This is a genomic window from Pseudoduganella sp. R-43, assembly GCF_049913255.1.
GTDB lineage: Bacteria > Pseudomonadota > Gammaproteobacteria > Burkholderiales > Burkholderiaceae_D > Rugamonas.
On record NZ_CP183988.1, the window covers coordinates 2,877,925 to 3,331,330 of the forward strand.

A 453,406-nucleotide genomic window follows, 5' to 3' on the forward strand; every position below is an offset into this window, starting at 1 on the left:
CCCCGGAAGCCATCGACAAGGCCGAAGACCGCGCCAAGTTCAAGGATGCGATGACCAAGATCGGCCTGGGTTCGGCGCGTTCCGGCGTGGCGCACTCGATGGAAGAATCGTGGGCGGTGCAGAAGGAAGTTGGCTTCCCGACCATCATCCGTCCATCGTTCACCATGGGCGGTTCCGGCGGCGGCATCGCTTACAACGAAGAAGAATTCGAAGCGATCTGCAAACGCGGCCTGGAAGCATCGCCAACCAATGAGCTGCTGATCGAAGAATCGCTGCTGGGCTGGAAAGAGTACGAGATGGAAGTGGTGCGCGACAAGGCGGACAACTGCATCATCGTGTGCTCGATCGAAAACCTGGACCCGATGGGCGTGCACACCGGCGACTCGATCACCGTCGCTCCAGCGCAGACCCTGACCGACAAGGAATACCAGATCATGCGCAATGCCTCGCTGGCAGTGCTGCGCGAGATCGGCGTGGATACCGGCGGCTCCAACGTGCAGTTCTCGATCAACCCGAAAGACGGCCGCATGATCGTCATCGAGATGAACCCGCGCGTGTCCCGTTCCTCGGCACTGGCATCGAAGGCCACGGGCTTCCCGATCGCCAAGGTGGCGGCGAAACTGGCCGTGGGCTTCACCCTGGATGAACTGCGCAACGAGATCACCGGCGGCGCAACCCCGGCTTCGTTCGAGCCTTCGATCGACTACGTCGTGACCAAGGTGCCGCGTTTCACCTTCGAGAAATTCCCGACCGCCGACCACCACCTGACCACCCAGATGAAATCGGTGGGCGAAGTGATGGCGATTGGCCGCACCTTCCAGGAATCGTTCCAGAAAGCCCTGCGCGGCCTGGAAGTTGGCGTGGATGGCATGAACCAGAAGACCGTCGACCGCGAGAAGCTGGAAGAGGAGCTGGGCGAGCCAGGCCCGGACCGCATCTGGTATGTCGGCGACGCTTTCGCCCAGGGCTTCACCCTGGAAGAGGTGTACCAGCTGACCAAGATCGACATGTGGTTCCTGGTGCAGATCAAGGAAATCATCGACCTGGAACTGTGGCTCGACACCCAGAAGCTGGAAAACCTGGACAAGAACACCCTGTACAAGCTGAAACAGAAGGGCTTCTCGGACCGCCGCCTGGGCTACCTGCTGCAATGCGGCGACACCGCCGTGCGCAACAAGCGCCGCGAACTGGGCATCCGTCCGGTGTACAAGCGCGTCGACACCTGCGCCGCCGAGTTCTCGACCGACACCGCCTACATGTACTCGACCTACGATGAAGAGTGCGAGTCCAACCCGACCGACAAGAAAAAAATCATGGTGCTGGGCGGTGGCCCGAACCGTATCGGCCAGGGTATCGAATTCGACTACTGCTGCGTGCACGCCGCACTGGCCATGCGCGAAGACGGCTACGAGACCATCATGGTCAACTGCAACCCGGAAACCGTGTCGACCGACTATGACACCTCCGACCGCCTGTACTTCGAATCGCTGACCCTGGAAGACGTGCTGGAAATCGTCGACCTGGAAAAACCGGTTGGCGTGATCGTGCAGTATGGCGGCCAGACCCCGCTGAAGCTGGCGCTGGACCTGGAAGCCAACGGCGTGCCGATCATCGGCACCTCGCCGGACATGATCGACGCCGCGGAAGACCGCGAGCGCTTCCAGAAGCTGCTGCAGGACCTGGGCCTGCGCCAGCCGCCTAACCGCACCGCGCGCACCGAAGAAGAAGCGCTGGCGCTGGCACAGGAAATCGGCTACCCGCTGGTGGTGCGTCCTTCCTACGTGCTGGGCGGCCGTGCGATGGAAATCGTGCACGAGCAGCGCGACCTGGAGCGCTACATGCGCGAAGCGGTCAAGGTGTCGAACGACTCGCCAGTGCTGCTGGACCGCTTCCTGAACGACGCCATCGAGTGCGACGTGGACTGCATCTCCGACGGCGACACCACCTTCATCGGCGGCGTGATGGAGCACATCGAACAGGCCGGCGTGCACTCGGGCGACTCCGCCTGCTCGCTGCCGCCGTACTCGCTGTCGCAGGAAACCATCGATGAACTGAAGCGCCAGACCTCGCTGATGGCCAAGGGCCTGAACGTGGTTGGCCTGATGAACGTGCAGTTCGCGATCCAGAAGCAGGATGGCAAGGACGTCGTCTTCGTGCTGGAAGTGAACCCGCGCGCCTCGCGTACCGTGCCTTACGTTTCCAAGGCGACCGGCCTGCAGCTGGCCAAGATCGCCGCACGCTGCATGGTCGGCCAGAAGCTGGCAGAGCAGGGCATCACGAAAGAAGTCGTGCCGCCTTACTTCAGCGTCAAGGAAGCCGTGTTCCCGTTCGTGAAATTCCCTGGCGTGGACACCATCCTCGGGCCGGAAATGAAATCGACCGGTGAAGTGATGGGCGTTGGCACCACCTTCGCGGAAGCCTTCGTGAAGTCGCAGCTGGGCGCCGGTGTCAAGCTGCCGACCTCGGGCAAGGTATTCCTGTCGGTGAAAGCGTCGGACAAGCCGCGCGCCGTGAAAGTGGCGAAGGACCTGGTCGATGCAGGCTTCACCCTGTGCGCCACCAAGGGCACCGCCGCCGTGATCGAGGCAGCCGGCATTCCTGTCACCCCGGTGAACAAGAAGTCCGAAGGCCGTCCGCACGTGGTCGACATGATCAAGAACCACGAAATCGTCCTGGTGATCAACACCGTGGAAGAGAAGCGTACCGCGATCAACGACTCGCGCAGCATCCGTACTTCCTCGCTGGCGGCCCGCGTGACCACCTACACCACCATCGCCGGTGCTGAGGCCGCCGTGGCCGGTATCCGCCACCTGGACGAATTGCGTGTGTACGATTTACAAGGCCTGCATAAGTCTTTAAACTAAGACCCGGTAAAGTAGTACGCTTGACAATATAACCACAGAGCCCGCGCTGAAGCATGGCGCGGGCTCTGTGCTTTTTAGCAATTTGACTAGAGACAGATATGAATTCCGTTCCACTCACTAAATACGGCGCCGAACTCCTGAAAGAAGAGCTGCACCAGCTCAAGACCAAGGAACGCCGCATTGTCATCGATGCCATCGCCGAAGCGCGTTCGCACGGCGACCTGTCCGAAAACGCCGAATACGATGCCGCCAAGGAGCGCCAGGCCTTCGTCGAAGGCCGTATCGCGGAACTGGAAGGCAAGCTGAGCTCGGCCCAGATCATCGACCCATCCACCCTGGACGCGGAAGGCCGCGTGGTGTTCGCCTCCACCGTGGACCTGGAAGACCTGGAATCAGGCCAGAAGGTGAGCTACCAGATCGTCGGCACCGATGAAGCCGACCTGAAGATGAGCAAGGTGTCGGTGACTTCGCCGATCGCCCGCGCCCTGATCGGCAAATACGCCGGCGACGTGGTGGAAGTGCAGGCCCCGTCCGGCCCGCGCGAATACGAGATCATCGACGTACGCTACGTTTGATGCTGCTGGCGAAAGTACGCCTGCTGGTGGCCGCCCTGTGGGCTGGCAGCCTGTGGGCGGTCGGCTACCTGGTGGCGCCGGCCCTGTTCGCATCGCTGGACCGCGTACTGGCCGGATCGATTGCCGGCCTGATGTTCCATGCCCAGGCCATGCTATCGCTGGGTTGCGGCGCCGCCATGGGCGTGCTGCTGTTCTTTGGCACCCGCGACTGGACGCCAAAGCGCCGCCGCTCGGTGCTGCTGATCGTGGTGGCGATGGTGATGTGTACGGTGGTTTCGCACTTTGGCCTGCAGCCGATGATGGCTGCGGCGAAGGCTTCGGGCGACGGCAGCTTCGGCAAGCTGCATGGGATTTCGAGCAGTATCTACCTGGCGCAGAGCCTGCTGGCTGGCTGGCTGGTCTGGAAGCAGTAAAACCGGCAAGTCAATGTCTGACCCGCAGGGTCAGACACTTGGCCAGCGATCGTCGCGTGTCGGGGTGTCTGACCCTGCGGGTCAGGCACCGGGCTACCGGCTTTAGGCAGCCGACTTCTTGGTGCCAACCTTCTTCTTGACCCGCTTGATAGTACCGCCAGCGGTAACGCGTTCGTTCCCCTTCAGCAGGACCTTGCTCACGGATGGCTTCTTGGTGCCGGAGGCGCTTGGCTTGACGATCGTTACCATGCGCATGCCTTTGCCGGCCTTGCCGGTCGAGGCCTTCTCGGCTTCCACGCGCGGGCGGTACAGCACGAGCAGCTTGCCGATATGCTGGACCGGCGCGGCGCCGGTCTTTTCGCAAATGGTTTCGTACATTTCGATGCGGGCTTCGCGGTCATCGCCGAAAACGCGCACCTTGATCAAGCCGTGGGAATCCAGGCCCAGCTCGATCTCCTTCATCACGGAAGGGGTCAGGCCGGATTCGCCAACGAGGACGATAGGCTTCAGGCCATGGGCTTCGGCGCGCAGGACGCTGCGTTCGGCAGGAGTAAGGTTCAGCATAGTTTTTTTTGGATAGGTTCTCTTAAAGGCAGTATTCTACGCTAATGGCTAAGAACAAAATAAACAAAAACTGGTTGCACGACCATATTAACGATCCGTACGTGAAGGCCGCCCAGAAGGACGGATACCGTGCCCGGGCAGCCTATAAGCTGAAAGAGATCGACGAAGATGCCAAGTTGATCAAGCCCGGCCAGGTGATCGTGGACCTGGGCTGCACGCCCGGCTCCTGGGGCCAGTACACCCGCCGCAAGCTGGCGGGCAAGGAGGGCGGGGGCATCAATGGCACCATGATCGGCCTGGATATCCTGCCGATGGAGCCGATTGCCGACATGCACTTCATCCAGGGCGACTTCCGCGAGCAGGCAATCCTCGACCAGCTGGCCGAAGTGCTGCAAGGCCGCAAGGCGGACCTTGTGCTATCCGATATGGCGCCCAATTTATCCGGTATTGCGGTAGCCGATGCTGCCCGTATGGAAGACCTTATCGATATCGCCATCGATTTCAGCCAGCATCATATGAAACCGGGTGGCGCTTTATTGGTGAAATGCTTCAAGGACCTGGGATTCAGCCAGATCGTCGAGAAATTCCGGCGCGAATTCAAGACCGTGGTGCAGAAAAAGCCGAAAGCCAGCCGCGATAAATCGTCGGAAATCTTCTTGCTGGGCCGCGGGCTGAAAAATCCGGTGGAATAATGCCATTTTCGCTCTTGATTTAGCTGGAAAAACCCACATATCCGGCGCAGGAGTGTGCACCATAGGGCCGGTTTGTAGCACGGCCCGGGTTTAACGAGTAAAATCGAATTTCTGCTACAGGTAACTGGTGCGCTTTCGCATCCAAGGAGTTTTCGTGAATAACATGTTTTCCAAATCGGCTATCTGGGTCGTTGTAGCCTTGCTGTTATTTATGCTGTTTAAGCAATTTGACAGCCACAGCATCGCCGGCGGCGCAAAGCCTATCGCTTATTCCGATCTGCTGGATGAGGTCAAAGCGAAGCGCGTGAAAGATGTCCTGATTGAAGGGCAGACCATTACTGCCACCCGTGTTGACGATTCCAAAGTCCGCACCACCTCCACCTTCCTCGACCGCGGCCTGATCGGCGACCTGCGCGACAATGGCGTGCGCTTCGACGTGAAGCCGCCGGAAGAGCCAGGCATCCTGCAACAGGTCTTCGTGTCCTGGTTCCCGATGCTGCTGCTGATCGGCGTGTGGGTATTCTTCATGCGCCAGATGCAGGGCGGCGGCAAGGGCGGCGCGTTCTCCTTCGGCAAGTCGAAGGCGCGCATGCTGGACGAAACGAATAACACCGTGACCTTCGCCGACGTGGCAGGTTGCGATGAAGCCAAAGAGGAAGTGACTGAGATCGTCGACTTCCTGAAAGATCCGACCAAGTTCCAGAAACTGGGCGGCCGCATTCCACGCGGCGTGCTGATGGTTGGTCCTCCAGGTACTGGTAAGACCCTGCTGGCGCGCGCCATTGCTGGCGAAGCCAAGGTGCCGTTCTTCTCGATTTCCGGTTCGGACTTCGTTGAAATGTTCGTCGGCGTGGGTGCATCCCGTGTCCGCGACATGTTCGAGAACGCCAAGAAGCATTCGCCTTGCATCATCTTCATCGACGAGATCGACGCTGTGGGCCGCCATCGTGGCGCCGGCATGGGCGGCGGCAACGACGAGCGCGAACAGACCCTGAACCAGTTGCTGGTTGAGATGGACGGCTTTGAAGCATCGTCCGGCGTGATCGTGATTGCCGCAACCAACCGTGCCGACGTGCTGGACAAGGCGCTGCTGCGTCCAGGCCGTTTCGATCGTCAGGTTTCCGTTGGCCTGCCGGATATCCGCGGCCGCGAACAGATCCTGAACGTCCACATGCGCAAGGTGCCGATCAGCACCGACGTGAAAGCCGACATCCTGGCACGCGGCACCCCGGGCTTCTCCGGCGCCGACCTGGCCAACCTGGTTAACGAAGCCGCACTGTTTGCCGCGCGCCGCAACAAGCGCCTGGTCGACATGATCGACTTTGAAGATGCGAAGGACAAGATCTTCATGGGCCCGGAACGCAAGTCCATGGTAATCCGCGAAGAAGAGCGCCGCAACACCGCTTACCACGAGTCCGGCCACGCCGTGGTGGCCAAGCTGCTGCCGAAGGCTGACCCGGTCCACAAAGTAACCATCATGCCGCGCGGCTGGGCCCTGGGCCTGACCTGGCAGCTGCCTGAGCACGACAATATTTCGGGCTACAAGGACAAGATGCTGGAAGAGATTTCCATCCTGTTCGGCGGCCGTATCGCGGAAGAGATCTTCGTCGGCCAGATGTCGACCGGCGCCTCCAACGACTTCGCCCGCGCCACCAAGCTGGCCCGTGCCATGGTCACCAAGTACGGCATGTCCGATGCGCTGGGTGTGATGGTATATGAAGACAGCCAGAACGACGGCTGGCTGGGCGGCGCCAACAAGACCATCTCGGAAGCGACCCAGCAGAAAGTGGATGCGGAAATCCGCACCATCCTCGACACGCAATACGCCCTGGCGCGCAAGCTGCTGGAAGAGAACCGGGAAAAGGTCGAAGTGATGACCAAGGCCCTGCTGGAATGGGAAACCATTGATGCGGACCAGGTGAACGACATCATGGCTGGCCAGGAGCCGCGCCCGCCGAAGGCTGGCACCACCATCCGCAAACAGCCAGGCGCTGACGGCGGCTCGGGTTCCAACCCGAACCCGAACGCCACCGCCCCAGCTTAATCGCTTTTCAAAAAAGGGGACGTAACACATTTAAATGTGTTACGTCCCCTTTTTCCGCCACTATGCCTCAACACAAGTTCGGCCGATTCAACTTCCCGACCAGCCGCGCGCTGGTAATGGGCATCCTCAACGCTACTCCCGACTCCTTCAGCGACGGCGGCCAATTCGCCAGCCTGGACTATGCGATCACCCACGCCGAGCAAATGATCCGCGATGGCGTCGACATCATCGACATCGGTGGCGAAAGCAGCCGCCCCGGCGCACCAGCCGTTCCCCTGGATGAAGAACTGCGCCGTGTCATGCCCCTGATTTTTGCGCTGCGCGATTGCGGCAAGGCGATCAGTGTCGACACCTATAAACCGGAAGTCATGTGTGAAGCAGTACTGGCAGGGGTCGACATGATCAACGATATAAACGGTTTCCGCTCCCTAGGCGCAATCGAAGCCGTCAAGGATAGCGATTGTGCGTTGTGCATAATGCACATGATTGGTAATCCGACAACAATGCAATCCAACCCCGAGTACAATGATGTTGTGCGTGAAGTCACAGATTTCCTGGCTGAGCGCATTACTGCCCTGACCGGGGCAGGCATCGACAGGGAGCGCCTGTGGATCGACCCGGGCTTTGGGTTTGGCAAAACGGTAGAACATAATTACGCACTGCTGAAGGCCGGCAAACAGATGGTTGCCGAGCTCGGCGTACCGCTGCTGGCCGGCCTGTCGCGCAAATCGATGATCGGGGCGATCACGGGCAAGCCGGTCGAGCAGCGCCTGGCCGGCAGTATCGGCGGCGCGTTGGCAGCGGTCGCGCATGGCGCCCAGATCGTCAGGGTGCATGATGTAGCTGAGACCGTCGACGCACTTCGTGTGTGGCAGGCGGCGCATTAAGAAAAGGAAGAGAAGACAATATGGCACGCAAATATTTCGGTACTGATGGCGTACGCGGCCTCGTCGGCCAGGCGCCGATAACCCCCGATTTCGTCATGCGCCTGGGCTATGCCGCAGGCAAGGTGCTGGCCAAGACTGCCGCGACTGGCACGGCGCGCCCAGCCGTCCTGATCGGCAAGGACACCCGTATTTCCGGCTACATGCTGGAAGCTGCGCTGGAAGCAGGCTTTTCGGCTGCGGGCGTGGACGTCAAGCTGGCCGGTCCAATGCCGACCCCGGCAATTGCCTACCTGACGCGCGCGCTGCGTCTGCAAGCCGGCGTGGTGATCTCTGCGTCGCACAACCCGTTCCAGGACAACGGCATCAAATTCTTCTCCGACCAGGGCACCAAGCTGCCCGACGCAGTCGAGCTCGACATCGAAGCGATGCTGGAGCAGCCGATGGAATGCGTGTCGCCGGAAAAGCTGGGCCGCGCCCGCCGCCTGGATGACGCTCAGGGCCGCTACATCGAATTCTGCAAGAGTACCTTCCCGTACGAGCTGGACCTGCGCGGCCTGAAGGTCGTGGTCGACTGCGCCCACGGCGCCGCCTACAACATCGCCCCGCACGTATTCCACGAACTGGGTGCGGAAGTTGTCGCCATCGGCAACAAGCCTGACGGCCTGAACATCAACGACGGTGTCGGCGCCACGGCCCCGAAAGCCATGGCTGCCGCCGTGCTCGAGCACAAAGCCGACCTCGGCATCGCGCTGGACGGCGATGCTGACCGCCTGATCATGTGCGACGCAAGCGGCCGCCTGTACAACGGCGATGAGCTGCTGTATGTCATGGTGATGGATCGCGTGGCCAATGGCGGCGTAGCTGGTGCCGTTGGCACCTTGATGACCAATATGGCCGTCGAGGTGGCGCTGAAACAGAAGGGCATCGGCTTCGCGCGCGCCAAGGTTGGCGACCGCTACGTGCTGGAAGTGATGCAGGAAAAGGGCTGGATCCTGGGCGGCGAGGGCAGTGGCCACCTGCTGGCGCTGGACAAGCACAGCACCGGCGACGGCATCATCTCCGCGCTGCAAGTGCTGTCCGCGCTGAAGCGCAATGGCAAGACCCTGGCCGAAATCGCCGGCGAAGTCACGCTGTTCCCGCAAACCCTGATCAACGTGCGCGTGCCGGCCGGTTTCGACTGGCAGAAGAACGCAGCCATGGTCGCGGAAAAAGAGAAGGTGGAAGCCGAGCTGGGCGACACCGGCCGCGTGCTGATCCGTGCTTCCGGTACCGAGCCGCTGATCCGTGTGATGGTTGAAGCACGCGACGCCGACAAGGCCCAGAGCATGGCGCGCCGCATCGCGGACAAGGTTGAAACGGCCCTGGCGGCATAAAGTTGCCGCCGCGACATTGACGGATGATGCCTCGCCGGGGTATTATTCGTTTATCGGAGTGTAGCGCAGCCCGGTAGCGCACCTGCTTTGGGAGCAGGGGGTCCAAGGTTCGAATCCTTGTACTCCGACCAGGAAATTCTCGAGCGGGTTGTCTTCGGACAACCCGCTTTTCATTTGCGGCATGGCTTTTTTTGCTTCGCCCGCGACTCTGCCCTTAGCTCAGTTGGATAGAGCATCGGCCTTCTAAGCCGAGGGTCGCAGGTTCGATTCCTGCAGGGCAGGCCAATCTCAGCTTCGTTTCCAACTTGGAATTTTGGTATCCTCGCCCGATCGATAGATCATTGGCCAGAATTTGAACAAGTTGCGCTTTTTCGCCGCCTGTGCCGGCGCCGTTATTGTTTTCCAACCCATGCTGGCCAAGGCAACACCGCCACCAAGGCAGCCGGAGTGCATAGTCCCGCCTGCAGCAGCCCAGCCGATTTCAGCTGGCTATCGCTACAGTACGTCGCTGGTGGATGCGATGTTCAAGCGCTACCTGCAGGATTAGCCGAATTGTGCCGAGCTCCGCTTGGTCCTTGGCGAACCCAGTGGGCTGATCGGAAGCGAATTGAATGGGGAACTCAGCCGACGTTACGGCGGCGCAGGAGCGCCAGTGAAGCCAGGCCAATTGCCAGCAAGGGCAGTGAGCCTGGAACCGGCACTTTCGAGTTTTCCTCCGGCATGGCGGTCACGATGGTATCCAGGTCCAGCTGAATGTTCTTGCCTGCCATGAAGATGCCGCCCAGCTTGTTGCCCTGGTTGAAGTGCATATTGCTGTTGGCGCCGGAAGCGAACAGGGTGCCGAACCATTCACCCCAGGCGCCCTGCGTCCAGTTGCCAGTCGTTTCAGTGTAGATGTCGTTGGCGGTACCGTTCAGCATTTCGAAGTCGAAATTCGAGCCGATGTTCACGTGGTTTTTGATGAACAGCTTGATGGCGCCACCGGACAAGTCGAAGATGAACGCGCTCTCGGCACCGACAGTCAAGGAATCAAAGTAATACGTGCCTGCAGTCAGCTTCAGGGTGGAGTCGTACTCAAGGTTGACGTTGCCGTACTGGCCGCCCGCCAACACGGCCGTTGCGCCGGATTTGAGGCCGTATGCGTTTCCGCCCGACTTGAAATCGGTTGCAGGCGGCAAGGTATTCAGCGTTGGCGAATTCATCTTGCCGGACACGTTGCCAGTCACATTGGCTTGATATTTCACTTCCACCTGGTTGCCGGCGGTGGCATTGCCTTTGATTTGCGAGTTCTGCTCAAGGGTGATGTTCCTGCCAGCTGCAACGTTGCCGGTTACCTGGGAGCCATACTTTACGGTGACGTTGCCTTTGGCGCCCACATCGCCAGTCACTTTGCTGCCTTGTTCCAGGGTGACGTTGTTGCCAGCGAAAAGGGTGAGTGGGGTGGCGTTAGCGAAAGCCGGGACCGTGAGAATGGCTGCGAGAGCGAGGAACTTTGGTTTCATGGATGGCATCTGAAATTTGCTTTTGGAAATTTTTAATAATCATAAGCAATTTTTAGGCCATGCATTTGTAAATCATTGATTTGTAGAGAAATGGCGTGGGTCAGGCATTCAGAAAGAATGCCGACTGTAAAGTTTCTCGACATTAAAAATCCAACAAAGATTGCTGTTTCTCTAATGTTGGCTTTTTCTTGGCAGCCGGGCGCGGATCTTCCCATGCCTGCATTAGTTCGTGCGGGTAGGGGCTGAGGAAGGCGCGGGCAACTTCAGGATCGCGGCAGGAGAGCCAGTCGCGGTAGGCTTCCGGTGGCACCACCACCAGGGTGCGCTTTTCGTCATCCGGCTTGTGGAAGCGGTTCAGTAAAGGGTGCTCATCGGCATTGATGGTCAGTTGCGTGAATGCGTGGCTAATGCTCCCGTCGGCTTCTTCCCAGCTGCGCCACATGCCGGCAACGGCAAAGGGCCTCTGGTCCGCCATGCTGATCTGCCAACGCACCGCCTTGCCGGACTCGTAATTTGGCTCGTAAAAACCGGTCATTGGAACCAGGCAAAGCTGGCTTGCACGCCAGTACTTGCTGTAGGAGCGCAGTTGGCCGATGGTTTCGCTGCGGGCGTTCATGGTGATCAGCGATGGCATTGCGGCCGGAGCATGCCGACGCGGCACAAAGCCGAAAGACGCGACCAGGCATTCCGGCTGGCCGTCGAGGCCAAGACGGATGATGGGGGCGTCGTAGTCCTTCCAGGTTTCATCGGGCCATTCCATGCCGGCGAGCGTGGAGAGGTCGAGATCCATCATCTCCTGCAGGAGGTCGCGTGAAGTCGGGCGGTAATTAGTGCACATCGGCCTATGCTAACCGGAACGGGCTTGCTAAACTACTGTATATGCATACAGTTACACGAAAGCCGCTGACAGCCGCGCAACTTCGCGAAATCTGGCTTCGAAACCAGAATGAAGACATGCTCGCCGTGCTGTGGGAAGTCAAGCGCTTGCGTGGGCTGGTAGTGCGAGCGAGCCATCTGCATTGGACATTTCGCGATGAACTGAAGGACGAGCCGTGCTTGGAAGAGGATCGTCCGTTTGCCACGGAGAGGGAACTGCGGCGGCGGGCTAATGCAATCCGGAATGCGGACTGATAAGATCCCTGCATGAAAAAACTGCTCCTGGTGGGATCAACCGGCCTTGTCGGCCGTGAAGTGTTGAAGCTGGCGCTCGGCTCGCCGGAGGTTGGCCAGGTTGTCGCGCCTACGCGCCGCAGGCTGGAGCCGCATGCCAAACTGGTGGCGCCGATCGTGGACTTCGACCGGCTTCCGGCGCTGGAGCCCTGGTGGCAGGCCGATGCCGTGATCTGCACCCTGGGCACGACCATCAAGGTCGCGGGCTCGCAGGATGCCTTCCGCCAGGTGGACTACAATTATCCGATGGCGGTGGCGCGATTGGCGCGCCAGCATGGCACGCCAACGTTTGTGCTGAATTCAGCACTGGGTGCGGACGCGGGATCGAGCGTTTTCTATAACCGCGTAAAGGGCGAGGCAGAGCATGGCGTGCGCTCGCTTGGCTTTGAAACGCTGGTGATTGCGCGGCCCGGTTTGATTGGTGGCATGAGGGAAGAATTCCGCCTCGGCGAAAAAATCCTGGTGCCGATCCTGTCGGCGCTTGGGCCGGTGCTGCCGCGCGCATGGCGCATCAACCCGGCCGGGAATATTGCCCGCGCCATGTTCGACGCGGCAATGCACCCGCAACCGGGTGAGCACATCATTACTTCGGACAGGATGGCCTGAGGCTCATTCTTCCAGCAGGCTGCGCAGCATCCACGCAGTTTTTTCATGCACGTCCAGGCGCTGGGTCAGCAGGTCGGCGGTCGGCTGGTCGTTGGCTTCGTCGACCACTGGCAGCAGCGAACGGGCTGTGCGGGCGGTTGCTTCCTGGGCGGTGACCAGGTGGCGCACCATGTCCATCGCCTTCGGCACGCCGGCCACTTCCTTGACGGTGCTTAGCTTGCCGAATTCGGCATAGGTGCCCGGCGCTGGATAGCCCAGCGCGCGGATGCGTTCTGCGATCAGGTCCAGCGCGGTCCACTGTTCGGTGTACTGCGTCATGAACATCTGGTGCAGGGAATTGAACATCGGGCCCTTGACGTTCCAGTGGAAGTTGTGGGTCATCAGGTAGAGCGAGTAGCTGTCGGCCAAGAGGCGGGACAGGCCATCGGCAATGCGTGCGCGGCTGTCGTCGGACAAGCCAATATCAATCTTCATTGCGTGTTCCTTTCGGTCAGTATTTGCCTGACGATTATTTCATGATTTCAAGCAGGCTGCTGTAATCGTCCGTCCATGGCCGCACATCCGGGGCGGGCGGCAGTTCGTGCAGGCCGGCGTATTGCAACAGCTTCTCGCGCTGGCCTATCAGCACCCAGGTGGCGGCGGTCGTGCCGCGCACGGAATCGGATTTGTTCTGTGACAGGAAGGCCGTGCGGTGGAAGGTATCCGCGGCACGCCTCACAACGGGCGCCATGTCCAGGTAGCGGTTAGAGATATGAATGGCCAGCACTCCGTCCCGCTTCAGGTGGCGGAAGTAGATATTGAAGGCTTCCGTGGTCAACAGGTGTACCGGTACCGAGTCGCCCGAAAAAGCATCTACTGCCAGCACATCGAACTGCTGCGGCGCTTCGGCGCCCAGTACCAGGCGCGCATCGCCGAGGGCGATGTCTTTCCTGGCGGGGCAGTCGCGCAGGAAGCTGAAATAGCTTTCGGCGAAGTCGAGCACCAACGGATTGATTTCGTAGAAGCGGTACACATCGCCAGGCCGGCAATAGGCGGCCATGGTGCCGGCTCCAAGGCCGATCACGCCCACGTGTTGGGCGGCGCCATCGCGGCTGGCTGCGATGGCAATGCCGGCGCCGCTGTTGTTGCCGTAATAGCTTGTTGGCCAGCGCCGTTTCTGCGCTTCGAGAAACTGGCGTCCATGCACGATGGTGCCGTGGGTGAGCTGGCGGACCTGGCTTGGACCGGGTTCCGTATCCTTGATCTTGACCGTCCCATAGAAATTGCGGGCCTTGATGGTCGGTATCGCCGGCCAGATCGCGTTGGCGCCCCACAAGACGCCGACCAGGGTGGTGAAAAACACTGCCGCCTTGACGCGCGCGCCGCGCTTCATCGGCTCAGCGGGGCGGTGGTGGCATGCGGCTCCGACGATGCAAACGGCGGCAATGCAGGAAAGGGTCAGTTCGTAGTCGTCGTTGAACATGCGCGGCGCGAGCAGGCCGGTGAAGATGCCGCCGATTGCACCGCCAGTTGCGATCACCAGGTAGTAGCCGGTTAGCTGCGCGGGTTGCGGCTTGAGGCGCGCCAGCTCGCCGTGGCATGCCATGCAGAAGGTGAAAATGCTGGCGCTGAAGAGCAGGGTAGGCCACACAATCCCGCGTGGCATCAGGCTGGGGAACGTGGTGCAGGCAATCAGGAGCGGTGTCAGTAGTGCCATCAAGGGCAGGAACAGCCAGCGCCTGTACCAGCGCGCGCTTTCAAAGCAGAGGATGAACGTCAGGAGATAGATCACCAGCGGCAGTACCCAAAGCATCGGCACCGGGGCGATATTGGCTGTCAGGTGGCTGGTGGCTGCCATCAGGACCACCGTAGGCACGGCGGCCAGGCCACACCACAACAGGCTGTCGCGCAAGGTCGGCTTGCCCGCTATCGATCTTCGCGCAGGGTATGGGGCACTGCGCTGCGGCCGCGCCCACTCAAGGCGAGGGCGGCGCAAAACAGGGCAAACAAGCCAAAGCCCGCCGACCAGAAAGTGGACATTTCCTTGACGGTAAAGCGTGGCTCGAACAGCAACGGGTAGCTCAGCAAGCCAAGCAGCGAAGCGAAGTTCGATAGTGCAAACAGCCGGTAGGGCACGCTGCCTGGGCGTTCCTGGGCGAACCAGTGCTGGACCAATGGCCCCGTGGTCGAAAGCAGGAAATATGGCAGGCCGATTGTCGCTGCCAGCAGGCCAAGCAGCAGGAAGGCTGGGTCGCTGCCGGTCGACGGCTTCCAGCTATCGCTCGGGATGATGGGGAGCGTGAGTGCTGCGGCCAGTAGCAAGCCTGCATGCAACCAGGCTTGCCGGCGCGGCGCGAGGTAGCGGCTGGTGAGGTGCGAGTAAAGGTAGCCCAGCAGCAGCGTGAACTGGAAGAACAGCATGCAAATCGTCCACGCAGCCGCGGATCCTCCGAACCATGGCAGGACCATTTTGCCGATAATGGGCTGCACCTGGAACAGCAGGAAAGCGCTGAGGACAATCGTTCCGGCGTAGAGAATGAGCATGCAAAATATTAACGCATGACGAGCCCCGCGGCGATGGTGAGCATGACCGCACCTGTCAGTCCTTCAATGCACTTCCAGGCCAGCGGGCGGCCGAACACGCCGGCCAGGCGCGTGGCGCCCCAGCCCAGTGCCGTGAACCACAGCAGGGAAGCGGTCATGGCGCCGGCCGAAAAGCCTACGCGCTGGCCGTCCGGGTAGCTGCCGCCGACGGAACCCAGCAGCACGACCGTATCGAGGTAGACGTGCGGGTTCAGCAGTGAAAGCGCGACGACGCTGGCCAGCGCCTGCCGGGCGCCCGGTGCCGGCGCGCTGGCGTCGACCGCCAGCGATTTCGGCGTCAACATCGAACGCCAGCTGCGCAGGCCATACCACAGCAGGAAGGCTGCGCCGCCCCAGCGCGCGGCCGCCAGCAAGAATGGCGAATCCTGGATCATCGCCCCGGCGCCAGCGACCCCCAGCGCGATCAGTATCACGTCAATCACGATGCAAGCGGCCACCGTCAACGCCACATGCTGGCGCTTGATGCCCATCCGCAGCACGTGCGCATTCTGGGCGCCAATTGCCATGATCAGGCTCGCTCCGAGCCCCAAACCGTTCACATAACTCTGCATTTTTAACTCCTGTTGTGGAGCCGGAATTTTGCCGCCGCTAGCCACGCAAATGAAGCTGAATTAAGATGTTTCAGTGCTCATTAATTTTGCTAAAGGAGTGGTGCAATGATTCCGGACGCGCGACAGGGCGAAGCTTTGCTGGCTGTGATCGATTCCGGCAGCTTCGAGCAAGCTGCCGCGGCCCTGCATTTGACGCCGTCGGCGGTGTCGCAGCGGGTCAGCGGGCTGGAGTCGGCAGTTGGCGCTCCACTGCTGATCCGCAGCCGCCCGATCCGCCTGACCAGCGCCGGGCAGCGCCTGGTGCAATACCTGCGCCGCAGCCGTTTGATGGAGCAGGAATTCCTGGCCGAATTAAAAGCCGATGAGGCCATGCCGCCGCGCATTCCGGTTGCGGTGAATAATGACACGCTCGGCACCTGGTTCCTGCCGGAATTGAGCGCTTTCCTGAATCGCGAAAACATCCTGCTGGAGATAATCCTGGACGATCAGGATCACACTTATTCGCTTTTTGAAAAGGGCTTGGTGCTGGCAGGGGTTTCCAGCGAGCCCCAACCAATGCGTGGTTGCCGCTCGCAGCACCTGGGTTTCATGCGTTATCGATTATTGGCGCAACCGGAATTCGTGAAGCGCTGGTTTCCGGAGGGGTTTACCCGAGAAGCAGCGCGTAAAGCGCCGGTCATGTTTTTCGATCGTAAAGATTCGCTGCAGGCGATATTCATCGAGCGTGAACTAGGGCTGCCGCTTGGGGCATACCCGGTCCATTACGTTCCTTCCAGCGACCCTTTCGTTGAATCCATCCGGCTGGGAATGGGCTATGGCATGCTGCCGCGCCAGCAATATAAAGATCTTCTGGAATCGGGAGAGCTGGTGGATTTGGTTCCAGGCAAATGTCTCGACATCCAGCTGTATTGGCATTCATGGCGCATTCAGTCGCCGAAGCTGGAGATGCTCACTGAACAGGTGCTTGCCGCCGCTGGGCGGGCACTGGATCGTTAGACTCGAAGTTGGTGCGAACGCGCCAATTACTGGCGCGCGGCGGGCGTAAAAAAGCCCGCACTCGGCGGGCTATCGATTAATACGTGTAGAACATGCGCTGCAGTTCTTTGGTATTGCTGGTTTTGGTCATACCCAGCATCAGCAGGATGCGGGCCTTTTGCGGGCTCAGGGTATCGGAGACCACGAAGTCCAGTTCGTCGTCATTTGCTTCGCCATTACGAGCCAGGATGCCATTGCCAACGCGGCTGGCGCGAACAATAACAGTGCCGTTCTTGCGCGCTGCAATCAGTTCCGGTTTTACTTTGGCGGCCAGGCTGCCATCGCCAACGCCTGCGTGGACAATGCCTTTGGCCCCTGCGGCGATAAAGGCGTTCAGCGCAACCGCATTCATATTCGCATAGCCGTACACGATATCGACTTGCGGCAGGACGCTCAGGTTCGAAATATCAAATTCGGTGTCGACGGTATTTTTGCGAGTCGAGGTGCGATAGAAGAATGCCTTTGGACCTTGCACATAACCGAGCATGCCCAATTCCGGGGTCTTGAAAGAGTCCGGGGTGGAGGTATTGGTTTTCGTTACTTCGCGCGCGGCATGGATTTGATCGCCCAGGGCCACCATGACGCCTTTGCCAATTGCATCCTGGCTACCGGCAATCAATACCGCGTTGTACAGATTGATCGGGCCGTCTGCCGACAGCGCGGTACCCGGGCGCATGGCGCCAACCAGCACAACCGGCTTGCGCGACTTGACCACCAGGTTCAGGAAGTAGGCGGTCTCTTCCATGGTATCGGTGCCGTGGGTGATGACGATGCCATCCACGTTCGGTTGCGCCAGCAGCGTGTTGACGCGCTTGCCCAGGGTGAGCCAGTGCTCGTTGGTCATGCTTTCGGAAGCAATCTGGAACACTTGTTCGCCGGTCACGTTTGCAATCTTGGACAGTTCCGGTACCGCGTTTATCAATTGTTGGACGCCGACAGTCGCGGCAGTGTAGCCGACCGTTGTGGTGGAAGTGGCGCCCGAGCCGGCAATGGTGCCGCCGGTGGCAAGAATCGTGACGTTCGGCAGCTTCTCCGCGTGAACGCTGAAGGCAAGCAAGAAGGCAAACAGGGCAAAAATGAACTGCTTGGCTGTGTTACGTTGCATAAGTTCTCCTGTACTTAGTTTTAAGAATGTTGCGCATGTTACTAGATTTGGTGCAGTATGGCTGTAATTCCTAAGCAAGGACAATGCCAGTGGAAACAGACGAACTCAGTCTCGCTGTCGTTATGCAGCGCAAACCATTGAAGAGCACTTGGCAGCCATTCCAGTGGCTGCCCGCTGAGGTGGTGTTGTCTCCCTTGCCCGGTGGTGCTGCGCGCTGCCTGCGCGACGATCCTTCCGAGACGCTGTGGCTTTATCCGGGCATGTCGATGCGCCTGTATTCCGACGAGGCGGAAGGCTACTTCCTTAACCTGGATTCCGGCTCGCCGTGCTGGTTCATCATGTGGCGGCTGGAAGGCGAGGTCGGCGTGCCCCAGTGCGTGACCTTGTCGTATAACGAGGCTGCGCGCCTGATGGATGGGGGCGAGCAGGTCGATACGCTGCCTTTGCCGCCTTCGATGGTGGAACGGCTTGGCGCGTTCGTGGCGGAGTATTACCGGCCGGAGCCGAAAGGAAAGCGGCGCAGGCCGTCGTTCGAAGGCGGCGCCGCCGTTCAGCAAATGGCGCGCGAGGAGGGGGAGGGACGCCGTGGCCGCTGAAACCTTCTTCGCACGCTGGTCGCGCGTCAAGACCGAAGCCCAGGAGCAAACGGTGCGCGAAGCGGACGCCATCGTGCCAGGCGCCGAGGAGCAGCCCGCCGAGGCGCCCGCCGCACCGGTACCGGCTCCAACGCTTGAGCAGGTGGAGAGCCTGACCCCGGAGTCCGACTTCACGCCATTTATCGCGCGCGGCGTCGACGAAACGGTGCGCCGGGCAGCGCTGAAAAAACTCTTCGCCGACCCTCGTTTCAATGTGATGGACGGCCTGGACACCTACGTTGGCGACTACAACAAGTTCGAACCACTGACGCCCTTGATGGTGGCAGCCCTCAACCACGCCAAGAACCTGATTGCGCGCGAATTCGCGGCGGAAGAAGACGATGAGCCAAAAGACGAGGATCTGTAACTGCAACAACACCATGCCGCTGGACGGTGCTGCCATCGGCAGTGCTTTGGGCGAAGCGCCACTGCCGATGGCCAGCCAGCTTTGCCGCCGCGAAGTCAACGACTACTTGCAAACGCTGGAGGGCGGCGAGCGCATCGTCATCGGCTGCACGCAGGAGGAGCCGCTGTTCCGCGAGCTGGCCGAAATGAAGTCCAGCGTGGCGCCGCTGCGTTTCGTAAACCTGCGCGAGACCGGCGGCTGGAGCGACGAGGCTCGCCACACCACGCCCAAGATGGCGGCCTTGCTGGCTGCTGCCCGCCTGCCGGACCCCGAACCGGTGCCCGAGGTCGAATACCAGTCCGAAGGCCGCGTCCTGCTGCTTGGTCCGGCGCGCCGTGTGCTGGCATGGGCGCGCAAGCTGGAGCGCCAGCTTCAGGTGAGCGTACTGCTCACCGATGGCGACGATGCGGCAATCGCAGGCCACCCCTGGCCCACCTTCAGTGGCAGCGCGCCTCGCGTGCAAGGCTGGCTTGGCGCATTCAAGGCCAGCTGGCAACAATCCAACCCGATCGACCTGGAGTTGTGCACGCGCTGCAATGCCTGCGTCAAAGCGTGCCCGGAAGGCGCCATCAGCATGGCATACCAGGTTGACCTGGACGCTTGCCGTTCGCATCGCGAGTGCGTCGCAGCGTGCGGTGCGGTTGCCGCTATCGACTTCGATCGCGCCGACAGGGATCGCGGCGGTGAGTTCGACCTGGTGTTCGATTTGGGAGATGCGCCGCTGCTGCGCATGCACCGGCTGCCGCAGGGTTATTTCGCACCCGGTGCCGACGAAGCGGCAACGGCCCTGGCAGCGATGCAGATGCTGGAGCTGGTCGGCACGTTCAGCAAGCCGCGTTTCTTCCAGTATAAGGAGAATATTTGTGCGCATAGCCGCAGCAGGCAACCGGGATGCAATGCCTGTATCGATATCTGCTCGGCGGAGGCGATATCGAGCGCGGGCGATCATATCAAGGTGTCGCCGCAGTTATGTGCGGGCTGCGGGGCTTGCACCACCGTGTGCCCTTCCGGCGCCCTGACGTACGCCTGGCCGCGCGCTCCTGACTTTGGCGAACAGATTCGGGCGATGCTGGCTACTTATGCGCGCGCCGGCGGCGCGCGGCCCGTGCTGCTCGTGCATGGCGACGATGAGGGCGGTGCGCTCGTACATGAACTGGGGCAGCTTGCGGCTGCCGGCGCTGCGCGCGGCGTGCCGGCGCGCGTGCTGCCTTTGCCTGTCCATCACGTGGCTTCGGTCGGGATGGATTTGTGGCTTGCCGGGGTTGCGTATGGCGCGGTTGGGGTGGCCGTGTTGGCCACTGGCTGCGAGGCGCCGCAATACCTGGATGCGATCGCGGAACAAATGACGTTTGCTCAGGCGATCCTCGATGGCCTGGGCTACAGCGACATCCAGCTCCACCTGCTGCGCGCACGCGACGCCGCTGAACTTGACTGCGAACTGCAACGTTTCGCCGCCAGCGCTGGCGGCGTGGCGGGGCGGGGGGCGATGCTGCCGGCAGCCACTTTCCATGTTGCGGCGTCCAAGCGCGAGACGTTGGAATTCTCGATCACGCACCTGGCAAGGCATGCGCCAACTCCGCAAGACTGCATAGCCCTCCCACGAGGCGCACCGTTCGGGGCGATCGAGATCGACACAGGCAAATGCACGCTCTGCATGGCTTGTGTTGGCGCCTGCCCGGAGTCTGCGCTATCCGATAATCCAACATTGCCGCAATTGCGTTTCACCGAGTCGAACTGCGTGCAATGCGGCTTGTGTGTGCGGACCTGCCCGGAGCGGGCGTTAAGCCTGCAGCCGCGCCTCGCGCTGGGCGCAGCAGCGAAGCAGGCGCGCGTTATCAACGAGGCTCAACCCTACCACTGCATCAAGTGTCAAAAGCCGTTCGGTACCTTGCAAATGGTGGAGAATATGGTCAGTAAGCTCGCGGGCCACGGAGCCTTCAGCGGCAATCTCGACCGCCTGCGCATGTGCCCCGACTGCCGCGTTATCGACATGATGCAGCCGGAGAAAGAAGTTTCCATCTTTGAGGTGAAACGCCAATGACCGAAGACGAAGAATATGCGCGTTCCGAACTGTACGGTGTGTTGTCCATGCTGTTCTACGGCCCGCCATCCCAGGCGGTGCTGGACTTGATCGAAGGCGCAGCCATCGAAGGCGACGGCGTGCTGGCCGACGCCTGGCGCGGCCTGCAAACGGCCAGCAGCAAGACCGATGCCGAGCGCGCGCGCGAAGAGTATGAAACGTTGTTCATCGGCGTCGGCAAGCCCGAGATCATGCTGTACGGGTCCTACTACCTGTCCGGTTTCCTGATGGAGAAGCCATTGGCCGCGCTGCGTGAAGACCTGGCGCGCCTGGGCCTGGAGCGCTCCGAGCACCTGTCCGAAAGCGAGGATCATTTCGCTGCCCTATGCGATGCAATGCGCCTGCTGCATGGCAGCATTGCAACACAGAAGGAATTTTTTAGCGCTCACATCCGGCCGTGGGCGCACCAGCTTTTTGACGCTATCGATGCGCATCCCGGGGCGGCTTACTATCGTGCAGTCGCAGGGCTGGCACGCAGCTTCGTCGAGGTGGAAAGCCAGGCGTTCGATATGGACTAGGCATTAGTGCATTGTTAAAACATTTGTGCTAGTGTTAAAAGAGAAACTGTTGTTGGTTATGGGAGACCATGATGTCAACGCAATCCAAGCCTGGAAGACGATCCTTTTTCGCTGGCATGGGGGCCGTGGCCGCCGCCGGCATCGCGGCAAAAATTGCCAGCAGTCCGCCTGACACGACGCCGCCTGCGGAACCGGAACCACCGCCGGGTTCCGGCTACCGCCTCACAGAACATATCCAGAAGTACTACCGCACCACCAAGATCTGAGTGGAGGGCAACATGACGCTCCTTACACGTAAAGGGCCTGCCGGCCCTCGCGCGTCTGGCCGTTTCGCATCCAGCCTGGAAGGCAGCCTGGCGCGGGCCTTGCCAACGATGGACCGGCGCGCGTTCCTGAAACGCTCCGGCATCGGCGTCGGCGTCGGGCTGGCGGCATCGCAGCTTTCGCTGATGCGCAAGGCGCAGGCAAAAGATCCTGCCGCTGGTGATAGCGGTAGCAAGCAGGTTGTGCGGCGCACGGTCTGCAGCCACTGCTCGGTGGGCTGCGCGGTCGATGCGGTGGTGGAGAACGGCATCTGGATTCGGCAGGAGCCAGTGTTCGACTCGCCGATCAACCTGGGTGCGCATTGCGCCAAGGGCGCCGCGTTGCGCGAACATGGCCACGGCGAGTACCGCCTGAAATATCCGATGAAGCTGGTCAACGGCAAATACCAGCGCATCAGCTGGGACCAGGCCTTGCAGGAAATCTCAGCCAAGCTTCTGGACATGAAAAAGAAGGATGGCCCGGATTCCGTATTCTTCGTCGGCTCGTCGAAACACAATAACGAGCAGTCAGCTTTGCTGCGCAAATTCGTCTCCTTCTTCGGCACCAATAACTGTGACCACCAGGCGCGCATCTGCCACTCGACTACCGTGGCAGGCGTCGCGAATACCTGGGGCTACGGCGCCATGACCAACAGCTACAACGACATGCAGAACGCCAGGGCGGCCATGTATATCGGCTCCAACGCGGCGGAAGCGCACCCGGTGTCGATGCTGCACATGCTGCACTCGAAGGAAAACGGCTGCAAGATGATCGTGGTCGACCCGCGCTACACGCGCACGGCGGCCAAGTCGGACCAGTACATCCGCATCCGTTCCGGCTCCGACATTCCCTTCCTGTACGGGATGCTGTGGCATATTTTCAAGAACGGCTGGGAAGACAAGGAATACATTGCCGCCCGCGTCTACGGCATGGACAAGGTGCGCGAAGAAGTCACCAAGTGGACGCCGGACAAGGTGGAGGAAGCCTGCGGCGTACCGGAAGCACAGGTATTGCAGGCAGCGGAGACGATGGCAAAAAATCGTCCTTCCACCGTGGTCTGGTGCATGGGCCAGACCCAGCACTCGATTGGCAACGCGATCGTGCGCGCTTCCTGCATCCTTCAGCTCGCGCTGGGGAATGTCGGCAAGAGCGGCGGCGGGACCAATATCTTCCGTGGCCACGATAACGTGCAAGGCGCGACAGACGTGGGCCCGAATCCCGATTCGCTGCCCGCGTACTACGGCCTCGCAGCAGGCGCATGGAAGCATTGGTGCGCCGTCTGGGGCGTGGATTACGAATGGGTCAAGAGCCAATTCGCCTCGCAGGCCATGATGGAAAAATCCGGCACGACCGTATCGCGCTGGGTCGACGCGGTGCTCGAGAAAAACGAGCTGATCGACCAGGACAGCAATGTAAAGGCGGTCTTCTTCTGGGGCCACGCGCCGAACTCGCAAACGCGCGGGCTGGAAATGAAGAAGGCGATGGACAAGCTGGAAATGCTGGTGGTGATCGATCCGTATCCGTCCGCCACGGCTGCCATGGCCGCGATGAAAGTGGAAGGGCAGGAGGTCAACCCGAACCGCGCCGTCTACCTGCTGCCGGCGGCCACGCAGTTTGAAACCTCCGGCTCCGTCACTGCATCCAACCGTTCGGTGCAGTGGCGCGAAAAGGTGATCGAACCGCTGTTCGAATCGCGCACCGACCACATGATCATGTACCAGCTGGCCGAAAAGCTCGGCTTCGGCAAGCAATTGGTGGCGAAGCTGAAGCTTGTGCCGGGCAAGGGCAATCTGATGGAACCCGAGCCGGAATCGATGCTGAGGGAAATCAATCGCGGCAGCTGGACCATAGGCTACACCGGCCAGTCGCCGGAACGCCTGAAGGCACACATGCGCAATATGCACATGTTCGACGTGAAGACCTTGCGCTGCAAAGGCGGCAAGGATGCGGAGACAGGCTACGACCTGACGGGCGACTATTTCGGCCTGCCATGGCCGTGCTACGGCACGCCGGAACTCAAGCATCCTGGTTCGGCCAACCTGTATGACAACAGCCAGCATGTGATGGATGGCGGCGGCAACTTCCGCGCCAATTTCGGCGTGGAGCGCGACGGCGTCAACCTGCTGGCGGAGGATGGCTCGTTCTCCAAGGGAGCCGACATTACGACCGGCTATCCCGAATTCGACCACGTGCTGATGAAAAAACTGGGCTGGTGGGACGAGCTGACCGATGCCGAAAAGCTGGCGGCGGAGGGGAAAAACTGGAAGACCGACCTGTCCGGCGGCATCCAGCGCGTATGCCTGAAGGTACATGGCGTGCACCCCTTCGGCAATGCCAAGGCGCGTGCCGTGGTGTGGAACTTCCCCGATCCGGTGCCCTTGCATCGCGAACCGCTGTTCGGCACCCGGCCGGACCTGGTCGCCAAATATCCGACACACGACGACAAGAAAGCCTTCTGGCGCATGCCGACGCTGTACAAGACCGTGCAGCAGAAGGCTGTCGACGATGGCCTGGCGAAGAGATTCCCGATCATCCTGACCTCCGGACGGCTGGTGGAATACGAGGGCGGTGGCGAAGAAACGCGTTCCAATCCCTGGCTGGCCGAACTGCAGCAGGAGAACTTCGTGGAAATCAATCCGAATGCTGCGTCGGACCGCGGCATTCGCAATGGCGACTACGTGATCGTGTCGACGCCGACTGGTGCGCGCATCAAGGTGCGGGCGCTGGTGACGCAGCGCGTGGGCGTGGATACGGCCTTCATTCCCTTCCATTTCTCGGGCTGGTGGCAGGGCAAGGACATGCTGGAATACTACCCGGAAGGCGCAGCGCCGATCGTGCGCGGGGAGGCGGTCAACACGGCCACGACTTACGGCTACGACTCGGTCACCATGATGCAGGAGACCAAGACGACGATCTGCAATATCGAACGCTTCGCGGGCTGAGGAGATTGCCATGGCACGGATGAAATTCATTTGCGACACGGAGCGCTGCATCGAATGCAACGCCTGTGCGACGGCGTGCAAGAACGAGCACGAGGTGCCCTGGGGCGTAAACCGGCGCCGGGTAGTGACCATCAACGACGGCATCATCGGGCAGGAAAAGTCGGTATCGGTGGCGTGCATGCATTGCTCGGACGCGCCTTGCATGGCGGTGTGCCCGGTCGATTGCTTCTACCGTACCGAGGAAGGCGTGGTCCTGCATAACAAGGATGCCTGCATCGGCTGCGGCTACTGCTCCTATGCCTGCCCGTTCGGGGCGCCGCAGTTCCCCTCCAACGGGACCTTCGGCCTGCGCGGCAAGATGGACAAGTGCACCTTCTGCGCGGGCGGCCCGGAGGAGAACGGCTCGCAAGCGGAATTCGAGAAGTACGGCCGCAACAGGCTGGCCGAGGGTAAGCTGCCGGCCTGCGCGGAGATGTGTTCGACCAAGGCGCTGCTGGGTGGCGATGGCGATGTGGTGGCGGACATCTTCCGTACCCGCGTTGTCACGCGCGGCAAGGGCAGCGAGGTCTGGGGCTGGGGCACGGCTTACGGCAAACCGGAGGCGAAACCATGAAGCTCTATCTGGTAGCGCTGCTGGCGCTGGCGGCCTGCGGCGAGGTCTCGCAGTCGAAGCAGGGCAGTGCGGTGAACCGCGGCGACGAGCCTGGATACAAAGGCGCCCGCACTGCGCAGGTGGCCAAGGGCTGGACCCCGGGCGACAAGGCTTCCTGGGACAAGCAGGTGCGCGAACGCGGGCAGCTGCAGAATGAGTATGTGAAGACCAACCGTTAGGGAGGTTCGCCATGAAACGATGGTTGGCAATGCTGGCCGTGGCACTCGCCGCCGGCACGTCCCTTGCGGCGGATGCCCCCGCGAATCGCCAGCAGGGCGCCGCCGCAAATGCGGCCAGCGCCCCCAACGCGGCGCCGCGCGTCGAATCGCTGGACATCCTCAAGCAGAACCAGGCCGAACGCACGCGCGACCAGCCTGGCAACAACGCGCCGGTGTGGCGCAAGGTAGTGGCCGGCGAAGCGCATTACAGCAGCCTGCCTTATCCCGAATCCGGCGTACTGATCCAACCCAAGGCCCAGCTCCCCGGCCAGCCCGTGGCAACGACGGCCGGCGAGGCCTGGCGCCGCTTCCGCAATGGGCCGATGATCAGCATTGGCGGCTGGCTGATTTTGGGTGTGCTCGCCGCGATCGCCGTGATGTACTTCGCCAAAGGCCCGATCAAGGTGCATGCGCCGCCAACCGGCCGCAAGATCCAGCGCTTTACGCCAACCGAGCGCTTCGTGCACTGGACCACCGCCATCACCTTCGTCGTGCTGGCTGTCTCCGGCCTGTGCATGATGTTCGGGAAATTCGTGCTGATGCCCATCATCGGCCACAGCCTGTTCGGCTACCTGACCTACGCCCTGAAAACCATCCACAACTTCGTCGGCCCGCTATTCACGGTCGCGATCATCGTCACCTTCATCCTGTTCGTGAAGGACAATTTCCCTATCGTGGCGGACCTCAAATGGCTGGCCCGGCTGGGCGGCATGTTCGGACAAGGGCATGCTCCCGCCGGACGCTTCAACGCCGGCGAAAAGCTCTGGTTCTGGGGCGGCGTCACCTTGCTCGGCCTGGCTGCCAGCGGCTCCGGCTTCGTGCTCGACAAACTAGTGCCCAACCTCGAATACACGCGCTTCATGATGCAGGGCGCAAACCTGCTGCACATCACAGCCACGGTGCTGATGATGGGCTTGGCGCTCGGCCATATTTACCTGGGCACCGTCGGGATGGAAGGGGCATACAAAGCCATGCGCGAGGGCTATGTGGACGATGCGTGGGCGCGCGAACACCACGACATCTGGTACCAGGAAGTAGTGGACGGCAAGGTGCCGCGCGTACGCGCCCCCGAACACGACGGCGAAGCGGTGCCGCCGCCTGCCCCCAAGACCATCTGAGGAGGAACCAGCCATGAACAAGCCCATATACGCACTGGTCCTGCTGGCCGCCTGCACTGCCGTGCAAGCCAAGCTCGCCGCGCCCACTGAAGAGCAGAAGGCCGCCGCTGCTGCGGCCAAGGACAAGCAAGCCTGGACCGACAAGGTAGCCGCCTTCAAGCTTTGCCAGGCGCAGGATCGCGTTGCTGCCTATTATTTCAAAACCAAAGGCAGCGGCGGCAAGCCAACGGCAGCGTTGCCCGCATGCGTCGATCCCGGGCCATATGTGGCACAGGTGGCGGCCACCAGGGAAGTTGGCGTCGCCGATTCGAAACCGGTGCCAGAAGCCGGGAAGAAGAAGCAATGAAAAACCCGCCGCAGCGGGTTTCCACGGGGGGAGTGGTTGCGGCTTAGCCCAGCTTGTCGTTGGACTTGCGACGGGAAGCCAGGCCCAGCAGGCCAACGCCTACCAGCAGCATCGCATAGGTAGCAGGTTCCGGAATTGGAGCTGCCAGGCCCAGGTTACCGGCATAGGAACCGCCCAGACCTGCGATGGCGGTGCTGCCAGTGACCGTGAAGCCATAATTGCCCGACATCAGGGCATCGATCGGGAAGAACTCGATACCGGACGAAGTGTCGAAGGTCGTTGCCAGGGCGGTTTGGCTGCTGTCGGCTTCCACTTTGAAGAACTGGATACCCGTGATGCCATAGTTTGCCAGGCGGGAACCATCGATCCAGGTCTTGCCGACCACCACGTTACCGCTGGCATACGTGGCGTTGGTGTCGACTGAGAACAGATAGGTGTCGATATAGTCCCCGGCTGTTGCGTGCAGTGCGCCAAAGATGGCATTGCCCGCAGCATCAAAGGTCAACGTTGTCTGTGCCATGGCGCCCGAGCTGGCAAACAGCCCGGCCGATAGCATCAGTGTTCCGGCTACCTTGCTAAGAAACGCTTTCTTCATGTTAATACCCCTTGAGATAGTGTTGTTGTGAAGGTGAAGCGGTTTGTCAGCGCGCAAGAGATTGCCTGGTTATATCGTCAGTGGCCTGCTGAAAACATAACCTTTCCTGCTTGCCAACGACGATCAATATAGCCCACCCCCTCCGCCAATTAGTTCATTAGTGAAGTGTGTATGTTTTCAAGCGCACAGAGCTCGACGACGTTCGCGGGGCACGGGAAAAGCGCCGTAAAACGTCAAGGGAAAAATTTTTGCGTGCTCGAGGCCGCATGACTTGCAAACCACATTTCGTAGGCCGATTCCGACAGCAACAAGAGCCGAACTGACGGGGGAATTGTGAGCAAACGCACCGTATGCTAGCGGGGCGGGAAATAAGATGGAAGCGTGATCGAAGCGCCCAGCGCTCATCTACCAGACATCCTGGCCGGTTCCTTCCATAGCAAGGCACCCCGGCCCACAAACAGAATACGGAGGCCTATCATGACCCAGACCAACCACCCATCCAAGTACGTGGTAAGGGAGTACCTCGAACGCCGTTCTCAAGCCGTCAAGCCACCTCCATCGCCAGAGGAGATTCGCCGCCAGCTGGGCTGGGGCTTGATGCTGTTCGAGCCGAAGATGGAAACAGGGCGCTAGACCCCCGTACTGCCATATGACCCGCCGACTGGCGGGTTTTTTTTTCGCCGTTCGCTGAAATTTTCGCCATTCACCGAGCCGCCGCCGCCGTTCGCCGAAAAGCCGTTTCGCCGCCATTCGCTCCCCGGTATCGTTCATCCATCCAATCAACGGGGAGCAAGAAATGAGCAAAGAAATGCAATCGCGCAGCCAGCTGCTTTGGGGCCTGATCGTGATCGCCGTCGGCGTGCTGTTCCTGACCGATATCGACATTCCGCCAATTGGCCAGCTGTGGCGTTACTGGCCTTTCCTGGCCATGGCTTTCGGCGCCGTCAAACTGATCCCGCCGACCACGCCGAAGCATGTGGTGGATGGCCTGTGCCATATCGCCTTCGCCGGCTGGTTCTACATGTCGTTCGAGCATATCTGGGGCCTGACTTTCCACAACAGCTGGCCCATCCTGGTCATCATTGCAGGAATCTGCCTGCTGGTGCAGCCAGTTGTGATTAAATACAGCGCCAATAAAGAGGAGAACCAATAATGCGCAACCGCAGCCATCGCGAACGTAATACCGCATCCCAGATGCTGATCGGCGCCGCCGTCATCCTGGCCGGCTTCCTGTTCCTGATCGATAACTTGGGCTGGATCGACCTCGACATGCGGGTGCACTTCTGGCCCTTCATCCTGATGGTGGTCGGCGCCTCGACCCTGGCGCAAGCGCCGCGGCGCGGCAGCGGGGCAGCAGTGGCAGGGATCTTCATGATCGGCTTCGGCGCGCTGTCGCTGCTGAAAGGCCTCGGCCTGATCTACATCAGCTGGAAGGTCATCTTCCCGATCGGAATTATCGGCCTGGGCCTGATGATGGTGTTCCGTGCCAGCAAGCGCCGCAGGCAGCCGGACAGTGAAAGCTCTGTCGCCAGCGGCTTTGCCGACGATACGTCGCTGTTCGGCGTGTCGGAAGGCGAAACCAGTGAGCGCGTACTGGAATTGACGGCCGTTCTCGGCGGGTTCCAGCGCAAGGTGACCACCCAGGACTTCCGTGGCGGCGACCTGACCAGCATCATGGGCGGCATCGACCTCGATATGCGCACTGCGTCGCTGAACGGCGTTGCCGTACTCAATGTGTTCGCCTTGATGGGGGGCATCTCGATCAAGGTGCCGGCCGACTGGACGGTGGAGCTGGAAGGCACGCCGATCCTGGGCGGCTTTGAGGAAAAGACCATGGAGCCGAAGGACAACAGCAAGCGCCTGGTCATCCGCGGCACCGTGATCATGGGCGGCCTGGAAATCCGCAACTGATGCCGCGCGTGTTGACCAGTCGCAGCGGCGTGCTGCTGTACCTGACGGTATGGCTGCTGCTGGGGATCGGACTAGGCGGGGCTGTGGCCCAACTGGGCGACGAACCATGGCTGCGCGCCATGTTGTTTGCGGTGCCGGTGACCCTGCTGTTTTCGGTTGGCGCCGGGTTTTCGGCCTACTACATGTGCAAGGCCAATCCGTTGCGCGAGCGCAGCCCGTCGGTGATCCTGGTGTCGATGCTGACCGCAGCCGTCTGGGCCGGCTTCCTGTGGGTGTTCCTGATGCGCCTCTGGAACGTTGGGGCGGAATCGTTCGGCGCCGAAGGCATTGCGATCCGGCCCCAGTTGACGGCCTTGCTGTTTTCGCTCGGTGTCCTGATGTACGGCCTGCTGGCGAGCCTGAATTACCTGGTCAGCGAGTTTGTCCGGGCCCGCCAGGCTGAGCAGCGCGAACTGGAATCAAAGCTGCTGGCGCGCGATGCGGAATTGCGCATGCTGCGCACCCAGATCGACCCGCACTTCCTGTTCAACAGCCTGAACTCGATCAGCGCGTTGACCTCGATCGACGCCAAGCGGGCCCGCGACATGACGCAGCGACTGTCGGACTTCTTCCGCCAGAGCCTGGGGATTGAGGCGCAGGGCAAGATCACGCTGGAAGAGGAGGTGCGCCTGATCGGCCACTTCCTGGCGATCGAAAAAGTGCGCTTCGGCGCGCGTCTTGGCGTGCAGCAGGAAGTGGATGAAGCTGCGCTGCCATGCCTGCTGCCGCCGATGATCCTGCAGCCGCTGGTGGAAAACGCGGTCAAGCACGGCATCGGCGGCATGCCGGAAGGCGGCACAGTGCGCATCGACGCCCGCCGCGAAGGCTCGCTGTTGAAGGTTGAAGTCGAAAACGATACTGACCCGGACACGCCGCCCCGCAAGGGCAATGGCATTGGCCTGGTCAACGTGCGGGAGCGGTTGGCGGCGGCCTATGGCCACCAGGCCAGCCTGCACTGCAGGCACGAAAACAATAAATACCGGGTAGCCCTGACGCTGCCCGCCGAGACGAAGGAGTCCTGAACCATGCGCGTCATCATTGTCGATGATGAAGAATTAGCCCGCGGCGTCATGCGGGAATACCTGCGGGCCCACGCTGACGTGGAAGTGGTCGCCGAATGCGGCAACGGCTTCGAAGCCGTCAAGGCGATTGCCGAACTGGAGCCGGATGTCGTGTTCCTCGATATCCAGATGCCAAAGCTCGATGGCTTTGAAGTGGTGGAACTAGCGGGCAGCAAACCGCACTATGTGTTCGCCACGGCCTATGACCAGTACGCGCTGAAGGCGTTTGAGGTCCATGCGATCGATTACCTGCTCAAGCCCTATCCGCAGGAAAGGCTGGACCAGGCCGTGGCGCATGTGCGCACTCGCCTCGGTAGCGAGCGTCCGCCAGTGGCGCAGATGGCGACCGAGGCGGCGACCCGCAACGGCCCGCTGGAACGTGTGCTGATTCGTGACGGCTCTCGCGTGCACGTGATTGCCGCCGAGCGCATCGACACCATCGAAGCGCAGGACGATTACGTCGAGATCCTGGCCGAGGGCAAGCCATACCTGAAGAACCAGCGGCTGTCCGAGCTCGAGGAACAACTCGACCAGACCCGTTTCGTGCGGCTACATCGTTCGTGGATCGTCAATGTCGAGCGCATCGAGCGCATCGAGCAGGCCACCAAGGATAGCCATTGCGCCGTGCTGAAAGACGGGCGAAAGATTCCTGTGAGCCGCACCGGTTACCAGAAGGTGAAAGGGCTATAGCGAAGAATGTGCTTTTGCGCAAGCCTGTACAGGAAGTTGGCGAACGACTCGGCGGCAAAGAAAATGTTGCCTTAGTAAGGCTGGATTTCTACCCAAAGTATAGCTCTTCCGTAATATGGTGGATGGACATTACTATCACGACTGGCGCATAAAGTGCCCCTTGATTGTTCTGCCTCAGGATATTGCCTGCATCTTTTCCCCTCAGTTGCGCCGAAAGAGGAAGTTCCAAAGCTTACTCAAAAGCTGCGGGATCTGTACTGTCAAAATACCATGCGAGGAAACTGTTGAAAGACTCCCATCGTGCTGGAATTTCTCCGCTCATAACGTCAATGCTAAGAACTTTTCCGGCAGTTGATATCGATCCTGCGAATAGTCGGTTTGATCGGGGATTGCGGGAATTGCAGAGTCGTCTATGTCCAACAACTCGGCAATAGGACGCGGACTGATGAATGCACCTTGATATTCCAAGTAGAATTCTCCGAATTCGGAATTTGGATCGACGCCTAACTGGCTGAGCGTACGAAGTGCTCCTTGCTTGTTCTGCCTCAGAACATCACCCCCATCTTTTGCCAAATAGTCTTTTACTTTCTGGAATCATAAAGAACGTTTCCTCTCCGTTACGCTAAACAGAGGGCGATCCAAGGCGGAAATAGGTGATGCTTCAACTATTTGAAAATACTACCAAATCGCCTGATGGGTACCTGCCATTCCAACCGCAGGGGAAACCATCGTTTAGATAAACCTCCAATATCTCAGACCAGATTTTTGGGAAAAAGTCATTTGCATAACAGTTCAGCAAAATTTTGACGTCCCGGTGCATCAATTCATTAATTAAGCAAACTCCAGAATCGGTTAACTTTACATCCGCGCCGTTGAAATTTTTCTTTGATAGATCGAAATAATTGTTTTTCCTTAAATTGTGAACAATCCAACTCTTCCACTCGAAATATTCGGAAAATTCCTCGGAGCCATCGGTAACAGATTCCCAATCATCGAAACGGTCCCCAGAATCGTCCGAAATAAAATCGATCGCAACTGCCGGATCCTTCACAATAAGTTTTCCAACGCTGGGCCCGGAATAAGCAGCTTGATAAAAATTATCGCGAGATAAAAAATCAAATAGCGGCTTTGCAATTATCGTAAGTTCATTCCAGCCAATGTTCATTTGGACCTCACATGGTTTCGAATACTATTTACCCAATCCATCATTACTCCAGGTACTCCATTTGGATGCTGATTCCCGTACATTGTTTGGCCACCGCTCTCCAACTGGGACCGTAAAGCTGATTGGATAACTCGCAATTTTTCACAATTGGTTACTCCACTCTTCTTAAAGCGGGCCGCAACTGCCATAGCTTTCTCGGCGGCCTCACTATAGCCGGAATGATAACCTTTGTGGGTGGTCTTTCCGAATCCCCTTCCCGGCGGCACCGTGATCGAGGAATCTGTGGGCAGCGCAATTAAGTTGGATTCACTATGAACGTCAAAATTCGGACATAGTTTCTTCACCGCTGCAACGGAGGATTTGCTCTTCGGAATAATGTGGTGGACTTGGAACCCGTTAGGAAGCGGTCCATGCACTGCTTCCCAATTCGTCTGCCATTCCGATTTTAAACCGAGAGGATCGGTCCAACTCACCGGATTTAATCCATAAGCATAGGGATTAAGCCCGCCCGCCAATCGAATTGGATCTTGGCTAATGAAGCGCCCGATGGCTGGATCGTAATAGCGATGTCTTGTGTAAAACAGTCCGGTCTCAGAGTCCTCATATTGGCCTTGGAAGCGCAGCGGTTGAATTGCAGCGCCCCTTGATTGCCGGAATATGCTCCCAAACGCACGATGGCGCGCCGCCCATACAATTTCTCCAAGCTCATTACGCAGCTCAAGCGGCATTCCGACATGGTCGCATTGGTAGTACAGTATGTGATCCTTTAACGCGTGTTCTTCAGCGAGCGCAAGCCGCTGCGTCCACTGTGTTCTGTGGTGCTGGTCGAAGACCGCTTGCCGTTGGGAGTGCCAAGACTCGACATGGGCACCTGCGTCGTGCGTGAGGGATAATTGCTCCCAGAAATTCCCCTGCCACAAAATCATTTCGTTCGCTGGACACGTTTCGATTCCGCCGCTGGATTCGATTTGGGCGATGGGTAAAAAGGTGTCTGGTTCGTAAAGATAGGTGATCGTATTGTCCGCAGAGATTTCTTGTGCCAATGTGTCGCCATCCCATACGAAGAGCGTTAATTTGCCCTTATGTTCGAGCCCGACGGAAGGCGAGGCGTGTCCAACTGGCCACTGCTGCTCTTGGATCCGTTTGGCTATGCGTCGTCCAAAGGCGTCGTAGCTGTAGCGCGCGACCTGCCGCGAGTTTGCAAACGTGCGCGTAGCGGTGGTCAGACGATTTGCCGAGTCATATTCGAACTCGAGGTTGCCCTCGTCATTTGCAACTTTAGCTAAGCGGGCGCGTTTGGCGATGGTGTTACCCTGCACATCATAGTCATAGGCATAACCCATGTACTGGCACAGCAGGTTATGCGTGACTTTTGCCAGGCGCGGTGCGTTTGTGCTGGGGGCGGGTTGATCGTCCAGATCACGCAGAATCTGTCGGGTGCTGATGGACTTTGCCGCAGCTTCGGGATCGAGAAGGTTGCCAGCCGGGTCGAAGGCGAATATTTCTGTCAAGTCGGGCTGGACTGCGGACAGCAATTGGCCCAGCGGATCGTAGGTGTAGCGAATGTTGCCACCGAACGTGTCATTGATTTGTACGAGGTTGCTTGCTGCATCATATTCGTAGCGGCGTTCGCGCAGGCGCTGCGCTCCTTTGTCGAGAGTGAAGGAATTCAGTCGCGACTGCGGATCGTAACTGCGGCGTTCGGTGAGGCGTTCCTTACCTCCACCTAGCTGGCGCTGCGTCTCGCGGTGCAAATGATCCCGCTCCAGATCGACCAGTGATTTGCCTTGCCACAGGGTGCCGTGCCAGTGGCCGCTGCCATACCTTAGGGTGTCAACCCGTCGGCCGTTGGGCAGGACGGTCTGGATATGGTTGCCTAGTTCGTCATAGGCATGGGTCATTGTGAATGCAGCGACGTATTCTTGGGGTTCGCCAGGCAGACGTACCGGACCTGGCGAGTAGGCCATGCGTTCTTCTACGAGCTGGCCTGCTGCGTCGTAGACGAAGCGATGTTCGGCTTGGGACGTGGCTGCGGCGGTGAGGCGGCCAAGCGCGTCATAGGCGTAACGTATTGCGCCGTCTGGGCTGCTTTTTGCGAGCAATCGGCCTAGTGCGTCGCGAGCGAAATCGGTGGTGATGCCTGCACTGTTGCTGGCCAGGAGATTGCCGGCGGGGCTGTACGTAAAGGTGGTGACCTTGCCGTCGAAACCAGTTTCGCTGACCAGACGACTCTCGGCGTCGTAGTTGAACAGGTAGGAGTCGCCATTGCCGTTGATAAGCTCAACGAGCCTCAGCGCCTTGTCGTACTTGTAGCGCAGAACCTGTTCTTTCGCATCGATCTTCTGGACCAGCGCGCCGTGTCCGTCGAAGTGGTAGCGCGTGCGCTGTCCTTTTGCATCGGTATGAGTAACCAGGTTGCCGTCTGCATCGTAAGCGAAGCTTTCAGTTGTGCCGTCGGGGTAGATGATCGACGTCATCTGACCGACTTGGTTGTATTGGTAACGGGTGGTGTTGCCAATGGCGTCGATGTATTCGCTCAGGCGTCCATTCGAGTCGTAGTTGTAGCGAGTAGTGAAGTTCGAACAGTCGGTGTATGAAGCAAGGCGGCCAGCAGCGTCGTACGACAGGCGCTTGTTGCCGCCGCGTGCATCTGTCACGATGGACAGGCGGCCTTTCGCGTCATAGTCATAGGCGGTGCGGCGGCCCAAGGCATCGGTGCGGTCGGCAATTCGGCCTGCGCCGTCATAAGCGGTGCGCGTGGTGTAGCCCAGCGCGTCCGTTACGGCGATCGGCTGGTTGCGCGCATCGTATTCGATTCTGGTTACATTCTGCTGCGCGTCAGTGATCGAAATGAGGTTGCCTGCGCTGTCGTAGCTATAGCGGCTGTCGTTGCCGTCGGCATCGATGTCGGCCAACAGCATGCCGTCGCGGTCCCATTCGCGCCTTCCCAGTGAGCGGGGGCTGCCGTCCGGGCCGATGCGGTGCACGCTGGTGGCCAGCCATTGTGAGTTGAACTGGTATTCCAGCACACCGCCATCGGGCTCGGTGACGCGGGTGGTGTCGGCGTCGATGTACGCGATCTGGACTTCATCGCGGCCGTCGGCCGTCGTGGTGCGGACGGCGCGGGCCTGGTAGCTGTTGCCAACTGTGATAGCGCAACGCTCGGACAGTTGCGCGTCGTCGAGGGCATTGTCGGCCCAGCGCTCGCGCAGGAAGGCGAGGCTGACCCATTCCAGGCCATGGGCGAAGCCGGAGTAGGTGGTGTAATGCACCAGCAAATGATGTTTGTACGTATAGCTGCGCGACTGGTCGGCGATATTGCTTTGCTCAACCAGGTTGCAGCGTAGCGGCAGCGCTTCGAAGGAGCCCGCTGGCGCAGTTGCCGTGACCAGGTCGGGCAGGTCGGCTTCGTAGCGGTAGCGCACGTGGCATAGACGGGTGCCATCCGGCAGCACTTGTTCGATGCTGCCGATGCGCGGCGCGGCGAACTGTGGCTCGGGGCCTGATTCAACCGGCAGGTAAGTGTCCCGCAGTGCTTCGATCGTCAGGCCGTCGTCGGTGCGCACGCGGAGAAGGACTTCGCCCGGCCGGGCCGCATGATTGCGCTCGATGGTGATGCCGCTGCCATCGCGTTCGGCGCGGCGAGCGAGGTAGTAGCGTTGCGTGCGAATGGGTGAGCGGGGCGCGAGCATGGCGTTGACGCCATCGTAGCCGTGCGGCAGCCATCCGTCAGGACCTGCGCTGAAGGTATCGGTGGCGCCGTCGCGCCAGGTCAGGGTGACTTGCTGGTCGCTGTCGCGCCGCAGGGTGAAGCCTTCGCCGCGGTGGTCGTGTTCCTGGCCGATGTCCAGCGTTGGCAGCCTTATTGCTCGGCCGCTGGCCTCGTGGTAGACGATGCCTTTCGCGCAAATGGAGATGCTGCTGGTGTAGGGCGTGCCCCAGCGTGCGCCCAGCAGGCCCCAATCTTCGGTCTCCGAGCCGGAACGGTAAGTGCGGGTCCAGGCCAGTGGCTTCGGTCCTTCCAGGACGAAGTCCGTTTGCGGCAGGATTTCCTCCCCGGTGCCGAAGTGTACGGGGTGGCTGCTCTTGACGGATTTGCCGCCAGGCGCGCCATCCTTGGGACAGCAGTCGGACGGCTTGTCGGACTTGGGTTCCTTGACCTGCTTGGTCTTGCCGCCGTCGTGACCGTCCTTGCCGTCGCCGCCGGTTGCCTTGGGCTGGGGTTTGGGCTGCGCCGGTGGTGTCGAGCCAGGCTTGGCTTTCTTCGTCGGCATGAGCTTCTTCAGGAAACTGCCGACCTTGGCGACCTTCTTGAATACCAGGTTTTCTGCCGCGCTGTAGGCCATGCCGGTTGCGGCGGTCACGATATCCGGCGTTTTGCCGGTGAGGATATAGTCGGCCGCCTGGTCCAGTACCGTGGCCGAGGTGTCGGCAGCATAGCCAGTCGCTGTCACTGCGCCGGCGGTTACGCCGCCGGCTGCCGCCGTCGTTTCCATCGCCGCGGCGACGGGCAGCCCGACGCCGGTGGCGCCGACTGCAAGTCCGCCTATACCCACGGCGGCACTGCCCATGGCGATGTCGCCGCCTTTGTCCATCGCGTCCTTGCCGAACTGGTGCAGGCTGTCCGATACGTTGTCCTTGTAGCCTTGGGCCGCGTCGTGCAGTGTTTCGCTTGCCGCTCTTCCAAGGTTTTGCAAGCGCGTGCGCGCCGCTTGCACACCGCGTTCGTAGATCCGGCCGATGGTGTTGCGGTTGTTCATCCAGACAATGCGCGACTCCTGGATGGTCTGCGTGCCGTTGGCGCCTTTGGTGGAGCTGTAGTCTTTCGATTCAACCGTTTTGAGGTAGGTGCCGCTTTTGACGCCACCCAGCGTACCGCGTTCGTCGCCTTTGACGCTGGGGATCACGCTTTTGTTATGCAGGAAGACCGGGGCGCTTTGCGTCTTCACCGAGCGGGATACGTCCTTGGCGTCCTTGAACTCCCCGGTAATCGTGTATGGGATGGGTACGACGGAATTGCCTACCGGAGTTTTGCAGATATCCGGAGTGAGGCTGACGCAGTAAAAGCGTTTGGACTTGGTGACGGTTTCGTGAGCCATGGAATCTTAGACGCTTTGCGTTTCGGTTTCGGCGTGCCAGGCATTCAGGCGCTCCAGCGCTTGCGGCGTGTTGGCATGGTGCAGTCGTACTTCCTGGAAGTCGTCGGCGGCGGAGATGGCGATGCGCCAGGTCAATTCAACTTGGCCGGCGTCGAGGTCGACCACCACCGTGTCGATGAGCATCGGCATGGCGGCGATGGCCGAATCGGCGTCGACCCCAAGCAGGAACAGGGATTCTTTCGGCATCGTGAAGGAGAGTGTGCTGTTGCCTTGGTCGTCAACGCGGGCGTAGGGAGCATTTGCAGCGCACAGGTTGGTGAGATGGAACTGCTCGCCGCCTTCGATGTATGGGCATTGCTGGTCGGCCGGGGCGCCGTTCCAGTAGCGGAAATCGAAATCCTTGGGCAGCAGGGGAACCTCGTCGTCTTTCCAGCTGGTTTTCATGTCGACCTGGCCTATCAGCTCCCGGCGCGGAAGCCAACCCCGGCCAACATAGCCCATTCCAGCCGGCGCTTGCGGCTTGCCGCCGCCCGCCATTTGCCAGAACCCGCTGGCGGTAAAAGCCTGGTCAGAATATTCGATGCGCGGCGCAGGCAAGGATTCGGTGCGGCTGGCCTCCAGGTACCAGTTGGGGGCGAAGCCACGGCCAAGTGGATTTTGCTGGCAGCTGTCATGCGCCTCCGGAGCCATTGCCGGGTCCGGATACGCTTGGCGTTGTTCTGTTGAGAGCCTGTGCTTGGCGGGAACCCGGCCGGCGTCAACGCTGCCGGCTTCAATCCGGCAATCGCCGCCATAGGCTAATTCGTAGCGCAACGGGGTGCGTGCGGGGGCGCTGGCCGTGCTCAGGCGCCAGGGAACAGCATCCGCCATGCCGAGCGAGCACGCGCGCAAGGTGGATTTCAGCCAGCGCTCCGGAGCGGCGTTGCGGTATACGCGGCGTTCGCCGGTAACCCGCAGGGTCTTGTCGACCAGGACCTCGCCGGGCGTGACGGCGTTCTGCGCGGCGGCCACGCGCTGCAGCCAGTCCTGCTCGACGTCGTGCGACAGGCGCATCATCGGATTGAGCGGCTGCGGGCGTTCCGGCAGCGGCGACGGCTGGCCAGGGCGCTGGACTCGCAGCGATACCTCGAAGGCGCACGCTTCAGCGCCGGCTGGCGCGTGCGCGTCGCCAACCACGACGATGTCGCACAGCGGCTTGAATGGCGCCAGGTCGCTTTCGTAACGAACGCTCTGCTCGATATCGTCCTCGTGATGAACATCGGTCACGTGCAAGGGCGCCGGCTCCTCAAGGGCGATCAGTTGAGCGCGGCCTTGCTCATCGCAGGGGCCAAGCGCGTAAGCCGTCTTGGCGGCGATCACATGGAAGAGCGCGCCATTCTGGTCGAGAGTATCGAAATGCAGCGCGTCGAACCCGGTGCGGTTGTCGAAGCGCAGGCTCGGGATTGCCGGGAGCTCCACGTTCAACCTACCGGATTGGTGTCGACGTCGTCGCCATGCAATTCGACTTTCTTCGAGCCGCGAATGATGATTTCCTTGCCCGAAATCTCGATGCGACCGTCCTTTTTCATGACGAAGGTGCTGGCGCCAACCTCAATACGGAACTCGTCGCCTGCGGTGTAGGAGATCTTCTGGCCGACCATCACCGTTTTCGACAAGCCCACTTCCTCGGCCTGCATCAGGGCCACGGTGGTGTTCATGGCCGCTCCGACCGAAGTCTGGTATGCGCCGCCGATGGTGACGATCTTTGCCAATCCCACGGTTTCAATTTTCATGTGGCCGATGGTGACATTGCGCGTGCCGCCGATGTCGATGGTCTCGTTCTTTCCAACGTCCTCGGTACGGTTGTCGCCGATGCTGATTGTTTCGTTATGATCGACGCGTTCCTTGCGGTCGTTGTGCACGGTGATGGTTTCGTTGTTGTCAACGGTTTCCGTGCGGTCGTGCTTGATGTGGCTGGTCTCGTCGTGGTCGATGGTTTTGCGGCGGTCGTTGCCGACCCACTTGTCCTCATCGTGTTCGACTTCGGTCAACTGGTCCTTTTCGGCGTGCAGCCAAAGCTGTTCGGCGCCTTTCTTGTCCTCGAAGCGGATCGCGTTCGCATTGTCGTAGCCACCGCCCGGCGTGGAGCGCGACAGGATGCCGCTTTGCGTCTTGTTGTCCGGCAGTGTCCACGGCGGCATGGTTTGCGCGTTGGGCACCATGCCTGTAATCAGGGGACGGTCGGGGTTCCCATCGAGGAACTGGACGATCACCTCGGTACCAATGCGCGGGATCGACGTCATGCCGAAATTCGGGCCGGACCATGCAGTGGCGACCCGCACCCAGGCGGAACTCTTTTCGTCATACTGGCCCACTCGGTCCCAATGGAACTGCACGCGCACGCGGCCATACTCGTCGGTATGGATTTCGTCGCCGGCCGGGCCAACCACGGTAGCTGTCTGCAGGCCATAGAGCTTGGGAGCTTCGCTGTTGAAGCCGCGTCCCGGGCGCCATGGAACGTTCCTGCCGATGCAGGTCAGCGAGTTGCTGTAGTGCGCTGGGGCGAGGGCGCCGGTCTGGTAGTTATTGCTGGCACTGTGCCGCACTTCCAGGATCATGAACTCGCTGTCCTGGCTGTCGAAGTGCCCGGTCAGGCGGAACCAGCGGCCGGGTTGCGCAGTGCGGTCGTTGCCGCCGGCTTCGAAATGCTTGGCACCGGCTTCGATTTCTTCGGTGCGCCTGCGGGCTTGTGCGTCGCCGTCGTCGCCGGCCATGAATCCATACGCGCCCGTGTAGTCGTAAGTTTCGACCTGGTGCACCTTGCCTTGGTCGTTGAGCACGGGCAGGTTGGTCATCTCAGGGCGGGGGTTCTTGAAGTCGAAGCTGGCCAGCGCGACTTTGCCGGGCACGATGCGTCGCACTGGCGACCAGTCGCCGATGGCGTCGTCTTCCTGCGCCCCGGCTTCGCGCTGGAAAGGAATCTCTGGCGATTCGCCATCGATGGCGTCGGCGCGGGTCGTGTCGTCGGCCAGCACCAGGGTATGGCCGTCTGCACGGTGCTCATACCAGTAGTGCCAACCGCGTTCTTCCCAGCGGCGGTGAAGGTAGTTGTAATCGCTTTCCGCTGCCTGGCAGGCATCGGTCATCCCGGCGTCTTCGCCATGGATGCGCGCTTGCCAGTCCGCGACCGGGTAATCATTGAAGATGTCGGTGGTCTGTTGCTGGACCGTCTTGCTGTGGAAAAGGTAATAGTCGCGCCGGAGCCGCAGGTAGGATATCCATGGCGCCAATTGCATGCGGTAGAAAGCGTGGCCGCCGTCGGTCTTCACGAACTGGAATTCGAATACGTAGCCGTTGAAGTAGCGCAGGCTGCCGTCTTCGCGCACCAGCGATATGGTTACCATGCGTCCTTGTACGTCCGTGAGGGGTATGCTGGCGTCGTTCGACAGCACTTCTACGGTGAAGCGGAAGTCGCGCGACAAGCCTTCCTCGGCATCCAGCCGGTTGGCCAGCATGAGCGCGCGCGGACCATCCTCATGCGGGAAGGAAAGGCGTAACAGCCGGTTGGTTTGGGCCGTGCCGAGCAGGGCCTCTGGAACGGCGGCATTGAGGTAAGTCATGCTAGTTATCGATTTGATATCATTGGCGCAGAATTTAACATAGACCGGAAATGCATGGATCAGTTTCAATTCAACGGTGTGCGCCTTGTAGAGATTGGACGTACGCCCATTTCGAAAGTAGCGATTTGATTGTTAGTGTTTTGATGAGAGGAGGGCGCCATGGGGCTCTTGACCTTCAGTATCAACGTCACGCTTGACGGCTGCATCGACCATCAGGAAGGCATCGCCGACGATGAGACACACGCCTTCTTCACGCGGCTCATGGATGAGGCCGGAGCGATGCTCTGGGGCCGCGTCACCTACGAGATGATGGAGAGCTATTGGCCAGCGGTCGCCGGCGGCGACGTGGAGGCGGCACCGGCGATGCGCGAGTGGGCGGTCAAGCTGGAGGCCAAGCCGAAATACGTGGTGTCGTCGACGCGCAGGGATTACCCTTGGACCAATAGCCACCATATTCCGGGCGACCTGCGTGCAGGTGTTCAGAAGCTCAAAGACGGGACCCCGGGCGGAGTACTCCTTGGCAGCGGCAAGCTCGCGACCGAATTGGATCGGCTGGACCTGATCGATGAATACAAATTCCTCGTCCATCCCAGGATCGCCGGCCACGGCCCGACCCTGTACCAAGGCGGGCTGCCCAGCACGCGGCGGCTTGAGTTGATTTCAGCGGAGCCCTTGCGCAACGGTGCAATCGCCATGCACTATCGACGCGCGCAGCTTTCGTCGTGATGCGGTAAACTGCGTGGATTGCTAATTAACCAAACGCATAGGCTGGCCCTCTGCGACCGCCAACGTGATCCGAACCGATCGCATTCTCTTCGATTCTTTGGAGCCAGTTCCCGAAGGCTTCCTGGCATGCTCAGAGCTCGTTGAGGCTGATGTATCTGGCTTTTCCGTTCCTTATGGTCTGGTGCATATGAGGAAAGCCGCCTGGCCTGAACATGTGGAGCCTGATCCATTTTGGTCATGGAGCATGTCCCAGGACAGAAATCTTGATCATGGCGCCGGTAGGATAAGAGCGGTCGGGCCATCGGTACTGCAACGTATTCTGGGGACGATCGCGACTGGCCTCGCGCGAGCAAAGAAGTCGATGGATCTGCCGGAGCCGGCCAACGTTACTGAAGGATTTGTGCTTGAAGATGGATGTGAATACTGCTTCGGTCAGGTCTTGTTGGTGCGGGGGCGTGAGCATGCGTACTATTTCCACTACCACTGCGAGTCGTGATTGACTCGAATTCGCTCGTCGACGCGGCTCGTTTTCCCTTCAAACCACCACCCAAATGCTGAAGAATCTTTTACGCTTTATTTTCATCGCGGCCTTCATCGGGAGCGCTGCCGCCGCTCAAGACTATTCGACGACCCAGTGCACAAAGTACGGCCAGCCTGAATTTGTCTTCTCCGTGGACGATGGATCATTAGGCGAAAAGGACGCGCAGTGGTTCCGTGAGACCTTGGAAGAGATGGTCGCAGCTGGCGAGAAGTTCAAGGCCGGCGAAACACTGCTCGTCGGCCCTGTGCCCTTGAAGCTTGAAGCTGCGGAGGATGGCAAGCTTCGGGTCCTGGAGCCTGACATGAAAACGATCCCGTTCAAGTTCGTGCCAAGCGTTACCAGGACGCTCAAGATCGTGCGGCGGCAGCGCTATGCAGCCGATAGCCTGGGCGCTACGAAGGCGATCCGGTTCGCGCCATTTCATCATCCCCTGATGGTGACCCCGGGAGCATTGCAATCGCCTTCGATCATCATGATCCGGGCAAAGAAGCAGGACGGCGTCACCGGCTGGGTCCTGACGGAATTGGAAACCAAGAGCAAGTCGAAGGACGATCTAGAGGTGATGTCCGTCTACGAGGCGATGCTCAAGCGGCCGGACATCATGGATTTCCTGGCACTCCCGGAGCAATTCTCGGTCGTCGTTTCAGGCCGCAAGAAGTTTGAAATATTCAAAGACGGCACTCCAGTCGAACCGCGCAAGGGCAGCTATCTCGACATGCGCTCAAAGCAATAACGAATCCGTTGCCGGGGACGCTGGTCTCCTCGGCTCTGGCCTACCTTGTCCCGCGTTCACGGCGGCATTGGGTTTCCAGCGTTTCGGTGCCGGATACCACGAGTCCCCGATAAACGCCGCAAGGCCAGACGAAGCCGCCGTATTGTTCCATGTACCAGTAGGGTGGCTCAGAGGCGCAAGGGTCCAGATGCTTGACGTGCCAGCCATCGTTCTTCTTTCTCAGCACAACCCACAACATACGGTCGAGATCCGCCCGGCAGGTGACGCTCTTGTCCCAATCGATGTACTTGCCAGGCGGTCCCACCAGGTTTCCAACCAGGACGGCCCAGCCGGAGTCGATATTTAAGGTGTTGACCTTGATCCTGACAGGTTGGTTGAGTTCTTCAGCAGCCAGCGGCCGGATGGCGTCCAGGATTTGTTGCCTGTCGCTTGGCCCCTTGGCATGTGCCGCGCCAATGATGGCAAACGCGACCAGCGTGCCGATGAGTGCTTTCAGGTAGTTCATTGTGTCGTGATAAAATTTGTAAGTAAGCAATTTTAAGGCAGATTCAATGAAGATGGGCCCGTTGGACCAGGACAGCCTGGAGGATATTCGCTATAACGCCGAGTTCGTGGAATCGGTCATCAATAAGGCGCTTGGCAAGAAGGCCGGCTACAGCATGGAGGGCGTGACCTGGCTCGACGATTTCCTGCAGCGGCAACACGAGCAAGGGGACAAGAGCTATGTCGATCGTGTCGTCAGCGTCTACGGCTCCTATCTGGGCGAGTGCATCACACGGAACGTTGGCGGCCAGTGGGTAGAACTTGACGGCACCCATGCGATTGCGTTTGACGAAACGAATGGGACGTTCCCGTTCAATAAAGTGCACAAGCATCTTAAGAATGGGCGGGAAGGGGGCGATTCTGTGCTGGGCTACTACGACAGCGTTTCGGTGCTGTTCCAGTCATTCGCCCCGCCAGCAAAGATGGACATGAATGACCAAGCCCAGATGTACCTGAACGCATTCTTCACGAAGGCTGAAATCCCGGGCGGGCTCTCGTTCAGTACTGCGCTGGGCCAGTCGAACCTGGATGGCAGCCTGGAGAGCCTGGACCGCGTCGACCATTTGCTGGACCAGATCCGCATCAAGTTCAAGCCGGACTTCGACTCGTTCCTGGACAAGCACGCCAACCAGAATTTCCTGTACCTGCTGGCCTTCTACATGGGGCACGTGATTACCAGGTCCACCGGCGGCGCGGTCAAATGGCTGTCGTACGAAGACATGTTGAGGGAAATTCCGGACAACCGGGCGATGTTCCCCGAGTGCTTCCAGACGTCGGTCACGTGCATTACGCCGGCGATGTTTTTTGTTCCACTTTATTCCATCACCAGTCGCCTGTTTGATGAGGTGACGACCAAGAGCGTGAGAATGAGCGCGGAGCTGAACATTCGAGGCGGTGACAATGTGTGAGACACGGCAGGAACTGTTTTTCATATACTTCGCGTTATGAAAATCTTCTTGCTACTGATCCTCGCCCTGGCCGCCTTGCCGGCGCACGCACAACTCTATAAGTGGACCGATGCCGACGGCAAAGTCCATTATTCCGACCGTCCGCAGGACGGCGTCAAGAGCAAAGAGATTGCAGTGCAGCGCCCTGTGGCGAAGCCGGCTGCGGCGCCTGCCGGCGACTGGCAAAGGCAGGAACTGGAATCGCGCGAACGTCGTATCCAGCGTGAGGCTGCGAATCAGGAGGCAGCCGACACTGCGGCGCGCACCGCAGGGAAGGCGCCTTATAACCCCAGCCAGCACCGCAGCAACAAGCCGATGACTGACGATGAAGTCTGCAAGCGCGATGCACAGCAGATCGAATTTTCCGAGAAGGTCCCCAAGCTGGCCTTCGGCAATTCGAACGGATCGGTCAGTGTCAGTGAAGAAGAGCGCCAGGCCATCGTGCGCCAGCGCAAGGAGAATCACGCTTTACTGTGTGGCTCGGGCCAGCGTACGCGCTAGGACGCGCCGAGTTGCCACCAGGCGGGCAGCAGGGCCTGGACTTCAGGGCGGCCGAAGCGGTCGTCGATCAGGTGCACGGTGCCGCGGTCGCTGGTGGTGCGAATCACGCGGCCGGCGGCCTGCACCACTTTCTGCAGGCCGGGGTAGAGATAGGTATAGTCATAGCCGGCCCCAAATGCAGTTTCCATGCGGGCCTTGATTTGTTCGTTGACCGGATTGATCTGCGGCAGGCCGAGCGTGGCGATGAAGGCGCCGATCAGGCGGTCGCCAGGCAGGTCGATGCCTTCACCAAAAGAGCCGCCCAGCACGGCGAAGCCGATGCCTTCGCCGTCTTCCCTGAAGCGGGCAAGGAAGGCGTCGCGCGCGGTTTCATCCATGCGGCGCTCCTGGCGCCATAGCGGCACGTTCGGGTGGCGGGCGGCGAAAAGCTGGGCCACTTTTTCCATGTAATCGAAACTGCTGAAGAAAGCCAGGTAGTTGCCGGGCTGGCGCTGGTACTGCTCGCCCATCAGCGCGGCGATTGGCGCCAGCGAGCGCTCGCGGTGCTGGTAGCGGGTGGAGATGTGGCTGGCGATATGTACCTGCAGCTGCTGCGCGTCGAAGGGCGAGGCAACATCGATCCACGCCGTGTCGGCCGGCATGCCGAGCGTGTCGGCGTAGTAGTTCCACGGACTGAGCGTGGCGGAAAACAGGGCCACCACATGCGCGGCCTCGAAGCGTTGCTTGAGGAAGGGCGCGGGCAGGATGTTGCGGACGCAAAGCACCGAGTTTGCGCGTCCAGCCGCCGCGCCACGGCCCACGTCGGATTTTTCAATGTCGAACAGCGAGTGCTCGCCGAAGTTTTCCGCCAGGCGCCCGAACAGCAGGGCGTTGAAATAGAAGTCCAGCACGTCGGCGTCGAACCAGGCGGGGTGCTCGGCCATGTAGTCGCCGATCTCGGTGCAGGCTGTTTGCAGCGCGGCCATGAACTTTTCCGGCAGCTCGGCATGGCTGGCATATTCGGCTTCCTGCGCTTTTTCCAGGGCGCTCCATTGGCGATGTACGCGGTCGAGTGGCTTGCGCAGGGCTTCGGGCGCGGTCTTGCGCAGCACGCGCAGGCGCACGTGGTCCATTTCGGCGGAGTACATCTTGCGGGCGCGCGAGACCATATTGTGGGCTTCATCTGCCAGCACGCCGACCTTCCAGCCGTTCATCTGCGTCAGGCTGTACAGCATGGCGCTGATGTCGAAGTAGTAGTTGTAGTCGCCCACCACCACGTCGGCCCAGCGCACCAGTTCCGATTGCAGGTAGTAGGGGCAGACCTGATGGGCCAGGGCCACTTCGCGCACCGAGGCGCGGTCCAGCATGGGCTGCTGCAAGGCAGCTTCCCGGGCGGCCGGCAGGCGGTCATAGAAGCCTTGCGCCAGCGGGCAGGATTCGCCGTGGCAGGCTTTGTCCGGGTTCTCGCAGGCTGTGGTCTTGGCCGCCAGCTCGAGTGCGCGCAGCGGCAGCAAAGGCGCGCTGCGCTTGATGGTTTCGACGGCGCCAAGCGCCATGCTGCGGCCGCTGGTTTTCGCGGCGAGGAAGAACACCTTGTCCAGGCCATGCTCGGCGCTGGCTTTCAGCATCGGGAAAATGCTGCCGATGCTTTTGCCGATGCCGGTCGGGGCCTGCGCCAGCAGCGAGCAGCCGCGCGCGCTGGCCTTGAACATCGCTTCCGCAAGCTGGCGCTGGCCAGGACGGAAGTCGGCATGCGGGAAGCGCAGCGCGCGCAATTGCTCGTCGCGCGCAATGCGGTGCGCCAGTTCCTGTTCGGCCCAGGCGACGAAGCGGCCGCATTGCTCTTCGAAGAAGACGCGCAGGGTGGGGGCGTCCGCCTCTTCGGTCAATACGGTTTCTTTTTGCGTGCCAATGTCGAAGTAAACCAGCGCCAGGCGCAAGGCTGGCAGATTACGCGCGGCGCACAGCAGGTGGCCGTACACCTTGAGCTGGGCCCAGTGCAGGAGGCGGTGGTTGGCGGGCTGGCGCGACAGGTCGCCGCGGTAAGTCTTGATTTCTTCGAGCTGGTTCTGGCGCGGGTCGTAGCCGTCGGCACGGCCGCGCACGTGCAGCGGGCCGAAGTCGCCGGACAAGCCGAGCTCGCGTTCGTAGTCTTCGCCACGGCGGCTCGCGACGATGGCGTGGCCTTCGATGCCTTCCTGTGCGGTCGGCGTTGGGGTGAAGCGCAGGTCAAGGTCGCCTTGCTTGGCGGTGAACTCGCACAGTGCGCGAACGGCAATGGTGTAGCTCATTCTTGCCACGCCAGGTAGCACACGGACACCGGCATGCCATGCTCGGCGCAATAGTCGATCCAGCGCAGCTGGTTGTCCTGCAGGCGGTCGCCCGGGCCTTTGACTTCCACCATCTGGTAGCGTTGTTCCGCAGGCCAGAAGCGGATCAGGTCGGGAAAACCGCTGCGGTTGGCCTTAATGTCGAGCAGGATGCGCTCGAACCACAGCTTCAAATGCGCGGCGGGGATGCAGTCCAGCGCGAGGCCGAGCAGTTCCTCATCGATCGCGTCCCAGTAGACGAAGGGCGATTGCAGCCCGGCCTTGGCGGCGAAGTTGAGGCAGATCGCGTCGCGGTAGCTGCCGTCTTCCAGCCGCGCGAAGCAGGCCTGGAACAGGGCGGCGCGGCGGCGCTGGAAGTCGGCACTGTGCAAATCCGCCGGGCCGTGGTGGAAGGGGTGGAAGAAGGCGCCGGGAATGGCGGCGAATACCGCGTCCCAGCACAGCAGCCCAAACAAGGAGTTGGCCAGCGCGTTCTCCACGTAGAAGCAGGGCGCTTCGTCCCGCCACAGGTGGTCGCGCACCACGCCTTCCACCCACCAATCCTCGGCCGGCATCGGCAGCACCAGGTCGATGCGTTCGACCGGCGTCAGCTTGTGCGCCGGCTCGCGCATGTGGCCAAGCTTGCGGCGCAGCCGCGGCGCCATGCGCAGCAGCTGCTGGCGTTCGGCTTCGCTTTCGGGCGCGGCTTGTGCGCGCTGCAGCCATTCGTAGGCCAACCCGATACGCTCGTCTTTCTCCAGCACGCGGATGGCGCGCGCGCGGGCGCCGGGATAGGCGCATTGTTCGTACAGTTCGAAGGCGGCAGCCCAATTGCCCAGTTTTTCCAGCTGCTGGCCGAACTGGAACAGCATTTTCTGGCGGCGGCTATGCAGCCATTCGTTGTCATCGGCCGGCGCCGGCAGCTCGCGCGCCAACTGCAGCGGGTCTTCGCCTGCCGCGAATCGCTCGCGGCAGGCGTGCAGGGCGAGGTAGTCGTCGATGTCGCGGCGCGAACGGAAACCGCGTGCGGCGGGCGAGAATTCGACTTTTTCGTAGCGGTAGATGCCCAGGTTGGACAATACGAATTCCGACCAGTCCTGGTGGAAGTTACCGAAGAAGATCAGGCGCAGGCGGTCGCACAGGGGCTTCGACACAATGTGATAGACCTGGTCACCGGCGTCGGCATACCAGGACGTGAAGCGGTGGCTGCCTTCGTGGCGCTCGCGCAGGGCGGCCAATTGGTCGGCCTTGCGTGCGCTGCGTTCGGCGCCGCTGAGGGCGAACACACGGGTGATCTCGGGCTTTTGCAACAAGTCGAACAGCTCGTCCAGCGTCAGCTCGGGGTCTTGCACCACCCAGCCTTGCTCGACCAGTGGGCCGGCGGCGGCGATGGAACAGCCAATCTCGGGGTAGTTCAGCCTGGAGGCGCGGAACAGTTCCCCCTTGCGCATCACCATGCGCACGAACAGGGCGCGCGATGGCTGGGGCACGGTGGGGAAGCTGGCGAGGAACTGCGCTTCCTCGTCCGTCAACAGGTCGCTATAGCGCTCGCCAATCCAATGCAGGACCTGGTGGAAGTTTTCCAGGTAGTAGAACGGATTTTCAAGGACTGGGTTCATGCAGGCGAGGCGACGCGAAAACTGTATTTATATACAGTATAACGCGCCGCAGCCTGGATTGTCAGCCCTTCTTGCTGGCCGCGTTGGCTTTCTCGACCTGCTGCTCAAAGGCGGTGACGGCGTCGCGCGTGGCCTGCGTCACCTGTTCATAGCCTTTGAAGGCGTTTTCAATGGCGTTTTTGACAATCTCCACCGCGTTGTCCGAGCCGGGGCGCACGTTCTTGGTCACGTCGTAAATCAGGGCGCTCAGGTTGGATTTGGCCTCGGCCAGGTGGGCATCGGCCGCCTTGTGGAAGTCGTTCGACATTTCGGTCAGCAGGGCGCCCAGTTGCTGGTTATAGGCGTTGGTGGCGGCCATGCCGGGCTGCAGGCGGGCGTTGATCACATCCAGCGCTTCCTGGGGCGTGGCCGAGGCATTGACTTTGCGGCCCGCCTCGATCTGGTCATCCAGTGCTTTTTTCGCCGTGGCGATGTTCAGCGCCACCGCCTGTTCCACCCCTTGCATGGCGCGGTTGGTCAGGGTGTTGAAGGTCTCCAGCTGGAACTCAAACAGCGTCTTGGTGGCGTTGGCGAACTGCTCGGGATTTTGAAACATACGGTCTCCTTGTCGAGGTGGGATGGCGTTGCTTCTTGCTTTGACTTCATTATTTATTACGCACCAACTTTTCGCAATGGGCATCTTTAAACGGCCCGGCCATTTGCACCCAGCCTTCGCCCAGCGGGGTCTGCGAGCAGGCGCGCTGGCCGTCGATCCGGCTTTGGTACAGGTACCACCAGGCCGGGCGGGCGCTGGCGATGCCGGCTGCGGTGACGGCGATCAAGAGGATGGCGAGGTGTCGTTTCATAGCGGAGCAGTCGCCGGAAGGCGCATGGTGAAGGTGGCGCCCTGGCCGGGCGTGCTGGCCACGTCGATATGGCCCGCCAGGACGCCGGTCACGATATTGTGCGTGATGTACAGCCCCAGGCCCGACTGCCCGGCGCCAAGCCGCGTGGTGTAGAAGGGATCGAATACGCGGTGCAGGTGATCGGGCGCAATGCCGACGCCGTTGTCAGCTACCGACAGCAGCACGTCGCAGCCCTCGGCGCTGCCGGTAATGGTGACTGTTGGCTCGCCGCTTGCCGGGGCGCCAAAGGCGTGCACGATGCAGTTGTCGACCAGGTGCCCGATGGCCTGGGCCAGCGGAATCGGATAGCTGTCCAGCTGCAGGCCGGGCACCACGTCCAGCACCAGGTGGGGGCGCGGTTGCGGTAGGCTGGCCCACAGGGGCGCGAGCATTTCCTGCAGCAGCTGGTCGAGGAAGAAATGGCGGCGCTGGGCGTCGGTGGTTTCGACGGCGATCTGCTTGAAGCTGCCCACCAGGTTGGCGGCGCGCTGCAGGTTGCGCTGGATAATGTCGCCCGCCTCGCGTGCGCGCTCCAGGTAGGCGTCCAGTTCCGAGCGGCGAATGCCGGCGTCGACCTGGCTGCTCAAGGCTGCCGTGAGGTCGGCCAGCGTGGAGGCGGTGATCAGGCTGTTGCCGATCGGTGTGTTCAGTTCATGCGCCACGCCCGCCACCAGCGAGCCGAGGGCGGCCAGCTTGTCACGCCGTACCAGTTCATCCTGCGTCATGCTGAGGTTTTCCAGCGCAGCTTGCAGTTCTTCGCTGGTCAGCTCCGCATGCTGCTTGGCGCGTGTCAGTTCGGCGGTGCGGGCTTCCACCAGTTCTTCCAGGTGGCTGCGGTGGCGTGCCAGTTCCGCCTCGCGGCGCGCGCGCTCGATGGCGATGCTGGCCAGGTGGCTGGCGACGCCGATCAGGCGCTGTTCTTCCGCGTCCGGATGGCGCACGGTGCGGTAGTACATGGCAAAAGAGCCCAGCACGGTGTTCTCGTCCTGCATGATCGGCATGGACCAGCAGGCGCGCAGGCCGTAGTCCCGGATCAGATCCAGGTATGGCGCCCATAGCGGGTCGTGTTCGATGTCCGACACTACCACGGCCTCGCGGCGGTGCATGGCAGTCCCGCAGGAACCCACGCCGGGGCCGATTGCCATGCCTTCCAGCAGGGCGGCATACGAGGCGGGCAGGCTGGGACAGCAGGCGCAGCGCATGTGCACGCCGTCTTCGTCGAGCAGCATGACGGAGCACAGCACGCCCGGCGATTGCGACTCGACCAGCTGCACCAGCTTGTGCAGCGTGTCTTGCAGCGGCACGCCGCGCGCCATCATCTCCAGCAGCTGTTCCTGGCCGATGCGCAGTTCGTCTGCGCGCTGCGTGCCGGTGACGTCCACCAGGCGGATGTGGAACAGGCGCCGGCCCGGCTTGGCGATCCGCACGCCCCGCGCGTTGCATTCGACCGCGCGCCCGCTGCTGTGGCGGAAGGTGATGCGGTGCACGCGCAGCTCGCCGGCCAGCACGCTTTGCATCATCGCGTTCATTTCCAGCGGGTCGCAGAAGGCGGAAAACGGGGCGGTCAGCAGTTCCAGTGCGCTGCGGCCAAGCAGTTGTTCGGCGCGATGATTCAGGTCGACCGGGCGGCCGCTGTCCATGTCGATCAGCACCACTGCATCCGGCGAGGCGGCCGCCATCATATGGTAGTTCACTTCGAGGTCGAAGCCGCCGATGCGCTGGCCCTGCAGCGCGAACAGCACATGGTCAACCACGCTGGTGGTGGCCAGGGGCAGGGTGAAGTAGCCGTCGGCGCCGGCGCGGGCGGCGCGCTCCTTTTCGTCGTTCGACGGGCGATGCGACATGAGCAGCACCGGAATGCGGCGGTTGGCGTCAGCCTGGGTCAGCCGGCCGGTCAATTCCAGCGCGGCGCCGCCGGCCAGCGCGGTATCCAGCAGCACCAGCACCACGCCTCCGGCGGAAGCCACTTCCAGGGCGTGCTGGCCGCTGGTGACCGATTCGACGCGGTAGTCGTGCCGGGCGAGCGCCAGCTCCAGCGCCGCCACGTCGAGACTGGCGCCGGTTGCCACGAGGACGGTTTTGTTCGGTTCCACGCCGCCAGTGTATTACAAGCTGGACTCGGCCTCGACCTGCGGAACGAGGATGCGTGGCAGGTTGTCCTCAATCCAGTCGACCAGGACTTCCAGCCGCTCAGCGACTTCGCGGCCCAGCGGCGTCAGGCTGTACTCGACATGGGGCGGAATCACCGGCAGGGCAGTGCGCAGCACGAAGCCGTCACCCTCGAGCGCAACCAGGGTTTGGGCCAGCATTTTCTCGCTGACGCCGCCTACTTCCTTGCGCAACTGGCTGAAGCGGTGCATGCCGCCCAGGAGTACCACCAGCACCAGGACGCCCCAGCGGCTGGTGACGTGGCTCAATACCGCCCGTGACGGACACGCTGGCGCCAGCACATTGCCCGGTCTTGCCGAGCGGCGGGACAGCGAAGCCCGCAAGGATTTTGAAGTTTTTTCCATACTTACCAAAAAGTACGTACTTACGAAAAGTTAGTGTTGAGCCTATTATAGCCCTACATCGTTTTCAACCAAGGAGAAAAACATGATCGTCGTAACTGGCGCCTCGGGCGCATTGGGGCAATTGGTGGTGGAAGGTTTGCTGGAGAAAGTGCCGGCAGCGCAAATCGTGGCGGCTGTGCGTGATCCGGCCAAGGTGGCGCACCTGGCGGCGCGCGGCGTGCAGGTGCGCCGTGCGGACTATGAAGATCCGGCCAGCCTGGATGTTGCCCTGGCTGGCGCGGATCGCGTGCTGCTGGTTTCGGCCAACGAAGTGGGCAAGCGCACGGCGCAGCACCGCGCTGTCATCGACGCGGCAAAACGTGCTGGCGTGAAACTGCTGGCTTACACCAGCATCCTGCACGCAGACAGCTCGCCGCTGCGCCTGACCGAGGAGCACGTCGCCACGGAAGCAGCGATCCGCGCTAGCGGCCTGGCGTATTCTTTCTTGCGCAATGGCTGGTACGTCGAGAATTTCAATAGCCGGATCCAGGGCGCCGTCCAATGGGGCGAGCTGGTAGGGAGCGCAGGCGAGGGCCGCATTTCGGCAGCCGCGCGCGCCGACTATGCGGCTGCCGCGGTGGCTGTGCTGACGACGGAAGCCCCGCAGCCGGTGTATGAACTGGCCGGCAGCACCTCGTTCACGCTGGCGGAACTGGCCGCAGAGGCAGCGCGCCAGTCCGGCAAGGCTGCCGTGTACCGCGATGTCCCGCCGGCGGAATTTGCCAACGTGCTGGCTGGCGTCGGCGTACCTGCACCTTGGCCTGAATTGCTGGCCGATTCGGATGCCGGCTCGGCACGCGGCGGTTTGTGCGATGACGGGAAAGCGCTGGAGAAGCTGATCGGCCGCCCAACCCGCAGCCTGTCGCAAGCAGTGGAAGCGGCGCTGAACGCGTAAATGAAAAAAGCCCTTCAGCCTGAACGCGCTCTAGATCGCGCTCAGTGCAGAAGGGCTTTTTTGCGGAATTCTTGGTGCCCACGGAGGGACTCGAACCCCCACACCTCGCGGCACATGGACCTGAACCATGCGCGTCTACCAATTCCGCCACGTGGGCACTGGTACTGCATTTGTCTCAGAAGGTAGCGTTTGGTGCCCACGGAGGGACTCGAACCCCCACACCTCGCGGCACATGGACCTGAACCATGCGCGTCTACCAATTCCGCCACGTGGGCGCTAACTTCTTCAACTCTCTGTTGCGGTGTTGTGTGCAACAGAGGCACGCATATTAATGGTCGAGACCGAATCGGTCAAGCCTTAATTAATAATTTCGTGCAACTTTTTCCAATTCGGGGTCAGGTCTGTCATTTGGACAGCCGTGGCGCACCTTTGACATGTCTCAAGAAGTGGCGGAAAAGTCATGCTGCGGGTAGATTATTCGACTGCAGAAACTTGCAGATATGATTTGATGAAGATCAAATGCCTGGTCTCTGTGTCCAAATGACAGACCTGACCCCGAATTTGGCGGAAACAAAAAAGCCGCTTTTCAGCGGCTTTTCTGCGGAATTTTTGGTGCCCACGGAGGGACTCGAACCCCCACACCTCGCGGCACATGGACCTGAACCATGCGCGTCTACCAATTCCGCCACGTGGGCATTGTCGCGTTGTTCTGCAACGAGGCACGCATAGTAAAGGCCGGATCCACGCCCGTCAAGACATTTATGAAAGCTTGTTGGAGCGGCCACGCTGGCGCACCGCGAGCAGCATCAGTCCGGCGCCCAGCATGGCCCAGCCCGACGGCTCGGGAATCGCGGCCACGTTCCAGCCGATGGCGTCCATGGCCAGCACGTCATTGCCGGTAATCTGCAGCGTTTCGCCGAGGCCGGCGGTCGGGTCCATCAGGCCGATGAACAGGTTGTCCTTCCAGTGGCTGGCCTGGCGGCCGTCGCCAAAGTTGTCGCCAGTGGAGAACTGCGGCCCTACTGTCGTGCCGTCGAGCGAGAAGTATTTGCTGCGGTTGTCGGCGGTCCAGTCGATCACACCATGCGCTGCGCTCATGGCGGAGTAGCGGAACAGGTCGAGCGCGGAGACGTAGGTGAACAGGTTGTCGTTGAACGGGCCGTTGTAGGGTGGTGAATTGCCGTCCAGGATGTCGACGCCGCTGATAAAGCCCAGCACGTGGCCGATCTCGTGCGCGGCAACGCCGACAAAGTCGAAGGCGTTGGCGTCCGTGCCGTTATTCGGATTGAAGTCGAAATTGAAATCGCTGTTGAACTGGATGAAGCCATCGCAGTTGCCGATGCAGCCGGACAGGGTTTGCGGCGTGACGGCCAAACCGATGGCTTTGGCTTCGGCATTGGTGATGGAAAGGATCTGGTTGTTGGCGTCGCCGTCATTGTCGACATAGGGCAGGGCGCTGCCGGAGCCGTTGGGATTGTTGGCGGTGCGGTTGATCAGCATGCCGAAGCTTGAGCCGCCTGGGAGGTGGGCCACTGCCGTGGCATCAGCGGCGGAGGTGGCGTCGGCCGCCAGCGCATTGCGAACTGAGGCATAGGTGTGGAAGTCTTCGGCAGAGGCTGCCTGTCCAAGAATGCCGCCGCCGAGGGAGTTAAAGCCGACCGTCAAATTTATCGTCACATTATCATTGAGCAAATTTGACCAGCGCGCGGCCGCGGCCTGGAATCCCTGCTGCGCCTGGAGCGAGGTGCCGGCGACGTAGTTGAAGTTGAAAACCGGGGCTGCAGATGCGGTGCTGGCAGCCAGCAAAAGGCTGGCGAGCAATGTTTTCATGGCGGTCTCCTACGGATTGGTGGGGTAGGGAGGATGCCGCAAGAAGTATGCGCGCCGCCGCTAGCGCGTGGCGCGCGACAGCCGGGAAGGCGGGAGCGTCAAGAAACTCGACGCCGGAAAACAAAAAAGCCGCTGAAATCAGCGGCTTCTCTGCGGAATTTTTGGTGCCCACGGAGGGACTCGAACCCCCACACCTCGCGGCACATGGACCTGAACCATGCGCGTCTACCAATTCCGCCACGTGGGCATTAGCAACAACATCTGCTATCATACTGCTTTGGAGAGTTTTGCGCCAGATGAACTTTCATTCCACGCTGCACATCGACTCGCCATTCCCGCATCGCTGCGAGAGCCAGAATTATAGAGGAAACTCTGCCGATGTCAAAGGGCCTGCGAAAGATTTTTGTGCACGGTCCTTCCTGTTACACTAACCACCAATAATAAGATTACTGAAGAACTTTTGAACTCCACTCATACCATTCCTAGCCGCGAAGAGATTCTCGGCATCTTCCGCAGCGCCAAAGCGCCGCTCGACCTGCGCACGTTGGCGCTGTCGCTCAAAGTCAAAGCCGATTCCCAAGCCGTCCTGACGCGCCGCCTGAATGCGATGGAGCGCGACGGCCAGATCCGTTCCGATACCAGTGGCTTCTATGTGCTGGCGGACCATTCCGAATTCATTGCCGGCCGCGTGTCCAGCCACCGCGACGGCTACGGCTTCCTGATTCCTGACGAACCGGGCGAAGACCTGTTCCTGGCCGAGCGCGAGATGCAGAAGGTGCTGCACGGCGACAAGGTACTGGGCCGCATCATCGGCTACGACCGCCGTGGCCGTCCGGAAGGCACTATTGTCGAAGTGGTACAGCGCGGCACCACCCACATCATCGGCCGCCTGCTGAAGGAAAACGGCGTGTGGGTCGTGGCGCCGGAAGACAAGCGCATCAGCCAGGACATCCTGGTGCAGGGCGCCGTCGGCAAGGCCAAGTCGGGCCAGATCGTCAGCGTGGAGCTGACCGAGCAGCCGGGCCGCTTCAAGCAGCCGTCGGGCAAGATCGTCGAAGTGCTGGGCGACATGGATGACCCTGGCATGGAAATCGAAATCGCCGTACGCAAGTTCGGCGTGCCGCACATTTTCTCGGACGCCGCGCTGAAGCAGGCTTCCAAGCTGCCGGACGTGGTGCATGAAGCCGATTGGGGCGAGCGTGTCGACCTGCGCGACGTGCCGCTGGTGACCATCGATGGCGAAGATGCTCGCGACTTCGACGATGCCGTGTATTGCGAGCCGGTGAAAGTCGGCCGCAGCACGGCCTTCCGCCTGATCGTGGCGATCGCCGACGTGTCGCATTACGTGAAGCCGAACGACGGCCTGGATGGCGACGCCATCGAGCGTTCGACCTCGGTTTATTTCCCGCGCCGCGTGATCCCGATGCTGCCGGAGAAGCTGTCCAACGGCCTGTGTTCGCTGAACCCGCGCGTCGACCGTCTGACCCTGGTGTGCGACGCCGTGATCACCGCACAAGGTGAACTCAAGGCCTACCAGTTCTACCCGGCCGTGATCCACTCGGCCGCGCGCCTCACCTATACCGAAGTGGCGGCCATCCTCGGCAACACCAAGGGCCCGGAAGCGGCGCGCCGCGCGGAAATCGTGCCGCACCTGCAGAACCTGTACGACGTCTACCACGCGCTGCAGAAGTCGCGCCAGGAACGCGGTGCGATCGATTTCGAAACCACCGAGACCTACATCGTCTGCAACCCTGCCGGCAAGATCGAGAAGATCATCCCGCGCACCCGCAACGATGCGCACAAGCTGATCGAAGAGTGCATGCTGGCGGCGAACGTGTGCGCGGCGGACCTGCTGTTGCGCCACAAGCACCCAGGCACCTACCGTATCCACGCCGGGCCGACCAAGGAAAAACTGACCCAGGTCCGCGACTTCCTGAAGCAGCTTGGCCTGTCGCTGGGCGGCGGCGATACACCGGTAGCGCGCGACTACGCCGATTTGATGAAGAAGATCAAGGAGCGCCCGGATGCACAGCTGCTGCAAACCATGCTGCTGCGCTCCATGCAGCAGGCGGTCTACAGCCCGGATAATATCGGCCACTTCGGCCTGGCGTATGAGGCCTATGCCCACTTCACCAGCCCGATCCGCCGCTATCCGGATTTGCTGACCCACCGCGCCATCAAGGCGATTTTGGCGGGCAAGAAGTACGAGCCGAAGCTGGCCGACAAGTCGGTGCTGAACACCACGATCTCGAATGCCCAGCGCCGACAGGCCCTGAAAGACAAGCAGGAAGGCAAGGAGCCGAAATCCAAGGGCGACCAGACCATCTGGGACGCGCTGGGCGTGCACTGCTCGGCCAACGAGCGCCGCGCCGACGAAGCTTCGCGCGATGTGGAGGCCTGGCTCAAGTGCTACTTCATGCAGGACAAGCTGGGCGAAGAGTTCAGCGGAATCATCACAGGCGTGACCAACTTCGGCATCTTCGTGCAACTGGACCAGCTGTTCGTGGAAGGCCTGGTGCACATCACCGACCTCGGCGCGGACTTCTTCGAATACGACGATGCGCGCCACGAGCTGCGCGGCGAGCGCACCGGCAAGCGTTACCAACTGACTGGCCGCGTGAACGTGCAGGTTGTCCGCGTCGACCTCGAGTCGCGCAAGATCGACCTGCGCCTGGCCGACAGCGAAATCTCGACCCTGCCGCCGCAAGGCAAGAAGGGCTCCCGCAAGGGCGGCGGCCTGGTTGGCTCGCTCGGCGATTTCGACAGCTTCGATGATGAAGACGAGAATCCAGCGGTAGCGCGCAAGCGCAAGGCCGCCCGCACTGCGCCGTCGATCTCGACGCGCGACGAAGCGCCGACCCGCACTCCTGGCCGGGCACCGGCCAAGCGTGGCGCGGCATCTTCTGCTTATGCCCCCCCGGCTCCAGCTGCGCGCAAGGCAGCCAAGCCGAAGCCAAAGGCCAAGCCGAAAACCACCGCCAAGCGCGTGACCAAGGCTGCAAAGCCCAAGAAAAAACGATAAGCACCCGTCCGGCGCTTCGGCGCCGAACTTATTTTGAGAACTACGATGTCCAAGAACAAAATGATTTTCGGCTTCCACGCCGTTACCTCGCGCCTGCGCCACGAAGCATCCAGCGTTGAAGAGATCTTCTTTGACCAGGCCCGCGACGACCGCCGCATGAAAGACCTGATCGCCCACGCGAAAGCGGCCGGCGTGCGCGTGATGCCTGTAGAATCCGAGCGCCTCGACAAGATCGTCGGCACCCGTCGCCACCAGGGCGTGATCGCGTTTGCCTCGCAGCTGGCGCTGGCGCGCAACCTGGACGAACTGCTGGATGCGGTGGAAGGCCCGCCGCTGCTGCTGGTGCTGGACGGTATTACCGATCCGCACAACCTGGGCGCCTGCCTGCGTGTGGCCGATGGCGCCGGTGCGCATGCGGTGATCGCACCGAAGGACCGCTCGGTTGGCCTGAATGCGACTGCGGCCAAGGTGGCTTCGGGCGCGGCGGAATCGGTGCCGTTCATTACAGTGACCAACCTGGCGCGCACCCTGCGCGAGCTGAAGGAACGCGACATCTGGCTGATCGGCACCTCCGACGACGGCGACAAGACCTTGTACGAAGGCGATTACACCGGCCCGACCGCGATCGTGATGGGTTCGGAAGGCGAGGGCATGCGCCGCCTGACGCGCGAGACCTGCGATGTGCTGGTGTCGATTCCGATGTTTGGCTCGGTTGAGTCGCTGAACGTATCGGTCGCCTCCGGCGTCTGCCTGTACGAAGCGCGCCGCCAGCGTATCGCGCGCGAAGCCTGAAACCGGTAAACCGTTGCCTGCCCCGCAGGGTCAGGCACCATGGCCTGCGGCCGCCGCGTATCAGTGTCTGACCCTGCGGGTCAGACACTGGGGTACCGGTTTGACGGCCAGCAAACCACAGGCATATGCGCTATGATATTTGCCTGAACAACAGCATCCCAAAGCACCACCATGTTTGACCACCTCCGCGACGACATCCGCAGCATCATCGAGCGCGACCCCGCAGCTCGCAATGGCTGGGAGGTGCTGACCTGTTACCCCGGCCTGCAAGCCATCGTCATGCACCGCTGGGCGCACTGGTGCTGGACCCACGGCCTGAAATGGCCAGGCCGCTTCATCTCCTACCTGGCCCGCATCATCACCGGCATTGAAATCCACCCCGGCGCCACCATTGGCCGCCGCGTCTTCATCGACCACGGCTTCGGCGTAGTGATCGGCGAAACCGCGGAAGTCGGCGACGACTGCACCATCTACCAGGGTGTTACGCTCGGCGGCACCTCGCTGCATGCCGGCGCCAAGCGCCACCCCACGCTGGAACGCGGCGTCATCATCGGCGCCGGCGCGAAGATCCTGGGCGGCTTCACGGTGGGCGAATACGCCAAGGTCGGCTCCAACGCCGTCGTGCTGAAACCAGTACCGGCCGGCGCCACCGCCGTCGGCAACCCTGCCCACCTGGTACAGAAAGAGCACGCGCCATCGCCATCCTCGCGCTTCTTCTCCGCATACGGCGTGACCGCCAACGGCGACGACCCGCTGTCGAAGGCCTTGCATAGCCTGATCACCCACGCGGTGGCGCAGGAAGAACAGATTGAACGCCTGTCGGCAGCCATGAAGGCGGCGGGCTTGACCTGTCCAGACCTCAAGCCTTGCGACAAGCTGGATCAGGAAGAACTCAACAAACTGGTCGAATAAGGAAAAACCATGGACGACATTCTGGACCCGTTTGAAGTCCGCGTACTCGCGGTACTGGCCGAAAAAGAAGGCCTGACGCCGGATAACTATCCGCTATCGCTGAATGCACTGACCAACGGCTGCAACCAACTGTCCAGCCGCGAGCCGGTCATGCAGATCAGCGAAGAAACCGTAGCCGACGTGCTGGCCCGCCTGGGCGAGCGCAAGCTGGTGGGCACCGTCAGCCAGTCCGGCGCGCGCGTGGTCAAGTACGAGCATCGCATGCGCATGAAGTGGACGCTGGAGCAGGACAAGCTGGCAATCCTGACCATCCTGATGCTGCGCGGCCCGCAAACGGCCGGCGAGATCCGCACCCGCACCGGCCGCCTACACGAATTCAAATCAGTGGCCGAAGTTGAAACAGGCCTGCAATTCCTGATTGATAAGTATCCACCGCTGGTGCAGAAACTGCCGTTGGCGCCTGGTTCGCGCGAACCGCGTTACGGCCAACTTCTGGGAGGCGAAGAAGCACTGGCGCGCGATGCCACGGCAGGCGCCTACGGCGGCAGCGCCAGTAGTGCAGGCGAGGGCGGCGGCAGCCGTGCCGACCGCGTGACGCAACTGGAACAGGAAGTGGCCGCGCTGCGTGAAGAGGTGGCGGCCCTGGCAGCGCAAGTCGCCGAATTGAGGGCTGTAATCGAGTAGCAGTAGCTGTTGTGAGAATCCGCCATATTCGTTTGGATTGATTGTGGCGGCTCCCGGGCGTTGATATGCTGGACGCACAATATCAATACCCCGGGAGATCGAATGGAATTGCTGCACCGCTTGTCCATCCGGCACAAGCTTCTTCTCAGCATGGGCTTGACCCTCCTGCTGTTCATCATCATTTCCTCCACCCTCAGCATCATGAAGACCAGCCAGGCAGCGCGCGAACGCGTGCTGCGGCAGGAGCTTCCGGCGCAGGTAGCGGCCATCCGTAACGACGTGCTGCGCCAGATTGCAACTCCGCTGGCGGTCTCGCAAACGCTGGCCAACAACACCTTCCTGCATGCCTGGGAGGAAGCGGGCGTGCCGGACGAAGGCTTAAGCGCGTGGACGACCGAGGCGAAGAACCTCAAGGCCAAGAACAATGCCGCCACCGTCTTCTGGGTCTCGCGCTCCACCGGCAAGTACTTCACCGACAAGGGGTACGATCGCACGCTAAGCGAGAAAGCAGCCAGTGACCAGTGGTTCTATGGTTTCCTGTCCGGCAGTTCGCCCTACGCGCTCGACATCGACAAGGACGTCAGCGCCGACACTTATATGTTGTTCATCAATACCCGCGTGCAGACGGCTGGCGGCAAGCAGGCGGTGGCCGGCCTTGGCCTGTCCGTCAATGCGCTGGCGGAAGCGGTGCGCAACTACAAGCTGGGCCAGTCCGGCTACGTCTACCTGGTGCGCGCCAATGGCCTGATCCTGATCCACCGCGACCCGAAACTGGTCGACGGCAAGCATGCGCTGGCCGAGATGCCGGGCATGAACCCAGCGCTGGCCAAGCGCCTGCTGGGTGGGGAAGCCTTTGTCGCCGACAGCTTTAAAGCGACCGATGGCGAACACCTGGTGGCGTCGTCCTTCATCCCCGAGCTGAATGCCTACCTGGTCGCGCAGGTGCCGGAAGCTGAGGTGCTGGCCGGTATCGCGCGCGGCGCCGCCATGACTTCATTGATTGCTGCCATCATTGGCGGCGGCATCGGCATGCTGGCGATCTTCGTCATTGCCCGTGCAATCGCATCGCCGGTCGCGCAGGCGGCCGAACTGCTGGAAGACATTGCCAGCGGCGGCGGCGACCTGACGCGGCGCATGCCGGTGCAGTCGCGAGACGAACTGGGCGCGCTGGCGGCGGCCTTCAACAAGTTTGTCGAATCGCTCAACGTCACCATCCTGCGCGTGCGCGACAGCAGCCGCGCCATCGGCGCCGCGACAGGCGATATCGCCAGCGGCAATATGGACCTGTCGGCCCGCACTGAAGCGCAAGCCTCCAACTTGGAGGAAACCGCAGCGGCAATGGAAGAACTGACATCGACCGTCCATAACAACACGGCCAACGCGGAACAGGCCAACAAACTGGTCGCCGGTACCGCCGATTCCGCCAAGCGCGGCGGCGTGGTGGTGGGGCAGGTGGTGGAGAAGATGGCCTCGATCACGGCCAGCTCGAACAAGATCTCCGACATCATCGGCGTCATCGACGGCATCGCGTTCCAGACCAATATCCTGGCGCTGAATGCGGCCGTCGAGGCGGCGCGCGCCGGTGAGCAGGGGCGCGGCTTCGCCGTCGTCGCCAGCGAGGTGCGCAACCTCGCCCAGCGCAGTGCCGCAGCGGCAAGAGAGATCAAGGAGCTGATCACCGAATCCGTACAACAGGTGGCCGACGGCGGCAAACTGGCAGATTCCGCCGGCGAAGCGATGCAGGACATCGTCAAGTCGGTGCAGAGCGTGGCGAGCCTGATGCAGGAAATCGCCAGCGCGAGCCAGGAGCAAAGCCTCGGCATCGACCAGGTCAACCAGGCCGTCACGCAGATGGACAACACCACGCAGCAGAATGCCGCGCTGGTGGAGGAAGCCGCCGCCGCCGCGCAATCGCTCAGCGAACAGGCCGCACGATTGGAAGAAGTGGTCGGGCTCTTCAAGCTCGACGCCACCCCGAAATTACGCTAACAGGAGGACGCATGACCCGATTCGCACCGCTGGCGCGCACTGCCGCCGTTGTCTCCCTGGCGCTCGGCGCCGCCCAGCCGGCCCTGGCGCTGGACTGGATGGACAACTCCATCGGCTACCGCTTCGGCACCAGGTTCGCCGAACCGTACAACCCGCAGGACATCCGCAAGAACGTGATCAACCTGACCCACGCCAGCGGCTACCAGTACGGCAGCAATTACATGAACCTGGACATCCTGAAGTCCGACCGCAAGGACGACAGCGCAACCGAAACCTACCTGCTGTACCGACACACGCTCGATATTGGCAAGCTGTCCGGGAAGGAGTTCAAGGGCGCCGGCATGCGCGGTTTTGGCTTCACAGCGGGCGTTGACTGGAACCACAAGAACGACAAAGGCTACGCCTCGCGCAAGCAAATGCTGGTGGCCGGGCCGACCTTGATGGTTGACGTACCGGGCTTCCTGAATATCAGCCTGCTGGCGCTGTGGGAAAGCAATGAACCGATCGGCGTATCCAAGCGCTATCACTACGACACGCATGCGATGCTGAACGCAGCCTGGGGCATCCCGCTGGGCAGCGGCTGGTCTTTCGAAGGGTATATGAACTACATCGGTGAGAAAGGCCGCAATGAATTTGGCGGACCGACTTCGCCGGAGACCAACATCGATATGCAGGTGATGTATGACTTCAGCGCCGCGGCGGGGCTTAAGCCGGGCAAGCTGAAGGTCGGCTTCGAGTATCAGTACTGGCGCAACAAGTTCGGAAATCCGTCGAATGTCCCGGGCAGCCTGGCGCAGACACCGATGGTCCGCGCCGAGTATCATTTCTAAAAGCTTCAGTGAATGGAAACCGATGGCGTGAAGTGGTCCTGCTTGAAATATTGCCATGTAGTTTCCCATGATGATTCTGTGCCAATATGGAATGGAAATGCAGAGACAAATACGAAATGCCATTCACTGCACAATGCTATCCGCGCTTTGTGTGGGTACAGTGAATGCGACGGAAAGTCTGAACGTCGTCACACGTCACAATGCTCCCGAAGAGGTGGCGCTGAAGGCGCGGGTAGAAGCGGTCGTCGTCCGGTACCAGCTGGGGAAATGGCTGTATACGAAGGACATCAGGATAGATAAAGATGTGTGGCCCCCACATAGTCATCCTGTTCTGACGCTGGGCGTCCGCAAGACGATGCCTGATGATGATCTCTATCTTGTCGGTAGCTTGTTGCACGAGCAGTTCCATTGGAACATGGGTGTTGAACTCGAAGTTCACGCCCGACGAGACCACAGCGCTTGTGCAAGCGAAATTTCCAGGACTCGATTTCCGGCAGCCGAAAGGATCGGGCGACGAATCGTCGACATACAACCACGTGCTGGTTTGCTATATGGAGTACAAGGCCCTGGCAGGGATTTTTGGCGAGCCGGCAGCTTTGAAGGCGATCAAGGGCCATCCGTTCTATACCGGGATCTATGCGCTCATAGCCGACAAACAAAATCAGGAAGTGATCGAAGACTTGTTGCGCCAGGAAGAGCTTAGCTTTTGACGCCTGGTGCGGAGGGCGCGCCGAATTTCGGTTCTTTCCGGCCTTGAAATTTCCGGAGCCGACCCAGAATTAATTTGCCTTGTTATGTGTTCTTAAGGAGCGACTATGGAACATAAAGAGGCATTGCTGGAAAGCCTGGCGGAATTGCGGACCGCGCATGACAAGGCCAGCCGGGCAATGGCGGAAATCACCGCCACGGGAGCGCGCGCACTGAAGGGCAGCGACAGCTTGCCGTCGCTGCACCAGCTGCGAAGTTATGCGCAGGCTCTGGCGCAGGCGCAGCGCCACCTTACTCATTGCCAGGAGCTGTTGCAGGGCGGGCCTCCCGTAGGCGCAGGCGCTGAACCGGCAACTGGGCGGTCTTACGTGCACTGACATGGCAGTTGGAGGACGTTGCCATGCATGTATTCGATGCTGTGTCTGCGCAAATTTCCGCCATGGGCTTGCCGCTGTTTGCCGTCAGCGCCACGCGCGCCAACTGGCCCGATGCACCTTTGCTGTTGTTCCTCCACTGGCATGGCTTCCGGCGTGCTACGCCGCTGCAACTGCAAGGCGTGAACCTGCCGGCACGCGCGGTGGCCAGTTCGGCCTTGCAGTTTGACGGTCCCTGGGCCAGCAGTGCGGCGGCAGAGGATGCCTTGCTGGATGCGGCCTGGCGGCTTGGCGCCTGGCAGCTGGAGCGATTGCAACAGCGGGCCTGCAACACGGCGGGGGCTCCAGCCAGCGAGGCCTTCGCCTGCCGCCTGGCGTTTGGCGACAACGCTGCGGGCTACCCTGATGAACCGGTGCTGGGTGCAGACCAGGTTGCTCGCCTGGAGCAGATGGAACTGGCGGCCCGCAAGGGCTATCAGCAGTGGCTATTCCAGCCCATCAAAGGCGGCGTATGGCAGGGCGTCGGTCCAGCGGATGACAGCCTGGCGGGGGACGGCGGGCGCTTTTCCGACTGCCCGGTGCGGCCCGTTCCGCCAAGTGCGGAGAAGCGTGTGGTCTACCAGCTGGGCCACCATGACCGCCTGATCCTGCCTTGAAACATTTTGTTACAAACTTGACTGCGGCACCCATCTTGAAAATGAAAAAGCGAAAACATACTTTCGACGACGCTGAAGTCTGGCTCTAGCTTTGTCTGGACCGATTCACTTGTTAAATGATCTGACACCATTTGGAGATAAGAGATGAAAATTCGTCCCCTCTATGACCGGGTTATTGTTAAGCGAATTGAAAAACAACGCCAAACCGCGTCCGGCATCGTGATCCCCGATTCCGCTACCGAGAAGCCCGAGCAGGGCGAGGTGCTGGCGGTCGGTCATGGCCGCGCCCTGCCCGATGGCAGCGTGCGCCCGCTGGCTGTAAAAGTCGGCGACGAGGTCCTGTTCGGCAAATACGCCGGGCAGACCGTCAAGCTTGATGGCGAAGAACTGCTGGTCATGCGCGAGGAAGACATCCTTGGCGTGATCGACCACGCTGCCGCCACTGCCAAAGCCGCTTGATTCCAGAACGTTCCAGGGAGATAAAAATCATGACTGCTAAAGACGTACAGTTCAACGAAGATGCCCGCGTCCGCATCGTCAAGGGCGTGAATGTGCTGGCCAACGCTGTGAAGGTCACGCTGGGTCCGAAAGGCCGGAATGTGGTGATTGACCGCAGCTTCGGCGCGCCGACCATCACCAAGGATGGCGTTTCGGTTGCAAAGGAAATCGAGCTGAAGGACCGCCTGGAAAACATGGGCGCGCAAGTGGTCAAGCAGGTGGCTTCGAAGACCGCCGATGTGGCCGGCGATGGCACCACCACGGCTACCGTGCTGGCCCAGGCCATCGTCCAGGAAGGCATGAAGTATGTGGCCGCCGGCATGAACCCGATGGACCTGAAGCGCGGCATCGACCAGGCCGTGGCCGCTGCCATCGCGGAACTGAAGGCCATCTCGCGCCCCATCGCCACCAGCAAGGAGATCGCGCAAGTGGGCTCCATCTCGGCCAACTCCGACAGCGCCATCGGCGACATCATCGCCCAGGCCATGGAGAAGGTGGGCAAGGAAGGGGTGATTACCGTCGAAGACGGCAAGTCGCTGGAGAACGAGCTGGATGTGGTGGAAGGCATGCAGTTCGACCGCGGCTACCTGAGCCCATATTTCATCAACGATCCGGACAAGCAGCTGGCGCGCCTGGATGATCCGCTGGTGCTGCTGTACGACAAAAAGATCAGCAATATCCGCGAACTGCTGCCGGTGCTGGAGCAGTCGGCCAAGGCCGGCAAGCCGCTGTTCATTGTGGCGGAAGATGTGGAAGGCGAGGCATTGGCGACGCTGGTGGTGAACTCGGTGCGCGGCATCCTGAAAGTGGCTGCGGTGAAGGCGCCGGGCTTTGGTGACCGCCGCAAGGCCATGCTGGAAGATATCGCCGTGCTGACCGGCGCCACCGTCATCTCGGAAGAGACCGGCCACACGCTGGAGAAGGCCACGCTGGAGCATCTGGGCAGCGCCAAGCGTATCGAAGTGCAGAAGGAAGCCACCACCATCATCGACGGCGCCGGCGAGCAGCGGCGCATCGATGATCGCGTGGCCACCATCCGCGCGCAGATCGAGCAGGCTACCAGCGACTACGACAAGGAGAAGCTGCAGGAGCGCGTGGCCAAGCTGGCGGGCGGCGTGGCTGTGATCAAGGTTGGCGCAGCCACCGAAGTGGAAATGAAAGAGAAGCGCGACCGCGTGGATGATGCGCTGCACGCGACCCGCGCCGCCGTCGAGGAAGGCATTGTGCCAGGCGGCGGAGTGGCATTGCTGCGCGCCCGCGCCGCCATCACCCAGCTGAAGGGCGCCAATGCCGACCAGCATGCAGGCGTGCAGATCGTGCTGCGCGCACTCGAGGCGCCGCTGCGCGTGATCGTTTCCAATGCCGGCGAAGAGCCTTCGGTGGTGGTGGCCAAGGTTGCCGAAGGCAAGGGTAACTTTGGCTATAACGCTGCCACCGGCGAGTATGTCGACATGGTGGAAAACGGCGTCATCGACCCGACCAAGGTGACCCGTACCGCGCTGCAGAACGCTGCCTCCATCGCTGGCCTGCTGCTGACCACCGAGGCGACCGTGTCGGACGCGGCGCCAGAGGAAAAGAACGCGTTGCCGGCCTGATGCCTGCTGGCGTATCCTGATGAGGGGGCGGTCGTGCCTGGTGGGCGACCGCCCTTGTGTTAAGAAGTCATCCGCGACCAGGACCTGGCTGTGAGGGAAAACTAGCGCCGGTGCTTCGCAAAGAAGTCCAGCATCATGCGGCTGGCATCCGGGCCTGCCGCTTCATTGAATTTGTAAGACGGGTCGCCGCCGCTCCAGGCATGCCCCAGGCCCGCAATGCTTGCAACGCGCAGCAGAATCTTGCGGCCGACGTGAAAATCGCGGATCTCGCAGGCATTCCGGCGAACGGTTTTCCCCTCGGGTTTGAGCGTTACTTGCGACGGCGTGTCGGCGCCCAGGCCGTTTAGCGCCAGCCATTGGCGCGCAAGATGCGCCTGGTTGACTGGCCGGACCACCTTGTCGGCTTCGCCCTGGATCAGGATTGCCGGCATCAGTTGATCCGCGCTACGGGCACCCGGCTTGGTTTGCAATGCGCGCTGGTGCAGCAGTTCGTGAATCACTCCCTCCGCGTTGAGGCTTGCCCCGTGGCGCATCACGTGCAACGCTTCGGCCGAGGACCTGGCAACGCCGGCCACCGGGCCGGAATGCAGGCCGATCGCGGCAAAAAGCTCCGGGTGCTGCAGCGCCATTACGGCGGTCATTCCTGCCCCGGCTGAGATGCCGCATGCATAGATTCGACTGCGATCGATGTGATGCTGCTCGCAAATGTGGGCGATGAGTGAAGCAAGCTTGGCAGCGTCCCCGCTGCCTTCCTGGGTGGCCTGGCTATACCAATGCCAGCAGCGCTGGGCATGCGCGCTTACCGGCTGCTGCGGGTAGAGCACGGCATAACCCTTGTGCTCCGCCAGCAAATTCATGCGGGTGCCTTGTGCGAACTGGGTTGCGCTCTGGTGGCATCCGTGGAGCATGACAATCAGAGGCCAGCCATTTCGCGTGACGCTTTCAGGAACACGATCAGGCAGGTAGAGCCAGTAGGCGAGAGAAGGGACGCCCGACAGGGCCGGGTAGCGCGCTGCCATCCATTTGCCGGGCGCCGCAGCCAGGCTGATTTGTGTTCGCCGTGCCGTGCGCCGGGGCTTTTTGGGCTTCGCTGTCTTCGGTGTCGAAGCGGTCAGGAAAGCGGTCAGCAATTTTTGCTGCGCCTTTCCTGCACGGGCCAGGCTGCGCAACAGGCGTACTCCTGGGGGCGACTTGGCCATCGGCAGCTCCTGTGTCGTGCGATCCCGGCACTATAGCGGTGAACCGATGGGATTTCAGTGCGCTGCCGAACGGGTGGCATGAGCGGCAGCTCGACGAGCATCGAGCTGCCGCGAACAACCGCCTGGCCGATCAGTTTTCTTCGCGCCAGCGGCGCAGCCAGATCGCGGCGGCAATCATCGCCACGCCTGCCGCGACACCAACCCACAGGGTCGGGCTGGCCAGCGAGCCGTATGCCTCGTTGAAGAAGGAAACAACCTTGGCTCCCTGCATGCCATCCATGTTTTCGGCATGGCGTATCGACTCCTGGGCCGAGCGGTCGAATATGAACCAGGCGCCCGGCAGCACGCTGCCCAGCAGGCGCAGCACCACTTGCGAGAAGAACCATTCGATGTTGAGGCCCATCTTGAATGCGTAGTTGCCCCAGGCCAGCAACGCACCGGTCATCAGCGGGGTGCCGACCGCCCACAGGAACGCCTTGCTGCGCGCCCAGCTCGACACCATCAGCAGCCAGCCCACGGTCGGCAGCGCCCACAGCAAGTACACTGGGATCAGCGACAGCACGCGGAACGGAGAAAGCCACAGGTTGGTGGAAGAGAGCAGGTCGCCAAACACGTTCACGCCGTGGAAGCTGAGGGCGATGGACGTCATCAGCATGATCGCGAGCGAAGCCACGAAGCCGATGGTTGCCACGATCAGCGGCGCGGCCACGGTTGCTACGGCCACTTTGGACAGCACGGTGGTAGTGTCCGACACCGGCAGCGATTTCCAGAACAGGATGCTGCGGTCGCGGCGGTCGTCGTACAGCGCGCCCAGGCAGTAGAAGAAGATCACGAAGCCCATCAGGATGTACAGGGGCGCGGCCATCATAGGGAAGGCGGCGCCAACGGCGCTGGCCAGTTCATGCCGCTGCACGACGGTCATTTCATGGAAGCGCGACAGGCCTTCGCCGTCAAAGTGCAGTTCCATATTGTTGCCGATGATGAGCATCACGGCGAAGAAGGCGACCATCAGGCCGGCGACAATGGCAGGGGCCCAGAACAGCATGCCCTTGTTCTCCCAGTACTCGCGCTGCATCAGCCATTTCATCGTATTCATTGATATTCTCCTTGCATGCTGGCCACGAACAGGTCGGCCACGCTAGGGGTACGGGTTTCGCCAAACGTTTCCAGCTGCTTGCGCGAGACGCCGTCGAACAGCATCACTGCCTTGCCGAACACCGTGCGCTGGTGCAGCGGCTGCAGGGCGCTGGCCGCGGTCATGTATTCCGGCTGCACCATCACTTCGGTGTAGCGGTCGCCGATTTCGTCCATCGAGGCGGCGAGGGTGATCTTGCCGTCGCGGATGAACATCAGGTCGGTCAGGATGTTTTCGACTTCCTCGATCTGGTGCGTGGTGATCAGGATGGTCTTGTTCTCGTCGAAGTAGTCTTCCAGCAGCTGGTGGTAGAACTGCTTGCGGTACAGGATGTCCAGGCCCAGGGTCGGCTCATCCAGTACCAGCAGCTTGGCGTCGATCGCCATCACCAGCGCCAGGTGCAGTTGCACGATCATGCCCTTGGACATGGCCTTGACCTTCATGTCCGGCGACAGCTTGGTGTTGGCGATGTATTTCTCGGCGCGTTCGCGGTTGAAGCGCGGGTGAATGCCTTCGCAGAAGCTGATGGCATCCTTCACTTTCAGCCAGCGCGGCAGGATGGCGACGTCGGCGATAAAGCACACGTCCTTCATCAGTTCATCGCGCTGCTGGCGCGGGTCCAGGCCCAGTACATTGAGCTCGCCTTCGAAGCGGGACAGGCCGAGGATGGCTTTCAGGGTAGTGGTCTTGCCGGAACCGTTGGGGCCGATCAGGCCGACGATGCGGCCGGCGTTGATCTGGAAGCTGGCGTCATCCAGGGCCTTGGTGGCGCCGTAACGCTTGCTCAGGTTTTTCGCGGTGATGATCGCTGTCATGCCGGGGCTCCTTGTGGCGGCACATTCGTGCTGCGCAGCAGTTGTTCAATGTCCAGGCCCAGGCGGCGGATGCGTTCGACCATTGCGGGCCATTCTTCGCGGATGAAGCGTTCGCGTTCAGTGGACAGCAGTTTATCAACGGCGCCTTCGGTAACGTACATTCCTAATCCCCTTCTTTTTTCCACCAAGGTTTCGTCGACCAGCTCCTGATAGGCGCGGGAGACGGTAATCGGGTTCAATTGATAATCGGCCGCGACCTGGCGCACCGAGGGCAGGGCATCGCCGGGCTTGAGCAAGCCATCCAGCATCATGCCGACGACCCGCTCCTTCAACTGCAGGTAGATCGGGCGGTTTTCATTCCACATACATCGTTTCCTCCAGTGTTGGTGAATTAATGAACTGGTGTTGTAGTGAACTATAACACTGAATCTGTCCGCGGCAAGTGGTTTTTTTGCAAATGCGGACTATGATCAAACCTGGAGTACCCGTTTAAAAGGAGATTGCCATGTCCAGAATTACGCCTCGCGCCCTGGCTGCTGTCTTTGCCGCTGCTGCTTTTGGGTGCCTGATTCCCGTTTCCGCTATGCATCTCGGCGATGAGATGAAATGGGGCGATGGCCCACCCACCTTGCCTAAAGGCGCCAAAGCGGCTGTGTTGCAGGGCGATCCCGGCAAGGCAGGTCCGTTTGTCATGCGCTTGCACGCCCAGTCGGGCTACAAGGTGCCGCCGCATATGCATTCGATGATGGAAAACGTCACCGTGATCAAGGGGACGCTGATGCTGGGCATGGGGGATAAGCTTGATGAAAAGGCGGCCAAGGCCCATCATGCGGGGGACTTTGTGGCGATTCCGGCCAAGACCAACCATTACGCGATCATGAAGGGCGACACCATCGTCCAGATCCATGGCGAGGGGCCGTTTGATATCACGTATGTGAACCCGGATGATGACCCGATGAAGGGGAAAAAATAGCATGTGGCGGCGGGCGCGCGCGCATTTCAGCGAAAATTGGCCGATCTATCGGCAGGGACTGGCAGGGATCGCGTGCACCCTGCTGCTTTGGGGAGCTTTCGAGCTGTTTCAGCAAAATCTCGAGTTGTTCGGCTTGGGTGAATCCGATCCGGCGGTCATCACCATGGGCTGGCTGCTTGTTTTGTTTGCCTGCTATGGTCATTTTGCGGGCCGGATCCTCAGGGAGGCAAAGAGGAAACATGGGCCCGATGGGTGAGCAGGGCGTGAAGCTGCCTTGCCTGCCTGACCTGCGTGCCTGACATTGTGTTATCGAAGATGACCAGTGCGTTGCCACGCTGGTTACGCAGCCAGGCGGCGATTTGCTCCAGCCGCTCGGGTTCGTAGCTTGAGCGATAGATCAGCGGGCTGCCGTGCAGGCGCACGTAGCCGGCGTCGTCGCGTGTCGGTATGAAAGGTCCTGGTTCTCCGGCGGGCGGATCGGCTACTACCCGGATCACTTCCATGTCGCGCTGCAGCGCCGTTGCCTCGGCGCCAAACCATGTGCCGTGGCGGGCCTCGCAGGCCAGAAATACTGGCTTCTTGCCGCGCTCCTTGCCGCCAAAGCGCTCGCCGAGGGCCGTGAAGAGGGCTGCGGCCGCCGCTGGGTCGAAGCGCAGGCTGGGAGGCGTCTGCACCAGTATCCATCCGAGCTTTTCACCCAGCGCTCCGGCTTCAGCTGCGAAGCGGTCGAGGTCAGCACCGACATCCTGCAAGCGCTTTTCATGCGTGATTGAGCGCGGGAGTTTGACGGCAAAGCGGAAGCCGGCCGGCACGCTATCGGCCCAGCGCGCGTAGGTTTCTGGCCGGTGAGGGCGATAGAACGAAGAATTGATTTCGACGGCGTCAAACACAGCGGCGTAGCGTGCCAGGTTGCTGCCAAAACTCGCCGGCGGAAACAAGTCCGCGTCAGCGCGCGGCAAAGCCCATCCAGCGATACCAATGGTTACAGGTTGCATATGCGATCCCCGTTATCATTGCTGCGACTATGACACAGGAGCCTGAAATGACCCCACACAGACGACTTGCCACGCGCGCCATCGCCGCTGCTGCGTTAGCCGCAGGAGGTGGCGCTGCCGTGCTGTTGTCCGGCTGCGCAAGCTTTGCCGGACCGCGCGATTACGAAGTCCCGCTGGCGCGCCTGCAACGCAATATCGACCAGCGCTTCCCGCTCGAGCACCGTGCGCTGGCAGTCTTTGAACTGCGGCTGGAGCAGCCGCGGCTTTCCACCTTGCCGAACGACCGGATCGCGCTTGGCGCCATGCTGTCTGTTTCGTCGCCGCTGATGCGGCAGCAATTTACCGGCAGCCTTTCGCTGTCGGGGCGCCTGAATATCGACCCTTCGCGCAATGCGGTCATGCTGGCCGATGCGCGCGTGGAGGACTTCACCCTGGACGGCCTGGATGAACGCACGCAGCGCCAGGTGGCCGGTGCTGCGCGCTTGCTTGCCGATAGCCTGGCGCGTGACACGCCGATCTACACCTGGCGTCCGGATGAGTTGCGTTATGCCGGCGTGCAGTTTGTGCCCACCGCTATCCGCACTTCAGCAAGCGGACTGAGCATTCATCTGGAACCCTTGCGGGACGGTCGTCTATAATCGAAACTTCAACTAATAGGAGAAAGAGAAATGCCGTTTTTCGGTCTGGGTCTGCATATTCTGGTTGCCATCTTTTTTGCCGTGCATGCGGTGCGCCGCGGGCGGGAATTGTATTGGCTGCTGATCCTGTTCTCCTTCCCACTGCTGGGTAGTCTGGTGTATTTCTTTGCCGTGTACCTGCCGAGTTCGCGCCTGGAAGTCGGTGCGCGCAAAGCCGTTGTGGCTGCCGGCCGCATGCTCGATCCGGGGCGTGAGTTGCGTGAAGCACGCGATGCGTTCAACTTCACCCCGACTGCGCAGAACCAGATGCGCCTTGCCTCGGCCTTGCTGGAAGCGGGCGAGGCTGCCGAAGCTGCTACCACGTACGAAGCTTGCCTGCAGGGTGCGTTTGGCTCGGACCTGGAAATTCGCCTTGGTGCGGCGCGCGCTAACCTGGCGATTGGCGCCCACGGCAAGACCATTGAGCACCTCGAGTTTATCCGCCGCGCGGATGCGAATTATCGTGCTGAGCAGTGCAGCCTGCTGTTGGCGAAAGCGTTGGGCGCGGCCGGTCGCCGTGAGGAGGCGCGCGCCGAGTTCGAAAACGCCGTCAACCGCTTCGGCAGTTTTGATGCGCGTGCCGAGTATGCGATCTGGGCCGCGGGCATGCGCGAGTACCAGCTTGCCCAGCGACTGCAGAGCGAGCTGCAACATACGATGGACCGCTGGAACCGGCACACGGCCTCGATGAATAACGATATGGTGCGGCGTCTGAATGCCGCTTTCGCGCAAGTGCCGCGTAGCTGAACAATGAAAGGAACATCAGAATGCATAGCCCGGTCCTGATGTTCCAGTCTTCCCGCTTCGAAATCGTCGCGGATGAAGACAAACTGACCAATCCCGGCATTTATGGCTTGCGCCTGGCCGAGTGGATGGCCCATGAACTGCCCACGCACGGCTTTCGCGCGCTCGGCGAGGTGATTCCCGAGGATTTCGCCTGGTGCGTGCCGGTGGAGGCTGAGGATTGCGAGCTGTACGTGGCTTGCACCAGAGCGGAAGAGGGCTGGCAGGCCTACGTCTTCGCTGACTGCGGCTTGATAGAGCGGCTTGCCGGCCGCGATCCGCGGGCGACGGTGGTGGCGCAGCTGTACACGGCGGTGCGCTCGATTCTTGAAGAAGCACCGGGCATCACTTATTTGCATATCCAATGACTTATCCAGTTTCAGTGAAGGGCGTGTTTTGCGCTCCTGACGGCAGGGTAGTGCTCTTGAAGAACGAGCGCGAGGAATGGGAACTGCCGGGCGGGCGCATAGAGGATGGCGAAACGCCGGCAGGCTGCCTGGTGCGAGAGGTCGAGGAAGAACTCGGCGTGCGCGTCCGCGTAGGGGCGCCGCTGGATAGTTACTTATTCGAAGTCGTGCCAGGGAAGACAGTGTTTATCGTCGCCCATGCGTGCACGCTGGAGGGTGGTTTCGTGCCGGTGCTGAGCCACGAACACAAGGAAGTCGGCTTGTTTGCTGCCGACGCGCTGCCAGGCCGGCTGCCGGAAGGCTATCGCGCCTCGATCGCCGCGTGGGCTGCGGCAGAGGCCGTGTCACCCTTCGCCCCTAGGGGCAACCCCAAGGTGGGACACGGGCTCGAGCGTAATCGGCTGTCGCGGCATTTATTGACTGAAGCGTATAACAATGGCTGGGCTAACCATCGGCTGCTGAGGGCTTGCGCGCGCTTGCCGCAGGCGGAGTTTGTGGCGCCGCGGTCGGGGTTTTTTCCGTCGATTAAGGCGACGTTGAATCACATCCTTACCGTGGACTGGTTTTATATCGATGCACTGGAGCGTGAGGCGCGCGGGGCGCCGCCGCATCCTGATTATTGCAGCGAGTTTTTCGCGGTGGAGGAGCCTTTTGATACCTGTGCGGCGCTTTGGGAGGCTCAGCGTGCCGCGGATCGCCGCCTGATCGCTTACTGCGAGGCTTTGCGCGATGAAGACCTGCGCCGGATCGTGGTCATTGATCGCGGCGAGGGTGAGTTCCAGCGCGATACGCGACAGCGCCTGCTGGCGCACCTTTTCGGGCACCAGATCCATCATCGCGGGCAGGTGCATGCCATGCTGTCGTCCACGCCCGTTGCTCCGCCGCAGCTGGATGAATTCTTTTCTGTGGGCGAGGCGTCGCTGCGAGCCCAGGATTTCAGGGAACTGGGCTGGTCGGAAGAGGTGATCTGGCCGCCAAACTTATCCTGAATCAAGGAATTTACCCGGGCATTCGTGGATAGTCGGGCTCAGTTTTAACCTGAGCAGGACTATCCATGAATGCAAACGAAAAAATGTTCGGCAACCCCATGCCGCCCCAGGAAATCTCGCTGGACGTGCTGCGCGAAAAATACGCGAAAGGGGATGAGCAGGACATCATCGACGTCCGCCGCCGCGTAGCGCGCGCGCTCGCCGCGCTGGAGGCGCCGGAACTGCGCACCGAACTTGAAGAAAAATTCCTGTGGGCGCAGGAGAATGGCTTCGTGCCCGCGGGACGCATCAATTCTGCCGTTGGCCTGGGGCTGAAGGCGACCCTGATGAACTGCTTCGTGCAGCCGGTGGGCGATTCGGTGACCGGCGAGGACGATGGCCTGCCCGGCATCTACACCGCGGTGGCGGAAGCGGCGGAGACGATGCGCCGCGGCGGCGGCGTGGGCTACGATTTCAGCGCCATCCGTCCGGCCGGGGCCAAGGTGAAGGGCACCCAATCGCGTGCTTCCGGCCCGGTGTCGTACATGGACGTGTTCGACGCTTCCTGCAAGACAGTGGAATCGGCTGGCGCGCGGCGCGGCGCCCAAATGGGCGTGCTGCGCATCGACCATCCGGATATCGAGCGCTTTATCGCCGCAAAGGATGATGGGGGCTTCCGCAACTTCAACCTGTCGATCGGCGTGACGGACGCCTTCATGCGGGCGTTGGCTGCCGATTCCGGGTTCGAACTGGTGCACAAGGTCGAACCGGGCGATGAAGACCTGGCTGCCGGGGCATACCGGCGCGAGGATGGCCTTTGGGTGTATCGCCGCGTGCCGGCGCGCGAACTGTGGGACAAGGTGATGAGTTCCACCTACGACCACGCCGAGCCGGGCGTTCTGTTCGTGGACCGCATCAACGCCGAGAACAACCTGTATTACTGCGAGACCCTGCGCGCCACCAATCCTTGCGGCGAACAGCCGCTGCCTGGCTATGGCTGCTGCGACCTGGGTTCGCTCAACCTGACCTGCTTTGTGCAGCATCCTTTCACCGATCGCGCGAGCTTCGATTACGAGGCGATGCGCCAGGTGGCTGGCATCGCGGTGCGCATGCTGGACCTGGCCCTGGATGCGACCCAGTGGCCGCTGCCGCAGCAAGCGGACGAGGGGGCGGCCAAGCGCCGCATCGGCCTGGGCTTCCTTGGCCTTGGCAGCGCATTGGTGATGCTGGGCATGCGCTATGACTCCGAAAGCGGCCGCGCAATGGCGGCCAGCATTGCCGAGGCCTTGCGCGACGCAGCTTATACGGCCTCGGTGGCGTTGGCGCAGGAGAAGGGCGCTTTCCCGTTCTTCGACAAGGAGCAGTACCTTGAGGGCGCGTTCGTGCGCCGCTTGCCGGGCGCCTTGCGGGAGGCGATTGCAAGGCATGGCATCCGCAACTCGCACCTGCTGTCGATTGCGCCGACCGGCACCATTACGCTGGCCTTTGCGGACAATGCTTCCAACGGCATCGAGCCGGCGTTCTCCTGGGTTTACCAGCGCCGCAAGCGCATGCCGGATGGTTCGTCGCGCTCCTACGAGGTGGCGGACCATGCGTGGCGACTGTACCGCCACATGGGCTTCGACATGGGGCAGTTGCCGCCGCAGTTCGTCACCGCGCTGGATATGGCGGCGCTGGACCACGTGAGCATGATGGAGGCGGTGCAGCCTTTCGTCGATACGGCGATTTCGAAGACGGTGAATGTGCCGGAAGATTATCCGTATGAGGATTTCAAGGAGCTGTACACCGAGGCGTGGGTGGCGGGGTTGAAAGGGCTTGCGACTTTCCGTCCGAATACGGTGACGGGCAGCGTGCTGAGCGTGGCGCCGGAACCGGCGGCGGCTTCTGCGGCCGTTGCACCTGTGCTGCTTGATGACGATCCGCTGCGCAAGCGCTTCGATGGGCGTCCGTTGGGGGAACTGGAGTCGGTGACCTCCAAGGTCGAATACTGGACGCAGGAGGGCAAGAAGTCGGCCTACCTTACCGTGAGCTTCATCACCGTGGACGGCATGCTGGATGGGGCGCCGGTACGGATTGAGCGGCCGTTTGAGTTCTTCATGCCGGCGAACCAGCGTAGCGATGGCCAGCAGTGGATTACGTCGTCCATGCGCTTGCTGTCGATGGCGGCGCGGGCGGGAAGTTCGATCGCGAAGGCGCTGGCGGATATGCGCGAGGTGGCCTGGGAAAAGGGGCCGGTGCGCTGCGGCTTGCTGACGCGGGAGGATGGGGTGCAGGTGCCGGTTTATCACGATTCGGAGGTGGCGGCGATTGCGTTTACCTTGCAGCGGATTTTGATACGGCGCGGGTTCCTGGATGCTTTTGGCAACCAGGTGCCGGTGCCGCAACTGGCCTTGCGGTGCGCGTCGACGGGGCATGTGGCGCCCGAGGCGATGACGGCGGCGGGAGCGGCGCCGACGAAATCGGCGGGCAAGTGCCCGGAGTGCGGGGCGCGGGCGCTGCATAAGGTGGATGGGTGTACGCGGTGTGTTGAGTGCCACTATATGGGCGGGTGTGGGTGAAAACCGGTAAACCAGTGTCTGACCCGCAGGGTCAGACACTGTCTGCGGCGCGGCTGGTGGCGTAGGCCTCAGCCGTCAGACCGTTGGGTGTCTGACCCTGCGGGTCAGACACCGATTTACCGGTTTTTGCTTAAGGTGCGTCAAGGACATCCCCTTCGCCACTCCATAAACTTCCTCCCACACTAACCCCGAGGAGGACTTACAAATGCATCATTCTTTCCAACTTGCTTCCGCCCTGGACGCCGCCAACGTCACCCGCGTGCTTGACCTGCTGCGTACCGTCCCCGGCATCCGCGGCGTGCACGCCCCAGCCGGCGCGGCCCACGTTGAAGTCGCCTTCGACGACTCCCTGACCAGCGTCCCCCAGCTCGGCAAACTGCTGGAAGAACACGGCTACCCGCCTGTGGCGCCGCAACAGCGCAGCCACACTTGCTGCGGCGGTTGCGGCGGCCATTGACCAAGACTTGACCTGGATCATGTGAGCTGCCCGAGTGGCGGCTGTATTCTGGCTAAAAACATACATTTGAAACACCACAAAAGGAGCTATCATGCACGCCACTAAGAAGTTATGGACGTGGCTCGCCATTATCTGCCTGCTATCGTTTACGGTACTGGGCTGGGTGGGCCGCGAAATTTACCTGAAAGCGCCTCCAATAGCGCAAGTCGTTGACGACACCGGTGCGGTGCTGTACACGCCTGACCAGGTCAAATACGGCCAGAGCGCCTGGCTGTCCGCTGGCGGCCAGCAACTGGGCACCGTCTGGGGCCATGGTTCCTACCTGGCGCCTGACTGGTCGGCCGATTGGCTGCACCGCGAAGCCGTCGCGCTGCAAGACCTGTTCGCACGCAAGAACTTCAACAAGGACTACGCCCAGCTCGAAGCCGGCGCCAAAGCCCACGTTGACGCCCTGGTGAAGACAGAGCTGCGCACCAACACCTACAACGCCGACACCAATGAAGTGAAGCTGTCGGCCATCCGTGCCGAAGCGGTGCGCACCGTGGCAAACCACTACGCTGGCCTGTTCGGCAACGCCGAGCAATACGACAAGCTGCGCGAACAGTACGCCATGGCGCCGAATTCGCTGCCTGAAGCTAGCGACCGCACTGCGCTGACCGGCTTCTTCTTCTGGTCGTCGTGGGCCGCCGCCGCCGACCGTCCAGGCGAAGTTGGCCTGAGCTACACCAGCAACTGGCCGCACGAACCGTTGATCGACAACACTCCGACCGCCGGCGCCGGCATCTGGTCGATTGCCTCGATCATCCTGATGATCGGCGCCATCGCCGGCATGCTGTTCTACCACGGTATGCACAAGGAGGAAGAAGATCCTGTGCCGCCGAAGAACGATCCGCTGTTCTCGCTGAAAGCCACGCCTTCGATGAAGGCCACCAAGAAGTACTTCCTGGTCGTGATCGGCCTGATCCTGGCGCAAGTCGGCATGGGCGTGATCACCGCGCACTTTGCGGTGGAAGGCTCGAGCTTCTTCGGTATTCCGCTGGCCAACGTGCTGCCGTTCACCGTCAGCCGCACCATCCACACCCAGTTCGCCGTGCTGTGGATCGCCACCGCCTGGCTGGCTACCGGCCTGTATATCGCTCCTGCGATTTCCGGCGCCGAGCCGAAATTCCAGAAGCTGGGCACCGATGTACTGTTCTACGCGCTGCTGTTCATCGTGGTCGGTTCGACCGCCACCGGCTGGCTGGGCACCCTGCAACACAAGGGCGTCGACTTCTCGTTCTGGCTGGGTAACCAGGGCCTCGAGTTCACCTCGATGGGCCGTGTGTGGCAGATCCTGCTGTTCGTCGGCCTGCTGTTCTGGGCCTTCCTGCTCGGTCGCGGCCTGTGGCCGGCTCTGAAGAAACCATCGGAAAGCCGCGGCATCATCGCCATGGTGTTCCTGGCTGCACTGTGTATCGGCGGCTTCTACGCTACGTCCCTGACCTGGGGCAAGGGCACGCACTACTCGATGATCGAGTACTGGCGCTGGTGGCTGGTCCACCTGTGGGTGGAAGGCTTCTTCGAAGTATTCGCAACCGCTGTTATCGCGCTGCTGTTCACCCGCCTGGGCCTGATCCGCGCTGCTTCGGCCAATAGCGCCATCATCCTGGAAACCATCGTGTTCCTGTTCGGCGGCATCCTGGGTACCTTGCACCACCTGTACTTCACCGGCACGCCTACTTCGGTGATCGCTATCGGCGCCATGTTCTCGGCCCTGGAAGTGGTTCCGCTGTCGCTGATCGGCATGGAAGCGTATCGCAACTACAAGCGCTCGAAATCGGCGCCCTGGATCGGCGCCTACAAATGGGCCATCCTGTGCTTCATCGCCGTCGGCTTCTGGAATACCGTGGGCGCCGGCCTGCTGGGCTTCTCGATCAACACCCCGATCGCGCTGTACTACATGCAAGGCCTGAACATGACCGCCGCCCACGGCCACGCTGCACTGTTCGGTGTGTACGGCATGCTGGGTATCGGCCTGATGCTGTTCTGCCTGCGCGGCCTGGTTGACCGCTTTGCATGGTCGGACAAGCTGCTGGCTTCGATGTTCTGGACCATGAACATCGGCCTGGCCATGATGGTGTTCATGTCGCTCGTCCCTGCCGGTATCTACCAGGCCGTGGCTGCGATCACCAAGGGCATGTGGTTTGCCCGTTCGCCGGAAGTCGTTCACTCGACCTTCATGGAAACCGCAGTATGGCTGCGCGTCCCTGGCGACATCGTGTTCGCGGTTGGCTGCCTGTTCCTCGCCCTGTTCGCCCTGCGCCTGATCGGCAAGGCGAAGAAGGAAGAGACCGTGGCAGAAGGCGTGGCGCTGGAGAACTAAGCAAATGCGCCTCACGGGCCACACCGACTACGCCTTGCGCCTGCTGATGTACCTGGGTCGGCAGCAGGGCAGGTTGGTGACCGTGCAGGAGATCGCCAAGGCACACGGCATCTCCGAACATCACCTGCGCAAGGTGGCTCACCGGCTCGGCCAGGCCGGGCTGGTGGCCACCTGGCGCGGACGGGCCGGTGGCCTGCGCCTGGCGCAGCCGCCGGCTTCGATTTCGGTGGGCGCCGTGGTGCGCCTGGCCGAAGCCGACTTTACGATCGTCGAATGTTTCAATGTCACGCGCAATACCTGCCAGTTGGCCGGCGCCTGCCGCCTGCAGGAGGGGTTGCACAGGGCGACCGAGGCTTACCTCGGTCATCTCGACCGCCAGACCCTGGCGGACCTTATCTGAAGGAACCATCATGAGTGCGCCTGAAATTTTGTTAGAGCTGTGCGGCATGGTGCCGCCTGAACCGATGGAGCGCGTACTGGAAGCGCTCGACCTGCTGCAGCCCGGCCAGCACATCCGCATGGTCATCGACCGCGAACCGGTCCCCCTTTACCGCATCCTCGAGAAGAACGGTTACCGCTACCGCACGACGATGCGCGACGACTATATCTACGAAATCCTGATTTCCCAGAACGACTGATGCAACGCAAGCTGGCTTTCGAGCATACGCCCGGGCTGGCGCTGCCGCTGCGCTTCCTGCTGGCGGCGCCATGGTTCGGCGCCTTGGCTGGCCTGCTGCTGCTGTGGCAGGGCGCCGACGCAATGAGCACACGCTGGGCTCCGGCCACGCTGGCCGTGACCCATTTGCTGACGCTCGGTTTCCTTGGCATGGCCATGGCCGGTTCGCTGTTGCAGATGGTGCCGGTGGTTGCCGGCGTCGAGCTGCACTGGGCGCGCCGGCTTGGTCCCGTGATCTGGGGCGCCCTGGCCGGCGGCGCGCTGCTGCTGGCGGCAGGATTCCTGCATGGGTTGCCGTGGTGCCTGCGCGCGGCTGGTATCCTGCTCGCGGGCGCCTTCATTCTTCTTATTGCCGTCCTGGCGAGGGCGCTGTCGCAGCGCTCGGCGCCGAACGCATTGCCGGTCGTGGCGGGCATGCGCCAGGCCGTGGTGGCACTGGCCTGCGCCGTGACGATTGGCGTGGCGCTGGCGGCCTTCCTGGTGGGCGCGGTGCGCCTGCGCGTGATGGAATGGACCAATGTGCATGCTGCCTGGGCCCTGGTGGGCTGGGTCGGTGTGCTGGTCGTATCCGTGGTGTTCCAGGTGGTGCCGATGTTCCAGTCCACCCAGCTGTTTCCGCGCCAGCTTGCCTTCACGCTGCCGCCGCTATGCCTTGGCGGCTTGGCGCTGTGGACCGCCGGCTACCTTCTCAACGCGCCATGGCAATGGATCGGGGCGGGGCTGGTGAGCGTCTGCCTGGGGCTGTTCGCGGTGTACACCCTGGGGCTGCTGTTTCGCCGCGAGCGCGCGGCCGACGTATCGACCTGGTATTGGTGGCTCTCGCTTGGCTCGCTGCTGGCCAGCGTCGCCGTCTTCCTTTGCCCGCGCGGCGTGGACAAGGCGCTGGTGCTTGGCGTGCTGTTTATCGGTGGCTTTGCCATGTCGGCAGTGAACGGCATGCTGTACAAGATCGTGCCGTTCCTGTTGTGGTACCACGGGCAGCATGCAGGCTGCGATGTGCCGGGCGTGCGCCAGTTGATGCCGGAGAGCGAACCGCGCGTGCAGTTTGCCTGGCATGCCGCCAGCGTGGTGATGCTGCTTGCTGCTGCCATCGCACCTGGCTGGCTTGCCCAGGCGGCAGGTGCGGTACTGGCAGTTTCCTGCATGCGCCTGGGTTTCGACCTGGCGCTGGCTGCGATCAGCCTTCGTAAGCTCGCAAACGAGCAGAATCAAGAATCTTGATCTGGCGGCCGTTCACGGCAATCATGCCCTGGTCGGCCAGCTCGTGCAGCACGCGCGAGAAGTATTCCGGGGTCAGGTTCAGGCGCGAGGCCAGCAGCTTCTTGCTGACGGCCAGCGTAATCTCCGAACCGTCGGTCGCATCGTCATCCTTCAACAGATAGCCAATGATCCGCTGGCTGCCGGAGCGCAGCGAATAGGCTTCCACATCTGAAATCAGGCCGTGCAGGCGGCGGCTCATGCCGGCCAGCATGCGGCGTGCAAACTGCGGGTTGCGCGCCAGTTCGGCAAATACGGTGTGCTTGGAAATGTGCAGCAGCATGCAGTCGCTGACTGCGTGGGCGGTGACGATGTAAGGCTTTTCCATGAACATCAGCGCTTCGCCGAAGCTGTGGCCCGGGCCGATGATCTCGACGATTTTTTCGTTGCCCTGGGCGGACAGGAAGCTGAGCTTCACCTGGCCGAAGATGACCATGTGGAAGCCGACGCATGGATCGCCGCGCTGGAAGACGGCGCTGCCGCGCGGGATGTGGTGTTCGGTAGTGCCGGCAGCCACCAGCGTCAGCTCCTCCGGCGACAGGTCTGCGAACAGGGGCAGTCGCTTGAGGAACTCGCGGGGGTCGATTTTGGGGCTAGGCATCTGGTTCTCCTGAAATGGCAAAAGGACCCGCTGGGCGGGTCCTGTCCTGGTTAAGGTAATGTCGGTGTTAATCCTGTGGATCAGTGGCCCGAATCACCGTCAGGCTTGCTGGTGGTCCGGAAGATTTCCGGATTCTCCTTGCCGGTCACGTAGAGGAAGCCGACCAGGCCTTTCTCCATCCGCGACAGCGCGTGGTCGACCAGGATGAAGCGTCCCGGCACCTCGGTCTTGAACTCGACCATCGTTGCACCGCCTGGCGCCACGGTGGTGGTCTGCACGTTCTGCAGAGGAGGCGAGGTCAGGTCGCCCATGCTGTAGACGCGGTCGAACACTTCGCCGATCACGTGGAAGCTGGAGGTTGCGTTAGGACCGCCGACGCCGAAGAAGATACGGACGGTTTCGCCAACCTTGGCTTCCATGCGGTGGGTCTTGGTCAGCGCGTCATGGGTGCCGTTGAACATCAGGTGTTCCGGCTGTTCGGCCAGCAGTTTGTCCAGCGAGAACTCGGCTTCGCCTGGGGTGCCGTGCTTCTGCGCGGTGTACAGCTCGCCCTGCATCACGTAGAACTCGCGGTCCACTTTCGGCAGGCCGCCTTCAGGTTCGACCAGGATCATGCCGTACATGCCGTTGGAGATGTGCTGGGCCACCATCGGGGTAGCGCAGTGGTACACGTACAGGCCTGGATTGATGGCCTTGAAGGTAAAGCTCTTGGTGCTGCCGGGAGCTGCCTGGGTCACGGCCGCACCGCCGCCAGGGCCGGTCACGGCGTGGAAGTCAACCGAGTGGATCATGTGGCTGTCCTTGGCGTTGGACATGTCCACGTTCACGGTATCGCCCACGCGAACGCGGATGAACGGGCCTGGAACCTTGCTGTTGAAGGTCCAGTATTTGTAGGTGGTGCCGTCCATCATCTGGCCGAGCACCTCGGTGGTATCCAGCTTCACGTTGACGGTTTGCGGGCCGCGTTTGCCGACCGGCGTGCCTACTTCCAGTGGGCTGCGCGAAACATCGGCGCCTTTTGGCGCGGCTTTGAGTTCGCCTTCGCCCACGATAATCTTGCCGATCATGCCTGCCGCCACGTGGCCGGGCAGGGAGCAGATGTAGGTGAATTCGCCTTTCTTGTCAGCCTTGAACACGACGGCGGTCGATGCGCCTTTGTCTTTCAGCTGGTTCGATTTGACTTTGAAGTCGGGCACCGAAATGTCGTGGGTTGCGCCATCGCCGTTGACCAGGTTGATCTGCACCACAGCACCTTCCGGCACGCGCAAGGTCGGGTTAACCTTGCCCTTGGACTCGCCGGCGTCGCTGATGAAGACCAGCTTACCGTCTGCGATATCGGTATGCAGGGTAAAGGTCACGTCAGGACGATACTGGACGGCTGTGCTGCCGCCGTGCTGGCCATGTTGTGCATAAGCTGGCGCTAGTGTAGCGGCGCCGATCACCAGTGCTGCAATAGCTTTGGACATCAAGGTCGGTTTCATTTTCTTCTCACAGGTTTGTCCGGCACGGGATTGCGCCGTTTGACAACTAAATCTTATGTTTTACATGCATGTTATTGAATTGACGCAGGTCAAAAATTTGGAAAGAACTGCGTATTCTCAATGCAAGTCAGATATTTTTGATCTAGGTCAAGCGAGGAGAAGACCCGGCGCAACGCGCTAGGGGACCAACTGCGGCAAGCGTGCCAAAAAGTTATCGCGTTCGTCCATGCCGCTGGCGCTGCCGGCTTGGGCGAAGACGATGCGCTTGCCATCGCGTTCAATCCAGCCGACGTACCAGCCAACGTCTTTGCCACTGCCGGTCTTGCCGAAGACCTGCCAGCCCCCGGCAGGTTCAGGGCGCCGTACCAGAGCGGCGGACATGGCATAGGCTTGCGGCTTGACGCCGAGTTCACGATTCAGCACGCGGCGCAGGAAGCCGATTTGTTCGTCCGGGGAGATGCGCAACGAAGAGCCTAGCCACGATTCGGACAGACCGTTGTTCTTGCCCGGATCGCCGCTGACATCTGCATTGCCGTAGCCAAATTGCTTGACGTAGCTGGCGAAGCGCTCTTCGCCCAGTTGCAGCGTAAGCTGCTGGGAGTACCAGACGACGGATTCCTTCATCCACGAGCTGGGATCATGTGCTTGCCGCCACACGGTACGCCAGTCCACGTAGCCTTGCTTGAAGGGGAGAACGGGCGAATGCTCGTCCCGCAGCACGCCCGAGTCATAGCCCATCAGCGCTATGGGTAGCTTGAAGGTCGACATCGGCGGCAGGCGCTTATCGCACACGCCCTCGTGCACCAGCCACTTGCCGGTGGCCGCATCGGCCATCGCCAGGCAGTGTTCTGCAGAAAGCGCGAGCAAAGGGAGGCCCAGCCCTGCAAGCAGGGCGAAGATTTTGCGTTTCATTTTGTAGTCCTTAGAGTGCTTTGAGTTGTGCCGGCAGCTGGTTCAGGAAGGCTTCCTTGAGCCGCGGTCCGGCAGCGCCTTCCTCAACTTTCTCGTCTTGCAGGAGGCGGGCGAACACGATGGTGCGTTCGCCATTGGTGGCCCAGCCTACGAACCAGCCGTAGGAGCGCGAGTAATCGTCCTTGCCGTCCGGGCCGAGAGGGGCGCCAGTGCCGGTCTTGCCAAAGACTTGCCAGCCGCCCGGCAGGTCCTTCACCTTCAACAGGCCGGCTGTCTGCTCATAGGCGAGCGGCGAGAGGCCCAGCTCGCGCCGCACCAGACGACGCAGGAAAGTGGTCTGCTCGTCGGCCGAAATCTGCAGCGAGGAGCCGATCCATGACCAGGTCAGGCCGTTGTCCTTGCCCGCATCGCCGCTGGTATCGCCGTTACCATAGCCAAAGGCCTGTACGTAGCGGTTGAATCGCTCTCGGCCGAGATGTGTCGTGACTTGCTGTGCATACCAGGAAGCCGAGACGCGAATCCATTCTTGCGGATCGAGATCGCGCCGCCATTCGGGCCGGCCGGCATGGTAGCTGGCGAGGTAAGGCAGGGTCGGCGCGTGCTGGTCGCGCAGGAAGCCGCTGTCATAGCCCATCAGGCTGACGGCGATATTGAAGGTTGAAACAGGCGTGATGCGCGTCGAGCAATCGCCCTTGCGCAGCAGCGCCTTCCCGGTGGCGGCATCGACAAAGCTGGTGCAATCGAGGGCTGCCATCGACTGCGCGGAAGGCGAGACGCTCCAGGCCAGCGCCGGCTGCAAGGCGAAATTGCCGGCCCCGATGGCAAGCAGTAGCGTGACGGTCGCAGCTCGGGCCCACATGGCACGGCGCGCGTTGCCTGGCGTGCGGATCAGCGATACGCGCTCGGTCAGCGTGTTGGCATCGATACTGCCGAATGCCAGGGCGCCGTGTGTAGGCACGTGCTGCAGTTTGAGCTGGGCTACGAGGGCGGCGGCATACGCCTTGCGCTGTGACGCTGGGCGACCGCGCAACACGTCACGGTCGCAGCCCAGCTCCTGGGCCCAAGTGAGGTTTGCGCGCAGAAGCCGCATGAAAGGGTTAAACCACAACAGCGTCTGCAGCAAGACACCGGCAGCCATCCACTGCAGGTCATGCCGCCGCAAGTGGGTCATCTCGTGTTCGACGATCAGCTCGCGCTGTAGCTGGTCGAAGCCACCGAGATGGCGCGGCAGCAGCAAGCGAGGGCGCAACAGCCCAAGCAGCATTGGCGAAATCGGAGCGTCGATCTCAATGATGTCGGCATGTTCTGGCGCTTCCCCGGCGGCGCGCCTGGTGCCGCTGTCGGCAAGGCGTTCCAGCCAGCGCTGCGCACGGCGTAGATTGATGACCGCCCGCGCCAGCCCAATCAAGTAAATGGCCAGCCAGAACTGCGCGCCATGCAAAAGCCAGCCGCGCGCGTGAGTCGTGCCGCCTTCATTCTGTTCCGGCGCCGCTGCCGCATCGGTTGGCCGTGGCGCTTTGGGTGGCGTGATGTAATGCGTCACGGTTTCCGTTGCTATTTCGAGCGGTGGAATCAAGCGCACGCGCTCACTATGCGGCAGCAATAGCAGGGCGAAGGTCGCCAGCACGGTGAGTTGACCGAGCAGCCACAAGGACCGCTGCGCCGCCAGCGCCGGCAGGAAGCGCCGAAGCAGGGCGCTCAGCGCCCACACGCTGAAGCCTGCCGCAAGGCAGCCCAGGCTCGCGAGCAGGAAGCGCATCAACAGTAGGTCGAAGTCGCTCACTTTGCTTCATCCTCATCGGGCCAGTCGGACAGCATCTGCTCAAGCTGTGCCAGTTCGCTGGCATCAACGAGCTTACTGCCCGAGAACATGTTGACTGGCAGCGGTGACTCCAGTTCCATGATGCGGGTGCCGAAATCATGGGCATAAGCGGCCAGGGTTTCCACCTTGTCGAGCAAGGCTTCGTAGACCTGCACGCCGTGGCGGACGTGCTGCGCAACCATCTGTTTCTCCATCATCCGTTCCACCGTCTTACGCGTGGATGAGAACGACCAGCCCAGATCTTCTTCCACAGCCTCGTGGATTTCGCGCGCACTCAAAGGCGTTTGACGCCAGAGTGCTTTGAGTACGCATAATTCGGGGGTAGAAGGGATAAGCATGACAAAACGAGTCTGTGACGATTGATGTTAGTATGTGACATATGTCGCAAACATGTCAAGCATCTGGCAAAGTAACTGCATTGCAAAAAAACCATTGAAAATTGGCAACAGATAGCCCTTCAGTGCTACCATCGATTGCACGCGCAAGTTTGCTGCTCTTGTTCTACGCGAGCTGTGCAACGATATTCAGTCGATGGCGAAGTAAGTAAACATGATTAACAAAGACCTGATGTACGCGCTGCAGACCCGCAGCAAACAAATGATCCGGGTGTTGGACGATTTCGTGCAGGAATTGAAAAGCTACTCTCCTGAAGAGGGTTGGTCGGTGGTTGCCGAAACCATCAAGCTGGTAAAGGAGATTTCGCCGACCGAAGGCAAATACGGTCATTTGGTCAAAGCCGTCAATCGGGCATGGTTGGCGTTTGGCGAGACTTCCCCGGTTGCCGCTAATCGTCTGTACGACGACATCATCGGAAGACTGGAGGGCATCGATTGGACGAAGGCAGGTGATGCGCAAGTCGGGTACCAACTGGTCTTTTCATTCCACAAGAACCATCTCCGCTTTCCAGGGACGAATAACTGTTTGCATATCGCGCTATGGCAGCACTCGCCCAGGATCCTGGCTTTGATCAGGAAGATCGCCGCATATTCGACAGAAAAACTCTTCACCTCGCCAGTAAAGCCAGGCACCGGCACCGGTGCCGACGCGATTGAAATGCTGCTCGAGATTTACTTCTACCATGGCGGCCTTGGGCAAAGCGAAGAACTGCGGGCGGAAGCGGCCGAATTGATCTTGCCACTCGTTCGGGCGAATCCTGATATCGGCAACAACATTACGCTTTCCCTACTGGAGCATTGCGCCGAGCGTGCAACGATCCTGAGCCAGTTGATTAACCACTATCTATTCGCTGGCGTGCATGAGAAGCACGAGGGCATGTTCTTCGACATCATGCTGGCCCTGCTGGATAACGACGGCGGCAGTTTCATCTATGATGACCTGGACAAGATTGCGGCACAGCTTGAAGTAAGTTCGAGACAGTGGAATGCCAGCCAGTTCGACATATTTGCCGACCATGCCTTCTTCTATCGTTTGGATTCCGATGAGGACAGGCGCCTCCTGTTGACCAAATCGAAGAAAGCAAAGCGGCTGGCCAAGATGATCGTGGATAGCGGGCATTCTGGAGAGTACATCGACGAATTGAGGTCCTTGTATCAGTTAATTGGATTGCCTGAATCGGGTAAGGCTCCGGCCAATGCAGCAAGTCAGTTATTTAGTGACCTGAACTTCAAGCTGCTCGTCATCCAGGAGCTGATGTACGTGCAGGGTAAGCTCCTGCCGAAGTTTGAGGTCGAGGAATTCGTCCGCCGGTACACGGATCGTGAGATCCAGGTTAAGAAGGAAGGCTACGAAGTCATTCCCGAAGTGCTTGCCCACTTTAAGGAGTTACCGATTCCTCCATCGCTTTTGGCGCAAGTAGAGAAGCTTGACTTCGATGGCGGCAATGAGATCTATCGTCAAGTCTTCCCATACTGGGATGGGGAGTGCGACACGTTTGACGTGATATCTCCAGAGGACGTCAAGCTTGTTCCGAACTTGAAGCGCATGTCGTCCATGCCTACCGTGTTTGTCGCGCGACATGATGCAGAGTTGAACAAGAAATCGATCGAAGTGAGTTAATGGGAATAATGGAGCTCTGCCATACGTCCTTGGTGTCTATGTTTTCTTTGGATGCAATTCGAAAATCAACGGACCCACACTGCCTATATTCGGATGTGTCGAACATCGTAGCGGGATAGCTGGGGAGCGGCGATGCACCTTGCCGGCCCCTGTTACACCTGTACACCTCGGACGTACGGTTGCAGAACCGGATCGACACGAAAACTCCGCGCACCATCCAGTTAGGGCTGCTGGTCGAGGTACTGACGTTCCTGAAGTACGTGCGCGCGTTCCGGGCGGACTTTATCCCGGGACTCGAGGCATTGAACAAGGAACTCAATTCGTCTCTAATGCATCTTGGCGTTGAGGGATATATCCAAATGGCCGATTTGGCCGTGCGCAGCGAGCGATTAATCGGAGAGAGCAATGATTTCCAATGCGCGTTGACGCCGGAAGCGTTGACCTATACGTGCAGGAGATATGCGGCATACCAACGGCAACCCTCACCAGCAACGGCGATCCAGGCGGACAAGGCATCCTGGGAATCATGAGCAGAGCAGACAAATTGGTGCACTGGGTCTACCGCGATAGCGGAGGGAATGTGTATAACTGGGGGAAGGTGATGTCTCCCCTCGAATGGCCTATCGATGGCAATTATGGATTGCGTGCGGAAGGGCTCGACCATGTTGGCTGCCACGTCTCGCTGTCCTGAGCGGGCGGTACATGGCGGCATTGACTTCTACCTTGATGCGGATAGGTGCAGCTTGGCTGTGCGCTTTTTGGCGGATTGCCAGACCTGACCCCGACTTTCGAATTTATAGGTAGGGGGTGATGTGGCTTAGGGCGCGGTCGGCGTAGCTGTCTTTTTCGCCGATGGGGGCGACATAGTGCAGGGCTGCGCGGGCTGACTCTGGGCCGTCAAGGCGTGCCAAAACCCAGGCTGCGAGATATTGGGAGGCGAGGCAGCCGCCGGCCGTGGCGATGTTGCCGCTGGCGTGGAAGGCTTGTGGCAGTACCTGCACACCTGCTTCGGACAGCCACGGGGCGGTTGTCGAGTCGGTGCAGGCGGGGAGGCCGGTCAGCAGGCCAAGGCGGGCCAGCAGCAGGGCGCCGGAGCATTGCGCGCCAATTAATTGGCGGCTTGGATCGAGTTGGAGCAGCGCCATCATCGCGGGATCGGCGGCGATGTCGCGGGTACGGATGCCGCTGCCAACCAGTACCGCGTCAGCCTGGCATGCGTCGGCCAGGCTGCACTGGCCGTGCAGCGTGACGCCATTCATTGAGGTCACCTGTTCGCTTGGCGTTGCCAGCGATACTTTCCAGCCCGGTTTCTTGTGCCGGTTCAGGATGCCAAGCGCCACCAGCGAGTCGATTTCGTTGAAGCCGTCGAAGGTGAGGATGGCGACGTGCATGGCGTCAGAGTATGGTGCCGTCGAGAGCGTGGCGGACGATGATGCCGTCGGTGGCGATGGAGATCCAGCCGCCGCGCGGGGGCGTGGATTCTGGCTCCCAGTCCGGCAGCACGTAGCGCCGGGTGCCGGCGACTTCGTGCAGGGCGGGGCGGTGGGTGTGGCCGTGGATCATGATCGCGGTGCCGGTTTGGGCGAACACGTCGGCAATCGCTTCGGGCGTCACATCCATGATTTCGTAGGATTTCTCGGCGTGGCCTTGCTTGCTCTGCTCGCGCAGGCCGGCAATGATCTGCTTGCGCTGGGCCAAAGGCATGGACAGGAACTGCCGCTGCCATTCCGGCTGGCGCACTTGCGCGCGGAAGGCCATGTATTTCACATCTTGCGTGCACTGGGCGTCGCCATGTACCAGCACGATGCGCTGGCCGTAGGCGTCGATGACCCAGGTTTCGGGCAGCAGGGTCAGGCCCGCTGCGGCGGCGAAGGCTTCGCCGACCAGGAAGTCGCGGTTGCCCGCGATCCAGAATAGCTGCACGCCCGCGTCGCTTACGCGGCGCAGGGCGGACACGATCTGCTGGTGGAACGGATCGGGCAGGTCGTCATCGCCTGCCCAATATTCAAAAATATCGCCCAGCAGGTAGAGCTGCTTTGCACCCAGCGCATGTTCGTCGAGGAAGCGCAGGAACGCTTCCGTCAGCACCGGCCGCGCCGGCTGCAAATGCAGGTCTGATACGAGGAGAATCAAATTACGCCGCTTCGATCTTTTCGATGATGATGTCTTCCGCTGGAACGTCGGAGAACATGCCGGAACGGGTGGTTTTCACGCCCTTGATCGCGTCCACGACTTCGGTGCCCTGGGTGACTTTGCCGAATACGGCGTAGCCCCAGCCGTCCTGGCCTGGGTAATCCAGGAAGCCGTTGTTCTTCACGTTGATGAAGAACTGTGCGGAGGCGGAGTGCGGTGCCGAGGTGCGTGCCATGGCCAGGGTGTATGGCTCGTTCTTCAGGCCGTTCTTGGCTTCGTTTTCCACGGTCTGGTCGGTTGGCTTTTGCTTCATGCCTGGCTCGAAACCGCCGCCCTGGATCATGAAGCCATCGATTACGCGGTGGAAGATGGTGTTGTTGTAGTGGCCAGCGTTCACGTAGTGCAGGAAGTTCTCAACGGTCTTCGGTGCCTTCTCTGCGTCCAGCTCGGCAACGATGGTGCCTTTGTTGGTGGTGATGGTGATGGTGGTCATCTTGTTGTCCTTTTGTGTTACTGAAAAAGAGTTATTTTACAGGCTCTGGCTGCGGAACAGGAGTGGGTTCCTGAACCGGTGCAGGTTCCTGGGCTGGTGCAGGCTCGGCAACTGGCGGCGGTGCCGGTGGGGCTGGCGGTACGATGCGGTTTTTGAGGACGGTGGCCGATTTGATCACGATCGGGTTGACCGGGATGTTCTGGAAGCCTGGCTTGTCATCCACCAGCACGCCCTTGATCTTGTCGACGGTCTCTTTGCCCTGGATGACTTTACCGAAGACGGCATAGCCGTGGCCTTTCATGTTCGGGTAATCCAGGCCGATGTTGTCCACTACGTTGATGAACCATTGCGCATTGGCGGAGTTCGGCGAGTCGTGGCGCGCCATCGAGATGGTGTAGGCCAGGTTGGACAGGCCGTTCTTTTCTTCGCTCTTGATGTCGGGGCGCAGCGGTTGCTTGGTCTTCAGGTCGGCCGTGTAGCCGCCGCCCTGGATCATGAAGCCGTCGATCACGCGGTGGAAAATCGTATCCTTGTAAAAGCCGCTCTTGACGTAGGCGAGGAAGTTGGCGGTCGTAATCGGGGCCTTTTCCTGGTCCAGTTCAACGATGATTTCGCCAACATTGGTCTTGATCGATACTTGAGGGTTGTCGGCAGCTGCCGCGGCGCTGCCAATCAGCAGGCCGGCCAGCAGGGCAATCCATTTCTTCTGCATTCTTGTTTCCTTTATAAGAATTGCGACTCGCGTGCGCGAATTTTTCAGTGCTATACTTCGCCAGACGTTCCATTCTAACAAAGTAGAACTATAACAAAGGGACCAAACATCCCCCTGGTACACACCGAGCACCGGTGCGACGCCCCAGGCGCTTCGCACCAGTGACCCGTTTACTTCTAGTCCGATGAGCAATTTAAAGATCTTCAACACGCTGGCACGCGAAAAGCAGTCGTTCAAACCCATTGAGGCGGGCAAGGTCCGGATGTATGTCTGTGGCATGACCGTTTACGACTACTGCCACGTGGGCCACGGCCGCATGCTGATGGCGTTCGACGTCATTTACCGCTGGTTGAAGGCATCGGGCTATGACGTGCGCTATGCGCGCAATATCACCGACATCGATGACAAGATCATCAAGCGTGCGGTCGAGAATAACGAGACGATTGGCCAACTGACTGGCCGCTTCATCAAGTACATGGATGAAGATTGCGAAGCCCTGGGCATCCTGAATCCGACCGACGTGCCGAAGGCGACCGAATACGTGCCGCAGATGCTGGGCATTATCGAGAAGCTGGAAGCCAAGGACCTGGCCTACAAGGCTGCCGATGGCGACGTTAACTACGCTGTGCGCCAGTTCGAAGGCTACGGCAAGCTGTCGGGCAAGTCGCTGGACGACCTGCGCGCGGGTGAACGCGTGGACGTCAACACCGGCAAGCGCGATCCGCTGGATTTCGTGCTGTGGAAGGCCGCCAAGGAATCCGAGCCGGAAGAGGTGAAGTGGGATTCCAAGTGGGGCAAGGGCCGTCCGGGCTGGCACATCGAGTGCTCGGCCATGTCGTGCTCCCTGCTGGGCGAGACTTTCGACATCCATGGCGGCGGCGCTGACTTGCAGTTCCCGCACCACGAAAACGAAATCGCGCAGTCGGAAGGCGCTTCCGGCAAGACGCTGGCCAACTATTGGGTCCATAACGGCTTCGTGCGCGTGGATGGCGAGAAGATGTCCAAATCGCTGGGCAATTTCTTCACCATCCGCGAAGTGCTGAAGCAGTTCGATGCGGAAGTTGTGCGCTTCTTCATCCTGCGAGCCCACTACCGCAGCCCGCTGAACTATTCGGACGTGCACCTGGAAGACGCGCGCGGCGCGCTGACCCGGCTGTACACTGCGCTGGACGGCGTGGAGGGCGACGGCCAGCCGCTGGACTGGAACGAAGACAACGCCAAGCGCTTCGCCGAGGCGATGGACGACGACTTCAACACCCCGATCGCGGTGTCGGTGCTGTTCGACCTGGCTTCGGAAGTGAACAAGACCAAGTCGCCGGCCGCGGTGCGCCAGCTGAAAGGCCTGGCCGCGGTACTGGGCCTGCTGGAACGCAGTCCTGAGGAATACCGCAAGGCCGCACCGAAAGGCGCGGAAGGCGAGGGCATGGACGAAGCGGCCATCGAAGCTGCCATCGCGACCCGTGCCACAGCGAAGAAGTCGCGCGACTTCGCCACCGCCGACAAGGTGCGTGCCGACCTGCTGGCGGCCGGCATCGTCCTCGAAGACAAGCCTGACGGCACCACGAACTGGCGCCGCGCGTAATGGTTCTATCCAGGGATAACGGGGATCAGGCCCCGGTGCCGCCGTATTGGGAGGAAGCCAAGGCAGAGCTCATGAAGCGAGATCGCATCATGAACCGCCTGATTCCGCAATTCGGCGATTTGCACCTGGTCGGCCATGACGACCCGTTCATCACCCTGGCGCGCGCCATCGTCAACCAGCAGGTCACGACCCAGGTCGCCAATGCGGCGTGGGCCAAGCTGCTGGAAATCTGTCCCAAATTCACCCCGGCGGCCGTGCAAAAGGCCGGCGCCGCTGCGCTGGCAGGCTGCGGCCTCTCAAAGCGCAAGGCCGAGTACATCCTGGACCTGGCCGACCATTTCAAGAACAAGAAGGTCCATGCCGCCCAATGGGCGCAGATGGATGACGAAGCGGTGATCGCTGAGCTGGTTCAAATTCGCGGCATTACGCGCTGGACAGCGGAGATGTTTTTGATATTTAATTTGCTCCGACCCAACGTGCTGCCGCTTGATGACAGCCGGCTGATCAGTGGGATCAGCCAGAATTATTTTTCCGGGGAGCCCGTGTCGCGTAGCGATGCGCGCGAGGTTTCGGCCAACTGGGAACCCTTCCGGACGGTCGCTACCTGGTATTTATGGCGTAGCCTTGATCCGGTTCCGGTAAAATAGCGCAAATTCTCACCGGCAACCGCCAAAAGCAGTGTTGTCGGAGAAGCAAAAAACCTTGGAGGTACAATGATTAAAACGACTTTCCTCAATTTTGAGCAACCGATCGCGGAACTGGATTCCAAGATTGAAGAGCTGCGTTTCGTACAAGACGATTCGGCCGTCGACATTTCCGAAGAAATCGACCGCCTGGCCAAGAAGAGCCAACAGCTGACCAAAGACATTTACGCCAAGTTGACTCCTTGGCAAGTTTCCCAGATTGCCCGCCACCCACAACGTCCATACACCATGGACTATGTGAACGAAATCTTCACCGACTTCCACGAACTGCACGGCGACCGCACGTATGCGGACGACCAGTCCATCGTGGGCGGCTTCGCCCGTTTCAACGGCCAGCCATGCATGGTGATCGGCCACCAGAAGGGCCGCGATACCAAAGAACGCGCCATGCGCAACTTCGGCATGCCGAAACCGGAAGGCTACCGCAAGGCCATGCGCCTGATGAAGCTGGCCGAGAAGTTCAACCTGCCTATTTTCACCTTCGTTGACACCCCTGGCGCATTCCCTGGTATTGACGCGGAAGAACGCGGCCAGTCGGAAGCGATCGGCCATAACCTGTATGTGATGGCGGAACTGAAAGTGCCGCTGATCGCCACCATCATCGGCGAAGGCGGTTCCGGCGGCGCGCTGGCGATTGCCGTTGGCGATTCCGTGCTGATGCTGCAGTACGCGACTTACTCGGTGATTTCGCCTGAGGGTTGCGCTTCGATCCTGTGGAAGACTTCCGAGCGCGCATCCGATGCGGCTGAAGCGCTGGGCTTGACCGCGCACCGCCTGAAGGCCATGGGCCTGGTCGACAAGATCATCAACGAGCCATTGGGTGGCGCTCACCGCGATCCGAAGGAAATGGCCAAGCTGCTGAAACGCGCACTGGCGGATTCGCTGCGCCAGTTCCAGGGCGTGAAGACCAAGGACCTGCTGGCTGCTCGTCACGAAAAGCTGATGAGCTACGGCAAGTTCAAAGAGACTACTGCTTCCGAATAAAACCTGTAAAGCGGTGTCTGACCCGCAGGGTCAGACACCGGACACGCGGCCGCCGCGTCTTAGGTGCCTGACCCTGCGGGTCAGGCACCGGTTTACCGGTTTTGAATTATGCGCGCCCAACAAATCCTCCTGCAATCCCTCGCCGAACTCCCGCAAGGCCCGATCGCCATCGCCTACAGCGGAGGCCTGGACAGCAGCGCCTTGCTGCACCTGGCTGCAGCGAGCGGCCGCAAACTGTACGCCTTCCACATCCACCACGGCCTGAGCCCCAACGCCGACGCCTGGGAAGCCCACGCCCGCGCCGAATGCGAACGCCTGAACATCACCTTCGCCAGCCGCCGCGTCACCCTCGGCGACCGCAGCGAAGCCTCCGCCCGCAAGGCCCGTTACGCAGCCTTGGGAGCACTCTGCACTGAGCACAGCGTGCACCTGCTCCTGACCGCCCACCACCTGGACGACCAGGCAGAAACCATCCTGCTGCAACTGCTGCGCGGCGCCGGTCCGGCCGGCATGTCCGGCATGGATGCCTTCAATCGCGCCCCAACGTTGCTCGGCACCCCTGACGTGCTACTGGCCCGCCCGCTGCTGCAAGCCAGCCGTGCCGAACTCGAAGACTACGTACGCGAAAACGCCATTGCCTACATCGAAGACGAGTCCAACGCCGACACGCGCTACGCCCGCAACGCCTTGCGCCATGAAGTCATGCCGCGCCTGGCCGAAGCCTTCCCCGGGTACCAGGAGCGCTTCGCCCGCAGCGCGCGCCACGCGCAATCCGCGCAGCGCCTGCTGACCGAGCAGGCCGCCGAAGACCTGCGCGCCTGCCTGGCCGGCGAGGACAGCCTCGACATGGCCAAGGTCCGTACGCTCAGCGCCGACCGCACCTCCAACCTGCTGCGCCATTGGTTCGCCGAGCGCGGCATCCGCCTGCCATCGGCCAGCTGGCTGGCCGAAATGCAGGAGCAGGCCCTGACCGCGCGCGACGACGCCAACCTCAAGGTTACCCATCCCGACTGCGAAGTGCGGCGCCACCGCGACCGCCTCTACCTCGTGCCGCGCAAACCCGAGGCCGACGCCGGGCAGCGCGCAAGCTTCCGCTGGAACGGAGAGGGCAGCATCGACTTCCCGGCCTTTGGCGGCACGCTGCATGTTGAGCTGGCGCCGGTCGGCCTCGACCCCGACTGGCTGCGCCAGCAAATGCTGACGATCGAACTGCGCAAGGGCGGCGAAAAGCTCAAGCCCGCCCGCAACCGCCCCACGCGCACACTCAAGCAGCACTACCAGACCTTGGGCATCCCAGCCTGGGAGCGCGAGCGCCTGCCCATGGTATCGATTCCCGGCGATATCCTGTATGCCGCCGGTATCGGCATGGATTGCCGCAAACTGAGCTCGGGCGCCGGGCATCGTTTGGTGTTTCGCTGGGAAACCAAATAATTTTTGCCGACACCTGTCTAGACATATGAACTTATGCCAATTAGGTATGAGTGTATGAGCTTTTTGACTTGAGATTTTGCAACGCAGCATGTAGAGTAAAGGGCTCCCTTTATCACATCAATGCGGAAAAATCAGCATGGCTTTAATCGTTCACAAGTACGGCGGCACGTCGATGGGCTCGACGGAACGCATCAAGAACGTCGCGCGTCGCGTCGCCAAATGGCACGACGCGGGACACCAGGTGGTCGTAGTGCCGTCGGCAATGTCCGGCGAAACCAACCGCCTGATTGCCCTGGCCAAGGAAATCCAGAACCCGCCCGACCCACGTGAACTGGACATGATTGCCTCCACCGGCGAACAAGTGTCCGTGGGCCTGCTGTCGATGGCGCTGCAAGCGATCGGCAAGGACGCCATTTCCTACACCGGCTGGCAAGTAGCGATTAAAACCGACTCCGCCTTCACCAAAGCCCGCATCCAGTCGATCGAAGACGGCCGCGTGCGCGAAGACCTGGACAAGGGCCGCATTGTGATCATTACCGGCTTCCAGGGCGTGGACGAGAACGACAACATCGCCACCCTGGGCCGCGGCGGTTCCGATACTTCGGCCGTGGCGATTGCCGCCGCGCTGAAGGCTGACGAATGCCTGATCTACACCGACGTCGACGGCGTCTACACCACCGATCCGCGCGTGGTGTCCGAAGCGCGCCGCCTGAAGGCGATCACGTTTGAAGAGATGCTGGAACTGGCTTCGCTGGGCTCCAAAGTCCTGCAAACCCGCTCGGTGGAATTCGCCGGCAACTACCGCGTACCGACCCGCGTGCTGTCCTCGCTGACCGATCCGCTGATGGATCTGGCAGAAGAAGCCAACTCGGGCACCCTGATTTCGTTTGAGGAAGACCAAAACATGGAACAAGCAGTCATCTCCGGCATCGCCTTCAACCGCGACGAAGCCAAAATCACCGTCCTGGGCGTGCCAGACCGTCCAGGCATCGCTTACCACATCCTGGGCCCGGTGGCCGAAGCCAATGTCGAAGTCGACATGATCATCCAGAACCAGGCAGTGGACGGCAAGACCGACTTCACCTTCACCGTGTCGCGCAACGACTACCAGAAGGCGATGGACGTGCTGCACAACGAAAAGGGCGAGATCGGCCACCACACCCTGGTGGGCGACGCCAAAGTGTCCAAGATCTCCGTGGTCGGCGTGGGCATGCGTTCGCACGTCGGCGTGGCTTCCCAGATGTTCAAGACCCTGGCGGAAGAGGGCATCAACATCATGATGATCTCCACCTCCGAGATCAAGATTTCCGTCCTGATCGACGAGAAGTACATGGAGCTGGCCGTGCGCGCCCTGCACAAGGCATTTGAACTGGAAAAAGAATAAATATTTCCAAAAAAACTTCCGTATTATCCTTGACCAAAGCGGTATCGGTCTTTAATATTGCGGTCGCGTTGACGCAGTAACAGTTCAACGAGGAGGCGTGGCCGAGTGGCCGAAGGCACTTCCCTGCTAAGGAAGCATACGGGCAAAACCTGTATCGTGGGTTCGAATCCCACCGCCTCCGCCAGATTCAAGCGAAAAGCCCCGAGGAAACTCGGGGCTTTTTGTTTTCATACTCAACAAAAGGAATGATATGAAGTTGATCTCTGCAATCTTGCTTGCCGCCTCGCTTGCAGTGAGCGCCCATGCAGCCAATCCGAATCCCGATGCCAAGCAGGTCAAGGCCACGCACGACCTCCTGGTGGCGATGCAAGCCGAGAAAATGATGCGCATGACCGCAGGCATGAGCCGCTACGCATCGGAGGCGGAGCGCAACCGGGTGATGGACAAAGTGATGGCAACGCCGGCGGAAATCATCTACGCGGGACTGGCAACGCCTGTGGCCCGCCTTCTCAGCCCGGAGACAGTGACCGAGATGACGCGCTTCTACGAGTCCAGCTACGGCAAGAAGTCGCTGGACAGCATCTACAACAGCGGCGCCCAGCTTTACCCGGCAGTTCCCAAGGCAACGCCCGCCGAGCAGGCCGCGATGAAAAAACCTGCCTACATCAAGGCCGACCGCGAATTCAAGGAGAACGAGCAGGCGATTCGCCACGAAGTGTTCGTGCTGCTGAAACAAATCATCAACCCGAAGAAGTAGGCCCTTGATGGGGCGCTTGCCGGGTGCGAAAATCGCGCGGCACAGCGTTCCTTTTCAAACATTCGTGAGATTTTAAATGGCAGTTTCCAAAACCCGTCTCGATGCATCCCGCTTCTTCCTCCGCCTCGCCATTGGCGGCATGGCCATCCTCATGGGCTTCCAGGCCCTGCGGCATTCCGGCTTCCCATCCAGCCTTAACGGTGCCGGCTATTGGGCCTTGCACCTGACCGAGATGCTGTGCGGCGCACTGATCATGATCGGCCTCCTGATGCCTTACGCCAGTGCAGTCCTGACCCTGGTAGTGGGCTTGCCGATCGTGCTTGGCTGGATTCACGGCGCGCCCGTCCTGGGCAACCTGCATGCCCTGTTCCTCTTGCTCGTCGTGACTGCAACCGCGCTTGGCGGTGCAGGGCAGTGGTCGCTCGGCAAAGACTGAGGATTCTGCGCTATGCTGGAGTGATGCATTGGAAGTCACTCCTGGTTTGCTTACTCGCCGCACCGTGGGCGCGGGCGGAGACTATTACGCTCAGTAACGGCGAGTGGTTGCCTTACCTGTCCGAGACTTTGCCGCATTACGGCGCCGTGTCGCGCATCGTGTCCGAAGCGTTCGCGCTGGAAGGCATTACCGTCAAATATGTGTTCCGCCCCTGGCCGCGCGCTTATGCTGAAGCGCAGCGTGGGCTGGTCAACGGCTCGGTGGTCTGGAGCGTGGGGCCGTTGACGACTGAGCGGGCACGCGAATTCCTGTCCAGCGACACCGTGCTGGAAGCCCAGTCGGTGTTTTTCCTTCGCAAAGGCTACAACTTTACCTGGACCAAGGATGCCGACCTGGCCGGCCTGCGTATCGGCGGCGTGGCCGGCTACGAATACCGCTTCGAGGAAGTGCCGGGTGTTCGCCTGGACCGCGCCTCCACCGAAGAACTCAACTTGCGCAAACTGCTGGCCGGGCGCGTGGATGTCGTTCCTGCCAGCCTTGATGTGGGCCGCTACATCCTGCGCACGAAATTCAAACCGGAAGAAGCCGCCGGCATTACCGTGGCGCCGGGACGCTACAACAGCACCCAATACCGCCTGATCATGCGGCGGGCCGACGCCGAAAATGCCGGCTACATCGAGCGTTTCAACCGTGGGTTGCGTAAGCTGAAGGAATCGGGCAAGTACGACCAACACATGGCCGACCTGGCCGCCGGGCGATACTGATCGTGGCGCTACTTGCTGGAAATAAATAACTGTATATAATCACAGTATTTTCAGCAAGCTAACACTGGAGCCGCGATGATCGATGAATTGATGGAAGAGGAAGTGCTGGTGCAGGAAGACCGCGTCTGGCAGGACAACGGCTGGACTGCGCGCGTCATCAAGAATGAAGATGACGATGGCTGGGCGGTGGCGATGATCAAGGATGGCGAGGCGGAACCGGCGCTGGTCGGTCCCTGGACCATGGGCCGCGACAAGAAGAACCCGAAGCCGCTGGATGTGAATGCCTTCAACACCCTGGTGAAGACCGCCAGTGAAGTGATCCGCCGCCACGAGCAGCAACTGCACGCCCAACTGCACCGCAGCGTGCGCGTCCACACCGAGGGCGCCGCCTACATCACCGTCAACCTCGACATCACTCCGGATGAAGACGATCCCTTCGCAACCCTGACCGCCTTCGATCCATTCGGCGAAGAACAGGCACAAGTGCGCGTGGCGCCGAATTTCAAGCTGAGCGTTGCAAGCGCGACGGCGTGGATGGAATCGGGATACCGCAAGCCTTCCGCGTGAAAAAAAATCATGTGCGCCGATAGTCCATTCGTGACAAAGCGCGCACTTTGCAGGCCCTTCCACGGCTAAGCTGGAAGGGTTTGCGCGAACTCAATTGCAGACGATCTTTGTGACGATATAGTCGCCTGACGCCGTCGTGGCGTTCACTTTGATTAGGAGGCTCAGCATGATCGCAAGCTCCAGCAGCAAAGTCGTCCAACTCGGTTCGTACAAGGCATCCAGGCGAAACAACTCGATCTCCGGCTTATCGTCGGGGGCATTCATGACGGTACAGCTTCACCTGGCCCATTCGTCAAGCTTCGCGGGCGCGGGCATCATTGCAGGCGGGCCGTTCCGGTGCGCGGAGGTGTTCCGGCCGGACGACATGATGACTGCCGAAGATGCTTGCATTGAGAACTCGCTGTACATCTGCATGAATCCACTGATCCCGCAGGTGTCGCCGGATGCGCAAAAGCTCGCGGACATGGCGCGGCAGACGGCAAAGGCAGGAATGATCGATGCGGTGACCAATCTTGCCGACGATCGCCTCTACATCTTCACCGGCAGCGCGGACGACGTGGTCGATTCGGACGTGGTGGCGCGGACCCGCAAGTTCTATGAGCTGCTTGGCGTGAAGCCGGCAAATATCCGTTACGTCGATAATGTGCCCGCAGGGCACAGCATCATCACCGACAACCCGGAGGATTCGGGCCTGTCCACCAACCAGCCGCCCTACATCAATAATGGCGGCTTCATGCAATCGCACGACATCCTGCGCCATATCTACAGCGACCTGCAGCCCGCGGCGGAAAGCCTTTCCGGCCAATTGCTGCGATTCGACCAGACCGAATTCTTTGCCGACGCGACTGACCGGGCCAGCATGAGCCAGTTCGGCTATATCTACATCCCGTCCAACGTCGCGGCAGGGAAGGTGAAAGAGCCGCGCGTGCACATCGCGCTGCATGGCTGCAAGCAGGGCTACAACTACACCGATTACGTCAACGGCCGCGCCGATATCGCCAACCAGCCGCCGTACGGCAACCGCTATTTCACCACCACCGGCTACAACCACATCGCGGAGAGCAACGACATCATCGTGCTGTATCCACAGGCCGAGGGTACGGACAATGACGCCGTGCAGAACCCGGATGGTTGCTGGGATTGGTGGGGTTATACCAGCGCTAATCCGCAAGCTCCCGACTACTATTCGCGCGAAGCGGTGCAGATCAAGGCGATCCACGCCATGCTCGACCGTCTTTGCGCCTGAGCGACCCTGGAGGACGATATGAGCAAACTTCCCGTTTCCGTCGGTTTGAAGTCGATCGATAAGCCAGGCGTTCCCGCCTTGCGCGAGTCCCGGGCCATCGCGCCGCTGGCTGTCTCAATCAAGGCCGGCAGGCTGGCGCAGCGGCAGGCATCGCGCATGCTGCACAACAGCGTATTGTCGGCGGGGCTGGCGAGCCGCTTCGGTGATCCGCAGGTCTGGAGCGAATGGCTGCAGCTGCAGGCGGCCGTCATGCAGCGCCTGCACCAGCAGAACCTCGATTGGCGCCAGGGCTGCGCCATCCTGGCCGAGGACTATGCCCTGATCCGCCATGCCAACACCATGTCCAAGATGGTGGAAAAGCAGGGCAACTTCTTTTCGCAATGGACGCTGCTGTTGACCAACCAGGCGACCAGCCTGTTTGAGCTGATGGAGAACATCCACGTCGATTACGGATATTGGGCGAGCCAGAAGACTTCAATCGAAGCAAGCTAGGCGTTATTGACAAGCTAATATCCGGCGACTTTCAGTTTCCGGATTTTAGATGCGTTACTTGTTCCTTGCCCTGATCGGCAAGGGACGGCTCACATCCGAAAAGGCCGTTGAAATGGACGCCTCCGGAAAGGCGATCCGGCTGGCCGATTCCGGTCGACGCCACGCCGGTCGCTGTGCGCGACAATCAGCTGATGTTCGAATATGGCGATAAGCGCTATTGGGTCGAGCCGGACGGAAAAGTCCAGCGCGCAGGCAAGCTTTCGCTGCCTGCGGTGACGGAAACGCAGTGCAAGACCGCCATTGAGTTCAAGGACGCCGACTACGTTCATTGCGAGGCGTTTCCCGATATGGGGACGCGCGCGCCGCGAACGATCGCTTATGAAGGCGCCTGCCCCTAGAAGCCCAGCGAATAGCCTAGCGTTACGCTGCGTCCACGGCCAGCGAAGTAGCGTGCCGGCTCCACCAGGGCGCTTTGCGAGTAGTAGGTGATGTAGTCCTTGTCGAACAGGTTGGCGATGCCGACGCGCAGCGCACCTTTACCCAGCTTGTAGCCGAGGGATGCGTCGGCCAGCGTATAGCCGCAGAATTCCTTGGCCGGATCGTCGAAGCTCTGGTTGAAGGCGTGCTGCACCTGGACGAAGGTGGACAGCTTGTCGCTCCAGTCGGCGCTCCAGCTTGCGATCAGGCGGTTGGGGGCCACGTTCAGCCCGTCCAGCTTCGCATCCAGGCTGCCGTCGCTGTTGCTGTCGTAGCGGCCCTTGGTATAGGCGTAGGCGACGCTTGCGCGGTGCGCTTTGCTGAAGCGGTAGGTTGCGCTGGCATCATAGCCTTCCAGGCGCGTCTTCTCGCGCGCCATATTGAAGACGCCATTGACCGAAATCACGCGCGCGCCGAAATCGGAGTCGGAGCGGTAGTACGCGGCGTCCAGGTCCCAGTCGCCATTGCGCACGCGGGTGCCAAGCTCGATGCCCTCGGTCAGGATCGGTTCCAGGTTGCGCATATTGCTGATCTTCTGTCCGGGCGTGTTGATGGAACGCAGGGTGCGGCCGATGTCCGGCAGGCCGAAGCCTTCGGAATAGCTGGCATAGATGGTGACGTCCTTGGCGGGAGTGAGCACCAGGCCCGCGTTGGCCAGCGTTTCATTGAACTTGATCTTGCCGCCTTCGACGAAGGTATTGTTGTATGCGGCGAGCGTGCGGTAGCTGTCCACCTTCAGGTCGGCGTTTTCGCGGCGTACGCCGGCATGCAGGGTGAGGGTGTCGAACACCTTGTATTCGCCCTGGAGGAACAGCGAAAGATTGGTGTACTTCGATTCGGGCACGAAGGTGCGGCCGGTCAGGTACATGTCCTGTTTGCCTTTGTCGGACAGGGTATCGAAGCCTACGGTCAGCTTCATGCGGCCGTCAAGCAGGCCAGCCTTGGTCAGGCCGGTCTTGCTGCCGAACTTGGAAGCGACGGCGCGCGACTGATCGTATAAAGTGCCGCGCGGTGCGATCTTCACGTCCTGGAACGTAGCGGATCTGTCGGCGCCGAACAAGCCCACGAATTCCTGGTTGAAGAGCATTGCGGACAATTCCATGCCGGCCAGGTCGTAATGGTTGTAGCTGGCGCTGCTTGTCCACACATCGTTCCAGGCCGGCACACCCGGCGGCGTGCCTTCTACCGAAGTGGAAGGAATGCCGCGCGTGCGGTCGCCTGCCACGCCGAGGTAGCTGGCCTTGGACTTGATGCGGTAGCGGTTGATGGAGAACTGCAGCTTTTGCTGGTCGTCCGGACGGTAGCCGATCTTGGCTAACACGTCGTAGCTGCGCGAGTCCATCAGGTCGCCCTGGGTGACATCGACGCCGATGCTGCGGCCTTTGCCGTCCAGGTACAGGCCCTGGTCTTCATAGGACACGGCGAACAGATAGTCCAGCTTGTCCAGGCGGCCGTCGATGCGGTAGCTGGTCTTGTAGTTCAGGGTGTCGCCTTCGACATCCTCGGTCGGCGCGATGACCTGCACGTCGACATGCTGGTTCATCGTTCCTTTTTCCGGGCGGCGCGTGATGATGTTGATGGTGCCGCCGGTTGCACCGAGGCCGTTGATGGCGTTCGGGCCCTGTACGATTTCGATGCGCTCCACCATGGAATAGTCGATGGTGTGGGCTTCGCGGCCGGTCGGACGCACCGGGTTCGATTGCGGCACGCCGTCGACCAGGATCAGCGGCGTGCGGCCTCGCAGCGTTTCGCCGGAGCCGTTCATCTTGCCGCGACTGGGCGTGTACGAGGGCAGGATGCTGCTCAATACATCGGACGAATTGCCCGAAATGGCCAACTGCCGTTCGATCTCCTTGCGGGTAATGACCACCACCGTTTGCGGCGCCTTGTCCGCTGCGACATTCGAGCGGGAAGCCTGGATGACGACGGTTTCGATAACGGGATCCTGCTGGTCCTGGCCCTTGGTTTGCGCCTGCGCCTGCGCTTGTGCGGACAGGCCAAACAGGACGGCTGCGGCCAGCGGGCGGTATTTGAACGGGAATGGCTGGTACGACTGCACTGGGAGCTCCTTGACGGCTTGCGATGACCAAGGGCTGGCAGGTTGCTGGCTGAGGTGAGAATGTTTCTCATTATCATTCGCGCAAGCTGTTGCTGTCAACGCCGAGTGCGCGGGCCGCCAGCCTTAAATATCGTTGTACGGCTCGGTGAATTTCGCAATTGTTTGGCGTGTGCCGTTGCTTGCACAATCCAGCTTACCGCCAATCTTCTCCCGAATCGACATGATAAAAACATCCTTGCCTGTAGCGCTGATCGCATCCGCATTCTTGCCGCCGGCTTGCGCCGCGGCTGCACCGTTAATCGTTTCGTCGCCGGATGGGCGAACGGCAATCCGGATCGAACGGGATGCCAGCCGCTTCAGCGTTTCACGCGGCGGACAGGCGGTGATTGCGCCGTCGCCGCTCGGACTGGAGTTCGATGGCGTCCCTGAACTGGGCGCGCTCGTGCTGGAAAAGCGCAAGGACGTCAAAGTCGACCAGGTCATTCCGCTGATCGCTACCAAGTCGGCGCAAGCGGTGGACCGTTATCGCGGTGCGACGCTGGTGTTCCGCGAGCGGGGAGCTGCAGGGCGCCGCTTGTCGATCGACCTGCGGGCTTATACCGACGGCGTGGCCTTCCGATACCGTATCGACGGTACTGAGCCGGTGCGGCTGCGCGGGGAAAAGACGGCCTTCGTTCCGGCAGGCGATCCGGAATGCCTGGTGACTGTAGCGGACCGGGCACACGAAGCGTCGTTCGAGCGCATGCAGCTGTCGCAACTGCGCACCGGGCAGGCGTACGACGTGCCGGTAGTGTGCACCGCGCCTTCCAGCGGTACCGTCTACGCCATCACGCAGTCGAACCTGGGCGGCTACACTGGCGCATCGCTTATCCGCGAGGGCAATGCCCTGAAGCTGCGGCTGTCGGCGCCGCCGGAGCGCAGCGCGCCGGCCTTCGTCTCGCCGGCAGGACTGGCCACCGCCTGGCGCGTCGTGATGATGGGAGACCGCGTCGGCGACTTGATCGGCTCGCACCTGGTCGGCAACCTGAATCCGGCGCCGGCAGGGGACTTCAGCTGGGTCAAGCCGGGCAAGGCAGCCTGGGACTGGTATTCGGGCCCATTGGCCGGCATGAAGCCGGACATGGCGAGCTATAAGCGCTTCATCGATTTCGCCGCCGCCGCAGGATTGCCGTACTACCTGATCGATGCCGGCTGGGCGATGGGCAGCGGTCCGGAATGCTGGATAGCGCTGCCGGGCACCGATATCACCCGCGCGGCGGATGGCATCGACATGCCGGAACTGGTGCGCTATGCGGCCGCCAAAGGCGTGGGCCTGATTTTGTGGGCCCACTGGGAGCACGTGGCGCAGCGCATGGATGAAGTGCTGGACACCTATGCCCGCTGGGGCATCAAGGGCGTCAAGATTGATTTCATGAACCGGGACGACCAGGATATTGTGGCGTACTACTACCGGGTCGCGGAGGCGACGGCCAGGCGCAAGCTGCTGCTGGACCTGCACGGCGCCTATGTTCCGGCCGGCTTGCAGCGCACCTATCCGAATTTCATTACCCAGGAAGGCGTGCGCGGCGCCGAGTGGAACAAGATGGACAAGAGCATCACGTCCCGTCATAACCTGATGCTGCCCTATACCCGCATGCTGGCCGGGCCGATGGATTACACGCCGGGCGGCTTCCGCAACGGCACGCCCGCCAGCTTCGCCGTGCGCGAGGTGAACCCGCAGGCGCAAACCACGCGGGGCCAGGCGCTGGCCATGTACGTGGTGTACGACAGCCCTCTGCAGATGGTGTCGGACGATCCCGGCGCATACCAGGATGCCGACGGCTTCGATTTCGTGCAGCGCGTGCCGACCGCCTGGGACGACACACGCTTCCTGTCCGGCACGCCGGGCCAGGACATCGTGCTGGCGCGGCGCAAAGGCGACAGCTGGTACCTGGGGGCGATGAGCGCGGAAGAGGGCGAGCGGGTCGAGCGCGTGGCGCTCGGCTTCCTGCCCGAAGGCCGCTACCGCGCCACCGTGTGGCAAGACGGCGACACGCCGAACGCGGTGCATCGCGTTGTGCGCGAGGTGACTTCACGCGATGTGCTGTCGCTGCGGCTGGCAGGGGCTGGCGGCGCGGTTGCGATCATCGAGCGCTTGCGTTGAGCAAAGGCAGCACGCCGGTCGCATGGCCGGGGGTGTTGAATTTCATCCATCGTTTTGCGAATTATCGCAATTGCGGCCGAGTACCAATGTTTGCAATATATAGTGAACCAGTGAATGGCTGCGGCCGTCGCGGGGGACGCACAATTTAAACAAAAGCAGCAAATAGGGGATATTCCATGAGGAGACAAACAATGTGGTACCAGAATTCAGCATTCGCAATTGCCTGTGCCGCGATGCTGGCGGCCTGCGGCGGCGGTGGCGGCGGTAGCGATGGCGGAGCAGTGCAGACAATGGCTTTCAGCTTCCCGGGCGGCACCGAGGTCGCCATTCCGCCTGAAGTGGCAAGTACTACCTTGAAGGCGACCGCCAGTTCCGGCGGTCCGGTTACGTTCACTTCGAACACGCCGGACGTTTGTTCGGTGAGCGGCGACAAGCTGTCGCTGCTGAAAGCGGGCGAGTGCTCGGTGACCGCCACCCAGGCCGGGTTCGAAGGCTACGCCCCGGTTTCGCAACGCCAGCTTTTCGTGATTCCCAAGCGGCCGCATATGGTCTCCTTCCGCAATCCGGGAGCGCAGGCGCTTGATTCGCAGCCGGTAGCACTGGCTGCAGTGTCCGACCTGGGCCGGCCCGTCACCTTCTCATCGAGCACGCCAACCGTGTGTACCGTCAGCGGCAGCACGATGACCAAGGTTGGCAATGGCCTGTGCACCATCACCGCCCAGTCGGACGGCGGCGATATCTATGCGACAGCGACCATGGTCAAGAATATTCCGATCGGTACCGAAAAAGCGCCGGTACTGACGCATTTCAGCGGCTTCAAGGACGCCTCGACCACCAAGGAAGGCGGAACCATCAACGGCTACGCGGGCGTGAACCTGAACGGCTGGTGGTGCAATGGCTGGTGCGACCAGGTCCTGTCGGAAGACGGCAACAATCTCAGGTTCACCTTCAACGTCAAGCTGGACAAGCCGAACGACGGCAGCTGGATTGGCGGCTACTACGGCTTGCATGTCCTGGGCGCCGGCCTGAAGGAAATCTCCAAAGTCGGCCCGATGATCAGCGGCGTGCGAATCGACTCGCAGGCGTCCATGAAGTTCCGGATCGCTCAGAACGCCGAATGGATCAACACCGGCAACAACACTGTCAACGTCGACCTGGTCCTCGGCCACTTTGCGCTAAAGAACGGCAAGGACGCCTGCAACGTGACGCTGCGCTCGAAAGTCAGGCCCGCCACCACCGACGCCACCGACTACACGGTCTCCTTGCGCGATGTGACGGTCGCCGAGTCGTGCGGCCTGAGCGACATCAACACCTGGAATGAGCTGCAGGACTACCCGATCGTCCAGGTCTCGTTCAACGCCGACAGCATGAACGTTTCGGTTTCCAGTACTCCGCTGGACAAGCCTACCTACCCGACCCGGATTACGTTGACCGGCCCGATTACCTTCCAGTGATGCGCCAGCAAGCAAAGCAGATAACAGGATAAATATAATGAAGAGAATAGAGACAACGAACGCCAGGCAGCCACTCAAGATGACCGCGCTGGCTTTCGCCGCAGCGCAGCTTGCAATGCTGTGCAGCAGCGCCGCGCAGGCCCAGGCCCAAGCAACGGAGCCGGCGGCCAAGGACACTCCGGCAGTGGTGGTGGTGACCGGCCAGCGCCGCCAGGTCGAAACCGCACAGCGCATCAAGCAGGAGTCTGAACTGATCGTCGACTCGGTGGTGGCCGACGAAGCCGGCAAGCTGCCCGACAAATCGATTACCGAAGTGCTGCAGCGCGTGGTGGGCGTCACCATGGACCGCAACCGCACGCGTACCGGCGCCAACCTGGCGGCCAATGGGCTGGGGTTCGACGTGGAAGGCTCGGGCATCCAGGTGCGCGGCCTGTCCTGGGGTTCCTCCACGCTGAACGGACGCGAAACCTTTTCGGCGGGCTGGCCCGGCCGTGAGCTGAGCTGGGGCGACGTGCCGCCGGAACTGATGGCGGGCGTGGACGTGTACAAGAACCCTTCCGCCGACCTGATTGAAGGCGGCATCAGCGGCCAGGTCAACCTGCGCACGCGGCTGCCGTTCGACACCAAGGGCCAGAGCGGCGCGCTGACCGTATCGGACAACTACGCGGTGCTGGGCAAGAAAAACTCGCCGGCTTATTCCGGCCTGTACTCGAACCGCTGGCAAACCGATATGGGCGAGTTCGGCGCGCTGGTGGATCTGTCGTACGGCAAGACCACCAGCCGTTACGACTCGATCGACCAATCCGTCTACTACCCGAGGAGCAACCTGGTTCCCGGCCGGACTGTGTGGGTGCCGGTGGGCGCTTCCTGGGGCACCAGCACAGGCGAGACCGAACGCAAGGGCTTCTACGGCGCCCTGCAGTGGAAAAAGAACGGCAAGGAATCGTCGCTGACCTACTTCGACTCTGCGTTTCGTTCCACGAACTTCGGCAACAATATTTTCACCGGGGGCGAAGATCCCTACCTGACGAAATATACGGACGCCAGGTACGACAGCAATGGCGTCTTCCAGTCCGGCATCCTGAGCTATCCGATCGGCGGCAAGGGCGCAAACCAGTTCGCCGAGGGCGGCCTGCGCATGGGCACTACCCGCAATTACAGCGACGTGAAAGGGCGCACGCGCGAGCTGGCCTGGAACTTCAAGTGGCAGGCCAACGAGCGCTGGTCGTTCCAGAACGACCTGCAGTGGGTCCACTCCACCAATTCGGGCGATTTCGGCATGATCAATCTTGGCACCTTCGTGCCGAGCATGGGTGTGGACGTTTCCGGTGCGCGGCCTGCGTTCAATTTCGACGAGAAGGCGCGCAACTTCCTGGCCGATCCCGCCAATTATTACTGGGACATTTCGCAGCCTGACGTCAACAAGGCCAAGGCGGACCTGTATGCGTGGAAGGTGGACGGCAAATATGTATTCGACCACCCGGTCCTGCGCGACGTGCGCTTCGGCATGCGCCTGACCAAGCGCTCTTCCAGGAAGGACAAGAACGCCGGGACCGGCTGGAAGTCCTTCTCCGAGGAATGGGGCGTGGCGACCACCAAGGTGGCGGGGCAATTGCCCAACCCGGCCGACCTGGGCTGGCAGCGCAGCAACTTCGGCTACCTGAGCGACCCGCGCTATGCGGCGCTCGGCAGCGTCGAAACCTTCGCTTTCCCGAACTTCTTCAATGACCGCATGAGCTCACCGCCGACGATCGTGGTGCCGACCCGGGCCCTGATCCAGGACAAGCCGGCCGCCTACCAGAAATTGTTGACCGCCCTGCGCTATAACTGCGAGGACGCCAATGCGATCAAGGGCACCAGCACCGATTGCTCGCAGATGGGCAGCGACTGGATACGCGATAGCTTCAGCGACGAGCCGAAGTACGTCAGTGAGCACAGCGAAGGGACGCAAGCGCTGTATGGCAGCCTGCGCTTCGGCTTCGACGACTGGAAATATCCGGTGGAAGGCAATGCCGGCGTGCGCGTGATCCGTACCAACACGGTGGCGCATGGCTATACGGTGTTCAAGCCTAGTTATAGCGATTCGACCCCGCCAAGCCTGCCGCGCTTCGGCACGATCGACGAGCCGATGGACCTCAAGTCGAATCACATCGACGTGGTGCCGAGCCTGAACCTGAAAGCCAACCTGACGGACAAGCTGCAATCGCGCTTGGCGCTGTCGCGCGGTATCTACCGCCCCGGCTTCGACCAGCTGCAGGAGTACATCACCCTGAGCCAGAACGTCACCATGGACAGCGGCGGCAAGAACATCAGCATGGTCACCTACACCGGCAAGAACGATGGCAACGTGAAGCTGAAGCCGCTCAAGGCGAACAACGTCGACCTTTCGCTGGAATGGTACCCTCAGAACGGGCAGTCGCTGACCGGCGTGGTGTTCTACAAGAACGTCAGGGACATCATCATGTCCGAGACTTACACCCGGACGATCAAGGATACGGCCGGCAACGAGCAGGACTTCGAGATCACGGGACCGGCCAATGCCGCCAAGCTCTGGCTTGCCGGCGTCGAGATCGCGGGCCTGACCTACCTGGACAAGCTTCCCGTCCTGGCCGAGCGTCTGCCGGAGTGGGCGAAAGGGCTTGGCGTGTCTGCCAACTTCACCTACACGCACGGCAAGCAGGAGCTGTATCACCCCTTCAATATGCCTTATTGCAATGCAGGCAGCCTGTCGATCGGCGGCAACCTGTATGGCTGCGACACCAACGGCTTGCCGTTCAAGAACTTGCCGGTGCCATACATGTCGAAGCGCGCCTTCAACGCGGCATTCCTGTACGACCGCGGGCCGATCTCGGCGCGCCTGGCGTACAGCTGGCGTGACCGCACGCTGCTGGCAACCGGTGTGTACGGCGCTTCGGGCGACAAGGGCACCAGCGCCGATCCGGTGCGCATTGCCGCCAACGGCGGTGTCGCACCGACGGACGTTGGCTGGGGCCTGCCGGTCTGGCAGGAGGCCGTGGGGCAGTGGGATGCCGGTATCAACTACCGCTTCGGCGAGCACTTGTGGGCCAGCTTCAACGTCAGCAACCTGACCAATGTCGTGACGCGGCAGACCAACCAGCAGGCCCCGGGCAACATGGGCCGCTCCTGGTACGACCCGGGCCGCAGCTATCGGGTGTCGGCAGGTTATACTTTCTGACGCTGATCGCCGCGCCGCCCTGGGCCGGCGCGGCAAGCGCTGCTGCCACATGGCATAAACTTGTGGCATCAGCCCGTTGAAGGATTAACCTGCCGTAAATTGATGATCATTTCTTCTGCTACCGATTACCGGGAAGCGGCGCGGCGCAAGCTGCCGCCGTTCCTTTTCCACTACCTTGACGGCGGCGCCGGCACCGAAACCACGTTGCGGGCGAATGTAGGCGACCTGCAGCAGGTGAACCTGCGCCAGCGCGTGCTGAAAGGCTCGGAGGAGCTTGACCTGTCCACCGAATGGTTCGGCGTGAAGCAGGACTTGCCGCTGGCGCTGGCGCCAGTCGGCCTCACCGGCATGTATGCGCGCCGCGGCGAGGTGCAGGCAGCAAGGGTGGCGGCGGAACGCAATATTCCCTTTATCCAGTCCACGGTTTCGGTCTGTCCCTTGAAGGAAGTGGCGGAACAGTCTTCCAGGCCGCTGTGGTGCCAGTTGTACGTGCTGAAAGACCGCGGCTTCATGCGCGATTACCTGCAACGGGCGCGTGACCTGGGCATCAAGACCCTGGTGTTCACCGTCGACATGCCGGTGCCCGGTGCGCGCTACCGCGATGCGCATTCCGGCATGAGCGGCCGTAACGGCCCGCTGCGCCGGGTGCTGCAGGCCATGCTGCATCCGCGCTGGGCGCTGGACGTGGGCCTGCTGGGCAAGCCGCATGACCTGGGCAATATTTCGGCCTATCGCGGCAATCCCACCGGCCTCGCCGATTACCTGGGCTGGCTGGCCGCGAACTTCGATCCGGGCATCGACTGGAATGACCTGCAATGGATCCGCGACGAGTGGCAGGGGCCGATGGTCATCAAGGGCATTCTCGACGCGCAGGATGCGCGCGACGCCAGGTCCTTCGGCGCCGATGGCATCGTCGTCTCGAACCATGGGGGGCGGCAGCTCGATGGCGCCCTGTCAACGGCGCGGGCGTTGCCGGCCATCGCCGAAGCGGTAAAAGGGGACGTGACCATCTTCGCCGATTCCGGGGTGCGCACCGGCCTTGACGTGGTGCGCCTGCTTGCGTTGGGGGCGGACGGGGTACTCATTGGCCGTGCTTTCGTCTACGCGCTGGCGACCAGCGGTGCAGCGGGCGTGCGCAACCTGCTTGCCATCCTCGAGAAAGACATCCGTACCAGCATGGTGCTCACCGGCGTGAAGTCGGTGCGCGATATCGGCGCCGACATTCTCGCCTGAAGCGAAGCTGATTTGGCCGGCGTTGCTTTTTCACGAGTTGCGTTGTACAGTATATATGCAAAACATAATCCAGGAGGAATAGTGAAGAGACGGGAAATACTGAAACACCTTGGCGCGGCCATTCCCGCATTGGCCGTGGCGCGCTACGGCCAGGCGGCGGCTGGCAGTGCACCGCAACATGAAGCCATGGCGCGCGGACCCTTCAAGCCCGACTGGGATTCGCTGGCTGCCTACCGCACGCCGGACTGGTTCAGGAACGCGAAGTTCGGTATCTGGGCGCACTGGGGGCCGCAATGCGAGCCCGAATTCGGCGACTGGTATGCGCGCGGCATGTACGAAGAAGGCAGCGATGCCTACAAATATCACCTGAAGAAGTACGGTCATCCATCGCAGTTCGGCTTCAAGGACGTCATCCACCAGTGGAAGGCGGAGCGCTGGGACCCGGACGCGCTGGTTTCCCTGTACAAGCAGGCCGGCGCCAGATATTTTGTGGCGCTGGCTAACCATCACGACAATTTCGACCTGTATGCCAGCAAGCACCAGCCGCAGTGGAATTCGACCCGGCTGGGTCCGAAGAAGGACCTGATCGCGGGCTGGGGCGCGGCTGCCAGGCGCCACGGCTTGCGCTTCGGCGTCAGTGTGCACGCGGCGCATGCCTGGACCTGGTACGAAACTGCGCAGGGCGCCGATAAAACCGGCCCATATGCCGGCGTCCCCTACGACGGCAAATTGGCTAAAGCGGACGGCAAGGGCAAGTGGTGGCAGGGACTGGACCCGCAAGCCTTGTACGCGCAGAACCATGCTTTGAGCAAGACCCGCCATACCCACGAACTGTGGGATTGGGGGAACGGCGCCTCGGTTCCCGACCAGGCTTACTGCGAGAAACTGTATGACCGCACCGTTGAACTGATCAACAACTACGACCCCGACCTGGTGTACTACGACGACAGCAAGCTGCCGCTCTGGCCGGTCAGCGACGTCGGCCTGCGCATGGCGGCGCATATGTATAACCGCAGCATCGCCAGGAAGGGCAAGCTGGACGCCGTCGTCAACGGCAAGATACTCGATGAACAGCAGCGCAAGACCATGGTGTGGGACATCGAACGGGGCCAGAGCAATGTGATCGAGCCGTTGCCCTGGCAGACCTGCACCTGCATCGGTAGCTGGCATTACGATCGGCGCGTGTACGACGACAAGGCTTACAAGAGCGCGCAAACCGTTGTACATACCCTGATCGATGTGGTCAGCAAGAACGGCAATTTGCTGCTGAGCGTTCCGGTGCGCGGCGACGGCACGATCGACGAACTGGAACGCGCCATCGTCGAGGAGATCGGCCGCTGGCTCGCAGTCAATGGCGAGGCGATCTACGACACGCGGCCATGGTCGGTGTTTGGCGAAGGGCCGTCGCTGGCCGAGTCGTCGCCGCTCAGCGGGCCTGGCTTCAATGAAGGCAAGAACAAGCCGTTCACTTCGGACGATATCCGCTTCACGACCAAGGGCGATGCGGTGTATGCCATCGTTATGGGCTGGCCGGCCAGCGGCAAGGTCGCCATCAAAGGCATGCAAAGCGGCAGCCCGCAGATGACGAAGGCGGTATCGCAGGTTGAACTGGTGGGCGGGAGCGCGCTGGCCTTCACGCAAGGGCCGGATGGTTTGCAGGTAGCCTTGCCGGCCAATGCGCCGGCGCTGCCATATGCCTTCGCGCTGAAAATTACCTGAAGGGGATGTATGAAGAAAGGTCTATTGGCTGCGGCTTGCCTGCTGTCGCTGCATTGTGCGCAGGGCTTGGCCCAGCAGGCGCCTGCGAACGCCACGGATGAAGAGCGCTCGGCGCTGAAGTCGAAGTCCGATTCGGGCAAGTTGGCTCCGGAATTGCGGCTGACTGCGGAAGACATGCGCTGGTGGCAGGATGCGAAGTTCGGCATCTTCATTCACTGGGGGCTGTACGCCATTCCGGCCAAAGGGGAATGGCATATGCACAACGACAAGGTCGATCCCCAGGAATATGCCAGGCTGGCGAATCAATTCAAGCCAAAGCATTTCAATGCGGACAGCTGGGCACAGCTGGCCAAGGATGCGGGCGCGCAGTACATGGTGATGACGGCGCGGCACCACGACGGCTTCGCCATGTTCGCCAGCAAAACGAGCTACCGGAATTACGACTCCGGCCACTCGGCAGCGCACAAGGACTTCATCGCCGACTATGTCGCAGCGGTGCGGCGGCGGGGCATGCGTGTCGGCATCTATTATTCGCCCATGGACTGGCGCTTCCCCGGCTATTTCGATCCCAAGGGATTGCCGGACAACGCGGCCCTGATGAAGAAGCAGGGGTATGGCCAGGTGCGCGAATTGATGTCCAACTACGGCAAGATCGACATCCTCTGGTACGACGGGGGCTGGCTGGCGCATCGCGGCAGCGATGCCGATGCGGCCTGGTTCTGGCAGCCGGAGATCCTGAATGCGCAAGTGCGCAAGCTGCAGCCCAAGGTCGTGATCAATCCGCGTTCGGGGTGGCAGGGCGACTTCGATACCGAAGAAGGCGGCCAGCCGGTCACCGGACCGATACGCAAGAAACCCTGGGAGAAGACATTCTCGATCGGGCCGGCATGGGGTTACGTGCCGGGCGATGCAATGGAGCCGGGCCAGGTGATCCGCCTGGTGGTAGACGCCGTGGTAAGGAATGGCAATGCCCTGGTCAATATCGGGCCTGATGCGGACGGCCGGATTCCTGACAACCAGGTGCGGACGCTGCAAGGCATCGGCGTCTGGATGCGCGTCAACGGGGAGAGCATCTACAACACGCGGCCGGGACCTTTCCAGCCTGTTGACGGCGTCTATGGCTCGACCATGCGCGGCAAGAACGTCTATGTCCACGTGCTGTCCTGGCCTGGCGAGAGCCTGAAGCTTCCTCCTTTGCCAGGAAAGGTGGTTTCGGCCAGCACCCTGGCTGGTGCGCCGGTTCGCTTCAGCCAGAGCGGCAGCGGCATCGTCGTCAGCATGGACGCCGCCAGGCGCGATGCTGTCGATACCGTCATCAAGCTGGAAACCGATGCCGAGCCTGGCATGGTCGCCGGCGCCGACTGACGATCAGGCGCTGCTGCCGGCGAAGGTGCGGCTCACCCGTTGCAGGTGCGTGCGCATGGCCTTGCGCGCATCTGCGGCATCGCGCGCGGCGATGGCGTCGAAGATGGCGCGGTGGTCGAGCAGGGTGGCTTTGCGCAGTTCTTCGGTTCGGTAGTGTTCCTTGAGGCGATGCCACAGGTTGCTGCGCTGGCGCCAAAGATAATCGATGACGCCGACCAGCGCTGCATTGCCGCTGGCGCGCGCAATCGCAAGGTGGAAGTTGCGGTCCGCCTGTTCGTTGGTGGCGCGGTCTTCGTGGCTGCGCTCCATCTCCAGCATGGCGGCCAGGATGGCATCGAGCGCCGCCGCGCTGGCGTTCTTCGCCGCCATGGCGGCCACTTCGGTTTCGATGACGCTGCGGGCGGACAGCACCTCGAATGGTCCCGGGCCGGCTTCCGGTACGGCGGCCGGCGATGCCGCATCCTGGTTGACGTAGACGCCCGAGCCGCCGCGCACTTCGACTACGCCGCCCAGTTCCAGGGCAATCAGCGCCTCGCGCAGGGACGCGCGGCTGACTAGCAGCATGGCGGCCAGCTCGCGCTCGGGAGGCAGGCGTGCTCCGGCGGCGATACCCTGTTGCCGGATCAGTTCCTGGATGCGTTCGGCGACCACCCGATACATGCGGGTTTCCGGCTGGCGCGACGTCGATGGCTGCATGTCGGTCATGTCTTCATTCCTTCGATTCGGTAGAAGCGGCGGGCGTTGTTGCCGAACACCGCTGCCCGCTGCCGTTCATCCAGGCCGGACAGCAAGGTTTCGCTAGCGTCGACCCAGGCCGCATAGTCGGTTGCCAGCCGCAGCACCGGCCAGTCGCTGCCCCACATCACGCGCTCCGCGCCGAACACCTGCAGCGCGTGGTTCGCATAGGGTTGCAGCTGCTGCACGGTCCAGCCCGGGCCGGCTTCGGTGACCATGCCGGACAGTTTGCACTCGACTTGCGCCAGGACGGCCAGGCGGGCCAGGTCGCGCAGCCATTGCGCATCCGGCATGCCGTCCATGGCCGGCTTGGCCAGGTGGTCGATCACGATTGGCAGCGCGGGGTAGCGCCGTGCGAAAGCGTATAGCGCAGGCAGCTGGCGCGGCAGCACCAGCGCATCGAAACCGAGGCCGTGGCGCAGCATGGCTTCCACCGCGGGCGCCAGGGCAGGATCGTCGATCCAGTTGTCGTCGGCCAGGTCCTGCAGCATGGGACGCAGGCCGCGCAGCCTGGGGTGGGCCGCCAGGGCGGCAATGCGCTGCGGCGCATCGGGCGCTTTCAGGTCGGTCCAGCCGACCACGGCCTGCACGAAATTGTGGCGGTCGGCCAGGTCCAGCATGTAGCGCGTGTCGGCCTCGTTGGGCATGGACTGCACCAGCACTGTGCCGGCAATGCCGCTTTCGCGCAGCAGGGCGGACAGGTCTCCGGGATGGAAGTCGCGGTGGATGGGCGCAAGCCCGGGCGGCGGCCAGGCGCCGTTGCGGGCGGCCAGTTGCCAGAAATGCTGGTGGGCGTCGATGCGTGTCATGATCCGGAGTTTAATGGGTCGGGGAGGAACGGCATGGCGTGCGCCGGAATGATGGCGCCGTGGTGCATGACGACGGTGGCGGCAAGGGCGCAGGCGAATTCCGCAGCCTGGATGTGATTTGCGCCAGCCAGCCGCCGCGCGAGATAGCCGGCATTGAAGCTGTCGCCGGCGGCGGTGGTGTCCAGCGCCTGGACTTGAACTGCAGGGACGTGCGCAGCACGGCCACAGCAACCGCCAAGCAGGCAGCCGCCGGCGCCGAGCTTGAGCACTACCTCCGGCACGCCCAGCGATTCGATGCGCTGCAACGCCCGCGCCGGATCGGCTGCTCCGTGCAGGACCACTTCGTCGTCAAGGCTGAACAGGGCGTGGGTGCTGAGGCGTGCGGCGCGGTCCATCCATTTGGCGGCGGTGGCGGCGTCCCACAGGGCGGCGCGGTAATTGTTGTCGAGAGCAACCCAGCCGCCAGCGGAGCGCACTGTTTCGGCCAGGGCCAGCAAGGCCGTGCGGCGGTCATCGTCCAGGATCGCCAGCGTGATGCCTGTTACCAGCAGGACGCGGCATTGGGCCAGCGCCGCGCCAAGTTGCGCCAGGTGCGCGGCGGACAGCATGGAGCGTGCCGCCGACTGGGCGCGCCAATAGGCGAAACGGCGCTCGCCGCCGGCGTCGGTCTCGATCGCATACAGCCCGGGCGTGCCGCCTGGCCGGGTTTCGACCAGGCTGTCGTCGATGCGCTCGGCGTGCATGTGGTTGCGGATCAGGATGCTCATCGCGTCGTCGCCCAGTGCGCTGACATAGCGCACCGGCAGGGCAGGGACCAGCCGCTTCATGTAGACCGCCGTGTTGTAGCTGTCGCCGGCGGCCGCGTGGAGGATCGTACCGTTCGGCTGTGGGCGCAGCTCCAGCATGCATTCGCCGGCCGACCAGAGTTCGCCGTTCACGCTGCGTAATCCGTCACAGGCCGCGCAGCGGCAATGCGCAACGCTGCTCGCAGGCGCGGCTGGGCCAGCGGCAATTGCATCCGGTTGGCCAGCGCGAGCACGGGCAGCAGGCGGCGCCGCTTCTTCTCCTCGTGGTTCTGCGCGATATCGGCAAGGCGGTGGGCCAGGAAGGGATTGTTGAAGCGGTCGCGCACCTGCGCCAGGTAGGCGCGGGCGATATTGCCTTCGCCCCGCGCCTGGAACACGGGCAGCACTTCCTCTTCCCAGAGCGCCTCCAGTTCCGCACGCAATTTTGGATCGGACATGGCCTGCAGCACGGTTTCATCGTCGGGGCGGCCCCATTGCAGCCACTGTTCGGCCAGGAAGGTGTGGCCCAGGTTCAGCAGGAAGAGCTTACGCCGTTCATGCGGTTCCAGCTTGTCGGTCAGCACGATCTGGGGATGAGTGCAGGGCAGCACCATGTTTTCCTGCGCTTCGATGACCCAAATGGCATAGGGTTCGGCCACCGCACCGGCCGGCTCGATCGGCTCGGAGACAATGCGGTCGACCAGCGAATTGACCCACACGCAAGTGTCCTCCAGGTAGGCCAGGAAGGCGTCGCCAAGCTGCCACTCGCGCGCCAGCTTGCAGACCAGGCCGCGCAGCACGCTGCCGTTATTGGCCACCAGTTCGCAAGGATACAGCGTGAGCGGCGCCGCGCCGTGGCGGTAGCGGTGGTACAGCAAGTCCAGCAGCTTGGCGGGGTAGCTGCGAGGCGGCTTTTCAGCGCCGAGCATTGCCGGGACATCCTGCCCGGACAGCTCGTAGCCACGGTCGCCCGTGTTGGAGATGATGACCTGCACCGGTCCAGCAGCCAGCGCCCGGACTGCCGCCCAGTCGCGGTCCGCGTGCAGGCCTGCTGCGATGGAAGTGACGCGGTGCTCCTGGTCGACCACGGCGCCGCCTTCGAGGCCGCGAATGCGCACCGGGTAGCCGCCGGGCGCGTTGAACGCCGACAGCCGCTGCGCGCTTTGGACGCTGCCGGTGGTCTGCACTACGGTGATCTTGCCAAGCGCCCGCTGCTGGTCCAGCGCCTGGTGCACGAACAGGTCGACGTGCGCCTGGAGGAAGCGGCTGGTGCCGAATTGCAGGATTGGAGTCGACATGGCTTATACCTCGACGATGGCCTTGATCACGCCGGCGGCGGGATCCATCCATTGCGGCAGCACGTCCACGAAATCGTCCAGGGTGGTGCGGTGGGTATTCATCAAGCCGGTCGGAATCAGTCCTGCCTTCATTGCCGCCAGCACCGTGCGGAAGTCGTCCGCAGTGGCGTTGCGGCTGCCCAGCAAGCTGGTTTCGCGCTTGTGGAATTCGGGATCGGCAAAGGAGATCCGGTCCAGCACGATCGACACCAGCACATAGGTGCCGCCGTGGGCGACGAACTCGAGGCCGCGTTCCATCGCCTTTACATTGCCGGTGGCGTCGAACACGACGTCATAGAAATCGCCCTTGGTAAGGTCCGACAAACGGGCCTTGTCTTTCTCGCCGACGGTGACCGTGTGCGGCACGTCGAGGGCCTTGCTGCAGAACGCCAGGCGGTCTTCGCGCGCATCCAGTACGGTCACCTTGCCGCCCTGGAGCTGGGCGAACAGGGCGGCGGCAATGCCGATCGGACCCGCACCCACCACCAGCACATTCTGTCCGGTACGGATATTGGCGCGGCGCACGGCGTGCGCCCCGATCGCCAGGAATTCCAGCATGGCGGCGTCGTCGAGGGAGATGCCGTCGGTCTTGAACACGAAGCGCTCCGGCAGCGCCAGGTACTCGGCCATGCCGCCGTCCCGGTGCACGCCCAGCACCTGGATATTGGTGCAGCAATTGGTCTTGCCCTGGCGGCAGGCGACACAGGCGCCGCAGGACAGGTAAGGCATCACATAGACCTGGTCGCCGGGCGCCATTTCGCTGCCGGCGGGCGCGCTGACCACTTCGCCCGACAGTTCGTGCCCCATGACCCGCGGGTACTGGAGGAAGGGCTGGGTGCCGCGGAAGATATGCATGTCGGTGCCGCACAGGCCAATGCGGCGCACGCGCAGCAGCACCTCGCCTTCGGCGGGCTGGGGCAAGGGACGCTCGACCAGTTCCAGTTCGCCCGGCGACTGGCATACGACGGTTTTCATCATGGTTCTTTTTTCCGTATCGAAGTTTGGATGTGCTTGCATTGTACGGCATATATGCCATACAATCGAGTCGTCAATGCAGCGATTTTGCCTATTTCTCCCGTAAGGAATTCTTATGCCTGACCCGACGCCCGCGGCGCCGCGCCTGCTGTTGATGGCTCCCGAAGACAACTGCCTGATTGCGCGCATGCCGCTGGCTGCCGGCGAGGCGCTGGAGATCGATGGCGCGCCCGTCACCCTGCCGGAAGCTATTCCGCTTGGCTACAAGGTGGCGCGCCGCGCGCTCAAGGCCGGCGAGAAGGTGTTGCGCTATGGCGCCATCATCGGCACCGTGTCGGCCGACGTTGCGCAGGGCGCCATGCTCCACACGCATAATGTGGCCAGCGATTACATTCCAACCTATACACTGGCGTCGGACGCCCATTCTTTCATCGGGAGCACCCACTGATGCCGAACGCTTCACCGCCAGCATTGTCCGGATACCTGCGCGCCGACGGCCGCAAAGGCATCCGCAACGTCGTCGCCGTTGCCTACACCGTCGAATGCGCGCACCACGTGGCGCGCCTGGTCGTCAATGCATTCCCGGGTCAGGAAGTGCACCTGATCGGCTTCCCGGGCTGCTATCCGAACGACTACGCCGACCGCATGATGAAGCGCCTGGCGACCCACCCCAACGTCGGCGCCGCGCTGATCGTGTCGCTGGGCTGCGAGAGCTTCAACCGGCGCGGCCTGGAAGAGGAGGTTGCCGCCAGCGGCCGCCCGGTGCATACCATCACCATCCAGCAGAACAGCGGCACCCGCACCAGCGTTGCCGACGGTATCGAGTGGGTGCGGTGGGCGCGCCAATCGCTGGATGCGCAGGAACGCGTGCCGATGGGACTTGATGAACTGGTGGTGGCCACCATCTGCGGCGGCTCGGACAGCACCAGCGGCATCACCGCCAACCCCGCTGTCGGCGTGGCCTTCGACCAGTTGGTGGCCGGCGGCGCAGCCTGCATCTTCGAAGAGACAGGGGAATTGGTGGGTTGCGAATTCCATATGAAGCGGCGTGCCGCCACGCCTGCACTGGGCGACGCCATCGTCGCCTGCGTAAACAAGGCAGCCCGCTACTACACTGTTCTCGGGCACGGCAGTTTCGCCCCTGGCAATGCCGATGGCGGCCTGACGACGCAGGAAGAAAAATCGCTCGGCGCCTACGCCAAGAGCGGCGCATCGCCGATCAGCGGCATCCTGAAACCGGGCGACCAGCCCGGCGGCGGCGGCCTGTACCTGCTGGACGTGGTGCCTGATGGCGAGGTGCGTTTCGGCTTCCCGAATATTTCCGACAATGCCGAAATCGTCGAACTGATCGCCTGCGGCGCCCACCTCACGCTGTTCACCACCGGGCGCGGCTCGGTGGTCGGCTCGGCGATCGCACCTGTGATCAAGGTGTGCGCCAATCCCGATACTTACCAGCGCCTGTCTGAAGACATGGACGTCAATGCCGGCCGCATCCTGAGCGGCGAGGCATCGCTGGAGCAGGTCGGCACGGAAATCGTGCAACTGGTGGCCGAGGTGGCCGGCGGTGCGCAAAGCTGTTCGGAAGCGCTGGGGCACCAGGAGTTCATCCTCACCTATAAGCAGTTCGAGCCGTCCGGCCCCGGATGCTTTCCGTTGAAAGCGGCATGAGATGCAGGCGTACGACAAGCGCAGCCTGCCGCGCAGCGGCCTTTCGCTGAGCAGCCTGGGACTGGGCTGCGCCCAACTGGGAGGCCTGTACCAGGCGATGGACGACGCCGAGGCGCGCGCCATCGTCGATACCGCCTGGGACCTTGGCATCCGCTATTTCGATACCGCACCATACTATGGCTACACGCTGTCGGAACGCCGGCTGGGCGCCGCGCTGCGCGAGCGGCCGCGTGACAGTTACGTGGTCAGTACCAAGGTGGGCCGGCTGCTGCTGCCCGACGCCGGCGTACAGCCCGGCGAAAACGGCTGGGCAGAACCGTTGCCGTTCCGTCCCCATTTCGACTACTCCTACGATGGCGTCATGCGTTCGCACGCTGATAGCTTGCAACGCCTCGGCATGGACCGGATCGACATCCTGTACGTGCACGATATCGGCCGGGTCACGCATGGCGAAAAACATGCCCATTACTGGGACCAGTTGACGCATGGCGGCGGCTTCCGCGCACTGGCCAGGTTGCGCGAGGAAGGCAGCGTCGCCGCCATCGGCCTGGGCGTCAACGAATGGGAAGTGGTAGTGGACGCGATGCGGGCCTGCGATATCGATTGCGCATTGCTGGCGGGACGCTACACCCTGCTCGAACAGGCTTCGCTGGCGCCGCTGCTGGACCGCTGCGTCGAGCGCGGTATCGGTATCGTGATCGGCGGGCCGTTCAACTCCGGCATCCTGGCCGGGACCAGGAAATTCAATTACGAGGACGCGCCAGCGCACATCGTTGCGCGCGTCGAGGCCATTGCCGCTGCCTGCGCCCGGGCGGGGGCGTCGATCCAGGCGGCCGCGCTGCAATTCCCGATGGCGCATCCGGCTGTCGTGGCCTGCGTTCCAGGCGCGCAAAGTCCGGCGCAACTGCGCCAGAACGCGGAATGGTTCGCGCAGCCTCTGCCTGCCGCATTGTGGGAAGGCCTGTCGCAGGCAGGCCTGATCGACAGCCGCGCGCCGACGCCGCACGGCGCCTGACAATTTTGATAGACGTGTGAAGGAATGAAATGAAGCTGTTACGTTTCGGCCCCAAGGGCCAGGAAAAACCCGGCCTGCTCGATGCACAGGGCGTAGTACGCGATTTGTCCGGCCTGCTGCCGGACCTGACTTCGGCCCATCTCGGCAAGGCGTGGCTGGACCGCCTGGCTTCCGTTGACCCGGCGCAGCTGCCGCGCGTAGAGCAGCCGGTGCGTTTCGCGCCTGTCGTGGCCGACATCGGCAAGCTGATTTGCGTGGGCCTGAACTACTCCGACCACGCCGCGGAATCGGGGATGGCGGTGCCGTCCGAACCTGTGCTGTTTGCCAAGGCGACCAGTTCGATCATTGGCTGCAACGACCCGGTCGTACTGCCGCGCGACTCGGTCAAGAGCGACTGGGAAGTAGAGCTGGGCGTGGTGATCGGCACCCGGGCACGCTATGTCGACATCGACAACGCGCTCGATCACGTGGCCGGCTATTGCGTGGTCAACGACCTGTCCGAGCGCGAATACCAGCTCGAACGCGGCGGCCAATGGGACAAGGGCAAGGGCTGCGACACCTTCGGCCCGGTCGGCCCCTGGCTCGTCACCGCCGACGAAGTGCCCGATCCGCAAAATCTCGACATGTGGCTGGACGTGAACGGCAAGCGCTACCAGGCAGGCAATACGCGCACCATGGTGTTCACGGTAGCGCACCTGGTCAACTACATCAGCCGCTTCATGACGCTCAATCCGGGCGACGTGATCAGCACTGGCACCCCGCCTGGCGTCGGGCTGGGGCAAAAGCCGGAACCGGTCTACCTGAAGCCGGGCGACCGCATGGCGCTGGGCATTGGAGGCCTGGGCAGGCAGGACCAGACCGTGCATGCCTGGGATCCTGCCCTGATCGACGGTTGAACGGCTGCTGGACCGATAAAATACCAAGGCGCGCAAAGCGCCGCACATGGAGACACCATGGCACCGACCGAACAAGCTGGCGGGCAATCCTGCAGGTTTGCCTTTGCGATGATCACCACGCTGTTTTTCATGTGGGGCTTCGTCCATAATCTCGACCCGATACTGATTCCCCACCTGAGGAAGGCATTCAGCCTGACCGTGCTGCAGTCGGCGCTGGTCGATTCGGCGGTGTTCATTGCCTACTTCGTGATGGCGCTGCCGGCCGGCCTGCTGATCCGCAAGGCCGGCTACAAGAATGCCATGCTGTGCGGCCTGGGCCTGTTTGCGTTCGGCGCGCTGCTGTTCGTGCCTGCCGCCCAGACGCAGCGCTATGCCTTCTTCCTCGGCGCGCTGTTTATCATCGCTTGCGGCCTGACTGTCCTGGAAACGGCCGCCAATCCCTATATCACGCTGCTCGGACCAGCTGAAAAAGCTACGCAGCGTCTCAACCTGGCGCAATCGTTCAATGGCCTGGCCGCCACGCTGGCGCCGATTGTCGGCGCCCGTGTCATCCTGGCCGGCGGCAGCAGCGAAGAGCAACTGCAAGCCATGTCCGACAGCGCGCGCCAGGCTGCGCTGGCGGCGGAAGCGGCCAGCGTCAAGGCACCCTACATCTGCATCGCGCTGGTCATCATGGCGATCGCGCTGGTGTTCTATTTCCTCAAACTGCCGGCCGCCGGCGCCGGCGCCGGCGAGCGCGCGCAGGGGGCGCCCGGCAACGGCGCCATCCTGCGAGCCTTGCAGCGGCCATCGATCCGGCGCGCCGTGCTTGCCCAGTTCTTTTATGTCGGCGCCCAGGTCTGCGTATTCAGCTTCTTCATCCTGTACGCGGTGAAGTCGGCCGGCATTACCCAGGTCCAGGCGGCAGACTACCTGGGCTGGGGTTGCGGCGCGGCCTTCGTGGTCGGCCGCTTCGCCGGCACCTGGCTGATGCGGTTCTTCACACCGGCGCGCCTGCTGCTGGCCTATGCGCTGGCCAGCATGGCGCTGTCGGTCGTGGCTATGGTCTCCGGCGGCCTGGCGAGCCTGGGCGCGGTGATCGGCATTGCGTTCTTCATGTCCATCATGTTCCCCACCATTTTCTCACTCGGCATCCGTAATGCCGGCGCCGACACCGAAATGGGCAGCAGCCTGATTATCATGGCCATCGTCGGCGGCGCGGTACTGCCGCTGCTGTTCGGCTTCATCAGCGACGCCACGCAAAACCTGCAATACGGCTATGCCGCACCGTTGCTGTGCTTCATGGTGATCGCCTGGTTTGCACGTGCCGAACTGAAGGAAGCACGCGCGGCAGCCACCATCACATCCACAGGGAGTGTAGAAGCATGTTTGAATTGACCGGCAAGAAGGCAGTCATCACTGGCGGCGGCAGCGGGATCGGCAAAGCCATTGCCATGCTGTTCGCGCAGCGCGGCGCGGAAGTTCACCTCCTTGATATCAGCGAAGCCGCCTGCGCGCAGGTGGCGCGCGAAATCCAGGAAGAGGGCGGCCGGGCTACGGCGCACGCCTGCGATGTGACGCGCCAGGCCGACGTGCATGCCTGCCTGGGCGCGATCGGCCCGCTTGGCATCCTGGTCAACAATGCCGGCATCGCGCACGTGGGCAAGGCCGACAACACCGCCGAGGAAGACTTCGACCGGGTGATGAGCGTCAACGTGAAGGGCGCCTACAACTGCCTGCATGCCGCCATCCCGCTGCTGAAGGAAAACGGCGGCGGCGTGATCCTCAACATGGCGTCGGTAGCGGCCTGGGTGGCGGTGCCGGAGCGGTTTGCCTATTCGGCAGCCAAGGGCGCGCTGATGGCAATGACGCTGTCGGTGGCCAAGGACTACCTGCAGGACGGCATCCGTTGCAACTCGATTTCGCCGGGGCGTGTGCATACGCCCTTCGTCGACGGTTTCCTGGCGAAGAATTATCCTGGCAGGGAAGCGGAAATGTTCGAACGGCTGTCGCAAACCCAGCCGATCGGGCGCATGGCGCGTCCCGACGAGGTGGCGGCCCTTGCCTTGTACCTGTGCAGCGAGCAAGCCTTGTTCATCACCGGCAGCGACTATCCGATCGACGGCGGTTTCATCAAGCTGAACGCCTGACGCGCCGCGCGCTCAATCCTGCTGCGCCATGTTTTCCCGGTAGTGCAGGGCGTTGAGCATGGTGGAGCGGGAAGAGTGCAGGTGGGTGCGCATGGCCGCCAGCGCCGCCGTTACGTCGCCTTTGACCAGCGGCCGCAGGATGGCCAGGTGCTCCTGCACTGCGTACTGGTTGCGCGGCAGCTCGTCGCGCTTGTCCCACTGGTAGTGGTAGTGGTACACCATTGACACCGCTTCGTTCAGGCCTTCCGCGAAGCGGTTGTCCAGGAGGCTGATCAGGAAGGTATGGAACTCGCGGTCGAGCGCGGGGAATTCAGCGTGGCTCTCGGCTGATCCCTTGCCCAGGGCTTCGTGACGCGCCAGCAGCTCTTTCAGGCGGCCGAATGCCGGATCGCCCGGCGGCAGGGCGGCAATGCGTTCAATGGCCTTCAGCTCGAACATTTCGCGCACTTCGCCCAGTTCTTCGGCGTACTTGGTGTCGAAGGCGCATAGGCGCCAGCTGCCGCGCGGGGTTTTTTCGATCAGGCCATTGCGTGAAAAACCGATCAGGAACTCGCGCACGGCGATCGTGCTGACGCCGGCTGCGCGCGACAACTCGACCTCGGTGAACTCGGCACCAGGCGGCAGGTCGCGCTCGTAAATGCGCTCCATCAGGATTTGCTGCAGTTGCTCGGTGGCGCTGTGCAATTCCGCCACGTCGAAGTAGTCGGCAGCCTTTGGCTTGCGCAACAGGTGCCGTTCCTTCATGCCGGCGATCAACCCATGCTCCGCGAAATAAGCCAGGGCGCTGCGCACTACGGTGCGGCTGCTCTCGACGATTTCTGTCATGCGCATTTCAGTGGGCAGGGCGTCGCCGACCTTCAGGTTCCTGGAAACGTGGTCCAGCAGGAGGTTGATGCTGCGCCGGGTAGTGATTGGAAGTTTGGCCATGAAGCTATTTTACCTGCTCATTGAAGGTATTGAATATATACGATACACTGGGTTTTTCAAAAGAGTTGGGGATGGACAATGGAACGCATGGGCATGGTAATCGGGATCAAAGCCGGGAAGATCGATGAGTACAGGGCCTTGCATGCCGCTGTGTGGCCGGCCGTGCTGGCGAAGCTATCTGCCGCCAATGTGCGCAATTACACAATTTTCCTGCGGGAGCCGGAGAACCTGCTGTTCGGCTACTGGGAGTACCACGGCACTGACTTTGAGGCGGATATGCGCACTATCGCGGCCGACCCCGAAACCCGGCGCTGGTGGACGTTCTGCGGGCCTTGCCAGGAGCCGCTTGCCAGCCGCGCCGATGGCGAACACTGGGCGATGATGCGTCCCGTATTCCACATGGATTGAGCGCTTGCAGGGGATGCGTCCCGCTTCCTGCCAACTGCCTATAATTATGGGATTGGCACGAATAGCGATACGGGAGGGGACATGCGTCTGGCGGCACTGGGCATTTTTCTTGCCGGTTGCCTTTTCTCGTCCGGATGGGCTCAGGCAGAAGCGATCACCATTGCCACTGGTGAGTTTCCGCCCTGGACCTCTGAAAAAGAGAAGCATGGAGGCTTCGTCAATCGCGTCGTGGCCGAAGCGTTTGCGCGCGAGGGCATCCAGGTCAATTTCGTCTACCTGCCCTGGAAGCGCGTCGAAGCCGAAACAAGGCTGGGACGCTATGCCGCCAGCTCGTTCTGGTTTACCGGGCTCGGGCCGGAAGCCGATTTCCTGGTCAGCGATCCAATTTCCAACCATCGCGAGCTTCTGTTTCGCCTGAAGGAGCGGCCGCTTCCCAAATGGCGAACGCTGGCCGACCTGCGCGGCCGGAAGTTCGGTGCCACGCTGGGTTACACCTATACCAGTGAGTTCTGGAAAATGGCGAGGTCAGGGAAAATCAATGTCGAAGTGGCGTCGCACGACGAACTGAATTTCAAGAAGGTGCTGGCCGGGCGGATCGATGCCTTTCCGATGGAAGAAGTGTCGGGATGGATGCTGCTTGCAAACCCGGAGGCCTTCCCGCCCGGTACCAGGGAGCTGTTCGTCACCGAACAGCGGCCGTTGCGCGTGACCGAAGGGCACCTGCGCTTTCCCCGTCGCCTGGCCGGCTCGGCCACGCTTGCCGCCAGGTTCAACGCCGGCCTGGCCGAAATGAAAAAAGACGGAACCTACGACCGGTACCTGCAGGACTTGGTCAAATAACCCCTGGCCCGGATATCCTTGATGCGCGTTGCGCTGTATATCAAGCCGGTCGCATGGTACCTCAAGGGCGCGAGCCCGTTGCTATTGCAGGTCGCCGACGATCACGCCGCCGCGGTTGGCGCCGATGTAGACCCGGCCGAAGATGCGCATATCGCCGGTTACATAGTTGACGCCGCCCCACTGGTGCTTGTCGTCGTTGATCCTGGCCCACGTGGCGCCGCCGTCGAGCGACTGGTAAATGCCGTACACATTGTTGATTTTGGCGGAGATGTAGACGGCTGGATAAGTCTTGCCGGCTGCAGCCTTGCCGAAACCTACACCGTACGCCGCCTGCACGTTGGCGATCTTCGCCGGCGCGGCGCTCGCACCATTGATGTGCCACAGGCCGTTCGGCGTCGCCAGCCACAGGTCTCGGCGCACGCTGCCCGGGACGGAGGCCAACTGGTGCTGGGAGGAATACGACGGCAGGATGTCCAGGCCCTGGAAAATGGCCGTGAAGTCCTTGCCATTGTTGGCGCTCTCCAGGATGGTTCCCTTGGAGAAGTCATAGGTATAGAAGTAGCCGTTGGCGACCTTGTCGGCAACCGGATTGAAGAAGCTGCCGGAATCGACCGCGCCCGTTACCGGATAGCCGGTCGAGCCGTTCCAGCTTGCACCGCCATCGGTCGAATAGAGGGCCGAAAGCCCACCCGGAACCCATAGCAGGGCGCTGCCGGCAGCCGATACCGCAACGCGGCCGGCATCGTAACCGGCGACGCTGGCCGCCTGGCGCCAGGTAACGCCATTATCCGATGAGAGCATGAGCGCACGGTTGTTGGCGGTTGTGCGCGCCACCACATTGGTGTTGAGGTCCGCTACATCGACGCTGTAATTGGAGTTATTCGGGCTGCTGTAGTAGCCGCTGATGCCGTTGAAGTTGGTGTCGTAGCGAGCCCCGGCCATGTCGCCAAGCGCGGTGAACAGGTGCGCGCCGCTGCTCGGGGAAACCAGCGGAGAATACAGGCCGCTTTCTTCGATGCCGTTGACATTGAAGCCCCATGCCACGCTTGCGCTGCCCAGGTTGTTGCTCTCCCACAGGCCGTAGCCGGTGTTGTACATGATGTTGTTGGAGTTGAACGGGTCGATGTCGACGTCGCTGATCCAGTGTCCCATCTTGCCCGCCAGCGAGCCGCCGTAATACGCCGTCATCCAGGGATATCCGGGCGCCGCGTGCGTGCTGATGGCGTTAAGCCCGGTCCAGGTGGCGCCGCCGTCGGTGGACTTGTACAGGTCATCGCCGGTAGACCAGCGGTCGATGGTCGAGACCACGATGGTATTGGGATTGCGGACATCGAGCGCCAGGCCGCCATAGCCGAACTGCCAGGAAGCGGTCGGCGCAGCAGGCGTGATATTGGCCCAGGTATTGTTCGCCGTCGTCAATTTGTAGACGGCACCGGCAGTGATGCCGTTCGGGCCCAGGCCATTGGCGTAGGTCAGCACCAGGCGACCGCTGCCATCCAAGGCGCCTTGCACCGGCATCAGGCCGGCCGGGCCGCCAGGTACCGGCGCCCAGGTCGTGCCGCCGTCGGTCGAGCGGTACAGCGTCTCGCCGCTGGTCGCTGCGACGCCGACGTACAGGGTCTTGCTGGCGATGCCGTTGCTGCCGCTGGCCTTGTCGAACAGGACGAAAGTGGTGCCGGCAGTGGTCGGGAAGCCGGGGACCTGCGACCAGGTCACGCCGGAATCTGTCGATTTGTACAGGCCATCCTGGTTGGTGCCGAGGAACAGGATCGAGCCTTTGTTCGGGTCCACCTGCAGCCGTTCGCCGGTGCCACGGCCGTCGGAGTTGCCGCCCAGGCGGATCGGCAGTTCGGTGCGCGACCATGTGGCGCCGCGGTCGCTGGAGCGCAGGATGGCGGCATTTCTGCCCCACGACGGCAGGTACATGCCGGCGGCCACATAGAGTTGTTGCGGGTTGTTCGGATCGAGGGCGATCGATTCGCCGCCATTTAGCTGGTTGTCGTCGCGATTCAGGTCGTCATTGAGCGGGATCCATGTCGAACTGCCTGGGTCGCGCCGATATACGCCGCCAACGTCGGTGCGGATGTAGGCCAGTCCCTGGACTGACGGATGATAGACGATGCCGGTAATGTAGCCGCCGGCGCCGAACAGCGCCGTCGACCAGGCATAGGCGCCGGTATTGGGCGAGGATGGCGTGGTTGTGCCGCCGGAGGCTGGCGGAGCGGTATTGCCGTCAGTGGGCGGCGCCGTCGTATCCGCTGTGGGCGGGGCGGTATTCCCGGTGGACGGCGTGGCGGGATTTCCGTTGGGCGGTGTTACCGTGACCGCGTTGGATGGCACTGCCGCATCATTGGCCGGATTGCCTGGCACACCCCTCCCACCACCGCATGCTGCCAGGGCAAGCGGCAGCATGATGATGCCGAGGAGGGCGGGATTGCTTGGCTTGTTCATTTCGTTGTCCTGCGCAATTCTAAAGGTCGGCATCTTGCCTGATATGTTTCCATGTGGCAATTATGAAATTTGCTAAACGCCGTTATATTTCCGCCTATTCGAAAGGGGTCCTGGTGACGTGGGACGAAGAAAACAGCGGACCTGGCCTACTGAATTTCGTTCACCAGCCTGGCGGATTTCGTAATTGCCCGGCCTGTACCACGGCTGCAAAATCAGGTGATGAGGAATTTCATGCACCTATTCGCAGGCCTCACCCTGGCCGCGGCATCCGGGGCGACGCTTGCCGCTGAGCGCGAACTTATCCTCCACGGCGCCAGCACCTTGCCGTCCTGGCGTGTCACCATCGCGGGGTTCGAGGGGCCCGGGCAGGTACTGCAAGGTGATGCCGTCACGATTCCCAAGCCAGCGAATTCGCAGGTGCCCGGCGGTTCGGTGGGGGCGCACTCAGGCGAAGTGGCAGGCGTGCCCCAGGCACTCACCTTGCTATGGAAGGACGCCTGGTTTGCAGGCCTGCGGTTCGATGGCGCGTCGGCGCTGGATTTGCGGGCCTACGCAGCAGGCGGTACGCTGGAATTCGACCTCAACGTGCTGGACCTGGACCAGGGCGGCATCTATTTCAGCATGCGCTGCGGCCAGGAGTGCTACCGCAAGCTGCCTTTCGTAGCGGCGGCGCGCAGCATGCAGGGCAAGGGCTGGCAGCATCTGTCGTTCTCGCTGGCCTGCTTTGCGCGGGCCAACGATGACTTTGGCAAGGTGCCGGTTCCGTTTGCGCTGGAGGCGAACGGCAGCGGCCAGGTCGCCGTGGCCAACGTCAAATTCGTCAAGGGAGGCGAGCCGAATGCGGCCTGCCCGGATTACCGAACGCAGGCTGTGACACCGGAGCCGCTGTCCCATGCCTGGGCCTTGCCCCACTGGCTGCCGCGTCACCAGTTGAAACTCGAAGAAAACCACAAACTGAAAGAGGCCGGGAAGAATCCGCAAGTGGTCTTCATCGGCGACTCGATCACGGAAGGCTGGGAAAAGGCCGGCAAGCGGGTGTGGCAGCGCTACTATGCGAACTACGATGCGGTGGCCCTCGGCTTCGGCGGCGACCACACGGAGAATGTGCTATGGCGCTTGCAGCACGGGGAGGTCGATGGACTGGCGCCGAAGGTGGCGGTGCTGATGATCGGCACCAATAACACCGGCGACCGCAATGACGAGCCCGAGGCGACTGCGGCCGGCATCAAAGCCATCATCGATGATTTGCGCAAGCGTTTGCCTGAGTCGAAGGTACTTCTGCTTGCGGTGTTCCCGCGCGAAGAGCAACCGGCTGCGTTCCTGCGGCGGCTGAACGACAAAGTGAACACCCGTATCGCCGGATTTGCCGATGGACGCCACGTATTCTTTGCCAACCTCAATGCATCCTTCCTGAATCCCGACGGCACGCTGTCGCGCGAGGTGATGCCGGACCTGTTGCATCCAGAGGAGAAGGGATACGAAATATGGGCGCGCAGCATGGAACCGATCCTGCAAAAACTGCTAACGGAGTAGGCACGTGAACAAATCAAAGACGATGGCATGCTTCGCCGGGGCGCTTGTGTTGTGCGCCAGCGCTTCGCAAGCCGCCTTCGCGGCCGCATGCGCCACCACGGCGGCGCCGCGCGCGGTCGAGTATCCCTGGATGTCTGTTGAGCGCTGGCGCCAGATGCATGCCGAGCAGGTGGTGCGGGCGGCGAAGGGCGACATCGACGTGATGTTCCTTGGCGATTCATTGACGGAGATGTGGCCCAAGCCGCTGTGGGAACGCAATTTCGGCAGCCTGAAAGCCGCCAACTTCGGCATCGGTGGTGACCACACCGGCAATGTGCTGTGGCGCTTGCAGGAGCCTGCAATCGCCGGCATCAAGCCCAAGCTGGTGGTCCTGATGATCGGCGTGAACAACATCAACCTTTGCAAGGAGCGCGCCGACGACGTGTTCAGCGGCATCCTGCTTGTCGTGGCAAGGCTGCGCGCGCAGTACCCGGCGGCGCGTATCCTGCTCAACGCCGTGCTGCCGGAAGGTGCACCGGATTCGGACGAACGCCGCCGCATCCTGGCGCTGAACCAGAAAATCAGGACAATGGACGATGGCAAGACGATCTTCTTCCATGATTACGGATCGCGATTCATGGATGCCGATGGCGTCTTGTCGAGGGAACTGCAGCCGGACCTGTTGCATTTTTCCGAGAAGGGCTACGGCATCCTGGCCGATGCGATCCGCCCCGATATCGAACGCTTGCTTGGGAAGGCGGCGCGCCCATGAAGCGCCGGTTCTTCCTTGCCTCCGCAGTGGGCGCCCTGGCAGGCGAGGCGGCGGTGCGCACGCTGCATGCAGCGCAGGCCTCCGACGATCCGGAACTGCGCGGTACAGCCAAGCCAGGCATCGCACTGGCGACGGACGACGTTGCCGCTTTCCCGGCCCCGCCAGCTGGATTCGATGACGAGCGCTCAGGCATTGCGCGCGGGGACGTCGTGGAGTTCAGCTACGCGTCGGCGGTGACTGGCACGCGGCGCAAGGCGCGCGTCTACCTGCCGCCCGGTTATTCCGGGAAACAGCGTTACCCCGTGCACTATCTGTTGCACGGGATCGGCGGCAACCAGGACGAATGGCGTGGGTACGTGCGCGCCAATGTCATCCTCGACAACCTGCTGGCCGATGGTGCCGTGGTGCCGATGATCGTGGTGATGCCGAATGGCCGTGCGCTGGCGGATGACCGCGTGCCGCCTGCGGAGAAAACCTTCACGCCGGAGCATCTCGCCGGCTTTGCGCAGTTCGAGCGCGACCTGCTTGAATCCTTGATTCCTGCCATCGATGGCGCCTATCCGACCATGGCGGAACGCGGCAAGCGCGCAATTGCCGGACTGTCGATGGGCGGTGGCCAGGCCCTGAATTTCGGCCTTGGCCATCTCGATACGTTCGCCTGGGTTGGCGGTTTTTCTTCGGCGCCGAACACGCGGGCCGGCACTGAATTGCTGCCCGATCCCGCCGCGGTGGCGCGCCGCCTTCAACTGCTCTACCTCTCGTGCGGCAAGAAGGACGGCCTGATCGGGACCTCGCAGGGCTTGCACCGCTACCTGCGGCAGCACGGGGTCAGGCACGTCTGGCATGTGGACGAGTTTGCGCACGTGAGGGAAAGCTGGGCAGAGAACCTGGCCCACTTTTCCAAACTGCTTTTCCGTTAGCAGCTGGGACCGGGCGATTCGCCCGCCCTGTGCAACAGACTGTGTACCAGAAGTTCATATATCCGCGCGCCTTGCGCGAATAGAATCGGTGCTCCATCTTCAAGGAAGCACCGCAATGCAATCTGCCAGGTTGAAATACATATTTGATCCGCTCTGCGGCTGGTGCTATGCCAGCGCGCTTGCGTTGGAAGCCCTGTCCGAAGCGTATCCGGACCTGCTGGAGCTGATGCCCAGCGGCCTGTTTTCCGATGCGGGCGCACGCGTCATGACGCCGGAATGGGCGCACCATGCCTGGAGCAACGACCAGCGCATCGAGGCCATGACCGGCCAACCGTTCAGCGCCGCCTACCAGCGCAACATCCTGCAAGGCCCGGGCACGCGCTTCGACTCCGGCGCAATGAACCGCGCCCTGACGGCAATCCATGCGCTTGACCCGCTGCTTGAACCCTTGGTGCTGCGCCGTTTGCAGTGGGCGCGCTACGTTGACGGCCTGGACACTTCGAACGCCATGGTTGTGGCGGCGGAATGCGCCCGCCAGGTCGCAGGTCTCGACGCCATCGAACTTGCCGGCCGCCTTGAGCATGACGCCGAACTGGCGCTACAGGCCACGGCCCGCATCAATGCAACACGGGACCTGATGCGTCGTGCGGGCGTGAACGGCGTGCCTGTCTTGCTGCTGCAAGGCGGGGAGGGCGAATACATCGTGAGCGGGGCGGCACTGTATGGGGACGGGGCGGAGCTGGTGAGCGGGATTGCACGGCTGCTGGCCGCGCCGTCCCCGGCCCGGGCCCGCTAGGTCAGCGGCCTTCTTCCACGATCGCCAGGTCCCATGGACCGAGATACAGTGTGTCGTCCGCCTTCACCTGGCGCGACGTCAGCAGGTCGGCGCCGGGCTTGTACTGGTACTTGAAGTTGACCGGCGCTGCGGAATAATTGAAGTAGTAGCGCACGTTGCGGCCGAAATCGTTGACGCCCTTGCGCGTGTGGACCTGCGGCGGCAACTGCTGGTCGGGACCGGCCAGGCCGGCCTCCCGCACCGCCGCCTGCAGCACTGCCTTCTGCAGCTTGTCAGACAGGTAGGTGCCTTCATAGGTCACCTTGCCGGCGCCGTACTGGTTCTGCGTGATGGCCGGCCAGCGGCCGAAGAAGTGGTGGTCGTAGTAGGCCAGGGCTTTGGCGGTATCAAGTTGCAGGAACTCGGCCCAGTACTGCACCTTGTTGTCGCCGCCGGCATTGTATGGATCGCCTTTCAGCGTCAGCGGTTGCGCGAGATTGGAGAACTCCTGGTAGTGGAAACCCAGCGCTTCGCGCAGCGGCCCGGGCGCCATGGTCCAGCGCACCGCCGTATTCTCGTTGGTGAAACCGCTCTTGAAAGTCATCACCACATGGCCGCCTTTGCGGATGTACTCCGAAATGCGCTTCAGCAGCGCATCGTCGGCCACGTACAGGGCCGGGACGATCAGCAGCTTGTATTGCGAGAAGTCCTGCACTTCAGGGAAGACGAAATCGGTGCCGACGTTCATGTCGTACAGTGCGCGGTGCATCTGCCTTACCAGGCTGCCGTAATCAGCCTTGCTGCCGTCGCCGCCCCATTGCGAATTCTTCGCGAACGGCATGTCGTTCAGCGCATTCAGCGAGTCGCGGCTCCAAAGGATGGCAACGTCGTTCTGCAGCTTCAGGTTCACCAGGCGCGGGCCGATCTTCTGCAGCTCGCGTCCCGTGTGGCTGATTTCGGCGTAGGCGCGGTTGGGTTCGAGGTCATGCGAGAGCACCCCTTTCCAGTAGGTCTCCTGGTTGGCATGGATCGAGGACCAGTGCCAGTATTCGACCATGTTGGAGCCGTTGGACAGGTGGGTGTAGACGTCTTCACGGAACTGTCCGTCATACGGCGGGTACTGGAATGAGGAGCTCCAGTCGGTCGACTGGGCATTGGTTTCCGTGACCAGGAAGTTGTTGCGCTTGAGCGAGCGGGTGAAATCAGCCTGCAAGGTCTGCTCGGCGCCATTATAGTACTCGCGCTGGCCCCAGTGATAGATGTTCACGGCCGGCATGTCGAGGGCGGCCGACACGGCTTCCTCGTTGACGTCGGCGTGCATCGAGCCGGCAAAATCGTGCGTGACGAACTGGCGCGGCGAAGCGTTCTCGCGCACCAGCCTGGCTTGCCAGTGCAGGAAGTTGGTTACGCGCATCTGGCCCCAGCGCGACCATTCCAGCTTGTAGCCCGTGCTCTGGGCGCCGTCCGGGCGCGGCAAGTCGGTCCAGGAATGCAGGTCCTGGCCCCAGTAGTTCAGGAACCAGGCTTTGCTCAGGTTCTCCGGCGTGCCGAATTTCTTCTCAAGGTGGTGCTGGAAGCGTACAAAGACATCCTCATTGGCCGCGCCATAGCTGCCGGTCTCGTTGTCGACTTGCCAACCGATGACGTTCGGGTTGTCCTTGTAGCGGCTGACGATCTTGCGGATCAGGCGCTCCGCGTAGAAGCGGTAGGCGGCCGAATCGGTGTTCATGTTCTGGCGCATGCCGTACATATTCTGTGCGCCATTGAACTTGCGGGCCAGGATTTCGGGGTTCTGCCTGGCCATCCAGGCTGGAATGGAGTAGGTGGGCGTGCCCATGATGACCTTGATGCCGGCCTTGCCCATGGCGTCGACCACGCGGTCCATCCAGGCGTATTCGAAGCGGCCATCCTCGGGCTCCCACAGGCTCCAGGTCGATTCACCCAGGCGCACCACGTTGAAGCCCGCGGCCTTCATCATTTGCACGTCCTTTTCCAGGCGCTCCGAAGGCATGTATTCATGGTAGTAGGCGGCGCCGTACAGGATGGTCTGCAGTGGCGGAACGGCCGTGGCGGGCGCTCTGTCGGCCGCCATGGCGCCGGTGGCAGCAGCGAGGGCGCAGGATAGTGCGCTCGCGAGCAGGGTGCGTTTCAGCATCGATTATTCCTTGGTTTTTTGACAGTGCCCCATTGTGCATAGCGACTGGCTGTGCGGGCAATGGCTTGCATGGAGGCTGTGCAATTTCATATTCCGCATTGGCGGTTTTTGCAATTGCGGCGCCGGGTTGCAGCTTCCACAATGCGTCCTATAAGAAAGCTGGTTGCCAACACTCCCAACCGCCCACCCACGGAGGAGACGCCGTGCGGGCACCTTCAAGGAAAGGTAGAACAATGAAGCCTGTGTTGATCAAGACCGTTCTGTCATTGGCGCTGTGTGCGGCGCCGTTTGCGCAGGCGCAGAATTGCGGCAGCGGCGGCGGCGCCACCGTCTGCCTGAGCGCCAGCGGTACCGGTAGCGACGTGCGTTTGAGCTGGACTGTCAGCGGCAGCGTGAGCGGCCTGCAGGTGTATCGCGACACCGACAGCGATCCGAATGGGCGCAGCCGGCTGGCGGTGCTGGGCAAGACCGCAACCAGCTACACCGACAGCAGTGCAAGCCCGGGGACGGTCTATTGGTACTGGGTCAAGTTCAGCGCAGGCGGCGGCAGCTTCAACTCGGGTACGGCGCACGCGGTGCGCGTAGGCGTGATGCGCAATATGACGAGCATGCAGATGTCGGGGCAGATGGCGCCGGGATGGAACCTGGGCAACTCGCTGGAAGCGACCGGTTCCTACGTCTGGGGCAGCACCAATTTCAACGAAACGGCATGGGGCAACCCGAAGGCCAGCCAGGCCCTGTTCAACAGCATCAAGGCGGCAGGTTTCAAGAGCGTGCGTATTCCGGTTGCGTGGAAACAGTATGCCGACGCCAACGACAACATCAGCCCGCAATGGATGGAACGCGTGACGGAAGTGGTCAACTATGCCCATAACGCGGGGCTGGTCACCATGATCAATATCCACTGGGACGGCGGCTGGATGCAGCCGACCTATGCCCAGCAAGGCGTGGCCAATGCGCGGCTGACCAAGTTCTGGACCCAGATCGCCAACAACTTCAAAAACCACGACGACACCCTGCTGTTCGCCGGCACCAATGAAGTCATGGTTGACGGTAACTACAACCCTCCGACTACCGAATACTGCGACGTGCAGAAGGGTTTCAACCAGGCCTTCATTTCCGCAGTGCGGGCTACCGGCGGCAACAACAGCAACCGCCACCTCGTGGTGCAGGCATTCAACACCAACATCGATAACTCCATCAGCTGCAATGCGACCATGCCAAGCGACTGGGTGGCCAACCGCATGATGATGGAGATCCATTACTACGATCCGTACGACTTCACGCTGGACGCCAACAGCTCTTCGTGGAAGTGGGGCCAGGCCGCCAACCCGTCGGGATGGGCCAACGAATCCTACACCGATGGCCAGTTCCAGAAGATGAAAACCGGCTTTATCGACAAGGGCGTGCCGGTGCTGATGGGCGAGTATGCCGCCATCCTGCGCACCGAATACGATCCGGCCGGAACTTACCGCAAGCTGTGGGACCAGTACATTACCCGTGCATCCTTTACGCGCGGCATCGTGCCGATGTACTGGGATAACGGCTACGCCGACAACCATCAGATGGGCCTTTTCAACCGCAGCACCGGTGCGCAAGCCTTTCCTGACGTGATCAGCACCATTGTGAACGCCGCAAGATGAAATCGCACTACCACGTACTGGACGGCTTGCGCGGTACCGCTGCTTTCAGCGTGTTCGCCTTCCACATCCTGGAGATGCTGGTGCCAAGCCTGGAGCGGAATCCGATGCGGCATACGCATCTTGCAGTGGACTTCTTCTTCGCGTTGTCCGGTTTCGTGTTGGGCCATGCCTACGATGGCCGCGGCCTGGCGCCGGCGCAATTCTTTGCGCGGCGCCTGGTCCGGCTGCATCCGATGGTGGTGGTGGCGATGGCGGTGGGCCTGCTTGGCTACCTGCTGGACCCGTTCGTCGGCGATGCCCAACAGGTGGGCGTGGCGCTGTCGCCGGGCCGCCTGGCGCTGACGTTTTTGCTTGGCCTGCTGCTGTTGCCAGCGGCGACCCTGCCCAATTATTTCGGCGAGACGCACCCGGTCAACGGCCCGTCTTGGACCCTGTTCCAGGAGTACATCGCGAATATCCTGTTCGGGCTGTTTGCGGCACGCCTGGGGCGCCGCCTGCACATTGTCCTGTGCGTGGCCAGTGCGGGGGCACTGCTGTGGACCGCGAAAAAATTCGGGAACCTGGGCTTTGGCTGGGGCTGGGACCACTTCTGGGTGGCGCCGGTGCGCCTGGCTTGCTCCTTCCTGCTTGGCTTGCTGGTCTACCGCATGCGGCTGCGCATGGCGCTGCCAAGCCCGTTCATTGCATTGTCGCTGCTGCTGTTGCTGGTGTTTGCGGCGCCCGGCTTCGGCGCGGCCAACTGGCTGTTTGAGGCGCTGGCCGTGATCGTGGTCTTTCCCCTGGTGCTGGCGGCCGGCGCCGGCTCGCGTCAACCGGAAGGCCGTGCCGGGATGGTGACGCGCCTGGTGGGCGAGCTGTCCTACCCTGTCTACATTGTGCATTACCCGTTTATTTATGTTTTTGCGCACTGGAACTGGTCGACGCACCCGTCCAGGACCGAGCTGTCGATAGCCATCGTTGCGATCTACTGCGGCGTGACCCTGTTTGCACTGGCGCTATCGCGCTGGTACGACAGGCCGCTGCGCGCCTGGCTGTCGCGAACCTTGTTTGAACGTCCGGCAGGCCAAGGCCAGGCGAGCGTTCAGCCGATGCTGTAACCTGTAGTCTCCTCTACCTTTTCCGGTAGTTTTCGGGGCGGCCAAAGCCGCCCCTTTTTTCGAGGAAGCGATGAAATTGAAGAAAACGATCAGTCTCCTGTCCGCCGCAGTGGCAATGTGCTGCGGGACCGCGCTGGCCGCGCCTGATGGCAAACCCTGGATGAATACGCAGCTGGGCGCGGCGGAACGCGCCAGCCTGGCTGTGAAGGAAATGACGCTGGATGAAAAACTGAAGCTGGTCTTCGGTTACATGGGCGCGGACATGGAGCACAAGAAGTACAAGCGCCCCGAGGAATCCCACGTGCAATCGGCCGGCTTCGTGTACGGCGTGCCGCGCCTGGGCATTCCCAACCTGTGGGAGACCGATGCCGGCATCGGCGTGGCGAGCCAGGCCGGCCCGCACGCGCGTCCGGGTACCGCGCTGCCGTCTGGCCTGAATACTGCCGCCACCTGGGATGTGCAGACCGCCTACGCCGGCGGCGCCATGATCGGGGCCGAGGCGCGCGGCTACGGCTTCAACGTATTGCTGGCCGGCGGTGTGAACCTGATGCGCGACCCGCGCAACGGCCGCAATTTCGAGTATGGCGGCGAAGATCCGCTCCTGGCCGGCAAGATGGTCGGCGCCCAGATCAAGGGCATCCAGTCGCAGCGCGTGGTTTCCACCCTGAAGCACTTCGCCCTGAACGACCAGGAAACCGGCCGCACCACGCTGGACGTGAAGATCGACGACCAGTCGGCCCGCATGTCGGACCTGCTGGCCCTGCAGATCGCCAAGGAGGAGGGCAATCCCGGCGCCGTCATGTGCTCCTACAACCGCGTCAACGGTGTGTATGCCTGCGAAAACACCTACCTGCTGACCGAAGTGCTGAAAAAGGACTGGGGCTTCAAGGGCTGGGTGATGTCGGACTGGGGCGCGACCCACAGCACGATCCCGGCCGCCAATGCGGGCCTGGACCAGCAATCCGGCATGCCGTTCGACCTGGCCGACTATTTTGGCCCGCCGCTGAAAGAAGCCGTGATGAACGGCTGGGTGCCGCAAGCCCGCCTGGACGACATGGCGCGCCGCGTGCTGCACGCCATGTTCGAGCACGGCGTGGTGGACCACCCGGTGAAGGCTGAACCGGACAAGATCGACTTCAATGCCCATGCCGCGGTGTCGCTCAAGGACTCGCAGGAGGGCATGGTACTGCTGAAAAACAGCGGGGCGGTGCTGCCGCTGGATAAATCCGTCAAGCGCGTAGCGGTGATCGGCGGCTATGCCGACAAAGGCGTGCTGGCGGGCGGCGGCTCGTCGCTGGTGTACCCGGCCGGCGGCAATGCGGTGCCGGGCATGGAACCGAAGACCTGGCCGGGCCCGGTCATGGTCTACCCGTCCTCGCCTCTGAAGGCGATCCAGAAACGCCTGCCGTCGGCGACCGTTTCCTTCAACGACGGCGCCGACAAGGCCGCAGCCGCCAGGCTGGCGCAGGAAAGCGACGTGGTGCTGCTGTTCGCCACCCAGTGGACCGGCGAAGCCTTCGACGTGCCGAACCTGTCGCTGCCGAACAAGCAGGATGAACTGATTGCTGCGGTGGCCGCGGCCAACCCGAAAACCGTGGTGGTGCTGGAGACCGGCGGTCCGGTGACCATGCCGTGGCTGCCGAAGGTGCCGGCGGTGCTGGAAGCCTGGTATCCCGGCACCAGCGGCGGCGAAGCGATTGCCAGCGTGCTGTTCGGTGAAGCCAATCCTTCCGGCCACCTGCCGGCTACTTTCCCGGCTTCGGAGGCGCAGTTGCCGCGTCCTGCGCTGGACGGCTATCCGGAAGTGGAGAACAGGCGTTTCGAGGTCAGCTACCGCGAAGGCGCAGCAGTCGGCTACAAATGGTTCGACCAGAAAGGCCTGAAACCGCTGTTCCCGTTCGGCCACGGCCTCTCCTACACCGAGTTCGGCTTTTCCGGCCTGTCCGCCGGCGTGAAGGGCGGCGTGCTGCAAGCCTCGTTCACGGTGAAGAACACCGGCCGGCGCGCCGGCAAGGAAGTGGCCCAGGTCTATGTCGCGCCGCTGAAGGCAAAGTGGGAAGCGCCCAAGCGCCTGGCCGGTTTCCAGAAGGTCGACCTGCAGCCGGGCGCCGAAGCCAGGGCTTCGGTCACGGTCGATCCGCGCCTGCTGGCCATGTACGACTCGGCCAGCAAGACCTGGAAAGTCGCCAAGGGCGACTACAAGCTGATCCTGGCGGCCGACGCGGCCGAGGCGGACGACAACAAGGCGCTCAGCACGGTCGTGCACCTGGAGGCTGCCGCCTATGATGTGAACGGCAAGCCACTGCAACCGGCACGCTAGGGCGGGCGGGGCGAACGTGCCCCCCTTTCACTGGTTGAACTGTTATGATGCAACGAGCAAGCCCGGCAAGAGGTGTTGCAGAGAGACAGTTCAACCATCCTTAGACAATGCAACAGTTTTTCAAAAAAGCGCTTCTGGCGCTGATCGGCCTGGTCATTGCGGACGCATTGCTGGCCATTTTCATGATCTACAAGAGCTACTTGTCGGTCCCGCTGCTGGCAACGTCCAGGCCCGGGGCAGGCTGGCACTACATAACGAATTCGGATGTGGAAATTGGCGGCACGTCGACCGTTCGTATTCCCGACCGCCAGCGCGAGCAATTGCGCGTCGAGTTCAAGCTGACCGAAGTCGGCAAATACCCCTTCGCTTCCGCCGGCATGGCGATGCACGATGCGAAAAGCCGGCCGGCCCTGGTCGACTGGTCCAAGTACTCCGACGTCACTTTTCTTGCCAAGTGCAAGCCGGCGAATTCCATGGTGTTCGGCATTTCGACCTTCGATCCCAAGATTTCCAAGGTCGGGGATTACCTGACTTACCGCTCTCCCGTCACTTATTTTTCGTGCAATGAACGCGGCGTCCCGGTCTCGCTGGACCTGACCAGGCTGGCCATCCCCGATTGGTGGTTCTACCAGGTCAAGCTGGACCTGTCGCACCAGGGTTACGACCTGAGCAAGGTTTCGAAGTTCGTGTTCGGGTCCAGCAGCCAAAGCCCGCTGAATCTCGACTCCTACCTGGAGGTCAGCGAACTGATGCTCAATGGCCGCGACTATCGCTACATCGCGGCGCTGGTGCTGCTCCTGCTGGCGAGCTGGGTGGCATTTGCCTGGGCCTTCTTCCGCGCCCACGCGCGAGCGCTGACCGCCAGCCTGAATTCGAGGATGAAAAAAGACCTGCCCCTGGTCGCTTATCGCCAATTAACCCTGGAGCCATATAAAGATAAGGAAAAGGCAACGGTGCTGCGTTATATCGCCACCAATTACACCGATACTGAAATCGACCTGGAATCGGTGGTTTCTGCCACCGGAACCAATCGAAACAAGGTCAACGAAGTTTTAAAAACAGAGCTCGGCATGACATTTACGAGTTACCTGAATAAACTGCGGCTGACGGAGGCGGCAAGGTTATTGGCGGAGAAAAGCGGCGCCGCCATCGCTGAAATTGCCTATTCGGTGGGATATTCAAACGTTTCCTATTTTAATAAGCTGTTCAAGGAAGAATACGGCTGCACGCCCAAATCCTTCCGTTCCCTCGCGACCCAGCAGGATTCCCCCGCCGAGCCGGTCCCGGCCGAGATTTCCGGTAGCGAAGCCGGCTGATCCACTTGCACTCCCAGCAGAACTAATCGCAATTTCTGCATTTTGCTAGAAATTTCCCGCCTCGCGCTACCGTGCGGTAGCGCTCTCTCCCTATCCTAGTGCCCATGGTAGCTTAGCTTCCGCTAGCCACTGCGCTGCGGCAAATTTTGAAGTGACCCAGACCAGGGGGCGTATCGCGCCACCCCGGCAAGACGGAGACAAAATGATGAAAACCATGTTTGGCATTATTGCCTGCAGCGCAATGCTGCAGGCGCGTGCAATTCGGTTCGATTTCGAAACGCCGGCTGGCATTTTGAATACTGCCTGGTGAGCCGGTTTATGAATACTTCAAAAGCGCACCGTATTGCCCTGTTATTCAACGCTAACAAGAGTTTTGACCGCGAGGTTATTTCCGGGGTCGCCGCATATCTTGGCAGCACGCGGGCGGCCTGGGATTTATTTCTGGAAGAAGATTTCCGCCTGCGCCTGGCCGGCATTGAGAATTGGCAGGGCGATGGCATTATTGCCGACTTCGACGATCCGGCAGTGGCGGCCGCACTGTCGCGCTGCAACGTGCCGGTGGTGGCGGTCGGCGGCTCCTACGCCGACGAGGCGGAGTACCCGCGCGGCATTCCCTACGTGGCGACCGATAACTTCAAGCTGATCAAATTGGCGCGCGACCACCTGATCGACGTCGGCCTGCACCGTTTTGCGTTGTTCAGCCTGCCCAAGGCCAGGGAAAACCGCTGGGCCCAGGAGCGCGAGACTGCGTTCCGCAGCCTGATGCAAGCCGATAGCATGGAGCCCGAAATCTTCCGCGGCTGCGAGACCAGCGCCTCGGCGTGGGACGAGTCGGTGGAGGGGCAGATCGCCTGGCTGCGCAGCCTGCCGAAGCCGGTCGGCATCATTGCCGTGACGGACGCGCGTGCGCGCCAGCTGCTGCAGGCCTGCGTCATCGCCGGCATTGCGGTGCCGGAGCAGGTGGCCATCATCGGCATCGACAACGACCCGCTGGTGCGCATGTTGACCCGCATCCCGCTCAGTTCCGTGATCCAGGGCGCGCAGGAAATGGGGCGCACGGCCGCCCACCTGCTGGACCAGATGCTGCATGGCGTGCGCCTGTCCAATACCCGCATCCTGATGCCGCCGGCCGGAATCAATGTGTTCGCATCCAGCCAGCACCAGGCGGTGCGGCACCCCCATGTCGCCCGGGCGCGGCATTTCATCCGCCAATACGCCTGCCAGGGCATCAAGACGCACCAGGTGGCCGAGTATGTCGGCGTCTCGCGTTCCTCGCTGGAAGCCTATTTCCGGCAGGAGCTGGGCTGCAGCGTGCATGACGTGATCCTGCAGTTCAAGCTCGATGCCGCCAAGGCCGGGCTGGAATGCGGCGAACGCAGTATTGCCGATGTGGCGCTGGAGTGCGGCTTCACGTCGACCCAGTACATGCATCTGGTGTTCAAGCGCGAACTTGGCTGTACGCCGAGGGCTTACCGCGACAGGGCGCTCGCGGTGGAGCCGCAGTAAGCCAAGGGCCTTCGGGCCCTTTTTTCAGGAAGTCCATTTTTTGAGATAGACATGAAACAGAAGAATATCTTTGCATTGACTGCAATTGCAGCTAGCCTGCTGGCCGCGTGTGGCGGCGGCGGATCGGCAGGGACGGCGCCCGCGTCCGCGCCGCAAACCACGGCACCGGCACAGCAGCCGCCGGCGAACCCGCCGGTGAATCCACCAGTGAACCCGCCGGCAGATCCTCCGGTGAATCCGCCGGAAGCGCCGGCCACTGGCGCAACCACCTGGTCGAGCGTCAAGTTCGGCGGTGGCGGCTACGTCACCGGCCTGGTCTTCCACCCGACGACTGCCAACCTGCTGTACGCCAGGACAGACATCGGCGGCGCCTACCGCTGGAACCAGGCTACGTCGTCCTGGACCCCGATCACCGACGGCCTGGGCTTCGGCGCGACCGAGAGCCGCTTCCATGGCATTGAAAGCATCGCCCTCGATCCGAACAACGACCAGCTGGTCTACATGGCCACCGGCATGTACACGTTTGAAGGCAACGGCCGCCTGTACATCTCCAGCGACCGCGGCGCCACCTGGACCCATGTCGACCTGCCATTCCCGCTGGGCGGCAACAATCCCGGCCGGGCCATGGGCGAACGCCTGATGGTTGATCCGAACAAGCCGTCCACGCTGTTCTTCGGCTCGCGCACGGCCGGCCTGTGGACGAGTGTCGATTCCGGCAAGACATGGGCGCAGGTCACCTCGCTGTCGCCGGTCAAAATGACCGCCGACCAGATCAGCGCAGCCGGCGGCGGAATGGGCGTTGAACTGGTGGTCTACGATACCGGGACCAAGGGCACCGGCACGGCGACCCAGACCATCTACACCGCCATCGCTCCGGACTATGCCAGCGTGGCGGGCCTGGGTTCGAACATGTACAAATCCATCAATGGCGGCGCGACGTGGACGCCGGTGGCAACGCCGGTATCCGGCTACCACATCCCGCACATGGTGCGCGCCGATGACGGCATGTTCTACGTGGTGTTCACCAAGGATACGGGCCCGGGCGCGGGCGGTCCCGGGCGCCTGTACAAATTCGACGGCTCCAACTGGACCCTGCTCAAGAGCGTCGATCCGCAAACCGGCACCAACTTCGGCCTGGGCGGCGTGTCCGTCCAGGGCAGCGGCGCCACGACCCGCATCGCACTGGGCGTGACCAACTCCTGGGGCAACTGGAACGGCCAGCAGATCGTCCAGCTGTCGGACGACGCGGGCAAGAACTGGCGCGAAATCGAAGCGACCATGCCGGGCGAAGTCGCATCGGGCTGGGTCGACGACGTCGAGATCGACCCGGCCAACCGCGACCACATCCTGCACGTGCACGGCGGCGGCATCGTCGAGACCAGGAATGCATCGTCGTCCACGCCAAGCTGGCAAGGCGTCATTGGCGGAATCGAGGAGACCGCCACGCTGTCGCTCGCGACACCGCCGGCCGGCGCGCCGTACATCCTGATCAACAGTGCAGGCGACGTCGGCACCTGGGTCGACACGAACCTCGCGGCCACGCCAACGCTCAATCCTGGCCTGGGCTGGAGCAACGGCAACGCGGCCGACATGGCGTGGGCCGATCCGCTGTACATCGCCGGCATCGGCGTGGTCAATTCGACCAGCACGGCTGCCGGCTTCTGGTCGGGCGATGGCGGCAAGACCTGGTCCAGGTTTGCGAGCCTGCCCGCTGGCGCCGCGCAGAACACCAGCAGCGAAGCGAGCGTCGCGGTCACCGCGCGCAACAAGGCGGTCGTGTCACCGGCCAATTCGGTACCGTCCTACACCACGGATAACGGCGCAAGCTGGAATGCGACCAACCTGCCGCCGCTGCCCAATGTGGCGCCAGGCTGGAACCGCGGCTACCACCTGGCTGCGGACCGCAAAAACCCGAACAAGGTCTATGCCTACGATTCGGGCGGCGCAACCTGGGGCACGGCGGGCAAGGTCTACGTCTCGACCGACGGTGGCCACAGCTTCACGCTGAGCCAGGGCTCGGTGGATGCCAAGCTTGGTCCTAACAGCTGGGGGGCAACGTCGTTGGCGGTGAACCCCAACGCAGAGGGCGATATCTGGCTGGCGGACGGCAGTGCCCTGTACCACTCGCTGGATTCCGGGGCCACCTGGACCAAGCTGGCGGCCTTCACGCCCGCAGCGGGTGCACAAGGCGCCACCCTGGTTGCGCTGGGCAAGGCAGCGAGCGGCGCCAGATATTCGGCGGCGGTATACGTGGTCGGCGTGGTCGGCGGCGTATGGGGCGTGTACCGCTCCGACGACGGCGGCGCCAGCTGGAAACGCTTTAACGATGACGCGCACCAGTTCGGCGGCATCGGCGTGATGGCGGCCGACCAGAACATCTACGGCCGGATCTACGTCAGCGGCACCGGGCGTGGCCTGATCTACAGTAACTGAAGGAGCCGGGCCGGCGGCTGGCAGCTGCCGCCGCCCGCCCGGAATAACACTGGCACGCCGACTTCTTCAAATTTCAGCAGAACACAAGCGCTCGACACGAAACTTCTATTCGAAAAAAACTGCTCTCAGTAGTCTGGGTTGGCCGCTATCGGCCACATTCAACCACAAATCCATTTCTTGGAGGAGCAGACAATGAAAGTGCATTGCAAGAAGTATTACGCCGGGCTCGCGCTGCCGGCCTTGTTGGCGACGCTGCTGGCCGGCTGCGGCGGCAGTCAGGAAAGCGGGACGCCTGCGGTCAGCACCGCGGCCACCAGCCAGGTTTCGGCAGCCGGCCTGGCTGCCGCCAGCTGGACCAGCGTCAAATGGGCCGGCGGCGGCTACGTCACCGGCCTGGTCTACCATCCGGTCAACTCAAGCTTGCTGTACGCCCGCACCGACGTTGGCGGCATCTACCGCTGGAACGCCAGCGATTCGCGCTGGATGCCGCTCACAGACGGCATCGGGTTCGGCGGCGCCGACAGCCGCTTCCATTGCGTGGAGAGCCTGGCCCTCGATCCGAGCAACGACCAGCGCATCTACATTGCCACCGGCGACACCACCAGGCAGGGCGCCAATGGCCGCCTGTACATTTCCAGTGACCGCGGCAACAGCTGGACCTGGGTCAGCCTGCCGTTCATGGTGGGCGGCAACGATACCGGCCGGGCGATGGGCGAGCGCCTGAAAGTCGATCCGACCAATCCATCGATTCTGTTCTACGGCACCCGCACTGCGGGACTGTGGCAGAGCAGGGACGCGGGCCGGACATGGGCCCAGGTCACGGGGCTGTCGTCCACCACGATCAGCGGCAGCAACCCGCCGATCGGGGTCGAGCACCTGATGTTCGACAACTCGAAAGTGGGCGGCGGCGAGACGACCTGGATCATGTACGCCGCCATCGCGCCCGATTATGCCAACGCGGCGGGCCTGACCTCGGTCCTGTACAAGTCCGTCAACGGCGGCTTCTCGTGGACGCCGGTCCCGGTCCCCGCCCCGGTGGCCGGCTACCACATCCCGCACGTGGTGCGCGCCGCCGACGGCAACTACTATATGGTGTTCAACAAGAACGCCGGCGAAGGCCCCGGCGGGCCGGGCTACCTTTACCGGTTTGGCGGCGTGGTCTTCAACGAGAACTGGACCCTGCTCAGCAGCAGCACCACAGGCGGCTATAGCGGCGTCTCGGTCCATGGCACGGGGCCGAACGCCCGTATTGTGCTGGGTGTGACCGGCACCTGGGGCGACAATCCCGGCCAGGTCACCCAGCTGTCCGACAACGGCGGCAGCACCTGGCGCGAAATCGAGGCAAACATGCCGCATCTGGGCTCCACCGGCAACGGCTACTCGGGCTGGAACGATACCACCGTGATCGACCCTGCCAACCGCGACCACATCATGCACGTGCACGGTGGCGGCATCTGGGAAACCACCAACGCTTCCTCGGCAACGCCAAGCTGGAGCGCCAAGGACAATAACCTGGAGGAGACCGCGACCCTGGCCCTCGTCACGCCGCCGGCCGGCGCGTCCTATAAGTTCATCAACAGCGCGGGCGATATCGGCACCTGGATCAATACCGACCTGGCGGCGCGGCCGACCAAGGGGCCCATGAACTGGTGGAGCAATGGCAACTCGGCCGACATGGCCTGGTCCGATCCGCAATACATCGCAGCGAACGGTGTCGACAATGCGAACAACCACGTCGGCGTTGGCCACTGGTCCGGCGACGGCGGCAATACCTGGGCGAAGTTTGCAACCTTGCCTGCCGGCGCTACGACCGGTACCGACAGTTCGTCCAACCTCGCCGTCACCACGCGCAACAACGTGGTCTGGGCGCCCAACGACGCGGTACCTTCCTACACTACCAATAACGGCGCAAGCTGGACTGCGACCAACCTGCCGGCGAAACCCGCAGTCGGGGTCCCGCGCAGCTACCTGCTGAAGGCCGATCGCAAGAACCCGAACAAGGTCTACGCCTATGATTCGGGCGGCGCCTGGTGGAACCAGTGGTCGGATAGCGCGCACTTCTGGTATTCAAGCGACGGCGGCAAGACGTTCACCGAACGCGCCGCGTTCAAGGCGGCCAGCCCAATGCTGACGTCCTTCAACAATACGTCGATGGCAGTGAACCCGAACGCGGAAGGCGATGTCTGGCTGGCCGACGGCAATACGGTGTACCACTCGCTCGACGCGGGCGCCAGCTGGACCAAGCTGACCGCCTTCTCTTCGATCTGGGGCAGCAACCAATGGCCCGACGTGCAGGGCGCCACCGTGGTAACCCTGGGCAAGGCGGCTCCCGGTGCGTCGTATTCGGCCGCGGTCTACGTGGTGGGCGTGATCAATGGCGTGTGGGGCGTGTACCGCTCCGACGACGCCGGCGCCACCTGGTCGCGCTTCAACGACGACGCGCACCAGTATGCCGGCATCTTCCACATGGCGGGCGACTGGAACACTTACGGGCGCGTCTACGCATCCGGCAACGGCCGCGGCGTGTTGTACACCAACTAAGCTGCCAGGCAGGGGGCCGGCCCAAAGGGTCAGGCCCTAGTGGCCGGACGCCGAACGGTAGCCGATGCGGAACCCGCCCCAATGCCTGCCGTTGACGTAGATCGGGGCGGACAAGTCGTGCATCACCTCGCCGGTGTCGCGCTTGTAGGTCTGCAGCAGGTAAGGCTTGGTGTTGGCCCCGCAGCGCGATCCGGTGCGGTCGTTGAAGATGCGCTTGGTGCGGTTGTTGACAAGGTCGGTGGCGTAGTCGCCGGTCAGGGGCTGCGAAAACTTCCTGTTGTGGGTCGGGAAGTAGCCGTTGTTGTCGACCGCGCCGGCAAAGGCCAGCTGCGGCATGGCCTTTAATACCGCCTCCTGCAAAGCGGGCAAGACGCGGTCGGTGAACTTGTCGAAGGCGCTATGGTGCTTGGGCGGGTTGGTATCCGGGATTGGAACGTAGCGGCGGTCGAACAGCGCAGCCTCGCTGATCTCGCCGCTGGCGATGGCTTTTTCGAACAGGTTGCCGACATCCCTGGCAGCTTGCTGCGCGACGGCGCGGATCGCGTCATGCGCGGTGGCGGCGTTGCTTTCCGTGGTGGCTTCGAACAAGGACTCGGCGCGTTCGGCCAAGGCCTGCGCGGAGCTGGCCGCGCGCGGCAACTCGGCCTGCATGCCCAGCATGCCGTCGCGGATCTGGCCGATGGCCTCGGCAATGTGGCGCGTCGATGCGGCATGCTCGCGCGAGGCCAGCGCGATCTTGTGGATTTCGCCGTGCGATTCGGCGGCGCAGCGTTCGATCGTGCTGAAGCTGGCGTGCACGCGTTCCACTTCCACCGCTGCTTGGGCGACCTTGCCTGTGAGCGAGGCCATGCCGGACGAGGCCCGCTCGGCCTCCGCCAGGATCGCGGTCACCTTGTGGCCGATGTCGGCCGTGGCTTCGGCCGTGCGCTGGGCCAGCTGGCGCACTTCGCCGGCTACCACCGCGAAGCCGCGGCCATGCTCGCCGGCGCGCGCTGCTTCGATGGCCGCATTGAGCGCCAGCAGGTTGGTGCGCGTCGCGATTTCGGTGATCACCGCCGTGATGCCGTGGATGCTGCGCGATTTTTCCTGCAGGGCATCCATCAATTGTGAGGCAGCCTGCGCGTTGCCGCGCGCATCGCTGATCTGTTGCAACCCCTGGTCCACCGCGCCGCGCCCGGCCACGCTCTCGCGCCGCACCATGGTGGCGACCTCGGATGCCCGCTCGGCGTTGGCTGCGATTTCCTCCATTTCGCTGGCGCTGGACGCGGACCGGGCGGCGATCTGGTTGGTCGACTCGACGTCTCCGGAAATCCGCTTCCTGATCGAATCGACGAAGTAGGAGGTCTCTGCCGCACCGATCATGATGGTGTCGATTTCGCCCGCCACCTTTCCTGCCAGCGCATTCTGCTGCGTGCTGCCGTTGCGCAGCAGCAGCACGCTGGCGCCGGCACTGCCCAATGCCGCCAGGCTGGCCAGGGGGAGGGGCGCCAGTGCGGCGCCGGCCGCCCAAAAGCAGGCCATGGCGGCGGCAACGCCTGCAAGGGTTGCCACGGCGGGTGCGCCGATGCGGTGAAGCGGGAGGGGATTGTTCATGGCTATGCCGCGCTATCGGTTGTGGTTTTTATGGACGGACCTGTCTCTATCTTCATTTTCGGGACGAAACTTACGGTGTCCTTACATCATTGAAATTTGTATTGCCGTAAATACATGAGCGACCGGGGAAACGGTCTGTTTGCTCGCTCGACGGCTGGCTATGGCGCCCGCCAATGTATAGACTTCAAGAGTACGCAACGTGAACGGCAGGATGTATGGGATTGCCAATGCGGAGACGGTGCTTGTCGCTTGTGCTTGGGATGGCGGTTGCGGCCGCTTGCCTGGCCGAAGGCGCCTGGGCGGCTGGCGCGGAAGTCAACGTCGTGTTCATTCCCAAGTCGCGCGACCAGGAATTCTGGACCTTCATGCGGGACGGCGTGGACCGGGCCATCCGCGAGGCGGACGGCGTCAAGGTTGCGTTGACCTGGCGCGGGCCAGCCTACAACGACCAGGTCGATGTGCAGATCAAGCTGCTGCAGATGTACACCTCGCCGACGGTCGATGCGATCGTCCTGGCGCCGACCGATCGTGTTCGGCTGGTGGAGCCGGTCAGGCGGGCGGCAGCCATGGGAATCAAGGTGATTGTGGTCGATTCGGCGCTCGATGGCCGCGACTACCAGAATTTCATCGCGACCGACAATCACGCGGCCGGCGCACTGGCTGCGCAGCGCCTGGCGGCATTGCTTGACGCGCAAGGCGAGGTACTGATATTGCGAACGGTCGCCGGCAGCGCGTCGACCGACCAGCGCGCCGATGGTTTTGTGGAGTATCTGAGGAAGCATGCGCCGAAGGTCAGGATTGTCGCGGACGAATATGTCGGCGCCAGCCGCGGCAAGGTGTTCCACGAAGCAGGGCAGCTGTTGCAGCGCTTTCCGGCGGTGGACGGCATCTTTGCCGTGAACGAATCGTCGAGCGACGGCATGCTGCGTGCGTTGCGCCAGGCGGGCCTGGCCGGCAAGAAGAAGTTCATAGGCTTTGACTCGACCACCTTCTTGCTGGATGGCCTGGAGCAGCAGGAAATCCACGGCCTGGTGGTCCAGGACCCGCGCCGGATGGGATATATGGGGCTCAAGGCGGCGCTGGCTGCGGTGAATAAAACCCCCATGGAGCCACGCACCATTCTCATCGACGGGGTCATGGTGACCCTGGAAAATTACCGGAAGCCGGAAATTCGCGCGCTGCTGGTGCCGTGACTGCCGGTGGGCCCAGACCCAGGGTGAGCACCCTGGGGGGGCGCACCCTGGAGCCGGTGTTACCACCAGGCGCCGTAGATGGTTGCCAGTGCTACGCAGATGACGGCGGAGCCGAGCGTGAATGCCCCGTCAACGCGGAACAGGGACGTATCGACATGCAGGTGGTGCTGGTGCGCGCCATCGCGCTTGGCTTCGGCCATCTTGCTGATCACCACCATGCCGGCGATCACGAACCAGAACACGATGAACATGCGGTCCAGGAACGGGATTTCAGGAATGCCGGCTGCGTTGGCCTTGGCAAAGCCGATCGGCACCAGGAAGGACAGGTCCATCATCTCCGGCAGGAACTTGAGGATGATCGAGCCCACCAGGCCGCCCAGGGTGGCAAACATCGCCGCACCCGAGGTGGTTTTCTTCCAGAAGAAGCCCATCAGGAACATGGCCAGGATGCCAGGCGAGACGAAACCGGTGTATTCCTGGATGTACTGGAAGCCGCCTTTCTTGTCGATGCCCAGCAGCGGGGCGATCAGCACGGCCAGGGCCATGGCCACCACTACGCTGACGCGGCCGATCCACACCATGCGCTGCTCGGTGGCCTGCTTGTTGAAGGTCTTGTTGTAGATGTCCAGGGTGAAGATGGTGGCGATGCTGTTTGCCTTGCCGGCCAGCGAAGCTACGACAGCGGCGGTCAGGGCCGCAAACGCTACGCCCTTCAGGCCGGGCGGCAGCAGGTTGAGCAGCACAGGATAGGCGCGGTCAGGATTCAGCTCGCCGCCCTGGCGCATGGCGTCGCCCAGGGCACCGGACTTGTCCAGCGCATAGGCGGCGATACCTGGCAGCACCACGATCACCGGCATCAGCAGCTTGAGGAAGGCGGCAAACAGCAGGCCTTTGCGGGCCGTCGGCAGGTCGGCGCCCAGGGCGCGCTGGGTGATGTACTGGTTGCAGCCCCAGTAGTTCAGGTTGACGATCCACATGCCGCCCAGCAGCACGGACAGGCCCGGCAGGTCCATGTAGTTCGGGTCATCGCGCTTGAGCACCATGTTGAAGTGCTCGCCGGCCCGCACGAACAGGTCGGAGAAGCCCGCCATGGCGCCTTGCTTGCCGCCCAGTGCCGCCACCAGGTCGAGCGCCAGCCAGGTGGTCACCAGGCCGCCGACCACCAGGCAGGCCACCTGCACCACGTCGGTGTAGCCGATCACCTTCATGCCGCCCAGGGTGATGATGGCGGCGAATACGGCGAGGAACAGCATGCAGGGCAGCAGGGCGATGCCGGACAGGCTGGAGATCGCCAGGGCGCCGAGGTAGAGGATGGAGGTCAGGTTGACCACCACGTACAGGCCAAGCCAGAACAGGGCCATGGTGGTGGCGACCGCCTTGCCGTAGCGCTGTTCGAGGAACTGCGGCATGGTGTAGATGCGGTTTTTCAGGTACACCGGCATGAAGAACACGGCCACGATCACCAGGGTGGCGGCCGCCATCAGCTCGTAGACCGCGATGGCCATGCCGATCTTGTAGCCGGAGCCGCTCATGCCGATGAACTGCTCGGCCGAGATGTTGGAGGCAATCAGCGAGGCGCCGATCGCCCACCAGGTCAGCGAGCCTTCCGCCAGGAAGTAGTCATGCGAAGCCTGGCCGGAACTGTTTTGCTTGCGGCGGTAGATCCAGATGCCGTAGCCGGCAACGGCAATGAAGTAAATCAGGAAGACGATCAAGTCTACGGTTGAAAAGGTACTCATGCGGTGCTCACAAAGTAGGTTGTCTCTGGCCTGGCGCGCGTGGGCGGCGCACCGGCCTGTTTTTGGAATCGGTATCGGAAGATCGTAGGCGAAGGGGCCTTGCCATTTCCAATAACACTTTTGCGTTCAGCTATATCAAATTTGACATATGACGGCGGATCTTGCCCGTCTCCCCGAGGCTGCGCTGGCATTATTGCCGATTCCGGGGCGCCGGAAACCCCCTTGCAGCGCTCTTGGCCAGAATCGTTCGATGGCTTGGTGATTTTAGTAATTGAATCGCCATGCGCCGGATTGCAGAATGGCATGGTGCCAATGGTGTGCACAGGAAGCCCGATCTTTTAATGATGACCAAACGTTTTTCAGGCACCGCGCCCGAGGCGGACGAATACCGCTTGTTTACACTCAGGAACGCCAGCGACATGGTGGCGACGATTACCGAACGCGATGCCGCCTTGTGGTCCTGGCGGGCGCCAGACCGCTATGGCCGCATGGCCGACGTGCTGCTGGCGCCCAAGGGCGCTGCCAACCCGGTGCTGTGGCAGGGACGCCACGCAGACGGCGGCGTGACGCTGTTGCGCACGGGAGGCGGCGGCGCGGTGGCCCAACTGGCGAAATACCGGCTGGACGATGACGGCTGCCTGAGCGTGGAGCATGAAGTGGTGGCCATGGCGCCCACGCCGCTCGACCTGGCAGCCTGGCCGACCTTCAACCTGAACGGCGGCATCGCCGATGTCGGCGACCATATGGTGCAGATCGATGCCGACTACTACGTGGAGGTGGACGCGGACGGCATGCCTTCCGGCGTGGCGGCGGTGGCCGGGACGGCGTTCGACTTCCGCCAGCCGGCGCCGATCGGGGCGCGCCTGCGCTGGCCCGACAGCCAGATCTGCGGGCGGGGCGGTTTCAACCATAGCCTGTTCGTGCGCAGCCATTTTGCCGGCGGCCAGGGGCCGCTGCGCACCGTGGCCCGCATCGTCGATCCGGGATCGGGGCGCTGCCTGCAGGTCCAGACCACCGAGGCTGCCGTGCAGTTCCGCGCCGGCCACCAGGGCGGTTTCAGCGTCGAGGCGCAAGCCCGTCCCGAGCTTGCCAGCGCGGCCTGGCCGCACGTGATCGTGTCGCCAGGGCAGGTCTACCGGCAGACCACGGTCTACCGGCTCACGCTGCAGGCCTAGGCCGGTTTCAGGCCGCGGTAGGTGAACTGCCGCGCCCTGACTTCGCCGGCGCCGGCGCTGTAAATGCCGACCTTGAGACTCATGAAGCCGCCGAACACATTGTGGTGGAAGCCCGACACTTCCATTTGCCATGGATGCCGGGTCCAGGCCACGCCGTCGCTGGAGTAGTGGAAGGTGATGATATTGGCGCGGTTCGCCAGCCGGATGTGGATGGTCCGCGCCGCGATTTTCTGCCGCATCCAGCGTTGCTCTTCGCTGTAGTGGTGAGTGAACATCTCGGTGGGGCTGAAGCCGATGCCGCAGTAGCCGCGCTGGCTGTAGTACAGCAGCAGGCCGCCTTGCCCGCCTTCCGCAATATCGAGCACCACCGACACTTCGTAATCGCGGTCGCCGACGATGCAGGTGAGGGGCGAGCAATCGGCCGGCGAACTGCCCTTGCCCTTGATGACCAGCCCCTTGCCGTCGTACCGGGCGCGCCGCATTTCCTCCGGGCCGGGCGCGAAGAAGCTCCACTGGACGCCGAACCTGTTGCTGGAAAAGTCGTCGGACAGCGCCTGGCCGGCCGGCGAGGAGCGGCCGCCCTTCGGCTTGCGCAAGGGCTTGTCCAGCGTGCCGCCACGCGCACGGAACCAGCCGTCGCTGGTCCATTCAATGGGTTCGAGGATGGTTTGCCGGCCCAGCGTGCGGAAGCCGTTTTCGTAGGCGTGGTAAATCATCCACCAGTCGCCGCCCGGTCCTTCGACAATGCTGGCGTGGCCGCGCGACCACCAGGGTTCGTCGGCGCTGCGCGTGCGGACGATGGGGTTGCCGGGGCAGTCCTGCCAGGGGCCGTGAATGGAGCGCGAGCGCGCCACCGTGACCATATGGCTGGTGGGCGGGCCGGAGGTGCCGCCGACCGCAGCCACCAGGTAGAACCATTCGCCGCGCCGGAACAGTTTGGGGCCCTCTGGAGCGAACATCTCCACCACCCAGTCTTCCGGATAGCGCCAGGGATGGTAGACGTGTTCCAGCGCGCCGACGGTGGACAGGCCGTCGTCCGCCAGTGCAATCCGGCGCACGCCGTTGAAGAACAGGTAGCGCTTGCCGTCTTCGCCGACCGCGTGGCCGGGGTCGATGCAGCCTTGCAGCCTGAGGTCGACCGGGTCGCTCCAGGGGCCGCGGATATCGTCGGCATGGATCACGAAGATCCTGTCGTCGGCCGGGATGTACAGGAAGTAGCGGCCGCCATGCTTGACCAGGTCCATTGCCCACACCGAGCCGATCGGCCTGGTCAGGGCGGCGCAGACGGGCGCCCAGTTGACCAGGTCGCGCGAATGCCAGATCACGGCGCCGGGGTAGGAGTAGAAGGACGAAAACGTCATGTAGTAATCGTCGCCGTCCTTCAGGATGGTGGGATCGGGGTGGTCGCCGGGCACGATCGGGTTGATGAACATGCCGTTGCCAAGGTCCGCCTTGCGCTGGCCTTCGGTGCCGTAGGCGGGCTGCAGGGCCGGGCCGGGGCGGCCGCACGGAGCCGCGCCGCCCAGGGGCGCGGTTGCCGCGCCGGCCCCGGCCAGGGCCAGCTTGAGCAGGCTGCGGCGGCCCCGGCTCACTTGCCCACCACTTTGGTGATGCCTGGCGCCTTGCGCGACAGCTCGCCGTCGCCGCTGACGCCCAGGCGGCCGGCGGCGTCGTTCCATGTCAGCCTGGACAGCATGCCCTTGCCTTTTTCGTAGTCGTACGAGACGCCATCGTCGTCATACAGGGCGAACTGGCCATCCTTGCCGGGGTACACCCGGATTTCGGCGATCGCCTGCTTGCTGGCGGTGGACTGGATCTCGGCGCCCAGCGGCACGATGGAACCGGCGCGCACAAAGACCGGGATCTGGTCGATCGGCGCGGCGACGCGCACCCAGCGCCCGCCGGCCACCTTCTCGTTGGTCCAGAAGTTGTACCAGTCGCTGCCGGCCGGCAGGTAGACGTCTTTTTCGGTCTGCCCCTGCTCGGTCACCGGGGCGACCAGGAAGGCGGGACCGAACATGTACTGGGTGCCGAGATTGGCCACCTGCGGGTCGCTTGGAAAGTCCATCCACAAAGGGCGCATGAACGGCGCGCCGTTGTCCCAGGTGGCTTTGGCCTGGCTGTAGATGTAGGGGATCAACTGGTAGCGCAGGCGGTCGTAGCGCGCCATGATGGTTTCGGCCTGCTGGCCGAACTCCCAGATTTCCGCGTGCTTGCGGTCGCCGTGCAGGCGCAGCGTGGGCAGGAAGGTGCCGTACTGGAACCAGCGGGTGAGCAGTTCCGGATAGTCGTGGTTCTGGCCGATGGTTGCTTCCGCGCCGCGCGGATCGACCAGCGGCGCCCTGGTGGCCTTGGTCGATTGCGGCAGCCATTGCCAGCCGCCGATGTCGTTGCCCCAGTAGGCGATGCCGGAGGCGGTCATGTTCAGTCCCGTCGGCACCTGGCGCGCCAGGGCTTCCCACGAGGGGTGGATGTCGGAGGACCAGAACAGGGCGCCGGTGCGCTGCGAGCCGAGGTAGGCGGCGCGTGACAGGATCAGGGCGCGCTTGTTGGGCTGCCAGGCGCGCATGCCTTGCTGTACGCCTTCCACGTGCAGCAGCGGGAACAGATTGCGATAGCGGTCGCCGCTGCCGATCGAGTAGAAGAAGCCATCCGGCACCAGGTCCGGTTCGGTCTCGTCCAGCCATGGGTAGTCGAAGCCTTGCGACAGGATGTTGTCGCGCACGCGCTCCCAGAACCACTGGCGCGCGGCCGGGTTGGTGGCGTCGATCAGGGCGCCAGTGCGGTCGGAGCGGAAGGGCAGGCCGTCGACGGTCTTGCCGTCCTTGTCCTTCAGGAAGTAACCCTTGGCATCGAGTTCATTGAAGTAGCGGCCTGAGGATTCGAAGCGCGGCCACACCGAGACGATGGACTGCATGCCCAGGTCGTGCAACTCCTTGTTCATGGCGGCAGGGGCCGGGTACTGCGCCGGGTCGATGTCGAGCTGGCCCATGCGGGTCCAGTAGAACCAGTCGACCACCATGATATCGAGCGGGTATCTCTTCTGGCGATAGGTGTTCGCCACGCGCAGCACTTCCTGCTGGCTGTCGTAGCGGGCCTTGGACTGGATCAGGCCGAAAGCCGCCTTGGGCGGGATCGGGGTCTTGCCGGTGACGCGGGCGTAGCCGGAATAGATTTCCTCCGGCGTGCTGCCGGTGATGACGAAGAAGCTGACACGTTCGCCGACGTTGGACTGGAAGGAGGTGCGGCCGTTGACGCCGGCGACGAAGCGGGTGGCCGAGGGGTTGTCCCAGACGATGCCGTAGCCCTTGGACGAGACCATGAACGGCACGCACACGGTTTCGCCGGCAGGGGCGTCATACCAGTGCTTGCAGTCGAGGACGCGGCCGCGCAGGTCCAGCGGGCCGGTCGACTCCTGGTTTTGGCCCATGCCGTAGTAATGCTCGTCGGCCGGGGCGCTGAAGCTGGCGCCGGCCTGGTAGGTCTTTTCGGTGTTGACGGTCTGCGGCGACAGCTCCCAGCCAGTCATGTCGAGCACCAACTCGCCCTTTGCGTTGCGGACCTGCAGCGCCACCGGCGCCAGTTGCGGCGCGAAGTATTTTTCCGACTGGGACGGCACGCGCGGCGGCGGCGCCGGGGCGATGCGCAGGTTCAGCGCCGGGGAGGTGAAGCTGTCGCCGTCCTTGCCGCTGGTATGGCGAAAGGCTGCATTGTCCGCATTCCTGGGCAGGATGCCGAAGCCGGGGCCTTTCAGCGCCTCGGCCTTGTCGGCGGCGATGGTGATATGGACGACGTTCGGGCCGTAGGCTTCTACCGAGACCCAGGCGCCATTGCGGTCGAGGGTGGTGATCGGCGCTGCGGCGGCCATGCCGGCGGCGCCGAGTGCGGCGGCGGAAACTGCGGCCGCCATGGTCCGGCGCTTGTAATGCACGTTCATTGATGCTCCTGTGTTGTCGATGTTATGGAATCAGTTTCCGGTCGCGCAGCCATTCTTCGGCGCGGCGCGTCCAGTTGGTGGCAGTCCCGTTCCCGGTGCGCATGGCCATGCCGTGGCCGCCGTGTTCGAAGATGAACATTTCGGCCGGCACCTTGGCGCGTGTCAGGGCCTGGAAGTACAGGATGCTGTTGTCGGCCGGGACCAGGCCGTCATCCTGCGAGTGAATCAGCAGGGTGGGCGGGGTCGCGGCGCTGACCTGTTTTTCCACCGACATGAGCTGGACCATGGCTGCGGATGGCTTGGCGCCCAGCAGGGCGTCGCGCGAGCCGGCGTGGACAGCCGGCGCTTCCATCGTGATCACGGGGTACATCAGGATGGCGAAATCGGGACGGGCGCTGACGGCATCGAGGGGGCCGCCGGTACGGCCGGCAGGGTGGTTGAACAGGGTGGAAGCGCTGGCGGCGAGGTGTCCGCCGGCCGAACTGCCCATCACGCCGATGCGGTCCGGCGCGATGCCGTACTTCGCCGCCTGCGAGCGCACCAGGCGGATCGCGCGCAGCACGTCCTGCAAGGGGGCGGGGTGGCCGTAGTCGGCCAGGCGGTACTTCAGGACGAATGCGGTGATGCCAAGGCTGGACAGCCACTGGGCATACTGCTGCCCTTCGCGCGTATTGGACAGGAACTGGTAGCCGCCGCCGGGGCAGATGATGACGGCGGTGCCTGAAGGGCGGTCGAAGGCGGCCGGGTAGACCGCCAGCGTCGGCTGGCTGACGTTGCTGATGCGCTCTCCGTCGACCTTCTCGGGGCCGGCCTGCGCGTGCGCGTTGGGCACGCCTTCAGGCCAGACTGGGATGACGCTGGTTTGCGCGAGCGCGCCGTTTGCGGCCACGAAGAACACGGCCAGGATCCAGGATCGCATGGTCTTTTTATCCTACGTTGTGATAAACCAGGCCATCTTTGCAGACTGCCCGAGGCGCTGCAATTATGAAAATCACCGAGCCGCTGAATGATTTACCGCAAGAGGCGTGCCAGCTGTTCCCGCGACGATTTTGCAGTGCTAGCATCGCCCGGTCTATCAGTCGAAATGAGGAGCATGGAAGGATGAATCACCTGCAACGTATAGGTCTCGCAGCACTGGGCGCGGCCTGCTTTGTCACCACCGCTGCCAGCGCGGCGCCGCGCAAGGTGGTGCTCGATGCGGCGAGGGCGGAGCAGCCGCTTGACCGCTTCTTCGACCTGTCGGTCGGTTCCGATTACCCGGGCACGCTGCGGCGCGACGACAGCATGGCGCAGCTGAAGACCCTGGTGGACGAAACCGGCTTCCGCTACATCCGCTTCCATGCCATCTTCCACGACGTGCTGCAGACCGTGAAAAAGGAGAATGGAAAGCTGGTCTACGACTGGAGCGGCATCGACAAGCTGTACGACGACCTGTTGGCGCGCAAGATCAGGCCTTTCGTCGAACTGGGGTTCACGCCCAAGGCGCTGGCCACATCGAACGCGAAGATCTTCTACTGGGAAGGCAATACCTCGCATCCCGAGCTGAAAGGCTGGCGCGACCTGGTGACGGCGTTCGTCAAGCATTGCCAGCAGCGCTACGGCGAAGCGGAAGTGCGCAGCTGGTTCTTCGAAGTGTGGAATGAGCCGAACCTGGACGGCTTCTGGGAGCACGCCGACCAGAAAGCATACTTCGAGCTGTACGACGTGACCGCAAAGGCGATCAAGGCGATCGATCCGGCCCTGCGTGTGGGCGGCCCTTCCACCGCAGGGGCGGCCTGGGTGCCCGAGTTCCTCGACCATGTTTCGAAGAACGGCGCGGCAGTCGATTTCGTGACCACGCACACCTATGGCGTGGACAGCGGCTTCCTGGACGAGAAGGGCGTGGAGGATACCAAGCTGTCGCCGTCGCCCGACGCCATTATCGGCGACGTGCGCCGCGTGCGCGGGCAGATCGCCGGGTCGAAGTATCCGCAGCTGCCGCTGTATTTCACCGAATGGAGCACCAGCTACAACCCGCGCGACAAGGTGCATGATTCCTACATCGGCGCCGCCTACATCCTGAGCAAGCTGAAAGGAACCAAGGGCCTGGTGCAGGGCATGAGCTACTGGACCTATACCGACCTGTTCGAGGAGCCGGGGCCGCAGAACAAGCCCTTCGAGGGCGGCTTCGGCCTGATGAATCCACAAGGCGTGCGCAAGGCGCCGTACTTCTCGTACAAATACCTGCATGCCTTGAGCGGCAAGGAGATTCCGGTCAAGGATGGCCAGGTGATGGCGGCCACCGACGGCAAGGCGATGCGCGCCGTTGTCTGGGACTTCCAGCAGCCGAAGCAGGACTTGAGCAACCGCTCCTTCTACAGCCGCGTGCAGCCGGCCAAGCCATCGGAACCCGCCGAGGTGCAGTTCCGCCATGCGCAGTCTGGCAAGTACCGCCTGCAGGTGCGCCGTACCGGCTTCAAGGCCAACGATGCCTATACCGCCTACCTGGAAATGGGCGCGCCCGACAAGCTGACAGCGGCGCAGCTCGAACAACTTAACACCCTGACCAAAGACGCGCCCGAGACCGACCGAGTGGTCACGGTCGGCAAGTCAGGTTCTTTCAATTTCAAGGTACCGATGCGCAGCAATGACGTGGTACTGGTGACACTGGAGCCTATTCCCCATGATTGACCTGTCCCGCCGCACACTGCTGGCCACTTCCGTTGCCGCAGCAGCTTCGGCTGCACTCCCTGCCGTGGCGTTCGCGGCTGTTCCCCAGGCCGTGCGCCGCAAACCGCTGGCGCCGACGCCGCCGATGGGCTGGAACAGCTGGAACTCTTTTGCCACCACCATCACCGAAGCCCAGGCCCTGGAAAACGCTCGCATCATGGTGCAGAAACTGCTGCCGTCGGGCTACGACATCTTCACGGTCGATATCCAGTGGTATGAACCGAACGCCAACAGCTATGAATACCGCAAGGACGCCGAGCTGACCATGGACGAATACGGGCGTCTGCTGCCTGCTCCCAACCGCTTCCCGTCGGCGGCGCAGGGCAGGGGCTTCAAGGCCCTGGCCGACCAGATGCACCGCATGGGGCTCAAATTCGGCATCCACGTCATGCGCGGCATCCCGCGCCAGGCGGTGCGCAGGAATACCCCGATCCTCGGCACGCGCTGGCACGCGCAGGATATAGCCGACACCAAGGCTGTCTGCGAATGGAATGGCGACATGTACGGTATCGACATGAGCAAGCCTGGCGCGCAGGAATACTACGACTCGATCTTCAAGCTGTATGCCTCGTGGGGCGTGGATTTCGTGAAGATGGACGACATGTCGCGGCCCTATGACCGCAACTGGCCCGAAGTCGAAGCCGCGCACAAAGCCATCCAGGCTTCCGGGCGCGCCATCACGCTCAGCCTGTCGCCCGGCGAGATGGACCTGCGCTGGGCCGCCCACGTTCCGCACTACGCGCAGATGTGGCGCATTTCGGACGACTTCTGGGATGAATGGAAGCTGCTGAAAGAGCAGTTCCAGCGCCTTGAAAACTGGAATCCGACCATGGCGGAAAATTCCTGGCCCGATGCGGACATGCTGCCCCTCGGCCGGCTGGCGATGAATACGCGCGACACGAAATTCACGCCGGACGAGCAGCAGACGCTGATGACACTCTGGAGTATCGCGCGCTCACCGCTCATCATGGGCGGCGACCTGCGGCACCTGGACGCGCCGACCCTGGCCTTGCTGACCAACCCGGAAGTGCTGGCCGTGAACCAGAAGAGCCGCGACAATCGCCCGCATCGCGCCGACGCCGGCACCCGCATCTGGACCGCCCGGCCGAATGGCTCCGACCGCGCTTGGTACCTGGCCCTGTTCAATACGGAAGATGCCCCGGTGGAGATTGACTTCGACCTGTCCCGCCTGGACCTCGGCGGCAAGAGCGTCGCAGTGCGCGACCTGTGGCGGCGCGCCGATCTCGGGCAGGTGCGGGGTCGTATCCGCCAGGCCTTGGCTCCGCATGCGTCGGTATTCCTGCGCGTGGGTGCCTGATGAAAGCTCCCAGCTTCAAGCTGCTTGCAAGCATAGGTGCAATGGCGCTCGCAGCAGGCGCTCCAGCGCTTGCGGAGGCCGCGGCGCCGGCTTTTGCCGGGATATTCAGCGACCACGCGGTCCTGCAGCGCGGCCAACCGGTTACGGTGTGGGGTAAAGCCGACCCCGGGGCCGTGCTGACGGTACGGCTGGGCAGCCAGGCGGTGCAAGCCAGCGCGGACAGCGCCGGCAAATGGCGCGCCGAAATGCCGGGCATGGAAGCCGGCGGCCCCCATACGCTGAGCGTGAGCTCGAACGGCGGCGGCAGCACCCTGGACGACATCATGATCGGCGATGTCTTCCTGTGCGGCGGCCAGTCGAACATGGAACTGGCGGTGGCCAATGCCACCAATGCGCCGATGGACATTGCGTACTCCGCCAATCCGAACATTCGCTTCGCCAATATCGTGCGCCACAGTTCCGCCGTCCGCGTCGACGATTTCAGTGAAGCCCCGAAGTGGCAGGTGGCGGGACCGCAAAGCACCGGCCAGGCCTCCGCGGTATGTTATTACATGGCGCGCGCGCTGCAGCGCCAGTACAGCGTGCCGGTGGGCTTCGTCAACGCCAGTTGGGGCGGCAGTTCGATCCAGAGCTGGATCAGTGGCCCGTCGATGGGCAAGTTGCCCGCATACCGCCAGGCGCTCGATGTGGTCGCCGCTTACGGAACCGATGTGGCGGCGGGAATGAAGGCCGAGGAGCAGCGCCAGGAGGCGTGGTGGGACAAGGCAGATCCGGCTGCGCGAGCACAGCGCGCGTGGTCCCGGCCCGGCTTTGACGACAGCCGTTGGCCGGCCATGGAAGTGGGGCGGCGCTGGAGCGAGTCCGGCATCGACGCGATCAGCAAGCATCGCGGCGTGGCCTGGTTCCGCACCACGGTCGAACTGGATGCGCGGCAGGCCGGCGCAGTCACGCAGCTGCTGCTTGGGCAGATCGCCACGGCCGACACGACCTGGGTCAACGGCGTGCGGGTCGGCGGATTGACCAACTGGTGGGCGGGGCGCGAATACGCCGTGCCGAAGGGCGTGCTCAAACCCGGCAAGAACGTCATCGCGGTACGGGTGTTGGACGACGATAATGGCGGTGGCCTGGTCAGCCCGCCGGACCAGCGCATGCTGCGCACGGCGGACGGCGCACGGATTCCCCTGCCTTTGCGCTGGAAGTACCAGCTTGGCTCCCACGTGAACGCATCGCAGCCGCCAACGCCGTGGGAGCCGCCGACCAGCCTGACAACCCTGTACAACGGCATGATCGCACCGCTGCAAGGCTACAGGTTCAAGCTGGTGGCGTGGTACCAGGGCGAGGCGAACGCCGGAGCAGCCCAGGAGTACCGCACTTTGCTGCCGCTGCTGTTTGAGGACTGGCGCCGGACGTTTTCCCAGCCGGAGTTGCCATTCCTGGTCGCCCAGCTGACTGCATTCGGATCGGTGTCAACCAGGCCGGGCAATTCGGGGTGGGCCGAGCTGCGTGAAGCGCAATCGGTGGTGGTACGGAACGACCATCACGCAGGGCTGGCAGTCACGTTCGATTATGGCGACCGCTCCGATATTCACCCGGCGCAGAAAAAGATCGTCGGGGAGCGCCTGGCGCGGGCCGCCCGGGCCGTTGCCTATGGCGAGAAGGTTTCGCCAGGCGGACCGGAGGCGGTGTCGGCCAGCCGCAGCGGAGCCGACATCCTGGTGCGCTTCGTCAACACCAATGGCGGCTTGAGGACATACTCCTCCGACACCGCAATCGGCTTTGAAGTGTGCGGGCCGGCGGCGTGCCGGTATGCGCAGGCGACGGCAGAGGGCGACACGGTGCGGCTGAAGGACGCCGCGACCGCTGCCGTGAACAAGGTGCGCTACGCCTGGGCTGATGCGCCTTTCGTCAACCTGTTCAGCGCTGACGATATCCCCGCCAACGCCTTTGAAATGGAGCTCCAATGATGCGCGCCGCACTTCGGGCCGTCCTGCTGCTGTGGGCCGCCGCCGGGACGGCGTCCGCCTGCGCACCGGATGCCCTGGGCACTGCGCGCGTCCTGACGCTCAAGCGCGAACATGCGCGCTACGGGACGGCCCAGTACGGTCCCTTGCCTTTGCAGAAGGGCGAAGTGGTCCTGACCTTCGACGACGGCCCGGTGCCTGGGGCAACCGACAAGGTACTGCAGGCGCTTGCGCAGCAATGTACCCAGGCGACCTTTTTCATGACCGGCGCCAACCTGTCGAAGTATCCGGAACTGGGTTTGCGCGTCGAGCGTGCCGGCCATGCCGTGGCGCTGCACAGCTTTGCCCACCCGTCGCTGAAATCGATGGCCGGCGCCGAACAACTGGCGGATCTTGAATTGGGGACGCAGGCTTTCACGCGCGTATTCGGCCATGTACCTGCGGCATACCGGTTTCCATACCTGGAAGAGACGCCGCCTATCCTGGCTGCCCTCAAGGATCGGGGTGTGACGGTGGCATCGGTCGACCTGGGCATTGATGACTGGGCGCCCAATGACATGCGCGTCGATTCCATGGTGGCGCGGCTGCTGGACCGCCTCAAACAGGCCGGCGGCGGCATCATCCTGATGCATGACGCGAACGGCCCAACGGGCGATGCGCTGCCGGCGATGCTAAAGGCAATCCGTGACAACGGCTACAAGGTCGTGTCGCTGCGCTGGGAAGACAGCGCAGGCTTATCTACTCCTTAAAAAGTGTTCATGAAGATGAAGAAAATGAGTATCCTGGCAGCCCTGGCGGTAACCAGCGGCGCCGCGTTCGCGCTCGAGAGCCCGAACAAGCAACTGGATGTGTCGGTGACCGTCAATCCTGACCAGACCCTGTCGTATACCGTCAAGCGCAACGGCCAGGCAGTGCTGCTGCCATCGCCGCTGGGCCTGACCCTGGCCGGCGAGGATTTTTCGCGCGGCCTCAAGCTGGTGGCGACGTCGCCGGTCAAGCCGGTATCGGAACAATACACGATGGCGGTCGGCAAGCGCGCCGCGATCCGTTACCAGGCCAACGAGCAGGTGTTCTCGCTCGCCAACGCCGCCGGGCGCAAGATGGACGTGGCATTCCGCGTTTCCGACGATGGTTTGGCGTTCCGCTACGTCGTCGCCGATCCGAAAATCGGCGCCAAGCGCTTTGTCAGCGAAGCGACCGGCTTTGCGTTCAGCTCCAAGGCCCGCGCCTTCCTGCAGCCGATGGCGGTGGCCAAGTCCGGATGGGGCAAGACCAATCCGTCGTATGAAGAGCATTACCAGGTCGATATTCCGGTCGGCCAGCCGGCGCCCCTGAAGGCAGGCTGGGTGTTCCCGGCGCTGTTCAGGAGCGGCGATACCTGGGTGGCGCTGACGGAAGCGAACATGGACGGCAGCTTCCACGCCTCGCGCCTGGCCACCGATTCGCCCGGTGGCGTGTACCGCATCGCCGGGCCGACCGCGCCGGAAGTGTTCACCAACGGCCGCCTGCTGGCGGAAACGGGCGGCATCCTGGCTACACCCTGGCGCGTGGTGGCCGTCGGAACGCTCAACACCGTGATGGATTCCACCCTCGGCACCGACCTGGCGGCGCCTGCCGTCCAGCTTGACGCGAAGCTGGTACAGCCCGGGCACGCATCGTGGAGCTGGCCGCTGCTGAAGGACGAAGCTACCGTGTTCGACGTGCAGAAGAAGTTCGTCGACTATGCAGTCGACATGAAGTGGGACTACACCCTGGTCGACGCGGAATGGGACAAGCAGATCGGCTATGACAAGATGGCCGAACTGGTGCGCTACGCCGCCGGCAAGGGAGTGGGTGTGCTGGTCTGGTACAACTCGGCCGGCGCCTGGAACGACGCTCCGCAGACACCGCGCAACAAGCTGCTGACGCCGGAGGCACGAGCCAGAGAGTTTGCCCGCCTGCGCGAAATGGGCATCAAGGGCGTGAAGATCGATTTCTTCGGCGGCGACGGTGTGTCGATGATCCAGTACTACGTCGATATCCTGAAGGATGCGGCCAAGGCGGGCCTGCTGGTGAACTTCCACGGCGCGACCCTGCCGCGCGGCCTGGAGCGCACTTATCCCAACCTGATGACGGCCGAGGCGATCCGCGGCTTCGAGTTCACCACCTTTGACCAGCGCGACGAAGACGCGGTACCGGCCCACGCCGTGAATGCGGCCATGATCCGCAACCTGTTCGACCCGATGGATTTCACGCCGATGGTGTTTGGCGACAAGGCGCAGATCAAGCGGGTCACCCGCAACGGTTTCGAGCTGGCTGAATCGGTGCTGTTCCTGTCGGGTATCCAGCATTTTGCGGAGATCCCGCAAGGCATGGCCGGCGTGCCGGAGTATGTGCGGTCCTTCCTGCGCGACCTGCCGCGCCGCTGGGACGACAGCCGCTTCCTCGCCGGCTATCCCGGTTCGCATGTCGCCGTTGCGCGCAAGTCCGGCGACACCTGGTATGTGGCGGGCATCAATGCCGGCAAGGGTGAACGCAGCGTGGAGCTGGACCTGTCCTTTATCGGGGACCGCAAGGGCGTCATGATTACCGACGGCTTGGGCCAGCGCGAATTCAGCAAGGCCGAACTCAAGGCGGGCAAGGTGCGCGTGACGATCAAACCGCGTGGCGGCTTCGTGGCGGTGTTCCAATGAAACGACGTCTCCTCAGCGTTGCGCTGGCAGGCGCGTTTGCCTTCTCAGCGAATCCGGCCTTGGCTGCCGCACTGCCGCAAAGTGGCCTGGACAAGAACGGCCACCTGCAGGCGGCGCCTGTCGCCGCCCGGGATGGTTTCGCTTATGTGCGCCTGTCGGATGGCGTGCAGTTCAGGGTCGGGGGCGTGACCAAGAACGTGATCTTCTATGGCCCTGCCACGGTGCGCGTGAACGCAAACCTGGGCAGCAACCACTGGACCAGCCCAAGCCTGGTCGTGGTGGGCAAGCCGGGTGGGGCGAGCTTCAAGCTGGAGGAAAGCCCCTCCGCCCTGAGCATCCGGAGCGCCATGCTGCGCATCGACATCGACCGCAAGACCGGCGCCATGAGTTTCATGGACAGCGCCGGGCGGCTCTACACGCGCGAATCGTCACAGCCGCAGTCGATCAAGCCGGTCGAGATCTCCGGCGCGCCGTCGTACGAAGTGGAGAACCGGCTGGTGCTCAAGCCTGACGAGGCGATCTTCGGCTTCGGCTACACCGACAGCGAAAAGGTCAACCGTCGCAACCAGGACCTGCTGCTGGTGCAGACCAACCTCGGCATCATCATTCCGGTCATGATGTCGTCAGAACGCTACGGCATCCTGTGGGACACCTATTCGAAGATGCGTTTCCAGGACGGGCCGGAAGGCGCGCGCCTGTGGGCCGAAAGCGCGCCGGGCGGCGTCGATTACTACTTCATGGGCGGAAGCTCGATGGACGACGTGGTGGGCGAGTACCGGCGGTTGACGGGGGAGGCGCCAATGTATCCCAAACAGGCGTTCGGCCTGTTCATGAGCAAGGAGCGTTACCCCACACAGTCCCGTATCGTCGAAGTCGCGGAGAAGTTCCGCCAGGAGCAGTTCCCCCTCGACTACATCGTGCAGGACTGGCAATACTGGGGCGGCGACAAGGACGGCACCTGGAGCGGCATGGCCTGGGACCCGGTGCGCTTCCCCGACCCGCGCGGCATGACCGACAGCCTGCACAAGCTGCACATGAAGCTGATGGTCTCTATCTGGCCGTCGATCGGCAACGATACGGCGCTGGCGAAGGAACTGGACCAGCACGGCCTGCGCTTCGAGCCGCTGCACTGGATTTCGCGCAAGGCGCGCGTGTACGACGCCTATAGCCCGCTGGGCCGGAAAATCTATTTCAAGCATGCGAAATCCGGCCTGTTCGACAAGGGCGTGGATGCGCTGTGGATGGATGGTACCGAGGTGGAAGTGGGCTCCGCCGCCTGGGACGCGGCGCAGAACGAGGCCGACATCAAATCGCTGGGCAGGAATACCCTGGGCGACTTTTCCCGCTACCTGAACCCGTATACGCTGCTGACCACGCAGGGCACCTATGACGGACAGCGCGCGACCAGCGACAAGCGCGTCTTTACGCTGACGCGGTCGGCATGGGCCGGCGCACAGCGCACGGCCGCGGCCTCCTGGTCGGGCGACATCTTCGCCAATTGGGAAACCTTGCGCAAGCAGGTCAGCGGCGGCCTCAATGTGACCATTACCGGCAATCCTTACTGGACGCAGGATACCGGCGGCTTCTTCGTCAGCCGTGACTATCCGCTCGGCGAAAAAGACCCGGCCTACCGCGAACTGTTCGCGCGCTGGTTCCAGTATGCCGCCTTCAATCCCATCATGCGGGTGCATGGTACCGACATCGAGCGCGAGCCTTATGTGTTCAAGGGCCTCGACCCCGAAGTGTACAAGTCGCTGCTCGATGCGGCGCACCTGCGCTACCGGCTCCTGCCTTATACCTATGGACTGAGTGCAAAGGTCAGCAGCGAACATTACACCCTGATGCGCGCCTTGCCGATGGACTTTGCGGACGACAAGGCGACGTACGGCATCAACGATGCGTTCATGTTCGGACCTTCGCTGCTGGTGCATCCGGTGACGCGGCCGATGTACCGCATCCAGCCGCCGCCGCCGGCAACCATTCCCGCCGAATTCCTGCACACCCCGGATGGACGGCCTGGCCTGGCGGGCCAGTACTTCGAAGGGCGCAACTTCGAGGTGCCGAAAGGGCAGGTGATCGACAAGACCATTGACCACTCGTGGCCCGCGCCGCCGCTGGCCACGATTCCGGCCGGCCTGGCCGGGCTGGACGACTTCTCCGCGCGCTGGAACGGCACGCTGGAAGCCCCGGAGGATGGCGAATACGAGATCGGCGTGGAGGGCGACGACGGCTACCGCCTCTATCTCGACGGCGCGGCTGTGATCGAGCGCTGGGAGAATGGCGGCAAGCGGCTGGCCACCACGCGCGTGGCGCTGCGCAAGGGCCAGCGCGTGAAGCTGGCACTCGAGTATTACCAGGCCACTTCGGACCGCAGCCTGCGCCTCGCGTGGCGCACGCCGAGCGCCATGCGCGCCTTGGCGGCGGACAAGCCGGCAATGGACACGCAGATGCGCACCTACCTGCCGCAGGGGACCGCATGGTATGACTTCTGGACCAACCAGCGCTTAGAAGGCGGCCAGGCGGTGCAGCGGGACACGCCGCTGGACATCCTGCCCCTGTACGTACGCGCCGGCAGCATCGTGCCACTGGGACCGGTCATGCAATACGCCACCGAACAGCCGGCCGCGCCCTACGAAGTCCGGATCTATCCGGGCGCCGACGGCGGCTTTACGCTGTATGAGGACGATAACGAGACCTATGCGTATGAAAAGGGGCAGGCCGCCCGCGTCCCGCTGCGCTGGAACGACAAGGCGAAGACCCTTACCATTGGCGCGCGTATCGGCAGCTATCCGGGCATGGCCCGGCAACGCATCCTGAACCTGGTACTGGCCGGCCCGGATAACGGCAAGGGCATTGCAGCGGCCAAGGCCAGCCGCATGGTGCGCTACACCGGTAAGCCGGTGGTGGTGAAGTTCTAGCGGGGCTGGTAGTGCCACTCGACGCTGTCGGTGGCGCTGCCGGCGGTGACATCGATGCGGTTGCTTCCTTCGGCCAGCCGCAGCTGCCATGTCGCGATGCGGCCGGTCACCGGCTGCGTGCCCATGTCGGCGCCGTTGAGGCGCAGGCTGGCCTTGTCCTGGTTGCTGTACACCTTGACTTCCACGCTGGCCTGCTGGCGTTGCGTGTGGCGCCGGGAAGTGATGTGCGCCATCGGAGCCGCGCTCCAGTTGGCCTGGTACCAGAAATAGGCATCCTTTTTCACGCTGCGGTCGAAGCTGACCAGTCCCTTGTCGTTGAAGCCTGGCGTATCGCCTTCATTGCGGCCCGCCGAGGGGAAGTCGAAGCCGACCCAGATGAAGTTCGCCCACAGCCATGGCCGGGCCTCCAGCTGGCGCCAGGCAGCTTCGTGGTACAGGGCCTGGTACTGCTCCGGGTGCCAGCGCCCGCCAGGCTTGGGCCGCTGTGGCGGGTCCTCCTGCTGCAGTGCGCTGGCCCCGGCGCCGTACTCGCTGACCGACAGCGCGGTGGCGGGCCGTTTGGCGTGATTCCCGTCCAGGAAGGGGCCAAGGTCGGCGAACTCGCCATCGTACCAGCCGAAATAGACGTTCGAGCCCACGGCGTCGGTATGCGAGGCTTGCGGACCATCGATCGGGCCGCAGCAGTTGGCGTAGACAGTCGGGCGGCTCGCGTCTTCCTCGTGGGCCAGGCGCTGCAGCGACGACAGCACGCGGGCGCTGTGCTCGTCGGACTGGTAGATCTCGTTGCCGAGCCCCCACACCATGACCGATGGATGATTGCTGTTCTGCCGCACCAGTTCGCGCAGCTGCTGCTCGCTGCTGGCCAGGAATTCCTTCGAACCGTTGACCGCTGCCGTCAGCGGCAGCTCGGTCCAGACCAGCCATCCGGCACGGTCGGCATGGTCGTAGGCGCGTTGCGAATGCTGGTAATGCGCGTAGCGCAGGCCTGTCACGCCGAGATCGGACAGGATGCGGTAGTCGGCATCGATGTCTTCGTCGCTGGCCGCGATACCCTTGCCGGGCAGGGAAGTCTGGTGCACGTTGACCCCGTGCACGCGGTAGCTGGCGCCGTTCAGCAGCAGGCCGCGCTGCGGGTCGAGCCGGATGTCGCGGATCCCGGCCGGGAACGAGAGCCGGTCGCGCGTGCCGGAGCCGCCTTCCGCTTCGGCCAACTCGGCTTCGCTGGTGTAAAGGTAGGGATCGCGCACGCCTTGCCAGAGATGCGGGGACGGCAGCGCCGCCTGCAGCGCGACCTGCACCGTGCTGTGCGGGGGCAGCAGCACCGGCTGGCGCGCCGAGGCCACTTCCTGCTGGCCGGCGTCGCGCAGGCGTGCGGTGATGACAGCATGCACGGCACGGCCGCTGTCGTTGCGGGCGCGTGCCGTCCACGACAGCGCGGCGCGCTGCCGCGACACGTCGGAAGCCTTGAAATACACGCCGGGGCCGCCGTAGTCGAGCATGTCGAAATGGATAGCGCTGGTCGAGACCAGCCGCACGTTGCGGTACAAGCCGCCGTATAGCGTGTAATCGCCCGCCAGCGGTGCCACGCTGCTGCCGGGTGCGTTGTCGACCCGTACCACGATCTCGTTGCCGCCATCCTGCAGCAGGTCAGTGATATCAAAACGGAAACGCGCGAAGCCGCCGGCATGGCGCCCTGCGGGGCGGCCGTTGACCCAAGCTTCGGTCACCAGCAGGGCGCCGTCGAACTCGAGGTAGTGCCGCTGTTTGTCGCGTGCATGCGACAGTTGCAGCGTGCGGCGGTACCATGCCGGTCCGCGGTAGCCGTCGAAACTGTGCGGCACGGTGACTGCTTGCCAGCCATGGTCGCCGGTCTTGTGGAAAAGCCACTCGCCGTCGAGCGGGATCGTTTGCCGCGCCTGGGCGCTGGCGGCCATTGGCGCCAGCAGCGCTATGCAAAGGCATGTATGGATCGGATTCATAGCGGGGCATTGTCCATGCTGCAGCCGCACACTTCAACTACCCTGCTAGATTTCATTGAACGCGTTGGTATTTTTCACAATTGCGTGCCGCCATGGCGCCTTGCAAAATCCGATGCCATAACGGAGACAAAATGATGACAACCGCATACAAACGCATCGTGGTCGTCGGTGGCGGTTCGGCGGGCTGGATGGCTGCCACGGCGCTGGCGACGGCGCTGCCCGGCAGCAGCGTGGAGCTGGTCGAATCGGAGGAGATCGGCATCGTCGGCGTCGGCGAGGCGACGTTCCCTTCGATCCGCGCCTTCCACCGCATCCTCGGCATCGATGAAGCGCAATTCCTGCGCGCCACCAACGGCACCTTCAAGCTGGGCATCCAATTCTGCGAGTGGCGCGCGGCCGGCGAGCAGTATTTCCACACATTCGGCGATATCGGTGGCCTGGGCGGCCCTCAGTCGCTGTGGGGCCAGTTCCGCCGGGTCGCCGATGCCGGCCTCGGCACGCTCGGCGAACAATGCCTTCCGAGCGTGATGGCCCGCGAAGGCAGGTTCCAGGGCGCTGCGTCGGAACAGGAGCGCCAGTTCAACTACGCCTACCATTTCGATGCCGTGCTGTATGCCAAGTTCCTGCGCAGCCTTGCAATGCAGCGCGGCGTGCACCGCACCGAGGGGCGGATCGTGCACGTCAGCCGGCGCGTCGACGGTGGCATAGAACAGCTCACGCTCGCCGATGGCCGCACGGTGGAAGGCGACCTGTTCATCGATTGCTCCGGCTTCGCCTCGCTGCTGCTTGGGCGTACGCTGGAAGAACCGTTTGTTGACTTCAGCCGCTGGTTGCCGGTGGACCGGGCCTGGGCCTGTCCTTGCGAACGCAGCCGCGCCGCGCTGATGCCCTACACGCGCGCCACCGCGCTGGAAGCCGGCTGGGCGTGGCGCATCCCGCTCAGCAATCGCACGGGGCACGGCCACGTCTTTGCGAGCCGCTACATCGACGAAGAGCGTGCCCGCGAACAGTTGCTGCAGCAACTCGACGGCGCTCCGGTCGCCGAGCCACGTCTGTTGCGCTTCACCACCGGCCACCGCGCGCGCTTCTGGTCGCACAATGTGGTGGCGCTGGGCCTATCCTCGGGCTTCCTGGAACCGCTGGAATCGACCAGCATCTTCCTGGTGCAAAGCGGCCTCGGTCGCCTGATCGAACTGTTGCTGAAAGACGGGCGCCCGGCCGAAACGGCTGTCGCTGCCTACAACACCGGCATGGTGCGCCAGTTCGAGCGCGTGCGCGACTTCATCATCCTGCATTACTGCCTGACAGGACGCCGCGACAGCCAGTTGTGGCGCGACATGGCGAACATGGAGCTGCCCGAAACGCTGGCTTTCAAGGTCCACGCCTGGCGCCAGGCCGGCGTGCTGCACCAGTACGACGAAGAAGGCTTCGACGCCACCAGCTGGCTGGCGATCCATGCCGGCATGGACCATTGGCCGCAGCGCGCCGATCCATCGCTGGGCGACATGCCGCTGGAGGACGCACAGCGCGCCCTGCGCCTGCGGCGCGACAGCATTGCGGCCGCGGTGGCGGCCATGCCAAGCCACGAGGAATATCTCGCCAGCGTGCTGGCGCGCTGAAGGAAAACCCTAAAGGAATCTTGATGAAACGCCGAGACCTGCTGAAACACCTGGGCGCAGCCATGCCTGCGGTCGCGCTGTCGGGAACGGCGCGCGCCGCGGCCGACGCCATTGCGCCGGAGGCCAGCCTGCCGATCGCTGCGGGCCCGTTCAAGCCGGAATGGGATTCGCTCGACAAATACCAGGTACCCGACTGGTTCCGTAATGCCAAATTCGGCATCTGGGCCCACTGGGGACCGCAATGCCAGCCGGAATTCGGCGACTGGTATGGCCGCCTGATGTACGAAAAAGATTCCGACGCCCACAAGCACCATGTGCAGCAATACGGCGACCCGGCGCAAGTTGGCTTCAAGGACATCATCAGGCAGTGGAAAGCCGACAAATGGAATCCCGATGAACTGGTGGCCCTGTACAAGAAGGCCGGCGCCAGGTACTTCGTGGCGCTGGCCAACCATCACGACAACTTCGACCTGTACAGCAGCCGCTACCAGCCGGAGTGGAACTCCACCAGCATCGGTCCGCAGAAAGACCTGATTGCCGGCTGGAGCAAGGCCGCGCGCGCCAACGGGTTGCGTTTCGGCGTCAGCGTGCACGCGGCCCACGCCTGGACATGGTACGAGCCGGCACAGAAATACGACGGCAACCTGACCCGGCTCGACGGCGCGGGCAAGTGGTGGGAGGGGCTGGACCCGCAAGGCCTGTATGCGCAGCGCCATCCGTTGAGCAAAGGCGGCGGCGAAGGCGGCGTATCGGACCAGCAGTGGCATTGGGGCGGCGGGGCCTCGGTACCCGACAAGGCTTATGGTGAAAAGCTCTTCAACCGCACGCGCGACCTGATCGACTCCTACGATCCGGACCTGGTGTATTACGACGATACCGTGCTGCCGCTGTGGCCAGTCAGCGATATCGGACTGCGCCTGGCCGCCCACATGTACAACCGCAGCATCGCCACCAAAGGCAAGTTGGAAGCAGTCGTCAACGGCAAGATCCTCAATGAACAGCAGCGCCGCAGCATGGTGTGGGATATTGAGCGCGGGCAGAGCAACCGCATTGAGGAACTGCCATGGCAGACCTGCACCTGCATCGGCAGCTGGCACTACGACCGCCGCGTCTACGATAACCGTGCTTACAAGAGTGCAAAGTCAGTGCTGCATACCCTGATCGACGTGGTCAGCAAGAACGGCAACCTGCTTCTCAGCGTGCCGGTGCGCGGCGACGGCACCATCGACAGCCGGGAGCGTGCCATCGTCGAGGAAGTAGGGCGCTGGATGGCAAAGAATGGCGAAGCGATTTACGACACCCGTCCCTGGGCCGTGTTTGGCGAAGGCCCGGTGATGGAGGAAGCGGCGGCGCCGATGTCGGGCGCCGGCTTCAACGAGGGCAAAGGCAAGCCGTTTTCCGCCGCCGATATCCGCTTTACCGCGAAAGGCGATGCGGTGTACGCGTTTGTCATGGGCTGGCCGCAGGATGGCAAGCTGACCATCAAATCCTTGCGCAGCGCCACGCCGCACCTGACCAGACGTATCGCGCGCGTCGAGCTGGTAAGCAGCGGACGGCCGCTGGCGTTTCGCCAGTCTGCGGACGGCCTGCATGTGACGCTGCCCGCGCACCAGCCGGCGCTTGGCTACGCCAATGCGCTGAAAATTACCTGAGCGTGCGGCCTTGCGTTTTTTTCGTTTGTTGTATTGGTGATTTTCGCAATTGCCGCTGCTTAGGACGAAAGGCAGAATGGTTTCATCGCAGAAGCGAGACAAAAAAATCAGATAGAGAGACAGTCCATGACCATCAAAATTCTTGCCGCGCACAGCGGCGAAATCGCAAGCGCCGCTTAGGCGCAGCGCGGGCGCCGGGCCAATCCCGCCTGGCATCCCACAGCAAAGCGCAGTCCACGGACAGACACGGTCGCGTGCTCGCGCAAATGAGCAAGCCGTCATTACACTTATAAGTTAGAACGAGAGGATTCAGAGTGAAACACTTGAAGAAGACAGCGATCGCCGTGGGGGCGGCACAAATCGCCTTGCTGGCAGCCGGTGGCGCCTTCGCGCAGACCGCATCGGAAAGCAAGGATAGTTCGAACACCGTGGTGGTGGTCGGCCAACGCGCAGCACTGGAGTCGGCACAGAAACGCAAGCAGGACGCCGAGGAGATCGTCGACTCGATCGTGGCCGACGACATGGGCAAGCTGCCGGACAAGTCGGTAACCGAGGTGCTGCAGCGCATGCCGGGCGTCACCATCGACCGCACCATGAACCGCCAGGACCCGCAGCAGGGCGTGGGCGACGGCATCATGCGCTTCGCCGCCGAAGGCACCGGCGTGTCGATCCGCGGCATGAGCTATGTGCGGTCCGAGCTGAACGGCCGCGACTCCTTCTCCGCCAACGGCGGCCGTTCGCTGAGCTTCGAAGACGTGCCGCCGGAACTGATGGCCGGCGTGGACGTCTACAAGAGCCCTTCCGCAGAGCAGATCGAAGGCGCCGTGGGCGGCCTGGTCAACCTGCGTACGGCCATGCCTTTCGACTTCAAGGGCTTCAAGGGCGCCGTCTCGGCGGAAGCCTCGCGTTCCAAGCTGCGCGGCGAGACCGCGCCATCGTACTCCGGCATGGTGTCGAACCGCTGGGATACCAGCTTCGGCCAGTTCGGCGCCCTGATCGACGTGGCGCGTTCGCAGATCAAGACCCGCAGCGACGGCATGTCCGTCTCGCCATTCATCCCTCGCACCGATGCCGTCTCGGGCGACAACAGCGGCGCGCTGCGCTGGATTCCGAACGGCGGTTCCTGGAACCGCGGTAACTTCGACCGCGACCGCGAGGGCTTGTATGGCGCCTTGCAGTGGAAAAAGGATACCCTGTCTTCTTCCCTGACGTACTTCCGTTCGAAGTATGAGCTGGACTCCACGGAAGCATCGCTGTTCCAGACTGCCAATCCGGCGACCATCGTGCTCGACCCTGGCGCAACCTTCGACGACAGGGGCGCCCTGTTGACCGGCACCCTGCGCGCACCGACCGAACCTGGCGTAGGATTCGGCACCAACACCCGTGCCGTCGGCCGTGCAGCCGATACCCGCGACGTGGCCTGGAACCTGACCTGGCGCGCCAGCGACCGCTGGGTGTTCAAGACCGACCTGCAGCACATCAAGGCAAAGACCGACGGCTTCGACAACACCGTCGGCCTGGGCGGCTACATGCCGAAGGAAACGCTGGACCTGCGCAGCTCGCCGCCGCAGTTCGGCTTCGACGCCGCGGATCGTGCCCACCTTGCCAATCCGGCCAACTACTACTGGGGCTTCGCCCAGGAGCACCGCGATGAGGCCGAGGCGACCCAGACCGCAGGCCGCCTGGACGCCAAATTCATCTTCGACAGCCCGGTGCTGCAGGACCTGCGCTTCGGCGTACGCTTCACCGACCGCGAGGCGGAAACCCGTTCGACGCACGATTCCGAATGGGCGCAGATCACGCAGCCCTGGGCAGTCGGCGATTCGTGGCAGCCACTGAGCCAGCTGGCCTACCTGAGCGACCCGCGTTTCGCCGGCGGCACCACGCCTGTCTCGTTCGGCAATTTCTTTGGCGGCAAAATGCCGACGCCACCGCAGTTCGTAGCGCCTGACCTGTCCTGGTCCTTGGGCTCGCCGCCCGGCGGCTTTGCCAAGCTGCATAGCTACACCGACATGGTCTGCAAATCTTCCCCTTGCTCGCAACACTGGACGCCTGCCAAGTTCGGTGACGACAAAGGCCTGAACGTACAGCGCGAACGCACCAAGTCGGCATATGGCCAGCTGCGCTTCGGCTCGGATAGCTGGCTGCCGTACCCGGTAGACGGCAACGTCGGCGTGCGCGTGGTGCGCACCGATATGTCTGCCGATGGCTATACGCTGTTCACCCCGCCGACCAATCCGATGCCGGGCGTGCCGATCATTCCGGCGCAGGCCGACAAGCAGACGTTCAACAACAGCTACACCAACGTGCTGCCAAGCCTGAACCTGCGCCTGAAGCCAAGCAATGAACTGCAGTTCCGCGCCGCCTTCTCGAAAGGGATCACGCGTCCGGACTTCTACCAGATGCAGGCCTACACGACCCTGAGCCAGGACGTGAAGACGCACCAGGATCCGGTGACCAATCAGGCGGTGCTCGATTCGATCAGTTATAAGGGCGATGCGCGCGGCAACCCGAACCTGCGCCCGGTGCGCGCGAACAATTTCGACCTGACCGGCGAGTACTACTTCGGCAAGAGCAGCTCGCTCACGGTGGCGCTGTTCAACAAGAAGCTGAAAGACGTCATCATCGGCCGCACTTCGACCTATACGCTGACCGACACCGCCGGCCAGCCGCACGACTTCCTGATCCGTTCGCAGGTCAACGACGCATCGGGACGTGCACGCGGCGTGGAAATCGGCTACCAGCAGTACTTCGACAAGCTGCCTGGCCTGCTGTCCGGCTTCGGCATCTCGGGCAACTACACGTACATCGACAGCGTCATGAAACTGGGGCACCCGGTGACCAGCACCTGGTGTACGCCGAAAGACACGCTGGACGCCAACCTGGCGCGCGACCTGGCCGGTTGCGATACGGACGGCCACGTATTGGGCGGCCTGCCGATGGTGGGCATGTCGAAGAATGCGTACAACCTGGCTTTGCTGTATGACCACGGCCCGCTGTCGGCGCGTCTCGCATACTCCTGGCGCGGCAAATACCTGCAGGCGGCCAACGCCTACGGTACGGCCGACGGTTCCGGTATCGACCGCAATCCGGACAGCCCGAACAAGGGCCAGGCCTACTCGGTGAACTTTGCGCTGCCAACCTGGGGCGGTGCTTACGGCCAGCTTGACATGGGCCTGCACTACAAAGTGACGGAGAACCTGAGCTTTGCGTTCGAGGCGCAGAACCTGAACAACGCGCTGTACAAGCAGTATATGCAGCAAGGCATTGGCCTGATGGACCGCTCCGCGTTCTACACCGGCCGCCGCTACACGCTGCAGGCGCGCTACTCGTTCTAAGAAGTACCGGCAGCACACCCGCACGACGTGCTGCCGTTTTCACCTCATGGACAACCGCATGAAGAATTCCCCAAGCCGCCACCTGGCGGCGTTTTGCCTGTCGGCCCTGCTGGTGGCGCACGCCGTTGCCGGCCCGGCGCCGATTCCCCAGCTGCTGCACAACGACGGTCGCTATGCGCTGATGGTTGACGGCAAGCCGTTCACCGTGCTGGGTGTCCAGGCGCACAACTCCAGCAATTATCCCGCGGCGCTAGGCCAGGTCTGGGCCGCAGTCAAGGACGCTAACGCCAATACGCTGGAAATCCCGGTGGCCTGGGAGCAGTTGGAGCCGGTCGAAGGCAAGTTCGACTTCAGCTTTGTCGACACGCTGGTGGCGCAGGCGCGCCAACACAAGGTCCGCCTGGTGCTGCTGTGGTTTGGCACCTGGAAGAACACCGGGCCGCAGTACACGCCGGAATGGGTGAAGTTCGACAATCAGCGCTTTCCGCGCATGCTCGGCAAGGATGGCAAAGGCATCTACTGCCTTTCGCCGTTCGGCGAACAGACACTGAAGGCCGACGCCAAGGCGTTCACCGCGCTGATGGCGCACCTGAAGAAAATCGACTCCGCACAGCGCACGGTGATCATGGTGCAGGTCGAGAACGAGGTGGGAACCTACGGCACGGTGCGCGACTTCGGAGCGAAGGCCGAAGCGGCGTTCCACCAGGCGGTGCCGGCCGCAGTCCTGGCCCGCAAGAAGCCCCCGGTTGCCGGTGCGGCCAGCGGCAGCTGGGCGGAAGTCTACGGGCCGTATGCGGACGAATACTTCCATGCGTACGCGGTAGCCAGCTATATCGAAACGGTCGCCAGGGCAGGGCGCGCGGTGTATGACTTGCCGATGTACGTCAACAATGCCTTGCGCGACCCGCTGGAGCCGATGGCGCCCTGGAAGGGGAATTTCGCCAGTGGTGGCCCAACCCATGACGTGATCGATATCTACAAGGCGGCCGCGCCGCACATCGACATTGCGGCGCCTGATATTTACCTGCCGGAGTCGGGCAAGGTCGATGCTACGCTGCAGCAGTTCCAGCGCCCGGACAACGCCCTGTTCGTGCCGGAGATGGGCAATGCGGCGGGCTATGCGCGCTACGTGTACCAGATTCTTGGGCGCGGCGCGATAGGCGTTGCACCGTTTGGCATCGATTACGCGGATTACAGCAACTACCCCCTGGGGTCAAAGCTGAAAGACAAGGCGATGGCGGAGCCCTTTGGCAAGATCTATGCTGCTTTCCGCCCTGTGGCGCGCCAGTGGGCGCAATGGTCGCTGGAGGGCCGCACTTACGGCATCGCGGAAGGGGACGACCGCAAGCCGCAATCGATCGTGGCCGGCGCCTGGAAGATCACCGCAAAGTTCCGCGAATGGCAATTCGGCAATGCCAACAAGGACGACCTGCCGCCCGGCACGGAGGCGCCCAATGGCGGCGCTGCGTTGGCCCAGGTGGGCGACGATGAATTTATCGTGGTCGGGCAGAACATCCGCCTGGGTTTCGAGCACAACGCGGGCAAGCCGTCGATGTACGCACGCGTGGAAGAAGGTCACTTCGACGCCGATGGAAAATGGGTCATGGAGCGCAACTGGAACGGCGACCAGACCGACTGGGGCATCAACCTGACGGCCCGCCCGACCGTCATGAAGATCAGGATGGGAACCTATGTCCAATAACGCAATCCGCAAGATCGTGATCGTCGGCGGCGGCACCGCCGGCTGGATGACGGCCGCGCCGCTGGCGCTCAAGCTGGGCAAGTCGTGCGAGGTGGTGCTGGTGGAGTCGCCCGAGATCGGCACGGTCGGCGTCGGCGAAGCGACCTTGCCGACCATCCGCTACTTCAACCAGGCGCTTGGCCTGGACAACGCCGATTTCGTCAGGAAAACGCAGGCGACCTTCAAGCTTGGCATCGAATTCAAGGACTGGGGCCATGTGGGCAACCGCTTCTTCCACGGCTTTGGCGATTTCGGCCCGGCGATCGAAAATCGCTCGCCGGTGCAATACTGGTTGCGGCTGGCGCGCGAAAACAAGGACATGCCTTCCTATGAGGAGTGGTCGACGTCGACGGCCATGGCACGCAACAACCGTTTCATGCTGCCGTACGGCGACCAGCCCGCGGTCACCAATGCCTTCTCCTACGCATTCCATTTTGACGCCAGTCTGTATGCGGCCTACCTGCGCGACTATGCGACGCAGCGCGGCGTGCGCCGCATCGAAGGCATGATCACGGAAGTCGAACAGCACCCGGAGTCCGGTTTCATCACTGCGGTGAAACTGAAGGACGGGCAACGGGTGGAGGGCGACCTGTTCATCGACTGTTCGGGCTTCCGCGGCCTGCTGATCGAAGGCGTCTACAAGGCAGGCTACGACGACTGGAGCGCCATGCTGCCGTGTAACAGCGCGCAAGCCGTGCCGTGCGAAAGGTCCGATCCGCTGGTGGCTTACACCCTGTCGACCGCGCGCAGCGCCGGCTGGACCTGGCGCATTCCGCTGCAGCACCGCACCGGCAATGGCCATGTGTACTGCAGCGGCTTCACCAGCGACGAAGAAGCCGGCCAGGTACTAATGGATGGACTGGACGGCCGCGTGCTGGATACGCCTCGCCAGCTGCGCTTTACCACCGGCCGCCGCCGCAAATCATGGATCAAGAACTGCGTGGCGATCGGTTTGTCGAGCGGCTTCCTTGAGCCGCTTGAGTCGACCAGCATCAACATCATCGAAAACTCGGTCGGCTGGCTGCTGCAGTACTTCCCCGACCGCGACTTTAGCCCGGCCCTGGCCAATGAGTTCAACCGGCTTGTGTCGCAGCGCTACGAGTTCGTGCGCGACTTCATCATCCTGCATTACAAGGTCACGGACCGCAACGACTCCGAATTCTGGCGCTATTGTGCCGGCATGCCGATCCCCGATACGCTGCAGCACCAGATCGAGCTGTTCCGCGAGACGGGCCGCATCGTCATATTTGATCCGGAGGGATTCTCGGTGCCATCGCACGTTTCCATCTTGATGGGACTTGGCGTCGTGCCCAAAAAGATCGATCCGCTGATCGACCTGATGGACCTGGGGCAGCTACAGGAGCATTTCTCCAGGGTGCGCGAAACCATCGGGCGCGCCGTCGGCGCAATGCCGGAACACGCCCGGTTCTTCGAGACCCCGTAGTCAGTAGGTGCCCAGCCTGGCCTTGAGGATTGTGACGCGGTCGGTCAGGTTCAAGCCATAGTCGGTCTGGTCACCGTTCCAGTTGCGCTCCATGATCCATTTGCCGTTGGCATCGAAACGTCCTTCCTCGACGCGGGCCCACAGCGACGGCTTGCCTTCGTTGCTGCCGGTGCCTTCGATCTTCACGCGCGCGTGCTGGCCGACGATGATGAATTCGTTATCGCCGATCTGGGCAATGGAGACGCCGCCGCTCGGTGTTTCGGTGCCGGCCGGGTAATCCTTCATGTCCGGCTTCCATGAGCGATCGCCGAGTTGCCATTCGCGGAACGATACCGTCGCCTTCCAATTTTTCATATTCACGGTCTGGGACTTGCGGTCGTCTCCTTCGGCAACGCCGTAGGTGCGGCCCTCAAATGCCCATTTTGCCCATTGGCGCTCCATCGGCCGGAACGCCGCGTAGACCTTGCCGAAAGGTTCGGCCATCGACTTGTCGGTATCCTTCGATCCAAGCGGGAAATTGGTGTAGTCGAAGTAGTCGACGCCAAATGGCGCGATGCCCAGCGCGCCGCGGCCCAGCACCTGGTAGACATAGCGCGCAAAGGGTTTTGCGTTGCCCATCTCCGGCACCAGCAGGGCATTGTCGGGGCGCTGGAACAGTTCGAGATTGGCGCTGAACTTGTTCGACTCCGACATGTAGATATCCGGCGCGGCGAGATCGATATGCGGCGCCGCAGCCTTGTAGATGTCGATCACGTCGAACGCTGGACCGCCGGAGATGAAATTGTTCTGCCATGGCGCCATCAGCGCGAGCGGGTCGCGCAGCGCGCTGTTGACGTACATCGGCAAGTTGTAGACGGCGCGGCCGGCCTTCGCGACTTCCTCGATATAGCTGGCGATGGCCCATGCATGGAAGTATTCCTCGGCATAGGGGCCGTAGACCTCGGTCCAGGTGCCGCTGGCGGCGCCAGGCACTGGCGACTTCTTGTGGGCCAGCACCGCAGGCGGCACTGCCTGATGGAAGGCTGCTTCGGCTTTTGCGCCGAAGTCGCGTACCGCGCCGATGGTGCCGACTTCGTTTTGTACCTGCACCATGATCACGGTGCGCTGTTCCTCGTCGACGGCTTTCAGGTGCTTCATCAGGGCGGTGAAAGCCTTCTTGTCGGCCTTCAGTGTTTCCTCCCCAAAGGGCGACATGCAATAGATGGATTTGCCGTCCTTGCCGACCATGCGCGGGAAACGTTGGTTGTTGAACTTCACCCATTCGGGGGCGTAGTTCGGATTGGTGTTCTTCCAGGTCGCGAACCACAGCAGCACCACACGCACCTTGTTTTCGCGCGCCTGCTTCAGCAGCGTGTCGACGTAGCTGAAATCGAACTTGCCTTCCTCGGGCTCGACCTGTTCCCATGCGACCGGGATTTCCAGCGTATTGGCGTGGACGTCCTTGACCGCGGCCCACACTTGCTTGAGCGCGTCCGGGTAGTTGCTGGAGTTGTGCGCCTGTACGCCAAGCAGGAGGTAGGGAGCTCCATCGACCATCAAGGCGTGCCGGCCGTCCTTCTTCACCAGTTCGGGAATCGGTGCGGCGGCCGTAGCGGCGCCTGCCCAAGCGGCAATGCAAAGTGCCGCGAGCGCGCGGCGGGTAGTCTTCTTCATTCAGTCTCCACTTTTGTTTGCAAGATTGTTAGCGGTACCATATGCTAGCGAATCGGTTCCGCCTCCTGTATGCCAATTGTCGCTTCAGCTATCCCGAATCGCTATATGACCAAGCAATTGCTCACGTTGTTGATTGTTTTTGCCGCCATAACCAGCCCGGGCAAGGCCGCTGCAGAAGGGCGGATCACGCTGAATCCCGATGGCCGTCTGCCCTTGATCGTGCATGAGGAGCAGGCCGCAATGAGGCTCGCCGGCGACCTGCTGGCGCGCGACCTGGCAGCGCTGGCGGGCGGCGACGCGGCGCGGGGCACGGGTATCGAAGCGTGTACGCGTGTATGCGTAGTGATCGGCCGCCACGATTCGCCGCTGGTGCGGACAGTGCTTGCGGAAGAGGGCATTGAGCTGCCGCGCCTGGAATGGGAAAGTTATGAACGCATTGCTATCGTTTCGCGCCGCCATCCAGGAGCGCAAATCCTGCTGATTGCCGGCGCCGACCTGCGCGGTACGGTGTGGGGCGTGATCGACCTGACGCGGGAACTGGGCGTCTCTGCCTGGGAGTGGTGGGCGGACGTTCGCCCGGCCCGGCGCGAGCGACTGGAAGTGTCGGCGGCCCGAGTCCGTTCGGCCTCGCCGCATGTGCAGTATCGTGGGATTTTCCTGAACGATGAGGACTGGGGACTGCAGCCGTGGGCCGCAAGGCATGATCCGGCCCGGGATATCGGTCCTTCCACTTATGCGCGCATCTTCGAGTTGATGTGGCGCCTGAAGGCCAACATCATCTGGCCGGCGATGCACGACTCCACCAGGCCGTTCTACCAGATCGCGGGCAATGCGGAGGCAGCGCGCGATTACGCCATCGTGGTCGGCACCTCCCATGCGGAGCCCATGATGCGCAATAACGTGCGCGAGTGGGACCATCAGCAGCGCGGCGCCTTCAATTTCTTCAGCAACCGCGCGTCGCTGGTTCGTTACTGGGACGAGCGCCTGAAAGAAGTGAAGGACTTCGAAAACATGTACTCGGTGGGCATCCGCGGCGTGCACGATTCGGCCATGGAAGGCGCGCATAACGTGGATGAGGCTCGGCGGGGAGTGAGCGAGGCCATAGCGGTCCAGCGCGAACTGCTTGCCAGGAGCGCGCCGAAGGCGCCGCAGGCGCTGACGCTGTACAAGGAAGTGCTGGATATTTACAAGGCAGGGTTGCAGGTGCCGGAAGATATCACCCTTATCTGGCCGGATGATAATTACGGTTACCTGCACCAATTGAGCACGCCGCAGGAAGCGCAGCGGCCGGGCGGGGCGGGCATCTACTATCACATCTCCTATTGGGGCCGCCCGCACGATTACCTGTGGCTTGGGACGACGCATCCCGCCCTGATCCGCGACCAGTTGCAGCGCGCGACGGCGACTGGCGCGCGCAAGGTCTGGATCGTCAACGTCGGCGACATCAAGCCAGCCGAATACCTCACGCAATACTTCCTTGACCTGGCTTTTGACGGCAATACGCTGGAACGCCCCGCACGCGAGCACCTCGCCGGCTGGATGCGCGCGCAATTTGGCGCGTACGAGGCCGACGAACTCGCGGACATCATGATCGGCTACTATGACCTGGCATGGGAGCGCAGGCCGGAGTTCATGGGTTTCAGCCAGACCGAGCCCACCACGCCGGTGAGGGCAACAGACTATCTTCGCTCAGGCAGCGGAGAAGCGGAACGGAGACTGGCGCGTTACGAGGCTTTGGCAAGTCGCGCCGATGCCGTTGCGCAGCGGCTTCCGCCGTCGCTGGCCGACGCTTTCTTTCAATTGGTGCAGTACCCCGTGCGTTCCAGTGCCAACCTGAATACGCGGATATTGAGGCTGGAACTGGCGGCGCAGCATGCCCGCGAAGGCAGGCCTGACGCGAACTTCCAGGCAGCGCGTGCCCGGTCGGCGCAGGCAGCAATCGTGGCCGACACCGCGCATTACAACGCGCTGGGAAACGACAAATGGCAAGGAATGATGGACCCGGCACCGCGCCGCCTGCCAGTATTCAGTGCGCAGGCAATACCCACTTACGCGGAAGCTCCCCAGCGGAGCGGCTGCAGCATCGCATATCCGTTCCCGTTTTCGGGCGACGGCGCGCAGCTCAATTTCAATTCGGGCCGGCCGGCAGTACGCACGGTGACGCTGGTCGGCAGCAGCGGGCAGGCACTGGACTGGCAGGCAGCCGGAGTTGGCGCCTCTCTCACACTGTCTGCGCCAAGCGGCCGGCTGGACGCCGGGAATGGCTTTGAGCAGCGCATTGAAATCCGCTACGACGGCCGCGCTGCAGCGCCTTCCATTGCACTGCATTGCGGGGGGAAACCGCTCCCGCTCCGGTTGCAGGTACAACCTGATCCTGCGCCAGGACTGCCGCTGGAGAGCGAAAGGATCGTGACCATTTCGGCGGTGCAGGCGGCACCGGCGCGCGGCTGGACCCTGGTCCCTGCCCTGGGGAGTTTTGGCGCCAGCATGCGCTCGTCCCTGGCAGCAGGCGAGGGCAGCACGCTGGCTTACGAATTTGCGACCCTGTCGCAAGGCCCGGCCCAGTTGAAAGTGGTGGCCCTGCCGGTGCACCCCCTGACGTCCCGCGACAAGCTTCGCATTGCCGTCAGCTTCGACAACGAACCGTTCAGGGAACTCGATTTCACCACACATGGCCGCAGCGACGAATGGAAGGCCAACGTGCTGTCGAATACCGCGCTGCGCACCCTGTCGCTGGAAAACGTCGCTGCGGGCCGGCACGTACTGCGGGTACGCGCCCTCGATCCCGGCTTCATCCTGGACCGGCTGGAACTGGCATTCGACGGTGCACCGCAGTTTTACGGCAGGCCGGAATGATCAGGTCCTTGCGAGCTATTCCAGAAAGTCATAGCTCAATGCGTATTCCGCATAACTAGGGAATAGCCAATTCGTTAAGCTAAGCGTCTTAATGATAAGCAAATGTTGTCAACGCATTTGCAAACAGAGACGCTAGCCATGAAAATCACATCCCTCGATTCGGTTGTATTCCTGATCTATTTTGCGGTCGTTGCCGCATACGGCATCTGGGTCTATCGCCGCAAGAACAGCAGCTCCGGCTCGGCTTCGCGCGATTACTTCCTGGCCGAAGGTTCCCTGACCTGGTGGGCCATTGGCGCCTCGCTGATCGCCTCCAATATCTCCGCCGAACAGTTCATCGGCATGAGCGGGTCCGGCTTCAAGATCGGCATGGCGATTGCGGTGTATGAGCTGATGGCGGCGGCAACGCTGGTCATCGTGGCCGTGTTCTTCATGCCGGTGTATCTGAAAAACCACATCTACACCATGCCGCAGTTCCTCGAACAGCGCTATGGCAAGGGCGTGGCGACGACCATGGCGCTGTTCTGGCTTGGCCTCTACATCGTGGTCAACCTGACCTCCATCCTCTACCTCGGCGCCATCGCCATCAGCAGCATCTCCGGCTTGAGCGTGGGCGCCTGCATGCTGTTCCTGGCCGTGTTTGCGACGATCATCACGCTGGGCGGCATGAAGGTGATCGGCTACACCGACGTGATCCAGGTGGTGTGCCTGGTGATCGGCGGCCTGGTGACGACCTGGATCGCGCTGGACCTGGTGGCCGGCCTGGGCGGCGGCAAAGGCGCGCTGCACGGCACGGCCGAATTGTTCGCGCGTGCCCGCGGCCACTTCGACATGGTGCTGACGCGCGACCATCCAAGCTATATGGATTTGCCTGGCCTGAGCATCCTGCTGGGCGGCATCTGGATCGCCAACCTGAATTACTGGGGCTGTAACCAGTACATCACGCAGCGCGCGCTGGGCGCGGACCTGCCGACCGCACGCAAAGGCCTGCTGTTTGCGGCATTCCTGAAATTGCTGATGCCCGTGATCGTGGTGCTGCCCGGCATAGCGGCCTTCGCGCTGGACCAGGCGGGCGCGCTGGGCGGCGCCCTGCGCCAGGGCGGCGAGCTGAATCCGGATCGCGCCTATCCGACGCTGCTGGCATTGCTGCCGGACGGCTTGCGCGGCGTGGCGTTCGCCGCCCTGACCGCCGCTGTGGTGGCCTCGCTGGCCGGCAAGGCAAACAGCATCGCCACCATTTTCACGCTGGATATCTATCGTAAGAAATTTGTACCCGCAGCGAGCGAAGAGCGCATGGTGTGGGTCGGCCGCCTTACCGTGGTGGCGTCGATGGCAATTGCGGTGCTGATCGCACCAATGCTGGGCATCGACAAGAAAGGCGGGTTCCAGTACATCCAGGAATACACCGGCTTTGTCTCGCCGGGCATCCTGGCCATGTTCCTGCTTGGTTTCTTCTGGAAGAAAGCGACCAACGCCGCCGCCATGTTCGCCACCGTGGGCGGGCTGGTGTTCTCCATCATCCTCAAGTTCCTGCCAACGATGATGGACCTGTCCTTCCTCGCGCCGATCGGCTTCGCCGCCGACAACGGCAGCGGCGTCTTCGAAATCCCGTTCATCGACCGCATGTTCCTGGTGTTCTGGGCAGTGGTGGCCGGCATGGTTCTGATCAGCCTGATGGGAAGGCGTGATGGCGAAGCCAAAGCCATGGTGGTCGACCGCCAGTTGTTCCGTGTAGACCGCGGCTTTGCCATCGGTTCGGCCGTGGTGTGCGTGCTGCTGGCCGTGATCTACGGGGCGCTCTGGTAATACAACAAATCACAAAAAAGACTACGGAGAAAACAAAAGCATCATGAAGCAAAAGAAAATCAGTCTGCTGGTGAAGTCGCTGTTCCTGATCCCTGCCATTCCAGCCGCCTTTGCGCAGCAGGCAGAAGAACCGTCAGTCCAGAAGGTCACCGTTTCCGGTATCCGCGCCTCGGTGCGCAGCGCCCTGAGCGTCAAGGAAAACTCCAACAGCATGGTGGAAGTCGTCGCTTCAGAAGACATCGGCAAGCTGCCGGACACCACCATCGCCGAGTCGCTGGCCCGCCTGCCTGGCCTGGCCGCAGGCCTGGATCGCGGCAACGCCAGCCAGATCGTGGCGCGCGGCATGGGCGAGCGCTTCATCGGCGCTACCCTGAACGGCCGCGAACTGGCTTCGTCCGAGCCGAATCGCGCTGTGCGCTTCGAGCAGTTCCCGTCCGAATCGCTGTCCGGCGCCATCGTCTACAAGACCCAGAATGCGGACCTGGTGGAAGGCGGCGTCGCCTCCAGCATCGACCTGCAGACCGTTTCGCCGCTCAAATACAGCGGCCGCCAGGCGTCCCTGAAGGCCGACGCGCTGTACTACTCGGAAGCACGCGACCTCGACACCAAATCGGTTCGCCCGCGCCTGGGCGGCATCTTCATCGACCAGTACGCGGACAAGAACGTTGGCGTGGCGCTGGCCTTCAGCTACCAGAAGCAGCCTTCGGTGGAGAAGCGCAAGAACCACTGGGGCTTCAACGAAGACCATTCCGCCGACATCAATGGCGACGGCAAGGTAGACAAGACGCCGTGGGGTTTTGAGACGGAACTCAAGCGCGGCACCAATGAGCGCGGCAGCGTGCTGGGTAAGGTGGAGTGGAAGGCCAGCCCGGATGCGATGATCACCGCCGACGTCTACTACGCCAAGAACAAGATCCGCGAACCGGCCATGTCGCACTGGACCGGCGACCTTGGCAACTGGGATGGCTGGCAGAGCGCCAACTACTCGAACCTCGACATCCGCAACGGCTACGTTGTCGGGGCCACCGTCAACAACGTGGGCCTGACCACCAATAGCACGCTGTGGACGCAGGATATGGACAACCTGGCCGCGGGCCTGAACGGCAAGTTCAATGTCGGCGACTGGAAAGTGGATGCCGACATCGCCACTTCCTCGGCCGGCCGCGACAGCGCCTGGCGCGACGTGCGCCAGTTCGCCCTGAACAACGGCACCATCAAGTGGTCCTTCACCGGCGACGAAATCCAGGACTTCAGCTTCAGCCACGATTCGGGCAACCCGGCCGCCTTCGGCAACCCGACCCTGTACGTGGACACCGACGGCCACGTCGACGACCGCCTGAACTCGGCGCAACTGAGCGCATGGCGTCCGCTGGATGCCGGCATGGTGAGCCGCATCAAGTTCGGTGCACGCTTCGCCGACCGCGAAAAGAAATACCACCAGACCACCTGGAACCTGGCTTGGAACAGCGCCATCCCGGCCTCGGCCTACGAAACGGTGAATGTTTCCGGCTTCGCGCCATTCATCGTGCTGAAAGACTTCAAGGGCTCCGCCACCAGCCTGTGGGGCGCAGATGCCTTCAGCCCGGACGGCCGCACCCCGACCGCGAACGACCTGCTGGCCGGCTGGAAGGTCAAGGAAAAGAACAGCAGCGTCTACGCCCAGGCCGACCTGGAAGGCGAATTGTTCGGCAAGACCTTCCGCGGCAATGCCGGCGTGCGCGTGGTGCACACCAAGCAGACCGGTACCGGCATGGAGTCGATCAACGGCGCCGCGCCGACCCCGGCTGAAGGTGGCGCTTCGTACACCCGCGTGCTCCCTAGCATGAACCTGATCTTCAACCTGGACCAGGCGCAGAAGCAGCAGATCCGCTTCAGCGTGGCGCGCGCCATGTCGCGTGCCCCGATGGATGAAATGCGCGCCTCGCGCCAGCTGGCAATCGACACCAATCCGGGTTCGCAGCAGCCGATTACCGGCAGCGCGGGCAACCCGGGCCTGCTGCCGATGATGTCGAACCAGGTGGACCTGTCGTGGCAGTACTACTTCGACAAAGGGTCGCTGGTGTCGGCCGGCGTGTTCTACAAGAAGGTGTCGGACTACATCGGCATCACCACCGACCACACCACCGTCAACGGCCGCGCTGCGACCCTGACCCGTTCCGTGAACGGCGAGGGCGGCAATGTGCGGGGCCTGGAACTGGTGGCGCAGCATGCCTTCACCAATCTGCCGGCGCCGTTCGACGGCCTGGGCGTTGCTGCGAACTTCTCGTACAACGACAGCGACATCAAGGAATACACCAACGACTACCCGATGGTGGGCCTGATGAAGCGCAACGGTGGCCTGACCCTGTGGTACGAGAAGGCGGGCTACGAAGCTCGTGTATCGGCCAACTACCACAGCGCCTTCGTGCGCATGCCGCGCTGGACCGCCGGCTACATGATCGAGAACCCGGCCGAGACCTACGTCTCCGCCAATTTCTCGAAGTGGCTGACCCCGCAGTTGCAGCTTCGCTTGGGCCTGGACAACATCACCAACCAGAAAGTGGTGGAGACCCAGTCCAACAATCCATACATGCAGAACGTGATGGAATATGGCCGCCGCTACAACCTGGGCCTGAGCTACAAGTTCTGATTGAGGCATGCCGATGATCCGTAACACACTTTGCCTGGCCGCGATGGCGTTCGTTCACGCCGCCCAGGCGGGGCAGGTGCTGGCAGTAGATGCCAGCGCCCCCGCACCGGCGCCTTTGTCCGGCCATATCAAGATGGGCACGGCCGTCGCTCCCGGCGGCCATGTCCTTGGCATCAACAGCCGCTACCTGACGCGCGACGGCCAGCCCTGGCTGCCGGTGATGGGTGAATTCCACTACTCGCGCAGCCCGGCGGATAGCTGGGAGGCCGAGCTGGCCAAGATGAAGTCGGCCGGCATCAACGTGGTGGCCAGCTACATCATCTGGAACCACCACGAGGAAAAGGAAGGGAAGTTCAACTGGAGCGGCAACCGCGACCTGCGGCGCTTCATCCAGCTGGCCAACAAGGCCGGGCTGGAGGTATGGATCCGCGTTGGCCCATGGTCGCACGCGGAAGTGCGTTACGGCGGCATTCCCGACTGGGTGGTGGATGCCATGCCGACCCGCCAGGACGACCCCCAGTACCTGAAATACGTGGACCGCTTCTACCGAGCGATCGCGAAACAGGTCGATGGCTTGCTGTGGAAGCAGGGCGGCCCGGTGATCGGCGCCCAGATCGAGAATGAATACAACCTGGCGGGCCCGGGCCGCGGCGCCCAGCACATCGCCACGCTGAAAGGCATGGCCGTGAAGGCCGGCATCGACGTGCCTTTCTACACGGTGACCGGCTGGGACCAGACCTTGTATCCGTCCGGCGAAGTGGTGCCGGTGTTCGGCGGCTACCAGGACGAGCCGTGGGCAACCAGCAAGACCGAGCTGCCGCCGAAGGAAACCTACGCCTTCCGTTTCGACACGCGCGTCAGCGGCGACCTCGGTGCCCAGACCCGCGCCACCCAGCAGGGAACGGCGGAAACCGACATGGACCGCACGCCATTCCTGGGCGCGGAGTACGGCGCCGGGCTGCCGGCCATGTACCGCCGCCGCACGCTGGTATCGCCTGACGATATCGCCTCGACCCTGCCAGTGCAGATGGGCTCCGGCGTGAACCTGATGGGCTATTACATGTTCCATGGCGGCCGCAATCCGGTCGGCATGACCACCATGGAAGAGAGCACGCGCACCGGCGGCTACAACGACACGCCTGCCATCAACTACGATTTCAATGCGCCGCTGGGCCCTGACGGCCAGCAGCGCGATGTGCTGGCTTACCTGCGCCCGTTCCACTACTTCATGAACGACTTCGGCGCGCGCCTGGCGCCGATGACGGTGCATAAGCCGTCGCTTGTGCCGGCCGACCCGGCCGACTTTTTGGCGCCGCGCTGGTCGGTGCGCAGCAAGGGCGAACAGGCCTTCCTGTTCTATAACGGTCATGTCCGGCAATATGCGCTGCCGGCGCAGAAGCAGGTGCAGTTTGCGGTGAAGCTGGACGGGCAGGCCGTTACGCTGCCGCGCCAGCCGGTCGATATCGCGGCCGGCAGCTACTTCTTCTGGCCGATCAATTTCGACATGGACGGCTACCGCCTGCAATACGCCACCGTACAGCCGGTAGCCCGGCTGGAGCGCGGCAAGGCGGGCAGCGTGTACGTGTTCGCGGCGCAGGACGGCATTGCGCCTGAATTCGCGCTGGACGCGGCGGCCGGCGCCTGCCTCAAGACGCAGGGCAAGGCAGCCAATGCGGACGGCGGCGTGCTGGTGCAAGGCATCCAGCCCGGCCTCGATGCTGCGCTGACGCTGGACTGCGCCGGCAAGCGGCCGGTGACGGTGCTGGTCCTGTCGCAGCAGCAGGCGCGCCAGATGGCAGTCGGCCAGTTGCAGGGCGAACGCCGCCTGGTCGTCAGCGACAGCCAGGTGCACTTTGCCAACGGACGGCTGGTGTTGCGCTCCCCGGGCAAGCCAGCATTCCGCGCGGCAGTATTCCCGGCCTTGCCGCTGCCGCTGAAAGGCAGCACGGCGCTGCAGGCGAGCAGCAGGGATGGCCTGTTCCAGGTTGTCGAGGCAACGCTGCCAAGCCAGGAACTGGCTGCCACTGCGCGCAAGTTGCGCGCCGCACAGCCAGTCCCTCCGATTAAAATTGGCGGCAACGCCAAGGCGGCAATCCAGCCCGATGCGGAAGTCTTCGGCAATTCCGCAGCATGGGAACTGTCGCTTGGTGCGACCCGGCCGAAAGGAGTCGATGGCGCCTTGCTGGAAATTGATTTTGTCGGCGACGTTGCCCGCCTGTTCGACGGCACGCGCATGGTGGACGACTGGTATTACAACGGCCAGCTTTGGCAGTTCGGTCTAGGCAACCTGCCGGCTCGCGAACGTGCTGCGCTGACGCTGACTGTGCTGCCGTTGCGCGCTGACGCCCCGATCTACCTGCCGAGGGAACACCGTCCTGCGTTCAACGGGCAGGCGCAGGTAGCGGAACTGCGCGGCGTCAAGGTCACGCCGGTGTATCGTGTAGAAATTGGCCGCTGAACGGAGTTTGAACATGGCATTGAAAATTGGTCTCGTCGGCCTGGGCAAGATTGCAGTCGACCAGCATATCCCCGCAATTCGCGGCAACAAGGGCCTCGAGCTGGTGGCGGGCTGCTCGCCGGCCAGTGCGCCGGAAGGCGTGCTGCGTTACCCGGACATGGGCAGCATGCTGGCCGCCCATCCTGAAATCGAAGCGGTGGCGATCTGCACGCCGCCCCAGGTGCGGCACAAGCTCGCCTGCGAGGCAATTGCGGCAGGCAAGCACGTATTCCTGGAAAAGCCGCCAGCGGCAACGCTGGGCGAGGCCGCGTCCATTGCCGCCATGGCGGCGCAGCACGGCGTCACCGCGCTGGCAGGCTGGCATTCGCGCTTCGCACCCGGCGTGGAAAGTGCACGCAACTGGATGCTGGCGCGGCCCATCAAGTCCATCCAGATCCGCTGGAAGGAAAACGTGCGGCAATGGCACCCTGGCCAGAAATGGATCTTCGAGGCAGGCGGCATGGGCGTGTTCGATCCCGGCATTAACGCCTTGTCGATCTTGACGCACCTGTTGGGGGGCTATGCGCTGGTGCGCAAGGCAGCCCTGCACGTGCCGTCGAATTGCAGCGCGCCGATCCAGGCTGAGTTGGAGATGGTGAGTGAACGCGGCGTTCCGATCGATGCGGAGTTCGATTTCCTGCAGACGGGCCAGCAGACCTGGAGCATCTTCGTGGAGTCGGCGGCTGGCGATACCATGGCACTGCACCTGGGCGGCCGCATCATGGAGGTAAATGGCAAGGTAGTGCTGGACGAGCCGGAGCGCGAATACCCTTCGATGTACGAGCATTTCCGGCGCCTGGTAGCCAGCAAGAGTTCCGACGTCGACTTCACGCCGCTGCAGGCGGTGGCTGATGCCTTCCTGGTCGGCAAACTCACGAGCGCCGAACCGTATATTGAGTAGGCGAACCAGGTCAATACAGGCCGAAGATCCTGCCGGAGAGTCCCAGGATCATCGAGGTGTTGACCAGGGTTAGCCCGACCATCCAGCGCGTGTTGGCACTGGCTTCCTTGCGTTGCGCGTCAAGGCTGGCCCGCAGTTCGGCGAGGCCGTTGTCGGTATGTAGTCTGAGCTCGGCGAGCCCTTTGTCCGTGTGTTGCCGAAGCTCGGACAGGCTAGTGTCAATGTGCTTCTTCAGGCGCTCAACCGCGTCGTAGAGCCGATCTATGTCTTTCTTGATGGTATCCACAAGTGCCTCAACTTTGGCAATTCGTTCGTCATAGTCCATGGGTGCCTCCGCTAGGCCTTATCCTACAAAACTGCTTGCCCCGCGCCGATAGTTGCGGTGCGGGCAGCGGCGCACCATGTGCCCATGATACGTTCGAAGGAGAGAACGATGAGCACGAGTAAGGAGAAAATGAACCCGATCGCGCCCGACAGCCTGAAGGCGCGTGCGCCTGGCGTCAAACCGGGCAACGAGCAGCGCGGCGAGGCGCTGCAGCGGGATACGGCCGGGGTAGGTGAGCGGGGCGGCGTGGCCAGCCAGCAGACCGGCTGGGCGGCGCGCCAGTCGGCGGAGCGGATGCGCCAGCGCAGCGGCACCGCCAATGCGGGAAGCGCCGGCGGCGGCAGCCTGCAGCAGGACCAGCATGCCGGCTCGCAGGAGTCGGCCACCGGTCCTGCCGGCAAGCGTCAGACCGACGAAGCGCGGCCCAAGCTTTCACGGGCGCGTGAGTTGGACAAGTAGATATTGTCCTTCGACAGCGCGCGGTTGGCGCTGACGGCGTCGGCCCAATCGCGCGTGGTCGTCACGGCGGCGAAGTTGGAATGGAATACCACGCTGAATATGCGATGGATCTCTTCCGCCGTGGCTCGGCCGGCTGCGTTCTCATACGGCAGCGAACCGGTGGCGTCGGACAGGTATTCCACGGCCAGCCCCCTATGCGCAGCCTCGATGATGGTTGAGGCATTGCAGTTGTGCGTCATGTAGCCCGCAATCGCCAGGGTGTCGATCTTGTTATCGGCCAGCCATTGCGCGAGGCCGGTGCCGGTGAAGCTGCTGGCCAGCTTTTTATTGACGACATAATCGGCGCCCAGCGCTGCCACTTCCGGATGCAGTTGCCAGCCGTCGGAGCCGACGGCAAACACTGGTGCGCCGGCTGGCGTGTCGTGCTGCACCACCACCACAGGTACGCCGCTTTCGCGCGCCACCTTCATGGCCTGGACAATATTCGGCAGCGATTGCTCGACCGGCGGGTATTCGATCGGCAGCTTGCCGGTGAAGTATTCGTTTTGTACGTCGATCACGATCAGGGCGCGGCGTGGCATGGTATTTCCTCCGTTTGGGTTGTTGATGGGATCCATTGTGCGGTCCGCACCGATTTCGCGACAGTGGCCCAAGAGACAACATGCGATATAATCGGGCCATGCGTAAAAAAGTGGCCATTATTGCCTTCGACGGCATCACTCCGTTCCACCTGTCCGTGCCTTGCCTGGTATTCGGCGGCCCGCATGCCGAGCATTTGTACGAGGTGACGGTATGCGCAGCAGAAAAAGGTCCGATGCGCACCACCGCTGGCTTTGAAATCTCGACCAGCAAGAGCCTGCGCGCCCTGGACAAAGCGGATATCGTCATCATGCCGACCTGGCACGACGACTGCCGGCCCTCGCCGCCAGCGCTATTGCAGGCTCTGAAGAAGGCCCACGCGCGCGGTTCAACCATCGTTGGCTTGTGCCTTGGCGCCTTTCCAGTGGCGGAAGCGGGCCTGCTTGATGGCCGCACCGTCACCACGCACTGGGCCTTTGCCGGCAAGTTGGCGGAACGCTGCCCGCTGGTGAAGGTCGATGACGAAGTGTTATATGTGGACGAGGGCGACGTGCTGACGTCGGCCGGCGCGGCGGCCAGCCTGGATTGCTCGCTCTACCTGCTGCGCAAGCTGCAGGGCGCGGACTACGCGAACATGGTGGCGCGCCGCCTGCTGGTGGCGCCGCACCGCGAAGGAGGGCAAGCGCAGTTCATCAACCGCCCGCTGCCGGTTACCGCCAGCGACAGCCGCCTGGCGCAGGTGCTGGACTGGGTGCAGCATCGCCTGGCCGAAGAACACAGCCTGGATGCGCTGGCGGAACGGGCGGCCATGAGCCGCCGCAATTTCACGCGCCATTTCCGGCAAGCCACCGGAACCTCGTTCAAGCAATGGCTGCTGACCCAGCGCCTGGCCCACGCCCAGCGCATGCTGGAAACCAGCGACGCTTCGATCGAAGCGGTGGCGCAGGCGGCAGGTTTTGGCAGCGCGCTATCGTTAAGGCAGCACTTCCGCGCTGCCTTCCATAGCTCGCCGTCGGCCTACCGCAAGCTATTTGACGCCTGACATGTCCGGCAGGGTATGCGCGATGCCCTTGTGGCAGTCGATGCAGGTCTTCTCGCCGCTGGCCAGCTGCGTCGAGTGGGCGTCCACCGCGCGCTTGCTCTGGCGGGTGAAGTCCATCGAATCGAACTGGTGGCAGTTGCGGCATTCGAGCGAGTTGTTGGCCTTCATCCGCCGCCACTCGTTGCCGGCAAGCTGGATGCGGTGCGCTTCGAATTTTTCGCGGGTGTCGATGGTGCCGAACACCTTGCCCCACACCTCCTTGGATGCCTGCATCTTGCGGGCGATCTTGCTGGTCCACTCGTGAGGCACGTGGCAGTCGGAACACTTGGCGCGTACCCCGGTGCGGTTGGAGAAGTGAATGGTGCGCTGCAGCTCTGGATAGACGTTGTCGCGCATCTCATGACAACCGGTACAGAATTTTTCCGTATTGGTGGCTTCCATGGCGGTGTTGAAGCCGCCCCAGAACACCACGCCAGCCACGAAGGAACCGATCACCAGGAAACCCAGGCTAAGGTGCATGCTTGGGCGGCGCAGGACGTTCCAATAGTTTTTAATCAGCCTGAACATGGCGTTACCCTCTATTTATGCTTGGCCGGCGTTGCCGGCGTGGCTGGGTTCAGCATCGTGTCGACGTCCTTGAACTGGTTGGGCACCAGCGGCTCAAGGTTCGCTTGCGGCACGTGGCATTGCAGGCAGAAATAGCGCCGCGGCGAAAGCTCGGCGAGGAAATTGCCATCGCGGTTCTGGAAGTGCGTCACGCTGATCATCGGCGCCTGGCTTTCCTGGGTGCGGGTGCGGGCGTGGCACATCATGCAGCGGTTGGCGCTTTTATCGGTCTGGTAGCCCTCGATCTTGTGCGGAATGACCGGTGGCTGCATGGAGTAGTTGCGCACGCGCCGGATATCGCTGTTGTCGGGATTGACCATCGGCGCCGGCTTGGTGGTTTCGGCCAACGGCGTCGGGCCGCGCATATTATCGAGGGCGCGCGGCGCCGGCACCTGGGCCAGGACGGACAGCGGCAGAAGAAGAGCAAGAAGGAATGCGAATTTTTTCATGGCCATGGCTCCTAGACCTTGCGGATGCTGACTGCGCACTTCTTGTAGTCAGTCTGCAAAGAGATTGGGCAGGTAGCGTCCAGCGTCACCTTGTTCACAAGCTGGCTGGCGTCGAAGAATGGGATGAATACCAGCCCGCGTGGCGGGCGGTTGCGTCCGCGCGTCTCCACGCGGGTCTGGATCATGCCGCGCCGCGACTTGACCTCGATTAGGTCGCCGCGCCGCGCACCGAGCGCCTTGGCGTCGTCAGGATGCATGAAGCAGACTGCATTCGGCACGGCGCGATAGAGCTCCGGCACGCGGCGCGTCATGGTGCCGGTGTGCCAGTGCTCCAGCATGCGTCCGGTGGACAGCCAGAACGGGTATTCCTTGTCCGGCGATTCGGCCGGTTTCTCGTAAGGCAGCGCAAAGATCACAGCCTTGCCGTCCGGGTGGCCATAGAAGCGAACGTCTTCGCCCTTCTTGACGTAAGGGTCCAGGCCTTCGCGGTAGCGCCAGCGGGTCTCCTTGCCGTCGACCACAGGCCAGCGCAGGCCGCGTGCCTGGTGGTACATGTCGAACGGCGCCAGGTCGTGCCCGTGGCCGCGGCCGAAGCTCGCATATTCCTCGAACAGGCCTTTCTGCGGATAGAAGCCAAAGGCCTTGGCTTCATCGTTCTGGTAGCCGGCTTCGATTTGCGAGGCAGGATATTTGTCGACCTGGCCGTTGCGGTACAGGACATCGAACAGGGTCTTGCCCTTGTAGGCCGGCATGGCGGCCAGCAGCGGCGCCGGCCATACCTCTTCCATCTTGAACCGCTTGGAGAATTCCATCAGCTGCCACAGGTCGGAACGTGCTTCGCCCGGCGCGCTCACCAGCTGGTGCCAGAACTGGGTGCGGCGTTCCGCGTTGCCGTAGGCGCCTTCCTTCTCCACCCACATGGCGGTCGGCAGGATCACGTCGGCCGCGGTGGTGCTGGCGGTCGGGTAGGGGTCGGAAACGACGACAAAGGCGTCCGGATTGCGCCAGCCCGGCAGGATTTCGCCCATGATGTTCGGGCCGGCCTGCATATTGTTGTTGCACATGACCCAGTAGGCATTCAGCTTGCCGTCCTTGAGCATGCGGCTTTGCAGGACCGCGTGGAAGCCTGGCTTTTCGGGGATGGTCCCCGGCGGCAGCTTCCAGATCTTTTCTGCGATCTCGCGGTGCTTGGGATTAGCCACCAGCATGTCGGCTGGCAGGCGATGCGAGAAGGTGCCGACTTCGCGTGCCGTGCCGCAGGCGGAAGGCTGTCCGGTCAGCGAGAACGGGCTGTTGCCTGGCGAGGAGATTTTACCGGTCAGCAGGTGGATGTTGTACAGCAGGTTGCTGCACCAGGTGCCGCGCGTGTGCTGGTTGAAGCCCATGGTGAAGAAGGAGGTCACCTTGGTCTTTGGATCGGCATACAGTTCGGCCAGGCGTTCCAGGCGGTCGCGCGGCACGCCGCTCAGCTTGGAGACGGATTCAACGTCATAGGCGCTGACGAACTTGGCGTATTCTTCGAACGTGCTTGGCTTGCCGCCGCCGACATCGCCGGCGTTGGTGGCGGCCTTCTGTAGCGGGTTGTCGGGGCGCAGGCCGTAGCCGATGTCCTTGTTGCCCATCACGAAGCGCGTATGCTTGTTGACGAAGTCCTTGTTGACGCGATTATTCTTGATGATGTAGTTCGCGATGTAGTTCAGGATCGCCAGGTCGGTCTGCGGCGTGAAGACGATAGGCTGGTCGGCCAGCTCAAAGCTGCGGTGCTCGTAGGTCGACAGCACCGCCACTTTCACGTGCGGGTTCGACAGGCGGCGGTCGGTAATGCGGGTCCACAATATGGGGTGCATTTCCGCCATGTTGGAGCCCCACAGCACGAAGGCGTCGGCGGCTTCGATGTCGTCGTAGCAGCCCATCGGCTCGTCCATGCCGAAGGTGCGCATGAAGCCCGCCACGGCGGACGCCATGCAGTGGCGCGCGTTGGGGTCCAGGTTGTTGGTGCGGAAGCCGGCCTTCATCAGCTTGGAGGCCGCGTAGCCTTCCCAGATGGTCCATTGGCCGGAACCGAACATGCCTACGGCGGTCGGTCCTTTCTCGTTCAGCACTTTCTTGAACTGTTTTGCCATTTCATCGAAGGCGGCATTCCACGACACTGGCTGGAACTCGCCGTCCTTGGCGTACTTGCCGTTCTTCATGCGCATCAGGGGCTGGGTCAGGCGGTCGGCGCCGTACATGATCTTCGACAGGAAGTAGCCCTTGACGCAGTTGACGCCGCGATTGACTTCGGCGTTGATGTCGCCATGTGTCGCTACCACGCGTCCGTCCTTGACGCCGACGTTGACGCCGCAGCCCACGCCGCAGAAGCGGCAGGGCGCCTTGCTCCATTTGAGCTGCGTCTTGGCGGCGTCGGTGACGACGTTGGAGGCGGCGGCAGGCAGCTGGATGCCGGCGGTGGCGGCTGCCGTCATCGCGGCAGTCTGTGTGATGAAATCACGGCGAGTCTGTTTCATTGTAATTCCTCGTCCATTGAGTTGGCGGGTTCGGCATGCTGGTAAACCAGGGCGACGTTGAGGACGCCGGGCAGGGCCCGGATGGCATCCATTACGTCGAGTGTTCGGGGTGCGCTTTCCGCTTCCAGCGTGACGATCAGTCGACCGTCCGCTTCAGCGGCGTGCACGATGCAGCGGGGCAGGATGGCTAGCTGGGCACGCACTTCCGCCACTTGTGCGGGCGTGACGTGGACGATGACGCCGGCGATGTGGATTTCGGCGGCCATGGTCATGCACCTGGCAGGCGGCCGGTGAGCATTTGGTACATCCACACGATGAATCCATAGCCGCCTACCGTTGCTACCGCGAGGATCGGGGCCAGGACCACCGTCATGAACAGGAAGACCTTCAATTCTTGCGCCTTGCTGGCGACGGGTTCTTTGTTTTCCATTTGCTCACCATTTTACGGAGAAAGGTGCTTCATAAAATTAGCGCAGGTTAAGCGCTTTGCCTGATGTAAAACTATTTCGCTGGCGGGCGGACGGCGAGTTCAATTGCCAATCCGCTGGCGCCAGGCCTGACCGGACCGGTTTGGCCTTCAAGGTCGCCTGCCTGCGGCGTAGCGCTGCCGCTGGCGGAGATTCTTGCCCCCACGATCAACGGCCCCGCCTCGGCCAGGCGCGTCCCTGCTGCCAGCGCGTTGCTGTCGTCCAGCACAAACTGCAGCGGAAAATCTCCGGCAGGCCGCTTGATTGCCGCCAGCGGCATCGGCGATCCATTGGCGGAGCGGGCAAAGATGAACAGCACCTGGCCCGGGGCCGGCGCAGTGCTTCCGGGCGCAAGGCGAACCGTTCCGGAGAGGCGCGCCGGTAACCCTGGTGTTGGCGCGTCGATTGCGGCGGCAGGGATACCCTGGCGCGCACGCGCCTCGGCGATGCCGGCATGCGTCGAGCGGGCGAATTCGGAATCCTCTGGCACCAGGGGCAGGACGGCCTGCCATTGTTTTTCTGCGCGAGCGAAGTCGCCGCGGGCGAAGGCTGCACTGCCGGAGAGGGCAAGCGCTTTAGGTTGCTGCGGGTCGATGGCGAGCGAGCGCTCGATCAGCCGTTCAGGCTCGCCGGCCAATGCGCCGCCCTGCGCAGTAGCCAGGGCATCAGCGTAGTCGGCCAGCAGGCCTGCATCCTGCGGCAGTAGCGTGGCAAGGTGGCCATAGGCCTTGGCTGCATCCGCATAGCGGTTCATGGCGCTGTAGGAGCGCGCCAGCATGTGCCAGCCGTCGATGTCCTGTGGTTGCGTGCGAAGTCGCTCGGCAAGGCGCTCAACCATGGCCGGAATGTCTTCCTCCGACGGCCCGTGGTCGGTTGGCGTGGCGGCAGCGGCCAGCAGCTCGGGCGGCATGGTGAGCGCGTCGGGACGGCCAACCTGCATGTAAATGGCGACTGCCGCTGCCGGCAGCAGCACCGTGAGCGCCAGCGCCATGCGCGTTTGCGGTTGCTGGCCGCCCGGTGAGCCGGGAGCGTGCGCTTCGCCGGCGCTGCGGCGCATCAGCGGCGGCACGACACAGGCCAGTGCGATGGCGGACATGATGCCGACGATGGCGATGAACATGCTCATTGCTTTGCCTTCCAGAATCCACGCAGCGTCAGGAAACCGGCTGCGAGCAGCAGCATGGGGCCGAACCAGAGCAGGGCGGTGCTTGCGTTCAGCGGCGGCTCGTACAAAACGAAGTCGCCATAGCGCTGTACCATGAAGTCCACCACCTGCTGCTCGCTGCGGCCTTGGGCCAGTTGCTGGTGGATCTGCTGGCGCAAGTCCAGTGCCAGCGGGGCGTGGGAATCGGCCAGGCTCTGGTTCTGGCAAACCAGGCAGCGCAGTTCTTCGGCGAGCGCCATGGTGCGCGCGTCAAGCGTGGCGGCGGTGACGTCAGCCATGGGCCAGCTCCTTCACCTTGCGGGCAACGCGTTCGCGCGCTTCCGGCAACGACAGCGGGCCGATATGCTTCATGCGGATGATCCCGTGGCGGTCGATCACGAAAGTCTCCGGCACGCCGTACACGCCGAAGTCGATGCCGATGCGGCCATCGTGGTCGAAGGCGATCTGGCGATAGGGGTTGCCGTTGTTTTGCAGCCAGCGCAGGGCATCGTCGCGCTGGTCCTTGTAGTTCAAGCCGATCACCGGCGCGTCAACGGCGCGCGACAGGTCCAGCAGGTCCTTGTGTTCGATGCGGCAGCCTTCGCACCAGGACGCCCAGACGTTCAGCACCCACACGCGCCCCTGCATCTTGGCGGGAGACACCGTGTCGGCAGGGTTGTCCAGCATCTGCGCCGAGAACTGCGGCACCGGCTTGCCGATCAGGGGCGACGGCAGCTCGCGTGGATTGCGCTGCAGGCCGATGCCGAGGAAGGCAAGCAGCACAGCGAACAGGCCAATGGGAAGAATGAAGCGTTTCATTGGGGCTCCGGCAGCAAGGAGGCGGCCAGCGCAGGCGCGGCTGCGGTATCGGGCATGGCACACTGCGACTGGCGCGCGCTGCGGTAGCGGCGGTCCGACGCGGCCAGCAGGCCGCCGATGGCGAACAGCACGCAGCCGCCCCAGATCCAGCCGACAAAAGGCTTGAGCTGGATGCGCAGCAGCCAGCGGCCGTCGCCGGCCGAGTCGCCAAGCGATACGTACAAATCGCGCAGCAGGCCGCGGTCGATGGCGGCTTCGGTCATGGTGTCCTGCGCCACGGTATAGCGGCGCTGCTCCGGTTGAAGCAGGGCTACCGCCTGTCCCTGGTGCGCGACCGTCACGCTGGCGCGCAAGGCAGTGTAGTTCGGCCCTCGTTTGTTTTCCAGCTTTTGCAGGGTGAAGCTGTATTCGCCGAGCGACGCCTGCTGGCCCGGCGCCAGTACCACGTCCTGCACCAGCTCGTGGCCCTTGACCATGGTGACGCCGATCACGAACACGCCCAGTCCGGCATGAGCGGCCATCATCCCCCACCATGAGCGCGGCTGGCGCGCCAGCTTGCGCCGTTGCTGGATCACTTGCCAGGCGGTGCCAAGCAAGACCCAGGCAGCCAGCAGCAGGCCGAGCGAAGACATGAGAGATCCCCGTACCAGCAATGCCGCGCCGAGGCCAATGCCAAGCGCCATGGCGGCCGGCCAGCGCAGGCGGCGCGCCAACTGGGCCACCGTACCGTTGCGCCAGCCGGCGAACGGGCCAGCCGCGACAAGCAGCAGCACCGGCAACATCATCGGCACGAAGACTTTTTCAAAGTACGGCGGCCCGACGGAGATTTTGCCTGCGCCGAGGGCATCCAGCACCAGCGGGTACAGAGTGCCAAGCAACACGGTGCCGGTTGCAGCCAGCATGACGACGTTCTGCAACAGCAGCAGCGACTCGCGCGACATCGGAGAGAAAACGGTACGCTGGCGCAGGCGTGGCGCGCGCCATGCATACAGCAGCAGCGAGCCGCCGACCACTACGGCCAGGTAGGCCAGGATGAAGGCGCCGCGGCGCGGATCGGTGGCAAAGGCGTGCACCGACGTCAGCACGCCAGAGCGCACCAGGAAAGTGCCCAACAGCGACAGGGAGAAAGCCAGGATCGCCAGCAGCGCGGTCCAACTGCGGAAGGTGCCGCGCTTTTCCGTCACGATCAGCGAGTGCAGCAGCGCCGTGCCGACCAGCCATGGCATGAAGGAGGCGTTTTCCACCGCGTCCCAGAACCACCAGCCGCCCCAGCCCAATTCGTAATAGGCCCAGAAGCTGCCCATTGCGATGCCGAGAGTCAGGAAGCTCCACGCGGCCAGCGCCCACGGCCGCGACCAGCGCGCCCACGACGCATCGAGCCGGCCGCCCAGCAGAGCGGCGATGGCGAACGCGAAGGTCACCGAGAAGCCGACGTAACCCATATACAGCAAGGGCGGGTGCGCGATCATGCCTGCATCCTGCAGCAGCGGATTCAGGTCGTTGCCATCCGGCGCGGCAGGCAGCATCCGCAGGAAGGGATTGGACGTCAGGATCAGGAACAGCAGGAAGCCCACGGCCACCAGGCCAAGCACGCCCACCAGGCGCGCCTGCACCTCGCGCGGCAGCTGCCGCGACAGGCTGGCGGCGGCAAAGGTCCACGCGGAAAGCAGCCAGGTCCACAGCAGCAGCGAACCTTCGTGGCCGCCCCAGGCCGCGCTCAGGCGGTATTGCCAGGGCAGCAGGGTATTGGAATGCTGGGCCACGTAGCGCAGCGAGAAGTCGTTGGCGTACAGGGCGTAGAACAGGCAGCCGAAAGCCAGCGTGCTGAAAATGAACTGCCCCGCGGCGGCCGGACGCGCCAATGCCATCCAGCGCACATCACCGCGCCGGGCTCCGGCCAGCGGCAGGATGCCCTGAACGGCGGCCAGCAGCAAGGCAAGGACCAATGCGAAGTTGCCTGCCTCCGCGATCATGGCATGCCTTTCAGGGAAGCGGGCGCGCGGCCCTGTTCCAGCGCGTGCGCGGCTTCCTTCGGCATGTAGTTTTCATCGTGCTTGGCCAGTACTTCCTGCGCCAGGAACAGCGCGCCCTGGCCAAGGCGGCCCTGCGCCACGGCGCCTTTGCCTTCCTTGAACAGGTCGGGCAGGGTTCCCTTGTAATGCACCGGCACCTTCTGCACATTGTCGGTGATGACGAAACTGACGGTCAGGCCGTCATCCAGCCGCCGCACGCTGCCTTGTTCCACCAGGCCGCCGATGCGGAAGATGCCGTTGCGCGGCGCGGCCCCGGCTACCACCTGCGAGGGCGTGAAGAAGAACACCAGGTTGTCGCGGAAGGCGGACAGCACCAGCGTTGCCGCGATGCCGCAGGCCGCCAGGCTGGCGCCGATCAGGGCGAGGCGTTGGTGGCGCGGCTTCATGCTGCACCTTCGTCATCGTGATTGGTGACGGAGGCCCGGGCCTCGCGTTCGCGTCGGCCGAGCGCCCATATCTCCAGCATCATCAGGCCGAAAACCACGCTGAAAGAACCCCACACATAGCGGCCATAGCCGCCCATGGCGAGGAAGTCCTGCAAGCTGTTCCAGTTCATTTCGTCCTCCGGCGCAGCCAGGCAGCGCTGCCGTGCCGTTCCAGCACGATGCAGCGTGCGCGGCGCAGCGCGACTGCAATCCCGTAGCACCAGAACGCCGCCACCATCAGCAGCATGGCCGCCAGCATGGCCGGCGCCATGCTTGGTGCCTTGCCAAGGGTGACGGATGGTCCCTGGTGCAGGGTGTTCCACCAGTAAACCGAGAAATAGATGATCGGGATGTTCACTGCACCCACCAGGGCCAGCACCGCCGCAGCGCGGTCGGCGCGGCGCGGATCGGCGATCGAAGCGTGCAAGCCCATGTAGCCCAAGTAGAGAAACAGCAGGATCAGCTCCGAGGTCAGGCGCGCATCCCAAACCCACCAGGCGCCCCAGGTCGGCTTGCCCCACAGGGCGCCGGTCCATAAGGCGAGAAAAGTGAACAGGGCGCCGGTCGGCGCCAGCGCGCTGGCCATGATCGACGAGACGCCGGTGCGGTAGGCCAGGCCGAAACCGGCCCATCCCGCCATCGCCATATAAACCAGCATCGACATCCATGCCGCCGGTACGTGGACGAAGATGATGCGGTAGGCGTCGCCTTGCTGGAAGTCGGTCGGCGCAACTAGCAATCCAATAGCCAAGCCGGCCAGTGCGGTCAGCACTCCGAGTGCCGTGAACCAGGGGATGAGCCGTCCGGCCAGATCGTAGAAGTTGCGCGGGGACGCGAAAGTGAATACAGTGAGGCGACGCCGGGCGCCGTTTGCGGTGGAATAATACGGTTGATTCATATGATGAACTCCGTCCTACTCGTGTGCAATCCGCAGCGCTGCGGCAGTGGCCCAGGGAGCGGCTGCCAGCGACCCCGCCAGCAGGGCCCCCAACAACATCAGGTGGGGCGCACTGCCGGTACCGTCGCTGGCGGCTACAACCGAGGAGCTACCAAGAATTAGTAAGGGAATATACAGGGGCATCAATATCAGTGCAACCAGTACGCTGCCGCCGCGCGCGCCAAGCGCCAGGCCTGCGCCGATGCTGCCAAGGAGGCTCAGCACCGGCGTGCCAAGCAGAAGGCCGAGCCACAGCACTGCCATTGGTTCGGCGTCGAGGCCGTATTGCAGGGCGACCAGCGGCGCCAGTACCAGTAAGGGCAGGCCCGACGTCAGCCAGTGCGCCAGCACCTTCGCCAGCACCAGGATTTCAAGTGGCTGCGGCGACAGCAGCAACTGCTCCAGCGAGCCGTCCGCATGGTCGTCGGCGAACAGCCGCTGCAGGCCAAGCAGGGAGGCCAGCAAGGCCGCCACCCACACAATGCCGGGGGCGACGCTGTGCAGCAGTTTGCTGTCCGGTCCGATCGCCAGCGGGAACAGCGTGGTCGTGACAAGGAAGAAGGCCAGCGGCATCAAGGCGTCGCTACGCCGGCGCATGGCCAGCAGCAGGTCGCGTTGCATCAGCTGGCGAGCAGCTTTCAGCATGGTGCGCCCAGCTGCAATTGGCGTGCGCCCGGCAGGTCCGGGTCCTGGTGCGTGGTCAGGACCAGCATGCCGCCGCGCGCGCAATGCGCCTGCAGGACCTGCCCGACTTGTGCCGCGGAGTCCTGGTCCAGCGCCGCCAGCGGTTCATCGAGGATCCACAAGGGGCGAGCAGGCGACAGTAGCAGCCGGGCAAGGGCAACGCGCTTGCGCTGGCCTTGCGAGAGCAGGCGCACTGCGCGCTGGGCCTCGGCCCGCAGCCCGATTTCATCCAGGGCCCGCATGGCGTCTTCACGGCTGCACCGCTCGCCCGGCAGGCCGCCCAGCGCCAGGTTTTCCCACGCCAGCAGGTCAGGCTTCAAGCCGTCTGCATGCCCGATGTGGAGCAACTGGGAGTGGTATTGGGCACGCGCGGCGAGAATAGGCTTGCCCTGCCAATGCACGGCGCCGCGGTCGGGCAGGGCGAGCCCGCACAGGGAGCGCAGGAGAGTAGTCTTGCCGCTGCCATTACGGCCCTGCACCCATAGCGCTTCGCCGGCTTGCAGCGAAAAGCTGACGCCAGCGAACAGGGTGCTGCGGCCGCGACGGCATGTTAGCTGTTGACAGGTCAATCCCATGAATCCCCTCATCGAAGTGGCCATCATCCTATCACCCGTATGTTCGCTTGCCAGGGCCAAATTGGCAAATCTATAATCTAGATCATGTATGCCCGAAATTTTCTGCGCTTCCTGGTTTTTTCCCAGTTTGCTGTATCCATCCCATTGTTTGCCGCCGAAAGCGAGGAGCCCAAGCGCCGCAGCATCGCCGCGCATGTGGCGCCGCAAGCGCTTGCGCTGCAGCTTGACGGCCGCCTTGACGATGCGGCCTGGGAACTGGCGCCGGTCAATACGCGCTTCTACCAGTTCCAGCCGGAAGATGGCCGAGACGCGCCGGAACACGTGCGCACCACGGTGCGTGTACTGGTCGACCGGGATGCGCTGGTCTTCGGCATCCGCGCCTGGAATGGCGACCCGAAAACCCTGAACGGCACGCTGGCGCGGCGCGACAAGGTTGACCGCGACCAGGACTTCATCGGCATCTGGATCGACCCGAGTGGCCATGGCCGCTCGGCGCAATTCGTTCGCGTCAACGTGGCTGGCGTCATGAGCGACGGCATTTACCGCGCCGACGAAGACGAAGAAGACCTGGGCCCCGACTACCCGGTCGAAAGCGCAGTCCACCTGCTGCCCGACGGCTATACCATGGAAGTACGCTGGCCGCTATCTAGCCTGCGCTTCCCGTATGGCGAAGGCAAGCCGTGGCGCCTGATGGTGGAGCGCAGCGTGCCGCACGAAGACAATATGCTGCTGCTAAGCGCGCCGCTGAAGAAAGAGTCGCTGCATTTCATCGCCGAGATGGAGGAAATCGAAGGCATGGCTCAAGTACTGCCGACGGTGCAGGACCGGGCTTTTTGGGAGTTCCGCCCCGAACTCACGCAGCGCTTCAATCGCGGCTACGGCCAACGCAGCAGCGAGACCAGCCTGGGCATGGATATCAGCGCCCGTCCACGCGCGGACTGGGTCTTTAACGCCACCCTGAATCCCGACTTCTCGCAGGTCGAGATCGACGCGCCCACCAGCAACGGCACCAACCGCATTGCCCTGAGCCTGCCGGAGAAGCGCGGCTTCTTCCTCGAAAGCGCGGACGTGCTGGGCATGCGGCTGCCGGCGTTCTACTCGCGCACCGTGGCCGATCCCCGCTGGGGCCTGCGTGCAACCTGGCGCGGCGCCGACGCCGACGCCACAGCCCTGGCGCTGGATGACCGTGCCGGCGGCGTCGTGATGCGCGGCAGCCCTTACGAAACGCAGGAGCACGTCAGCGCCGGCGACAGCAAGGCGATGCTGCTGCGCGCACGCGGCCATGGCGGGCAGGCCGTGGCTGGCGCCTTCCTGTCCGACCGCGACTACGGTGCCGGTGCACGCAACACCGTGCTGGGTACCGACGGCCAATGGCGGGCACCGGCAAACGGCGACGGCCACATCCAGCTTGCGTGGACCGCCATGGCCTCGCGCACTACCGCGCGATTCGATAGCGAAGGCCGTGCGCTTGCCAGCGAAGCGCGCAACAGCGGCTATGGCTACGGCAGGCTGAATTACAGTTCCGACGACTGGCTGAATGTCGCACAGCTGGAAGTTATCGGCACAAACTTCGCCAACGATAACGGTTTCGTGCCGCAGGCGGGGATCATCAAAGGCGACGTTGAGATCAACCGTCGTACCGGCGCGCGCGACCTGGCGCTGTTCGAGGCTTACGAAACGGAGCTGCACCTCGGCCTGCACGAAATCCGGACGCTGTCGCATGAAACGGTGCAGCGCTGGGTGCGCCCCGGCATCTGGTTCTACGCTGGTCGCCAGACCCGCTACTGGGCCGACCTGGGCTTCGACCGCCAGCGCGGGCGCGGCGGTGCAAAGTTGCACAAGACGCCCGCGGCGCATATGGGCATCGAAAGCACGCCTTCTTCATGGTTCGTCAAGCTGAAGGGTGAACTGACGCTGGGCCGCCAGCTCGACGTGGAAGCGGACCAGGTAGGCAAGGGCGGCAGCCTGGAACTGGAAGCGAACCTGCGCTTTCCGCTGCCCGGCAACTGGAGCCTGGAGTCCGACCATCGCTGGAACCGTTCCTGGGTCAAGCACCGCAGCCTGCAGGATTTCAGCGACAACGGTTGGCGCTGGGTCGGCACCCTGCACGCCACGCCGCGCGATGCCCTGCGCATGATCGTGCAGAACACTTCGTCAGGGCGGCAGGACGTGGCGCCGCAGCTGCTGGAGCCATGGAGCGAACGATACCGCCATCGTTCGCTGCTGTACAAGCGCACCACGCGTCACGACCGCATCGTCTCCGTTGGCGCCACGACGGACGCCAATGGCGCCTTGCCGGGTTCCAGCAAGGGCCTGACGCTCAAGGTCCAGTGGGGGATTTGAGGCTTAGAAGCTGCGGGTCAGGCTGACCGACAGGGTGCGGCCGCGACCGGCGAAGTACGAGGAAGAGTCCTTGTAGCTGACCGCAGTTTGCGCGGTGTAGTTGACGTTGACCGACTGCGGGTAGTAGCCAACGTACTGGCGGTTGGCCAGGTTCTCGATGCCTACGCCCAGCTTGCCCCAAGGGGAATCGTAGCTGCTGGCCAGGTCCAGCAGGGTGTAGCCGTTGAAGTGCTCTTCCAGGTCAGTGGTGTTCACCTTGCGGCCGATATTGATGTCGCGGTCGAACAGGGTGGTTGCCTGCAGGCGCAGGTTCGCCTTCGGCATGAACTGCCAGTTCGTGCCGGCCACCAGCTTGCCTGGGCCTTGCGAGCGGGCGCCCAGTTCCACGTCCATCGGTGCGCCGGCGGTTGTGGCGGTCTTGCCCATGGTGCGAGCGAAGGAGCCGAAGGCCGACAGGGTCTTCGTTGCACGCAGTTCGCCGGAAATCTCCCAGCCGCGCACAGTGGTCGGTACGCGGTCCAGTTGGCCGATGCCGGCGGAATTGACGCGCAATGCGGTGCCGAGCTTGGAGCGCGAGTCGTAGACCGATGCACCCAGGCTGCCCATGGCGCCACGCCAGTTCACGCCGATTTCGTTGTTGCGCGTGATGACAGGCTGCATGTCGAACAACTGGTCCACCGACTGGCCGGGCTTGTTCACGGCGCGCAGCACCAGGCCCACGTCCGGCAATCCAAAGCCTTCGGCACTGGAGACGAAGGCCGACCAGTTCTGGTTGAAACGCCACACGGCGCCGATATTCTTCACGTTCTTGGTGAACGAGCGCTGGCCGCCTTGCACTAGGCGGCTCTTGTAGGCGGCCAGGGTGGTATAGGTATCGACGTCCAGCTTCGCGTCTTCATGGCGGATGCCGCCGCGCACGGTCAGCGGGCCGATTTCATATTCAAGCTGGGTGAACGGGGCGAGGGAAGTGAAGTCCAGGGTCGGCACCCAGGTGCGGCCGGTGCCGGCCAGCCATTGTTTGGTGCGGTCGCGCAGGTAGTCCAGGCCGGCCGTGAATTCCAGGCCCTTGACCAGTGTGTCCGGGCGCACGTAGGTCAGCTTGGCGCCGTACTTGTCGGCCACCACTTCAGACTGGTCGTACATTTTGCCGTTCGAGTCGAACGTTTTCCCGCGCGGGTCGATCGTCGGGTCCTGGAAAGTGGCCGTGGTGGTTGCGCCGTACAGCGAAGCGAAGTCCTGCTTGAAGACTTGCGCGCTGAAGCTGCCGCCAAGCAGGTTGTTGTGGCGGTATTCCAGGCTGCTTGTTTCGACCTTGTTGCGCGGCGGCGCCAGGGCTGGCCTGCCTGGCCTGGAACTGGTTGGCGTGCCGGTAGCGAAGTTGGCATCGACCGGCGAGTAATCGCCGTCGCCTTCCATACGGAAGCGGTTGACGGTGAGCTGCAGGCGCTGGTCGCCGAAGTTCTTGCCGATCTTGAAGAACAGGTCGGTGCCTTGGGAATCCATGGTATCGCCTTGCACCGCTTCGATGCCCAGCGGACGGCCCTTGCCGTCGTAGCCCAGGCCGCGCTGCTGGATGCTGCCGAAGGCAAGCAGGTCGAAATCGCCCGATTTGTGCTGCAGGGTGTAGCCGGTCTTCCAATCCAGGCTGTCGTGGCGCAGCTGGGAAGCCATGCGCACATTGATCGACTGCGTGGTGCCGTCCGCTTTCGGCGACTTGGTGATGTAGTTGATGATGCCGCCGGTAGCGCCCATGCCCTGCATGGCGGAGGCGCCGTTGATCACCTCCACGCGCTCGATGATGGCGGTATCGGCCACATAGCCTTCGCGCATGCCGCCGCGCAGCGGGTTGGTTTGCGGTACGCCGTCCAGCAGGATCAGGGCGTTGCGGCCACGCAGCGATTCGCCGGTGGAGCTCATCTTCTGGCGGCTCGGGGCGTAGCCGGGGATGTAGGTGGCCAGCGCGGCGGAGGGATCGTCGGCCAGCAGGTATTGCGTTTCCAGCTCGCGCGGCGAAATCACGGTGACCGCGCCGGGGATCTTGTCCACGCTCTTGCTGTTGCGGGTTGCCGTAACGACCACTTCCTTCATCGGCTCCCCGGCACTTTGTGCGAATGCTGCGCTCCCGGAGAGGGCGAGGCAGGCCAGTGCTACGGCACGAGTGAGGGGATTCAGCGCGGTCATACAGTGACTCCTAAACAGAAAGATACAAAAGAAAGCAGCAATGATAATCATTCTCATTTATAATTTCAAACACTTTATTGCTGACATAAAAAATGCTGACCGGTTTGCTGCGTGCGCGGCTGCGCGATATCCATCTGTATGTGTCCCTGGTTTTCGGGGCGATCTTCGTCATTGCCGGCCTGACCGGGGTGGTGATCGCCTGGACACATGAACTGGATGGGGCGCTGAATCCGGGCCTGCTGCACTCGCGCGGCGCCGAGGGCAAGGCCGATGCCGCGCCATCGCCGGCCCACGCGCAGGCCGCAGTCGACCGCCTGGCCGAGGCGCCTGGATATGGCAAGCCGACCATGCTGATGCTGCCGTATGAGGCCGACGACGTGTACGTGGCCTGGTACCGCAAACCGAACAAGGACAAGGGCAGCTTCGATACCGATGTTTCGCGCCAGGTCATGCTGGACCGCTACACGCTGGACATTCTCGGGGAGCGCAATTACGGCGAATTCGGCCTGTCGCGCGAGCTGCTGATGCCGACCCTGTTCCTCCTGCATCGCTATATGTTTGCCGGCGACGTCGGCAAGACGGTGATCGGCATCGCCGGCTTGCTGCTGACGATTACCTCGCTGCTGGGCTTTGCTCTCTGGTGGCCGAAGCACACGCTGGCCAGCCTGCGCAAGGCGCTGGCTGTGCGCGGCGCCGTCACCTCGCGCCAGTTCAATTACAGCTTCCACCGTTCGGCAGGCTTTTTCATGACCCCGGTGCTGGCCGTGCTGGGCTTTACCGGCCTGGCGATGAATTTGCCGGACTGGGTGCGCCCGGTGGTCGGCGCAGTGGCTACGCTGGAGCACAACGGCAAGGTGGCCAATGGCCCGGACCAGGGCCGCAAGCCGATCAATGTCGCGGCTGCGATGGAGGTTGCCCAGCAGCGCGTGCCGAAGGGCCGCCTGTCGCGCGTGTCGCTCGGTTCGGCCAAGGCGCCTTATGAAATCCGCCTGCGCCAGCCCGGCGAGATCCGCGAGGGCGACGGCAGTACCCGGGTCAGCGTGGATGCCTTCAGCGGCGCGGTGCTGCGCGTGCGCGATCCACTGAATGCAGCATCGGGCGATACCTTCATGAACTGGCAATTCCCCCTGCATACCGGCGAGGCCTTCGGCATGGCGGGCCGGGTGCTGGTGTCCTTCAGCGGCCTGGCACCGCTAGCCTTCATGGTCACCGGCCTGGTGTTATGGCTGGGCCGCCGCGCGATGCATCGCAAAGCGCGTGCCGTCGCTGCAAAAGCTAGCATAAAAGAAGCTAAAAAAGTTGCCAAACGGTCACAAATGCATCACACTGAAAGCTGTGAAAATGTGTGAGATTTTGTGGTCGTGGCACGATGGATGCGCTGAACCTTAATCCAGCGGTATTGCTGGAGATCATCAACTTACAAACCGATATTGCACGCCGGGGCCTGGACCTTGGGGGCGTGATGCACCTGGTCTGCCAGCGTGCCGGCGCCCTGTGCGGCGCGACAGCCGCCGTGGTGGAACTGGCCGAGGGCAACGACATGGTGTACCGCGCCGCCGCCGGCGTCGCCGAAGGTGCGCTCGGCTTGCGGCTGAAACGCGAAGGCAGCCTGTCCGGCCTGTGCGTGGCGCAGGACCGGATCCTGCAATGCGACGATTCCGAAACCGACCCCCGCGTCGACCGCGCCGCCTGCCGCAAGGTCGGCCTGCGTTCGATGCTGGTGGTGCCCTTGCGCCACGAAGGCGAGAGCGTCGGCGTGCTCAAGGTCGGCGCGCCGCACGTCAATGCCTTCGATGCTTACCAGGCGCAGATCCTCGGCCTGCTGTCGGAACTGATCGGCGCCGCCATCTACCATGCCGTGCAATACGAGTCGAGCGACCTGTATTACCGCGCTACGCACGACGCGCTGACCAGCCTTGCGAACCGCGCCCTGTTTTACGACCGCCTGCGCCAGCAACTCGCCCAAGCCGGGCGCGCTGCCAGCAGCGTGGCGGTGGTCAACATCGACATGGATGGCCTGAAGGCGATCAACGACAACCTGGGCCATCGTGCCGGCGATGCCGCCATTCGCCAGGTGGCCGAACGCATTTCGCGCGAGCTGCGGCAGGAAGACCTGGCGGCGCGCCTGGGCGGCGACGAATTCGGCATCATCCTGTGCGGCGTGCGCGACCGCGATGGCGTCGGCAACAAGTGCAACAGCATCACCACCGCGATCGGCGCGCCGTTTGAATTTGAAGGCCGCGCCTTGCGCCTGGGCGCCAGCATCGGCTACGCCATCAGCCCGGAAGACGGGCAGGATATGGACCGGCTGATGGAGCTGGCCGACCAGGCCATGTACCGCGTCAAGCACGCACGCAAGGCTGTTGCAGCGTAGTATCGTTTGGAGCTACTCCGCATAGCCTGATAGTATTGTTTGCATCTCCCCAAACAATAAGAAAGCGAGGGTGTGATGAAACGCTGCTTCTGGTTGGCGGCCTTGCTGCCGCACGCGGTCATGGCGCAGGAAGCACCAGCGCCAGCGCCTACACTTGCCACTACCGTTACTTTTGCCAGCCAATATGTCTCACGCGGCATCCGGCAAACGTGGGACAAGCCGGCGTTGCAAATTGGCGTCGATTATGTCCATCCCAGCGGCTTGGTCGCCGGCACCTGGGCCTCGAATGTCAGCGACAAGTTTATTGAAAATGCAAAGATCGAATGGGATCTGTACGCCGGCTATTCGGTTACCAGGGGCGATATCGGCTACAGCCTGATCCTGTATGAGTACCTGTATCCGGGCGCCAAGGTCAGCGCCACCGATACCACCTTCAACTACACCGAGTTGTCGCTGGGCCTGACGTATAAGTCTGCCTACGTCAAATACAACTACACGGTCAGCCCGCATTTCTTCGGCATCACGCACGGGCGCGGCACGCGCTACCTCGATATCGGCCTGAATCAGGACCTCGGCAACGGCTATACGCTCAACCTGCATGCGGGCGATGCGCGCGTCGGCGGAGCCGGCAACGACATCTGGGACTGGCGCGATGCCAAGGCCGGGGTGACCAAGGCGCTGGAAGGGGGCTGGTCGGTTGCTGCCGCCGTCACGCGCGGCTGGGGCGCCACCAATGTATACCGGGAATACACCAGCGGCGTGCCCGATGCCAATGGCCACCTGGCCTTTTCGAACACGGAGAAAGCCACCTTTGTCCTGACTGTCGCCAAGACCTTCTGAGGAGCGTCGCATGTTGTCGAACCTCTCACTGAATGCCAAGATCAATATCACGGCTACGGCGCTGGTGGTGCTCAGCCTGGCCATTACCGCCGCAGTGACCGGGTACGAGGCCAGCCGCACGGCCGAACGCGATGCGATGAACCTGGCGCGCACCCAGGCCGCAGCGGCTGCGTCGGCCCTGCAGTCGCGCATCGTCCGCAACCTGGCGACCGTCATCCAGCTTGGCGCTACCCAGCGTGCCACGCGCGGCGCAAACCTGCCGCTGTCGCGTGAACAAACCGGTGAGATTACCAAGACCGTGGTGCTCGGTTCGGAAGACTTGATTGGCGCCGCCGTCACCTGGGAACCGAATGCGCTGGACAGCAAGGATGCCGAATACGCCGACAAGAAGCCTGAATTCGACGCCAGCGGGCGCTACATGCCTTACTACACCAAGGCGGCGGGCGGCGGCACCAATGTGGAGCCGATCGTGTTCGATCCCAAGCCGGGGGCCAACGACTGGTACGACATACCGAAGCGTACCGGCAAGGTGTTCTTCACCGAACCGTATTCCTATCCGGTGAACGGCAAGGATGTGCTGATGGCGTCATTGGTGGCCCCGATCATGATCGGCGGCGAATTCCGCGGCACAGCCAGCGCCGACTTCATGCTGACGCGATTGGGTGAAATCCTCAAAGGCCTGAAGTCGATCGAAGGCGGGCGCCTGGCGCTGGTGTCGAACGGCGGCCTGTATGCCAGCAGTCCCAGCGAAGCCTTGATCGGCAAGGCCGCCTCCGACATCCCGAAGGAAGGCCTGGAAGCGATCCGTACCGGCCAGCCTTATGAGTACACCGACAAGGGTGACATGGTGCACCTGATTCAACCGTTGACGCTGCACCCCGATATCGCGCCGTGGGCGGTGAAGATGAGCTTCCCGCATGCGGTGGCAACTGCGCCGGCGCGCGAACTGCTGAAATACACGTTGCTGGTTTCCCTGGTCTGCGCAGTGGCAATGGGGCTTATCCTGGTGACCGTGCTGTTCCGGCTGATGCGGCCTGTGCGGGAGCTGGCCGACGCGATGACTGGCCTTGCCAGCGGCAATGCCGACCTGCGTGCGCGGCTGGAGGTGCGCGGCAACGATGAGCTGGCCGTCATTGGCACCGGCTTCAATACTTTCGTGGCCAAGATCCATTCGGTGCTGGCGCGGGTGCGAGAATCGTCGGAGAGCGTGGCCACGGCCAGCACTGAAATCCGGCAGGGCAATACCGACCTGTCCTCACGCACTGAGCAGCAAGCCAGTGCGCTGGAGGAGACTGCCGCCACGATGGAACAGTTGACCAGCACCGTGCGCCAGAACGCGGACAATGCGCACCAGGCCAACCAGCTCGCTGCGCAGGCATCCGAGGTGGCTATGCGGGGCGGCCAGGTGGTGTCGCAGGTGGTCGACACCATGGCCTCGATCAACAACTCCTCGCGCAAGGTGGTGGACATCATTTCCGTGATCGACGGCATCGCGTTCCAGACCAATATCCTGGCCCTCAACGCGGCGGTGGAGGCGGCGCGCGCCGGCGAGCAGGGGCGCGGCTTTGCAGTGGTGGCCAGCGAGGTGCGCAACCTGGCCCAGCGCAGCGCTGCCGCGGCGAAGGAGATCAAGGAACTGATCGGCAGCTCGGTGGGCGAAGTGGAGGCGGGCAGTGCGCTGGTAGCGCAAGCCGGCACCACGATGGACGAAGTGGTGGCCAGCGTGCGGCGCGTCAGCGAAATTGTGCACGAGATCAGCGCGGCCAGCGGTGAGCAGAGCACCGGCATCGGCCAGGTCAACCAGGCCATCAGCCAGATGGATGGGGTGACGCAGCAAAACGCCGCCCTGGTCGAGCAGGCTGCCGCCGCGGCGGAAAGCTTGCAGCAGCAGGCGGCAACGCTGGTGGCCCTGGTCGGCGAGTTCCGCATGGAGCAAGCTGTGCGCGCCCCAAGCCCCGTGAGTGCTAGTCTGGCCCTTTCCGAAAGGAGGCCATCATGACCCAGCAACAGTACCAGAGCTGCATCGAAGCCTGCAATGATTGCGCCGCTGCCTGCGACCACTGCGCCGCCAGCTGCCTGCAGGAGCAGGACGTGGCCAGCCTGGCCCATTGCATTGCCACCGATATCGATTGCGCACAGGTGTGCCGCGTATGCGTCGGCCTGATGCAGCGCGGCAGCAAGCTGGCGTCAAGCCTGTGCGAAGCCTGTGCCGATATATGCGACGCCTGTGCCGACGAGTGCGAACAGCACACGCACGAGCATTGCAAGGATTGCGCAATCGCCTGCCGCCGCTGCGCCAGCGAGTGCCGCAGCATGTCCGGCATGGCGCAATCGCAGGTGCGGCCGGCGTCGATCCCGTCGCCGCATTGATCAGAAGCGGCTGGACGGCCAGCTCTTCTTCTCGCCCTTGTCGGCCTTGGCAGGCGCTGCAAAATCGCGCACCGACAGGATGCGCTCGGCGCCGACAGTATTGACGGCAAAGCCGTTGCGGCCGGCGGCCTTGACGCAATACAGGGCCTGGTCGGCGGCCAGCATCACCTTGTCGACGTCGGCCGGCAGCTCGGTGGTGAGGGCGATGCCGATGCTGGCGGTGACGTTCAGCGGCCGGCCGTTGACCACGAACGGTGCCTGCATGGCCGCTACGATTTTCTGCCCCAGCAGGTTGACGTCGTGGCCGGCCTCCAGATGTTCGAACACGATCACGAATTCATCGCCGGCGATGCGCGCCACGGTATCGGTGCTGCGCACGGCATTGCGCAGGCGATCGGCAAACTGCACCAGCACGGCGTCGCCGGCCTGGTGGCCGAAGTTATCGTTGATGCCCTTGAAATAGTCGATGTCGAGCACGGCCAGGCCGATCTGCTGGCCGGCGCGAATGGCGCGCTTCAGCGCCTGCGGGAAGAATTCATCGAACATGCGGCGGTTGTGCGCGCCCGTCAGCGGATCGGTAGTGGCCAGGCGCTGCAGGTTACGCTCGGCCATCTGCTGCTGGCGCGCAACCTGGTAAAAGGCGCGGCTCAGGTGGCCGAATTCATCGGGCTTGCCGGAGTTGAATTGTTCGATATCGATGGTGCCGCGGCCGAAGGCACGCACCTGGCCATACAGCTTGTACAGGGGCGACAGCAGGGCGCGCATCAGCAGCCATGCCGCCAGACCAGCCACCAGGGCCACCACCGAGGCGGCCAGCAGGGCGCGCCAGCGCAGGCTGGCCATGGAGGCGAAAGCATCGCGGACAGGAAAGGAGACGGCAATCGTCCAGTCAGCCTTCTTCAGGCGCTTGTGCGCCAGCAGCACCGGCCTGCCGTCATCGACGGCGTCCTCCCGCCAGCCATCCGCATCGGCCAGCACGACCTGGCCAAGCGTGCCCGGCCCGGCCGCCTGGGTCAGCACGCGGCTCTGGTCGGGATGGTAGAGCATTGTGCCGTCCGCGGTCAGGATGAACAGATAGCCTTCGGCCTTGCCGCGCAGGGCGTTCAACTGGCCGGCAAAGGCAGGGCGCTGCAGGTCGATGGTCCCCACCAGAACGTAGTCGATATTGCCATCGCGGCGGAACACCGGTTGCGTGATTGCCAGCACCGGCCGGCCGGACAGCACGCTGCGGAACGGCGCCGAGACGATGCCTTCCTGGGCCGCGATGGTGTCGCGGAAGTACTGGCGGTTTTTGCTATTGAGTTTGCCAATCATGCGGCGGTCCTGCAGGTTGGCCACCAGCTTGCCGTCGGGATCGTAGGCCGTGACGTTGAAGAACTCGTCGCGCAGCGCCCCGCGCAACTCGAGCTGCGCCTGAACCTTGGCCGGCGCGATTGGCTCGGCCTGCAAGCTCTCAGCCAGCACCCGCAAAACTTGCTGTTTGGAAGTTATGTCGCGGTCGAGGTAGGCAGCGGCACTCGACAGCATGGACATCTCCTGCGCGGCGATCACCTTGCGCATCTCATGCTCCGCCACCAGCAAGGAAACGCCGGCAACCAGGGCAGTGGCGACCATGACCATCAGCACCAGCAGGGCTGAAATCTTGAACTTGAACGTCTGGATTCTGGGAATTTGGCGCACAACCATCTCCTGATAGGAGAACATGCCAGGCGAGGGTTTGGCCAGTAGGAAACGTTGCGCGAGTGTAAGGCGCAGGCGAAGTATAAATCAAATGCGACCGTCCCAGCTACCGCACCGCAGGCCCCGTTGTCACAAGGCAACTCAACAGTAGCAAGCCAAAAGTCGGGGTCAGGTCTGGCAATCCGCCATTCTCTGAACGCTCGTGCGCTTTTTGTCCGCTTTTTTGTCCGATTGCCAGACCTGACCCCGACTTTCATATGTTAACATCGCGGGCTTGACAGAATGGCCGGAGATTCTTGTGCAGCATCCGATTCGCTTCTACGACAAACCCGCTGGCGGCCTTGGCTCGCTGCATGGCACCGCCAAGGCATTGCGCAGCAATAGCCCGCTGCCGGCGTTGAAAGTACTGCCGCAATTGAACCAGCCGGGCGGGGTGGATTGCCCGGGTTGCGCCTATCCGGATTCGCCCAAGGACAAGGCAGTCGATTTCTGCGAACAGGGCGCGTGGGCGATTGCGCATGAATCAACGGCACGCCGCGCTACGCCTGAATTCTTCGCGGTCAATCCCGTGGCCTCGCTGCGTAGCCGCGCCGAGTGGGAGCTGGAGGGTTTTGGCCGCCTGACCGCGCCCATGCTGTACGACCGTGCCAGCGATACCTACCGCGAGATCGAATGGGATGAGGCGTTCAAGCTCGCTGCGGGCGCGCTGCGTGCCCTCGATGCGCCGGGCCGCGCCGTATTCTATGCGTCTGGCCGCAGCAGCAACGAGGCGGCGTTCCCCTATCAATTGTTTGCGCGCGCGTTCGGCACCAATAACATGCCCGACTCGTCCAACTACTGCCACGAGTCGTCCGGCATGGCGCTGGGCACGACACTGGGCGTGGGCAAGTCCACCGTCACGCGCGAGGACTTCGAGCATGCGGAGGCGATCTTCGTATTCGGCCAGAACCCTGCCACCAACCATCCGCGCATGCTGGGCGACTTGCGCGAAGCTTCGCTGCGCGGATGCCGCATTGCTGCCTTCAACCCGATGCTGGAGCCGGGCTTGCGCGGTTTCGCCGATCCGCAATCGCCGCTCGAGACCCTGACCGGCCGCGGCACCCGCATCGCCAGCGAGTATTTCCAGGTGCGCGTGGGCGGCGACCTGGCGGCCATTACCGGCATGTGCAAGGCCGTGCTGGAGGCGGAGGATGCGGGCGGCAAGGTGCTGGACCGCGATTTCATCGCGCGCCACACCAGCGGTTTCGAGGAATTCGCCGCCGCCGTGCGTGCGCAGTCGTGGCCGCAGGTGGAGCAGGATAGCGGCCTGCCGCGCGAGCAGATTGAAAAGGCGGCGGCAATCTATATCGCCTCCAGGGCCACCATCGCCACCTGGTGCATGGGCCTGACCCAGCACGAGCATGCGATCGAGACGATCCAGATGCTGGTCAACCTGATGCTCCTGCGCGGTAATGTGGGCAAGCCGGGCGCGGGCCTGATGCCGGTGCGCGGCCACTCGAACGTGCAGGGCGACCGCACCGTGGGCGTGACTAACCGGCCGAAGAAGGAATGGCTGGAGGGCCTGCAACGTGTGTTCGGTTTCACGCCGCCGGCCGAGCATGGCCTCGATGCGGTAGCGGCCATCAAGGGCATCATGGACGGCTCGGTTCATGCCTTCCTTGGCCTGGGCGGCAATTTTGCCGTGGCCGGGCCGGATACGCCGCGCGTGCTGCAGGCGATGGAGCGGTTGCAGTTGACGGTGCATATCGCGACCAAGCTGAATCGCACCCACCTGCATCCGGGACAGGTCGGCTTGCTGCTGCCTTGCCTGAGCCGCACCGAGCGCGACGAGCAGCAGGGCGGCCGCCAGTTCGTCAGCGTGGAAGACACGGCCAGCATGGTGCACGCCTCGGCTGGGCGCAGCGACCCGGCCAGCGCCAAGCTGCGTTCGGAGCCGCATATCGTCACCGAGCTGGCGCGCCATACGCTGGCGGCAGGCGCGCCGACGCCCGGCATCGACTGGCAGGCCATGGGCAGCGATTACCGCGTGACGCGGTCGCTGATCGAACAGGTCGCCAGCACCGCCGTGGCGGGCTTTGAGAAGTACAACGACCGCATCGCGCAGCCGCGCGGCTTCCACCTGCCGAACAGCGCGCGCAACCGCGACTGGAAGACTGCCAGCGGCAAGGCGCAATTCACCGCTATCGCGCTGCCGCAGGACACCATCATGGGCCGTGCCCGCGCATCCTTTGGCGACGAGGTACTGTGCCTGGCCACTGTGCGCGCGCACCGGCAGTACAACACCACCGTCTATCGCGACACCACGGGCGAGGTGGACCGCTATCGCGGCGTGCACCACACGCGCAAGGTGCTGTTCATTTCCGCTGCGACGATGGCGCGCCTCGGCCTGCGCGACGGCCAACTGGTGGACGTGCACGCAGCATCCCCGGACGGCATCGCGCGCACATGCAGCGGCTACCAGCTGGTGCAGTATGACGTGCCCGATGGCGACGTGTTCGGCTATTTCCCCGAACTGACGCCGCTGATTTCCCCGGAGCTGGTGGCGCGCGGTTCGGCCACGCCGGCCTTCAAGGAAGTGCCGGTCCTGCTCAGGCCCGCGGAATAATCGGTTCTTCGTGGTGCATCGGCGCATCCAGCGGGATCGTGATGCGGAAGGTAGTGCCCACGCCGGGCATGCTGTCGACGTGGATCTTGCCGCCCAGGATGGTGGTGACGATATTGTGCACGATGTTCAGGCCCAGCCCTGAACTGCCTTCGCTCATGCGGGTGGTGAAGAAGGGATCGAAGATGCGATTGAGGTGGCCGGACGCGATGCCGGCGCCGTCGTCGCTGATGACGATCTCGGCCTGCTCGCCGGAAGGCACCGGCACGGTGATCGACAAGCGGCCGTGATCGCGATTGTAAAAGCCGTGCATGATGGCGTTGTTCACCAGGGCTGCCAGTACCTGGCCCAGCGGGCCGGGGTAGCTGTCCATCGCCACCAGGGCAGCAACGTCCACCGTGATCTGGTAGGGCGTCTTGCGCAGCACCGGCGACAAGGTGTTCATGTTCTCCTGGATGACCGCGCCAAGGTCGAACTTGCGGCGCTGGGAACTGGTGCGGTCCACAGCCACCTGCTTGAAGCTCGATACCAGGCTGGCCGCGCGCTCGATGTTGCGCGTCAGGAGCAGGCCGATGCCGTCGGCTTCGTCGAGGAACTGCTGCATGTCCGAGCGCCGCAGACCGCCCTCGAAACGCCGGCCCAGTGCATCGATCTTGTCGTGCAGGGTGCTGGCGGCAACCAGGCTGTTGCCGATCGGCGTGTTGAGTTCATGCGCAATGCCGGCCACCATCGAACCCAGGGCCGCCAGCCGCTCGCTGCGCGCCAGTTCGTCCTGCGCATGCCGCGCCGCTTCGGTGCGTTCGGCCACGCGCCGTTCCAGCGATTCGTTGAGGACGGCCAGTTCTTCGTACAGCACGGCCCTCTCCGACAGCCCGGTCAGGATGTTCTCGCGCATTTCGTTGATCTTGTTGGCCAGCAGGTCCAGTTCCGTGTTGCCTCCATGTTGCAGCTGCAGCGGCGTGCTGCCAAGATTGTCGATGTTCAGGTGGCCGACATAGTCGCTCAGTTGCTGCAGCGGCTTGCCCAGCCAGTGCCGCACCACCAGCACGAAGATGAACCACAGCGCCAGGGTCTTGATCACTGAATTCACCAGGATCAGGAAGAAGCCGTACTCGACCTGGCCCAGGATGATGCGCCGGTTGGAATAGACTGTCCACTTGCCGATTTCCTGCGGCGTGCCGTTTTCAAGCTTGTACGAAATCGGGAATTCGCGGCTGAAGATCTGGCCGAACAGGCCGTCGTTGCCCGACGGCGGCGCCAGGCGACCGTCGGGTTGGGCCTGCATATGCCTGCCTTGGTCGTCGAGCACGGTGCCGACAGCGCGAACCAGCTTGCCCTGGTCGTCGACGACCTTGATCCCCACCACGATCGGCAGCTCTTTCATGCCGGCCAGGATGCCGCGCATGATGTCATCGTTAAAGCGCCACATGGCGTCGGCGATGCCGGGGCCGAAGGTGTGCTGCATGGCTTCGATTTCGCTCTCGACGCGGGTACGGGTATGCCTGTACTCCGCGGTGAGCTGGATAACGGTCACCACCACCGTCACGATGAAGTAGCAGCCAAAGATGATGCGCAACAGGCGCGCGGCGATCGAGCGGGTCATTTGAACCACCGGTTTTCGATCTGCTTGTAGCGCGGCGAATTGAGCAGCCTGTCGTAGCCCTGGTTGAATCGCTCCAGCATCTCGCTGCTGCCCGGCGCGGTCTTGCTGAAAGCGATGAACAGGTCGGGGGTAGCGACTGTCCCCACCAGCGTGAAACGCCCGGCGAATTCACCTGGCTTGCTGCGGAACAGGGCGTTGGCAATACGCTCTTCGGCCGCCATGTACTCGATGCGATTGGCCATCAGCATGCGGAATCCATATTCGTTCTTGTCCACCACGCGGCGGCGGATCCGCGTGTTGACGTCGAATTCCTCACCGTACTCATAGTCCCGCTGTACGCCGACGGTGTGTCCCTCCAGGTCTTTGGCGCGCAGGCCACGCTGGATCGAGCCCGAGCGCGCGTAGATATTCATACGGGTCGAAAACAGCGGCATCCGCGGCCACAGGTAATGCGGCCTGATCAGGCTATTCGGCACCGCGTCAAAGCATGCTGTCAGTTGGCCGGTACGCGTTTCAGCCATGCAGCGCGAATAGGGCAGGGCTCTGAACTCGACCTGGACTCCTACCAGGGCAAAGGCTTCGCGCACCACGTCCACTGCGAATCCCTGCGCGTGCTGCCGGGGCGCCGACGAATAGGGGGCCCAATCATCCTCGGCCCCGATGACGACTGTGGAGGTGGCGTACACCAGCCGTGCATAAATGGCAAGTGAGGCGCCGAAACAGGTGGCCAGGAAATTACGGTTCATGACGATTCACGCCGTAGGGAGACGGACTACATCCCGGCAAGTATAAACTTTGCAATCACTTGCGTTTCACTATTTGAAACCGTTGTTGTAGCAAAACCATATCGGTTTATGTCAAAAATGTAATCCAGCTTAAGGAAATTTCATCGTACAATGTGAAGTTTTTTCAATATTAGAAAGCAATCAGGATTGCCGTGTCGACAGTTGTAAGCTACTTCCAGGCCCGCCTCGGGGCCGCATTCTCCATCGCCGCTACCCCGCTGACGCTGACCCTGCCGGAAGTCGCGCCGCCGGCCAATCCGGCCGGCTGGCCGCGATGGCAGCCGTGTGCAATACCACGCCACATTTAACAATTAACCCACCAGGAGTTCTTATGGCAGAGCCATACCTGAGCGAGATCAGGCTCGTCTCATTTAACTATGCGCCCAAAGGCTGGGCGAAGTGCGATGGGCAATTATTGCCAATTAATCAAAACCAGGCCCTGTTCTCCCTGCTGGGGACCACCTATGGCGGCGACGGCCGGGTCAATTTCGCGCTGCCGGACCTGCGCGGCCGGATGCCGGTGCACGACGGCGACACCATGATGCGCGGCCAGGCGGGAGGCGAGTTTGCGCACACGCTGACCCAGGCCGAGCTGCCCGCCCACAGCCATCGCTTGAACGCCAGTACGGCCCTGGCCAGCAGCAGCGACCCGAATGGCGCGCTGTTGGCGCGCAAGGGCCGCCTGAGTGCCGATGTCTTCAACGGCAGTCCCAATGTCGGCCTGGTACCGACCCAGGTGTCGAGCATCGGCGGCTCGCAGGCGCACGAGAACACGCAACCCTATCTGGCGCTGAATTTCATCATTGCGCTGCAGGGCGTATTTCCTTCATCTACTTAATCGGAGGCGATCATGTCGGATCCCTATGTCGGCGAAATTCGCCTGTTTGCCGGTAATTTCGCGCCGGCCGGCTGGGCCTTCTGCGACGGCCAGCTGATGGCTATTTCTGAAAACGAGACGCTGTTCCAGCTGATCGGCACCACGTATGGCGGCGACGGCCAGAGTACTTTTGCCTTGCCGGACATGCAGGGGCGGGTGCCGGTGCACAACGGCACGCTGTCGGGCCGCAGCATCCAGATCGGCGAGAAGGGCGGCGCCGAGTCGGTGACCCTGACCGTGCAGCAGATCCCGAACCATACGCACACCATCGTCGGCAGCAGCGAGCGCGGAAGCGGGGCCTTCACCAACTTTACCGGCTTCCCCGCCGCGACCGTGACGAGCGCCTCGGCCATCTACGGCCGTTCCGACAACAATGTGCAGCCCATGGCCGCCAACGCCATCACCCCGGCCGGCGCTTCGCAGCCGCACGACAACATGGCGCCGTACCTGGGCCTTCATTTCATCATTTCGTTGTACGGGGTCTTCCCGAACCCTAACTGAGGAGCGTCCGATGACGTCAGCATTTGTAGCAGAAATCCGCATGTTCCCCGGCAGTGTCGTGCCGCAGGGCTGGGCCAGGTGCGACGGCCAGATCATGTCCATCGCGCAGAACACGGCGCTGTTTTCCCTGCTGGGCACCACTTACGGCGGCGACGGCAAGAGCACCTTCGCCTTGCCCGACCTGAACGGGCGCACGCCGCTGCATCCGGGCCAGGGCGCTGGCCTGTCGCCGCGCTACCTTGGCGAAAGCGGCGGCAGTGCATACGTCACCCTGCAGGAAACGGAAGTGCCGGCGCATAGCCACAATCTGCAGGCGACGACGGTGGCGGCCGACCAGATGGCTCCTGGCCCTTCCAGCGGCTTTGCCAAATCGGCGGTGTCGAACCAGGTGTACAGCAAGACCACCAGCGGCATGCAGCCGATGCGCCCGGATGTCCTGGCCACGGCCGGCGGCAGCCAGCCGCATAACAATTGCCAGCCTTACCTGGGCATGGCGTTCTGTATCGCGTTGCAGGGCGTGTTCCCGCCGCGTTCCTGATGGACGTGACGTTGCGCCCCGAGTCGGGCGGGGACCACGAGTTCCTGCGCGGGCTGTTCGGCGCAGTGCGGCTGCACGAGTTGCCCGGCCTGGCGCAGCCGATGCTGCAGTCCTTGCTCGACATGCAGTTCGTCGCGCAGCGGCACTCATACCTGCAAGACTTTCCGGACGCCCGCTTCGACATCGTTGAATGCGAAGGCGCCGCAGTCGGCCGGATGGTGCTGGCGCAGTCGGGCGGGGCGCTTTGGCTGGTCGACATTGCACTGTTGCCGGCATGGTGCGGACGCGGCATCGGCAGCGTGCTGCTGCACGGCCTGCAGCGCGAAGCCTGCGGCGCGGGACTGCCGCTGCGCCTGCACGTAGCACTGAATAATCGGGCCGGGACGCTGTATAGGCGCCTCGGCTTCAAGGAAACTGGAATGTCCGGCATGCACCGGACCATGGAATGGGAGAACAATGATGACTGATCGAGTGACTTCCCGGCGCACCCTGTTGAAGGCGGGCGGCGGATCCTTGCTGGCGGCGGGCCTTGGCCTGGGCGCCCCGGCCGTGCGCGCGCAAGAGGGCGGCAGCGGCTTTGCCTGGAGCCGCGGCGCCGCGGAAAGCCTGGTGGGCCGGCAGTTCTGGCTGAACCATCCGGAGTACCGCGCGTTGCCCATCATGGTGGAGGCGGTTGTGAGTTCCAGGCTCGCACCGGAAGGCGCGGAAGCCAGGCAATTTACGGTGGTGTTCTCTGCCGCCGCCCAGCCGGCCGTCAAGGCAGGCAGCTATGAAATCGAAAATGAAGCGACAGGCCGCCAGCTGGTGTACCTGCAGCCGGCGGCGCGCCAGGGCGCCCGCGTGACGCTGCGCGCCGACTTCAACCTGCACGTTTAAGGAAACACCATGCACAAACACGCCTCCGCCAACCGTTTTTACCGCCTCGTCTGGAGCACGCTGCACCGCTGCTGGGTCGCCGTTGCCGAAGGCTCGCGCAGCCACGGCAAGGGCGGCGTTCGCCGCCGTGCCGTCGCCGTGCTGGCGGGCAGCCTCGCGATGGCGGGAGCGGCCAATGCCGGGGCGCCGCCGGCCAACGCACTGCCGAACGGCATGCAGCTGGTGGCCGGCCAGGCGGGCGTGAATGTGCAGGGCAACAGCATGACTGTCAGCCAGGCCACGCAACAGGCGATCATGAACTGGCAGGGTTTCAACATCGGGGCCGAGGCACTGGTGCGTTTCAACCAGCCCAACGCATCGGCCGTGGCATTGAACCGCGTGGTGGGCGGCGAGGCAAGCGCGATCTTCGGCAGGCTGTCGTCCAACGGCAAGGTGTTCCTGGTGAATCCGCAGGGCGTGCTGTTCGGCGCTGGCGCCCAGGTCAACGTGGGCGGCCTGGTTGCCACCAGCCTTGGCATTTCGGACCAGTCCTTCCTGTCGGGCAGCTACAACTTCAGCGGCAGCGGCATGGCCGCCGTGCGCAATGCGGGCAGCATCAATGCCGACGGCGGGATTGTCGCGCTGCTGGCGCCGGCAGTCTCCAATACCGGCGCCATCAAGGCGCAGGGCGGCAGCGTTGCGCTGGCGGCGGGCAATGCGATTGGCCTGGACTTCCGCGGCGATGGCTTGATTGCCGTGCGCGTGGAAAAGGGCGCGCTTGATGCGCTGGCTGAAAACAAGGGCCTACTGCAAGCCGACGGCGGCCAGGTGGTGCTGACAGCCAAAGCTGCCGATGCGCTGGCGCGCTCCACCGTCAATAACGCCGGCCTGGTACAGGCGCGAGGCTTGCTTGCCGACGGCGGAACGATCCGCCTGGTCGGCGACGGCCAGGTGCACGCAGGCCAGCTTGATGCTTCGGCCAGCCGGGGGCAAGGGGGCAGGATCCAGGTCGAAGGCGGTTTCGTCGCGCTCGATCTCGCCGTTCGCAGCGACGGCGCGCGTGGCGGCGCCATTGAAGTGAAGGCGGAGCGCGACCTGTCTGCGGCGTCGGCCTTGTCCGCTGCGGGCAGGAACGGGCTGGGCGGCAATATCAGCCTGTCCTCCGGCGCCAGCGTGGTGGAGAACAATGCGGCGTCGGCCGACGCCAGCGGCGCAACGGACGGCGGCACCGTGTCGCTGCGCGCGGGCGGCAGCCTGTTGTCTTCCGGCCGCCAGGCGGCACGCGGCATCGCAGGCAAAGGCGGCCGCGTCGACATCAGCGGCGCCGACGTGCGCCTGATGGGCGCCACAGTCGATGCTTCGGGCGCCACCCAGGGCGGCCTGGTACGCGTAGGCGGCGCATTCCAGGGCGGCGCCAGGCGCGACGATGCGCCGGATGCGGATCGCTTTACCGCCCGCTGGGGGAGCACGGCCGGCATTGGCAATGCCGACGCCACCTTCCTCAACGACAGCACCGTGCTGGACGTCTCGGCGCGCGGCTGGGCAGGCCAGGGCGGCACCGCGATTGTCTGGTCGGACCGGCAGACCACCATGCTGGGCACCGTCAAGGCCGGCGGCCAGTCGCGCGGCGGTGCGGTGGAGATCTCTTCGCATGAGGACCTGCGCCATGTGGGCCTGGAGCGGCTCGAGATCGGCAAAGGCGGCAGCCTGCTGCTGGACCCGAAGAATATCGTGATCGGCAGTTTCGCCAACCAGTGGACCTTTGAGGCGGCAATCGGGAAGGGCTTCAGCGGCGGCAAGAACCAGGATGTGGCCGGCCTGAACACAGGCGACACCTTCGGCTCCAGCGTGGCGCTCACTTCCGACGGCAAGGGGCTGGCCGTTGGCGCACCATTCGACGCCGGCAACGGCGGCGCTGCCGGGGTGACCTATGGCGCGGTGCGCTTGTTCACCTTCAGCGACGACAAGTTTAGCGGCGGCACGCTGGCGGGAACCATCGGCTACGGCTACACCGGGGGTAACAACTACAATATGTCGGCCAAGCTGACCGGCAACGATTCCTTCGGTACCGCGGTCGCGCTGAACGGCGCCGGCACGGTCATGGCTGTGGGCGCGTTGGGCGAAGACCTGGCGGGCAAGGTCTATACCTTCGCCTTCGGCGGCGGCTTCACGGCGCCCGCATTGAAGCAGACCATCACGGCTGTCGACCCGGGCGGCAATGCCTTCGGCGTGTCGGTCGCCCTGAACGGGGCCGGCGACAAGCTGGCAGTCGGCGCCTTGTACAACAACAAGGTTGAACTGTACAAGTCCACGGCAGGCAACTTTGCGTATGCGCAAACCCTGAGCGGCGGTACGGCGCCCGACGTTCAGTACGGTACGGCCGTGGCGCTGAACGATGCCGGCACCCAGCTGGCAGTCGGAGCCCCTGGCGAGAATAATGCCCGCGGAACGGTTTACCTGTACACCACGCCGTTCGATACACCGGTGTTGGCCGGCACGATCGGCCAGGGCGGCAGCAAGCTCGATATCGCCCTGGTCGAAGGCGAAAGTTTTGGCGCTTCCCTGGCCATGAACGATGCCGGTACGCGACTGGCAGTCGGTTCGCCGAGCAATGGCGGACTTGGCAGCGCGACCACCGGTCCGGGCGCGGTGCGCATCATCGATTACAGCGGCAACTTCGTATCCCCTGCCGTGACCGCGGTCATCGGGCGCGAATACCTGCAGGGCGCAAATGCCAGCCTGGATATCGACGAATTCGGCAACTTCGGCTTTGCCGTCGCCATGAACGGGGCCGGCGACGCCATGGCGATCGCGCAGCCGCGTGCCAGTGCGGCCGACGGCAACGATCCGTGGACCGGCGCGGTCAGCCTGTTCCGCCTGCTGCCGGCCCCGGCCGGCGGGTCCCTGGCATTCAATCAAGGCTATCCCAAGGCGGGCGTCAACGCCGCAGTGGACGCACAAAAGCTTGCAGCGGCGCTGGCCGACGGCACGGACATCACGCTGCAGGCGAACAACGACATCACCTGGGATGCGGGCAACGCGATCAATGCCGCAGGCAATGGCCGGCTGACCCTGCAGGCTGGCCGCAGCATCGACCTGAAGTCCGACATCACGATGGGCGGCGCGCTTGACGTCGTGGCCAATGCCGGTACCGCCGCCGGCGTAGTCAACGGCTACCGCAGCGCAGGCAAGGCGGCGATCACGGTGGCGGACGGCACAGCCATCAGCGCCGGCGACGTCAACATGACCATCCATACGGGCGCCGGCCAGGCCAACCATGACAGCGGCGACATCACCGTTGGCGGCGCAGTGAGCGGCCGGCGCGTTACGGTGATCAACCGCGGGACGAGCGCAGGCAGCGATATCGTGATCAACGCGGGCGGCAGCCTGGTTGGTTCTGCTGGCAGCGGCGTGACTGTCACCGTGGCTGCCCATGGTTCCTCGGGCGGCAGCTTCATCAACAACGCGGGCAGCAGCGCGCTGCAGGGCGGCGTCAACGGCTACTACCACGTGTATTCCGATACAACCCAGAATACGCTGGAGGGCATGAGCGGCTACAGCAAGCACTACAACCAGGCGTACGACAACGTCGCGCCGGCTTATACGGCCGGTGGCGGCAACTGGTTCACGTACAAGGAATCGCCAACCCTCGTCGTTACTCCGCAATCGGCATCCAGGGTGTACGACGGCACCGGTGCCTTGCCGGCGTTTGCCAATAACGTCAAGGGCTATATCGATGGCGACTCGTACGACCTTACGGGTTCTGCCGGCGCTACCGGATTTACCAGGAACGCCGGCACCTATGCCCTGAACCAGGGCGACCTGGCGAGCAAACTGGGTTATAACATCACGTTCAATGGCGGCGGCCAGCTGACAGTGACCCCGAGGCAGCTGAGCGTGACGGCGACAGGCATCAACAAGGTCTACGACGGCCTGGATTCCGCATCCGTGACGCTGGCCGATAACCGGATTGCCGGGGACCAGTTGAGTGCAAGTTACACGTCCAGCAAGTTCTTCAACAAGAACGCGGGCTACGGCAAGGGCGTGACGGTCGCTGGCCTGTCGCTGTCCGGCGCCGACGCCGGCAACTATTCGCTTGGCTCGACCACCGCAACCACCAGCGCCGACATCACGCCGCGCATGCTGCACGTGAACGCCGCAGCCGCCGACAAGGTGTACGACAGCTCGGCCAATGCCAATGCCTCGTTCAGCGACGATCGCCTGGGCAGCGACGCGCTTGCCGTGAACTACGCCGGTGCTGAATTCACGGACAAGAACGTCGGTACCGGCAAGGGCGTGCAGGTGAGCGGCCTTTCGCTGTCCGGCGCCGATGCGGCCAACTATGTGCTGGGATCGACCTCCGCTTCGGCCACGGCCAGTATCACGGCGCGCCAGCTGGTGGTTGGCGTCAGCGCCTCCGATAAAGTGTACGACGGCGGCGTGTCGGCAACTGCAACCTTTGCCGACGACCGGCTCGGCAGCGACGTGCTGACGGTTTCGGGCAATGCCGTATTCGCCGACAAGAACGCAGGCGCCGGCAAAACCGTTACGGCCAGCGGCCTGGTACTGACCGGTGCCGACGCGGGCAACTATTCGCTGGCCGCGCCGACTGCCAGCACCACGGCCGCGATCACGGCACGCACGCTGCATGTGACGGCGACCGGCCACAACAAGGTGTACGACGGCACGCAGGCTGCTACGGTGGCATTCGGCGACGACCGCGTGGCCGGCGATGTGATGTCGATCGGCGGCAATGCCGCATTCGCCGACAAGAATGCGGGCAACGCCAGGGATGTCAGCGTGACCGGCATTTCCCTGTCGGGCGGCGATGCGGGCAATTATGTGCTCTCGTCCAGCCTGGCCGCAACCAAGGCGGATATCGTGCGCCGCACGCTGAATGTCAGCATGACCGGCGGCGGCAAGACCTATGACGGGACGAGCGATGCGGCAGTCGGTCTGGCAAGCGACGCCTTGAACGGCGACATCGTGTCGCTGGGCAGCGCAGGCGCCAGTTTCGCCAACAAGGATGCCGGCACCGGCAAGACCGTCAACGTGAGCGGCATTTCCATCACGGGCGGCGCCGATGCGGGCAACTATGTGCTGGCGTCCGGCACTGTCACTGGTATCGCGGATATCGCGGCACGCACGCTGGTGGTGACGGCCACCGGCGTGAACCGCGTGTACGACGGCAGCCGCGCTGCGGCAGTGGTTTTTGGCGACGACCGCGTCGGCGGCGACGTGCTGTCGGTGAGCGGCAACGCGACATTTGCCGACAAGAACGTGGGCATCGCGAAGGATGTCGGCGTGAGCGGCATTACGCTGTCCGGCACCGATGCCGGCAACTACGTGCTGGCATCGGGCTCGCTTGCCACCAGGGCCGACATCGGCGCACGCACCCTGAACGCAACGGCCACCGGTGTCAACAAGGTGTATGACCAGGGCATGGCCGCTGCCGTGACGCTGGGCGACGACCGTGTGGCCGGCGATGCGATCTCGCTTGGCTATGGCAGCGCAAGCTTCGCCGACAAGAATGCCGGCACTGGCAAAGCGATCAGCGTCAGCGGCATTTCCATCGGCGGCGCCGATGCCGGCAACTATGTGCTGGCATCTTCCAATGCCGCTGCCACCGGTGATATCACTGCACGTTCGCTGACGGTGGGCACGCTGGTTTCGAACAAGGTGTATGACGGCAACTTGTCCGCCAGCGCAAGCTTTACCGACAACCGCCTGGCTGGCGACCAGCTGTCGGTGGGCGGCAATGCCGCTTTCGCAGGCAAGAACGCGGGCAGCGGCAAGACTGTCGTTGTCAGCGGCCTGGTGCTGTCCGGCGCCGATGCCGGGAACTATGCGCTGGCTTCGAATAGCGTCAGCGCCACGGCAGATATCACGCCCCGCACGCTCAACGTCAGCGCGCAGGGAAGCAAGGTTTACGATGGCGGCACCGCGATAGCGGCCAGCTTCGGGGACGACCGCGTGGCGGGAGACGTGCTGGCAATCGGCGGCAGCGGCAGTTTCGCCGACAAGAATGCCGGTATCGCAAAGGCGTTGACAGTGACCGGGCTAGCCTTGTCCGGCAGCGATGCCGGCAATTACCAGCTGGCTTCCACCACATTGGCCGGTACTGGCGCCATTACGCCGCGCGTCCTGACTGCCAACGTCGCAGCAACCGACAAGGTCTACGACGGCAGCACCGCCACCTCGGTGACCCTGCTGGGGGATGACCGTGTGGCAGGCGACCAGCTGGTACTGACTGGAGGCATAGGCAGCTTTGCCGACAAAAACGCCGGCAGCAGCAAGGCAGTGGTCCTGTCCGGCCTCAGCCTCGGTGGCGCAGATGCCGGCAATTACGCCGTATCCTTCGTTGCCAATTCAACGGCAAGCATTGCTCCGCGCGCATTGGTGGTCAGCGCGGCCGGCCTGGACAAGGTGTACGACGGTTCGCTGGCTGCAAGCGTGACCTTTGCCGACGACCGTCTTGCAGGCGACCGGCTGCAGGTGGGCGGCAATGCCGGTTTCGCAGACAAGAACGCGGGCAACGGCAAGGCGATTTCCGTTTCCGGCATCGCGCTGGCCGGCGCGGATGCCGGCAATTATGTAGTCAGCAACAATAGCGCAACTACCGTGGCGTCGATTACGCCGAAGGCATTGGCTGCCGTGGTCAACGGCGTTGCGGGCAAGGCGTACGACGGCGGCACCTCAGCCCTGGTGGCGGCGGGCCAGGTCGGCCTGGCTGGCTTTGCAGCCGGCGAGGGGGCCTCGGTCGGTGCGCTGCAGGGGCAATACAACAGCGCCAACGTGGCAGGCGCCAGCAGCGTCAAGGCAAATCTGGCCCCCGGAGCGGTGAACGCCAACGCCGGCACCGCCCTGTCGAACTACGTGCTGCCGGCGGATGTGACGCTGGCGGGCCGCATCGATCCACGCCAGGTGTCGATCAGTGGCGTGAGCGTGGCGAACAAGGCCTATGATGGCAGCAGTAATGCCGTCCTGTCGAACGTCGGGACCTTGTCCGGCCTGGTCGACGGCGAAAGCCTGTCGCTGCACGGGCCGGCGAGCGTGCAATTCGATAACCGCAACGCCGGCACCGGCAAGCAGGTGATTGCCAGCGGTTACCGCCTTGCCGATGGCAGCGGGCTGGCATCGAACTATGTGCTGGCAGACAGCTCGGTAATTGCCCGCGGCACGATCACCCAGGCGCAACTGATCGTGAAGGCGGACGACCAGGTGCGCGCCTATGGCGAGAGCAACCCGTCCCTGACGTGGCAGGCCAGCGGCTTCGTTGGCGGCGATACGGCCGCGTTGCTGGGTGATGTGCGCACCAGCACCGCTGCGGCCCGCGAGTCGGCTCCTGGCGGCTATGCGATCGTCATTGAGGGCAACAGCCTGGCCAACTATGCGGTCAATTACGTCAACGGCGTGATGACCGTGAAACGCGTGCCGCAACAGATCGGGAACCTCATCGGCAATACGGCAAGGCAGTCCTTGCCAGGGCAGCAAGGCTCGCTGGGGCAGGGGGCGCACGTGTGGACGCAACTGGCCAGCGACAGCGATCCCCTGGTCGAGGCGCCGGTCGCAGCCGTCAACAGCGGTGGCGGCACGGCGACCCTGGACAAGTGGGGCTGGCTGTCGGACTTGCTGCAGCGCGCGAAAGTGCGGGCCGCGAACAATGCAGCCGCCGCCACGCCGCAAAACACGGGCGAAACGCGTGAGTACACCATCGGCGGCGGCAGCCGCGTAACGGTACGCGGCGGCGGCGTGAACGGCGCCGGCGCACCTAACTGATAAGAAGCAGGGAACAAGAAGTGCAGAAACATACCAAGAACAGCCTGGCGCTCGCCATCCTCGGCGCCCCGGCCCTCGCATTGGCACAGTCGCAAGCCTTGCCGGACGCTGGCCGCATCCTCGAACAGAACCGCCCGCCGGCCCTGGTGCGCCAGCCGTCGGCGACCGGAAAAGTGGTGCCGGATGCGGCCCCCGTGCCGGGCCTTGCCCTGGAAGGTGCGCAGAAAGTGATGGTGCGGCGCTTTGCGCTGCAAGGTGCAAGTGCTTTCGATCCGTCCGAGTTGCAGCGCGTCCTTGCGCCGTTTACCGGGCGTGAACTGAGCTTCGCCGAATTGCAGCAGGCGTGCAACGCGGTGACGAGCCATTACCGCACGCACGGCTATTTCGTCGCCAGCGCAGTCCTGCCGGCGCAGGAAATCGGCGGTGGCGAGGTGACCATCCAGGTGCTGGAAGGTAGGATTTCCCAGCTGCGGCTGGTGCCGGACGGCGCTGTACGCCTGCGGCCGGAGATCGCGCGGCGCTACCTCGATGCATTGGTGCCGCCGGGCCAGCCGGTGCAGGAGCAGCGCCTCGAGCGCGCCCTGCTGCTGACGCAGGATTTGCCGGGCATGGGCGCGCGCGCCGAGTTGAGCCAGGGAGAAGGCCTTGGCGAGTCGGACCTGGCCGTGCAATTGAGCGAAGGACCGCTGGCCAGCGGCGCCCTGAGCCTGGACAATTCCAGCAATCGCTATACCGGCGCCACGCGCCTGACCGGCAACGCTGCATTGAACGACCTGGGCGGCCATGGCGGCCAGTTGTCGCTGCTCGCCTCTACCGCCGGCGACGGCTTCCGCTACGGCCGCGCAGGCTATGTGGCGCCGATGGGCTTCAAAGGCCTGAAAGCCGGCGCCGCCTTCTCGCGCATGCGCTACAAGCTGGGCGAGGACTTCAAGGCGCTGGACGCGCACGGCACGGCGTCGGTGGCGCAACTGATCGCCACCTATCCGCTGCTGCGCAGCCGCAGCACCAATGTCCAGCTGCGCACCGGCTTTGACGACAAGCGTTACGAGAACTTTGCCAATGGCGTGCAGAGCAGCGACAAGCATGTGAAAGTACTGCCGATGGCAGTGACTTTCAGCCGCCAGGAGCAGGACGCCATGACCCAGGCCAGCCTGGAACTCAGCCTGGGCCACCTGGATCTCGGCGGCAACGCCGCGTCGGCCGCCGCCGATGCCGTCGGCGCTCGCACGGAGGGCCGTTTTTCCCACCTGGCTTATTCGCTCGGCCGTTTCCAGCGCCTGGCCGGCAACTTCGGCTTGCTGCTGAACGCCAGCGGGCAGTTCGCGTCGCGCAACCTGGAATCGGGCGAGAAAATTTCGCTGGGTGGCCCGGGACGCGTGCGCGCTTACCCGGCAGGCGAGGCCAGCGGCGACGAAGGACACGTGTTGGCCACGGAGCTGCACTACGAGTTGCAGCAGCTGCGCACCGACCTGTCGGCCTTCGTGGACGTTGGCCATGTGCGCCTGAACAAGGGCCTGTATGCTGGTGCGCTGGCCGAAAACGGGCCGGGCAACAGCTACACCCTCAAAGGCGCGGGCCTGGGGGCGAACTGGCGCGGCGTGAACGGTACCGTGCTGCAGTTGCAGGTGGCGCGCAAGATCGGCCGTAACCCGGCGCCGGGGGCGAAGGGGGAAGATGCCGATGGCAAGTCATCCAACGTGCGCGCCTGGTTCACCGCTACCGTACCATTTTGAGTCCACTCTCCTAGCCATTTGATAGCTCGCCGTCCTTGCCGTTAAGGGCTTTCCTGCCAATGTTGCCTATTTTCCGGGCGACCCGGATACTGGAATGCTCCATAAACAGGCAGGGATGGCCATGAGCAAATTTCATCATATTACGCACTACGGTGAGCTCGTCATGCCGGGCACCACGGCGCGCGGCGAACTGCCGGACGACTTCACCATGAATTCCCCGGTCGGCATCGCGCGCGACCACTACGACCATGTCTGGGTGTGCGATACCGGCAACAGCCGCGTGCTGGTGTTCACCGCCGACCTGAACACGCTGCTGCACGTGATCGACACGCCGGGCGAGGGCAGCGAGCAGGCGCGCCGCCTGTTGATGCCTTTCCATCTTTGCCCGCATCCGGAACAGGACCTGATGTATTGCACCGACATGGGCAATGGCCGCATCGTGGTATTCGAATACGACGAGCACTCGGTCGACTTCCAGTTCGCTTTCGGCGACGCGGCCGATGTCATCAACGGCAAGGGCTTTGTGCCACTAAGCGATCCGAACGGCATCGCCTTCGTGAAGGAGGCCGGCGGCGAACATTTTGTCTACGTGTGCGATGAGTTCTTCCACACCGAAGGCGATGACCGCAGCCGCTGCGTCAAGTTCACGCCAGAGGGCAAATTCGTGCTGCAGTTCCGCACTATCGACGATGCCAACAGCGTGCACGACCTGCTGTGGCCACAGGGCCTGGCGTCGGACTCGCGCGGCAACCTGTACCTGGCCAACACCGGTCACTACGAAGTGCTGAAGATCGATACCGCCTGGCCGATCAAGGACGAGCGCGTGCAATGCCCCGGCGAGACGTCGCTGCTGCACAGTTTCGGCAACCCGGCCGGCATCGGCAAGTTCAACGTCATGCGCTCGGTGTGCGTGATCAATGACCGCATCTTCGTGCCGGGGCAGGTGGAGGATTCGATCACGGTCTACGATACCGACGGCAAGCTGCTGACGGTGGTCGAGGGCATGCTGCCGCTGTGGAACCACAAGCCGCAAGTGGCGCATTCGATTTCCGACCTGGTGTACGGTTCGCTGGAAGATGCCGTCTTCGTCGGGCCATACCAGATCTGCGCCGCGGCCGACGCCAACGTCTACTACGTGACCGAGCCGTTTGCATCCACGGTGCTGAAGATGCGCATCGCGCCCGATCGCGATGGCGGCGACCAGGATGCGATCCTGCTCGATGCGGTCGGCCACCGGCGCGACAACCAGGCGGCAAAGGCGGTCACCTCCCAATTCAACTGCATGACGGCGGTGATCGGGGTCGACCCCAAGCGCGAAGGCAGCGGCACCTTGCCGCAATCGAACTGGATCGACAGCTGGGCCAGCGCCACCGCCAACATCTACAAGTACTGGTACGACCAGTTGAAGCACCATGCGCGCCTCGATCCGCTGGCGGGGGCCGCCACGTCGTCCTACAACATCGATTCCGGCAACTGGTGCATGAAGACCTTCAACACCTCGGCCGACCCGATCGCGCAACTGCAGGACATGATGCGCGGCTTCTTCATGCCGGGCGGGCTGGCGATGGCGGTGTATTACCCTTCGCAGCCGCTGCTCGGGCAAATCTGTCCAGGCACGCCGCTGGTCTTTGTCACCAACTTCAACGCCTGCACGGTATCGATGTTCCAGTTCGGGCCGGGCGGGCACCTGCTGAACTACGGCCTGCCGTTCGGGCGCGAGGGCCTGGGCGGCAACGGCACGCTGAAGGCGCCGCAGGGACTGGAAGTGAACAGCCATGGCGAACCCTACATCGCCGACTCGCTGAACAACCGCATCTCGATGTGGCAGTTGCAGCCTTCCGGCCTGGTTTCCTTCGTCAGGAATTTCCAGTGGATGGAAGACGGCGAGCCGCTGGCCAGCTTCGCTCCTTGCGACGTGGCGATCGACGCCCAGGACCGCGTCTTCGTATGCGACCAGTTCAACAACTGCATCCGTGTCTTCGACCGGCAGGGCAACAGCCTGTGGAGCTATGGCCGCGCGGGCTATTGCGACGACCTGGAAAAGGATGCCGACAAGTTCTACCTGCCGGCCAGCCTGTGCGTGGACCAGGAGGGACACCTGATTGTCAACGATTTGGTAAACCGTGCGCTGAAGATCTTCCGCATTGGCGAGGACACGCTAGAATACGTAACGGGAGAGCTTGTATTTAAGAAGTATCCCGAAGTAGGCGGCGTCTGGATGCCGTTCTTCATCTACGCGCGCGACCGGCGCGTGTACGTGCCCGACACCACGTTTAACGTCGTCAACATCTACGCCTACCAGCTTGAATGACGGGGGTGCGCCATGTGGAGAGGGTTGTTGGCCGGGTTGCTGCTGGCAGGCGCCGCACAGGCGGCCGACAAGAAGATCTTTTCCGTAGGCGTTGAGGATTACAAGAACTGGCTGCCGTATTCGGAAGTGAAGAACGGCGTGTACGGCGGCTTGGGCAAGGACATCCTCGATGCCTTCGCCCGGCACATGGGCTACACCTTTACCTACGAATCCTATCCCCTGAAGCGGCGCGACCGTCTGTTCGTCGACGGCCAGGTCGACCTGTCGTTTCCGGACAACCCGAACTGGGTGGTGGAGATGAAGAAGGAACTGAAAATCAGCTACGCGCCGGTACTGGAATTTACCGACGGCGTGCTGGTCCGGCCTGAAAACCTGGGCAAGGGCGTGGGCCGCCTGAAAACCCTCGGCATTCCGCTGGGCTTCACGCCTTACCCTTACCAGCAGCTGATGTCGGCCGGTTCCCTGCGCATCGAGGAGACGGCCGATTACGATGCCCTGTACGAAAAGCTGATCATGCGGCGCGTCGACGGCGCCTACATGAACACGCGCATCGCCCGTCATTACTGGACCAAGATTCGCAAGCTGCCGCAAGTGCCGGTGCTGTACGACCCGGACTTGCCGCATGCTTCCGGCCAGTGGTACCTGTCGTCGCACAAATATCCGAAGGTGGTGGAGGAATTCCGCCGCTTCATGCAAACCAACAAGGCGGAAGTGGAGGAGTTGAAGAAGAAGTACAACTTCGTCTCCTCCGACGACCAGTAGTTACGCCGCTTTCAGGCCGAGCACCTCGATCGGCTCGATGCTGGGCGGGGTGGCGAACAACTCCGGCGCTTGCGCCATCAGGGCTTGTGCGATCGGGCCGTTCAGGTGGCCCTGGCGCGCTTCCTCGGTCTCGAATGCATCGAACACGCCGAATACGCGCTCCGACAGGCGCAGGGCGAACCAGTACCTGGTGCCTGCTTCCTGCTTGGCCAGCGCCAGGCCGGTGTGCAGGAAGTCGGCAACGGCGGATTCCTTGCCTGGCTTGGCCTCAAAACGGGCGAACAGTGCGTACTTGATCATGTCTATCTCCTTGTTGAAATCATCGCGAAACTGCGATGGAGGTACTTTACTGGCGCTGCGCATGCGGTTAAATTGGCGCGATTGACATCTTTGGTATCAATCGCGCCATGAATATCACCGTGCTCGCGCTAGACAGCGTGTTCGACACAGGGCTTGCCGCTGTATTGGACGCCTTCACCACGGCCAATGAGCTTGCGCCCATGCTGGAGGCGCCGCAGCCGGTCTTCAATGTGACGTTGGCCGGCATCCGCCCCGCAGTGCGCAGCGCCCAGGGCATGCAATTGCCGGTGCAGCCTTTGGCATCGGCGCCTGTGCCGGACCTGCTGATCCTGCCCGCCATCGGGCACAAGATGCCTGTGCCGCTGGAGGCTGCCCTGTCGTCGGCGGAAGTGGCTGATGCCGGCGACGCGCTGCGTGAACTGGCCGGGCAGGGCGTGCGCATTGCAGCCGCCTGCATCGGCACCTTCGTTCTGGCCGAAAGCGGCCTGCTGGATGGCGAGGAAGCGACGACGACCTGGTGGCTGACGCCCATGTTCCGCCAGCGTTATCCGCTGGTGCGGCTGGATGCACAGCGCATGGTGGTGGCATCGGGACGGTTCGTCACGGCGGGGGCGGCGCTCAGCCACCTGGACATGTCGCTGGCCCTGATCCGCCAAGCGAGTCCGGAACTGGCGGCTATGGTGGCGCGTTACCTGGTGGTGGATGCACGGCCGGCGCAGTCGGCCTATGTGATTTCCGACCACCTGGCCAATGCCGATCCGCTGGTCGCGGGTTTCGACCGTTGGGTGAGGCAACACCTGGCGGAGGGATTCAAGCTGGAGGCGGCAGCAGCGGCGCTGGCAACCAGCAAGCGCACGCTGGCGCGGCGCCTGCAGGAGGTGTTGGGCAAGACGCCCGTGAATTATGTGCAGGATTTGCGCATCGAACGCGCAGTCCACCTGCTCAAGACCAGCGGCGAGAACGTCGATCGCATCGCCGAGCAGGTGGGTTATCGCGACGGCGTCACATTGCGCACGCTGTTGCGGCGCAAGCTTGGCAAGGGCTTGCGCGAGATCCGCAACTGAGCAGGATTACTGCACGTTCAGCGTGACGTCATCCACGATGAAGGAAGTGGCGACGGTGGAGCCTTCCACGCCTTCGAAGTAGACGCGCACGGTCTGGCCCTTGTACGCGCTCATGTCGAAGGTGCGCTGCACGTAGCTCGAACCCTTGTTCAGGTTGGAGTAGGTTGCCAGCGTTGCCAGCACGGTACCGCTGCTGTTGCGCACCTGAACCTTCAGCGTGTCGTAGGCCTGGGTCGTGGTGGTTTCGTCGGACGTGATCTTCAGCCAGAAGCCCAGGGTGGCGCTGGTGGCGGTCGACGGGATGCTCACTTGCTGGTACAGCGTGTCCGTGTGGGCGCTGCCGTAGCCGTTCATCCAGGCTTTCCAGGTGCCGGCGTGGGCCGAGACGGACGAATCGTTGGTAATCACGCCGCTGCTCGCGCTCCAGCTGGTGCTGCCCGATTCAAAGCCGCTGTTCAGCACCAGTTGTTGCGTGGTGGTAGTGTTGTTCACGCTGAAGTTGACCGCCGAAGACGTCGCATTGTTGCCGGCGGCGTCGAAGGCCTTGGCGGTCAGCACGTGGGTGCCGTTGCTCACGCCGGTGGAGTTGAAGGCATACGACCATGGCGAAGCGGTGTCGCTGCCTTTCAGCGCGCCGTCCACGTAGAACTCGACCTTGGTCACGCCCACGTTGTCGGTGGCCGTGGCGTTGAAGGTGATGGTGCCGCTGCTGCCGCTGCTCGACGCGCTGACGGCAGGCGCCACGGTGTCGCCGCCGGTGGAACCCTGCTGCGTCACCCAGACCGGCGCCGACCACAGGATGTTGCCGTCGTCCTGGGTGACTTTGGCGTAGTAGAAGTGGGCGCCGTCGGTCGGGGTGATGGTGGTGTTGGCGCTGGAGGCGAGCAGGGTGACGGTGCCATTGCGGCCCGGGACGCCTTCGTAGAATTCCGAGGTCGATACGGTCTTGCCGGAGCTGCTGGTGAAGTTGGCCACCAGGTTCAGCGGGCCGCTGTTGGTAAAGCGCTCGCCCATGACATGGCCGTTGGCGGTCAGCACCAGTTGCGAAGTCTTGTCCATCGTCGCAAAGACGCGGCGGGCGCGGATCGCGTCCATGAAGCTGGCCGTGCTCAGCGCGGTGCCGTTCGGGATCAGCACGCCAGTGCGGTTGGTGTAGGAAGCGCCCCAGTTGGCGCAATGGTTGTCCTGGTCGGTGCTGAAGGCGACGTGGAAGCCGGCTTCCAGCGCCTTCTTGCAGGCGCCCTCGTAATTGCTGCGGCTTGTTTCGGTTTCGGTGGTGTTGGTGGAGAAGGCGGAAGTATTCATCACCTCGCACAACGCCATCGCTTCGTCGCCGTCAGCAGTGTAGCCAAGCGGCACGCTGTTGACCAGGAACTGGCCGCTGGACGACGGGTGGTTGAACTGGCCCAGCCAGCCGCGCTGGCGCATCAGGGTGTACAGGCTGGCGTAGTCGTTCTTGGCGGTGTAGGTGTCGGCGATCAGTTGGCCGGAGCTGTTGCTCTCCCATCCCAGCAGCTCGTTCGAGTTCAGGATGTTCATGTGGCCGCCGTTGTTGATGACGCCCCATTCCATGCCGTAGATCGCCAGGAAGTTCGGGTTGGCGCTGTTGAAGCTGGCCGCTTCCGACAGGCCGGCCTGGTACAGGGCCCTGGCCTTGGCCGGGTCGGCGGAAGTATTGGTGGAGTCCGAACCGTCGTACATGTGGTTATGTTCGGAGGCCATCAGGAAGTCCAGGCCCTTGTTCTTCGCGTAGTTGAAGGCGTCGGTCGGGCCGTAGGCAGCCGATTGCGGGTTTTGTGCGCCGGTGCAGGCGGACAGGTCGCCGCCGCCGTCGCTGTGATTGGTCTGGCTGTGCATATTGCCGAAGTAGACCGTGTACGGCAGGGACGACGGTGCCGCGGCGATGGACATCAGGCTCGGCGCAGTGGAAGCCTTGGCCTGCGGCTGCTGGCCGATGGCGATTTCCCATTCCTGGTCGTGGATTTCGCCGTCATGGCCGGCGATGCGGCGCAGTACTGCGTCGGCGCCCGAGGCCAGGCCGCGCTGCGCGTCTTCGGAGATGGCGCGCAGGCGCGCCTTGTAGATGCCGTTCGGCAGGGCATTACGGCGGTTGCGGCCGGCCCATTCGACGTTGACGCTGACAGGCTTGTCCTGCAGGCGTTCGACGCCGGTCCAGCGTTCCACCACGCTGCCGTTCGGCGCGACGACTTCCAGCACCCAGCTCACGGACTGGGCGCCCTTGACGTAAGGGTAGCTGAAATCGAGCTTGAAGCTGCGCGCTTCATTGGCGCCGGCGACAGCGCGGTAAGGCGCGTGCAGCGTGGCTTCGAACTCGTGGTGGTCGGCGGTGGAGGCCTGGGCGGTGCCGATGGCTGCCAGTGCGGCGGCCATCGCAAGCTTGCGAAATGCGAAAGTCATGGTTTTCCCCGTGCTGTGATAATGCGCGAGAATATGCGGCAGCACGGGAGCGGCGACAAATACGGAAAAGCTTTGCGATTAAGACGCAGGCCTTATATACCGGTTTGAATTGTCCCACTTTGAACAATTCTGGTGATTTGTCCGGATTTGAAAGCCTTATGTGACGGGGGCGTCATAAATCTCTTGGCAACTTGTGGCGTTTTTGCCTCAGTTTACTGGGGCCGGAACACCAGAACCGGCACCGGTGTGTTAAGCAGCACGCGGTGCGTCTCGCTCCCCAGCAGCATGCCTTTCACGCCTTTGTAGCCGTGGGTCGCCATCGCGATCATGTCGCAGCCGTAGTCGATGGCGGTGGCGACAATGGTTTCGTAGGGCTGGTCGGAGCGGCGCTGCACCACGTCGCATGGCACGTTGTAGTCCCTGGCGACCTTCGATACTTCGTCCAGCACGGCGCTTGAGTGGACTTCGCTGTCCTTCAGGTAGACGCCGCGCGTGTCTTCCAGCATGTCGGGGTGGTAGGTGAAGATGTGGAATTCCGGGATCACGTGCAGCGCCGTCACGCGCGCGCCGGCTTCCTGTGCAAACTTGATGGCCGAATGCAGGGCGGCGCCGGAGGCCGGCGAACCGTCGGTAGGGAACAGAATGTGCTTGAACATGGCTTGCTCCAGTGGTGGATTGTTGCATCCAGTCTGCACATTGGTACCGATTCCAACCATGACCTGGGTCAAGTTTCTGGCCAGTGCTAGAATGATCGAATGTCAACCTTGATTGAACATGAACACTTCTTGCGCCGCCGCCAGTTGCTGGGCGGCGCCTTGGCGCTTCCGGCGCTGGGGCTGGGCGGCGCCATGCTGCCTTCGCTGGCGCAGGCCGCGGACCTGCTGGTGGTGGGCGGCTTGCCGGTCACCTGCAACCTGACCTTGCCGATCGCCTGCAGCGCGCGCGGCGGAGCCTTCGAATTCAGCAAGTACAGCGGCTGGCCGGAGATCAAGGAGTCGCTGATGACGGGCCGGATCCAGGCTGCCTACATGCTGGCGCCGCTGGTGATGGACCTGGCCGACAGGAGGATCCCGCTGAAAGTGGTCTCGCTCGGCCATCGCTCCGGCGCCGTGATCATGGTGCGCACCGATTCGGCGCACAAGCGCTTCGCCGACCTGCGCGGCAAGCGCATTGCGATCCCCAGCCGTTTTGCGGTGGATTACCTGTTCCTGCGCAAGATGCTCGCGCGGGAGAACATGACGCCGAAAGATGTGCAGATCATCGAAATGGCGCCGCCCGACATGCCGGCGGCGCTGTACGCCAACGCGGTGGATGCCTACTGCACCGGCGAGCCATTTGGCGCGGCTGCGCAGAAGGCCGGCTATGCCCGTCCGCTGTCGATGACGCGCGATGAGTGGCGCAACTATATCTGCTGCGTGCTGACCGTGCGCGAGGAGCTGATCAAGTCCGACCGCCCGCTGGTGCAGGACCTGGTGAACCACGTGCAGGCAGCCGGCAACTGGCTCGATGCCACGCCCGTCAACCGTGCCAAGGCAGCCAGGATTGCCTCTACCCGCAAGTTCTTCAACCAGGACCCGAAAGTGATCCAGTTCGTGATGGACAACCCGGCCGACCGCGTGACCTACGGCGACCTGCGCATGATCCGCGCCGAATTCGATGAGCTGATGAAGCTGTCCATCGAAGCCGGCACGCTGAAACGCCCGGTGGCCTTTGAGACCTATGTGGACGAGAGCTTCGTCAAGTCCATCAAGCCGGTGAGCATCGCGCTATGATCCGGCCATTCCTGTTAGCGCTGTCATTGACGGCTGCCGGTGTTGCGCACGCTGCCGGCCAGCTCAAGTCGGGGACCTTCGATCCTCCCCGCTTGGCGCCGCAGATCGCGCAGAAAGCTGCGGACGGCAAGGCCTTCGCGCTCGACAAGTATCGCGGCAAGGTGGTGGTGCTGGAATTCGGCTATACGAGCTGCGCCGACGTCTGCCCCGTTTCGCTGGCCCTGCTGAAACATGCCCGCGAGCGCCTCGGCCCCTTGGGAGACAGGCTGCAAGTGGTGTTTGTCACCGTGGACCCTCAGCGCGACACTGCAGCGAAGCTCAAAGCCTACCTCGGGCAGTTCGACAAGAGCTTCATCGGCCTGACCGGCAGCGAGGAGCAGATGGCCGCCATCCGCAAGGCCTACGGCATCTCAGCGACGAAGAAGATGGTCGAAGGCAGCAAGTCTGAATACACGATGGGGCATTCCTCCTACCTGTATTTCATCGACCCGCAAGGCAGGCTGCGCGCGCTGATGCCGTTCGGCCGTCCGGCCGACGACATCGTGCATGACGTGACCCTGCTTGCCAGGGAGCAATGAAGCGCCGGCTGCAGGTCATTGCGCTGTTGCTGGCGGCTGCCGTTGCCGGCGCGCTTGCCTGGTCCGCGTATGCACCGATCCACCCGGCTTCGCGCGACGCCCTGTTCGAGATCCCCAAGGGCACCTGGGCGCGCCGCATGGCGGGGGAGAAGGCTGAGATCCTGCCCGACACCATCACGCTGGTACTGGGCGTAAACGACGTACTCCTGCTGCGCAACAGCGATACCGTGCCCCAGGTTTTCGGTCCCGTGCTGATCATGCCGGGCCAGGATTTCCGCCTGCCGTTCGAGCAGGCGGGGGAGCATCCCTTCGCCTGCACCGCCCATGCCAGCGGCCAGATGACGGTCGTGGTCAAGCCCACGCCGCCGGCCGGTTGGCAGCGGCTGCAATGGCGCCTTCAAACCTTGTTAGCCAAAGCCCCATGGAGAGACTGAACAAGATATGGCCGCCGCTGGCGGTGCTGGTGGCGATTGTCGCCATCTGGTGGTACGTGGTTGTCGCCACCGAGAGCCTGATTTTCCCGACGCCTGCGCAGGTGGTCACCGGCACCATGGAGCTGGTGGAAGACGGCAGCCTGTGGGAACACATCGGCGCCTCGCTGATGCGGGTAGGCATGGGATTCTCGCTGGCGATCCTGGTTGCGGTGCCGACGGGCTTGTGGATGGGACGCGTCGATGGCGCCTTCCGCACGCTGAATCCGGTGTTCCAGATCCTGCGGCCGATCTCGCCGATTGCCTGGATTCCGGTCGCGATCCTGTGGTTTGGCGTGGGCAATGCCTCGCCGGTCTTCCTGATCTTCATCGCCGCCGTGTTTCCGATGATCGTGCAGACGGCGGCTGGCGTGCATACGATCGAGAAGCGCTACCTGCGCGCGGCGGAAAACTTTGGCGTATCGCGCTCCAAATTGTTCAGGCAGGTGATTGTGCCAGCCGTGCTGCCGGAAATTATCGTCGGCATGCGCATTTCGCTCGGCGTGGCCTGGCTGGTGGTGGTGGCGGCGGAGATGATCGCGTTGCGTTCCGGGCTTGGCTACCTGATCATCGATTCGCGCAATGCGGGCAACCGCTATGACCTGGTCATCGCAGGCATGATCATCATCGGACTGATTGGACTGGCGCTGGATGGCATCATGCGCCTGCTGGAAAAACTCAAGGTCGTAAGGTGGCGCTATGGACGCTAAGATTTCCGTCAACAGGATCAGGAAGAAGTTCAATGCGCTGCCGGTGGTCGATGGCGTCGATTTTTCCGTTGCCGACGGCGAGTTCGTGGCGATTGTCGGGCCTTCCGGCTGCGGCAAGTCGACGCTGATGAAGATCGTGGCCGGTTTCGAGCATCCGGATGAAGGTTCGGTGGCCATCGACGGCAAGCCGATGACCAAACCCAGCCCCAAGGGAATCGTGATTTCGCAGCATGGTTCCGTTTTCCCGTGGCTGACGGTGCAGCAGAACCTGATGTTCGGCCTGAATGGCGACCACCATGGCGACAAGGCGGCCCTGGCAGATCACTATGCCGAGATGGTCGGGCTGAAAGGCTTCGAGAACGCTTATCCGCACGAGCTGTCGGGCGGCATGCTGAAGCGCGTCGAGATCGCCCGCGCACTGGTGGTGAAGCCGGAAATCCTGTACATGGACGAGCCATTCTCCGCACTGGACGCGCTGATGAACCTCAAGATGCGCAACGAGCTGCTGCGCGTGCTGTCCGAGGAGCGCCATACCGTGCTGCTGATCACGCACGACGTGGAAGAAGCCATCTACCTCGCTGACCGCATCCTCGTGCTGTCGCCGCGCCCGACCCGTATCCAGGCCAGCTTCAAGGTCGAGCAGCCGCACCCGCGCAAGCTGTCGACGCCGGAATTGCAGCAACTGAAGGAAGAAATACTTTCCCAACTGGGGTTATGACATGCTGAAGCTGATTGGAAAACCGACAAGTATCAATGTGCGCAAGGTCTTGTGGACGCTGGCGGAAACCGGCGTCGCATACGAGCGGATCGAATGGCAGCCGGAACATGTCGCGCTGAATCCGAACGGCCTGGTGCCGGTGCTGGTGGATGGCGACTTTGTGCTGTGGGAGTCGAACAGTATTTGCCGCTACCTGTGCGGCAAGGCTGGCCGCCACGACTTGCTGCCTGCTGATCCGCCCGCGCGCGCCCGCGTCGAGCAATGGATGGACTGGCAGGCCACCGACCTGAACGCCTCCTGGCGCTACGCCTTCATGGCCCTGGTGCGCCAAAGCCCGGCGTTTGCCGATCCGGCGCAAGTCGCGGCCAGCGCTGCCGCCTGGAACCGCAACATCGGCATCCTGGACCGCCATTTGGCCGCAAGCGGGCCTTTTGCCGCCGGCGAGCAATTCACGCTGGCCGATATTGTGCTCGGCCTTTCCCTGAACCGCTGGCTGATGACGCCCATCGAGCACCCGGATTACCCGGCAGTCGCCGCCTATGTCGAACGGCTGCTTGGCCGTCCGGCCTACCGTGAATTTGGCCGGAACGGCGTGGCCTAGTTGCGGCGGAGGATGCTGAACCGTGTTTGAGATCAGCCAGCTGCGCTGCTTTATTGCGGTCGCCGAGGAACTGCATTTCAGCCGCGCTGCCGAACGGCTGAACATGACGCAGCCGCCGTTAAGCCGGCAGGTCCAGCTCCTCGAACATAGCGTCGGCGTGCAATTGCTGGACCGCAGCAGCCGCGTCGTACGGTTGACGGCGGCCGGCAAGGCTTTCCTGCCGGAGGCGGTGCGCATCATCCGGCTGGCGGAAGAAGCTGGGCTGATGGCGCGCCGCGTGGCGAAGGGGGAGCAGGGCAGCCTTGCGATCGGCTTTACCTCGGCATCGGGATATGCGCTGCTGCCGGAGGTGGTGCGCCGCTTGCGCGAAAGGACGCCTGAACTGGCGCTCACGCTGAAGGAGCTGGTCAGCACAGCGCAGGTGGAAGCGCTGGACGCCGGCCAGCTGGATCTTGCCCTGATGCGCCCCCTGGCCCTGCATGGCGAGCTGGTAAGCCTGCCGATCGCGCAGGAAGGGCTGTTGCTGGCGCTTCCGGCCAACGAGGCCGGCCGCTGGCCGCAGGAGCCAACCCTGGCCTGCCTGCACCAGCGGCCATTCATCATGTACTCGCCGCACGAAGCACGTCCCTTCTACCAGATGCTGACCAGCCGCTTCGAACGTGAAGGCGTGGTGCCGGACGTGGTCGAGCATATCGGGCAGGTGCATACCATGCTGGCACTGGTCAGCGCCGGCATCGGGGCGGCCCTGGTATCGGAAGCCTGCGCGCGCCTGCATTTCGACGGCGTGGTGCTGCGCAGGATGAAAACCGAACCGGTAAGTACCGTCTGCACTTACCGGCGCGATAACGAGAATCCTATCCTGCAGCTGTTCATCAAGGAAATCCTGCCCGGCTTTCCGGGCGCCCGCTGAGGCGCGCCGGGCTTAGCGCAGCAGGCAAGGCCGCTTGTTGTCGAACTTCCAGCCTGGCACCAGGAACTGCATGGCGACGGCGTCGTCGCGCGCTCCCAGTCCCATGTTCCTGTAAGCCTGGTGCGCCTTTTCCAGCTCCGCTTCGTCCAGTTCGATGCCCAGGCCGGGGCGCGTCGGCAACTGCACCTTGCCGCACTGGATCTTCAGCGGTTCCCTGGTGATGCGCTGCCCATCCTGCCAGATCCAGTGGGTGTCGATGGCCGTCACCTTGCCTGGCGCAGCGGCGCCCACGTGGGTGAACATTGCCAGCGAAATGTCGAAATGGTTGTTCGAATGCGAACCCCAGGTCAGGTCGAACATCTGGCACAACTGGGCCACGCGCACCGATCCCTGCATGGTCCAGAAGTGCGGATCGGCCAAAGGGATGTCAACCGACTGCAATTGCAGCGAATGGGCCATCTGGCGGAAATCGGTGGCGACCATGTTGGTGGCGGTCGGCAAGCCGGTGGCGCGGCGGAATTCAGCCATGACTTCGCGTCCCGAGAAGCCGTCCTCGGCGCCGCATGGGTCCTCGGCATAGGCCAGGATGCCATGCTTGTCGCGGCAGACGCGTACAGCTTCCTTCAGCGACCAGGCGCCGTTCGGGTCGAGCGTGATGCGAGCATCGGGAAAACGTTCGTGCATGGCGACGATGGCCTCCATCTCTTCGTCGGCCGATAGCACGCCGCCTTTCAGCTTGAAGTCGTTGAAGCCATAACGCTCGCGCGCGGCCTCGCACAGGCGAACCACGGCCGCGGGTGTCAGGGCTTCCTCATTGCGCAAGCGGAACCAGGCGTCGCCGGCATCGGGCTCGCTGCGATAGGCCAGGTTCGTTTTGCCGCGGTCGCCGACGTAGAACAGGTAGCCCAGCATCTCGACGGACTGGCGCTGGATGCCGTCGCCCAGCAGCGCCGCGACGGGGACGTTGAGGAACTGGCCGAGCAGGTCAAGCAAGGCCGATTCGACGGCGGTCACGGCGTGGATGGTTGTGCGCAGGTCGAAGGTCTGGTTGCCGCGCCCGCCGCTATCGCGGTCGGCGAAGGCCCGGCGCATCGCATTGAGGACGTTGTTGAATTCCCCCAGCGTTTTCCCGACGACCAGCGGGCGCGCGTCCTCGATCGTCTGGCGGATTTTTTCGCCGCCGGGAACTTCGCCCAGTCCGGTATTGCCGGCGTTGTCGGTCAGGATGACGATATTGCGGGTGAACCAGGGGCCATGGGCGCCGCTCAGGTTCAGCAGCATGCTGTCCTGGCCGGCGACAGGCACGACGCGCAGGCTGGTGACAATCGGGGCGTTGGTGACGGTGTTGTTCATGATGTCAGTGTGCGGTTTGAATGGAACGGGTGGATCATTGGTTCAACGAGGACACCAGCTTGACGCGCTTGATGTCACCCACGACGAACAGGTAGCAGGCAATGGCCAGCGCCGCGTTGGCGCCGACGAAGACCAGGGCGCCGGCAAAGGAGCCGGTGGCTTCGACGATGTAGCCGATGACGATGGGCGTCGTAATGCCGGCGCTATTGCCAAACGTGTTGAACAGGGCGCCGCTCAGGCCACCAGCCTCTTTCGGCGAGGTGTCCGACACCACGGCCCAGCCCAGGGCGCCGACGCCTTTGCCGAAGAAGGCCAGCGACATCACGGCAACGACCAGGGTGTCGGCCTGGAGGTAGTTACAGGCGATCATGCTCATCGACATCAGCATGCCCAACACGATCGGTACCTTGCGCGACACCGACAGCGAATAGCCGGCCTTGGCAAGGCGGTCCGACAGCCAGCCGCCGAAGATGCCGCCGAGGAAGCCGGCAATCGCGGGCAGCGAGGCGACAAAGCCTGCCTTCAAGATGGTCATATGGCGTTCCTGCACCAAGTAGACAGGGAACCAGGTGAGGAAGAAGTAGGTAAGCGTGGTGATGCAGTACTGGCCGATGTAGACGCCCAGCAGCATGCGGTTCGACAGCAGTTCCCTGATGCAGGCGAGAGTGTTCACGGCTGCTGCCTGCTTGCCGCGGTTTCCGCTTTCCAGGTCGACCAGCGCGCCGCCTTCCTGGATGTAGCGCAGTTCGTCGGCGTTGATGCCGGGATGGTCTTTCGGGCCGTGAATGGTCTTCAGCCAGACGAAGGCCATTACGATGCCCAGGCCGCCCATCACGTAGAACACGCTGTGCCAGCCGTAGCTGTGCACCAGCCAGCCCATGATCGGGGCAAACAGCACGGTTGCGAAATATTGCGCCGAGTTGAAGACCGCCGCCGCCAGTCCCCGTTCGTGCGTCGGGAACCAGGCCGACGCGATGCGGCTGTTGCCGGGGAAGGAGGGCGCCTCCGCCGCGCCGACCAGCATGCGCAGCGTGAACAGGACGGCGACCGCTGCGCCGCCGGCGAAGAAGCCGGCGGCGCCAGTGAACAGCGTAAAGGCCGACCACAGGAAGATGCTGAAGAAGTAAGTGATCTTCGAGCCGAAGCGGTCGAGCAGCCAGCCCCCGGGCAACTGCGCCACCACGTAGGACCAGGCAAAGGCCGAGAAAATGAAGCCCATCTGGACTGCCGACAGCCCCAGTTCCTTCTTGATTTCCGGGCCGGCGATGGAGATGGTGGCGCGGTCGGCGTAGTTGATGGTCGTGATGGCGAACAGCATGGCGAGGATCGTCCAGCGCGTGCGGGTCTGGACGCGGGCGGCGCCGGCCGCCAGGGGGATCGCTGCATCATTCTTCATACGGTCTCCATGTGTGATGTGTTATGGAGTCGATCATAGGTGGGGATCAATACCGCATCAAACCAAAGAGTGTATGCATCAATTCAGGAATTGAATTGATTGCGCCTCGCATGGAAGGTCAGCTGTCGTTCCGCAGCAGCAGCCGGTATTCGCTTGGCGTCACGCCGACCGTGGCGCGGAACTGGCGCGTGAAGGCGCTGTGGTCGGCGTAGCCGCAGGCCTGGGCGATGTCGGACACGCTGGAGTTCCCCGCCAGCATGCGTGATGCGGCTTCGAGGCGGGTCTTGATGATCATCTGGCGTGGGGTCAGGTGGAAAATGCGTTCGAAGTAGCGCTCGATCTGCGCGACCGACATGTTGGCGGTGCGCGCCAACTGGGGCAGGGTCAGGGTCTCGCCATACTTGTCGTGGATCAGCCGGACCGCATCGGCAACCTTGTGGTACGCAGGGTTCTTGTGGTCGGCCATGGCCAGGTCGCGCGACACCCCGGCCAGTCCGATAATCGCCCCGTGGGCATCGCGCAGGGGACGCTTTTGTGTCAGGCACCAGCCAGGATCACGGTTGGGATAGAGGTGCAGTTCCAGCTGGTCCTCGATCTGCATCCCTTCATCCAGCACGGACTGGTCCTGGGCCTGGAAACGTTGGCCGAGCGGGGCGGCAAACACCTCGTTTGCGGTCTTGCCCAGCAGCCCGGCCTTGTCCTTCATCCCGCAGCGGCGGGCCAGGGTCTGGTTCACCACCACGTAGCGCCCGGCGCGGTCCTTGACGAAGAACACCACGTCCGGCAAGGCATCGAACAGGGGCTCGGCGAAGAAGACGTCGCCGATCCTGGCGCCGAGGTCGTTGCGCGCGGCGCTTTGCAAAATATGTACTGTCATGGTGCCCTCCTGCTGGTTTTGTCCATTTTTACACGATTGTGCGGATTTCGTCATCATCGGCGGCCGAGCAATGCAAGACGGGAGTGCAGGGAAGGCATAAGATGGCAAGCATGAAAACCATAGCCATTATCGATTCCCACACCGGCGGCGAACCGACCCGCCTGGTGATTGACGGCGGCCCTGACCTGGGCACCGGTCCCCTCAATGAACGCCTGGCCCGCTTCCGCGAAGAGCATGACGGCTTCCGTTCCGGCGTGGTGTGCGAACCACGCGGTTCGGATGTGCTGGTGGGTGCGCTGCTGTGCCAGCCGCATGCGCCGGATTGTGCAGCAGGCGTCATCTTCTTCAACAACGTCGGCTACCTTGGCATGTGCGGCCATGGCACCATCGGACTGGTGGCGTCGCTCGCCTACATGGGCCGCCTGAGCCCGGGCGTGCACCGCATCGATACGCCGGTGGGCGTGGTGGAAGCGCAGCTGCATGAAGACGGCAGCGTGACCGTGAACAATGTGCCGGCATGGCGCAAGGCGGCCGGCGTGCCGGTCGACGTGCCGGGCTACGGCGTGGTGCGTGGCGATATCGCCTGGGGCGGCAACTGGTTCTTCCTGGTGTCCGGCCATGGAAGGCGCCTGGAGCTGGGCAATGTGCGCGAATTGTCGGCCTACACCACGGCGATCAAGGATGCGCTGGAAGCGCAGGGCATCACGGGCGACAACGGCGCGCTGATCGACCACGTCGAACTGTTTGCCGATTCCCGCAGCGGCTTGGGCGACAGCCAGAACTTCGTGCTTTGCCCAGGCAATGCCTACGACCGCTCGCCCTGCGGTACCGGCACCAGCGCCAAGCTGGCTTGCCTGGCGGCGGACGGCAAGCTGGGGGAAGGCGAAGTCTGGCGCCAGGAAAGCATCGTTGGCAGCGTGTTTGAAGCGTCCTATCGCCGCGATGGCGAGCGCGTGCTGCCCAGCATTCGCGGCAAGGCCTGGGTGAACGCCACCTCGACCCTGGTGCTGGACCCGAGCGATCCATTTGTCTGGGGCATTCGTTGAGCATGACACCGGACGTCCTGATCGTCGGCGCGGGGATCATCGGCGCCGCTTGCGCCGATGCCTTGTCAGCGCGCGGCTTGCGCGTGACCGTGGTCGAACGCGATGCGGTCGGCAGCGGCGCCACGGCAGCCGGCATGGGACACCTGGTGGCGATGGACGACAACGCGGCGGAACTGGCCCTGAGCGCCCATTCGCTGGAACTCTGGAAGGAACTGGTGGAAGGCCAGCCGCAGCGTCACGAATACAGCCGCTGCGGCACCATCTGGGTCGCAGCCGACGACGAAGAGCTCGACGCAGCGCGCGCCAAGGCCGTCACCATGCGGGCCCACGGGCTGGAATGCGACGTGATCGGCGCCCAGGACTTGTACCGCATCGAGCCGAACCTGCGGCCTCACCTGGCCGGGGGCTTGCTGGTGCCGGGCGACGGGCTGGTGTATCCGCCCAAGAGCGCACGCATCCTGCTGGCCCGGGCGGTCGCGCGAGGCGCAACCCTTGTTATGGGCGAGGCGGTCGCGCTGGAAGACGACGGCGTCTTGCTGGCGAACGGCTCGCGATTGTCTGCGGGGCGGGTGGTGCTGGCGGCCGGCACGCGCTGCCTGGCGCTGGCGCCGGACCTGCCGCTGCGGCCCAAGAAGGGCCACGTCATGATTACCGACCGCTATCCGGGATTTGTACGCCACCAGCTGGTGGAGCTTGGCTATATCAAGAGCGCGCATGCGTCGGAAGGCGAATCGGTGGCGTTCAACCTGCAGCCGCGTCCTACCGGGCAGGTGCTGATCGGCTCCTCGCGGCAGTTCGATACCACCGACCTGGCGGCCGAACCGGCAATGATGGCGCGCATGCTGGCCAGGGCAGTCGAATACACGCCGGCGCTGGCAGGCTTGAACATCCTGCGCTGCTGGACCGGCTTGCGTGCAGCGACGCCGGATGGCTTGCCGCTGATCGGCCCCGACCTGTCGCGCCGCAATGTATGGCTGGCCACCGGCCACGAGGGGCTTGGCATCACGACTTCGCTGGCGACGGCGGAATTGCTGGTCGCGCAAATGACGGGCGGGCAGGCTGGGATCGATGCGCGTCCTTACATGCCGAGCCGTTTCAATCCGCAGGGGAGGGCCTATGGCTGATTCCATCAGTCTGACGATCGACGGCCATGGCGCAACCGTTGCCGCCGGCACCACCGTCGCCGCCGCCATTGCAGGCGTGACGCGGCGCTCGGTCAGCGGGCAATTGCGCGCACCCCTGTGCGGCATGGGCGTTTGCCAGGAATGCCGCGTGACGATCAACGGCCGTGCGCATGTGCTGTCCTGCCAGACGCTCTGCCGCTCGGGCATGGACGTGCAGACGGGAGCCTCGGCATGACGCAACTCTTTGACATCCTGATCGTAGGCGCCGGCCCGGCCGGCCTGGCCGCAGCCCACGCGGCGGCCAGCGCGCAAGGTGCACGCCGCATCGCCATCGTCGACGACAACCCGCTGGCGGGCGGCCAGATCTGGCGCGGCGGCCCGGCCAGGCAGCAGGACCAGCGCGCGCGCCGGCTCTGGCAGGCCCTGGAGTCCGCAAGCAAGGTGAGCTTCCTGCCCGGCACCCGCGTGCTGATGCTGACCCGCCCCGGCGAGCTGCTGTTGCAGGATGCCGAGCGTGCCGGCACGATCCGCTACAACCAGCTGATCCTCGCTACGGGGGCCCGCGAATTGCTGCTGCCGTTCCCGGGCTGGACGCTGCCCGGCGTCACCGGCGCCGGCGGCCTGCAAGCGCTGGCAAAAGGCGGCTACCCTGTGCAAGGCAAACGCGTGGTCGTTGCCGGCACCGGCCCGCTGCTGCTGGCCGTCGCTGCGACCTTGAAGGAGCGCGGGGCGCTCGTCGCCGCCATTGTTGAACAAGCGAGCTTCCCGGCCCTGGCGCGCTTTGCCGCAGGCCTGGCGCTGACGCCGTCAAAGGCGCTGCAAGCCGTCAGGCTTGGCGCGGCCCTGCGCGGCATTCCTTACTACGCCAACAGCTACGTGACGAGCGCAAGGGGCGACGTGCAAGTGACATCCGTACAAGTCCAGCGCAAGGGGGCAAGGCTCGATATCGATTGCGACTATCTCGCCTGTGGTTATGGCCTGCTGCCGAACACCGAGCTGGCGCGCGCACTCGGTTGCGCCATCGAACAAGGCGCAGTGAAGACCGACCCCTGGCAACGCACCTCCGTGCCGAATGTGCTGTGCGCGGGCGAGGGCACCGGTGTCGGCGGCGTGGACCTGGCGCTGGTCGAAGGCCGCATTGCTGGCCTGGCAGCCTGCGGCGAGGGCGTGACGCCAGAGCTCTTCACCGAGCGCACCCAATGGCAGGGCTTTGCAGCCCGGCTGGCGCGCACCTTCGCCCCGCGTGAAGAACTGCGCACGCTGGCGCAACCCGACACCATTGTCTGCCGCTGCGAAGACGTCTGCCACGACGAACTGCGCGGGCAGCCGAACTGGCGCAGCGCCAAGCTGCAAACCCGCTGCGGCATGGGCCCTTGCCAGGGCCGCATCTGCGGCAACGCAACCGATTTCCTGTATGGATGGCGTCCGGACGCCGTGCGTACACCGATCTCGCCGGCACGTGCCGGCAGCATTATCACCCTCGAACCTCACAAGGAGACTTGAAATGGCAGCAATCAAATGGGAAGGCGTATTCCCTGCAGTAACCACCAAATTCCACGCGAATGAGGAGCTGGACCACGCAGAAATGGAGAAGCACTTCTCCTTCATGATCGACAGCGGCTGCCACGGCCTGGTCACCTGCGGTTCGCTGGGCGAAGCCAGCACCCTGTCTTTCGAAGAGAAGCTGGCGGTCGCCAAGACCGCCGTCAAGGTCGCCAACGGCCGCGTGCCGGTGCTGGCCAACGTCAGCGAAACCCGCACCGCCAACGCCGAACGCTATGTGCAGGAAGCGCGCGACCTGGGCGTGGACGGCTTCATGGTGATGCCTTCCGTGCTGTACGCGGCGGACGCGTATGAAGCCAAGGCCAACCTGCGCACCATTGCCAAGGCCGCCAAGCTGCCGATCATGGTGTACAACAACCCTGTCACCTACAAGGTCGACCTGACCCCGGCCGACTTCAAGGAGCTGTCCGACTGCGAGGAACTGGAAGCGATCAAGGAATCGACCGACAATATCCGCCGCGTGACCGACCTGCGCAACGCCGTCGGCGACCGCTACGCCATCTTCATGGGCGTGGACGACCTGTCCTTCGAAGGCCTGGCAGTTGGCGCCGACGGCTTGCTGGCCGGCCTGGTGGTGGCTTTCCCGAAAGAGACCGTGGCCCTGTACAAGCTGGTCAAAGCCGGCCGCCTGGCCGAAGCCCTGAAGCTGTACCAGTGGTTCATGCCGCTGCTGCACCTCGACGTTTCGACCAAGCTGGTGCAAAATCTGAAACTGGTGGAAGCACTGGTCGGTGTCGGCAACGAAAACGTTCGCCGCCCACGCCAGCCACTGCGCGGCGCTGACCGCGAGTTCGTGGTGCAGGTGGTGCAGCAGGCACTGGCAACCCGTCCCGACGTCAGCGCTTACCTGTAAGAGGTTCGATCTTATGCCGAGGACGAATGCCGATCAATTATGTAAGAAGCCTGACCGGACGGCAGCGCGCCGCCGCTGCTAATCGCCACCTCGGCATCGCCCTGGCCTTCGTGGCCGGGGCGGCCAACGCGGGCGGCTTCCTGGCCGTCAAGCAGTACACCTCCCACATGACCGGCATCCTGTCGTCCGCCGCCGACGACCTGGCGCTGGGCGCCATCGACGCGGCTCTCGACTGCGCCGGCGCCTTGCTGGCTTTCCTGGCCGGCGCGGCCTGTTGCGCCGTCATGGTCAATTTTGCACGCCGCCGGCATCTTCACAGCGAGTTTGCCTTGCCGCTGCTGGTGGAGGCAATCCTCCTGCTGGCATTTGGCGTCATGGGAACGCGCCTGCAGGCGATCGACGTGATCGTGCTGCCGGCAACGGTGATGCTCCTGTGCTTCATGATGGGGCTGCAGAATGCCGTCATTACCAAGCTCTCGAACGCCGAAATCCGCACCACCCATATGACCGGCATCGTGACCGACCTTGGCATCGAGGCCGGCAAGGCGCTTTACTGGAACCGCGACGACCAGGCGGTGCCGCGCGTGGCCGCGGACTGGAAGCGCGTGCGTATCCTCGCTGCGCTGGTGTCGTCGTTCTTTGTCGGCGCCGTGGCCGGGGCCTTCGGCTTCAAGGCCGTTGGCTTTGGTGCCGTGCTGCCGCTGGCGTGCGTGCTGCTGGCCATGGCGGCGGTGCCGATCTACGACGACCTGGTTGCCGTGCGCCGTTAGCCCTCGCGGAACACCAGCACCGGAATCTTGCTGTGCGTGAGCACTTTCTGCGTCTGGCTGCCCAGCATCAGGCTGGCCAGCCCGCTGCGCCCGCGCGAGGCCATCGCAATCAGGTCGCAGTTGCGCTGCAAGGCGGTGGAAACGATGGCCGAATGCGGCTGGTCGGCGTGCACTTCCAGCGTGGTGCAGTCCACGTTCAAGGTGCTGGCCTGGCGCGCGATATCGGCCAGGATCGAGTTCTCGGCTGGCGCGGCGGCCACGCTGGCCAGCGCCGGTTCTTCCGGAAGCACGTGAACCGCCGTGACGCGGGCGCCGCTTTCGCGGGCCATGCGCAGGGCGGCGTTCACTGCCAGTTGCGATGCGGCGGAGCCGTCGCTTGGAATCAGAATGTGGCGAAACATCTTTTCAAGTCTCCTTCAGGTGCCGCAGTCTAAAGCGTCCCGCCACAGTCCTGCAAGCAGTCAGGCGGTGCGCAGCGCATTCGTGGTGCGGCGGGCATCGAGGCTCAGGCTGCCGGCGCCGAACGCAGCAATCTGCAGCAGGCCGCCGGCCATCGCCAGGTTCTTCATCAGGTGGATCATCTGGTTCTGGTCCGCGATCGCGCTGTGGAAGACCAGGCCGGTCACGACCGAGAACGCGGCCAGCGCCAATGCCACAGGGCGGGTGTACAGGCCGGCCACCAGCAGCAGGCCGCCGAGCACTTCGATGCCGATGGCGCCCGCCAGCGCCAGTTCAGGGAATGGCAGGCCCATGGCGTTGATGTAGCCGAGGGTGCCGGCCGGATTGGCGATCTTGCCGATCCCGCTCATGACGAAGATGGCGGCCATCAGGATGCGGCCGGCAAGTGGCAGGAAAGCGTTGTTGGTCTGTGTGTTCATGCGATGACTCCTTCAAGGAATGTGTTGTTGACGAAGTCATCTTATGCCGCAGAGACATATTCCGGAAGCCAATATATTTGGATGCAATGTATCGTTAAATCAGATGGATTGCTCTTGCAGCAAGAGCGCCAGCTGCTGCCGCAGCTTGGCGCTGGGGGGCTGGGTATGCGGGTGCCCTGCGTTCTCCACGGCGACCGCCAGCGGCAAGTCCATCGCGCTCAGGTGGCTAAGGAACCAGCGCGGCAGGCGCTCCAGCAGGGTGCGCGCTCCGGCCGGATCGGCCTGCGCAACGGGCAGGGCGTGCTGCAGTGCGGCCAAGGCCCGCCGGTGGGCGGCCCGGTGTTCGTGCTCGGTGGGATAGTAGAGCTGGTCCATCAGCGCCTCTTCCTCGGCGAAATCGAGGGCCAGGGCGCTGAGCAGTCCGGCGATACGGCTGGGCAGGGAACCATCGTCGGCGTCGATGGTTGCGTGAATGGCTTGCAATAAGGCGCGGTGGGAGGCATCCATCTCGGCCACGCCGGTTTCCAGCAGCGGACTCCATTCGAGGCGTTGCATTGCGGTCTCCTTGTCTATCCCTCAAGTCTGGCCGGACAGCCGTTCAGAATCCATGACCCAAATCAAATAGAATATGGCTATGAAAAAAATAGTGATCGTAACGGGCGCCAGCCGCGGCATTGGCGCTGCCATTGCGCGCCGGGCGGCGCAGGATGGCTGGGTGGTGGCCGTGAATTACCAGCGCGATGCCGAAGCGGCGGCGCGCGTAGTGGCGGACATCGAAGCGGCCGGCGGCCGGGCGCTGGCGGTGCAGGCGGATGTGGCGCGCGATGAAGATATCGAACGCATGTTCGCCACCGTCGAACGAGAGCTGGGGCCGGTGTCGGGGCTGGTGAACAATGCCGGCATTACCGGCGGGCTGGGGGCCTTTGGGGATACCGCGCCGGCGACCGTGGAGCAGGTGTTCCGCACCAATGTGCTGGGCCTGATGCAGGCCAGCCGCCTTGCGCTGGCGGCCTTCCGCTCACACGGCAAGGGCGGGGTGATCGTCAATATCAGCTCCACCGCGGCGACGGCGGGCAGCCCGAACGAATACGTGGCTTACGCGGCCAGCAAGGCGGCCGTCGACACCTTTACCATGGGCCTCGGCAAGGAAGTGGCGCCGGAGGGCATCCGCGTGTGCGGCGTGGCGCCTGGCACCACCCAGACCGATATCCATGCCACGTCCGGCGATGCGGGAAGGCCGGCGCGCGTGGCGGCCCGCATCCCCATGGGACGGGTGGGCGAGCCGGATGAAATCGCGGAAGCGGCGGTGTGGCTGCTGTCGCCCGCGGCGCGCTACCTTACCGGCACGACGATCCGCGTTTCCGGCGGCGCGTGATCACCACGCTATTGAAAGCAGCCGCGACGCCATGCGCGGCCAGCACAGGGAACTCAGTTCATCGCGCGCAGCCCAGCGGAAGCCGTCTGCTTCGGGCGTCGGTTCGCCGGTGCGCTGGTGCGGGAAAAAGCTGGTGCAGCGCAGGTGGTCGAGGTTGCACAACTGGTCGCCGACTTCCACCTTGAACAGGTGCAGGCGCTTGTCCGGGCGATAGCTGAATTCCCCGAGGTCTTCGAACAGGCCGGCCTCGAAATCCAGGCCGGCTTCTTCAAACAGCTCGCGCCGTGCCGATTGCAGGGGCGTTTCGCCCGCATCCTGCAAGCCCTTGGGAATGTCCCAGCTTGCCGTACCCGTGACATGGCATAGCAGCACCTGGCGAGCGCTATTCACCACCAGGGTGCCGCATGAAACCTGCTGCATTGCTTCGTTCCTTTGCTTTTATTCACAGTTAAATATTTCCCAAGAGATAGTAAAGGTACTCTAGGGAAATTTCTCGACAGTTACAGGTCGCTGTTATAAAGTGTGAGAATTCAAAAAGCGCCTTTCCCGCGCTGAGTCTTACCAGTCCAATCCCACACCTGACGCGAACGCATGCCGGTACGGCAAGCGGCGCTGTTTTATTGCCGACGTTTCTTGCCAAGAGTGCCATTATGCCAAAGCTGCACCAGACGCCTGTCCTGTTCGCCATTGCCGGAACGCTGCTCCTGCAGCCGGCTGCGCACGCCGGGCACACGGCGGCGCAAGACGGCAGCTGGACTTTTGGCGGTTTCGGCACCCTGAGCGCCGTCCATTCAAGCGAGAAGCAGGCAGATTATGCGGCCAATCCCCTGAATCCGGGCGAGGCCGGCGCCACGCGCGACTGGAGCTACGCGGTGGACAGCCGCCTCGGCGCCCAGCTTGCCTACAACTCCGGCGGCCACTGGTCGGCCGTGCTGCAGGTCGTGGCGGAACGTCATCTGACCCATTCGTGGACGCCAAAAGTCGAATGGGCCAATGTGCAATACCAGGTATCGCCGGAATTGAGCCTGCGCGTTGGCAGGATTGCATTGCCGCTGTTCCTGTCCGGCGACTACCGCAAGGCCAGCTATGCGCTGACGTCGGTGCGCACGCCGGTCGAACTGTATGCCGCGCTCCCGATCAGCAACAGCGACGGCATCGACGCCAGCTACCGCTGGACCTTCGGCGATGTGAAGAACACCACGCAGGTGCTGTACGGCGGCACCAGCGTGCCCTTGTCCGACACCACCCGCGTCAGGGCGCACAAGCTGGCGGGCATTTCCAGCACCAGCACCGCCGGCGCGCTGACGGTGCGCGCTACCGCCATCCAGGGCGAGCTGGAAACCCCGCTGCTGCAAGACCTGTTTTCCGCCATTCGCCAGTTTGGCCCGCAGGGCGAAGTGCTGGCGCGCCGCTACGAGCCTGACCGCAAGCGTGCCACGGTGCTTAGCATCGGCGCTTCCTACGACCCCGGCAACTGGTTCGTGATGGGCGAGATAGGGCGCGTCAACGCCCGTTCCATGCTGGGCGACAAGACCGCGGGCTATGTCAGCGGCGGTTATCGCCTGGGCAGCTTCACGCCGTATGGCACCTTCAGCAAGGTGGTGGCGAACACGCCGAACCGGGTCGCAGGCCTGGACCTGTCGACGTTGCCGCCGCCGTACCTGCCGGCTGCCCGGCGCCTGAACACGGAGCTGAACGGCTTGCTCAGCATGATCGCGGAACAGGACAGCAACAGCCTTGGCCTGCGCTGGGATGCCAGCGGCAATGCCGCCGTCAAGCTGCAATTCGACCATGTGCGGCCGCGCAACGGTACCAGCGGCACGCTGTCGAACATCCAGCCCGGCTATCGTTATGGCCGCAGCTTCCGCGTGTTCAGCGCGTCGGTGGACTTCGTGTTCTGAAGGGCAGGCCATGATCAGGAAATTCCTTTGCTGCCTGCTGCTGGTGACGCTTGCCGGCGCCACTGCCGCCGCCGAACTGGTCGTGGTGGTGTCGGCGCGCAGCCCCATCACGACGCTGCGCGCCGAGCAGGTGGCCGATATCTTCCTTTCCGAAGCGACGCGCTTCCCCGATGGCGGCGAAGTGGTAGCGCTCGACTTGCCGATCGGCTCCCCGCTGCGCGACGACTTTTACCTGAAGGTGGCCAACCGCAGCCCGGCGCTGATGAAGGCCTACTGGACCAAGAAGATTTTCACCGGCCGCGGCCAGCCGCCGCGCGAACTGCCCAACAGCCAGGCAGTGCGCAAGCTGGTGGCGGATAATCCAACCCTGATCGGCTATATCGATCGCAGCGCGCTCGATGCCAGCGTGCGTCCGGTCCTGGTGGTGCATTGAACATGAAACGCTGGTTGCGCATGTGCCTTGAGACGCATGTCTCGCTGCCCCTGTTCACGCTCGTCCTTTTGGCCGTGGTGTGGGGCACCACGCTGCATTTCATCGACAGCGAAGCCGCCGCCTCGCGGGAACTGGCTGCCGAATCGGCCAGCGAATTGATCGCGACTTATGAAGCTCAGGTGGCGCGCAGCATCAACGGCATCGAGCAAACCTTGCAGGTATTGAAGTACAGCGCCGAGAGCCAGGGCGCACGCGGCGCCTTGCCCGAACTGCAGGAGCATGGCCTGCTGCCGTCCGGCCTGGTTTTCGTGGTCAGCATCGTCGACGCCCAGGGCAATACGGTCGCCAGCAACCCCGCTGCCCGCCCGATCAACGTCGCGCAGCAGGAGTATTTCAGCTTCCATCGGCAGCACCGCAGCAATTACACCTTCATCTCGCAGGCGATGCGCGACGAGGCAAACCCGGACTGGCACCTGCATTTCACGCGCCGGCTGGACGACAAGCACGGCGAATTTGCCGGCGTGGTCATCGTGGAAGTCGATCCGGCCTATTTCACCAGCGGCTATGAACGCAGCCGCCTGGGCGAGCAAGGCATGCTCGGCCTGGTCGGCGACGACGGCGTGGTGCGTGCGCGGCGCGTCGGCGACAAGCAATCGTTCGGCCAAAAGCTGGACCTGGCGGCGCTGCAGGGGCGCCGTGGCGTAGCGGTCGCCAGCAGGATCGACGGCGTCAAGCGCTATACGGCGGTGCGCCAGCTGGCCGGCCTGCGCCTGAGCGCCATGGTCGGCCTGTCGGAGCAGGAACAGATGGCCGGCTTCGCGGCCCAGCGCCGCCAGCTGCTGTGGGAGGCAGGCGTCGCCAGCGCGGTACTGATCCTGCTCGCTGCCCTGGTCTGGGCCTGCGTCTGGCAGGGCGCCAAGGCGCGCCGCCGCATCCGCCGCGCGCAGGAAACCTATGCGGCCGCGTCTGAATCGAACATGGATGCCTTTTTCGTGCTGCGCGCCATCCGGGACAAGGATGGGCTGGTGGTCGACTTCAAGTTCGCGGCGGTCAATTCGCGCGCCGAACAACTGACTGGCCGCAGCCGCAACGAGCTGCGCGCGCAAACGCTGTGCGGGTGGATGCCGGCGGCACGCCACAACGGCATGTTCGAGCGGCTGGCGCAGGTGACCCGGAATGGCGGCGTGCACCAGGAGGAAGGCCCCAACATGGTGCCGCAACTGCAGGCCGAATGGCTGCACTGGCAGGTGGTGGGCGTGGAAGGCGGCGTGGTCGCGATCGTGCGCGATATCACGGAGCGCAAGCGCGCCGAGGAGCGCATCTACCACATGGCCCACCATGATGCCCTGACCGGCCTGCCCAACCGCAGCCTGATTTGCGACCGCCTCGGGCAATCGATCGCGCACGCTGAGCGCAACAACGAATCGGTGCTGGTGGCCTTCATCGACCTCGACAGCTTCAAGCTGGTCAACGACTCGCTGGGCCACAACGCCGGCGACGAACTGTTGAAGGAAGTGGCCGGCCGCATGGTGGGCTGCGTGCGGCGCGAGGATACCGTGGGCCGTTTCGGCGGCGATGAATTCGTGCTGGTGCTGCCGCACGTGAACGACAACCCGCAGGTGCTGGTACCGCTGCTGAACAAGATTCTGGAATCGGTGGTGCAGCCGATCATGCTGGAAGGGCAGAAGATGCAGGTGAGCTGCTCGATCGGCGTCGCCGTCTACCCGCGCGACGGACGCGATGCCGACACGCTGATGATGCATGCCGACGCGGCCATGTACCGCGCCAAGGACAGCGGCAAGAACAACTGCCAGTTCTACACCCGCGAGATGAACGCCGGCCTGGAGGAAAAGCTGGCATTGACGGAAGGCTTGCGCAAGGCGCTGGAAGAGCAGCAGCTGTCGCTGGCATACCAGCCAAAGGTGAACCTGGAATCGGGGCGCATGTTCGGCGTTGAAGCCTTGCTGCGCTGGCAGCATCCGCAGCGCGGTGCAGTGTCGCCGGCCCAGTTCATCCCCTTGGCGGAAGAGCATGGCCTGATCATCGCGATCGGCGAATGGGCCTTGCGCGAAGCCTGCCGCCAGGCCTGTGCCTGGCAGGACGCGGGCCTGCCGCCGCTGGCGGTATCTGTCAACGTATCGGCGCGCCAGTTCGACGATCCGCGCCTGGTCGAACGCGTGGCGGCGGCCCTGGCGTGGAGCGGCCTCGATCCGCAATGGCTGGAGCTGGAAGTCACCGAAAGCATGATCATGCGCGACACCGCGCAGTCGGTGGCCAAGATGCGCCAGCTGGAAGCGATGGGCATCGCGCTGGCGATCGATGATTTCGGCACCGGCTATTCCAGCCTGGCGGCGCTCAAGTCCTTCCCGATCAGCCGCCTGAAGATCGACCAGAGCTTCGTGCGCGACCTGGTGGCCAACCCGGATGACCAGGCCATTACCTGCGCCATCATTTCCCTGTCGCACCAGCTCGACATGCGTGTGATTGCGGAAGGAGTGGAGACCGAGCAGCAGCGCAGCTTCCTGCAGCAGCATGGCTGCGACGAAGTGCAGGGCTATCTGTTCAGCCGTCCGGTGCCGCCGCAGGAGATCACCGCCATGCTGCTCGGCGAAGTTTCGGGTGCCGAGGTTACAATGCTTGCTCCCTGATTAATGAGCAAGCATGCAATGAGTGAATACAGCAACGACATTTACACCGAACCTTCCAATATCGACATGGATACGCTGGCCAACCTTGGCCCGCTGGCCGCCATGGCCGGCATCTGGGAAGGGCAGCGCGGCCTCGACATCAAGCCCAAGGCGGACGGCCCGCGCAAGCAGGCCTATGTCGAGCGCATTGAACTGCAGCCGATCGATCCGGTCACCAACGGGCCGCAATTGTTCTACGGCTTGCGCTACGTCCTGATCGTCAACAAGCCTGACAACGTCAAGACGTACCACGAGCAGGTCGGCTACTGGCTGTGGGAACCGGCCACCAATACCGTGATCCAGACCCTGGCCATTCCGCGCGGCCAGATCGCCATGGCATCGGGCATTGCGGCGCCGGATGCGAAGACCTTCGAACTGGTGGCGCAGCGCGAGCAGGATACTTATGGAATCTGCTCCAATCCCTTCCTGGAGTTCGGCTTCAAGACCACCGAGTACCGCATCAAGGTCACCATCAACGACGACGGCACCTGGGGTTACGAGGAAGATACTGTCATGCTCTTGCGCGGCAAGGAGTCGGAGCCGTTCCACCACGTTGACCGCAATGTGCTGCACAAGGTGGCCGAGCCAACCCCGAATCCGCTGGCACGCAAGTAACTAGGCCCGTTCCCTTGCCTGGTTTGCAATGGCCGGCAGTTGCCACACGCACCAGGCAGCAGCGATGCCGATCGACGCCACGACCAGTCCGACGCCGGTAACCACCTGGTCGTCCAGGCTGTAGGCATTGCACAGGCGTTGCGCCATATCCTGGTACAGCATGCCGGCGATGGCCATCATGGCGCAGAAATTGCCAAGGAAGAAGAGCTGGATGACCACCGCCGCGCGCGCAAGTGCACCCGGCAGCAGGAAGCCGAGCAGGAACAGGCTGGCGAATTTGCCCGCTTCAGACAGCGGCATCGTCAGCGACTGCTCGAGCGCCCGTGGCACCATCCAGTAGGCGCTGGCCAGCAGCAGCCAGGCCAGGCCTGCCAGCCCGTGCGCGTCCCAACGCGCCAGCGCGCCCGCCAGGCGTGCCGCATGGCGCTCGGCGGCGAGGCCGGCCAGGGCGCCGCCCACCGCGATCATCGGCAGCTGGAGCACCATATGCAGGGCCATCGACGACTCCAGCGGTGCGCGCAGCAGCAAGGCCGCCGCCAGCAACGCGGCGGCCGGCAAGGCCAGGCGGCCCGCGCCGCGCGTCGCCGCGTTCATCGGGCAAGCTCCAGCGCCGCCGCCAATGCCGCTTCCGGCTGTTCGTAGTCGACCACTTGCGCCAGCCGGCCATCCGGCGTCACGATATGGAAGGCGGCGTTGTGCTGGAATTCCCCCATCTCGGCCGGCAGCACGATAATCCCGACCTGCTGCAGCAAGGCCTGGCGCTGCGCCGCATCGGGCACGGCCGCGAATTGCCAGGCTTGCGCATCGGCCCGCATGCGTGATGCATAGTGGGCCAGGTCGTCCAGCGAATCGCGCGGATCGAAGGAGATCGTCAACAGACGCAGCTTGTCCTGCCAGCCGCGGGCAAGGATTTCACGCTGCATCTGCTGCAGCTCGGTGCCCTGGACGGAGCAAACTGCATTGCAGCGCGCATAAAAGAAGGTGACGATGGCAGGCCGTTTGTCGGCCGCCAGCAGGGCCGGCAGGTCGATGCGCCGCGTCGAAGGCGAGGCGCCCGGCAGGGCAAGATCAACACGGGGCAGTGCCAGCGGGGCCTCGGCGATGGCAAGCCGCCGTCCTGCTTCGGTGGAAACGACGCGAAATCCCATGGTGGCCTGCCACAGCGCCGCTCCCGCGACAGCAACCATCCCGGCAAGCAGCGCCAGGGTGCGCGGCAAATCCCCTTTAATTGGCTGGTCTGGCGAGTTTGGCGAGATCGTCGCCTCCATTGAACGGGTCCTTGCGCGCAGTCGTCGCGTCACGTACCGCCTTGACTGCATCCGGCGCCACCCTGGCTGCGCTATTGCCGAAATTGCTGCGGATATGGCTCAACACTGCAGCGATTTCCGCGTCGCTCAATTTATCCTTGAACGATGGCATCTGTCCGTTATATGCCGAACCTTCCACGCTCAGCTTGCCCGTCACCCCGTGCAGCAGGACCGAGGCGGCAACGTTCTCCGCACCGGTCACCCATTCCGAACCGGCCAGCGGTCGAAACACGCCCGGCAAGCCGGCGCCGGTGGCCTGGTGGCAGGCCACGCACTGAGCCGCATACACCTGGGCACCATCGACTGCGCCGCCGGCGCCGGCCGCGGTGCCGGCCTTGGCCTGCAGCGTCGACATGGTGCGCCGGTCGCCCAGGGCCGGGTCGTCGTCGCGCACCGTGAGGATGTAGCTGACCGCCCACGCCAGCGCTACCCCGACGCCAAGCAAGACATACCATGGAATCGGCCGGTCCTTCTCCGTCGGGTCGGGATGCTCGCGCTGCTGCGCGCCAAAGTCTTTTTGCGGCATTGGGCGCTCCTTCCTTCCGGGCCTGCGGCGCCGGCAACACGGGATAGGTATGGTCAAGCGACTGCAGGTACGCCACCAGGTCCAGGACTTCCGGCTACTGCACCAGCCAGTCCGGCTCATGGAGCTTGATGGAGCTGGTCAGGCCTGCCGCCGTGGCCACCAGCAGCCACACCACGGAGCAGGACAGGAAAACAAAAGTGACAAAAGCGCTCGAGCGGTCCGCCTCCACGCGCTCCGCCAGTTCCTGCTGCATGGCGGCCCGCTCGGCGGCGCTGGGCGCGCGCCGGTCCTGCCCGGCCACCGGCAGTGCCAGCCCGGCGCACTGCTGCGGACTTGCCGCCGGTTCCTCGCTGTGGCCGATCTCGCCCGGAGAGAAGATCACATTGGCCGCGGCCGCGGTGGCGTTAAACAGTCGGTGCCGCAGCGACCAGATGAACACCAGCAGGCCGCTGACTGAAAGTATGAAGGAAGACAGGAGCAGGGTGACGGTGTCCACATTTAACCTTCCCGCCCGTCAATGCGGGCCTGGCTTAAGTAAGGCGCATATACGAACAGGTAGAGCAGGAAGGCGACCGACCAGGCCAGTGCCGAGCCCAGTAACAGGAAGTCACGCATTCCGGCAGGAAGAATATTGGCACACAAACGGCCCAGGGCGCCAGCTTGCAGTAAAAGATACATTGCGCTTTCGGCGCGGCCGGCGCGCAGCATGCGGCCAGTGTGACCCAGCGCGGTACGGGTGATCATGCCGAGGATCAGGCCCGACATGCCGCCCACGGCCAAGGCGTGGAAGGCGCTGCTGGCGGAGCCGATGCCCAGCGCCGCAAAGCCCAGCAGGAGCAGGCCGGCCACGATCCAGGCATAGGCCAGGTGCAGGATCCACAGCAAGGGAACGCGCACGGTCGCAAAGGGCGCCCAGCCGAGCAGGCGGATGGCATTGATGGCTGCCGCCGCAAAAGCCACCGGCGCCACCACGAAGCCTGGCAAGCCCGCCACCCATGCCAGCGCCGTCGCCAGCAGGAGGGCAATGCTGGCCTTTTCGCGCCACGCCACGGTCGCAGGCTGGCTGCCCGGCGCGCCGTTGCGGGTGAACATCGGGATCACGCGGCCCCCGATCACGGCTTCCAGCACCGTGATCATCAGGATCGCGCCATGCACGGGAGTCAGCGGCGACAGGGAAATCCAGCCGTTGGCCGCCGCATGGAACAGCAGGTTGGCGATCGACAGCAAGGCCAGGATGCCGCAGATCGGGTAATTGCGCTTGCTTTGCGCCTGGTAAAGCACGCGGCCGAACGCGATGGCGCACAGCGGCAGGAACAGGCCGTCGACCAGCAGCGCCGGCACGCCTGGCGCCAGCAGCATGGCCAAGCGGCCGGCGATCCACAGCACGGCCAGCCCTGCGAGCTGGCCGCCGGCCGGCGTTTGCAGGTTGGTCCAGTTGCGGCCCGCTGTAAACAGGAAGCCGACGATCACGGCGCCGCCAAAGCCGAATACCATTTCATGCATATGCCACAGCATGTTGGCGGCGGGCAGGGCGGGCAGCATGCCCTTGTAGGCCAGCAGCCACATTGGTACCGACAGCATCGCCAGCACTGCGGCCAGCAGGTAGAAAGGGCGGAAGCCCAGGCGCAGCAAGGGATGCGGTTGCCCGGCTGGCGTTGGCTCGGTGGGAATATGGATGCTGCGCATGGCTGGCCTCATGTTCTTAAGATGTATAATGAATGCTACATTAGGCCTGTGGCTAAAGCAATATTTTGAATGCATCTTTATATGACGTAGATCATGAGACTGACATCCTTTACCGACTACACCCTGCGTTCGCTGATGTACCTCGGCATGAACCGCGACAAGCTGGTCACGATCCAGGAGATCGCGGACCTGCATGACATCTCGAAGAACCACCTGACCAAGGTGATCCACCAGTTGGGCGCCAGCGGCCTGGTTGAAACCGTGCGCGGCCGGCACGGCGGCCTGCGTTTGAACCGCGAACCGGAAGACATCAATATCGGCGAAGTGGTGCGCGACAGCGAATCGGATTTCTACATCGCCGAATGCTTCGAAGCCGAGCCTGGGCACTGCGCCTTCCTGCGCGATTGCGCCCTGAAGCGCAAGCTTGGCGAAGCGACGGAAGCCTTCCTGCACGTACTGGATGGCATGACGCTGGCCGACATCCTGCCGGGCCCGAAGGGCAAGGACGGTGCGCAGCCGGTGATCCTTCAGAAAATGCGCATTTGATCTGCATCTTTATTGACGCAGTTTAAGTTAAACATGTATTATGGGTGCATGTTTATCCGAGAAGGAGCCATACCCATGCTGTCCGCAGAACACTGTGCCATCGTCACCGCCACCGTCCCAATCCTGGAGCAAGGCGGCGAAGCCCTGACCCGCCACTTCTACCAGACCCTGTTCACCGACTTCCCGCAGGTGAAACCGTTCTTCAACCAGGCCCACCAGCATAGCGGCGACCAGCAGCGCGCCCTGGCCAACGGCATCCTGATGTACGCCAGGCATATCGAGCGCCTGGAAGCACTGGGTCCGCTGGTCAATACCATCGTCACCAAGCACGTTGCGCTGCAGATCCAGCCGGAACACTACCCGATGGTGGGCGCCAGCCTGCTGAAAGCCATCCGCGAAGTGCTCGGCGCCGAAACCGCTACCGACGCGGTACTCGAGGCCTGGGGCGCGGCATACGGCCAACTGGCTGAAATCCTGATCGGCGCCGAAGGCAAGACCTATGAGGCCGCGGCGGCAGCACCGGGCGGATGGATGGGGGCGCGCCAGTTCGTGGTGGCGGCCAAGCGTGTCGAGAGCGACGAGATCACCAGCTTTGTCTTCCGTCCTGTCGACGGCAAGCCGGTGCTCGGTTTCACGCCGGGCCAGTACATCGGCATCCGCGTGGTGGTGGATGGGGAAGAGCAGCGCCGCCAGTATTCGCTGTCGGCGGCGCCGAACGGCCAGACTTACCAGATCAGCGTCAAGCGCGAGGAAGCCGGCAAGGTGTCGGGCTTCCTGCATGCGCAACTGAATGAAGGCGATACCGTGGACCTGTTCCCGCCGACCGGCGCCTTCACGCTGGCCGAAGGCAGCCGCCCGATCGTGCTGATCTCCGGCGGCGTCGGCATTACCCCGACCCTGGCGATGCTGGACCAGGCGCTGGAAACCGGCCGAGAAATCCGCTTCATCCATGCCGCCCGCCACGGCGGTGTGCACGCCTTCCGCGACCACGTCGATGGCCTGGCAGAACGCCACCCGCAGCTGAAGCGCCACTATATTTATGCGGAAGACCGCGACGGCCAACCGCAAGCCGACGCTGTCGGCCTGCTGGGCAACAAGGAGCTGGGTGAATGGCTGCCGCAATCGCGCGACGTCGACGCCTACTTCCTCGGCCCGGTGCCGTTCATGCAGGCGGTAAAGCGCAGCCTGCGCGAACTGGGCGTGCCGGAAGCGCAGACCTACTACGAGTTCTTCGGCCCGGCCAAAGCGCTCGATTAAACCAGCAGCGCTGCGTTCATGGCGGAAGCATCGGCTTCCGCTTCTTCCAGCATCTGCTCGCGCTTCTCGGCGTCGATGAACAGGTCCATCACGGAATCCTCATGCGGCGGCTGTTGCTGCTCCGGGGCCAGCGGCGAGGTAACCGGCGCGAAGTGGTTGGCCAGCAGCAGGGTGTCGAGCAGGGTCTCGGGCGGGATCTGCAGCATGCCGCTGCGCAGGTTTTCAATGGCTTCCGCCACCTCGGCCGGGATGCCCAGCTTCTTCAGCACTTCACGCGTGATGATCTCTTCGCTCGCAGTCTGCCAGTTCTCCGGATCGGGCTCCAGCAGGCCGGGGAATTCGTCGGCGCGCGACAGCAGGTAGAAGCTGCCCACTTCATGCACGATGGCCGCAAACAGGGCGGTGTCCGGATTCACGCCGGTGACTTCACGCGCGATGATGCGCGCCAGGCAGGCGACGTGGATGGTGTGCTGCCACAGCTGCTCGGCCTTGGCGCGCAGTCCGGGATCGGTGATCTTGCTGCCGAAGGCGCGCACCACCATGGCCGCAGCCAGCGCGTACAGGTTGTGGTAACCCACGCGCATGATGGCATTGCGGACGTTGGTGATATCCGGCCCGCCGGTGCGGTTGAACATGGCGGAGTTGGACAGCGAGACGGTGCGCGCGGCCAGTTGCGGCTCGGCCAGCACCAGCTTGATGGCATCTTCCATCGGGCAGTCCGGATCGTCCAGGGCGAGCTGCACTCGCAGGGCGGCATTAACGCTGGTAGGAAACACGAGGTCTCCGCGGATCGCCAGCGCGGCGACGTGTCCGAAGGCTTCCAGTTTATTCATGCCGAAAATTATACGGCCCCAGCTGCGATACTGCCAAATGAAAGTCGGGGTCAGGTCTGGCAATCCGCCATCTTTTTCGCCATGCGAAAAAGATGGCGGATTGCCAGACCTGACCCCGACTTTTAATTTGTTAGGCGCCGGCCAGTTGCGGCTGGCGGGCTGGGCGTTCCTGGCTGTAACGTGCTACCGACAGGTCGTCGGCGAAGATGGCGGGGCGCTTGGCGGACATGATGTCGGCCAGCAGTTGCGCCGAGCCGCAGCTCATGGTCCAGCCCAGCGTGCCGTGGCCGGTGTTGGTGAACAGGTTGCGGATGGCGGTACGGCCTACCACGGGCGTGCCGTCCGGGGTCATCGGGCGCAGGCCGGTCCAGAAGGTGGCTTCGGCGGTATTGCCGGCGCCCGGGAACAGGTCGTTCACCACCATTTCCAGGGTCTCGCGGCGACGTGGGTTGAGCCTGGTGTTGTAGCCGGCGATTTCCGCCATGCCGCCAACGCGGATGCGGTCGTCGAAGCGGGTCACGGCAATCTTGTACGTTTCGTCCAGGATGGTCGAGGTCGGGGCTTTGTCGCCGTCGACGATCGGCACGGTGATCGAGTAGCCTTTCAGCGGATACACCGGAATCTCGAACAGTTCTTTCAGGAACGGGGTCGAGTAGGCGCCCAGCGCCACCACGAAGGAGTCGCCTTCCACCAGCTCGGCGCCGCATTGCACGCCTTTGACCTTGTCGCCGTCGGTCACCAGCTTGTCGATCGATACGCCGTAGCGGAACTTGACGCCCAGTTCCTTCGCCATCGCTTCCAGGCGGGTGGTGAACATCTGGCAGTCGCCGGTTTCATCGTTCGGCAGGCGCAGGCCGCCGACCAGCTTGTGCTGCGATGCGGCCAGGCCTGGCTCGGCTTTCATCAGGTCGGCGCCGGTCAGCAGTTCGTAGGGCACGCCGGTTTCCTTCAGGACTTCGATGTCCTTGGCGGCGCCGTCCAGCTGGGCCTGGGTGCGGAACAGCTGGGTGGTGCCTTGCTGGCGGCCTTCGTATGCGATGCCGGTGGCGGCGCGCAGCACTTTGAAGCAGTCGCGGCTGTACTCTGCCAGGCGCACCATGCGTTCCTTGTTGATGGCGTAGGATTCGGCATTGCAGTTGCGCAGCATCTGCCACATCCACTTCAGCTGGAAGGTGGTGCCGTCGGGCGTGATGGACAGCGGCGCATGGCGCTGCAGCATCCATTTCATGGCTTTCAGCGGAATGCCCGGGGCCGCCCATGGCGAGGCGTAGCCCGGCGAAATCTGGCCGGCATTGGCGAAGCTGGTTTCCAGGGCAGGGCCCGGCTGGCGATCCAGTACGGTGACATCGTGGCCGGCCTGGGCCAGGTAATAGGCACTGGTGACGCCGATAACGCCGCTGCCAAGGATAACTACGCGCATGAATTGCCTCCGGAATATTTGTTGCGGATTATTTTGCTAGGATAACTAAGTTTTCCTAGTATTTGTTACTATATGAAAAGGCAAAAACAGTAAAAAATCATGCGAATTCAAAAAGAATCGGCCCGGGGGCTGGACAAGATTGACCGCAAAATACTGCGCATCCTGCAGGAGGATGCGCGTATTGCCATGAAGGACTTGAGCGAGCAGGTCGGGCTGTCGATCACGCCGACCATCGAGCGGGTCAAGCGCATGGAGCGCGACGGGGTGATTGCCGGCTATCACGCGCGGCTCAATCCGCGTGCGCTGGGCGCCAGCTTGCTGGTGTTTGTGGAGATCACGCTGAACCAGAAATCGGCCAGCCATTTCGAGCAGTTCCGCCGCGAGGTGCTGCGGATTCCGGAAGTGCAGGAGTGCCACCTGGTGTCGGGCGATTTCGATTACCTGATCAAGGCGCGCATCCATGAGATGGCAGAGTACCGCAAGCTGCTCGGCGACATGCTGTTGAACCTTCCGGGCGCGGCGCAATCGAAGTCCTATGTCGTCATGGAGGAAATCAAGGAAACCTTGATTTTGCCCACGGAGCCCGCTCCATAGCCGCGGGACAATGACGCTTTCTGACCAAGGAGCGTAACATGTCCTCAAACAAACCCGATCCGGTGGCGCATATGTCCGACCTCGTGGAACTGAAGCAGGAACTGCTGCTGGCGATGGAGCGGCAGAAGTCCGAAATCCTGCATTGGATGGTGATACAGACTGCAGCTAATGCGGCGCTGACTGCTGCAATCGTGAAACTGTTTGGGTGATGAGCTCACTTGGTCTAGAATGCCATTAGCCTGGACTGAGCGAACGGAGTATTTGTGCAAAGCACTTATGGAGCCGCGAGCGTCACCACACCAGCCGCCCCCGCGCCGGCTGCACCCGAGCACGCTGTGCTGTTGCGTGGCCTCGACGAACATCTTTCTTCCGACCAGAGCTTCACTTCCAACCTGGCCCGCACCGTCGGCGCCATCGCCGGCACCGAAGGCGCGCTGACCCTGGCTCAATTTGCCGCCGTGACCGACCTGGCCGGCGATGGCCGCGCTTCCGCCGTCTTCACCGCCATCATGCTGAACGCGATCGAATGCGGCATCGGCGTGGACTGGGCTTTGCAGGCCCTGGCCCGTTCCAGCCCGACCGTCGCGGAGCAGGCGCGCCACAAGGCCTTTAACCTGATGAAGCCGTTGTTGGCGCTGCAAGGCACCGCCGCCCGGCCGCTGGCGCAAAAGGTCGCCAAGGCCCTGCACATCAAGCTGGCGCCGGAACAGTTGTTTGGCCTGCCGCCGGAAGAAGAGCGCCGCTTGCTCAGCAACCTGGGCAACCAGGCGCGCAAGCTCGTCAAGGGCCGCGGCCTGGCCGATGCCGTGGCCGACTTCGGCCGTGCGATGGGGCACGCCGAATTGCTGAACCATGCCCGCGGCTACAACGGGGGCTTGATGAGCCAGGAAGAGCTGCATACCGCCGTCGAGCGTGCGGTGTCGACCATCTGCCAGGGGATCGAGAGTTACCGTGAGCACGAGAGTTCCCCGCTGGCCTGCGAGGCCAGTGCGGCCGGCTTGCTGGCCACCGCACAGCAATTGCGCCAGCAGGTGCAGCAGCGGCTGGCCCTGGTCGATGCGCGCATCGCCTACGAGCGCCGCATGCTGAACCAGGATATCGACGACGTCGTGCATGACGCCGGCAACGCGATCGAACTGGCGCTGGCCTGCCATCCGGAAGCTAATGAACGCGCCAGCGGCGAGCAATTCGGCAAGGAAATGGAATCGCGCCTCGACCGCGTGGTGCGGCGCAAGGAAGAAGTGCTGGACTTGCTGCAGCACGACCTGTCGCTGTTCCAGTCCGACATCCGCCTGACCCAGAGCACCGTCTTTGAGCGCCAGCACCACGCCACCCTGGCGCGGCTGATGCCGCGCATGCGCGTCGGCACCCGCCTGGCGCAGTCGGTCGACACGGCAGCCAATTTCACCCTGATGGGCAGCGCCGTGGCGGCCGCCGGTACCGGTACCGCGGCTTACCTGTTCGGCGTGGCCGTGGTGCTGCCGGTAGTGGCGCCGGCAGCGCCTTTCGTTGGCGGCGCCGTGCTGCTGGCCGGCGCCTTCAAGTGGTTCGCCGATGCCGGCCGCCGCAAGCGCTCCGAAATCCAGGATCGCCGCCGCGCCTTCGAGGAAGAGCTGCGCAAGCGCTTGCAGGAAGTACAGGCCGCTTTCGGCCGCCAGCTGGACCGGATCGCTTCCAGCTTCCACGAATCGGCCACCCAGCTGCTGACGCCGCTGATGCTCGAGGCCGAAGCTGCCGGCCGCGTGCAGGCAGTCCGCAAACGTATTGCCGATAAGGTCATTTCACAGGCCCAGGGCGCAATCTCGCGCTTGCGCTCCGCCATGGCGGCCCACGCCTGAAGTGTTGCGCGAAGGCAATGTATGTGCGTTACCGTACGAAAGTCACTGTCTTGCTTTGGTACAATAACCTGCGGACAACGCACTTTTTCAACTACTTATATAATCACGACCATGAAGACCCAGCTCTTAGCCGCCGCCATGCTGGCGCTCAGCACTTCTGCTTTCGCCACCGATGTTGGCGTTTCTGTCACCGTCGGCCAGCCAGGCTTCTACGGCCGCATCGACCTTGGCAATATGGCGCCGCCACCGGTGCTGTACCCGCAGCCAGTGATCATCCAGCGCCCGGCACGCGTCATCGCCGAGCCGCTCTACCTGCGCGTCCCGCCAGGCCATGCGAAAGATTGGGCAAAACATTGCGGCAAATACAATGCTTGCGGCCGCAATGTCTACTTCGTACGCGACGAGTGGTACACCAACGAATATGCACCGCGCTATCGCGATGACCACCGTGGCGGCGGCCGCGACTATGACCGCGATGATCGCGGCGATCGCGACGACGATCGCGGCCATGGGCACGGTCACGGCAATGGCCATGGCCATGGCAAAGGCCACGGCAAGCATTAATCCGGTAGCGTAACCGGGCCTGGCCCGCTCGCTACCGACATTTGGGAGAACTGTTTGCAGAGCAAATATGTGATCGTAGGTGGAGGGGCGGGCGGCCTGGAGCTGGCCTGCAAACTGGGCCGCAAGCTGGGCCCGCAACAGGTGATGCTGGTCGATAGCCGGCTTTACCACATCTGGAAGCCTTCGCTGCACGAGGTGGCGGCCGGTACCCTGGATATCCACCAGGAAGGCCTGTCCTACCAGATGCTGGCGCACGACAACGGCTTCACCTATGTCTATGGCGCCATGACGGCGCTGGACAGCAAGAGCAGGCACATCACCGTGGCGGCCATTACCAGCGAGGGCGGCGAGACTGTCCTGCCGGAGCGCAGCATCGGCTACGAGTCGCTGACGATAGCCGTCGGCAGTACCTCCAACTATTTCGGCGTGCCTGGCGCGGCCGAAAACACCATTTCCCTTAACGCGACCGAAGATGCGGAACGCTTCCGCCTGACCCTGCTCAAGCTGCTGACGCGCGCCGCGCTGCAGAAAGGTGCGCAGCAGGGCGCTTCCGGCGTCGACGTCGTGATCATCGGCGGTGGTGCGACCGGCGTCGAGCTGGCGGCCGAATTGCGCGAAGCCAGCGGCGTCTACACCTCGTATGGCTTTGGCCACCTCGACCCGGTTCGCGACGTGCGCATCACCTTGCTGGAAGGCGCGCCGCGCATCCTGGCGCCCCTGCCTGAACGCGTGTCGAACGCTGCGCTGAAGCTGCTCAACGAACGCGGCATCAAGGTCGTCACCGATTGCCGCGTGACCGCGATTGCCGAAGACCATGTGTCGGTCGGCGAGCAGAGCTATCCATCGGATATCGTGGTGTGGGCGGCCGGCATCAAGGCGCCGGCCTTCCTGGCCTCGCTTGGCTTGCCGACTGCCAAGGGCGGCCAGATCGAAGTGACCGGCGAGCTGCAGGTCAAGGGCGTGCCCGGCGTGTATGCATTGGGCGATTGCGCGCAGTGCATCGGCGCCGATGGCAAGCCCGTGCCGCCGCGGGCCCAGGCTGCGCACCAGCAGGCGGACTACCTGCTGCAGACCTTCCTGCGCCAGGCAAAAGGCAAGGCGCCGCAAGGCAAGCCTTACGCCTACCGTGACTATGGTTCGCTGGTGTCGTTCGGCCAGTCGACCTCGGTCGGCAGCCTGATGGGATCGCTGCGCGGCTTCAGCTGGTTCGTCGAGGGCTTCTTCGCGCGCATGATGTACGTCAGCCTGCACCTCTTGCATCACCAGGCCGTGCTCGGGACCATCCGTACCGGCGTGCTGGCCGTGGCGCGTTTCCTTGTCAAACGGGCCACGCCGCTGGTCAAGCTGCATTGAGGGCGCTGCTCGCTGGCGCTGCCGCAGCGGCGTTGCTGGGCGGATGCTACAACCGCGCTAGCGAACTTGCCGAACTGACGCGCCACCATGCGACGGTGGCGGGCCGCGTGGCTGTCCTTGAATGCCATAACGATGGCCGGTGGTGGTATGACTTCGCGCTGGAAGGCAAGCGCCGCCGTGGCGCGGTGCACGAGCCGGGCGGCTGCAGCCAGCGCAAGCTGGGCGACACCATCACCGTGTACTACAACCCTGCGGCGCCGGACGTGCACCGCGCCGTCGCACCTGCGACGGCGTATCGGCAGGAACACGGCTTCCATGTGCCGGTCTGGCTCTGGTTTGGAATCGGCGCCCTGGCGCTGCCGCTCTCGGCCTGGATGGCGCTCAAGCGCGGCAGCAAGCGCTGATGCTCAGCTGGAGGGCGGCTTGGGCAGGGTGACGGTCAGCATGGCGCCCTGGTTGCCGTTGGCGGCCAGCAACAGCGAGCCGCCCAGGAAGATGGCGCGCTCGCGTATCATGCGCAAGCCGTGGTGTTCCTGCCAGTCGCCGTCCGCGACCGTGGGCGGCCGCAGGCCGATGCCGTCGTCCTTCACCACCAGGGCAATGCTGTCCTCCATATCGTCGACAATCACGTCGACCTTGCTGGCGCGTGCGTGGGTGGCCACGTTGCGCAAGCCTTCTTCCGCAGCGCGCAGCAGCACCACGCGGTGAGCGCGTGGACAGGCCGGTTCGTCGTCCGGCAGGCTGCAGTGGGCCTTCACCAGGTGTTCGGCGCCGAACTGGGCGACCAGCTCGCCCAGCGCCACCCGCAAGCCGAGAAATTCCAGCTTGTCGTTCCACAACTTGTGCTGCATGCCGCGGTTGGCTTCGATGATGTTGTGCAGCAGGTTCTTCATCTGGGCAGCGCGGTCGAGCAGAGCTGGCTCTTGCGGCAGCTTGGACGTCAACAGGCCGAGGTGCATGGTCAGGGCCGTCAGCGAAGAACCGAGGCTGTCGTGCATCTGGCGCGACAGGGCGCGCCGCTCTTCGTCCCAGCAATTGTTGACGTAACCCAGCAGCTCCCGCAGTTCGGCGGCGTCCGTGTGAGCAGACATATGTTTGGTGGTTCATGTTTATTGCCTTGATCATACATGAGGATGGTCGTGGGGTGGCGCACATACAGCCAGCAGTGCGCCTGTCAATCTGGCAGCTCACCAGAGGAGATGAAAAATGAAAGACGCCATTGCTTTGTTGAAACAGGACCATGCCAACGTCAAAGCCATGTTCAAGGAATTCGAGGGGCTGGGCGAACGTGCCTTTACCAGCAAAAAGAAGCTGGCCGACAAGATCTGCCTGGAACTGACCAGGCACGCCACGGCGGAAGAGGAACTCTTTTATCCGGCTGTGCGCGCAGCCTCGAAGGAGGCCGAGGACCTGGTCGACGAGGCGACAGTCGAACATTCCAGCGCCAAGGACCTGATCGCACAGATCGGCGAAATGGACCCGCATGACGAGCTGTTCGACGCCAAGGTCAAGGTGCTGGGCGAATACATCAACCACCACGTCAAGGAAGAAGAGGGTGAGATGTTCCCGCTGGCGAAGAAGGCCGAGCTTGACCTGCAAGCCCTGGCGCGCGAAATCGAAGCGCGCAAGGAGGAAATCGAGTTCGTGCCGCCGCGCATGCCGCCAGCGCGCGGCAGCCAGGCCGGACGCGTGCGTGCCTGATCAGGAGCGCATGGTGGCCGGTGCACGTGCCAGGCATTGGTCGATGGCGCGCAAGAGCTGCTCGACGTCGACCGGCTTTACCAGGTGCATGTCGAAGCCGGCATCCATCACGCGGCGCTGGTCGTCCGCCAGGCCGTAGCCGGTCAGGGCGATCAGCCGGATGTGGTGGGTCTCCGGGTTGGCGCGCATGCGGCGCGCCACTTCATAGCCATCGATGCCGGGCAGGCCGATGTCGACCAGGGCGATGTCGGGCCGATCCGCCGCTGCCTTGGCCAGGCCCTGGAAGCCGTCGGCCGCATGCTGCACCGGATAGCCGTAGCAGCCCAGCATCATGGCCATCATTTCGCGGCCGTCGTCGTTATCCTCGACCAGCAGCACGGCTGGTTTCGGCTGTTCGCTTGTGTCCATGGGGATTGCCTTTGGTTCAGTCACATGCTCGATGCAGGGCAAGTGTAGGGTGAAGGTGCTGCCTTCGCCCGGGCCGTCGCTTTCAGCATACACATTGCCGCCATGTAGTTCCACCAGCCGCCGCACCAGCGACAGCCCGATGCCGAGGCCGCCTTGCGCACGGTCCAGCGTGCTGGCCCCTTGCACGAAGACGTCAAACACCTGGGGTAGCAGTTCGGCCGAAATCCCGACGCCGCTGTCGTGCACGCTGATCGTCACCTCGCCATCGTCCACGTCGCTAAGCAGTTCAATGCGCCCGCCGGGCGGCGTGTATTTCAGCGCGTTGTCCAGCAGGTTGCTGATGACTTGTTCAAGGCGCGTCGCGTCGCCATTGACCCAGCAGGGCGCGATGTCGACGGCCACGTGATAGTCATCAAGCCGGCCGGTGGCGCGAAAGGTTTCCAGCGTGGTCCTGAGCAGGGCCGACAGATCGAGCGGCAGGCGATTGAGCAGGATCTTGCCCGACATGGCACGACTGAGGTCAAGCAAGTCGTCCACGATACGGCCCAGGTGCCGGCTCTGGCGCTGGATGATTTTTTTCGCGTGGCTCACGCTGTCCGCGTTCACGCCCGGCAAGCCGATCAGCGAAGCGGCGCTGCTGATGGCCGACAGGGGGTTGCGCAACTCATGGCCCAGCATGGCGAGGAATTCGTCCTTGGCGTGGCTGGCGCGCTCGGCGGTCTTGCGTTCCTCGATCTCGCGCAGCAGGCGCTGGTTGCTGGCGATCAGGTCGGTGGTGCGCTGGCTTAGCTGGCGCGCCTGGCGCCGCAGCTCTTCGTTCTTGGTGGCGAGCGAGACGAACACGCTGATCTTGGCATACAGGACTTGCGGGATCACCGGCGTGAACAGGAAATCGACCGCGCCTTTCTGGTAGGCCTTCAGGCGGTCCAGTTCATCGGCCACGAAGGCAGTGATGAAGATGATGGGAATGTCCGATGAACGCGGGCGCTGGTGGATCGCTTCCGCCGTTTCAAAGCCGTCCATGCCCGGCATGTTCACATCAAGCAGGATCACCGCGAAGTCGTGCGTGAGCACTTCGCGCAAGGCTTCCTCGCCAGAGCGTGCGGCGACGACTTCGTAGCTCTCTTGCGCTGCCCACTGCTCAAGCAGGTTGGTCAGCGCGAAGAGACTGTTGGCGTCGTCATTGACGACGAGGATCTTGGGCTTGTCCACCAGTCTGATCATAGCCGTGCCCCTTTACTGTGTCAAAAGAACACATGCCAATCGAACACGTCCTGTGTACGCACGCGCACAGTCAGGCGGCAGCCCTGCTGCCATAGTGAAAACTCGTCCAATGGAGGAGTGACCATGAATATCGACACCATCGTTGACAAAGAGTATGTGGACAAGAGTTTCCGTGAATTGGCCGATGCTCCCGTGAGCGCCTTGCGCGGCCTGAGCCCGAAAGATGCCAAGGCACTGCATGCCGCGTTCGGCGTGAGCACCGTGCGCGAATTTGCGCAGCTCAATTTCGTGCGCTGGGCATGTGCCATTTCAATCCTGGCCGACGAAGAACAACTGGCGCCTGCCGAAAAGGCCAAGGAAGAATTGCTGGACGATGCAGTCGAAATGACTTTCCCGGCCAGCGATCCGATCTCGGTCGATGCCGGTATCACGCGCATTGAAGTGGCGCCGGAGAAAGTCGACGCACAGCAAGACCACCAGCACGCCGGCAAGGTTGAGGAGTCGACAGAGATTGGCCGCGAGGCGGAAACCACGTCGTGACGGCCTGGCGGCCTGGCCTTGCAGGCCGCCCGCATCGGCTGCCGGCATCACGCAGCCGTGACCTGCGCCTGCGCCTGCGGCGAAAGCGCCGCGTCGGTGTGCGCGGCCGCGCAATAGCGGTTCTTGCCGGTGCGCTTGGCTTCGTACAGCGCGGCATCGGCCACATGCATCAGGTTGTCGACCGTGCTGGCATCGTCAGGGTAGAGCGCGATGCCAAGGCTGGTCGATAGCTGCAGCGTCAGGCCATTCACCATATAAGGCTGGGCCACCACCTCGATCAGCTTGCTGGCCGGCTCTTGCGCATCGGCCAGGGTGCCGACATCGCCCAGCACGATCACGAATTCATCACCGCCGATGCGCGCCACCGTATCTTCCTTGCGCGCGGAGTTGACCAGGCGCTGCGCTACCTGTTTGAGGATTTCATCGCCATAGGCGTGGCCATGGGTATCGTTGACGGCCTTGAAGCCGTCGAGGTCGAGGTACATGACCGCGGCGCGGCGTTGCTGGCGCGCGGCGTGTTGCAGGGCGGTAGCAATGCGGTCTTCCAGCAAGCGGCGATTGGGCAGGCCGGTCAGCGGGTCGTGCAGCGCCAGTTCCTGCTGTTGCTTGCTGTAGGAGGCGAGCTCCTTGTACAGCAGGCGCACTTCCAGCATATTGTGGATGCGCTTGTGCACTTCGAGCAGGTCGAAGGGCTTGCTGATGAAGTCGCGGGCGCCGGCCTCCAGCGCCGCGATCTTGAAGCTGGGCTGGGCCGTCAGGGCCAGCACCGGGAGGTAGCCCTCCTGCTCGATTTCCTTCAGGCCTTTCATGACCTGGAAACCATTCAGTTCCGGCATTTGCAGGTCGAGCAAGATCAGATCGTAACGATGCTGGCGGTGCAGGGGGCAAACCTGCTCCGGCAACATGGTGGCCGTCACATTGGTGTAACCGGCATCGCGCAGGATCTCCAACATCAGGTCGATGTTGTCGGCGCAATCGTCAACTACCAAGATCTTGGCATTCAGGATCTCATCAGGGCTTGGCATGGCGGTCTCGGGAACTGGACTCTCAGTGTATCTTGCGACAGTTTGCCGCGGCGCACGTGTCATTAACCAGTCTAGCAAAGATTTCGCCAGTTTCTTGTAGGACATTTTCCCGTGCTAGGGTAGTCCTCAACCACTCTTGCTGGCATGGCAGACGCGCTCAATAGTGGCTACCAGTTCAGAAGGTTCTATGGGTTTGGGCACATGGTCAAGGAAGCCTGATTCGAGCGCAGTGAGGCGGTCTTCCGGCCGGGCGAAGGCGGTGAGGGCGATGGCGGGCAGGGCGCCGCCGCGGGCGGGGCCGAGCGCGCGAATGCGTGACAACAATTCAAATCCGTCCACATCGGGCATGCCGATGTCGCTGACCAGCAAGTCATAGCGGCTGGCGCGGGCCAGGGCAACGGCTTCGGCGGCATTGGCCGCTGGCTGCACCTCGCAGTTGCAATCCCGCAATATCCGGCTGATCAATTCGCGCGCATCGGCTTCGTCGTCCACCAGCAACACTTTCAGGCCGCCCAGGTCGCGCAAGCCCAGGTCGGGCAGGGGCACGCTCTCGCTGCGCGGCGGGCTGTGCATGCGCGCGGCGCGGATCTCGCCGCTGGCCAGCGGCAGCCGCACGCTGAAGCTGGAGCCCATGCCTTCGCCTTCGCTGGCTGCCGAGACCGTGCCGCCGTGCTGCTCCACCAGGTGCTTGACGATGGACAGGCCCAGCCCGAGCCCGCCGTGCCGCCGCGTGGTCGAGGCGTCGGCCTGGCGGAAACGCTCGAAGACATAGGGCAGGAATTCGTGGCGGATGCCCAGGCCGTTGTCGGTGACCGTGATGTCGACGTGGCCTTCATGCGCCCAGATCGAAGCGCGCACCGTGCCGCCGCGCGGCGTGAACTTGAGCGCGTTGGTGAGCAGGTTCCATACCACCTGCTGCAGGCGGTTGGCGTCGCCCGCCACGTGGCCGGTGGAGGAGAAGTCGCGTTCCAGGCGGATGCCCTTGGCTTCGGCGGCCGGGCGCACCGCATCCAGCGCGGCATCGACCACTACGGAAGGCAGCAGCAGCTTCATGTCCAGCAGGACTTTGCCGGAAGTGATGCGGCCCATGTCCAGCAAGTCCTCGATCAGCTGGGCCTGGGCGCGTGCGTTGCGCTCGATGGTTTCCAGGCCGCGCAACTGTTCTTCCGGCGTGCGGTTGCCGCGCCGCAGAACCTGCGCCCAGCCGAGGATGGCGGTCAGCGGCGTGCGCAGTTCGTGCGACAGCGTGGCCAGGAATTCGTCCTTCATCTGGCTGCTGCGCTCGGCTTCGGCGCGCGCGTTGCGTTCGCGGTCCAGCAGCACCTTGCGTTCTTCGGCGGCGCGCTGGGCGGCGTCGACCATGCGCGCATTGTCGATCGCGATGCCGGCCTGCGCGGCCACGCCGCTGACGATGCGCTCGGTGCGCTCGTTGAACATATTCGGTTCGGGGTGGCCGAAAAACAGCGTGCCGACCACTTCGCCGGCGCGGGCCAGCACCGGCACGGCCAGGCCGCTGCGCACTTGCGGATGCGGCAGTCCCTGGAAGTCGTCCGGCGGAGCGCCCGACAGCGTGTGCATGGCCTGCTTGGCGTCGTCGCCATCGGCGCCATGGTAGAAGAAGGCGCCAAAGCGCGCGCCGGAAATGCTGGTGGCGGCATCGGTGACATCCTGCAACAGCGAATGCAGGTCGCGGTTCTGCACCAGGGCGGTGCCGGTGCTGTTCAGCAGCTCCAGGATATTGGTTTCATCGCGCAGCTGCTCCTGCACCCGCTTGACCTGGTCGACGTCGGTGCTGGTGCCGAACCAGCGCAGGATGCGGCCGCTGGCGTCGCGCATGGGGTTGGCGCGCGTCAGGAACCAGCGGTACTGGCCATCGCGCGCGCGGATCGGGAATTCCATTTCGAAAGGGCGGCCGGTTTCCACCGAGAGGCGCCAGTGCGCCAGCATGGCGGGGATGGCTTCCGGCGCATACACCTGGCGCCAGCCATCGCCCAGCATGTGCTGGTCGTCCGTGCCGGTGTATTCCTGCCAGCGCTCGTTGTACCACATCATGGCGCCATCGCTGCTGGCGATCCAGGCCAGTTGCGGAATGCTGTTGGCCAGCGCTCGCAATTCCTCTTCGCTGTTGCGCAGGGCGTCTTCGGTGGACTTGCGCGCCGTGATGTCCTGCATCATGCCGATCACGCCGCGCAGCTGGCCATCTTCGCTGAAATCGCCATGGCCGATCACGGACAGCCAGCAGGTCGCGCCATCGCGGTGGCGGATGCGGCATTCGACATTGAAATCGCGCCGCGCCTGGACGGCATCGGTGAAGGCCTGTTCGACCACCTCGAAATCCTGCGCTGCAATGCGGTCGCGCAGCACCGGCCAGGTAATCGGGATCTCGGCTGGCAGCTCGAAGATTTCCGCCGCGCGGCGGCCCAGGCGCACCAGGTTGGTGGCGGCATTCCATTCCCAGTCGCCGAGGCGGCCGGCGGCCAGCGCCACTTGCAGGCGGTTGGTGCTTTCGCGCAGGCCGCGTTCGTGCAGCTTGCGCTGGTGGATGTCGAGCAGCAGGCAGGTCATGCCCAGCGGCGATGGCCAGGCGCGTACTTCCAGCCAGCGCTGGCTGGGCTGGTAAAGCAGTTCGCAGGTGGCGGGCAAGCCCTGTTCGAGGGTGCGGCGCAGCGGCGCCTCCAGCGCGCCGCCAGCCAGGGCCGGAAAGGCGCGCCACAAAAGCTGGCCGCGCGGATCGTGCAGCACGGGAACCTGCGGCTGCAGCATGTCGGCCGCTTTCGGGTTCAGGTATTGGACGGTCCAGTCCCTGGCAATGACGGCAAAGCCGTCACCCATGCTATCCAGTACGTTGTGCGTGCGGGGATCGGGACTCATAACGTTCGATTGTAGCCTTGACAAGCAACTTGCCGACGCACTATTGCTTAGTGCAAACCTTGCAATACCTGCTGGAGCTGCTCGATGTCATACGGCTTTTGCATCGATACGGCGGGGAAGTCAAGGTGGCTGGTCAAAGACTGGCTGTAGCCGGACGCAAAGATGATGCGCAGGCGTGGCTGGCGCTTGAGGGCGGTGCGGCCCAGTTCGACGCCGCTCATGCCGGGCAGGCTGACGTCGCTGAACAGTACGTCATACTCCCGCTCGGCCAGCAGTTCGAGCGCGGCTTCGCCGTTGGCTGCTGCGCTGACCTCATGGCCGAAGGCGCGCAGCATTTCGCACACGAGGTATTGGGCGTCCTGGTTATCTTCCACCACCAGGATGCGCAAGTGGCCGTCATTGGCAGCGGCGGCGGGCAAGGGCGCAGCGCTGGCCGGGGCCAGCGTGCACAAAATGCCGACAACCGCGCCATCGGCTTCGCGCACGGGGGTGTAATGCAGGTCGAAGCTTGCTTCGGCCATGCGGCCGTCGCGCCACAGCTTGAGCGGCTGGCGCGGAAAGACCAGGCTTTGCCCGGCCCAGGCTTGTTCGATCGCCGGCGGGTTCCAGCTCCAGGCCGAAGGTGGCACGGCAGGGACGGTGCCGCCGGGCGGCACTGCGCTGGCGGTGCCGACATTGCTGGCGTAGGCCTGGTTGTAGAGCATGACTTGCCGGCGGCTCCACATCAGCAGCATCGGCAGCGGCGTATTGAGCATGATGTCCAGCACCAGGCGCAAGGCCTGGGGCCAGGTCTCCTGCGGGCCGAGGTCGGCGCGCGACCAGTCCTGGGTTGCCATGCTTTCACCTGCGATTTGCGCCATGTTGTATCAGTGCCGGGATGTCAATATGGGCAATGCTACACCAAGGACGACAAAAAAAAAGGCCCGCTATCTGCGGGCCCGAATTCTATTTTCTTGGAGGAGAATAGAGGAGACAGGTGAATGATGCTGCATCGCGGAATAAAGATCCAATTTCGATTCATGATGAGAGAAATAAGTTTCATGAATGAAGTAACAATGTCTGGAAGGCAATAAAAGAAAATGTTTCGCGAGACTGGACAAGCTCGAAACACCCACATATAATGCTGCCTCCTTGCACAGGATACTGCGCAGGAAAGAGCCGGAAACGCTGGTTTCGCCTTGGAAAGTTGAGTAGAACGTAAGCTTTCCAAAACGAAATTCATGCGATATAATCCTGCTTCTTAAGCGGCTGTAGCTCAGCTGGATAGAGTACTTGGCTACGAACCAAGGGGTCGTGGGTTCGATTCCTGCCAGCCGCGCCAGAATTTGTTGTAGAAGTTTGTGCCCTTTGCTGTCGAGCGAAGGGAGTAGCAGGAAGTTGGTAGTATGCATAACTGACTGTTATAATTTAGTTTTTGCGGCTGTAGCTCAGCTGGATAGAGTACTTGGCTACGAACCAAGGGGTCGTGGGTTCGATTCCTGCCAGCCGCGCCAGATTTTATAAGTGTTGTACCCGCCGCTGTCGAGTGGCGAGGAAAAAGCAGTTTTTGCGGCTGTAGCTCAGCTGGATAGAGTACTTGGCTACGAACCAAGGGGTCGTGGGTTCGATTCCTGCCAGCCGCGCCAAATTGAAAGGGTCCATACCGGGAGGTGTGGACCCTTTTTGCTTTTTGCCGTTTGCGGCATATACTTCAGGCATGAACCAGCTCACCCATGCCACCGGCGCCGCCGTCCTGCTGCTCGCTTCGGCCAGCGCCTTTGCCGCCGCCACCGTCAGTTTTGTCGATATCGGCAAGATGACCGACGTGCCGCACGACTTCCAGAAGCGCGAAGACATGCAGTTCCTGTTCCGCGAACACCTCGCGCAGCTGTCGGAAAAACTGCCGGCAGGGCAGGTGCTGAAAGTCGATTTTCTCGACATCGACCTGGCCGGCGATGAATTTCCCCGCGTCGCCGTGCGCGACATCCGGGTACTGAAAGGCCAGGCCGACTGGCCGCGCATGCACCTGCGCTACAGCATCGAGCAGGATGGCAAGGTCATCAGCAGTGGCGAAAGCAAGCTGTCCGACCCCGGCTACCTGATGGGCACAAACAGCTACAACCGCGACCTGTACGGCCACGAAAAGCAAATGCTCGACGATTGGTTCCGGAAGGAAGTCCTCAAGCAGCGCTGACCTTCGTCAAATCCGCTCCGCCATTCCGCGCGCAGAATCGTACTTGTGCTTGCTTGACGGAGAATGAGCCATGCCCAAAGATGAAAGTATGGACGTGCGGATTGCAGTGCTCGAATCGAAGGTCGACGATTTGCTAGGCAAAGTGGCAGAGTTGCAGCAGGCGATGGCAACCAGATCGGACATTGCCAGCTTGCAGCGGCAGCTTGATGGCTTGCAGCGGCAGCTTGATGGCTTGCAGCGACAACTCGATAACTTGCGAAGCGAGTCTGAGCGCACTCGCGTCGAATTCGAGGCGCGCATCGAGCAGCGTTTTGAGTCGGCCTTCAAACATTTTGCCACCAAAGCCGAAGTGCGCAAGGAACTGCTTACTTTTGCCCTTGGCATCGTCACGGTGCAAACCGCGATCAATGCGGCGATGATCTCAGCGGTGGTGCAATTCCTGCGCTAATTTGCAGGAATTGCGGCGGGCACGTTATGCGGCAGGTCAGCAGGGCAATCCTCCCGCCCTGAAAACCAGGCCAGCCAGCAGCTTGCACAGTTCATCAAAAAGGTTGGGTTCCTTGTTGTTCATTTGCGTTTCCTTTCTACTAAAGGTCTAAGTAAGCGCATTGTGAACTGTTTCATTGTTGGGATAAATGCTTATAATTGAATTGAGTATCCCAAAAATGGAGCAATGAATGGATAGGCTGCACCATATGCGCCTTTTCGTCGAGGTCGCCAAGCGCAAGAGTTTCCGCGCCGCGGCCGAGGCGCTGGACATGTCGAATTCCACCCTGTCGCGCAATATCGCGGAACTGGAAAAGTCCATCGGGCTGCGCCTGCTGCACCGCTCGACGCGCAAGGTGGAACTGACCGAGGCCGGCGAAGCCTATTTCAAGCGCTGCCAGGGCATCGTGGAAGAAGCCATGAGCGCCCACGAGGCGCTGCTGGACTGGTCGGAAAAGCCCGCCGGCATCCTGCGCGTGACCATGACTTCCAGTTTCGGCGTCGGCTACCTGGCGCCGGTGCTGACGGAATTCGCCGACATGTACCCCGACATCAAGATGGAGTTCGATATTTCATCGCGCACCGTGGACCTGCAGTCGGAACCTTTTGACGTGGCGATCCGCATGGGCCAGCCGCCGACCGCGCCTTCGACGCTGGTGGTGCGGCGCATTGCGATGATGCCGCGCTACCTGTACGCTTCACCGGTCTACCTGGCCAGGATGCCGCCGCTGGAACACGCCTGCGACCTGGTGCAGCACACCATGTGCGGCCGCTCCTTCTCCAGCCGGCTGCCCGATATCTGGCGCAAGCTGTATCGCGGCGAGGAAGTGGTGGAGGTGATGGCACACTCGCGCTACGCCACCAATAGCGCGGCGCTCAGCATGTCGTTTGCGGCCAATGGCCTGTGCATTTCGGCGCTGGACCCGCTGCTGGCGAAGCAGGAAGTGCAGGCCGGCCGCCTGCGGCGCGTGCTGCCGGACTGGCATATGGAGCCGATCATGGTGCATGCGTTGACAGAAACGCGCCACCTGCCGGCGCGCACGCGGCTGTTCATCGACTTCCTGCGCCAGCGCCTGGGGGCGGGTTAGCATTCAGCCGCCGCCGATCCCTTCGATAATGCGTCCGCTGCCGCCGCAGTTGGGGCATTGCTTGCCGTCCGGCGTCTTGCCGGAGCCGCTGCAGACGGGGCAGATGCCTTCACCGCTGCCGGGTGTTCCCGGCGCCGCTTCGTCGCCGGGATTGAGGGGCTGCTGGGTGGCTGCTTGGTTCATGGCTGCGATCCTCCTCGCTGCAGACTGCCATGTGCAACAGATTTCGTCTGTTGCTTGGCTAACGGAGCGCAATCGGCATTACAATGCCTGCATCACCCGACTGGAGAATGCGCCATGGCCACGCTGATCCGACACCGAAAGACCCGCATCATCACGCTTGATGCCGGCGATGACTTGCACGAGCATTGCAAACCAAAGGACATTGCCCTGGTTCCCGACCCGGCGGGATGGTGGACCTACTTCATCGGCGAGGACGGCTCGGTCGAACGCTACGACATCCCCTTCGCTACCTACAACGAGGCGCTGTGGTCGGCCAAGGCTGCCGCAGAATTCGACGCGCAATAAGCCCGAGAACCTATGCCCGACACCTCCATCCTGGTAATCGAAGACGACGAACATATCGGCCAAATCCTGACCTTCATCCTGCAGCGGCAAGGCTACCAGACCACTCTTGCCGCCGATGGCCTGGCGGCGCGCAAGGCCATCGTTTCAAGCCCCACGCCACCTTCGCTGGTGCTGCTGGATGTAATGCTTCCCTATATCGACGGTTTCGAACTGGTGCACATCATTCGCCAGCGCGAAGGCTGGACAGAAGTGCCGATCGTGATGCTGACCGCCAAGCATACCGAAAAAGACATTGTGCGTGCGCTCGACGCGGGGGCCAACGATTATGTCGTCAAGCCCTTCCAGCCGAATGAACTGCTGGCGCGCGTGCGCCGCTACCTGAAAGGGCAGGAATGAAGGCCGCCATCCTCGCTGCACTGGGCTGCGCTGCCTTGCCGGCCGCCGCCCAGACCACCATCGGGATCAGCCATGGGATCGACAACCTGAGCGGGCCGGCCGCGAACTGGCATGAGACTTCGCTGGCCGTGCGCCATCAGCTCGCGCAGCGGATGGGCTTTGGCGGCGGCGTCACCCGCATCGAGCGTTTCGGCATCAGCGAGACCCAGTTCAGCGCCGGCGCCGACATGCCGCTGTCCGACAGCCTGACGGCCTCGGTTGACGGCAACGCCAGCAGCGAGCACCAGATCCTGGCGCGCCACGCCCTGGGCGCGACCTTGCAGTACGAGTTTGCCAAAGGCTGGCTGGTGCATGGCGGAGGGCGCAGCAGCAGCTACAACGATGTGCACGTCAACCAGAGCCTGCTGATGCTGGAACGCTATGTCGGCAATTACAGCTTTTCCGGCGCATGGCGCGCGGCGCGCGCCTTCGGTACGACAGCGCACAGCGGCGAGCTGCGCGGCAGCTATTACTACAGCGACCGCAGCGCGGTCGGATTGTCTTTTGCAGTGGGCAAGGAAGCAGCAAATATCGCCGGTACCACGCGCATGACCAGCGTGCAGTCGGCCGCCCTGGTGGGGCGGCACTGGTTTGACCAGCGTTGGGCCGTTACTTATGCCCTGGCATCTACGCGCCAGGGCGACTTCTACGTGCGCAACGGGGTCAATCTTGGATTACAGGCTGCCTTCTGATGTCTACCTCCAGGTCGCATTCTGGACCGGTGCCGGCGCGCTGGCGTTGACCGTACTGGTCGGGCTGCAGATCATCTGGCTGCGCCTGTCGATGCGCCGCATGCAGCGCCGCGAGCAGGAGCTCACCCTGAAATGGCGCCCTTTGCTGAATGCCGCCATTGCGGGCGAACCGGTTGGCAACCTGCCCGAACTGCCGCAGCGCGACAGCCTGCTGTTCATGAAGCTCTGGCTGCATTTGCAGCAGGCGGTGCGCGGCGAAGCAAGCGAAGGCCTGAACGGCATTGCGCGCCGCCTGGGTTGCGACGAACAGGCGAGAGGGTTGCTGGCGGGCGGCAACCGAGCCGAGAGGCTGCTGGCGATCCTGGCGCTCGGGCATATGCGCGACAAGGAATCCTGGGCGACGCTGGCCCGTACCGCGCACAGCGCCGACAGTGCTTCCTCTGTTCACGCACTGTGGGCCATGGTGCAAACCGATGCCGCGCGGGCGGCGCATGAAATGGCGCCATTGCTGTTGCGGCGCGACGACTGGCCGCTGTCCCAGTTGGCCAACATCCTGCAAAATGCGCGCGCCGAATGGCAGCCGGTGCTGGCGGAGGCCCTGGCGCGCGTGACGCCGACCGAGCTGCCGCAAGCGCTGCGCCTGGTGGCAGCCTTGCGCATGCACCTGCCGCAGGCCCAGTTGCGCGGCTACCTCGCCAGCAAAGAACAGGAAGTCGTGCTGGCCGCGTTGCGCATGGCGCATGTGCCCGGCGTGGTGGACGAAGTGCGCCGGCACCTGGCCAGCGAAGATTGGCGTGTGCGCCTGCAGGCAGTCCGTGCGCTGGGTGAAATGGGGGACCGCAGCGACGTGGCGCGTTTCCGGTCCTTGCTGTCGGATCCGCAGTGGTGGGTGCGCTATCGCGCGGCGCAGGCCCTGCTGGCATTGCCCTTCCTGACTAAGGAGGAACTGGCCCAATTGCGCAACGCCGGCGACCGCTACGCAGCCGACATGATTGCGCAGGTGACGGCGGAACAGGGGGCCGCATGACGCCCAATCCGCTTTTCATCCAGATTATCTCGATCAGCGTGCTGGTGTACTTCGTGCTGCTGAACGTCGGCTACCTGATGCTGAATTTCCTGGCCATGTATGCGCTGCGCCGGCGTTCGCAGGAAGCGATCCTGGACGACCTGCCGCAAGTATATTCGGCGCTGGAGCCGCCGATCAGCATGATCGTGCCGGCCTATAACGAGGAAGCAACCATCGTCACCTCGATCCGCTCGATGCTGCAGCTTTCCTATTCGGAGATGGAAGTCGTTGTGATCAATGACGGCTCCACCGACCGCACCCTGCAGGTCATGATCGACGAATTCGGCCTGGTGCCTTTCCCGGAGGCTTATCGCATCCAGCTTGAGACCAGGCCGGTGCTTGGCATCTACCGTTCCACGCGCTTCCCGAACCTGCGCGTGGTGGACAAGGTCAATGGCGGCAAGGCCGATTCGACCAATGCCGGCATCAATGCGGCGCGCTACCCGCTGTTCTGCTGCGTCGACGCCGATTCGATCCTGCAGCGCGATAGCCTGCAGCGGCTGGTGCGCCCGTTCCTCGGCGACCCGCTCATGGTGGCGACCGGCGGCACGGTGCGCATTGCCAACGGCTGCGAAGTGCGCGGCGGTTTCCTGACCCGCGTCGGCATGCCGAAAAATCCGTGGGCGCTGTTCCAGGTGGTCGAGTATTTGCGGGCCTTCATGTTCGGCCGCATGGGCTGGTCGGTGATCAACGGCATGCTGATCATCTCCGGCGCTTTCGGCTTGTTCCGCAAGGACACGGTGGTGGCAGTCGGCGGCTACAACCCGAAGGCGATTGGCGAAGACATGGAACTGGTGGTGCGCATGCACCGCAAGCTGCGCGCCCGCGGCGTGCCGTACAAGATCGAATTCGTGCCCGACCCGGTGTGCTGGACGGAAGCGCCGGAAGACCGCAAGCAGCTGCGCAACCAGCGCATCCGCTGGTCGCGCGGCCTGTCGGAGAGCCTTACCACCAACTGGGGCCTGATGTTCAGCCGCCATGGCGGCGTGGCGGGCTGGCTGGCTTTCCCGTTCTTCGTGCTGTTCGAGTGGCTGGGCCCCTTCGTCGAGCTGTTCGGCTATATCTTCATGGCGGTCGCCTGGTGGCAGGGCTGGGTGTCCTGGGAATCGTTCGGGATCTTCCTGTTCCTCGCGATCGGGCTGGGGATCCTCTTGTCGGCCTTCGGCCTGCTGCTGGAGGAAATTTCCTTCCACCTTTATCCGCGCCCCAGCCATCTGCTGATCCTGGCGGCAGTCGTCGTCGCCGAGAACTTCGGCTACCGGCAGATCAACAGCTGGTGGCGGCTGGTCGGCTTGTACAAATGGGCGATCCGCGAGGAGGCCAGGTGGGGCGTGATGACCCGCAAGGCCGACTGGCAGCGCGACATCAGTTAAAGGGCGGGCAGGGTCACATGGAAGGTCGTGCCGCGCCCTTCTTCCGTGTCGAAGCCTATGGTCCCGCCATGCTGTTCTGCGATGGCACGGCAAATCGCCAGCCCCAGGCCGGTGCCGCCTTTCAGGCGCGAGTCGGAGCTGTCGGCCTGGGCGAATTTTGCGAAGACGCGCGCCTGGAATGCTTCAGGAATTCCCGGGCCGTTGTCGCTGACCGCTAGCCTGATACCTGCCGGCACTTGACTGCAGGCCAGGGTCACGGAATTGTATTGGGGCGAATACTTGATGGCGTTGGACAGCAGGTTGACCAGCAACTGCACCAGGCGGTCATGGTCGCCGCGCACGCGCAAGCCGCGACCGCTGCCCGCACGTTCCAGCGCTACCGGGCGCTGGGCCGCGCTGCCGCGCACCGCGTCGATGGCTTCGTCCAGCAGTGTTGCGATCTCCAGTTCGTCGCTGCGAAATGCCATCTTGCCGGCTTCGATTTTCTCGATATCGAGGATGTCGTTCACCAGGCGCACCAGGCGTTCGCTGCTCTGGTAAGCGATATTGACCAGGTGCTGCACGTCCGGCGGCAGTTCGCCGGCGCCGCCGTCGACCAGCATGGACAGCGAGGCGCGGATCGACGTCATCGGCGTGCGCAGCTCGTGCGAAACGGTGGCGATGAACTCGTTCTTCATCTCTTCCACCTGGCGGCGTTCCGAGATATCGTGCAGGAAGACGCAGAACAGGCCGTTGGCCGGGCGGCTGATGCTGGCCTCCACGGTCAGCTCATCGCCGTTGCGCCGGATCAGGGTGCGTTGTACATGGCGGCCGAAAGCGGGCGCCTCACTGCCGCCGGCGGCCGCCAGCGCCGCCTCCTGTTGCGCACGGAAACGCTGCGGCACCATCAGGTCGATATAGCTCTTGCCTACAGCTTCCTCGCGCGACCAGCCGAACATGTGCTGGGCGGCGGGGTTCCAGTCGGTGATATGGCCGTCCGGACCGACAGCGATGAAGGCATCCTGGGCGGTTTCGATAATGGCGGCGATGCGCTGCATGGCATCGCGCAACTGGCTGGTGCGGGCGCTGACGCGGCCTTCCAGGTTGGAGACCAGGGAATTGAGGGTGCGCGACAGCGCCTGCACCTCGGCGTAGGGGGCGAGCAGCGGCAATTCGGCGGCCGCGCCGCGGCGGATATGGTCGGCTGCGTCGGCCAGTTCGCTCAATGGACGCGCAATGCGGCGGGCAAGAGGGAAGGCGAGCAGCGGGAACAGGGCTGCCATCGCCACGCCCAGCCACAGGGCGCGTTTCTGCAAGGCCCGTACCGGCGCCCAGGCAGTGTTGACAGTCTGGCGCACCAGCACCGTCCAGCCCAGGCCCGGATAGGCAGCGTGGCCGCGCGTGCGCGCATAGCCGACCAGATATTCGACGCCATCGGACCAGCGTTCCACCAGGTAGCCGTTACCCTGGCTTGGCGGCGGCAGGCTCCTGCCCAGCAAGTCCGGTGGCCCCAGCAAGACCGTGCCCCGCCGGTCGACGATGAGGGCCTGCACTTGGCGGTGTGCGCTTGCCGGTTCAATCACCGAGCGTTCAAGTTCGCGCGCCCATTGCCATGACAGGTGGGCGCCCAGGATGCCGCTGCCGTCGGCCAGCGGGAAGGCCAGGTCGACGAAGCGCTGTGTTTGCGAATCGGGTGCCGGCAACAGCTTGGCCAGCATGACGGCATCGTGCACGTCGCCGACGAAGGTCCCGGCCTGGGCGTTGCGGTACCAGGGGCGTTCACTGACGTCGATATTTTCCAGCAGGGAGCCGGTGGCGGCCAGCACGCGGCCGCTGCGGCCGGTGACGCCGATCCAGGCATAGTGGGGGTAGCTGTGCTGGTGCTGCTCCAGGGTGGCGCGGCGCGCCGCTGGCGCCGCGGCGGCGCCCATGTCGGGACGCTGCGCCAGCAACTGCACCTCGCGGTAGCGCTCGAACATATTGCGATCCAGCTTGTCGGCGGCTTGCTGCGCCAGGTCGGACAGGGCGCTGCCAATATCGGCCTTGACCTGGTTGCCGGCCGTGCGTGCGATGACGGCGGCCAATATCGCTCCCATGGCGATTGCCAGCGCGCAGAAAGCGACGGCAAGGTAGGTGCCGATTCCCGCCTTGGCGCGCGCGCGTTTCATGCGACGCGATTGGCCGGGCGGCCCGCAATGAAGGCTTCTATATTGTCGATCAGCTGGTCGGCCAGGCCCTGCATGGCCTGGCCGCTGGCCCAGGCGGAATGGGGCGTGAGCAGGAAATTCGGCAGGCGCAGGCGCAGCAGCGGATTGTCGGGCACCGGCGGCTCTTTCGTCAGCACGTCAAACCCGGCGCCGGCGATCACGCCACGCTGCAGGGCATCGGCCAGCGCTGCTTCGTCCACCAGGCCGCCGCGCGCGGTATTGACCAGGATGGCGCTGGGCTTCATGCGTTCCAGTTCGGCCGCGCCGATGATATTGCGGGTGGCATCGGTCAGCGGAGCGTGCAGGCTCAATACGTCGGATGTCTCCAGCAGTTCGTCCCAGCTAACGTTGCGCACGTTCGGGTCCTCGGCCGCGGTGCGGGTATGCACGACGACTTCCATGCCGAAGGCGCGGCCAAGGTGCGCGACTTGCTTGCCCAGGTCACCGTAGCCCAGCAAGCCCAGGCGGCTGCCGTGCAGGTCGCGGATGGGATGATGGAACAGGCAGAAGCGCGGCGATTTCTCCCACAGGCCCGCTTCGACGTCGGCGCGGTAGGCCAGCAACTGGCGGCGCAGCGCCAGGATCAGGGCGAAGGCATGTTCCGGCACCGAGGCATGGGCGTAGCCCTGAATATTCGACACCACGATGCCGCGCTCGCGCGCCGCCGCCAGGTCGATGATGTCGGTGCCGGTGGCCGCCACCGCGATCATTTTGAGGCCGGGCAGGGCGGCCAGCGCTTCGGCCCGTAGCGGCACCTTGTTGGTGATGGCGATGGTGGCGCCACGCAGGCGTTCGATCGCCTCGGCGGCCGTGGAAGCGGGATGTTCGGCCCATTCGTGGGCAAACGATGGACGCCGGATGTCGGCAATGATGCTGTCGCGGTCCAGGAAAACGAGTCGTTCGGTCATACAGTCAGCTCCACAGGGAGGGAAGCGGCCAAAGGACGCAGCCGCATTTGGGGATGGCTGGCCATCAGGTCCGCCACCCATTCAACGAACACCCGCACCTTGGCCGACAGGTGACGGTTTTGCGGGTACACCACGTGGATCGGCAGGGGATCGGTGACCCATTCCTCCAGCACGCGCACCAGGCGGCCGTCCCTGCCGTGGCTGCCCAGTTGTACATCCGTCATCATGATGATGCCCAGGCCCGCCAGCCCGGCTTGCAGGTAGGCGTTCGAATCGTTCAGTGCCACCACGCCCGGCAGCATCATTTCAATGCGCTCGCCGTCGCGCGTGTAGTCCCAGTTGTATATTTTGCCAGTCTTGGACGAGAAATAGTTCACGCAACGGTGCCGTTCCAGGTCGCGCGGGTGGGTGGGCGTGCCGAAGCGCTCCAGGTAGGAAGGCGCCGCGCAGGTCACAAAATTGAGCAGGCCGACGCGTCGCGCAATCAGGGTGGAATCGGCCAACTGGCCACCCCGCACTGCACAATCGACGCCTTCCTCGATCAAATCGACCGGACGGTCGCTGCAACCGAGTTCCAGCTGGATATCGGGGTATTGTTCAAAGAAGGAGGGCAGGGACGGCACCAGGATTTCGTTCGCGAGCCCGGTCGGCGCGTCGACCCGCAGCCGGCCGCTCGGGCTCAGTCGGGTGCGCGACAGCGATTCCTCGGCATCCTTCACGTCGGCCAGGATGCGCAGGCATCTTTCATAGTAGGCAGCGCCGTCGGCGGTGACGGAAACGTGGCGCGTGGTCCGGTGCAGCAGCTTGACCGACAGCGCCGATTCGAGGCTGGCCACCAGGGTGGAAACGGTCGCCTTGGGCAGCTGCAGGGTTTCCGAGGCGCGCGTGAAGCCTCCGGCGTCGACCACCTGTACGAACACTTCCATTGCTTGGAGCTTATTCATGAGTCCACCTTCATTGTTCGAGATTCTGAACAATCAATTCAACATTAATGTATTTTTCTTATTCTAGTGGAAGTTTATTATTACCGTATTGCAGCATGAAAAAGCCCTTGACCCTCCCGCGGTGGGAAAGTTTAAAGTGGCTTTCGGTAACACAGGAAAGGAGCAGTCATGAGTAACCGGGATGGATTCTTTGCAATGGTATCGCTGGCGCTGGGCGCGATCGCCCTGGCAGGCGTCCTGTATACCGACGAATACTCGTACGGCGCGCAAGTCGGCTTTGGCGCGGCGCCGGCGCGCACCTTGCTGGCTTCGGCCAGCTCGGAGGCGAAAGAATGACGGCGCAGGCGCCGGCGGACCTGAAGATCCGCGAACTCGAAGTGCGCGGGGCCCAGGGGCCGCTCGCCGCACGCCTGTACCTGGCCGGGAATTCGTCCGCCAAGCGCGATGCGCTGATCGTTTTCTTCCACGGTGGCGGCTTTGTAGCCGGCGACCTGGAGGAGGCGGACGAATTCCTGCGCCACCTGGTCGCGTGCAATCCTGGCCACGTGATCCTGGCCACTAATTACACCCTGGCCACCGTCAGCCCGTTTCCGGCAGCGGTGGAAGATGCCCACGCCGTGCTGGCCTGGGCCAAGAAGAACAAGGCCAAGCTGGCCTGGAGCGGCAAGCAGCTGCTGACCGCCGGCATCGAGGCAGGCGCCAACCTGGCAGCCGTGTCGGCGCTGATGGCGCGCGACCGCGGCGGCCCGGCCCTGGCAGGGCAGATCCTGATCATGCCGATGCTCGATCCCGGCCTGTCCACCTGTTCGATGCGCGAGCTGCCGAACTGTCCGGACCAGATGAAGGTAGCAAATAACTGCGCCGCCGCCTATCGCGGCTACCTGCCGAATGCCGCCGACCGCGCCCACCCTTACGCGTCGCCGCTGCAATCGAGCCGATTGAAGAATTTGCCGCCGGCCCTGATCCTGTCGGCCGAGGACGACCCCTTACGGGATGAAGCAGAACAATACGGGGCGAAACTGATCGCCTGCGGAGTAAAGACAACAGTCAGACGCATGCCACCGGCGCCATTGCAGGAGCCGGGAGCCAGGAATGAATGCGCGTGCAGGGGCTTTGCACTGAGAGAGATGGCCAGTTTTATCGGCGCCATCGACGGGCCGGAAACACCCGCAGTGTAAGGCTGTATCAATAAAACAGAAGTTCAGAAAAAAGTGCCTGCGAGGCACATGGGCCCCTTTTTGCTCAAATTTCCCACTAATTTTCACCCCCAAGAGGTTAACAATGAAAAAGATGAATCAAATGTCCACTCTTGTGCGGCCGCTGGTTGCCGCATTGGCGATGGGCGGGCTGGCGGCGGCCATCCTGTCCGGTTGCAGCGCCAATAGCAAGCCGGCCGAAAGCCAGGGCCCTGCAGCGGGCGGTCCGCCGGTTTCGGCAGCCGTCGTGGTGCAGAAGTCCGTCGCCGAAACCCAGGAATTCTCCGGCCGCCTGGAAGCCATCGACCACGTGGAGATCCGTCCACGCGTCAGCGGCTTCATCACCGCGGTGAACTTCAAGCCTGGCAGCGAGGTGAAAAAAGGGGACGTGCTGTTCGTGATCGATCCGCGTCCATTCCAGGCTGAAGCCAGCCGCGCCGACGCCGCAGCCAATTCGGCCAAGGCCAAGGCCGACCTGGCCAAGCTGGAGCTGGCCCGTGCCGAAAAGCTGCTGGCCGATAAAGCGATCGCCCAGCGCGAATTCGACGAACGCGCTTCGGCATTGAAGGAGCTGGACGCAACCGCCCGCGCCGCCGCTTCGGCCGCCGAAGCAGCGCGCCTGAACCTGTCCTACACCCAGGTGACGTCGCCGATCAACGGCCGCGTGTCGAAGGCGGAGATCACCCTCGGCAACCTGGTAGACCAGAGCGCCGTGCTGACCAGCGTGGTTTCGCTGGACAAGATCTACGCCAGCTTCGACGGCGACGAAGACACTTTCCTGCGCGTCGGCGGCCAGGCCTACAAGGGCCAGCCGGTGACCGTGAAGGTCGGCCTGGCCAACGAAGCTGGCTTCCCGCATGAGGGCAAGCTGGAATTCGTCGACAACCAGCTCGATACCCGCACCGGCTCCGTGCGCATGCGCGCCACCTTCGACAACAAGGACCGCGCGCTGGTGCCCGGCCTGTTCGCCCGCGTCCAGCTGGACGGCGGCACCGCCACCCAGCAAACGGTGCTGATCAACGATCGCGCCGTCAGCACCGACCAGGATCGCAAGTTCGTCTACGTGGTCGGCGCCGGCAACAAGGCGGAATACCGCCCTGTGGTGCTGGGTCCGAACGTCGACGGCCTGCGCGTAGTACGCAACGGCCTGAAAGCAGGCGAAAAGATCGTCGTCAACGGCCTGCAGCGCGTGCGCCCTGGTGCGCCGATCACGCCGCAAATGGTCGACATGACCTTTGACCCGATGGCAGCAGAAAAAGTGGCCGCCGCCGATGCCAAGAAAACCAAGGAATAATCCATGAATTTTTCACGCTTCTTTGTCGATAAACCGATCTTCGCGGCGGTTCTATCGATCATTGTCTTCGTAGCGGGCTTGATCTCGATCTTCAAGCTGCCCGTCTCCGAATACCCGGAAGTGGTGCCGCCATCCGTCGTGGTGCGCGCCGTCTATCCGGGCGCGAACCCGAAAGTGATTGCGGAAACCGTCGCCGCGCCGCTCGAAGAGCAGATCAACGGTGTCGAGAACATGCTGTACATGTCCTCGCAAAACACCTCCGATGGCGCGCTGATGCTGACCGTGACCTTCAAGATCGGCACCGATGTCGACAAGGCCGAAACCGCGGTGCAGAACCGCGTGCAGCGCGCCTTGCCACGCCTGCCGGAAGAAGTGCGCCAGATCGGCGTGACCACGGTGAAGTCTTCGCCTAACCTGACGATGGTGGTCCACCTGCTGTCGCCGAATGGCCGCTATGACGACCTGTACCTGCGCAACTACGGCGTGCTGAACGTAAAAGACCAGCTGGCCCGTATTCCAGGCATGGGCGACGTGCAGATCTTCGGCGCCGGCGACTACGCCATGCGCGTCTGGCTCGACCCGCAGAAGGTCGCTGGTCGCAACATGACCGCGTCCGACGTGGTCGATGCGATCCGCGAGCAGAACGTGCAGGTGGCTGCCGGTGTGATCGGCGCTGCGCCGTCCAAGTCGGCCGACTTCCAGCTGACCGTCAACACCCAGGGCCGCCTGAGCTCCGTCGAGGAATTTGGCGAAATCATCGTCAAGACCAATGAAGACGGCGCGCTGACCCGCCTGAAAGACGTGGCCCGCATCGAAATGGGCTCCAACAGCTACTCGCTGCGTTCGCTGCTGAACAACAAGTCCGCAGTGGGCCTGGGTATCTTCGAAGCCCCGAACAGCAATGCGCTGGAACTGTCGGCCAACGTGCGCGCCAAGATGGAAGAACTGAAGAAGGACTTCCCTGAAGGCGTGGCCTACGACATCGTGTACGACCCGACCCAGTTTGTGCGCGAGTCGATCAAGTCCGTGATCCACACCCTGCTGGAAGCAGTGGCGCTGGTGGTGATCGTGGTGATCATCTTCCTGCAGACCTGGCGCGCATCGATCATCCCGCTGCTGGCGGTGCCTGTATCGATCGTCGGCACCTTCGCAGTGATGATCGGCTTCGGCTTCTCGATCAATACGCTGTCGCTGTTCGGCCTTGTGCTGGCCATCGGTATCGTGGTCGACGATGCGATCGTGGTGGTGGAGAACGTCGAGCGGAATATCGCCAACGGCCTGTCGGCGCGCGATGCGACCATCCAGGCCATGAAAGAAGTCTCCGGCCCGATTATCGCTATCGCCCTGGTGCTGTGCGCCGTGTTCGTGCCGATCGCCTTCGTGTCCGGCCTGACAGGCCAGTTCTACCGCCAGTTCGCGCTGACCATCGCTATTTCGACCGTTATTTCGGCACTGTGCTCGCTGACCCTGGCTCCGGCCCTGTCGGCATCGCTGCTGCGCCCGCACGACGCTCCGAAAGACGCGCTGACCCGCGTGATGGACAAGATCTTCGGCCGCTTCTTCGCCTGGTTCAACCGCTTCTTCAACCGCGCTTCGCACAGCTATGAAACCGGCGTGCAAGGCGTGCTGAAGCGCAAGTCCGCATCCATCGTGGTGTACCTGGTGCTAGCTGCCGCCGCAGGCATCATGTTCAAGGTCGTGCCGAGCGGCTTCGTACCGGGCCAGGACAAGCAATACCTGGTGGGCTTCGCCCAATTGCCTGACGCCGCATCGCTGGAACGCACCGAGCAGGTGATCCGCAAGATGTCCGACATCGCCAAGGAAATTCCTGGCGTGGACGCTTCGGTTGCCTTCCCGGGCCTGTCGATCAACGGCTTCACCAATGCGCCGAACGCCGGTATCGTATTCACCACGCTGAAGCCATTCCACGAGCGTACCGACCCGTCCCAATCGGGTGCGGCAATCGCAGCGGAGATCAACAAGCGCATGGGCGCCGTGCAGGACGCGTTCGTGATGGTGTTCCCGCCGCCGCCAGTCAACGGCCTGGGTACCACCGGCGGCTTCAAGATGATGATCGAAGACCGCAACAACGCAGGCTACGACGCGCTCTACAAGACCGTGCAGGAAATCCAGATGAAGGCGTGGGGCGACAAGCGCCTGGCCGGTGTGTTCTCCAGCTTCCAGATCAATGTTCCGCAGCTGTTCGCGGACATCGACCGCGCCAAAGCCAAGCAACTGGGCGTGCCACTGCAGACCATCTACCAGACCTTGCAGATCAACCTCGGTTCGCTGTACGTGAACGACTTCAACCAGTTTGGCCGTACCTACCAGGTGCGCGTGCAGGCTGATGCCCCGTTCCGTTCGCAAGCCGAGCAGATCGCGCAGCTGAAAGTCCGCAACAGCAAAGGCGAGATGATCCCTCTGTCGTCGCTGATGCGCGTGAAAGACAGCTACGGCCCTGACCGCGTGGAGCGCTACAACGCCTACGTCTCGGCCGAGATCAACGGCGCTCCGGCTCCAGGCTTCTCGTCCGGCCAGGCCCAGGCTGCGCTGGAAGAAATCACCAAGGCGACCCTGCCGAAAGGCATGGGCTACGAATGGACCGAGCTGACTTACCAGGAGATCCTGGCCGGTAACACCATGATCTACGTGTTCCCGCTGTGCGTGCTGCTGGTGTTCCTGGTGCTGGCTGCCCAGTACGAAAGCTGGACCCTGCCGCTGGCCGTGATCCTGATCGTGCCGATGTCGATCCTGTGCGCCCTGATCGGCGTCAAGTTGACCGGCGGCGACAACAACGTGTTCACGCAGATTGCCTTGTTCGTGCTGGTCGGGTTGGCGTCGAAGAACGCGATCCTGATCGTGGAATTTGCGCGGGAGCTGGAAGACCACGGCCGCACCATCCTGGAAGCGGCGTTGGAAGCCTGCCGCCTGCGTCTGCGCCCGATCCTGATGACGTCGATCGCCTTCATCATGGGTGTGGTACCGCTGGTGTTCTCGGTTGGTGCAGGTGCTGAAATGCGTCATGCAATGGGTGTGGCGGTGTTCGCCGGCATGCTGGGCGTGACCTTCTTCGGCCTGTTCCTGACGCCGGTGTTCTACGTCCTGCTGCGCACCCTGGCCAAGCGCCTTGAGAAGAAATCCCCGGCAGCCGACGCTGCCCCGCAACTGGAAGGGACCCACTAATATGAAAAGTATGATTGCCAAGGGCGTCGCCCCGCTGCTGGCAGCGCTGCTGCTGACCGCATGCGCCGCGCCTGAATTAAAGCAACCGCAAGTCGACACCCCGGCCGCCTTCAAGGAGCCGCAGGTGATGACTGCCGAAGACGGCACCAGTTGGAAGCCGGCCCAGAACGCCGAGCGCCAGCCGCGCGGCGAGTGGTGGCTGGCCTTCAGCGACCCGGCCCTGAATGAGCTGATCGCCGAAGCGACCCGCAACAACGCCAACCTGGCCGTGGCGGCCGCCCGCGTCAAGCAGGCACGCGCCATCGCCGGCATCGCCGAAGCGGACCGCATTCCGCAAATCGGCGTGGGCGTTGGCGCCCAGCGTGCCCGCAATTCGGCGCTGTCGCTCGGCGTGCCGGCCAGTACCGACATTGCGCCGCAGACCACTTACAACGCGAACCTGACGGCGAGCTATGAAGTGGACCTGTTCGGCCGCGTATCGAGCAATGTGGCCGCGGCCCGTGGCGACGCCGCGCAGGTGGAAGCGAATTACCGCTCCGTCCTGCTGTCGCTGCAAGCCGACGTGGCACAGACCTATTTCCGCCTGCGCGCCACGGACGCCGAATTGGCGACTGTGGAGCAGACGGTCCGTTTGCGTGAAGAGAGTGTAAAGGTCAACCAGCGCCGTTTCGACCTGGGCGACATCGGTGAATTCGACCTCTCCCGCGCCAAGACCGAACTGTCGACCACCCGCTCCGAAGCGATCGGCCTGCAACGCCGTCGCGCCACCACCGAGCACGCGCTGGCAGTCCTGCTGGGCAAGCCGGCGGCAGCCTACACCGCGGGCAACAGCCCGCTGCTGGACTCGACGCTGCTGCCTGCGATCCCGACCGGCGTGCCATCTGCGCTGCTGGAACGCCGTCCTGACATCGCTGCCGCACAGAAGGCGATGGAAGCGTCGAACGCCCGCATCGGCGTTGCGCGTTCGGCCATGTTCCCGGCGCTGAACATCACCGCCAATGGCGGCGGCGCTGCCGGCCATTTCAGCGACGTGTTCAAGTGGAGCAGCCGCTCGTGGGTGCTGGGCGCCTTGCTGTCGATGCCGCTGATCGACGGCGGCCGTAACAGCAACAACGTCAAGCGCAGCGAAGCGGCCCTGGAAGAATCGGTTGCGGGCTACCGCCAGACCGTGTTGGGCGCCTTCGCCGAGGTGGAAGACAACCTGGCAGGCCTGCGCATCCTGGGCGGCCAGACCGCGCAGATCGACGAAGCCCTGGTATCGGCACGCCGTTCGGCCGACCTGGCGCAGAAGCTGTACGACGCCGGCCGTTCCAGCTATCTGGACCTGCTGGATGCACAGCGCAACCTGGCAGCCGTCGAACGCAGCGCAGTGCAACTGCGCGGCGACCGCGCGGTGACCACCGTCGCCCTGATCCGTTCCCTGGGCGGCGACTGGAACTAATCAAGATCGATCAGCCCTTAACGGCGCTCCGCATTCGCGGGCGCCGTTTTTTTTATCAAAGTGGAAGGCAGGCGAGGGCGATCAGAGGTTCTTCTTAGTTCTTAATCTGAATGGTATTGATTGACTTCTGGTTCCCGAAGCCACAATTCCCATTACCTTGTTGGTCATGCCAGATCAGCACAGTTTTGCCTTGGGCTTGGGCCGCCAGAAAGCCAGCGAGCAATTCCTTGTAAAGGGGGGACTCTTTGATGATGACGAATTGAGTGCCCGACCAGTCAGCGGTGCATCCGGCAGGCGCTGGCGTGACCTCGATGTGAGCGCCATAGCCCCCGACGATGACCGATTTAATGGTGAACGGACCTTCCGTGGTGGATGCCGATGCGACTGGGGCGAGGGCGATAGCGGTTGCGCAGAGTGCAGAAAGAATGGCGGTGCGGCCGACGGCTTTGAATCGAGTGATATGCATTTTCGAGTCGTGTGAGGTTGACAATCAGTGCTTTTGAATAAGAAGTCTTGTTGCGCTGACAACGTGGAAGGCAAGAGGATACAGGCTTTTCTGGGCAAATTCCACCCATTGACCGAAAATCGGAAGACCTTGTCGTGTCAGCGCAAATTCCGGGTAAGGCGTCATTGGTGAGCAGCAATGCGTCGGTCTTTGCGGCCGGCGCCGGCAAAGTATAATTTGCTGCTTTGGCCTGCTATCCGTTCAAATGCCGTTACTGCATAAAGCGACAATCACGTTGTTCACCATTTTTGTCGTCATCTGGTCCTACCTCGCCTTTTTCCCCGAGCCAGCATTGAATAAACCCGCGCTTGGTCACGATGCAAAAGCCTTCGTGACGCGGTCGCTGGAGAATTTCTGTGCCGGCCTTTACACCGATGGCATCTGTCCAAAAGTCTCAATTGCCGGCAAACAGCGATGGGTGGCAAGTACGTATCTTGGCGGCTCGGATATCCCGACGCAACAGACGGATACCATCCTGCTTGGGCAAGGGTGGCAGAAGGTACCGGCCGACTACGAACGGACAGCCGTGTTCTGCAAACAGGGTTACTCGGCCCGCTATACCTATATGGAGGGCTATGTGGGCACCTTGTACTTCGCGGCCGGCAGCCACAACTGCGAAAAACTGACCCGAACTAACTAGCGCGGCGCACTGTTGAATGGCACGCTTGCAAATCGGCCCGGATCAACCTATGATTGCGACAAATGTCACACAAAGGCTAATATGGTCGCAAGTAGTCTGTTAAGCAGTATTCCTGGCATCCGGCACGGTTTCGGCAGTGCCTCCGTACTCGTTCCGCTTGAACTGCTACCCGTATGGGATTCAAGGCCGACCAAGCGCCAGGTACACGGCACCCGCATCGCAGCGATTCACGAGCCGCTGCAACAGGCCGGTGAAGCCGATGGCTTCCATACGGCGGCGCGCAGCCTCCCTGTCAGCATCATCACCGCCGATTGCATCCCGTTGCTACTGGCGCGCCGTGATGGATCGCAGATCGCGGCAGTCCATGCCGGTTGGCGAGGCCTGTACGACGGCATCATTCCCGCAGCACTCGCCGCGATAGGGGACGGCGCTCCTGTCGTAGCTGCTGTCGGTCCGACGATTTGCGCATCCTGCTACGAGATAAGTGAAGAACTGGCAGAGGATTTCGCGCAGCGCTTTGCCGCATTGCCGCGCGACGTCGTGTTGCCAGCGTACCGCCACCTTGATCTACGCGCCATCGCAGAACACCAGTTGCGCACCTCCGGCGTTGAAGAAATCGAACATGTCGGCGGGTGCACCTGCTGCGCCCGCGATGCCGCCGGCGAACACATTTACCGCAGCTACCGGCGTGGCGACCGTGGGTCGCAAATGCACTCCGGCCTGTACATCACCACCAAAGGAGAAAAATGAAGGTCATCGCATCCCTCATCCTGGCCGCTTTCGCGACCGTCGCCAATGCACAAGACCGTGACTGGAGTGCGCCGCAGAAGCCGTTCACCATCTACGGCAACACTCACTACGTTGGCACCGCTGGCATCAGCGCCATCCTGGTGACGTCGCCGCAAGGACATATCCTTGTCGATGGCACCACCGCCCAAGGCGCCGAAGTCGTCGCAGCCAATATCCGTACGCTGGGCTACAAGCTGGAGGACGTAAAGTACATCCTCAGTTCTCATTCGCATGAGGATCACGCAGGCGGCATCTCCGCGCTACAAAAGATGACTGGTGCCGCCGTGCTGGCTGGTAGCGCCAACGTCGACGCCATACGCACCGGCGTCTCGCCGAAAATTGACCCGCAGTTCGGCAGCCTGTCGAACTTCGCCGGCTCCGCAAAAGTGCGCGGCGTCGCCGATGGCGATGTAGTCAAGCTTGGCCCACTTGCCGTCACCGCCCACAGCACTCCCGGCCACACGGCAGGCGGAACCAGCTGGAGTTGGCAGTCCTGCGAAGCAGGGCAGTGCAAGAACGTGGTGTTTGCCGACAGCGTAACTGCCGTCTCGGCCGACAACTACCGCTTCACCGATCACCCTGAAGTCGTCGCCCAACTGCGCGGCAGTTTCACCACCATCGAAGGCCTGGCATGCGACATCGCTATCGCCGCGCATCCCGAAGTAAACGACTTGTGGGGGCGCCAACAGCGCGCAGCGAAAGAAGGCAACGGCGCCTACGTTGACGCAAAAGGCTGCCGCATCATCGTTGAAGCGGCCCGCAAGCGCTTGGAGAATCGCCTGGCGAGCGAAATGAACTGATTGAGTCGCGGCGCGCTCGCGGTAAGGAGTGCCGCGCGTCGAGGTCATCGCCCCTAGTCGCCAACATTTAACCGTGAATGTTTAGACTCGGTCATCGTGGCGTGGGAGGTGCAATCGAAGAATTCGCGAGCTGTACGCGTTGATATAACGGCTAGAGCGCACGGGCTCAAATTTGCGTCTGTGCACGATTTCATATTAAGATTGCCACAGTTTTTGTTAACAATCAGTCCTGAGAAGGCTCATGAAGAATCTAAGAATCGCTCTAAGTGCCGTTTTCTGCATTTGTCTGTCACTTACCAGCAACAGTGCTAACGCAAGCGAATATGTTGCTGGACGTAAAGTCGTGGGTGTGGGGTGCCATAACACGGACGGCATTTGCTTTGTAACGTTGGACGGCAGCGCATTTGGGGCGACGCTTGGTTGTGCAAATGGGGCTTCGAACGAGTTTCGCTTTGATAATGGTGACACGTCAATCGGCAAGCGAGCATATGCGTCGTTTCTCGCTGCGGCCCTTGCTGGAAAGACTATTTCCGTTTCCGTGGAGGGGTGTACTGTTCAAGGCTATTCGAAGCTCGCCTACTTCTTCGTTTCGAACTAGCCTCCTGGTTCCAGTCCCGCCTAACTGAACAAACGGGTAGCAAGTACTTTACACCTTTGCTGCCCGGTTCAGGTCGCCATCTTTTGTTCCGTCGAAATAAGTCTGACGCGGCAGTTCCTTCGTGCCACATGTGGATCAGGCGCTTTAGCGGGCGCCCTGCGGTGCACTCCGTGTCGCTGACGATGACGGTCAGGTTTTTTCCTGTCGAAAAGGCTAGTAGCGCGGCCGCATAGTGTGTTTTATAGCCCGGCTCTGAATTGCCGCCATATACGCGTCCGGCGCGGAGCAGTGGGCCGGGTTGACGACTGCCTGTCCAGTCTCAATGGCGAACGTATCGGAGCCCCAGCCAGTGCGAATCATGGTGATGGAGACAGCCCCTGAGTTCGACTGGGCATGGGCGTTTTCGGAAAGCGAGATCCCAGCCAGTAGCGCATAAGTCCAAAGGTATCTAAATTTCATTTTTATCATCAACGGGAGGCTTTGAATCCTCAAAAAATAGTTGCAATTCGATCACAGTTGTTGCTTGTGTGTGGGTTGTCTTTATGGCGCGAGCTCCGCAGATCGGCGTTGATAAATATTGCTTTGACGGTCATAATGTGAGGTTTTTGAAAACGCAGATTGCACCCAGGATACTGGCGGCGGATGCGCAATGCCGGGGAAGACAGCTGGCCGGATCGACAATATGCAACCAGGTGACAGAGGGACGACTTGTTTGTTGAGTTGCTCGAGCTTGGTGGGTGAACTGTCCTGGGAAAGCTGTCAGTATTTTGGAGAAATAAATTATGGAGTTGCGGAAATTGTCGTTCCGTATTCGCCGGAAATCTGTCGCAATTGTCGGTCTCTCGGCGGTGCTTGCGTTTCCTTTGAATTCGTTTGCCTACAGTTGCAATGGCACCGTCGCACATCTAGGGATTGATGCGGAGGGCCGGATCTACGTTTCGCTCACCAATTCAACCGCGGTCCACTCGATTTGCAGCGTGGTGACCCAGGGAAGTTTTGCAATGCCAGTGCCCGTATGCAAAGCGGCGTATGCATCGTTGGTGAGCGCTCGAGTCGCGGGAAAAAGTATGATCCTTTACTACAACGACAGCGCTTTCACTTGCAGCTCTATTCCCAATTGGGGGCAAATGCCTTCGGCCTATTACGTTGAAGGACCTTATTAAGCCTTCTTCGACTTCGAGCAGATCGGCGAAGGCCGACTTGCCGCAACAGCGGCAAATTGCCAGCGACGTTCTTCGAGTTATATATGCTTCTCCCATTTCTTCGTTTTCATGGTGCGCGACTGTTCCGCGCCCAGCCGATCGTTATGCCGCTTCTTGCTGTGTCTGGCACTGCATTGATTGCAGCGGTGCTTGCATTTGCAGACCAACGGCGCGAAGCAAGGCAGGCGTTTGTTGAATTGCAGCGATTGCAGGAATCAATAGACGGCATGAAGGCACGCGCCCCAGAAATAAAGTCGGAAAGCCCGGCGGCGGTGGAGCTCCCTGCATTCGATAACGCCAGCTTGGTCCAGTCTTTGAATGCATTTGCGGCGGAGACGCAGTTGCCTCTCGACGAAGTCGCTTATGCGCTGGATGAAAACAGCAGCGAACCCTTCATTCGGTATCGCATTACGATGAGGGTCAACGGCAGTTATCGAGCCATTCGTGGCTTCAGTGCCCGCTTCACCACCGATTTGCACAATGTGTCGCTGGATTCGATTAGCTGTGCGCGGAAGGATGTCGCTGTTGCGCCACTGAGCTGCGACTTGGCTTTTTCAGCCTTCTACCGCCGGAGCCTGCATGGATAAGGCCACCGTTGTGCGGAAAGTGATTTTGTTCTCGGCCCTGGCCGCGACCGTCTATGTTTCAATTGGAACGAGCGACGAAGCGCCCGTGCAAGTCAAAATTCCCACTTCGGAAACAATTCAAAGGCCTGCGGTCTCTGTGCCTGGAACGATGCAGGTCGCAGAAGAACTTGGCGCGGAATCCGATGGCAGCGATCCATTTGAACCGAGGAACTGGGTACCAGCACCGCCGCCCCCGGAGCCGGTAAAGGAAGTGGTAGCTCCCCCTCCGATAGCGCCGTTGACCATTCCCGAGGGACCGCCTGCGCTGCCGTTCCAGTTTATGGGGCGCTTGAAGGATGGCACCGATGAAGTTGTGTACTTGGGACGCGGCGATCAGCCGGTGGTGGCGCGGGCAGGGGAGGTCCTGGAAAGTACTTACAAGGTGATTTCGATCACCCCGACCCAGATTGAATTCGAACATTTACCGACCAAGCAGCGGCAAGTCCTGTCGATGCAGAGCAACTGAACAATGCGTATCAAACCGATGATTCTTCGATTGCGGCCGATGGCCGCGATGACTGCGGCAGCAATATCCCTCCTATTGGCGGGATGTGACGCTACTCTCCATCACCGACGCGGGATGGTTGCGCTGGACAAGGGCGAGTACGCCAACGCCGTGCAGGAACTGGGCATGGCCGCGGAGCAGTCGCCAGGCGATGTGGAGTATCGCCGCGACTGGCTGCGTACACGCGAAACTGTCACGGCAAAATTGCTGGCAAGCGCCGCATCGGCATACGCGGACGGGAAAATGACAGAAGCAGAGAAATCCTATCGCTCTGTCCTGCAATATGACGCTACGAATGCCCGGGCCCTGGAAGGATTGGAACTGTTGTCTGCAACGGCAGTCGCGAGCACAGATGCCGTGAATGCGAGGGATTCGTTCAAGCGTGGCAATACTCAGGAAGCATCGGAACTGGTGGCTCGGGTGTTGAAAGTTGCGCCAAATCACGCAGATGCGCGCGCCTTGAAGCGGGAGATCGAGACGCTGCAGGCGCAGGAAACAATGACATCCCCTAGCCTGGGCGCCATGTACCGCAAGCCGATCAATCTGGAATTCCGGGATGCGAGCCTCAAATTCGTATTTGACGCGTTGTCGCGCACTACCGGCATCAATTTCATTTTCGACCGTGACGTAAGGTCGGATCAGCGCACGACCCTGTTCCTGAAGAACACCACGCTCGACGATGCAATTGACGTAATTCTGTCGACGGGACAGCTCGAAAAGAAGGTTCTGAACCCCAGCAGCGTGTTGATCTACCCGAATACGTCCGGCAAAAATCGAGAGTACCAGGACCTGATGGTCAAGGCGTTCTATATGTCCAACGTTGAGGCCAAGCAGGCTGCAAGCATGTTGAAAACAGTCCTCAAATTGAAGGACGTTTTTGTGGACGACAAGTACAACATGCTGATCCTGCGTGAGAATCCGGAAACGATCGCGCTGGCCACCAAGCTGCTGGCCTTGCACGACCTGGAAGAACCCGAAGTCATGCTGGAAGTGGAAGTGCTGGAAATTAACCGTTCGCGGTTGCTGAACCTCGGCGTGCAGTGGAGCAGCCAGTTCACCGTGGCTCCATTGGCCAATGGTGGTTCGGGTGGGAGTAGCACGACTGCAGCCACAATGAAATTGAGCGACCTGAAAGCGCTGACATCTGCCGGCATTGGTATCACGGTACCGTCGGCGACGATTAACCTGACGAAGTCGGATGGCGACGCCAATTTGTTGGCGAACCCTCGAATCCGCGTGCGCGACCGGGAAAAGGCGAAAATCCTGATCGGAGACAAGGTGCCAGTGGTAACGACGACCACCTCTGGCAATTTTGTCACAGAGAATATTCAATACCTCGATGTTGGTCTGAAACTCGATGTGGAGCCTGATATCCACCAACGCGACGAAATCGGTCTCAAACTGGGACTGGAAGTCAGCTCGCTCGTGTCCTCGGTCAAGACCAATAATGGCTCGCAGGCATACCAGATTGGCACCCGCAACTTTAGCAGTGCGCTACGATTGAAGGATGGCGAGACCCAAATCCTGGCGGGGTTGATCAATGACGAAGATCGCTCGGCGGCCGCTAAACTGCCACTGATTGGCGACTTGCCGCTAGTAGGCCGCTTGTTTGGCAGCCAGAGCGATAATCGCCACAAGACTGAGATCGTGCTGTCGATTACTCCGCACCTTATCCGGAACATGCAGCGCAAGGATGCCAGCGCGGAAGCATTCTGGTCGGGCACCGAAGCCACGTTGAGCAGCAAGCCGCTTCGCTTGCGTAATTTTGAGCAGGCGAATGGCGCATCGGCGCCAGGTGCTGCTCCTGGCGCAGTGCCTGCCGCGCAATCGGCGCCGCAACCGATGCAGCCACCTGCTTCGCCGCCAGATGCGCCGAAGTTCCAATGGCAAGGGCCGCCGTCTGCGAAAGTTGGTGAGGTGTTTACGCTGCAGTTGACGATGGATAGTCCGGAAGCATTGCGGGCTGCGTCGCTGCAGCTGGCGTTCAACCCTGCCGAGTTCGAGATCGTCTCCGTCAGCGATGGCGGATACTTCGGCCCGGAAGGGAAGGGAGCGTTCAGCCATACGATCGACAATGCTGGTGGGCGCGCGTCGCTGGGAGCCAGCATTCCTGGTGCTGCTGGTGTCAAGGGGCCTGGCAAGCTGATGTCCGTACAGGTCAAAGCAAAGAGTATCGCACCTGGCGCTCAAATTAGCGTCATCAGCATGACAGCAATTGGCGCGCAGCGTGCGGTATCGCGACCCGGCTTGCCATATTCGCACCAGATAACGGTTTCGCCATGATGCTTGTCTTGCGTGTGCGACGCAGTGGTGGATTTAGCCTGATCGAATTGCTGGCGGCGTCAGTGATCGTTGGAATACTGGCGTCTGTCGCGGTTCCGTTTATGGAAACAGCCTTAAAGCGCCAAAAAGAACAGGCCCTGCGCGTGGCACTGCGCGACATCCGCAATGCGATCGATGCGTACAAGCAGGCCACGTTGGATGGCCGTATCAAAATAGAAGACGGCAAAACGGGATACCCGGCGAGCCTGCTGGAGCTGACGGATGGAATTGAGGATGCCAAAGATCCGAAGAAGCCGAGGCTTGTTTTTTTGCGTCGAATTCCGCGTGATCCATTTTATGGAGACAGCAGAATCGCGGCTGCCAGTACCTGGGGACTACGCAGTTACGCTTCTTCAAGCGAGCAACCGCAGGTGGGCGACGATGTGTTTGACGTGTACTCCATGTCGGACAGGACAGGCCTGAACGGCGTGCCTTACAAGGAGTGGTAATGCGCGCGAAAAACGGATTCACCTTGATTGAACTGCTCGTCGCTTTGGCCATTGTCGGAATGATCGTAGCCATCGCTGCGCCACGCTATTTCAGCAATATCGACCGGACCAAGGAAGATGTGTTGCGCGAAGACTTGTACTTGTTGCGCGATGCGATCGACAAGTATTTCGCGGATCACAACGCGTACCCGAACGAACTGGAAGACCTGGTCAAGGATAAGTATTTGCGCGCGATCCCGAAGGATCCATTTACCAACAGCAGCAGCACCTGGATCGTAATGCCGCCGGAAACCGCGGCGCATGGTGCCGTTGCAAATGTTCGCAGCGGCGCAACTGGTACTGGTCGCGACAATACCCAGCTTGGAGACTGGTGAGGTATGGAGCGGCAGCGTGGTTACAGCTATGTGGTAGTGATGTTTCTGGTCGCGGTGATGTCACTGATATCTGTGCGTGCGTTGCGCAATACGCTGACTGAGGAGCGCCGTTCGAAGGAAGCTGAACTGCTGGCAACTGGAATCGCGTACAGGAATGCCATAAAAGCGTATTACGAAAATGCGCCGGGCACGGGAAAGATCTATCCGGAGACGCTGGATGCCCTGCTCGAAGACAGGCGAGGAACCAAGATTCGAAAGCATTTGCGCAAGCGCTTCCGCGATCCAATGAACGGTAGCAAAGAGTGGGGTCTGGTGTACCTCGATGAGGAACATAAGCAGCTTATTGGCGTGTATTCCTTGTCTGAGCAGAGACCAATCAAGCGTGACGGCTTTTCGGACGACCTGAAGACATTTGTCAACGCGGCGAGCTATCGCGACTGGAAGTTCGTATTTGCACCAGGTTAGGAAAAGTCATGAATCAAAGGGCGCGAGGCTTCACTCTGCTTGAATTACTGGTCGTGATCGTCATAGTCGGCATGCTGGCGGCATTCGTCGGCCCGAAGTACTTCTCCCAGATTGGGAAGTCGAAGGTGCAAATCGCCAAGGTGCAGATCGAGGCCTTCGATAAAGCTTTGCAGCAGTACCGCATTGACACCGGTCATTACCCACCGGCTGCGGCGGGCCTGGCCGCACTGTACGTGCAGCCGCCCAACGAACCAATGTGGCACGGCGCCTATGTGAAAAAAGGCATTCCTCTCGACCCATGGGGGAGCCCATACCAGTACAAGATTCCAGGCGTCGATGGCCGTGATTTTGAGCTGATGTCGTTTGGCAGCGATGGAAAGCAGGGCGGTGAAGGCGAGAATGCCGACATCCCGAATTACTAATTTTTTTGTATTTTGTTGATTGATGCAGTTCAAGGCAAAGGTACTGAGTGCCACACATGGCGTTCAGCAAGTTGAAGTCAGCGCGGCCAGTGAGTCCGAGGCGCACCGCGTGCTTGCATCGTCAGGCGTGCGCGTGCTTGATTTGCGTGCGGTGGGTTCGGGCCTGGCATTCGGGCATAAGCGGTCATCTTTCAATTTGACGGTATTTAACCAGCAGCTGTCTTCACTTCTTGAGGCCGGCCAAACCGTGGTGGATGCCATTGAGATACTGGGCAAGAGCGACCGCCGCGAACAGCATCGCACCGTCTACAACGCGATCCTGCAAAGCCTGCAGCAAGGTAACCAGCTATCCGAAGCAATGGCCGGCTTGCCTTCCGTTTTTCCGCCGCTCTACGTGGCGATGGTGCAGGCAAGCGAAACCACCGGCACCGTGCGCGCTGCGGTGGAACGCTATATGCGCTACCAGAAGCAGGTGGACGATATTCGAGGCAAGTTGCGTGCGGCGGCCACCTACCCGGCAGTGTTGATGAGCGTTGGTTTGCTGGTGATTGGCTTCTTGATGTTGTACGTGCTGCCGCGCTTCAGCGAGATATACGATGACGGCGCCGCAGGGCAGGCTCGTGGGGGCTTTGTGCAGATCTGGGGTAGCTTTGTCCGTGAAAACACTTTGATGGCCTGGTCCATCGCCGCCGCAGTGTTTGCGACGGTGGCTGCAATGGTTCTACATCCAGGCCTGCATGCGCTCGCCTATCGCAGGCTCATGGCCACACCGTGGATTGGCGAGCGTGTCTGGATTCTTCAGTTGGCACGCCTGTATCGCACCTTGGGCATGCTGCTGCGCAGCGGCGTAAGCGTGCTGGCCGCCATGCGCATGACGCAAGCATCGCTCCCTGAATCTATGCAAGACGACCTGGCTGCTGCTCTGCAGCACGTCAGTGAAGGCAAAGCAATGTCCCGTGCGATGACGGAGTCGCGCCTTAGTACAGAGGTGGCAGAGCGCCTGCTTGTGGCCGGTGAATCCTCCGGCAACCTTGATGAAATGATGGAGCGCATTGCAGACTTCTATGACCAGGAATCAGCCACCTGGATCGACACCGCGGGCAGGTTGATTGAACCGGCGTTGATGCTGGGTATTGGCCTTGTCGTTGGTGCCATCGTACTCATGCTATACAGCCCCATTTTCGATCTGGCGAATATCACTTGATACCTATGCTGACACCTAAGATACTCGATGAGGCGCGTCAGGCCGCGCATCCTCCTCAGCGCTGGCTGGAACTGCTGGCCGAAAAACTGGGGTTACTGCCAGCCGAAGCATTAAAGCAGGCGGCGGAAGCTCTTGGCTATGCCGCTATTGATGCGAGCGAAGTCGGACGCTTGGTACCGGCGTTTGATCGCGCACCCTACAAAGATATGCTGGAGCGCATCGTAATCATTTCCGAGCAAGACGATGGTGGCCTGGTTGCCGTTCTCGGCCTGCCGTTCGATGCAGCCGCAGGCGCGTGGCTCGCGACTCTGCCGCTGGCCGACATTTACCTTGGCGACCCGGCTGCCATACGCGAGCGCCTTGAGTCGTATGAAGGTACGTTTAGCGCCGTGGCAGATGCGGTGGGCATCGAAGAGGCTAGTGAGATCGAGCGCGACTCAAGCGCCGACTTGACCCTGACTGGCATTCAGGGCGAGGCCAGCCCCGCCGTCCGCCTGATCAACTCCACGGTGTTCGACGCCTTGCGAATGGAGGCCAGCGACATCCACTTGGAAACTTTGCCGCAAGGCTTGGTGATCAAGTTCCGTATCGACGGTGTACTGAATCACATCGCTTCGGTTAACAACCCGGCCCTTGCGGACCAGGCAATTGCACGTGTGAAGGTTTTGGCGGACCTGGACATCGGCGAAAAGCGCATACCGCAAGACGGCCGTTTCCGTGTTGCGAGCAGGGGGCGTGATATCGACATCCGCGTATCGATCATGCCAAGCATTCACGGCGAGGATGCCGTGCTGCGCGTGCTTGACAAGAAGGCGCTGATTGACAGCGTTCAGCGCTTGACGCTGGACTCGCTCAGTTTCGATAAACAGACAATCCGCTTGCTGCGCCGCCTTGCAGCAGAACCTTACGGCATGATGCTGGTGACCGGGCCGACCGGCAGCGGCAAGACCACGACGCTGTATGCCGCATTGACTGAAATTAACCGCGGCGAAGACAAAGTCATCACCATTGAGGACCCCGTCGAATATCAGTTGCCGGGCGTGCTGCAGATCCCCGTCAATGAGAAGAAAGGCCTGACCTTTGCAGTCGGCCTTCGGTCAATCCTGCGTCATGACCCCGACAAAATCCTCGTGGGCGAGATCCGCGACGCCGAGACCGCGCAGATTGCAGTGCAATCCGCGCTGACTGGCCACATGGTGTTTACTTCCGTTCACGCCAACAATACGTTCGACGTGATTGGTCGTTTCATGCACATGGGGGTTGACCCCTATAACTTCGTATCGTCGTTGACGGGTGTGGTCGCCCAGCGACTCTTGAGACAGAACTGCCCGCATTGCAGTGAGCCAGTGGCAATTGATGCGTCGTTGCTGGAGGAGTCCGGCATTCGCGATCCGGAGAATTATCTATTTCACGCGGGGCGCGGCTGCGTCCAGTGCCGAAATACCGGCTTTAAAGGGCGTCGAGCAATTGCGGAAGTACTGCGGCTAACGGATGAAATCCGCGAGATGATCGTCGCGCGGGCATCGATTCGCGCTCTGAAGGAACAGGCACGACGCGAAGGAATGCGCTTCCTGCGCGACGTTGCGCTGGACCTGGTGAAGGAAGGCCATACCACACTGCAGGAGGTGAATCGTGTCACTTTTGTGGCCTGAGCGCCTTACTATCGGCCTGTTTCCAGGCCAATCCTGGATAGTGCGCGATGCTGTCGTCACTCAGCATGGGGCGGAGGATTTGCTGGTTGCGCTCGAAGGCATGCTGAGCGCCCAAGCGAAGCCGCTACGCAGGGGCACTCGTGTACAACTAATGATCTCGGACAGCGTTGCATTTGTCATGCCATTGGCTTGGCAGGAGTTGCTGACTTCTCCGGACGAATTGCGCACCTACGCGCGTGCGGCCTTTGAGCAGCGAGGGGCACCAGTTGATGAGGGGTGGATCGTGCAGACAGGTTTCCGTCACTTCCGTTCACTGGGAATTGCTTATGCGGTACGCAGGCAGTGGATAGAGCAGGTACTTGAACTCCTGGCGGCGAAAGGCCTTAAGCTGTCATCGGTCCTGCCCGTGTCGGCTGCAGCGTACTGGCGCCTGGCGGGGGCGGCGCAAGCCAAGCAGATTGTGCTGCTGCGCGAGCCTGCCCGCTTGACGGCAATTGCTGGGCAGGGCGCGCGATTCCTCGATCTTGACGTGCAGCCTGTTGCCGGCTCGTTCGAGCAGGCTGCCACACGGCTCTTGAAGCGGGTGGCGGTTGCGCAGGGAGACGTTCAACAGGTCTCTATCTGGCACGCCGAGCCGGAAAGTTCCGTGTCGCTGGATTCCATCATCTCGGCATGTCTACCGGATGCTGCGACCGCGCGGCTGCCTTTGTGTGCATGGAGGTGAACATGGAACGAATGATGAACTACCTGAAGCCAGAGCCGCGCCACACCTCTAGATTGGTGCTGATTTGCGTCGCCCTGACCGTCGTATCGATCTGGCTGGGACTGATCGCGAGATCAGAGCATGGAAAGGCCGCCACATGGAACGCTCAGGAAAAAGCGCTGCGCACCGCAAACAGGCCGAAACCTGCGCCGCCCTTATCTAAAACACAGGTGGAAGATTTAAAGCGCTGGAACGCATTGAAGGCTGAGCGCGGTTTTAACTGGGAACCGATCTTTGTAGCAGTTGAGCGAGCCGGTAACGCCGACATAGAGCTGCTGGCATTTCAGCCCGACAAACCCGCGCGCCAGCTGGTGCTGCGAGGGGAGGCGAAAGATGGTTTGGCTGTTGTTGAATTCATCGAGCGCCTAGGGAGGCAGAGAATCCTGATGAACGTTCATCTTACGCGCCAGAAGAACATGCAGCGCGTCCGGATGTCGACGATTTCCTTTGAGATCAAGGCGACATTGACGCAATGAACGCAATGATTTTGGCCATTAATATTCTTGAGATGGCACTGTAATTTTGTATGCCCAAAACGGTTGGGGCAGCGCGGCAAATAATTCTTGCTCATCCGGCGCAGGTGTACTTGCCTTCCAAGCCACCACTGCAGGTGGGAAGGCAATGGCAAGCACCGCCTTGCGGCGCACCTCGCTCAAAAAGCCGTTATCGTCTACACGAACGATAATCATTCGGATACCCCAAAAGGAATTGTCCAATGGTCATGTGACCGCACTCAGTTTGCTCGCCGTGGCACAAGTTTAACGCTGGGTAGTCCGCAGTTGACTTACGGCGCATACCTACGAATGGTGTTTAGAGTGCAACTACTTGGCGAGCGGTCTTGGTGACAGCTGGGTGAGCCGGCACGCTTGCGGTTTTAAGGCTACTTTGGTCCGGCAAGGACGATGATTTTCGTTCACGGCCATTGCTAAGAATTAACATCTCTTGTTACAATTAACATTTTCCCATGCGCCACGCCTTGTGGTGCCAACTAGTCCAGCGATATTACGAAGAGATACAAGATGGGCAAGACGTTGCTGTCGTTAGTGCTCGCCGTGTTTGCGAGCTTATTTGGTGCATCCGCGCTTGCAGAGCCAACCGGGGCTCCCGTGAAGATTCTGAGCCTTCGCCCGTACAACACGCCCGCCGGGGGAAATATCTATGTCGAAGTAAGTCAATCTAACCAGCCGTGCGAAACGCAGGGCTACGTGATCGACCTCTCATGGATTGGCGCCAAAGAGGCGTACGCTGCTGCGTTAACCGCGTTGGTAACGGATAAATCTGTCCGCATTGAGGCGGTAAATAGTGGCTGCACCGGATGGGGCACCAAGATCCAGTCCATTATCCTGATCAAATAGCACCGTCTGCACATTTGCCTGGTCCGGCACGCCCAGAATTCGGGCTTCATTCAAACCTCGTTATACCGATTCGCCGATGTTTAAATCTAAAATTTTGTTGCTAGTTGCTGTAGCACTCAGTCTTGCGTCTGCTGGCGCATTTGCGGAGCCAACAGGCGCCGCTGTAAAAATTCGAAGCGTGCGCCCCTACATCTACGATGCTGGTCCGGTCGCTTATATCTATGTAAGCCAATCGTCTGCCCCTTGCGAAACAGACACCTACAAACTCGAACTATCGTCACCTGGTGCAAAACAAGTATACGCCGCCGCTCTTGGCGCTCTTTTGGCTGGCAAATACGTGAGAATTGAAGTCGACGGTTGCACCGGTTGGGCATCAAAAGTCCGCTCGATTTTTATCGATGAGTAAGGCGACGTCTGAAATTCACTGAAATTAAATAGAAAAACATTCAGCGGCGAGCTCTGCGTCGCTTCTCTTCGCTTCAAATCCTCCTTAGAAACAATGTTGAAGAAGACTTTTATTGCGTTCATGTGCGCAACGTTGATGCTGCCCGCGATCGCGGCAGACACTACGGCTCCGAACCCTGATCCAAACGCCGTGAAAGCGGCGATGAATGCGATCTTCAGCTTATTGCTGGACGATGACTCAGGAACTTCAACTACGCCACCAAGCGGTGGAACGGGTGGAAGCGGCAGTGGCGGAATGAGTACGCCGGGTCAGGTTACGCTAGCCAATTTTACGACACCGCACTTGAATGACCCGGATGCCGGCACTTTGCCGGGAGAGCTTGGTGTTTCTAACTCTGGCACTGCGACCTATAGCATTCCTCTAGTTGTGCCACCTGGCACTGCGAGTCTACAACCAAGTCTGTCGTTGAACTATAACGGTTCGACTCAGAACGGCCTGCTGGGTGTTGGTTGGACGTTGGGCGGATTGTCAAGTATTCACCGCTGTGGGAAGACCATCGCCCAGGATGGCGTTAACGAGCGCATTGGCTTTACCACTGCGGACCGGCTGTGCCTGGATGGTCAGCGCTTGATCCTGGCGAACAGGGCGCTCACAGATGAGAATTATTGGGCAGAAGGTGCCGAATACCGAACCGAACTAGAGTCGTTCAGCCGAATTACTGCACTTGGCGGCATCGCCGCACGTACCTTTAAGCTCGAATCCAAAGATGGCAGGATTATGACTTATGGCGGCGGCACAGCTACAGTCGCGGTCGTTGTTCAGCCCGTTCAAAGCGGGGCAGATGGCAAACAGCCTGACGCCGCGAGTAAGTTGGGTGCTCAATCGTGGGCGATAGGGCGGGTCCAAGACCGCGTCGGCAATTACATTCGATTCGAATACACCCAGGATATGACACGTGGTGAGCATCGTCCATCCGTGATTCGGTATGGCGGCATGGGGGCATCGGGCGTAAACGCCCCTCACGCAGCCGTACATTTTAGCTACGACAACTCGCGCATAGATAAATGGAAGCGCTATCTGGACGAGACTCGAATCGACCTGGTCAGCCGGCTGAATGGAATAATCACCTACGTCGGCGACAACCTTGATGGTGCAGTATCCAACAACTTGGTTCCATCGGGTTGGCGCGAAGTTCGCCGCTATAACCTCGCTTACGAAGCCAGCCAGAGCAGCGGTCGCAGTCTGCTGAAATCGGTCGAGGCATGCGCGCGTGGAAAGTGTCTGCCGAAGACTGAATTTGCATGGGGCCAGCCGGATCCTTCAAAAGCTGCAGGGTTCACCTACATAGGTAACTGGGCTGGCGCGCCGGTGCTGACAACCTTTAATCCAACTGCGGATAAATGGTCGACCCACCATGCCGATTATTTCGCGTTCAGCGACTTCGAAAGCGACGGCTTTACTGATGTTCTTGAGAAGCGCAAAGCATCACCGCAGGATACCGACGACGTGTCCAATTATGGTAACCCAATTCCTCCCGGGACTCTGTATAGCTCGTACGCTTATTATCATAATACCGGTCAGGCGAACTCTGGCTTTGTCAAATACAGTTATGGCCTCAACACCGGCGAGCGCTTTGTTGTGCTCGAAGTGGGCGATTTCGATGGTGATGGCGCTTTGGATCTTCTGGCACGAACTTCCAGCGAGACGAAGATTTGTTTGTCGCCTTTAGCAAATCCTGCTGCGCTACGGGCAGGGTCTTTTATTACGTTCAATTGCAATAGTGGATTGGCGGCGAAGGGAGAGAATACTTCTAACGGATCGCCGTACGTGGTTGATGTCGCAGGTGATGGTCGTTCGGCACACTACACGCAGATGGATAACTCAGGAAAAGCCTATCTGTGCTCGGGCAATTCCTGCATTCAAGATGCTGATCCGCCGTACCGTGTTCTGAGCAACTGGCAAGCGGACCGAAATTTGTGGGGTTACGCGACGCGCAATTACATGGACTTTGCTCAGATGGTTGACTATTCCGGTGTGGGCAAACCATATGACACGCGTTGGAGTAGTCCGTATTTCGTCCAGCCATATGATCCTGAGTTCGGAGCCATGGACCCTTATTGGGTAAACTCGCAACCTTGGATTGGCATTGACGGGTTCCGTAAGCCTGGTGAACGCATGACAACGGTAGCGGATTACAAATACCCGGAGATCCCGTGCACGATCACTATCACCGCCTGTACTTGGTATACGTTTGAGGGGCCGTTCCAAAGCGCCGGCTCGGCCGCTGATTTCAACGGTTCCGGTTACAACGGTCTAATCTTCGGCTATCTCGAGCACAGCCAGGCCCCTGGTCCACGTTTCAGAAAACTGGAAACTACAGTATGTCTTTCGACAGGACGCGCCCTCGACTGTGACGTGCGTAGAAAATTCAGCGGCGCGCGCTCTGATGCGGCTGGAGATACAGGCTACTCGCGGATCCAGGCAGTAGGCAACTTTATAGGAGACGGAGCGCCGTCGATCTTGGTCGAAAAGTATTCGTATGCGACATCGGTGCCTGCACTGACCGGGCAGCTTCAAATGTGCCGGATTATCGGAGACGCGACCTCGGCCGATAAATCCGATGCAGCTATGACCTGCTCGGACTGGGCGGGGCCAGCATTAAGAAGTCTGAGTTACGGATTGAGCGCTGGCGACGAGTTCTACTTTATGGACTTGCTTGGGACTGGGCGCACGCAACTGGTGAAGTATCGCTCAGGGAAATTTGTTAATGGTACTTGGGCGGAGGATGGCCGTTGGGAGGTCTACGCGCCAGTTGACGTTGCCGTATCGGGGCAAGCACTGGACCGTATACATCGCGTTACAAATGGCTTCGGGGCAGTGTCGACCGTGGAATATACGGAACAGGGGGCGGCGAGCCAATCAAACCGTGTCTATGGCTATCCACTGCAGCGTACTCCAACGGTTGGAAAAATCGTCAATCGTCTTGTTCATAGCAACGGAGCGGGGATTTCGCGTACTGCAACCTATGCTTATCAAGATGCCGCAACAAACATGCATGGCCGTGGCTCCGCCGGCTTTGGAAAAATTATATCCACGGACGTAGAAAACGACATCGTAACTACGAGGGAATATAGTCAAGTTTGGCCTTTCGTCGGCCAGTTGACCTCTGAACGTGTGGAGAATAAAGGCTGCGCTCTGAGCAATAAAACTAACTCGATTCGTGCTCAGTCAATCGTTCAAGCTAACGGTGTGTCAACCCTGTTCCCTTATTTGCTGCAGGAAGTGACCCAGCTTCGTGATTGGAACTGCGCTGACCTTGGCACGCGCACGACGACTAATACCTTTGAGGACGCACCAAGTGCGATCTATGGCAATTTGAAGCGCCAAGAGACAGTGAGGGAAGGGGCCGGCAATAGGTTCGTTACCCTGGTTGACACTGTTTTCCAAGACAACGCAACTAACTGGATGATTGGTCTACCAGTATCGGTGACCAAAACACAATACGACACCCAGTCGAGTTTGACCCGAAAGGTGGCCTTTGCCTATGACGCCAACGGACAGGTCAGCAAGGAGATCGTCGAACCCGATGCTACAGGCGAGGAACGTGACCTCTATCGCGTGGAAACGGACTACATCCGTGCTGGGAACACGTTCGGCCTGGTTAAGGAGAAGAGGCAAACCTGGAAAGACAAAGATTCGGGCCAGATGCTGACGCGTACAGTCAGCGATACGACCTACGATAGCCGTGGGCGATTCCCTTCGACTGTAAAGAACGCGCTGGGTCACCAGGAAAGCTATAGCTACGACGAAGGTACCGGGGTAAAGATCGGCCTGAATGGTCCGAATGGCGTCGCCACTACGTGGGGCGTTGATGGATTCGGCCGTGTTGAATCGGCAATTCAAGAAGTCGATGGCGTGCGGATGCAGACTTTGAATTACTTCAAACGCTGTATCGGCGACTGCCCTGGTGGGGCGAGAGTCGTACAAGTTACAGAAGTCTACAGCGGAACCTCCAGGACCGAAGTACCCGTGTTGGTATATTCGGATTCGCAAGGCCGCGTATTGACGACTGAGACGTGGGGATTTGACGCTACTCGTATTCGAGCCGATAAAGAATATGACAGCCAAGGTCGTCTGCGAGAAAGCTTCAAACCGGCATACCTGGGCCAGCCGCGCTATTCGGACGTGCTGTTTGCATACGATGGGCTTGGCCGTGTCACCTCGGTCATTTCCGGAGGCGAATCGGAAACTAAAACTGAGTACAGCGGGTACAGGACCGTAGAAACCAATGCCAAGGGTTACCAGCGGATCATTGAAAAGGATGCGGTGGGGCAGGTGCGATTCGTCATCGATGCAAATGGTAAGGCAACAACCTACAGCTACGACCCGTTCGGCAACTTGACCAGAACTACCGATCCAAATGGAAACGTGACGACAGTTTCCTACGACCGTATGGGTCGTAAGACAGACTTGCGTGATCCGGACCTGGGTTGGACCCATTTTGACAATGATCCGCTCGGTCGCGTGTGGAAGCAGGTCTCCCCGAACCAACGTGCGGCAGGTCAGTTCACTCGCAGTGAATACGATCCTTTGGGGCGCATGACTGCAAGGTATGAACCGGATTTGGAAAGCCATTGGATCTACGACACTGCGGCGAACGGGACAGGTCTGTTGGCTGAGGCCTACACTGGTACGCCGCTGAAAAAAGATTACAGCCGCGTGCACGAGTACTACAGTCTCGGCCGTCCAAAGCAAGTAACGCAGAAATTAACCGACGGCGTTTATAAGCAAACGAATGAATATGATGCTTGGAACCGTCTAAGTGCACAGGTATATCGACGCAATGATGAGGCCGCAAAACGCTTCGATCTGCGCTTCAACGCTATGGGCTACCTTGAGCGAATCGAACGAGGCAATCTCGTATTGTGGAAGGCAACCAAACAAGATGCTTCGAATCGCGTGACAGCCGCATTGCTTGGGAATGGCTTGTTGCAGACCAAAGTCTATAACGCCGGCAATGACACGCTGACCTCGATTCAAGCTAGTTCCGCAGGAGTACGCCGGGTCGAAGTCGGGTACGAGTACGACAAGCTGCGCAACGTGACTAAGCGCACCCAGTATTGGGAAACCGCTGGCTTTAGCGAGGATTTTGGTTACGACCGCCTGAATCGCGTGTCGAGCAGCAAAGTGCTCTCAGTGGAACAGGTATATGGCTATAACGATGACGGCGGCATTTCGAGTAGGACGGGTGTCGGTTCATATACATATCCAACTCCAGGATCCGGTGTGGTGCGTCCTCACGCAGTGAGGAACATCACTGGCATTGGCGATTTCAATTACGACGACAACGGTAACCTGGTGAATGGGGCTGGGCGGACTGCTGTGTGGACAAGCTTCGATATGCCAAAGAGCATTAGCAATGCTAGTGGCACGAGCGAGTTTGTTTACGGACCAGAACATCAGCGGGTGAGGCAGGATCGCGGTGATGGAACGCAGATTGTCTATGCGGGGCCACAGGAAGTCGTGACTCTGGGCAGCACAGTTTCGGTGAAGACGTATTGGCCGAATGGTATTGGTTTGGAGATTGATCGATCCGGCGGGCCAACAGAATTGCGCTGGTCTCACGTGGATCATTTGGGCAGTGTCGTCGCGCTTACTGACGAAGTTGGCAACGTGAAAGAACGTATGTCTTACGATGTCTGGGGCAAGTGGCGTCGCTTGAACGCGAGCGGACTCCCAATCGCATTGGATGGAATTCCGGACAATAGCGGTTACACCGGCCATGAAATGCTGGAGCAGTTGGATCTCGTTCACATGAACGGACGCATTTATGATCCGGTCGTGGGGCGGTTCCTTTCGGCGGACCCGTTTGTTGAAGATCCTTTGAATGGGCAGTCCTTTAACCGTTATAGCTATGTGATGAATAATCCGACCAATCGGATCGATCCGACGGGTTTCACTGGCTGCGGAGACCAGGCTAACGGCAATTCGTGTGATCCAATGCCAACGGTACACGTTCCGGCCCCGGGGAGTGAAACGACGATTTATGGACAGCCAATGGGGGCTTTCACTGACCATCTCTCGATGGGAACTGGTGAAGGAGGCATGAACGTATTCCACCATGTTGGCACTTTCGGCCCGGCAGCAAAGCGGCAGGCAAATGCAAAGCTGGGAGGTGTGAGTCTTAATGGTGTTTCAGCAGGCGGAGGCACGGAAAGCAAAGAATCGTCTTCTTATGATCGTTTCAGCAAATGGGCGCATATCGGTCTTAGCGGCGCGGGAGCAATTCCGCTCTTCGGTGTCGGAGCCGACCTAATTGACTTGGGGCTGACCGCGATTGAGTATCCGTTTGGAAAATCAGATGGTTGGGATCTTGGACTCGGTGCGGTAAGTATCCTTGCAACGTTGACGCCAGGACCGGGTGACGGAGCTGCCGCCGCCGCAAAAATGGCGCGCCGTGCTGCTAAGGTTTGCAACTGCTGCTTCGCAGCTGGTACGCCTATTATGACTGTAGATGGCGAAGTCCCTATCGAGACTGTTAAAGTTGGGCAGTTAGTATTTGCACGAAATGCAGAGAACGGTGAAACTGAGCTGAAGCCTGTGACCGAGCTGATAGTTACCGAGCAAAAACTGTTGTATGAACTGGTAACCCTTTCGAAATCTGGTGTGGAAGAACGTCTTGAGGTAACTGACAATCACCCCTTCTGGGTGGGGGGGAAGGGCTGGGTAGACGCAGCAAAGCTTGAGGCTGGCATGGAGTTGGTTGATCTAAAAGGGGAACCGCTCACTGTGCAATCGCTTCGAAGCCTAGATCGCCTCGACAAAACCTATAACTTCACGGTTGCCGATTTCCATACTTACTTTGCGGGCAAGCAACGGGCCTTCGTACATAATTGCACGTGTACGAAAGCGGTCGCATACTCTGTCGCCTTCGAGGCTCAAATTGCAATGAAAGGAGCTGGCACTCGCGGATCTCATTTCACCGATGCTAACAAGACCTTGAAAGCGGAGATGGCGAAGGATGCAAAGTTTGCCGAAATGATGGAAAAATTAGGGGTCGCGCTTCCATCACGCCTGGATCAAAGTCCGGCCGGATGGTCTTGGCATCATGTTCCCGATCAACCGGGGTTGATGCAGCTTGTGCCAAGGCCGCAGCATCAGGGGAGCTCTTGGCAGTGGTTACTTCACCCCGGACAACAAGGTGGATTCAAGCTTTGGGGTGACCTATATTAGGAGAATGAAATGAACTTGGGAGAAATCCTGGAGAATTTTGAAGAGCTCGGTGATGACGAGGTCATCTTTGCCGAAAAGCCTTGGAATCATTCAGCCCGAGCTGAGATTGGTCATTTGGATTCGGAATGTAGGGTTCCCGAATCAATTCGGTCGATCGGATTGAGTTACTTTCTAGAGGTCATTACAGCCAAGGAGGCTCTGGAAGTCTTTGGCGATAAACCGCCAACAGTAGAAGAGCGGTCTGCGCTGCTTTTGTTTTATGCAGAGAATGACGCGTTTCCTGACTGGGTATTTGAACGCTAGGGCCTGCTACTGATCTGCTTTGGTAAAGTTAGACGCTTTTGAACGCGAGTTTTTTGGTCAATAATTCCTTAGCGATGGAGGATGAGCATGAAGCGAAAACATTCTCCTGCGGAACAAATAGCCGTTCTGGGCAAGCCGACTTGGGTATGTCGGTCGGCGATATCGTCCGGAACTCGGCATTTCTGAACAGACCTTCTATCGAGGGTAGAAGCAATATGCGGTTAGACTGCTTGAACGTCCATTGGTTCAGTTCCCTGGCCGAGGTTCAAGCGGTCGTGGAGACCTGGCGCGTGGACTACAATGAGATCCGGCCTCACATGACTCTCAAGGCCGAAACTTCAAAAGACTTCGCTCGGAGACCGGTCGCTGAAGAGTTGGGAAAAGGCCGTTAGCCGACCAAATTCGCGGCCGCAAAAAGTCCATGAAATCCAAGCGGAACAGTGCCGCGTGTGCTTTGATGTCTAGCCAATTATCGACGGTAAGTTCGATTGGTTCGATGGGGACATCAGCCGAGTGTGGGTAAGCGTCCAACCAGCGTTGATTGCCGGCGGCATGGCAGCGCCGGGCCTTTTGGCGTGGGTGGCGATCAGCAAATTCGCCGATCACTTGCCGCTGAACCGGATGGAATAGATCGCGGCTCGCCAAGGCGTGACGTTGGCGCGCTCTGCGCTGGCTGAATGGCTTGGCAAAGTCGGCGTGGCTCTGCGGCCGCTGTGCGACCGGCTGGCGCAGTTGGTGCGGCATCGCCCGTGCCGTCATGCCGATGAAACGCCAGTGGTGCGCTAACTCGAACCCGGCCAAGGGAACACACGGCAAGCCTGCTTGTGGGCTTATCGCTTCAACTGCCTCGATGAGGGGCCGCCCATCCGCACGTGCGGAGGAAATCTTTCGACCTGCACGCTGCCAATGGGCAGCCCAGTGGCGGCCGATGCGCTGCAGCGGATCGATGCCCTGTACGCCATCGAACGACAGGCTGTCAGCTTGATGCCCGAGGAATGGCTGCAGCTTGGCCGGTTGCAGGCCCTGCCTGCACTGGCAGACCTGCATGCCTGGCTCCTGGCGATGCAACCGGCGGTAGCGCTTGGCAGTGGCACTCACAAAGCCATTGAGCATGTACTCAAGCGCTGGCCGGCACTGGTGTGCTACGTGGACTTGGGCACCTTCCCGATCGACAGTAACGCCGTCGAAAGCGCGATCCGCCCGATCGCCATTGGAAAGAAGAACTGGCTCTTCGCTGGCTCGTAGCGCGCCGGCCGGCGCGCTACGTCTCCCGACGTGCCCAAACAGCCAGTTCGATTCGTTGCTGCCATTCCCGAACTCTACGCAGTCTTAGTGATACTGCCTAGAGTGGTCGGGCTGGCCGCTTACCGTGCTTTGACGTCGAGCCAGTAGACGACGGTAGTTCGATTGGTTCGATGGGAGGCATCAGCCGTGTGTGATCCCAAAGCTTTCCGCCATCGGCCATACCGCGGTTATGAGCTGTCCGGATCAGCCAGTTCGCAGGCTCGCCTGACTGCTGCGCCCTGTGCAGTCCCGGCATCTGGTCCCGCTTTTACGGTAGGCCAGACACAACAGGCGTATAGCTCTAACCCTGCAGAATTCCTGGCGAGCACCGCTTCTGAAAGAAGATCCGTTCTGTAAGACGATGCCATTAGAAATCACGGCCACTGTGGCCCAGTTGCGATGTGTCTGCGCTAATGCTTGTTGCCCAAAATGAATATATTTTGTTACAATTAGCCATTTGTCCACATTCGTTGCTTGAAGAGCTAAAAAGCCCAGCGATCTTACAAAGAGATACAAGATGGAGAGGAAACTGTTGTCGTTAGCGCTCATGGGATTTGCGAGCATGTTTGGTGCATCCGCGCTTGCAGAGCCAACCGGGGATCCCGTGAAGATTGTGAGCCTTCGCCCGTATAACACGCCCGCCGGCGGAAATATCTATGTTGAAGTAAGCCAAGCTAACCAGCCGTGCGAAACGCAGGGCTACGTGATCGACCTCTCATGGATTGGCGCCAAAGAGGCGTACGCAGCTGCGTTAACCGCGTTGGTAACGGATAAATCTGTCCGCATTGAGGCGGTAAATAGTGGCTGCACCGGATGGGGCACCAAGATCCAGTCCATTATTTTGATCAAATAGAACAGTCTGCTCATTGCCTAGCCCAGCACGCCCAGAATTCGGGCTTCATTCAAACCTCGTTATACCGATTCGCCGATGTTTAAATCTAAAAGTTCGTTGCTAGTTGCTGTAGCACTCAGTCTTGCGTCTGCTGGCGCATTTGCGGAGCCAACAGGCGCCGCTGTAAAAATTCGAAGCCTGCGTCCTTACATCTACGATGCTGGTCCGGTCGTATACATCTATGTGGGCCAATTGTCTGCCCCTTGCGAAACAGACACCTACAAGCTCGAACTCTCGTCACCTGGCGGAAAGGAAGTGTACGCCGCTGCTCTTGGTGCTCTTTTGGCTGGCAAATACGTGAGGATTGAGGCCGATAGTTGCACCGGTTGGGGTTCGAGAGTCCGTTCGCTATTTGTCGACGAATGACAGTCGACTTGAACAATACTGAGCCATAACTTGCCACTACGGTCATACTTATATCGCCCCTAGCGACCGCTTCACAAAACCTAAACCCAATGTTGAAGAAAACCTTTGTTGCGCTTATTTGTGCGACGTTAATGCTGCCTGTGATCGCGGCGGATACGACAATTCCGAGCTCCGATCCAACTGCCGTGAAAGCGGCGATGAATGCCATTTTTAGCCTATTGCTAGACGATGATTCGGGGACTTCGACAACGCCACCAAGTGGTGGGACAGGAGGCGGCAGTGGGAGCGGGGGAACCGGCACTCCGGGACAAATCACGCTTGCGAATCTTTCGGTACCGCATCTGAACGATCCAGACGGTGGAACTCTGCCGGGTGAACTAGGAGTCTCTAACGGGGGGGCTGCAACATACAGCATTCCGCTTGTTGTGCCGCCTGGTTCGGCAGGTCTTCAGCCAAGTCTATCGCTGAACTATAGTGGATCTACTCAGAATGGCCTTCTCGGGGTAGGGTGGTCTATCGGCGGGCTGTCGAGTATCACGCGCTGCGCGAAAACTATCGCTCAAGATGGCGTTAATGATCGGGTCAGCTTCACGACCTCTGATCGTCTTTGCCTGGACGGTCAGCGTCTGGTCCTCGTAAACAAGGCGGTAACCGACGATAACTATTGGTCGGAAGGTGCCGAATACCGAACGGAGATAGAAACATTCAGTCGAGTGACTGCATTAGGCAGCATTGGCGCTCGTACTTTTAGGGTTGAAACGAAAGACGGGCGAATCATGACGTACGGTGGCGGTACAGCTACCGTCGCAGTTGTCGTGCAGCCTGTGCAAAGCGGCGTGAACGGCAAACAGCCCGATGGAGCAAGTAAGCTGGGGGCGCAGTCTTGGGCGATTGGCCGCATTGAAGACAGAATCGGCAATTACATCAAATTCGAATATAGCCAGAACATGACGCGCGGCGAACACCGCCCGTCTGTCATTCGCTACGGTGGCATGGGCGCTTCGGGCCCAAACACGCCACACGCTGCAGTTCACTTTGGCTACGATGACACGCGCTCGGACAAATGGAAGCGCTATCTGGATGAGACTCGCATTGACCTCGTTAGTCGCCTTAGCGGGATTGTTACCTATGTTGGTGACAACCTTGATGGTCCTGTCTCAAATGGGCTGGTGCCGGCTGGATGGAACGAAGTTCGCCGGTATAACTTGGAATATATCGCCAGCAAGAGTAGTGGTCGTAGCCTGTTGAAGTCGGTTCAGGGATGCGCGCGTGAGACCTGTCTGCCAAAAACTGAATTCGATTGGGGACAACCTGATCCATCCAAAACACCTGGTTTTGAGTTCATTGGCAATTGGGCCGGGGCGCCGATCCTGACAACAAACCAGAGGCTCGATTATCCTGCCTCACTTAACCATGCCGACTATTTCGCCTTCGCGGACTTTAATAACGACGGTGCGACGGACGTTCTTGAGAAACGCAAAGCCTCGCCGTTGCCAAGTGGGACGGGATTTGACATGGCAACGGTTGCAAATCCCTTTCCCCCCGGTACATTGTTTAAGGAGTACGCGTACTACCACAATAGTGGCTCCCTAAGTGCCGGCTTTGCAAAGTATATGTATGGCCTGAGTACAGATGAACCATTTGCTGTACTTGAAATTGGCGATTTTGACGGCAATGGCGCGCCCGATATTCTGGTCGCAACGCCAAGTGGGACCAAGATTTGTATTTCTCCGCTCGCTCGGCTAGAGAGGCTTTCGGTGGGAGTCTCGAAGTTCGTTTTCAACTGCGATGGCAGTTTGGCCGCCAAAGGCGAAAACGTAATCGGCGCAATGCCCTACGTAGTGGACGTTACCGGCGATGGTCGCCCCTCACACTACACGCCAATCAATGCAAATGGCAAAGCTTACCTTTGCACTGGCAGTTCTTGTGTGGAGGACTCGGACCCTCCTAAACGGGTACTTAATAGTACATTTAGTGATCCAAACTCGGCGAGCTTCACTCAGCGAGACTACGTTGCCTTTACGCAGATGGTCGATTACGCAGGCGTGGGTAAGCCTTATGATACCCGGTGGACCGCACCAATGTATGTTGAGCGCGATCAGAATGGGAATCCTATCCAACAGCCATATTGGGCCAATCTTGCTCCGCGCGTTGCAATTACCGGGTTCCGCAAGCCAGGGGAGCGTCTCGCGCAGGTCGCCGACTACGTATATCCTGAGATCTCCTGCACAGTGCAGGGAGCATGGTGCCCGTCGTATTACCAGTTTGATTGGCCATATCGGGGCGGCGGTCTGTCCGCTGACTTTAACGGTTCGGGGTACAACAGCCTCATATTTGGATATATCGAGACTAAGGACTGGTTTAAGTACAACCGAATTGAAACTACGGTTTGTTTGTCCACTGGTCGATCACTGGATTGCGACGTGCGCAGAAAATTCAGCGGCGCACGCACCGAGACTCCGGGCGATACGGGCTATTCTGTGATTCACTCCGTTGGCAATTTTGTCGGCGACGGCATGCCAGGAATACTGGTCGAAAAACAGTCAATGGTGGACGGCATCGCGACGCGATCGGGGCAACTTCAAATGTGCCGGCTTACCGGTGATTCGACCGCAGCCGATAAGTCTGACGCGTCCATGGTTTGCACGGATTGGGCGGGTCCAGGCCTTCCTTTAGGCAAGTACATCGATCCCGAGGTGACGGCTGAAGATAAGTTCTATTTCATGGATCTACTGGGAACAGGACGTTCACAGTTGGTGAAGTATCGTTCTGGCAAATATGTTAACAATGTCTGGGTAGAAGATGGGCGATGGGAAGTGTATGCACCTGTGGATATTGCGCCCGCAGGTCAAGCGCTTGACCGAATTCATCGCGTCACGAACGGTCTAGGGGCCGTAGACTCTGTGGTGTATGAAGAGCAGGGTTACGATAACCGGTCGACAAACGACAGGCCCTATCCGCAACCACAGTCGCCATTCAGTGGAAAGCTTGTCAAGCGCTCGACGCATGGCAATGGAGCGTCCGTTTCGCGAAGCTACACTTATCAGTACTCAGCCCCAGCTATCAACCTTCAAGGTCGTGGGGTTCTGGGTTTTGGCAGGGTGAAAACAACGGACGTCGAAAATGGCATCCAAACCGACAGCCTTTACTCACAAATTTGGCCGCATATTGGGCAGGTTGAAACGAAATGGGTGTCCAGCCGGGTCAACAATGCATTGGCGGAAGAGAAGAATACGTTAAAGTCCCAAACAATCACGTATGCGAACGGCGCTCGCACCGTGTTTCCGTATGTAGGCGAAAGCGCCATAACGCGAAGAGATTGGTACGGCCAAGAGCTTGGAACAGTCACGACAACGAACACCTATGAGGAAACACCGGCCGCTAGCTATGGCAATCTTAAACTCCAAAAAATTGTGAGTAGTGGAGGTGGCAACGAGTTCGTTACGACGATCGCTACCACGTACCAAGACAATGCAACGAAGTGGCTGATCGGATTGCCAGATTCAGTTACTCGGACACAATCAAGTACAGTCGCGGGTGTGAAAACTAGCGAGGCGCGTAAAGTTGCTTATGCCTTTGATCCTAACGGCCTGCTTAGCAAAGTGACGACCGAACCCGATGCTGCGGGGGATGAAGGCGACCGCTACCGTGTTGTGACGGATTACATCCGAACGGGCAATACGTTCGGTCTGGTGAAGCAGACCAAACAGACTTGGAAGCATTCGAACCAGACGCTAACGCGTGTGCTTAGCGACATCGATTACGAGAGCAAAGGACGTTTCCCTTTGACCGTCAAGAACGCGCTCGGCCAGCAGAAGACCATTGGTTTTGATGGCGGAACTGGCGCCATCATCAGCCTGAAAGGCCCAAACGGCCTATCGATTAGTGCTGTGCCGGATGGGTTTGGTCGTATTAAAACGACAATCAACGACCAGAATGGCTCTCGTGTTCAGAGCTACTTTAAGCGTTGCTTGGGCGACTGCCCTGGCGGCGCAAAAGTTGTTCAGATAACGGATGCTTTCAACGGTGCCAATAGAACTGATGCGCCTTTATTGGCCTATGCAGATGCTCAAGGTCGTGTACTTACCGCTGAAACTTGGGGCTTTGACGGTACGCGTATCCGCGCCGATAAAGAATATGACTCTCAAGGTCGCCTGGAAAGAACGTATCAACCGACCTACCTCAATCAGCAGCGTTATTTGGATAAACGTTTTGCTTACGATGGATTGGGACGCGTGGAGTTTGTTTACGGCCAGGACGAGACTGGAACAGAAACCGTCAACAAGACGCAATACGTTGGCTATAAAACGATTCAGACCAATCCGATGACGTATTCGCGCACCGTCGAGAGGGATGTGGTTGGTCAAATACGGTCGGTTAAGGACGCGAACGGAAAGTCAACCACCTACACCTATAGTCCATTTGGTGACTTGGCCAGCGTGACTGATCCGCTTGGCAACGTAACGACGATCTCGTATGACCGCTTGGGCCGTAAGACGGATTTGAATGACCCCGATCTGGGTTGGATCCACTACGATGTCGATGCATTGGGACGAGTGTGGCAAGAAGTATCGCCAAACCAACGAGGGAAGGGCCGCTCTACACGTACTGAGTACGACATGTTGGACCGTGTGACGGGGCGCTATTCATTTGATTTGGAAAGTCATTGGATCTATGACACTGCACCAAACGGCATCGGCCAATTGGCTGAAGCATATGTCGGCGCGAACAAGGATGGTTACAGGCGCACGTATGAATATGACGAATTGGCGCGGCCAAAACAAGTGACGCAATGGCTCACTGACGGCACCTATGTGCAGAAAACAGAATACGACGATTGGAGCCGACCAAAGGCTCAGGTATATCAGCGCAATGCCGACACTGCCAAGCGCTTCGATATGCTTTACAACGGATGGGGCTACATCGAGCGCGTAATGCGTGGGGACCTCGAGCTTTGGAAGGTGAACAAGCAAGATGCTGCGAATCGACTGAGGGAGGCCAAGCTCGGCAATGGATTGATCGAAACCAAAGCGTTCAATGACTACACTGGCACGTTGACCTCTATCCAGACCAGTGCTGGTGGCGTCCGTCGCACGGAAGTTTCGTACGAATACGACAAGCTAAGTAATGTTAAGAAGCGTGTGCAGTATTGGGAGAACGCTGGCTTCATCGAGGACTTCTCTTACGATAATTTAAATCGCGTCAAATCCAGTAAAGTGCTTTCGCAAGAGCAAAGCTATACCTATAACGACGATGGGAGCATTGCAAGCAAGTCTGGTTTAGGAACCTACAGCTATCCGCCTGGGGGCAACGGTGTTAAGCAACCGCACGCAGTGACGAACATCACTGGGTTAGGTGCATTCAATTACGACGATAACGGCAATGTCTTGGTTGGCGCTGGCCGTACAACTGAATGGACCGACTTTGATATGCCGGCTAAGATTTCGGATGCGGCAGGACACTGGAGCAAGTTTGCCTATGGCCCGGAGCGCCAACGCACACGACAGGATCGCGGCGAAAGTGGAGATGTCATTTACGCAGGCCCCCAAGAGGTCGTCGCGTCGGCGAACGGAAACACGGTGAAAACTTATTGGCCTGCTGGAATTGGTCTGGAGATCGACCGTCCGAACGCTGCAACCGAATTGCTTTGGTCGCATGTCGATCATCTGGGAAGTACTGTTGCTTTGACCGACATCAGGGGCGCGGTTAAAGAGCGCATGTCTTACGATGTGTGGGGCAAGTGGCGTCGTTTGAATGAAGCCGGGATGCCCATTTCTCTCAATGGGATGCCCGATACCAGCGGGTATACCGGGCATGAAATGCTGGATCAGCTTGATTTGGTGCACATGAATGGACGGGTTTACGACCCAAATACAGCGCGCTTCCTCAGCGCCGATCCGCATGTGACGGATCCATTTAATGGACAATCACTTAATCGGTATAGTTATGTGATTAATAATCCGCTGGCCTATACTGATCCCACAGGATTTGACCCTGTTTACGGTCAAGTTTGGCAGGTCGCCTATAACAATCCTTGGCAGCCGACTAGCGGGTCCGGAAGTACGAATTGCAGCACTTGGTGCTTCCAATTTAACTATAGCGCCATAAGGAATGATCCGAAACCGTCTCCCCTTCCTGGTCCGGCAACGCCAGCTGCGCCCGATCCATCGAAGGCCGGTAAGGCACCGAAGGATGTCACGAGCATGACTGTTCAAAGCCCGACTTATGCTGGTAGTGGTGGAATTGCCTCCCGTTTTGAACAAAGCGCTTTCGGACAGTTCATTAGCACTATGGGGCAGGAATTTAAGGCTGGATGGCGCGACACGAAGAACTCGAACGAAACACTTGGAGAATTCATCTTCGATAAGGTCTTGCCCGCTTGGCCAGGAGGCGGCTCATCCACAGGCCTCGCTCTAAGACTGGGCAGATTTGGGTTGGCAGCTGAAACTGCAGTTCAAGCTTGTTGCTGTTTCCCGGCTGGGACACCTATCGCAACCGAAGCGGGAATGATTCCGATCGAGGAAATCAAGGTAGGGCAACTTGTTTATGCGAGGAATCCCGATAGTGGGGAAACGAAGTTAAAGCCGGTAACACAGCTAATGATCACGCAGCCCAAGCCTCTCTTTAAGCTGACTACTCGTGACGTTAGTGGTAAGCTCGAAGCGATGGAGGTGACTGACAATCATCCTTATTGGGTTGAAGGCCAAGGTTGGGTAGATGCAGAGAATCTGCAGCCTGGCATGGTCTTGGCGAATCTTGATGCAGGATCACTGCTCGTCGTTTCACTTGAAATGGTGGGGCGCAGTGAAACTACGTATAACTTTACGGTTGCAGACTTCCACACATTCTTTGCCGGGAAACAAAAGGCGTTTGTTCATAATTGCAACAACACTTGCAAATTTGGGGCGCAGGCAGTCTCAAGCTTGGCAAGGCTTCCTGCCCCAGCAGTGATGCATGACCACCATCTTTTGCCACAGCAGTTTAAGAGCTTCTTTGCAAAACTTAAAATTAATATTCATCAACACACAGTTACAATCAGTGAGTTGTCGCACCAGACTGGATTGCACCGCAAAGGTTTAGGAAATATGCCTGGGGGGTGGAATGCACAGTGGGCGGATTGGATTGCCAAAAATCCAAACGCGACTGCAGCACAGGTCTATCAGAAACTGGGTCAAATGATGGTTGATTACAATATCGCGCATCTTCCAATTCACCCCTATAAACAATAACTTACTTATATGCGAAAAATCCCACCTTTTAAATTGGTGCCTGAGCCATTGAATGAGGAGGCCCGAACCTTGCCTCCTTTTAAATGGGCTGGCGATGATATTGGAAAGCGTCACCGTTTGGGAGGTGAGCCAGACTTCATACAGAACGACACTGCTCCAGTGTGCTCATGCGGAAAAACTATGAGTTTTTATGCTCAGCTCGATTCGATTAATGATGAGTTCATACTCGATGACTGCGGCATGATATACGTTTTCGTATGTTTCGATTGTTTGGAGACCAAATCACTCATTCAATCTTATTGATTCGGCCATGTTAGATTTTGATCGGATTATGTGTAGTGGTCGCGATCTGATCGGACAGTGACCCGGATTGGACGTCGGCGCTGTCAGATCAAATTCCGTCGTTCGGTGCGACGATTTTATCGCGCCATGTCTCATTTCCGTCAATTAGAGTTTACATCGACGGCCACAGCACATCTTGCCTTGATGCGTGCGCTCGTTGTGGTAGTAGCGAAGCCATTCATCGACGTCCACCTGCAGTTCATCGATGCTCCGGTAGATCCTTCGCCGAAAAGCTACCTGGTAAAACTCCTGCAGGATGGTCTTATGGAAGCGCTCGCAGATTCCATTGGTCTGCGGGTGCCGGACTTTCGTTTTTGTGTGCTCGATCTCGTGTAGTGACCGAGTGAATTCCTGCTCAGGTGATAATACAGAAAGGACATCACGTGAGTATGGTCATGGAAGAGGAAGTAAAACGCTGGGCGGGAAGCGCAAAGCGGCGCTGGTGACGGAAATCATCCAAGGAAAGACGGCGGTTGCCGAGGCCAGTCGTGCCTTCGATATGCCGCCCTCCGAAATCGAGGAATGGATCGACGAGGCGTAAGCGTACAGTCACCACCGTCTGGACCGTCTAGCAGGTCCCAGCCATGATTGAATTTTGGCACAGCAGTTGTGCCCACAAATTTGATTATGGACACAAATTCTCAACCAGTCATTCAGCGCGCTCCGCGAGGTACATACCGGCGCCATTCCCTTGAGTTCAAGCGCAGGCTCGTCGCGTTGACCTTGGAGCCTGACGCCTCGGTCGCTCGCATAGCGCGCGAACACGGCGTGAACGCAAACCAGGTATTCAGTTGGCGCAAGTTGTTCGAGGCGGAACTGCCGGTGCCCGATGGGTCAACGCAGGAGGCTGCGTTGCTGCCGGTGATGTTGGCGGCGCCAACAACAGCGCAAGTGCCGGAACAGCCCAACACCGGTGCCATGACGCTGGAGATTGGGCGTGTGAGATTGCGCATTGACGGTCAAGCAGATCCCTCTACGTTGGCGCAAATACTGGATCGGGTGCTGCGATGATCGGCCTACCGGCGGGAACCAAAGTCTGGCTGGCGGCCGGCACCACCGACATGCGCAGCGGATTCAACGGCCTGGCTGCGAAGGTAGAGACCGCGCTGGCGGAAGATCCATTTAGCGGCCACGTGTTTGTGTTCCGTGGCCGGCGCGGTGATTTGATCAAATTGTTGTGGTGGACCGGCGACGGCTTGTGCCTGTTGGCCAAACGGCTTGAGCATGGCCGCTTCATCTGGCCACAGGCCAGCAGCGGCAGTGTGGCACTGACGCAGGCGCAGTTGTCGATGCTACTGGAAGGCATTGACTGGCGCCGGCCCGAGCGAACTTGGCGCCCACAGTCGGCCTTGTAAACATGACAGCATTCTCGTAAACTGAGACGCATGCTGACCGCCACCGATCTCCCTGACGACATTGCCGCCCTGAAGGCAATGCTGTTGGCGCGCGACGAGCAAGTGCAGCGCCTGACGGCGCAGCTCGACACCCGCGCGGCAGAGATTGAACACCTGAAGCTGTTGATCGCCAAACTGCAGCGCATGCAGTTTGGCCGCCGTTCCGAAAAGTTGGAACGCCAGATCGAGCAGCTGGAGTTGAAGTTGGAAGACCTGGAGGCTGAAACGGGCGCCGCCGAAGAGGCCGAACCAGAGTCCAACCCGCCAGCGCGCCGCAAGGCGGCGCGCAAGCCGTTGCCAGATCATCTGCCACGCGATGAATGCGTGCATACCCCGGAGGTAGATGCCTGCCCGGCATGCGGCGGCGGCTTGCGCCACCTTGGCGAGGATGTATCGGAGCAGTTGGAATATGTGCCAGCCAGCTTCCGCGTGGTCCGCCACGTGCGTCCGAAGCTGGCCTGCAGCTGCTGCGACGTCATCGTGCAGGCACCTGCGCCAAGTCGGCCGGTGCAACGAGGGATTGCTGGCCCTGGCCTGCTGGCTCACGTGCTGGTGGCAAAGTACGCTGACCACCTGCCGCTGTATCGCCAGAGCGTGATCTATGCGCGCGAAGGCATCGAGTTGGATCGTTCGCTGCTGGCCAATTGGGTTGGCGCCGCTAGCAGCTTGCTGCGCCCCTTGGTTGATGCGGTTCGGTGCCACGTATTTGCCGCCACCAAGCTGCATGCTGATGACACCCCAATTCCGGTGCTTGCACCGGGAAACGGTACAACGCGCACGGCACGCCTGTGGACCTATGTGCGCGATGATCGTGCCAGCGCATCGGCGGTGCCGCCGGCTGTCTGGTTTGCCTATAGCCCAGATCGCAAAGGCATCCACCCGCAAACCCACCTGGCCCAATTTAAAGGCGTCCTTCAGGCCGATGCGTATGCCGGCTTCGATGCCATCTTCGACAGCGGCCAGGTACGCGAAGCCGCGTGCTGGGCGCACGCGCGACGCAAATTCCATGACCTGCATGTGGCACGGCCATCGACCGTGACCACCGAGGCGTTGCGGCGTATCGGCGCGCTCTATGCCATTGAAGCCGAGATCCAGGGCCAGCCACCGGATCTGCGGCGCGACGCTCGATTGCTGCGCGCACGCCCCTTGCTGGACGATCTTGAACGCTGGCTGCGCGCCACGCTCACCACCTTGTCGAACAAGTCCGACACGGCCGCTGCCATCACGTACTCGCTCAAGCTGTGGCCAGCGCTGACCCGCTATTGCGATGATGGCCAGATCGAGATCGACAACTCGGCCGCAGAGCACGCCCTGCGCGGCGTTGCCCTGGGTCGCCGCAACTACCTGTTTGCCGGTGCAGACAGCGGCGGCGAACGCGCAGCCGCCATTTATGCGCTGATCGGCACGGCCAAGCTAAACGGTGTCGACCCCGAAGCTTGGCTGCGCTATGTGCTGGCCCACATCGCCGACCACCCCGTCAACCGCGTTAACGAGTTCCTGCCTTGGAACTGCGCGGCGCAGCTCGCACCTTCCAATTAACTACACGCCGCTTCCCAGCGGTGTGTTCACATCATCAGGGAAGTAGGCGCTTCATTCAATACGGTATTGAACGGACGCTTACAATGCAGCGGGTCGAGTCCATTGAGCTTGGCAGTACCAAGCAAAGTTTGAATGGCGGCAGCGCGTCGGCCGGCGCGCTCCGAGCCAGCAAATAGGCAGTTCTTTTTGCCGATTGCGATTGGCCGAATCGCATTTTCGACGGCGTTGTTATCGATCGGTAGCGCGCCGTGTTCGATGTAGCGCATGACAGCTGGCCAGCGCTTGAGTGCATGCTCGATGGCTTTGCAGGTGCCGCTGCCTGTTACCACGGTTTTCTGGGTGCTTTGCAGCCATGCTTGCAGTTCCGTCAGTGCTGGCAACGCCAATTGCTGGCGAGGTTGCAAGCGAACCGCCGCCGGCTGGCCTGCGGCCTGCTGTTCAACGGCATATAGGATCGCGATGCGGCGCAGCGCCTCCGCTGCAATCGGGCTGCCGTTGGTAGCATGCAGCTCAAAGAATTTTCGGCGAATGTGCGCCAGGCATGCCAGTTCGGTGACGCCGTCGGCAAACAGCGCCTTGTAGCCTGCATAGTCGTCCACCATGAGATGGCCGCGCCATCCCTCAAGGAAAGCGCGCGCGTGACTGCCAGCCCTGCCGGTCTGGTAGTCGAACACGATGATGGGCGGTCCTTCGTCGAGCGCGTTGGATCGATACGCCCACAGGTACGCGTGCTTGGTTTTTCTTTGGCCGGGATCGAGCTGCCGCACCGGAGTTTCGTCGGCATGTAGACATGGCCGCTGCCGCAGCAGTTCGGCCAGGCGCTCACTCAGTGGCTGCAGCGCCACGCCCAGTTTGCCCACCCACTCGGCCAGCGTGGAGCGTGCCAGCGGAACACCCTGGCGCGCCGCGATCTGTTCCAGGCGGTACAGTGGCAGATGATCAGCGAATTTGCTGACCGCCACCCAGGCCAGCAGGCCAGGCGCGGCCATGCCGCCATCGATCACCGCTGGCGGAACCGGCGCCGCCGTTATCATTTCGCAGCCTCGGCAAGCATATTGCGGGCGAATATGGCGATGCACGAAGAAACGCGCCGGTTCAACATCCAGCTGCTCGCTGATGTCTTCGCCGATCTTCACCAGTTCACGGCCACACGCCTCGCACTGGCAAGATTCCGGTTCATGACGGTGCTGAAAGCGCGGCAATTCAGGCGGCAACGCTTTGCGGCCGGCGTTGCTGCGAGGCGGCGCAGGCGCCTTGCCCTGCAAACCCTGTAATTCGTCTTCCATGGCGGCCAGATCGGCATCGACCGTTTCCTCAAATAGCTCGCGCTGCTCGCCGGTCAAGGCTTCGCTCTTCTTGCCAAACTGAATGCGGCGGTAGTAGGCCAACTCGTGAGTCAGTGCCTTGATCTTGAAATCCTTCTCGCCGATTGCCTGGCCTTGCTGCGCCACCTGGTCCATCAACGCGCGCACCTGCGCGACCAGTGCCGGGTCGGTGTTATTGCGGGCCAGTTCGTCGAGCAGATTCATGGGGGCACAGTCTACTGGGCGCAGTCAGCGCCCACAAGCAAAACAGTATACGTACCGCTTCACAAACACCATTGCAACGGCGCCGGTGCCGACAAGCGCTGCCAGTCCACACCGGCCACCAGCCATTGCCATTGTTCGACCGTCAGCTCCCAACTGGTGTCACCGGCTTGCGGCCAAACGAACTGGCCGCGATGCAGGCGTCGCACGCACATCCACACGCCGTTGCCGTCCCAGCACACTACCTTCAGGCGCGTGTGGCGCCGGTTGGCAAAGACGTAGGCCGTGCCATCGCAAGGGGCCTTGCCAAGCGCCTGCTGCACATGCAGCGACAGCCGGTCAATTCCGGCGCGAATGTCAACCGGCTGTGTGGCCAGCCAGACCGCGTTCGCCTGCAACTGCATCACAGACTGCGCAGCAATTCTGCCAGCCACGCTGCTGGCGTGGTGCTGGGCAAATCGAGCGACCAATTCGGGCCGGCAAGGCGAATCGGGCCGGCTGCCACGACTGCCTTCAGTTTTACCGGCAGCAGCGGCATCGGTTCAGCCGCTGCTTCTGCCAGGCGCTTCTTCCACCATGCCAATTGGCGCGGTGCCCAGCCTTGGCGAGCCGAAAAACTACGCATCGATTCGCCGCTGGCTCGCCATGCGTCTAACCGTTCTTGCCACAGTTGCCGTTTATCTTGTCCCGACATTCCTGCCTCCCAAAAAGACAGGAGTATTGAACCGTTCAGCTGGAAATTACAGGTGGTAGGGCTGGACGCTTACTCAGGTCTTGCAGGTGCTGTCGGTCAGTAGCCTTGAATTTTGCTTCGACAAAGGCTGGCGTATTGCGATAACATCTTGTGTTTTTTTAAATGATCTTCGGATGGGGCGAGGCGACATTTTGAATTTGAGCGTTCGGCATCGAGCCTGTCAGAATTTTAGTGTGAATCCGGGGTCATGAAATAATACCGAAAGGGATTGTCCATGACCGACGTAATGACCACTAAGAAGCCAAAGACAAAGAAGCAGTATCCACTCCCCGTTGAACTGATCGACCAGTTGCTGGCCCAGGTCGAGAACAAGGACGCCGAGTCCATTCTGGGTGAATCGGGCCTTGCCGGCCAGCTGAAGAAAATGCTGGCCGAGCGCATGCTGACGGCTGAATTGACCCACCATCTCGCCACCGAAGGCGACGCCAAGAACCACCGAAATGGAAAGAGCCGCAAGACCGTGCTGGCACCAGGCGGCGAGCTGGAACTAGAGATCCCGCGTGACCGTCTTTCCAGTTTCGAGCCCAAGTTGGTCGCCAAGCACCAACGCCGTATGCCGGGTTTTGACGACCATGTAATCGGCATGTATGCCCGTGGCATGACGGTTCGCGAAATCCAGGCGCACCTGCTGGAGCTGTATGGTACCGAGGTGTCGCCTGACCTGATCTCTACTATCACCGACGAGGTCATGGACGAAGTGGCGCAGTGGCAGCAACGCCCACTGGAAGCGATGTACCCAATCGTCTACTTTGACGCACTGCGCCTGAAGATCCGCGATGAGGGCACCGTCAAGAACAAGGCCGTGTACCTGGCGCTGGGCATTCGGGCCGATGGCCGCAAGGAAGTGCTGGGCCTTTGGATCGAACAAACAGAAGGCGCCAAGTTCTGGCTGAAAGTCTTTAACGAGCTGCGTAATCGTGGTCTGGAAGACATTCTGATTGCCGTCGTTGACGGCCTGCGCGGCTTCCCCGAAGCGATTGAGGCAGTGTTCCCGCAGGCGCATATCCAGACCTGCATCGTGCACCTGATTCGCAACTCGATGACGCTGGCGTCGTGGAAGGACCGTAAAGAGCTTGCAGCGGCGCTTAAGCCAATCTACCAGGCTGCCAACGCTGACGCGGCTGCGGCGGCGCTAGACGCCTTTGCAGCAGGCCCTTGGGGCCAGCGTTTCCCGACAGTGGTGGCCATGTGGCGCCGCCAGTGGGAGCAGGTGATCCCTTTCTTTGCCTACCCGCCCGAAGTACGCTCAATCATTTACACAACGAACGCCATTGAGAGCCTGCACATGCGCTTGCGGAAGATCGTCAAGAATCGCGGGCACTTCCCGAACGACGAGGCAGCGACGAAATTGCTGTACCTGGCCTTGCGCAATATCGAAAAAGATTGGAAGATGCCGCAGCGGACCTGGAAGATGGCCGCCAATCAATTTGCCATCCTGTTTGGGGAACGCTTTACCAACGCGATCAATTAATTAACCGCGACCCCGGCACACAAAATTCCTGACAGGTCCTCGGCATCTCTTCGTCCGCGCAGTGCTGCATCCAACCCTCCAATGAACTGGACGCGCAGTGCGCGCCAGTTATCTCAAGTTAAACGTTAGCCAACAATGGGAGTATTAAAATTGAGAAACGCGTTCTACTGCTATGCGTTAGCTGCATCCCTTTTCACTTCAAACGCATACGCTTGGTCTCAGAAGGACAAGATTGCAGAGATTAAAGTTGTTCATGGGAACCAAACGCTAATAAGGTTTCAGGGAGCTTCATGGCATGGATGCGGCCCATCACCGTTTTTCGTCATCAGCGAAGGAGATAATGTTTCTGCTCAAAGGAAGCAAATGTTGGCAATTGCATTGACGGCGCTAGCCGCAGGAAAAGAAGTCTCGATAGTTACCGGAAGTTCGGATGGAGATGCGCCACCATGTAATTCCAGTGGGTACGAATGGGTTTACCAACTTTCCGTTCTTCCGTAAAGGAATAAGGTTCGATTCGAATCGCCCAGATTTAAACAAAAATTGGCACTAGTACGAGGCCTCAAAGGATTGCCCGTATCGGTTGTCAACGAATGCCAATGAGACAGTGCCCAGCAGGGTAGGGGCAAAAAAGCCCGCCTGGTCAGCGGAGAACCCTGCCAGGCCGGGAGAAAGATGCCGCGATTGGTCCCCGCTCGGCCAGCGCGCCATTCCGGTTTGGAGGCGGATTCGGGAGGCGCGCTGGCGGCTGGGGAATCGGCGGCGTGGATTACTTAGCCGGTGCGGCTTCCTTGGCAGCGGCTACTTCTTTGGATGCAGCGGTTTTTTTGGAGTGCTTGGTCTTTTTCACTTCCTTGGTGGCGCTGGAGTGCTCGTGCGATGCGGCCGGGGCGGCAGCGGTGGCCGAGGAGGCTGGGGTCGCAGCTACGGCTGGGGTAGCAGGAGTTGCAGGAGTCGCCTTGCTGCCTTTTTCAGCAGGAACCGCCGGGGTAGCTGGAACAGCTGGAGTTGCTGGCGTTGCCGGAGCGGCTGCGGTAGCAGCAGGCATCGGGGCAGCGGCAGGTTTGGCTGCGTGGCCGCCGGCAGCCGGGGCTTGGGCGAAGGCAGCGGTTGCGAACAGGCCGGCGATCAGGGTGGCGATGGTCTTCTTCATGGTCAAGCTCCTCGGAGAGAATTGGGTAAATCGTTTGGGGTGTCGTGCACTATTGCCGTGTCACTGAGCCTAAAAACGATGCCAAAGCCGCGCTAGTTGACGGCCTTTACACATGGTTACATCTGCCAAAACTGCTTACAAAGTGCGGCAGATAACCGTGCCGGCGCGGCGCTGCCCGTACAGTGCTTACATGAAGGACGCACTCAAGAGTTACAAGGCGAAGCGGGACTTCAGCATTACGCCGGAACCCGCAGGGGGAGGCCAGCCTGGACGGGGGCGGCTGGCCTTCGTTATCCAGAAACACTGGGCGCGTCGCCTGCACTACGATTTCCGCCTGGAGCTCGACGGCACGATGAAAAGCTGGGCCGTGCCGAAAGGCCCCAGCTACGACACCCATGACAAGCGCATGGCGGTGCACGTTGAGGACCATCCGATTTCGTATAACGAGTTCGAAGGCACCATTCCCGAAAAACAGTACGGCGCTGGCAAGGTAATCATCTGGGACCGCGGCACTTGGGAGCCGGTCGACGACCCGCGCAAGGGCTACCGGGCGGGCAAGCTGGTGTTCAACCTGCACGGCCACAAGATGCACGGCCGTTGGGCCCTGGTTCGCATGCGCGGTAAAGGCGAGGACAAAGAGCCGTGGCTGCTGATCAAGGAGAAGGACGAATACGTGCGTCCTGCCGCTGAGTTCAGCGTCGTCGATGAAATGCCTGACAGCGTCAAATCGCTTGGCGCAGCGGCTGCGGCGCCGGTCGCCGAGCGCGCGGCGGCGCCGCGCATCAAACGCCTGCCTGCGGAGCTTGAACCGGAGCTGGCGACGTTGGTCGACGGTCCGCCGTCGACACCCGAAGACTGGCTGTTCGAAGTCAAATACGACGGTTACCGACTGCTGGCCCGCATCGAAGACGGAGACATCACCCTGCATACCCGCAACCGCAACGACTGGACGCACAAGCTCGAACCGTTGCGTGCAGCGCTGGCCAAGGCCAGGCTGCCGGACGGCTGGTACGACGGCGAAATCGTGGTCCACAACGAAGAGGGGCGCCCTGATTTCGGCCTGTTGCAGCAAGCCTTCGATGGCCAGCGTGCGAAGGATATCGTCTACTTCCTGTTCGATGCGCCTTACCTTGGCGGTGAGGACTTGCGCGGCCTGCCGCTCGATGAGCGCCGCGCCAGGCTGGAGGCGGCAATGGCCAAGGTCAAGGGCGACACGGTGCGCCTGAGCGCCGTCCTGCAGGCTTCTCCCGACGAAATGCTGGCCGCTGCCTGCAAGATGGGGCTTGAAGGCGTCATCGGTAAACGCCGCGACTCTACCTACACCGAGCGTCGTTCGCGTGACTGGATCAAGCTCAAATGCGCGCAGCGGCAGGAGTTCGTCATCGGCGGCTACACTGACCCGCAGGGCAGCCGCACCGGGATCGGTTCTCTGCTGCTCGGCGTCTATGGCAAGGATGGCGAGCTGCATTACGCCGGCAACGTCGGCACGGGTTTCAATGACAAGACCCTGCGCGATCTTGCGGACAAGCTGAAGCGCCTGAAGGCAGAAGAAAGCCCATTCGCCGCCAGCAAGGCCATTGCCCGCAAGGCGCACTGGGTCAAGCCGCAGCTCGTGGCGGAAGTCAGCTTCGGCGAATGGACGCGCGGCGGGTCGATCCGTCATTCCGTATTCCAGGGCCTGCGCAAGGATAAAAAGGCCGGTGAAATCAGTCGCGAAGTGCCAGCCCACGTGGAGGAGGAAACCGTGCAAAGCAAACTGCCCGCCTCACTCAAAGTCACCAATCCGGACCGGCTGGTCGACCCGGCCAGCGGCATGAAGAAGATCGACATGGTGCGCTATTACGCCCTGGTCGCCGACTTGATGCTGGAGCACACCAAGGGGCGCCCCGTGGCTCTGCTGCGCGCACCGGAAGGTGTTGGCTCCGAGCTGTTTTTCCAGAAGCACGCCGATGTCAGCAAGCTGCGTGGACTGAAGGAGTTTCCCCGCGAGCTAGACCCCGACCACCCGCCGATGCTGGAAGTGGCCACCACCCAGGCCCTGCTGGCGGCCGCCCAGTTCAATGTGATCGAATTCCACACGCAGAACGCGTTCGGCCGCACTTACGAGAAACCAAACCGCATCCTGTTCGACCTCGACCCCGGCAGCGGCGTCGAATGGTCGCAGATCCAGGAAGCGGCGCAACTGGTGCATGCCTTCCTGGATGAACTGGGGCTGCCGTGCTTCCTCAAGACCAGCGGCGGCAAGGGGCTGCACGTGGTGGTGCCGATCAAGCCGTACTACGATTGGGATACGGTGAAAGCCTTCAGCAAGCAGGTGGTGGAGCACATGGCGACGACGCTGCCGGACAGGTTCGCCTTCAAGAGCGGGCCGAAGAACCGGGTTGGCAAAATCTTCATTGACTACCTGCGAAATGGGCGTGGCGCGACCACCGTGGCCGCGTGGTCGGCCCGCGCGCGGCCCGGGCTTGGGATTTCGGTGCCTGTGGCCTGGGATGAACTAGCCGCCTTGCGCGGCGGCGATCACTGGACGGTTGCAACCGCGCATACGCGGCTGGATGTCGGCAATGCGCCGTGGGCGGATTATGCGAAGGCCGCCGTTGGCCTGGCGCCGGCGATGAAGGCGATCGGGGCTGTCGAGTAACTGGGGAGCCTGTTACGGCACGCGGCAACGTGCGATCGGGGTCTGACCCAAGGGTCAGACCCGATTTTTGTTGGCCGCTGACTTGCGAACTGTGTTCAGGCGGCTTTTCGACGGGGGCTGCTTGTTTTGGCGGCGGACTTGGCTGCGCTGGTGCGCTTGGCGGCGGGTTTCGCCGATGACGTAGAGCGCGAGGAACTTGAGCTGCGGGTCTTGCTTGCGCCTGTGCTGGTACTGCGACGCGCGCGCGGTGCGCGTGGCGCTGCCTCTTCCTCGTCTTCCTCCTCGTCAGCAGGGGCTGCCGTGCGGCCTTTCGATCCAAGGCTTTGCTTCAGCAGGGCGACCAGGTCGACCACGTTGCTGGCTTTCGGCACCGGCGCTTCGCCAGTCGGCTCGGTCAGCGTGTGGGTCTGTCCGGCTTTGACCTTTTTCTCGACCAGCTTGAGCACGTCTTCGCGGTAAGTGTCGTGGTATCCCTTGGGATTCCACTTTTCGCTCATTTCCTCGACCAGCGACAGGGCCATTTTCAGCTCCTTGTCGGTGATGCCGGAATCGCCCGGCAGCTTGAGGTCTTCGGGATTGCGGATTTCGGTCGCGTAGCGCAGCGTGTTCATGATGATGCCGTCGCCGACCGAGACCAGCGCGCAAAGGTGCTGCCGCGTGCGGATCACGACTGTCGCAATCGCAATCCTGCCCGCCTTGCTCAGTGTCTGGCGCAGCAGGGCGTAAACCTTGTCGCCGCCGCGTCCGGGCGAGAGGTAGTAGGGCGTTTCATAGAACGTCAGCGGCACTGAATCAGCATCGACGAAGGCCATGATGTCGATGGTCTGCGTCGCCTTCGGGTTCGCCAGCCGCAAGTCTTCGTCGCTGAGCACCACGTACTCGCCATCCGAATACTCGTAGCCTTTGACGATATTGTCCCAGGTGACTTCCTTGCCGGTGCCCTTGTTGTAGCGCTTGAAGCCGATCGGCGAGAAGTCGCGCTTGTCCAGCATGGTCAGGTCAAGGTCGTGCGACTCCACCGCCTTGTGCAACTCCACCGGGATGTGCACCAAGCCGAAACTGATTGCGCCTTTCCAGAGTGCTCGTGCCATCTTTACTCTCCGATACTGCCGGTGATCGGCAAGACGATACCGGTGATATAGCTGGCGCACGAAGGCGCTGCCAGGAAGACGAAGGCCGGCGAAATCTCTTCCGGCTGCGCAGGGCGATGCATATCGGTCTGCGCGCCGAATTCCTTGATCTTGTCGGGCGACTGGTCGGCCGGGTTCAGGGGCGTCCACACCGGACCGGGCGCCACCGCGTTGACGCGGATGCCTTTCTCGAGCAGGTTGGATGCCAGCGACATCGTGAAGGCGTGGATCGCGCCCTTGGTGGTCGAGTAGTCCAGCAGTTTTTTCGAGCCGCGCAGGCCTACCACCGAGCCGGTATTCAGGATCGAACTGCCGCTTTTCATATGCGGCAGCGCCGCCTTTGCCATGTGGAAGTAGCCGTAGATATTGGTCTTCATGGTCAGATCGAAGCGCTCTTCCGACAAGTCCTCGAGCGAGCCGGCATGCTCCTGGAAGGCGGCGTTGTTGACCAGGATGTCGACCTTGCCGAAGCCCCGCAGGACTTCGTCGATGGCATGGCGGCAGAAGGCAGGGTCGCGTACATCGCCTGGAATCAGGAGGCAGCGCTGCCCTTCGGCCTCGATGTATTTCCTGGTTTCGTCCGCATCCTGCTGTTCCTCGGCCAGGTAGACCAGCGCGACATCCGCGCCTTCGCGGGCATACAGCACTGCGACCGCGCGTCCGATGCCGGAGTCGCCGCCCGTAATCACGGCAGCCATGCCGGCGAGCTTGCCGCTGCCGCAATAGCCGGGCGCCATGAATTGCGGCTTCAATTGCATCTGGTGTTCAAGGCCGGGCTTTTCCAGGTGCTGCCCGGGCAGCGGCGGCGCCGGGAATTCGTGCGTCCCGGCCTGTGCCGGCTGTTTCTGCTCCTCGGCCTTTGGCTTGGCCGCGTCGCGCTGGTCCTGTTCTTGCTGGACGGTGCGCTGTTCGCTGCCCGCGCCAGTCTTTTGTTGCGAATTGCCCATGACTTCCTCCTGTGCTCGGAAGTCCAGTATTCGCCGCAGCAACGTTGCTAACCGTGCGCTCCCACACATAAATAGGGATGTTGTCTGCAGTGAACTTGTGGCAAACTAACCCAATGCCTACTGCTGCGGGCCGACGTCACCGTACCGGCCTTTTCCTCCATCCCGATCCTGCGCGACGCCAGGAATTCATGACCGCTTGCGCTGAGTCGTTCGATCGCTTGCTGACTGCGGACAGCATTGCCAGCGCACGCCATGCGATGGCGCATAACAAGATTTCCCTGCTCATCATCGACCTCGATGGCCCTGCGATGGCGGCCGGCAATGAGCTGGCGGCGCTGGTGCGTAGCCGCGCCGGCGCGCCGGTGCTGGTGCTGTGCCCCTACACCCGCTCCTCGACCATGGCTGAGCTGATGGCGCAAGGACCGCTGGCTTATCGCATCACACCCATCGCACCGGACGACCTCAGCGAAGCCGTGGCCGCGCTGCTGGCGCCTGCCGCCAACACCAAGGCGTCGGCCCAGCAGCATTTGCTGGACCTGGAAGCGGACCTGAATGACTTGCTGGCGATCCAGCGCAGCTTGCAGCGTGCACTCTACGGTTCGGAAGAAATGGAACGGATGGGCGCCCGCATCTGCAATGCGTTGTGCAGCTATCCCGGTATTTGCCATGCATCCTTGCTGCAGGCGGTCGACGAGGGCGCGCTGCGGCTGGTGGCCCAGGATGGGCGCGTCGACCTCGATATCAAGGAAGTGCTGGGGGGCCGCGATGAACTGCTGGAAGCGCCTGTGCGGCGCGGCGAAATGGTGCTGCTCGATGCGCCGTCCAAAACGGGGGACACGGAGCTGACGGAAATGCTGGAAGAGCAGGGCGTGCACATGCTGCTGGCCTTCCCCTTGCGCGGCGAACCCGGCGGTCCGTTGCTGGGCGCCATCTGCATGCTGTTCGACCGGCCGCTGGTCATGAGCCGCGAGCATTTCAGCTGCTTCGGTTCAGCCGCACAACTGATCAGCTTTGGCATGGTGATGAGCGACCTGCGCCAACAGAACAATGCGCTGGGCCTGGAAATCACCCAGATCACCCCGTTCGATGGCTTGACAGGCGTATCCAACCGGCGCCAGGGCGAACAGGTGCTGGACGGGGAAATCCGGCGTGCGCGCCGCTACGCCGTGCCGCTGGCGGTGATCGCTTTCGACCTCGATGGCTTCCGCACCATCAATGAACTGCATGGCTATACGACGGGCGACCGTGCGCTGGCCGTGCTGTCTGCCACGGTGCAGTCGCGCCTGCGCAATTCGGACACGATAGCGCGCATGCGCGGCGAACAATTCATGATCATCGCCACGCACACCGTGGCGATCGATGCCTACAAGCTGGCTGAAGAATTGCGCGAGACGATCGCCGCCACCGAGCTGCCCGGCGGCGATACCGTCACGGCCAGTTTCAGCGTGGCCCAGCTGGCTCCCGACGAAGGTGCTTCCGAGCTGGTGACGCGGCTGGAGGCCGCGCTGCACCGCGCCAAGCGGGCAGGGCGCAATTGCGTCGAACTGGCCATGGCACGCTAAAAAGCCGGCGGCTCGCCCTGGCAAGCCGCCGCAAAGCACGATAGATAGATGACGATCGTCATCCGCGTGTGATATATTACATCCATAATAAAAATAATCAAGGAGAAGATCATGCGTGTCAGTAGGGAACAGGCGGCGCAGAACCGCGAGCGCATTGTTGAAACGGCATCCCGCTTATTCCGGGAAAAGGGCTACGACGGCATCGGCGTGGCGGACCTGATGAAAAGCGCCGGCCTGACGCACGGCGGCTTTTACGGCCATTTCGCCTCGAAGGAAGACCTGCTGGCCGAGGCTTTCGGCAAGGCGATGGAGAATTCCGCCAAGCGCTGGAGCGAATTGCTGGCCGAGCAGCCGGCCAATCCGCGCGCTGCACTGGCCCATATGTACCTGACTTCCAAACACCGCGATAACCCCGGCAAGGGCTGCGCACTGGCGTCGCTCGGTCCCGATGTTTCGCGCGTCGGCCCGGAAGTGCGGCATGCGATGGACGAGAGCTTCCAGGCGCAGCTAGAGGCGCTGGCGCAGGCGCTGCCCGGCGAACCGGCGCAGGCGCGGCGCGATGCCATTGCCACCTATGCCGCCATGGTCGGCGGCCTGGTCCTGGCCCGTTCGGTGGCGGATAAAAAGCAGTCCGACGAAATCCTGGCAGCGGTGCTATCCTCGCTGGAACAGGAGCGCTGATGCTGGCCTGGCTGCGACACTACCGGCGCGCAATGCTGCCGGGCGATATCAGTGCGGGCATCGTGGTGGCAATGATGATGATCCCGCAAGGCATGGCCTATGCGCTGGTGGCCGGCCTGCCGCCGGTGACGGGCATTTACGCCAGCATCCTGCCGCCCGTTGTCTACGCAGTATTCGGCACCAGCATGACGCAATCGGTCGGGCCGATGGCCATTGTGTCGCTGATGACGGCGGCGATCATCGGCCCGATGGCGGCTGCCGGTTCCGGCCTGTATTCGGTGCTGGCGGCGCAACTGGCGCTGGTGGCGGGCGCGGTGCTGCTGTTGTGCGGCCTGCTGCGGCTTGGCTTCCTCGCCAATTTCTTCTCGCGTCCTGTGATGAGCGGCTTTACCGTCGGTTCGGCGCTGGTGATCGCCTGGGGCCAGCTCAAGCCTTTGCTGGGCGCTGAACTGCCGCACTGGCACGGCCCGAGCGCGGCCATGGGCATAGGCTCCGTGCTGCTGCTGGTGCTGTCGCGCAGCCATCTGGCGCGGCTGCTGCGCTCCCTCGGCATGAAAGCGGCGGGCGCCGACATGGCAACGCGCCTGGCGCCGATGTTGGTCGTGATGCTTGGCCTGGTGCTGGTGCAGCTGCTGGGACTGGAAGCGATGGGCGTGCAAACCACGGGCGAGGTGCCGAGCGGCCTGCCGCAACTGAACCTGGCCATGTCGCAGGCGCACTGGCAGCAGCTTGTGAAACCGGGCCTGCTGATTGGCTTCGTGGTCTTCATCATGAGCATGTCGGCGGCGCAGTCGCTGGCCTTAAAGCGCAATGAAAAACTGGTCAGCAACCGTGAGCTGATTGGCCTGGGCGCTGCCAATGTGGCCAGCATGGTTTCGGGCGCTTTTCCCGTCACCGGCAGCATGTCGCGCTCCGCGGTGAATTTTGCGGCGGGTGCGCAAACGCCGCTGGCCAGCGTCATCACCGCCGGCTTGCTGTCCCTGGCGCTGGTGGCCCCAACCGGCTGGCTGGCTTTGCTGCCGATGCCGGTGCTGGCCGCAACCATCATCGTCGCCGTGCTGGGCATGCTGGAACTGGGCACCCTGCGCACGGCCTGGCGCTACGACCGCGGCGATGCCTTGGCCTGGTTTGCCAGCGCGGCAGGCGTGGTGGCGCTGGGTGTGGAGGCTGGCGTGCTGGTGGGCGTGGCGCTGTCGATGGGGACCCTGATCTGGCGCGCCAGCCGGCCGCATATCGCGGTGCTGGGCCGCATCGCAGGCACCGAGCATTTCCGCAATATCGAGCGCTATCCTGCCGAGACCCGGCCGGAGCTGCTGGCATTGCGCATCGATGCCAACCTGTTTTTCGGGAATGTGGAAGCGGTGCAGGAACGCATCGAGGACGAGTTGCGCAGCCATCCGGCCGCGCGCCACCTGGTGCTGGTGATGACGGCGGTCAGCTCGATCGATACGTCGGCGCTGTTCGCGCTGTCGGAGTTGAACCAGAGCCTGGCGCGCCGCGGCATCGGCTTCCACCTGGCCGAGGTCAAAGGTCCGGTGATGGACCGGCTGCGCCAGTCCGACCTGCTGCAAACGCTGAATGGCCAGGTCTTCCTCAGTATCGACATCGCCGACAAGCATCTGCAGTAGCCTGCGGATCGGGCATGGGCGCCGCCTCGGTTGATTCCATCCGTGGCCTGATACGTTCCGGCATAATCCTGCCATTGACGCCGCCAGTCCTTTGGCCGTAAGGTACACTCCCGGAACCGTTACCAACCTGAGCTTCGGGAGCACCATGAAACAGATTGTCGCAGCACTCGCCATCGCAGCAGCCTTCAGTTCTCCATCCTTTGCAGCAGCCAAACCCGGTAGTGCCGACGCCCGTTTCACCGCCATTCACCAGGCGGAGTGGAAGTGGCGCCTGCAGCAAAGGCTGGAAGACGATGAGGACGATGTGCGCGGCGTCGAGAGCAGGCTGCCGAACGTCAGCCTGGCGGTGCAACTGGAGCGCCAGAAGAAATGGGAAGAAACGCTGCGCCAACTCGAAAGCATCAAGCCCGAACAGCTTTCGAACAAGGAGCGCATCAACTACCATGTGTACCGCGCACAGGTCGCGGCGCTGCTGGATAACCAGCGCTTCCGCGAATACGAAAAACCGCTGAACGCCGATTCTTCGTTCTGGGGCAACCTGGCGGGCGAGGCGCGCAAGTCCTTCCGCACCGCCGAAGACTATCGCAACTACGTGGCGCAGCTGAACGACGTGCCGCGCTACTTCAGCGAGGAGATCGCCAATATGCGCGCTGGCCTGGCGCGCGGCTTCACGCCGCCGAAGATCACGCTGGAAGGCCGCGACAAGTCGATCACCTCGGTCACCGAAGCCAAGCTGGAGGACGTGGTGTTCTTCAAGCCGTTCAAGGAAATGCCGAACGTGATCCCGGCCGCCGAACAGGAAGCGCTGAAGGCGCATGGCTTGCAGGCGATCCGCGAAAAAGTCATCCCGGCCCACGCGGCGCTGCTGAAATTCATGCGCGAGGAATACGTCCCGAAAGCCAAGGAAACCCTGGCTGCCGAGAGCTACCCTGACGGCAAGGCGTATTACCAATCCAAGATTGTCGAATTCACGACGACCAACCTGACGGCCGAGCAGATCCACCAGATCGGCCTGGACGAGATGGCGAAGATCCGCGCCGAAATGCAGGAGGTGATGAAACAGGTCGGCTTCAAGGGCGACCTGCCGGCCTTCCTGCAGTTCCTGCGCACCGATCCGCAGTTCTACGCCAAGACGCCGGAAGAACTGCTGATGCGCGCGGCCTGGATCGCCAAGAAGTTCGACGGCAAGGTGGCCGACTACTTCGGCCGCCTGCCGCGCAGCCGCTTCGCCATCATCCCGGTGGCGCCGGAAATCGCGCCGTTCTATACCTCGGGACGCGGCGGACCTGGCGGCTACTGGGTCAACACCTACAACCTGCCGGCCCGCCCGCTGTATTCGCTGCCGGCGCTGACGCTGCATGAATCGGCGCCGGGCCACGCCTTCCAGATGCCTATCGCGCTGGAGCAGAAGGGGCGTCCGCCGTTCCGCAACGCCTATATCTCCGCTTATGGCGAGGGCTGGGCGCTGTATTCCGAGCGCCTGGGCACCGAGATGGGCATCTACGAGACGCCATATGAAGTGTTCGGCATGCTGAGCTACCAGGCCTGGCGCGCCTCGCGCCTGGTGGTGGACACCGGCGTGCACGCCAAAGGCTGGACGCGCGAGCAGGCGCAGAAGTACCTGATGGAGAATACCGCGCTGTCCTCGCACGAAATCATGACCGAGGTCGATCGCTATATCTCGTGGCCGGGCCAGGCGCTGTCCTACTACCTGGGCGAAATGGCGATCTTCGAAGCGCGCAAGAAGGCGGAGCAGGCCCTGGGCAGCAAGTTCGACATCCGCGCCTTCCACGACACCATCCTGGAACTGGGCTCGGTACCGCTGCCGGTGCTGCAGGCGCGCATCGATGAATTCATCGCCGGCGGCGGCAAGAGCCCTTATCCGAAAGAATAAGCGCACCTGCGTGGTGCATTGCCTTATGCTGGTGCAAAAAAAGTGAGAAAATCACTTGAAATTACTGGCATGAGTCTTGCAGATATAGGTCACATGACTGATCGCACTACGCTTACCGTAACAAACCAGGGGAACCGTCCTATCCAGGTCGGCTCCCATTTCCACTTTTTTGAAGTCGATTCGGCGCTGCAGTTCGAGCGCTGGAAGGCCTATGGCATGCGGCTCGATATCGCGCCGGGAACGGCGCTGCGTTTCGAACCGGGCAAGGCGCACACCATCACGCTGGTGCGCCTCGAGGGGGATGCGGAGGTGGCCGGCTTCAGCGCTGGCGCAAGACGATAGGCGCCATCAGCTCGGGATGCTTGCCGAGGTGGCCTTCGAAACCGGCGCGAATGGCCGCCATGTCCTGTTCTTCATCGCCGGTCAGCCAGACGTGCTCGACCAGCCCCAGGGTCTTGTTCGGATAATCCATATAGACCAGCACCAGCGGCACCTTGGCGGCCAGCGCCAACTGGTAGAAGCCGCTTTTCCAGTAAGGCTTGTAGCCGCGCGTGCCTTCCGGCGTGATGCCGACCCAATACCAGTCTTCCTTCATCATCGCATCGGCCTGGGCCTGGATCAGGCCTTGCGGCGCGCTGCGGTCGACCGGCGCACCGCCGAGGTAGTAGAACCAGCGGCCCAGCAGTGGAATCTTGAACAGGCTGTCCTTGGCCAGCCAGCGGAACGGCAGGTCCAGCGCCCATTTGCCCAGTACGCCGATGATGAAGTCCCAGTTCGACGTGTGCGGGTAGACTACGGCGATGCCGCGCGGCCCGGGCAGCGGCTTGAACTTCATTTGCCATCCGAAAGCATGCAACATGCGTAAGGCGACGCGCTGCTTTAGTGTTGGCAGTTTGTCCGCCTCTAGCTTATATTGATCCATGCCTTCCCCATTGTTTGAATTGCACCATTAAGAGTTTGTAACTTCTGGTGCTGAAAATTTGTGCGGCGGTATTCTATCCTGCCGGTCCTCGGGGCAGCAAGGTGAAATTATGACAAGGCAAGTGTTGTGCGTCGCCGCTACAACGGCAGCGCTGCCGGCGGCGTTGCTTGCCGCAGGCCAAACGTTCGACGTCTGCCACGTGTGCGGCCTGGCCGAGGCGGCGGCGGCCTTGCGCGAACAGCATTTCCCGGTGGGCTTGCTGGTGCTGGACGATTGGACCGCCTCGCTTGCCGAACTCGATCATTTTTTGCGCCGCCACAGCCGGCCGCGCTGGGTTGCGGTCTTCCTCCCCCAGGCATTGGAAGAGGCCGCCTTCCGCCAGCTGGTGCATGACCATTGCGTCGACTTCCACACCTGGCCGCTGGATGCCGAGCGGCTCAGCCATACCTTGGGCCACGCGCTCGGACTGGCTGCGCTTTCCGGCCTCGGCCATTTGCCGGAAGCATGCCAGGCGATGCGGCTGACCGGCACCAGTACAGCCATCACCTTGCTGCGCCAGCGGATACTGAAAGTAGCGAGCGCCGATGCGCCCGTGCTGATCTGGGGCGAAAGCGGGACCGGCAAGGAGCTCGTGGCGCGTGCCATCCACGAGCATTCGGGACGGCGCGACGGGCCCTTCGTGCCCATCAATTGCGGCGCGATCCCGGCCTCGCTGGTGCAGTCGGAATTGTTCGGTTACGAGAAGGGCGCCTTTACCGGCGCCGGTCCCGGCAAGTGCGGCTTGATCGAATCGGCCAGCGGCGGCTCCATTTTCCTTGACGAGATCGGCGACCTGCCGCTCGAGCTGCAGGCCAACCTGCTGCGTTTCCTGCAGGAGAAAACCATTTACCGCGTGGGCGGGACGCGCAGCGTGCCGGTCGATGCGCGCGTGATTGCCGCGTCGCACGTCAAGCTGGACGATGCGGTGAAACGCGGCTTGTTCCGGGAAGATTTGTTTTACCGGCTCAATGTCCTGACCTTGCAAGTGCCGGCCTTGCGCGAGCGGCGCGATGACGTGGTGGCGTTGGCGCAAGAAGTTTTCCACAGTTATGCCACGGAACGTGCACGGCGCGTGCGCGGCTTCAGCAATAGTGCGCTGCGGGCGCTGCGCGCGCATGACTGGCCGGGCAATGTGCGCGAGCTGTTGAATCGCGTGCGGCGCGCGGCCGTGATGGCCGACGGCGCCCTGATCCAGCCGCACGACCTCGAGCTGGATGGCAGCGACAGCGCGGCCGCTGCCGAAGATCTCGGCGCCGCGCGCGCCAGCGCCGAACGGACGGCCCTGCAAGGCCGTCTCGATGCCGGCCACAGTATCACTGCCGTGGCGCGCGAGCTTGGCGTATCGCGCATGACGCTGTATCGCCTGATGGCGAAACACGGTATCCAGCGGCCCTCGCGCCGCGGCGAAGACTGAGCTGGCGTACAGCCGCGTAACACCGATGTGACACTGTCCTGCAAGCCTTGTCTCCCATGGAGAAAGGCACTGCGTGGCCACGCTTGTGTCACAGATGCGTGACAAACTTGCCTCAATCATGCACGCCACTTGCTGCACCGCCGCACCAAAGTCGAGCAATTTCAACAGCTTAGGACAGGTGGCATCAAGCTTGCGATATGGGTTCTGGCCCCAGCATTGCGGGCACTTGAAGAACACGACATCAGCGAGGACGAGATGAAGAAAACTTTGCTAGCAGCAGCCATTGCACTGGCGATGGGTAGTGCATTCGCGCAGGAGACACCGCCGCCCAATGTGAGCCAGACCGGGCCGGGCGCCCAGGCCAATGACAATTCCACGGCGACACAGGACAGCAGCCAGGCCAACGCCAACAACAACAGTACCGGCGCCGCCGATGCGGCCGCAGCCGGCGCCGCGGCAGCCAACAACGGTGCGACAGCGACATCGTCGATGACCAACGCCTTCAATACGTCGACAGCGACCGCGGTCAGCACGCTGACCGGCACTGTCACCAACAATACGATCAACAATATCGGCAACGTGGCCAGCAACGGCGGCAATGCCAATGGCGGTGCGGGTGCGGCTGCCCTTGCTGGCGGGGCCGCGGGCGGTAATGCCAATGGTACCGGCGGCGCTGGCGGCGCCTCGAACGGCGGCGCCGGCGCGGCAGGTGCGACCGGCGGCGTGGCGTTCAATGGCAGCGCGGTCGGCGGCAATGGCAGCGGCGGCGGCGGCTCGGGCGGTGCAGCCATGGCCGGGGCGGGAACCGGTGGTACCACCGGTGCTGGCGGACTGGCTGCCGGTGCGGCAAGCGGCCGCGGCGGCGATGGTGCGCGCGGCGGTGAAGGCGGCGCCGGTGGCGCAGGCGGCATTGTGGTCGCCGGCGCTGGCGGGGCCGGTGGCGCAGGCGGCGCGGCAGCAGGCGGCGCGGGCGGCGTGGTTGGCACTGCAGGCAGCGGTGCTGGCGGCGCCAGTGGCGCGGCGACCGGCGCCCGCGGCGGCGACGGCGGTTCGACTGGTGCCGCCGCCGGCGGTGCGGGCGGCATGGGCGGCGCTGGCGGAGCGGCGGGCGCCGGCGGCATGGCAGGGGCTACCGGCAGTGTCGCAACCGGTGCTTCGACGTCGAGCCAGACTTCGACCGGCGGCGCCGCATCGAGCGGCAGCGCGGGCTCGAGCAATACTGCGTTGAACGGCACCAGCGGCACCGAGCCGCTGACCATCCCCGGCATGGGCGACCAGAACAGCACTGGCGGCACCACCGGCACGGCTGATGGCCGTTCGGCCAATACCGGCAACGCATCGACTTCCGGTGCCGGCACCAGCGGCGCGGGCGGCACGGGCGGCGCGGGCGGCGGCGGCGGTGCCGGCGCAGCGGGCGGTAGCGGCGCGGCAGCCAGCAATACGGCAGGCAACGGCGCTGCAGGCGGCGCCAACAGCTCCGGTGCCGGCGGCGGCAGCGGCGCAGTGGCGGCTACCGGCGGTGCGGGTGCTGCCGGTACCGGCGGCGCAGGCGGCGGCGGTGCGGCTGGCGGCAATGGCACCAGCACCGGCGGTGCTGGTGCGGCCGGCGGCAACGGCGGCAACGGCGGTTCCAGCGGCCTGGCAAGCAATACTGCCGGCTCGAGCGGCGCTGCGGGCGGCGGCACCGGCGGAGCGGCGACCGGCGGCAGCGGCACCGGTGCGGCGGGCACTGGCGGCGCGGCGACCAACGGCAGCGCCACGGCTGGTGACGGCGGTGCTGGCGGCGCCGGCGGCGGCGGCAACGTGGCCGGTGCGGGCGGCGACGGCGGCACCAATACTGCCGGCAACGCGACCGGCGGCAATGCCACGGGCGGCAACGGCGGGGCTGGCGGCACCAATAGCGTGACTGCGGGCACCTTCGACATGTCGAACACCATGAGCGGGGTCGGCCAGTCGGCTGCGGGCATCATGGTGATCAGCCAGAACAACGGCATGTCCTCGCTGGTGCAGCAGAGCGTGAACGTGCAGGCCAACCTGGCTGTGGGCAAATAGCCGGCACAGCATCATGCGAAGCTTAGGCAGGCCAGTGCAAGTCCTGGCCCTGTGCGCCGCCTTGGTGCCGGGCCTGGCGGTGGCGTCCCCGTGGGTGGGGGCGCTGCCGCTTGGCCCGCTGGCTGCGGCGGCGGGCCCGTCCCCGCCGGAATCGCCGCCTGCGCCGCGGCCTGCGCTGGCCGGCAACGAGCGCCCCGCGCAGGATGAGCGCCTTGAGCAGATGCGCGGCGGCAGCGATGCGCCGTGGAGCGATATGAAGCTGGCCGGCACCGTGGCCAACAACAGCGCGGTGAACGTCGTTACCGGCGCCAATATCGTGACTGACGGTGCGTTCAGCAACGCGTCGGGTATGCCGATGGTGATCCAGAATTCCGGCGCCAACGTGCTGATCCAGAATGCAACCATCGTCAACGTGCAGATCAAATGAGAGGCCTCTTCAGCGTTCTGGCATTGCTGCCGGCATTTGCCGCGCAGGCCGCCGACTTTTCAGCCGGCGGCGCCAGTTTTGTGCTGCCGGTGACCAGCCTGAAGGAGGCGCGCTTCCGCACGACGGTAAGACAGCAATACGATTTCAGTTGTGGTTCGGCCGCGCTGGCGACTTTGCTCAGCCACCACTACGATTTCCAGGTCTCGGAGCAGGAAATTTTCCGTGACATGTTCGTGCGCGGCGACCAGGCGCGCATCCGGCGCGAGGGCTTTTCGCTGCTGGACATGAAGCGCTACCTGGCCACGCGTGGCTTCACTGCGGACGGCTTCGAACAGCCGCTGGACAAGCTGGCGCAGGCCGGCTTGCCGGCGATCGTGCTGGTGGCCGACAACGGCTATCGCCACTTCGTCGTGGTCAAGGGCGTGCAGGGCGAGCGTGTGCTGCTGGGCGATCCGGCCGGCGGCACGCGCGCCTTGTCACGCCAAGGGTTCGAGGCGATCTGGCAGAACCGCCTGCTGTTCGTGATTCATGGCCGGCCCGGCAAGCCGCGCTTCAATGAAACCGCGGACTGGCGTGTGGCGCCGCAGGCGATGCTGTCGGAAGGGATCATGCGCGACAGCCTGCGCGACGTGACGGTGCCGAAGCTGGGCGCCGGGGATTTTTGAAGGGAGGGCGGCATGAAGCGAAGAATCGGCGTCAGCGGCTTGTTGCTGTTGCTGGCGATGCCTGCCATGGCGCAGGGACAGGGGCCGCCTGAAGGCTGGGCGCCGGCGCCGGAGGCGCGTCTCGAAGAGGCCCGTGGCGGCTTTGAGAACGGCAACGGCCTGCTGGTCGCGCTGGGCGTGGAGCGCATCGTCGAAGTCAATGGCGTGGTGGTGGCGCGCAATCGCGTGGAACTGGCCGATGTGGCGCGGCTGGCGAATTCGCCGCAGGCCGGGGCTGCGCTGGCGCCGATGCTGGTGCAGAACAATACGAACGGGCAGTTGATCCGCAGCCTGACCACGATCGACCTCACCGTCAACGCGCTGTCGACCTTGAAGAGCCTGAACCTGGAGGGCAACCTGCGCCAGGCCTTGTCGAACGTCATTGTGCCCCGCTAGGGAGGGAGCGATGCTTTCAAAGAAATTCGCGGCCGGGATGCTGATTGTCGCCAGCCAGGCGACGCTGGCCCAGATGCCGGTGCAGCAGCGCAGCAACGCCGAGCTTGCAGCCGAGTTGACCGAGTTGAAAAAGGCGCTGGCCGAGCAAAGGGCGCTGCTGGAGGATTTGCGGCGCCAGGTGGCTGAGGAGCGCCTGGCGTCCGCGCGCGGCACAGGGGCTGCGCAAAGCCAGCCGCAACCCAACGTCCCGCCACCCGGACAGGCGCCGGCGCCGTCCGGCCCGGCGCAGCCGGCATTGGCGGTGGGCCAGCCGCCAAAGCGCGACAGCAAGCCGCCTGAAGTGGCGCCTATCTTTGAAAGCCCCGGCGTCCTGACCGGGCGCGGCAAGCTCGTGCTCGAACCGGCCTTCCAGTTCGGCTATTCGTCGAGCAACCGCGTCGCCCTGGTGGGCTACACCATCATCCCCGCCTTGCTGATCGGCCTGATCGACGTGCGCGAAGTCAAGCGCAATACCAGCACCGCCACGCTGAGCGGGCGCTATGGACTGAGCAACCGCACTGAGCTCGAACTGCGCCTGCCTTACATTTACCGCTCGGACTCGACCGTGAGCCGCGAAGTGTTCACCGGCTCGGCGGTGGAAAAGGTATTTGATGTGAGCGGCCGCGCGCTGGGCGACGTCGAACTCTCGCTGCGCCACCAGCTCAACGATGGCGGCGCCGAAAAGCCCTATTACGTCGCCGGCCTGCGCTTCAAGACGCGCACCGGCCGCGATCCCTTTGAGGTCGTGACCGACTGCGTGCGGCGCTGCATTGGCGAAAACGCCACCGGCACCGGCTTGCCACTGGAGCTGCCAACCGGTTCCGGCTTTTATGCCTTGCAACCCAGCCTGACCTGGCTGTATCCGACTGACCCCGCCGTGCTGTTCGGCAGCGTCAGCTACCTGCACAACTTCCAGCGCAAGAACCTGAGCCGGCTGGTGCTCGATGGGGAACGCGAGCCGCTCGGCACGGTCAAGCCGGGGGCGGTCATCGGCTTCAATTTCGGTGTCGGGCTGGCGCTGAATGAAAAGGCCTCCCTCAGCTTTGGCTACGACCACAGTTCCATTGCCCGCACCAGGCAGAATGGCGTGCCGGCGCCGGGCTCAGTGCGCACGCAACTGGGTACCTTGCTGGTCGGCTTTTCTTACCGGCTGAACCCGAAGCAGACGGTCAATGTCTCGGTGGGGGCAGGGCTGACGCGGGATACGCCGGATGTCTCCGTCATGCTGCGGGTACCGACAAGCATGTAGTTGCCGTTTACGCTAATCTAGCGTTTTGGCAACTAACAAGAAGGAGATCGAATGATCCTGAAAAAGCTCGCCGTACCGTTCGCAATTGCCGCCATTGCAGGCGCCGCCCACGCTGCAGCGCCGATGGCCAAGACTCAGGCGCCCGGCTTCTATCGCATGAATGTGGGCGACTTCGAAGTCACCGTACTGAACGACGGCACGATCGACCTGCCGATGGACCAGCTGCTGAACCAGAAGCCTGAGAAAACGACCAAATCCCTGGAGCACAGTTTCCTGAAGTCGCCGGTTGAGACTTCGGTCAACGCTTTCCTGGTCAATACCGGCTCGAAGCTGGTGCTGATCGATACCGGCGCCGGCAGCCTGTTCGGGCCGACCCTGGGCAATATCCTGACCAGCCTGAAAGCAGCCGGTTACCAGCCGGAGCAGGTTGACGAGATCTACATCACCCACCTGCATGGCGACCACGTCGGCGGCCTGGGCGGGCAGGACAAGCCGGCGTTTCCGAATGCCGTGGTGCGCATGGACAAGCGCGATGCCGACTTCTTCCTGAGCAAAGCGAACCTCGATAATGCCAGTGCCGAGGCGAAGGGCAATTTCCAGGGGCCGATGAGCGCGGTGTCCGGCTATGCGGGCAAGGTGAAACCGTTTGAGGGCAATACCGAACTGGTGCCGGGCGTGCGTTCGACTTCAAGCTATGGCCATACGCCGGGCCACACCACCTATGTGGTGGAAAGCAAGGGGCAGAAGCTGGTGCTGATTGGCGACTTGATGCACAACGCGGCGGTGCAGTTCCCTGATCCGGGCGTGACGATCCAGTTCGACAGCGATTCGAAAGCGGCCCTGGCGCAGCGCAAGGCGGCGTTTGCCGAGGCGGCGAAGCAGGGGTATTGGATGGGGGCGGCGCACTTGCCGTTCCCGGGGGTGGGGCATTTGCGTAGTGAGGGGAAGGGGTATAAGTTCTTCCCGGTGAACTATTCGGCGAACCGTTGAACCGGTAAACCTGTGTCTGACCCGCAGGGTCAGACACTTGTACGCGACGGCCGCGAGTCAAGTGTCTGACCCTGTGGGTCAGACACTGGTTTACCAGGTTCAGGCCAGCGCTGGATAATCGGTATACCCTTCCGCCGACGGGCCGTAGAACAACTCAGGGCGCTGCGCATTCAGCGCGGCACCGGTCTGCAGGCGGCGCGGCAGGTCCGGATTCGCGATGAAGTCCTTGCCCCAGGCAATCGCATCGGCGCGGCCTTCTGCCAGCGCAGCCTGCGCCCCCGCCACATCAAACTTCTCGTTGGCGATATAGACCCCGCCAAACTCACGCTTCAGCAACGGACCCAGCGAATCATCGCCAACCGCCTCGCGTGCCGCGATGAAGGCAATACCGCGCTTGCCCAGTTCGCGCGCCACATAGCCGAAGGTCTCGGCCGGGGTCGAATCGCCCATGTCATGCGCATCGCGGCGCGGCGCCAGGTGCATGCCGACGCGGTCCGCACCCCAGACGCCGATCACGGCATCGGTCACTTCCAGCATCAGGCGGGCACGGTTCTCAACGCTGCCGCCGTATTGGTCGGTGCGCTGGTTGGTTGAATCCTGCAGGAACTGGTCGAGCAGGTAGCCATTGGCGCCGTGGATTTCCACGCCGTCGAAGCCGGCCTTTTTGGCATTCTCGGCACCCTTGCGGTATGCCTCGACGACGCCCGCAATCTCCTCGGTATCCAGCGCGCGCGGCACGGAATAGGGGCGCGGAGGGCGCAGCAGGCTTACATTGCCCTTGGCCGCGATTGCGCTTGGCGCGACAGGCGCCTGGCCATCGAGCAGGCTAGGGTCGGAGATACGGCCCACATGCCACAGTTGCAGCACGATCTTGCCGCCCTTGGCATGCACGGCTTCGGTCACCAGCTTCCAGCCTTCGACCTGCTCATCGGACCAGATGCCGGGGGTGTTTTCATAGCCCACGCCCTGCGGAGTCACCGAAGTGGCTTCGCTGATGATCAGGCCCGCGGAGGAGCGCTGCGCGTAATACTCGGCCATCAAAGCATTTGGCACGCGCTTGCCGCCGGTGGCGCGCGAGCGGGTCAGGGGAGCCATGACGACGCGGTTCTTCAGGGTCAGCGCGCCGATAGTGATGGGGTCGAACAGGGTGCTCATAAGGTATTCCTCTCATGCTCAATAAATTGCAGGATGACCTCCTCATTGCGCTTGAAGAAATTCCACTGGCCGACCCGCTGCACCGTCACCAGTCCCGCCTTCTGCAAGATGGCGAGGTGGCCGGAAACGGTCGATTGCGAGAGGCCGGCCTGCTTGTCGATCATGCCGGCGCAGACGCCCAGCGACAGCGGTGCGAGCTGCTCGCTGAACCAGGCCTCCGGCTTTTTCAGCCAGGACAGTATCTGGCGCCGGACCGGGTTGGCCAGGGCCTTGTGGATTGCATCAATGTCAATGGAGTCAGTCATATTTCGGTGTTTCACGATAAGTATATCGGAAAAAGCCGATACGTATATCGGAGCATGTCGATGGATTTCAAGCCTTGTTTTTATGCTAATCGGTAGAGCACCAGCGCCACGACGGCCGGCACGGTCTGCACGAAGAGAATGCGTTTGCTGACGGTCAGCCCGCCCCAGATGCCCGCCACGGCCACGCACAGCAGGCCGTATGTGATGAAGGCGGAACGCACTGCCGGCTCGCCATGCAGCAAACCCACCGCCAGCGCCGCCACCAGGAAGCCGTTATAGCAGCCCTGGTTCGACATGGCCGGCTTGACGATGGGCGCCTTTTCCGACGACAGGCCGAACGCGCGGCGGCCGCGGGTATCGAAGAGGACGGTTTCCAGCAGCACGATATAGACGTGGATCAGCAGGACGATGGCAACGGCGATCTGTGCGAACAGCAGCATTGGGGGGCTCCCTGAAAGTTTGGACCCCCAATGATATACTGTCGGCCTTCTCCCGCGGGGACGACCTCGCCGCAAGACCAGGGAGCCAGGCGGGGACGACCCCGTCATGACTTGGGAGAACATCATGCACTGGATCGTCCTGTTACTCGCCGGCCTGCTGGAAGTCGTCTGGGCCGTCGGACTCAAATACACCGAAGGTTTCACCAGGCTGGTGCCGAGCGCCGTGACGCTGGCCGCCATGGCAGGCAGCGTGATCCTGCTTGGGCTGGCGCTGCGTTCACTGCCGCTGGGAACCGCCTACGCCATCTGGACCGGCATCGGTACCGTGGGCACCGTCATCTGGGGCATCATGGTGCTGGACGAGCCGGCCAGCGTGGCGCGGCTGGTGTGCATCGCCATGATCGTGCTGGGCATTGCCGGGCTGAAAATCCTGTCGCCGCATTAATCGTTGCGCGGGCCGACGCCCGACTCATCCGACCAGCGCGCATAAATGCGTGCCAGTTCGCCGCTGTCGCTGAGCTTCTTGACTGCCGCGGCCAGCAGCGGCGCCGCCTGTGGGGGCGCCTTCTTGCTCAACCACAAGAACATGGAGTCCTCTTTCAGCACGGCTGGCATCAGCTTGATCCTGTCCTGCAGTTTTTGCTCGCGTATCAGCCAGTGCAAGGTCAACTCGTTCATATAGAAATAGCGCCCATGGCCAGCCAGGATCTTGCGCAGGTTGGTCACGTTGCTGCCGGTGCTGTCGTCGACCGTGATGCCGAGCGCGCGCAACTGGTCGATATAGGCCGCGCCGCGCGACGTGGTGACCAGCGGCTTCAGGCGAGCAAGGTCGTCCAGCGAATTGATTTCGGCCGTGTCGTCGGCGGCAGCGGCCAGGCGCTGGCGCGAAACGTACAAGGGGTGCGGAATGGCGATGGCGATGTGGCGGCGCAATGGGGTGGAGACCAGGGCGCAGGCAATTTCGGCGTTGCCGAGGCGGAGGTTCTGTTCGATCACCAGGACGGAACGGATGTCGTCCAGCCCCGTGAAACGAAGGCGCGGTTCAACGCGGGAGATGGCGGCAAGGATGTCGGGGCAGACGCCGGTCGAGGCGCGCCCATCCTGCCGGATCCATTTTGGCGGCAGGCTTTCCTGGCCGGTGACGCGCAATACGAAGTCGGTGGCGAGCGCCGCCACGGGCGCGGTCGCGAGCAGGAGTGTGCCAATCGCGGCAAGCGGGAATCTGTTCATATTGTTTCTCCCCCTTGCCGCGATTTTAAAGCTAATGGCTATCAGACAAAAGAGTCACTCACTTTGGCGAGGTAGAACCATTCGGCATTCGGTTTGGCATTGACGTCCGGGAACAACATATAGGCGTCGAATGGCGCCAGCACGGCGCTGCCATCGGCGCGGCGGCCGATTTCGTCACCGGCTAGCAGGCGGTCGAAGCTGGACCAGGTGCGGCTGAAGGTATCGCCGGTGTCCAGCTTGTCGTGCACCTCCACCATCGACAGGTATTCCATGTCTTCCAGTGCGATCGGCTGCGGCTTTGGCGCCTCGATCAAGCCAAAGTGGGCCAGCACGTTCATGATGGCGCGGTAGGCGACATCCGGCGCTAGCGGGTCGAAGTGCTGGCCGCATTCCAGGGTCAGGGCCATGCCGCCGGTGCTGCGCATGTACTCGGTGGTGCCGACGCCGTATTTCAGGACGGTCTGCACTGCGCTGTCGTCGCGCAGGCGGCGCTGCACGCCGGCGCCGTAGGTGGCCATCCAGCCGTCGACGAAGCGCTTGACCCCGAGGATGCGGGCCATGGCGCGTTCTTCGGCTTCGTGCCTGAACGGCTGCAGGGTGCCGTCGTTGTTGCGCGGGCCGACCATGACGAAAGGCTGGCTCTGGGCGTTGAAGGAATGCAAGTCCAGCAGGATTTCGTGCTGGCCGAGCAGGGGGCACAGCCAGTTGGCGATATGGTCCTCGAAGTCTTGCGGATTTTCGGTCGGGAACAGGTTGCGGTTCAGGTTACGGTCGCCGGAACGCTGGCCTTTCTGGTACGCCAGCGGATTGGTGACCGGCACGAAGGTCACGCTGCCGTTCAGGATGTGCAGTTCGCCTTTGTCCAGTTGCTCCATCACGCGCAGGATGCCTTTGGTGCCGCAGGTTTCGTTGCCGTGCACGGCGCCAGTGATGATCAGGCGGCGGCCCTTGCCCTGGCCGGTGTAATTGACAGATTTAAAATGCATTTTGCTGGCGTCGGTCATGCTGTTCCTTTAAGGCTTGGCGAATAAGTGGCCAATATTCTAGCTCAGGTAGAATTCGCGCATGAATCGACCTTCCCGCGTCCATGGCCTGGACACTCTGCGCGCGCTGGCCATCATGCTGGTGTTTGCCAACCACTATATGGGCTTCGTCAGCCACGAGCCGACCTTTGGCTGGTTCAGCGAAATCGGCTGGGCCGGCGTGGACTTGTTCTTTGCGCTTTCCGGTTACCTGATTGGACACCAGGTGTTTTCCGCCTTGCGCGGGCCTGGCCTGTCGCTGCCGCATTTTTATGCGCGCCGCTTGTTGCGCACCTTGCCGGCCTACCTGGCAGTGCTGGCGCTGTATGCCTGGTGGCCGTATTGGGCTGGCAACCTGCCGCATGCGCCGTGGTGGAAGTACCTGACCTTTACCCTGAATATCAATCTCAAGCCGGGGACGCTGTTCTCGCACGCGTGGTCCTTGTGCGTAGAGGAGCAGTTCTACCTGCTGCTGCCGCCTGTCGTGCTGGCCATTGCCGCCATCACGCGAGTACGCCGGGCTGGTGGCCTTGCGCTGGTGCTGGGCTGGGCGGCGCTGCTGTCCGCCATTGCGGCCGGCATGTGGCTGCGCGACGGCTGGTGGCAGCCAGCGATGGACCTCGGTGAGCGCGGCAGCCGCAGCTACTACACCCTGATCTACTACTCTACGCTGGCGCGTTTCGATGAATTGCTGGCCGGCGTCGCCCTGGCCATGCTGCGCAACTTCCATCCGAAGGCGTGGCAGCGCCTGACCAGTCATGGGAACTGGATGCTGGCTGCCGGCGCAGTTTTGACAGCACTGGCATTGTGGCTGTTCCTTGAGCACCATTTCAGCTGGGGCATGTCGGTCTTCGGCTATCCTCTGTTGGGCGTGGCGTTCGCCGCTTTGCTGCTGGCCGCACTCAGCGAAGGCTCGCTGCTGCACCGCACCCGGATTCCCGGCATGGGCGCGATCGCGGTCTGGTCTTACTCGATCTACCTGACCCACAAACAGGTTTGCATCCTGCTGGCCGAGCATTGGGAGCCGGTTGACCTGGATTCGATCGGGGTCATGATCGCCGCCAGCATTTTTGCCGGATGGCTGCTATATTTTGCGGTCGAAGCGCCGTTCATGAGCCTGCGCGAGCGCTTCATTCCGAACAACTTCAGACGGAGAACAAATGAAGCACCTGTTGGCAACGTCCCTGTTACTCCTTAGCGCAAGCGCGTTCGCACAACCCGCCGCCGGGCCATTCGCCCGTATGGTAGTGATCCAGCCGAAGCCGGGCCAAAGCGCGGCCTTCGAGCAGGGCTACCAGCGCCATCTCGAATGGCACAAGGGCGCCAACGACCGCTGGACCTGGTACGGCTGGTCGTTCGTGCTGGGCGACCGGCTCGGCATGTTCATGGATGGCACTTTCGGCCATGCCGCCGCCAACTTCGACGCCGCCGTGCAGCCGGCAGGCGACGCGGCCGACAACGCGGCCAACGTCGTGCCGCACGCCGATTTCCTGAGTCATGGCGTGTTCCGCCGGCTGGAGTCGGCCAGTGTAGGCCAGCCCTTGCCCGATGCATCGCCGTTTCTCGCGATGGCGACCTACACTATCGCGCCGGGTGAGGAGACGGCGTTCGAACGCCAGCTGGTGGCCGGCGCCTCGGCGCCCGCAAACACCGGCCGCGCGGCGCCCAGGTTCACCTGGTACCGCCTGCAAGTCGGCGGCGCCGGCGGCCAGTATGTCCTGATGCGCGCCGTGCCAAGCTTTGGCGCAGCCGCAGAGCTGCCGGAGGTATTGCCGGCAGGGGCGAAGGCGCTGGTGCGAGGCGTCCGAACCGAATTGCTGCGCTACCGCGCCGACATGAGCTATATCCCTAAAGACTAAGCTAGCTGCGCATCTCGATGACGTTGTCGTTCTGGGCGTCCGTCAGGAAGGCAAACAGCGCACGGACGCGGGCAGGGGCTTCGTAGCCTTCGGTCGCTTCGATGGCGCGGCGCATGCCCGGCACCGCTTCGCTGATATGGGGGCTGCCGTAAGCGCATATCAACAGCGCGGCGAGTTGCGCCGCTTCGCGCTCGTGGTTCTGGCGCAGGCGGCGCTCGATCACCTCGACCAGCACGCGCTGCATGCGTGGCGTCGGGTTTTCGATATGGGCAAACACCAGGGGCGTATTGGCGATCGCTTCGCATATGCGGCGTTCGATGTCGTCGGCCTTGGTGTCGGAGGGGATGTCGAAATACGCGCCCGCCCACCGTGTACGGGCGTACTGGTGGCCGGGCGGGAAGGAGTCGGCGGTGTCGAAGCCGAGCGCGTGGCTCAGCTTCTTCAACCAATCAAGGATGGCGGAGCTCATGGCGGCCATTGTACCGCCACTGCTTACACTGCGTGCGCTTCCTCGCCGAGACGGCCGGCGCGGAAATCTTCGACGGCCTGGAAAATCTCCGCCTGCGAGTTCATCACGAAGGGGCCGTACTGCACGATCGGCTCATTCAGCGGCTTGCCCGACAACAGGATGAAGCGACTGTCCGGGCCAGCCGTGATGGTCACGCCATCGGCGCCTGCATTATTGGCCAGGATCGCCATGCTCTGCGCAGGAACCGCCTTGCCATCCACCGTCACCTCGCCGCGGTAGGTGTAGATAAAGGCGTTATGGCCTGCGCGGATCGCCTGGCTGAATGCTTCGCCGGCCGGCAATTCCACGTCGATATACAGCGGTTCCGTCACTTCGCGTTGCACGGCGCCTTTCACGCCCTGGCTTTCGCCGGCGATGATGCGCACCGTGGCGCCGTTTTCAGTCTTCGCCACCGGGATTTCACCGGCTTCGAAGTCCTTGTACCAGGGCTGCTGCATCTTGTCCTTGGCAGGCAGGTTAAGCCACAGCTGGAATCCTTCCATCAAGCCTTCGGCCTGTTCCGGCATTTCGGAGTGGATCACGCCACGCCCGGCGGTCATCCACTGGACGCCGCCACTGGCCAGCAAACCTTCATTGCCGGCGCTGTCGCGGTGCCGCATGCGGCCGGTCAGCATATAGGTGACCGTTTCAAAGCCGCGGTGGGGGTGGTCGGGGAAGCCGGCGATGTAATCGTTGGCTTGCTCCGAACCGAAATTGTCCAGCATCAGGAACGGGTCCAGGCGACGCTGCAGTGGCTGGGTCAACACGCGGTTGATTTTCACGCCAGCGCCATCCATCACGGCCTGGCCGCGGATAATCCGTTCCACTGTGCGGGTTTGTGCGATGTTGTCCATTTTCTTTTCCTTTGTTGGTTAAGCCAGCAGTTCTGCAACGCGGGCATCGGCAGCGGCTTGCTGTTGGCCGGCCACTTCCGCGCCGTAGGCCTGGCCTTCGATGAACACATATTCCACGTCAGTCAGGCCGATAAAAGCCAGGAACATCTTCAGGTGCGGGAACTGGGTGTCAGTCGGCGCATCTTTGTGCATGCCGCCGCGCGAGGTGGCGACATAGACTTTTTTACCTTGCAGCAGGCCGACCGGGCCGTTCTCGCTGTACTTGAAGGTAACGCCGGCACGGGCAATCGCGTCGAACCACGATTTGAGCTGCACGGTGATGCCAAAGTTGTACATCGGAGCGCCGATCACGATAGCGTCGGCACGTTGCACCTGGGCGATCAGGGCGTCATCCAGGGCGACGCGGGCGGCTTGTTCCGGAGTGCGTTTGTCGGCTGGGGTGAACAGGGCCTGCAGGGTTGGCTCGTCCAGCACAGGGTGCGGGTTGGCTGCCAGGTCGCGCACTTCCACGGTGGCGCCAGGGTTGGTCGCCAGCAGTTTGTTGACGATATTGGTCGCTACGCGGGTGGATTCGGAACCGGAGCTTTTTGCGCTGGAGTTGATTTGCAGGATGTTCATGGTTTGCTTCCTTTCGAGTATTTGGTTTGTTGCTGCGATGGAGTAACTATAGTGGTTCCAAATATGATCCAGAAGCCGTTAAAATGGATAACATCGTGCCATCAGTGGAACAATCATGAGCGATATCGACCCCAGCGACCTGCTGTTATTTGCCCGAATCGTGGAATTTGGCAGCCTGAGCCAGGTTTCCGAACGGCTGCAATTGCCCAAATCGACGGTTTCCCGCCGCCTGACCCAGCTCGAGGCCACGCTGGGCGAACGGCTGTTGACGCGGACCACCCGCAAGCTGGTGTTGACCGAATTCGGCGCCAGCCTGCTGGAACACGCGCGCCGGGTCGCGGAGGAGACCGAAGCCGCCGGCGCCCTGGCCCAGCATCGCCAGCAGGCGCCCAGCGGCTTGCTGCGGGTGTCAATGCCGGCGGACTTTGCCAACGTCCACCTAGCGCGGATGCTGCCGGCCTTCATGGCCAAGCACCCGGCAATTACCCTGGAACTGGACCTGTCGCCGCGCCGCGTGGACCTGGTGGCGGAAAATTTCGACATCGCGATCCGCATGGGCGCCTTGCCTGACGATGCCACGCTGGCGGCACGCAAGGTGCTGATATCGACCTGGGGCCTGTACGCTGCGCCTTCCTATACGGTGGTGCACGGCCTGCCGGAGCATCCGGACGACCTGTTCAAGCACGAATTGCTAAGCCTGCGGCGCATGCCAAATGGCCTGGTGCGCTGGCCGCTCTCGCGCGGCAAGACCACCTGGGAGCGCGACCTGCCGGTGCGGCTGATGGCAAACTCGCCGGAGCTGCTGACACGCATGGCTGCCACCGGCATGGGCATTGCCACCTGCACCACGCAATTCGCAGCCCCGCTGGTGGCGCGCGGCGAACTGGTGCGCGTGCTGCCCGACTGGTGCTTTGCGCCCGTCACAGGCTGGGCGGTATTCCCCGGCCGCCGCCTGATGCCCGCCAAGACTCGCGCATTCCTTGATATGCTCGAGACCAACTTTAAGGAGAGTTAAGTGTAGAAATCGTGGCCTCAAGTGCTCAGATGCGATGAATTGTTTTCTCTCGGGATCAGGGAGTATCCATGAATGAACTAAAGAATCTATTGGAGCTGTTTGCCGGCGATTGGGTAGGTGAGGAAGACATTGCACCGTCCAGATGGGGGGCAGGGGGCACGGCAAACGCGTCGATTTCGGCGCGGCTGGATTTTGATGGCCGTATGCTGATCCAAGATTACAGCGCCGAGCGTGATGGCAAACCATGGTTCAAGGCGCATGCCGTGATCGCGTACGACCAGCAATCTTCTGCCTTGAGTCTCCACTGGTTCGACAGCATGGGATTCATTCCTGCTGCGCCCGCGCCAGGCCAATGGGATGGCGAGGCATTGCGATTCGAGCGTAGCTCGTCGCGTGGGCAGACGCGCCACACCTACCGACCTTCCGGCCCCGTTTCGTATGAGTTGGTACTGGAAAGCTCGTTTGACGGGGGCGCCAACTGGGTCGCTGTAATGACGGGGCGCTACTCGCGGACCAGCGGCTAAGGTAAGTTGGCGCGCGCTTTTGATGTGGATCAAGTCGTCCCGTAGACCAGGTGCCACCATGCCAGTTCATCTTCTTTACACAGGAGGCCAAGATGAAGCTGGCGATGATTCCCGTAACCTTGCCTGGCGGTGCGCGCGATACGGCGCTCACCAGTGCCTGGCTGCAGCGCGCCTGCGCGCCGGTCATCGAGTATTTTGATGACCATTCCGGTGGCAAGCAGAACCTGGAATTCACGGTATTCGATTGGCTGCCCCTCACTTTCCAGCAGTGGAGCGAGCTCCAGGAATTCCGCAACGGCGCCGTCAACGGACTGCTTGCTGCAGTCCGGCACGTGGACTTGAGCGGATACCAGCATTTTATCTATGTGGTCGACGATGGTGACGTGCGCGGCGGCTCAACTGTCGTTGAATTACAGACCTCAATTATTGGCGCACGCGACGTCTGCCCATCCCTTGTCGCGCGCGAGGTTGCGATACTGTTCGGCGCCACTGGCACCTCTCTTGAAAGACCGGAAGGTCCGGATGCCAACGGTGACCGCTTCTGCGTCATGGGAGGCGACGATTCAAAGTTCTCCTTCCATGACGCCAGCCTGGAAGATCCTGGGCAAGGAGCTGACGCTCCCCATACCCGATGCGGGCCCGGCATGTGCCTGCCGACGTTGTTGGCGACGGGTTGGATTACCCTGGAGCAGAACGGGGTCCAGGCATCGGGAAGTGTTACAGGATTGACTGGCAGTGTTGCTACTATTCGCGTCCTGGATGGAGTGACGCATACCGAAGGCGGGATAGCTGTGTGTTGCTACCTGGATGACGGCGACCGCTACCTGGTCGAATACCGTAGTCATCACTCCAAATGGGACCGCGGCACTCCTCCCTTGCCCTTGGGGTGGTTGCTCGTGCATCGGACGCCGCTTGACGGTCCCCTTGAAAGCCTATTGGTGGGGCAATTGCCTGTGACGCCTGGGCTTGCCCAAACTTTTGGAGGCCCGGAAAGCCTTTACCTGTTTGGCGCCAGCCCGCTGCGCCTTACCATCCTGGGCGCTGACGCTCAAGCCGGAACCGTTCAGATTCAGTTTGCGCGCCACAAGGCAGAGGTGCCCCAATATATTGATCCGGATCGGCAGTTCCGCCAGGAGCTGCGTTATGTGCTCTGGTCCCCAGAGTCCGGGCTGCATGTGTTTCCGGCGAGTTCGGATCTGGCAAAGGTCTTGAAGGGTGTCGCGGACTTGAAGGTGCTGCGCAGCACTTTACGTGCATCTCCGCGTCGCTACCAGGCCGGACTGTCAACGGCTTTCGAGAGCCAACAAAAGAAGGTGCAACATGCGGTTGCAGAAGTCAGCTTGCGCGACGAGTCTCCCGAGGACAGGTTGTTGTCTCGACTGGAGCGGCTCAAGGAGCGTCTCGCGCGGCATAAGGACTTCGCAGAATTCGAGCGCGACCTGGAGACACTGGAATCTCTGGCACGTTCGATCAGGCAAGCCGCTGCTATGCGGCCGTAAATTTGTGGCGCATCAAGCGCCACTTGGATTACTTGAGATTGGCCATCAGCTCGCCCAGGCGAACCGGGCCGGCAGGCTGCCAGTGCTGGTTGAAGTGCAGGGTGTCTTTCGGGAACAGCATGACAACAGTGGAGCCCAGCAGGAAGCGGCCCATTTCTTCGCCTTTTTTCAGCACGATGTTCTGGTCGGCATAAGTCCATTCGGTGACCTTGGGCAGGCGCGGCGGATTGACCAGGCCGTGCCAGACAGTGGCCATGCTGCCGACGATGGTCGCGCCCACCAGCACCATCACGAACGGGCCGAAGGCCGTTTCGAACTCGCACACCACGCGTTCATTGCGCGCGAACAGCCCCGGCACGCCGCGGGCGGTGGTCGGGTTGACCGAGAACAGTTCGCCCGGCACATAGATCATGCGTTTCAGCTTGCCGTCGCACGGCATGTGGATGCGGTGGTAGTCGCGCGGGCTGAGGTAGAGGTTGGCAAAGCTGCCGTGCTCGAAATGCTTGGCGAGCGAGGCATCGCCGCCGACCAGGGCCGTGGTGCTGAACTTGTGACCCTTGGCCTGGAAAATCTGGTCGCCTTCAATGGCGCCGAACTGGGAGATGCGGCCGTCGACCGGGCAGACGAAATCGGCCTTGGCCAGCGGGCGCACGCCCGGCTTCAGCGCGCGGGTGAAGAATTCATTGAAGCTGTGGTAGCTGGCGATATCCGGATTGGCCGCTTCGTCCATGTTGACGTCGTACTTGCCCACGAACCAGCGAATCAGTCGGGTGGTTTTGTCGCCGCCTTTGGCGCCTGCTACGCGGCCGGCGAAGTTGGTCAGGGCGCTTTTCGGGAGCAGGTATTGCGGCAATACGGCAAGTCGGGACACGGTCGGCATTCCAATGATTTGAAGATCCCGAATTATATCCTTGCTACCGCCTGCACCATAGGGTACAGTTTCGGCCAAGAATTATTTACCTTTTTTGCAATAATGAGTCGCCTGTCACTCGCAGCAGCCGCCATTCTCGCCGCTACCCAGGCCATGGCGGAGGAACAGAAGCAGGAACCTGTCCAGAAAGTCGAAATCAAGGGCGCGGCCGAAGCCTACAATCCGCGCAAGGACGACACAGCCAGCAAGATCATCGTCAGCAGCGATGAGCTGAAACGCTATGGCGACACCTCGATCGGGGATGCGCTGAAGCGGGTGCCGGGCGTGTCGGTCGGCGCCGGCGGACGCGATATTCGCATGCGCGGCCTTGGCAGCGGCTATACGCAAATCCTGCTGAATGGCGAGCGCGTGCCGCCTGGCTTCAATATCGAGACGCTGGCGCCGGACAGCATCGAGCGCATCGAAGTGATTCGCGCCGCCAGCGCGGAGTTCAGCACCCAGTCGATCGCGGGCACCATCAATATCGTACTGAAGAAGGCGGTCAAATCGGCGCAGCGTGAGTTCAAGTTCGGCGTCAGCCGCAGCAAGGAAGCGACCAACCCGAACGGAAACCTGGTCCTGTCGGACAAGGACGGCAATTTTTCCTATTCAATCAACCTGGGCGGCGGCCGCTACGAATTCGACCGCAATGGCCTTAGCCATGAAGAACTGATCGACCTGGCGGGCACGCCGCTGCTGGATCGCCGCATGCTGACGCATGACCGCGGCCATGCGCGCGGCCTGGAACTGTCGCCGCGCCTGAACTGGAACCTGGAGAATGGCGACACGCTGACTTCACAGTCCTTCATCAACCGTAATGTCTTCAAGAGCGCGATTGACCGCGACTACGACGTCGATGCGGGCGCGGCGCCATTCTTCGACGCCGTGCGGATCAAGAATGAAAACAAGAGCCTGTTCGCGCGCACGGACCTGAACTGGGTGCACAAGTTCGGCGAGGGGGCCAAGCTGGACGCCAAGATCGGGGGCCACCGCATGCGCAGCAACGGCAGCTGGTTCGAGTCCGATGCACATGGCGGTGCGCCCAAGCTGCAGCATGACGTCTTCAGCGGCGTGCGCGAATGGGGCATCAGCAGTACCGGCAAATATTCCACGCCGATCGGGGCCGAACATGCCTTGGCCGCAGGCTGGGAGGTGGGCTACACCGACCGCGACGACTGGCGCAACCAGCGCGACCTGTTCAGCCCCGATGGCCTGCGCGACGACAAGGACGAGGGCTATCAGGCTTCTCTGCGCCGCGCTGCCGCCTATGTGCAGGACGAGTGGAACATCAGCAAGGCCTGGTCGGTCTATGCCGGCTTGCGCTGGGAAGGCATACATACGCAAAGCTCTGGCGCCGGCTTCGACCCGGTCAGCAATCGCAGCAGCGTATGGAGCCCGCTGGCGCAAACCTTGTACAAGCTCCCCAACGGCAAGGACCAGTTGCGCGCCGCGCTGACCCGCACGTACAAGGCGCCGCAAGCGTCGAACCTTTCCGGGCGCCGCTTTACCTCCACGAACAACAGCCAGATCGATACCGATTGGATCGGCAATCCGAACCTGAAACCGGAGCTGGCGACGGGCATCGATGCCTCTTACGAGCATTACTGGAGCGAGGGGGCGTTGTTCAGCGTGGCCGCTGCCGCCCGCCGCATCAACAATTTCACCCGCCGCCGCGTCTTGCTCGATGAGACGGGCCGCTGGGTTTCCGCGATGACGAATAACGGCCGTGCCGACGTGCGCAGCGTGGACGTGGAACTGAAATTCCCGATGAAGGCAGTCATGGACAAGGCGCCCGCGCTCGACGTTCGCGCCAGCGTCAGCCGCAACTGGTCGCGCGTCGATTCGGTGCCGGGGCCGCACAACACGCTGGACCAGCAAGTGCCGCTGACAGCCATTTTCGGCCTCGATTACAAGACGCCCGACGGCGCCTGGAGCATGGGCGGCAGTTTCAACCTGCGTACCAATGGCGCCGTGCGCATTGAAGAAAACCGATATAGCTGGGCAACAGTAACGCGCCAACTGGATGCTTACCTGGCCTGGAAACTCGATAGCAAGACGCAGTTGCGTTTCTCCGCCTGGAATCTGCTGAAACAGGATTACCGGTCGAAGAATATCTACATTACCGATAATGGATCGCTGTCCTCGGAGCAGACCAGTTTCGGCGTGCGTAATATACGCCTGCAGCTGGAGACCCGCTTCTGAAAGTAAATGCCTGGCTTATACCGGAATTTAATAGAAATGAAATAAAAGAGCGCCGCCTGTCAAATGTGTGGCGCTTTTTTTTTAATATGGTTAAATTATGTGGATAAAATCATCGTAACTATGGTACATTGCAGGGAAGAAATCTCACACATTGTCACACTTTGATTTTTCATACACTTAGGGTAAAGAAAGATGACCACTTACCAAGAATACCAGGCAAAAATTGCCGAACTGCAAAATCTGGCCGCTGATGCGCGCAAAGCAGAAGTGCAAAAGGCGAAAGAACAGATCTGGTCCATCATGCGGGAATATGACCTGTCTCCGGCTGATCTCGGTCCAGCGGCCAAGAGCAATAAGCCTGTCAAGCCGCGTGCACGCGTGCCAATGAAATACCAGGACCCGGTATCGGGTTCCCAGTGGACCGGCCGCGGCCGTGCGCCGAAATGGCTGGAAGGCAAGAAGAAGGAAGACTTCCTGATTAAATAAGCCGATCGCGGCGAGAGGGGCGGATTAATATCCGCCCCTTTTCTTTTTATACGGAGAGAATATGTCGAGCTTAGCTTTGCGGCCGCTGCTGGCCGCTTTCCTGCTTTCCTTTGCCTCATCCGTGATGGCGGCAGGGCCCGTGCTGCTGACGCCCGAGCGCGTCTGGACGGGCGAGGGAGCGGCTCGCAGCGGCTGGTCGGTGCTGGTGGCCGATGGCAAGGTGGCGGCAGCCGGCCCGACGGCCGGCATGACGATTCCCGCCGGCGCCGAGCGCGTCGACTTGCCGGGCAAGACCCTGCTGCCAGGCCTGATGGACCTGCATTCGCATGTGCTGCTGCATCCGTATAACGAGACCAGCTGGGACGACCAGGTGCTGAAGGAGCCGGAAGCGTATCGCGTGCTGCTGGCTGCGCGCCACGTGCAAGCGCAGCTCCAATCCGGTTTCACCACCTTGCGCGATCTCGGTTCGGAAGGCGCGGGCTATGCCGACGTGTCGCTCAAGCGGGCGATCGAGGAGGGCATGCTGCCCGGCCCGCGGCTATTCGTGGCCACGCTGGCGATCGTGGCCAGCAGCAGCTATGGCCCGAACGCCAGGTCCTACCGGCCCGACATGGTGCTGCCGGTCGGCGCGCAGGAGGCAACCGGCGTTGATGAAGTGGTGAAGGCGGTGCGCGAGCAATCCGCACGCGGCGCCGACTGGATCAAGGTGTACGCCGATTACCGCACCGGTCCGGATGGCTCGGCGCACGCCACTTTCAGCCAGCAGGAACTGGATGCGCTGGTGGCGGCGGCTCATGGTTCGGGGCGGCGCGTGGCGGCCCATGCGGCCACGGATGAGGGAATGCGCCGTGCAGTGCTGGCCGGCGTGGACACTATCGAGCATGGCTATGGCGGCAGTGAGGCCACCTTCAGGCTGATGGCGGAACGCAAGGTTGCCTATTTCCCGACCCTGGCTGCGCCGGAAGCGACCAGCGAGTACTTCCAGAAGCATGTGCGGGGCGGAACGCCTACGCCTTCCATGCAGGCCGCCGCGCGGGCGTTCCAGCTGGCGCGCAAGGCGGGCGTGACGATTGGCCTGGGGAGCGACGTGGGCGTATTTGCCCACGGCGGCAGCGCGCGCGAGGCCGAATGGCTGGTCAGGCTGGGCATGACGCCGACCGAAGCGTTGCGGGCAGCGACCGTGGTCAATGCCGGGGTGCTGGACCGTGCTGGCTCGCTGGGCCAGGTAAAGCCGGGCTACCTGGCGGACCTGGTGGCAGTGGAGGGCGATCCGACGGCCGATATCACGGCCCTGTACCGTGTTGCCTTTGTGATGAAAGGCGGCATTGTCTATCGAAACGTGCGATGATGAAGTATGTCCGCGATTCCCTTATTCCCCTTGCATACGGTGCTTTATCCGGATGGGTACCTGCCGTTGCAAATCTTCGAGGTGCGCTACCTCGACATGGTGAAGCGTTGCATTGAACATAAGGAAGATTTCGGCGTCGTGGCGCTGGTGCAGGGCGATGAGGTGCGCAAGCCGGACCAGCACGAGGCCCTGTGCGCGGTGGGCACCATGGCGCATATCGGGGAATGGAAGGCGATCTTGCCGGGCCTGATGCAGTTGCGCTGCAGCGGGCGGCAGCGCTTCCGCATTGTCGCCGCCGAACAGCTGAAGCACGGCCTGTGGATGGCGGATGTGGCGCCGATCGACGATGACATGTCGGTGCCGGTGCCTTCCGAGCAGCAGGATGTGGCGGACAGCCTTGGCATCCTGATCCAGACCTTGCAGGAGCGGGGCATTCCGGCGGGGCGGATGCCGATGCAGGCGCCTTATCGCCTGCAGGAGGCGGGCTGGGTGGCCAACCGCTGGTGCGAGCTGCTGCGCCTGTCGCTGGCGCAGAAGCAGCTCTTGCTGGCGCAGGAGAACCCGGTCCTGCGGCTGGAGCTGGTGCAGGACGTGATGGTTGAACATGGCCTGCTGAATTAGGCCATCGCTGGCTCTATGCGCGTTCCGGCGCCCCGCGCTACACTGGGCGCATGTACCTTCCTGCTGCTTTCGCTGAAGACCGACTTGAGGTCAAACATGGGCTGATCCGGGCGTATCCGCTTGGGATGCTGCTTATTCCTGGCGCTGCGCCGACGGCCGACCTGGTGCCGTTTGCGCTTTATCCCGATGAGGGCGAGCCGGGGCTGGGCGTGCTGCGGGCGCATATTGCGCGCGCCAATCCTGCATGGAAGGCGCTGGCCGCCGGCGGCGAGTGCCTGGTAGTGTTCCAGGGACCGGAAGCATATATCAGCCCTACCTGGTACGCCTCCAAGGCGACGTCGCACAAGGTGGTGCCGACCTGGAATTACGCGATGGTGCAGGTGCGGGGAAGGGCTCGCGTCGTTGAGGATGCGGCGTGGCTCGGCCAGCAGCTGCGTGCCTTGACTGCCCTGCAGGAGGGCGCCCTGCCGGAGCCCTGGGAAGTGGACGATGCGCCGCTCGATTTCATTGAAGGCTTGCTGAAGGCGATTATCGGCATCGAGATTCCCATTGCGTCCATCGAGGGAAAATGGAAGGTCAGCCAGAACCGCGGCAAGGCGGATGCCGAAGGCGTCGTCGCGGGCCTGAATTCGCGCGCCGCAGCGGCCGGCGAGGGGGCGGCGGCGATGGCCGCGCTGGTGGCGGAGCGCATCGCGCCTGGCTTCAGGCAGGACTGAGTTCTTCTTCCCGGGCGTGGACGTGCATCGACCACGTCACGCCGGCAATCAGCAGCACAATGGCGGCGACTTCCAATGGGCGCGGGAACTGCTGCTTGTAGATAAAGCCATACATCAGCGCAAACAGGGTCTCGAACAGGATCAACTGGCCGGACAGGGTAATCGGCACCCGGCGGCTGGCGACGTTCCACAAATGGTTGCCGATCACCGAGGCGCCGAGGGCCAGCAGGCTATTGCAGATCCAGAACAGCGTCCAATCGCGTCCCGAGGCCGCACCTGCGGCGCCAGTGACGTCGCCATGGAAGACCGCGAACGCCATCGCGCCCACCACCAGTGCAATCAGCCCGGTCGACAGGCCGTACAGTGCCGACCACTCCGCGCTGCTGTAATGCGGATAGCGTTTCAGGTAGCGTGCGTTATCCAGCGTGTACCAGCTCCAGCACAGCAAAGCGCCGGTCGCACAGGCGACTCCGATCACCGTATTCAGCATGGAGGCGCCGGCAGCGGCGGCGTGCTGGAACACGTCGATATTGATGCAGGCAATGCCGGCCGCCGTCACCAGCAACGGCATGGCCAGCTGGCGCAACGGCACCGCGCCATGGTCGTTGCGCCCCATCAAGGTCACGGCGATCGGCAGAACGCCAATGATCAGGGAAGTCGGCGCCACCCCCGCCAGTTTGACGCCCAGCGCAAGGAACATGTAATACACCAGGTTGCCGGCCAGGGCGTGCCGCAGCAGTGCGAAATAATCATCGCGCTCCAGGCGGCCGACCAGGTTGCGCAGGCGTGGCAGCATCAGGACCAGGGCGATGGCGCCATAAGCGAGGTAGCGGCCGACCGCCATCTCGAGCGGCGTAAAGGCCGCCAGCAACTCCGGCACGATGAACACCATGCCCCACATCGCGCCTGCCAGCAGGCCGCACACCACACCAGTCCACATGCAATATTTCCCAATTTAAACCTGCGACAGTGTCGCACAGCTTGCGATATCTTGCTGAATCATGGACAAGACGTTGATCGCCGCGTTGCAGCGCGAGGCGCGGCCATTGGAAACAGCGGAGGACCTGGACTACCTGCTCGACTGCATCGGCGACGCTTCGCTGGTGCTGCTGGGCGAAGCCACCCACGGCACCCAGGAGTTCTACCGCCTGCGCGCCGACATCAGCAAACGTCTGATCGTCGACAAGGGTTTCGACGCCATCGCGGTCGAAGCCGACTGGCCGGACGCCTTGCGCGTCAGCCGCTACGTGCAGCATGGCGGCGACGACATGAGCGCCGACCAGGCGCTGTCAGGATTCAAGCGCTTTCCACAATGGATGTGGCGCAACCATGAAATCGTGGAGCTGGTGAACTGGCTGCGGGTGCACAACCACCACGTCGCCAGTCCGGCGCGCCGTTGCGGTTTCTATGGCCTGGACTTGTACAGCCTGCAGCAATCGATGCATGCGGTGATCGACTACCTCGACCAGGCCGACCCGGAAGCGGCGGCCCGCGCGCGCCAGCGTTACGGCTGCATCGACCACTTCGCGGAAGACCCGCAGCGCTACGGCTACGCCACCAGCTTTGGCATGAAGCCCGATTGCGAGGCCGAAGTGCTGCGCCAGCTGGTCGACATGAACCGCACGGCCAACGAACACCTGCGCACCGGCACGGTGCCGGATGAATTCTTCTACGCCCAGCAGAACGCGCGCGTGACCCGCAATGCGGAGGTGTATTACCGCGCCATGTTCAAGGGCCGCGACGAATCGTGGAATGTGCGCGATTCGCACATGGCGGAAACCCTGCAGGCACTGCGCGAGCACCTGGGCCAGAGCATCGGCCGGCCGGCACGCGTCGTGGTGTGGGCGCATAACTCGCACCTGGGCGACGCGCGCCACACCGAAATGGGCAGGCATGGCCAGTTGAACCTGGGGCAACTGGTCCGCGAGCGTTACCGGCCGCAGGACAGCTTCCTGCTTGGCTTTACCACGCATGCGGGCAGCGTGACGGCGGCCAGCGACTGGGATGGCCCGGCCGAGCTGAAATCCATCGTGCCGTCCAGGCCCGACAGCGTGGAACGCGTGCTGCACGAGGTGGGCATGCCGGCCTTCCTGTTGCCGCTGCGCGGGCGCAACAGCGCCTTGGCGCGGGCAGGCGGTCGCTTGCTGGAAAGGGCGATCGGAGTGATCTACCGGCCGGATACCGAGCGCATGAGCCACTACTTCCGGGCGGACGCGGAGCATCAGTTCGATGCGTTGATCCACATCGACCGTACCACGGCACTCAGGCCGCTGGAGCGTTCAGCTCTGTGGCGCCACGAGGAACCGGCCGAGACTTACCCATCCGGCTTGTAGCGCGACCAGGGTTGCCAGGTTCGCGATGACCGTGAGCCAGAACTTGAGCAGGAATGAGGTTTTGGAAGACTTGTGGCGCAGCAGCTGCTGCGCCGCGAGAGCGCCGGGCCAGCCGCCGGCCAGGACAAGCAAGAGCAGCGTGCGCTCGGGCGTGCGCCGGCGGCCACGGCGGGCGGCCGACTTGTCGAGCGCATAGGCGATGAAGCAGGCCGCGCTGGCGATGGCATACAGCGCGGCGATGCACAGCATCAGAAGTAGTTCAGGCCCAGTGCGGCCTTGACTTCATCGGTGGTGCGGGCGGCAACTTCGCGCGCGCGCATGGTGCCTTCCTTCAGCACCTGCATGATGTAGCCCTTGTCCTTGGCCAGTTCTTCGCGGCGGGCGCGGATCGGGGCCAGCATGTCCTGCAGCACGGCTTCCAGGCGCTTCTTGACGACGGAGTCGCCCAGGCCGCCGCGCACGTAGTGGTCCTTCATCTCCTGCAGGCTGGCCTTGTCGGTGTCGAAGGCATCGAGGTAGATGAAGGCGACGTTGCCCTCCAGGTGGCCAGGGTCCGACACTTTCAGGTGCAGCGGGTCGGTGTAGACCATTTTCACTGCAGCCGTGATTTCGGCGGCGCTGGCGCCCAGGTTGATCACGTTGCCCAGCGACTTGGACATTTTTGCCTTGCCGTCGATGCCAGGCAGGCGGCCCACTTCCGGCACCACGGCCTTGCACTCGACCAGGATGTCCTTGTTGGCCAGGCGGTTGAACTTGCGCACGATCTCGTTGGTCTGCTCGATCATCGGGATCTGGTCTTCGCCGACCGGCACGATGGTTGCCTTGAAGGCGGAGATGTCGGCAGCTTGCGAAGCAGGGTAGGTCAGGAAGCCGGCCGGAATGTCGCGTTCAAAGCCGCGCAGCACGATTTCCTGCTTCACGGTCGGGTTGCGCTCCAGGCGCGCGACGGTGACCATGTTCAGGTAATAGAAAGTCAGTTCGGCCAGCTCCGGGATTTGCGACTGGATCAGGATGGTCGACTTGGCCGGGTCGATGCCGCAAGCCATGTAGTCCAGCGCCACTTCCACCACATTACGGTGCACCTTGTTGGTGTCTTCCATATTGTCGGTCAGCGCCTGCGAGTCGGCCAGCATGATGAATTGCTGGTAGTCGTCCTGGTAGGAAACGCGGTTGCGCAGGCTGCCGACAAAGTGGCCGAGGTGCAAGGGCCCGGTCGGACGGTCGCCGGTCAGGATGATGGGTTTGGAATTGGATGCTGGCTGGCTCATAGGGTTCTTTCTCTTGCCCCTACCGATTGCGCCAAGAAAAACGCCACCTGGTCAGAGGCGGCGCTGATATTAAAATCACATCACTTTACAGTGGCCGCGCTATGTCAGCGGCGCCACCAATTGCGGGAAAACAGATGTGATTGGATAAATTTCATCCCGCAATGGTTACAGTTCAGCGCGGCCCTGTCAAGCCCGCTTAATAGCGGTTGGGGTTGTTGGGGCGCTCGTCCACCCGGTTAGGGACGCCGTCGTTGTCGCGATCGCGGTCGTAGCGGTTGGGGATGCCGTCACGGTCACGGTCGCCGCGCTCCCAGCGGCCGCGCTCCATGCGCCAGCGACCATTGTCCATCTGGGCCCAGGCCGGTTCGCGCCAGTAATAGCCGTGGCGGGCGCGCACGTATTTGCCGTTGACCCAGACGTGGCGGTGGCCGTTCCAGCGCCAATAGCCCGGCGTCCAGACAAAGCCGGCGCGGGCCGGGGGAACGACTTCATCGCGTGGTGGCGGCGGAGCAACACGTACCACGACCACATCGGCGCTGGCAGTTGGCGCCAGGGCCAGGCCGCCGCCCAGGGAACTTGCCAGAAGGGTGGCAATGAGCAATTTTTTCATGATTGGCTCCTTCCATTTCATCATAGTGGCCATTGTTGCTGGGACTGCCGCGGCCGTATGTGCGCGCACTAGCTTTCATATCAGCATTGATTTTCTAGTAATATTGCGAAGTTCATGCCCCACCGGAGTTCCCATGCGTTCTTGCCTCACCCTTATTTCCTTGCTGCTGGCCTCCCATGCAGGCGCGCAAACCTCGCCAATGGCGCCGGATATCGTGTCCGGCTTCGAGGCGCCGCAAGAGCAGGCGGATTACGTCAAACGCGTGGTGATGATCCCGATGCGCGATGGCGTGCGCCTGCATACCGTGATCGTGGTGCCGAAGGGCGCCAGCAAGGCGCCGATCATCCTGACCCGTACGCCCTACAACGCTGATGGCCGCGCGCGTCGCAATGTCAGCCCCTATATGCAGTCCTCGCTGCCGCAGGGCGACGAAGTATTCGGGCGCGATTTCATCCGCGTGTTCCAGGACGTGCGCGGCAAATACGGCTCCGAGGGCGATTACGTGATGAACCGCCCCGTGCGCGGCCCGTTGAATACCAGCCAGACCGATCATGGCACCGATGCCTGGGACACCATCGACTGGCTGGTGAAAAACGTGCCGGAAACGAACGGCAAGGTAGGCATGATCGGTTCTTCGTATGAAGGCTTTACCGTCCTGATGGCGCTGACCGAGCCGCATCCGGCGCTGAAAGCGGCGGTGCCAATGAGCGCGATGGTGGACGGCTGGCGCGGCGACGACTGGTTCCACAATGGCGCCTTCCGCGTCAATACGCTGGACTACATCGCCAGCCAGAATACGGTGAAGGGCCGCGGCGAGCCGCTGGCGACCGGGGCTTATGACGATTACGACGTGGTGCTGCGCGGCGGTTCGGTGGCTGGCCTGGCGCGCAAATATGGGCTGGACCAGCTCAATTTCACCAGGAAGCTGTTCGAGCATCCCGCTTACGACAGCTTCTGGCAGGAGCAGGCGCTGGACCGCATCCTGGCCAAGCGTCCTTTATCCGTGCCGACCATGCATGTAGTAGGGCAGTGGGACCAGGAAGATATCTACGGCACTTACGCGACTTATGCAGCGCTGGAAAAGCAGGACAAGGACAATAAGCTGAATTTCCTCGCGGTCGGGCCATGGCGTCACAGCGGCGTCAATTACGACGGCTCCTCGCTGGGCGCCTTGCAGTTCACCGGCGATACGGCGCTGGAATTCCGGCGCGATGTGATGGTGCCGTTCCTGAAGCAATACCTGGTTGACGGCGCGCCAGCCGCGGACACGCCACCGGTACTGAGCTACCAGACCGGCAGCAACCAGTGGCAGCGACTGGCGCAATGGCCGGCGTCGTGCGCGTCGGGCTGCGCGTCGGCGGCAAAGGCGCTCTATCTGCAGGATGGCTTCAAGCTGTCTTGGTCGCTGGCGGGCAATGCCAAGGGCTTCGACGAGTATGTGGCCGATCCGGCCAAGCCGGTGCCTTTCGTGCCGCGTCCTGTACGCATGGGCGATGAAAACGTGTGGAAGCCCTGGCTGGTGCAGGACCAGCGCTTCGTCAGCGACCGTACCGACGTGTTGAGCTATGTGTCGGAACCCTTGAAAGAGCCGCTGGTGCTGTCCGGCGCGCCTCAGGTGCACTTGCTGGCGTCGACCTCGGGCAGCGACGCGGACTGGGTGGTCAAGGTGATCGACGTATACCCCGACGAGGTGCCGTCGCAGCCCAAACTGGGGGGCTACCAGCTGCCGCTGTCGATGGATATCCTGCGCGGGCGCTATCGCGACAGCTTCGAGAAGCCGTCGGCTATCCCGTCGAACAAGCCGGTGCAGTTCAACTTCGCACTGCCGCCGGTGAACCACGTCGTGCAGCCGGGACATCGCTTGATGATCCAGGTGCAGTCAAGCTGGTTCCCGCTATATGACCGTAATCCGCAGACCTTCGTGCCGAACATCTTCCTCGCTGCGCCGGGCGACTACAAGAAGGCGACGCAGCGCGTGTTCCATGGCAGCTCGGTAGAGTTGCCGGTGGTGGGTAAGCAATGAATCTCGTACATGCCCGATAGGAGCGTTGATGGAATTTCGCTGGACTGACTCGACCGAAAAGCTCGACTGGGAAGAAATGTCGGAGCTGTATCGCATCGCACCTCTTGGCATCAAGAGCGGCGAGTGGCTGAAGACCGGTTATTCGAACAGCATGTTCAAGTGCATTGCGTTCGACGGCGAACGAATCGTCGCCGCGGGGAGCGCTGTTGCCGACGGCGTCGATTGCTCCTATCTCTGCGACATTGTGGTTCACCCGGCTTACCAGGGTTCGGGGCTCGGGAAGGAGCTCATACAAAGACTGGTCGACCTGTCCCGGGGCCACCGAAAGATCATCCTGTATGCCGTTCCTGGGAAAGAGCCATTCTATGAAAAGTTCGGATTTCGCCGCATGAACACGGCCATGGCGATATTTGCGGACCCTCAGAAGGCGGCCGCAGACGGCTATACAGAGTGAGATGTACTCATATTTTATGAACTCTAGAAAGGAGGTTCGTTCAAATGCTGCACACAGCTAACTGCCGAATCACACAAAATGGAGCAACATATGCAAGTACATATCTTCAGAGGTCCCGGCCGCATCTTCGGCTTTACCGCACAACCATCGGGTGAAAACCTGCCACGGAAGTATGCGCCATGGTCGGAATTCAGGACCATCGAGCTTCGCAAGGGCGAGCATACACCGGGTGTTGATGCGAACGAATGCCTGGATGACATCGAGACTTATGGAGTGCACGTCACCGATGCGCACTCCCGAATCACTGAGGAAGCAATTCGTTAAGCGGTTCCCGCTACATGCTTCTGAATTGCGGCCGGGAAGGCCTGCGCTGGTGGCCTAACCCCACCGTTTACCGGTCTGTTGCGACGTATTGCGGCTGACCGGCACTTTGGGTCGCTTCGAAGGAGAAGAAGTTGCAGACCGTCCCATGCGTACTTTCAGGTCAAGTCTTATTAGCTACTATAGTTGAATGATTATGCGACGTCTCACGAAGGTCGAGGACCTGTTTCAAGTTGCCGGACTAGGTCTGATCGTCGTCCCAGGTCCATCGAGAACAGAAGTGGCGGGCGGGGCCAATATTCCTGTCGAACTCCGCCTTCCAGATGGATCAGTCCTGCACGCGCATGCGACACTACGACACGTTTTCCAGTCGCCTCCGCCACCACCGGCTGTGGCAGCGCAGTGGGTTTGCATTCTATCGGGAGTATTAAAAGAAAATGTTCCTATCGGTACCGAAGTCTGGAGCTGCAATGTTGCATGACCCATCGCTCCGGCGGTCCGCCCATTGTCATCGCTGGAAATCACAAAAATGAGTTACAGATTTCATTTCACCTTTGAAGCGGATTGGCGCAGTGCTCCGGGAGCATACTGGGTGCACGTGCCGGCCGCTGATGACCCTGGAACATTTATTCCTTCGGCACCGAGGGAGGTGCCGCATAAGGGCTTCGCCATGCTGCATGTGGAGTTCGATGTATTCGATCTGTGGTTTAGTTCCCAAGCCCAAATCGACCATTACATAGAGGTTCTTTCGATGACCGCTTTGCCAACTACTCGCCAGCTTTCGAGGTCCCGCGGTGTCGGAGCAGGACCTAATCAACATTGGTTAAGCCGCCTTCCCGGTAGGCTAAAATCTTCGCGGGTACGCCCGGCGCTGGTAAAGGCGCTTCGCGAAGCGAGGGAGTTTGCGACCGCAAACTCGCCCAGTAATGCTTTCCATCTGTACTCGAAAGAGGGGACCGCATAATGCCTCGCGGGCAGCTCTTGGCCGCGTTTATTGTCGGCGGGCAAGCCAAACGACGACACTGATATGCACATAGGGACCTTTTAATTGCTACGCATACTGCCATTTCTCGTACTGCTTCTCTGGTCTTCGATTGCGCTTGCCAAGGATATCTTCATTCATTCGCATCATCCGGTCTCGAAGAGGTTCGCGATCTTCGAAGATAATGAGACGGTTGCCTATCTTTACTTAACAAAACCAGGTACGCAGCGGCCGGAGAAAGATGCCGTTGCTTACTCCCGCGTCCCGCCAGCTCCAGAAGTGGATTGGAACGTCATTGGGCAGACCGGCGAAGTGCCTCCGCTTCCAAGAGACGTCGCGAGCTCTCAAGCGCTCATTCGAAATCCGCGTGAACAGGAGTTCACATTTAAATGGTCCTCTAGCGGCGAGGCAGTAGCGTTGCTACGCAGCGGAGTTCCCATTGCCTTCGCAGCTGCGTCAGAAAAATTTGGATACTCAAAGGCGGTTTCAAAATCCAGCCACCTTGCCAATGCATGGGACCAGAAACGTTACGACGCCATCTTCGGGAAATAGCTTGTCGAGGGAGAAGAACCAAACTGTTCGCTGTCGCTAACTGCCGCTTAAGTCATAACTCTTATCGACGACCGGGAGAAATACAATTGAAGTCTTCACTGCTCTTTCTTACGGCGTTTGCGTATGCTGCCGTTAGCGCGGCCGAGCCGCCTTACACCTTCATCGAAGGCAAGGTGCCCGAAGATGTGCAGCCGGATGGGAATTCGATTGTGTTCGAGGGCCCAAAGGAGATCCTGGTGATCGATACCGGCCGTCATCCAGAGCACACCGACAAGATCATCGCCGTTGCAAAGGCGCGAAATAAACCCATCACGGCCATCATCAACACGCACTGGCACCTCGATCATGCGACCGGCAATGCTCGCCTCCGTTCTGCCTATCCTGGCGCGAAGCTTCACGCAAGTACGGCTGTCGAGGGGGCGTTGCAAGGCTTCTTGATCCGGAATGTCGAAAAGGCGAAAGCGAGGCTGGAAGATCCATCGGTGCCCGAACCGCGCAAGGCCGATACGCGGCTGTACCTGAACGCGATCAACGATCCTGCCAACCTGGTCCCCGACCAGCCAGTCAAGGGAGCGATGTCGATAAATGTTGGCGACCGCAAACTGCAACTGCATCTGGCCAAATACGCGGCAACCGAAGGCGACGTCTGGGTCCATGATCCGGCCAGCAAGACCGTGTTCGTTGGTGACCTGGTGGTTGTGCCGTTGCCATTCTTTGATACGGGCTGTGCGGAAGGCTGGCGGCAGGCGCTTGCTGAGATCGACAAAGTTGATTTCCAGACCTTGGTGCCGGGTCATGGCTTGCCGATGGATCACGCCGCGTTCTCCAATTACCGTAGCGCGTTTGATGCATTCACCGCTTGCGCCGGAAGCAGTCAGCCTACGGCTAGCTGCGTCGCAATCTGGATGCAGAAGGGGGCGGCCTTCGTGGCCATGCATCCGGACCCCAAGTATTCGGAAGCTGCGCTTGCGTACTATGTTGACCAGGTATTGCGCATACCCGCCAAGCGCGCTGAATATTGCGGCAATCCGAATGAAGCCGCTCGATGAGCCCATCATGGATACTCCCGGTGTGCGAGCTCACCGGCCAGTGGCGCAGGCTTTCCGGGCGAAATTAGTCGGGCGGAGCGTCCTCCTGGCGGCGGTATCGCTGGCGCCGGTCCAGTGTGGGGATATCCCTGGCGGCAGCCGTCGAGGCAGTGGAAGCTGGCTGGTGGCGGGCTTGTGTGGGGATGGGCGGTACTCGGGGAGGCGTGGACGCCTGGCCGGTGCAGGCCCAGTGGTCGGTGGCAGCACGGTCGAAAATCCAGCCGGTGTCTCCGCGGGCAGCGGCGGTGCAAGCGTTTGCGCAGGCGCGGTTCGCAAGACGGGCATCCTTTCCAGTTCGCGGCGATAGGCATCGGCGCGCTTCCAGTTGTTTTCGTGAGGAAATAGCAGTGCCACTTCTGCCCAGGCACTGCGCGAAATGCCTTTGCAGCGGCAGATGAAAGCATGCGGCGAAACTGGTTCGCCTTGATGGATGATGGAATCCCCAAGGACTTCGGCATATGCGAAGCTTGTACGGTTCCAGGCACGCAATTGAGTGCCTTCTGGCAGGAAAACGGTTTTACACTGGTAGCCGCGATGGCGGATGGCCGGTCCTTTGCCCAGCTCGCCACGGGTAAGCACTCCTCGATCGCTAATGCCGCCAGTTCGCCGGCGCTCGCCTCGCCGGGACTGGCTTCAACATATTGCAATAGCCGGCACAAGGTACCGGCGGGTAACGCCAGAGTCGCTATGTCTTTCATGCTGTTTTCCTCCGCTGTTTTGCGCTGAAACGCGCTGTTTTCCGCTGCTCTTGTCTTGGACCGGGTCGTGCAGAGAGAGTTCCAGAAAAAGCAGCGGAAAACAGCGGAAAACAGCAGAAAACAGCGCGTCATTTCAGCGGAAACGCCATAGGCAGCCAGGTCGATTTACCTGTACCTGTGCCGGGTGCCGCGATCTATGCCAGACGCATCAGGACGGCGCCGGCGGCGATGGCTGCAATGGCGAGGGCGCGCTTGCTGCCTATGCGTTCGGACAGGAAGAATTTGGCGATCAGTGCGGCAAACAGGATCGAAGTTTCGCGCAGGGCTGCGACGGCGGCGAGCGGGGCGACCGTCATTGCCCACAAGGCCAGGCCGTATGCCCCAAGTGTGCCGGCGCCGCCGAGGATGGCGACATGCCAGAATTGCCAGGCGTAGGCGTGCAGTTCACGCGGACAGCGGAACAGGCACCAGGCCAGCAGCCCGATGGCGCTCAGAACGTGCAGCCACATCACATAAGCTGCGGGAGCGGCGGAGGCGCGGGCGCCGAGGCCGTCGAGCAGCGTATAAGCGGCGATGACCAGGGCATTCAGCAAGGCGTAGGCGCTTGAGCGGCGGCGAGAACCTGCATCTGCGCCGTCGCCGTCAGCGGGACGTGTAGCGAACCAAAGGCCGAAGATGCCGCCGCTGATGCACGCTACGGCGGCGCATTGGGGCGTGCTAAGGTGCTCGCCCAGCAGGGGCACGCTGGCGATGGCGACCAGCAGCGGGGCGCTGCCGCGCATCAGCGGATACGCGTGGCTCATGTCGCCGTGGCGGTAGGCTGCCGCGAGCAAGCCGTAGTAAGCGTAGTGGATGACCGTGGAGGCCAGCGCGTAAGGCCAGCTAGCGGCGGCGGGTTGTGCGAGGAAGGGCAGCAGCGGCAGCGAGATCAGTGCGGCGCCGCTGGCCACCAGCACGCTGCTCAGGAAGGGATCGCGGCCTTTCTTGACCAGCGCATTCCAGCCGGCGTGCAGCAGCGCGCCGCACAGGACGATGGCGACTACCGAGGGCGCCATCAGCGGGGCCGCACGCTTTCGGCGAGGATTTCCGGGCGGTGGTAGCGCTGGAAGCCTTCCATTACCACGTTCGATTTGGCGGCGCGTTCCAGCAGCTCGAGCAGCAGGGCGCGGTCATCCGGGTCCAGCGAAGACCGGGAAACGTAGACGCCGGTCTGCTGCCATGGCAGTTCGGGAATCGGCTCCATGCGCAGCCGGTCCAGCATGCCGTTCACGCGTGCTTCCCGGTTGATGGCGCCGGCCAGGATGGTCGGCCCCATGATCGTGAGGTCCACCGCGCCAACGTATAGCAGGCGAGCGACTGCGCTCGGCTCCACTTCGGTGAACAGGCGGCCCTGGCGCGCCAGCTCGCGCACGATGGCCTGGTAGGCGTCGCCATAGTCGTAGCCGCGGACAATTGCCACGCGCAGGTCGCGCCGGTCCAGCAAGTCCTGGGCATTGGCAATTTGCGGCCGCGGGCTTTGCAGGGAAATCAGTACGGCGCGGTGCCCCACCATCGGCACGAAGATGCCGCTGACGTCGCGCGCCGGTGTGCGGGTGGCCGGCACCAGCAGGTCGGCCTTGCCGGACTCGAACAGCAGTTCCTGCCGGGCGCGCGGGACCGAGCTGAAAACGAAGTGGCAGCCTGCGCGCGGGCCAAGGCTGCGGAATATCTCCGGATAGATTCCGCTGTATGTCCCGTTGTTGACGATGACGCTGACACCGGTGGTCGATACCGGCACCACGATGTCGCGCGAGCAGTCGGCATGGGACGGCAAAGCCGCCGCCGCCAGCGGCAGGGCGGCGAGCAACTGGCGGAAGAAGCTGTGCGCGCGTCCGGTCATGGGCTGATTATGCGCCTGTTTCCGAAGTCGCCGTCGTGGCCATATGGTGTTGGCGGAAGTAGCGCCGGGCGACGTAGATGCCGACCGCCTGCATCGCCGCGCACAGGAAGAAGGTGCTGCCGATGCGCCAGTCGCTCGGGGGCAGGTGGCTGACCGTGCCGAGGATGGCGCCGCCCAGCAAAGGCATGATCACCGTACCAAGGCTGCTGATCGACTGCAGGGAGCCCATCAGTTCGCCCTGTTCGTTGGCCGGCGTCGCCTTGGACACGATGCCTTGCAGCGCCGGGCCGGCGGCGAAGGCCAGCAGGTTGCACAGGATGAAGACATACATCATCCAGCCGTGCGTGGCTAGGCCATACAGCATGTAGGTGATGGCGCCCGAGGTCAGGCCCAGCAGCGACAGGCGTACCTCGCCGAACTTGCGGATCAAGACGCCGAGCAGGCCGGCCTGCACCACGGCTGCCGTCAGGCCAACGCAGAACAGCGCAGCGCCGTTCTCCGCCGGGCTCCAGCCGAAGCGGAAGTGGGTGTACAGCACCCAGGTCGACTGCAGCATCATTTGCGCGCCGGTCACCAGGGCGAACGTGATGACCAGGCCGCGGATATCCTGGCGCCGGGCCAGCTTGGCCAGCGAGTTGAACGGGTTGACCGACACCAGCTTGAATTTGGTGCGCTGTGCTTCCGGCAGCGATTCGGGCACGAAGAAGTAGCCGTAGATGAAGTTGGCGAACGATAGCGCCGCTGCGACGTAGAAAGGCAGGTGCAGGTTGACGTCGCCCAGCAAGCCGCCCAGCATCGGCCCGCAGATGAAGCCCAGGCCGAAAGTGGCGCCGATTTTGCCGAAGCTCTTGGCGCGGTCTTCATGGCTGGAGATGTCGGAAGCATACGCGGAGGCGACCGACATGCTGGCCGAGGACATGCCCCCGATCACGCGGCCGATGAAAAGGCAGGCCAGGTTGGGCGCCCAGGCGGTGGTCAGGAAGTTGATGCCCATGCCGGCCATGGAATACAGCAGCACGGGACGGCGGCCGACCCGGTCGCTGATCGCCCCCAGCATCGGCATGAAGATGAACTGCAGCAGGCCGAAGGTGGCGCCCAGGATGCCGTACCACAGCGCGTGCAGTTCACGGTCCTGCACATACTGGCCGACCAGGATCGGCAGCACCGGCACGATGATCCCGATGCCCAGCATGTCGATGAAGATGCTGACGAGGACGAAGTTCAGGTTGCCTTTCGATCTGGTGTCTGGCGCAAGCTCGCTCATGCTGCCACCGCCCATTCTGCGACGAAGCTGTCGCGAAAGGCCAGCAGCTCCTGCAGGCGCCGTTCGCCCAGCGCGCGGCCGGCGGCGGTCTGCATGGTGCCGGGCAGGGTGGCCAGCTTTACCTCAATGTGGTCCAGCGAATAGGCCTTGTCATTGCGCTCGCGGTTCAGCGCGAGCGGATCGTCCGGGTGCGCCAGCGCGGTGCCCATGCGGCCTGCAATGTAGAACATGCGTGCGAGGCCGACGGCGCCCAGCGCATCCAGCCGGTCGGCATCCTGCACGATGCGCGCTTCCAGCGTGATCGGCTGCAGCGCGGCGGAAAAGCTGTGGGTTTCGATGGCGTGGGCGACCGCATCCAGGCGCTCGGCCGGAAAGCCGGCTTCGGCCAGTTGGGCGCGCGCCAGCACGGCAGCCTGGCGCGAGGCGAGGTGGCGTTCCGGGTGGTTCTTCGGCAGGTTGACCAAGTCGTGCAGGTAGCAGGCGGCCATCACGACCAGGCGGTCGGCGCCGGGATGCTGTTCCAACAACAGGCTGGCGTTGCGCCACACCCGGTGCAAATGGTTGGTATCGTGGGCGCCGTCGTCGCCCGCCGCTGCGCTGGCCAGCGCGACCAGGCGCGGCTGCCAAGTGCTCAGAGAGATATCCATAAAACCTTGTTTCGTTTTTAGCTGCGCAATTGTGCCATGTATTTATCGCAAGCTTGTATGTTTCTCTAGAGCAAAATTCTTGGTGATTATTTTATTGGTCTACGGTAACATTATGCTGTCATCGTTCATAAGTGAAAAATTATCATGACTACAACCACCAGCCAAGCTGCCGAGTTCCTGGCCTTTACCCTGGGCCAGGAAGAATACGGCATCGACATCCAGAAGGTCAGCGAGATTCGCAGCTACGAGAACCCGACCCGCATCGCCAGCGCGCCGGACTACGTGAAAGGCGTGATCAACCTGCGCGGCCTGATCGTGCCGATCATCGACATGCGCGTGCGCTTCCAGCTTGGCGAGCCGACCTACGGCCCGTTCACCGTGGTCATCATCCTGCACATCGGCAGCCGCACCGTGGGCATCGTGGTGGACGCCGTTTCCGACGTGACGACCCTGCAGCCGGAGCAGATCAAGGCGGCGCCCGACATCAGCGGATCGATGGATACTGAATACATCACCGGCCTGGGCACCATCGATGACCGCATGCTGATCCTGGTTGATATTGAACGCCTGATGTCTTCGGCTGACATGGGCCTGATCGAGAAGATGGCGGCATGAACTTCCTGAACAACCTGAGCATCGGCAAGCGCCTGGCATTTGGCTTTGCGGTGACGCTTGCATTGTCGATCGTGATTGCCGCCCTCGGCGTCTGGCGCCTGCAGCAAGTGGCCGGCGCCACGCGCCATATGATGGAGACGCCGCTGGCGAAAGAGCGCATGATCTCCGACTGGTATTCGAAGATCGACAGTGCGATCCGCCGCACCACGGCAATTGCCCGCAGCAGCGACGCCTCGCTGGGCTCCTTCTTTGCCGAGGAATCGAAAGTATCGAGCGCCACCTCGGCCGAGCTGCAAAAGAAAATCGAACCGCTGATCAGCGACGCCGACGAGAAAGCCTTGTGGGAGCGCGTGATGGAGCAGCGCAAGGCGTACATCGCTTCGCGCGACAAGGTGGCCAAGCTGAAGACCGACGGTGAGCTGGAACAGGCAAACGAAGTCTTCGAGAAGACCTACCGCCCGGCTGCCGCGCAGTACCAGGAGCTGGTGCAGGACCTGCTGTCGATGCAGCGCGGGAAGATCGACGCCATCGGCAAGGAAATCGACAGTATTTCTTCCACCAGCCGCAAGCTGTTGACGGTATTGGCGGTGCTGGCCGTGGTCTTCGGCGCGGCGTGCGCCTTTATGCTCACCAAGGGCATCACCACGCCGCTGTCGCGCGCAGTCGATGCGGCGCGCCGCGTGGCGGCGGGCGACCTGACCGGCGACATCCGCGTGCACGGCAGCGATGAAACCGGCCAGCTGCTGGGCGCCTTGCGCGACATGAACCAGGCCTTGCTGAACATCGTCAGCGAAGTGCGCAACGGCACCCATTCGATCACGATTGCATCCAGCGAGATCGCGGCCGGCAACCAGGACCTGTCGGCGCGCACCGAGCAGCAGGCCGCGTCGCTGGAAGAAACCGCCTCGTCGATGGAAGAGCTGACGTCGACTGTCAAGCAGAATGCCGACAATGCGCGCCAGGCCAACCAGTTGGCCGGGGCCGCGGCTTCGGTGGCGCGCAAGGGCGGCAGCGTGGTGTCGGAAGTGGTGGGCACCATGGAGTCGATCGATGCCTCTTCGCGCAAGATCGTGGACATCATCGCCGTGATCGACGGCATCGCGTTCCAGACCAACATCCTGGCGCTGAATGCCGCGGTGGAAGCGGCACGCGCCGGCGAGCAGGGCCGCGGCTTCGCGGTCGTGGCATCGGAAGTGCGCAACCTGGCGCAGCGCTCGGCAGCGGCAGCGAAAGAGATCAAGGAATTGATCGGCGACTCGGTCGAGAAGGTCAATGCCGGGACGCGCCTGGTGTCGGACGCGGGTAACACGATGGAAGAAATCGTCTCCAGCGTGCAGCGCGTGTCGGACATCATCAGCGAGATCACTGCCGCCAGCGCCGAGCAGAGCTCCGGCATCGATGAAGTCTACAAGGCTGTCGGCCAGATGGACCAGGTCACGCAGCAGAATGCCGCCCTGGTGGAAGAAGCGGCAGCTGCCGCCGAATCCATGCAGCACCAGGCCAGCAACCTGGCTGACGTGGTCAGCGTGTTCAAGGTGCGCTAAGCGGCGCCTGCGCGGATGGCCTGTTGCGACAGGCGGTCCGCATCGCCATTCCTGTGGCGCGGCACCCAGCGCACGTTCACCAGCGTCAGTGCCGCCATCAAATGCCCCACGCGGGCGCGATGTTCTTCCAATGCTTTGGCGCCAGCCTGCGGCGACAGCAGCACATCCTGCACCACCACCTGGCTGTCGCCGTACACCAGCAGTTCCGCTACGCCCAGTTCCACCGCCTTTTCCAGGGCGGCGATCAGGGCCAGGTATTCGGCGTCGCCGCTGCTGCCGTGGCCTGCGCGGCGGCATATTTCCACGCGTTCGCCGGCCGGGCCGGACAACAGCACGCCGATGCCGATGCGGCCCGGATTGGGATGGGCGGAGCCGTCGAACCAGGCGCGCCATGCTGCGGGAGAGGCGGCGACGGGCTGGCGCGCGAGTTTTTCAGCGCGCGCACGTTCTTGTCTTATCTGCATAGGTGAAGGGGCATGAAAAGGCCGCCTGGACCGCGCAACAGGCTGTTGCGGGCCAGGCGGCCATTTTCACACGCCGTTAGCGGCGGCGAGGATTGTCCGGGCGGTGGTCGTAGCGGTTGGGCACGCCGTCGCCATCGCGGTCGCGGTCATATCGGTTTGGCACGCCGTCGTTGTCGCGGTCGCGGTCATAGCGGTCCGGCACGCCGTCGTGGTCGCGGTCCCGGTAGCGGTCGCGATGGTGGTCGCGATAGTAGTAATTGTCGCGGTGGACATCGCGGTAGCCGTAGCCGGGGCCCTGGACGTAGCTTGGGCGGCTATCGTAGACGGTCCAGCCGCCTTCACGCCATCCCCAGCCGTTGTCGACACGGACCCATTGCGAAGGGGCGTAGCGGTAGCCCGGACGTTCCTGCAGCCAGTGGCCGGCGACCCAGACGTGGCGGTAGCCGTCCCAGCGCCATACGCCAGGGGCCCATACATAGCCGTAACGCGGCGGCGGCACGCTTTCAAAACGCAGTGGTGGAGGAGCGTTGCCGATCACGACGCTGAAATCAACCTGCGCCAGCGCGGCGGTCGGTGCTAATGCAACCGTGCCAAGTGCCAGGGCGGCTGCAGCGATGAGTTTCGATTTGAACATGGCTTTTCTCCTGTTTGGTGATGCGCTGAGTTCAATATACCAAGCGCTGCGAAGAGGCGAAAAGCCTGATTCAGTTTTTTACAAATCCCGCAGGGAAGTAACAATTGCTCAGATCTTGTCGCCCGGGGCAGCTTTGCGTTCTGCCGCCAGCGAGGCCTGCTTTTCCGCTTCGCTCATGCGCTTGGCAGCGACCACCACCACCGGCACCGCAGGCGCTGCCCGGGACGCGCTGGCGGCGGCAGCCGGCGCCGTCGTTTCATCGGCGCGGTTTTCAAGCACCAGGCTGGCGGCGCAGGCCAGGCCGATCATGGCGATGAACAGGGCTTCGAAATTTCGCAGGGCTTTCATGATGTTCTCCGCTTGAGGACTATCCATGTGCACACTGTATCCATGCCGCCTGCCGCCAGCCACCGGCGTGCGACAAGCGGTCCAAAACGTGGTGCGAAATGCAAAAAAGCCGGGCTTTTGCGGCCGAATCGCGAACAGAAGGGAAATCGTCCCTCATACGGAGCGAATGGATGGGCTGCCCATGTGCCAAGATAGGGAGGTGTGTAATGGGCAAATGGGCCCATGGCGCCCTGATACAATCGACAGGCGCAGGGTCAGACAAGGAGTGGGAAATGTTCAAGATGTTTGGTTTTGGCGGCGTGAAGTGCCCGCGATGCGGGCACCGCAACGGCGACAGCTCCGACTACTGCAGCCATTGCGGCCTGTCGCTCGGCGCGCCGCGCGGCGAGCCCGTGGTGCGCGACAACCGCTGGATCCCGGCCAGCGATGAGCTGGCGGTGTTCTTTGGCGTGCGCCAGCTCTCCGGCCTCTTCACCAAGACCCTGCACGTGCCGGCCGCGGCACGCGCTTTCATCCTGCAGGGCGAACAGGTCAGCGAGGTGCCGCAGGGCGACTACGAGCTGGACGGCCTGTTCGCGCGCCTGGGCAAGCTGCGGCGCGACGAGCCGGGCGAAATCCTGGTCACCCGCAGCTCGCCGCTGCCTGTCGAGTTCAATTTCACCGACTTGCTGAGCGCCGAATTCCTGAAGCTGGCCGCGCATTTCACGGTCGGCCTGGTGGTGCAGGACGTGCCCGCCTTTGCGCGCCATTTCATGACAGCGCCGGGTACCGTCACCACGCTGCAGCTGCACGACCTGCTGGCGCCGTCCATGCGCCAGCTTTCGGCCGAATTCCTGGGCAGCCGTTCTGTGCGCGACATGGCCAGTACCAGCGTGCTGCGCGAGCAGCTCAACGAACGCCTGCACAGCGCGCTGGGCCAGCGCCTGGCCGAATTCGGCCTGGCGGCGGCGCAGGTGGAAACCTTGTCACTTCGACACGATAAATACGATGACAACCGCGAGCGGGAGGGGAGCCTGTTCCTGGTGGCGGACGAGCGCCAGCGGCAGCTGGAGCACGTCAAGCAGCTCGACCAGCTGTACAACGAGGAAGAATGGCAGGCCATCAGCCGCCAGGAGCAGAAAATGCGCAGCGATTTCCGGCGCGCCGAGCTGAAGGCCGAAGCCGAGGAGCAGATGCAAGCCATCCGCGCCCGCGAAATCGACCTGTATGGCCGCATCGTGGCGGCCAAATCGCGCAAGCAGGCCTTCGAACACGGCGCCGGACTGGCCCTGGCCGACCTGGAACATGAACTGGCGCGCCACAAGTCGCTGCATGCCGGCGAGTCGGCCCAGTGGGACCAGGTGCGCCGCCTGGCGCAGATCAAGATGCGCACCGAGATGGAACTGGCGCAGCAGGCGGGCCTTGAGGAAAAGGCACTGGCCAGGCAGCGCTTCTCGCACCAGTTGTACCAGCAGCAGCTGCAGTACCGCGTCCAGCAGGCGCTGGCCATCGAGGACGAAGAGCACCGCCGCAAGCAGCTCCAGCTGCTGCGCAAGGCCGAAACCGACGCCACGCAGCGCGAGCAGGAGATCGAGGCCGAGCACCACCGGGCGAAATTCCAGGGCCTGGCCCTGGCCAACGCCGCCCGCCATCGGGAGGCGGAGCGCATCGTCGAGTGGGAGGAAGAACAGCACCTGGCCCGCAAGCGCGAGCTGGCGCGCGGCGAGCAAGCCAAGGACGCCAGCGCGCATGTCCATGTGGCCGAAATCAGCGCCAAGCTGGAAGAATTGAAGCGCAGCGGCGCAGCCGCCGAATCGGTGGCCCAGTATGAAAAGCTGCTGCGCACCATCGAGGCCGACGGCGTGCAGCAGCGCCAGGGGCAAAGCCTGGCGCGCCAGGCAATGCTCGACCAGGTGGCCGTGGAAGAACAGCGCCTGCAGCTGAAACTGCGCGACCAGGAAGCGCAGTGGCAGCAGTCGCTGAAAAAGATGGAAGCGGAGCGAGAAGAGCGCTTCAACCGCTGGAAGGTGGAATACGACAGCATGGTGGCGCAGCAGCAGCACGCCGCCGACCTGGCGCGCATCGACATCGACCGGCTGGAGGCAATCGGCCGCATGAGCGATACGGCCAAGATTGCGCTGGCAGCGACGCCGAACGCCGAAGCGCTGTCGCGCCTGATGCGCCAGCAGGCCCAGGCCGCGATGTCGCCCGAGCAGCTGCAGGCACTGGCCGGCGTGGTCGCCGCCGAGAACAGCATCACCACGGCCGAGGCGCTGCGCCTGGCGCGCGAGGAAGTGCGGGATGAACGCTCTTATCGCGACACGGTGGGCGACAAGGAACGCCAGCACCAGCTCGACCTGCTGCGGGCGCAAGCGAGCGTCGGCGTGTCGGCGGCGCGCCGTTGCCGGAATGGCCATATGGTGCCGACCGATTGCGGCGACGCGAAATTTTGTCCAGAATGCGGGGCGCCGCTGGCGAGGTAAAGCACGAGAGAGATGCAGACAGCCCGAGACAAGATTCGCGAACTGCGTGCCCTGCACGAAGATGGCCTGTTAAGCCTGCAAGAGTTCGACCGCCGCAAGAATGCCATCCTGGACGCCGAATACGCGCCGCCGGGAGGGGCGGCAGCACCCATCGCCATCCCGCGCCAGGGCACCGAGCTTGGCCTGATGGCCGGCCAGGAAATCGGCCCGCACAACCGGCGCTACCGGCTGGAGCGCCTGATCGGCATGGGCGGCATGGGCCAGGTATGGCAAGCCACTGACCTGGCGACCCATGCTGAACTGGGCCACAGCGCCGTGGTTGCGCTGAAGATCCTGCCGCCGCAGCTTACCCAAAGCCCGGCCCACGCCAAGCTGCTGATCGAAGAAGCGACCCAGGCGCGCCGCCTGGCGCATGACAATATCGTGCGCGTCTACGAATGGGCGCAGGATCCCGCCACTTCCAGCTATTTCATCATCATGGAATGCCTCGAGGGGCAGGATCTCGAGGCCTGGCTGGCGGAGCATGGCAAGGCTACGCCGGCACAGGTCGAGCAGATGCTGCGGCCGGTGGCCAATGCGCTGCAATACGCCTGGGGCAAGCACCGCCTGGTGCACCGCGACCTCAAGCCGGGCAATGTGTTCCTGACCGCGGCCGGCGAAATCAAGCTGCTCGATTTCGGCATCGCCTCGCGCGCGCGGTCGACCGGCACCGACCTTGGCATGGCGACGCCCAATGCCGGCACTGCCGGCTACCGGGCGCCGGAGGCCGGCACCGGGCAGGGCGCGCCGCGGCCGCAGCTGGACGCCTATGCGGTAGCGGTGATGATCTACCAGCTGCTGGAAGGGCGCCTGCCGTTCGACCAGCCCACCGCCCTGCTCGAGCCGCCCAAGCCGGCGGCGCTCAACGCGCAGCAATGGGAAGTGTTGAAGCACGGTTTCGCCAACCGCGCCGGCGAGCGGCCGGAATCGGTGGCCGCGCTGCTTGACGCATTAAGGGATGCCGCCGGGCCGAACGCCGAAGAAGCGGCGCAGCGCGAAGCAGCCAGCAAGGAACGGGCCGCTGCGGAACAGCAGGAACGCGAAGCGCGAGCCGCGCGTGAACAACGGGCCCGCAACGATGCCATCGCCCGCGCCGAGGAGGAAGAGCAGCGGCGCCAGAAGGAAGTGGAACTGGCCGCCCGGCGCAAGGCGGAAGCGCAGGCCGCGGCGCAGGAAAAGGCGCGCCAGGAGCAGCTTCGCCGCGAACAGGAAAAGCAGCGCAAGGCGCAGGCCGAGCAGGAAGCGACGGAGCGCAAGGAGCGCCTGCGGCAGCAACTGATTGCGCGCCGCGATGCCGATGCGTTGAAAGCGCGCCAGGCCGAGGAAGAATACCAGCGCAAGATGGCGCAGCTGAAGGCGGAAGCAGCCTACCGCGCAGAGCAGGAGCGCCACCGCAAGGAGCAGGCGGCGCGCAAGGCCGCCGAACTGGCGGCGCTGCTGCCGAGCGCCAGCAGCCCGGTAGCCGATGCGGAAGGCGTGCTGCGCGACCGCTTCACCGATGGCAGCGGCGTCGGGCCGGACCTGGTGCTGATCCCGACCGGCCGCTTCCAGATGGGCTCCAACGAACATGAGCACAAGGCTGCCGTGAAGGCCGGGGCGCAGAAAACTTCGCTGGACAAGGAATTGCCGGCGCACTGGGTCGGCATCGAGCACTCCTTTGCACTGGGCCGCTATCCGGTGACCGTGGGCGAGTGGCGCGTCTTCGTGAAGGCGACGGGCTGGCAGTCGAAGCTGGACGTCGACTGGCAGCAGCCAGGCTTTACGCAGGATGAGCGCCACCCCGTGGTGTGCGTCAGCTGGCACGACGCGCAGCTGTACCTGCAGTGGCTTGGCGAGAAAACCGGCCAGCAATACCGCCTGCCGAGCGAAGCGGAATGGGAATACGCCTGCCGCGCCGGCAGCCACACGGCGTTCAGCTTCGGCGACCAGATCACGCCGGAACACGCCAACTACGACGGCCATTTCACCTACAACGACGGCCCCAAAGGCAACAGCCATGGCGGCACGACCCGCGTGGGCAGCTACCAGCCCAATCCATGGGGCCTGTTCGACATGCACGGCAATGTATGGGAGTGGACGCAGGACACGGTGCACGATAACTACCTTGGCGCACCCATCGACGGCAGTGCATGGGAGCAGGGCGGCGACAAGGCGCGCCGCATCCTGCGCGGCGGAGCATGGCTGTACCAGCCGCGCTACCTGCGTTCGGCCATGCGCAATGGCTATTCGGCACTGCTGGCAAACGATGTGGTGGGCTTCCGCGTAGCGCGCAAGTTGGTGTAAATTGCTGGCTAAATCAACAAGCAGGAAACCAATATGACCGTTAAAGTAGCCCGCGACCAGTCGCTTCCAATGCGCAGCATCCTGCATGTGCGCAACCATATCGTCTCCGTCGACGGCACGATCGAAGAAGGCGGCAACGATGCCGGCCCGTCGCCGCACGACCTGTACGACGCCGCCGTCAGCGCCTGCAAAGCGCTGACCGTCATCTGGTACGCTCGCCGCAAGGGCATTCCGGTCGAAGATGTGCAAGTGACCACCGAGCGCGATGCCAGCGAAGAGCGCAAGGGCGTGTACCGCTTGGCCGCTACGCTGCACCTGACCGGAGAGCTGAGCGCGGAGCAGCGGGAAGAACTGCTGGCCATCTCGCAGAAATGCCCGGTGCATAAGCTGATGACGGCCGTGACCACCGAAATCTCCACCAAGCTGGGGCCATTGCCATGAACATTGCGCAACTCCTGAAGGGGCATGAGAAGGACCTGGGCGGCGGCTTTGTGGTGCGCCGCTATTTGCCGGCGGCCATGAAGCAGGCGGTTGGTCCATTCATATTCTTCGACCATTTCGGCCCGGTCGACGTGCCTGCCGATGCCGACCATGACGTCCGGCCGCACCCGCATATCGGCCTGGCCACCGTTACCTACCTGTTCGAAGGGGCGATGGAACACCGCGACAGCCTGGGTACCTTGCAGCGCATCGAGCCGGGCGCCATCAACTGGATGACCGCAGGGCGCGGCATCGTGCATTCGGAGCGCACCCCGCAGGACCTGGTGGGCGTGCCGCACCGCACGCACGGCCTGCAGTTGTGGGCCGCCTTGCCCAAGGCGCATGAGGAGGACGAACCTTCGTTCGCCCATACGCCTGCGGCGGCAATTCCGGAAATGCTGGTCGACGGCGCCAGGGTGCGCGTGCTGATCGGTTCCGCCTTTGGCCACGTTTCGCCGGTGAAGACCTTCAGCCAGACGCTGTACCTGGACGTGAGCCTGAAGGCGGGCCAGCAACTGGAACTGAGCGGCTTGCCGGCGGAAGCTGCCGTCTATCCGGTAAGCGGTTCGGTCGACGTCGATGGTGCTCCGGTGCCGCAAAACACGATGGCGCTGCTCGACACATCGAATTCGCAGCGGGTCAGCGCAAACACGGATGCGCAATTCGTCATCATCGGCGGCGAGCCGCTGGACGGCCAGCGTTTCCTGTTCTGGAATTTTGTTTCGTCGAGCAAGGAGCGCCTCCTCAAGGCGGCCGACGACTGGGAAGCGCAGCGCTTTGCCAAGGTGCCCGGCGAGACGGAATTCATTCCGCTGCCGAAAAGGCCTTCTGCCGCGACTTAAGCGGCAGCTTCGGCTGGCGGGATGTGCGCGGCGGCGCTGCGCACAATCCAGTGCTCCGGATAAGGATCGCTGGCGAAACGGGTATGGGCCGGAATGCGGCTCAGTTTTTCCTGCTTCGGTGTTGGCGCCAGCGCGGTTTCCTTGCCGGTGAGCTGGTCGACATGCCAGAAGCCGCCCTGGTGGTGCATCAGCAGCGGCAGGCTGGAGGCCTTCGGCAGCGCGTTATGGCGCGGCAGCGGGTAGCCGGGATGGGTGTCCGCCGCCAGCAGCACGAAGCATTCGGCGCGCGCGCCTTCGTCGATACGGTGCAGTATCACGCCGTGCGGCATCACGGCGCTCACTTCCAGCAGCACGATGCCCTTGATGCTGGCGCTCATTTCAATCTTCATGCCGGTGCGCAGCGGCACCGGCTTGTTCTTGCCCGGCCAGACCCCGTCCAGCAGCAGGCCGTAGCGCGACACGTCTTCGATCTCGAAACCATTGCGGGTGCGGCGGATCACGGCATGGCGGCCGGACAGGCGGCGCGTCAGGCCGGCGCAATCGGGTCCTTCGGCGCTGAAGTGGTGCAGCAGCACATCGGCTTCGGGATCGGCCAGTTCGAAGCGGCCGAACGACACTTCTTCCATCGCGAACAGGCGGATGTGGCGGCAGGCGCCATTTTCCGGGGCGGCATTGATGAAGCTTGCGGCCAGGGTAGGGTGGGGATGCGAAGGACCGCTGCGCGGCTGCTCGATCTCGATCAGGTCTTCATCCCAGGCGATGGTCGAATAGCCAACATCCACCTTGCCCGGCGGCGCCCCGAGGTCGAGGTGGGCGATGCCGGCATTGCGGGCGGTGACGTCGATGTCCATGGTATTGCCGCCTTGCGCGGACACGCGGGCAATCGCGGCATCGTCGGCCATGACGCGCACATTCTTGTGGGTGCTGAGGAAGGTGCGGTGAATTTCGTTCAGGCTGGCGTCGACCCGCGGCACCAGGATGACAAAAGTGCATTCCCATTGGCGCTGCGAGCTCTCGTCCTTGCTGACGATTTCGGCGTGGATCTGGTACTGCCCATGTTCCTTGCCGCGCGAGGAGAATTCCACGAATACAGGGCGCCAGTCGCCATGGACAGAGCGGATGAACTGCTGCAGCAGGACGCCATTCGGAATCAATTCGGAGCGCAGCCGGATCGACAGCTGCGGCGCGCAATCCTGCGGCATGCCGCGCAATTCCATTTTCAGCGACTGGCGGCCGCCGGCGGCGCGCGGGTCGAAGCCGCTGATGTGCAGCTGGGGATAGACGCGTGCCGGCGCGGAATAGCCGGCGACCGGGACGACCGGCGGGCCGCTGCGGGCGTTGCGCATGGTGCTCAGCAGCTCGAAGCTGCCGCCTTCCGCATCGGCTGCCGGCTGCGCGTGGCCGCCGGCGCAAGTGCTTTCCCCTGGCATGACCCAGTAGGTGCAATGCGGATGGTCTGGGTTACAGCACTTGTTCATGGGAGGACGTTCGTAGGGATACCGCAACTTTACGCGTTTACACCGTTGCTTGGCAACACGCCTTTCCTTCGATAAAGGGTGTTTTTACCCCTGTATTCCCGATGAAGCAAAAGCGCAACGGTTTGCCGCCCAACGCTTTGCCAAGCCATTGCCAATGGGTAAGATAAACTTCACCAGAGAAGGAGTTGATGGAATGGCATTATTGAAGAAACTGTTGGCGCTGCGCGATCCCCGCCGTGCGGTGCGCGAAAGCCTGCATCGCCAAGCCATTGAACGTGCCCGACTGGACCCGATGCAAAATGCCAAAGCCGGCAGCCGCGAACTGGCAGGCATGGTCGCCGAACAGTTGCAGGCGCGCGGCGACAATCGTCCTGCATCACTGCTGAGTGCCTTGGGCGCCCTGGCCGGGTTTGCCTGCCAGGTCAGCGCCCGCAACAATGCCTTCGCGCATGGGATGCCGCAGCGTGACAGCCTGTCGGAAGACCTGGGCCTGCTGCTGTTCGGGATGGAATTTTCGGTATGGTCACTGGTGGCCGGCGCCGCCCGCCACAACGGCTGCACGCAATTGGTGGAGCCGGCGGAGATCTGGGCGCATGTCGGCAAGTCGATCGGCACACCGGAATTCGGGGTGCCGCGCCTGCCTCCCGAGCATGCAGCAGGAGAGCTGCCTGCCGAATACCTGCAGCTGTTCTGGCCCATGGTGAAGCCGGTGATTGCGCGTTATTGCAGCAATCCGGCGCACTGGCCGGTGATGTGCGCGCTGGCGCTGCAGCAGGCGATTGAACTGGGACCGGGAAAACTGGAGGCAGGGATGGCGATGCGAGTGGCGCTGGAATCAGCGCTGCCGATGGCAAGAATACACGCTGACTTCAGCTGAGAGCGGCGGACAAAAATAGGGACGCCCCCATTTTCTGCTTTCGCGGAAAATGGGGCGTCCCCATTTTTTATGGTTACCAGCGGCCGTGGTGGTGGCCGTGTCCGTGGCCGCGGTAGTAGCGGTCACCGTAGTAGTACACCGGGCGCGGTTCCACGTAGACAGGCGCTGGCTGGTAGTACACGCGTGGCGCCGGTTCGTAATATACGCGAGGAGGCGGGTTGTAGTAGACCGGAGCTGGCTCGTAATACACAGGGGCCGGCTGCGAGTACACGCGGGTCTCGACGTAGCCGCGGCTGTGACGGCCGGTCGGCAGGGAGTTACCAACTGCGGCGCCTACCAGGCCGCCCACCACTGCACCGCCGCTGCCGTTCTGGCTGCCGATCGCGGCGCCGATCACGGCACCTGCTGCGGTGTTGAAGTCACGGTCGCCCGCGGCAAAGGCGGCGGAGGATGCGGTCAGGGCTGCGCCCATCAGAACCAGCCCGGCAAAACGTTTGTTGAACATGGTAAGTTCCCTTTCAATCTCTGTTGGAGTGTAGATTAGCCAGCCGCAAAAAATTGCGCCAGTGCATATACACATTCTTACAAACTCCACAGAGGGGAGAGATTTGTATCGTTAAGTTGCCCTCCATGCAGGAACTTATTAAATACGCTATTGTGTCAAGTTCCGAGCGAAACTTAACCTTCTCACAGGAAACGCATGAACCTCCGCAAGCCCGCACTTTCCGCCCTGTTTGTCTGCCTGCTGGGCGCAGGCTTCTCCGGCATCGCCAGTGCCGCCAGCCCGAACGACGCCGCGACGCTGGGCAAGATCCGCGATGCCGCGATGCAGAGCGACTACGCCTACCAGCGCCTGGAAGACCTGACCGACCTGGTCGGCCCGCGCCTGTCCGGTTCCGTCGGCGGCGCGGCCGCGGTGGAGCAGGTGGCTGCCGCCATGCGTGCGATGGGCGCCAAAGTCACCCTGCAGCCGGTCAAGGTGCCGCATTGGGTGCGTGGCGAAGAGACGGCTGAGCTGGTCGATTACAAAGGCCGGCCAGCCAATATCACCCAGCGCGTGGTGCTGACCGCCCTCGGCGGCTCCGGCGCCACCCCGGCTGCCGGCCTGACCGCGCCGATCGTCGTGGTGCGCGACTTCGATGAACTGAAAGCGCGCGCGGCGGAAGTGAAGGGGGCGATCGTGCTGTTCGACGTGGCCTTCGACCAGGGCATGGCGGACCGCGGCCTGGCGGGCAACGCCTATGGCCAGGGTTCGCGCTACCGCACCAACGGCCCGCGCATGGCTGCGGAGCTGGGTGCTGTGGCCGCACTGGTGCGTTCCGTTGGCGGCGCCGATTACCGCCTGCCGCACACCGGCGCCACCATCCTGAAAGACGAGCAGCGCATCCCGGCCGCAGCGGTGACGGCGGAAGACGCGATGCTGATCAGCCGCCTGATGAGGCGCGGCCCGGTCAAGATGAAGCTGACCCTGACCCCGCAGATACTGCCGGATGCCGACACCTTCAACGTGATCGCCGACCTGCCGGGCAGCGACAAGGCGGATGAAGTCGTGATCGTTTCCGGCCACCTCGATTCCTGGGACCTGGCCACCGGTGCGCACGACGACGGCACGGGCGTGACCACTTCGATGGGTGTGCTTGAAACCATCAAGCGCCTGGGCCTGCAGCCGCGCCGCACCATCCGCATGGTGGCGTGGGCGAACGAAGAGAACGGCCTGAAGGGCGGGAACACCTATTACGAAGCGAACAAGGGCAAGCTGGAAAAGCAGTTCGCAGCCATCGAGACTGACGGCGGCGTAGGCCGTACCTTCGGCATCATGGGCAGCGTGCGCCGCGAAGCGGAGAAGTACTTCGCACCGGTGAGCAACGCCTTGCTGCCGATTGGCGCCGGTGTGTTCAACCGCCGCGATTCGGCATCGGGCTCCGACGTGCACCAGCTGGAAGCAGGCGGCGTACCGGCCTTCATGCCCTACGTCGACACCAGCGCCTACTTCAACTACCACCACACGCCGGCCGACACCTTCGACAAGGTCGACCCGGTGAACATGAAGAAGCACGTGGCGGTCATGTCGGCACTGGCCTGGTACCTGGCCAACACCGACGACCCGATCGGCCGCGCCCCCGAGCAGCTCAAATAAGCCGAGCCCGTGTCACACCTTGGGGTCTGACCCCATGGTGTGACACGGGCTGAGCTGTAGTTGTGCTTACAGGGCGTTGAGGGGGATCTTCAGGTAGCGCACGCCGTTGTCTTCGGCCTCGGGGAGGTGGCCTGCGCTCAGGTTGACCTGGATGGCCGGCAGGATCAGCACCGGCATCTGCAGCGTGGCGTCGCGCTTGGTGCGCATGGCAACGAATTCTTCTTCGCTGACGCCATCGCGGATGTGAATGTTGGCAGCGCGCTGCTCCGCCACCGTGGCTTCCCAGCGCGGCTCGCGGCCGGCTGGGGGGTAGTCGTGGCACATGAACAGGCGGGTTTCCGGCGGCAGCGACAGCAGGCGGTGCACCGACTTGTACAAGTCGCCTGCGCAGCCGCCAGGGAAGTCGCAACGCGCGCTGCCCACGTCGGGCATGAACATCGTATCGCCGACAAATACCGCATCGCCGACCTGGTAGGCCATGTCGGCCGGCGTGTGGCCCGGCACATGCAGGGCGCGCGCTTTCAGGCTCCCAATCATGAATTCTTCGTCGGCCTGGAACAGGTGGCCGAACTGCGATCCATCTTCTTTCTCGCCCTTGCGGTTGAAGATCGCGGAGAAGGAATGCTGTACCTTGCAGATGCCGGCGCCGATGCCGATGCGGCCGCCCAGCTTCTCCTGCAGGTAAGGCGCGGCGGACAGATGGTCGGCGTGGGCATGAGTCTCCAGCAGCCAGTTCACCGTCAGCCGATGCTCGCGCACAAAAGCGATGATCTTGTCGGCGGCGGTGGTCGAGGTGCGCCCGGCCTTCGGGTCGTAATCAAGCACCGAATCGACGATGGCGCATGCGCTGCCGTCGGTCTCGTAAATTACGTAGCTGACAGTGGAAGTTACGGGGTCGAAGAACCCCTGGATCTCAGGCTTCATATCAAGATAGTAGGATGATTCAAGCCCAACTATTATAAAGAATCCTGATATGGCGGGCGAGGCTTATTCGTTTTGTGATGCAAGTCATCTGTGTGGCGGGAAAAACTATCTCCGTGATAAGATTTTTTCACAGTGCTTCCAGGAAGCGAGGCCGCGATGCCCAAGACAGGCGATTCACTGAAGTGGGTACTGGTTACCGGCTGCATCTGCAGCCAGTCGCTAACGGCAGTCGCTGCCGCCGGCGGCGCTGCTGCGCCGGAAAACTTTGCCAACCTCTCGCTCGAGGAATTGAGCGACGTGCGCGTGGTGTCCGTCTCAAAGCGCGAAGAGCGGCTGGGCGACGCCGCGGCCTCCGTCTTCGTGATTACCGCCGACGATATCCGCCGCAGTGGTGCGCGCAGCCTGGCCGAAGCGCTGCGCATGGCGCCCAACCTGCACGTGGCGCAGACGCCTGCCGGCAATTACACCATTACCGCGCGCGGTTTCGCCGGCAACAGCGCCAACAAGCAACTGGTGATGATCGATGGCCGCTCGGTGTATACGCCGCTGCTTTCCGGGGTGTCCTGGGACGTGCAGCAAGTGCCGGTGGACGCCATTGAACGCATCGAAGTGGTCAGCGGGCCAGGCGGCACGCTTTGGGGTACCAATGCGGTCAATGGCGTGATCAATGTGATTACCAAGCACGCGTCGTCCACCCTTGGCACGATGTCCGACCTGCGCTGGGGGCAGGCGCAGTCCGGCGCAGCCTTCCGTTACGGCGCGGCGATGGACGATGGCGCCTGGCGCGCCTATGGCATGGATTACGCCATGCCGCACGGCGAAACGCTGGCCGGCAAGCCGCTGGGCGATGCATGGCATAACGCGCAGGCGGGCTTTCGGGGCGACTGGCTGCGCGGCAGCGATGCGCTGACAGTGCAGGGCGATGTGTACCGTATCGGCGCAGGACAAATACCGACGCCCCCTGTCACCATGCTGCCTGCCGCATCCATGCGCGGCACCAATCTGATGGGGCATTGGAGCCGCCAGTTGTACGGCGGCGCCAGCTTGTCCCTGCTGGCCTATTACGATCGCACTGAGCGCGACCAGGTCGGCGTTTATAAAGAGAACCTGGATGTGGCCGACCTGCAGGCACTCTACAACTTCGCCCCGCTTGGCCGGCATACGCTGGCTGCCGGCGCCGAATACCGCTTCGCGCGCGACAAGGTGGCGGTCACCAGCGGTACCGCCTTCCATCCCGAGCGCGCCGCCATGCATTGGGTGAGCTTGTACGGGCAGGACACCGTCGCCCTCAGCGAGCAACTGAACCTGACGGGAGGACTGCGCATCGAGCGCAATCAGTACACCGGGACGGAATTCCTCCCCAACTTGCGCCTGGCGTGGAAAGCAACAGCCTCGACCTCCTGGTGGGCCGCCTTGTCGCGCACGGTGCGGGCGCCGTCACGCGTTGACCGCGAGATTTTCTTCGCCAGCCCGCGCGGAACGCTGAGCGGCGGGCCGAATTTCCAGTCCGAGACGGCCCGCGTGCTGGAAACCGGCCTGCGCCAGCAGTTCGGCAACCGCGCCAGCTATTCGCTCACCGTTTATCGCGCACTGTATGACAAGCTGCGAACGATCAAGCCGGTTGCCCTGCAGGTTTTCGAGATCGGCAATGGCATGGAAGGCGAAACGCGCGGGCTGGAAGCCTGGGGCAGTGTCCAGGTCACGCCCGACTGGCGGCTCAACGCGGGCCTGACCCTGATGCATGAAGAGTTTTCGCTCAAGCCGGGTGAAGCCGATTTCGGCAACCGTTCGGTCACCGGGAACTGGGATCCCCGCCGCGTGGCGAAGCTGCGCTCTTCTTACACCTTCGGCGAAGGGCGCGACCTCGACCTGACCTTGCGCCATGTCGGCCCGTTGCGCTTTACCGCGGTGGCTGGCTATACCGCGCTGGACGTGAACTTCAACTGGCAGGTCAAGCCAGGGCTTGAGTTGGCGCTGGGCGCCAGCAATGCGCTCGACCGCGATCACGAAGAGTTCAGTGGCAACAACCGGCTGTCGCTGGGACGCGGCGCCTATGTCAGGGTGGTAAGGCGCTTCTAAGGCGGGCATGTTAATATCGCTGCCCATGAAATCCATGATCCGTGTCATTGTGCTTTGGCTAATGCTGGTGGCTTTGCCTTTCCAGGGTTTTGCCTCGGCCAGCATGCTGCTGTGCGGTACTGCCAAGCCGGCGGCACAGGCGATGCCGGACGGACCACACGATCATGCCGCCATGCAGGCGGCCGCCCAGCACGACGGCGATAAGGCCGCCCATTGTGCCGGAGGCCAGCATGGCAGCCCCATGGGCGCTTGCTGCGTCGGCGCCGCGCCGGCCTACGCGATGCCGCAAGCTGCATCGCAGCCGCAGCTTGCCGAGCGCCTGCGCCTGCCCGAACCCGTGCCGCCGCTGCCGGTCGACCTTGCCCTTCCCAAACGCCCGCCGCGGGCGATCCTTGCCTGATCCATGCCAGCCGTGGCGGCTGGCTCATTCCTGCGTCCCCGCGCAGGACGACCAAGCATTGGAAAGACAAACATGAACCAAGCATTCAAGCTGGCGGCAATGGCCGCCGCGGCTGCGCTGCTCTCCGGTTGCGCCACGTTCTCGAACGATGGCGGTTTCGGCGCAGTGGCACAAGCCACGAAGAGCCGTAGCGGCGCCGAGACGCGCCTGTTGCGCAACGACGATGACCGGCGCGCGCTGGACGAACAGCTCAGGAAATTGCTGGCCGAGCCGCTGAGCGCCGACGCGGCTGTCCAGATCGCACTATTGAATAACCGCGGCCTGCAGGCCCGCTACTGGGATCTCGGCATCGCCGAAGCGGAACTGGTGCAGGCGGGCCGCATGGCCAATCCTGGCTTCAGTTTCAAGCGCACGCATGGCGGCGGCGAAGTCGCCATCGAGCGCACCTTGAGCATGAACTTCATCCAGCTGCTGACGCTGCCGCTGGCCAGCCGTATCGAAGCCCAGCGTTTCGAGCAGGTCAAGCTGGAACTGGCGGGCGAGGCGGTCTCGATGGCCCACCAGGCCCGCCTGGCCTGGATCGAGGCGGTGGCGGCGCAACAGGGCGTTGCGTATGCCCAGCAGATCAGCGATGCGGCGGAAGCCAGCGGCGAACTGGCGCGGCGCATGCAGGCGGCCGGCAACTGGAGCAAGTACGACGCCGCCCGCGAAGAAGCTTTCCATGCCGACGCCATGGCCGATGTGGCGCGCGCCCGCAAGGCCGCTAGCGCCAGCCGCGAAAAGCTGACCCGCATCCTGGGCCTGTCCGGCGCGGAAGCTACCAGCTACCGCCTGCCGGAGCGGCTGCCGGAACTGCCGGCAAGCCCGCGCAAGGTGGACGATGCGGAGGCCGCGGCCTTGCGCGACCGGCTTGACGTCCAGGCTGCCCGGCTGTCGTCGCAGCACACTGCCAGTTCCCTCGGACTGACCAAAACCACGCGCTTCATCAACGTGCTGGAGCTGAGCGGCATCAGTGAGCGGGACGGCGAGCGCCGTTCGCGCGGCTACGAGATTTCGCTGGAGGTGCCGCTGTTCGACTGGGGCGGCGCCCGCGTGGCGCATGCCGAAGCGACTTATATGCAATCGGTGAACCTGCTCGCCGCGGCCGCCGTCAATGCCCGCAGCGAAGCGCGCGAAAGCCACCAGGATTACCAGGCTTCCTACGAGCTGGCGAAACATTACCGCGATGTGGTGATACCGCTGCGCCAGAAGATCTCCGAAGAGACCCTGCTGCGCTACAACGGCATGTTGCTGTCGGTGTTCGAACTGCTGGCCGATGCCCGCGAACAGACTACCGCCGTCAATAATTACATCACCGCGCTCAAGGAATACTGGATCGCGGACGCCAATCTGGATGCCGCGATTGGCGGTAAAGGAGTACAGCAATGAGCAATCGTAGAACTTTTCTCGCAAATGGCGCTGCCGCCCTGATCGGAGCAGGCCTGGTGAGCCGCGCCGGCGCCGCCGGCCTGCCGGAAGCGCCTGTGCAATCGAGCGCGTCGACCGCGCCGCCGCTGATGCCGCCCAATGGCCGTCCTTACAACCCGGTCGTCACCCTGAACGGCTGGAGCCTGCCGTGGCGCATGAAAGATGGCGTCAAGGAGTTCCACCTGGTCGCCGAACCGGTCGTGCGCGAAATCGCTCCCGGCATGTATGCCAAGATGTGGGGCTACAACGGCCAGAGTCCGGGCCCGACCATCGAAGTGGTGGAGGGCGACCGCGTGCGCATTTTCGTCACCAACAAACTGCCTGAGCATACCAGCGTGCACTGGCATGGCCAGTTGCTGCCAAGCGGGATGGATGGCGTGTCCGGCGTGAGCCAGCCCGCGATCCAGCCTGGCAAGACCTTTGTCTATGAATTTGTCGCCAAACACGCCGGTACTTTCATGTACCATCCCCATGCTGACGAGATGGTGCAGATGGCGATGGGCATGATGGGCTTCTGGGTGACCCACCCGAAAGACCCGCGCCAGCATGCGGTGGACCGCGATTTCGTGTTCCTGCTCAGCGCTTACGATATCGAACCGGGGAGCATGGTCCCCAAGGTCAACACGATGACGGACTTTAATATCTGGACATTCAATAGCCGCGTCTTCCCCGCGATCGACCCGCTGGTCGTGCGCCAGGGCGACCGGGTGCGCATCCGCGCCGGCAACCTGACCATGACCAACCACCCGATCCACATCCACGGCCACCGCTTCGAGGTCACCGGTACCGACGGCGGCTGGGTGCCGCCAACCGCACGCTGGCCGGAAGTGACCACCGATGTCGCGGTGGGCCAGATGCGCGCCATCGAGTTCGTCGCCGACAATCCGGGCGACTGGGCCTTCCACTGCCACAAATCGCACCACACCATGAACGCCATGGGCCACAACGTGCCGACCCTGATCGGCGTCGACCACAAAGGCGTGGCCGAGAAGATCAACAAGCTCGTGCCGGGCTATATGGTGATGGGCGACAAGGGCGGTTCGATGGGCGGCATGGAGATGGAAATCCCCGAAAACACGCTGCCGATGATGACCGGCACCGGCCCGTATGGCGATATCGAAATGGGCGGCATGTTCACGCTGATGAAGGTGCGTGCGGACCAGAAGAAGGGCGATTACAGCGATCCGGGCTGGTACAAGGCGCCGCAAGGCACTACGGCTTACGAGTGGACTGGCGAACTGCCGCCGGCCCCCGCCGCGCCGAACGCAGCGCCGCCTGCCGGCGTCAAGCCGATGGAAGTGACCCGCGACAAGAAGGGACACGACCATCATTAAGCAACTGCGCTACCTGGGAAAATGGAGCCTGCTTTCCGGCATCGTCGCGCTGCTGGCGGGCAGTGCTTCCGCATTTTTCCTGGTGGCGCTGGACGTGGCCACAGCCTGGCGCGAAGCCTATCGCTGGGTAGTGTGGCTGCTGCCGCTGGCCGGCTTTGCCGTCGGCTGGATCTACCTGCACGTTGGCAGCCGCGTCGAGGCGGGCAATAACCTGCTGATCGACGAGATCCACGATCCGAAGAATGTGGTGCCGCTGCGGCTCGCGCCGCTGATCCTGTGCAGCACCGTGGTGTCGCACCTGTTCGGCGCCTCCGTCGGGCGCGAAGGCACGGCGGTGCAGATGGGCGGCGCGCTGGCCGACCAGCTCACCCACGTATTCCGGCTGCCGCGCGAAGATCGCAGCACCGTGCTGATGGCCGGGATCAGCGCCGGTTTCGCCTCGGTGTTCGGCACGCCGCTGGCCGGCGCCATCTTCGGCCTGGAGGTGCTGGTGATCGGGCGCATGCGTTTTACTGCGATCTATCCCTGCATGCTGGCGGCGCTGCTGGCCGACCAGGTCACGCGCTGGTGGGGCGTCGGGCATAAGCATTACCCTGCAGGCACGCTGGGTGCGCCGGACAGCCCGCTGTTGCTGGCGCTGGCCGGGATCGTTGCCGCGGGCGTCGTGTTTGGGCTGGTGGGACGGGCTTTTGCCGCTGCCACGCATGGCTTGTCGGCATGGTTCAAGGAGCGCTTTGCGTACGCGCCGCTGCGGCCCCTGGCCGGTGGCGCGGTGATCGCGCTGGCCGTGGCCGCCGGCGGCGCGTTCGGCATCGACTTCCACCGTTATCTCGGCCTCGGCATCGGGCCGATGGTGGAGGCATTCCGCGTCCCGCTCGACTGGTGGGACTGGCTGGGCAAGTTCGTGTTCACCGTCGGCTCGCTGGGTTCCGGCTTCAAAGGCGGCGAAGTGACGCCGCTGTTCTATATCGGCGCCACGCTTGGCAATGCCCTCGCGCCGATCCTGCACCTGCCGTTCCCGCTGCTGGCGGCAATCGGCTTTGTCGCAGTGTTTGCCGGTGCCGCCAACACACCGCTGGCCTGCACGGTGATGGCGATGGAATTGTTCGGGCCTGAAATCGGGCCATACGCCGCGCTGGCTTGCGCGGTTGCCTTCATGTTTTCCGGCCACTCCGGCATCTATCGCGCCCAGCGCCGGCCGTCAACCGAGTAAGCGCTGCGCCAGGTCTTGCGCGTCGAACGGCGCGTGCACTTTCACGTCGTTGTCGAAGTAGCAGTAAATGTCGCGCGAGGCGCGCTTGGGCGGGGCGCTGTCGGCGATCAGTTTTGCATCTGCCGGCTGCCCTCCCTTTGACCAGGCGCGAATGCGGGCGGCCCAGCGGTCTAGGGACTCCGGCGTGTAGCCGCTGGCGTAAAGTTCCTTCTCGCCGTGCAGCCGAAGGTACATGAAGCCGCCTGTCACATCTTCGTAGTCGGGCCACTTGCCCGCCGTGTCGGCCACGACCAGTGCCACCTTGTACTTGCGCAGCAGCCGCACGAAGGCCTGATCGGCGAAGGATTCGTTGCGGATTTCTACGGCGTGCAAAAGCTTGCGCCTGGCGTCCGTTTCGGTGGCGGCACGGCCATTCATGCGAGGCTCGTGGCGGCGGGCGAGGGCAGATGCCTGTTCGGTGTCCCTCGGCAGCAGGCTGAAAAAGTGCTCGAACAGCTCTTCATCGAACTTGAAATTGGGCGGAAACTGCCACAGGAAAGGGCCAAGCTTCTCCCGCAGCAGCAGGACGCCGCTGGCAAAGACGTTGGCCAAGGCTTTATCAGGTTCGCGCAGGCGGCGGATGTGGGTGATGTAGCGGTTGCCCTTGTGTGCAAACACGAAGCCGTCGGGAGTGGCGTCGTACCAGGCCTGGTAGCTTTCGGGCCGCTGCAGCGAGTAGAAGGAACCGTTGATCTCGATGGTGCGAACGGCGCGCGAGGCGAACTCCAGCTCGCGCGCCTGGGTCAGGTCGGGCGGGTAGAACACGCCGCGCCACGGGGTATAACGCCAGCCGGAAATGCCGATACGGATCACCGCGCCAGGCGCTTCAATGTGCCAAGCATGGCCAGGCCGGCCAGCAGCATTGCGTATTGTCCGGGCTCGGGGATGGGCAAGGGGGCGCCGCCGACCGTGATGGCATCCAGTGCGAGCCCGGAGTCGAAGTCGCGGTCATCCCAGTTGGTCACGCCGAATTCAAGCCGGTACTTGCCTGCGTTGGCGATGGCATACTGGCCGCGCACCCAGCCAGTGGCGCCGCAACCGGTGTCATAACATTCGTCGGAATCGGGACCCAGCGGCGACCACATGGTCTGGCCTGGCGCCACGGCTACCGGGAAAGGCGTTAGCGTAGCCTCCGACGGCGGCATGTCGAAACCGGGAATGGCATTGCCATTTTCGCTGGTGCGCGCGGTGAACAGCAGCGCCACCTGCCGGTCATCTGCATCCAGCAGGCGCGCCCACGCATAGTCGGCGTAGCCCGCGCCATCAGTCGTCACGTAATTGAAGCGGAAGTCGAGCGCGGCGTTTGCGTCGGCCATGAACGAGACCGAGCGCAGGTTCGAGCCGTTGTTTGCGCCCTCAACGCCACCAGCGCCGGGTAGCGAGACTTCACTTGTGGAGTTATAGGTGGAAATCCAGCCGTAGGCGCTGCCTCCACCAGGCGCAAGGCCCACTACGCCGTCCGCGCCCAGGGTGCCGCACATCCCGGTGCAGCGCCAGGGAGCAGGCAAGCCGTTGTCAAACGTGCCTGCGAAAGCAGGTACAGCCAGTGCTGACGATGCCACGCAGGCGGCAAGCATCAGAAAGTTTCTTAGCTTCATTTTGCAACCCCGTCGAAGAGAACGCCATCATTCTCCACGCACAGGACGCATCCGCCGAAAGCTTGCCGCTATCGTGCGGGCGAGGGCCATAGCTAGTTTCGCGAAGGAACGGTAATAATGATGGGCTGCGGAGGCGGTTGGAACGCCGCTTGCCGAAGTGGGGAGGCATAGTTGAGCACGAAGGTCATGATGGTATTTCCCGCGATCAGGCTGCCGGCCAGCGTGTCGTTCTGAACGGGTTTCATACTTCCCCCATGTTCAATATAGGACATGGACTTGGAGTGCGCGGAGCAGGAAAAGTTCTATCTGAATGGTGCGGCAGGGCCCGGCCAGACGGTATCGGCCAACGGGCGGCCCTGGCAGCGCGATGGATCGACGAGGGCGCCGGTCTGTACGCCGCGGCAGGCCCAGATCTGGCTGCCATTCTCGCCGGTGTAGCGATCCCATGCCCACTCGCGGTCGGTGTTCGGGGCGTAGGTTGGCTCGGAAGAGTACCAGTCGTCGTTGTACAGGCCGATCGTGCCGCCAACGCCGATGCTGACGTCGTTATGCTTGCTGGCCGCGACGGCGAGCGCGACCACACCCGCAGTGACGCCAACCGTCACCCAGGTTTCGCGTTCCTTGATGACTTCCGGACATGCCGCTTCGGCAACGCCGCGCCGCCCAAGTTCCATGCGCAGGGCATTGGCAAAGTTCATGTCGGGCGAGCCGGTCGTGAGCGTCTTGCACATCTCGAACGGGCTCGCTGCCGATGGATTGGCGTAAAAGCTCTGCGCGCCGATGCCGGCACAGCCAGTGAGGAGCGCAGCCAGTGCCGCGACGGGAAGCAGGGTTTTCATGCCGCTAGTATAGCAACCTCGGTAACGCCCAAGTCATGCCAAGGGCCAGCTGGTGCGCTGCGCCGGGCGTTTTTGCAACGCTGGCGTCAAGGTCCAGGCGCCCCTCGACCAGGGCGTAACGCAAGCCTGCTTGCCTGGTTGGTGGACGGCGATGGCTGCCGTAGCTTTCCAGGGAGACGCTCCAGCGCGGCGCGAATGCATATTCGCCGCCGATGCACCAGGTGGCACGGCCTGGCGCGCCGCGGGGCCGCATCCAGCCTGCGTTCAAGTGCAGCAGCAGGGCATCGTCCGCAAAGGAGACTGTCAGCGGCACGTTGACATGTGCTGGCGCGTCATGCCATGCTGGGTTGCGATAGCCAAGCCCAGGCCCCAGCCATTCGTTTCCAGCCTGCGCAGGACGGTTTTGGCCTGCAAGGCTGCATTGCTCGCCTGGCCTTTGCCTGCAGCCAGTTCCCATCCGCCGACGCGGCAGGCAGGCATGGCCCACCATTCGCGAAGGTTGCCGGTGTGCTGGTGCCAGGCTTCGACCTGGCAGTCGCTCGGCTCGAGGATGGTTGCATCGTCAGTGGCCAGAGGGCGGCCGGCCCACGCTGTTGTCGACAGCAGCACGCCGGCCACCATCAGCAGGCAGCGCTTATCAGGCCAGCTGCAGGCGTCGCGTGTGAAAATCAAACTCATAAATTTCTCCATAACGGCCCCATTCAATAGCGGTACGCATGATGCGGCGCGCTTCCTCGGGTTCGTTGGATTCCAATAGCGGCGACAGCACTTGTTCTTCCGGCAGAGCACCGTCGGCGGATGCGCGCAGCCTGCTGTAGATGTGTTGCGGCAGCGTGACGTGGGCCAGAAGCTGCCGTCCGAAGATAGCCTGGCGTCCTGCATGGTCGGCTGCCTCGTAGCGCCGGCCGAGCGTTGTCATGGTGATGTCGCCGCCTTCCACCGTGGCCAGCCCCAGCTGGGATAGCGCTTCGCAGGCCGGGAACAGGGCTTCGTCCGGCAGTTCGCTTTCGTCGGAAAGACGCGGCAAGTCGGCGCGGCCTTCGAAGGGCTCGGATGCCAGCAGCGACAGCACTGCTTCGATGCGCTCGATGTCGGCGTCGGGCAGGCGGTAGTCCGGGCCGGCCTCGCGTGCGGGGCCGGAAGCAGGCGCGCGCATGGTCATCAGGCCATACACCTCGTCGACCAGCTGGCGTACGGCCGGGCTGTCCGGATTGCGCGGACGCGGCAGGTCGATGCGGATTTCGGTGCGGATGCGGCCCGGGTCGCTGGAGAGCATGATGATCCGGTCCGACATCATCACCGCTTCCTCGATATTGTGCGAAACGACCAGGATGCCGCGCGTCGGGATGCGGCCATGGTCCCACAGCTCGAGGATGTCGTTGCGCAGGGTCTCGCCGGTCAGCACGTCGAGGGCGGAGAAGGCCTCGTCCATCAGCAGCACGTCCGGGTTGGTGACCAGGGCGCGGGCGATGCCCACGCGCTGGCGCATGCCGCCTGACAGCTCGCGCGGCAGTGCGCCTTCGAAGCCGGAAAGGCCCATCAAGTCCAGCATCGCTTCGCTGCGTGCTGCGCGTTCGGCAGCCGGAACGCCTTGAGCCTCCAGGCCAAGTTCCACGTTCTGCTGCACGGTCAGCCAGGGGAACAGGGCGAAGGACTGGAACACCATGGCAATGCCCGGCACCGGCTCCGCCAGCGGCGCGCCGCGATACTTGGCAGCGCCGGCGTCGGCTTGCACCAGGCCCGCGATAATGCGCAGCAGGGTCGATTTGCCGGAACCTGACTTGCCAAGCAGCGCCACGATCTCGCCCGACTCCAGCGCGAAGTCGACGCCATCGAGCACGGTGCGGCTGGCGCCGTCGCCAGTGCGGAAGGATTTGCCGACGCCTTGCAGGTCGACCAGGATTTCTTTTTTCATGCTTGCTCCTGATACAAACGGCTCCAAACGAAGCGGTTGATTGCCATTACAAATACACACATGACGCCGATGCCGAGGGCGATCCGGGGGAAGTCGCCTGCATCGGTCATCTGCTTCACATAACTGCCAAGGCCATGCGCCACCAGGGTGGTTTTGCCCCAGGTGACGTATTCGGCCACGATGCTGGCGTTCCACGAGCCGCCGCTGGCCGTCACTGCGCCTGTTATGTAACTGGGGAATATGGCAGGCAGGTAGACCCGCCACCATTTCAGCCAGCCCTTCAAGCCCAGATTCGCCGCCGCCAGCCGCAGGTCGGTGGACAGGGTGGACGCACCGGCGACGACATTGAACAGGATGTACCACTGGGTACCGAACACCATTAGTGGACTGAGCCAGATGTCCGGATTGAGCCCCAGGTGCAGAACTGAATACACCACCACCGGGAACAGCAGGTTGACCGGGAACGCGGCGAGGAACTGCGCCACCGCCTGGATCTTCTGTGCATAGCGCGGGCGCAGCCCGATCCACACGGCCACCGGCACCCAGAACAGGGAAGCCAGCGCGATCAGCACTGCCACGCGCGCCAGCGTCGCCAGGCCGAGGCCAAACACGCCTGCTGCCTCGCGCCAACCAACCTCGGTATGGATGAAGGCCGCCACGCGGTAGCTGGCCCAAACCGCGAGCACCAGCAACAGCGTATCGGCGGCGCGCGCCGGCAGGCGCCAGCTGCGCGTGGCCTTGGCCGCAGCGGCCGCTTCGACCGGACGGGCCGGAAACCAGCCCAGGGTCGAGCGCATCAGCTTCCACGCGTTGTCGGTGAGGCGGCTGGCGATACGGCTGCGGCGCACCCAGTCCAGCAGCCAGGAACGGCGGCCCACTTCACCGTCCAGTTCTTCAAAGCGGAACTTGTCCGCCCACACCAGCAAAGGACGGAAGAAGAGCTGGTCATACATGACGATGCCGACGAACATGGCGCCGATAGCCCGTGCGATGGCACGGCCGTTTTCAGCTTCGATGGCCACCGCGATGTAGGCGCCGATGCCGGGCAGCTTGACGTCCTGCCCGGCGACGGAAATGGCCTCTGCCGCCACCAGGAAGAACCAGCCGCCGGACATGGACATCATCATGTTCCACAGCAGGCCCGGCATGGCGAACGGCAGCTCCAGGCGCCAGAAGCGCTGCCAGGCCGAGAGGCGGAACATGCGGCTTGCCTCGTGCAGTTCGGCCGGCACGGCACGCATCGACTGGTACAGGCTGAACGCCATGTTCCAGGCCTGCGAAGTGAAAATCGCAAAGATGGCCGCGCATTCGACGCCCATCTGGCTGCCCGGGAACAGGGCGATGAAGGGCGCGATGGCAATCGCCTGGAAGCCCAGCACCGGCACCGACTGCAGCACGTCCAGCAGCGGCACCAGGACCTTTTCAGCCAGCCGGTATTTGGCCGCCACCGCCGCGAAGACGAAGGCGAATACCAGCGACACTCCCAATGCGGCGAACATGCGCAAAATGGTGCGCAACAGGTAATAGGGCAGCGAGGCCGGGTCGAGGCTGACCGGCATAGACTGGCCAAGCACGAAGGGGCGCGCCATCTGCATGGCGCCATAGGCGACAGCAATCAACACTGCCAGTACCAGTGGCAGCAAGGCCCAGTCCCAGCGATTGGGACGTGTGGTGAATGAAGCGAACATCAGGCTCTCCGCAAAGGATGCGGGCCCGCTATCTTGCGCGCTTGAGTATCAGAGTTTGGGATGGGTGACCATCATCCGCGACGGCGGATGACGTGAGGCGGGAGCCCAGGACGCGATCGTGCCGTTATGCGGGGCCGGAATGAACCGGCTGACAACTATGACTCGAACAAGTGCCCATGAAAGGGGACTCCAAAAATTGATAACGGTGCGGAGTGTAGGCGCATAAGATCCCCGGAGTCAACTTAGGGAGTCACGTAATTTAATGGCTCTCGGGCCGAATCAACATTGCCCTACCAATGCGGCGGCTTGCGAATTGGCTTTTTGTTTGTGGGTACTATGTCCGGTAAGCGGGCATGCTCAAGTTGACCGTCCTGGAGGTGAGGTAGGACCCAGTCCGCATGCCTGGACAGCGACCCGCTCGTCCGACGGTGCTTTTCTGTGCCTGGGACAGGTGGATGAATCGGCATCACAACGCCAATCATGATCCTGGGGAAGTCCGCGCGTATTGCTTCCAATGCTGGCTCAGCGTCGCTGTCGTTAGTGACCAGTATTATTCGATCGTAGAGGCCTTTACATGCATCGCGGTACATACAGAGTGCCAAATTTACGTCAGTCTTTTTCTCCTCCAGTTTCCAGACTCGTATGCGATTCGTCCGATCACATGGTTGACCAGCAACGAAACTCGGGAGCAGGGCGCCGCTTTTGTCATACGAATGGTTACCATAAATCACCTCGAAGCGGTCCTTATGCTTCGCTTTCAATGCGCGATGATATGCTGATTGCGCCTCCACGGAGGCCGCACCGTGTGTCGCAAAATGCGCCAGCGCCGGCGCGGTGAAGTATTTCACCACCACTAATTGCTCATTTTGATCACGTTGCGCAAGAAGAGCATCGAACAGCTTAACAATATCAAGCCATTTGAAGTCGGTGCCCCTCAATCGGCCATAGTAGAGGTTATAGCCGTCAACGTAGACGGCGATCCTTAGAGGAGGCTTTGGAATTGTCGACACCACTGATATCTTTCCAAATGTGAAAAAGCCGCCCATGTGAGCGGCTTTTCCGTCTCAAGAGGAGCCAACCTAATGACACCTCAAAAGATGAGTGGTATGGATAGTGTGACGGATGCTGACAGCACTGTCAACTAGCACGGATCAGAGTGCTGAGCGAAGTTGAAGTTAGTTCAAATTAGTCAGCCGCACTGCAGCACATCTTCGGATATGCAGGCTTGGTGCCCCGGGCCGGAATCGAACCGGCACGCCCTTGCAGGCAACGGATTTTAAGTCCGGTGTGTCTACCAATTTCACCACCGGGGCACTTTGAAGCCCGCTATTATGACATGACTGTTCGTTAACATCCAGTAGTGGCTAATCTGGCAATGCTTGTAATCGCCGCGGAATGTTGTAGCATGCTGGTCGCAGAATCCCCTGGAAAGACCCCATGCAAATCAAGATTAACGACGTCCTGCGGGACTATATCGAGCCGTTGACTGAGGCTGAGCGTACTGCGCTGGAGCGCAGCCTGCTGGCCGAAGGCTGCCGCGATGCGTTGGTGCTGTGGAACGATGTGTTGGTCGATGGCCATAACCGCTATTCGATCTGCCAGCAGCACGGCATTCCGTTTAAAGTCACCCAGAACACGAGCTTCAAGGATATTGAAGACGTGATGCTGTGGATGATCGATAACCACCTGGGCCGCCGCAGCGTGTCGGACTTCCAGCGTGGCGTGCTGGCCCTGCGCCAGCAGGAAATCCTGGGCAAGCGCGAACAGGCTGTGAAAGAGCAGGCCAAGGCGGAAGATGCCGCCATTGCGCCGCCGGACCCGGAAGCCGAGGAACCGGCGGCTCCGCCGAAGGCCAAGGCCAAGCGCGAAGACATTGCCCGCGCGGCGCGCCTGAGCGCCAATACCCTGGGCCAGATCGAAAAGATCACCCGCAGCGCTACGCCGGAACTGGTGGAAGCCGTGCGCTCCGGCACGATCTCGATCAATGCCGCCGCCACCGTGGCTTCGTTGCCGGAAGAAGACCAGAAGTCGGCCGTCGCCGGCGGCCGCAAGTTCCTGCAGCAGGCAGCGCGCGAGATCCGCGAACAGCGCGCCGCCAACCGCCCGCCGAAACCTCCGAAAGAAGATGCTGGCGAGGCGCATTACGAAGCAGCTGAGCGTCCGGCCCCGCTGACCGAGGTGGAGGTGCTGCGCCTCGAGATCTCGCAATTGAAGGAAAAGAATGCCGCGCTGCGCGCCGAAAACGCCGAACTGCGCGAACGCATTGCACAACTGGTGGAGCAATAAAGCATGCTGAAGCTGAATGCCGCGCTCGTCGCGTTCTGCGCCATTCCTGCGATTGCCGCCCCCGCCGCTTCACAGGCGGGTGGAGCCTTGAGTCCTGCGGAAGTACTGCGCCTGCAAGCGATTGCCAAGCGCGTCACCATCCTGCGCGACAAATGGGGCATTCCGCATATTTACGGCAAGAGCGACGCGGAAGCGGTATTCGGCATGATGTACGCGCAGTCGGAAGATGATTTCAAGCGTATCGAGCTGAATTTCATCAACGCCATGGGCCGGCTGGCGGAAGTGGAAGGCGAAAAGGCGCTGTATCAGGACTTGCGCATGAAGCTCTTCATCACGCCCGAGCAGTTGAAGGCCCAGTACAAGGCCAGCCCGGACTGGCTGAAGAAGCTGATGGTGGCATGGGCCGATGGCCTGAACTTCTACCTGCACACCCACCCGCAGGTGCAGGCGCGCTTGCTGAACCGCTTCGAGCCCTGGATGGCGCTCAGCTTCAGCGAAGGCAGTATCGGCGGCGACATCGAAACCGTCAATATCGAGCAGTTGAAGGCGTTCTACAGCAAGCGCCCTGCGCCGTCCGTGGCTGCCGTTGGCAGCGATCTGGATAACGAGCCGCGCGGCTCGAACGGCTTCGCGATCGCGCCGGCCATGAGCAAGTCTGGCCACGCGCTGTTGATGATCAATCCGCACACCTCGTTCTACTTCCGGCCGGAGATCCACGTGAACAGCCAGGAGGGCCTGAACGCCTATGGCGCGGTAACCTGGGGGCAGTTCTTTGTCTACCAGGGCTTTAACGACCGCATCGGCTGGATGCACACTTCCGGCGGCGGCGACGTGATCGACGAATACCTGGAGACCGTGGTGGAGAAGGACGGTAAATTCTTCTACCAGTATGGCAAGGAGCTGCGCCCCTTCCGCACCGTGCAAGTGCAACTGCCGTACAAGGCGGAGGATGGCAGCCGGGCTGAGAAGACGGTAACGGCGTATTTCACGCATCGCGGCCCTGTGGTGCGCGAACAGGATGGAAAGTGGGTCTCGGTGGCGATGATGAACGAACCGCTGAAGGCGCTGACACAGTCCTTCATTCGCACCAAGGCCCGCAACTATCCGGCTTTCTACAGGTCGATGGAGCTTCGCACCAACTCATCCAACAACACCGTGTATGCGGATGCGGACGGCAATATCGCCTATTTCCACGGCAATTTCATCCCCGTGCGCGACCCGCGTTTTGACTACAGCAAGCCGGTCAACGGCGCCGATCCGGCGACCGACTGGAAAGGCTTGCACCAGGTGCGCGAAACCATCCAACTGTTCAACCCGAAAAATGGCTGGATTCAGAACACCAACAACTGGCCGTTCTCGGCCGCCGGCCCCTATAGCCCGCGCCCCGAGGATTATCCGGCCTACATGTCGGTCAACCCCGAGAATGCGCGCGGCATTCACGCCGTTCGCGTCCTGCAAGGGAAGAAGGACTTCACCATCGACAGCCTGATCGCCGCCGCCTACGACAGCCAGTTGCCCGCCTTCGAACCGCTGCTGCCGCTGCTGGTGCGCGCCTATGACGAGGCACCGGCCAGCGACCTGTCCAAGGCCGCCGTGATCGAACAGGTCACGCTGTTGCGCGATTGGGATATGCGCTATTCGCTGACATCGGTGCCGACTTCGGTCGCCATCTACTGGCTGCAGGACCAGGTGAAGCAATACGGTGCCGCGGCGAAAGCCAAGGGCATGCCGGTCCTCGATTACCTGGCGACCCAGCTGACGTCGAAACAGCGGCTGGAAGCGCTGGTGCGTGCTTCGAACAAGCTGGCCGCCGACTTCGGCAGCTGGAAAACACCATGGGGCGAGATCAACCGCTTCCAGCGCCTGACCGGCGATATCGCGCAGCCGTTTGACGATAACAAGCCAAGCATTCCAGTGCCTTACGCGTCCGGCAATTTCGGCGCGCTGGCTGCTTACGGCATGACGTCGCAGCAGCGCACCAGGCGTATTTATGGCGAGCGCGGCAATAGCTTCGTGGCGGCTGTTGAATTCGGGCCGAAGGTGAGGGCCAAGAGCATCCTGGCCGGCGGCGAAAGCGGCGATCCTGCGTCGCCGCACTTCAATGACCAGGCCGAGATGTATGCGCGCGGCGAATTCAAGGACGTGCTGTTCTACAAGGAAGACATCGAAAAGAACCTGGAACGCAAGTACCATCCGGGCGAATAGGGTTCACGTTTGAGCTAGCGCAAAGTCCTCCCCGCCTTGGCAGGCGCACAATGAAGTGACAACATGCTAATAGGGAGGCGGGCATGTCTTCCAATCGTGAGGAAAATGGCGGCGAACCCTGCCAGCGGATCGAAGAGTTCATCTTCGTGCGTGAGCTGAATGAAGTCTTCCTGCTGCTTGACCACATCTCCGGACGCTGGGACAAGAGCCTCTACAATTTCCATAACCACGACGACGGCGAGCCGCACATCGATGAACTGTGTGCGATCGGCCTGGCGCAGCCCGATAGCGAGCAACAGCGCGTGGCGCAGGCGGTCAAGGTATTGTGTGCGAAGGATAAGCTGAATGCCGCGGCACGCCCGGCGACGGGCCTGACCATTGCCTTTACTTTGCTGGTGGTGGGCGAGGACAACCGGCGCGACTGGCGCAACTGGTTGCGCGACAAGATGTTCGGGGGCGGCGGCAGCGGGAACGGCTCCGCACACAGCCCGCACTGGGACAAGCCGACACGCCTGACCCTGGCCCGCACTGCATTTCCAGGCCTGGTACGGGTGGCTTCTAGTTTCAACCTGCGCATGAAGCTGGTGGTCTACCTGCTGCTGATTGGACTGGTGCTGACCTGTGTGACGTCCTGGCATGTTGCCGGTGGCAGCGCCATCCTGCAGCACCTCGATGCGGTGCAGGCCGCGCAAGCCGCCCTGTCCAAAGAGATTGCGGAAGCTGAATTCAAGCACACGGCCAGCACTACCGCGCCTCCGATGCAGTTCTGCACTGAGGCCGATACGGCGGGCTCGCCGCACTTCCGCAGTACGGAGGAGTACCAGCTTTGCACGCGGCGCCAGCAGCTGACGGCGCAGGCGGCCGCAATCAGCATGAACCTGCGCGATTGGCTTGTCCCCTGGCAGGCCTGCTACAGCGTGCTGGCTCGCCCGTTCGGCCGCATGCCGGAGAACGGCGCAGTGCAGGCGAGTGCGACACCGGCGGAAATGCAAGGCCGCGTTCAACGCGCCCTGGAGGAGCAGGCGCGCGTCGTCACGCTGGTGGTCGGAACGGCTGTGCTGCCGTTGTGCTACGGCGTGTTGGGCGCGGGCGCCGCAGTGGTGCGCGGCCTGTGGGCCAAGATGCGCGAAAGCCTGTTGTCGCCGCGCGATTTCACCCTGGCCTTGCTGCAGTTGGCGCTGGGCGCCACGATTGGCGCCTGCATTGCCTTGTTCGTCAATCCATCCGGCCAGACGCCGGGCAGTGAGATCGGGCTGTTGGGCAACTGGGCACTCAGCACGTCGGCGTTATCGTTCATTGCCGGCTTTGGGGTGGAGGGCGTGTTCGTGGCGCTGGAAAGCCTGGTCCGGCGCGTCTTCAACATCAGCGATCCTGCACGACGGCCAGCCGATTAACGCGCTTCCAGCACCTCGATGATGTGAAAGCCGTCCTCGGCAAGTAGTGGCGGGCTGATTTCATGGACAGGCAGGCAGAACGCTGCGCGTTCCACTGCGGCCAACGCTTCGCCGCGGCGAAAGAGGCCTGTCGGCAGGCTGCGTGGGTCCGCATTCGGTACGCCGAACTGTTGCTCGAGCATGTCGAATGCGCCGCTGGCTTCCCATTCGGCTCGCACGGTCTTGGCCTGCATGTAGGCTGCCTGCATCGCGCCGTAGGTGGCGTTGGCCGGCCCCGGCCCCGGCGCACCTGGCGCGATAATCAATTGGCGCACCCGCACTTCGCGCCTTACCGATGAATGCAGGTCGCACTTCAACTCCGCCTCCTTGAAGCGCGGAGCGTACGAAATCAGCGGCGCCTCCTGGCGTTTCCAGTTGGCACGTTGCGCCGGCTGCCGGTACCAGGCCATGAGTGTGAGCGCAATGCTGCCAAGCAGGAGTCCGACGGCCAGCCGGAATTCGACATTCCGCAGCCGCTGCGTGCGGCGGTCTTCGCCAAAATTGACCACCGCATGCTGGCTTTCTGTCTTGAGTCGGTGGGAGTCGTCCCGCACGGAGGCCAATGCCGCCTCCGCCGCGCTAGCGGCTGCCGTGGCGGAAGCTGAGGCATCTTCTGTGTCCCGGCGCAATACCGGCGCCTGGCAGTGGGGGCAATGGATGTCGCGTGTCAGGTCAATGGCGCCGCCGCAGGCGTGGCATTGATGCTGCTCGACTGCCGGGGCATTAACGCTACTGGCCGGACCGTCCGGCGCGACGGCCAGCGCCAGGCGGGCGGGGTCGATTACCCCGACGGCCGAGTGACAAGCCGGACACGCTTCGACCGGCCGCGCGGGAAGCGGACAGCCGCAGCCTGCGCAAAAAACTTCCTTCCCTGCGGCATGCAGGGAACGGATATCGGACCATGCGAGGGGGCGGGCAAAGCCTTTCTCGGCCAGGTAGAGAATGTAGGTCTGGTAATAGCCATGCCCGTGCGGGCACTGGAGTTTGGAAGTGCGCCCGAAGCGCGACATGTCGAACACACGCTTGAGCGGCGCGCTGCAGACCGGGCAGGACTGGATGCGCGCCAGCGACACCGCATGCGCGTGCTCGCCGCCGGCTTGCATTGCCCCATGGATCTCGCGCACGAATTCGGCGATGCCGGGGCCTGCCAGCCGCACCGATTCCGTGTCGTCGAACCACACCAGGCAGCAATGCGGGCAGGTGTCGATCTCCACCCGCCGCTGGTAATGGCCGGAGAGATCAAGCACCCGCATCGGGCGCTTGCAGTTGCTGCAGTGGCGTTCAGATGGCGTCAAGGGCATTGCGCAGGTCTTGGCGCAAATCCTCGATGTCTTCGATCCCGACGGAGAGACGGATCAGGCCATCGCCGATGCCCAGCGTGGCGCGCTGGGTCGCCGGAATCGATGCATGGGTCATCAGGGCAGGGTGCTCGATCAGCGATTCCACGCCGCCCAGGCTTTCCGCCAGCGCGAACACTTCGCAGCGTTCCAGGAAGCGGCGGGCGCCAGCCAGGTCGGTATCGAGGTCGATCGAAATGATGCCGCCGAAGCCGTCCATCTGCGCCTTGGCCAGGGTGTGCTGGGGATGCGACTCGAGGCCTGGATAGAACACCTTTTTCACCTTGGGCTCGCGTTCCAGCCAGCGCGCCAGCTCCAGTGCGCTCTTGCAGTGGCGTTCCATGCGGATCGCCAGCGTTTTCACGCCGCGCAGGGCCAGGAAGGCGTCGAACGGACCGGCAATGGCGCCGACGGAATTCTGCAGGAAGGCCAATTGCTCGCGCCAGGCCGACTGGCGTTCTTCGCCGCCAACCACCGCGATGCCGCCGATGATATCCGAGTGCCCGTTCAGGTACTTGGTGGCGGAGTGCACGACGACGTCGAAGCCCAGCTCCAGCGGGCGCTGCACGATCGGGCTGGCGAAGGTGTTGTCGGCCACGGCCAGGATGCCGCGTTCGCGGCAGATGCGCGCGATGGCCGCGAGGTCGGCCAGTTTCAGCATCGGGTTGGTCGGCGTTTCCACCCACACCATTTTCGTTTCCGGGCGCAGGGCGGCCAGCAGGTTTTCCGGGTTGGTCAGGTCGGCATAGGTGAACTCATGGCCCGCGCTGCGTCGCCGTACACGTTCGAACAGGCGGAAGGTGCCGCCGTACATATCGTCGCCCGCCACGATGTGCGAACCCGCATCGAGCAGTTCCAGCACGGTGGAAATCGCGGCCAGGCCGGAGGCAAAGGCGAAGGCCTGCGCGCCGCCTTCCAGGTCGGCCACGCAGCGCTCCAGCGCCCAGCGCGTCGGGTTGTGCGAGCGGCCGTAGTCCAGGCCCTTGTGCACACCGGGGCTTTGCTGGACGAAAGTGGACGTGGCATAGATCGGCGGCATGATGGCGCCGGTCGATGGATCAGGGTGCTGGCCAGCGTGGATGACGCGCGTGGCCAGGTGGGCTTTGGTCTTTTTTTCGCTCAAGATAAGGTCCTGCGCAGGTGGTTGAGTAAGTCGTAGCGGGTGATCAGGCCATAGAACTTGCCGCCTTCGGCAATCACGGCGGTCAAGCCACGGTCGAGGGTATCACGAAGGGCGGGCATGCCGGCAGATGGCGCCAGGGTTTCGACACGGCTGGTCATGGTGCCGCCTACGTCGCCCTTGAACCGGGCCGCATCCTTTTCGACTTTCAGCAGGAGGTCGGACTCGTCGATGAGGCCGACCAGCTTGCCGTTGTCGATTACCGGCAGCTGCGCCAGGTCGGCTGCACGCATGCGGTTGAAGGCGATCAGCAAGGTGTCGCCCGGCGCCACGCTGACCACGTCGCCGTTTTCGAACAGGCGCCCGATCAGGTCGCGCAGGTCGCCCAGCTTCTGGCGCTGCAGTAGGCCCTGGTCGAACATCCAGCTATCGTTGTAGACCTTGGACAGGTAGCGGGTGCCGGTGTCGCAGACGAAGGTCACCACACGTTGCGGCTTGCTCTGTTCGCGGCAGTATTTCAGGGCCGCTGCCAGCAGGGTGCCGGTCGAGGAGCCGGCCAGGATGCCTTCGGCGCGCAACAGGGCGCGTGCGCTGTCGAAGCTTTCCTGGTCAGTGATGGTGTAGGCCTGCGAGATCGCCTCCATATCGGCGATAGCGGGGATGAAGTCCTCGCCGATGCCTTCCACCGCCCAGGAGCCGCTGGTATCGGCGACTTTGCCGGTATCCACGTATTCCTTCAGGATCGAACCCTTGGGATCGGCCAGGATGAACCTGACGTGCGGGGCGACCTTGCGGAAGTAGCGCGCCAGGCCGGTCAGCGTGCCGGAGGAGCCGACGCCGACCACGATGGCGTCGATCTCGCGCGCCATCTGCTCCCAGATTTCAGGGCCGGTGGTGGTTTCGTGGGCCAGCGGGTTGGCCGGGTTGTTGAACTGGTCGGCGAAGAAGGCGCCGGGGATCTCGCTGGCCAGCCGGGCAGCGTAATCCTGGTAATACTCGGGGTGGCCTTTGCCGACGTCGGAACGGGTAATGCGCACGTCGGCGCCGAGCGCCTTCAGGTGCAGGATCTTTTCGGTGGCCATCTTGTCTGGCACCACCAGCAGCACCTTATAGCCTTTGATGGCGCCGACCAGGGCCAGTCCCAGGCCGGTGTTGCCTGCCGTGGCTTCGACGATGGTGCCGCCCGGCTTGAGCAAGCCTACGCGCTCGGCGGCTTCGATGATGGACAGGCCGATGCGGTCCTTGATGGAGCCGCCGGGATTTTGCGATTCAAGCTTGAGGAACAGCCGGCACGGGCCGGTGTCGAGGCGGGTGACTTCGGCAAGCGGTGTATTGCCGATCAGGCTGAACAAAGCTGCAGGACGGGTATTCTGCATTTTCTCTCCTTGCGAAAAACGCGCATTGTGTGGCGATTCGATTGAACCAAGAAGGAATTTCTTTGCGCTAGCTTATACCTTTTTTGGCGGGTTGAGCCTCGCGTATAATCGCGCAGCGACTTTTAATATAATTTCCACCGTGGCAAAACTCTACTTCCGCTATTCTGCGATGAACGCAGGCAAATCGACCTCCATGCTGCAGGTCGCCCATAACTACGAAGAACAGGGCTTGATCGTGCGCCTGTTCACCGCCGCCATTGACGACCGCTATGGCGTGGGCAAGGTGACTTCCCGCCTGGGGCCGCAGCGCGAAGTCGAGCTGTTCTCGTCTGAGACCAACTTCCTGCAAGACATGCAGAAAGTGGCCTGTGTGCTTGTCGACGAGGCGCAGTTCCTGTCACCGGAGCAGGTCAAGCAGCTGCACCAGCTGGCGCAGGCCAAGGGCGTGCCGGTGATCTGCTACGGCTTGCGCAGCGACTTCCGCGGCGAGCCGTTCCCGGGTTCGGCCTACCTACTTGCGCTGGCCGACGATATCGAGGAAATCAAGAATATCTGCACTTGCGGCAAAAAGGCCACGATGAACATCCGCGTGGACGAAAAGGGCGAGCGCATTCGCGAAGGCGAGCAAATCAGCATCGGCGGCAACGAGGCTTATCGCCAGGCCTGCGGCCGCTGCTTTTATACGGGTTAATTGGATAGACTGTTTTACCTGACGCCGTCGCTATGCCTTGCGGCGGCAATCTGGGTGCTGTCGCAGCGCTATGTGGCGTTCACGCTGATGCAGCTGCCGGGCACCCTGTGCCATGAACTGGCCCATTTCGTGGCCGGGCTGCTGACGTTTGCGCGGCCGGTTTCCCTGTCCATCATCCCGCGCCGCGAGGGCAAGGGCTATCGCCTGGGCGAGGTCAAGCTGGCCAACGCGCGCTGGTACAACTCCGCTTTCACCGCGCTCGCGCCGCTGCTGCTGGCGCTGATCCCGTGGTGGGTTGCCGTGCTGCGCACGCGCGGCACCTGGCATTTCGAAGCGCTGGACGCCGGCCTGGCCTTCCTTGTCGCGCCGCAGTTCCTGGCCTGCTGGCCGTCTGCGACGGACTGGAAGCTGGCCGTGCGCTCATGGCCGTTGCTGCTTATCGCAGGCGCAGGGTGGTACGCCTGGACGACGATCCCGTGGCTGCATGGCCTGGTAGCTTGAAGGCGCGCACTTCGCGGACCAGCGCTTCGGCCTGATCCTGCATGGCGCCGGCGGCTGCGGCGGCTTCCTCTACCAGGGCGGCATTCTGCTGCGTGACCTGGTCCATCTGGCCGATGGCCTGGTTGACCTGGTCGATGCCGGCGCGCTGTTCCTCGCTGGCGGCACTGATTTCGCCCATGATGTCGGTCACGCGGCCGACGCTGTTCACCACTTCTTCCATCGTCGCACCGGCCAATTCGACCAGTTTGGCGCCGGCTTCGACTTCACCCGTGGAGTTGGCGATCAATCCCTTGATCTCCTGTGCTGCAGCGGCGCTGCGCTGGGCCAGGTTGCGCACTTCGCTCGCCACCACGGCAAAGCCGCGGCCCTGTTCGCCCGCGCGTGCCGCTTCGACAGCCGCATTCAGGGCGAGGATGTTGGTCTGGAAGGCGATGCTGTCGATCACGGAGATGATGTCTTCGATCTTACGGGAGGCCTCGTTGATGGCTCCCATCTTCTCCACCACTTGCGCCACCTGCGCTCCGCCGCGCGAAGCGACGTCCGATGCTTCGCGCGCCAGCGCATTGGCTTGGCGGGCGTTGTCGGCGTTCTGGCGCACGGTCGAAGTCAACTCTTCCATCGAAGCGGCGGTTTCCTCCAGGCTCGAAGCCTGCTGCTCGGTACGCGCCGACAAATCCTGGTTGCCGGCTGCGATCTGCGACGAAGCAGTGGCGATCTGGTCGGCACCCTCGCGCACGCCTCCAACCACGTCCGCCAGGCGTTCGCTGATGCCGTTCATGGCGCCCAGGACCTTGCCGATTTCATCGCCGGTGGTCACGTCCAGCCGCACGGTCAGGTCGCCGCCGGCAATACGGTCGGCCGCGCCCTGCACCTGCAGCAACGGGCGGCTGACAATGGCGCGCACCAGCAGCAACAGGCTGGCGGCAAAAGCGAGCAGGGCGACGATGCCGCATACCGCATAACGGTTGCGAGCAGTGACGGCATCCCTGGTGATCTCCTTGACGTAGGTGCCGCCGGCAACGATCCATTTCCAGTCGTCGAAGTAGCGGTACACCAGCAGTTTTTCCTGGGGCGAGGTCTTGCCCTCTGCATCGGACCACATATAGCGCACCTCGCCCGATTTTTGCTCAAGCATCTCGCGGATGAAGGTCTTGCCGTTGCTGTCTTTGGTCTCCAGCATCGATGCGCCTTCGCTGGAAGGGTGGACCAGCAGCGTGCCGTAGTCCTTGCCGGGGGCTGCATTCAACACGTAGACGTAGCCGGTTTCGCCAATGCGGATGCCCTTGATCTTGTCCTTCAGGGCCGTAATGTTCTTGCTGATGTCCAGGCCGATGAACAGCACGCCGACAATCTTGCCCGAGGCGTCCTTCACCGGGTCGTATTGGGTGATGTAGGGCTTGCCGAACAGTTGTGCGAGTCCGGTATAAGAGCGGCCTTCGCGCAGCCGCGCATAACTTGGGTTGTTGTGATCGAGCTGGGTGCCGATGGCGCGCTCGCCGTTCTCTTTCTTCACCGAAGTGGTCACGCGCACGAATTCGTTGCCGTCGGCTGCAAAAATGGTGGCGATGGCGCCCGTTTGGGCGGTGAAGTTGTCGGGAATGCTGAAATCGTTGTTGACGGCCTTGCCGCCGGCGGCCAGCTCGCTGCCTTCCAGCGAGAACGGGCCGGGCACCTGGGCGGCGAATTGGCGCGCGTAGCTGGCGGCATCGTTGACCATCGCAGCGTTGAACACGTCCAGCATATTGGAGACGCCATTCAGGTCGGCAGCAACCTGGTTGCGAGCGCGCTGCTCCAGCATGGCAGTGCTGTTCCAGTTGATGAAGACAATAAGTAGCGCTAACAGGGCGCTGACAAGGATAAACGTGAAGGCGGCAATCTTGGTGCCGACGCTCCAGCTGCGAATGGGAGGCGTTGGATGGGACATGGTTCTTGATTATTTTTGAGGCAGGGCCGATATGATATCGCGTTGCTACCTGGAAATTTCACCTGTTACAAAATGTTTCTTCGAAAATTCAATGACTTAGCGTAAATCTTGTCAGATGGCTTAACCTTCAGGCTGGCTTAAGTGAAGCCCAGCACACTGCCCATCGTCCCCTCTCTCCCAGAGAGTGTCCTATCCTGTAGAATGGGATCAGCACTATTCTTATAGAATCACCTACGTTCGGAGCAAGCCGATGAAGAAGCACACCCTGTTGGCCACCCTGTCCCTGGCACTGGTCACCGCTTACGCGGGCGCCGCCCAGGCAGACAAGGCGACAGACGTCACCGTCAAGCCTGCAGCACAGCAGATCCAGGCCGCCTTGTGGGCGTCCCGCGTGCTGTCGCGCTACCATTACAAGGCTACGCCGCTGGACGACGCGATGTCGGAGAAGATCTTCGACCGCTATTTCAAATCGCTCGATGGCGAGAAACTGTTCTTTACCCAGGCCGATATCGATTCCTTCAGCAAGGAAAAGTCGCGCCTGGATGACGCGATCAACAGCGAAAACCTGCAAACGCCTTTCGCTATCTACAACCTGTACCAGCAGCGCTTCGCCGACCGCATGGCCTATGCCCGCGAACTGCTGAAATCCAAGTTCGACTTCACGCAGGACGAGAGCTACCAGTTCGATCGCGAGAAGGCCGACTGGCCGAAGTCGGAAGCCGAAGTGAAAGACCTGTGGCGCAAGCGCGTGAAGAACGACTGGCTGCGCCTGAAGCTGGCCGGCAAGGACGAGAAGTCGATCCGCGAGACGCTGGACAAGCGCTACGAAAACTACGTGACCCGTTCGCGCAAGCTGAATAGCGAAGACGTGTTCCAGATCTTCATGAACGCCTACGCCATGTCGATCGAGCCGCACACCAACTACCTGGGCCCGCGCGCTTCCGAGAACTTCGACATCGCCATGCGCCTGTCGCTGGAAGGCATTGGCGCCGTGCTGCAGAACCGCGACGAGTACACCGTGATTCGCGAAATCGTGCCGGGCAGCCCGGCCGGCCTGTCCAACAAGCTCAAGGTGGGCGACCGCATTGTTGCCGTGGCACAGGGCGAATCTGAGAAATTCACCGACGTGCTGGGCTGGCGTATCGACGACGTGGTGCAGTTGATCCGCGGCCCGAAAGACTCGACCGTCAGGCTGCAGGTGCTGGGCGCTGATGCAGGCCCGGACGGCAAACCCTTCGTGCTGTCGCTGGTGCGCAAGAAAATCAGCATGGAAGAGCAATCGGCCAAGCGCTCGATCCTGGAAGTCAAGGATGGCGCTGTCAAGCGCCGCATCGGCGTGATCTCGCTGCCGACCTTCTACCAGGACTGGGATGCGCGCCGCAAGGGCGACAAGGACTACAAGAGCGCCACGCGCGACGTCGCCCGCCTGCTGGGTGAGCTGAAGAAAGAGAAGGTCGACAATGTGCTGATCGACCTGCGCAACAACGGCGGCGGTTCGCTGACCGAGGCGGTCGAGCTGACCGGCCTGTTCATCGACCGTGGTCCTGTGGTGCAGCAGCGTAACGCCGAAGGCCGCGTCGAAGTGGAGGCGGACAATGTGCCTGGCCTGTCGTGGGATGGTCCGGTGGGTGTGCTGATCAACCGCGGCTCGGCTTCGGCTTCCGAGATCTTTGCGGCGGCAATCCAGGATTACGGCCGTGGCCTCGTGATCGGTGAACCGAGCTTCGGCAAAGGCACCGTGCAGACCCTGGTCAACCTGGACCGCTTCGGCCAGAGCGACAAGTCGCGCTTCGGCGAGCTGAAAATGACGGTGGCCCAGTTCTTCCGCATCAACGGCGGTACCACCCAGCTGCGCGGCGTGACGCCGGACATCAAGCTGGCTTCCACCAGCGATGCTGAAAACTTCGGCGAATCGAGCTACGACAACGCGCTGCCATACACCCAGATCAAGCCTGCGGTGTATATCCCGGCCGGCGAGTTGAAGGAAATCGTGCCGATGCTGGATAAAAAGCACGAGGCACGCGTTGCCAAGGACAAGGACTACCAATACCTGCTGGACGACATCAGCTATGTCAAAAAGCAGCGCCAGGACAACGTGGTGTCCCTGAACGAAACCGTGCGCCGCAAGGAGCGCGACCAGCAGGAGGCGCGCGCCAAGCTGCGTGAACAGCGCCTGGCTGCCGGTCCATCGCCGGATGATCCGATCCTGGTGCCGGACCCGAAAGATGCGCTGAACAAGGCGATTGCCGCCAAGCCTGCCAACCCGCGCGCCGCCCAGCGCCAGGCCAACCAGGTGCGTGGCGCGATCCGCACCGATGACGGCCTGCAAGCGGACGAACGGTCGCTGTCGGCCGAACTGGATGCCGAAAAGGCCGCCAAGAATGCCAAGGACGTACTGTTGAACGAAGCAGTGCATATCCTGGCCGACGAGGTGAGCGTGCTGCGCACCGATACCCGCCTGGCCAGCCGAGTGCTGCCTTACGTTAGCGACAAGTGATATTGCGAATGGTTATATCTAGTATTACTACAATAAAGTAGACAGATATACCGCGCCGCAGCATACTTGCACCTGTCTCCTCTATTCTCCTCCAAGGAAATAGACTTCAGCCCGCTCCCAGAGCGGGCTTTTTTTTTGTTCATCGCGGATGATCGGGCCAGTGCCGGCGGCAAAGGACGGGTCAGACCCAAGGGTCTGACCCGGATAGGCTACGGCCGATGAACCTTGTTTGATCGCCCCGGCGATGGGACGGTAAAATCCCGCCTGTGCGTACATCTATCAAATTGACTGTTTTTGCGGCTGCAGTACTGGCGATTGCCGGGGCGGGTGGCTATTTCTACTATTCTTCGCCGGCGAACACCGTAGCGGCGCGTTTGCCCGAACTGGTCAAGCGCGGCCCGGCGCCGACCGAGCGCGCCTGGCCAGCGCGGCTGGAAACCTTGCTGGACGCCGGCTTGACCGACCCCTACGGCATCGCTGCCGACAAGCAGGGCAACGTCTATTTCTCGGACGGCGGCGAGAAAAATACCGTGTCGGTGTTGGCGCGAGATGGCAGCGTGCGCGTGCTGGCGGGTGGCATAGAGGGTTACCGCGACGGTGCAGGCGCCGCCGCCTTCAACACTCCTTCCGGCATCGCGCTGGACAAGCAAGGCAACGTCTACGTCGCCGATACTGGCAACCACGTGATCCGCAAGATCGCAGTGGACGGCACGGTTTCGACCCTGGCCGGCAGCGGCATTGCCGGCTTTGCGGACGGGCAGGGCGCCCAAGCCCAGTTCAATGGCCCGGTCGGCGTGGCGGTCGATGCAGCCGGCGTGGTATATGTCGCCGATACCTATAACGACCGGATTCGCAAAATCGCTCCCGATGGCACCGTCACCACGCTGGCGGGCAGCGGGCGCCCCGGTTTCGTTGACGGCATGGGCGAGGCGCAATTCGATACACCTTGCGGGATTGCGCTTGGCAAGGACGGCATCTACATCGCCGACACCAGCAACGATGCCGTGCGCCGCATTAACAAAGACGGCTCGGTGGTGACGATTGCCGTCGCGCCGGAGCTGGAAAAAGAGCCGCTGCTGCGCCGCCCCATGGCGCTGGCGGTGACGCATGATGGTTTCGTCTACATTGCCGTGTCGTCGCGCGGACGCCTGCTGCAACTGGCGCCCGACGGCAACCTCGCCGGAATGCCGGACGCCGCGCGGCCCGCCGATCCTGTCACGGGCATCGATGGCAATATCCAGCTCTACGGCCCGCGCAGCCTCGCCCTGGCGGCCGATGGCACCCTGGTCATCGCCGACGGCTCCGCCCAGCGCCTGCACCGCGTGGTACATGCCGGCGCGGGGGCTGCCCCTGCGCAGCCAGCCGCGCAGGTCGCCAAGGCGCTGTCATCCAGCCCGGGCGTGCAGGCTGGCGCGCCGCTGATCGGCGCTGCACACGCCGCGGAGCCGATGCCGCCCGCCGGCGCACCGGCCGCGGCAGCCAGCGATCTCATGGCCCGGCGCAACGAAGGCCCAATGCCGTGGCCCGTTCTTCCGCAAAACCAGCCGCACGAGGTGGTTGGCCTGATGGGCGAGGTGAGGGGAAGCTATGACGGCGACAGCCGCCACCACTTCCACGCTGGCCTCGATGTACAGGCCGATGTCGGCAGCTCGGTCCATGTGGTCGAGAAAGCCAAGGTCAGCGACCCTCTGCCCAACTGGGCGTATGGTTCGCTCGGCGAGGGCATCAACCTCGGCACGACCAGCTACATCCATATGAAGGTCGGCCGCGACAAGAAGAACCGTGCGCTGGACAACCGGTTCCAGCTCCTGCTGAACGATCAAGGCAAGCCGGAACGGGTGCGCGTCCGCCGTGGCACGCGCTTCTATGTTGGCGAACAACTGGGCGTGGTGAACCAGATGGCCCACGTCCACCTCAACCTGTACGACCACGGTCGCGTGGTGAATCCGCTTGCGCTGCCATTCCCCGGCCTGCGCGACACCATTGCGCCGGTCATCCAGGGCATTGCGCTGTATGACGCCAGCGACAAACGCCTGCCGGCAAGGAAAGGCAAACGCCTGGAAGTAGCGCGCAGCCTGGGCGAAGTGAACGTGGTGGTGGACGCTTTCGACCAGATGGACGGCAACCTCGCACGCCGCCGCCTGGGCTTGTACAAGCTGGGCTACCAGTTGCTGCAGGCTGACGGCACGCCGGTTGCGGGCTATGAGCAGCCCCGCATCATGCAAACCTACGACCAGTTGCCCAAGCAGCGCGAAGCAGTGAAGGTGGTGTACTCCGCCGACAGCGGCATCACCGTTTACGGGAGCAAGGCCACGCGCTTCACCTATTCGCTGCTAAGCCATCTGTCTGAGGGCGAAGTCGTACCCGGCCGCTGGCAAGTAAGCGAACTGGCGCCGGGCGACTACACGCTGCGCATTTACGCCGCCGACTACGCCGGCAATACCGCCACCTCCGGCCGCGACCTCGCACTGACGGTCAACTGACTTCGTTATTGTATCGAGGTATTGCGGCCGTACAGGCTGCGCTGGGATGGGTTGCCGGTGACGGCGATGCGTCCGGAACCGTTGGCGCGGGCGTCGACCTTGTGCTGGACCCAGGCTTGCACGCCGCCGGAGCCGTTGCTGGTGATGTTGGCTTCGTCGGCGCGCAAGTCGTTCAGCTGGGCGCTACCCGAGCCTTGCACCTGCACGTCAAGCGCGCGCACGATGCCGCGCGCATAGAAACTGCCAGAGCCGGATGACGTTACGCGCAAGGCATTGCCGCGTACGGAGCCGATATTCACGCGGCCAGAACCGACCATATCCACCACAGCCGACTTGCTTTCCAGCCCGTCCGCATACAACTGGCCCGAGCCGGCGTGGCGCAAATCCAGCTGCTCGACGCGGCCGCGCAGCTCGAGATAGCCGGAGCCTGTGTGCGAAACGGCCAACGGTCCGCCTGCCAGGCCTTGCACCTCCGTGCGCACGGAGCCGCTCGATTCCAGATTGTCCAGGCGCTGGACCGTGTACCGCACGTGGATCGGCTTGCGGCTGTCCAGGCGATCTTCCGTCCACACGCGCAGCGTATCGCCGCGCACTTCGGTATGCACCAGCGGCACCAGATTGCCGTCGCCCTCGATCACCAGCGATGGCGCGCTGCCTACCTTGACGTCGACATCCATATCGACGCGATGGCGGTTCTCGATTCGCAGGCCGGTGGCGCTGGTGATGTCGCGGGTTTCAGTAATGGTCGTTCCGTTGCCCTTGACGTAGTCGCTGCTGTCGTTCAGCACGATGACGCAGCCTGCCAGGGTGAGGGAGATCATGGCGGCGAGGGGGAGCTTGGTGCGCATGGTTGTGTCCTTGTTGTGCGAGCCAGTTTGGATGAGAGCATCCTATCGGCCATCTCGGTTGCATATGGCGGGAATGCGACGAAATGCAGAAATTGAGTGCTGAGTTGTAAAAATTGATAATATGAAAGTGTCGGCATACGGCCGGCCCGGCAGCTCCGCTGCTGAGAACAATCTAGGTAATACCCCTTACTTACGCCGCGGATAGGCCATCTGCGGCGTTTCTTTTGCATGCCCGTGCTTTTTCGGCCAGTCAAGGCTTGTGCCCGCACAAACCCCTCTAACGCCGGGCTACCTAAGCTGTTGAAAGGTTCAGTCTTTTTCAGAGGGGAGGGCTCTATCATGTGCGCAATTGCAAGAAAGTTGGCCTTGGCCGCCACCAGCCTGTTACTGGCGGCAAGCGCTTTTGGCGCGACTGGCATCGGCAATACTTCGGCCGATGACGTCACGCTCGGTGGTTTCGATTCGGATGCCTTTGTTTTTTCCGCTGGCTGGAATCCGCATGCAGGGGTGAACGGCGACACCACTGGATTTGGTACTGCCTTCGATGCGTATGGCAGCGGTGCCTGGAGCTTGCTCGACAAATACGACCTCAATGCCGGCTTCGCCAATATGGGCGTGTTGCAGTTCGGCTTTGCAATGAACAGCGGCACGGCGGGTACCTGGTCGGTGCACAACGCGGGCCCAGCGAACATGGTGCTTGACCTCGTCTTCGCCATGCACGCGGCAGATGCGGGCGCGGGCTTCCTGTTCGATAACCAGGCCATCAACGCCGGGCAGACCCTGAACGGTACCTGGCGCATCGAATGGTTCACGGGGGCCAACAACGCGTATCCGGACTTTTCCAACCTCGCCTTGTTTGGGCGCGACGTGTCGGCCCTGCCTGAGCCTGGCGAATACGGCATGCTGCTGGCGGGCCTTGGCGTGCTTGGATTGCTTGCGCGCCGGCGCAGCACGGAGTGACTATATTTCGGAAAGGTAATGAACGCCGTCGAGGTCGCTAAACCGCTACATTGAAGTGGCAGTCTTAACTTCACCAGAAGGGGAATCGGAATGGAACCAATTGCAAAGAAGTTTGCATTGGCTGCCAGCAGCATGCTCCTGGCGGCAAGCGCCTTCGGCGCTACAACTATCGGTAATACCTCCGCAGACGATGCCACGCTCGACGCGCAAAGCGCCGACGCCTTCGTTTTCACCTCGGGCTGGAATCCTCAGGCGGGCCTGAGCGGCAACACCAGCGGCATGGGCGTCACCTTCGACAGCTTCGGCAGCGGCGACTGGACCTTGCTGGGCAAGCACGAAGGCGGTTCCGGTACGGGCTTCAGCCTGTTTAACGCGTTGAATTTCAGCTTCGATGCAGGGGACGGCAAGACCGGCACCTGGACCGTCACCAATACCAGCGCGCAAAGCGTTTCGCTGGACCTGGTGCTGTCGCTCAAGGCTGCAAACGGCGCCGGTGCCTTCCTGTTCGATAACCAGGCCATCAATGCCGGCCAGACCCTGAGCGGCACCTGGAATATCGGCTGGTTCACCGGAAATAATCAAGCCCATCCCGACTTTTCCAACCTGACCATGTTCGGCCGTGATATCGCTGTTTCGCCGGCGCCTGAGCCTGGGGAATATGCCATGTTGCTGGCTGGCCTGGGCCTGATCGGCTTTGTGGCGCGGCGGCGCAAAGCGCTGTAGACTCTTTGAAACGGTCGTGCTATTTTGCTGGCGCGACCAATTCAAGGAGACAGCATGGACCTGAATTACTCTGCCAGGGATGAGGCCTTCCGCGCTGAAGTGCGGGCTTTCCTGGCAGCGAACCTGCCCGCCGACCTGCAAGCCAAAGTCCGCAAGCACCTTCGCCTGAAGCGCGAAGATTATGTGCGCTGGCACAAGATCGTCGCCAAACAAGGCTGGGCTGCACCGGCCTGGCCGACCGAATTCGGCGGCCCGGGTTGGGATGCTACCCAGCGCCACATATGGGAAGAGGAGTGCGCAATTGCCGGCACCCCGCCCATCCTGCCCTTCGGTGTCAACATGGTGGCGCCGGTCATCATGGCTTTCGGCAGCCCGGAGCAGAAGGCCTATTACCTGCCGCGCATCCTCGATTGCACCGACTGGTGGTGCCAGGGCTATTCCGAGCCGGGCGCAGGGTCCGACCTGGCGTCGTTGAAGACTACGGCGGTGCGCGCGGGCGATCATTACATCGTCAACGGACAGAAGACCTGGACCACGCTGGGCCAGCACGCCGACATGATCTTCTGCCTGGTGCGCACCGACCAGGACGTGCGCAAGCAGGAGGGCATTACCTTCCTGCTGATCGACATGAAGACCCCAGGCATCACCGTACGGCCGATCATCATGCTGGACGAAGACCACGAGATCAATGAAGTCTTCTTCGACAATGTGCGTGTGCCGGTTGCGAACCTGGTCGGCCAGGAGAACAAGGGCTGGACTTACGCCAAGTACCTGCTTGGCCACGAGCGCACCGGTATTGCGGCGGTGGGACGCTCCAGGCGCGAACTGCTGTTCCTGAAAAAGATAGCGAACCAGCAGCAGAAGAACGGCAAGTCCTTGCTCGAGGACCCGCTGTTCGCGACGCGCGTGGCGAACCTGGAAATCGAGTTGATGGCGCTGGAGGTCACCGTGCAGCGCACCATCGCGCAGGAAGCGCATGGCCCCGGGCCGCAGGCTTCGGTGCTGAAGGTGCGTGGCTCCGAGATCCAGCAAATGCTGACGGAGCTGATGGTCGAAGCACTGGGCCCGCAAGCCTTGCCCTTCGATCCGGATTACCTCGATGGCAAGCGCGAACATGCATTGGCCGGTGACGACGAGGCGTCGCCCCTGGCAGCCTGCTATTTCAACTTCCGCAAGACTTCGATCTACGGCGGCTCGAACGAAATCCAGAAGAACATCATCACCCAGATGATCCTGGGACTGTAAGGAGGCGGCATGGACTTCAGCTTCAAGGAAGAGCAACAACAATTTGCCGATGCGCTGCGCCGCTGGGTCGACAAGGACTACAGTTTTGAAGCGCGCAAGAAGATCATCCATTCGGAGGCCGGTGTTTCCAGCCAGGCCTGGGCTACGCTGGTGGAGCTGGGGATGCTGGCGCTGCCTGTGCCGGAGGAGCAGGGCGGTTTCAACGGCAGCGCGGCCGACATGATGGTCGTGATGCAGGAACTGGGTCGCGGCCTGGTGGTCGAGCCGTACTTCGCCACCGTGCTAGGGGCGCAGTTCCTCAAGCTGGCGGGAGGCCATGACGACGTGCTGGAGCGCGTTGCCGCTGGCGAGCTGAAGCTGGCATGCGCGCTCGGTGAGCAGCAGTCGCGCCACGTGCTGAACGACATCCTGGTTACCGACGGCGCCGGCGCTGGCCGCATTTCGGGCCGCAAGACGGTGGTGCTGCATGGCGGCCAGGCCGGCGCCTTGATCGTCTCCGCACGCAGTAGCGGCGCCCAGGGCGATACTGACGGCATTTCGCTGTACCTGGTGCAGCGCGACGCGCCAGGCGTGCAGGTCACCGACTACCGGACCATCGACGGCCGGCGCGCCGCAACGGTGGAATTCAAGGACGCGCAAGGCACGCTGCTCGGCGCGCAGGGCCAAGGTTGGCCGCTGATCGAGGCGGCCACCGACTACGGCGCTGCGCTTCTCTGCGCGGAAGCCATTGGCGCCATGGACGCGCTCTTCGCCGCCACGCTCGAGTACTTGAAAACCCGCCAGCAGTTCGGCGCACCGATCGGGAAATTCCAGGTGCTGCAGCATCGGATGGCTGACATGTTCATCCACCTCGAGCAGGCGCGCTCGATGGCCATGCTGGCGGCGGCCAAGGCCGGGTCGGACGACCACGAAGAGCGCCGCCGCGTGGTTTCAGCCGCCAAGGCGCGGATAGGGCAAGCTGCACGCTTTGTTGGCCAGCAGGCGGTGCAGCTGCATGGCGGCATGGGCGTGACGGACGAACTGCCCGCCGCACACTATTTCAAGCGACTGGCGATGATCGAGGTCACGCTGGGCGACGCAGATCATCACCTGGAGCGCTTCATCGCGCAGCCGGGATTCAAGGAGGCAGCTTGATGGCGCGCTTGGTACGTAACGTGGCGGAACTGGAAGCATTGGTGGGGCAGGAAGTCGGCGTCTCCGGCTGGGTCGACATCACGCAGGATCGTGTCAACAGCTTCGGCGTTTCCACCAACGACGAGCAGTGGATCCACACCGATCCGGCGCGCGCCGCTGCTGAATCGCCCTATGGCGGCACGGTGGCGCATGGCTTCCTGACGCTGTCATTGTTGCCCGGGCTGCTGCAGGATGCCGTGTTCATGGAAGACATGCGCATGGGCGTGAACTACGGCCTGGACAAGGTGCGCTTCCCCGCGCCGGTCCCGGTCGGCAGCCGCGTGCGCGGCCACGTCGTCCTGCGCAGCATCAGCGCGGTGGCCGGCGGCCATCAACTGGCATGGGAAGTCACGGTCGAATGCGAAGGCAGCGAAAAGCCCGCCTGCGTAGCGGAATTCCTGATGCGCCGCTACTCCTGATCTCAAACCTCGACACAGAAGCGGTTGCGGCCATCTTTCTTGGCCCGGTACAGGGCGTTGTCGGCGCAGCGCACCAGCGCATCCGGGGTGCCGCCCGTGCCGGGCAGCAGGGTGGCCACGCCCAGGCTGACCGTTACCGTGTCGCCGGCTGACGACATGCGGTGCGGGATTGCCAGCGCGCGCACGCTGGCCAGGATGCGCTCGGCCACCGTCTCCGCGCCCTGCGCGCCGACCTGGGGCAGCAGGATGACGAACTCCTCGCCGCCGTAGCGCGCCAGCAGGTCCGGCGAACGGCCGGCGCATTGCAGCATGGTGTCGGCGACTTGCTTCAGGCAGGAGTCGCCGGCCTGATGGCCGTAGGCGTCGTTGTAAAGCTTGAAGTGGTCGATGTCGATCATGATCACTGAAAGCGGCATGGCCGAACGGGCGCAGCGCCGCCATTCGTTCTGGATTGCTTCGTTGAAGCTGCGGCGGTTGGCGACGCCTGTCAGGGCGTCGGTCAGCGTCAGCTCACGCATGGCGTCGGACTGGCGCTTCAATGTAAGGTGGGTGCGCACCCTGGCGCGCACTACGGCTACATTGAATGGCTTGGTGATGAAGTCGACCGCGCCCGCTTCCAGCGCCCGGGTCTCGTCCTCGGGCGTGGTCAGCGCGGTGACGAAGATGATCGGGATATCGCGCACATCCGACGCGGCGCGCAAGGCGGCGCATACTTCGTAGCCGTCCATGCCCGGCATGACTGCGTCCAGCAGGATCAGGTCGGGCTGGTGCTGGTGCGCCAGTTCCAGCGCCTTCTCGCCATTCATGGCAAACAATACTTCATGCTCCTCGCCCAGCACGTGGTTGAGGATCTGGATATTCTCCATGGCGTCATCGACGATCAGCAGGCGCCCATTGTGCGCCTGGTCGGTCCATGTCATGCGGTTTCCTCCCGTTTCATGATCTCCTGCAGCCGTTGCTCGGCGTCGCTGAAGTCGAGCGTTTCGATGGCATTGGCCAGGCCGGGCAGCAGGTCCGGGCAGCGCTGCTCAAGGATGGGGGTGAGCGCCTTGAACGCCGCCAGGGCGCGCATATTGCTGTTCCGGAGCAGCATTTGCAGGTCCCCAAGGGCTTGCGGCAAGTTGGACACGGGCGTGCTGCCGGCGGCGGAATGCACCGGCGCCGGCAATTCGCGTGCGGCGTTGATCACCACGGCCAGTGCCTGTTCAAGCGCCAGCAGCAGGGCGGCGGCCGAACTGTCCTGCCCTTCGGCGACAGCGCTCTCGGCCTGGGCGCTCAGGCGCGCCACATCGGTGGCGCCGAGGTTGGCGGCCACGCCTTTCAGCCGGTGCAGCACGCGCGTGGCGGCGTAGCGCTTGTCCTGGGCCAGGCAATCGCGCACTTCGCGCACGGCGTCGCCCTGCGAATTCTCGAAGCGCTTCAGCAGGCCGGCGAAGGCCGAATAATTGCCGGCCACGCGCCGCAATGCAGCTTCCAGGTCGATGCCGGGCACCGTGGACGGGCGGCCATCCTTGCGCTGCTCAGCGCGCGTTGCGGCCGATGGACCGTTCGCCAGCTCCGGGTGCAGGGGCGCGAGGCGCCTCAGGGTAGCGATCATTTCGTCGACGTCGATCGGCTTGGCGATATGCGCGTCGACGCCTGCCTCGATGGCGCGGATGCGGTCTTCCGGCATGACGTTGGCGGTCATGGCGATGATGGGCATGCTGCGCAGGCCCATGGAGCGAATCGCTTCGGTGGCGCGGTAGCCGTCCATCACGGGCATCTGCAAGTCCATCAGTACCGCGTCGAAACGTTGCGGGTCGTCGCGCAGCATGTCCAGTGCGATCTCGCCGTTGGACGCCACTTCCACCAAGGCCCCGCAGTGAAGCAGGATGTAGCGCGCCATTTCCTGGTTGATCTCATTGTCTTCCACCAGCAGCACGTGCATGCCGGCCAGGCTGCCGGAAAGCGCCGCCTGGCTGCCGCGGTGCTCCGGCTGGTTGATGCCGGTGATTGCGGCCAGGGCCGCATCGTGCAGGCGCGACGGGGTGAAAGGCTTGGCCAGCACCGCATCGATCTGCAGGCTGTCGGCCAGTTGCTGCAAATCGTCGCTGGCGCGCTCCGGCGCCATCAACACGACCTTGGGCAATGCCAGGTTTTCGTCGCGCGCCTGCACCAGCATGGCGATGCCGTCCGTGGCGGGCATTGCGCTGTCGAGCAGGAGCAGATCGAAGCGACGCTGGCGCAGCGCCTGCAGGGCCTCGGCAGCGGTGGCCAGGGTGGTTGTCGTCCATTGCATGGCGTTGCCCGCCCGCTGCAGCATCTGGCGTACGCTGGCGTTGTCGTCGACAGCCAGGACCTTGAGCCCGTGCAGGCTGGCTGTTGATGCGCGCGGTGCGCTGCCGGCAACGCGCTGCAGGGGACAGGTAAAGCGGAAGGTCGAGCCCCGGCCCAGCGTGCTTTCCACGGCGATGACCCCGCCCATCAAGTCCGACAGGCGGCGCGCAATGGCCAGGCCTAGCCCCGTGCCGCCGTAGCGGCGGCTGGTGCTGCTGTCGCCTTGCGAAAAGGCGTCGAACATATGGGGCTGCTGTTCGGCCGGGATGCCGATGCCGGTGTCGCGCACGGTGAATTCCAGCGTCAGCGAATTGGCGCTGCCTGGCGCCTCGCGTACCGTCAGCACGACTTCGCCCCGCTCGGTGAACTTGATGGCATTGCTCAGGAGGTTGAGCAACACCTGCTGCAGGCGCATCGCATCGCCCACCATTTCCGGCGGCAGCGCAGGCGCGATGTCGAACACGGGCTCCACGCCTTTGTCCCAGGCGCCGTTTGCCACGAGTACGGCAGTCGCGGCCAGCAACTGCTCGAGGTTGAAGCGCGCTTGCTCGAGCTGCAACTGGCCGGCCTCGATCTTGGAAAAGTCCAGCACGTCATTCACGACGCCAAGCAGGCTTTGCGTCGCGAGCTGGATCTTGCTGACGTAGCTGCGCTCGCGCCGTTCCAGCGGCGCCTCTTCCAGCAAGCGCGCCAGCCCGGTGATGGCGTTCATCGGCGTGCGGATCTCATGGCTCATGTTGGCCACGAATTCACTCTTGGCCCGGCTGGCGGCTTCCGCCCGGTCGCGGGCGCGCATCAGTTGTTCGTTCAGCTCCTGCAATTTCAATTCGCCGCGCTTTAGTTCGGTCACATCCGAGCCTAGGGCATAAAAGCCTCGCACGGCGCCCGCTTCGCCGCGGTCCGGAATGAAGTTGATCCACGCATAGCGCGGCTCGCCCGTCGGCAGTTCCAGCTCGCGCAGAAAGTGCTGCGGACTGCCATCGAGCACGGCATTGATGTGCGGCCGGATCTGTTCCAGCAGCGCGGCTGGCAGCACGTTGCCGATGGGTTCGCCCATGGCCTGCTCCAGCGTCTTGCCGAACCAGGCCAGGAAGTACTTGTTGGCGAAATGGCAGCGCAGCTCCGCGTCCCAGTAAGCCACCAGGCCCGGCAGGTTTTCCGTCACCGTATGCAGGAAGCTGGTGCTGCGCGCCAGGCTCAGGGAGGTTTGCTGCAGGGCTTCGTCGGCACGTTTGCGGTCCGTGATATCGAGCGAGATGCCCAGCAGGTGGGTGGCGATGCCCTGTTCGTTGCGCAGGGCCACCTTGCGGGTGGTCAGGTAGCGCATTTCCCCGGCGGCGATGCGCACCGCTTCTTCAGGTATTTCCATCACCTGTTCCGACGCCAGCACCTTGCGGTCGGCTTCCACGAACGCCGCTGCCTGCTCCGGCGGGAAGAAATCGCGGTCGCTCTTGCCGAGCAAATCCTCGCGCGGCCGGCCAAGCAGCAGTTCACCCTGGCGGTTGAGCAGTTCAAAACGCAGGTGCTGGGCATCCTTGACGAAGACCATGGCCGGCATGTTCTCCAGCACCGACTTGAACAGGGCCTTGGACTGGCGCAGCGCCGCTTCCGACTCCTTCTGCTGGGTGATATCCATCAGCACGGCGGTAATGCCGGCCATCGCGCCATCGGCGCCAAAGACCGGGTAATAGCCGGCAATGAAATGGTTGCTGCGGCCGGGGCGCGAAGCGGTAGTGCCGCAGATTTCGGTGTTCGGCACCGCTTCCCCTGTGGCGAGTACCCGGCGGTAGGCCTGGTTCACCTGGGCCACCAGGTTGCGGTCGCTGATGACTTCATCGAAGCGGCGCCCGATATGGTCGTTGACCGCCAGTCCGTTCATCGAGGCGAGGTAATCGTTGATCATCAGGATGCGCAGGCGGGTATCGACAAAACTCAGGCCCACCGGCGCCGTGGCGTAAATCGTTTCCAGCAGGGCGTTGGAATTTTCCAGTTGCTGCGTGCGCTCTTCGACCACGCGTTCCAGGTCTTGCCGATGGCGGGTCAGGTCGCGGTCGAGCCGCAGCAGGGTGTCGCCAATCTGCTTCGCCTCCTGGAAGGATGCGCGCGGCGCTTCGATGGGCGCGCCGCTTGCCAGCGCCTGGGCCGGCGCGTGCAGGGCATCGATCGAGCTTGCGATGCGGCGCGCAGCCAGGGCAGCTGCGGCAAAGCCGGCCAATACCAGCGCCGCCAGCACGGCGAACACCGCGAAGAACAGGCCGTCGAAAGCAAGCAGCGCTTCCGGCCTTGGCGAGGCCACCGCCACGCTCCACGGGCTGGCTGCACCGCGCAGGTAGCCGACCTGCAGCGGCAGGCCATGCAAGGCGTCGGCCGCCGGCTCGCCGCTGGCCCGGCCGTCGTCATGGCTGCGGGCCACCAGCTTGCCGTCGGGCGCCAGTACGGCGATCACGGCGCCGGGGGCAAGCTGCATCTCCTCGGCCACCTTGTCCAGCGCGTCGCCGGGCAGCAGGACGCTGAGGGTGGCGGGCGCCTTGGCGGCGCGCTGGATCGGCACGTCAACCGCCAGGTGGGCCGGCTCCTTGCCGTTCGCGCGCAGCAGGCTGACTGCGGAACGCGCATTCGGCGCTAACCTGATGCGGGCCGCGTTGGCGGCGCGGTCGACCGGCAGCTCATTGCCGGCAATGAGCTGTGCCGCGCCGCTTTCGGTGAACAGGATGTGGGATTGGTAGGGCAAGGCTGGCGGCAGCGCGCCGCTTGCCTGGCTGCGCAGGGCCACCAGGTCGCCGCTACGGGCGCTGGGGCTGCTGGCCAGCGCGAGGGCCGCAGCTTCCGCGGCCAGCAACTGGCGGTCCACGATGGCGGCCGCAGCGCGTTCGACGCGCTGGACCTGCAGCTCGGCGCGGCCCAGGTCGCGCTGCTGGAAATACACCAGCAACAGGGCCACCGCCAATAGTGCTGGCGCCGCGCAGGCCGCGGCCAGCAGTGCGAGCTGCGACCGCAATGG

Annotated in this window: 402 protein-coding genes, 11 tRNA genes and 4 pseudogenes (2 of these 417 running past the window's edge); 264 read left to right on the forward strand and 153 right to left on the reverse strand. The window is 62.5% G+C overall.

Annotated features, from left to right (window positions below; translation table 11 throughout):
• The 3 genes from carB to ACN9M3_RS13245 all read left to right on the forward strand — a co-directional run.
• Positions 1-2,864: the 3' portion of a carbamoyl-phosphate synthase large subunit gene (gene carB / locus ACN9M3_RS13235; protein WP_426171342.1), read on the forward strand. The gene continues 355 nt to the left of window position 1, outside the view; the window shows 2,864 of its 3,219 coding nt (coding positions 356-3,219); its start codon lies off the left edge, out of view; its stop codon occupies positions 2,862-2,864.
• Positions 2,865-2,962: 98 nt separating this feature from the next.
• Positions 2,963-3,439 carry a transcription elongation factor GreA gene (gene greA, locus ACN9M3_RS13240; protein WP_426171344.1) on the forward strand — a complete coding sequence of 159 codons (477 nt, stop codon included), beginning with the start codon at positions 2,963-2,965 and terminating at the stop codon, positions 3,437-3,439.
• The gene (locus tag ACN9M3_RS13245) at positions 3,439-3,852 is read left to right on the forward strand and encodes a DUF4149 domain-containing protein (protein ID WP_426171345.1); all 414 of its coding nucleotides are present in this window, start codon (positions 3,439-3,441) and stop codon (positions 3,850-3,852) included. Before greA ends, ACN9M3_RS13245 begins: the two co-directional genes overlap by 1 nt.
• Positions 3,853-3,954: 102 nt before the next feature.
• Here ACN9M3_RS13245 and yhbY read toward each other — a convergent pair whose 3' ends face one another.
• The gene (yhbY, locus tag ACN9M3_RS13250; RefSeq protein ID WP_426171346.1) at positions 3,955-4,416 is read right to left on the reverse strand and encodes a ribosome assembly RNA-binding protein YhbY; all 462 of its coding nucleotides are present in this window, start codon (positions 4,414-4,416) and stop codon (positions 3,955-3,957) included.
• A gap of 44 nt (positions 4,417-4,460) precedes the next feature.
• Here yhbY and ACN9M3_RS13255 point away from each other — a divergent pair, with 44 nt between their 5' ends.
• The 7 genes from ACN9M3_RS13255 to ACN9M3_RS13285 all read left to right on the forward strand — a co-directional run bounded on the left by ACN9M3_RS13255 (position 4,461) and on the right by ACN9M3_RS13285 (position 9,959).
• Positions 4,461-5,108 (forward strand): RlmE family RNA methyltransferase, encoded by a 648-nt coding sequence (locus ACN9M3_RS13255; RefSeq protein ID WP_130313709.1) that lies wholly within the window; start codon positions 4,461-4,463, stop codon positions 5,106-5,108.
• A 154-nt stretch (positions 5,109-5,262) separates the two neighbouring features.
• Positions 5,263-7,152, forward strand: a complete 1,890-nt coding sequence (gene ftsH / locus ACN9M3_RS13260; RefSeq protein WP_426171348.1) for an ATP-dependent zinc metalloprotease FtsH — start codon at positions 5,263-5,265, stop codon at positions 7,150-7,152.
• Positions 7,153-7,268: 116 nt separating this feature from the next.
• Positions 7,269-8,039 carry a dihydropteroate synthase gene (folP, locus tag ACN9M3_RS13265; protein ID WP_426322983.1) on the forward strand — a complete coding sequence of 257 codons (771 nt, stop codon included), beginning with the start codon at positions 7,269-7,271 and terminating at the stop codon, positions 8,037-8,039.
• Between the two features lie 20 nt (positions 8,040-8,059).
• Positions 8,060-9,412, forward strand: coding sequence for a phosphoglucosamine mutase (gene glmM, locus ACN9M3_RS13270; RefSeq protein ID WP_426322985.1), 1,353 nt, complete (start codon positions 8,060-8,062; stop codon positions 9,410-9,412).
• Positions 9,413-9,466: 54 nt separating this feature from the next.
• Positions 9,467-9,543 (forward strand) — tRNA-Pro (locus tag ACN9M3_RS13275).
• A 77-nt stretch (positions 9,544-9,620) separates the two neighbouring features.
• Positions 9,621-9,697: transfer RNA gene (locus ACN9M3_RS13280), tRNA-Arg, on the forward strand.
• A gap of 67 nt (positions 9,698-9,764) precedes the next feature.
• Positions 9,765-9,959, forward strand: coding sequence for a hypothetical protein (locus ACN9M3_RS13285; RefSeq protein WP_426322987.1), 195 nt, complete (start codon positions 9,765-9,767; stop codon positions 9,957-9,959).
• A 73-nt stretch (positions 9,960-10,032) separates the two neighbouring features.
• Here ACN9M3_RS13285 and ACN9M3_RS13290 read toward each other — a convergent pair whose 3' ends face one another.
• On the reverse strand, positions 10,033-10,914 hold the full coding sequence (locus ACN9M3_RS13290; RefSeq protein WP_426322989.1) for a DUF7305 domain-containing protein: 882 nt from the start codon (positions 10,912-10,914) through the stop codon (positions 10,033-10,035).
• A gap of 142 nt (positions 10,915-11,056) precedes the next feature.
• A complete protein-coding gene (locus tag ACN9M3_RS13295; protein WP_426322991.1) occupies positions 11,057-11,707 on the reverse strand; it encodes an SOS response-associated peptidase in 651 nt (216 codons plus the stop codon).
• A 350-nt stretch (positions 11,708-12,057) separates the two neighbouring features.
• Here ACN9M3_RS13295 and ACN9M3_RS13300 point away from each other — a divergent pair, with 350 nt between their 5' ends.
• Positions 12,058-12,690, forward strand: a complete 633-nt coding sequence (locus ACN9M3_RS13300) for an NAD-dependent dehydratase (RefSeq protein WP_426322993.1) — start codon at positions 12,058-12,060, stop codon at positions 12,688-12,690.
• Between the two features lie 3 nt (positions 12,691-12,693).
• On the opposite strand, the gene ACN9M3_RS13305 is transcribed toward ACN9M3_RS13300, so the two are convergent.
• The 4 genes from ACN9M3_RS13305 to ACN9M3_RS13320 are packed head-to-tail and all read right to left on the reverse strand — an operon-like array spanning position 12,694 to position 15,824.
• Entirely contained in the window at positions 12,694-13,164 is a 471-nt protein-coding gene (locus ACN9M3_RS13305; RefSeq protein ID WP_130313738.1) for a Dps family protein, read from the reverse strand.
• A gap of 34 nt (positions 13,165-13,198) precedes the next feature.
• A complete protein-coding gene (locus tag ACN9M3_RS13310) occupies positions 13,199-14,581 on the reverse strand; it encodes a spermidine synthase (protein WP_426322995.1) in 1,383 nt (460 codons plus the stop codon).
• Positions 14,582-14,595: 14 nt separating this feature from the next.
• Positions 14,596-15,213: a hypothetical protein gene (locus ACN9M3_RS13315; RefSeq protein WP_426322997.1), complete on the reverse strand. Its 618-nt coding sequence runs from the start codon at positions 15,211-15,213 to the stop codon at positions 14,596-14,598.
• Positions 15,214-15,221: 8 nt separating this feature from the next.
• Positions 15,222-15,824 carry a LysE/ArgO family amino acid transporter gene (locus ACN9M3_RS13320; protein WP_426322999.1) on the reverse strand — a complete coding sequence of 201 codons (603 nt, stop codon included), beginning with the start codon at positions 15,822-15,824 and terminating at the stop codon, positions 15,222-15,224.
• Between the two features lie 105 nt (positions 15,825-15,929).
• On the opposite strand from ACN9M3_RS13320, the gene ACN9M3_RS13325 reads away from it, so the two are divergent.
• Positions 15,930-16,820, forward strand: a complete 891-nt coding sequence (locus tag ACN9M3_RS13325; protein ID WP_426323001.1) for a LysR family transcriptional regulator ArgP — start codon at positions 15,930-15,932, stop codon at positions 16,818-16,820.
• 76 nt (positions 16,821-16,896) lie between these two features.
• On the opposite strand, the gene ACN9M3_RS13330 is transcribed toward ACN9M3_RS13325, so the two are convergent.
• Positions 16,897-17,964 carry a type II asparaginase gene (locus tag ACN9M3_RS13330; RefSeq protein WP_426171372.1) on the reverse strand — a complete coding sequence of 356 codons (1,068 nt, stop codon included), beginning with the start codon at positions 17,962-17,964 and terminating at the stop codon, positions 16,897-16,899.
• Between the two features lie 122 nt (positions 17,965-18,086).
• Here ACN9M3_RS13330 and ACN9M3_RS13335 point away from each other — a divergent pair, with 122 nt between their 5' ends.
• The 10 genes from ACN9M3_RS13335 to ACN9M3_RS13380 all read left to right on the forward strand — a co-directional run bounded on the left by ACN9M3_RS13335 (position 18,087) and on the right by ACN9M3_RS13380 (position 27,182).
• Positions 18,087-18,560: a DUF3305 domain-containing protein gene (locus tag ACN9M3_RS13335; protein ID WP_426323750.1), complete on the forward strand. Its 474-nt coding sequence runs from the start codon at positions 18,087-18,089 to the stop codon at positions 18,558-18,560.
• A complete protein-coding gene (locus tag ACN9M3_RS13340) occupies positions 18,550-18,966 on the forward strand; it encodes a DUF3306 domain-containing protein (RefSeq protein WP_426323004.1) in 417 nt (138 codons plus the stop codon). The genes ACN9M3_RS13335 and ACN9M3_RS13340 overlap by 11 nt, the downstream gene beginning before the upstream one ends.
• Positions 18,941-21,046, forward strand: coding sequence for a 4Fe-4S binding protein (locus tag ACN9M3_RS13345; protein ID WP_426323006.1), 2,106 nt, complete (start codon positions 18,941-18,943; stop codon positions 21,044-21,046). The genes ACN9M3_RS13340 and ACN9M3_RS13345 overlap by 26 nt, the downstream gene beginning before the upstream one ends.
• Positions 21,043-21,603, forward strand: coding sequence for a TorD/DmsD family molecular chaperone (locus ACN9M3_RS13350; protein ID WP_426171380.1), 561 nt, complete (start codon positions 21,043-21,045; stop codon positions 21,601-21,603). The genes ACN9M3_RS13345 and ACN9M3_RS13350 overlap by 4 nt, the downstream gene beginning before the upstream one ends.
• Before the next feature lie 68 nt (positions 21,604-21,671).
• Entirely contained in the window at positions 21,672-21,869 is a 198-nt protein-coding gene (locus ACN9M3_RS13355; RefSeq protein ID WP_426171382.1) for a hypothetical protein, read from the forward strand.
• Between the two features lie 12 nt (positions 21,870-21,881).
• Positions 21,882-24,848 carry a formate dehydrogenase subunit alpha gene (locus ACN9M3_RS13360; RefSeq protein ID WP_426171384.1) on the forward strand — a complete coding sequence of 989 codons (2,967 nt, stop codon included), beginning with the start codon at positions 21,882-21,884 and terminating at the stop codon, positions 24,846-24,848.
• Positions 24,849-24,858: 10 nt separating this feature from the next.
• Positions 24,859-25,461, forward strand: a complete 603-nt coding sequence (fdh3B, locus tag ACN9M3_RS13365) for a formate dehydrogenase FDH3 subunit beta (RefSeq protein ID WP_426171386.1) — start codon at positions 24,859-24,861, stop codon at positions 25,459-25,461.
• Positions 25,458-25,679, forward strand: coding sequence for a hypothetical protein (locus tag ACN9M3_RS13370; RefSeq protein ID WP_426323009.1), 222 nt, complete (start codon positions 25,458-25,460; stop codon positions 25,677-25,679). The genes fdh3B and ACN9M3_RS13370 overlap by 4 nt, the downstream gene beginning before the upstream one ends.
• Positions 25,680-25,690: 11 nt before the next feature.
• The gene (locus ACN9M3_RS13375; RefSeq protein WP_426323011.1) at positions 25,691-26,836 is read left to right on the forward strand and encodes a formate dehydrogenase subunit gamma; all 1,146 of its coding nucleotides are present in this window, start codon (positions 25,691-25,693) and stop codon (positions 26,834-26,836) included.
• Positions 26,837-26,849: 13 nt separating this feature from the next.
• Entirely contained in the window at positions 26,850-27,182 is a 333-nt protein-coding gene (locus ACN9M3_RS13380; protein WP_426323013.1) for a hypothetical protein, read from the forward strand.
• Positions 27,183-27,225: 43 nt separating this feature from the next.
• Here ACN9M3_RS13380 and ACN9M3_RS13385 read toward each other — a convergent pair whose 3' ends face one another.
• Positions 27,226-27,777 carry an FxDxF family PEP-CTERM protein gene (locus ACN9M3_RS13385; RefSeq protein ID WP_426171391.1) on the reverse strand — a complete coding sequence of 184 codons (552 nt, stop codon included), beginning with the start codon at positions 27,775-27,777 and terminating at the stop codon, positions 27,226-27,228.
• A 477-nt stretch (positions 27,778-28,254) separates the two neighbouring features.
• Here ACN9M3_RS13385 and ACN9M3_RS13390 point away from each other — a divergent pair, with 477 nt between their 5' ends.
• The 5 genes from ACN9M3_RS13390 to ACN9M3_RS13410 all read left to right on the forward strand — a co-directional run bounded on the left by ACN9M3_RS13390 (position 28,255) and on the right by ACN9M3_RS13410 (position 31,478).
• Complete coding sequence (locus ACN9M3_RS13390) at positions 28,255-28,410, forward strand: hypothetical protein (protein ID WP_426171393.1); 156 nt, start codon at positions 28,255-28,257, stop codon at positions 28,408-28,410.
• A gap of 163 nt (positions 28,411-28,573) precedes the next feature.
• Complete coding sequence (locus ACN9M3_RS13395) at positions 28,574-28,930, forward strand: LiaF transmembrane domain-containing protein (RefSeq protein WP_426171395.1); 357 nt, start codon at positions 28,574-28,576, stop codon at positions 28,928-28,930.
• A complete protein-coding gene (locus tag ACN9M3_RS13400) occupies positions 28,930-29,688 on the forward strand; it encodes a LiaF transmembrane domain-containing protein (RefSeq protein ID WP_426171397.1) in 759 nt (252 codons plus the stop codon). Before ACN9M3_RS13395 ends, ACN9M3_RS13400 begins: the two co-directional genes overlap by 1 nt.
• Positions 29,688-30,749, forward strand: coding sequence for a sensor histidine kinase (locus ACN9M3_RS13405; protein WP_426171399.1), 1,062 nt, complete (start codon positions 29,688-29,690; stop codon positions 30,747-30,749). Before ACN9M3_RS13400 ends, ACN9M3_RS13405 begins: the two co-directional genes overlap by 1 nt.
• A gap of 3 nt (positions 30,750-30,752) precedes the next feature.
• Positions 30,753-31,478: a LytR/AlgR family response regulator transcription factor gene (locus ACN9M3_RS13410; RefSeq protein ID WP_426171400.1), complete on the forward strand. Its 726-nt coding sequence runs from the start codon at positions 30,753-30,755 to the stop codon at positions 31,476-31,478.
• A gap of 661 nt (positions 31,479-32,139) precedes the next feature.
• Here ACN9M3_RS13410 and ACN9M3_RS13415 read toward each other — a convergent pair.
• Genes ACN9M3_RS13415 through ACN9M3_RS13430 form a run of 4 tightly spaced genes read right to left on the reverse strand, consistent with a single transcriptional unit; the run spans position 32,140 to position 41,341 of the window.
• Positions 32,140-32,643 (reverse strand): hypothetical protein, encoded by a 504-nt coding sequence (locus tag ACN9M3_RS13415; RefSeq protein ID WP_426323017.1) that lies wholly within the window; start codon positions 32,641-32,643, stop codon positions 32,140-32,142.
• The gene (locus ACN9M3_RS13420; protein ID WP_426323019.1) at positions 32,640-37,742 is read right to left on the reverse strand and encodes an RHS repeat-associated core domain-containing protein; all 5,103 of its coding nucleotides are present in this window, start codon (positions 37,740-37,742) and stop codon (positions 32,640-32,642) included. Before ACN9M3_RS13420 ends, ACN9M3_RS13415 begins: the two co-directional genes overlap by 4 nt.
• A gap of 6 nt (positions 37,743-37,748) precedes the next feature.
• A complete protein-coding gene (locus tag ACN9M3_RS13425) occupies positions 37,749-39,200 on the reverse strand; it encodes a DUF2169 family type VI secretion system accessory protein (protein ID WP_426323021.1) in 1,452 nt (483 codons plus the stop codon).
• A gap of 2 nt (positions 39,201-39,202) precedes the next feature.
• Complete coding sequence (locus ACN9M3_RS13430; RefSeq protein WP_426171413.1) at positions 39,203-41,341, reverse strand: type VI secretion system Vgr family protein; 2,139 nt, start codon at positions 41,339-41,341, stop codon at positions 39,203-39,205.
• A 159-nt stretch (positions 41,342-41,500) separates the two neighbouring features.
• Between ACN9M3_RS13430 and ACN9M3_RS13435 the strand changes: the two genes are divergently transcribed.
• The 3 genes from ACN9M3_RS13435 to ACN9M3_RS13445 all read left to right on the forward strand — a co-directional run bounded on the left by ACN9M3_RS13435 (position 41,501) and on the right by ACN9M3_RS13445 (position 43,341).
• Positions 41,501-42,067, forward strand: coding sequence for a dihydrofolate reductase family protein (locus tag ACN9M3_RS13435; protein WP_426323024.1), 567 nt, complete (start codon positions 41,501-41,503; stop codon positions 42,065-42,067).
• A 64-nt stretch (positions 42,068-42,131) separates the two neighbouring features.
• Positions 42,132-42,563 (forward strand): hypothetical protein, encoded by a 432-nt coding sequence (locus tag ACN9M3_RS13440; protein ID WP_426323026.1) that lies wholly within the window; start codon positions 42,132-42,134, stop codon positions 42,561-42,563.
• A gap of 55 nt (positions 42,564-42,618) precedes the next feature.
• Positions 42,619-43,341, forward strand: coding sequence for an immunity protein Imm33 domain-containing protein (locus tag ACN9M3_RS13445; protein WP_426323028.1), 723 nt, complete (start codon positions 42,619-42,621; stop codon positions 43,339-43,341).
• A 40-nt stretch (positions 43,342-43,381) separates the two neighbouring features.
• On the opposite strand, the gene ACN9M3_RS13450 is transcribed toward ACN9M3_RS13445, so the two are convergent.
• Positions 43,382-43,846, reverse strand: a complete 465-nt coding sequence (locus ACN9M3_RS13450) for a hypothetical protein (RefSeq protein ID WP_426171420.1) — start codon at positions 43,844-43,846, stop codon at positions 43,382-43,384.
• A gap of 46 nt (positions 43,847-43,892) precedes the next feature.
• Here ACN9M3_RS13450 and ACN9M3_RS13455 point away from each other — a divergent pair, with 46 nt between their 5' ends.
• Positions 43,893-44,792 (forward strand): hypothetical protein, encoded by a 900-nt coding sequence (locus ACN9M3_RS13455; protein ID WP_426323030.1) that lies wholly within the window; start codon positions 43,893-43,895, stop codon positions 44,790-44,792.
• Between the two features lie 48 nt (positions 44,793-44,840).
• Positions 44,841-45,332: a DUF4124 domain-containing protein gene (locus tag ACN9M3_RS13460; protein ID WP_426171423.1), complete on the forward strand. Its 492-nt coding sequence runs from the start codon at positions 44,841-44,843 to the stop codon at positions 45,330-45,332.
• On the opposite strand, the gene ACN9M3_RS13465 is transcribed toward ACN9M3_RS13460, so the two are convergent.
• The 6 genes from ACN9M3_RS13465 to ACN9M3_RS13490 all read right to left on the reverse strand — a co-directional run bounded on the left by ACN9M3_RS13465 (position 45,329) and on the right by ACN9M3_RS13490 (position 52,636).
• Entirely contained in the window at positions 45,329-47,602 is a 2,274-nt protein-coding gene (locus ACN9M3_RS13465; RefSeq protein WP_426171425.1) for a helicase C-terminal domain-containing protein, read from the reverse strand. The two genes, ACN9M3_RS13460 and ACN9M3_RS13465, sit on opposite strands and share 4 nt — an antisense overlap.
• Entirely contained in the window at positions 47,599-49,239 is a 1,641-nt protein-coding gene (locus ACN9M3_RS13470; RefSeq protein ID WP_426171427.1) for a VRR-NUC domain-containing protein, read from the reverse strand. The genes ACN9M3_RS13465 and ACN9M3_RS13470 overlap by 4 nt, the downstream gene beginning before the upstream one ends.
• A gap of 61 nt (positions 49,240-49,300) precedes the next feature.
• Positions 49,301-49,834: a phasin family protein gene (locus ACN9M3_RS13475; protein WP_426171429.1), complete on the reverse strand. Its 534-nt coding sequence runs from the start codon at positions 49,832-49,834 to the stop codon at positions 49,301-49,303.
• Between the two features lie 49 nt (positions 49,835-49,883).
• On the reverse strand, positions 49,884-50,084 hold the full coding sequence (locus ACN9M3_RS13480) for a hypothetical protein (RefSeq protein WP_426171431.1): 201 nt from the start codon (positions 50,082-50,084) through the stop codon (positions 49,884-49,886).
• Positions 50,081-52,216 carry an ATP-binding protein gene (locus tag ACN9M3_RS13485; protein ID WP_426323034.1) on the reverse strand — a complete coding sequence of 712 codons (2,136 nt, stop codon included), beginning with the start codon at positions 52,214-52,216 and terminating at the stop codon, positions 50,081-50,083. Before ACN9M3_RS13485 ends, ACN9M3_RS13480 begins: the two co-directional genes overlap by 4 nt.
• A 12-nt stretch (positions 52,217-52,228) precedes the next feature.
• On the reverse strand, positions 52,229-52,636 hold the full coding sequence (locus ACN9M3_RS13490) for a winged helix-turn-helix transcriptional regulator (protein ID WP_426171434.1): 408 nt from the start codon (positions 52,634-52,636) through the stop codon (positions 52,229-52,231).
• An 82-nt stretch (positions 52,637-52,718) separates the two neighbouring features.
• Between ACN9M3_RS13490 and ACN9M3_RS13495 the strand changes: the two genes are divergently transcribed.
• Complete coding sequence (locus tag ACN9M3_RS13495) at positions 52,719-53,570, forward strand: NAD(P)H-binding protein (protein WP_426323036.1); 852 nt, start codon at positions 52,719-52,721, stop codon at positions 53,568-53,570.
• 72 nt (positions 53,571-53,642) lie between these two features.
• Here ACN9M3_RS13495 and ACN9M3_RS13500 read toward each other — a convergent pair.
• From ACN9M3_RS13500 to ACN9M3_RS13520, 5 genes are all read right to left on the reverse strand, one after another.
• Positions 53,643-53,727, reverse strand: a tRNA-Leu gene (locus ACN9M3_RS13500).
• A 33-nt stretch (positions 53,728-53,760) separates the two neighbouring features.
• A tRNA-Leu gene (locus ACN9M3_RS13505) sits at positions 53,761-53,845 on the reverse strand.
• A gap of 335 nt (positions 53,846-54,180) precedes the next feature.
• A tRNA-Leu gene (locus tag ACN9M3_RS13510) sits at positions 54,181-54,265 on the reverse strand.
• Positions 54,266-54,329: 64 nt separating this feature from the next.
• Positions 54,330-55,400 (reverse strand): NF038122 family metalloprotease, encoded by a 1,071-nt coding sequence (locus ACN9M3_RS13515; RefSeq protein ID WP_426171438.1) that lies wholly within the window; start codon positions 55,398-55,400, stop codon positions 54,330-54,332.
• A 162-nt stretch (positions 55,401-55,562) separates the two neighbouring features.
• Positions 55,563-55,647, reverse strand: a tRNA-Leu gene (locus tag ACN9M3_RS13520).
• 213 nt (positions 55,648-55,860) lie between these two features.
• Between ACN9M3_RS13520 and rnr the strand changes: the two genes are divergently transcribed.
• The 11 genes from rnr (at position 55,861) to groL (ending at position 67,460) form a co-directional block, all read left to right on the forward strand.
• Entirely contained in the window at positions 55,861-58,422 is a 2,562-nt protein-coding gene (gene rnr / locus ACN9M3_RS13525) for a ribonuclease R (RefSeq protein WP_426323038.1), read from the forward strand.
• 60 nt (positions 58,423-58,482) lie between these two features.
• Positions 58,483-59,214, forward strand: coding sequence for a 23S rRNA (guanosine(2251)-2'-O)-methyltransferase RlmB (rlmB, locus tag ACN9M3_RS13530; RefSeq protein WP_207232908.1), 732 nt, complete (start codon positions 58,483-58,485; stop codon positions 59,212-59,214).
• 171 nt (positions 59,215-59,385) lie between these two features.
• Positions 59,386-60,126 carry a serine O-acetyltransferase gene (gene cysE, locus ACN9M3_RS13535; RefSeq protein WP_426171441.1) on the forward strand — a complete coding sequence of 247 codons (741 nt, stop codon included), beginning with the start codon at positions 59,386-59,388 and terminating at the stop codon, positions 60,124-60,126.
• Positions 60,127-60,135: 9 nt separating this feature from the next.
• Positions 60,136-60,810, forward strand: a complete 675-nt coding sequence (locus ACN9M3_RS13540; RefSeq protein ID WP_426323040.1) for a YceH family protein — start codon at positions 60,136-60,138, stop codon at positions 60,808-60,810.
• Between the two features lie 102 nt (positions 60,811-60,912).
• The gene (locus ACN9M3_RS13545; protein WP_426323042.1) at positions 60,913-62,799 is read left to right on the forward strand and encodes a methyl-accepting chemotaxis protein; all 1,887 of its coding nucleotides are present in this window, start codon (positions 60,913-60,915) and stop codon (positions 62,797-62,799) included.
• An 11-nt stretch (positions 62,800-62,810) separates the two neighbouring features.
• Positions 62,811-63,629, forward strand: coding sequence for an outer envelope protein (locus ACN9M3_RS13550; protein ID WP_426323044.1), 819 nt, complete (start codon positions 62,811-62,813; stop codon positions 63,627-63,629).
• 422 nt (positions 63,630-64,051) lie between these two features.
• On the forward strand, positions 64,052-64,339 hold the full coding sequence (locus tag ACN9M3_RS13555) for a hypothetical protein (protein WP_426323046.1): 288 nt from the start codon (positions 64,052-64,054) through the stop codon (positions 64,337-64,339).
• Positions 64,340-64,444: 105 nt separating this feature from the next.
• Positions 64,445-64,714 carry a hypothetical protein gene (locus ACN9M3_RS13560; protein ID WP_426323048.1) on the forward strand — a complete coding sequence of 90 codons (270 nt, stop codon included), beginning with the start codon at positions 64,445-64,447 and terminating at the stop codon, positions 64,712-64,714.
• Positions 64,715-64,737: 23 nt separating this feature from the next.
• Positions 64,738-65,367: a diguanylate cyclase gene (locus ACN9M3_RS13565; RefSeq protein ID WP_426323050.1), complete on the forward strand. Its 630-nt coding sequence runs from the start codon at positions 64,738-64,740 to the stop codon at positions 65,365-65,367.
• 144 nt (positions 65,368-65,511) lie between these two features.
• Positions 65,512-65,826 carry a co-chaperone GroES gene (locus ACN9M3_RS13570; protein WP_426323052.1) on the forward strand — a complete coding sequence of 105 codons (315 nt, stop codon included), beginning with the start codon at positions 65,512-65,514 and terminating at the stop codon, positions 65,824-65,826.
• A 29-nt stretch (positions 65,827-65,855) separates the two neighbouring features.
• Positions 65,856-67,460, forward strand: coding sequence for a chaperonin GroEL (groL, locus tag ACN9M3_RS13575; protein WP_426323054.1), 1,605 nt, complete (start codon positions 65,856-65,858; stop codon positions 67,458-67,460).
• Between the two features lie 101 nt (positions 67,461-67,561).
• On the opposite strand, the gene ACN9M3_RS13580 is transcribed toward groL, so the two are convergent.
• The 4 genes from ACN9M3_RS13580 to ACN9M3_RS13595 form a co-directional block, all read right to left on the reverse strand.
• Positions 67,562-68,659 carry an extracellular catalytic domain type 1 short-chain-length polyhydroxyalkanoate depolymerase gene (locus tag ACN9M3_RS13580; RefSeq protein ID WP_426323056.1) on the reverse strand — a complete coding sequence of 366 codons (1,098 nt, stop codon included), beginning with the start codon at positions 68,657-68,659 and terminating at the stop codon, positions 67,562-67,564.
• Between the two features lie 130 nt (positions 68,660-68,789).
• Positions 68,790-69,755, reverse strand: a complete 966-nt coding sequence (locus ACN9M3_RS13585; protein ID WP_426171457.1) for a hypothetical protein — start codon at positions 69,753-69,755, stop codon at positions 68,790-68,792.
• Positions 69,752-70,609 carry an ABC transporter ATP-binding protein gene (locus ACN9M3_RS13590; protein ID WP_426171459.1) on the reverse strand — a complete coding sequence of 286 codons (858 nt, stop codon included), beginning with the start codon at positions 70,607-70,609 and terminating at the stop codon, positions 69,752-69,754. Before ACN9M3_RS13590 ends, ACN9M3_RS13585 begins: the two co-directional genes overlap by 4 nt.
• Positions 70,606-70,974 carry a GntR family transcriptional regulator gene (locus ACN9M3_RS13595; protein WP_426171461.1) on the reverse strand — a complete coding sequence of 123 codons (369 nt, stop codon included), beginning with the start codon at positions 70,972-70,974 and terminating at the stop codon, positions 70,606-70,608. Before ACN9M3_RS13595 ends, ACN9M3_RS13590 begins: the two co-directional genes overlap by 4 nt.
• A gap of 140 nt (positions 70,975-71,114) precedes the next feature.
• Here ACN9M3_RS13595 and ACN9M3_RS13600 point away from each other — a divergent pair, with 140 nt between their 5' ends.
• Positions 71,115-71,582, forward strand: coding sequence for a cupin domain-containing protein (locus ACN9M3_RS13600; protein WP_426323059.1), 468 nt, complete (start codon positions 71,115-71,117; stop codon positions 71,580-71,582).
• 1 nt (position 71,583) lies between these two features.
• Positions 71,584-71,838: a hypothetical protein gene (locus ACN9M3_RS13605; RefSeq protein WP_426323061.1), complete on the forward strand. Its 255-nt coding sequence runs from the start codon at positions 71,584-71,586 to the stop codon at positions 71,836-71,838.
• Here the strand turns inward: ACN9M3_RS13605 and ACN9M3_RS13610 are convergent.
• A complete protein-coding gene (locus ACN9M3_RS13610; RefSeq protein WP_426323063.1) occupies positions 71,801-72,577 on the reverse strand; it encodes a DUF72 domain-containing protein in 777 nt (258 codons plus the stop codon). The two genes, ACN9M3_RS13605 and ACN9M3_RS13610, sit on opposite strands and share 38 nt — an antisense overlap.
• Positions 72,578-72,624: 47 nt before the next feature.
• On the opposite strand from ACN9M3_RS13610, the gene ACN9M3_RS13615 reads away from it, so the two are divergent.
• The 10 genes from ACN9M3_RS13615 to ACN9M3_RS13660 all read left to right on the forward strand — a co-directional run bounded on the left by ACN9M3_RS13615 (position 72,625) and on the right by ACN9M3_RS13660 (position 82,686).
• A complete protein-coding gene (locus ACN9M3_RS13615) occupies positions 72,625-73,215 on the forward strand; it encodes a DUF1439 domain-containing protein (RefSeq protein ID WP_426323065.1) in 591 nt (196 codons plus the stop codon).
• Between the two features lie 30 nt (positions 73,216-73,245).
• Positions 73,246-74,001, forward strand: a complete 756-nt coding sequence (locus ACN9M3_RS13620) for a hypothetical protein (RefSeq protein WP_426171468.1) — start codon at positions 73,246-73,248, stop codon at positions 73,999-74,001.
• 20 nt (positions 74,002-74,021) lie between these two features.
• Complete coding sequence (locus tag ACN9M3_RS13625; protein WP_426323067.1) at positions 74,022-74,405, forward strand: hypothetical protein; 384 nt, start codon at positions 74,022-74,024, stop codon at positions 74,403-74,405.
• The gene (locus tag ACN9M3_RS13630) at positions 74,402-75,433 is read left to right on the forward strand and encodes a DinB family protein (protein ID WP_426323069.1); all 1,032 of its coding nucleotides are present in this window, start codon (positions 74,402-74,404) and stop codon (positions 75,431-75,433) included. Before ACN9M3_RS13625 ends, ACN9M3_RS13630 begins: the two co-directional genes overlap by 4 nt.
• A 65-nt stretch (positions 75,434-75,498) precedes the next feature.
• Positions 75,499-77,970 carry an adenosylcobalamin-dependent ribonucleoside-diphosphate reductase gene (locus ACN9M3_RS13635; protein WP_426171473.1) on the forward strand — a complete coding sequence of 824 codons (2,472 nt, stop codon included), beginning with the start codon at positions 75,499-75,501 and terminating at the stop codon, positions 77,968-77,970.
• 205 nt (positions 77,971-78,175) lie between these two features.
• The gene (locus ACN9M3_RS13640; protein ID WP_426171475.1) at positions 78,176-78,427 is read left to right on the forward strand and encodes a hypothetical protein; all 252 of its coding nucleotides are present in this window, start codon (positions 78,176-78,178) and stop codon (positions 78,425-78,427) included.
• 91 nt (positions 78,428-78,518) lie between these two features.
• Complete coding sequence (locus tag ACN9M3_RS13645) at positions 78,519-80,789, forward strand: nitric-oxide reductase large subunit (protein ID WP_426323072.1); 2,271 nt, start codon at positions 78,519-78,521, stop codon at positions 80,787-80,789.
• Between the two features lie 4 nt (positions 80,790-80,793).
• Positions 80,794-81,189: an RrF2 family transcriptional regulator gene (locus ACN9M3_RS13650; protein ID WP_426323074.1), complete on the forward strand. Its 396-nt coding sequence runs from the start codon at positions 80,794-80,796 to the stop codon at positions 81,187-81,189.
• A 10-nt stretch (positions 81,190-81,199) separates the two neighbouring features.
• Positions 81,200-81,427 carry a DUF2249 domain-containing protein gene (locus tag ACN9M3_RS13655; protein WP_426323076.1) on the forward strand — a complete coding sequence of 76 codons (228 nt, stop codon included), beginning with the start codon at positions 81,200-81,202 and terminating at the stop codon, positions 81,425-81,427.
• Positions 81,427-82,686 carry a permease gene (locus ACN9M3_RS13660; protein ID WP_426323078.1) on the forward strand — a complete coding sequence of 420 codons (1,260 nt, stop codon included), beginning with the start codon at positions 81,427-81,429 and terminating at the stop codon, positions 82,684-82,686. Before ACN9M3_RS13655 ends, ACN9M3_RS13660 begins: the two co-directional genes overlap by 1 nt.
• Here ACN9M3_RS13660 and ACN9M3_RS13665 read toward each other — a convergent pair.
• From ACN9M3_RS13665 to ACN9M3_RS13690, 6 genes and pseudogenes are all read right to left on the reverse strand, one after another.
• A complete protein-coding gene (locus ACN9M3_RS13665) occupies positions 82,643-83,323 on the reverse strand; it encodes a Crp/Fnr family transcriptional regulator (RefSeq protein WP_426171485.1) in 681 nt (226 codons plus the stop codon). The genes ACN9M3_RS13660 and ACN9M3_RS13665 overlap by 44 nt on opposite strands.
• Before the next feature lie 80 nt (positions 83,324-83,403).
• Positions 83,404-84,804, reverse strand: a complete 1,401-nt coding sequence (gene nirK / locus ACN9M3_RS13670; protein ID WP_426323080.1) for a copper-containing nitrite reductase — start codon at positions 84,802-84,804, stop codon at positions 83,404-83,406.
• 177 nt (positions 84,805-84,981) lie between these two features.
• Positions 84,982-85,716, reverse strand: a complete 735-nt coding sequence (blaOXA, locus tag ACN9M3_RS13675) for a class D beta-lactamase (protein ID WP_426323082.1) — start codon at positions 85,714-85,716, stop codon at positions 84,982-84,984.
• Positions 85,717-85,726: 10 nt separating this feature from the next.
• Positions 85,727-86,470, reverse strand: coding sequence for a class D beta-lactamase (gene blaOXA, locus ACN9M3_RS13680; RefSeq protein ID WP_426323752.1), 744 nt, complete (start codon positions 86,468-86,470; stop codon positions 85,727-85,729).
• A gap of 144 nt (positions 86,471-86,614) precedes the next feature.
• Positions 86,615-87,475, reverse strand: a pseudogene (locus tag ACN9M3_RS13685) (M56 family metallopeptidase); the annotation flags it as partial.
• 20 nt (positions 87,476-87,495) lie between these two features.
• Entirely contained in the window at positions 87,496-87,876 is a 381-nt protein-coding gene (locus tag ACN9M3_RS13690; protein WP_426323084.1) for a BlaI/MecI/CopY family transcriptional regulator, read from the reverse strand.
• Positions 87,877-88,087: 211 nt separating this feature from the next.
• Between ACN9M3_RS13690 and ACN9M3_RS13695 the strand changes: the two genes are divergently transcribed.
• From ACN9M3_RS13695 to ACN9M3_RS13705, 3 genes are all read left to right on the forward strand, one after another.
• Positions 88,088-89,554: a DUF6892 domain-containing protein gene (locus ACN9M3_RS13695; RefSeq protein WP_426171493.1), complete on the forward strand. Its 1,467-nt coding sequence runs from the start codon at positions 88,088-88,090 to the stop codon at positions 89,552-89,554.
• A gap of 179 nt (positions 89,555-89,733) precedes the next feature.
• Positions 89,734-90,084: a hypothetical protein gene (locus ACN9M3_RS13700; protein ID WP_426323086.1), complete on the forward strand. Its 351-nt coding sequence runs from the start codon at positions 89,734-89,736 to the stop codon at positions 90,082-90,084.
• Positions 90,081-90,245: a hypothetical protein gene (locus tag ACN9M3_RS13705; protein WP_426323088.1), complete on the forward strand. Its 165-nt coding sequence runs from the start codon at positions 90,081-90,083 to the stop codon at positions 90,243-90,245. Before ACN9M3_RS13700 ends, ACN9M3_RS13705 begins: the two co-directional genes overlap by 4 nt.
• A gap of 103 nt (positions 90,246-90,348) precedes the next feature.
• Here the strand turns inward: ACN9M3_RS13705 and ACN9M3_RS13710 are convergent, their stop codons facing one another.
• From ACN9M3_RS13710 to ACN9M3_RS13725, 4 genes are read right to left on the reverse strand one after another with little or no spacing between them, the layout of a single operon-like run.
• Complete coding sequence (locus ACN9M3_RS13710) at positions 90,349-90,945, reverse strand: DJ-1/PfpI family protein (RefSeq protein ID WP_426171497.1); 597 nt, start codon at positions 90,943-90,945, stop codon at positions 90,349-90,351.
• A 4-nt stretch (positions 90,946-90,949) separates the two neighbouring features.
• Positions 90,950-91,687 (reverse strand): UDP-2,3-diacylglucosamine diphosphatase, encoded by a 738-nt coding sequence (locus tag ACN9M3_RS13715; RefSeq protein WP_426323090.1) that lies wholly within the window; start codon positions 91,685-91,687, stop codon positions 90,950-90,952.
• Between the two features lies 1 nt (position 91,688).
• The gene (locus ACN9M3_RS13720) at positions 91,689-92,180 is read right to left on the reverse strand and encodes a peptidylprolyl isomerase (protein ID WP_426171501.1); all 492 of its coding nucleotides are present in this window, start codon (positions 92,178-92,180) and stop codon (positions 91,689-91,691) included.
• A gap of 31 nt (positions 92,181-92,211) precedes the next feature.
• Positions 92,212-92,892, reverse strand: coding sequence for a peptidylprolyl isomerase (locus ACN9M3_RS13725; RefSeq protein WP_426323093.1), 681 nt, complete (start codon positions 92,890-92,892; stop codon positions 92,212-92,214).
• 184 nt (positions 92,893-93,076) lie between these two features.
• Here ACN9M3_RS13725 and cysS point away from each other — a divergent pair, with 184 nt between their 5' ends.
• The 10 genes from cysS (at position 93,077) to ACN9M3_RS13775 (ending at position 101,501) form a co-directional block, all read left to right on the forward strand.
• Entirely contained in the window at positions 93,077-94,474 is a 1,398-nt protein-coding gene (gene cysS, locus ACN9M3_RS13730; protein ID WP_426323095.1) for a cysteine--tRNA ligase, read from the forward strand.
• Positions 94,474-95,121 carry a DNA-3-methyladenine glycosylase family protein gene (locus ACN9M3_RS13735; RefSeq protein ID WP_426171506.1) on the forward strand — a complete coding sequence of 216 codons (648 nt, stop codon included), beginning with the start codon at positions 94,474-94,476 and terminating at the stop codon, positions 95,119-95,121. Before cysS ends, ACN9M3_RS13735 begins: the two co-directional genes overlap by 1 nt.
• Before the next feature lie 66 nt (positions 95,122-95,187).
• Positions 95,188-96,162 carry an acetyl-CoA carboxylase carboxyltransferase subunit alpha gene (locus ACN9M3_RS13740; protein WP_426171507.1) on the forward strand — a complete coding sequence of 325 codons (975 nt, stop codon included), beginning with the start codon at positions 95,188-95,190 and terminating at the stop codon, positions 96,160-96,162.
• 108 nt (positions 96,163-96,270) lie between these two features.
• Positions 96,271-97,593: a tRNA lysidine(34) synthetase TilS gene (gene tilS / locus ACN9M3_RS13745; protein WP_426323097.1), complete on the forward strand. Its 1,323-nt coding sequence runs from the start codon at positions 96,271-96,273 to the stop codon at positions 97,591-97,593.
• Positions 97,594-97,729: 136 nt separating this feature from the next.
• Complete coding sequence (locus tag ACN9M3_RS13750) at positions 97,730-98,977, forward strand: aspartate kinase (protein ID WP_426323099.1); 1,248 nt, start codon at positions 97,730-97,732, stop codon at positions 98,975-98,977.
• A gap of 91 nt (positions 98,978-99,068) precedes the next feature.
• Positions 99,069-99,161, forward strand: a tRNA-Ser gene (locus ACN9M3_RS13755).
• 66 nt (positions 99,162-99,227) lie between these two features.
• A complete protein-coding gene (locus tag ACN9M3_RS13760; protein WP_426323101.1) occupies positions 99,228-99,734 on the forward strand; it encodes a hypothetical protein in 507 nt (168 codons plus the stop codon).
• Between the two features lie 76 nt (positions 99,735-99,810).
• On the forward strand, positions 99,811-100,170 hold the full coding sequence (locus ACN9M3_RS13765) for a hypothetical protein (protein ID WP_426171513.1): 360 nt from the start codon (positions 99,811-99,813) through the stop codon (positions 100,168-100,170).
• Between the two features lie 107 nt (positions 100,171-100,277).
• Positions 100,278-100,934 carry a substrate-binding periplasmic protein gene (locus ACN9M3_RS13770; RefSeq protein WP_426171515.1) on the forward strand — a complete coding sequence of 219 codons (657 nt, stop codon included), beginning with the start codon at positions 100,278-100,280 and terminating at the stop codon, positions 100,932-100,934.
• A 75-nt stretch (positions 100,935-101,009) separates the two neighbouring features.
• Positions 101,010-101,501: a hypothetical protein gene (locus ACN9M3_RS13775; RefSeq protein WP_426323104.1), complete on the forward strand. Its 492-nt coding sequence runs from the start codon at positions 101,010-101,012 to the stop codon at positions 101,499-101,501.
• 90 nt (positions 101,502-101,591) lie between these two features.
• Here ACN9M3_RS13775 and ACN9M3_RS13780 read toward each other — a convergent pair whose 3' ends face one another.
• Positions 101,592-101,765 carry a hypothetical protein gene (locus ACN9M3_RS13780; protein WP_426323106.1) on the reverse strand — a complete coding sequence of 58 codons (174 nt, stop codon included), beginning with the start codon at positions 101,763-101,765 and terminating at the stop codon, positions 101,592-101,594.
• On the opposite strand from ACN9M3_RS13780, the gene ACN9M3_RS13785 reads away from it, so the two are divergent.
• From ACN9M3_RS13785 to ACN9M3_RS13795, 3 genes are all read left to right on the forward strand, one after another.
• Positions 101,764-102,747, forward strand: coding sequence for an extracellular catalytic domain type 2 short-chain-length polyhydroxyalkanoate depolymerase (locus ACN9M3_RS13785; protein WP_426323108.1), 984 nt, complete (start codon positions 101,764-101,766; stop codon positions 102,745-102,747). The genes ACN9M3_RS13780 and ACN9M3_RS13785 overlap by 2 nt on opposite strands.
• A gap of 18 nt (positions 102,748-102,765) precedes the next feature.
• A complete protein-coding gene (locus tag ACN9M3_RS13790; protein ID WP_426171520.1) occupies positions 102,766-103,239 on the forward strand; it encodes a hypothetical protein in 474 nt (157 codons plus the stop codon).
• A 107-nt stretch (positions 103,240-103,346) separates the two neighbouring features.
• The gene (locus ACN9M3_RS13795; RefSeq protein ID WP_426323110.1) at positions 103,347-103,637 is read left to right on the forward strand and encodes a hypothetical protein; all 291 of its coding nucleotides are present in this window, start codon (positions 103,347-103,349) and stop codon (positions 103,635-103,637) included.
• On the opposite strand, the gene ACN9M3_RS13800 is transcribed toward ACN9M3_RS13795, so the two are convergent.
• Positions 103,634-105,775: a TonB-dependent receptor gene (locus ACN9M3_RS13800; RefSeq protein ID WP_426323112.1), complete on the reverse strand. Its 2,142-nt coding sequence runs from the start codon at positions 105,773-105,775 to the stop codon at positions 103,634-103,636. The genes ACN9M3_RS13795 and ACN9M3_RS13800 overlap by 4 nt on opposite strands.
• A 220-nt stretch (positions 105,776-105,995) precedes the next feature.
• Here ACN9M3_RS13800 and ACN9M3_RS13805 point away from each other — a divergent pair, with 220 nt between their 5' ends.
• The 6 genes from ACN9M3_RS13805 to ACN9M3_RS13830 all read left to right on the forward strand — a co-directional run bounded on the left by ACN9M3_RS13805 (position 105,996) and on the right by ACN9M3_RS13830 (position 116,885).
• The gene (locus ACN9M3_RS13805; RefSeq protein ID WP_426323114.1) at positions 105,996-107,918 is read left to right on the forward strand and encodes a glycoside hydrolase family 97 catalytic domain-containing protein; all 1,923 of its coding nucleotides are present in this window, start codon (positions 105,996-105,998) and stop codon (positions 107,916-107,918) included.
• Positions 107,919-108,094: 176 nt separating this feature from the next.
• Positions 108,095-109,372, forward strand: coding sequence for a hypothetical protein (locus tag ACN9M3_RS13810; protein ID WP_426323116.1), 1,278 nt, complete (start codon positions 108,095-108,097; stop codon positions 109,370-109,372).
• A gap of 37 nt (positions 109,373-109,409) precedes the next feature.
• Positions 109,410-112,568: a TonB-dependent receptor gene (locus tag ACN9M3_RS13815; RefSeq protein WP_426323118.1), complete on the forward strand. Its 3,159-nt coding sequence runs from the start codon at positions 109,410-109,412 to the stop codon at positions 112,566-112,568.
• Between the two features lie 102 nt (positions 112,569-112,670).
• Entirely contained in the window at positions 112,671-113,801 is a 1,131-nt protein-coding gene (lldD, locus tag ACN9M3_RS13820) for an FMN-dependent L-lactate dehydrogenase LldD (protein WP_426323120.1), read from the forward strand.
• Between the two features lie 81 nt (positions 113,802-113,882).
• Positions 113,883-115,520, forward strand: a complete 1,638-nt coding sequence (locus tag ACN9M3_RS13825; RefSeq protein WP_426323122.1) for an alpha-L-fucosidase — start codon at positions 113,883-113,885, stop codon at positions 115,518-115,520.
• A gap of 9 nt (positions 115,521-115,529) precedes the next feature.
• The gene (locus tag ACN9M3_RS13830; RefSeq protein WP_426323124.1) at positions 115,530-116,885 is read left to right on the forward strand and encodes an alpha-L-fucosidase; all 1,356 of its coding nucleotides are present in this window, start codon (positions 115,530-115,532) and stop codon (positions 116,883-116,885) included.
• 3 nt (positions 116,886-116,888) lie between these two features.
• Here ACN9M3_RS13830 and ACN9M3_RS13835 read toward each other — a convergent pair whose 3' ends face one another.
• From ACN9M3_RS13835 to ACN9M3_RS13855, 5 genes are read right to left on the reverse strand one after another with little or no spacing between them, the layout of a single operon-like run.
• A complete protein-coding gene (locus tag ACN9M3_RS13835) occupies positions 116,889-117,590 on the reverse strand; it encodes a FadR/GntR family transcriptional regulator (protein ID WP_426323126.1) in 702 nt (233 codons plus the stop codon).
• Entirely contained in the window at positions 117,587-118,429 is an 843-nt protein-coding gene (locus ACN9M3_RS13840) for an amidohydrolase family protein (RefSeq protein ID WP_426323128.1), read from the reverse strand. The genes ACN9M3_RS13835 and ACN9M3_RS13840 overlap by 4 nt, the downstream gene beginning before the upstream one ends.
• Positions 118,426-119,367, reverse strand: a complete 942-nt coding sequence (locus ACN9M3_RS13845) for a sugar kinase (protein WP_426323130.1) — start codon at positions 119,365-119,367, stop codon at positions 118,426-118,428. Before ACN9M3_RS13845 ends, ACN9M3_RS13840 begins: the two co-directional genes overlap by 4 nt.
• On the reverse strand, positions 119,364-120,512 hold the full coding sequence (locus tag ACN9M3_RS13850; protein ID WP_426323132.1) for a mannitol dehydrogenase family protein: 1,149 nt from the start codon (positions 120,510-120,512) through the stop codon (positions 119,364-119,366). The genes ACN9M3_RS13845 and ACN9M3_RS13850 overlap by 4 nt, the downstream gene beginning before the upstream one ends.
• Before the next feature lie 3 nt (positions 120,513-120,515).
• Positions 120,516-121,526 (reverse strand): zinc-binding alcohol dehydrogenase family protein, encoded by a 1,011-nt coding sequence (locus ACN9M3_RS13855; protein ID WP_426323754.1) that lies wholly within the window; start codon positions 121,524-121,526, stop codon positions 120,516-120,518.
• 115 nt (positions 121,527-121,641) lie between these two features.
• On the opposite strand from ACN9M3_RS13855, the gene ACN9M3_RS13860 reads away from it, so the two are divergent.
• From ACN9M3_RS13860 to ACN9M3_RS13885, 6 genes are read left to right on the forward strand one after another with little or no spacing between them, the layout of a single operon-like run.
• Complete coding sequence (locus ACN9M3_RS13860) at positions 121,642-121,974, forward strand: UxaA family hydrolase (protein WP_426323134.1); 333 nt, start codon at positions 121,642-121,644, stop codon at positions 121,972-121,974.
• Entirely contained in the window at positions 121,974-123,194 is a 1,221-nt protein-coding gene (locus tag ACN9M3_RS13865) for a UxaA family hydrolase (protein WP_426323136.1), read from the forward strand. Before ACN9M3_RS13860 ends, ACN9M3_RS13865 begins: the two co-directional genes overlap by 1 nt.
• A 1-nt stretch (position 123,195) precedes the next feature.
• The gene (locus ACN9M3_RS13870; RefSeq protein WP_426323138.1) at positions 123,196-124,209 is read left to right on the forward strand and encodes an aldo/keto reductase; all 1,014 of its coding nucleotides are present in this window, start codon (positions 123,196-123,198) and stop codon (positions 124,207-124,209) included.
• Between the two features lie 29 nt (positions 124,210-124,238).
• Entirely contained in the window at positions 124,239-125,105 is an 867-nt protein-coding gene (locus ACN9M3_RS13875; RefSeq protein WP_426323140.1) for a fumarylacetoacetate hydrolase family protein, read from the forward strand.
• 57 nt (positions 125,106-125,162) lie between these two features.
• On the forward strand, positions 125,163-126,482 hold the full coding sequence (gene fucP / locus ACN9M3_RS13880) for an L-fucose:H+ symporter permease (protein WP_426323152.1): 1,320 nt from the start codon (positions 125,163-125,165) through the stop codon (positions 126,480-126,482).
• Positions 126,470-127,234, forward strand: a complete 765-nt coding sequence (locus tag ACN9M3_RS13885; RefSeq protein WP_426323162.1) for an SDR family NAD(P)-dependent oxidoreductase — start codon at positions 126,470-126,472, stop codon at positions 127,232-127,234. Before fucP ends, ACN9M3_RS13885 begins: the two co-directional genes overlap by 13 nt.
• Before the next feature lie 12 nt (positions 127,235-127,246).
• Here the strand turns inward: ACN9M3_RS13885 and ACN9M3_RS13890 are convergent, their stop codons facing one another.
• Entirely contained in the window at positions 127,247-128,161 is a 915-nt protein-coding gene (locus tag ACN9M3_RS13890) for an FCD domain-containing protein (protein ID WP_426171551.1), read from the reverse strand.
• A 78-nt stretch (positions 128,162-128,239) separates the two neighbouring features.
• On the opposite strand from ACN9M3_RS13890, the gene ACN9M3_RS13895 reads away from it, so the two are divergent.
• The gene (locus ACN9M3_RS13895) at positions 128,240-128,569 is read left to right on the forward strand and encodes an L-rhamnose mutarotase (protein ID WP_426171552.1); all 330 of its coding nucleotides are present in this window, start codon (positions 128,240-128,242) and stop codon (positions 128,567-128,569) included.
• 81 nt (positions 128,570-128,650) lie between these two features.
• Complete coding sequence (locus ACN9M3_RS13900) at positions 128,651-129,409, forward strand: substrate-binding periplasmic protein (RefSeq protein WP_426171554.1); 759 nt, start codon at positions 128,651-128,653, stop codon at positions 129,407-129,409.
• An 81-nt stretch (positions 129,410-129,490) separates the two neighbouring features.
• Here ACN9M3_RS13900 and ACN9M3_RS13905 read toward each other — a convergent pair whose 3' ends face one another.
• Positions 129,491-131,860 carry a hypothetical protein gene (locus ACN9M3_RS13905; protein ID WP_426323165.1) on the reverse strand — a complete coding sequence of 790 codons (2,370 nt, stop codon included), beginning with the start codon at positions 131,858-131,860 and terminating at the stop codon, positions 129,491-129,493.
• A gap of 231 nt (positions 131,861-132,091) precedes the next feature.
• On the opposite strand from ACN9M3_RS13905, the gene ACN9M3_RS13910 reads away from it, so the two are divergent.
• The 4 genes from ACN9M3_RS13910 (at position 132,092) to ACN9M3_RS13925 (ending at position 135,860) form a co-directional block, all read left to right on the forward strand.
• Positions 132,092-133,393, forward strand: coding sequence for a GDSL-type esterase/lipase family protein (locus tag ACN9M3_RS13910; RefSeq protein ID WP_426323167.1), 1,302 nt, complete (start codon positions 132,092-132,094; stop codon positions 133,391-133,393).
• Between the two features lie 4 nt (positions 133,394-133,397).
• Positions 133,398-134,144, forward strand: coding sequence for a GDSL-type esterase/lipase family protein (locus tag ACN9M3_RS13915; RefSeq protein WP_426171559.1), 747 nt, complete (start codon positions 133,398-133,400; stop codon positions 134,142-134,144).
• Positions 134,141-135,064: an alpha/beta hydrolase gene (locus ACN9M3_RS13920; protein ID WP_426323169.1), complete on the forward strand. Its 924-nt coding sequence runs from the start codon at positions 134,141-134,143 to the stop codon at positions 135,062-135,064. Before ACN9M3_RS13915 ends, ACN9M3_RS13920 begins: the two co-directional genes overlap by 4 nt.
• A 115-nt stretch (positions 135,065-135,179) precedes the next feature.
• Positions 135,180-135,860 (forward strand): DsbA family protein, encoded by a 681-nt coding sequence (locus ACN9M3_RS13925; RefSeq protein ID WP_426323171.1) that lies wholly within the window; start codon positions 135,180-135,182, stop codon positions 135,858-135,860.
• A gap of 1 nt (position 135,861) precedes the next feature.
• On the opposite strand, the gene ACN9M3_RS13930 is transcribed toward ACN9M3_RS13925, so the two are convergent.
• Positions 135,862-137,994, reverse strand: coding sequence for a beta-galactosidase (locus ACN9M3_RS13930; RefSeq protein WP_426323173.1), 2,133 nt, complete (start codon positions 137,992-137,994; stop codon positions 135,862-135,864).
• 233 nt (positions 137,995-138,227) lie between these two features.
• Between ACN9M3_RS13930 and ACN9M3_RS13935 the strand changes: the two genes are divergently transcribed.
• The 7 genes from ACN9M3_RS13935 (at position 138,228) to ACN9M3_RS13965 (ending at position 150,850) form a co-directional block, all read left to right on the forward strand.
• Positions 138,228-139,637, forward strand: coding sequence for a cellulase family glycosylhydrolase (locus ACN9M3_RS13935; protein WP_426323175.1), 1,410 nt, complete (start codon positions 138,228-138,230; stop codon positions 139,635-139,637).
• Positions 139,634-140,734, forward strand: coding sequence for an acyltransferase family protein (locus ACN9M3_RS13940; RefSeq protein ID WP_426323177.1), 1,101 nt, complete (start codon positions 139,634-139,636; stop codon positions 140,732-140,734). Before ACN9M3_RS13935 ends, ACN9M3_RS13940 begins: the two co-directional genes overlap by 4 nt.
• 70 nt (positions 140,735-140,804) lie before the next feature.
• Complete coding sequence (locus ACN9M3_RS13945; RefSeq protein WP_426323179.1) at positions 140,805-143,054, forward strand: glycoside hydrolase family 3 C-terminal domain-containing protein; 2,250 nt, start codon at positions 140,805-140,807, stop codon at positions 143,052-143,054.
• Between the two features lie 107 nt (positions 143,055-143,161).
• Entirely contained in the window at positions 143,162-144,370 is a 1,209-nt protein-coding gene (locus tag ACN9M3_RS13950; protein ID WP_426323181.1) for a helix-turn-helix transcriptional regulator, read from the forward strand.
• Between the two features lie 318 nt (positions 144,371-144,688).
• On the forward strand, positions 144,689-145,876 hold the full coding sequence (locus ACN9M3_RS13955) for a XylR family transcriptional regulator (protein ID WP_426323183.1): 1,188 nt from the start codon (positions 144,689-144,691) through the stop codon (positions 145,874-145,876).
• Between the two features lie 51 nt (positions 145,877-145,927).
• On the forward strand, positions 145,928-148,309 hold the full coding sequence (locus ACN9M3_RS13960; protein ID WP_426323185.1) for a VPS10 domain-containing protein: 2,382 nt from the start codon (positions 145,928-145,930) through the stop codon (positions 148,307-148,309).
• A 192-nt stretch (positions 148,310-148,501) separates the two neighbouring features.
• A complete protein-coding gene (locus ACN9M3_RS13965) occupies positions 148,502-150,850 on the forward strand; it encodes a dockerin (protein ID WP_426323187.1) in 2,349 nt (782 codons plus the stop codon).
• Between the two features lie 36 nt (positions 150,851-150,886).
• Here the strand turns inward: ACN9M3_RS13965 and ACN9M3_RS13970 are convergent, their stop codons facing one another.
• The gene (locus ACN9M3_RS13970) at positions 150,887-152,443 is read right to left on the reverse strand and encodes a methyl-accepting chemotaxis protein (RefSeq protein WP_426323189.1); all 1,557 of its coding nucleotides are present in this window, start codon (positions 152,441-152,443) and stop codon (positions 150,887-150,889) included.
• Between the two features lie 251 nt (positions 152,444-152,694).
• Between ACN9M3_RS13970 and ACN9M3_RS13975 the strand changes: the two genes are divergently transcribed.
• Positions 152,695-153,636 (forward strand): substrate-binding domain-containing protein, encoded by a 942-nt coding sequence (locus ACN9M3_RS13975; RefSeq protein WP_426323756.1) that lies wholly within the window; start codon positions 152,695-152,697, stop codon positions 153,634-153,636.
• Between the two features lie 59 nt (positions 153,637-153,695).
• Here the strand turns inward: ACN9M3_RS13975 and ACN9M3_RS13980 are convergent, their stop codons facing one another.
• Positions 153,696-155,375 carry a sodium:solute symporter family transporter gene (locus ACN9M3_RS13980; RefSeq protein WP_426323191.1) on the reverse strand — a complete coding sequence of 560 codons (1,680 nt, stop codon included), beginning with the start codon at positions 155,373-155,375 and terminating at the stop codon, positions 153,696-153,698.
• A 341-nt stretch (positions 155,376-155,716) separates the two neighbouring features.
• Here ACN9M3_RS13980 and ACN9M3_RS13985 point away from each other — a divergent pair, with 341 nt between their 5' ends.
• Positions 155,717-156,550 (forward strand): galactose-1-epimerase, encoded by an 834-nt coding sequence (locus ACN9M3_RS13985; protein ID WP_426323193.1) that lies wholly within the window; start codon positions 155,717-155,719, stop codon positions 156,548-156,550.
• Here the strand turns inward: ACN9M3_RS13985 and ACN9M3_RS13990 are convergent.
• The 3 genes from ACN9M3_RS13990 to ACN9M3_RS14000 are packed head-to-tail and all read right to left on the reverse strand — an operon-like array spanning position 156,547 to position 161,406.
• Positions 156,547-158,142, reverse strand: coding sequence for a family 43 glycosylhydrolase (locus ACN9M3_RS13990; protein ID WP_426323195.1), 1,596 nt, complete (start codon positions 158,140-158,142; stop codon positions 156,547-156,549). The two genes, ACN9M3_RS13985 and ACN9M3_RS13990, sit on opposite strands and share 4 nt — an antisense overlap.
• Positions 158,139-160,487: a TIM-barrel domain-containing protein gene (locus tag ACN9M3_RS13995; protein ID WP_426323197.1), complete on the reverse strand. Its 2,349-nt coding sequence runs from the start codon at positions 160,485-160,487 to the stop codon at positions 158,139-158,141. Before ACN9M3_RS13995 ends, ACN9M3_RS13990 begins: the two co-directional genes overlap by 4 nt.
• Before the next feature lie 22 nt (positions 160,488-160,509).
• A complete protein-coding gene (locus tag ACN9M3_RS14000; protein WP_426323199.1) occupies positions 160,510-161,406 on the reverse strand; it encodes an alpha/beta hydrolase in 897 nt (298 codons plus the stop codon).
• A 182-nt stretch (positions 161,407-161,588) separates the two neighbouring features.
• Here ACN9M3_RS14000 and ACN9M3_RS14005 point away from each other — a divergent pair, with 182 nt between their 5' ends.
• From ACN9M3_RS14005 to ACN9M3_RS14030, 6 genes are read left to right on the forward strand one after another with little or no spacing between them, the layout of a single operon-like run.
• Complete coding sequence (locus ACN9M3_RS14005) at positions 161,589-163,157, forward strand: GH39 family glycosyl hydrolase (RefSeq protein ID WP_426323201.1); 1,569 nt, start codon at positions 161,589-161,591, stop codon at positions 163,155-163,157.
• Entirely contained in the window at positions 163,150-164,514 is a 1,365-nt protein-coding gene (locus ACN9M3_RS14010) for a glycoside hydrolase family 27 protein (RefSeq protein WP_426323203.1), read from the forward strand. Before ACN9M3_RS14005 ends, ACN9M3_RS14010 begins: the two co-directional genes overlap by 8 nt.
• Positions 164,514-166,478: a sialate O-acetylesterase gene (locus ACN9M3_RS14015; RefSeq protein ID WP_426323205.1), complete on the forward strand. Its 1,965-nt coding sequence runs from the start codon at positions 164,514-164,516 to the stop codon at positions 166,476-166,478. Before ACN9M3_RS14010 ends, ACN9M3_RS14015 begins: the two co-directional genes overlap by 1 nt.
• Positions 166,475-167,224: a polysaccharide deacetylase family protein gene (locus ACN9M3_RS14020; RefSeq protein ID WP_426323207.1), complete on the forward strand. Its 750-nt coding sequence runs from the start codon at positions 166,475-166,477 to the stop codon at positions 167,222-167,224. Before ACN9M3_RS14015 ends, ACN9M3_RS14020 begins: the two co-directional genes overlap by 4 nt.
• A gap of 9 nt (positions 167,225-167,233) precedes the next feature.
• Complete coding sequence (locus ACN9M3_RS14025) at positions 167,234-169,147, forward strand: glycoside hydrolase family 97 catalytic domain-containing protein (RefSeq protein ID WP_426323209.1); 1,914 nt, start codon at positions 167,234-167,236, stop codon at positions 169,145-169,147.
• The gene (locus ACN9M3_RS14030; RefSeq protein ID WP_426323211.1) at positions 169,144-172,065 is read left to right on the forward strand and encodes a TIM-barrel domain-containing protein; all 2,922 of its coding nucleotides are present in this window, start codon (positions 169,144-169,146) and stop codon (positions 172,063-172,065) included. The genes ACN9M3_RS14025 and ACN9M3_RS14030 overlap by 4 nt, the downstream gene beginning before the upstream one ends.
• Here the strand turns inward: ACN9M3_RS14030 and ACN9M3_RS14035 are convergent.
• The gene (locus ACN9M3_RS14035) at positions 172,062-174,044 is read right to left on the reverse strand and encodes a glycoside hydrolase family 2 TIM barrel-domain containing protein (RefSeq protein ID WP_426323213.1); all 1,983 of its coding nucleotides are present in this window, start codon (positions 174,042-174,044) and stop codon (positions 172,062-172,064) included. The genes ACN9M3_RS14030 and ACN9M3_RS14035 overlap by 4 nt on opposite strands.
• Positions 174,045-174,175: 131 nt before the next feature.
• Here ACN9M3_RS14035 and ACN9M3_RS14040 point away from each other — a divergent pair, with 131 nt between their 5' ends.
• The 5 genes from ACN9M3_RS14040 to ACN9M3_RS14060 all read left to right on the forward strand — a co-directional run bounded on the left by ACN9M3_RS14040 (position 174,176) and on the right by ACN9M3_RS14060 (position 183,838).
• Positions 174,176-175,663 (forward strand): tryptophan halogenase family protein, encoded by a 1,488-nt coding sequence (locus tag ACN9M3_RS14040; protein ID WP_426171590.1) that lies wholly within the window; start codon positions 174,176-174,178, stop codon positions 175,661-175,663.
• A gap of 23 nt (positions 175,664-175,686) precedes the next feature.
• Positions 175,687-177,315: an alpha-L-fucosidase gene (locus ACN9M3_RS14045; RefSeq protein WP_426171591.1), complete on the forward strand. Its 1,629-nt coding sequence runs from the start codon at positions 175,687-175,689 to the stop codon at positions 177,313-177,315.
• Positions 177,316-177,629: 314 nt separating this feature from the next.
• On the forward strand, positions 177,630-180,653 hold the full coding sequence (locus tag ACN9M3_RS14050; RefSeq protein WP_426323215.1) for a TonB-dependent receptor: 3,024 nt from the start codon (positions 177,630-177,632) through the stop codon (positions 180,651-180,653).
• 58 nt (positions 180,654-180,711) lie between these two features.
• Positions 180,712-182,355 carry a DUF5597 domain-containing protein gene (locus ACN9M3_RS14055; RefSeq protein WP_426323217.1) on the forward strand — a complete coding sequence of 548 codons (1,644 nt, stop codon included), beginning with the start codon at positions 180,712-180,714 and terminating at the stop codon, positions 182,353-182,355.
• Positions 182,345-183,838, forward strand: a complete 1,494-nt coding sequence (locus tag ACN9M3_RS14060) for a tryptophan halogenase family protein (protein WP_426323219.1) — start codon at positions 182,345-182,347, stop codon at positions 183,836-183,838. The genes ACN9M3_RS14055 and ACN9M3_RS14060 overlap by 11 nt, the downstream gene beginning before the upstream one ends.
• Here ACN9M3_RS14060 and ACN9M3_RS14065 read toward each other — a convergent pair whose 3' ends face one another.
• Positions 183,839-185,491: a DUF5597 domain-containing protein gene (locus ACN9M3_RS14065; protein WP_426323221.1), complete on the reverse strand. Its 1,653-nt coding sequence runs from the start codon at positions 185,489-185,491 to the stop codon at positions 183,839-183,841.
• 105 nt (positions 185,492-185,596) lie between these two features.
• Here ACN9M3_RS14065 and ACN9M3_RS14070 point away from each other — a divergent pair, with 105 nt between their 5' ends.
• From ACN9M3_RS14070 to ACN9M3_RS14090, 5 genes are all read left to right on the forward strand, one after another.
• Positions 185,597-188,347: a glycosyl hydrolase 115 family protein gene (locus ACN9M3_RS14070; protein WP_426323223.1), complete on the forward strand. Its 2,751-nt coding sequence runs from the start codon at positions 185,597-185,599 to the stop codon at positions 188,345-188,347.
• A 138-nt stretch (positions 188,348-188,485) separates the two neighbouring features.
• Positions 188,486-190,153 carry a sodium:solute symporter family transporter gene (locus tag ACN9M3_RS14075; protein WP_426323225.1) on the forward strand — a complete coding sequence of 556 codons (1,668 nt, stop codon included), beginning with the start codon at positions 188,486-188,488 and terminating at the stop codon, positions 190,151-190,153.
• Positions 190,154-190,196: 43 nt separating this feature from the next.
• Positions 190,197-192,782: a TonB-dependent receptor gene (locus ACN9M3_RS14080; RefSeq protein WP_426323227.1), complete on the forward strand. Its 2,586-nt coding sequence runs from the start codon at positions 190,197-190,199 to the stop codon at positions 192,780-192,782.
• A gap of 13 nt (positions 192,783-192,795) precedes the next feature.
• Complete coding sequence (locus tag ACN9M3_RS14085) at positions 192,796-195,240, forward strand: beta-galactosidase (RefSeq protein ID WP_426323229.1); 2,445 nt, start codon at positions 192,796-192,798, stop codon at positions 195,238-195,240.
• A gap of 13 nt (positions 195,241-195,253) precedes the next feature.
• On the forward strand, positions 195,254-196,180 hold the full coding sequence (locus ACN9M3_RS14090; protein ID WP_426323231.1) for a Gfo/Idh/MocA family protein: 927 nt from the start codon (positions 195,254-195,256) through the stop codon (positions 196,178-196,180).
• A gap of 10 nt (positions 196,181-196,190) precedes the next feature.
• Here ACN9M3_RS14090 and ACN9M3_RS14095 read toward each other — a convergent pair whose 3' ends face one another.
• A complete protein-coding gene (locus tag ACN9M3_RS14095; RefSeq protein ID WP_426171607.1) occupies positions 196,191-196,505 on the reverse strand; it encodes a hypothetical protein in 315 nt (104 codons plus the stop codon).
• Between the two features lie 108 nt (positions 196,506-196,613).
• Between ACN9M3_RS14095 and ACN9M3_RS14100 the strand changes: the two genes are divergently transcribed.
• Positions 196,614-196,964, forward strand: coding sequence for a hypothetical protein (locus tag ACN9M3_RS14100; protein ID WP_426323234.1), 351 nt, complete (start codon positions 196,614-196,616; stop codon positions 196,962-196,964).
• Here ACN9M3_RS14100 and ACN9M3_RS14105 read toward each other — a convergent pair.
• Positions 196,910-197,545 carry a cysteine hydrolase family protein gene (locus ACN9M3_RS14105; RefSeq protein WP_426171610.1) on the reverse strand — a complete coding sequence of 212 codons (636 nt, stop codon included), beginning with the start codon at positions 197,543-197,545 and terminating at the stop codon, positions 196,910-196,912. The genes ACN9M3_RS14100 and ACN9M3_RS14105 overlap by 55 nt on opposite strands.
• 80 nt (positions 197,546-197,625) lie before the next feature.
• Between ACN9M3_RS14105 and ACN9M3_RS14110 the strand changes: the two genes are divergently transcribed.
• A complete protein-coding gene (locus tag ACN9M3_RS14110) occupies positions 197,626-198,585 on the forward strand; it encodes a GlxA family transcriptional regulator (RefSeq protein WP_426171612.1) in 960 nt (319 codons plus the stop codon).
• Here the strand turns inward: ACN9M3_RS14110 and ACN9M3_RS14115 are convergent.
• From ACN9M3_RS14115 to ccmA, 14 genes are all read right to left on the reverse strand, one after another.
• Complete coding sequence (locus tag ACN9M3_RS14115) at positions 198,571-199,152, reverse strand: cytochrome c3 family protein (protein WP_426323236.1); 582 nt, start codon at positions 199,150-199,152, stop codon at positions 198,571-198,573. The genes ACN9M3_RS14110 and ACN9M3_RS14115 overlap by 15 nt on opposite strands.
• Positions 199,153-199,163: 11 nt before the next feature.
• Positions 199,164-199,646: a nitrate reductase cytochrome c-type subunit gene (locus ACN9M3_RS14120; RefSeq protein ID WP_426171616.1), complete on the reverse strand. Its 483-nt coding sequence runs from the start codon at positions 199,644-199,646 to the stop codon at positions 199,164-199,166.
• A gap of 5 nt (positions 199,647-199,651) precedes the next feature.
• Entirely contained in the window at positions 199,652-202,147 is a 2,496-nt protein-coding gene (gene napA / locus ACN9M3_RS14125; protein ID WP_426323238.1) for a nitrate reductase catalytic subunit NapA, read from the reverse strand.
• The gene (locus ACN9M3_RS14130) at positions 202,144-202,413 is read right to left on the reverse strand and encodes a chaperone NapD (protein ID WP_426323240.1); all 270 of its coding nucleotides are present in this window, start codon (positions 202,411-202,413) and stop codon (positions 202,144-202,146) included. Before ACN9M3_RS14130 ends, napA begins: the two co-directional genes overlap by 4 nt.
• A gap of 2 nt (positions 202,414-202,415) precedes the next feature.
• Positions 202,416-202,577, reverse strand: a complete 162-nt coding sequence (gene napE, locus ACN9M3_RS14135) for a periplasmic nitrate reductase, NapE protein (RefSeq protein WP_426171621.1) — start codon at positions 202,575-202,577, stop codon at positions 202,416-202,418.
• A gap of 71 nt (positions 202,578-202,648) precedes the next feature.
• Positions 202,649-203,740 carry a tetratricopeptide repeat protein gene (locus ACN9M3_RS14140; protein WP_426323242.1) on the reverse strand — a complete coding sequence of 364 codons (1,092 nt, stop codon included), beginning with the start codon at positions 203,738-203,740 and terminating at the stop codon, positions 202,649-202,651.
• A complete protein-coding gene (locus tag ACN9M3_RS14145) occupies positions 203,737-204,057 on the reverse strand; it encodes a cytochrome c-type biogenesis protein (protein ID WP_426323244.1) in 321 nt (106 codons plus the stop codon). Before ACN9M3_RS14145 ends, ACN9M3_RS14140 begins: the two co-directional genes overlap by 4 nt.
• A complete protein-coding gene (locus ACN9M3_RS14150; protein ID WP_426323246.1) occupies positions 204,050-204,577 on the reverse strand; it encodes a DsbE family thiol:disulfide interchange protein in 528 nt (175 codons plus the stop codon). Before ACN9M3_RS14150 ends, ACN9M3_RS14145 begins: the two co-directional genes overlap by 8 nt.
• On the reverse strand, positions 204,574-206,550 hold the full coding sequence (locus tag ACN9M3_RS14155; RefSeq protein WP_426323248.1) for a heme lyase CcmF/NrfE family subunit: 1,977 nt from the start codon (positions 206,548-206,550) through the stop codon (positions 204,574-204,576). The genes ACN9M3_RS14150 and ACN9M3_RS14155 overlap by 4 nt, the downstream gene beginning before the upstream one ends.
• Positions 206,547-206,996, reverse strand: coding sequence for a cytochrome c maturation protein CcmE (gene ccmE / locus ACN9M3_RS14160; RefSeq protein ID WP_426171630.1), 450 nt, complete (start codon positions 206,994-206,996; stop codon positions 206,547-206,549). Before ccmE ends, ACN9M3_RS14155 begins: the two co-directional genes overlap by 4 nt.
• A complete protein-coding gene (gene ccmD / locus ACN9M3_RS14165) occupies positions 206,993-207,166 on the reverse strand; it encodes a heme exporter protein CcmD (protein WP_426171632.1) in 174 nt (57 codons plus the stop codon). Before ccmD ends, ccmE begins: the two co-directional genes overlap by 4 nt.
• Positions 207,163-207,933, reverse strand: coding sequence for a heme ABC transporter permease CcmC (gene ccmC / locus ACN9M3_RS14170; protein WP_426171634.1), 771 nt, complete (start codon positions 207,931-207,933; stop codon positions 207,163-207,165). Before ccmC ends, ccmD begins: the two co-directional genes overlap by 4 nt.
• 15 nt (positions 207,934-207,948) lie before the next feature.
• On the reverse strand, positions 207,949-208,617 hold the full coding sequence (ccmB, locus tag ACN9M3_RS14175; protein ID WP_426171636.1) for a heme exporter protein CcmB: 669 nt from the start codon (positions 208,615-208,617) through the stop codon (positions 207,949-207,951).
• The gene (ccmA, locus tag ACN9M3_RS14180) at positions 208,611-209,231 is read right to left on the reverse strand and encodes a cytochrome c biogenesis heme-transporting ATPase CcmA (RefSeq protein WP_426171638.1); all 621 of its coding nucleotides are present in this window, start codon (positions 209,229-209,231) and stop codon (positions 208,611-208,613) included. Before ccmA ends, ccmB begins: the two co-directional genes overlap by 7 nt.
• A gap of 84 nt (positions 209,232-209,315) precedes the next feature.
• Here ccmA and ACN9M3_RS14185 point away from each other — a divergent pair, with 84 nt between their 5' ends.
• A complete protein-coding gene (locus tag ACN9M3_RS14185; protein WP_426323252.1) occupies positions 209,316-211,574 on the forward strand; it encodes a carbohydrate binding family 9 domain-containing protein in 2,259 nt (752 codons plus the stop codon).
• Between the two features lie 3 nt (positions 211,575-211,577).
• On the opposite strand, the gene ACN9M3_RS14190 is transcribed toward ACN9M3_RS14185, so the two are convergent.
• The gene (locus tag ACN9M3_RS14190; protein ID WP_426323254.1) at positions 211,578-213,755 is read right to left on the reverse strand and encodes a TonB-dependent receptor; all 2,178 of its coding nucleotides are present in this window, start codon (positions 213,753-213,755) and stop codon (positions 211,578-211,580) included.
• A gap of 92 nt (positions 213,756-213,847) precedes the next feature.
• Between ACN9M3_RS14190 and ACN9M3_RS14195 the strand changes: the two genes are divergently transcribed.
• From ACN9M3_RS14195 to ACN9M3_RS14215, 5 genes are all read left to right on the forward strand, one after another.
• Positions 213,848-215,104 carry a PepSY-associated TM helix domain-containing protein gene (locus tag ACN9M3_RS14195; RefSeq protein ID WP_426323256.1) on the forward strand — a complete coding sequence of 419 codons (1,257 nt, stop codon included), beginning with the start codon at positions 213,848-213,850 and terminating at the stop codon, positions 215,102-215,104.
• A 20-nt stretch (positions 215,105-215,124) separates the two neighbouring features.
• Positions 215,125-216,129: a diguanylate cyclase domain-containing protein gene (locus tag ACN9M3_RS14200; RefSeq protein ID WP_426171646.1), complete on the forward strand. Its 1,005-nt coding sequence runs from the start codon at positions 215,125-215,127 to the stop codon at positions 216,127-216,129.
• 75 nt (positions 216,130-216,204) lie between these two features.
• Positions 216,205-216,969, forward strand: coding sequence for a TorF family putative porin (locus ACN9M3_RS14205; protein WP_426323259.1), 765 nt, complete (start codon positions 216,205-216,207; stop codon positions 216,967-216,969).
• Positions 216,970-216,979: 10 nt separating this feature from the next.
• Entirely contained in the window at positions 216,980-218,968 is a 1,989-nt protein-coding gene (locus tag ACN9M3_RS14210) for a methyl-accepting chemotaxis protein (RefSeq protein ID WP_426323261.1), read from the forward strand.
• Positions 218,965-219,339 carry a four-helix bundle copper-binding protein gene (locus ACN9M3_RS14215; RefSeq protein ID WP_426171651.1) on the forward strand — a complete coding sequence of 125 codons (375 nt, stop codon included), beginning with the start codon at positions 218,965-218,967 and terminating at the stop codon, positions 219,337-219,339. The genes ACN9M3_RS14210 and ACN9M3_RS14215 overlap by 4 nt, the downstream gene beginning before the upstream one ends.
• Here the strand turns inward: ACN9M3_RS14215 and ACN9M3_RS14220 are convergent, their stop codons facing one another.
• Positions 219,340-221,019: a diguanylate cyclase domain-containing protein gene (locus ACN9M3_RS14220; protein WP_426171653.1), complete on the reverse strand. Its 1,680-nt coding sequence runs from the start codon at positions 221,017-221,019 to the stop codon at positions 219,340-219,342.
• Between the two features lie 298 nt (positions 221,020-221,317).
• On the opposite strand from ACN9M3_RS14220, the gene ACN9M3_RS14225 reads away from it, so the two are divergent.
• Positions 221,318-223,624, forward strand: coding sequence for an FdhF/YdeP family oxidoreductase (locus tag ACN9M3_RS14225; RefSeq protein ID WP_426323264.1), 2,307 nt, complete (start codon positions 221,318-221,320; stop codon positions 223,622-223,624).
• On the opposite strand, the gene ACN9M3_RS14230 is transcribed toward ACN9M3_RS14225, so the two are convergent.
• On the reverse strand, positions 223,608-225,224 hold the full coding sequence (locus ACN9M3_RS14230) for a sensor histidine kinase (RefSeq protein WP_426171657.1): 1,617 nt from the start codon (positions 225,222-225,224) through the stop codon (positions 223,608-223,610). The genes ACN9M3_RS14225 and ACN9M3_RS14230 overlap by 17 nt on opposite strands.
• Positions 225,221-225,970 carry a substrate-binding periplasmic protein gene (locus tag ACN9M3_RS14235; RefSeq protein WP_426323266.1) on the reverse strand — a complete coding sequence of 250 codons (750 nt, stop codon included), beginning with the start codon at positions 225,968-225,970 and terminating at the stop codon, positions 225,221-225,223. The genes ACN9M3_RS14230 and ACN9M3_RS14235 overlap by 4 nt, the downstream gene beginning before the upstream one ends.
• A 191-nt stretch (positions 225,971-226,161) precedes the next feature.
• Between ACN9M3_RS14235 and ACN9M3_RS14240 the strand changes: the two genes are divergently transcribed.
• The 10 genes from ACN9M3_RS14240 (at position 226,162) to ACN9M3_RS14285 (ending at position 241,365) form a co-directional block, all read left to right on the forward strand.
• Positions 226,162-226,317, forward strand: a complete 156-nt coding sequence (locus ACN9M3_RS14240; protein ID WP_426171660.1) for a hypothetical protein — start codon at positions 226,162-226,164, stop codon at positions 226,315-226,317.
• Between the two features lie 23 nt (positions 226,318-226,340).
• Positions 226,341-226,847: a phage tail protein gene (locus ACN9M3_RS14245; RefSeq protein WP_426171661.1), complete on the forward strand. Its 507-nt coding sequence runs from the start codon at positions 226,341-226,343 to the stop codon at positions 226,845-226,847.
• 12 nt (positions 226,848-226,859) lie between these two features.
• A complete protein-coding gene (locus tag ACN9M3_RS14250) occupies positions 226,860-227,387 on the forward strand; it encodes a phage tail protein (RefSeq protein ID WP_426171663.1) in 528 nt (175 codons plus the stop codon).
• A gap of 10 nt (positions 227,388-227,397) precedes the next feature.
• Positions 227,398-227,925 (forward strand): phage tail protein, encoded by a 528-nt coding sequence (locus ACN9M3_RS14255; protein WP_426171664.1) that lies wholly within the window; start codon positions 227,398-227,400, stop codon positions 227,923-227,925.
• The gene (locus tag ACN9M3_RS14260; RefSeq protein WP_426171665.1) at positions 227,925-228,392 is read left to right on the forward strand and encodes a GNAT family N-acetyltransferase; all 468 of its coding nucleotides are present in this window, start codon (positions 227,925-227,927) and stop codon (positions 228,390-228,392) included. The genes ACN9M3_RS14255 and ACN9M3_RS14260 overlap by 1 nt, the downstream gene beginning before the upstream one ends.
• Positions 228,382-228,801, forward strand: a complete 420-nt coding sequence (locus ACN9M3_RS14265; RefSeq protein WP_426171667.1) for a DUF6916 family protein — start codon at positions 228,382-228,384, stop codon at positions 228,799-228,801. The genes ACN9M3_RS14260 and ACN9M3_RS14265 overlap by 11 nt, the downstream gene beginning before the upstream one ends.
• 9 nt (positions 228,802-228,810) lie before the next feature.
• Positions 228,811-236,559: a YDG domain-containing protein gene (locus ACN9M3_RS14270; protein WP_426323270.1), complete on the forward strand. Its 7,749-nt coding sequence runs from the start codon at positions 228,811-228,813 to the stop codon at positions 236,557-236,559.
• Between the two features lie 20 nt (positions 236,560-236,579).
• Positions 236,580-238,292: a ShlB/FhaC/HecB family hemolysin secretion/activation protein gene (locus ACN9M3_RS14275; RefSeq protein ID WP_426323272.1), complete on the forward strand. Its 1,713-nt coding sequence runs from the start codon at positions 236,580-236,582 to the stop codon at positions 238,290-238,292.
• 121 nt (positions 238,293-238,413) lie between these two features.
• A complete protein-coding gene (locus ACN9M3_RS14280; protein WP_426323274.1) occupies positions 238,414-240,603 on the forward strand; it encodes an NHL repeat-containing protein in 2,190 nt (729 codons plus the stop codon).
• A gap of 27 nt (positions 240,604-240,630) precedes the next feature.
• Entirely contained in the window at positions 240,631-241,365 is a 735-nt protein-coding gene (locus tag ACN9M3_RS14285) for a substrate-binding periplasmic protein (protein WP_426171675.1), read from the forward strand.
• Here ACN9M3_RS14285 and ACN9M3_RS14290 read toward each other — a convergent pair whose 3' ends face one another.
• Positions 241,366-241,665: a putative quinol monooxygenase gene (locus tag ACN9M3_RS14290; RefSeq protein WP_426171677.1), complete on the reverse strand. Its 300-nt coding sequence runs from the start codon at positions 241,663-241,665 to the stop codon at positions 241,366-241,368.
• A gap of 107 nt (positions 241,666-241,772) precedes the next feature.
• Here ACN9M3_RS14290 and ACN9M3_RS14295 point away from each other — a divergent pair, with 107 nt between their 5' ends.
• Positions 241,773-242,729, forward strand: a complete 957-nt coding sequence (locus ACN9M3_RS14295; RefSeq protein WP_426171678.1) for a GlxA family transcriptional regulator — start codon at positions 241,773-241,775, stop codon at positions 242,727-242,729.
• Between the two features lie 6 nt (positions 242,730-242,735).
• Here ACN9M3_RS14295 and ACN9M3_RS14300 read toward each other — a convergent pair whose 3' ends face one another.
• Positions 242,736-245,147, reverse strand: coding sequence for a CehA/McbA family metallohydrolase (locus ACN9M3_RS14300; RefSeq protein WP_426171679.1), 2,412 nt, complete (start codon positions 245,145-245,147; stop codon positions 242,736-242,738).
• A gap of 212 nt (positions 245,148-245,359) precedes the next feature.
• Positions 245,360-245,803: a universal stress protein gene (locus ACN9M3_RS14305; RefSeq protein WP_426171681.1), complete on the reverse strand. Its 444-nt coding sequence runs from the start codon at positions 245,801-245,803 to the stop codon at positions 245,360-245,362.
• 99 nt (positions 245,804-245,902) lie between these two features.
• On the opposite strand from ACN9M3_RS14305, the gene ACN9M3_RS14310 reads away from it, so the two are divergent.
• From ACN9M3_RS14310 to ACN9M3_RS14340, 7 genes are read left to right on the forward strand one after another with little or no spacing between them, the layout of a single operon-like run.
• Positions 245,903-246,919, forward strand: coding sequence for an ABC transporter substrate-binding protein (locus tag ACN9M3_RS14310; protein WP_426323278.1), 1,017 nt, complete (start codon positions 245,903-245,905; stop codon positions 246,917-246,919).
• Positions 246,916-247,497: an SCO family protein gene (locus ACN9M3_RS14315; protein ID WP_426323280.1), complete on the forward strand. Its 582-nt coding sequence runs from the start codon at positions 246,916-246,918 to the stop codon at positions 247,495-247,497. The genes ACN9M3_RS14310 and ACN9M3_RS14315 overlap by 4 nt, the downstream gene beginning before the upstream one ends.
• Entirely contained in the window at positions 247,494-247,931 is a 438-nt protein-coding gene (locus tag ACN9M3_RS14320; RefSeq protein WP_426171687.1) for a cupredoxin domain-containing protein, read from the forward strand. Before ACN9M3_RS14315 ends, ACN9M3_RS14320 begins: the two co-directional genes overlap by 4 nt.
• The gene (locus tag ACN9M3_RS14325; RefSeq protein ID WP_426171689.1) at positions 247,919-248,677 is read left to right on the forward strand and encodes an ABC transporter permease; all 759 of its coding nucleotides are present in this window, start codon (positions 247,919-247,921) and stop codon (positions 248,675-248,677) included. Before ACN9M3_RS14320 ends, ACN9M3_RS14325 begins: the two co-directional genes overlap by 13 nt.
• Complete coding sequence (locus ACN9M3_RS14330; protein WP_426323283.1) at positions 248,667-249,395, forward strand: ABC transporter ATP-binding protein; 729 nt, start codon at positions 248,667-248,669, stop codon at positions 249,393-249,395. Before ACN9M3_RS14325 ends, ACN9M3_RS14330 begins: the two co-directional genes overlap by 11 nt.
• Position 249,396: 1 nt before the next feature.
• On the forward strand, positions 249,397-249,996 hold the full coding sequence (locus ACN9M3_RS14335; protein ID WP_426323285.1) for a glutathione S-transferase family protein: 600 nt from the start codon (positions 249,397-249,399) through the stop codon (positions 249,994-249,996).
• Positions 249,997-250,018: 22 nt separating this feature from the next.
• Positions 250,019-250,906, forward strand: a complete 888-nt coding sequence (locus tag ACN9M3_RS14340) for a LysR family transcriptional regulator (RefSeq protein ID WP_426171695.1) — start codon at positions 250,019-250,021, stop codon at positions 250,904-250,906.
• Positions 250,907-250,918: 12 nt separating this feature from the next.
• Here ACN9M3_RS14340 and gudD read toward each other — a convergent pair whose 3' ends face one another.
• The 3 genes from gudD to ACN9M3_RS14355 form a co-directional block, all read right to left on the reverse strand.
• A complete protein-coding gene (gene gudD, locus ACN9M3_RS14345; RefSeq protein WP_426171697.1) occupies positions 250,919-252,259 on the reverse strand; it encodes a glucarate dehydratase in 1,341 nt (446 codons plus the stop codon).
• 34 nt (positions 252,260-252,293) lie between these two features.
• Positions 252,294-253,655, reverse strand: coding sequence for an MFS transporter (locus tag ACN9M3_RS14350; RefSeq protein WP_426323288.1), 1,362 nt, complete (start codon positions 253,653-253,655; stop codon positions 252,294-252,296).
• Positions 253,656-253,773: 118 nt separating this feature from the next.
• Entirely contained in the window at positions 253,774-254,532 is a 759-nt protein-coding gene (locus ACN9M3_RS14355; protein WP_426171701.1) for a helix-turn-helix domain-containing protein, read from the reverse strand.
• Positions 254,533-254,633: 101 nt separating this feature from the next.
• On the opposite strand from ACN9M3_RS14355, the gene ACN9M3_RS14360 reads away from it, so the two are divergent.
• Genes ACN9M3_RS14360 through ACN9M3_RS14385 form a run of 6 tightly spaced genes read left to right on the forward strand, consistent with a single transcriptional unit; the run spans position 254,634 to position 259,888 of the window.
• Positions 254,634-255,578, forward strand: coding sequence for a 4-hydroxyproline epimerase (locus ACN9M3_RS14360; RefSeq protein ID WP_426171702.1), 945 nt, complete (start codon positions 254,634-254,636; stop codon positions 255,576-255,578).
• 2 nt (positions 255,579-255,580) lie between these two features.
• Complete coding sequence (locus ACN9M3_RS14365) at positions 255,581-256,702, forward strand: NAD(P)/FAD-dependent oxidoreductase (RefSeq protein WP_426323290.1); 1,122 nt, start codon at positions 255,581-255,583, stop codon at positions 256,700-256,702.
• Positions 256,695-256,937: a 2Fe-2S iron-sulfur cluster-binding protein gene (locus ACN9M3_RS14370; protein WP_426171706.1), complete on the forward strand. Its 243-nt coding sequence runs from the start codon at positions 256,695-256,697 to the stop codon at positions 256,935-256,937. Before ACN9M3_RS14365 ends, ACN9M3_RS14370 begins: the two co-directional genes overlap by 8 nt.
• Entirely contained in the window at positions 256,934-258,205 is a 1,272-nt protein-coding gene (locus ACN9M3_RS14375) for an FAD-dependent oxidoreductase (protein ID WP_426323293.1), read from the forward strand. The genes ACN9M3_RS14370 and ACN9M3_RS14375 overlap by 4 nt, the downstream gene beginning before the upstream one ends.
• A 1-nt stretch (position 258,206) precedes the next feature.
• A complete protein-coding gene (locus tag ACN9M3_RS14380) occupies positions 258,207-259,118 on the forward strand; it encodes a dihydrodipicolinate synthase family protein (protein ID WP_426171709.1) in 912 nt (303 codons plus the stop codon).
• Positions 259,119-259,144: 26 nt separating this feature from the next.
• Entirely contained in the window at positions 259,145-259,888 is a 744-nt protein-coding gene (locus tag ACN9M3_RS14385; protein WP_426171711.1) for a YoaK family protein, read from the forward strand.
• On the opposite strand, the gene ACN9M3_RS14390 is transcribed toward ACN9M3_RS14385, so the two are convergent.
• The 3 genes from ACN9M3_RS14390 to ACN9M3_RS14400 all read right to left on the reverse strand — a co-directional run bounded on the left by ACN9M3_RS14390 (position 259,885) and on the right by ACN9M3_RS14400 (position 261,321).
• Positions 259,885-260,289, reverse strand: coding sequence for a universal stress protein (locus ACN9M3_RS14390; RefSeq protein ID WP_426171712.1), 405 nt, complete (start codon positions 260,287-260,289; stop codon positions 259,885-259,887). The genes ACN9M3_RS14385 and ACN9M3_RS14390 overlap by 4 nt on opposite strands.
• A 60-nt stretch (positions 260,290-260,349) precedes the next feature.
• Entirely contained in the window at positions 260,350-260,766 is a 417-nt protein-coding gene (locus ACN9M3_RS14395; RefSeq protein ID WP_426171714.1) for a DoxX family protein, read from the reverse strand.
• Positions 260,767-260,865: 99 nt separating this feature from the next.
• Positions 260,866-261,321, reverse strand: a complete 456-nt coding sequence (locus ACN9M3_RS14400) for a hemerythrin domain-containing protein (RefSeq protein WP_426171716.1) — start codon at positions 261,319-261,321, stop codon at positions 260,866-260,868.
• A gap of 79 nt (positions 261,322-261,400) precedes the next feature.
• On the opposite strand from ACN9M3_RS14400, the gene ACN9M3_RS14405 reads away from it, so the two are divergent.
• Complete coding sequence (locus ACN9M3_RS14405) at positions 261,401-262,141, forward strand: SDR family oxidoreductase (RefSeq protein WP_426171717.1); 741 nt, start codon at positions 261,401-261,403, stop codon at positions 262,139-262,141.
• On the opposite strand, the gene ACN9M3_RS14410 is transcribed toward ACN9M3_RS14405, so the two are convergent.
• Complete coding sequence (locus tag ACN9M3_RS14410) at positions 262,142-262,561, reverse strand: NUDIX hydrolase (protein WP_426171719.1); 420 nt, start codon at positions 262,559-262,561, stop codon at positions 262,142-262,144. It abuts the gene before it with no gap.
• A gap of 230 nt (positions 262,562-262,791) precedes the next feature.
• Here ACN9M3_RS14410 and ACN9M3_RS14415 point away from each other — a divergent pair, with 230 nt between their 5' ends.
• The 4 genes from ACN9M3_RS14415 to ACN9M3_RS14430 are packed head-to-tail and all read left to right on the forward strand — an operon-like array spanning position 262,792 to position 267,777.
• Positions 262,792-264,042, forward strand: coding sequence for a hypothetical protein (locus ACN9M3_RS14415; protein WP_426171721.1), 1,251 nt, complete (start codon positions 262,792-262,794; stop codon positions 264,040-264,042).
• 10 nt (positions 264,043-264,052) lie between these two features.
• Positions 264,053-264,475 (forward strand): phosphate ABC transporter substrate-binding protein, encoded by a 423-nt coding sequence (locus ACN9M3_RS14420; RefSeq protein ID WP_426171722.1) that lies wholly within the window; start codon positions 264,053-264,055, stop codon positions 264,473-264,475.
• A gap of 2 nt (positions 264,476-264,477) precedes the next feature.
• Positions 264,478-267,123 (forward strand): bifunctional diguanylate cyclase/phosphodiesterase, encoded by a 2,646-nt coding sequence (locus ACN9M3_RS14425; protein WP_426323298.1) that lies wholly within the window; start codon positions 264,478-264,480, stop codon positions 267,121-267,123.
• 18 nt (positions 267,124-267,141) lie between these two features.
• Positions 267,142-267,777, forward strand: a complete 636-nt coding sequence (locus tag ACN9M3_RS14430) for an FABP family protein (RefSeq protein ID WP_426171725.1) — start codon at positions 267,142-267,144, stop codon at positions 267,775-267,777.
• On the opposite strand, the gene ACN9M3_RS14435 is transcribed toward ACN9M3_RS14430, so the two are convergent.
• The 5 genes from ACN9M3_RS14435 to ACN9M3_RS14455 all read right to left on the reverse strand — a co-directional run bounded on the left by ACN9M3_RS14435 (position 267,778) and on the right by ACN9M3_RS14455 (position 271,296).
• Positions 267,778-268,371 (reverse strand): hypothetical protein, encoded by a 594-nt coding sequence (locus ACN9M3_RS14435; protein WP_426323301.1) that lies wholly within the window; start codon positions 268,369-268,371, stop codon positions 267,778-267,780.
• A complete protein-coding gene (locus tag ACN9M3_RS14440) occupies positions 268,368-269,045 on the reverse strand; it encodes an SCO family protein (RefSeq protein WP_426323303.1) in 678 nt (225 codons plus the stop codon). The genes ACN9M3_RS14435 and ACN9M3_RS14440 overlap by 4 nt, the downstream gene beginning before the upstream one ends.
• Positions 269,002-269,610, reverse strand: a complete 609-nt coding sequence (locus ACN9M3_RS14445) for a c-type cytochrome (RefSeq protein ID WP_426323305.1) — start codon at positions 269,608-269,610, stop codon at positions 269,002-269,004. Before ACN9M3_RS14445 ends, ACN9M3_RS14440 begins: the two co-directional genes overlap by 44 nt.
• Before the next feature lie 94 nt (positions 269,611-269,704).
• Entirely contained in the window at positions 269,705-270,106 is a 402-nt protein-coding gene (locus ACN9M3_RS14450; protein ID WP_426323307.1) for a hypothetical protein, read from the reverse strand.
• Between the two features lie 2 nt (positions 270,107-270,108).
• Positions 270,109-271,296 (reverse strand): NnrS family protein, encoded by a 1,188-nt coding sequence (locus tag ACN9M3_RS14455; RefSeq protein WP_426323309.1) that lies wholly within the window; start codon positions 271,294-271,296, stop codon positions 270,109-270,111.
• 93 nt (positions 271,297-271,389) lie between these two features.
• Here ACN9M3_RS14455 and ACN9M3_RS14460 point away from each other — a divergent pair, with 93 nt between their 5' ends.
• On the forward strand, positions 271,390-271,842 hold the full coding sequence (locus tag ACN9M3_RS14460; protein WP_426323311.1) for an RrF2 family transcriptional regulator: 453 nt from the start codon (positions 271,390-271,392) through the stop codon (positions 271,840-271,842).
• 75 nt (positions 271,843-271,917) lie between these two features.
• A complete protein-coding gene (gene hmpA / locus ACN9M3_RS14465) occupies positions 271,918-273,099 on the forward strand; it encodes an NO-inducible flavohemoprotein (RefSeq protein WP_426323313.1) in 1,182 nt (393 codons plus the stop codon).
• On the opposite strand, the gene ACN9M3_RS14470 is transcribed toward hmpA, so the two are convergent.
• A complete protein-coding gene (locus ACN9M3_RS14470; RefSeq protein WP_426171740.1) occupies positions 273,096-273,932 on the reverse strand; it encodes an HDOD domain-containing protein in 837 nt (278 codons plus the stop codon). The two genes, hmpA and ACN9M3_RS14470, sit on opposite strands and share 4 nt — an antisense overlap.
• Before the next feature lie 130 nt (positions 273,933-274,062).
• Complete coding sequence (locus ACN9M3_RS14475) at positions 274,063-275,352, reverse strand: D-amino acid dehydrogenase (RefSeq protein ID WP_426323315.1); 1,290 nt, start codon at positions 275,350-275,352, stop codon at positions 274,063-274,065.
• A 99-nt stretch (positions 275,353-275,451) separates the two neighbouring features.
• Between ACN9M3_RS14475 and ACN9M3_RS14480 the strand changes: the two genes are divergently transcribed.
• The 6 genes from ACN9M3_RS14480 to ACN9M3_RS14505 all read left to right on the forward strand — a co-directional run bounded on the left by ACN9M3_RS14480 (position 275,452) and on the right by ACN9M3_RS14505 (position 280,105).
• Positions 275,452-275,946, forward strand: coding sequence for an Lrp/AsnC ligand binding domain-containing protein (locus ACN9M3_RS14480; RefSeq protein ID WP_055926035.1), 495 nt, complete (start codon positions 275,452-275,454; stop codon positions 275,944-275,946).
• Positions 275,947-275,984: 38 nt separating this feature from the next.
• Positions 275,985-276,155 carry a hypothetical protein gene (locus ACN9M3_RS14485; protein WP_426171745.1) on the forward strand — a complete coding sequence of 57 codons (171 nt, stop codon included), beginning with the start codon at positions 275,985-275,987 and terminating at the stop codon, positions 276,153-276,155.
• Positions 276,156-276,209: 54 nt separating this feature from the next.
• Positions 276,210-277,784, forward strand: a complete 1,575-nt coding sequence (locus tag ACN9M3_RS14490; protein WP_426323318.1) for a hypothetical protein — start codon at positions 276,210-276,212, stop codon at positions 277,782-277,784.
• 111 nt (positions 277,785-277,895) lie between these two features.
• Positions 277,896-278,348: a hypothetical protein gene (locus ACN9M3_RS14495; protein WP_426171749.1), complete on the forward strand. Its 453-nt coding sequence runs from the start codon at positions 277,896-277,898 to the stop codon at positions 278,346-278,348.
• A gap of 54 nt (positions 278,349-278,402) precedes the next feature.
• Positions 278,403-279,701 (forward strand): NAD(P)/FAD-dependent oxidoreductase, encoded by a 1,299-nt coding sequence (locus tag ACN9M3_RS14500; protein ID WP_426171750.1) that lies wholly within the window; start codon positions 278,403-278,405, stop codon positions 279,699-279,701.
• Entirely contained in the window at positions 279,698-280,105 is a 408-nt protein-coding gene (locus tag ACN9M3_RS14505) for a hypothetical protein (RefSeq protein WP_426171751.1), read from the forward strand. The genes ACN9M3_RS14500 and ACN9M3_RS14505 overlap by 4 nt, the downstream gene beginning before the upstream one ends.
• A 3-nt stretch (positions 280,106-280,108) precedes the next feature.
• On the opposite strand, the gene ACN9M3_RS14510 is transcribed toward ACN9M3_RS14505, so the two are convergent.
• Positions 280,109-280,792, reverse strand: a complete 684-nt coding sequence (locus ACN9M3_RS14510; RefSeq protein ID WP_426323321.1) for a sensor histidine kinase — start codon at positions 280,790-280,792, stop codon at positions 280,109-280,111.
• Positions 280,793-280,907: 115 nt separating this feature from the next.
• Between ACN9M3_RS14510 and ACN9M3_RS14515 the strand changes: the two genes are divergently transcribed.
• Positions 280,908-281,402: a hemerythrin domain-containing protein gene (locus ACN9M3_RS14515; RefSeq protein ID WP_426171755.1), complete on the forward strand. Its 495-nt coding sequence runs from the start codon at positions 280,908-280,910 to the stop codon at positions 281,400-281,402.
• Here ACN9M3_RS14515 and ACN9M3_RS14520 read toward each other — a convergent pair whose 3' ends face one another.
• Positions 281,403-283,034, reverse strand: a complete 1,632-nt coding sequence (locus ACN9M3_RS14520) for a response regulator (protein ID WP_426323323.1) — start codon at positions 283,032-283,034, stop codon at positions 281,403-281,405.
• Positions 283,035-283,157: 123 nt separating this feature from the next.
• Here ACN9M3_RS14520 and ACN9M3_RS14525 point away from each other — a divergent pair, with 123 nt between their 5' ends.
• Positions 283,158-283,574: a hypothetical protein gene (locus tag ACN9M3_RS14525; RefSeq protein WP_426171757.1), complete on the forward strand. Its 417-nt coding sequence runs from the start codon at positions 283,158-283,160 to the stop codon at positions 283,572-283,574.
• A 47-nt stretch (positions 283,575-283,621) separates the two neighbouring features.
• Here the strand turns inward: ACN9M3_RS14525 and ACN9M3_RS14530 are convergent, their stop codons facing one another.
• The 3 genes from ACN9M3_RS14530 to ACN9M3_RS14540 all read right to left on the reverse strand — a co-directional run bounded on the left by ACN9M3_RS14530 (position 283,622) and on the right by ACN9M3_RS14540 (position 288,306).
• Positions 283,622-284,599, reverse strand: a complete 978-nt coding sequence (locus ACN9M3_RS14530) for a diguanylate cyclase domain-containing protein (protein ID WP_426323325.1) — start codon at positions 284,597-284,599, stop codon at positions 283,622-283,624.
• Positions 284,600-284,725: 126 nt separating this feature from the next.
• Positions 284,726-287,470: an ATP-binding protein gene (locus tag ACN9M3_RS14535; protein ID WP_426171760.1), complete on the reverse strand. Its 2,745-nt coding sequence runs from the start codon at positions 287,468-287,470 to the stop codon at positions 284,726-284,728.
• Between the two features lie 47 nt (positions 287,471-287,517).
• On the reverse strand, positions 287,518-288,306 hold the full coding sequence (locus ACN9M3_RS14540) for a response regulator (RefSeq protein ID WP_426171762.1): 789 nt from the start codon (positions 288,304-288,306) through the stop codon (positions 287,518-287,520).
• Positions 288,307-288,714: 408 nt separating this feature from the next.
• Between ACN9M3_RS14540 and ACN9M3_RS14545 the strand changes: the two genes are divergently transcribed.
• The 6 genes from ACN9M3_RS14545 to ACN9M3_RS14570 all read left to right on the forward strand — a co-directional run bounded on the left by ACN9M3_RS14545 (position 288,715) and on the right by ACN9M3_RS14570 (position 291,217).
• Positions 288,715-288,791, forward strand: a tRNA-Arg gene (locus ACN9M3_RS14545).
• Between the two features lie 95 nt (positions 288,792-288,886).
• A tRNA-Arg gene (locus ACN9M3_RS14550) sits at positions 288,887-288,963 on the forward strand.
• Positions 288,964-289,018: 55 nt separating this feature from the next.
• Positions 289,019-289,095: transfer RNA gene (locus tag ACN9M3_RS14555), tRNA-Arg, on the forward strand.
• A gap of 71 nt (positions 289,096-289,166) precedes the next feature.
• On the forward strand, positions 289,167-289,643 hold the full coding sequence (locus ACN9M3_RS14560; RefSeq protein WP_426171764.1) for a DUF3016 domain-containing protein: 477 nt from the start codon (positions 289,167-289,169) through the stop codon (positions 289,641-289,643).
• Positions 289,644-289,713: 70 nt separating this feature from the next.
• A complete protein-coding gene (locus ACN9M3_RS14565; RefSeq protein WP_426171766.1) occupies positions 289,714-290,091 on the forward strand; it encodes a hypothetical protein in 378 nt (125 codons plus the stop codon).
• A 229-nt stretch (positions 290,092-290,320) separates the two neighbouring features.
• Positions 290,321-291,217: a LysR family transcriptional regulator gene (locus tag ACN9M3_RS14570; protein ID WP_426323328.1), complete on the forward strand. Its 897-nt coding sequence runs from the start codon at positions 290,321-290,323 to the stop codon at positions 291,215-291,217.
• A 3-nt stretch (positions 291,218-291,220) separates the two neighbouring features.
• On the opposite strand, the gene ACN9M3_RS14575 is transcribed toward ACN9M3_RS14570, so the two are convergent.
• The gene (locus ACN9M3_RS14575; RefSeq protein WP_426171769.1) at positions 291,221-291,400 is read right to left on the reverse strand and encodes a hypothetical protein; all 180 of its coding nucleotides are present in this window, start codon (positions 291,398-291,400) and stop codon (positions 291,221-291,223) included.
• Positions 291,401-291,514: 114 nt separating this feature from the next.
• Between ACN9M3_RS14575 and ACN9M3_RS14580 the strand changes: the two genes are divergently transcribed.
• Genes ACN9M3_RS14580 through ACN9M3_RS14600 form a run of 5 tightly spaced genes read left to right on the forward strand, consistent with a single transcriptional unit; the run spans position 291,515 to position 295,311 of the window.
• The gene (locus ACN9M3_RS14580) at positions 291,515-291,745 is read left to right on the forward strand and encodes a hypothetical protein (RefSeq protein ID WP_426171771.1); all 231 of its coding nucleotides are present in this window, start codon (positions 291,515-291,517) and stop codon (positions 291,743-291,745) included.
• 12 nt (positions 291,746-291,757) lie between these two features.
• Positions 291,758-292,141, forward strand: coding sequence for a response regulator transcription factor (locus tag ACN9M3_RS14585; RefSeq protein ID WP_426323330.1), 384 nt, complete (start codon positions 291,758-291,760; stop codon positions 292,139-292,141).
• Entirely contained in the window at positions 292,138-292,872 is a 735-nt protein-coding gene (locus ACN9M3_RS14590) for a YaiO family outer membrane beta-barrel protein (RefSeq protein ID WP_426323332.1), read from the forward strand. The genes ACN9M3_RS14585 and ACN9M3_RS14590 overlap by 4 nt, the downstream gene beginning before the upstream one ends.
• On the forward strand, positions 292,850-293,899 hold the full coding sequence (locus ACN9M3_RS14595; RefSeq protein ID WP_426323334.1) for a HEAT repeat domain-containing protein: 1,050 nt from the start codon (positions 292,850-292,852) through the stop codon (positions 293,897-293,899). The genes ACN9M3_RS14590 and ACN9M3_RS14595 overlap by 23 nt, the downstream gene beginning before the upstream one ends.
• Positions 293,896-295,311 carry a glycosyltransferase family 2 protein gene (locus tag ACN9M3_RS14600; protein ID WP_426323336.1) on the forward strand — a complete coding sequence of 472 codons (1,416 nt, stop codon included), beginning with the start codon at positions 293,896-293,898 and terminating at the stop codon, positions 295,309-295,311. Before ACN9M3_RS14595 ends, ACN9M3_RS14600 begins: the two co-directional genes overlap by 4 nt.
• Here ACN9M3_RS14600 and ACN9M3_RS14605 read toward each other — a convergent pair.
• From ACN9M3_RS14605 to ACN9M3_RS14615, 3 genes are read right to left on the reverse strand one after another with little or no spacing between them, the layout of a single operon-like run.
• The gene (locus ACN9M3_RS14605) at positions 295,308-297,458 is read right to left on the reverse strand and encodes an ATP-binding protein (RefSeq protein ID WP_426323338.1); all 2,151 of its coding nucleotides are present in this window, start codon (positions 297,456-297,458) and stop codon (positions 295,308-295,310) included. The genes ACN9M3_RS14600 and ACN9M3_RS14605 overlap by 4 nt on opposite strands.
• Positions 297,455-298,405 (reverse strand): D-2-hydroxyacid dehydrogenase, encoded by a 951-nt coding sequence (locus tag ACN9M3_RS14610; protein ID WP_426171780.1) that lies wholly within the window; start codon positions 298,403-298,405, stop codon positions 297,455-297,457. The genes ACN9M3_RS14605 and ACN9M3_RS14610 overlap by 4 nt, the downstream gene beginning before the upstream one ends.
• Positions 298,402-299,349, reverse strand: coding sequence for a LysR substrate-binding domain-containing protein (locus ACN9M3_RS14615; RefSeq protein WP_426323340.1), 948 nt, complete (start codon positions 299,347-299,349; stop codon positions 298,402-298,404). Before ACN9M3_RS14615 ends, ACN9M3_RS14610 begins: the two co-directional genes overlap by 4 nt.
• A gap of 168 nt (positions 299,350-299,517) precedes the next feature.
• On the opposite strand from ACN9M3_RS14615, the gene ACN9M3_RS14620 reads away from it, so the two are divergent.
• From ACN9M3_RS14620 to ACN9M3_RS14640, 5 genes are all read left to right on the forward strand, one after another.
• A complete protein-coding gene (locus tag ACN9M3_RS14620; RefSeq protein WP_426171783.1) occupies positions 299,518-299,685 on the forward strand; it encodes a hypothetical protein in 168 nt (55 codons plus the stop codon).
• The gene (locus tag ACN9M3_RS14625) at positions 299,682-300,527 is read left to right on the forward strand and encodes an alpha/beta hydrolase (protein ID WP_426171784.1); all 846 of its coding nucleotides are present in this window, start codon (positions 299,682-299,684) and stop codon (positions 300,525-300,527) included. The genes ACN9M3_RS14620 and ACN9M3_RS14625 overlap by 4 nt, the downstream gene beginning before the upstream one ends.
• Before the next feature lie 103 nt (positions 300,528-300,630).
• Positions 300,631-301,839, forward strand: coding sequence for an efflux RND transporter periplasmic adaptor subunit (locus ACN9M3_RS14630; protein WP_426171786.1), 1,209 nt, complete (start codon positions 300,631-300,633; stop codon positions 301,837-301,839).
• Positions 301,840-301,842: 3 nt separating this feature from the next.
• The gene (locus ACN9M3_RS14635) at positions 301,843-305,022 is read left to right on the forward strand and encodes an efflux RND transporter permease subunit (protein WP_426323343.1); all 3,180 of its coding nucleotides are present in this window, start codon (positions 301,843-301,845) and stop codon (positions 305,020-305,022) included.
• A 1-nt stretch (position 305,023) separates the two neighbouring features.
• Positions 305,024-306,463 carry an efflux transporter outer membrane subunit gene (locus tag ACN9M3_RS14640; RefSeq protein ID WP_426323345.1) on the forward strand — a complete coding sequence of 480 codons (1,440 nt, stop codon included), beginning with the start codon at positions 305,024-305,026 and terminating at the stop codon, positions 306,461-306,463.
• 94 nt (positions 306,464-306,557) lie between these two features.
• Here ACN9M3_RS14640 and ACN9M3_RS14645 read toward each other — a convergent pair whose 3' ends face one another.
• Complete coding sequence (locus ACN9M3_RS14645; protein WP_426323347.1) at positions 306,558-306,929, reverse strand: hypothetical protein; 372 nt, start codon at positions 306,927-306,929, stop codon at positions 306,558-306,560.
• Positions 306,930-307,173: 244 nt separating this feature from the next.
• Here ACN9M3_RS14645 and ACN9M3_RS14650 point away from each other — a divergent pair, with 244 nt between their 5' ends.
• The 15 genes from ACN9M3_RS14650 (at position 307,174) to ACN9M3_RS14720 (ending at position 320,255) form a co-directional block, all read left to right on the forward strand.
• Complete coding sequence (locus ACN9M3_RS14650; RefSeq protein ID WP_426323349.1) at positions 307,174-307,608, forward strand: hypothetical protein; 435 nt, start codon at positions 307,174-307,176, stop codon at positions 307,606-307,608.
• A gap of 81 nt (positions 307,609-307,689) precedes the next feature.
• The gene (locus ACN9M3_RS14655; RefSeq protein ID WP_426323351.1) at positions 307,690-308,358 is read left to right on the forward strand and encodes a polyphenol oxidase family protein; all 669 of its coding nucleotides are present in this window, start codon (positions 307,690-307,692) and stop codon (positions 308,356-308,358) included.
• The gene (blaSMB, locus tag ACN9M3_RS14660) at positions 308,355-309,197 is read left to right on the forward strand and encodes an SMB-1 family subclass B3 metallo-beta-lactamase (protein ID WP_426323353.1); all 843 of its coding nucleotides are present in this window, start codon (positions 308,355-308,357) and stop codon (positions 309,195-309,197) included. The genes ACN9M3_RS14655 and blaSMB overlap by 4 nt, the downstream gene beginning before the upstream one ends.
• A gap of 241 nt (positions 309,198-309,438) precedes the next feature.
• Complete coding sequence (locus ACN9M3_RS14665; protein WP_426323355.1) at positions 309,439-309,795, forward strand: hypothetical protein; 357 nt, start codon at positions 309,439-309,441, stop codon at positions 309,793-309,795.
• Between the two features lie 1,246 nt (positions 309,796-311,041).
• Positions 311,042-311,584 carry a type 4a pilus biogenesis protein PilO gene (gene pilO, locus ACN9M3_RS14670; protein WP_426323357.1) on the forward strand — a complete coding sequence of 181 codons (543 nt, stop codon included), beginning with the start codon at positions 311,042-311,044 and terminating at the stop codon, positions 311,582-311,584.
• Positions 311,577-312,089: a hypothetical protein gene (locus ACN9M3_RS14675; RefSeq protein WP_426323359.1), complete on the forward strand. Its 513-nt coding sequence runs from the start codon at positions 311,577-311,579 to the stop codon at positions 312,087-312,089. Before pilO ends, ACN9M3_RS14675 begins: the two co-directional genes overlap by 8 nt.
• A gap of 3 nt (positions 312,090-312,092) precedes the next feature.
• A complete protein-coding gene (locus ACN9M3_RS14680) occupies positions 312,093-314,411 on the forward strand; it encodes a cohesin domain-containing protein (protein WP_426323361.1) in 2,319 nt (772 codons plus the stop codon).
• Positions 314,408-314,899 carry a type II secretion system protein gene (locus ACN9M3_RS14685; RefSeq protein ID WP_426323363.1) on the forward strand — a complete coding sequence of 164 codons (492 nt, stop codon included), beginning with the start codon at positions 314,408-314,410 and terminating at the stop codon, positions 314,897-314,899. The genes ACN9M3_RS14680 and ACN9M3_RS14685 overlap by 4 nt, the downstream gene beginning before the upstream one ends.
• The gene (locus ACN9M3_RS14690) at positions 314,899-315,273 is read left to right on the forward strand and encodes a type II secretion system protein (protein ID WP_426323365.1); all 375 of its coding nucleotides are present in this window, start codon (positions 314,899-314,901) and stop codon (positions 315,271-315,273) included. The genes ACN9M3_RS14685 and ACN9M3_RS14690 overlap by 1 nt, the downstream gene beginning before the upstream one ends.
• Before the next feature lie 3 nt (positions 315,274-315,276).
• The gene (locus tag ACN9M3_RS14695; RefSeq protein ID WP_426323367.1) at positions 315,277-315,738 is read left to right on the forward strand and encodes a type II secretion system protein; all 462 of its coding nucleotides are present in this window, start codon (positions 315,277-315,279) and stop codon (positions 315,736-315,738) included.
• A gap of 8 nt (positions 315,739-315,746) precedes the next feature.
• Complete coding sequence (gene gspG / locus ACN9M3_RS14700; RefSeq protein ID WP_426323369.1) at positions 315,747-316,160, forward strand: type II secretion system major pseudopilin GspG; 414 nt, start codon at positions 315,747-315,749, stop codon at positions 316,158-316,160.
• A gap of 22 nt (positions 316,161-316,182) precedes the next feature.
• Positions 316,183-317,364, forward strand: a complete 1,182-nt coding sequence (locus ACN9M3_RS14705) for a type II secretion system F family protein (RefSeq protein ID WP_426323371.1) — start codon at positions 316,183-316,185, stop codon at positions 317,362-317,364.
• 5 nt (positions 317,365-317,369) lie between these two features.
• Positions 317,370-319,016 carry a GspE/PulE family protein gene (locus ACN9M3_RS14710; RefSeq protein ID WP_426323373.1) on the forward strand — a complete coding sequence of 549 codons (1,647 nt, stop codon included), beginning with the start codon at positions 317,370-317,372 and terminating at the stop codon, positions 319,014-319,016.
• Positions 318,997-319,740: a hypothetical protein gene (locus ACN9M3_RS14715; protein ID WP_426323375.1), complete on the forward strand. Its 744-nt coding sequence runs from the start codon at positions 318,997-318,999 to the stop codon at positions 319,738-319,740. Before ACN9M3_RS14710 ends, ACN9M3_RS14715 begins: the two co-directional genes overlap by 20 nt.
• 2 nt (positions 319,741-319,742) lie before the next feature.
• Positions 319,743-320,255, forward strand: a complete 513-nt coding sequence (locus tag ACN9M3_RS14720; protein WP_426323377.1) for a hypothetical protein — start codon at positions 319,743-319,745, stop codon at positions 320,253-320,255.
• 18 nt (positions 320,256-320,273) lie between these two features.
• On the opposite strand, the gene ACN9M3_RS14725 is transcribed toward ACN9M3_RS14720, so the two are convergent.
• The gene (locus ACN9M3_RS14725; RefSeq protein ID WP_426323379.1) at positions 320,274-320,468 is read right to left on the reverse strand and encodes a hypothetical protein; all 195 of its coding nucleotides are present in this window, start codon (positions 320,466-320,468) and stop codon (positions 320,274-320,276) included.
• A gap of 330 nt (positions 320,469-320,798) precedes the next feature.
• Between ACN9M3_RS14725 and ACN9M3_RS14730 the strand changes: the two genes are divergently transcribed.
• The 6 genes and pseudogenes from ACN9M3_RS14730 (at position 320,799) to ACN9M3_RS14755 (ending at position 329,468) form a co-directional block, all read left to right on the forward strand.
• On the forward strand, positions 320,799-321,134 hold the full coding sequence (locus ACN9M3_RS14730) for a hypothetical protein (protein ID WP_426323381.1): 336 nt from the start codon (positions 320,799-320,801) through the stop codon (positions 321,132-321,134).
• 76 nt (positions 321,135-321,210) lie between these two features.
• Positions 321,211-321,540, forward strand: a complete 330-nt coding sequence (locus tag ACN9M3_RS14735) for a hypothetical protein (protein ID WP_426323383.1) — start codon at positions 321,211-321,213, stop codon at positions 321,538-321,540.
• Between the two features lie 201 nt (positions 321,541-321,741).
• Positions 321,742-328,773: a polymorphic toxin-type HINT domain-containing protein gene (locus ACN9M3_RS14740; protein ID WP_426323385.1), complete on the forward strand. Its 7,032-nt coding sequence runs from the start codon at positions 321,742-321,744 to the stop codon at positions 328,771-328,773.
• A 9-nt stretch (positions 328,774-328,782) separates the two neighbouring features.
• Positions 328,783-329,076 (forward strand): hypothetical protein, encoded by a 294-nt coding sequence (locus tag ACN9M3_RS14745; RefSeq protein WP_426323387.1) that lies wholly within the window; start codon positions 328,783-328,785, stop codon positions 329,074-329,076.
• 87 nt (positions 329,077-329,163) lie between these two features.
• Positions 329,164-329,278: pseudogene (locus tag ACN9M3_RS14750) on the forward strand (IS3-like element ISBcen22 family transposase); the annotation flags it as partial.
• A gap of 13 nt (positions 329,279-329,291) precedes the next feature.
• Positions 329,292-329,468 (forward strand): integrase core domain-containing protein, encoded by a 177-nt coding sequence (locus ACN9M3_RS14755; RefSeq protein WP_426323389.1) that lies wholly within the window; start codon positions 329,292-329,294, stop codon positions 329,466-329,468.
• Here ACN9M3_RS14755 and ACN9M3_RS14760 read toward each other — a convergent pair.
• The gene (locus ACN9M3_RS14760; RefSeq protein WP_426323893.1) at positions 329,401-329,877 is read right to left on the reverse strand and encodes a hypothetical protein; all 477 of its coding nucleotides are present in this window, start codon (positions 329,875-329,877) and stop codon (positions 329,401-329,403) included. The two genes, ACN9M3_RS14755 and ACN9M3_RS14760, sit on opposite strands and share 68 nt — an antisense overlap.
• A gap of 105 nt (positions 329,878-329,982) precedes the next feature.
• On the opposite strand from ACN9M3_RS14760, the gene ACN9M3_RS14765 reads away from it, so the two are divergent.
• The 3 genes from ACN9M3_RS14765 to ACN9M3_RS14775 all read left to right on the forward strand — a co-directional run bounded on the left by ACN9M3_RS14765 (position 329,983) and on the right by ACN9M3_RS14775 (position 338,847).
• Entirely contained in the window at positions 329,983-330,321 is a 339-nt protein-coding gene (locus ACN9M3_RS14765) for an IS66 family transposase (RefSeq protein WP_426323391.1), read from the forward strand.
• A gap of 556 nt (positions 330,322-330,877) precedes the next feature.
• Positions 330,878-331,213: a hypothetical protein gene (locus ACN9M3_RS14770; RefSeq protein WP_426323393.1), complete on the forward strand. Its 336-nt coding sequence runs from the start codon at positions 330,878-330,880 to the stop codon at positions 331,211-331,213.
• A gap of 494 nt (positions 331,214-331,707) precedes the next feature.
• Entirely contained in the window at positions 331,708-338,847 is a 7,140-nt protein-coding gene (locus ACN9M3_RS14775) for a polymorphic toxin-type HINT domain-containing protein (protein ID WP_426323395.1), read from the forward strand.
• Between the two features lie 391 nt (positions 338,848-339,238).
• On the opposite strand, the pseudogene ACN9M3_RS14780 reads toward ACN9M3_RS14775, so the two are convergent.
• A pseudogene (locus ACN9M3_RS14780) lies at positions 339,239-339,528 on the reverse strand (integrase core domain-containing protein); the annotation flags it as partial.
• A 44-nt stretch (positions 339,529-339,572) separates the two neighbouring features.
• On the opposite strand from ACN9M3_RS14780, the pseudogene ACN9M3_RS14785 reads away from it, so the two are divergent.
• From ACN9M3_RS14785 to tnpC (ACN9M3_RS14800), 4 genes and pseudogenes are all read left to right on the forward strand, one after another.
• Positions 339,573-339,724: pseudogene (locus ACN9M3_RS14785) on the forward strand (DUF1153 domain-containing protein); the annotation flags it as partial.
• A gap of 92 nt (positions 339,725-339,816) precedes the next feature.
• Positions 339,817-340,200, forward strand: coding sequence for an IS66-like element accessory protein TnpA (tnpA, locus tag ACN9M3_RS14790; RefSeq protein WP_426323758.1), 384 nt, complete (start codon positions 339,817-339,819; stop codon positions 340,198-340,200).
• The gene (gene tnpB / locus ACN9M3_RS14795; RefSeq protein ID WP_426317946.1) at positions 340,197-340,544 is read left to right on the forward strand and encodes an IS66 family insertion sequence element accessory protein TnpB; all 348 of its coding nucleotides are present in this window, start codon (positions 340,197-340,199) and stop codon (positions 340,542-340,544) included. Before tnpA (ACN9M3_RS14790) ends, tnpB (ACN9M3_RS14795) begins: the two co-directional genes overlap by 4 nt.
• A 30-nt stretch (positions 340,545-340,574) precedes the next feature.
• Positions 340,575-342,122 carry an IS66 family transposase gene (gene tnpC, locus ACN9M3_RS14800; RefSeq protein WP_426323397.1) on the forward strand — a complete coding sequence of 516 codons (1,548 nt, stop codon included), beginning with the start codon at positions 340,575-340,577 and terminating at the stop codon, positions 342,120-342,122.
• A gap of 26 nt (positions 342,123-342,148) precedes the next feature.
• On the opposite strand, the gene tnpC (ACN9M3_RS14805) is transcribed toward tnpC (ACN9M3_RS14800), so the two are convergent.
• From tnpC (ACN9M3_RS14805) to tnpA (ACN9M3_RS14815), 3 genes are read right to left on the reverse strand one after another with little or no spacing between them, the layout of a single operon-like run.
• Positions 342,149-343,651 (reverse strand): IS66 family transposase, encoded by a 1,503-nt coding sequence (gene tnpC, locus ACN9M3_RS14805; RefSeq protein ID WP_426323399.1) that lies wholly within the window; start codon positions 343,649-343,651, stop codon positions 342,149-342,151.
• A gap of 59 nt (positions 343,652-343,710) precedes the next feature.
• A complete protein-coding gene (tnpB, locus tag ACN9M3_RS14810) occupies positions 343,711-344,052 on the reverse strand; it encodes an IS66 family insertion sequence element accessory protein TnpB (RefSeq protein ID WP_426323401.1) in 342 nt (113 codons plus the stop codon).
• Positions 344,052-344,342: an IS66 family insertion sequence element accessory protein TnpA gene (gene tnpA, locus ACN9M3_RS14815; RefSeq protein ID WP_426323403.1), complete on the reverse strand. Its 291-nt coding sequence runs from the start codon at positions 344,340-344,342 to the stop codon at positions 344,052-344,054. Before tnpA (ACN9M3_RS14815) ends, tnpB (ACN9M3_RS14810) begins: the two co-directional genes overlap by 1 nt.
• A gap of 274 nt (positions 344,343-344,616) precedes the next feature.
• Here tnpA (ACN9M3_RS14815) and ACN9M3_RS14820 point away from each other — a divergent pair, with 274 nt between their 5' ends.
• A complete protein-coding gene (locus ACN9M3_RS14820; RefSeq protein WP_426323405.1) occupies positions 344,617-345,873 on the forward strand; it encodes an IS256 family transposase in 1,257 nt (418 codons plus the stop codon).
• 766 nt (positions 345,874-346,639) lie between these two features.
• On the opposite strand, the gene ACN9M3_RS14825 is transcribed toward ACN9M3_RS14820, so the two are convergent.
• The gene (locus ACN9M3_RS14825; RefSeq protein ID WP_426171798.1) at positions 346,640-347,023 is read right to left on the reverse strand and encodes a hypothetical protein; all 384 of its coding nucleotides are present in this window, start codon (positions 347,021-347,023) and stop codon (positions 346,640-346,642) included.
• Between the two features lie 190 nt (positions 347,024-347,213).
• Between ACN9M3_RS14825 and ligD the strand changes: the two genes are divergently transcribed.
• Entirely contained in the window at positions 347,214-349,664 is a 2,451-nt protein-coding gene (gene ligD / locus ACN9M3_RS14830) for a DNA ligase D (RefSeq protein WP_426323407.1), read from the forward strand.
• Positions 349,665-349,759: 95 nt separating this feature from the next.
• Here ligD and ACN9M3_RS14835 read toward each other — a convergent pair whose 3' ends face one another.
• Complete coding sequence (locus ACN9M3_RS14835) at positions 349,760-350,755, reverse strand: Ku protein (RefSeq protein WP_426323409.1); 996 nt, start codon at positions 350,753-350,755, stop codon at positions 349,760-349,762.
• 2 nt (positions 350,756-350,757) lie between these two features.
• On the reverse strand, positions 350,758-351,741 hold the full coding sequence (locus ACN9M3_RS14840) for an SDR family oxidoreductase (RefSeq protein WP_426323411.1): 984 nt from the start codon (positions 351,739-351,741) through the stop codon (positions 350,758-350,760).
• 188 nt (positions 351,742-351,929) lie between these two features.
• Between ACN9M3_RS14840 and ACN9M3_RS14845 the strand changes: the two genes are divergently transcribed.
• From ACN9M3_RS14845 to ureB, 5 genes are all read left to right on the forward strand, one after another.
• Positions 351,930-353,303 carry a diguanylate cyclase gene (locus tag ACN9M3_RS14845; protein ID WP_426323413.1) on the forward strand — a complete coding sequence of 458 codons (1,374 nt, stop codon included), beginning with the start codon at positions 351,930-351,932 and terminating at the stop codon, positions 353,301-353,303.
• Between the two features lie 111 nt (positions 353,304-353,414).
• Positions 353,415-353,984 carry a TetR/AcrR family transcriptional regulator gene (locus ACN9M3_RS14850; protein ID WP_426323415.1) on the forward strand — a complete coding sequence of 190 codons (570 nt, stop codon included), beginning with the start codon at positions 353,415-353,417 and terminating at the stop codon, positions 353,982-353,984.
• Positions 353,984-355,612, forward strand: coding sequence for a SulP family inorganic anion transporter (locus ACN9M3_RS14855; RefSeq protein WP_426323417.1), 1,629 nt, complete (start codon positions 353,984-353,986; stop codon positions 355,610-355,612). The genes ACN9M3_RS14850 and ACN9M3_RS14855 overlap by 1 nt, the downstream gene beginning before the upstream one ends.
• A 145-nt stretch (positions 355,613-355,757) precedes the next feature.
• A complete protein-coding gene (locus ACN9M3_RS14860) occupies positions 355,758-357,506 on the forward strand; it encodes a DUF885 domain-containing protein (protein ID WP_426323419.1) in 1,749 nt (582 codons plus the stop codon).
• 69 nt (positions 357,507-357,575) lie between these two features.
• Positions 357,576-357,848: an urease subunit beta gene (gene ureB, locus ACN9M3_RS14865; RefSeq protein ID WP_057264856.1), complete on the forward strand. Its 273-nt coding sequence runs from the start codon at positions 357,576-357,578 to the stop codon at positions 357,846-357,848.
• Here ureB and ACN9M3_RS14870 read toward each other — a convergent pair.
• Entirely contained in the window at positions 357,826-358,341 is a 516-nt protein-coding gene (locus ACN9M3_RS14870) for a 1-acyl-sn-glycerol-3-phosphate acyltransferase (protein WP_426323421.1), read from the reverse strand. The genes ureB and ACN9M3_RS14870 overlap by 23 nt on opposite strands.
• A 196-nt stretch (positions 358,342-358,537) precedes the next feature.
• Here ACN9M3_RS14870 and ACN9M3_RS14875 point away from each other — a divergent pair, with 196 nt between their 5' ends.
• The 7 genes from ACN9M3_RS14875 (at position 358,538) to ACN9M3_RS14905 (ending at position 365,738) form a co-directional block, all read left to right on the forward strand.
• On the forward strand, positions 358,538-359,881 hold the full coding sequence (locus tag ACN9M3_RS14875; RefSeq protein ID WP_426171813.1) for a sigma 54-interacting transcriptional regulator: 1,344 nt from the start codon (positions 358,538-358,540) through the stop codon (positions 359,879-359,881).
• A gap of 255 nt (positions 359,882-360,136) precedes the next feature.
• On the forward strand, positions 360,137-361,933 hold the full coding sequence (locus ACN9M3_RS14880; RefSeq protein WP_426323424.1) for a hypothetical protein: 1,797 nt from the start codon (positions 360,137-360,139) through the stop codon (positions 361,931-361,933).
• A 34-nt stretch (positions 361,934-361,967) separates the two neighbouring features.
• A complete protein-coding gene (locus ACN9M3_RS14885) occupies positions 361,968-362,360 on the forward strand; it encodes a hypothetical protein (protein ID WP_426323426.1) in 393 nt (130 codons plus the stop codon).
• Positions 362,357-363,025: a C39 family peptidase gene (locus tag ACN9M3_RS14890; protein WP_426323428.1), complete on the forward strand. Its 669-nt coding sequence runs from the start codon at positions 362,357-362,359 to the stop codon at positions 363,023-363,025. Before ACN9M3_RS14885 ends, ACN9M3_RS14890 begins: the two co-directional genes overlap by 4 nt.
• Positions 363,026-363,037: 12 nt before the next feature.
• Positions 363,038-363,460, forward strand: coding sequence for a hypothetical protein (locus ACN9M3_RS14895; protein WP_426323430.1), 423 nt, complete (start codon positions 363,038-363,040; stop codon positions 363,458-363,460).
• A 37-nt stretch (positions 363,461-363,497) separates the two neighbouring features.
• Complete coding sequence (locus ACN9M3_RS14900; RefSeq protein ID WP_426323760.1) at positions 363,498-364,748, forward strand: acetate kinase; 1,251 nt, start codon at positions 363,498-363,500, stop codon at positions 364,746-364,748.
• 51 nt (positions 364,749-364,799) lie between these two features.
• The gene (locus ACN9M3_RS14905; RefSeq protein WP_426323432.1) at positions 364,800-365,738 is read left to right on the forward strand and encodes an MBL fold metallo-hydrolase; all 939 of its coding nucleotides are present in this window, start codon (positions 364,800-364,802) and stop codon (positions 365,736-365,738) included.
• Between the two features lie 99 nt (positions 365,739-365,837).
• On the opposite strand, the gene ACN9M3_RS14910 is transcribed toward ACN9M3_RS14905, so the two are convergent.
• The 3 genes from ACN9M3_RS14910 to ACN9M3_RS14920 form a co-directional block, all read right to left on the reverse strand.
• Entirely contained in the window at positions 365,838-366,893 is a 1,056-nt protein-coding gene (locus tag ACN9M3_RS14910; RefSeq protein ID WP_426323434.1) for an alkene reductase, read from the reverse strand.
• A complete protein-coding gene (locus ACN9M3_RS14915; RefSeq protein WP_426323436.1) occupies positions 366,890-367,198 on the reverse strand; it encodes an ArsR/SmtB family transcription factor in 309 nt (102 codons plus the stop codon). Before ACN9M3_RS14915 ends, ACN9M3_RS14910 begins: the two co-directional genes overlap by 4 nt.
• Positions 367,199-367,278: 80 nt before the next feature.
• The gene (locus tag ACN9M3_RS14920) at positions 367,279-367,638 is read right to left on the reverse strand and encodes a DUF1304 domain-containing protein (protein ID WP_426323438.1); all 360 of its coding nucleotides are present in this window, start codon (positions 367,636-367,638) and stop codon (positions 367,279-367,281) included.
• A gap of 124 nt (positions 367,639-367,762) precedes the next feature.
• Here ACN9M3_RS14920 and sugE point away from each other — a divergent pair, with 124 nt between their 5' ends.
• Positions 367,763-368,083, forward strand: coding sequence for a quaternary ammonium compound efflux SMR transporter SugE (gene sugE / locus ACN9M3_RS14925; RefSeq protein ID WP_426323440.1), 321 nt, complete (start codon positions 367,763-367,765; stop codon positions 368,081-368,083).
• Here sugE and ACN9M3_RS14930 read toward each other — a convergent pair.
• Positions 368,080-368,868: a substrate-binding periplasmic protein gene (locus ACN9M3_RS14930; protein WP_426323442.1), complete on the reverse strand. Its 789-nt coding sequence runs from the start codon at positions 368,866-368,868 to the stop codon at positions 368,080-368,082. The two genes, sugE and ACN9M3_RS14930, sit on opposite strands and share 4 nt — an antisense overlap.
• A gap of 41 nt (positions 368,869-368,909) precedes the next feature.
• Positions 368,910-369,854, reverse strand: coding sequence for a succinylglutamate desuccinylase (locus ACN9M3_RS14935; protein WP_426323444.1), 945 nt, complete (start codon positions 369,852-369,854; stop codon positions 368,910-368,912).
• Between the two features lie 79 nt (positions 369,855-369,933).
• Between ACN9M3_RS14935 and ACN9M3_RS14940 the strand changes: the two genes are divergently transcribed.
• On the forward strand, positions 369,934-371,088 hold the full coding sequence (locus tag ACN9M3_RS14940; RefSeq protein WP_426323446.1) for an acyltransferase family protein: 1,155 nt from the start codon (positions 369,934-369,936) through the stop codon (positions 371,086-371,088).
• Positions 371,051-371,749, forward strand: a complete 699-nt coding sequence (locus ACN9M3_RS14945) for a hypothetical protein (protein WP_426323448.1) — start codon at positions 371,051-371,053, stop codon at positions 371,747-371,749. Before ACN9M3_RS14940 ends, ACN9M3_RS14945 begins: the two co-directional genes overlap by 38 nt.
• Position 371,750: 1 nt before the next feature.
• On the opposite strand, the gene ACN9M3_RS14950 is transcribed toward ACN9M3_RS14945, so the two are convergent.
• Genes ACN9M3_RS14950 through ACN9M3_RS14960 form a run of 3 tightly spaced genes read right to left on the reverse strand, consistent with a single transcriptional unit; the run spans position 371,751 to position 373,729 of the window.
• On the reverse strand, positions 371,751-372,227 hold the full coding sequence (locus ACN9M3_RS14950; RefSeq protein ID WP_426323450.1) for a hypothetical protein: 477 nt from the start codon (positions 372,225-372,227) through the stop codon (positions 371,751-371,753).
• A gap of 14 nt (positions 372,228-372,241) precedes the next feature.
• Entirely contained in the window at positions 372,242-373,111 is an 870-nt protein-coding gene (locus ACN9M3_RS14955) for a pirin family protein (protein ID WP_426323452.1), read from the reverse strand.
• A gap of 18 nt (positions 373,112-373,129) precedes the next feature.
• Complete coding sequence (locus tag ACN9M3_RS14960) at positions 373,130-373,729, reverse strand: FMN-dependent NADH-azoreductase (RefSeq protein WP_426323454.1); 600 nt, start codon at positions 373,727-373,729, stop codon at positions 373,130-373,132.
• A gap of 115 nt (positions 373,730-373,844) precedes the next feature.
• Here ACN9M3_RS14960 and ACN9M3_RS14965 point away from each other — a divergent pair, with 115 nt between their 5' ends.
• The 3 genes from ACN9M3_RS14965 (at position 373,845) to ACN9M3_RS14975 (ending at position 376,767) form a co-directional block, all read left to right on the forward strand.
• A complete protein-coding gene (locus ACN9M3_RS14965; protein ID WP_426323456.1) occupies positions 373,845-374,744 on the forward strand; it encodes a LysR family transcriptional regulator in 900 nt (299 codons plus the stop codon).
• A gap of 68 nt (positions 374,745-374,812) precedes the next feature.
• Positions 374,813-375,268, forward strand: a complete 456-nt coding sequence (locus ACN9M3_RS14970) for a DUF1579 family protein (protein WP_426323458.1) — start codon at positions 374,813-374,815, stop codon at positions 375,266-375,268.
• Between the two features lie 92 nt (positions 375,269-375,360).
• Positions 375,361-376,767, forward strand: coding sequence for a hypothetical protein (locus ACN9M3_RS14975; RefSeq protein ID WP_426323460.1), 1,407 nt, complete (start codon positions 375,361-375,363; stop codon positions 376,765-376,767).
• 28 nt (positions 376,768-376,795) lie between these two features.
• Here the strand turns inward: ACN9M3_RS14975 and asd are convergent, their stop codons facing one another.
• Positions 376,796-377,647 carry an archaetidylserine decarboxylase gene (asd, locus tag ACN9M3_RS14980; RefSeq protein WP_426323462.1) on the reverse strand — a complete coding sequence of 284 codons (852 nt, stop codon included), beginning with the start codon at positions 377,645-377,647 and terminating at the stop codon, positions 376,796-376,798.
• 93 nt (positions 377,648-377,740) lie between these two features.
• Between asd and ACN9M3_RS14985 the strand changes: the two genes are divergently transcribed.
• The 5 genes from ACN9M3_RS14985 (at position 377,741) to ACN9M3_RS15005 (ending at position 383,050) form a co-directional block, all read left to right on the forward strand.
• A complete protein-coding gene (locus ACN9M3_RS14985) occupies positions 377,741-379,879 on the forward strand; it encodes a TonB-dependent receptor plug domain-containing protein (RefSeq protein ID WP_426323464.1) in 2,139 nt (712 codons plus the stop codon).
• Between the two features lie 192 nt (positions 379,880-380,071).
• Entirely contained in the window at positions 380,072-380,365 is a 294-nt protein-coding gene (locus tag ACN9M3_RS14990; RefSeq protein ID WP_426171848.1) for an H-NS family nucleoid-associated regulatory protein, read from the forward strand.
• A gap of 61 nt (positions 380,366-380,426) precedes the next feature.
• The gene (locus ACN9M3_RS14995) at positions 380,427-381,713 is read left to right on the forward strand and encodes an amidohydrolase family protein (protein ID WP_426323466.1); all 1,287 of its coding nucleotides are present in this window, start codon (positions 380,427-380,429) and stop codon (positions 381,711-381,713) included.
• A gap of 6 nt (positions 381,714-381,719) precedes the next feature.
• Positions 381,720-382,334, forward strand: coding sequence for an LON peptidase substrate-binding domain-containing protein (locus tag ACN9M3_RS15000; RefSeq protein WP_426323468.1), 615 nt, complete (start codon positions 381,720-381,722; stop codon positions 382,332-382,334).
• Between the two features lie 50 nt (positions 382,335-382,384).
• Complete coding sequence (locus tag ACN9M3_RS15005; RefSeq protein ID WP_426323470.1) at positions 382,385-383,050, forward strand: FMN-binding negative transcriptional regulator; 666 nt, start codon at positions 382,385-382,387, stop codon at positions 383,048-383,050.
• Here the strand turns inward: ACN9M3_RS15005 and ACN9M3_RS15010 are convergent.
• Positions 383,037-383,990, reverse strand: coding sequence for a DMT family transporter (locus ACN9M3_RS15010; RefSeq protein ID WP_426323472.1), 954 nt, complete (start codon positions 383,988-383,990; stop codon positions 383,037-383,039). The genes ACN9M3_RS15005 and ACN9M3_RS15010 overlap by 14 nt on opposite strands.
• 61 nt (positions 383,991-384,051) lie before the next feature.
• On the opposite strand from ACN9M3_RS15010, the gene ACN9M3_RS15015 reads away from it, so the two are divergent.
• Positions 384,052-385,383: an erythromycin esterase family protein gene (locus ACN9M3_RS15015; RefSeq protein ID WP_426323474.1), complete on the forward strand. Its 1,332-nt coding sequence runs from the start codon at positions 384,052-384,054 to the stop codon at positions 385,381-385,383.
• Here the strand turns inward: ACN9M3_RS15015 and ACN9M3_RS15020 are convergent.
• From ACN9M3_RS15020 to ACN9M3_RS15030, 3 genes are all read right to left on the reverse strand, one after another.
• Entirely contained in the window at positions 385,330-385,632 is a 303-nt protein-coding gene (locus ACN9M3_RS15020; RefSeq protein ID WP_426323476.1) for a DUF1294 domain-containing protein, read from the reverse strand. The genes ACN9M3_RS15015 and ACN9M3_RS15020 overlap by 54 nt on opposite strands.
• On the reverse strand, positions 385,632-386,651 hold the full coding sequence (trpS, locus tag ACN9M3_RS15025; RefSeq protein WP_426323478.1) for a tryptophan--tRNA ligase: 1,020 nt from the start codon (positions 386,649-386,651) through the stop codon (positions 385,632-385,634). Before trpS ends, ACN9M3_RS15020 begins: the two co-directional genes overlap by 1 nt.
• Positions 386,652-386,847: 196 nt before the next feature.
• Positions 386,848-387,261, reverse strand: a complete 414-nt coding sequence (locus tag ACN9M3_RS15030) for a YXWGXW repeat-containing protein (RefSeq protein ID WP_426323480.1) — start codon at positions 387,259-387,261, stop codon at positions 386,848-386,850.
• 133 nt (positions 387,262-387,394) lie between these two features.
• On the opposite strand from ACN9M3_RS15030, the gene ACN9M3_RS15035 reads away from it, so the two are divergent.
• The 6 genes from ACN9M3_RS15035 (at position 387,395) to ACN9M3_RS15060 (ending at position 393,407) form a co-directional block, all read left to right on the forward strand.
• Positions 387,395-389,284 carry a CocE/NonD family hydrolase gene (locus ACN9M3_RS15035; RefSeq protein WP_426323482.1) on the forward strand — a complete coding sequence of 630 codons (1,890 nt, stop codon included), beginning with the start codon at positions 387,395-387,397 and terminating at the stop codon, positions 389,282-389,284.
• Between the two features lie 28 nt (positions 389,285-389,312).
• Positions 389,313-389,738 carry a GNAT family N-acetyltransferase gene (locus tag ACN9M3_RS15040; RefSeq protein ID WP_426323484.1) on the forward strand — a complete coding sequence of 142 codons (426 nt, stop codon included), beginning with the start codon at positions 389,313-389,315 and terminating at the stop codon, positions 389,736-389,738.
• Positions 389,739-389,828: 90 nt separating this feature from the next.
• Positions 389,829-390,062 (forward strand): hypothetical protein, encoded by a 234-nt coding sequence (locus tag ACN9M3_RS15045; protein ID WP_426171867.1) that lies wholly within the window; start codon positions 389,829-389,831, stop codon positions 390,060-390,062.
• A gap of 1,045 nt (positions 390,063-391,107) precedes the next feature.
• A complete protein-coding gene (locus tag ACN9M3_RS15050; RefSeq protein WP_426323486.1) occupies positions 391,108-391,593 on the forward strand; it encodes a hypothetical protein in 486 nt (161 codons plus the stop codon).
• Between the two features lie 86 nt (positions 391,594-391,679).
• Positions 391,680-392,642: an MBL fold metallo-hydrolase gene (locus tag ACN9M3_RS15055; protein ID WP_426323488.1), complete on the forward strand. Its 963-nt coding sequence runs from the start codon at positions 391,680-391,682 to the stop codon at positions 392,640-392,642.
• Between the two features lie 465 nt (positions 392,643-393,107).
• The gene (locus ACN9M3_RS15060) at positions 393,108-393,407 is read left to right on the forward strand and encodes a hypothetical protein (RefSeq protein ID WP_426323490.1); all 300 of its coding nucleotides are present in this window, start codon (positions 393,108-393,110) and stop codon (positions 393,405-393,407) included.
• Positions 393,408-393,573: 166 nt separating this feature from the next.
• On the opposite strand, the gene ACN9M3_RS15065 is transcribed toward ACN9M3_RS15060, so the two are convergent.
• Genes ACN9M3_RS15065 through ACN9M3_RS15080 form a run of 4 tightly spaced genes read right to left on the reverse strand, consistent with a single transcriptional unit; the run spans position 393,574 to position 397,169 of the window.
• Positions 393,574-394,434 (reverse strand): EamA family transporter, encoded by an 861-nt coding sequence (locus ACN9M3_RS15065; protein WP_426323492.1) that lies wholly within the window; start codon positions 394,432-394,434, stop codon positions 393,574-393,576.
• On the reverse strand, positions 394,434-395,258 hold the full coding sequence (locus tag ACN9M3_RS15070; protein WP_426323494.1) for a substrate-binding periplasmic protein: 825 nt from the start codon (positions 395,256-395,258) through the stop codon (positions 394,434-394,436). Before ACN9M3_RS15070 ends, ACN9M3_RS15065 begins: the two co-directional genes overlap by 1 nt.
• 7 nt (positions 395,259-395,265) lie before the next feature.
• Entirely contained in the window at positions 395,266-396,522 is a 1,257-nt protein-coding gene (locus tag ACN9M3_RS15075) for a TCR/Tet family MFS transporter (protein ID WP_426171877.1), read from the reverse strand.
• Entirely contained in the window at positions 396,519-397,169 is a 651-nt protein-coding gene (locus ACN9M3_RS15080) for an HD domain-containing protein (protein WP_426323496.1), read from the reverse strand. The genes ACN9M3_RS15075 and ACN9M3_RS15080 overlap by 4 nt, the downstream gene beginning before the upstream one ends.
• A gap of 144 nt (positions 397,170-397,313) precedes the next feature.
• On the opposite strand from ACN9M3_RS15080, the gene ACN9M3_RS15085 reads away from it, so the two are divergent.
• Complete coding sequence (locus ACN9M3_RS15085) at positions 397,314-397,784, forward strand: chemotaxis protein CheW (RefSeq protein WP_426323498.1); 471 nt, start codon at positions 397,314-397,316, stop codon at positions 397,782-397,784.
• Positions 397,781-399,328, forward strand: a complete 1,548-nt coding sequence (locus ACN9M3_RS15090; protein WP_426171883.1) for a methyl-accepting chemotaxis protein — start codon at positions 397,781-397,783, stop codon at positions 399,326-399,328. Before ACN9M3_RS15085 ends, ACN9M3_RS15090 begins: the two co-directional genes overlap by 4 nt.
• Here ACN9M3_RS15090 and ACN9M3_RS15095 read toward each other — a convergent pair.
• The 3 genes from ACN9M3_RS15095 to ACN9M3_RS15105 all read right to left on the reverse strand — a co-directional run bounded on the left by ACN9M3_RS15095 (position 399,325) and on the right by ACN9M3_RS15105 (position 400,774).
• The gene (locus tag ACN9M3_RS15095) at positions 399,325-399,792 is read right to left on the reverse strand and encodes a ribonuclease HI family protein (RefSeq protein WP_426171884.1); all 468 of its coding nucleotides are present in this window, start codon (positions 399,790-399,792) and stop codon (positions 399,325-399,327) included. The genes ACN9M3_RS15090 and ACN9M3_RS15095 overlap by 4 nt on opposite strands.
• Before the next feature lie 76 nt (positions 399,793-399,868).
• Positions 399,869-400,426, reverse strand: coding sequence for a YXWGXW repeat-containing protein (locus ACN9M3_RS15100; RefSeq protein ID WP_426171886.1), 558 nt, complete (start codon positions 400,424-400,426; stop codon positions 399,869-399,871).
• Positions 400,427-400,534: 108 nt separating this feature from the next.
• Entirely contained in the window at positions 400,535-400,774 is a 240-nt protein-coding gene (locus tag ACN9M3_RS15105) for a hypothetical protein (protein ID WP_426171888.1), read from the reverse strand.
• A 272-nt stretch (positions 400,775-401,046) separates the two neighbouring features.
• Here ACN9M3_RS15105 and ACN9M3_RS15110 point away from each other — a divergent pair, with 272 nt between their 5' ends.
• Genes ACN9M3_RS15110 through ACN9M3_RS15125 form a run of 4 tightly spaced genes read left to right on the forward strand, consistent with a single transcriptional unit; the run spans position 401,047 to position 406,880 of the window.
• Positions 401,047-403,236 carry a zinc-ribbon domain-containing protein gene (locus tag ACN9M3_RS15110; protein ID WP_426323501.1) on the forward strand — a complete coding sequence of 730 codons (2,190 nt, stop codon included), beginning with the start codon at positions 401,047-401,049 and terminating at the stop codon, positions 403,234-403,236.
• A gap of 12 nt (positions 403,237-403,248) precedes the next feature.
• Positions 403,249-405,558: an SUMF1/EgtB/PvdO family nonheme iron enzyme gene (locus ACN9M3_RS15115; RefSeq protein WP_426323503.1), complete on the forward strand. Its 2,310-nt coding sequence runs from the start codon at positions 403,249-403,251 to the stop codon at positions 405,556-405,558.
• A 33-nt stretch (positions 405,559-405,591) separates the two neighbouring features.
• Positions 405,592-405,999, forward strand: coding sequence for an OsmC family protein (locus tag ACN9M3_RS15120; RefSeq protein WP_426171892.1), 408 nt, complete (start codon positions 405,592-405,594; stop codon positions 405,997-405,999).
• Positions 405,996-406,880: a pirin family protein gene (locus ACN9M3_RS15125; RefSeq protein ID WP_426171894.1), complete on the forward strand. Its 885-nt coding sequence runs from the start codon at positions 405,996-405,998 to the stop codon at positions 406,878-406,880. Before ACN9M3_RS15120 ends, ACN9M3_RS15125 begins: the two co-directional genes overlap by 4 nt.
• Here ACN9M3_RS15125 and ACN9M3_RS15130 read toward each other — a convergent pair.
• Entirely contained in the window at positions 406,877-408,358 is a 1,482-nt protein-coding gene (locus ACN9M3_RS15130) for an FHA domain-containing protein (protein ID WP_426171896.1), read from the reverse strand. The two genes, ACN9M3_RS15125 and ACN9M3_RS15130, sit on opposite strands and share 4 nt — an antisense overlap.
• A 193-nt stretch (positions 408,359-408,551) precedes the next feature.
• Between ACN9M3_RS15130 and ACN9M3_RS15135 the strand changes: the two genes are divergently transcribed.
• Positions 408,552-409,235 carry a hypothetical protein gene (locus tag ACN9M3_RS15135; protein ID WP_426323506.1) on the forward strand — a complete coding sequence of 228 codons (684 nt, stop codon included), beginning with the start codon at positions 408,552-408,554 and terminating at the stop codon, positions 409,233-409,235.
• Positions 409,236-409,308: 73 nt separating this feature from the next.
• Here ACN9M3_RS15135 and ACN9M3_RS15140 read toward each other — a convergent pair whose 3' ends face one another.
• Complete coding sequence (locus ACN9M3_RS15140; RefSeq protein ID WP_426171899.1) at positions 409,309-409,740, reverse strand: hypothetical protein; 432 nt, start codon at positions 409,738-409,740, stop codon at positions 409,309-409,311.
• Between the two features lie 195 nt (positions 409,741-409,935).
• On the opposite strand from ACN9M3_RS15140, the gene ACN9M3_RS15145 reads away from it, so the two are divergent.
• Positions 409,936-411,372, forward strand: coding sequence for a M20/M25/M40 family metallo-hydrolase (locus tag ACN9M3_RS15145; protein WP_426171901.1), 1,437 nt, complete (start codon positions 409,936-409,938; stop codon positions 411,370-411,372).
• Positions 411,373-411,438: 66 nt separating this feature from the next.
• Here ACN9M3_RS15145 and ACN9M3_RS15150 read toward each other — a convergent pair whose 3' ends face one another.
• Positions 411,439-412,296, reverse strand: coding sequence for an MBL fold metallo-hydrolase (locus tag ACN9M3_RS15150; protein ID WP_426323508.1), 858 nt, complete (start codon positions 412,294-412,296; stop codon positions 411,439-411,441).
• Positions 412,297-412,452: 156 nt separating this feature from the next.
• Here ACN9M3_RS15150 and ACN9M3_RS15155 point away from each other — a divergent pair, with 156 nt between their 5' ends.
• From ACN9M3_RS15155 to ACN9M3_RS15175, 5 genes are all read left to right on the forward strand, one after another.
• Positions 412,453-414,375 carry a TonB-dependent receptor plug domain-containing protein gene (locus tag ACN9M3_RS15155; protein ID WP_426323510.1) on the forward strand — a complete coding sequence of 641 codons (1,923 nt, stop codon included), beginning with the start codon at positions 412,453-412,455 and terminating at the stop codon, positions 414,373-414,375.
• A 34-nt stretch (positions 414,376-414,409) separates the two neighbouring features.
• Positions 414,410-414,775, forward strand: coding sequence for a hypothetical protein (locus ACN9M3_RS15160; protein WP_426323511.1), 366 nt, complete (start codon positions 414,410-414,412; stop codon positions 414,773-414,775).
• Between the two features lie 72 nt (positions 414,776-414,847).
• A complete protein-coding gene (locus tag ACN9M3_RS15165; protein ID WP_426323512.1) occupies positions 414,848-416,203 on the forward strand; it encodes a TolC family protein in 1,356 nt (451 codons plus the stop codon).
• Positions 416,200-417,576 (forward strand): multicopper oxidase family protein, encoded by a 1,377-nt coding sequence (locus ACN9M3_RS15170; protein WP_426171910.1) that lies wholly within the window; start codon positions 416,200-416,202, stop codon positions 417,574-417,576. Before ACN9M3_RS15165 ends, ACN9M3_RS15170 begins: the two co-directional genes overlap by 4 nt.
• Positions 417,569-418,789, forward strand: a complete 1,221-nt coding sequence (locus ACN9M3_RS15175; protein ID WP_426323762.1) for a voltage-gated chloride channel family protein — start codon at positions 417,569-417,571, stop codon at positions 418,787-418,789. Before ACN9M3_RS15170 ends, ACN9M3_RS15175 begins: the two co-directional genes overlap by 8 nt.
• Here ACN9M3_RS15175 and ACN9M3_RS15180 read toward each other — a convergent pair.
• From ACN9M3_RS15180 to ACN9M3_RS15220, 9 genes are all read right to left on the reverse strand, one after another.
• Positions 418,778-419,641: a DUF72 domain-containing protein gene (locus ACN9M3_RS15180; protein ID WP_426323514.1), complete on the reverse strand. Its 864-nt coding sequence runs from the start codon at positions 419,639-419,641 to the stop codon at positions 418,778-418,780. The two genes, ACN9M3_RS15175 and ACN9M3_RS15180, sit on opposite strands and share 12 nt — an antisense overlap.
• Positions 419,638-420,405: an NF038132 family protein gene (locus ACN9M3_RS15185; RefSeq protein ID WP_426323516.1), complete on the reverse strand. Its 768-nt coding sequence runs from the start codon at positions 420,403-420,405 to the stop codon at positions 419,638-419,640. Before ACN9M3_RS15185 ends, ACN9M3_RS15180 begins: the two co-directional genes overlap by 4 nt.
• A 323-nt stretch (positions 420,406-420,728) precedes the next feature.
• A complete protein-coding gene (locus tag ACN9M3_RS15190) occupies positions 420,729-421,265 on the reverse strand; it encodes a hypothetical protein (RefSeq protein WP_426323518.1) in 537 nt (178 codons plus the stop codon).
• Between the two features lie 4 nt (positions 421,266-421,269).
• Positions 421,270-421,578: a hypothetical protein gene (locus ACN9M3_RS15195; protein WP_426323520.1), complete on the reverse strand. Its 309-nt coding sequence runs from the start codon at positions 421,576-421,578 to the stop codon at positions 421,270-421,272.
• Positions 421,569-421,943 carry a hypothetical protein gene (locus ACN9M3_RS15200; protein WP_426323522.1) on the reverse strand — a complete coding sequence of 125 codons (375 nt, stop codon included), beginning with the start codon at positions 421,941-421,943 and terminating at the stop codon, positions 421,569-421,571. The genes ACN9M3_RS15195 and ACN9M3_RS15200 overlap by 10 nt, the downstream gene beginning before the upstream one ends.
• Positions 421,903-423,180, reverse strand: coding sequence for a nitrate/sulfonate/bicarbonate ABC transporter ATP-binding protein (locus tag ACN9M3_RS15205; RefSeq protein WP_426323524.1), 1,278 nt, complete (start codon positions 423,178-423,180; stop codon positions 421,903-421,905). Before ACN9M3_RS15205 ends, ACN9M3_RS15200 begins: the two co-directional genes overlap by 41 nt.
• On the reverse strand, positions 423,177-424,868 hold the full coding sequence (locus ACN9M3_RS15210) for an ABC transporter permease (RefSeq protein WP_426323526.1): 1,692 nt from the start codon (positions 424,866-424,868) through the stop codon (positions 423,177-423,179). The genes ACN9M3_RS15205 and ACN9M3_RS15210 overlap by 4 nt, the downstream gene beginning before the upstream one ends.
• A 290-nt stretch (positions 424,869-425,158) precedes the next feature.
• A complete protein-coding gene (locus ACN9M3_RS15215; protein WP_426323528.1) occupies positions 425,159-425,914 on the reverse strand; it encodes an NYN domain-containing protein in 756 nt (251 codons plus the stop codon).
• Positions 425,915-426,094: 180 nt separating this feature from the next.
• Positions 426,095-426,181 (reverse strand) — tRNA-Leu (locus ACN9M3_RS15220).
• A 124-nt stretch (positions 426,182-426,305) separates the two neighbouring features.
• Here ACN9M3_RS15220 and ACN9M3_RS15225 point away from each other — a divergent pair.
• The 3 genes from ACN9M3_RS15225 to ACN9M3_RS15235 all read left to right on the forward strand — a co-directional run bounded on the left by ACN9M3_RS15225 (position 426,306) and on the right by ACN9M3_RS15235 (position 430,753).
• Positions 426,306-427,154, forward strand: a complete 849-nt coding sequence (locus tag ACN9M3_RS15225) for a hypothetical protein (RefSeq protein WP_426171922.1) — start codon at positions 426,306-426,308, stop codon at positions 427,152-427,154.
• A 3-nt stretch (positions 427,155-427,157) separates the two neighbouring features.
• Positions 427,158-429,359 (forward strand): acylase, encoded by a 2,202-nt coding sequence (locus ACN9M3_RS15230; protein ID WP_426171924.1) that lies wholly within the window; start codon positions 427,158-427,160, stop codon positions 429,357-429,359.
• Positions 429,360-429,442: 83 nt separating this feature from the next.
• Positions 429,443-430,753 (forward strand): hypothetical protein, encoded by a 1,311-nt coding sequence (locus ACN9M3_RS15235; RefSeq protein WP_426323531.1) that lies wholly within the window; start codon positions 429,443-429,445, stop codon positions 430,751-430,753.
• Here the strand turns inward: ACN9M3_RS15235 and ACN9M3_RS15240 are convergent.
• The 3 genes from ACN9M3_RS15240 to ACN9M3_RS15250 are packed head-to-tail and all read right to left on the reverse strand — an operon-like array spanning position 430,750 to position 434,625.
• On the reverse strand, positions 430,750-432,087 hold the full coding sequence (locus tag ACN9M3_RS15240) for a zf-TFIIB domain-containing protein (RefSeq protein WP_426323533.1): 1,338 nt from the start codon (positions 432,085-432,087) through the stop codon (positions 430,750-430,752). The two genes, ACN9M3_RS15235 and ACN9M3_RS15240, sit on opposite strands and share 4 nt — an antisense overlap.
• The gene (locus ACN9M3_RS15245; protein WP_426323535.1) at positions 432,074-433,252 is read right to left on the reverse strand and encodes a trans-sulfuration enzyme family protein; all 1,179 of its coding nucleotides are present in this window, start codon (positions 433,250-433,252) and stop codon (positions 432,074-432,076) included. Before ACN9M3_RS15245 ends, ACN9M3_RS15240 begins: the two co-directional genes overlap by 14 nt.
• A complete protein-coding gene (locus ACN9M3_RS15250) occupies positions 433,249-434,625 on the reverse strand; it encodes a pyridoxal-phosphate dependent enzyme (protein WP_426323537.1) in 1,377 nt (458 codons plus the stop codon). Before ACN9M3_RS15250 ends, ACN9M3_RS15245 begins: the two co-directional genes overlap by 4 nt.
• A gap of 139 nt (positions 434,626-434,764) precedes the next feature.
• On the opposite strand from ACN9M3_RS15250, the gene ACN9M3_RS15255 reads away from it, so the two are divergent.
• A complete protein-coding gene (locus tag ACN9M3_RS15255; RefSeq protein WP_426171930.1) occupies positions 434,765-435,316 on the forward strand; it encodes a thymidine kinase in 552 nt (183 codons plus the stop codon).
• Positions 435,317-435,817, forward strand: a complete 501-nt coding sequence (locus tag ACN9M3_RS15260; protein ID WP_426323539.1) for a hypothetical protein — start codon at positions 435,317-435,319, stop codon at positions 435,815-435,817.
• Here ACN9M3_RS15260 and ACN9M3_RS15265 read toward each other — a convergent pair.
• A complete protein-coding gene (locus ACN9M3_RS15265; RefSeq protein ID WP_426323541.1) occupies positions 435,753-437,741 on the reverse strand; it encodes a methyl-accepting chemotaxis protein in 1,989 nt (662 codons plus the stop codon). The two genes, ACN9M3_RS15260 and ACN9M3_RS15265, sit on opposite strands and share 65 nt — an antisense overlap.
• A 250-nt stretch (positions 437,742-437,991) precedes the next feature.
• On the opposite strand from ACN9M3_RS15265, the gene ACN9M3_RS15270 reads away from it, so the two are divergent.
• Together ACN9M3_RS15270 and ACN9M3_RS15275 are read left to right on the forward strand one after the other, a co-directional pair.
• The gene (locus ACN9M3_RS15270) at positions 437,992-440,238 is read left to right on the forward strand and encodes a carboxy terminal-processing peptidase (protein ID WP_426323543.1); all 2,247 of its coding nucleotides are present in this window, start codon (positions 437,992-437,994) and stop codon (positions 440,236-440,238) included.
• Between the two features lie 266 nt (positions 440,239-440,504).
• Entirely contained in the window at positions 440,505-442,721 is a 2,217-nt protein-coding gene (locus ACN9M3_RS15275) for an SMP-30/gluconolactonase/LRE family protein (RefSeq protein ID WP_426323545.1), read from the forward strand.
• A 5-nt stretch (positions 442,722-442,726) separates the two neighbouring features.
• Here the strand turns inward: ACN9M3_RS15275 and ACN9M3_RS15280 are convergent, their stop codons facing one another.
• Complete coding sequence (locus tag ACN9M3_RS15280; RefSeq protein ID WP_426323547.1) at positions 442,727-443,569, reverse strand: head GIN domain-containing protein; 843 nt, start codon at positions 443,567-443,569, stop codon at positions 442,727-442,729.
• 339 nt (positions 443,570-443,908) lie between these two features.
• Between ACN9M3_RS15280 and ACN9M3_RS15285 the strand changes: the two genes are divergently transcribed.
• The 5 genes from ACN9M3_RS15285 to ACN9M3_RS15305 all read left to right on the forward strand — a co-directional run bounded on the left by ACN9M3_RS15285 (position 443,909) and on the right by ACN9M3_RS15305 (position 448,089).
• Positions 443,909-444,529: a PEP-CTERM sorting domain-containing protein gene (locus ACN9M3_RS15285; RefSeq protein WP_426323549.1), complete on the forward strand. Its 621-nt coding sequence runs from the start codon at positions 443,909-443,911 to the stop codon at positions 444,527-444,529.
• Between the two features lie 90 nt (positions 444,530-444,619).
• A complete protein-coding gene (locus tag ACN9M3_RS15290; RefSeq protein ID WP_426323551.1) occupies positions 444,620-445,252 on the forward strand; it encodes a PEP-CTERM sorting domain-containing protein in 633 nt (210 codons plus the stop codon).
• Between the two features lie 54 nt (positions 445,253-445,306).
• Positions 445,307-446,497, forward strand: coding sequence for an acyl-CoA dehydrogenase family protein (locus tag ACN9M3_RS15295; protein ID WP_426323553.1), 1,191 nt, complete (start codon positions 445,307-445,309; stop codon positions 446,495-446,497).
• Between the two features lie 9 nt (positions 446,498-446,506).
• Entirely contained in the window at positions 446,507-447,631 is a 1,125-nt protein-coding gene (locus ACN9M3_RS15300) for an acyl-CoA dehydrogenase family protein (protein WP_426323555.1), read from the forward strand.
• Positions 447,631-448,089 (forward strand): MaoC family dehydratase, encoded by a 459-nt coding sequence (locus ACN9M3_RS15305; RefSeq protein ID WP_426171951.1) that lies wholly within the window; start codon positions 447,631-447,633, stop codon positions 448,087-448,089. Before ACN9M3_RS15300 ends, ACN9M3_RS15305 begins: the two co-directional genes overlap by 1 nt.
• Before the next feature lie 2 nt (positions 448,090-448,091).
• On the opposite strand, the gene ACN9M3_RS15310 is transcribed toward ACN9M3_RS15305, so the two are convergent.
• A complete protein-coding gene (locus ACN9M3_RS15310) occupies positions 448,092-449,009 on the reverse strand; it encodes a diguanylate cyclase domain-containing protein (protein WP_426323558.1) in 918 nt (305 codons plus the stop codon).
• Positions 449,006-453,406, reverse strand: the 3' portion of a protein-coding gene (locus ACN9M3_RS15315) for a PAS domain-containing protein (RefSeq protein ID WP_426323560.1). It continues 30 nt past the right edge of the window; the window shows 4,401 of its 4,431 coding nt (coding positions 31-4,431); its start codon lies beyond the right edge, outside the window; it ends in the stop codon at positions 449,006-449,008. Before ACN9M3_RS15315 ends, ACN9M3_RS15310 begins: the two co-directional genes overlap by 4 nt.

Excerpts from the sequence above, each read along its gene's own strand:
- groL (WP_426323054.1), top strand. The coding sequence starts at position 65,856 with ATGACTGCTAAAGACGTACAGTTCAACGAAGATGCCCGCGTCCGCATC.
- ACN9M3_RS14740 (WP_426323385.1), top strand. The coding sequence starts at position 321,742 with ATGAATGCGATCTTCAGCTTATTGCTGGACGATGACTCAGGAACTTCA.
- ACN9M3_RS13550 (WP_426323044.1), top strand. The coding sequence starts at position 62,811 with ATGACCCGATTCGCACCGCTGGCGCGCACTGCCGCCGTTGTCTCCCTG.
- ACN9M3_RS15005 (WP_426323470.1), top strand. The coding sequence starts at position 382,385 with ATGTACCTTCCTGCTGCTTTCGCTGAAGACCGACTTGAGGTCAAACAT.
- ACN9M3_RS13650 (WP_426323074.1), top strand. The coding sequence starts at position 80,794 with ATGCGCCTCACGGGCCACACCGACTACGCCTTGCGCCTGCTGATGTAC.
- ACN9M3_RS15295 (WP_426323553.1), top strand. The coding sequence starts at position 445,307 with ATGGACCTGAATTACTCTGCCAGGGATGAGGCCTTCCGCGCTGAAGTG.
- ACN9M3_RS14085 (WP_426323229.1), top strand. The coding sequence starts at position 192,796 with ATGATCCGTAACACACTTTGCCTGGCCGCGATGGCGTTCGTTCACGCC.
- ACN9M3_RS14565 (WP_426171766.1), top strand. The coding sequence starts at position 289,714 with ATGCCCAAAGATGAAAGTATGGACGTGCGGATTGCAGTGCTCGAATCG.
- ACN9M3_RS13400 (WP_426171397.1), top strand. The coding sequence starts at position 28,930 with ATGCGCAACCGCAGCCATCGCGAACGTAATACCGCATCCCAGATGCTG.
- ACN9M3_RS15060 (WP_426323490.1), top strand. The coding sequence starts at position 393,108 with ATGGATGATGGAATCCCCAAGGACTTCGGCATATGCGAAGCTTGTACG.
- ACN9M3_RS14940 (WP_426323446.1), top strand. The coding sequence starts at position 369,934 with ATGAATCGACCTTCCCGCGTCCATGGCCTGGACACTCTGCGCGCGCTG.
- ACN9M3_RS13655 (WP_426323076.1), top strand. The coding sequence starts at position 81,200 with ATGAGTGCGCCTGAAATTTTGTTAGAGCTGTGCGGCATGGTGCCGCCT.
- ACN9M3_RS14430 (WP_426171725.1), top strand. The coding sequence starts at position 267,142 with ATGAGTGAATACAGCAACGACATTTACACCGAACCTTCCAATATCGAC.
- ACN9M3_RS14245 (WP_426171661.1), top strand. The coding sequence starts at position 226,341 with ATGGCAGAGCCATACCTGAGCGAGATCAGGCTCGTCTCATTTAACTAT.
- ACN9M3_RS13455 (WP_426323030.1), top strand. The coding sequence starts at position 43,893 with ATGAAGATGGGCCCGTTGGACCAGGACAGCCTGGAGGATATTCGCTAT.
- ccmD (WP_426171632.1), bottom strand. The coding sequence starts at position 207,166 with ATGAACTGGAACAGCTTGCAGGACTTCCTCGCCATGGGCGGCTATGGC.
- ACN9M3_RS14400 (WP_426171716.1), bottom strand. The coding sequence starts at position 261,321 with ATGCAACGCCTCGAATGGAGTCCGCTGCTGGAAACCGGCGTGGCCGAG.
- cysE (WP_426171441.1), top strand. The coding sequence starts at position 59,386 with ATGTTTGACCACCTCCGCGACGACATCCGCAGCATCATCGAGCGCGAC.
- ACN9M3_RS13640 (WP_426171475.1), top strand. The coding sequence starts at position 78,176 with ATGCATCATTCTTTCCAACTTGCTTCCGCCCTGGACGCCGCCAACGTC.
- ACN9M3_RS14575 (WP_426171769.1), bottom strand. The coding sequence starts at position 291,400 with ATGAACCAAGCAGCCACCCAGCAGCCCCTCAATCCCGGCGACGAAGCG.
- ACN9M3_RS15225 (WP_426171922.1), top strand. The coding sequence starts at position 426,306 with ATGCAAATCAAGATTAACGACGTCCTGCGGGACTATATCGAGCCGTTG.
- ACN9M3_RS14250 (WP_426171663.1), top strand. The coding sequence starts at position 226,860 with ATGTCGGATCCCTATGTCGGCGAAATTCGCCTGTTTGCCGGTAATTTC.
- ACN9M3_RS13920 (WP_426323169.1), top strand. The coding sequence starts at position 134,141 with ATGAAGCGCCGGTTCTTCCTTGCCTCCGCAGTGGGCGCCCTGGCAGGC.
- ACN9M3_RS13985 (WP_426323193.1), top strand. The coding sequence starts at position 155,717 with ATGATGACCAAACGTTTTTCAGGCACCGCGCCCGAGGCGGACGAATAC.
- ACN9M3_RS13355 (WP_426171382.1), top strand. The coding sequence starts at position 21,672 with ATGATGTCAACGCAATCCAAGCCTGGAAGACGATCCTTTTTCGCTGGC.
- ACN9M3_RS14615 (WP_426323340.1), bottom strand. The coding sequence starts at position 299,349 with ATGAATAAGCTCCAAGCAATGGAAGTGTTCGTACAGGTGGTCGACGCC.
- ACN9M3_RS13790 (WP_426171520.1), top strand. The coding sequence starts at position 102,766 with ATGAGCAAACTTCCCGTTTCCGTCGGTTTGAAGTCGATCGATAAGCCA.
- ACN9M3_RS14845 (WP_426323413.1), top strand. The coding sequence starts at position 351,930 with ATGACCGCTTGCGCTGAGTCGTTCGATCGCTTGCTGACTGCGGACAGC.
- ACN9M3_RS14035 (WP_426323213.1), bottom strand. The coding sequence starts at position 174,044 with ATGAATCCGATCCATACATGCCTTTGCATAGCGCTGCTGGCGCCAATG.
- asd (WP_426323462.1), bottom strand. The coding sequence starts at position 377,647 with ATGCCGACCGTGTCCCGACTTGCCGTATTGCCGCAATACCTGCTCCCG.
- ACN9M3_RS14155 (WP_426323248.1), bottom strand. The coding sequence starts at position 206,550 with ATGATCGCGGAGGCAGGCAACTTCGCATTGGTCCTTGCCTTGCTGCTG.
- ACN9M3_RS14480 (WP_055926035.1), top strand. The coding sequence starts at position 275,452 with ATGCGAATTCAAAAAGAATCGGCCCGGGGGCTGGACAAGATTGACCGC.
- ACN9M3_RS14425 (WP_426323298.1), top strand. The coding sequence starts at position 264,478 with ATGAAACGCTGGTTGCGCATGTGCCTTGAGACGCATGTCTCGCTGCCC.
- ACN9M3_RS14090 (WP_426323231.1), top strand. The coding sequence starts at position 195,254 with ATGGCATTGAAAATTGGTCTCGTCGGCCTGGGCAAGATTGCAGTCGAC.
- ACN9M3_RS15105 (WP_426171888.1), bottom strand. The coding sequence starts at position 400,774 with ATGAAAGCCCTGCGAAATTTCGAAGCCCTGTTCATCGCCATGATCGGC.
- ACN9M3_RS15115 (WP_426323503.1), top strand. The coding sequence starts at position 403,249 with ATGCAGACAGCCCGAGACAAGATTCGCGAACTGCGTGCCCTGCACGAA.
- ACN9M3_RS13545 (WP_426323042.1), top strand. The coding sequence starts at position 60,913 with ATGGAATTGCTGCACCGCTTGTCCATCCGGCACAAGCTTCTTCTCAGC.
- ACN9M3_RS13515 (WP_426171438.1), bottom strand. The coding sequence starts at position 55,400 with ATGAAAACATTGCTCGCCAGCCTTTTGCTGGCTGCCAGCACCGCATCT.
- tnpC (WP_426323397.1), top strand. The coding sequence starts at position 340,575 with ATGCTGACCGCCACCGATCTCCCTGACGACATTGCCGCCCTGAAGGCA.
- trpS (WP_426323478.1), bottom strand. The coding sequence starts at position 386,651 with ATGAGCCAGCCAGCATCCAATTCCAAACCCATCATCCTGACCGGCGAC.
- gspG (WP_426323369.1), top strand. The coding sequence starts at position 315,747 with ATGAATCAAAGGGCGCGAGGCTTCACTCTGCTTGAATTACTGGTCGTG.
- ACN9M3_RS14460 (WP_426323311.1), top strand. The coding sequence starts at position 271,390 with ATGAGACTGACATCCTTTACCGACTACACCCTGCGTTCGCTGATGTAC.
- napA (WP_426323238.1), bottom strand. The coding sequence starts at position 202,147 with ATGAAACAGACTCGCCGTGATTTCATCACACAGACTGCCGCGATGACG.
- ACN9M3_RS14515 (WP_426171755.1), top strand. The coding sequence starts at position 280,908 with ATGAAAGACGCCATTGCTTTGTTGAAACAGGACCATGCCAACGTCAAA.
- ACN9M3_RS13815 (WP_426323118.1), top strand. The coding sequence starts at position 109,410 with ATGAAGAGAATAGAGACAACGAACGCCAGGCAGCCACTCAAGATGACC.
- ACN9M3_RS15040 (WP_426323484.1), top strand. The coding sequence starts at position 389,313 with ATGGAATTTCGCTGGACTGACTCGACCGAAAAGCTCGACTGGGAAGAA.
- ACN9M3_RS15075 (WP_426171877.1), bottom strand. The coding sequence starts at position 396,522 with ATGAGCGAGCTTGCGCCAGACACCAGATCGAAAGGCAACCTGAACTTC.
- ACN9M3_RS13605 (WP_426323061.1), top strand. The coding sequence starts at position 71,584 with ATGTGGCGGCGGGCGCGCGCGCATTTCAGCGAAAATTGGCCGATCTAT.
- ACN9M3_RS13855 (WP_426323754.1), bottom strand. The coding sequence starts at position 121,526 with ATGAAAACCGTCGTATGCCAGTCGCCGGGCGAACTGGAACTGGTCGAG.
- ACN9M3_RS14235 (WP_426323266.1), bottom strand. The coding sequence starts at position 225,970 with ATGAACCGTAATTTCCTGGCCACCTGTTTCGGCGCCTCACTTGCCATT.
- ACN9M3_RS15035 (WP_426323482.1), top strand. The coding sequence starts at position 387,395 with ATGCGTTCTTGCCTCACCCTTATTTCCTTGCTGCTGGCCTCCCATGCA.
- ACN9M3_RS13895 (WP_426171552.1), top strand. The coding sequence starts at position 128,240 with ATGGAACGCATGGGCATGGTAATCGGGATCAAAGCCGGGAAGATCGAT.
- ACN9M3_RS14445 (WP_426323305.1), bottom strand. The coding sequence starts at position 269,610 with ATGCCGCAAAAAGACTTTGGCGCGCAGCAGCGCGAGCATCCCGACCCG.
- ACN9M3_RS14350 (WP_426323288.1), bottom strand. The coding sequence starts at position 253,655 with ATGAAGAATGATGCAGCGATCCCCCTGGCGGCCGGCGCCGCCCGCGTC.
- ACN9M3_RS14365 (WP_426323290.1), top strand. The coding sequence starts at position 255,581 with ATGACACCGGACGTCCTGATCGTCGGCGCGGGGATCATCGGCGCCGCT.
- ACN9M3_RS13835 (WP_426323126.1), bottom strand. The coding sequence starts at position 117,590 with ATGACCGACATGCAGCCATCGACGTCGCGCCAGCCGGAAACCCGCATG.
- ACN9M3_RS13495 (WP_426323036.1), top strand. The coding sequence starts at position 52,719 with ATGATCGTCGTAACTGGCGCCTCGGGCGCATTGGGGCAATTGGTGGTG.
- ACN9M3_RS14990 (WP_426171848.1), top strand. The coding sequence starts at position 380,072 with ATGACCACTTACCAAGAATACCAGGCAAAAATTGCCGAACTGCAAAAT.
- ACN9M3_RS14645 (WP_426323347.1), bottom strand. The coding sequence starts at position 306,929 with ATGCATATCACTCGATTCAAAGCCGTCGGCCGCACCGCCATTCTTTCT.
- nirK (WP_426323080.1), bottom strand. The coding sequence starts at position 84,804 with ATGAAACCGACCTTGATGTCCAAAGCTATTGCAGCACTGGTGATCGGC.
- cysS (WP_426323095.1), top strand. The coding sequence starts at position 93,077 with ATGAGCAATTTAAAGATCTTCAACACGCTGGCACGCGAAAAGCAGTCG.
- ACN9M3_RS13390 (WP_426171393.1), top strand. The coding sequence starts at position 28,255 with ATGACCCAGACCAACCACCCATCCAAGTACGTGGTAAGGGAGTACCTC.
- ACN9M3_RS14520 (WP_426323323.1), bottom strand. The coding sequence starts at position 283,034 with ATGATCAGACTGGTGGACAAGCCCAAGATCCTCGTCGTCAATGACGAC.
- ACN9M3_RS13965 (WP_426323187.1), top strand. The coding sequence starts at position 148,502 with ATGAAAGTGCATTGCAAGAAGTATTACGCCGGGCTCGCGCTGCCGGCC.
- ACN9M3_RS13295 (WP_426322991.1), bottom strand. The coding sequence starts at position 11,707 with ATGATGGATCTCGACCTCTCCACGCTCGCCGGCATGGAATGGCCCGAT.
- fucP (WP_426323152.1), top strand. The coding sequence starts at position 125,163 with ATGGCACCGACCGAACAAGCTGGCGGGCAATCCTGCAGGTTTGCCTTT.
- ACN9M3_RS15065 (WP_426323492.1), bottom strand. The coding sequence starts at position 394,434 with ATGGCGCCCTCGGTAGTCGCCATCGTCCTGTGCGGCGCGCTGCTGCAC.
- tilS (WP_426323097.1), top strand. The coding sequence starts at position 96,271 with ATGCGCGCCCAACAAATCCTCCTGCAATCCCTCGCCGAACTCCCGCAA.
- ACN9M3_RS14215 (WP_426171651.1), top strand. The coding sequence starts at position 218,965 with ATGACCCAGCAACAGTACCAGAGCTGCATCGAAGCCTGCAATGATTGC.
- ACN9M3_RS14385 (WP_426171711.1), top strand. The coding sequence starts at position 259,145 with ATGCCGATCAATTATGTAAGAAGCCTGACCGGACGGCAGCGCGCCGCC.
- ACN9M3_RS13490 (WP_426171434.1), bottom strand. The coding sequence starts at position 52,636 with ATGGAAAAAACTTCAAAATCCTTGCGGGCTTCGCTGTCCCGCCGCTCG.
- ureB (WP_057264856.1), top strand. The coding sequence starts at position 357,576 with ATGAGTCTTGCAGATATAGGTCACATGACTGATCGCACTACGCTTACC.
- ACN9M3_RS14130 (WP_426323240.1), bottom strand. The coding sequence starts at position 202,413 with ATGGCCGCCGAAATCCACATCGCCGGCGTCATCGTCCACGTCACGCCC.
- ACN9M3_RS14985 (WP_426323464.1), top strand. The coding sequence starts at position 377,741 with ATGAGTCGCCTGTCACTCGCAGCAGCCGCCATTCTCGCCGCTACCCAG.
- ACN9M3_RS14755 (WP_426323389.1), top strand. The coding sequence starts at position 329,292 with ATGCGGTTAGACTGCTTGAACGTCCATTGGTTCAGTTCCCTGGCCGAG.
- ACN9M3_RS14360 (WP_426171702.1), top strand. The coding sequence starts at position 254,634 with ATGGCAAGCATGAAAACCATAGCCATTATCGATTCCCACACCGGCGGC.
- ACN9M3_RS14185 (WP_426323252.1), top strand. The coding sequence starts at position 209,316 with ATGTATGCCCGAAATTTTCTGCGCTTCCTGGTTTTTTCCCAGTTTGCT.
- ACN9M3_RS14745 (WP_426323387.1), top strand. The coding sequence starts at position 328,783 with ATGAACTTGGGAGAAATCCTGGAGAATTTTGAAGAGCTCGGTGATGAC.
- ccmE (WP_426171630.1), bottom strand. The coding sequence starts at position 206,996 with ATGAAGCCGCGCCACCAACGCCTCGCCCTGATCGGCGCCAGCCTGGCG.
- ACN9M3_RS15030 (WP_426323480.1), bottom strand. The coding sequence starts at position 387,261 with ATGAAAAAATTGCTCATTGCCACCCTTCTGGCAAGTTCCCTGGGCGGC.
- ACN9M3_RS15190 (WP_426323518.1), bottom strand. The coding sequence starts at position 421,265 with ATGAAAACCCTGCTTCCCGTCGCGGCACTGGCTGCGCTCCTCACTGGC.
- ACN9M3_RS13600 (WP_426323059.1), top strand. The coding sequence starts at position 71,115 with ATGTCCAGAATTACGCCTCGCGCCCTGGCTGCTGTCTTTGCCGCTGCT.
- ACN9M3_RS14440 (WP_426323303.1), bottom strand. The coding sequence starts at position 269,045 with ATGGAGGCGACGATCTCGCCAAACTCGCCAGACCAGCCAATTAAAGGG.
- ACN9M3_RS13375 (WP_426323011.1), top strand. The coding sequence starts at position 25,691 with ATGAAACGATGGTTGGCAATGCTGGCCGTGGCACTCGCCGCCGGCACG.
- ACN9M3_RS13380 (WP_426323013.1), top strand. The coding sequence starts at position 26,850 with ATGAACAAGCCCATATACGCACTGGTCCTGCTGGCCGCCTGCACTGCC.
- ACN9M3_RS13785 (WP_426323108.1), top strand. The coding sequence starts at position 101,764 with ATGACGGTACAGCTTCACCTGGCCCATTCGTCAAGCTTCGCGGGCGCG.
- ACN9M3_RS15280 (WP_426323547.1), bottom strand. The coding sequence starts at position 443,569 with ATGCGCACCAAGCTCCCCCTCGCCGCCATGATCTCCCTCACCCTGGCA.
- ACN9M3_RS13900 (WP_426171554.1), top strand. The coding sequence starts at position 128,651 with ATGCGTCTGGCGGCACTGGGCATTTTTCTTGCCGGTTGCCTTTTCTCG.
- ACN9M3_RS13415 (WP_426323017.1), bottom strand. The coding sequence starts at position 32,643 with ATGAACATTGGCTGGAATGAACTTACGATAATTGCAAAGCCGCTATTT.
- ACN9M3_RS14905 (WP_426323432.1), top strand. The coding sequence starts at position 364,800 with ATGATCCTGAAAAAGCTCGCCGTACCGTTCGCAATTGCCGCCATTGCA.
- ACN9M3_RS13615 (WP_426323065.1), top strand. The coding sequence starts at position 72,625 with ATGACCCCACACAGACGACTTGCCACGCGCGCCATCGCCGCTGCTGCG.
- ACN9M3_RS15135 (WP_426323506.1), top strand. The coding sequence starts at position 408,552 with ATGGCATTATTGAAGAAACTGTTGGCGCTGCGCGATCCCCGCCGTGCG.
- tnpC (WP_426323399.1), bottom strand. The coding sequence starts at position 343,651 with ATGAATCTGCTCGACGAACTGGCCCGCAATAACACCGACCCGGCACTG.
- ACN9M3_RS14495 (WP_426171749.1), top strand. The coding sequence starts at position 277,896 with ATGAAGACCCAGCTCTTAGCCGCCGCCATGCTGGCGCTCAGCACTTCT.
- ACN9M3_RS14040 (WP_426171590.1), top strand. The coding sequence starts at position 174,176 with ATGATGACAACCGCATACAAACGCATCGTGGTCGTCGGTGGCGGTTCG.
- ACN9M3_RS14060 (WP_426323219.1), top strand. The coding sequence starts at position 182,345 with ATGTCCAATAACGCAATCCGCAAGATCGTGATCGTCGGCGGCGGCACC.
- ACN9M3_RS14265 (WP_426171667.1), top strand. The coding sequence starts at position 228,382 with ATGATGACTGATCGAGTGACTTCCCGGCGCACCCTGTTGAAGGCGGGC.
- ACN9M3_RS13625 (WP_426323067.1), top strand. The coding sequence starts at position 74,022 with ATGCATAGCCCGGTCCTGATGTTCCAGTCTTCCCGCTTCGAAATCGTC.
- ACN9M3_RS15305 (WP_426171951.1), top strand. The coding sequence starts at position 447,631 with ATGGCGCGCTTGGTACGTAACGTGGCGGAACTGGAAGCATTGGTGGGG.
- ACN9M3_RS14945 (WP_426323448.1), top strand. The coding sequence starts at position 371,051 with ATGAAGCACCTGTTGGCAACGTCCCTGTTACTCCTTAGCGCAAGCGCG.
- ACN9M3_RS14000 (WP_426323199.1), bottom strand. The coding sequence starts at position 161,406 with ATGCGATCCTGGATCCTGGCCGTGTTCTTCGTGGCCGCAAACGGCGCG.
- ACN9M3_RS14105 (WP_426171610.1), bottom strand. The coding sequence starts at position 197,545 with ATGCCACGCCGCGCCCTGATCGTGATCGACGTACAAAACGAATACTTC.
- ACN9M3_RS14765 (WP_426323391.1), top strand. The coding sequence starts at position 329,983 with ATGGGCAGCCCAGTGGCGGCCGATGCGCTGCAGCGGATCGATGCCCTG.
- ACN9M3_RS14375 (WP_426323293.1), top strand. The coding sequence starts at position 256,934 with ATGACGCAACTCTTTGACATCCTGATCGTAGGCGCCGGCCCGGCCGGC.
- ACN9M3_RS13660 (WP_426323078.1), top strand. The coding sequence starts at position 81,427 with ATGCAACGCAAGCTGGCTTTCGAGCATACGCCCGGGCTGGCGCTGCCG.
- ACN9M3_RS14705 (WP_426323371.1), top strand. The coding sequence starts at position 316,183 with ATGCAGTTCAAGGCAAAGGTACTGAGTGCCACACATGGCGTTCAGCAA.
- ACN9M3_RS14355 (WP_426171701.1), bottom strand. The coding sequence starts at position 254,532 with ATGACAGTACATATTTTGCAAAGCGCCGCGCGCAACGACCTCGGCGCC.
- ACN9M3_RS14195 (WP_426323256.1), top strand. The coding sequence starts at position 213,848 with ATGCTGACCGGTTTGCTGCGTGCGCGGCTGCGCGATATCCATCTGTAT.
- ACN9M3_RS13635 (WP_426171473.1), top strand. The coding sequence starts at position 75,499 with ATGAATGCAAACGAAAAAATGTTCGGCAACCCCATGCCGCCCCAGGAA.
- ACN9M3_RS14070 (WP_426323223.1), top strand. The coding sequence starts at position 185,597 with ATGACCAAGCAATTGCTCACGTTGTTGATTGTTTTTGCCGCCATAACC.
- ACN9M3_RS13665 (WP_426171485.1), bottom strand. The coding sequence starts at position 83,323 with ATGCCTAGCCCCAAAATCGACCCCCGCGAGTTCCTCAAGCGACTGCCC.
- ACN9M3_RS13720 (WP_426171501.1), bottom strand. The coding sequence starts at position 92,180 with ATGACCACCATCACCATCACCACCAACAAAGGCACCATCGTTGCCGAG.
- ACN9M3_RS14470 (WP_426171740.1), bottom strand. The coding sequence starts at position 273,932 with ATGAATAAACTGGAAGCCTTCGGACACGTCGCCGCGCTGGCGATCCGC.
- ACN9M3_RS15045 (WP_426171867.1), top strand. The coding sequence starts at position 389,829 with ATGCAAGTACATATCTTCAGAGGTCCCGGCCGCATCTTCGGCTTTACC.
- ACN9M3_RS13255 (WP_130313709.1), top strand. The coding sequence starts at position 4,461 with ATGGCTAAGAACAAAATAAACAAAAACTGGTTGCACGACCATATTAAC.
- ACN9M3_RS13695 (WP_426171493.1), top strand. The coding sequence starts at position 88,088 with ATGATTAACAAAGACCTGATGTACGCGCTGCAGACCCGCAGCAAACAA.
- ACN9M3_RS14080 (WP_426323227.1), top strand. The coding sequence starts at position 190,197 with ATGAAGCAAAAGAAAATCAGTCTGCTGGTGAAGTCGCTGTTCCTGATC.
- ACN9M3_RS14020 (WP_426323207.1), top strand. The coding sequence starts at position 166,475 with ATGATGCGCGCCGCACTTCGGGCCGTCCTGCTGCTGTGGGCCGCCGCC.
- ACN9M3_RS14190 (WP_426323254.1), bottom strand. The coding sequence starts at position 213,755 with ATGACCGCGCTGAATCCCCTCACTCGTGCCGTAGCACTGGCCTGCCTC.
- ACN9M3_RS14200 (WP_426171646.1), top strand. The coding sequence starts at position 215,125 with ATGGATGCGCTGAACCTTAATCCAGCGGTATTGCTGGAGATCATCAAC.
- ACN9M3_RS14965 (WP_426323456.1), top strand. The coding sequence starts at position 373,845 with ATGAGCGATATCGACCCCAGCGACCTGCTGTTATTTGCCCGAATCGTG.
- ACN9M3_RS14540 (WP_426171762.1), bottom strand. The coding sequence starts at position 288,306 with ATGGCAACCCAGGACTGGTCGCGCGCCGACCTCGGCCCGCAGGAGACC.
- ACN9M3_RS14335 (WP_426323285.1), top strand. The coding sequence starts at position 249,397 with ATGCTGAAGCTGATTGGAAAACCGACAAGTATCAATGTGCGCAAGGTC.
- ACN9M3_RS14435 (WP_426323301.1), bottom strand. The coding sequence starts at position 268,371 with ATGAACGCGGCGACGCGCGGCGCGGGCCGCCTGGCCTTGCCGGCCGCC.
- ACN9M3_RS13765 (WP_426171513.1), top strand. The coding sequence starts at position 99,811 with ATGGCAGTTTCCAAAACCCGTCTCGATGCATCCCGCTTCTTCCTCCGC.
- ACN9M3_RS14270 (WP_426323270.1), top strand. The coding sequence starts at position 228,811 with ATGCACAAACACGCCTCCGCCAACCGTTTTTACCGCCTCGTCTGGAGC.
- ACN9M3_RS14675 (WP_426323359.1), top strand. The coding sequence starts at position 311,577 with ATGGATAAGGCCACCGTTGTGCGGAAAGTGATTTTGTTCTCGGCCCTG.
- ACN9M3_RS13305 (WP_130313738.1), bottom strand. The coding sequence starts at position 13,164 with ATGAAGATTGATATTGGCTTGTCCGACGACAGCCGCGCACGCATTGCC.
- ACN9M3_RS15230 (WP_426171924.1), top strand. The coding sequence starts at position 427,158 with ATGCTGAAGCTGAATGCCGCGCTCGTCGCGTTCTGCGCCATTCCTGCG.
- ACN9M3_RS14570 (WP_426323328.1), top strand. The coding sequence starts at position 290,321 with ATGGATAGGCTGCACCATATGCGCCTTTTCGTCGAGGTCGCCAAGCGC.
- ACN9M3_RS14420 (WP_426171722.1), top strand. The coding sequence starts at position 264,053 with ATGATCAGGAAATTCCTTTGCTGCCTGCTGCTGGTGACGCTTGCCGGC.
- ACN9M3_RS13935 (WP_426323175.1), top strand. The coding sequence starts at position 138,228 with ATGAAGCCTGTGTTGATCAAGACCGTTCTGTCATTGGCGCTGTGTGCG.
- tnpA (WP_426323403.1), bottom strand. The coding sequence starts at position 344,342 with ATGTCGGGACAAGATAAACGGCAACTGTGGCAAGAACGGTTAGACGCA.
- ACN9M3_RS14295 (WP_426171678.1), top strand. The coding sequence starts at position 241,773 with ATGAATATCACCGTGCTCGCGCTAGACAGCGTGTTCGACACAGGGCTT.
- ACN9M3_RS13910 (WP_426323167.1), top strand. The coding sequence starts at position 132,092 with ATGCACCTATTCGCAGGCCTCACCCTGGCCGCGGCATCCGGGGCGACG.
- ACN9M3_RS15165 (WP_426323512.1), top strand. The coding sequence starts at position 414,848 with ATGAACCAAGCATTCAAGCTGGCGGCAATGGCCGCCGCGGCTGCGCTG.
- ACN9M3_RS14305 (WP_426171681.1), bottom strand. The coding sequence starts at position 245,803 with ATGTTCAAGCACATTCTGTTCCCTACCGACGGTTCGCCGGCCTCCGGC.
- ACN9M3_RS15110 (WP_426323501.1), top strand. The coding sequence starts at position 401,047 with ATGTTCAAGATGTTTGGTTTTGGCGGCGTGAAGTGCCCGCGATGCGGG.
- ACN9M3_RS15000 (WP_426323468.1), top strand. The coding sequence starts at position 381,720 with ATGTCCGCGATTCCCTTATTCCCCTTGCATACGGTGCTTTATCCGGAT.
- ACN9M3_RS14260 (WP_426171665.1), top strand. The coding sequence starts at position 227,925 with ATGGACGTGACGTTGCGCCCCGAGTCGGGCGGGGACCACGAGTTCCTG.
- blaOXA (WP_426323752.1), bottom strand. The coding sequence starts at position 86,470 with ATGGCAGCCCTCGATTGCACCAGCTTTGTCGATGCCGCCACCGGGAAG.
- ACN9M3_RS15015 (WP_426323474.1), top strand. The coding sequence starts at position 384,052 with ATGGACAAGACGTTGATCGCCGCGTTGCAGCGCGAGGCGCGGCCATTG.
- ACN9M3_RS13960 (WP_426323185.1), top strand. The coding sequence starts at position 145,928 with ATGAAACAGAAGAATATCTTTGCATTGACTGCAATTGCAGCTAGCCTG.
- ACN9M3_RS15265 (WP_426323541.1), bottom strand. The coding sequence starts at position 437,741 with ATGTCCCATCCAACGCCTCCCATTCGCAGCTGGAGCGTCGGCACCAAG.
- ACN9M3_RS14325 (WP_426171689.1), top strand. The coding sequence starts at position 247,919 with ATGGAGAGACTGAACAAGATATGGCCGCCGCTGGCGGTGCTGGTGGCG.
- ACN9M3_RS14650 (WP_426323349.1), top strand. The coding sequence starts at position 307,174 with ATGCCGTTACTGCATAAAGCGACAATCACGTTGTTCACCATTTTTGTC.
- ACN9M3_RS14920 (WP_426323438.1), bottom strand. The coding sequence starts at position 367,638 with ATGCTGCTGTTCGCACAGATCGCCGTTGCCATCGTCCTGCTGATCCAC.
- ACN9M3_RS14230 (WP_426171657.1), bottom strand. The coding sequence starts at position 225,224 with ATGACCCGCTCGATCGCCGCGCGCCTGTTGCGCATCATCTTTGGCTGC.
- napE (WP_426171621.1), bottom strand. The coding sequence starts at position 202,577 with ATGGAAAACAAAGAACCCGTCGCCAGCAAGGCGCAAGAATTGAAGGTC.
- ACN9M3_RS13970 (WP_426323189.1), bottom strand. The coding sequence starts at position 152,443 with ATGAACAATCCCCTCCCGCTTCACCGCATCGGCGCACCCGCCGTGGCA.
- ACN9M3_RS14015 (WP_426323205.1), top strand. The coding sequence starts at position 164,514 with ATGAAAGCTCCCAGCTTCAAGCTGCTTGCAAGCATAGGTGCAATGGCG.
- ACN9M3_RS13470 (WP_426171427.1), bottom strand. The coding sequence starts at position 49,239 with ATGAACCCAGTCCTTGAAAATCCGTTCTACTACCTGGAAAACTTCCAC.
- ACN9M3_RS15290 (WP_426323551.1), top strand. The coding sequence starts at position 444,620 with ATGGAACCAATTGCAAAGAAGTTTGCATTGGCTGCCAGCAGCATGCTC.
- greA (WP_426171344.1), top strand. The coding sequence starts at position 2,963 with ATGAATTCCGTTCCACTCACTAAATACGGCGCCGAACTCCTGAAAGAA.
- ACN9M3_RS15215 (WP_426323528.1), bottom strand. The coding sequence starts at position 425,914 with ATGGGCGGCTTTTTCACATTTGGAAAGATATCAGTGGTGTCGACAATT.
- ACN9M3_RS14315 (WP_426323280.1), top strand. The coding sequence starts at position 246,916 with ATGATCCGGCCATTCCTGTTAGCGCTGTCATTGACGGCTGCCGGTGTT.
- ACN9M3_RS14730 (WP_426323381.1), top strand. The coding sequence starts at position 320,799 with ATGGGCAAGACGTTGCTGTCGTTAGTGCTCGCCGTGTTTGCGAGCTTA.
- ACN9M3_RS13245 (WP_426171345.1), top strand. The coding sequence starts at position 3,439 with ATGCTGCTGGCGAAAGTACGCCTGCTGGTGGCCGCCCTGTGGGCTGGC.
- ACN9M3_RS13705 (WP_426323088.1), top strand. The coding sequence starts at position 90,081 with ATGAGCAGAGCAGACAAATTGGTGCACTGGGTCTACCGCGATAGCGGA.
- ACN9M3_RS13805 (WP_426323114.1), top strand. The coding sequence starts at position 105,996 with ATGATAAAAACATCCTTGCCTGTAGCGCTGATCGCATCCGCATTCTTG.
- ACN9M3_RS14025 (WP_426323209.1), top strand. The coding sequence starts at position 167,234 with ATGAAGATGAAGAAAATGAGTATCCTGGCAGCCCTGGCGGTAACCAGC.
- ACN9M3_RS13690 (WP_426323084.1), bottom strand. The coding sequence starts at position 87,876 with ATGCTTATCCCTTCTACCCCCGAATTATGCGTACTCAAAGCACTCTGG.
- ACN9M3_RS13315 (WP_426322997.1), bottom strand. The coding sequence starts at position 15,213 with ATGCTCATTCTCTACGCCGGAACGATTGTCCTCAGCGCTTTCCTGCTG.
- ACN9M3_RS14100 (WP_426323234.1), top strand. The coding sequence starts at position 196,614 with ATGAGCACGAGTAAGGAGAAAATGAACCCGATCGCGCCCGACAGCCTG.
- ACN9M3_RS13995 (WP_426323197.1), bottom strand. The coding sequence starts at position 160,487 with ATGAACGTGCATTACAAGCGCCGGACCATGGCGGCCGCAGTTTCCGCC.
- ACN9M3_RS14665 (WP_426323355.1), top strand. The coding sequence starts at position 309,439 with ATGAAGAATCTAAGAATCGCTCTAAGTGCCGTTTTCTGCATTTGTCTG.
- ACN9M3_RS13710 (WP_426171497.1), bottom strand. The coding sequence starts at position 90,945 with ATGCACGTCGCCATCCTCACCTTCGACGGCTTCAACGAAATCGACTCG.
- ACN9M3_RS14205 (WP_426323259.1), top strand. The coding sequence starts at position 216,205 with ATGAAACGCTGCTTCTGGTTGGCGGCCTTGCTGCCGCACGCGGTCATG.
- ACN9M3_RS13300 (WP_426322993.1), top strand. The coding sequence starts at position 12,058 with ATGAAAAAACTGCTCCTGGTGGGATCAACCGGCCTTGTCGGCCGTGAA.
- ACN9M3_RS14330 (WP_426323283.1), top strand. The coding sequence starts at position 248,667 with ATGGACGCTAAGATTTCCGTCAACAGGATCAGGAAGAAGTTCAATGCG.
- lldD (WP_426323120.1), top strand. The coding sequence starts at position 112,671 with ATGATCATTTCTTCTGCTACCGATTACCGGGAAGCGGCGCGGCGCAAG.
- ACN9M3_RS13890 (WP_426171551.1), bottom strand. The coding sequence starts at position 128,161 with ATGGCCAAACTTCCAATCACTACCCGGCGCAGCATCAACCTCCTGCTG.
- ACN9M3_RS14720 (WP_426323377.1), top strand. The coding sequence starts at position 319,743 with ATGGAACGAATGATGAACTACCTGAAGCCAGAGCCGCGCCACACCTCT.
- ACN9M3_RS14030 (WP_426323211.1), top strand. The coding sequence starts at position 169,144 with ATGAAACGACGTCTCCTCAGCGTTGCGCTGGCAGGCGCGTTTGCCTTC.
- pilO (WP_426323357.1), top strand. The coding sequence starts at position 311,042 with ATGCTTCTCCCATTTCTTCGTTTTCATGGTGCGCGACTGTTCCGCGCC.
- ACN9M3_RS15145 (WP_426171901.1), top strand. The coding sequence starts at position 409,936 with ATGAACCTCCGCAAGCCCGCACTTTCCGCCCTGTTTGTCTGCCTGCTG.
- ACN9M3_RS15120 (WP_426171892.1), top strand. The coding sequence starts at position 405,592 with ATGACCGTTAAAGTAGCCCGCGACCAGTCGCTTCCAATGCGCAGCATC.
- ACN9M3_RS13950 (WP_426323181.1), top strand. The coding sequence starts at position 143,162 with ATGCAACAGTTTTTCAAAAAAGCGCTTCTGGCGCTGATCGGCCTGGTC.
- ACN9M3_RS14690 (WP_426323365.1), top strand. The coding sequence starts at position 314,899 with ATGCGCGCGAAAAACGGATTCACCTTGATTGAACTGCTCGTCGCTTTG.
- rlmB (WP_207232908.1), top strand. The coding sequence starts at position 58,483 with ATGATTTTCGGCTTCCACGCCGTTACCTCGCGCCTGCGCCACGAAGCA.
- ACN9M3_RS13810 (WP_426323116.1), top strand. The coding sequence starts at position 108,095 with ATGAGGAGACAAACAATGTGGTACCAGAATTCAGCATTCGCAATTGCC.
- ACN9M3_RS13345 (WP_426323006.1), top strand. The coding sequence starts at position 18,941 with ATGAGCCAAAAGACGAGGATCTGTAACTGCAACAACACCATGCCGCTG.
- ACN9M3_RS13830 (WP_426323124.1), top strand. The coding sequence starts at position 115,530 with ATGAAGAAAGGTCTATTGGCTGCGGCTTGCCTGCTGTCGCTGCATTGT.
- ACN9M3_RS14775 (WP_426323395.1), top strand. The coding sequence starts at position 331,708 with ATGTTGAAGAAAACCTTTGTTGCGCTTATTTGTGCGACGTTAATGCTG.
- ACN9M3_RS13405 (WP_426171399.1), top strand. The coding sequence starts at position 29,688 with ATGCCGCGCGTGTTGACCAGTCGCAGCGGCGTGCTGCTGTACCTGACG.
- ACN9M3_RS14975 (WP_426323460.1), top strand. The coding sequence starts at position 375,361 with ATGAAGCTGGCGATGATTCCCGTAACCTTGCCTGGCGGTGCGCGCGAT.
- ACN9M3_RS14075 (WP_426323225.1), top strand. The coding sequence starts at position 188,486 with ATGAAAATCACATCCCTCGATTCGGTTGTATTCCTGATCTATTTTGCG.
- ACN9M3_RS13780 (WP_426323106.1), bottom strand. The coding sequence starts at position 101,765 with ATGAATGCCCCCGACGATAAGCCGGAGATCGAGTTGTTTCGCCTGGAT.
- ACN9M3_RS14415 (WP_426171721.1), top strand. The coding sequence starts at position 262,792 with ATGCCAAAGCTGCACCAGACGCCTGTCCTGTTCGCCATTGCCGGAACG.
- ACN9M3_RS13945 (WP_426323179.1), top strand. The coding sequence starts at position 140,805 with ATGAAATTGAAGAAAACGATCAGTCTCCTGTCCGCCGCAGTGGCAATG.
- ACN9M3_RS14560 (WP_426171764.1), top strand. The coding sequence starts at position 289,167 with ATGAACCAGCTCACCCATGCCACCGGCGCCGCCGTCCTGCTGCTCGCT.
- sugE (WP_426323440.1), top strand. The coding sequence starts at position 367,763 with ATGCACTGGATCGTCCTGTTACTCGCCGGCCTGCTGGAAGTCGTCTGG.
- ACN9M3_RS13925 (WP_426323171.1), top strand. The coding sequence starts at position 135,180 with ATGCAATCTGCCAGGTTGAAATACATATTTGATCCGCTCTGCGGCTGG.
- ACN9M3_RS14005 (WP_426323201.1), top strand. The coding sequence starts at position 161,589 with ATGAATCACCTGCAACGTATAGGTCTCGCAGCACTGGGCGCGGCCTGC.
- ACN9M3_RS15130 (WP_426171896.1), bottom strand. The coding sequence starts at position 408,358 with ATGAACAAGTGCTGTAACCCAGACCATCCGCATTGCACCTACTGGGTC.
- ACN9M3_RS14590 (WP_426323332.1), top strand. The coding sequence starts at position 292,138 with ATGAAGGCCGCCATCCTCGCTGCACTGGGCTGCGCTGCCTTGCCGGCC.
- ACN9M3_RS15085 (WP_426323498.1), top strand. The coding sequence starts at position 397,314 with ATGACTACAACCACCAGCCAAGCTGCCGAGTTCCTGGCCTTTACCCTG.
- ACN9M3_RS15100 (WP_426171886.1), bottom strand. The coding sequence starts at position 400,426 with ATGTTCAAATCGAAACTCATCGCTGCAGCCGCCCTGGCACTTGGCACG.
- folP (WP_426322983.1), top strand. The coding sequence starts at position 7,269 with ATGGGCATCCTCAACGCTACTCCCGACTCCTTCAGCGACGGCGGCCAA.
- ACN9M3_RS14620 (WP_426171783.1), top strand. The coding sequence starts at position 299,518 with ATGAGTAACCGGGATGGATTCTTTGCAATGGTATCGCTGGCGCTGGGC.
- ACN9M3_RS15125 (WP_426171894.1), top strand. The coding sequence starts at position 405,996 with ATGAACATTGCGCAACTCCTGAAGGGGCATGAGAAGGACCTGGGCGGC.
- ACN9M3_RS13630 (WP_426323069.1), top strand. The coding sequence starts at position 74,402 with ATGACTTATCCAGTTTCAGTGAAGGGCGTGTTTTGCGCTCCTGACGGC.
- ACN9M3_RS14935 (WP_426323444.1), bottom strand. The coding sequence starts at position 369,854 with ATGCATTTTAAATCTGTCAATTACACCGGCCAGGGCAAGGGCCGCCGC.
- ACN9M3_RS13560 (WP_426323048.1), top strand. The coding sequence starts at position 64,445 with ATGGAACATAAAGAGGCATTGCTGGAAAGCCTGGCGGAATTGCGGACC.
- ACN9M3_RS14835 (WP_426323409.1), bottom strand. The coding sequence starts at position 350,755 with ATGGCACGAGCACTCTGGAAAGGCGCAATCAGTTTCGGCTTGGTGCAC.
- ACN9M3_RS14055 (WP_426323217.1), top strand. The coding sequence starts at position 180,712 with ATGAAGAATTCCCCAAGCCGCCACCTGGCGGCGTTTTGCCTGTCGGCC.
- ACN9M3_RS13620 (WP_426171468.1), top strand. The coding sequence starts at position 73,246 with ATGCCGTTTTTCGGTCTGGGTCTGCATATTCTGGTTGCCATCTTTTTT.
- ACN9M3_RS14380 (WP_426171709.1), top strand. The coding sequence starts at position 258,207 with ATGGCAGCAATCAAATGGGAAGGCGTATTCCCTGCAGTAACCACCAAA.
- ACN9M3_RS14280 (WP_426323274.1), top strand. The coding sequence starts at position 238,414 with ATGAGCAAATTTCATCATATTACGCACTACGGTGAGCTCGTCATGCCG.
- ACN9M3_RS14255 (WP_426171664.1), top strand. The coding sequence starts at position 227,398 with ATGACGTCAGCATTTGTAGCAGAAATCCGCATGTTCCCCGGCAGTGTC.
- ACN9M3_RS14475 (WP_426323315.1), bottom strand. The coding sequence starts at position 275,352 with ATGCGCGTAGTTATCCTTGGCAGCGGCGTTATCGGCGTCACCAGTGCC.
- ACN9M3_RS14910 (WP_426323434.1), bottom strand. The coding sequence starts at position 366,893 with ATGAGCACCCTGTTCGACCCCATCACTATCGGCGCGCTGACCCTGAAG.
- ACN9M3_RS15250 (WP_426323537.1), bottom strand. The coding sequence starts at position 434,625 with ATGCAGAATACCCGTCCTGCAGCTTTGTTCAGCCTGATCGGCAATACA.
- ACN9M3_RS14850 (WP_426323415.1), top strand. The coding sequence starts at position 353,415 with ATGCGTGTCAGTAGGGAACAGGCGGCGCAGAACCGCGAGCGCATTGTT.
- hmpA (WP_426323313.1), top strand. The coding sequence starts at position 271,918 with ATGCTGTCCGCAGAACACTGTGCCATCGTCACCGCCACCGTCCCAATC.
- ACN9M3_RS14680 (WP_426323361.1), top strand. The coding sequence starts at position 312,093 with ATGCGTATCAAACCGATGATTCTTCGATTGCGGCCGATGGCCGCGATG.
- ACN9M3_RS14580 (WP_426171771.1), top strand. The coding sequence starts at position 291,515 with ATGGCCACGCTGATCCGACACCGAAAGACCCGCATCATCACGCTTGAT.
- ACN9M3_RS14770 (WP_426323393.1), top strand. The coding sequence starts at position 330,878 with ATGGAGAGGAAACTGTTGTCGTTAGCGCTCATGGGATTTGCGAGCATG.
- ACN9M3_RS14960 (WP_426323454.1), bottom strand. The coding sequence starts at position 373,729 with ATGAACATCCTGCAAATCAACTCCAGCGCAAAAAGCTCCGGTTCCGAA.
- ACN9M3_RS14010 (WP_426323203.1), top strand. The coding sequence starts at position 163,150 with ATGATTGACCTGTCCCGCCGCACACTGCTGGCCACTTCCGTTGCCGCA.
- ACN9M3_RS15080 (WP_426323496.1), bottom strand. The coding sequence starts at position 397,169 with ATGGATATCTCTCTGAGCACTTGGCAGCCGCGCCTGGTCGCGCTGGCC.
- ACN9M3_RS14600 (WP_426323336.1), top strand. The coding sequence starts at position 293,896 with ATGACGCCCAATCCGCTTTTCATCCAGATTATCTCGATCAGCGTGCTG.
- tnpA (WP_426323758.1), top strand. The coding sequence starts at position 339,817 with ATGGACACAAATTCTCAACCAGTCATTCAGCGCGCTCCGCGAGGTACA.
- ACN9M3_RS14605 (WP_426323338.1), bottom strand. The coding sequence starts at position 297,458 with ATGAAACGCGCGCGCGCCAAGGCGGGAATCGGCACCTACCTTGCCGTC.
- ACN9M3_RS13435 (WP_426323024.1), top strand. The coding sequence starts at position 41,501 with ATGGGGCTCTTGACCTTCAGTATCAACGTCACGCTTGACGGCTGCATC.
- ACN9M3_RS13410 (WP_426171400.1), top strand. The coding sequence starts at position 30,753 with ATGCGCGTCATCATTGTCGATGATGAAGAATTAGCCCGCGGCGTCATG.
- ACN9M3_RS13360 (WP_426171384.1), top strand. The coding sequence starts at position 21,882 with ATGACGCTCCTTACACGTAAAGGGCCTGCCGGCCCTCGCGCGTCTGGC.
- gudD (WP_426171697.1), bottom strand. The coding sequence starts at position 252,259 with ATGAACAACACCGTCACCAACGCCCCGATTGTCACCAGCCTGCGCGTC.
- ACN9M3_RS14820 (WP_426323405.1), top strand. The coding sequence starts at position 344,617 with ATGACCGACGTAATGACCACTAAGAAGCCAAAGACAAAGAAGCAGTAT.
- ACN9M3_RS13570 (WP_426323052.1), top strand. The coding sequence starts at position 65,512 with ATGAAAATTCGTCCCCTCTATGACCGGGTTATTGTTAAGCGAATTGAA.
- ACN9M3_RS13590 (WP_426171459.1), bottom strand. The coding sequence starts at position 70,609 with ATGACAGCGATCATCACCGCGAAAAACCTGAGCAAGCGTTACGGCGCC.
- blaOXA (WP_426323082.1), bottom strand. The coding sequence starts at position 85,716 with ATGAAACGCAAAATCTTCGCCCTGCTTGCAGGGCTGGGCCTCCCTTTG.
- ACN9M3_RS15170 (WP_426171910.1), top strand. The coding sequence starts at position 416,200 with ATGAGCAATCGTAGAACTTTTCTCGCAAATGGCGCTGCCGCCCTGATC.
- ACN9M3_RS14370 (WP_426171706.1), top strand. The coding sequence starts at position 256,695 with ATGGCTGATTCCATCAGTCTGACGATCGACGGCCATGGCGCAACCGTT.
- ACN9M3_RS14300 (WP_426171679.1), bottom strand. The coding sequence starts at position 245,147 with ATGACTTTCGCATTTCGCAAGCTTGCGATGGCCGCCGCACTGGCAGCC.
- ACN9M3_RS14655 (WP_426323351.1), top strand. The coding sequence starts at position 307,690 with ATGGTCGCAAGTAGTCTGTTAAGCAGTATTCCTGGCATCCGGCACGGT.
- ACN9M3_RS13420 (WP_426323019.1), bottom strand. The coding sequence starts at position 37,742 with ATGGCTCACGAAACCGTCACCAAGTCCAAACGCTTTTACTGCGTCAGC.
- ACN9M3_RS13885 (WP_426323162.1), top strand. The coding sequence starts at position 126,470 with ATGTTTGAATTGACCGGCAAGAAGGCAGTCATCACTGGCGGCGGCAGC.
- glmM (WP_426322985.1), top strand. The coding sequence starts at position 8,060 with ATGGCACGCAAATATTTCGGTACTGATGGCGTACGCGGCCTCGTCGGC.
- ACN9M3_RS14485 (WP_426171745.1), top strand. The coding sequence starts at position 275,985 with ATGTCCTCAAACAAACCCGATCCGGTGGCGCATATGTCCGACCTCGTG.
- ACN9M3_RS13980 (WP_426323191.1), bottom strand. The coding sequence starts at position 155,375 with ATGAGTACCTTTTCAACCGTAGACTTGATCGTCTTCCTGATTTACTTC.
- ACN9M3_RS15300 (WP_426323555.1), top strand. The coding sequence starts at position 446,507 with ATGGACTTCAGCTTCAAGGAAGAGCAACAACAATTTGCCGATGCGCTG.
- ACN9M3_RS13930 (WP_426323173.1), bottom strand. The coding sequence starts at position 137,994 with ATGCTGAAACGCACCCTGCTCGCGAGCGCACTATCCTGCGCCCTCGCT.
- ACN9M3_RS15205 (WP_426323524.1), bottom strand. The coding sequence starts at position 423,180 with ATGAAAAAAGAAATCCTGGTCGACCTGCAAGGCGTCGGCAAATCCTTC.
- ACN9M3_RS14855 (WP_426323417.1), top strand. The coding sequence starts at position 353,984 with ATGCTGGCCTGGCTGCGACACTACCGGCGCGCAATGCTGCCGGGCGAT.
- ACN9M3_RS14410 (WP_426171719.1), bottom strand. The coding sequence starts at position 262,561 with ATGCAGCAGGTTTCATGCGGCACCCTGGTGGTGAATAGCGCTCGCCAG.
- ACN9M3_RS13585 (WP_426171457.1), bottom strand. The coding sequence starts at position 69,755 with ATGAATACGATGAAATGGCTGATGCAGCGCGAGTACTGGGAGAACAAG.
- ACN9M3_RS13350 (WP_426171380.1), top strand. The coding sequence starts at position 21,043 with ATGACCGAAGACGAAGAATATGCGCGTTCCGAACTGTACGGTGTGTTG.
- ACN9M3_RS13480 (WP_426171431.1), bottom strand. The coding sequence starts at position 50,084 with ATGAAACGACACCTCGCCATCCTCTTGATCGCCGTCACCGCAGCCGGC.
- ACN9M3_RS14525 (WP_426171757.1), top strand. The coding sequence starts at position 283,158 with ATGAATATCGACACCATCGTTGACAAAGAGTATGTGGACAAGAGTTTC.
- ACN9M3_RS14625 (WP_426171784.1), top strand. The coding sequence starts at position 299,682 with ATGACGGCGCAGGCGCCGGCGGACCTGAAGATCCGCGAACTCGAAGTG.
- ACN9M3_RS14995 (WP_426323466.1), top strand. The coding sequence starts at position 380,427 with ATGTCGAGCTTAGCTTTGCGGCCGCTGCTGGCCGCTTTCCTGCTTTCC.
- ACN9M3_RS14635 (WP_426323343.1), top strand. The coding sequence starts at position 301,843 with ATGAATTTTTCACGCTTCTTTGTCGATAAACCGATCTTCGCGGCGGTT.
- fdh3B (WP_426171386.1), top strand. The coding sequence starts at position 24,859 with ATGGCACGGATGAAATTCATTTGCGACACGGAGCGCTGCATCGAATGC.
- ACN9M3_RS15210 (WP_426323526.1), bottom strand. The coding sequence starts at position 424,868 with ATGTTCGCTTCATTCACCACACGTCCCAATCGCTGGGACTGGGCCTTG.
- ACN9M3_RS14320 (WP_426171687.1), top strand. The coding sequence starts at position 247,494 with ATGAAGCGCCGGCTGCAGGTCATTGCGCTGTTGCTGGCGGCTGCCGTT.
- ACN9M3_RS15310 (WP_426323558.1), bottom strand. The coding sequence starts at position 449,009 with ATGACATGGACCGACCAGGCGCACAATGGGCGCCTGCTGATCGTCGAT.
- ACN9M3_RS13840 (WP_426323128.1), bottom strand. The coding sequence starts at position 118,429 with ATGACACGCATCGACGCCCACCAGCATTTCTGGCAACTGGCCGCCCGC.
- ACN9M3_RS14950 (WP_426323450.1), bottom strand. The coding sequence starts at position 372,227 with ATGGCCGCCATGAGCTCCGCCATCCTTGATTGGTTGAAGAAGCTGAGC.
- blaSMB (WP_426323353.1), top strand. The coding sequence starts at position 308,355 with ATGAAGGTCATCGCATCCCTCATCCTGGCCGCTTTCGCGACCGTCGCC.
- ACN9M3_RS15070 (WP_426323494.1), bottom strand. The coding sequence starts at position 395,258 with ATGACCGGACGCGCGCACAGCTTCTTCCGCCAGTTGCTCGCCGCCCTG.
- ACN9M3_RS14535 (WP_426171760.1), bottom strand. The coding sequence starts at position 287,470 with ATGAGTCCCGATCCCCGCACGCACAACGTACTGGATAGCATGGGTGAC.
- ACN9M3_RS13475 (WP_426171429.1), bottom strand. The coding sequence starts at position 49,834 with ATGTTTCAAAATCCCGAGCAGTTCGCCAACGCCACCAAGACGCTGTTT.
- ACN9M3_RS15010 (WP_426323472.1), bottom strand. The coding sequence starts at position 383,990 with ATGTGGACTGGTGTGGTGTGCGGCCTGCTGGCAGGCGCGATGTGGGGC.
- ACN9M3_RS15270 (WP_426323543.1), top strand. The coding sequence starts at position 437,992 with ATGAAGAAGCACACCCTGTTGGCCACCCTGTCCCTGGCACTGGTCACC.
- ACN9M3_RS14825 (WP_426171798.1), bottom strand. The coding sequence starts at position 347,023 with ATGAAGAAGACCATCGCCACCCTGATCGCCGGCCTGTTCGCAACCGCT.
- ACN9M3_RS13740 (WP_426171507.1), top strand. The coding sequence starts at position 95,188 with ATGATTAAAACGACTTTCCTCAATTTTGAGCAACCGATCGCGGAACTG.
- ACN9M3_RS13540 (WP_426323040.1), top strand. The coding sequence starts at position 60,136 with ATGGACGACATTCTGGACCCGTTTGAAGTCCGCGTACTCGCGGTACTG.
- ACN9M3_RS15155 (WP_426323510.1), top strand. The coding sequence starts at position 412,453 with ATGCCCAAGACAGGCGATTCACTGAAGTGGGTACTGGTTACCGGCTGC.
- ACN9M3_RS14585 (WP_426323330.1), top strand. The coding sequence starts at position 291,758 with ATGCCCGACACCTCCATCCTGGTAATCGAAGACGACGAACATATCGGC.
- ACN9M3_RS14530 (WP_426323325.1), bottom strand. The coding sequence starts at position 284,599 with ATGCCAAGCCCTGATGAGATCCTGAATGCCAAGATCTTGGTAGTTGAC.
- ACN9M3_RS13850 (WP_426323132.1), bottom strand. The coding sequence starts at position 120,512 with ATGTCGACTCCAATCCTGCAATTCGGCACCAGCCGCTTCCTCCAGGCG.
- ACN9M3_RS13320 (WP_426322999.1), bottom strand. The coding sequence starts at position 15,824 with ATGCAGAGTTATGTGAACGGTTTGGGGCTCGGAGCGAGCCTGATCATG.
- ACN9M3_RS14095 (WP_426171607.1), bottom strand. The coding sequence starts at position 196,505 with ATGGACTATGACGAACGAATTGCCAAAGTTGAGGCACTTGTGGATACC.
- ACN9M3_RS13325 (WP_426323001.1), top strand. The coding sequence starts at position 15,930 with ATGATTCCGGACGCGCGACAGGGCGAAGCTTTGCTGGCTGTGATCGAT.
- ACN9M3_RS14510 (WP_426323321.1), bottom strand. The coding sequence starts at position 280,792 with ATGTCTGCTCACACGGACGCCGCCGAACTGCGGGAGCTGCTGGGTTAC.
- ACN9M3_RS14875 (WP_426171813.1), top strand. The coding sequence starts at position 358,538 with ATGACAAGGCAAGTGTTGTGCGTCGCCGCTACAACGGCAGCGCTGCCG.
- ACN9M3_RS13290 (WP_426322989.1), bottom strand. The coding sequence starts at position 10,914 with ATGAAACCAAAGTTCCTCGCTCTCGCAGCCATTCTCACGGTCCCGGCT.
- ACN9M3_RS14915 (WP_426323436.1), bottom strand. The coding sequence starts at position 367,198 with ATGACTGACTCCATTGACATTGATGCAATCCACAAGGCCCTGGCCAAC.
- ACN9M3_RS15095 (WP_426171884.1), bottom strand. The coding sequence starts at position 399,792 with ATGCAGATAAGACAAGAACGTGCGCGCGCTGAAAAACTCGCGCGCCAG.
- tnpB (WP_426317946.1), top strand. The coding sequence starts at position 340,197 with ATGATCGGCCTACCGGCGGGAACCAAAGTCTGGCTGGCGGCCGGCACC.
- ACN9M3_RS14395 (WP_426171714.1), bottom strand. The coding sequence starts at position 260,766 with ATGAACACACAGACCAACAACGCTTTCCTGCCACTTGCCGGCCGCATC.
- ACN9M3_RS13465 (WP_426171425.1), bottom strand. The coding sequence starts at position 47,602 with ATGAGCTACACCATTGCCGTTCGCGCACTGTGCGAGTTCACCGCCAAG.
- ACN9M3_RS15090 (WP_426171883.1), top strand. The coding sequence starts at position 397,781 with ATGAACTTCCTGAACAACCTGAGCATCGGCAAGCGCCTGGCATTTGGC.
- ACN9M3_RS13445 (WP_426323028.1), top strand. The coding sequence starts at position 42,619 with ATGCTGAAGAATCTTTTACGCTTTATTTTCATCGCGGCCTTCATCGGG.
- ACN9M3_RS15200 (WP_426323522.1), bottom strand. The coding sequence starts at position 421,943 with ATGAGTTTGATTTTCACACGCGACGCCTGCAGCTGGCCTGATAAGCGC.
- ACN9M3_RS14970 (WP_426323458.1), top strand. The coding sequence starts at position 374,813 with ATGAATGAACTAAAGAATCTATTGGAGCTGTTTGCCGGCGATTGGGTA.
- ACN9M3_RS15020 (WP_426323476.1), bottom strand. The coding sequence starts at position 385,632 with ATGCTGTGCATCGCCGCGCTGTATGCCATCGCCAGCGCGGCCTGCTTC.
- ACN9M3_RS14695 (WP_426323367.1), top strand. The coding sequence starts at position 315,277 with ATGGAGCGGCAGCGTGGTTACAGCTATGTGGTAGTGATGTTTCTGGTC.
- ACN9M3_RS14840 (WP_426323411.1), bottom strand. The coding sequence starts at position 351,741 with ATGGGCAATTCGCAACAAAAGACTGGCGCGGGCAGCGAACAGCGCACC.
- ACN9M3_RS13870 (WP_426323138.1), top strand. The coding sequence starts at position 123,196 with ATGCAGGCGTACGACAAGCGCAGCCTGCCGCGCAGCGGCCTTTCGCTG.
- ACN9M3_RS15160 (WP_426323511.1), top strand. The coding sequence starts at position 414,410 with ATGATCCGTGTCATTGTGCTTTGGCTAATGCTGGTGGCTTTGCCTTTC.
- ACN9M3_RS14870 (WP_426323421.1), bottom strand. The coding sequence starts at position 358,341 with ATGAAGTTCAAGCCGCTGCCCGGGCCGCGCGGCATCGCCGTAGTCTAC.
- ACN9M3_RS13645 (WP_426323072.1), top strand. The coding sequence starts at position 78,519 with ATGCACGCCACTAAGAAGTTATGGACGTGGCTCGCCATTATCTGCCTG.
- ACN9M3_RS14710 (WP_426323373.1), top strand. The coding sequence starts at position 317,370 with ATGCTGACACCTAAGATACTCGATGAGGCGCGTCAGGCCGCGCATCCT.
- ACN9M3_RS14685 (WP_426323363.1), top strand. The coding sequence starts at position 314,408 with ATGATGCTTGTCTTGCGTGTGCGACGCAGTGGTGGATTTAGCCTGATC.
- ACN9M3_RS14630 (WP_426171786.1), top strand. The coding sequence starts at position 300,631 with ATGAAAAAGATGAATCAAATGTCCACTCTTGTGCGGCCGCTGGTTGCC.
- ACN9M3_RS13430 (WP_426171413.1), bottom strand. The coding sequence starts at position 41,341 with ATGACTTACCTCAATGCCGCCGTTCCAGAGGCCCTGCTCGGCACGGCC.
- ACN9M3_RS14065 (WP_426323221.1), bottom strand. The coding sequence starts at position 185,491 with ATGAAGAAGACTACCCGCCGCGCGCTCGCGGCACTTTGCATTGCCGCT.
- ACN9M3_RS13725 (WP_426323093.1), bottom strand. The coding sequence starts at position 92,892 with ATGCAGAAGAAATGGATTGCCCTGCTGGCCGGCCTGCTGATTGGCAGC.
- ACN9M3_RS14880 (WP_426323424.1), top strand. The coding sequence starts at position 360,137 with ATGAAGAAAACTTTGCTAGCAGCAGCCATTGCACTGGCGATGGGTAGT.
- ACN9M3_RS13565 (WP_426323050.1), top strand. The coding sequence starts at position 64,738 with ATGCATGTATTCGATGCTGTGTCTGCGCAAATTTCCGCCATGGGCTTG.
- ACN9M3_RS13865 (WP_426323136.1), top strand. The coding sequence starts at position 121,974 with ATGCCGAACGCTTCACCGCCAGCATTGTCCGGATACCTGCGCGCCGAC.
- ACN9M3_RS13955 (WP_426323183.1), top strand. The coding sequence starts at position 144,689 with ATGAATACTTCAAAAGCGCACCGTATTGCCCTGTTATTCAACGCTAAC.
- ACN9M3_RS14640 (WP_426323345.1), top strand. The coding sequence starts at position 305,024 with ATGAAAAGTATGATTGCCAAGGGCGTCGCCCCGCTGCTGGCAGCGCTG.
- ACN9M3_RS14890 (WP_426323428.1), top strand. The coding sequence starts at position 362,357 with ATGAGAGGCCTCTTCAGCGTTCTGGCATTGCTGCCGGCATTTGCCGCG.
- ACN9M3_RS14610 (WP_426171780.1), bottom strand. The coding sequence starts at position 298,405 with ATGACCGAACGACTCGTTTTCCTGGACCGCGACAGCATCATTGCCGAC.
- ACN9M3_RS13735 (WP_426171506.1), top strand. The coding sequence starts at position 94,474 with ATGGTTCTATCCAGGGATAACGGGGATCAGGCCCCGGTGCCGCCGTAT.
- ACN9M3_RS13370 (WP_426323009.1), top strand. The coding sequence starts at position 25,458 with ATGAAGCTCTATCTGGTAGCGCTGCTGGCGCTGGCGGCCTGCGGCGAG.
- ACN9M3_RS15185 (WP_426323516.1), bottom strand. The coding sequence starts at position 420,405 with ATGCTTGCCGCCTGCGTGGCATCGTCAGCACTGGCTGTACCTGCTTTC.
- ACN9M3_RS14310 (WP_426323278.1), top strand. The coding sequence starts at position 245,903 with ATGTCAACCTTGATTGAACATGAACACTTCTTGCGCCGCCGCCAGTTG.
- ACN9M3_RS13395 (WP_426171395.1), top strand. The coding sequence starts at position 28,574 with ATGAGCAAAGAAATGCAATCGCGCAGCCAGCTGCTTTGGGGCCTGATC.
- ACN9M3_RS14735 (WP_426323383.1), top strand. The coding sequence starts at position 321,211 with ATGTTTAAATCTAAAATTTTGTTGCTAGTTGCTGTAGCACTCAGTCTT.
- ACN9M3_RS15285 (WP_426323549.1), top strand. The coding sequence starts at position 443,909 with ATGTGCGCAATTGCAAGAAAGTTGGCCTTGGCCGCCACCAGCCTGTTA.
- ACN9M3_RS14895 (WP_426323430.1), top strand. The coding sequence starts at position 363,038 with ATGAAGCGAAGAATCGGCGTCAGCGGCTTGTTGCTGTTGCTGGCGATG.
- ACN9M3_RS15150 (WP_426323508.1), bottom strand. The coding sequence starts at position 412,296 with ATGAAGCCTGAGATCCAGGGGTTCTTCGACCCCGTAACTTCCACTGTC.
- ACN9M3_RS13775 (WP_426323104.1), top strand. The coding sequence starts at position 101,010 with ATGATCGATGAATTGATGGAAGAGGAAGTGCTGGTGCAGGAAGACCGC.
- ACN9M3_RS13385 (WP_426171391.1), bottom strand. The coding sequence starts at position 27,777 with ATGAAGAAAGCGTTTCTTAGCAAGGTAGCCGGAACACTGATGCTATCG.
- ACN9M3_RS14110 (WP_426171612.1), top strand. The coding sequence starts at position 197,626 with ATGCGATATAATCGGGCCATGCGTAAAAAAGTGGCCATTATTGCCTTC.
- ACN9M3_RS14120 (WP_426171616.1), bottom strand. The coding sequence starts at position 199,646 with ATGGCCATGAAAAAATTCGCATTCCTTCTTGCTCTTCTTCTGCCGCTG.
- ACN9M3_RS13610 (WP_426323063.1), bottom strand. The coding sequence starts at position 72,577 with ATGCAACCTGTAACCATTGGTATCGCTGGATGGGCTTTGCCGCGCGCT.
- ccmB (WP_426171636.1), bottom strand. The coding sequence starts at position 208,617 with ATGCTGAAAGCTGCTCGCCAGCTGATGCAACGCGACCTGCTGCTGGCC.
- ACN9M3_RS13450 (WP_426171420.1), bottom strand. The coding sequence starts at position 43,846 with ATGAACTACCTGAAAGCACTCATCGGCACGCTGGTCGCGTTTGCCATC.
- ACN9M3_RS15140 (WP_426171899.1), bottom strand. The coding sequence starts at position 409,740 with ATGTTCAACAAACGTTTTGCCGGGCTGGTTCTGATGGGCGCAGCCCTG.
- ACN9M3_RS14930 (WP_426323442.1), bottom strand. The coding sequence starts at position 368,868 with ATGAACAGATTCCCGCTTGCCGCGATTGGCACACTCCTGCTCGCGACC.
- ACN9M3_RS13905 (WP_426323165.1), bottom strand. The coding sequence starts at position 131,860 with ATGAACAAGCCAAGCAATCCCGCCCTCCTCGGCATCATCATGCTGCCG.
- ACN9M3_RS14150 (WP_426323246.1), bottom strand. The coding sequence starts at position 204,577 with ATGAAACGCTTCATTCTTCCCATTGGCCTGTTCGCTGTGCTGCTTGCC.
- ACN9M3_RS13330 (WP_426171372.1), bottom strand. The coding sequence starts at position 17,964 with ATGCAACGTAACACAGCCAAGCAGTTCATTTTTGCCCTGTTTGCCTTC.
- ACN9M3_RS14140 (WP_426323242.1), bottom strand. The coding sequence starts at position 203,740 with ATGAGCATGTTCATCGCCATCGTCGGCATCATGTCCGCCATCGCACTG.
- ACN9M3_RS15235 (WP_426323531.1), top strand. The coding sequence starts at position 429,443 with ATGTCTTCCAATCGTGAGGAAAATGGCGGCGAACCCTGCCAGCGGATC.
- tnpB (WP_426323401.1), bottom strand. The coding sequence starts at position 344,052 with ATGCAGTTGCAGGCGAACGCGGTCTGGCTGGCCACACAGCCGGTTGAC.
- ACN9M3_RS13750 (WP_426323099.1), top strand. The coding sequence starts at position 97,730 with ATGGCTTTAATCGTTCACAAGTACGGCGGCACGTCGATGGGCTCGACG.
- ACN9M3_RS13860 (WP_426323134.1), top strand. The coding sequence starts at position 121,642 with ATGCCTGACCCGACGCCCGCGGCGCCGCGCCTGCTGTTGATGGCTCCC.
- ACN9M3_RS13940 (WP_426323177.1), top strand. The coding sequence starts at position 139,634 with ATGAAATCGCACTACCACGTACTGGACGGCTTGCGCGGTACCGCTGCT.
- ccmC (WP_426171634.1), bottom strand. The coding sequence starts at position 207,933 with ATGAATCAACCGTATTATTCCACCGCAAACGGCGCCCGGCGTCGCCTC.
- ACN9M3_RS13335 (WP_426323750.1), top strand. The coding sequence starts at position 18,087 with ATGCAGCGCAAACCATTGAAGAGCACTTGGCAGCCATTCCAGTGGCTG.
- ACN9M3_RS14145 (WP_426323244.1), bottom strand. The coding sequence starts at position 204,057 with ATGGCTGACGTCACCGCCGCCACGCTTGACGCGCGCACCATGGCGCTC.
- ligD (WP_426323407.1), top strand. The coding sequence starts at position 347,214 with ATGAAGGACGCACTCAAGAGTTACAAGGCGAAGCGGGACTTCAGCATT.
- ACN9M3_RS14390 (WP_426171712.1), bottom strand. The coding sequence starts at position 260,289 with ATGTTTCGCCACATTCTGATTCCAAGCGACGGCTCCGCCGCATCGCAA.
- ACN9M3_RS14210 (WP_426323261.1), top strand. The coding sequence starts at position 216,980 with ATGTTGTCGAACCTCTCACTGAATGCCAAGATCAATATCACGGCTACG.
- ACN9M3_RS13580 (WP_426323056.1), bottom strand. The coding sequence starts at position 68,659 with ATGGCCAAGTCGCCCCCAGGAGTACGCCTGTTGCGCAGCCTGGCCCGT.
- ACN9M3_RS14455 (WP_426323309.1), bottom strand. The coding sequence starts at position 271,296 with ATGCGCAGCATCCATATTCCCACCGAGCCAACGCCAGCCGGGCAACCG.
- ccmA (WP_426171638.1), bottom strand. The coding sequence starts at position 209,231 with ATGGGATTGACCTGTCAACAGCTAACATGCCGTCGCGGCCGCAGCACC.
- ACN9M3_RS14955 (WP_426323452.1), bottom strand. The coding sequence starts at position 373,111 with ATGGACAACATCGCACAAACCCGCACAGTGGAACGGATTATCCGCGGC.
- ACN9M3_RS14045 (WP_426171591.1), top strand. The coding sequence starts at position 175,687 with ATGAAACGCCGAGACCTGCTGAAACACCTGGGCGCAGCCATGCCTGCG.
- ACN9M3_RS14115 (WP_426323236.1), bottom strand. The coding sequence starts at position 199,152 with ATGTTCAGGCTGATTAAAAACTATTGGAACGTCCTGCGCCGCCCAAGC.
- ACN9M3_RS14900 (WP_426323760.1), top strand. The coding sequence starts at position 363,498 with ATGCTGATTGTCGCCAGCCAGGCGACGCTGGCCCAGATGCCGGTGCAG.
- ACN9M3_RS13760 (WP_426323101.1), top strand. The coding sequence starts at position 99,228 with ATGAAGTTGATCTCTGCAATCTTGCTTGCCGCCTCGCTTGCAGTGAGC.
- ACN9M3_RS14725 (WP_426323379.1), bottom strand. The coding sequence starts at position 320,468 with ATGATTATCGTTCGTGTAGACGATAACGGCTTTTTGAGCGAGGTGCGC.
- ACN9M3_RS14860 (WP_426323419.1), top strand. The coding sequence starts at position 355,758 with ATGAAACAGATTGTCGCAGCACTCGCCATCGCAGCAGCCTTCAGTTCT.
- ACN9M3_RS14405 (WP_426171717.1), top strand. The coding sequence starts at position 261,401 with ATGAAAAAAATAGTGATCGTAACGGGCGCCAGCCGCGGCATTGGCGCT.
- ACN9M3_RS13595 (WP_426171461.1), bottom strand. The coding sequence starts at position 70,974 with ATGTGGAATGAAAACCGCCCGATCTACCTGCAGTTGAAGGAGCGGGTC.
- ACN9M3_RS13875 (WP_426323140.1), top strand. The coding sequence starts at position 124,239 with ATGAAGCTGTTACGTTTCGGCCCCAAGGGCCAGGAAAAACCCGGCCTG.
- ACN9M3_RS14290 (WP_426171677.1), bottom strand. The coding sequence starts at position 241,665 with ATGATCAAGTACGCACTGTTCGCCCGTTTTGAGGCCAAGCCAGGCAAG.
- yhbY (WP_426171346.1), bottom strand. The coding sequence starts at position 4,416 with ATGCTGAACCTTACTCCTGCCGAACGCAGCGTCCTGCGCGCCGAAGCC.